This is a genomic window from Bradyrhizobium barranii subsp. apii (assembly GCF_011516635.5).
Lineage (GTDB): Bacteria > Pseudomonadota > Alphaproteobacteria > Rhizobiales > Xanthobacteraceae > Bradyrhizobium > Bradyrhizobium barranii.
The window spans coordinates 1-461373 of the sequence record NZ_CP096255.1; the positions used below are offsets into that span (position 1 = coordinate 1).

Consider the following 461373-nt stretch of genomic DNA (forward strand, 5'->3'; position numbering starts at 1 on the left):
ATGAACACATCGGAACAGGATCGCTGGTCACGCGTGAAGAGCCGGCTGCGCTCGAACGTAGGCGAAGACGTCTATACGAGCTGGTTCGCCCGTATGGATCTGGAAGGCGTGCAGGAGGAGAGCGTGCGGCTCTCGGTGCCGACGCGCTTCCTGAAGAGCTGGATTCAGGCGCATTATGCCGAGCGCGTACTGTCGTGCTGGCAGGCCGAGGCGCCGGAAGTTCATCGCATCGATCTCACCGTTCGCTCCGCGGTGCGCCCGGTCGTGCAGCAGAAGGAGACGCCTGCGCCGGTCGAAACACGCCGCGCGCCCGCGCCGGAACTGCGCTCGACGGCGACTGCGCCGGTCTCCGCAAATCATGACGCGCTCGGCGGCTCGCCGCTCGATCCGCGCCTGACCTTTGCAAGCTTCGTCGTCGGCCGCTCCAACACGCTGGCGCATGCGGCGGCACGTCAGGTCGCCGAAGGGCGTCGCGGCGATCCCGTCATGTTCAACCCGCTCTACATCCATGCGGGCGTAGGTCTCGGCAAGACGCATCTGCTCCAGGCCGTGACCTGGGCAGGCAATTCCGGCAACGAGCGCAAGGTGCTGTATCTCACGGCCGAAAAATTCATGTACGGCTTCGTCGCCGCGCTGAAGACGCAGACGGCGCTCGCCTTCAAGGAAGCGCTGCGCGGCATCGACGTGCTCGTGATCGACGACCTCCAGTTCCTGCAGGGCAAGTCGACCCAGGCCGAGTTCTGTCACACGCTGAACGCGCTGATCGATGCCGGCCGCCAGGTCGTGATTGCGGCCGACCGTCCGCCGTCCGACCTCGAAAGCCTCGACGATCGCGTGCGCTCGCGCCTCGCCGGCGGTCTCGTGGTCGAGATGGGCTCGCTCGGCGAAGAACTGCGGCATGGCATCCTGAAGTCGCGCGTCGCGGCGGCCCGCGCCCATCACGCCACCTTCGACGTGCCGGAGGAGGTGCTGCTCTATCTGGCTCGCACCATCACCCATAACGGCCGCGACCTCGAAGGCGCGATCAACCGGCTTCTCGCGCATTCGAAGCTGAACAACCAGCCGGTGACGCTGGAGATGGCCGAGCGCGAGGTGCGCGATCTGGTCCGGCCGCAGGAGCCGAAGCGGATCAAGATCGAGGACATCCAGCGCGTGGTGGCTCGGCAGTATAATGTCAGCCGTTCCGACCTCCTGTCCTCGCGCCGCACCGCCAACGTGGTCCGTCCGCGCCAGGTGGCGATGTACCTCGCCAAGACGCTGACCCTGCGCTCGCTGCCCGAGATCGGCCGCCGCTTCGGCGGGCGCGACCACACCACGGTGCTGCACGCCGTGCGCAAGATCGAGGCGCTGGTCAACAAGGACACGGCGCTGTCCGAGGAAGTCGAGTCGCTGAAGCGCCAGCTTCAGGAATAAACGCCTAAGGCTCCTGCCATTCTCCCGCCGCCCCGGCCATGCCCGGGCGGCGGTGTTCGTTTGCCGGGACGGCCGCCCTCCTTTTGGGCTGTAAATCGTGGGGAACCACCCCCCAATCCCTTGAAACGGATGGCTTTCCGCGCCACCTTGCGCGACCCTGACGGCTTTGGTCATATCGGCTGGATGATCCGGCTTTTCGGGGTCTTCGATGCCGTGGCGCGCGTCCCGCCGCCCGGCTTTTCCAACGTTGTGTTTCCTTGGGGATCGGGCGAGTAGTGCAATGAAGGTTACGGTCGAACGCGCGCAACTCCTGAAATCGCTGGGTCATGTCCACCGCGTGGTCGAGCGCCGCAACACCATTCCGATCCTCGGCAACGTGCTGGTGCGCGCCGAGAACGCGAAATTGTCGCTGAAAGCGACCGACCTCGACCTCGAGGTGACCGAGACGCTCCCGGCCGAAACCGCGACCGCGGGCTCCACCACCGTGCCGGCGCACATGTTCTACGACATCGTGCGCAAGCTGCCTGATGGCTCGCAGATCGTGCTGGAGGCCGACGGCGACCGCGCCGTGCTGGCGATCCGCGCCGGCCGCTCGCGCTTCACGCTGCAGACCTTGCCGGAGAATGATTTCCCGGATCTCGCGGCCGGCGACATGTCGCATTCGTTCTCGCTCGCCGCCAAGGACGTCAAGCGGCTGATCGACCGCACCCAGTTCGCGATCTCGACCGAAGAGACGCGCTATTATCTCAACGGCATCTATCTGCACGCCGCGGGCACGGCCACGGCCGCCACCCTGCGCGGCGTTGCCACCGACGGCCACCGACTCGCCCAGCTCGACCTGGTCCAGCCCAAGGGCGCCGACGGCATGCCCGGCGTGATCGTGCCTCGGAAAACCGTCGGCGAGGTGCAGCGCCTGATCGAGGACAACGAGGCCGAAGTCACGATCGAGCTGTCGCAGGCAAAGATCCGCTTCACCATCGGCAATGTGGTGCTGACCTCGAAGCTGATCGACGGCACCTTCCCCGACTATGGCCGCGTGATCCCGCAGGGCAACGACAAGGAGCTCGTCGTCGACAAGAAGGATTTCGAGAACGCGGTCGACCGCGTCTCCACCATATCCAGCGAGCGCGGCCGGGCCGTGAAGCTCTCGCTGTCGCCGGGCAAGCTGGTGCTGTCGGTCACCAACCCGGATTCCGGCAGCGCGACTGAAGAGCTCGAAGTCGAATACGCCTCCGACGCCCTCGATATCGGCTTCAACTCGCGCTACCTCCTCGACATCGCCGCCCAGATCGAAGGCGACGTCGCCACGCTGAAGCTCGCCGACCCCGGCTCGCCGACGCTGGTGCAGGACAAGGACGACAAGAGCGCGCTCTACGTGCTGATGCCGATGCGGGTGTGAGGGACGTGTTCCCTCGCCAGCACACACTGCCTTTAGAACCAAGCGCGATGCACGTTACTGCGCCCTCTCCCCTTGTGGGAGAGGGCTGCACCGGTGTTTGACGCAAACTCACTTGGGTGAGGGGTTGGTGCCACGAGACCCGTCCCATCGACCGACCTCCCCGCCTCTCCGCCAATTTGCACGGAAGATGCGGCACGAGCCGACTGACGCCGAAAGGGCAATGTGGCGCTTGCTGAGGGATCGTCGGCTCTCCACATTCAAGTTTCGCCGACAGGAGCCGTTCAAGAACTACATTCTCGACTTTGTCTGTTTCGAGAAAAGACTCGTGATCGAGATTGACGGAAGCCAACATGCAGAATCAGAAAGCGACGCAGCTCGTGACGCGGCCTTGTCCGCCGAAGGTTTCGCCATAGCGCGCTACTGGAACAATGACGTGCTACAGCAACCCACTTCTGTGTTGGAAGACATCCTTGCAAAGCTTGCCGGGCGGTAAGATACCCCTCACCCGTCGCCTCACTTCGTGAGGCGCCACCCTCCCCCACAAGGGGGGAGGGAAGGCACTGCCCGGCAATGACAGAGTGATATGACCCCCTCCCGCATTCAACGCCTGACGCTGACGCATTTTCGCAATTACCGGGCGGCGGGGCTCGAGACGGCGGCTGACATGGTGGCGCTGGTCGGGCCGAACGGGGCCGGCAAGACCAATTGCATCGAGGCGATCTCGTTCCTGTCGCCGGGCCGCGGCTTGCGGCGCGCCACGCTGGAAGATGTCGCCGACAACCAGGGCGACGGCTCCTGGGCGGTGTCCGCGCAGGTCGAGGGCGCGCTGGGGCTCGCCACGCTCGGCACCGGCATCGACGCGCCACGCGCGGACGCCGCAGTCAGCCGGCGCTGCCGCATCGACCGCGAGCCGGTCAATTCGGCCACCGCCTTCGGCGACCATATCCGCATGGTGTGGCTGACGCCGGCGATGGACGGGCTGTTCATGGGCGCGGCCTCCGAACGACGGCGCTTCTTCGACCGCCTGGTGCTGGCGATCGACAGCGAGCATTCCAGCCGCATCTCCGCGCTCGAACGCTCCCTGCGGTCGCGCAACCGCCTGCTCGAGACGCGCAATTACGACGACCATTGGTGTGATGCGATCGAGCGCGAGACCGCGGAGCTTGCGGTCGCGGTCGCCGCAACGCGCGGCCAGACCGCAGCGCGGCTCACCGGCATGCTCAACGCCCGCGCGCAGGCATCCGCCTTTCCGTCCGCGCAAATCGCGCTGGATGGCTGGATGGAGAACGCGCTGCTCAACGAGACCGCGACGTCGGTCGAGGACCGCTACCGCCAGATCCTGCGAGACAACCGCCCGCGCGACGCCATCGCCGGCCGCACCACCGACGGCCCGCACCTCACCGATCTCCAGGTGATCTATGCGCCGAAAAGCATGCCGGCGCGCGATGCCTCGACCGGCGAGCAGAAGGCGCTGCTGATTGGCCTCGTGCTGGCGCATGCGAGCCTGGTCGCCGAGATGACCGGCATCGTGCCGCTGCTGCTGCTCGACGAGGTCGTCGCGCATCTCGATCCGAACCGGCGCGCGGCGCTGTTCGAGGAGCTGCGCAAGCTCGGCGCGCAGGTGTGGCTGACCGGCGCCGACCCCGCCGCCTTCGCCGACATTGGCGCAGGCGGCGATGTCTTTGACGTCGAGAGCGGACGTGTCTCCGCCCGGCGCTAGACCGCGCCGTTGAACCCGGCCGTTTGCAATCGCGACTAGCCTTTGAGGCCGCGGCGATGCCTGTCACGGCCTTCGCCAGCGCGCAAATGACATCACGCGCGAAAACCCTGGAGAATGAGATGCGGACGGTAAGGACCGGGGCGCGAGTCCCGGCTCAATGGCTGGCCTTTGCGTGCGGCCTCCTCTTGCTCGCGGTCTGCATGCTCGCAGCAAGCGCCAGCGCCTGGGTGCCGCATCTGTCGCCGCTGTTCGCGTCGGCGCTCACGCCGGACCCCGCTGCCAAGCTGCCCGCGCCGACCCGTTACAGCTACCGAGGAACGCACACCACCGTCGTCAAGGGCGTTGAAACGCCGCTCCGCACAAGGCTGGAGGCCACCGTGCCCGCCGAGCTCGGCGACGTCCTCGCCTTCTACCGCACCGAGCTCAGCAAGCTCGGCTGGCAGGAGCAGCGCGATGGCGCGGTGGTCTCCGCCGATCACGTCCAGCTCGCCTTCGCCTCCCCGCTCGGACCTGGCATGCTGGCGCTCGACCGCAAAGACGCCAGCACCGCCGTCGATCTCGTGCAGAAGAATGCATCTGTCGCGGCCAATGCGAACGTGATGCCCGAGCCCGGCCAGGCGAAGCTGGTGTTCTCCAATATCAGCGAAACGGAAGCCTCGCTCACGATCAACGACCGGACCATCAAGCACGCCGCCGGCGCCTACGCGGTTTCGCTGGATCTGCAGCCCGGCAAATATCCCTACGAGGTGAGCGTGCCGGGCCATCCAGCCACGACGAACATCCTCAACTTCGCTGCCGGCGATACCTGGGAGCTTACGGTCGGGCGCGACGGAGAGGCATGGTCGCCGCTCCTGCTGTATTGAACCTCCCGGGTTTCTGCCGCGACTTCTCGTCTGAGGCCGCGCCGACGGTGTCGCAGCCTGCAAATGCGCGCGCCTGAGCCTTGCGCGATATCCAGGAGACGTGACGATGTCGATGATCCCGCGCGGGACGCAAGTCCCGGCACGATGGCAGCTGCTTGCCTGCGGCCTTGTCCTGATGGCGAGCTGCTCGATCGCGGCCGCCGCCGACGGAGGCATTGTCGACGTCCATGCGCTGCCGCAGCTCGAGGGCGCGGTGGAAGACACCTCGCGCCCCGATCCCTACCGCGTCGAATACCGCATGCCGACGCCGGAAGCCGTGACGTCGCCGGCGGTGAAGAAACTCCTCAGCGCTGACGGCTGGGTGCCCTATGTGAGGCCGCTGGAGGAGAAGAGCACCACGCTGAACTTCAAGAAGGGACGGCAGGGCCTTTCGGTTCACTTCACGCAGGCCCTCGGCCGGCCCGATCAATCCGTGGTCTACTACACGACCGACCGGATCTACGGGAACGTGCCGTTTCCGGACGGCGCGAGCGACATCATGTTCGATGGGACCCGGCCCTATCTCGGCTGCATTGCGCCCAGCGCGCTCGATGTGACGTCGGATTTCTACGCCAGCCAGATGGCCGCGATCGGCTGGCAGAAACTCACGCCGGAAACCGCCGCGCGCTGGACGACCAGCCTGGATGAAACCGTTCCCAACGGCCTGCGCGCCTTCTACGCGCACCCTGACAGCAAGGACACCGGCTTCTACCAGCAGAAGCCGGTCATGCTGACGCTGACGCGCCGCGACGACGGCCGCACCAATGTCGATATCCGCGTCGCGCCCTTCGCCCTGCCCAGCGAGCTCAAGGCCGATGACGATCTGGCCGGCCTGCCGCGGCCGAACCCGACCAAGACGGCCAGGGGCCTCGGCAGCGCAAGCTCCAACAAGCGCGAGATGTCGGCCGCCGCGATGGCCGAGCTGCCCGCCGTGCTGGCCTTCTATCATCGCGAGCTCGCCGCGCGCGGCTGGCAGGAAGATGGCAGCGCGCCGCTCGCGCCCGGCGACGAAGTCGCGATCAAAGTCTCCAACGCCGAGGAGACCGGCGTGCTGCGGCTTGGCCGCAAATATGATTTCACCATGATCAGCCTGAACGTGCAGGTGAAAGAATCCGCGCTGGCCGCCCGCGCCAAGGCGAAGAAAGAAGCCGATGAGAAATTTCTTGGTGACGCGCTCGGTGCGGCCAAGCAACTCATCGCCGCCGACGAGGCCCGCCGCAAGGTGCAGGCCGCCGCGCTCTCCGATGCGCCGCTCAATGCGCTCGCCGACAGCAAGACGCCGGTGCCGCTGCCCGAGACCGCCGAAGGCGTGACGTTCGAAGGCGGCGACGGCCGGCTCGAATTCTCTTCCACGTCGAGCGTGAAGGCTCTCGGCAGCTTCTACCGCGCATCGCTGAAGAACGCGGGCTGGAAAGAGCAGCCCTCCGTCATCAACCAGCCCAACATGGCGGTGATGGAATTCTCCAAGGCCGGCAAGTCGATCTCGATGACCGTGGTGCAGATGGGCCCGAAGGTGAATGTCAGCGCCACCGGATCCGGCCTCATGGTGGCTGCGGCGAAGCCGGTTGAGGCCAAATCGGCAGAAGCAAAGCCGATCCAAGCCAAATCGACCGAGCCGCTGAAGCCCGATCCCGATTCCGCCCTGCTGGTACCGACGCAGCGCAGTTCAAGTGGGATCAGCTCGACGAAATTCCCCGGCAGCGACCAGTCGTTCCGCAAGGAGCTTGAAGCCAGCATTCCGGCTGAGCTCTCAGATGTCCTCGCCTTCTATCGCGCAGAGCTCACCAAGCGCGGCTGGCAGGAAAAGACTGACGGCGCGACTGTTACCGCCGAGCGGGCGGAGCTGGCGTTCACCTCGCCGGAGGGTCCGGCCATGCTGAAGCTCGGCCGCGCCAGGGAGGAGACAACGGTCAGCCTGGTGCAGCGGAATCCGCAGGCAGCGGCCAAGGCCGACATCATGCCCAAGGCGGGACAGGCGAGGCTGATGCTCGGCAATATCGGGCCGAAGGAGGCGTCGCTGACGATCAACAAGCAGACCATCAAGATCGCGGCCGGCGCCGGCGGCCCGCAATCGCCGAAAGGCCCGATGCTCGACCTGCCGCCCGGCAAGTACCAGTATGCGCTGCGCCTACCCGGGCAGCCCACTCGCAACGAGACCCTGACCGTAGCCGCCGGCGACGCCTGGGGCCTCCTGGTGGGGCCAAGCGGCGACGTGCTTCCGCTGCAGATGTATTGAGGTGCGACGAAGCAGGTGCGCCCACGCGCAGCCGGCGTTTCGGACCCGTGGGCGGAAAGTTGATCTAAATCAACAGAGCGTTGCGGCATTGCGGCCCGAATAGGCGTCAACAGGGTTCTGACGTCTCCAAGAGGGAGCTTGCAATGAACCGTACCCGTCACGTTGACGATAGCTCAAAGCCAGAAAGCCGCTTACTAAACCACCGCAACTTGCTGCTTGGCGGCACCGCACTGACCGTCGCTTTTTTGCTGTGCGCGCTGGAGACGACCAGCCTCGCGCAGCAAACCACCGGCACGCCGGGTTCGCCGAGCGCCACGACAACCATCGATGGCAAGCAGCTTCCGCCTGAACCTCCGAAGTTCGAAGGCGTGATCAAGGAAGATGCCACGGACTCCAAGCCATACTGGCCACCGTCCGTTGTGCCGCCCAAAGGCGCGCCGAACGTGCTGCTGATCATGACCGACGACCAGGGTTATGGCGTGACCGGCACCTTCGGTGGGGTGGTCCCGACCCCGAACATGGATCGCATCGCCAAGGCGGGCCTGCGTTACACGCAGTTTCACTCGACAGCGCTCTGCTCGCCGAGCGCGGGCAGCGCTGATCACCGGCCGCAACCACCACTCGGTGGGGTTTGGCGTGATCGGCGAAATGTCCACCGGCTTTCCCGGCTACGATTCCGTCATCGGCCCCGACAGTGCAACGGTCGGGACTATCCTTCGGGACAATGGATTTGCCACCTCATGGTTCGGCAAGAACCACAACACCCCGACCTATCTGTACAGCTCGGCCGGGCCGTTCGACCAATGGCCAATCGGCATGGGATTTCAGTATTTTTATGGGTTCATGGGCGGCGAGACCGACCAGTGGACGCCTTACCTTTTCCGCAACACGAGCCAGGTTTTTCCATGGGTCGGCAAGACCGGCTACAACCTCATCACCGACATGGCGGATGACGCCATCAACTACATGAACGGACTGAACGCGGCGGCGCCCGAGAAGCCGTTCTTCGTCTACTACGTGCCCGGCGGCACCCATTCGCCACATCAGCCGAAGAAGGAATGGAGCGAGAAGTTCAAGGGCAAGTTCGACATGGGTTGGGAGAAGCTGCGCGAGCAGATCTTCGCAAACCAGAAGCGGCTCGGGGTGATCCCGGCGAATACCCAGCTCACCGCCTGGCCGGATACGCTGCCGAAATGGGACTCGCTCTCGTTCATCCAGAAGAAATTGTACGCGCGCGAAGCCGAGGTGTTTGCCGGCTATGCGGCGTATACCGACTACGAAATCGGCCGCGTCATCCAGGCGGTCGAGGACATGGGCAAACTCGACAACACCCTGATCATCTACATCAGCGGCGACAATGGCACCAGCGCCGAAGGAACCCTCGAGGGCACGCCGAACCAGATGACCGCCTACAACGGCATTCTGAAACTGCCCGAAACCGAGCTGATGCTCCATTACGAGGATTGGGGCTCCGACAAGACCTACCCGCATATGTCGGTGGCGTGGTCGTGGGCCTTCGATACCCCGTTCAAATGGACCAAGCAGGTGGCATCGCACTTCGGCGGCACCCGGCAAGGCATGGCCATCTCATGGCCCGGCCACATCAAGGACGTCGGCGGCATCCGCAGCCAATTCCATCACATGATCGACATCGTGCCGACGATTCTGGAAGCCACAGGCATTCAAGCTCCCGACACCGTCAATGGCATCAAGCAAAGGCCCATCGAGGGCGTCAGCATGGCCTATACGTTTGACCAGGCCAACGCCAACGCGCCGTCAAAGCGCGACACGCAATATTTCGAGATGTTCGCGAACCGCGGCATCTATCACGATGGTTGGTATGCATGTACGACGCCGCCTGCGCCTCCCTGGCTTCTGGGCACCAGCCAAGCTGCCGGGGATCAATGAATACAAGTGGGAGCTTTACAACATCGCCGAGGATTACTCGCAGGCCAATGACCTCGCAGCCAAGAATCCCGACAAGCTCAAGGAGTTGCAAGCGTTGTTCCTGTCGGAGGCGGCGAAATACCAGGTCTTTCCGCTGGACAACTCGGTCCTGCCCCGCATTGTGACACCGCGCCCAAGCGCGACCGCCGGACGAACCGTTTTCACATATTCTGGTGAGAACGCTGGCATTCCTGACGCTAACGCTCCGAGCCTTCTCAATAAGGATTACACGATCACGGCCGAGGTTACCGTTCCTAAGGGCGGCGCGGAAGGAATGATCGCAACTCTAGGCGGTCGCTTTGGCGGATACGCCCTCTACCTGCTCAAAGGCAAGCCGGTCTTCGTCTATAACCTGCTCGATCTAGAACGGTACCGCTGGGAAGGCGGCATTGGCGGTCGCGACTTGTTTACCGATGCGCTCAAGCCGGGCAAGCACACCATTGTATTCGACTTCAAGTACAACGGACCCGGTCCGGGCAAGGGTGGCACCGGTGTACTGACGGCCGATGGCAAGCTGGTGGCCGCAAAGACGATCCCGCACACGATTCCGTTTCTTATGGCCATCGACGAAACGTTTGACATCGGCAGCGACACCCGCACGACGGTGGACGACAGCTACAAGCTGCCCTTCCGTTTCACCGGCAAGATCGACAAGCTAACCTTCAAGCTTGGCGCGACGCAGATGACGGAGGATGAGCAAAAGGTCATTCGACACGCGCTCGAAAGAGCGAGGGACTGAGCGCGACAAGTCGTGGCGATTCATGTCGGCCCCAACGCCACGACTCATCCTTCTTCGCTAAGAAATCGTTCGGCGGGATCCGCTTCGAAAGCCTGCGCGAAATATCATCGCGTATAGAAGGGAGTGCCGGCAGTGGATTCTTCATTTGGCGCGCTGGATGCGTTGCCGGCGCCGGCGGCCCGCAATCGCCGAAAGGCCCGATGCTCGCCTGCCGCCCGGCACCTACCAGTACGCGCTGCGCCTGCCCGGGCAGCCCGCTCGCAACGAGACCCTGACCGTAGCCGCCGGCGACGCCTGGGGCCTCTTCGTGGGGCCAAGCGGCGACGTGCTGCCGCTCCGGATGTATTGATCCCGCCGCCTGTGCCTGTAACGGCCAGGTTGAACCTGTCCAGTTGGTGGGGCGACTAGTCGTCCGGAGGCGGCGGCGACTGTGTCGCAGCCGCTGCATCGCGCGAAGACCACAACGCGCGACATCCCTGGAGAGTGGCATGACGACGGTGAGGCGCAGAACGAAGGTCCCGGCACGATGGCGGCTGTTCGCGTGCGGCCTCGCTCTTCTCGCGGGCGGCCTGGTCGCCGCAGGCGCTGGCGGATGGCTGCCGCACCCGTCACCGCAAACTTCGGCCGCACTCACACCGGCGGATCCCGACGCCGAGATGCCGGTGCCGAAGCAACACAACGTCTCCAGCTCCAACATCACCCATATGACCGGCATCGAAATCCCGCTGCGGGTCGGGCTCGAAGCCCATGTGCCGGCCCAGCTCAGCGATGTGCTCGCCTTCTACCGCACGGAGCTCGCAAAGCGCGGCTGGGAGGAAAAGCCGGATGGAGCTGTGGTTGCCACCGATCATGTGCAGCTCGCCTTCGCCTCCCCCAAGGGGCCAGCCACCCTGAAGCTTGGCCGCGCGCAGGACGAGACCATTGTCAGCCTGGTGCAGCGGAATACGGAGGCCGCGGCGAAGGCCAATTTCCTGCCGATAGCAGGACAAGCGCGGCTGATATTCGGCTATCTCGCGCCGGACACGGCTTCGCTCACGATCAACGATCAGACCATCAAGATCGCGGGCGGCGTCAATCACCCACAAACGCTGGATCTGCCGCCCGGCACGTATTCCTACAAGCTGGTCGTGTCGGGCTATCCGGTGCGCACCGATACCATCACCGTGGCCTCAGGCGAGGCCTGGTCCCTCAGCTTGGGCGACGACGACAAGAAGCCGGATCAGATCTACTGAACCCAGTGGCCTGTTCAGAGGCGCCACGGCGCCTGGGAACGCGCTTCTCCGCCCCGCAAAATCCACGCCTTCAAGAGCTAAAAACAGGGCCTCGAATCGCCCTTTTCGCAAGCCCCAGAATCGACCTCCAGGAGCCTTGAAAACCGGCTAAAAATCCCTATTTCGTCAAAGGGTTGCCGGAGGATACTTTGCGCTAGGCGCAAGCGGTCTTTCATGGCACAAATAGCCTGCAAATCAGCGCCTTTTGCGCGGCTGATTCGGGCGACATCTCGAAGGCCTCTCATGACAGAACCTGCTCGGCAGACGCCTGCCGAAAACGAGCCCTCAAATCCGAGCGATTACGGGGCGGAATCGATCCGCGTGCTCAAGGGTCTCGACGCCGTCCGCAAGCGCCCGGGCATGTATATCGGCGACACCGACGACGGCTCCGGCCTGCATCACATGGTCTACGAGGTCGTCGACAACGCGATCGACGAGGCGCTCGCGGGCCATGCCACGCGCGTCGACGTCGTGCTCAATGCCGACAATTCCGTCACGGTGCGCGACGACGGCCGCGGCATTCCCGTCGACATCCACAAGGGCGAAGGCATCTCCGCGGCCGAGGTCATCATGACCCAGCTCCATGCCGGCGGAAAGTTCGACCAGAATTCCTACAAGGTCTCCGGCGGCCTGCACGGCGTCGGCGTCTCCGTCGTCAACGCGCTGTCGAGCAAGCTCGGCTTGCGCATCTGGCGCGACAACAAGGAGCACTACATCGAGTTCGCCCATGGCGATGCGGTCGCACCGCTGGTGGTGGTCGGCGACGCGCCGGGCAAGCGCGGCACCGAGGTGACGTTCCAGGCCTCGACGGAAACCTTCAAGAACATCGAATATGATTTTGCGACGCTGGAGCACCGGCTGCGCGAGCTCGCCTTCCTCAATTCCGGCGTCAACATCGCCCTCTCCGACATGCGCCACGCGGTCGAGAAGCGCGAGGAGATGCACTATTCCGGCGGCGTCGAGGAATTCGTCAAATATCTCGACCGCAACAAGAAGGCGATCGTGCCGGCGCCGATCATGGTGCGCGCGGAAGCCAACGGCATCGGCGTCGAGGCCGCACTGTGGTGGAACGACAGCTACCACGAGAACGTGCTGTGCTTCACCAACAACATCCCGCAGCGTGACGGAGGCACGCATCTGGCCGGTTTCCGCGGCGCGCTGACGCGCCAGGTCAACGGCTATGCCGAGGCCAATGCGAAGAAGGAAAAGATCGCGCTGACCGGCGACGATTGCCGTGAAGGCCTCACCGCCGTTCTCTCGGTGAAGGTGCCCGATCCGAAATTCTCGTCGCAGACCAAGGACAAGCTGGTGTCCTCGGAAGTGCGTCCCGTGGTCGAGAACGTCCTCAACGAGGCGCTCCAGGCCTGGTTCGAGGAGCACCCGTCCGAGGCCAAGATGATCGTCGGCAAGGTGATCCAGGCCGCCGCCGCGCGTGAAGCCGCGCGAAAGGCGCGCGAGCTGACGCGCAAGAGCCCGCTGTCGGTCTCCTCGCTGCCCGGCAAGCTCGCCGACTGCCAGGAAAAGGATCCGGCCAAGTCCGAACTCTTCATCGTCGAGGGCGACTCGGCAGGCGGCAGCGCCAAGCAGGGCCGCAACCGTGAATTCCAGGCGGTGCTGCCGCTGCGCGGCAAGATCCTCAATGTGGAACGCGTCCGCCCCGACAAGATGCTGGGAAGCGAGCAGATCGGCACGCTGATCACCGCGCTCGGCACCGGCATCAGCGACGAGTTCTCGATCGAGAAGCTGCGCTATCACAAGATCATCGTGATGACGGACGCCGACGTCGACGGCGCCCACATCCGCACGCTGCTGCTGACCTTCTTCTACCGGCAGATGCGCGACATCATCGACGGCGGTTACCTCTATATCGCCCAGCCGCCGCTCTATAAGGTCAGCCGCGGCAAGTCCGAGCAGTATCTGAAGGACGAGCGGGCGCTCGAGGATTATCTGATCGACACAGGCCTCGACGACTGCGTCTTCATTCCCGGCGTCGGCGGTGATCGCACCGGCCGCGATTTGCGCTCGCTGGTCGACGACGCCCGCACCGTCCGCAGCGTCCTGCGCAATCTGCACAGCCGCTACAATCGCAAGGTGATCGAGCAGGCCGCCATCACCGGCGTGCTCAACAAGGCGATCTACGGCGATCCCGAGAAAGCCGCCGCAGCGGCACAATACATCGCGGGACGGCTGGACAACCAGGCCGAGGAGGTCGAGCGCGGCTGGGTCGGCCAGTACCTGGAAGGCCAGGGCTTCCAGTTCGAGCGCACCGTGCGCGGCGTCAAGGAAGCCGCCGTCATCGACGCAGCCTTCCTGGGCTCGGTCGAAGCCCGCAAGCTCGACGAATACACCGTGAAGCTCCAGGACGTTTATGCCCGCCCCGGCAAGCTGCGGCGCAAGGACATCGAGCACATGGTCTACGGCCCGGTCGACCTGTTCGAAGCGGTCACCGACGCCGGCCGCAAGGGCATCACGCTGCAGCGCTACAAAGGTCTGGGCGAGATGAACCCGGAGCAGCTCTGGGAAACGACGCTGGACATCGATGCGCGCTCGCTGCTGCAGGTGAAGGTCAAGGAGGTCGACGAGGCCGACGACATCTTCACCAAGCTGATGGGCGACGTGGTCGAGCCCCGCCGCGACTTCATCCAGGAACACTCCCTGAGCGCGACGATCGATATCTGAGGCGCGCTGCTTCCGCAGCGTCATGGCCGGGCTTGTCCCGGCCATCCACGCCTTGCTCCGCGGAACAAAGAACGTGGATGCCCGGGCCTTCGCCTCGCCGAAGCGGCTTCGGCCGCGCAGGCGGGACAAGCCCGGGCATGACGGCTAGGCCGATCCCAGCATCGCTGAACCTCACCCCCCACCATCGCGACGAAACGGCATGAACCCGTAAGGCCAATTCCGGCCGGGATGCGCCACGCATGACCAGCTCTGCGACCACCAGTTCCGCCCTCCCTTCCCGCCGTCTCGGCATCATCGGCAGCATTGTCGGTGTGCTGGCGCTGATGGCGGCTGTGTTGCCGCACTGGGTGGTGCCGATGGTGTTCCCGCCGCCCCCGGCGGACCAGGTCATCGTCGACACCGGCCATCGCATCAAGGACCGCGTGATCGCGCGGGTGAAGGGCGTGGAGTATCAGACGCCCAAGGTCGAGAAATCGGCTGGACGGAGCTGGAGCGAAACCGCTTCGGCCACCGCGATCTCGCTCGGCCTGCTCGCCATCCTGCTCTCGGTCCTCGCGCTGATCTTTCGGGAGGAGCGGCTCCTTGCCGCCGTGGCCGCCATCCTCGGCACCGGCGCCATCGCGATCGAGATTTCCTTCGCCATGATCGGCGCGCTGATCCTGATCGCGATCCTGTATGTGGTCGCGAATATCATCGGGCTGCTTTGATGGGTGGCCTGCCGCGCCACAAGCTCCGGACCTCATCCTGAGGAGCCCGCGATAGCGGGCGTCTCGAAGGATGGCTGCGAGCGCGAGCCGGGCCTCTATGGTTCGAGGCGCGCGTTCCGCGCTCCTCACCATGAGGGTCTCAGACCTTCATCGGGGCCACCAACTGCGGCTGCCGCAATTGCTTCCGCGCTCAATTCTCTGTAGTTTCCGCCCGAAACAGCCCCACCCAACAGGACAGCGAGAACCCCGTGGCGCCCATCCAGTACATTGTCGAGGGCGGTCACCGGCTCTCGGGCTCGATCGAGCCGTCCGGCAACAAGAATTCCGCGCTGCCGATCATCGCCGCCGCCCTGCTCACCGAGCATCCGGTGACGCTGGAGAACGTGCCGCGGATCCGCGACACCGAGACGCTGGTCGAGCTGATCCGCTCGGTCGGCGCGGCGGCGGAATGGACTGCCCGCAACACGCTGCACATCCACGCCAAGAGCATCCGAGCCGCCGACCTCGACCCCGAGCTCTGCGTCCGTATCCGCGCCTCGATCCTGCTCGCGGGCCCCCTGCTCGCCCGCTGCGGCGAAGTGATGCTGCCGCCGCCCGGCGGCGACGTCATCGGCCGCCGTCGGCTGGACACCCATGTGCTCGCGCTCGAACAACTGGGCGCCAAGGTCACCGCCACCGACCGGCTCGAATTCCGCGCGGCAAAGCTCGCCGGTGCCGACGTGTTTCTGGACGAGCCGAGCGTCACCGCAACCGAGAACGCGCTGGTCGCAGCGGTCGCCGCCGACGGCGTCACCCATTTGCGCAACGCGGCCTCCGAGCCGCATGTGCAGGACCTCGCCAATTTCCTGGTCGCGCTCGGCGCGCGAATCGAGGGCATCGGCACCAACACCATGATCGTGCATGGACCGGCGACGCTGGGCGCCACGACCTACCGGATCCAGCCCGACCATATCGAGGTCGGCTCGCTGATCGGGCTTGCGGCCGTCACACGCTCCCCGCTTCGCATCGTGCGCGCTGGCGTCGAGCATCTGCGTTCGATCCGCATGGGGTTCGAGCGGCTCGGCATCGTCTGCCGCATCGAGGGTGACGATCTCATCGTGCCCTCGAACCAGACGCTGAAGATCCAGGACGATTTCGGCGGCCACGTGCCGAAGCTGGAAGACCAGCCCTGGCCGGCCTTCCCGGCCGATCTGATGTCGATCGCGATCGTCACCGCCACGCAATGCGACGGCGTGATCCTGATGTTCGAGAAGATGTTCGAATCGCGGATGTTCTTCGTCGACAAGCTGATCGCCATGGGCGCGCGAATTGTTCTCTGTGATCCGCATCGCGCCATCATCGCCGGCCCCAGCCGCCTGCGTGGCGCATCGATGATCTCGCCCGACATCCGCGCCGGCATGGCGATGCTGCTCGCCGCGGTCTGCGCCGAGGGCACCTCCACGATCAACAACGCCGACCAGATCGAGCGCGGCTACGAGCGCATCGACGAACGCCTGAACGCGCTCGGCGCGAAGATCAGGCGCGTGCCGGAGAGGAAGGGCTGAGGGCTCCTCTTCCCTTCTCCCCTTGTGGGAGAGGGTGTCTCGCCGCGCAGCGGCGAGACGGGTGAGGGGTTTTCTCCGCGAATTCAAATCAGAGTGGATTCGCGGAGAAAACCCCTCATCCGGTGCTTCGCGCCACCTTCTCCCACAAGGGGAGAGGGTTAAGCGCGTGTGCGACTCGCCCCTACTCGTGCCGGTGCCCGTGCTTGCGCGCCTTCGCCTGCTTCCCTTCACCCGTCGGGATCATCACCACGCGGCCGTAGCGGACGCCGCGCTCGGCGATGATGTGGTCGGCGAAATGCTTGACCTCGGAGGCGTCGCCGCGCAGCGCCGTCATCTCCATGCAATTGTTATCGTCGAGATGGACGTGCAGGGTGGCCAGCGCGAGGTCGTGGTGGCCGTGGAATTCCTGCACCAGGCGCTTCGAGAGATCACGCGCGGCGTGGTCGTAGACGTAGACGAGGCCGGCGACGCAGGGGCCGGTCTGCGCGGTGTCCTCGGTGCTCTGTTGCAGGCCGGCGCGCGCGAGGTCGCGGATGATCTCGGAGCGGTTCTGGTAGCCGCGCGCTTCCGCCGCCGCGTCGATCTCCGCCAAAAGATCGTCCTCGATGGTGATCGTAATCCGCTGCATCAGGTCCTCTCCGCGCGTACCGCTCTTGTTACCTCGCCCCGCTTGCGGGGAGAGGTCGGAGTTCAAGCGTAGCTTGAATTCCGGGTGAGGGGGACTCTCCACGAGTCCAATTGTCACCGTGGTCGCGGAAGCAGCCCCTCACCCCGACCCTCTCAGTGCGAGCGAAGCTCGTCGCGGCCCCGTAAGAACGGGGCGAGGGAGCGCACCGTCATCATCACAGCCGGGTCCCGCGCAGCCGCAGCGCATTCCCGACCACGCTCACCGAGGACAGCGCCATCGCCGCCGCGGCGATGATCGGGGACAGCAGGATGCCGAACGCCGGGTAGAGGATGCCGGCCGCGATCGGAATGCCGGCGGCGTTGTAGATGAAGGCGAAGAACAGGTTTTGCCGGATGTTGCTCATGGTTGCCTGCGACAGTCTTCGCGCACGCACGATGCCGGTGAGATCACCGCCCAGCAGGGTGACGCCGGCGCTCTCCATCGCCACGTCCGTGCCGGTGCCCATGGCGATGCCGACCTCGGCGGCCGCCAGTGCGGGCGCGTCGTTGACGCCGTCGCCCGCCATCGCGACGCTGCGCCCGGCCTTTTGCAGCTTCGTCACCACCGCGCTCTTCTGGTCCGGCAGAACCTCGGCCTCGACCTCGGCGATACCGAGCCGGCGCGCCACCGCTTCCGCCGTCGTGCGATTGTCGCCGGTCAACATGATGACCTTGATGCCTTCATCGGCCAGCGCCCTCAGCGCTTCCGGGGTCGAGGCCTTGACCGGATCGGCGATCGCGAACAGGCCGGCCAGCTTGCCGTCGACGGCCATGTTGATCACGGTGGCACCGTCCTGGCGCATCCGTTCGGCCTCGGCATCGAGCGCTCTGGTGTCGATACCGATCGACCCCAGGTATCTTGCGTTGCCGAGCACGATGCTCCTGCCGTCGATTTTTCCGGTCGCGCCCTTGCCCGTCGGCGAGTCGAACTGTTCGACCTGAGCGAGGGTGAGTTGCTTCTCCTTCGCGGCGCGCACGATGGCGTCGGCCAAAGGATGCTCGCTGGCGCGCTCGACGCCGGCCGCAACACGGAGGATGTCGTTCTCCGCAAAGCCGGCAGCCGGAACGATTGCGACCACCTTCGGCTTGCCCTCGGTCAGCGTGCCGGTCTTGTCGACCACCAGCGTGTCGATCTTCTCCATCCGCTCCAGCGCCTCGGCGTTCTTGATCAGCACGCCCGCCTGCGCGCCGCGGCCGACGCCGACCATGATCGACATCGGGGTCGCCAGGCCGAACGCGCAGGGGCAGGCGATGATCAGCACGCTGACGGCGGCAACGAGGCCGAACGCCAGCCGCGGCTCCGGTCCGAACCAGGCCCAGGCGGCAAAGGCGGCGATGGCAACGGCGATCACGGTCGGCACGAACCAGCCCGCGACCTGGTCGGCCAGCCGCTGGATCGGCGCGCGCGAGCGCTGCGCGTCGGCGACCATCTGCACGATCTGCGACAGTAGCGTCTCGCGCCCGACCTTGTCGGCGCGCATGACGAAGCCGCCCGACTGGTTGAGCGTGCCGGCGATAACTTTTGCACCTGGCTCCTTGGTCACCGGCATGGATTCGCCGGTGACGAGGGATTCGTCGAGCGCGGAGCGTCCCTCGAGGATAATTCCGTCGACCGGCACCTTCTCGCCGGGACGGACGCGCAAATGGTCGCCGGCGTGGAGCGTATCGATCTCGACCTTGTGCTCGCCGCCATCGGCATCGACGCGGCGCGCGGTTTTTGGCGCAAGCTGCAACAGCGCCTTGATCGCACCCGACGTCGCGTCACGGGCGCGCAGCTCCAGCACCTGGCCGAGCAGCACCAGCACGGTGATCACAGCGGCGGGCTCGAAATAGACGGCAACGGCGCCATCATGACCGCGGAAGGTCGCCGGGAAAATCTGCGGCAGCACAGTCGCGACGACGCTGTAGACATAGGCGACGCCCGTGCCCATCGCGATCAGCGTGAACATGTTGAGGTTGCGGGTGACCAGAGACTGCCAACCGCGGACGAAGAACGGCCAGCCGGCCCACAGCACGACGGGTGTGGTGACGACGAGCTGGATCCAGTTCGACAGCGCCGGATCGATCCAGTCGTGTGGTCCGGCGAGATGGCCGCCCATCTCCAGCACCACCGCCGGCAGCGCCAGCGCGCCACCGATCCAGAACCGCCGCGTCATGTCGGCGAGCTCCGGATTGGGGCCGGTGTCCAGGCTTGCGACCTCCGGCTCCAGCGCCATGCCGCAGATCGGGCAGCTGCCGGGTCCGATCTGGCGGATCTCCGGGTGCATCGGGCAGGTGTAGATCGTGCCCGCGGGCATCTCGGGTTCGGGCGCCTTCTCTCTGGCGAGATACTTTGCGGGATCGGCGGCGAATTTGGTGCGGCAGCCGGCCGAGCAGAAATGGAAGGTCTCGCCGTGATGTGTGTGGTGATGCTTCGAGGTCGCGAGATCGACCGTCATGCCGCAGACGGGATCGAGGACCTTGGTCGCGGCGGCGCCATGGTCATGCGCGTGATGCTGGGCGTAATCGCCGTGCCCGCCGCAGCAGGAGGACGCCGCGGGCTTGTCGACTGGCGGGGCAGCCTTGGGGGCGGCCTCGGGAGCAGCCTTGGCGGAACAGCCGCATCCGGACGATGTTTCCGACGTGTGATGGTGCCCGTGTTCGGCGTCGTTCATTGCCATGCTCCGGCCTTGCAACATATACCCTAGGGGGGTATATAGAGCGCATGCGCAAGGACATCAAGGCATCCGTCGGAAAACGTCTTGGCCGGATCGAGGGTCAGGTTCGCGGCCTCTCGAAGATGGTCGAGGAGGACCGCTATTGCATCGACATCGTGACGCAGATTTCGGCCGTGCGTGCCGCGCTGCGCCGGGTCGAGGAAGAGGTTCTGAAGGATCACGTCGCCCATTGCGTCGAGCACGCGATCGCGAGCGGCGACAAGGCCGATCAGCGCGAGAAGATCGCGGAGCTGATGGCGGTGATCGGGCGGGCGGAACGGTAGGCTCTCACCATCGTCATTGCTTGGCTACGCCCGCAATGACGGTTGTTGATGCGAGATCGCACCACGCCCACAGGTGTCGTCCCTGCAAACGCAGGGGACCCATAACCCCAGGGAGGGGTTTGGCGAAGACTAGAAGTTGATCCCGGGTCGGTACAAAGACTGCCCGCACTCGATAGATTACGCGGTATGGGTCCCCGCGTTCGCGGGGACGACAGCGGGGCTACGCCGCCATCTCCTGCGCGCGTCCCCGCACGCGGTACATCGCCAGTTCGTTCAGCAGCACAAAATGCTCGGAGCAGATGGCGCCCATCTCCGCGGGCTGCGCGCTCACTTCTTCAGCCGGAACTTCAGTCGGCGCTTCTTCGTCAACCTTCTCAGGAACGAGCGGCGGCGCACTGAGCGTTTCTGGAAACACACTGAATGTGCCCGCTACCTCCTCGAGCGGCTTCTGCTTGTCGGCCCAGTGCAGCGCGGTGTAGTCGAAGCCGTGCACGATGGTGGGTTTGACGACTTCGAAATAGGGCGAGATGTCGAAGTCGCGGGGCATGTAGAGCGAGGAATCGCGGATGTGCAGGATCTCGCGGCGGGCGGCGCGGCTGCCGGCCTTGGTGATCTTCGGCAGGATCGGATAGCGCACGGCATCGAACGCCTGCGCGATCAGCGCCGAGCAGATGATTTTTGTCGGATCGCCCGAACCGATCGAGATCATGCGCCGCCGCCAGCGTTGCGGGATCGGCAACGGGAACAGGAAGCGCATCAGGTCGACGATGTTCTTGGTGTCATAGCCGAAGCCGATGCGGTTGATCGCATAGCGGCAGACCGTGGTGCGGTCCTCATAGGACAGCCCGACCGGGCGGCAGACGCGGGTATGATACGGGAAATATTTCGACAGCGGCGCCGAGGTGACGCCCTCGCCGATATTGGCCTCGATCAGCACATGCGGCTCGCCGTTGGGCTCCACGGCGCCCTCGACCGGACCGACTTAGAGCGCGGCATGGGACCAGGTCGACTGCGTCAGATATTTGATGATGCCGGAGATGCGGTTGTTGCCCTCGACCAGCAGCACGTCGCCGGGCTCGATGACGCCGCGCAGGTGCTCCGGGTCGCTCGGCGTGAACGGCTCGTAGCCCGGCACCTCCTTCGAGAGGTACGCGGCAATCAGCTTGCCGACTGAGTCCAGAACCGTCCCCATTTCAAACTCCCCCCACGGCCTTTTCCAGCCGTCTTTTTCCCTTCTCTATCATGGTCGAAACGTGTTGCAATTCGGTTCATCACTCTGTGAGATCAAGCACGATTGATTCACCATGATGGTTGCCGTGCAACACCAGATGCAGCAAGGTTCGCGGGCTGTTCCCATTCGCCGCAAGTTCCCGGAAACCATGACATGACAATCACGCGCCGCAGCTTCCTATCGGCGTCGGCGGCTCTTGCCGCGATGCCGGTCCTGCGCGCGACTGCCGCACCCCCGCCGCGCGAGGCCGACATCGTCGTGATCGGTGCGGGAGCGGCCGGAATTGCCGCGGCGCGGCGCATCATGGCCGCCAACCGCAAGGTCGTGGTCGTGGAAGCCGCATCCCAGATCGGCGGCCGCTGTATCACGGACAACACGACCTTCGACGTGCCGTTCGATCGCGGCGCGCGCTGGATGCACAATCCCGAGACCAATCCGATGATCCGGCTGGCGCGCAGTGCCGGGCTCGACGTGCTGCCGGCACCGACCGGCCAGAAGATGCGTATCGGCCGCCGCAATGCGCGCGCGGGCGAGACCGAACAGTTCCTGGCGGCGTTGGTGCGCGCCAACCGCGCCATCGACGAGGCCGGGCGCGGCAAGCTGGATACGGCCTGCGCCTCGGTGCTGCCGAAGGATCTCGGCGACTGGGCCGGTGCGGCCGAATTCGTGCTCGGTGCGAGCTTTGCGGGCAAAGACCTCAAGGAGCTCTCGGCGATCGACAAGGCGCGTGCGCAGGACCGCAACACCGCGATCGCCTGCCGCCAGGGCCTGGGGACCCTGATCACCAGGCTCGGCGAACAGGCGCCGGTGGCGCTGTCGACGCCGGTGAGCAGGATTGCCTGGAGCAATCGCGATGTCAGCGTGGAGACGTCATCCGGTAGGATCGCCGCACGCGCCGCCATCGTCACGGTCTCGACCAATGTGCTGACGTCGGGCGCGATCAAGTTCGGGCCTGATATTCCCAAGCGCACGCTCGATGCGGCGTCAAAGCTCACGCTCGGCAGCTACGATCGCATCGTGCTGCAACTGCCGGGTAATCCGCTGGGGCTCTCGCGCGATGACATCCTCATCGAGCAGAGCAATTCGACGCGCACGGCGCTGATGCTCGCCAATATCGGCGGCTCCTCACTGTGTTCGATCGATGTCGGCGGCTCGTTCGGCCGCGATCTCTCCGAGCAGGGCGAGAAGGCGATGGTCGCCTTCGCCAGGGAATGGATCACGAAGCTGTTCGGCAGCGAGGCGGCGGCCGCCGTGCAGAAGACCACCGCGACGCGCTGGAACGCCTCGCCTTTCGTGATGGGCGCGATGTCGGCGGCCTCGCCCGGCGGCCAGCTCTCGCGAAAGATCCTGACCGAGCCGATCGGCAACCTGTTCCTCGCCGGCGAAGCCACGCACGAGACGCTGTGGGGCACCGTCGACGGCGCCTGGGAAAGCGGCGAGCGCGCGGCGGATGCGGCCTTGCGCAAGATCGGCGCGCTCAAGGACGAGTCGGCCGACGTGCCGACGCAGTCGACGAAGAAGCGCCGCGCGCCGCGGCAGTAGGGCAATTAAGTCGCCAAACACTCCGCTGTCGTCCCTGCGAACGCAGGGACCCATAACCACAGGGAGTGGTTTGGCGAAAGCTAGCAGTTAGGGGTCCTTGGTCGGTACTGCCACCTGCGCTTATCGACAAATCACGCGGTATGGGTCCCTGCTTTCGCAGGGACGACAGCGGAGATTGTTACCGCAAAATCCCGTCCAGCACCGGCAGCCCCGCGATCACCGCCATCGCGATCAGACCGTAGCAAATCGCGCGGAACAATTTTTCGCTGGCGCGGCCGAACAGCGACGCACCGAACGCGACGCCGATCGCATAGACCGGGCCGACGATCAGCGACAGCACCAGCGATTCGCGTGAGATCAGGCCGGTCGTCGCGTAGCTGACGATCGAGAAGAAATCCGACGCGCCGAAGAACAGCACGATATTGGCGCGCGCGACGATCGGCGCGATGGGGCGGCCGAGCCAGTAGCCGACGATCGGCGGGCCGCCGGTCTGCGCCAGTCCGCTACAGAAGCCCGAGAGGCCGCCGATGCCGACCGAGAGCCAGGCGTGGTCCTTGCCGCGATAGCGCCAGCCGGACAGCAGCAGGAGCAACAGCGCAGCGACGAAGCAGGAGATGATCCAGCGCGTCGTGACGGGCTCGAGCACGCTGAGGAAATAGGTGCCCACCGGCACGCCGACCAGCGCGCCCAGCACGATCACCGCGGTGGCCTTGCGGTCCGCCTTCCGCCACGCGTCGGGCAGCAGCGGCAGGGCCGCGACGAAATCGATCACGAGGAGCAGCGCGGCAACGAGACGCGGCGCCGCGATGCTGCTCGCCAGCGGCATGAAGATCAGCGCCGAGCCGAAGCCGGAGAAGCCGCGCGCGGTGCCCGAAACAAAAGCGACGGCGCAGAGCGCCATCGCAACGGTGAGGCTGACGTCCTTCGGAAGAACATCCGCAAGGGTCATCCGCGCAAGACGCCGCCGGTCTTCTTCGTGACTTCCGCCACGATCTTCCCGGCGACGGCCTCGATCTCCTGATCGGTCAGCGTCTTCTCGCGCGGCTGGATCGTCACGGCGATCGCGATCGACTTCTTGCCGTCATCGATGCCCTTGCCCTCGTAGACGTCGAAGACATTCACGCCGGTGATCAGCTTCTTGTCGACGCCTTGCGCGGCGCGAACGATGTCGCCGGCCTTGATGGTGCGGTCGACAATGAAGGCGAAGTCGCGCGACACCGGCTGGAAGGCCGACAGCTCGATCAGGGGCTTGGCGCGGGTCGGCTTCTTCTTCGCCTCGGGGATGCGGTCGAGGATCACCTCGAACACCATCAGCGGGCCATCGGCGCCGAGCGCCTCGAGCGCGCGCGGATGCATCTCGCCGAAATAGCCGAGCACGTTCTGCGGGCCGATCTGGATCGTGCCCGAGCGACCCGGGTGCAGCCAGGTTGGTCCGCCCGCGACGATCTGCAGCGCCTGCATCGGTGCACCGGCAACGGCAAGCACCGCGAGCGCGTCGGCCTTGGCGTCGAACAATTCGGCCTGCGCCGAACCCGACCAGTGCCGTCCCAGACCTTCGGACGAGGCAAAGCCACGCCGAACGCCGCTGGCCGCCATGAACTGATCCTGCGGGCGGTCGCCTTTGAACAGCTGGCCGACCTCGAACAGCGCGACATCGCCGAAGCCGCGATCGGCGTTGGACTGCGCCGCTGCGATCAGGCCCGCCAACAGGGTCGGCCGCATGTCGGAGAGATCCGAGGCGATCGGGTTGGCCACTTCGAGCTCGCGCTGGCCGCCGCCGAACAGGGTTGCCGCAGACTTCGTGATGAAGGACCAGGTCACCGCTTCGATGATGCCGCGGCTCGCGAGTGCGCGCCTGGCGCGGCGGGTGCGGAGCTGGAGCGGCGTCAGCACCGGCTTGCGCGCGTCCTCGCCGCGCTCGAACGGCCTCATCGGCACCTTGTCGACGCCGTAGATGCGCACGATCTCCTCGACGATGTCGGCCTTGCCATGCACATCGGTGCGCCACGAGGGCACCGCGACCTTCACCACCGGACCCGGTCCGGCCATCATGAAGCCGAGATGGGTCAGGATGCGCTTCATCTCCGGCTGCGGCACCTCGATGCCGGAGAGCCGCTTGACCTCGGTAACGGGGAAATCGATCACGCGATCGTCGCCGAAAGCCTTGCCGACGACCACGTTCTCGGACGGCGCGCCGCCGCACATCTCCATCACCAGCTTGGTCGCGAGCTCGAGTCCCGGCACCATGAAGGCCGGGTCGACGCCGCGCTCGAAGCGATAGCGCGCGTCCGAATTGATGCCGAGCTTGCGGCCGGTCTGGGCGATGTTGATCTCGTTCCACAGCGCCGATTCGATCAGCACGTCGGTGGTGTTCTCGTCGCAGCCCGAGGCCTCGCCGCCCATGATGCCGGCGAGCGATTCGACGCCGTGCTCGTCTGCGATCACGCAGATGGCGGGATCGAGATTGTAGGTGCGGCCGTCGAGCGCGAGCAGCGCCTCGCCATCGCGGGCGCGGCGCACGACGAGATTGCCCTTCACCTTCTTGGCGTCGAACACGTGCAGCGGACGGGCGCGGTCGTAGGTCATGAAGTTGGTGATGTCGACCAGCGCATTGATCGGACGCAGCCCGATCGCGGTCAGCCGCTTCTGCAGCCATTCCGGCGACGGCCCGTTCTTCACCCCGCGCACCAGGCGCAGCGCGAAACCCGGACACAGCGTGGCGTCCTCGACCGTGACCTTCACGGGGCACGGGAATTCACCCTTGATCGGCTTGATCGTGGGGTCCTTGAACTTGCCCATGTCGGCGGCGGCGAGATCGCGCGCGATGCCGTGCACGCCGGTGCAGTCCTGCCGGTTCGGCGTCAGATTGATCTCGACCACGGGATCGCCGAGGCCCGCCCATGCGGCGTAAGCAGCGCCGATCGGCGCATCCGCCGGCAGCTCCATGATGCCGTCATGGTCGTTGGAGATCTGGAGTTCAGCCGCCGAGCACAGCATGCCGCGGCTCTCGACGCCGCGGATGGTGCCGACACCGAGCGTGATGTCCTTGCCGGGAATGTAGGTCCCCGGCGGCGAGAACACGCTGACCAGGCCCGTGCGCGCATTCGGCGCGCCGCACACGACCTGCACCGGTGCGCCACCATCGCCGGTGTCGACCATGCAGACGCGCAGGCGATCCGCATTCGGATGCTGCTCGGCCGAGATCACCTTCGCGATGGTGAACGGCTTCAGCGCCTTCGCCTTGTCCTCGATGTTCTCGACCTCGAGCCCGATCATGGTGAGCTTGTCGGCGAGCTTTTCCAGGGGCTCGTCGGTGTCGAGATGATCCTTCAGCCAGGAGAGGGTGAATTTCACGAGCTCAGTCCTCCCGCAAGCGTCGGCACTTCGAGCGGCTTGAAGCCGTAATGGGACAGCCAGCGGACGTCGCTGTCGAACAGCTGGCGCAAATCGGCGATGCCGTATTTCAGCATGGCGATGCGGTCGATGCCCATGCCCCAGGCAAAGCCCTGGTACTCGTCGGGATCGATGCCGCAGGCGCGCAGCACGTTCGGATGCACCATGCCGCAGCCGAGAATCTCGAGCCAGTCCTCGCCCTCGCCGAACCGGATCTCGCCCTTGTCGCGGCGGCACTGGATGTCGACTTCCAGCGACGGCTCGGTGAACGGGAAGAACGACGGCCGGAAGCGCATGTTGATGTGGTCGACCTCGAAGAACGCCTTGCAGAACTCGTGCAGGATCCACTTGAGGTGGCCGAGATGCGAGTGCTTGTCGATGACAAGGCCTTCGACCTGGTGGAATTGCGGCGTGTGGGTCGCGTCCGAATCGATGCGGTAGGTGCGGCCCGGGCAGATCACGCGGATCGGCGGCTTCTGGCTCAGCATGGTGCGCACCTGCACCGGCGAGGTGTGGGTTCGCAGCAGCATGCGCGAGCCGTCCTCCTTCGGATGGAAGAAGAAGGTGTCGTGCATCTCGCGGGCGGGATGGCCTTCCGGGAAATTCAGCTTGGTGAAGTTGTAGTCGTCGGTCTCGATGTCGGGGCCTTCCGCGACCGAGAATCCCATGTCGGCGAAGATCGTCGTCAACTCGTCCCAGACCTGGCTCAGCGGATGGATGCGGCCGGCTTCAGTCGGCGCATCGCGCAGCGGCAGGGTGACGTCGATGGTCTCGGATGCGATCCGCGCATCGAGCGCCGCCGACTTCAGCACGTCGCGCCGCGCGGCGAGGGCCTGGGTGACCTCGTCCTTGGCCTGGTTGATCGCGGCGCCTTGCGTCTTGCGCTCGTCCGGCGACATCTTGCCGAGCGTCGCAAGCAAGGCGGAGATCGAGCCCTTCTTGCCGAGGGACGCAACGCGGACGGCTTCGAGGGCGGCTTCGTCCCCGGCAGCACTGATCTGCGCGAGGATGGATTGGACGAGACTGGCGAGGTCGGACACGGTCGGATCCTTTCAAAACGCTGCCGGTTGTGGCCGCAGCCGGGCCGGAACGTCAAGCCGTATAGCCGTCGTAAATGCAGGGCATTTGAACCCTATAGGCATGGCTGGCACCAACCTGAAGTCGAGGGAGAAGACGATGCGTTTACGATCCTGGGTGGTCGGCTTGAGCTTGGTTCTTTTGGGGAGCGCGGCTCACGCCGCGGAGGAATGCCCGGCCAAATCGACGTCGATGGATGACATCATCGCGGTCCTGAACGCGGCGCCGAGCTGCAACCGTGCCATGACGCTGTTCGATGCTTGCGCATACGGCGCCAGCGGCGACGTGCAATTCGGCGAAGCGGTCGAGAAGAAGTGCGAGGCCGATTTTGTCGGCCGGCTGAGAACGCCGCAGAAGCTCAGCTATCAGCGCGAGTTGCGGGTCTGCGACCGGAAGTACCGGAACAAGTCCGGCACCATGTATATCTCGGCCACGGCCTTCTACCGGGCGGAGGTCGCCCAGCGTTACTCGCGACGTGCGCTGAAGGCCGGCGGAGCCGGCCGTTAGTGCTGGGCTTGCTCTGAAGCAGCCGCTTAGGCGGCCAGCGCAGCCTTGGCCTTCTCGGCGATCGCCTGGAACGACGCAGGCTCGTGGATCGCGAGATCCGACAGCACCTTGCGGTCCACGGTGATGCCCGACTTGGCGAGACCGTCGATAAATCGGCTGTAGGTCAGGCCGAACGGACGCACAGCGGCGTTGAGACGCTGGATCCAGAGCGCGCGGAAAGTCCGCTTCTTGCGCTTGCGATCACGGAACGCGTACTGCTGGGCCTTTTCCACGGCCGGCTTGGCGGCGCGGATGGTGTTCTTGCGGCGGCCGTAGAAACCCTTGGCGGCCTTGTAGACTTTCTTGTGCTTGGCGTGGGCGGTCACACCGCGTTTGACGCGAGACATGACAAAATCCTTCAGAGATGACTTGGTTTTCGGATCGCCGCGCGAGCGCGGCGGAGGTGGCAATGATCTTCGACGATCTTGGACGCGATCAGGCGTTCGGCAAGAAGTACTTCTTGACGTTGTCGCCGTCGGTCTTGAACAGCACGCGAGTGCCGCGCAGCTGACGGATCTGCTTCTTCGTCCGCTTGATCATGCCGTGACGCTTGCCGCGCTGGGCGTGCATCACTTTGCCGGTGGCAGTCACCTTGAAGCGCTTTTTAGCGCCCGATTTGGTCTTCAGCTTGGGCATTTGGCTCTCCTAATGGCCACAGAAACCCGCCCGCGAAGGCGGCTGGCCGTCAAAAATGCTCGTTAGAGCGTTGATTGTGCTCAGGTTTTACGAACAAGCGCGAAACCCGCACGGACACCGCCACGGCAGCCCTTAATCAGCCGGGCGATGAAGGCTGGGCTTATGACAGAGGACAAGCCAAATGGCAACGCTGAACCGCCGAAACCTGCCTGGCGACTATTCGGAGTTACCACCCATATGTCCAAGCCATGTTGCCTGGAGCAAGACCAAAATGGCCCATTTTCCCCGATCGCTTTCGTCCTTGACGGACCTCGCCCGCCCGCGCCGCCTGGCGCTGCTTGCCGTGCTGGCCACGGCCATGCTGCCCTCGACCGCCGACGCCCGTATCGGCAGCTATGACGGCATCTGGAATGTCACTTTCGCCACCACGCGGGGCAATTGCAGTTCCGGTTACAGCGTCCCCTTCACCGTCACCGGCGGCCGGGTGTCATCCGCCGGCGGCGGCCGGGTCTCCGGCACGGTTCGTCGCGGCGGCGCCGTCGCGGTCCAGGTCTCGGTCGGCGCGTCCCACGCCAGTGGAGGCGGCCGGCTCGGCGGGGTGGCCGGTGCAGGCTCCTGGAACGGCATCATTTCCGGCGACCGCTGCAGCGGCATCTGGCATGCGACCCGGTCCTGATACACAAACGGCCCGCCGGAAATCCGGACGGGCCGTTGAACTCTCAGTCCTGAAAAACGGACGTCAGCGCGGCGCCAGCACCATGACGACCTGACGGCCCTCGAACCTGGCGTCCTGCTCGACCTTGGCGAGCTCGGCGACATCGTTCTTGATCTTGTCCAGAAGCTTGGTGCCGATCTCCTGGTGCGCCATTTCGCGGCCGCGATAGCGCAGCGTGATCTTGACCTTGTCACCCTCTTCGAAGAACCGCTGCATCGCGCGCATCTTCACGTCGTAATCGTGGTCGTCGATCATCGGGCGGAGCTTGATCTCCTTGATCTCGACGATCTTCTGCCGCTTGCGGGCTTCGGCGGCCTTTTTCTGGGCGGAATACTTGTACTTCCCGTAGTCCATGATCTTGCAGACGGGAGGGCTGACATTCGGCGAAATCTCGACCAGATCCATGCCAGCTTCCTGGGCCATACGGATGGCCATGACGGTTTCGACCGTGCCCTTGTTGTCACCGGTCTGATCGATCAGCTGGATTTGCGCATTGCGAATATCATCATTGATGCGCGGCCCGTCTTTGCTGGCAACGGGCGGGGCTTTATTGGGACGGCGAATGGGTGGTTCTCCAAAATTGTGAAAGAGGCGGCTAGTCTGAAGGAAGATGCGTTTGCGGGCAAGCAAGTCGCGTGCGGGAGGCGAAAAAGCCTCAAATGCGAGGCATTTTGGTCACGCCCATGGGCACGCTGCAGGACATAGACACCTTGCTTCTGTTCCGCAAGCGTCCCAAAGGGCAATAGCGATGCTGGGCTGGGCCCCGGAACGCATCCAGACAGTTCAAACCGAACAACCAGAGTAAACGTTCCATGAGCAATGCAATTCCCGAAGCCGTGCTCGGCTTCATCGATGTGGGCGAGGGCCCGTCCGCACGCAGGATCGCGGTGCGCAGGCGCGCCGGTCGCGGACCCGGACTGGTCTGGCTCGGCGGGTTCAAGTCGGACATGCAGGGCAGCAAGGCCGTGGCGCTGGATGCCTGGGCCGCGGACCATGGCCGCGCCGCGGTCCGGTTCGATTATTCCGGCCATGGCGAATCCGGCGGCGAGTTCGCCGATGGAACCATCGGAAGCTGGCTCGAGGACAGCGTGGCGGTGTTCGAGCGGTTCTGCGACGGCCCGCAGGTCCTGATCGGTTCCTCCATGGGCGGCTGGATGGCGCTGCTGCTCGCGCGCGAGATCAGGAAGCGGGCCAGTCAAGCGTCGCTTGCGGGCCTGGTGCTGATCGCGCCGGCGCCCGACTTCACCGAGGAGCTGATGTGGAAGAATTTTTCGGCCGGGGTGAAGAAAGAAATCGAGACCAAGGGCTTCTGGCTGCGGCCGTCGGACTATGGCGATGGCTCGCCCTATCCGATCACGCGGAATCTGATTGAGGAGGGCCGCAATCACCTCGTGCTCGGCAGCGCCATCGATCTCGGCTGTCCCGTCCGCATCCTCCAGGGCGCGCAGGATCCGGATGTGCCCTGGCAGCACGCCTTCGCGCTGACGCATCGCCTGCCGGCCGACGACGTCGTGCTCACCATGATCCAGGACGGCGATCACCGCCTCTCCCGTCCGCAGGACATCGCCCGCATTCTTGCCGCGGTGGCCGAGATCGGGTGAGAGTTTTCTTCCTTCCCCCCTTGTGGGGGAAGGTGGCGCGAAGCGCCGGATGAGGGGTTGTCTCTGCACGTCCGAATGAGAGTTGGACTCGCGGAGACAGACCCCTCACCCAAGTGAATGCGTGTCAACGAGCGGAGCTACCCTCCCCACAAGTGGAGAGGGCACAACAAGAAACACTGGGAGGCAAATACGATGACCGCCACCACGATGCTGCGCACCTTTTGCGACGCCGTCGAACAGCGTAACGGAAAAGCCTTCGCGGCTCTCTTCACCGAGGACGGCGTCTATCACGACGTCTTCTACGGTGCCTTCGAAGGCCGCGAAAAGATCGCAGCGATGGTCGGCGACTGGTTCTATCGCACGGCGACCGATTTCCGCTGGGACATGCATGATCCCGTCACCGACGGCACCACGCTCTATGCGCGCTACACTTTCAGCTATCGCTCGACCTTGGCCGAAGCGAACGGCGCGCGGGCGATGTTCGAGGGCGTCGCGATCATGACCCTGCGCGACGGCAAGATCGTGAGCTATCACGAGGTCGCCAACACCGCGCCGGCGTTCGTCGATCTGAAGTTTGCGCCGGAACGGATCGCGAAGATCGTCGGCAAGCAGGGTGCTGAGCTGAAAGCGCGGGCGGAGATGCAGCGGCATCTGGCGTAGCCGCGCGGCCCTCTCCTCTTGTCATTCCGGGCTCGCGCTGCGCGCGCCCCGGAATGACAGTAACGACTATCGCTTCGACGGATTCGCCATCGGCTTGCGCTGTGCCAGTGCTGCGACGGTGGCGGTGCCGATCGGGCCTTGCTCGTCGTAGAGCCAGCATTCGCCGATCGCGACACCATCGGTCGCCTGGTGATTGACCACGTCGAAGCCGATCCAGTTCGTCACCGGCAGCCGGTGCAGATAGATCGTCACGTCGCTGTTGATGTAGCCGAGCCCGTTGTCGCCGGCGTTCGCAAAGGGGCTTGCGAAATCGGCGCCGACAGCGACATGCACGAACGGCGTCATCGGCACGCCGGCCACGAGCTCGCGCACCTCGCTCATCCAGAGCCGGCGCGGACCGAGCGAGCCCATATGGCCGACGATCGGCCGCGTCGTCCACTTGCCGTTCATGCCGAGCCTGGGATCGGTGGGCTTGGGAATGTCGTCCGGCTTCGGCACGTCCCAGTTCGGCGGCGACCAGACGTTGCCGTCCGGATTCTGCGTTTTGCGCAGCAGCTGGCACGAGGCACGCGCCATGCTGACGCCGCCGGAGACAAATTCGGCCTCGACCACGCGAATGCGTAGTCCGTCGCGCACCAGCCGCGTCGTCACCTCGATCGGCTTGTCGATGGTCGGCAGCCGAAACATGTCGACCGTGAGCCGCGCCGGGACGAATTCAAGGCCGGAATGGCGCTCCTCGATGGCGAAGCCGAGTAGGCCGACGATGACGCGTCCGTGCAGCGATTTCGGATCCCAGGGACCGTTGGCCACTTCCGTCGGATGGAATGTATCGCCGTCGCGGGTGAAGAGAGGCATGTTTGTCATGACGCGCGACTTTGAGGAAACGCGTGAGGAAATCAAGGTCCCCCAATCCTCAGGATGAGGAGGCGAGAAGCGCTCTCACCACAACAACGGTGTCATCGCCCGGCTTGACCGGGCGATCCAGTACTCCGAGACGATTGTGCTTCAATCGAGAGGCCGCGGCGTACTGGATGCCCCGCCTTCGCGGGGCATGACAGTGGAGAGTTGGGAAGCGGCCTGCCACTCCTCACGCACGCCGTCGTCGCGCTCCGTGCTCATCGCGGCAAACCTCATCGCCTCAAACTCTCCGCGCGACACCAGCTGCTCCAGCGCCCACACCGCAGCGCCACGCACCAAAGCGCTCTCATCGCCGAGCAATCGCCGTACCTCCGTCGCCAGCATCGCCTCACCGGAGTTACCAATCGCGACCAGCACGTTCCGCAAAAAGCGGTCGCGGCCGATGCGCTTCACCGGCGACTTCGTGAACAGCGCGCGAAACGCGGCGTCGTCGAGCCGTGCGAGTTCGGCAAGCGACGGCGCGCGCAATTCGTCGCGCGCGGCGAGCTTTGCCTCGCGTCCCTCCTGCGCGAACTTGTTCCAGGGACACGCCGCAAGGCAATCGTCGCAGCCATAGATGCGATTGCCGATGGCCTTGCGAAACTCGCGCGGGATCGGTCCCTTGTTCTCGATGGTGAGATACGAGATGCAGCGCCGCGCATCGAGCTTGTAGGGCGCCGGAAACGCCGACGTCGGGCAGATGTCGAGGCACGCCTGGCACGAGCCGCAATGATCGATCTCGGCGTCGTCGCGCGGCAGCTCGAGCGTCGTGTAGATCGCACCGAGGAATAGCCAGGAGCCGAACTCGCGCGAGACGAGATTGGTGTGCTTGCCCTGCCAGCCCAGATGCGCGGCTTGCGCCAACGGCTTCTCCATCACCGCCGCGGTGTCGACGAACACCTTGACGTCCGATGGCGCGGTCGCGACCAGCCAGCGCGCCAGCGCCTTCAAGCGCTTCTTGATAAGATCGTGATAGTCGTCGCCCTGCGCATAGACCGAGATCGCCGCGCGCGTGCGCTGCTGCAGGATCGCGAGCGGATCCTGGTCGGGCCCATAGTTGACGCCGAGCATGATGACGCTGCGCACGTCCTGCCACAGCCCGCGCGGATCGACGCGGCGCTCGGGGTGTGCTGCAAGCCAGTCCATGTCGCCATGGCCGCCCGAGGCGATGAATTCGAGAAAATGCTTCCCGGCGTTTTCGATCGTGCCGGAAGCGGTGATGCCGATGCAATCGAAGCCGAGCGCGCGTGCCTCGTTTGCAAGCGCCGCCTTCAGTTCGGTCGGATCGAAGTTCAGAAGTCGAGGTCCACGTAGGTCCGCGATGCCGGCACGCCCGCCAGCCATTCGCTCAGCAGCGGACGGAACGACGGGCGGGATTTCACCCGCGCGTACCACGCCTTTGCTGCGTCGTCCTCGCTCCATGGCACGTCGCCCAGATAGTCGATCGCCGAGAGATGCGCCGCGGCGGCGAGGTCCGCGTAGGTGAGCCGGTCGCCGGCGAGGAAGTTCCGCGTCTGCGCCAGCCAGCCGATATAGGCCAGATGATAGCGCACGTTGGCCTTGGCGGCTCGCATCACGTCGGCCGAGGGCGCGCCGCCGCCGTTCTCCTCGCTCATGAAGCGCTTGTAGATCCGCTCGGTGACCAGAGGATGCGAGACCTCCTCGAAGAATTTCTCGTTGAACCAGGCCATCAGCCGGCGCACCTCGACGCGCTCGGCGACGGTTTCCGGCATCAGGCGCTTCGGTCCCATGTCGGCGCCGTAGGCCTCGTCGACATATTCGGCGATGATCGCGGCGCCCGGTATGGGCGATTGTTCCTTGTCCACCAGGACGGGCGTGGTGCCGGCCGCATTGAGCAGCAGAAATGCCTCGCGCCGCTCCCAGCTGCGTTCTTCGACCAGCCGCAATTCGAGCCCGTATTCTCCCGCGATCAGGCGGATGAAACGCGAATGCGGGCAGAACGGATGATGAAACAGCGTAAACATGAAGCCTTTGACTATTTGATGGTGATTAAGAATCCATCAATGTTTGTGCGGCGCCACACTAGTCCTTCAAAACCGCGCGGCAAGGGCGTGACGTCGCATTTTGCGATTGCGAGAGCAGGACGAATAGGCGAGAAGAGCCCGCTTTTCCAGCGGAAATGGACCGTAAATATGTCAGACGCAATACGGGCAGTGATCCTCGGCATCATCGAGGGTGTGACCGAGTTCCTTCCCGTGTCCTCGACCGGCCACCTTCTGCTCGCGGAGCGCTTCTTCCATCTCGGCGAAGGCGCCTTCTGGGATTCGTTTACCGTTCTGATCCAGCTCGGCGCGATCCTCGCGATCGTTGTGCTGTACTTCAAGAAATTGTGGGACGTCGCGATCGGTATGTTCACCGGCGACGCCTATGCGCGCCGCTTCGTGATCGGCGTGCTGGTGGCGTTCCTGCCCGCGGTCATCGTCGGTCTCGTCGCCGGCAAATACATCAAGAGCCTGCTGTTCAATCCCTGGGTCGTGTGCTTCTCGCTGATCGTCGGCGGCGCCATCCTGCTGTGGGTCGATCGGCTCGATCTCAAGGCGCGCGAGCATGACGCCACCCGCTTTCCGCTGCTGATGTATCTCTATATCGGCATCGCGCAGTGCATCGCGATGATCCCGGGCGTGTCGCGCTCCGGCGCCAGCATCGTCGCCGCGATGTTTCTGGGCGCCGACAAGCGCGCGGCGGCGGAGTTCTCGTTCTTTCTCGCCATCCCCACCATGATCGGCGCGTTCGCCTACGATTTCTACAAGAACCGCTCCGAGATGACGATGGACCACATGGGCATCGTCGCGATCGGCTTCGTGGCGTCGTTCATCACCGCGATCATCGTGGTGAAGACGTTCTTGAGCTACGTCACCCGCCACGGCTTCGCGGTGTTCGCCTGGTGGCGCGTCATCGTCGGCACGCTCGGCCTGATCGCGCTGGCGCTCGGCCGTTAACCTCTCGAAAACTCACTGACGCGCCTCAACGCAATATAAGCTTTTGATCGGTAGGCAGTTTCCAGAGCAGGGCGGCGCGCGCCCGGCACAGGAGCTGAGCCATGACCCTCGTCAGCGGCTGGGGGCGTTTCCCGGTCGTCGATAGCGAGCTGCTGCGGCCGCGGTCGTTCGAGGCCGTGGGCGGAGCTGTGGTGACGGGCTCCGTGGCTCGGGGCAATGGCCGCGCCTATGGCGATGCCGCGATCGGCGCCATCAGAACCATCGCGATGACGGGGTTCGACCGGGTCCGGTCGTTCGATCCCGTGACCGGGCGCATCCGCCTCGAAGCCGGCGTGCTGCTGTCGGACCTGATCGACACCTTTGGTCCGCGCGGTTTCCTGCCCTTCGTCGTGCCGGGTACGCGCTTCGTCTCGGTTGGCGGCGCCATTGCCGCCGATGTCCACGGCAAGAACCATCATTGCGAGGGCGGTTTCGGCCGCTATGTCGACAGCATCCTGCTGCGCACCGGGCAGGGCGAGACCATCGAGGCCTCGCGCGAGCAGAATTCCGATGCCTTCTTCGCGACCGTCGGCGGCATGGGCCTCACCGGGGTGATCCTCGAGGCGACGATGCGGCTACGACCGGTCGAAACGGGGTGGATCCGCGAGCGGGTGATCTCCGCATCCGATCTCGACTCCGCGATGCGCGCGCTCGATGCGGGCGATTCCGCGACCTATTCGGTGGCCTGGATCGATTGTGCCGCACGCGGCAGTGAACTCGGCCGCTCGCTGATCTATCTCGGCGAGCACGCAAGGACGGGCGAGATTGCCGACGGCGCCGGTGCATTTCCCGCCGGCAAAAATCCCGGCCTCGCGGTGCCCGTCGACCTGCCGTCGATGACGCTGAACCGCTACAGCATCCGCGCCTTCAACGAGCTCTACTACCGCATGGGCGCGCGGCGCGCCGGCGGCGGCCATGTGGTCTCGCTCTATCCGTATTTCTTCCCGCTCGACAGTATCGCCGACTGGAACCGCATCTACGGCCGGCGCGGCTTCCTCCAGCATCAATGCGTGATCCCGGAGCTGGGCGCCCGCGCCGTGCTCGGCGAGATCCTCGATCGCGTCGCCCGGCGCGGCGATGCCTCCTTCCTCGCGGTGCTCAAGAAACTCGGCAGGGCGACGGCATCCTGTCGTTCCCGCTGCCCGGCTACACGCTGGCGCTGGATTTCCCGGTGAAGGGCGACATCCTGAATTTCCTCGACGAGATCGATCGCCTGGTCGTCGCCGCCGGCGGCCGGCTTTATCTGGCCAAGGACGCCCGCCAGTCGCGCGCCACGTTCGAGGCCGGCTATCCGGCCTTGCGGCGCTTCAACGCAATCCGCAAATCGCTCGATCCCGCCGGGACCATCCGCTCAAAACTTTCACAACGCCTGTTCGATGAGGTTTAAGCCGTGACGTCACGCAAGTCCGCAATTGTGCTCGGTGGCTCCTCCGATATCGGCCGCGCCGCCGCGCGCGCCTTTGCCAAGGCCGGATACGATGTCGCCCTCGCGGGCCGTGACGTCGCCGCACTCGAGCCTGACGCCGCCGATCTGCGCGCGCGCTACAATGTCGAGGTTGGCCTCCACACATTCGATGTGCTCGATACCGCTTCGTTCGAGGGTTTTGTGAGCGGCCTTGCTGCGTTGCCTGATGTCGTTGTCTCGATCGTCGGCCTGCTGGGCGTGCAGCAAAATGCCGAGAGCGATCTCGCGCACGCCACCACGATCATGCGCTCGAACTACGAGGGCCCGTCGCTGATCCTCGGCCTGTTCGCAGAGAAATTTTTGGCGCGCGGCAGTGGTACGCTCGTCGGCGTCTCGTCCGTCGCCGGCGATCGCGGCCGTGCCTCCAATTATGTCTACGGATCGGCCAAGGCAGGCTTCTCCGCCTTCCTGTCGGGCCTGCGCGCCCGCGCCAGCCGCGACGGCGTCCATGTCGTCACCGTAAAACCCGGCTTCGTCCGCACGAAAATGACGGAAGGCATGAAGCTGATCGGCCCGCTCACCGTCGAGGCGCCGGTCGTCGGCGATGCGATCCTCAACGCCGTCGAGAAGAAGACCGACGTCGTCTATGTCAGCGGCAAATGGCGTCTCGTGATGCTCATCATCAAGACGCTGCCGGAAGCGATTTTCAAGAAGCTGAAGTTCTGAGGCGGTTGCGACCCACACCACAGTCTCGTCACGCCCGGCCTTGTGCCGGGCATCCACGTTCTTGGTGGCCGCGGTGAGAAAGACGTGGATGGCCGGGTCAAGCCCGGCCATGACGCTGCGGAAACCTCAAACGCTCATTCGCTGGAACTGCCCGGCCGCGCGAAAACGCCAGAGATATTGCGGGGCGATGGCCTCCAGCGAATCCGCGGCAATGCCAAGGCCTTCCAGCGTCAGCCCCGCCGCCTTGGCCGCCTCCGACACGACATTGTCGTGCTCGAGCAGCGTGACCTGGTCAGGCGTAAGCTTCAGCGCACCCGGCGCGAATTGCAGGAAGTTGGCCTGGAAGCGAGCAAGGCCGAACGACAGCGGGACCAGCGCCCGCTTGCGGTCGGTGATGGCCAAAATGGCCTCGATGATCTCGCGCATGGTCAGCACTTCCGGCCCGCCGAGCTCGTAGGTCGCGCCCGCCTTGGCCTTGCCGTCGACCGCATCCGCGATCGCGGTGGCGACGTCGCCGACATAGACCGGCTGCATCCTGGTCTCGGCGCCGATCAGCGGCAGCACCGGCGACATCCGCGCCAGCGCGGCAAAACGGTTGGTGAACTGGTCCTCGGGGCCGAACATCACGGAGGGACGGAAGATGGTGGCCGAGGGCACCGCGGCCAGCACCGCCGCCTCGCCGGCCGCCTTGGCCTTGGCATAGCGCGAGGGCGATTCCGCATCGGCGCCGATCGCGGAGACATGCACGAGGCGCGCGCCGGCAGCGGCCGCCGCCTTGGCGACGGTCTCGGCGCCTCTGGCCTGGACGGCGTCAAAGCTCTGCGCGCCGCCCTCGGTGAGGATGCCGACCAGATTGATCACGACATGCGAATCACGCAGCGCCGCCTCGACCGACGCCGGATAGCGCAGATTCGCCTGCACGGTGTGGACTTGCCCGACCTTGCCGGAAGGCTGGAGGTACCCGGCCAGTTCCGGCCGCCGCACCGCGACCCGGACCCGGTAATCCCGCCGGCACAGCGCGCGGACGACATTCCGGCCCAAAAACCCCGATCCGCCGAAAACCGTGACGAGAGTTTCCAGATTCGATGCCATGGGATCCATTCCTGGGGTCCATTCCTGCGGAAAGAGTGCGTGTTATCAGGCTTGTATCGGGCCGGTTTGCGATGCGCAATCCGCATCCCCGCGCAGGTGCCAAGCAGCATTTGACAACCGCGTCACCGAACCGTAGTAACCGCCTCCGTGCCCCAAACGGCATGCCCAGGTGGTGGAATTGGTAGACGCGCTGGCTTCAGGTGCCAGTGGCTTAACGGCCGTGAAGGTTCGAGTCCTTTCCTGGGCACCATACAATTCTGGAAAATGAGCAATTCCAGTTAGTTGAGCCCCATCTGCGTGCTTGGACGGCTCCCTTGGCCACGGGTGGTTTTGTCTCGCCCGGCGAGCGCGCTCAACCCATCCGTTCCCTCTTGGCGAGGATGGCGGCCGCGGGTTCCTGGCTTGCAAGAATACGCTCGCCGTGTCGGCACCGGCGCTTCCTATTTCGCAGAGCGTTTGCGCTGGATGCGCCCGCCCGGTTTGCTGGCCCACAAATACAAACCGCTCACCAGCACCAGATCGTCACGATGTCGAAAAACGCCCAGACGAGCTTGGGCGCCAGGCCGGGAAACGTCGTCGGAAAATGCAACGGCTCGGCGATCAGCAGCGCCTTCGTGACACCCGTCGGCTCGAATACGTCAGACACGCCACCGGTATGGGCGTCGATGAGCACCGCGTAGAAGAGCTCCTGTGTCATCATTTGTCCGTCCTTCATCAGAACGACGTAGTGGTTGGACGGACTGATCTCAGCGTTCGGGAACAACAACAACATCACTCGCGCTGCTGGCACCTTGCCGCGGGCAGCAGCAATCGCAGCTTCGATTGACCCAGGCCGATCGACCTCGTCCTTCGCCCTGCCCGTGTCATGGCGACCCGCCGCCGAATCTCGTCGGACATGGCCGTCCTTACCGACGTGGAAACGGGGCCATGCAGGGTGTTGATTGCTCCGGTCGTGGCAACGAGGAGCAGCCATGCCATCGTAATGATGCCCGTCAGATTGTGCAGGTCGAGCCACAATAGTTTTCGGCTCTTGTTCGCGTGCGAACCGTGCCAAATCCAAATCGGCGGACGAATGGCGGATAGAGTATCAAGCCCGAGATGACAGCGGCGATGACGACGAGTGCCATGCCGGCAAGGAACAAGCCGCCGGGCAGCCCCAGATACAAATCCGCGTGCAGCGTGTGCAGGAATTGCATCGCGGGACCACGCCGTTGCGGCATCGTTGTGAGCTGACCGGTGCGAAGGTCGATCACCTCGCGGTGTATCCGGGTGGGTCCGCCATCCGGGGTTGGCGCCGAGCGGGTCTCCACGATGGGCCACCGCTTGGCAAATTCGAGTGAGATCATCGTATCGCCGGGGTGTCTCGCCAGCGCTGCCGCGACGATGGAATCAAGCGTTGGCGCGCCATTGCTTGCCGGGACTTCGGCCAACGTTCCCGATGAACCAAACGCCTCGTCGATCTCTTTTTGAAATATCAGCGGCAAGCCCGTCAGGGAGAGGATCAGCAGGAACAGCGTCGAGATGATGCTCGTCCAGCGGTGGATGCCGGCCCACGTCCGCAGCGATCGCATGTTGGGTCGCTTCCGCGCGGCGATACGCGACGCATTTACCAGTAGCGATGTCATGTCGGGTCTTGAGTCCCCAGCAATTGCGCGTCTGTGACAATTGACCGCGGTGGTTTCGCGCGGTCTGCCTCATGGCTCGTCGCGATCCCATCCGGCGCGTTGCGGTCTTACGAAGTTTTTCGAATCGTGCGTTCGGGCGGCAGCAAAAGGCTTTCGCGCTTACCAACAATCGATGCGATGTGAAATCGAAACGTAGAGCGGCGCGCCAGGATCACCTGGAAGCTTAGATGCCTTCTAGTTGGCATGGATTTTCCCGAATGCTTATTCGCTCTCGTCCCAAGCGATTCGTGTCTGGGACGGGGCATCAAGAAGAAAAGACTCCGGGGACTGCATGCTTAACGACGTGACCTTCTCGCGCGCATTCGGGCTTGCGTGCGTGTCAGTGTTTTTGACCACGACCTCATCCGTCGCACAGCAGTCGGGCCGCCAACAATCGGCGACGTCCGGACAGTCACTCCCTCCCGTGACCGTCGTCGCGCCTGAGCAGCGAGCCTCTCTCGCGCGGCGACAGCGGTCATCCAATACATCGCGCGCTGCGACGACGCGGCGGGCAGAGCGACGTGAGAACGCGCCAGTGATGAGCACGCCTGCCACGCTTGGAGCAAGGCAGGCAGCGTTGCCGGTGCCGTATGTTGGAGGGCAAGTCGCAAGGGGCGGACAGGTCGGCCTCCTCGGCAACAGGGATTATATGGAAACGCCATATAGCCTCACGAGCTACACGGAAAAGACCATCCGCGATCAGCAGGCGACCAGTGTCGCCGAGGTCCTGACCAATTCCGATTCGTCGGTACGGGCGGCGATCGGTAGCAGCAATCGCTATGACGCGCTGACCATTCGCGGCTTCCGGGTCGAGAACAGCGAGATCGCGCTGAATGGGCTGTACGGCCTCGTGCCGGCTTACCGGATCAACCCTGCGCCGATCGAGCGCATCGAGCTGCTCAAGGGACCCGGGGCGTTCCTCAATGGCATGGCTCCGTCCGGTAGCATCGGCGGCAGCGTCAATGTCGTGACCAAACGGGCAAACGAGGACCTGACGCGTCTGACTGCCGGCTACATCTCGAATGCGCGGTTTGGCACGGAGATCGACGTGGCGCGCCGTTACGGCGAGCAGCGGGAATGGGGCGTTCGTTTCAACGGCGGGATCGATGGCGGCAATACGACGATCGACCGTCAGTCGGTACGCGACGGAGTCGGTTCGCTTGGCGTTGACTATCGGGGCGAGCGCTTCAGGTGGTCCGCCGATGTCATCTATCAGGACGACTGGATGAAAGCGGCAGCTCGCGGCTACACGCCCGTCACTGGCATCGCGGTGCCGAACGCTCCGGACCCCCGCATCAACCTCGCCCAGCCGTTCGACTATGCCCGCGCGAAGAGCCTCACCGGGCTTACGCGCGCCGAATATGATGTGTCGAATAATGTCACCGTGTTCGGCGCAATCGGCGCCAACCAATTCACCTTCGACAAGCAGGAAGCCCCCGGCGCCACCATTCTAAACACAGCAGGCGATGCCCTCTCGACCTCTCGCTTCCAGACCGGCAAAAACGACGGCGTATCGGGCGAAGCCGGCGTGCGGGCGCGTTTCGACACAGGTCCGGTCGGTCATGAGGTCGCTGTCAGCGGCAGCGCCATGAACCGCACTGACTGGCTCGGTCAGACCAATTACGGAAACTATCTTACCAACATCTACACGCCGACCCTGCTGGCGAGTCCGGGCACCCCGGTGTCTTCATTCCCTGAGGGGAAATCGGCTTTCCTTGGTCTGAGAAGTGTCGGCGTCGCCGATACGCTCTCGATGATGAACGGGATGCTTCAGGTGATCGTCGGAGCGCGACAGCAGCAGGTTATCGCGAACAGCTATGCCCCCGTGAGCGGCCTGGAAGCGACCCACTACGATCAGAGTGCCACGTCGCCTTCCGTGGCGCTGGTGGTTCGGCCGATCAAGGAGCTACGCCAACTACATCGAAGGCCTCACGCCTGGACCAACGCCGCCGTCCGGCGCCGCCAACACCAATGCGGTGTTCGCGCCCTTCAAGACAAAGCAATATGAAGTCGGAACCAAGCTCGATCTCGGAGGCTTCGGCGCGAGCCTCGCGGCATTCCAGATCAGCTTGCCGAGCGGCGTGACCGATCCGGTTACCAGGATCTTCAGTCTCGATGGTGAACAAAGGAACCGCGGCATCGAGTTCAATACGTTCGGCGAAGTCGGGCCCGGGATCCGCGTCCTGGGAGGGGTGACTTACCTCGACGCGCGGCTGACAAAGACTGAAGGGCACCTCCATGATGGCAACCGTGCCATCGGCGCTCCGGAATGGCAGAGCAATCTCGGTGTCGAGTGGGACACTCCGTTCCTGCCCGGGCTGACCACGACGGCGCGTACCATCTACACCAGCCAGGCCTATGTCAGCGCTGACAACATCCAAAGTGTTCCGGCCTGGATGACGTTCGACATTGGTGCACGTTACGCAACCCGACTGGCGGGACGACCCACCACGTTCCGTGCATCGCTCACGAACCTCTTCGACAAACGCTATTGGATCGGCAATCCGACCGGTTATGTGATCAGCGGCATGCCGCGTACGTTGTGGTTGTCAATGACGGTTGACTTCTGACGCTGCCAGAGAGGCGCATCGTCCTGCGCCAAGCGCGTCACCGAACCATGGTAACCGCCTCCGTGCCCCAAACGGCGCGCAGGTGGGTGGAATTGGTAGACGCTCTGGCTTCAAGTGCCAGTGGCTTAACGGCCGTGAAGGTTCGAGTCCTTTCCTGGGCACCAGCTTTTTCTGGATACCCAGCATTTCCAGATAGATAAATCGCATCCTTGTGTTGCGTGACCACGACTGCGCAACGAAGGGGCGCGGTCCCGCCGATACGCCGGGGTGGGTCTTGGTCATTCAAGCAGCGCATTCCCAATCGCGGCCAGTAGTGACAGGCGGGTCACTTTGAGCACCCTTCGCCTGTGACGACGTCTCGCCCAGAATTGACTTCGACCCGACGCGGATTTCGGCGATCGCTCACGATGTCGACGTATCATTCGTATCGATCGCGAGTTCGTCACTCGCGACGCGTGTGACGTCACCCGTCCGGCAATCACCTGCTCGATGTTTCGCCGTTTCCAATTCGCACGACAATCTGCAGAGCCGAACGGCTGATAACAATGATGTTGACGACGATTGACTGCTTGCTGCGGTAACACAAGCCCAAAGCTGCGTGCACGGCTGCTCCTGCAGATTATGCAACGCAGGTCTGTGATTGATGTCCGGCGCAAAACTCGGATAGCCTTCGGGAAGGCCTGACCCCGACAGGGAGTGTGCTTCGTTGAAGAATGATCAAGCGCCAAAGCTTCTTCGACGTGACTTGCTTCGGCTGACAATTGTCGGTGCCGGTGCGTTGGGTGCCGGCCAATTGTTGCCGGCAGCGGCTTCCGCAAAGCCCGTTGATCTCGATCAGAAGCGGAAGGCTCGCTATCGACCTGACTCCCAGGAAGTCAGGAATTTCTACCGCGTCAACAGCTATCCCGCTCGATAGGAGACTTCCGTGCTGATCAGGAAGTCCGAACGTCGTCCGGAGCGTGCCAGGCTTTTCGATGCGGCGGCCGACGAAGCATCGGCGAAACTGGACCGGCGGACGTTCCTGAAGCGCTCGGGAGTCACGGCCGGCGCGTTAGCCGCGGTGGGTGAACTCGCGCTGCACAGCGTGCGCAAGGCCGAAGCCGGTCCGCCGCCGCCCGTCGGCGCAACGGTCACGACCCGCAAGAACGTCTGCACGCACTGCTCGGTCGGTTGCTCGGTGATCGCCAAGGTCGCCAACGGCGTATGGATCGGGCAGGAGCCCGACTACGACAGTCCGATCAATCGCGGCTCGCATTGCTGCAAGGGCGCGGCAGTTCGCGACGACGTGTTGAACGAACGACGCCTGCGTTACCCCGTGAAGCTCGTCAACGGACAGTGGACGCGCATTTCCTGGGAGACGGCGATCGACGAGATCGGCGACAAGCTGCTGGATATCCGCCAGAAGGCGGGGCCCGACTCGGTCTATTGGCTTGGCTCCGCCAAGTTCACCAACGAGGCCGCTTATCTCAATCGCAAGCTTGCGGCGTTCTGGGGCACCAATAATTCCGATCACCAGGCGCGGATCTGCCACTCCACGACGGTCACCGGTGTAGCCAATACCTGGGGCTACGGCGCGATGACCAACAGCTACAACGACATCCGCAACGCCAAGACCATCCTGCTGATGGGTGGCAATCCAGCCGAGGCCCATCCGGTTTCGCTGCAGCACATTCTTGAAGGCAAGGAGCTCAACCGCGCCAACATGATCGTGGTCGATCCCCGGATGACGCGGACAGCTGCGCACGCGACCGAATATGTCCGGGTTCGCCCCGGCACGCATATCGCCACGATCTACGGCATGCTGTGGCACATTTTCGAGAATGGCTGGGAGGACAAGGAATTCCTCGCTCAGCGCGTCTATGGCCTGGATGAGGCCCGGAAGCAGGTTGCGAAGTGGCCGCCCAAGGAGGTCGAGCGCGTGACCGGCCTGCCGGAGGCGCAGGTCAAGCACGTCGCCGAACTGTTCGCCAAACAGAAGCCGTCCACCCTGATCTGGGCGATGGGGCAGACCCAGTTCACCACCGGCACCGCCAATGTCCGCGCCAGCTGCCTGTTGCTGCTCGCCACCGGCAACATGGGGCTGCCCGGCGCAGGCGCCAACATTTTCCGCGGCCACACCAACGTGCAGGGTGCAACCGATCTCGGTCTCGATGTCACGTCGCTGCCGCTGTACTACGGTCTTGCCGAGGAGGCCTGGCGGCATTGGTGCCGGGTATGGGAGGTCGACTACGACTGGATGAAGTCGCGCTTCCCCGACAAGAAGCTGATGGAAACGCCTGGCATTCCCAGCACGCGCTGGTTCGACGCAACCCTGCTCCCGAAGAATCAGATCAGCCAGCCCAATCCGGTGCAGGCCATGTTCATCATGGGCCATGGCGTCAACACCATCACGCGGATGCCGGAAGCGGTGAAGGGCATCGAGAAGCTGGAGTTGCTGGTGGTCTGCGATCCCTATCCGACCGCATGGTCGGTGCTGTCGGAGCGCAAGAACGGCACTTACCTCCTGCCGGCCTGCACGAGCTTCGAGATGGAAGGTTCGCGCACCAACTCCAACCGCTCCCTGCAATGGGGCGAAAAGATCGTCGATCCGGTCTTCGAATCGAAGAACGACTACGACACCATGTACCTGTTCGCCCGCAAGTTCGGATTTGCCGACCTGATGTTCAAGAACATCAAGGTCGAGAACGGCGCGGTCTCGGCGGAGGACATCCTGCGCGAGATCAACCGCGGCGGCTGGTCGACGGGCTATTGCGGCCAGTCGCCGGAGCGGCTCAAGGCCCACATGAGAAACCAGCACAAGTTCGACCTGGTGACGCTGCGGGCGCCGAAGGATGATCCGGAGGTTGGTGGAGATTATTACGGCCTGCCATGGCCGTGCTGGGGCACGCCCGAGTACAGGCATCCGGGCACGCCGATCCTCTACAATACCAACCTTCCGGTGAAGGAGGGCGGCGGCACCTTCCGCGCGCGGTTCGGAGTCGAGCGCGTCGTGAAGCGCAAGGTGATGGAGAACGGGCAGGAGGTGGAGCGGGAAGATCACGATAATCTTCTTGCCGAAGGCTCTTACTCCGTCGGTTCGGAGATCAAGGACGGTTATCCCGAGTTCACCCTTGGCGTGCTGAAGAAACTTGGCTGGGACAAGGACCTCACGGCGCAAGAACGCGAGGTGATCGAGCGCATCAATCCGGCCGATCCCGACAAGGTGTCATGGTCGACCGACCTATCCGGCGGCATCCAGCGGGTCGCGATCGAACACGGGTGTTCGCCTTACGGAAACGCCAAGGCACGCATGATCGCGTGGAATCTTCCCGATCCGGTTCCGGTGCATCGCGAGCCGATCTACACGCCGCGTCCCGACCTCGTCGCCGACTATCCGACCTTGCCGGACGCGAAGCAATTCCGCGTGCCCAATATCGGCTTCTCCGTGCAGAAGGCGGCCGTCGATCGCGCGATCTCGAAGCAGTTCCCGCTGATCCTGAGCTCGGGCCGTCTGGTTGAATACGAAGGCGGTGGCGAGGAAACGCGATCCAACAGATGGCTCGCCGAACTGAAGCAGTACATGTACGTCGAGATCAACCCGGCGGATGCAGCCGAGCGCGGCATCGTCGATGGCGGCTGGGTTTGGGTGACCGGTGCAGAGAACAGCTCGCGGGCCCGGATGAAGGCGCAGGTGACTGAACGCGTCGGCAAGGGCGTTGCCTGGATGCCGTTCCATTTCGCCGGCTGGTACGAGGGAGCCGACCTTCGGGCGAAATATCCAACGGGGGCCGATCCCATCGTGCTCGGCGAGAGCAACAACACGCTGACGACCTATGGCTATGATCCTGCCACCGGCATGCAGGAGCCGAAAGCCACGCTGTGTCAGATCAGGGCCGCATGAGAGGTTAGACCAATGGCACGCATGAAATTCCTGTGCGATGCGGACCGTTGCATCGACTGCAATGCCTGTGTGACCGCCTGCAAGAACGAGAACGAAGTGCCTTGGGGCATCAATCGGCGGCGCGTCGTCACGATCAATGACGGCAAGCCCGGCGAGCGGTCGGTGTCGATGGCCTGCATGCACTGTACCGATGCGCCTTGCGCGTCGGTGTGTCCGGTCAAGTGCATCTATCCGACCGAAGACGGCATCGTCCTGCACGACAAGGATTTGTGCATCGGCTGCGGCTATTGCTTCTACGCCTGCCCGTTCGGAGCGCCGCAATATCCCCAGGTCGGGAACTTCGGCTCGCGCGGCAAGATGGACAAGTGCACCTATTGCGCGGGCGGCGGCGGACCGGAGGCGCCGGGCAGCGCCGAAGAATATGCGAAATACGGCTCGAACCGCTTCGGCGAAGGCAAGCTGCCGATGTGCGCCGAGATGTGCTCGACCAAGTCGCTGCTCGCAGGCGATGGCGACATCATCGCCCAGATCTACGAGGAGCGCGTCGAGAAGCGCGGCTACGGCTCCGGAGCCTGGGGCTGGACAACCGCCTATCACGAGGACGTCAAGTCATAAGGGACCTGCGCTTACCGCGACGATTAGGGACGAAGATTGGGTATCCGTCATGACGGCTTTCGCACGCATTCGCTTCGTAGCGCTGTTGTTGATGCTGTTCGGTCTCACGACAGCCCCGGTGCTCGCCCAGAAGCTCGGTCCCGACGGGGCGCCCAATCCGACCGCCAGTGTGGCCAATCAGAAGACGCTTCTCGAGCAGGCGCCGCGCATCCAGGGCCGGATCGACATTCCAGATGTCAAAGCCAGCGTGCTGATGCAGCCGGCGGGACGGACCTGGGATTATTTCCACGAGGTCCTGCTGCACTGGGGTGGGGCGGTGGTGATCGTCGGCATGCTTGCCGTGCTCGCGCTTGCCTATCTGATCATGGGCCGGCTTCGCATCGAAGCGGGGCGCTCCGGCCAGAAGATTGTCCGCTTCAAGGCTTTCGAGCGGTTCGCGCATTGGCTGACAGCGGTTTCGTTCGTGCTGCTCGGATTGACCGGCCTGAACATCACCTTCGGCAAGGTCCTGCTGCGGCCCCTCGTCGGCCCGGATCTGTTCTCGGACATCTCCCAGGTCGCCAAGTACGTGCACAATTTCACGAGCTTCGCCTTCGTGGCGGGCCTCGTTTTGATCACGGTGCTTTTCTTCAGGGACAATCTGTTCAAGCGAGTGGATATTGACTGGGTCAAGCAGGGTGGCGGCTTCATCAAGTCGAAACATGCGCCTGCAGGACGCTTCAATCTCGGTGAGAAAATGGTCTATTGGCTGTCGGTCGCAGCCGGCCTCCTGGTCTCCGCATCGGGGTTCGTGCTGCTGTTTCCCTTCTACGGGACCAACATTGCCGACATGCAGATCGCCCAGGTCGCCCACGCCGTCATCGCGATCCTTTTCATCGCGCTGATCCTGGGACACATCTATATCGGCACGCTCGGCATGGAAGGCGCGTTCGAGGCCATGGGTACCGGCGAGGTCGATATCAATTGGGCGAGAGAGCATCACGACCGCTGGCTCGCCGAAAAGCTCGAAGCGGAAGGCCGGCAAGCCTCGGCGACACCAGCTGAATAGCGCGATGGCGCTCGGCCTAACCTGAACCGGGCAATTCAGTTGGAGCGGCCGTCCGGGTCTCGCTTTGCGTCCCGGTCACGCAGGTAATCGTGTCGTCCGTGAACAAGGCTCTAAGCGATTGAGCGAGAGTCTGTTTTTCGGATTTGAGACGGTTTGAGATTGCAGGGATTGGGAGGTAAAGACCGCCAAAGCCTGCAAATTCGATTGTGGATTGAACGAAGCCGCTGCCGCGGCGTAGGGGGCAAGGTGGCATAGATCGCCTCCTGGCTGAGAGGATGTGGGTGTTGGAGCCCACCCCCTCAGACAGGAGTATCGAGATGGCCGATTTGAGCCCTCTTCGCCGCCGCATGATCGAAGACATGACCGTCCGCAATCTGTCGCCGGCGACGCAAAGATCCTACATCAGCGCGGTTTCGAAGTTCAGCCGCTATTTTGGCCGATCGCCTGACCGGTTAGAGCTGGAAGACGTCCGCGCCTTCCAGGTGCATTTGGTCTCGACCGGCATCTCATGGCCGGCGCTGAACCAGATCGTCTGTGCGCTACGGTTTTTCTACGGCGTCACGCTCGGCGAGGCGCTCATCCCAGAGCGCATTCCCTATGCGCGAGAACCGCGCAAGCTGCCGGTCGTTCTCAGCGCCGACGAAGTGGTTCAGTTTCTTGAAGCGGTATCGAGCCTGAAGAGCCGCGCCGCGCTCACCACCGCCTATGCGGCCGGGCTCAGGGCCTCGGAGGTTGCGGGACTGCGGATCGAAGACATCGACAGCGCCCGCGGCGTCATCCAGGTGCGCCACGGCAAGGGCGCGAAGGATCGCAACGTGATGCTGTCGCCCCAGCTGCTGGGCATCCTGCGCACCTACTGGCGGCTCGCCCGGCCGCGGCTTTATCTGTTCCCTGGTCGTGACGAAGATCATCCGATCGATCAGACCGTGCTGCATGCCGCCTGCCGGTCGGCGGTGAAGGCTGCGGGCCTGACCAAGCGCGTCACGCTGCACACGCTGCGCCACAGCTTCGCGACACATCTTCTCGAGAACGGAACCGATATCCGGATCATCCAGGTCTTGCTCGGGCACAATAATTTGTCGTCGACAGCGCGCTACACGCAGGTCGCCACCGATACGATCCGAGCGACGCAGAGCCCGCTCGATCGCCTGTCGCTGGAGGTGACGCCACCTGGATGACCCGCAGCGGGATGCGGGTCATGACCCGCTCCGACATCCGCTCCAACAGGCCCGCCATCGAGATTGCCGATATTCTGCGCCGGCATGGCGACGCCTATCGCCGTGTACATGCCGGTCATCTGGGGCGGGTCGAGCGGCGCGTGATGAGCGCGATCGTTGCGTGCCGGACCGAGGCGCTCGGCGGCCACATGCAGGCTTGCGACGACTGCGGCACGACACGCGTTGCCTATAATTCCTGCCGCAATCGGCACTGTCCGAAGTGTCAGGGGAGAGCCCGAGCCGCGTGGCTCGCCGCGCGTCAAGCCGACCTGCTTCCGGTTCCCTATTTCCACGTCGTCTTTACACTTCCCGCACCGATCGCCGCGATCGCTTTCCAGAACAAGGCCGTCGTCTATGCCATCCTGTTCAAGGCTGCCGCCGAGGCGATGACGACGCTCGCCGCCAATCCACGCCGGCTCGGCGGTGCGATCGGCGGCGTCGCCGTCCTCCACACCTGGGGACAGACGCTGATGCATCATCCCCACGTCCATTGCGTCGTTCCGGGTGGCGGCCTCTCGCCCGATGGCGCGCGCTGGACCGCTTGCCGACCGAACTTCTTCCTGGCCGTCAAACCGTTGTCCAGACTATTTCGCACACTTTTTCTCAAACGTCTGTCGGCAGCCTTCAACTCCGGTGCCTTGCGTTTCTTCGGCGATCTCGGAGCTCTGGCCGAGCCGGCTGCCTTTGCGGCCCACCTCGACGCCATGCGACGCATCAACTGGGTTGTTTACGCCAAGCGGCCCTTCGGCGGACCCGCACAGGTCCTGGCCTATCTCGGCCGCTACACCCATCGCGTCGCGATCGCCAACAGCCGGCTCGTCGCACTCGACGACGATCATGTCGCCTTCTCATGGAAGGACTATCGCCAAAACAGCGCGACAAAGATCATGAATCTCAAGCCCGATGAGTTCATTCGCCGTTTCCTGCTTCATACGCCGCCTGACGGCTTCCACCGCATCCGCCACTTCGGCTTCATGGCCAACCGCCATCGCGCTGCCAAGCTCGCCCTTTGCCGCGAACTTCTCGATCATGAGCGAACAGCCCCAAACGATGGCCAGCCGTCGCCTGTGGATTCGGAGGCTCAAACCTGGGCCGAGGTTCCTGCCTGTCCCGATTGTGGTGGCGTCATGCGCATCATTGAGCGCTTTCGACATAGCTTCAGACGCCCCAGCCCTCGAACATCACCGTTCCGATGCGACACATCGTGAGCCAAGTCATGTCGTGCACGACGATCATCATTCGTCATTTCGCTCCCAGCGTCTCGATCATCGCGGACGATGTCGAATCCGTGCTGTCACACTGCGCGACAACAACCGTCCGATGCAGCAAAAGGCCTATCGCGATCTCAGGCGAAGCGCGTCTGATCTCAACTCTTCCAGGATGCGCACTCCTGTGTCTCTGCCTCACGCGCCGAGCCAGCAGATCGGGCATGGCGATCTCGAACAATCCCCATAGCTGCAAAACCGCGAATAGCCTCCCGCGCCTTCGTTCAATCCGGCTTCAATGAGGTCGCGTCATAAGCGCCTGCCGCGCCCTCGCGTGAGCGCGACCTCACAGAACCCTCCAGATTCCCTTTCGCAGCGGACCATGATTCTGTGTTGCATCGGAGGGGACGATGCGACCGAAGAAGCACAAGACGACGGGATCGAACGACCTGTTCCGGGCGCGGCTGGACCAGATCATCAATCTGAAGCACGAGCTGGTTCTGTTGGCCGGCAAGATCGATTGGGACTGGATCGACGGCGAGATCGCGCCGCTCTACAGCGAGAACGGCCGGCCGGGGATCGAGACCCGCTTCATGATCGGGCTGCTGTTGCTCAAGCAGATTTACGGGCTGTCCGATGAGGGGATTTGCGAGCGCTGGGTCCACGATGCATGTTTCGCGGGATCGTGAGCACGGATTTCAGGGGATCGTGAGCAGAGATTTCAGACGATCGTGAGCACGGATTTCGCGGGATCGTGAGCAGCTTTTCAGCAACTCAGCCCGCTTCGGCCGACAACTCAACCGGCTTAGGAACTGCCTCGTCAGTGAACGAGGAAGGCCGATGCCCACCCAGAGATTGTCGATGCGCCGGATCAAAGAGGTTCTCCGCTTAAAACATGTTCAAGGCTTGCCGGAGCGAGCCATCGCGCGCACCTTGGGCATCAGCAACGGCGCCGTGCACAGCTATCTACGCCGAGCCGGGGCTGCCGGGCTGAACTGGCCGTTGCCGGCCGGAATGAGCGACGAGGACCTGGAGCTGCTGCTTTTCCCGGCGCCGAGGCCTGCGTCGCAGAGCCCCCAGCGGGCCGTTCCCGACTGGGGCTATGTCGACAAGGAGCTGCGCCGACGCAACGTGACCCGTCGGCTGCTGTGGGACGAGTATCGCGCCACCCATCCCGATGGCTTCGGCTACACCTGGTTCTGCACGACGTACGAGGCCTGGAAGGGGCGAGCCCGGCCTTCGATGCGGCAGACGCATCTGGGCGGCGAGAAGGTTTTCGTGGATTTCGCCGGCGACACCATCGACGTCATCGATCCCTCAAACGGGGAAGTGCAGTCGATGAAGCTGTTCGTCGCGGCGATGGGCGCCTCCAACTATACCTATGCCGAGGCCTGTCCAAGCGAGGGGCTCGCCGACTGGATCCGGGTCCACATCAATCTTTTCGCCTTCCTCGGCGGCGTGCCGACATTCGTAGTCTGCGACAATCTCAAGGCCGCCGTCACCAATCCCGACCGCCACGATCCCGGCCTCAACCGAACCTATGCCGAGATGGCGAGCCATTACGGCACGGCCATTCTCGCAGCCCGGCCGCGGCGCCCAAAAGATAAGGCAAAGGTCGAAGTTGCGGTGCAAGTCGCCCAGCGATGGATTCTGGCGCGGCTGCGCAACCAACGCTTCTTTTCGTTGGCGGAGCTGAACGCAGCCATCAAAACACTCGTCGTCGAACTCAATGCAAGGCAGATGCGCGACTTTGGCGCCAGTCGCGCCGAACTGTTCGCCGAGCTCGACAAGCCCAAGCTTACAAAGCTGCCGGACCAGGCTTACGCTTTCGCACGCTGGAAGCGATGCCGGATCGGCCCCGACTATCATATCGAGATCGATGGACACTGGTATTCCGCGCCGTATCGGCTCATCCGTGAGCTTGTCGACGCACGCATCGATGACAGAACGGTCGAGATCTTCCACAACGGCCGCAGGATCGCCAGCCACGCCCGCGCGCCCAACCGGCGGGGCCACACCACCATCGCCGACCATATGCCCAGCGCCCATCGGCGCTACGGTCAATGGACGCCCGCCGGAGTGATCGTCGCCGGCGAGCGGATCGGTCCGTCGACCGCCGCCTTCTTCCAGGCCGTGATCGCGGCCCGGCCGCATCCCGAGCAAGGCTTTCGCACCTGCCTCGGCATTCTGTCACTGGTCAAAAGCTACAGCGCGGAGCGCGTCGAAGCGGCCTGCCGGCGCGGCATTCTGATCAAGGCGCGATCCGTCGCCTCGATCCGCTCCATCCTCCAGAACGGTCTGGATCGTACCTTTCTCGACGAGCCCTCCGAACACCAACCCCTGCGCCACGGCAACATCCGCGGCCGCGATTATTTTCACTGAAGCCAAGGAGACCTGTATGCTCAACCATCCCACCCACGAACGCCTGATCGAGCTCGGCTTGAGCGGCATGGCCAAGGCCTTCGAGGAGCAGCGACGATCGCCTGATCTCGAAGCCTTGCCGTTCGAAGATCGCATCGGCCTGCTGGTCGACCGGGAAGCGGCGGAACGCGACACCAGGCGGCTCACCACGCGCCTCAAGCTGGCCTCGCTCCGCCAGAATGCCTGCGTGGAGGACGTCGATTTGCGCACGCCGCGGGGTATCGACCGGGCCGTCTTCGCCAAGCTCGCCAGCGGCGACTGGATCGATCGCCACGAGAATTTGCTCATAACCGGGGCGACCGGATTGGGCAAAAGTTGGTTAGCCTGTGCCCTCGGCCACAAGGCCTGCCGAGATAATCGCTCGGTCCTCTATCACCGCGTCCCAAGATTGTTCGAAGCGTTGGGGCTCGCGCGGGGCGATGGACGTTATGCCCGCTTGCTCAAAACCCTTGGCCGCGCCCAGGTTCTGATTTTGGATGATTGGGGATTGTCGGTGCTCACCGCTGCCGAGCGGCGCGATCTACTGGAAATCCTTGACGATCGCCATGGCCGCTCCTCCACCATCGTAACCAGCCAACTCCCTGTGGACACATGGCACGAAGTTATCGGAGATCCCACGCTAGGCGACGCGATTCTGGATCGCCTCGTCCACAACGCTCACCGCCTCCAGCTTGCTGGCGAAAGCATGCGAAAACGCAACGCCAAAACCATCACCCTTGACGAGCAGCCAGAACGCTGACCCTATCACCGCCTCGGCCGGAGCGAGGCTGCTCACGATCGTCTGAATTCGGCGCTCATGATCGCGCGAAATCGCTGCTCACGATCACTGAAATATGCATCCACGACCCGTATTTCCAGTACTTCACCGGCGAAGAGTTCTTCCAGCACGCCTTCCCGCACGAGCGATCGGACCTGAGCCATTGGCGCAAGCGGCTCGGCGACAAGCTGGAACTGCTGCTGGCCGAGAGCCTGCGGGTGGCGCACGAGGCCGGCGCGTTACGCGGCCAGGACCTCAAGCGGGTCACGGTCGATACCACGGTGCAGCCAAAGGCCATCACCTTTCCGACCGACGCCAAGCTGCTGCATGCGGCCATCAAGGGGCTCAACCGCCTGGCGAGAAGGCACGGCGTCAGGCTGCGGCAGTCCTATTCTCGGATCGCCAAGGCCGCCGCGATGATGGCGGGCCGCTACGCCCATGCCAAACAATTCAGGCGGCATCAGCGGCAGTTGCGTAGTAAGCGTAGCGCCGAGGCCCGTCTGATTGTTTGTGCGGAGTCTTGAGAGCACCGTTAGAAGAGTCATCTTCTGGAAGGGTGCTCACAATGGACGACCATTCTGACGACATAAGACGACCGTTGTCACCGCGTATTGAAGTGTTCGCTGGCGCAGGTCGAAAGCGCTGGCCGGATGATTTGAAGGCGCAGATTGCGGCGGAAAGCCTCGAACCGGGGGCGGTTGTAACAGACGTCGCTCGTCGCCATGGCTGCCGGCCCCAGCAGGTGCATGATTGGCGGCGCCGGGCGCGTTTGGGCCAGTTGGTATTGCCGGCGTCGGCGGACACGCTGTCGTTCGTGCCGGTGGTGTCGGAATTAGCGTTGCCTGCGGCCGCAGAGCCCTCCGGTTCGCCGGAAGCAGCCATTGTTACGGTTGAGTTCCAGGGCGCGCGCGTGGAGGTGCGCGGGGCGCCTGGCCTTGCTGCGTTGAGCGATGTGTTCATTGCGCTGCGACGGACACGTTCATGCTGACGATGCCGGCGAGCCTCATGATCTACGTGGCGACGCAACCTGTGGACTTCAGGAAGGGTGCAGAGGGCTTGGCGCTGCTGGCGAAGGATACGCTGGGCCATGACCCGATGAAGGGCGTGGCGGTGGTGTTCCGTGCGAAGCGCGCCGATCGGGTGAAGATCGTCGTCTGGGATGGCAGCGGCCTTGTGATGTACTGGAAGCGGCTCGATGGCAGCGGCTTCAAATGGCCACCCATCGTGGCCGGTGTGATGCGGATGAATGGGGCCCAGCTGTCAGCACTGCTGGCCGGCATGGATTGGACGCGCATGCACGCGCCTCGGATCCCGCAGCCGAAAGCGCTTGCGTAAAAATGCAAATCATCGCTGCATCGTGACGCGAAGCATGGCAAGCTCGGGCCAATGAGTGATTTGCCTGATGAGCTACCGAGCGATCCAGCCGAGTTGCGTGCCTTTGCCGCGGCTCTGCTGGATCGCTGCGCCCGGCTCGAGCGGTTGCTCAAGCTTGCGAAAGATGCGCAGTTCGGTCGGTCCTCGGAAAAGCTGGACGCTGATCAGCTGCAGCTTGTTCTGGAGGATATCGATCAGGCCGTTGCGGCTCTCGAAGCCGCCGAGAATCGTGCCAATCCCAAAACAGGCGAGAAGAGAGCTGCCGCGCGCAGAGCCAACCGTGGTCAGCTGCCGGAGCATTTGCCGCGCGTCATCGAGACTATGATGCCGGCCGAGAGCTGCTGCCCGTCTTGTAAGGGCAACCTCTTCGAGATTGGTCAGGATGAGAGCCAGAGGCTCGACGTCGTTCCGGCGCAGTATCGCGTCATCATCACCCGCCGTCCCAAGCTGGCCTGCCGCGCCTGTCATGGCGTCGTCCTGCAGCACGCGGCTCCCGAGCGATTGATCAGGGGAGGATTGCCCACCGAGCGGCTGGTCGCGCATGTGATCGATGCCAAGTATCACTGGCATTTGCCGCTTTACCGCCAGGCGCAGATGCTGGCGACGCACGGAATAGCGCTGGATCGTTCCACGCTCGCCTTCTGGGTCGGCTATGCCGCCCAGGAATTGAAGCCCGTGTGGCATCGTCTGCGCCAGCTTCTGCTCGCCTCCTCGAAGCTCTGTGTCGATGAGACCCCGGCGCCGGTGCTGGATCCGGGGCGCGGCAGAACAAAAACCGGCTACTTCTGGGCGCTGTCACGCGATGACAGGCCTTGGGCCGGACCTGATCCGCCTGGGGTAGTCTATGCCTATGCACCGGGCCGCGGCGCCGTTCATGGCTTGCGGCTGCTGGAGGGCTATCGCGGCATCATCCACTGCGACGGCTATCAGGCTTACAAGACCATGACCCGAGAGACGCGTGCGGACGCCCTGTCCGGGACGCTCGCCTTCTGCTGGTCGCATCTGCGGCGCCAGTTTGTGAAGATCGAGCGGGAGGCTGCGCCTGCGCCAGCTCCGGTTGCCCGCGAGGCTCTTGAGCGCATCGCCCAGCTTTACGCGGTCGAGAAGGCCCTCCGCGGCCGATCTGCGGACGAGCGCCGTGCTGGCCGACAAGCGCATACCCGGCCTCTGGTTGCAGCCTTGAAGCAGTGGTTTGAGGCCAAGCTCGATCACCTTGCGCAGAAGAGCGACACGGCGAAGGCTTTGCGCTATGCACTACGTCATTGGGACGGCCTGACGCTCTATCTTGATGATGGGCGCATCGAAATGGACACGAATGCTGTCGAGCGTGCGATGCGACCGATCAAGCTCAACGCCAAGAACTCTCTTTTTGCCGGTTGCGACGAAGGCGCCGGGAATTGGGCATTGCTGGCTTCGCTCATTGAGACCTGTAAGCTCAATGGCGTCAGTGCCGAGCACTGGCTCGCTGACGTTCTCGCCAAGCTCGTCAATGGTTGGCCTGCAGCGCGACTGGACGAACTGCTTCCCTGGGCGTCGACCTATACGATGCATACACGCGATCCGAGGCTGGCGGCATGAGCCTGAACACGACCGCGGTCCGGATCAAGGTGACCCTCAAGGATGTGAAGCCGGAGGTGATGCGTCGCCTTGTCGTACCCGTCACCCTGCGCCTTGATCGGCTGCATCTGACGCTTCAGGAGGCATTCGGCTGGACGAACAGTCACCTCTTCGAGTTCTTTGCTGGTGAGGCACATTGGGGGATTCCCGACCCCGACAATGATTACGGTCACCAGCCCATGGATGCCCGCAAAGCGCGGCTGTGCGATATCGTTCGCGAGACCGGCGCCAAGACGATCCACTATCTCTATGACTTCGGCGACAGCTGGGACCATGTGATCAAGCTCGAAAAATGGTTCGAGAACACCACGACGGAGGGGCTTCCCTTCCTGCTCGAGGCCGCCGGTCGTTGTCCTCCGGAAGACGTCGGCGGTGCGCCAGGCTATGCCGAATACCTCGCCGCCATCAGCGACCCCGCCCATCCCGAGCACGGACACATGCGCCTCTGGGGCCCGGAGCGGTTCGATCCCAACGTCGTCGACCGGAAGGCACTCGAAGCCGCCGTCAACGCGTTGTCCGACACAAGGAAGCCGCGGCGACGCGCCACGCGAACAAAATAGGCGTCAAGCGCCATTCAAAAGGGCCGCAGAGCTACGCTTACGTTGCGTATCCTGCGCTCAAGGCTCGGCCGGATCATCCGCGATATCCGCCGCAAGATCGACGGCCAGCCAGCCCTGGAGGAGGCGTTCGCCCTTCCGCTTGGCCGGGCCAGCCAGATCCGCTCGCAGCAGCAGCGCCAACGCGGCTGGAAGCTTTATTCTTTCCATGCCCCGGAGGTGGAGTGCATCGGCAAGGGCAAGGCCTCCGCGCCGTACGAGTTCGGCGTCAAGGCTTCCATCGTCACCAACAACCGCCGAGCTCCCGGCGGTCTGTTCGTGCTACACGTCAGGGCGCTGCCCGATAATCCGTATGACGGTCACACCCTGCGCGACGTCATCGACCGCACCGAGGCACTCACCGGCTGTCCGATCGAGCGGGCCTATGTCGACAAGGGGTATCGCGGCCACGACGCTCAAAATCCACGTCGCGTCTTCATCTCCGGCCAGAAGCGCGGCGTCTTCGGGATCATCAAGCGCGAGTTGCGCCGCCGATCCGCCATCGAGCCCATCATCGGACACCTGAAGGCCGAAGGTCACCTCGGGCGCTGCTACCTCAAAGGCCGCGCAGGAGACGCCGCCAACGTCGTCCTCTCCGCCGTAGGCCACAACTTCCGCCGCATCCTCGCCTGGCTGAGAGATTTCTTGGACCTGTTCCTGATCCGGATATGGCGCACGTTCACATGTCCCATCCCGCTCAATTCGGATTCTTAACGGACGACTAAGAGGAATCGTCGCTGAGTGGGAACACCACTGCCTCAACGGTGTCTGCTCGGCCGTTAACGACGGGACGAATGCGTTTCCGGTCCCTCTAATCTAATCTTTGGCGCCTCGAATGCATCGCACCGCGCCGGAACCGAGAGCGGCGGAAGCGCGCGGGTAGGCTTCGACTAGAGCTCGCCGGCCAGGCAACCCAAGGAATCAAAGCGCGGATCTGATCAGCAGCATCTCCGCGATCGTCGCATTTACCGGAGAAGCGCGCCACCCTCGATATGCTCATAGAGCCGCCAGCCCACTGTCAGGAGCAAGCGTGAGCCTCGCTGCGCTCAGCTGAGGCTGAGTTAACGGCTCGGCAGTCGCAATGACCGACTTTGCCAACCACCAGTACATGGAGCGCATATTATGTCGCATATAGTGAATCGGAAATTCTGGATCGACGAAGGAGAGCGGCGAACTTTGGATGCCTTGGGTCGCTCCTCAGCGAGGCATCTCGCCAATAACATCTCGCCCGATCTCCGTGCCGACGCTATCGAGCACCGCGACGCCATGGTCCCACCTCCGCCGCCGCCGACGATGAAATCAGGGCGAATTGACACCATGACTCCCTCGATCTCGATAGCCTCGAAGGTTGGCGCCGCACTGGAGCGCCGGTGATCCATCCCGGACTTGTGCAGCGCAACTAGCAAGCGCTCTTCGGTCTCAGTCCAGCGCTTGAGTCCGTTCGCACGCGTTCGTCCCGTTCCGCTTCCGAAAAATCATTGCTGATTGCCGGAATATACACATGCCCTAATTCTCTCCGGCTAGGGTGAGACAATGAAACGGGCCGCGTCATGCCAACGGCCCCTTACCGAAAACTTCTACAATACTGATATTAACAGAACATAGCCAGGTAGCGCCACCGAGAGTTCACTGCTGGGCTACAAAAGGGCGATCCCGCGTGGCTCGCTAGAGTCCATCCACGAGAGCGGCACCTTCACGAGGATGACGCAGGCCGGTAAAAACCGGTTCGAATAGCCGTCAAGGTCTAGAACATACGCTCAACCAGCAGCACTGCGCCGGCAATACTCAGAAGTACGATGATGAGAGTCCAATCGCGGTGTTCCTCCGTCATGGTCCCACCTTGGAAAGGACGGTCGCAACGCCCCGGAAAGAGCACCAAGCCGTGGTAAATTGTTCCACATCATCAAAGCGAAGAGTCAACTTCGCGGCCCCCGAAAAGAAGAGGCTACACGCCGAGGCCGAATTGTCCTCATCACGAGAAGTAGGACGCTCACCCGATCAGCAGCCAACTTACGCTGACGACGAGCGCGACGAGCGATATCCCCGCAAGCCTATAAGGCTAAACTCGACGCCATCAAAATCGGTCCAGAACATAATACTCACCATTACATGACGGATCAGGAGAGCGCTTCGCGTATGTCAGTCAGCGGCAGTGTCCTATGCGGACGCTTCAAAAGAACGGACCCAGTACCTCTGGGGGCCTCTAAGCCCGAGCGGACAGCATAGCGGTGGCAACGTGCATCCCTACACTGACCGCGACTGAGCCGTTCTCGGCGCGACGTGAGATCGCTACGCAAGCGGGTCCAGCCCACGGAACCATATGCCTAGCGTTCCGTCAGCCCCATCGGAATGATTTTGGCGCGCGCCGAGAAGGCTAAGTAGTGCTGCGCGGCTTTGATGGACTTGTGTCGCGCGGGATCATTCTGGCGATGTGGGATCGCTGGAGCCGTGCCTGCGCCACGCCTGCACCCGACGGAGACACGTCAGGATCGCCGGCCGTTCAACGCTGATCCGCTTCTCGCTCGTCAAATCTGCCACTCCTCTTGAGGTTGCGAGCCTAAGGGAGCCGGCCCTTCCAACCTCCCACTATTAGTAGGTGCGCTTTGCGCTTGGCGCAGAGTAAGCTGGGGCAGTCGCCATATCGGATTGCACACATGGCAGCAGGTTGGATGGTTTCAATTGGCTACATAGAAAGCGGCCAACTTCGGCACGTAACGTATGCGGTCGCGGTGGCTAACGCCACCGAAGCCATCAAGGCTTCACTGGATGTCGGCGCCTCCCGATTCTCATTGGATGCCGGTCTCGGCTGGGTGACCTTGGCGAATTCTGAACTCAGTCTACAGCAACTGGATGATCTCGGCATGGTGAAAGGCGGGATTTATTCCCTATGGGACGACACGCATGATTGGCTGATCTGGCCCCGCCAGCTCCATTAAGTTTGATCAGTGAACACGATGACTTGGCAAGGAGCGATAGTTCGCGGTCTACCGGCAATCGGGCGCGGTGTCCGCTACGGCGCGCGAGACAGTTCGGCCTGCGCGGAGTTCTCTTGGGAAGGGCACGACAAGAATGACCCCGCCTGCGGTCCCCGATGGGCTATGATCGGCACCGCGGGCAGGCCCGTCGGTCACTTCTACATGCACAATGGCGACGATTCAGCCTTCGTTTGCGAACGCGGCTGAGTTCTTCAACAGCCTGCTAGTCTTACTGCGTCACAAACGGTGGTCTGTGAAATGGGCGAACTTGATTGCACAACAAGGACATCTCGACAACGTTCGGACCAGCCCTTGTTCGAGTCGCCGTCGCATCGTCGTGATCGAATTTGGAATGTGACGTTGGGTCCGTAGCGGCAGAACCGCGGGGTCTGTAATCCGCGGAAACGCGAGCGAGCGGGATCGGCCGGGCGCGCCGAGCGCCTGAGGGGGGAAACGCCTCCCGCTCGGAGATCAGGAATCCGAAGGCTGCAATGCACATCGTTGCGTGATGATGAAAGCCGCGCCAGCCGCGTCCCTCGAAGTGGCCAAGCCCGACCTCCTGCTTGAGTTCCTGATAGTCGCGTTCGATGCGCCAGCGCAATTTAGCCGTCTCTACGAGAGTCCGGAATGCCACATCCTCCGGCAATGTCGAGAGCCAGTATTTGGTAGGCTGGTCCTCGCCTTTCGGCCATTCGATCAGCAACCATTCCTCCAACCGCTGGGTGGTTTGCCAATAATCACGGTGCGCGGCACGGACCCGCACGCGGGCAAAGCGCGAGCTCAGCTTTTCGTTCGTTCCTTGCCGCCACGTGATGGTGCGCCAAGCTTTGGCCGGCAGGCCGATCGCGAGCGCTTTAACGGCGGCCGGCCGACGCTGACGGTTGCGGCGCATCAGTTTCGGGGGACGGCCGCGGCCCGACCATGGCTTCGGCGGCAAGGGACCGGTGCCGGGCGCCCATACCGTTGTGCTCGACAGAAGACCCGCCACATAGGTCAATCCCAGCGCCGTGATCTCCGTGCGCAGATCGCTGTTGTTGCCATAGCCCGCGTCCATCAGCACGACACCACGCGGAAGGCCGGTCGCACAGGCCCACCGCAACTGCTCCAGCGCGATCTCCGGCTTGGTCCGGAAGCCGACTTCGGCAGGAATGCCCACCTTGCGCCGCCGATCGCAATCCTCAGTCCATTCCTTCGGAAGATAAAGGCGGTAGGCAACAGGCAGGCTGGCGTGGTGATTGGCAATCGATAATGACACCGCCACCTGGCAATTATCCTGCTTGCCGAGCTGCCCGCAATATTGCCGTGCAACTCCAACCGAATGTCGCCCCTGCTTGGGAAATCCGGTGTCATCGATGATCCAAGCTTCGATCGGGCCCTGGCGTTCGATCGCCGGCAGGACCATCTCTCGTACCTTGCCCAGCACCTTCTCATCCGACCAGGCGCCGCTGCCGACGAAATGCAGCAGCGATTGATGTTGGGCGGCCGTCCGTTCCGGAGCCGTCATCGCCGCCATTGGCTCCACGCTCTTACGACCGCCACAGGCCATGAGGCCGACGCAATAGTCGCGCAGCGGTGCCTTCCGATCAGCATGACCGATGACGCTGGCAAGCCCTTCCAAATACGTCGCAAATCGCATCTCACTGGTCTTGGTGCCACGCCCGCTCATGTAGCCTCCTCGGCTGATGGTCCATGCTTCAACCATCGCTGATTCCGGCCGGATAAAGCCTGCGGTTTTGTGACTCAGTCGTTCTAGTCTTACTGAGTCAGAGTGTCGCGGCCCTTGTCGACAGGAATCATATATTTGAGAAGACTCACTTTTCGTCATGCGGGGGCTGAGATGAGTCTGACAAAATCGGGAGACGTAGCGTCGCGGTTTTCGGCATATATTGAGGGCCTTGCGAGTGTGATCGGCCATGCAGGACGCGCCAAACCGCTGCGCGACTACTGTACCGGGCTGATGATGCCATGCGATCGCAAGAGCGTCGAGCCGATGGCGGCAATCACGGCACCTGAGCGGACAGCAGCGCAACATCAGTCGTTGTTGCATTTAGTCGGTCAAGGTGACTGGTCGGATCAGCAGGTGTTGGCCAAGGTCCGTGAGTTAGTGCTGCCGGGCATCGAACGCTGCGGGCCGATCGAAGCGTGGATCATTGATGATACGGGCTTTCCCAAGAAGGGGCGGCATTCAGTCGGCGTTGCGCGGCAATATTGCGGCCAGTTGGGCAAGCAAGACAATTGTCAGGTGGCCGTATCTCTTTCGCTTGCGAACCATCATGCGAGCTTGCCGGTGGCCTATCGGCTCTATCTCCCAAAGGAGTGGGTGACGGACCGTACACGTCGGCGCAAAGCCGGAGTCCCCAAGGAAATCACCTTCAAGACCAAGCCGGCAATTGCACTTGATCATTTGCGCTGGGCCTGTGCGGTGGGCTTGCCGCGCGGCGTGGTCCTGATGGACGCCGGCTACGGCACCGACACCGCTCTGCGTGGGAGTATTACCGAACTGGGCCTGAGCTACGTGGCCGGCATCTTGCCACAAACCTCGGTATGGGCGCCCGGAACCGGACCGCGGCCGCCGAAGGCATGGTCGGGGAACGGACGACCTCCGAAACTGCTACGGCGTGACAGCAAACACCGACCGATTTCGGTCAAGAAGCTTGCGATCGGTCTGCCAGCACATGCTTGGCACAAGATCACGTGGCGTGAGGGTACGGCAGAACCGTTGTCTTCGCGGTTTGCCCGTGTGCGCGTCCGTCCGGCACATCGAGATTACTGGCTCGCCGAAAGCCGGCCCGAGGAATGGCTGCTGATCGAGTGGCCAGAGGGCGAGGCAGCACCAACCAAATATTGGTTTTCAACGCTTGCAGCCAACATTGGATTTCGTCAGCTGGTCGATATTGCCAAGCTGCGCTGGCGCATCGAGCGCGACTACCACGAACTCAAACAGGAGGTTGGCCTTGGTCACTTCGAGGGACGAAGCTGGCGTGGCTTCCACCACCACGCAACATTGTGCATTGCCGCCTACGGTTTTCTAGTCTCCGAGCGAGAGACGATTCCCCCCTCAGAAGCAGCCTCCACCAAAATCTTCAAGGAAGCTGCTATTCCCGCAACCTATCGGCCGAGGGGATCCGCCATTGCGGCCTGAACGACACGTTCCGAATTCGATTGCGACCGTCCGACGAAGATTGAGCGCTGCGCTCGTCGTCACACTATCTCGATGCCCTTGTTGCATCAGGGCACTCTCAAGTCAAAGTGGCTATCGAAATTTATGACGCAGTAAGACTAGTCTTACTGCGTCAGAAAGTCGCGGACGTTTTTGACGACGAATCGGCTACCCGAGGGACTCACGCGAGGGGGAGCTGGAATGGGTAGCCGAAGCGGTAACCAGGGTGAAGCGCGATTTACGGCCTATGTCGAGGGTTTGGCGAGCGTGATCGGGCACGCGGATCGGACGAGACCGCTGAGGGACTACTGTGTTGGCCTGATGCTGCCCGGGGATCGCAAAAGCGTCGAGCCGATGGCGGCGATAACAGCCCCGGAGCGAACGGCGGCCCAGCATCAATCATTATTGCATTTCGTCGGCGCGGGCGGATGGTCGGACGAGAAGGTCTTGAGCAAGGTGCGAGAGATGGTCCAGCCCAAGATCGAGCGACACGGTCCGATCGAGGCCTGGATCATCGATGATACTGGCTTTCCCAAGACCAAGAAAGGGCGGCATTCGGTTGGCGTGGCACGGCAATACTGCGGTCAGCTTGGCAAGCAGGACAATTGCCAAGTGGCGGTCTCGCTATCGATTGCCAATCATCATGCGAGTTTGCCGATCGCCTACCGTTTGTACCTGCCGGAAAGTTGGGCCGAGGATGAGGATCGCCGAGAGAAGGCGGGCGTACCAAAGGATGTCACCTTCAAGACCAAGCCTGAGATCGCGCTGGAGCAGATCCGGTCGGCGTGTGCAGCGGGCATTGCACGCGGTGTTGTGCTGATGGATGCGGGATACGGGGCCGATACCGCGCTGCGCGAGGAAGTGACGGCACTGGGGTTGCGCTATGTTGCCGGTATCTTGCCGCACACCTCTGTCTGGCCACCAGGCACGAGACCGCTGCCACCAAAGCGATGGTCTGGGAATGGGCGGCCGCCAAAGCTGATCCGGCGCGACGACAAAAATAAGCCCTGCTCAGTCAAGGCGCTCGCGCTGCCGAGAACGGCCTGGCGCAATGTCAGATGGCGCGAAGGCAGTGCTGATTGGCTGACCTCGCGCTTTGCACGCGTTCGGGTCCGTCCCGCTAATCGCGATTACTGGCTGAGCGAGCCCCGTGCGGAGGAATGGCTGTTGATCGAATGGCCTGACGGCGAGGCGGAGCCGACCAAATACTGGTTCTCGACACTGCCTGAAAACATCTCCTTCCGCGCCCTGGTCAACTTCGCCAAGCTCAGATGGCGCATCGAACGCGACTACCAAGAGCTCAAGCAGGAGGTCGGCCTGGGGCATTATGAAGGGCGTGGTTGGCGCGGCTTCCATCACCACGCCACGTTATGCATCGCCGCCTACGGCTTCCTGATCTCCGAAAGGGAGACGATTCCCCCCTCGCGACCTCGTCGGCCCGCGTTCGTCAAAGAATTTGCGCTTCCCAAAAATCAAAAGCCGCGGGGCGCTACCGCTCAGAACCGAGCGTCATATTCCGAATTCGATCGCTACCATGCGGCGGCGCCTTATCAGCGCATTGGTTAGCCGGCTACGTAGATGTCCGTGCTGCGCAGTCCAAATCCAGGTCGATGCGCCGCATGATTTGTGACGCAGTAAGACTAGCAGGCTGTTGAAAAAGGTGCTCGCCGCCGACCAGCGACCGTGATTCATTGGCTCCGACGAGATTCGAAGATGGTGCGTGCGCGGCGGCGACAATCGAACGGGCGAGCTGTTCAGCTACGTTGATCTGGAGGCGGGTGCGGCGTGACCATCCGCTGCGAGCGATCCGGACGATCGCGAACGAGGCGCTGTCGATGCATGTTTCGCGGGATCGTGAGCACGGATTTCAGGGGATCGTGAGCAGAGATTTCAGACGATCGTGAGCACGGATTTCGCGGGATCGTGAGCAGCTTTTCAGCAACTCAGCCCGCTTCGGCCGACAACTCAACCGGCTTAGGAACTGCCTCGTCAGTGAACGAGGAAGGCCGATGCCCACCCAGAGATTGTCGATGCGCCGGATCAAAGAGGTTCTCCGCTTAAAACATGTTCAAGGCTTGCCGGAGCGAGCCATCGCGCGCACCTTGGGCATCAGCAACGGCGCCGTGCACAGCTATCTACGCCGAGCCGGGGCTGCCGGGCTGAACTGGCCGTTGCCGGCCGGAATGAGCGACGAGGACCTGGAGCTGCTGCTTTTCCCGGCGCCGAGGCCTGCGTCGCAGAGCCCCCAGCGGGCCGTTCCCGACTGGGGCTATGTCGACAAGGAGCTGCGCCGACGCAACGTGACCCGTCGGCTGCTGTGGGACGAGTATCGCGCCACCCATCCCGATGGCTTCGGCTACACCTGGTTCTGCACGACGTACGAGGCCTGGAAGGGGCGAGCCCGGCCTTCGATGCGGCAGACGCATCTGGGCGGCGAGAAGGTTTTCGTGGATTTCGCCGGCGACACCATCGACGTCATCGATCCCTCAAACGGGGAAGTGCAGTCGATGAAGCTGTTCGTCGCGGCGATGGGCGCCTCCAACTATACCTATGCCGAGGCCTGTCCAAGCGAGGGGCTCGCCGACTGGATCCGGGTCCACATCAATCTTTTCGCCTTCCTCGGCGGCGTGCCGACATTCGTAGTCTGCGACAATCTCAAGGCCGCCGTCACCAATCCCGACCGCCACGATCCCGGCCTCAACCGAACCTATGCCGAGATGGCGAGCCATTACGGCACGGCCATTCTCGCAGCCCGGCCGCGGCGCCCAAAAGATAAGGCAAAGGTCGAAGTTGCGGTGCAAGTCGCCCAGCGATGGATTCTGGCGCGGCTGCGCAACCAACGCTTCTTTTCGTTGGCGGAGCTGAACGCAGCCATCAAAACACTCGTCGTCGAACTCAATGCAAGGCAGATGCGCGACTTTGGCGCCAGTCGCGCCGAACTGTTCGCCGAGCTCGACAAGCCCAAGCTTACAAAGCTGCCGGACCAGGCTTACGCTTTCGCACGCTGGAAGCGATGCCGGATCGGCCCCGACTATCATATCGAGATCGATGGACACTGGTATTCCGCGCCGTATCGGCTCATCCGTGAGCTTGTCGACGCACGCATCGATGACAGAACGGTCGAGATCTTCCACAACGGCCGCAGGATCGCCAGCCACGCCCGCGCGCCCAACCGGCGGGGCCACACCACCATCGCCGACCATATGCCCAGCGCCCATCGGCGCTACGGTCAATGGACGCCCGCCGGAGTGATCGTCGCCGGCGAGCGGATCGGTCCGTCGACCGCCGCCTTCTTCCAGGCCGTGATCGCGGCCCGGCCGCATCCCGAGCAAGGCTTTCGCACCTGCCTCGGCATTCTGTCACTGGTCAAAAGCTACAGCGCGGAGCGCGTCGAAGCGGCCTGCCGGCGCGGCATTCTGATCAAGGCGCGATCCGTCGCCTCGATCCGCTCCATCCTCCAGAACGGTCTGGATCGTACCTTTCTCGACGAGCCCTCCGAACACCAACCCCTGCGCCACGGCAACATCCGCGGCCGCGATTATTTTCACTGAAGCCAAGGAGACCTGTATGCTCAACCATCCCACCCACGAACGCCTGATCGAGCTCGACTTGAGCGGCATGGCCAAGGCCTTCGAGGAGCAGCGACGATCGCCTGATCTCGAAGCCTTGCCGTTCGAAGATCGCATCGGCCTGCTGGTCGACCGGGAAGCGGCGGAACGCGACACCAGGCGGCTCACCACGCGCCTCAAGCTGGCCTCGCTCCGCCAGAATGCCTGCGTGGAGGACGTCGATTTGCGCACGCCGCGGGGTATCGACCGGGCCGTCTTCGCCAAGCTCGCCAGCGGCGACTGGATCGATCGCCACGAGAATTTGCTCATAACCGGGGCGACCGGATTGGGCAAAAGTTGGTTAGCCTGTGCCCTCGGCCACAAGGCCTGCCGAGATAATCGCTCGGTCCTCTATCACCGCGTCCCAAGATTGTTCGAAGCGTTGGGGCTCGCGCGGGGCGATGGACGTTATGCCCGCTTGCTCAAAACCCTTGGCCGCGCCCAGGTTCTGATTTTGGATGATTGGGGATTGTCGGTGCTCACCGCTGCCGAGCGGCGCGATCTACTGGAAATCCTTGACGATCGCCATGGCCGCTCCTCCACCATCGTAACCAGCCAACTCCCTGTGGACACATGGCACGAAGTTATCGGAGATCCCACGCTAGGCGACGCGATTCTGGATCGCCTCGTCCACAACGCTCACCGCCTCCAGCTTGCTGGCGAAAGCATGCGAAAACGCAACGCCAAAACCATCACCCTTGACGAGCAGCCAGAACGCTGACCCTATCACCGCCTCGGCCGGAGCGAGGCTGCTCACGATCGTCTGAATTCGGCGCTCATGATCGCGCGAAATCGCTGCTCACGATCACTGAAATATGCAAACGGTCTCTCGTAGCCCCTCTAGGAACCAGGCGGCTGTCGCAACGGTGCCGAACTCTAGCGCCGTTTGAGAGGGCAAGGCTTTAAGGGATCACTGCGCGCGGTGGCGGAATGGGCCACGCGACGGCGACGCGCCGAGACTATCAGCCGTCAACAATTGCAGAAGGTCCCCGCCGCCAGGACGATCGCGCAGTTGTTGACGACGAAGCGCGACCACCTAAGCAAGGCCGAGACCGTAACGGATGCCGGTATTGAACAAAGCGTTCCTATGCTGGCCGATGCCCACGCTCTCGTTGGCCGCTTCCACGCGATGATCAGAAAGAGGGGCGAGATCGAGTTCGAACCTTGGATAGATGAATCCAAGCGGAGCCTCATTGGCTCGTTCGCGAATGGCATCGCCAAAGATAAGGGCGCGGTGCACGGCTAACACTGATCTTCCCCCGAAAAAGTGGACGGGTTTAAGCGGCTTTTAGCTCCGTTTTGATCGGGGCGATATATCCGATGGCGGAGTGGAGCCTGGTGCGGTTGTACAACGAGGTTTGAGAACGCCCACAGGACCGCTCTTCGCGTGGTTCTTTATCGATATCATCCTTGGTTTGGTTGCCGAGTTTGCGTTCATGGGGCCGTCGACAAGGCTGGCGATGTCGCCTTCCGCTGCACACTGGATGGATCGCAAGCAGATCGTTGGCTGGAGGTTCCAGCATGGATGTTCGACCGGACGGCATGCCCTGAGGCGGAGCTTTTGGCAGCTCGGCCATTTGTCAGCATAACCGCACTTGCAGCGCTTTCTGCGCTTCTCGATCTGGTGTTGATGGATCGAACGCCATCAGCTGCCCTGCTTTCTAGCGCATCCAGAGCCTCTCACGACCAGAATCGGGGAGAGACCCATGTCACGGCAGACGGCAATGCCAGGGAGCGGATACCGACACAATCGACAACCGCGGCCGCAGCAACAGATGGATCTGTTCGGGAGCGGCCTGCCGAACGGCGCCATCCGCGCGCCAGCATGGCCGGAGTTGCCGGCGGAAGCCCGGGCGGCCCTCACAAGCCTGATGACGCAGTTGATCCTCGACCATGCTGCGATGACAGCGACGCCGCCCGCGAAGGGGGTCGATCATGATCTCTGACAAGGTCAGGCCTCATCATCTGGAGCGTAAGGCGATTCTTTACGTGCGCCAATCCTCAGCACATCAGGTGTTGCACAATCGCGAGAGCAGCGCATTGCAATACGCCATGCGGGACCGGCTGACGGCACTCGGGTGGTCAGAGATCGAAGTGATCGATGATGATCTCGGTCGTTCAGCCGCCGGCGGCGTGCAACGCGCCGGTTTCGAGCGAATGGTAGCGGAGGTTTGCCTCGGTAAGGTTGGTGCGGTTTGCGCCCGCGAGGTCTCGCGCTTCGCCCGCAACAGCCGGGATTGGCAGCAACTCATCGAGATGTGCCGCGTGGTCGATACCGTTCTGGTCGATCAGGAGACGATCTATGCACCGAGGCACGGCAACGATCGCCTGCTACTCGGGCTCAAGGGCAGCCTCAACGAGTACGAACTGGATTTGTTGCGCCAACGCTCGCTCTCGGCCCGCTACGAGAAGGCGCGCCGGGGCGAGTTGGTTGTGGCGGCGCCCGTCGGTTTCGTGAAGGCCGGCGACCGTTATGAGAAAGATCCGGATCGGCGTGTCCAGGAAGCGATCAAGCTGGTGTTCGACAAGGTCGAGGAACTGGGCAGCGCGCGACAGGCGCTCTGCTGGCTCCACGAGTACAATCTCGATCTACCAGTGAAGCAGTCCAACGGCGACACAGCCTGGCGGCGACCGAGTTACTCCGCCATCCACCGGATCATTGAGAACCCGGTCTACGGCGGCGCCTATGCCTATGGTAAGACGGCTGTGGCGGCGGGATACAGCGCCGGGGGCGTGAGCGTGAAGATCCGCCGCAAGACGCGGAACGAATGGCTGGCGCTGATGCCCAACACCCACGACGGGTATGTGAGCTGGGAGAGGTTCGAGGCGATCCGCACCATGGTCAGCAGCAACGTTCCCACCGGTCGGCATCACGGCGCACCCAAGCATGGGGACGCGCTGCTGGCCGGTCTGATCCGGTGCAAGCGCTGCGGCCGCAAGCTCACACTCCGGTACTCCGGCATGGAAAACCATATCCCGCGCTACAGCTGCAGCCGCGCCTGGATGGACAATGGCGGGGCCCACTGCATCGCCTTCGGCGGATTGCGTGTCGATGATGCAATCGAGGACGCACTGCTTGGCGTCGTCGGTCCGGGCGCTATCGCCGCTGCAACCGCTGCCGCCGAAGGAGCCAGGGAACGGCGGGATCAGGTGCGCGATGCGCTCAGTCGCGATCTGGAAGCGGCGCGCTATGCCGCCGACCGGGCTTTCCGGCAATACGATGCCGCTGACCCCGCGAACCGGTTGGTGGCGAGTGAGCTGGAAGCGCGCTGGAACAGGGCACTCGCTCACGCGGCGGAGGTCGAGGGCAAGATCGCCATGCATGATGCGGCGACGCCCGCACCCATTGCTGATCCAGCTTCGCTCGGCGTACTGGCCTCGAACCTCAAAACGGTCTGGGATGCGCCGACGACGGATGCTCGTCTCAAGAAGCGCATTGTACGCACCCTCGTCCATGAGGTCGTGGCCGATATAGACGACGCGGCGTCCGAGATCGTTCTCATCGTCCACTGGGTGGGTGGCGCTCACAGCGAGTTGCGCTTGCCCAAGCGCCGGCGCGGACAGCGCAACAGCACTTCCGCCGATATTATCCAAGCCGTGCGTCAACTGGTGCTGATCGCCAGCGACGATCTGATTGCCGGCCTCCTCAACCGCAACGGCCTCAAGACGGGCAACGGCAATCGCTGGACCCGCGAGCGCGTCACATCAATGCGCTCGAGCTACCACCTCCCGGTATTCAAGCCCGCCGATGACGGGATCGAACCCTGGCTCAACCTTAGCAACGCCGCAAAGCTCCTGAAGATCGCGCCCAAGACGCTCCGGCTGGCCGCTGAAGCCGGCGAAATCGAAGCCTTCCATCCGCTGTCGGACGGCCCGTGGATCTTCGCCCGCGCCTCGCTGATAACAACTGCCGCTCAATCTATCGCCGAACGAGCGCGACAGAACCCAAGATACCCCACGGGATCGCATCCCAATCAGCAAAGTCTCTTCTCTTCAACAACATAGACAGATGGGTGTTCTGATGCGCGGTTGTAAAATCGTTCGATGTAGTCGAACACATCGGCGCGTGCCTCATCTCTGGTTCGATAAATCTTGTTGGCCGTACGCTCGGTCTTGAGCGAGGAGAAGAAGCTCTCCAGCTCATGCTGCAAACGATGCCGTGGTCGGCCATCAGGCGCTGGAACTGCTCGCTGGTGTACTGGCTGCCCTGGTCGGAGTGATGCAACAGTGCATCCGGCTTGCCGCGCCGCCAGACGGCCATCAACAATGCGTCCGTCACGAGCTGTGCCGTCATGGCGGCACTCATCGACCAGCCCACCACGCGGCGTGAGAACAGGTCGATCACCGCTGCGACATAGAGCCAGCCTTCGGCCGTCCAGAGATAGGTGAAGTCGGCGATCCACTTCTGGTTCGGCCGCTCGGCGGCGAACTGCCGGTCAAGGAGGTTCGCCGGTACGGTCTCGAGCTGTCGATCGCCGCTGTCCTTCGGCAAGCGCCGACGTCGCGGCCGCGCCCGCAAGCCTTGCAGGCGCATCAGCCGCTCAATCCGGTGCAGGCCGCAATCCGCCCCGTCGGCGAGCAGGTCACGCCACACCCGGCGTGCGCCATAGGTGCGGTCGCTGGCGGCGAAGCTGGCCTTGACCTTGCCGCCGAGCTCCTCGTCGCTGCGGGATCTGGTGCTGGGAGAGCGATTCAGCCAGGCATGGAAGCCCGACCGCGACACTCCCAGCGCATCGCATAGCCATGCCACCGGCCAGATCGTCCGGTGCTTCGCGACGAAGGCGAACTTCATGTCGCTTCCTTCGCGAAGTAGGCTGCGGCCTTTTTTAGGATATCCCGCTCGGCCTTCAGCTTGGCGACCTCACGGCGCAGCCGCTCGATCTCCTGCTGCTCCGGCTTCATCTGCCCGTGGCCGGGAAAGGCTTGCGCCGGGTCGGAGCCCAACTCCTTCACCCATTTGCGGAGAACATTCTCATGAACATCCAGGTCACGGCCGGCTTGCGCCACCGACACCCCACGGTCCCGCACCAGCTTGACCGCCTCGACCTTGAACTCGCGGCTGAACTTCCGTCTTTTCATCGCCACCTCCGGCTTCATGAAACACCTAATCTCGGTGTCCATCAAACCGGCAGCAGCTCACTCGTTGAAAACACATTGTGCGCGACGACGGGCTGGCATCGCAAGTATGAGGTGCGGGCGCTCCGGCGACGCGAGACGTTTGGACCGGGCCAGGTCGAGGCAACAAGAAAGCGAAGACGCAGATATGGCGCGACGATCAAGGACGCGCTGACGGCGCTGTGGGAGGCGTCGGATCGGGTGTGCGGCAAGCGGCTCAAAGTGATGATCCCGACCTTGCTGCCGGCCCTCGAGCAACATGGTCGATTGCAGCTTGGCCAGGCGGATCGTGACTGTGTTCTCTCGATCAGCCCCGCAACCATCGATCGCCTGGTCGTCGATGTGAAGATCGCGGCGAGCCGCGGCAGGCGGCGCCGTACCGGATTCTATTCGGCAATCCGGCGCGAAGTCCCGATCCGCACGTTCAATGACTGGAACAGCCCGGTGCCCGGCTTCTGCGAGGTTGACATGGCGCCCATAGCGGCACGTCGGTGGCTGGTTCGTTCATCCAAACTCTCACGATGGTCGATGTCGCCACCGGCTGGACAGAGTGCCTGCCGTTGCTGACGCGGGAAGGTTCGCTCGTCGTCGAGGCGATCAACCGCGCACAGGGCCTGTTCCCCTGGCTGTTGCGCGGCGTGGACTTCGACAACGACAGCGCCTTCATGAACGATGTCGTCGTGCCATGGTGTCGCGAAGCTCGAAGTCACTCGCTCGCGCGCCTATAAGATGAACGATCAGGCGTTTGTCGAGCAGACGAATGGTGCCGTCGTCCGCCGCCTCATGGGCTATGGCCGCTTCGATGGCGTCGAGACGGCGCGCATGATGGGCCGCCTCTATGCGGCGGCACGGCTCTACGTCAACTTCTTCCAGCCGTCGTTCAAGCTGAAGAAGAAGCGTCGCGAAGGGGCTAAAGTGATTAAGCGCTATCATCTCCCATCGACGCCCTATGAGCGTGCCTTGGCGCATCCCAAGGTGACCGCGGCCGTGAAGAAACGGCTACGCGATCAGTATCGCTCGCTCGACCCGGTCGCGCTGTTGGCGGAGATTCGCCCAACCCAAGAGGAATTAGGCATTCGTGTCGATCGTCGTGCCGGACAGGCGCGCGGCTTGCAACCCGCTCACACTAGCATCCTGCCGGCGACCGCGGCGACGTTCGCGAAGACGCTCGGCAAGACCGCGACGGTCGGCGAGCCGCGTGCCAGGCACCGGCGAACTCGTCGGCCCTATAAGACCAGAGTTCGAATGCCGTCCAAGCTAGACCCGCATATTGCCGCGATCGAAGCGTGGCTCGCAGAGCAGCCGCAGCTGACGGCGCTCGCAATTGTCGGCCGACTGCGCGAGAAATACCCTGAGGAGTTCGGAAAGAGACAGCATTCGATTGTGCAACCTCTGCTGAGGGCGCTCAGACGGAGGGCTGCCGAACGGTTGGTCGCCCAGGGCCCGCTCGACGACGCCACAACCGCTGCCCCATTGCCCGGGGTTGTGGACGGCTCGGGCTATGTAGGGCCCGACCCGCCCACAGCCCCTCTCGTCGAGCAAACCGGGAAAGCCATCTGGCGCGACCGATTAATCGACATCGGATCGTCATCGGCAATGGCGCCATCAGGGTAACATTCGCAGATGCGGCAATACGGGGGTCAATATTGCAGACGATGACGTAATTGCGGTCAGCGCTCGTGACACGAAAGCTCCATTAGAATCGAGCTCTCGCAATCAACCAATTCGGAGAAGCTGTCATGAAGCAATATGTCGGACTCGATGTCTCGCAAAAAGAAACTTCAGTATGCGTGGTCAATGAAGCGGGCGAGGTCTTGTTCGAGGGGAAAGCCAAGCCCGCCCCGGGGGCGCTCACGGCACTGCTTCGCAAGCGGGCGCCACAGGCGGAGCGCATCGGCTTTGAGACCGGCGCAATGGCGAGTTGGCTGTGGCATGAACTTCGCAGGGTCGATCTTCCGGTGGTTTGCATCGACGCTCGGCATGCCCACGCGGCTTTGTCGGTACGCATGAACAAGAGCGATCAGAATGATGCTCGAGGTCTGGCCGAGCTGGTGCGGGTTGGCTGGTATCGAGAGGTCAAAGTCAAGAGCGAGGAAAGTCAGAGGATCCGCGCGATACTCGTCGCGAGAAACCGGCTCGTGGCTATTCGTCGAGACATCGAGAACCAGGTCCGAAGTCTGATCAAAGAATACGGCTTGCTGTTGCCACGTGCGATCGGACTGCAGTTTCGCAATCAGGTCTGTGAGCTATTGGGCAAAGATCATCAGCTCCTCGGTGTGATCGTGCCGCTTCTGTCGATCCATGAACAGATCTGTAAGCAGCAAAGCAACTTCGACAACGAAGTCCGCCAGTTGGCAAAGTCGGATGAGACGACGCGCCGCCTGATGACTGTTCCTGGCGTTGGCGTGGTGACCGCCTTGACCGTCCGCCATACGATCGATGACCCATCGCGATTCCGATCAGCATCGAGCGTCGGCGCCTATCTAGCCCGTCTTATTCGTCAGAGGGCGCCTGAGAGGCTGGCGAGCGTGGTGTAAAGCGCTGATGCGGCGTAGGATTCGGTTGCAAAGCCAACCCCATCACCTTCAGCCGCGAACACCACGCCCGCCATGACCGACGATACGATTCTGCCCTTCTCGTTTCCAGCCGTTCACGCCAAGAAAGTCACAGCTGCCTTCGATGGCGGTCGGCTGACCTCGAACGGGGGCGTGATGCTTCTGGCGATGGCCGAGCGGCGTCTCGGCTTGGCCGACAATTTGGCCCGGGTGTTCCCGGATCGGCGCGATCCGACGCGGGTCGTGCACAGCCTGGTCGATATGTTCCGCGCGCGCATGTTCGCGATCTGCTGCGGCTACGAGGACGCCGACGACCTCGATCATCTGCGGTCCGATCCCGCATTCAAGCTGGCCTGCGGACGGCTGCCGGACACGGGCCGCGATCTGTGTTCCCAACCGACGCTGTCGCGTCTGGAGAATGCTCCGCGCCTGCGCGACGTGATCCGACTGACCTACACTTTGGTCGACGCATGGATGGATAGCTACCCGCGCGAGCCGGCATCCGTCACGCTCGACATCGATGATACCTGCGATGTCGTCCACGGCCATCAGCAGCTCTCGCTGTTCAACGCTCATTATGACGAACGCTGCTTCCTGCCGATCCACGTCTACGACACGGAGAAGAGCCGGCCCGTGGCGGTCGTGCTGCGGCCCGGCAAGACGCCGGGCGGCGTCGAGGTGCGTGCCCATCTGCGCCGCCTGGTACGGCATATCCGGACGCGGTGGCACAACACGCGAATTACGTTCCGTGGCGACGGGCACTATGCCCGGCCGGAGGCAATGGCGTGGTGCGAGACCAACGGCATCGACTACATCTTCGGTCTGTCCGGCACCAAGCCGCTCGCCAGAAAAGTCGACGCGGTCGCCGACGACATCCGCACGCGACGCGCCATCGAGAACCTGCCGGTTCTGCGCGGCTATACCGAGACGCGCCACAAGGCAAAGTCCTGGGATCGCGAACGACGCACCGTCGCCCGTATTGAGGCGACGATGCTCGGCCTCGACATCCGCTTCGTCGTCACCAGCCTCGATGTCGGCTCGGCCGAGTGGATCTACGACAGCCTGTATTGCGCGCGCGGCCAAGCCGAGAATCTGATCAAGCTGCATAAGACGCAGCTCGCCTCCGATCGCACCAGTTGCCGTTCGGCGCTCGCCAATCAAGTCCGCCTCGTTCTCCATACCGCCGCTTATTGGCTGATGCTGACCGTGCGCGACGCCATTCCCAAAGTCCGGGAATTGGCCACTGCCGAGTTCGCGACGCTGCGTCTTCGGCTCTTGAAAATCGCCGCCCGGGTTGTCGAGACCAAGAGCCGCATTCGCCTTGCGTTCGCCGCGGCATGTCCCGAAGCCGACCTGATCCGCAGCTTGCCCGGCGCGCTGCTGCCGCTCGGTCCTTGACCGGTGGGGCGTCCGCCCGCGTTCACCCAACCCATCCCTCAAGCGCGTTGCAAAGTACCGGTCGTCAGGCGGTGAAAAGCCGAAGGCAATCCTGTGCGCCTCGTCAGCGGAGGTGTGCGGATGCACCAGTCGGACCAAAATACCGCGCTCTCACGAATAGGGCGGGCTAGGTCTTACACCTCGGCGCAATCAATCTGGCGAAACTGACATCAATGGCAAAATATCACGATGGGGCGACCGTCGTCTTCGAACTTACCTGTTCGAGGCCGCGACCGTCCTGCTTTATCGAACGAAGAAGTGGTCGTCCCTTAAGGCCTGGGGAATGAAGCTCGCCAAGAGGATTGGCATGAGGAAGGCGAAGGTCGCAATCGCGCGCAAGATCGCCGTTGTTCTGCACTGCATCTGGGTCGACGGCACATCGTTTGACTGGGGCCAAGCAAAGGAAGCCTGATCCGATTTTGTAAAGTTCCTGGTCCGGTCTGCCGGACTGGCGATGTCCCGCTGGGACGGTGTTGTGGCGACCCCGTTCATTCGGCTGGTGGCGCTCGACTGTACTCCGCTGCAGACGTTGAGGCGTCCGACCCGGACATCATCATGAGGCGCTGCGCGACCTCGGAAAGGACCATGACCCCGGCGAAGACATCAACCAGCCCGTACTGTCCAATGCCTGGCCAGTAGAGCATGTATCAGCCGCGCCCGCGCCGTCTCCGCAACCCCGACCAGCTCCGACGGCGCGGGCGCTACCACCTTGCTGTTGGAGAGTTCGAAAATGTGAGCTTGACAACAAACCGCAATTAAAGGGCCGAATGACATCTATACTACCTCCGGCAAGGTCTTCACTCGGTACTTCTGATAATCGAGAACGGCCGCTGCAAGTGGCATCGAGCGCGGCACGCTCACAGGTCTGAGGGAGACGACAAGCGCTCTCATCGCCGTCCCCAATGCCTATGACCGGCCGTCAGGGAATCACGAATCGCTCGAAAGCAAAATCCCAAAACGCAAGAAACCGCGGCCCAACACCCGGCTTTCCTGCAAAATCGAATACTTTATCGAGATAACTTCTGCCTCCGTCTGAGGCCGATCTGCATTCTTCACGGACGACCATAAAGCTCTCAATAATTGGGCCGAGAATTCTCATCAGCCGACGCGGCGACGCCATGAAGCGTTTCAAATCGTCCCGTCAGGCTCAACGGTTTCTGTCAGTTCACGATCAGGACGCGAGCCTTTTCCACACCCCCTATTCCGGAGCCGTCACTGCCGACTTCCGTCGCGCTTCGCGCGAGCGAGCCTTTGCGACTTGGCACGAGATCTCCACGACAAGCGCTATCGCCGAATCTCGAACCTTTGAGAAGCGCCTCCTTCGGCTCGCGGTCGGTTAAGTTGACGATGCCCCGCTACCTCCAGCAGCACCCCAGACGCCAGAGAATTGCAACCCACGGTGATCCGGGAGAACCGCCCCGGGTTTGCCGGAGGCCATTTAGTTTAAGTTCTGCCGCCATGGCGGATTGTTCCAGCATGGCGTAGTAGCGTTTCTCGGCTTCGGCCGGCGGTATGTTGCCGATGGGCTCGAGGAGCCGTCGGTTGTTGAACCAATCCACCCATTCCAGGTCGCATGTCGCAATCTCGACGGCCTCGAAGCTGCGCCATGGGCCGCGCGGGATCACCTCGGCCTTGTAGAGACCGTTGATGGTTTCGGTGAGAGCATTGTCATAGGAATCTCCGAGGCTGCCGACAGAAGGCCCCACACCAGCTTCAGCCAAGCGCTCGATGTACTTAATGGATACGTATTGGCTGCCTCTGTCGCTGTGGTGCACGAGCCCGCCACGATGGACCGGCCGTCGATCTTGCAGTGCCTGCTCCAGCGCATCGAGCACGAAGCTGCATGCGCCGCGCGCGAGGCTCGCCAGCCCACAATCCTGCGGGCATAGGCGTCGATGACAAAGGCGACGTAGACAAAGTGAAGTCGGAGAGCCAGAGAACGTTCGGCCTTGGCGCCTTGAACGGGCGATTGACGTGATCCAGCAGGCGTGGCGCAGCCTTGTCGCTGATCGTGGTCTTGATGGGTTTGCCGTGGATCACCCTTGCAAACCCATGTTCCGCATAAGTCGCGACACCGTGCAACGGGCAACATCGAAGCCTTCGCGCTTGAGCTGGCGCCAGACCTTGCGCACGCCGTAGAGGGAAAAGTTTTGATCGAAGGCGCGCCGAACCTCGATCTTCAGGGCGGCGTCCGGCTTGGCGCACGTCGACAGCCTGGCGGGATCGCGCCGTTTGGCCACATGGGCGTGGTAGGTCGAGGGGGCGATCAGGCAACACCTGACAGATCGGCTCGACCCCATGCGCCCCACGATGATCGTCAATGAAGGCGATCATGGCTTGGACCGGCGGTCGAGCTCCGCCATCGCAAGATAAGCGCTCGCCTTGCGCAGGATCTCGTTGGCCTGTCGAAGCTCACGGTTCTCCCGTTCCAGGGCCCTCAGCTTCTCGGCCATCTCCGTCGGAACGCCGGTCCGCTGCCCGCTGTCGATCTCGACCTTCTTGACCCAGTCATGTAGCGTCTGCGGTGTGCAGCCAATCTTGGCGGCAATCGATCTCACCGCCGCCCACCGCGAAGGGTGCTCGCTGGCGTGATCCGGAACCATCCGAACCGCACGGGCCCGAACCTCGGGTGAAAACTTGTTCGTCGTCTTGCTCGTCATGGCTCCATCCTCTCGGGAGTTGGAGCCTCCGGCAAACCCGGGGCGGTTCAGACTGCAACAAAAGTGAGTCAGAGCCAATTTTTACGTCGCCCGACAGCGCTCGTCAGGTACTCGACAGCTTCCTCTCATAGCAAAAATTGTGGGGAAGAACATCCGAGTGGCCGACTGCCTGCGGCGCGGACGGTTCGGACCCACGGTGGTTTGTTGCTGGATCCAACGTTGAGAGCTCATTCTGTGCCGCGGATTTGGTCGCCGCGCTGCCGTCTCGATTGCCCCGCGCATGAGATCCAAACCGAGCTCTGATTCGCCTACATCTTCGAAAGTGAGAACGGATGGATTTCACCTCAACTAGCCGACTGCAGCAACAATCGAACAGCGCCGCCCAGCAAGAGACTGCACCGGTGTCCCCGTCGACAGACGCGGCGGCCTTTGAGCGGCAGCTAAGCGAGATCACCCGTCCAGGTGATCGTGTGCTGATGCAGGCCCCCCCCCCCATCAAGTCGCCGCATCGCCATCGGAGGCGCAGCCCATCATGCAGGCGAGCGGGCACGAATGCCCTCCAGCGTCGCAGGATGGAGGCGGCGGGCCAATGCCAGGCGCCTCGGCGCTGCAGCCTGGCCAGTCAGCAGAGGTTTACGGTACCCGCAGGCGTCCTCTTTATTCCCAAGATGCTGACCTTATTTTGGAGCTTGAGGAGGCCTTCATCAAAGGGGGGGCTGCCGAACGCACTGCCAAGGAGAATGTAGGTCATCTTCTCAGATTGGGCCGCTGGCTCTTTGAAAACAAAAAGCAGTCCATTGCTGCTCGGCTCGACGACGAGTCGTTGACCGTTGATGCGTGCGAGTTCTTCGGAAAGGGTAATCCCACGAGACTCATTACGGCAATAGGTCATCTCCGGACCTCGCAGTCGACGGGCGGAATCGTGCCGATCGCAGACCGCGCTAAGCTGAATCCTTATCCCCAGGACGCGGCTCTCATCAAAGAGTACAAAAACGAAGCAACGACAGGTACCGCCAGTACCTATGCATTTGCCCTTAGCAGTTTCAGTGACTACCTGCGTGAAAACAACAAGAAGGGCATTGCTGCTCGGCTTTCCGGCAAGGCGTTGGATGGAGATGTCGGAGACTATAAGAAGGACGCCGGTGGTAATAGGCGGATCGGTGCCGCACTGACCCATCTCCGAAAATCGTCGGCCGGCGCTATGGCGATGGAGCTTGAGCGCCATATTTCCCCCTTTCCTGATCCCGAACGCGCGGCCCTGATGGAGCCGAGGCGGGTCAGCGACGCCGCTGCGGAGCACAGCGCGTCGCAGCGAGCTTTCAGTCGGCCAGAGGAGCTTCCTGCAGAAGGCTACGATCAGGATTTGGTTTTGGGGCTGATGGACGAACCCGGTCCGTCGCACTCGGCGCTGCAGCCGGCTCAGTCAACTGGAGTTTTGAGAAGGCAGAGGAAGCAGCCACTTTATTCCGAGGATGGTCCCCTTATTTCGGGGCTTGAGAAGGCCCTCATCAAGGGCGGGGCCACCGAAATCACCGCCAAGGCCAATGTATGGCCCCTTCGCAGCTTTGGCCGCTGGCTTGTCGCAAATAACAAAGAGTCCATTGCTGCTCGGCTTAACGACGAGTCGTTGACCGTTGATGCGCGCGAGTTCTTCGGAAAGGGTAACCCCACGAGACTCCTTACGGCAATAGGTCATCTCCGGACCTCGCAGTCGACAGGCGGAATCGTGCCGATCGCAGACCGCGCTAAGCTGAATCCTTATCCCCAGGACGCGGCTCTCATCAAAGAGTACAAAAACGAAGCAGCGACAGGTACCGCCATTACCTATGCATTTACCCTTAGCAGTTTCAGTGACTACCTGCGTGAAAACAACAAGCCGGGCATTGCTGTTCGGCTTTCCGGCAAGGCGTTGGATGGAGATGTCGAGGATTATAAGAAGGACGCCGGTGGTAATAGGCGGATCGGTGCCGCGCTGGCCTATCTCCGAAAATCGTCGGCCGGCGCTAAGGCGATGGAGCTCGAGCGCCATATTTCCCCCTTTCCTGATCCCGAAGACGCGGCCCTGATGGAGACGAGGCGGGTCGGCGACGCCGCTGCGGAGCACAGCGCGTCGCAGGAAGCTGGCAGTTGGCCAGAGGAGCTGCTTCCTGCGGAAGCCCACGATCAGGATTTGCTTTGGGGGCTGATGGACGAACCCGGCCCGTCGTCCTCGGCGCTGCAGCCGGCTCGATCAACCGGGGTTCGCAGGAAGCAGCCTCTTTATTCCGAGGACGCTCCCCTTATTTCGGAGCTTGAGGAGGCCCTCATCAAGGGCGGGGCCGCTGAAGCCACCGCTAAGGATTATGCAGGTTCTCTTCGCAGGTTTGGCCGCTGGCTCTTCGCAAATGACAAAAAGGGCATTGCTGCTCGGCCCGACGACGAGTCGTTGACCATTGATGCGCGCGAGTTCATCGGAAAGGGTGATCCCGCGAAACTCCTTGCGGCAATAGATCATCTCCGGACCTCGCAGTCGACGGGCGGGATCGTGCCGATCGCAGGCCGCGCTAAGCTGAATCCTTATCCCCAGGACGTGGCTCTCATCAAAGAGTACAAAAACAAAGCTGCGACAGGTACCGTACGTACCTATGCAGTTGTTCTTAACAGTTTCAGTGACTACCTGCGTGAAAATAACAAGAAGGGCATTGCTGCTCGGCTTTCCGGCAAGGCGTTGGATGGAGATGTCGAGAGCTATAGGAAGGACGCCGGGGGTAATCGGAATATCGGTGCCGCACTGGCTGATCTCCGAAAATCGCAGGCCGGCGCTAAAGCGATGGAGCTCGAGCGCCATATTTCCCCCGGTCCTGATCCCGAAAACGCGGTACTGATGGAGCCGATGCCCGCCGGCGGCGCCGCTGCGCAGCACAGCGCGTCGCAGGACGCGGGCAGTTGGCCAAAGGAGCTGCTTCCTGTAGAAGGCTACGATCAGGATTTGCTTTGGGAGCTGATGGACGAACCCGGCCCGTCGTCATCTCTTCTTGAGCCAGCCGCGCGCCATGACCAGTCATCGGATCCCGGAGAGTCCATTCGTCCCTTGAATTGGGGCTACGACCGCCAGCAGTTCCCGGACGAGCCGATCGGTGCACTTGCCAAGAGCAACCTCCTGCCAAGCAAGGAGGTCCTCATCAACGATGAGCATGACACAGCTGAATTGAGGCCAGCGAAGAGGCCGAGGACCCTAGACAATCTGCACGGCGTTGCCATTGAGCGGCAACTGAGCGAGATCGTCGCTTCAGGCGGTCGCCTGCTGACGTCGGCCCCCACCCATCAACTGGGTGCATCGCCATGGCAGGCGCAGCCGACGATGCAGGGGAGTGGGTACCAAGATGCCACGGCGCTGCAGCGAGCTGTCAGTCGGCCATTGGTCCTCCCGGAAGGTTATGATCAGGATCTGCGTTTGATGGTGGAAGACGGCCCACCGTGGCCCGGGGTTCCCCCGGAGCAGGCGCAGGACATAGTCCAAGCTGGACAGCAGGAACCTGCCTGGTCCGCCTCAACCTGGTCGCCGCAGATGCCGCTCAACTTTGATTGGAGTATGTGGCCGATGCTGGAAGCATCGCCAGCGCAGGCTGCCAGGGCTCGCTCAAGCACCTACGGCGGTCCTCCATTGGTTGATCTGACTGCGGCCACGCCGTCTGAATCACGCGACGATGTTAATTCTGTGCCGGCGTTTCCGAGCACCTCCTACGATGCTCAGATCGGGGCTTTAGGTCCGACAGCCTCGCCTCACGGCCGCGGGCTGGTGCTCGAGGACACGGAATGGCTGGGCGACGAGCATGTCCTGAGAGATTACCAGCTCCTGGCGCAAGAGTTGGGGGGGGGGGACAATCCGAATCTCGCCGCCCGGACGCGGTTCGTGGATCCTCTCATAACCCTTGTTAGCCTGCGCTTGGGCACCGAGAGCGAAATGCTACGCGCATTCCAGCGCATCGTCCATGATCAGAATGGTGACGACACAGCCGACTTCCTGTTCCTGCCAGTGAACAATGCCCGTGCTACGAATCTCCCCGGCACCCATTGGTCGTTGCTGTTTGTTGATCGCCGCGACCGCGAAAGGCCGGTTGCCTATCGCTACGACTCCATGGGGGAATACAACAACAGGCCCGCAGCAGAGCTCGCAGCAAGGCTGGGCGCCCGCCTGGAGTCACGCGGCATGACCCAGCAGCTGAACACTTATGATTGCGGCGTCTTCGTGGTGGACGGCACGCGGGCGCTGGTTAGGCAATTGGAGCAAGGACGAGCACCACACCTGCTGAACCTCAGCAGCCTCGTTGCCAATCGGCAGGCGCTGCAGAACCGACTCAGGGGCTGATGTCGTACGCATACGACGAAGACCGCTTGATTGAAGCGTGCGCGCGGGCACGACGAACTCTATGATGGTTTGCGTGAAGGTCAGGCGGCTTGCTGACCGGCGGGCTCGGCGCAGGAGCTTCCATTCCCAGGGCAGCAGTTCGTGCAGATGCGATGCGGGAAGATCGGCGATACGGGCGAGGACGTCGGCGAGTCAGGCCTTGGGATCGACTTTGTTGAGGCGACAGGTCGTGATGATCGTCAGCATGATGGCGGCACGGTCGGCGCCACGCTGGCTGCCGGCGAAGGTCCAGTTGCGCCTTCCCAAGGCGATGCCTCTCAATGCGCGCTCAGCACAATTGTTGGTCAAGCAGATCCTGCCTGTCATTCGGCCCAAACAGGGCTCTGCGTCGAGGGTAGAGGGTACCGCCGCGCTACCGGACAGGGCTGGTATCGGTAGGGTCACGAGATCGGGACGAAGCGCGAAATTGGTTTGCATTTGCACGCCGCCAAGCCGCACCGATCGCGTCCAAGACAAGCCGCCCGAGATCGTATCGCCCCAAGATAGATAATCAGGCGCTCGGTATCCGAATACGCCCACGTGGAGGCGAGGCGCGTCAGACCGCCAAACTCCTGTGACACTGAACCGCCCCGGGTTTGCGAAGGCAATTTAGTCTAGTTTAAGTTATGCCGCCATGGGGGGTGTTCCAGCATGGCGTAGTAGCGTTTCTCGGCTTCGGCCGGCAGTATGTTGCCGATGGGCGCGAGGAGCCGTCGGTTGTTGAACCAATCCACCCATTCCAGGTCGCAATCTCGACGGCCTCGAAGCTGCGCCATGGGCCGCGCCGATGGATCACCTCGGCCTTGTAGAGACCGTTGATGGTTTCGGCGAGAGCATTGTCATAGGAATCTCCGACGCTGCCGACAGAAGGCCCCACACCAGCTTCAGCCAAGCGCTCGGTGCGCGCGCAATACAGGCTGTCGTAGATCCACTCGGCCGAGCCGACATCAAGGCTGGTGACCACGAAGCGGATGTCGAGGCCGAGCATCGTCGCCTCAATACGGGCGACGGTACGCCGTTCGCGATCCCAGGACTTGACCTTGTGGCGCGTCTCGGTATAGCCACGCAGAACCGGCAGGTTCTCGATGGCGCGTCGCGTGCGGATGCCGTCGGCGGCCTCGTCGACTTTTCTGGCGAGCGGCTTGGTGCCGGACAGACCGAAGATGTAGTCGATGCCGTTGGTCTCGCACCACGCCATTGCCTCCGGTGCCTCCGGCCGGGCATAGTGCCCAGCCGCAGCTTCACGCTCCGGCTGCGGTCACGCAGCTTGGTCCCGACCGCACCCACAATATCCGTGATCTTCTTCATGGTGCGGGTCAGCACCCGAACTCCATCCCCCAATAACGTGCTGTCGGTCGGATGGTGGATGTTACTCTCCACGACGGTCGTATCCACGCGCATGCGCCGGCCCGCAACGACGCCGTTGTCATGCGCTATTTTTGCGGATTCCGACGAAGCCGGCCATGCATTCCAATTCGAAGCCGGCCGGGTATTCCGATCTGAAGCCGGCCACCCGTGGCGTCGTTCGCATGGGTCAATTTCATGATGTCGTCGAGGGCTGGGAAGGTCAAGAGACCGGTTGATCTTGAGCGGGTTGCTTCTGCTTCCTGAGGCTCTCTCCTTTGAGTTCGATGCGGTAGGCATTGTGGACGAGGCGATCGAGAATCGCGTCGGCGATGGTGGGGTTGCCGATGATTTCGTACCAGCGATCGACGGGCAGCTGGCTGGTGACGATAATCGAGCGGGCTTCGTATCGATCCTCGACGATTTCGAGCAAATCACGGCGCTGGTCGGCGTCGAGAGGTTCTGGTCCCCAGTCGTCCAGGATCAGCAGATCAAGTCGTGCGATCGCCCGCAGCATCTTGGTATAGCGGCCATCGGCGCGGCCGAGTGCGAGAGCGGCGAAGAGACGCGGCACACGATGGTAGGCAACTGAGAAGTCGTCTCGGCAAGCCTTGTTGCCGAGGGCACAAGCGAGCCAGCTCTTGCCGACGCCGCACGGCCCGGTAACAAGGAGATTATGTCGTGCCCGGATCCAGTCGCCAGCGGCGAGTTTTAGAAAGAGCGTGCGGTCGAGGCCGCGGATAGCGCGGTAATCGACATCCTCGACGCAGGCGGCATGACGCAGCTTGGCGGCTCGAGCTCTGCTTTCGAACCGCTTTTGCTGGCGCAGCGTTTTCTCGTGTTCCAGGAGCAACGCCAGCCATTCGGCGTGTTCGAGGCTGCGCGCTTCGGACTGGGCATCGAGGTCCTTGAAGCCTTTGGCCATACCGTGGAGACCAAGGCTATGCAGCAGGTCGAGGGTGGGATGGGTGAGCATGCTGGATAATCCTTTCAATGGAAGTAACCGGGGCCGCGCAGATTGGGATGTTCGATGATCGCGTCCTCGGTATCGCGAGAACTGCGTTCGAGCTTGTTGGCGATGATGGAGGCGATGCTCTTGTAGGTCAGTGCGCTGACCGCGACCGCGCGGGCCGCGATCAGCTCGGCGCGTTCGGGATCAATATCCTTGAACAGCCGAAGCACGCCGAGACAGGTCCGGAATCCCTGTTCGGGATGAGGCCGATTGGCCAGGATGGCGAGAACGAGCCCCTCGGTGTTGGGCCCGATCGACCGCCCCCAGCGCCGGAATCGATCGGGAGTCCACTCGGCGTAACGCCGATGCGCACTGGGCATGTGATCGGGATCAGTGCCGTGCCGGCGGCCGCCATAACGGCGCTGGTGAGCAGCAACACGCAAACCCCGATGGAACAACTCGATGGTCCGGGTGGTGGCGCGAACGTCGACCTGCTCCCGGATCAGGCCGTGTGGAACTGAGTAGAAGAAGCCGTCGACCTCGACGTGATAATCGAGCGAGACGCGGGCCAGGAGCCATTCCGCGAACTGATAGTCGGCATCCGGCAACGGCGCCAGGACAGGCATCTCGACGGTCTCGAACAATTGTCGGCGGCTGACGCCGATCCGGCGCATGACGTGGGCGTTGATGCGCTCCAGCGCGGCGGCGATTGCCGCATTCGCCTCAGCCAGCGAGAAGAAGGTCTGCCGGCGAAGCCGCCCGAGGATATAGGTCTGGGCAAAACGCACTCCGGCTTCCACTTTTGCCTTATCCCGGGGCTTTCTTGGCCGTGCCGGAAGGATGCCAACGCCGTAATGGGACGCCATCATCCCGTAGCTGCGATTGATTTCGGGGTCGTAGAACGACGCCCGGTGCACGCCGGACTTCAGATTGTCAGGGACGACGAGGCGTGGCACCCCGCCAAAGAACCGGAACATTCGGACATGAGCCTCGATCCAGTCCGAAAGTGTCTGCGTCCAGGTCGCCTCGGCGTAGGTGTAATTCGAGGCGCCAAGCACGGCGACGAAGATCTCCGCGTCGCGCACAACCCCGGTTGCGCGATCAACGATCATGATCTTCTTGCCGGAGTAATCGACAAAGACCTTGTCGCCGGCCGGATGGTCCTGCCGCATCGTCGGAGACAGCCGCCGCTCGAATTCCCGGAATAAATCGCAGAACCGGCTGTAGCCATAACCTTCCGGATGGACCGCCCGGTACTCCTCCCACAGCACCATCAGATTGACGCCAGGCCGCTTCAGCTCACAGGCCAGCGAGGCCCAATCCGGCTCCCGGCGCCGGCGGAAGCCGCGCCTGACGCCGGCATGGGCAAACAGACGTTGTTCAAGAACGGCGTCGGTCAGATCGCCCGCCAAAGGCCACGCCAGCCCGGCAGTCGAGGCACGCTTGAGATTGTCCTGGATCGTGCTGCGCGCCACCCCGAGCGTGCGCCCGATCTCCCGGGCGCTCACCCCATCACGGGCAAGCCGCAGCATCTGTCGTATCTGTCGCATGGTCAGTTCTCTCTTGGCCGGCATCCGCTTCCCCTCGTGGATCAACGAGGGACTTGATGCCTGAAGGACTGACCCAAACGAAAACGCCGACTTCCAAAACCCGGCCGGCTTCAAGTCGGAATACCCGGCCGGAATAAATCGGAATCCGCACTATTTTCACCATTCGATCATTGATCTGCCTGAGCACATGCGGCCCGATCGCAAAGCCCCATCGCCCCATGGTCTTGGCATCTGGCATCTTCCCGCTGCCCACTCGGGCGAAGTCGCGGTACACGAGGTTGGCGCGCACCTCGCGTTCCAAGGCGGCATAGCTCAAGTTGCGGATGTGCTTGAGGACAGCAGACGTAACGCCACCTCGGCCGGCGAGCCGAGCCTGCCGCGGCTGCGGCTCTTGGGATGCCGCTTCGCCAGCGCTTCGTAGACCGTCGTCACGATGTCGTCGTCCGCCAGCACCCGATAGGCATACGCCATCCAGTCTTCGCGCAGATCGCTCACATCCTCGGTGATCAACCCGTCGCCGAAGCTGAGCTGCGCTCGCCGCATCTCAATCATGCCGTCGCCCCGCGCGCCTTCGATGCGGCTCCGGACGTAGCAGTTCATGGTTGAGCTCGCAGATGTCCTCAATCGCCTGCTTCGGCTGCTGATAATTGTCGAGCCAGCGGCGGACCTCGGCGACCCGCTCGCGGCGAACGCTGAACTGTTGCGTGCGCCCGCCAGCGTAAGTCACGGTCAGCACGAACACCTGATGCCCTTCGCCGCGCGCGCATTTCGGGCAGCCCCGGGTGTGCCGGACAGTGCGCTCCAACAACGACCCACGCAGCAATTCGCCGCTAACCGGCAGCTTGCCGACGAGCTTGTCGCGCGCCTGAAGGGTTCGATGGCGAACTATCTACAAAAATGAATCAATGGCGACCGCGCAAGTCAAGCCTTGCTCCGTTCGACCTTGCAGTTTTCCGCCGAAGCGCTGATTCTACACGCGGCCAAGGCCTTCGAATTTTGCGCCGGGAAGTAGACTAGCCCGCCCTATTCGTGAGAGCGCGGTATTTTGGTCCGACTGGTGCATCCGCACACCTCCGCTGACGAGGCGCACAGGATTGCCTTCGGCTTTTCACCGCCTGACGACCGGTACTTTGCAACGCGCTTGAGGGATGGGTTGGGTGAACGCGGGCGGACGCCCCACCGGTCAAGGACCGAGCGGCAGCAGCGCGCCGGGCAAGCTGCGGATCAGGTCGGCTTCGGGACATGCCGCGGCGAACGCAAGGCGAATGCGGCTCTTGGTCTCGACAACCCGGGCGGCGATTTTCAAGAGCCGAAGACGCAGCGTCGCGAACTCGGCAGTGGCCAATTCCCGGACTTTGGGAATGGCGTCGCGCACGGTCAGCATCAGCCAATAAGCGGCGGTATGGAGAACGAGGCGGACTTGATTGGCGAGCGCCGAACGGCAACTGGTGCGATCGGAGGCGAGCTGCGTCTTATGCAGCTTGATCAGATTCTCGGCTTGGCCGCGCGCGCAATACAGGCTGTCGTAGATCCACTCGGCCGAGCCGACATCGAGGCTGGTGACGACGAAGCGGATGTCGAGGCCGAGCATCGTCGCCTCAATACGGGCGACGGTGCGTCGTTCGCGATCCCAGGACTTTGCCTTGTGGCGCGTCTCGGTATAGCCGCGCAGAACCGGCAGGTTCTCGATGGCGCGTCGCGTGCGGATGTCGTCGGCGACCGCGTCGACTTTTCTGGCGAGCGGCTTGGTGCCGGACAGACCGAAGATGTAGTCGATGCCGTTGGTCTCGCACCACGCCATTGCCTCCGGCCGGGCATAGTGCCCGTCGCCACGGAACGTAATTCGCGTGTTGTGCCACCGCGTCCGGATATGCCGTACCAGGCGGCGCAGATGGGCACGCACCTCGACGCCGCCCGGCGTCTTGCCGGGCCGCAGCACGACCGCCACGGGCCGGCTCTTCTCCGTGTCGTAGACGTGGATCGGCAGGAAGCAGCGTTCGTCATAATGAGCGTTGAACAGCGAGAGCTGCTGATGGCCGTGGACGACATCGCAGGTATCATCGATGTCGAGCGTGACGGATGCCGGCTCGCGCGGGTAGCTATCCATCCATGCGTCGACCAAAGTGTAGGTCAGTCGGATCACGTCGCGCAGGCGCGGAGCATTCTCCAGACGCGACAGCGTCGGTTGGGAACACAGATCGCGACCCGTGTCCGGCAGCCGTCCGCAGGCCAGCTTGAATGCGGGATCGGACCGCAGATGATCGAGGTCGTCGGCGTCCTCGTAGCCGCAGCAGATCGCGAACATGCGCGCGCGGAACATATCGACCAGGCTGTGCACGACCCGCGTCGGATCGCGCCGATCCGGGAACACCCGGGCCAAATTGTCGGCCAAGCCGAGACGCCGCTCGGCCATCGCCAGAAGCATCACGCCCCCGTTCGAGGTCAGCCGACCGCCATCGAAGGCAGCTGTGACTTTCTTGGCGTGAACGGCTGGAAACGAGAAGGGCAGAATCGTATCGTCGGTCATGGCGGGCGTGGTGTTCGCGGCTGAAGGTGATGGGGTTGGCTTTGCAACCGAATCCTACGCCGCATCAGCGCTTTACACCACGCTCGCCAGCCTCTCAGGCGCCCTCTGACGAATAAGACGGGCTAGTGGCTCTGCACAGTGATTTTGACAGGTTGGGTCCGGCGGTCAGATTAGCTCCGGCAGGAGTTTCGGATCAATGAGGACCTCGATGCTGCGAGGCGTCCTTGGCTGCCGTCTGATGAGGCCGGCGCGTTCCAGCGTCAGCACCATCTGGTGAACCGAAGGCGGGCTGACGCGGAAATATTCCTGCATGTCGGTTTCGGCCTGGGGCGTGCGATGCAGCCGGGTATAGAGGTGGATAAAAGCCAGATACTGCCCCTGCGTGGGCGTGAAGGGTTTTGTCGAAGGACTCACGCCGGCCATCCGATTCAGTTGTTCGTGCGTGCCTCGAACGAGGAGGCAGGCCATGAATGTACGCTATCGAGTCGAACTCAGCCAGTCGTCCGTTAAGAATCCGAATTGAGCGGGATGGGACATGTGAACGTGCGCCATATCCGGATCAGGAACAGGTCCAAGAAATCTCTCAGCCAGGCGAGGATGCGGCGGAAGTTGTGGCCTACGGCGGAGAGGACGACGTTGGCGGCGTCTCCTGCGCGGCCTTTGAGGTAGCAGCGCCCGAGGTGACCTTCGGCCTTCAGGTGTCCGATGATGGGCTCGATGGCGGATCGGCGGCGCAACTCGCGCTTGATGATCCCGAAGACGCCGCGCTTCTGGCCGGAGATGAAGACGCGACGTGGATTTTGAGCGTCGTGGCCGCGATACCCCTTGTCGACATAGGCCCGCTCGATCGGACAGCCGGTGAGTGCCTCGGTGCGGTCGATGACGTCGCGCAGGGTGTGACCGTCATACGGATTATCGGGCAGCGCCCTGACGTGTAGCACGAACAGACCGCCGGGAGCTCGGCGGTTGTTGGTGACGATGGAAGCCTTGACGCCGAACTCGTACGGCGCGGAGGCCTTGCCCTTGCCGATGCACTCCACCTCCGGGGCATGGAAAGAATAAAGCTTCCAGCCGCGTTGGCGCTGCTGCTGCGAGCGGATCTGGCTGGCCCGGCCAAGCGGAAGGGCGAACGCCTCCTCCAGGGCTGGCTGGCCGTCGATCTTGCGGCGGATATCGCGGATGATCCGGCCGAGCCTTGAGCGCAGGATACGCAACTGCCGCTGATGCCGCCTGAATTGTTTGGCATGGGCGTAGCGGCCCGCCATCATCGCGGCGGCCTTGGCGATCCGAGAATAGGACTGCCGCAGCCTGACGCCGTGCCTTCTCGCCAGGCGATTGAGCCCCTTGATGGCCGCATGCAGCAGCTTGGCGTCGGTCGGAAAGGTGATGGCCTTTGGCTGCACCGTGGTATCGACCGTGACCCGCTTGAGGTCCTGGCCGCGTAACGCGCCGGCCTCGTGCGCCACCCGCAGGCTCTCGGCCAGCAGCAGTTCCAGCTTGTCGCCGAGCCGCTTGCGCCAATGGCTCAGGTCCGATCGCTCGTGCGGGAAGGCGTGCTGGAAGAACTCTTCGCCGGTGAAGTACTGGAAATACGGGTCGTGGACCCAGCGCTCGCAAATCCCCTCATCGGACAGCCCGTAAATCTGCTTGAGCAACAGCAGCCCGATCATGAAGCGGGTCTCGATCCCCGGCCGGCCGTTCTCGCTGTAGAGCGGCGCGATCTCGCCGTCGATCCAGTCCCAATCGATCTTGCCGGCCAACAGAACCAGCTCGTGCTTCAGATTGATGATCTGGTCCAGCCGCGCCCGGAACAGGTCGTTCGATCCCGTCGTCTTGTGCTTCTTCGGTCGCATCGTCCCCTCCGATGCAACACAGAATCATGGTCCGCTGCGAAAGGGAATCTGGAGGGTTCTGTGAGGTCGCGCTCACGCGAGGGCGCGGCAGGCGCTTATGACGCGACCTCATTGAAGCCGGATTGAACGAAGGCGCGGGAGGCTATTCGCGGTTTTGCAGCTATGGGGATTGTTCGAGATCGCCATGCCCGATCTGCTGGCTCGGCGCGTGAGGCAGAGACACAGGAGTGCGCATCCTGGAAGAGTTGAGATCAGACGCGCTTCGCCTGAGATCGCGATAGGCCTTTTGCTGCATCGGACGGTTGTTGTCGCGCAGTGTGACAGCACGGATTCGACATCGTCCGCGATGATCGAGACGCTGGGAGCGAAATGACGAATGATGATCGTCGTGCACGACATGACTTGGCTCACGATGTGTCGCATCGGAACGGTGATGTTCGAGGGCTGGGGCGTCTGAAGCTATGTCGAAAGCGCTCAATGATGCGCATGACGCCACCACAATCGGGACAGGCAGGAACCTCGGCCCAGGTTTGAGCCTCCGAATCCACAGGCGACGGCTGGCCATCGTTTGGGGCTGTTCGCTCATGATCGAGAAGTTCGCGGCAAAGGGCGAGCTTGGCAGCGCGATGGCGGTTGGCCATGAAGCCGAAGTGGCGGATGCGGTGGAAGCCGTCAGGCGGCGTATGAAGCAGGAAACGGCGAATGAACTCATCGGGCTTGAGATTCATGATCTTTGTCGCGCTGTTTTGGCGATAGTCCTTCCATGAGAAGGCGACATGATCGTCGTCGAGTGCGACGAGCCGGCTGTTGGCGATCGCGACGCGATGGGTGTAGCGGCCGAGATAGGCCAGGACCTGTGCGGGTCCGCCGAAGGGCCGCTTGGCGTAAACAACCCAGTTGATGCGTCGCATGGCGTCGAGGTGGGCCGCAAAGGCAGCCGGCTCGGCCAGAGCTCCGAGATCGCCGAAGAAACGCAAGGCACCGGAGTTGAAGGCTGCCGACAGACGTTTGAGAAAAAGTGTGCGAAATAGTCTGGACAACGGTTTGACGGCCAGGAAGAAGTTCGGTCGGCAAGCGGTCCAGCGCGCGCCATCGGGCGAGAGGCCGCCACCCGGAACGACGCAATGGACGTGGGGATGATGCATCAGCGTCTGTCCCCAGGTGTGGAGGACGGCGACGCCGCCGATCGCACCGCCGAGCCGGCGTGGATTGGCGGCGAGCGTCGTCATCGCCTCGGCGGCAGCCTTGAACAGGATGGCATAGACGACGGCCTTGTTCTGGAAAGCGATCGCGGCGATCGGTGCGGGAAGTGTAAAGACGACGTGGAAATAGGGAACCGGAAGCAGGTCGGCTTGACGCGCGGCGAGCCACGCGGCTCGGGCTCTCCCCTGACACTTCGGACAGTGCCGATTGCGGCAGGAATTATAGGCAACGCGTGTCGTGCCGCAGTCGTCGCAAGCCTGCATGTGGCCGCCGAGCGCCTCGGTCCGGCACGCAACGATCGCGCTCATCACGCGCCGCTCGACCCGCCCCAGATGACCGGCATGTACACGGCGATAGGCGTCGCCATGCCGGCGCAGAATATCGGCAATCTCGATGGCGGGCCTGTTGGAGCGGATGTCGGAGCGGGTCATGACCCGCATCCCGCTGCGGGTCATCCAGGTGGCGTCACCTCCAGCGACAGGCGATCGAGCGGGCTCTGCGTCGCTCGGATCGTATCGGTGGCGACCTGCGTGTAGCGCGCTGTCGACGACAAATTATTGTGCCCGAGCAAGACCTGGATGATCCGGATATCGGTTCCGTTCTCGAGAAGATGTGTCGCGAAGCTGTGGCGCAGCGTGTGCAGCGTGACGCGCTTGGTCAGGCCCGCAGCCTTCACCGCCGACCGGCAGGCGGCATGCAGCACGGTCTGATCGATCGGATGATCTTCGTCACGACCAGGGAACAGATAAAGCCGCGGCCGGGCGAGCCGCCAGTAGGTGCGCAGGATGCCCAGCAGCTGGGGCGACAGCATCACGTTGCGATCCTTCGCGCCCTTGCCGTGGCGCACCTGGATGACGCCGCGGGCGCTGTCGATGTCTTCGATCCGCAGTCCCGCAACCTCCGAGGCCCTGAGCCCGGCCGCATAGGCGGTGGTGAGCGCGGCGCGGCTCTTCAGGCTCGATACCGCTTCAAGAAACTGAACCACTTCGTCGGCGCTGAGAACGACCGGCAGCTTGCGCGGTTCTCGCGCATAGGGAATGCGCTCTGGGATGAGCGCCTCGCCGAGCGTGACGCCGTAGAAAAACCGTAGCGCACAGACGATCTGGTTCAGCGCCGGCCATGAGATGCCGGTCGAGACCAAATGCACCTGGAAGGCGCGGACGTCTTCCAGCTCTAACCGGTCAGGCGATCGGCCAAAATAGCGGCTGAACTTCGAAACCGCGCTGATGTAGGATCTTTGCGTCGCCGGCGACAGATTGCGGACGGTCATGTCTTCGATCATGCGGCGGCGAAGAGGGCTCAAATCGGCCATCTCGATACTCCTGTCTGAGGGGGTGGGCTCCAACACCCACATCCTCTCAGCCAGGAGGCGATCTATGCCACCTTGCCCCCTACGCCGCGGCAGCGGCTTCGTTCAATCCACAATCGAATTTGCAGGCTTTGGCGGTCTTTACCTCCCAATCCCTGCAATCTCAAACCGTCTCAAATCCGAAAAACAGACTCTCGCTCAATCGCTTAGAGCCTTGTTCACGGACGACTAATGATGGGTTAGTGAGGGCGCCGACCGCCTTGTGAGACGGCCGGCCTCTCGTGCAGTCCGTATCAGGCGGCGAGTGGATCGCTCAGGAGAACGCCGCCCAGGGATGCCCAGCCGGACCACGGTCCGGAGTGCGGCTTCTTCTGCCAGATGTGCCAGAGCGCGTTGTCGGTGCCGCGCGCAAACACTTCTAGCCGGCCGTCGGAATTATCGAAAGCCACCGGATCACTGGTGATGGAGCCGCCCAGAGATGCCCAGCGTGACCACGGTGCGGCATGCGGCTTCTCCTGCCAGATATGCCACAGTGCATTGTCGGTGCCACGGGCGAAAACTTCGAGACGGCCATCGCTGCTGGCGACCACGGCGGGATCGCTGGTGATGGCGCCACCCAGGGATGCCCAGCTTGACCACGGTCCGGCATGCGGCTCCTCTTGCCAGATGTGCCACAGCGCATTGTCAGAGCCACGGGCGAACACTTCGAGACGGCCATCGGAATTGATGAACACCTCGGGGTCGCCGGTGATCTCGCCGCCAAGCGAGGCCCAGCCTGACCACGGACCGGCATGTGGCTTCTCCTGCCAGATGTGCCAGAGCGCGTTGTCGGTGCCGCGCGCAAACACTTCTAGCCGGCCGTCGCTGTTGGCGATCGCAGCGGGATCGCTGGTGATGGCGCCGCCGAGCGAGGCCCAGCCCGACCACGGTCCGGCATGTGGCCTGTCCTGCCAGATGTGCCAGAGTGAATTATCGGTTCCGCGCGCAAAGACCTCCAGCCGACCTTCGGAATTATCGACACTGGACGGCGAGCTGGTGAGAACGCCGCCAAGCGAGGCCCAACTCGACCATGGCCCCGAGTGCGGTTTTTCCTGCCAGACGTGCCAGAGCGCCCTGTCGGTTCCGAGACCGAACACCTCCAATCGTCCATCGGAATTCTCTGTCACTGATACCGAGTGGGTAAGCGCCGCTGCTGCGTTTGTCATTACAATCTCCGATTGTATATGTGCAATGAGGGAACAATCTGCACCAAGCAATCTAAAGTAGCATTATCGTTTCACACTGCGATACGCCGACAAGTTGGTCTCGCGTGAAAGTGATCCGCGCGCTCAAGTTCCCTGCATTCTCACTCGCATTTGCTGCAGTGAGCGAAGCACACACGTCCTTGCGATCATGGAACCTCTGATAGCGGTGTACAAAAGTCGGGTTCGGAAATAATGGCGTCGACTAATGACCCGACGGGCAAAACAACTCGATCGATCGGAAACCACGCCAGGCTTTTAGCCCAAATATCTGTCTCCCGTTGCGTATCCCGTCCTCATTTCAGAGAGACGCTTCGCGATCGGCACGAACGTTGAGAACGGATGCGGTGGACGCCGGGATGTTCAGCTTGCATGCCGCACGGAGGAAGACATCTTGACTGACGGCCAAGTCGTGTGGTCCTGATTCCCCGACGCTGGGATCAGGCCTGCCTGGACCGATGATCCGGCAGGCGACGGAGGCTAACAAGTCTGGCGCTCCGGGGAGCACGAAGCAGCTGTTAACACCACCGCGCAGGGAATGTCGGATGTTTCGACGTACCTCTGGTGACCATTCTTATTGAGTCAGAAAGCCACAGGGGGTGAGGCTTCGGCTCGCGTAGCTTGAGCCGATTCGTTTTTCAGCTTGGGGGCTTGAATGGATATTGAAGGACGGAGCAGCGCGGAGCGGTTTTCGGCGTATGTTGAGGAGCTTGTGAGAGTGATGATCGGTCATGCCGATCGGGCGAAGCCGCTGCCGGATTATTGCATCAGCCGCCTACGGATTCCTAATCTCCGAGTGGGAGGCGATTCCCCTCTCAGCGCCGCGTTCCTCCGCGCGCTTACAAAGGTCTCGCCTTCCCTCACGTTATCGATCCCGCCGATCCCCCGCTCAGAACCGAGCGTCACATCTCCAACTCCATCACTACCATGCGCAGAAGACTGGCCGCCGAGATCATCGAGCGCCTGTTCCGATGCCCATGCTGCGCACGGGCAACCAAACAAACCCGTTCATCACGGAACTTGTGACACAGTAAGAGGAGGTCCACAGCTGGCAGGGGCCATATCCCTTCAGGCCGGCCTAAACTAGAAAGCTTCGGCGCGGAAGCGCAGGCAGGGTCAGTCAATATCGCTTCAGAAGCTGAATCTGATATTGCGTATCCATGTGCTGCTGAAACTCAACAAGCAGCGCGGCCTGTTCCTCAGTTAATGGCGTTAGCTGTGGCATGATTGCTGTTGATCTTCAGGCGTGCTCCGCAGCCATACTGACGGCTTCCAGCTCGGCCGCGTGTAGCCAACCAGCCAACGATACAGCGGTTATGAGCTCGGCGAGCGTGTGCCCTACTCGTGCCAGCGCGCATTCGACCGTGGGATGGGTGCAGCAATCACGCTTTCGCCGTCAATTACTTAAGAACCAAGCAGAGGATATCCGGGCTGGTCACCGCGCGCATGATGCCGGCGGACTTCGCCAAGCCGTCCTGCACAAAACCGACGGAAAATCCGGGAAGAGCGTACCTACGGCGCTGACCCGCGCGACGTGAAGGGCTGAGGCCATGGCCAGAGACTTTTACGATCGAAGCGGCCGCGCAACCCATTACATCGATGACAACGGGACCATGTATACGTGGTCTGGCCAAACTGTTGGCTTTGTGAAAGGAGAGAGCGTCTACACGAATAGCGGACGCTATGTTGCAAGGCTGCACAACGGTTGGATCCGCGACTCAGGTGGAAATGCAATTGCATTCACGGATGGTGCATCGGGCGGCCCCCTTCCGCCGATGCGATCAATCCCGTCGATAAAGAGCGTCCCGAGCATTCCACCGATTTGAGCGATTCCCTCAATTCCGCCCATTCCAGCTATACCGACCCTTTCCTGGAGCGGGCTGACATTGCACGATCTGTTCTGAGACAAACAACCGGCGCAACGTGGCCCACGTGCGCCGGCCCTCTCAGGTTGGGTTTACACGACCCGAGCCGCGACATAACCGGCACATGTCGCCTGCATCTGTGTGCCGTTGGATAAGCCGTTGGACGAAGTATTTGGCGTGCCAACGAAGTGCCACACGTCAGAGCGCGCTCTAGCTATGTAGTCGTCCGTGAAGAATGCGGATTGATCTGAGAAATAAGCAGAATTTGTCTTGATGTAGTATTCGATTTTGCAGGAAAGCGGGGTGTTGGACCTCGCTTTCTTGCGTTTTAGGATTTTGCTTTTGGGCGATTCGTGATTCCCTGACGGCGTCGTCGACATTGGGGAATGCGATGAGCAAGCCGAGGGATGATCGCCAGAAAGACCTGTTGCTTCCGGCGCTTGATCAGATCATCGACATGGGTCATCCGCTGGTGCGGTTGGCAGCGCTGATCGACTGGAACATCCTGAATGAGCGCTTCAGTTCAGTGTGCCAAGCAGGGTCGGGCCAGCCGGGCTTGCCGACGCGGCTAGTCGCCGGCCTGTTCATTTTGAAGCACATGCACAACCTGTCAGATGAGGTGCTGTGCGCTCGCTGGATCGAGAACCCCTATTACCAATACTTCTGCGGCGAATTGAGCTTCTGCCACCGTCTGCCGTTCGATCGATCGTCGATGACACGCTGGCGGCAGCGGCTCGGCGAGGAACAGCTCGTCGCCCTGATCCAGGAAAGTCTTTCAGTGGCGCACAAGACCGGCGCCATCGGTCCCAAGGACCTGGAACGGGTGGTCGTCGATACCACAGTGCAGCCCAAGGCGGTTGCACATCCGACCGACGCGCGGCTGCTGCATCGAGCAATCACCAAGCTGGTCGGGCTCGCCAAGCGCAACCGTGTGCCGCTACGCCAGAGCTATCTGCGCCTGGCCAAGCGCGCCATCATGACCGGCCGCTATACCCACGCCCACCAGTTCAAACGCGCCCGGCGGCAGCTCAAGTTCCTGCGGACACGGCTTGGCCGGATCATCCGCGACATCCGCCGCAAGATTGATGGCGATACGGTGCTGGAAGCTCGCTTCGGCCCGTTGCTCGGTTTAGCGCAGCAGGTGCGCAGCCAGGATCAGCATCAGCGCGGTCCGAAGGTCTATGCGTTACATGCTCCGGAGGTTGAGTGCATCGGCAAAGGTAAAGCCCGCGCGCCCTACGAGTTCGGCTGCAAGGTCAGCATCGCCACCCCTGTGACGTCTCCGAAGGGCGGCCAGTTCGTGCTCCATGCCAAGGCCCTGCATGGCAATCCCTTCGATGGGCACACGCTCGGTCCCGTAATCGCCGACATGGAGAAGCTCACCGGGGTGGAGACTCGCCGTATCCACGTCGACAAAGGATATCGCGGTCACAACCACCCGCATCGGTTCAGGGTCTGGATCTCGGGGGATGTCCCGATCGCTGTTGAACTACGTCGGGTCGACGTTGCCGGAATGAATATTACGCAGCCCTCGTGACGTGGGCAACGGACTTGATTGTCATGCGATCGTGGTGAGCTTGAAGGGCCGCACGCAGAACCGACAATTGCTTATGCGCCTTCAATCGTCGGAAGCCCTTGTTGGCCTCGATCATACCGGCCGCGACCCATCGCAAGGCCATACCGGCATCCCGCCAGCGTTTAACGTTGCGCGTGACGCGGCGAATGGTGCCCATCATGTTCTCGGCGATATTGGTACAGGCGAGCGATCGGCGAAGCTCCTTCGGCAACTTCAACCGGACGACAGTCAGGATTTCGTCGAGGCCTTCGAGGATACTGGCCGCAACGCCGGGCCATTGCTGGTCGAGTCGACGCGCGAGATTGCGGATCAATTTTTCAGCCTTGTCGGCGTCATCGAGCTCCCAGGCCTGGCGCAGCACCCGGCGGGTGGCCGCATGATGCTCTTTCGGCAGGCGTTCCATGATGTTGCGCGCCTTGTGGATCTGGCAGCGCTGGATCGCAGCGGCCGAACCGAAGGTGCGGCGGATCGCCTTCGACAACGCCTTCGCGCCGTCGGCGATGAACAGTCTTGGCACCGTCGGGTCGAGCCCGCGCGAGACCAGGTTGTCCAGCAGGGCCTGAACCGTTGCTGCATTCTCGGTCGCCCCTTCCACCAGCGCCAGCGGATGCTTGTTGCCTTCGCCGTCAACCCCGATCGCGGCCACCAGCACGAGATCGTCGTCGAGATGCAGCCCGTCGATTTGGACCACCAGAAGGTCGAGCGCGGACAGATCGGCAGCCATGAAGTCGGCCAGCCGCGCCGCCGACAGAGCCACGAACCTCCGCGAGGCCGCCGACTTCGAAATCCCCGATCCGGGCGGTGCCGGCACGTCACCCTCGGGCAGCCGGACGGCGCGGCCGAACCGGCGCGTCGACACATTGATCAGCATCAGGTTCATCGCCCAGCGACCGAGCCAGTCCTCCTGCGCCGCCGTTTCCCAGCTCGGGATCGTGACCTCGCGGCCGTCCATGCCCCGGACCCGCGGGCGATCGACCTCGATCTTGCCGCCGTGGAAACCGATCCGCCCCCGCGTTCGGCCCCAACGGTGCGCCCGCCGCGCCGCATCACGACCGTGGCGCGGCCCGCAGGCCGCTGTCACATCCGCCTCCATCATCGTGCCGAGCGCCTCGATTCCTGCCGCAAGGCAGAACCGATCGAAGCTCGCTCGCACTTCCGCAAATGATTTCTCCACAGCCCCGGTCGCCGGCCAACCAGCCGGTGTGATATCTCTCGTCATGGCGTTGCTCTCCTTTGTGGAATCAGCACCCCGAGCCTACCGGCTCAAGGTGGGCAACGCCGACCTCTTCAGAAATTCAACAGAACCCGGGACATCCCCGGATCTCGGGTCAGGTCCGCCGCGTCACAGCTTCCATCCGTCGCGAGATGAAGCGTCGTGCGGCTGTCGAGCCTGTCATCGGCCACGTCAAGGCCGAGCACCGCATGGACAGAAATTATCTCAAGGGACGCCTCGGCGACCGCATCAACACTGTTCTCGCCGCCGCCGGCTATAACTTCGGTCTGCTGCTGCGATGGCTCGCAGAGCTCTTGCGTGTCATCATCCGAGCCTTCTTCGAGACCGTCCCGGCTCGAAACACCGCTTGAGCCGGGCGCCGCCGCCAGTTCTTCACGAACGACTATGTAACTGAAAGAATTGGCGATCCCGGGAAGACTCGAACTTCCGACCTACGGTTTAGGAAACCGCCGCTCTATCCGGCTGAGCTACGGGACCGCGGAACCCGCTGGTACGGGTTCGATCCCGTCATAGCAGAGCAAAATGCGGTTCGCCAGCCGTCAGGCGGGCCAGACCATCGTCAACCTGAACAGGGCGGCTATACAATCGCTTCCAGGCCCCTCTCGGCGGAGCAGATCACATGATCGAAAGCATCAGCGCCATCACGCTCGGCACGCATGACATGGGGCGCTCCGTGCACTTCTACCGGTCGCTGGGGTTCGAGCTCCTGTATGGCGGCGAAGCCGCTGCATTCACCAGCTTTCGCGCCGGCACCGGCTATCTCAACCTGACGGCGCAGCCGGACGACAAGCGCTGGTCCTGGTGGGGCCGCATCATCTTCTAAGTCGCAGATGTCGACGGGACCTACGAGCGCGCACGCGCCGCCGGATGGCAGCCGTCGACCACGCCGCGCAATGCGGAATGGGGTGAGCGCTACTTCCATCTCACCGACCCCGACGGCCATGAGCTCAGTTTCGCGCGACCATTGTCCTGACTGCATAAGTCACATCCGCTGACGTTCCCAACGCGCAAGTAGCGCTGTCTCAGCCGCCGTGGCAAGCTCGGCGCGGTTTCCTCAAACGAGCATTGTATCTGGGTTCTAACCAGGGAGGACGACCATGGTAACCTATGTCGTGTTGGGAAACTTCACTGATCAGGGAGCCCGCAACGTCAAGGATTCGCCGAAGCGCGCCGACGCCTTCAAGGAGATGGCCAAAACGTTCGGCGTGACCGTGAAAGAGATCGTCTGGACGCAGGGACGATATGACGTTGTAACCATTCTCGAGGCTCCAGATGAGGCTGCCGCGATGTCGCTCAGCCTTAGTCTCAGCGCGCTCGGCAATGTCCGCACCGAAACGCTGCGCGCGTTTTCGGCGGCAGATATGACAAAGATCGTCGGCAAGATGCTCTGACGCTCAAGCCCGAGCGAACGCACTGGACCTGGGATGGCAATCCCGGGAACAGGTCTCTCATGCCTTGATATTGTTCTCGCGCACCACCTTGCCCCAATAGGCGACCTGCTTGTCGAAGAAGCTCTTGAAAGCGGCGCCGTCCTGGAGCAGCAGCGTCATTTGCTGGGTCTCCTTGAGCTGGGCGGCGGTCGCGGGCTCGCTCAGGATCTCCCTGGACGCCGTCGCCATGGCCGCGACGACATCCGGAGGCGTGCCCGTGGGCGCGAAGATGCCCCACCAGGCGAGCGTCTCGAAGTCCGGAAAGCCCGCCTCGATCGCAGTCGGCGTATCCGGCAGCGCCGGCAGGCGCTCGCGGCCGAGTTGCAGGATCGGCCGCAGCATGTTGGTGCCGAGCTGGGCCGAGACCAGCGCCGCCGATCCCGCGATCAGATCGACATGGCCGCCGAGCACGTCGTTCATCGCCGGGCCGCCGCCGCGATAGGGCACGTGCATGATCTCGACGCCGGCCTTGGTGCCGAGCACGGTCATGGCGAGATGGCCGAGCGTGCCGATGCCGACAGAGGCATATTTCACCGCGCCGGGTGTCGCCTTGCAGGCGGCGACCACGTCGGCAAAGCTCTTGTAGGGACGACCGGCGCCGGCGGCGATCACGTAGGGCGCGGTGCCCACCAGCAGCACCGGCATCAGCTCGCGCTCGACATCGACCGGCGGCTTGTCGAGGATGGACGGGATCACCGCGTGGGAATCGAAGGTGACCAGGAACGTCGAGCCGTCCGGCGGGCTCTTGGCGACTTGCGCCGCGCCGAGCGCGCCCGCCGCGCCCGACTTGTTCTCGACCACGACGACGCGGTTGAGCTTTGTCTGCAGATTGGCCTGCAACAGCCGCGCCATCGCATCGGTCGATCCGCCCGGCGGAAACGGCACGACCAGAGTAATCTTGCCGGCCTGCGCCACCGCTGGCGCGATTGCGAGAATAGCGGGCGCTGCCAGCAGCGTGCGTCGTGTGATCGTCATAGTCCCCTCCCCTTTGGTGTTGCGCCTGGCTTTTTGCTCTTTGGCGCTTAGGTCGTGCCGAAGCCCGACCCCGCTTTTTTGTATTCTGGCCGTGGTGGACTGAAAATGTCCAGCACGCGGGCCCCATCGGGGCCGGCGCGCATGGTGTGCGGCACATTGCCGGGCGTGCGCCAGAAATCGCCCTTCTTTACGGGTATTTCCTCATCGCCCTGGACGCGGATGGCGGAGCCGTCGAGCAGCACGCCCCATTGCTCCTCGGGATGATGATGCAGCGTGCCTTGCGCATGCGGGGCCAGCGTCACCACCGACAGCATCGCCTGCTCGCCGGAGAAGATGCGCGTGGTCACACCCGCCGCGAGCTCGCGAAACAGCCCGTCGCTGGGATCGTCAATGTTGTGAAATTCGTCCTTCTGGCTCACGCCGCCCTCCCCTTCATTCTGATCCGATCAGGATTTGCCATAGGAGCCCTGGTAGCGGCCCTCGCGGATCGCCTTCATGGTCTCCTCCTCGCGCGCGACCTGGGCGCGGACGGCTTCCAGCAGCGCCGCGGCGCCGGCGGCGGGGAACGACACCACGCCGTCCTCATCGCCGACCACGATGTCGCCGGGCGAGATCACGCTGCCGCCGATCGTAACAGGCACGTTGATCTCGCCGGGGCCGTTCTTGTAGGGGCCGCGATGGATCACCGCGCGGGCATAGCAGGGAAAGTCGTCAGCGGCGAAGGCCGCGACGTCGCGGATCGCGCCATCGATGACATAGCCTTCGGCTTTGCGCCACTGCGCGATGTTCTTCATGATCTCGCCGACCAGCGCGCGGGTCTCGTCGCCACCGCCGTCGACCACGATGACATCGCCGGGACCGACCAGTTCAAGTGCGCGGTGGATGGCGAGATTGTCGCCGGGACGCGTGCGCACCGTGAAGGCCGTCCCCACCAGCTTGCCGCCGCGATGATAGGGCTTCAGCCCGACCGCGCCCGGCAACCGGGCGAGATTGTCTGAAATGACCGAGGTCGGCGCGCCGCGAAAACCCTCGATGATCTCGGCCGGCGGCTTCGGCACGCTGTTCGCTGCGATGGTGATCGTCATGTCTCAATCCTTCTGTATTCTTCTTATTCGGCGTGCGCCCGCGCCTTGGCCGGCCGAATCCGGAAGGTGCGCCCTTCCTTCATCCACGCCGCGCGCTCGTCGCGCAACAGGGTGCGGCGAACTTTTCCGGAATCATCGCGCGGCGGCGCGCTGACGATCTCGAAGCTCTCGGGGTGCTTGTAGCGGCTGAGCCGGTCATTCAAGAAGTCCGCCATGCCGTCGGCGATGGCCTGGCCGTCCGCGTCCGTCTCCGGCTCGATGATGGCGTGCACGCGCTGGCCCAATTCGGGATCGGGCAATCCCACGACGACGCAGGAGCGCACGCCAGGGCTCTCAGAGACCGCAGCCTCGACCTCGGCTGGATAGATGTTGGCGCCGCCGCGCAGCACCATGTCGGCGAGACGGTCGCCGAGATAGAGATAGCCTTCGGCGTCCAGCCGGCCGATGTCGCCGAGCGACTCCCAGCCATCCGCGCGGCGCTTCGGCTCGGCGCCGAGATAGTGATAGGTGGCGTCCTTGCCGTCATTGTTGAGGAAATAGATCTCGCCGGTCTCGCCAGGCGCGACGTCGTTGCCATCCTCGCCGACGATGCGCAAGCGCGCCATCTCGCCGATCTTGCCGACCGAACCCTTGTGCGTCAGCCATTCCGTGCCTGATATGATGCAGGAGCCCTGCCGCTCCGTGCCGCCATAGAGCTCCCAGACCCGCTCAGGCCCGAGCCAGGCGATCCAGTTCTCCTTCAGCCAGGGCGGCATCGGAGCTGCCATGTGGAACACCGTCTGGAGGCTCGAGACGTCGTAAGAGTTGCGCACGCTCTCCGGCAACGCCCAGATCCGGTGCATCATGGTCGGCACGAAATTGACCCATTGCACGCGCTCGCGCGCGATCTGGCGCAGCGTCTCCTCGGCGTCGAACTTGACGAGGCCGGTGAGCTGGCCGCCGGTGAACAGCGCGTAATGCGACACGATGAACGGCGCGTTGTGGTAGAGCGGGCCGGGATTGAGCAGCGAGACCCCGAAGGGAATGTTGAGCGGCGGCGCGGCGACCGTGTCGGTCACGGCCGGCTGATGATCGAGGATCACCTTTGGCCGGCCGGTCGAGCCGCCGCTGGTCATGGCTTTCCAGTAGCGGGCCACCGGCGGATCGAGCGGTTCGTCCGAAAAACCTTCCGGCACGAAGTCCGCCGGCAGGCGGTTCGGCGCGTTCCAGTCGGCCTCGCCGCCGACCACCAGCGCGGGCTTCAGGATGTCGAGCACCGCAGCGGCTTCGCCGCGCGGCAGCCGCCACGACAGTGACGTCGGCGTCGCTCCGCACTTCCAGACCGCAAACGAGGTCTCGAAGAACGCGTTGCCGTTTGGCAAACCGATTGCGACAAAGTCGCCGGGCTTGACGCCCTTGGCCATGAACGCCCGCGCGCGCCGATTGGCGCCGCGTTCGAGCTCGTCCCATGTCAGCGTATCCTGCCCGTGGCGGACGGCGATCGTGCCTTGCGGTTTGCGTTGAGCGTACCAGCGAGGCACGTCGGACAGGGGCAGCAGCATCAGGTGTTTCCACTTCGTCTTCTTGGCGTCGTCTCAGGATGAGGCGTCGCGAGACGAAGTGTAACAGCCGGAGCCAACGCTTCAAGGGACCTGCCTTCAAGACGTCCGCATCAGCGTTCGGCCCCGCAGCCCGGAATATCGAACAGCGCCGCGAGGCCGCATTTCGAGGTCAGCATCTTGTCGCCGTCATGGCCGACGCCTACGACGTCCCAGACCCGGTGATTGGGCGTACCGCGGTCGCGCTTGGCCATCGCATCCGCATAGGCGTGGCCGCGGGCGTAGCGCGTGGGACCTTGCGCCTCGGCCATGCAGCTCTTGTCCAGCGCGGGATGCTTCGGATTGGTATCGAGCGTGCCGAGCAGATAGATCACCTCGCGCTCGACATAGCGCTGCTCCAGCGCTACCGGCGTTGCGTTCGCAAGATAGGGCGGACGCCCGTCCATGCCGTATTTCCAATTGTTGTAGCCCGGGCAGGATGCGGCGATCGCCGGCACGGGCCGCGTGTTGCTGAAATAAGCGTAGGAGGAGGGATTGGCGACGACGTAGCGGACATCGATATGCCGGCGCGACAGCGCCGCCTCGCCTTTGCCGGCGATGGCATAGCGTTGCGCGACCTGGCCACCGCCGGAATGGCCGGCGACGACGACCTGCTTCAGATTCGGGAAGATGCGCCGGTCCGAGAGTTTTACGAGGATCACATCGAGCGCATCGAAGGATGAGACCGGATTCGGTGCCAGCGCGGCGTCGCCGCCCTCCCATCCCTCCAGCGACCAGCGCAGCGTATCCGCGGGCAGCTTGTGCGCGTCGATATCGATCTCCGCCAGAAACTGCGGGACGATCATCAGCGCGCTCTTGCCGTCGTCGCCCGCCGCAACCTGCGCAGTATGGGCCGACATGTAATATTCGTCGGCATTGCGCAGGCGTCCGTGCAGCACGATGATGGCGCGCGAGATCGCCGGCAGCGGCAGCGACCAGTCGCTGGAGAGATAGAGCGGCAGCATTCCCTGGCCGCCGACCGAGAGCCGCGCGTCGGCAATCGCCCTCACCGGCTTGCGGTTGGGCGCCTCCTCGTCCGCTGCGAACGCATAGCTGGAAATGAACGCCAATGTGATTGCGGCGAGACGGGCCAACGCTCTCATGACGGATATTCCCCTTCGAATTCAAACCAATAAAGTCTAAGCCGATCATGTGCCGCGCGGCTGTGACTCCCGCGCCACGTCAAGCAAAAAATGTCAGCATTGCAGTCATGAAATTCCCGAGTTCCACGGGTGACAAGCCGGCGATAAAGGGGCAAAAATCGGACCCGACTCAGTTCGGGTTGAGTTTTGCAAGGAATGCTCTCGTAGAATGTCGGACGTAGTTGCATCGCGTCGTGCGGCGCTTGTCGTTGCCGCAGCAGGATTTTTTCTGCTGACGCCGGTGCATGCCCACGCCCAATGGTGGAAGCGCGCGCCCGTCGATTTCGAGGAATGCGCCGACGCCGCCGAGAAGGCCGCGAACAAGACCGAGAAGACGGCTGCGCTTGCCGATTGCAACGCCAAGTTCGCCGGCCGCCGCAAGCCAGGCGGTGGCTATTCCTATTACGATTTCCTCCAGGACCGCACCTTCGACATCGCAGGTCCCAATCCGACGCCGGAGGAGCAGAAGAAGATCGACGAATCCTACACCTCCTACCTCGCCAATCAGCGCCGCAGCAATGAAGCCGCTCAAGCCGCCGCGCGTCAGCAGCGCGAGCAGCAGGAACAAGCGCGGCAGCAGCAGGTCGCACTGCGAACCGAGGTCGAGCGCGTGTCCGTCCCGGTCGCGCGCGTGCCTGTCCCGGTCGAGCGGCCGAAGGTGCAGCAGTCCGTGAGCCCGCGACCGAAGGGCGCGCCCTGCACCAAGGGCTCGTTCTCCTGCGAATGGCCGCGGCTATCGGAAAGCTTGAGCGATCTGAAGAAGCTGTTCACCCCGGCGCCAAGCAAGCCGGCGAAGAAGGGGTAAGCTCCTCGCGCAGCAAACTCCGCTGTCGTCCCGGACAAGCGGAGCGCTGATCCGGGACGACAGCGGGAGTGTGGCGTCAGTTCGGCTGCTTCTTCTTGCTGCGCTTCGGTTTGACCACCGGCGCACGCGCGGGCTCTGTTGTCGTCGGCGAATTGCCCAACTGCGACCTGCTCTCCTGCAACCGCCTGTCATAGCCGGGCGAGTTCACGACCGTTGGCGGCCTTGCGTAGGCGAGCGTCGACGCGGCGCAGAGCGCGGCCAGCGCGAGCCCAATCATCAGACAACGCGTCATCGTTGCTCCTCCCGCCGCCCGGCTCGCACTCAGGCCGCCCCGCGGATCTGCTGCGGCATCAGCCGCGGCGGACCATTGCCTGCCGTCTCGGCCTGCTTGATCAGCGCAACAATGCGGCGCATCAGCGGCACGTCGACGTTGTTCTGTTCGGCGAGTGCGATGACTGCGCCCTGGAGATAGTCGATCTCGGTCTTGCGGCCCTGCTTCAGGTCCTGCCACATCGAGGAGCGTGCCTCGGGATCGATCTTCATCGTGCGCCCTAGGATCGCATTGAAGATCACATCGGGCAGCCTCAGCAGGGTCGGCGTCCACCTCAGCGGGATCGGCGTCGCCGACACCGGCGCGATGCCGGCGGCGTTCATCGCAGTCACCCCTTCGGCCATCTGATCGGCGAACAGTCTTCGCCAGTCGCGGTTCGCCAGTTGCGCGGCAAGCGGCATGTCGGACAGCGCGCTGAGCGCATTGGTCAAGTTGATGATCAGCTTGCCCCATTGCACGCCGGTGATGTCACGGCTTGCGCGCACGGTGAGGCCGGGCACCGACAGCGCTGCGGCCGTATTCGCCTCATCCTCGCCGACATGGATGTCGCCGGACGTCGAGCGGTGAAAGCGCCCCTCGCCCATCGCGATCACGTTGAACGGCACCATGCCGGCGAGCACGCGCCGGCCGCCGAGCCGCTCGCGCAAAACCGCGACATTGCCGACGCCGTTTTGCAGGGAGACGATGACGGCGTCCTGCGGCGCGTGCTGGGCAATCTGGTCCGCGACTTCGGCGGTGTCGGCGCTCTTCACCGTGACCAGCACGATGCCGGCGTTGTGGAAGATCGCGGGATCCTCCGACAGCGCGAGCTGGCCCGGGCCGAGCTTCTGCTCGGAGCCGTCGAAATCGGTCAGCCGCAGGCCGAACCGCTCGATCTCGGTTTTGACCCGCGGCCGCACCAGCAGCGCGACGCGGCGCCCTCCGGCCGCCAGCTGGCCTCCGACGAAACAGCCGATGGCGCCCGCGCCGGCCACCACGATCGGTCGATCCGCAACCACCTGACCTTGCTCCCTTGAATGACCCGCCCTCGATAGCAGAGGCAACGCCAGCTGCCCATTGGTTGCGGTGCATTCGCCTTGTAACCGTCATGAGAGCCTCATATGTTTTTGCCCCGGGGGCTGTCACCGGCGAGAACTCGCCGACGAGAACGCCAAAGGAGAGCACCATGGGTCTACTCGACGTCCTCAACGGCATGCAGAACGGCCCCCGCGGCCCGAGCACGCCCAGCTCTGAGCAATCCTCCGGCGGCATGTCGCCAATGACCATGGCGCTGCTCGGCCTGATCGCCTGGAAGGCCTTCAAGCATCTGACGGCAGGCCAGCCCGACGCGGCGCCGGCGCCGCAGCAGCGCTCGCCGCTGCCGCCTCCGACGCCTGTCAATACGGGCAGCAGCGCTATTCCCGGCGGCCCCGGTGGTAGCGGCGGCCTCAGCGATCTGCTCAAGGGTGGCCTCGGCGGCCTGCTCGCGGGCGGCGCGGCCGGCAGCGTGCTCAGCGGCGGCCTCGGCGATCTCCTCAACCAACTCCAGCAGGGTGGCCACGGCGAGACAGCGAGCACCTGGGTCGGCAAGGGCGAGAACAAGGCGATCGCGCCCGGCGATCTCGCCAGCGCCCTCGGCGCCGACCAGATCCAAAGCCTGTCCGCCCAGAGCGGCCTGTCGCGCGACGAGCTGCTCTCCGGCCTCAGCCAGTATCTGCCACAGGTGATCGACCACCTGACGCCGGACGGCCGGCTGCCGACCGAGAATGAGCTCTCGGGCAGACTTTAATCGAACCTTGATCTACGCATTCTCGGGAAGGGGAGCACTGACATGAGCATGGGCGGCCTGTTGTGGATCATCGTCGTCGGCTTCATCGCCGGCCTCATCGCGCGCTGGCTGGCGCCGGGACCGAACAACCCGAGCGGCTTTATCCTCACCACCATCCTGGGCATTGCGGGTGCGTTTCTTGCGACCTTCATCGGACAGGCGATCGGGCACTACAGCCCCGACCAGGGCGCCGGCTTCATCATGGCCACGATCGGCGCGGTGGTGGTGCTGTTCATCTGGCACCGGCTGGTCGCGAGCGGCGTGATAAAAGGGTAGTGGTGCGGGACGTCGGGCACGACCCGCCCTCGCACTCCGTCATTGCGAGGAGCCCTTGCGACGAAGCAATCCAGACTGTCCGCGCGGACGCTCTCTGGATTGCTTCGCTTCGCTCGCAATGACGAATTAAGTAATCAAATGCATCCCCGCATCCATGCGCACGACCTCGCCGGTCATGTTGCTCGACGCCGGCGTTGCCAGGAAGCAGACGAGCTGCGCGATGTCATTGGCGGATGAAGCGACCTTCAGCGGCACCTTCGCCACCACGCTGTCGCGCACCTGCTTGGCGCCGGCCTCGCCGCGGCCCTTGGTGAACCAGGGCGTGTCGATATAGCCGGGACACACCGTGTTGACGCGGATCAGCGGCGCCAGCGCGCGCGACAGCGACAACGTCATCGTGTTGAGCGCGCCCTTGCTCGCGGCATAGGCGATCGACGAGCCGACGCCGCTGATGCCGGCAACCGAGGACACGTTGACCACGGCGGACGGCCGCTCCGAAGCCTTCGCGCCGGCCTCGAGCAGGCTGCGCGCCGCGCGCACCATCTGGAACGGGCCGATCGTGTTGACGCCGTACAAGCGCTGGAAATCTTCAGCCGACAATCCATCGAGATCGGCATGCGCAACATGCTTGGTGATGCCGGCATTGTTAACGAGCACGTCGAGCCCGCCCCAGCCGCTGGCTACCGCAACGATCTTGCGGCAATCCTCGTCGCGCGAAACGTCGCCCTGCGCGACCAGGACTTCCGCCGCCCCCGCCCTGCGGCAGAGTTCGGCCGTGGCCTCGGCTTCCTTCTGGCTCGAAGAATAGTTGATGACGAGCCGCGCCCCGCTCCGCGCGAGAATTTCCGCGGTCGCTGCACCAAGTCCGGATGCGGACCCGGTCACGATTGCGCACAAGCCGTCTTTTGCCATCCGGATTTCCTTCCCCTTGATTGAATGCAAGCCTTAAGCAGCTGGCCCTGTTTAGCGAGTTTGCCGCGCCCTGCAAATCGAGCAAACTCCGCTAAGCGGAATTAGTCCATAGCAGCTCTTGCGCCCATGCCGGAGCCGCAGATGGGCCTGCGGTCAACGCTTGTCAGGGCCATGGCTTTTTCGGATCATCGGGCGCAAGAAGAGACCGCGCGCCGCGCCGACCGGACGGAACGCGCCAATGGCAAAACACGGGGAACGCTGTGGCGGAGAGTGACAATATCGTCGTCGAGACCGCGGAGAAAATCTTCGCCGATCTCGCCGATCCGCAGACCATCAACAACGACAAGAAGGGTTCGTGGCAGGCGCCGCTGTGGCAGGCGCTGAGCGAAGCTGGCTTGCCCTTGTCCTGGGTGCCTGACGATCTCGGCGGCTCCGGCGCCAGCCTTGCCGACGGTTTTGCGCTGCTGAACGCCGCCGGCCGCTTCGCAGTCGCGGTTCCCCTGGCCGAGACCATGCTCGCAGGCTGGCTGCTTGCGCAGGCGAAAATCGCCTCCCCGGAAGGTGAGATGACGGTGTTGCCGGCCTCGCCGAAGGACCGCATCACGCTCGATGCCGACGGCGCGCTCTCCGGCCGCGCCCGCGGCGTGCCCTTTGCCAAGGCTGCGAAGCACTTTGCGGTGCTGGCGCACGGCAAGGATGGGATCTCGATTGCCTTGGTCGATGCGAGCAAGGGCCGGATCGAATCCGGACTCAACGTCGGCTACGACCACAGCGATACCGTGACGCTCGACAAGGTCCAGCCCGTCACCGTCAAGCCCGCGAAGGGCTTTGACCAGACCACGCTTATGCTGATGGGCGGCGTCGCGCGCAGCCTTCAGATCGCGGGCGCGCTGGAAGCGATGCTCGACATCTCCGTGCGCTATTCCAACGAGCGCGTCGCGTTCGAGAAGAAGATCTCGAAGTTTCAGGCCGTGCAGCACAACCTCGCCCGTCTCGCCGGCGAATCCGCCGCGGCGCTTGCGGCCGCGACGTCGGCAGCCGATGCCATCGCGAACGCAAAATCGTTTGACGGCGAGGTCTATCTCGAGGCTGCCTCGGCAAAGATCCGCTGCGCGGAAGCCGCGGAAAAAGGCGGCGCCATCGCGCATCAGGTGCACGGCGCCATTGGCTTCACCAGCGAGCACATCCTGCACCGCTTTTCGCTGCGGGCGCTGGCCTGGCGCGACGATTTCGGTTCTGAGAGTCACTGGGCCGTCGAGCTCGGCAAGCTGGTGGCAAATCGTGGCGCCGACGAATTGTGGCCGCTCGTGGCTTCGCGCTGATCAGGGGACGAGACAACAATGACCGCTGCCCTTCGTTTCGATCCGATCCGCCTGCCCGAGAAGTGCGAGCAACTGCGCAAGGAAGTGCGCGCCTTCCTCGCCGAGGAAATCGCCGCCGGCACCTTCGATCCGCACAAGCCCAACCGCGAAGACACCGACGCGCCGGAATTTTCCCGCCGGGTCGGGGCCAAGGGCTGGCTGGGCATGACCTGGCCGAAGAAATATGGCGGCCAGGAGCGCTCCTTCCTCGAACGCTACGTGGTGACCGAGGAAATGCGCGTCGCCAACGCGCCGACGCGGCGTTTCTTCGTCGCCGACCGCCAGAGCGGGCCGGTGCTGATCAAATACGCGCCCGAGCATATCAAGATGGACATCCTGCCGCGCATCTGCCGCGGCGAGATCTGCTTTGCGATCGGCATGAGCGAGCCGAACTCCGGCTCCGACCTGTTCGCGGCCAAGACGCGCGCGACCAAGACCGACGGCGGCTACCTCATCAACGGCACCAAGATCTGGACCTCGTCGGCGCACATCGCCGACTACATGATCGCGATCTTCCGGACCTCGCAGCCGACCAAGGAAAACCGCCGTCACGGCCTGACCCAGTTTTTGGTCAAGATGAAGCAGCCGGGCATCCAGGTGAACCCGATCGGGCAGATCACCGGCCAGTACGAGTTCAACGAGGTCGTCTTCACCGATTTCTTCGTGCCCGATGATCACGTGCTCGGCGAAGTCGACGGCGCCTGGAAGCAGGCGACGAGCGAGCTCGCCTATGAGCGTTCGGGCCCCGAGCGTTTTCTAGAGACGTATTACGTGCTGACCGAGCTGGTGCGCGCGGTCGGCCCCAATCCGGACACGCGCAGCGCCGAAGGCATCGGCCGGCTCGTGGCGCAGCTCCACACCATGCGGCGCATGTCGGTCTCGGTTGCGGGCATGCTGCAGGCCGGCAAGGAGCCGGTGGTGGAGGCGTCCATCGTCAAGGACATCGGCACGGTCTGGGAGCAGCAGCTTCCGCACCGCGTGCGCGATCTCGCCGCCTTCGTCGAGGAGACTGCGACCAACCGCGAGACGCTGGAGCGGCAACTCGACTTCGCCATCAAGACCGCACCGAAACTCACCATCCAGGGCGGCACCACCGAGGTGCTGCGCGGCATCATCGCGCGCGGACTTGGCCTGCGCTAGTCGCGCGGACTTGGTTTGCGCTAATTCAATCGAGGATCGTCATGAGCACCTATCAAGATATCGGCGTCGAAAAAGTTGGCCACGTCGGCACCATCGAGATCCGCCGCCCGCCGCTGAACTTCTTCGACATCTCGCTGATCAACCAGATCGCGGATGCACTCGACGAGTTCGATCGCGACATCGAGATCCGCGCATCCGTGCTGTCGGCACAAGGCAAGGCATTCTGCGCCGGTGCCAATTTTGGCGATCCAGCGCGGCAGGCGCAGGAAGCGCGCGAGGCCGAGAAGAAGGGCGACCCGGCCGACAATCTCGGCCCGATCAACCATCTCTACATCCAGGCCGTGCGCATCTTCCGCGCCAAGAAGCCGATCGTCGCGGCCGTCCAGGGCGCAGCCATCGGCGGCGGGCTCGGTCTCGCGGTGTCGGCCGACTTCCGCGTCACCTGCCCGGAAGCGCGCTTCTCCGCGAACTTCACGAAGCTCGGTTTCCATCCCGGCTTCGGCCTGACCGTGACGCTGCCCGAGCTGATCGGCAAGAACAACGCCGAGCTGATGTTCTACACCAGCCGCCGCGTCACCGGCGAAGAGTCGGTGAAGTGGGGCCTCGCCAACGAGCTGGTGCCGCAGGACCAGGTGAAGGCCGGCGCGATGAAGCTCGCCGCCGAGATCGCCGAATGCTCCCCGCTCGGCCTCCTCTCCACCCGTGCCACGATGCGCGCCAACCTCGCCGACCGCGTGATGGCCGCGACCAACCACGAACTTGGCGAGCAGACACGGCTGCGTGCGACGGAAGACTTCAAGGAAGGCGTCAAGGCCACCGAAGAGCGCCGCGCGGCGAATTTCAAGGGAAGGTGATTGCAGCGGCGTCTCGCCGTATTACTTTGGCATTGCCACAACCTTCCTGTCGTCCCTGCGAAAGCAGGGACCCATAACCACAGGGAGGAGTTGTGGCGCGAAGCTGGTCAACACGAGTCTTCGCCAAACCACTCCCTGTGGTTCTGGGTCCCTGTGTCTTGGAAGCCTGTCATGATGGAGTGGGCGGGAAGCCGTTGGGTCCTTGGCGCTTGACGCCGTGATCCGGCCCGGTCTCCCGCCCGTTCCATCTATCAACCTGAACAGTTGCACGAGGCTGCGGCAACAGACCTCGCATCACAGGGACAGGCACCGTGATCATACCCCTTCGTTACGTCGGAATCGACGTCTCCAAACAACATCTCGATATCTTCGATGAGGGCTTGGGTGTGCCGGAGCGCATCGCCAACGCGCCGCAGGCCATCACACAGATCGTGGCGCGTTGGCGATGCGACGTGCTGGTCGTCTTCGAGGCAACGGGTGTCTATGATCTCGAACTTCGCGAGGCGCTGGGTCAGGCCGGTATCCGCTTCGCGCGGATCAACCCGGCCCGGGCTCGCGACTTTGCGCGCGCCAGCGGCCAGCTCGCCAAGACCGACCCGATCGATGCGAGGATGCTGGCGGCCTTTGCGCGGGCCCTGAAGCCAGCCACCGAGCAAATTGCCAATCCCGCCCGCAATGCCTTGGCGAGGCTCGCAAAACGGCGGGATCAGCTGGTCCTCATGCGTGCGCAGGAGAAGAACCGGCGCAGCGAGGCCGACGACCGTGCCATGGCCGATCGTATCGGCCGTCTCATCGAGGTCCTCGACGGCGAGATCGCCGAGATCGAGGCCGACATCAGCACGCTGATCAAGACCGAGCCGGAGATCTCGGGCGATGCGCAGTTGATACGTTCACTTCCTGGCGTGGGTCCCGTAACCTGCATGCAACTGATCGCGCAGATGCCGGAACTCGGAAAAGTGGGACCGAAGCAGGTGGCAGCGCTAGCCGGCCTGGCTCCCTTCAACGTGGCTTACCGTGGCAAACGTAAGATCGCCGGGGGCCGAAAGCGCGTCCGTGATGCCCTTTACATGGCTGCTCTCAACGCGGTCCGCCGGGCCGATCCGTTCAAGGTCTTTTACGTACGATTGCGACAGGCCGGCAAACCAGCCAAACTCGCCCTCATTGCCGTCGCCAGGAAGCTGCTGACGGTCCTCAACGCCATGATGCGCGACAGGAAGCCCTACCTGAACGTCAAGCCGACATAACAGTTGCCGGATCTGCGCTTCGCTTGTCCGGGACGACGGCGGTATGTGTGGCAACCGCTCACGCCGCAAGCCGGAACGTCACCCCGCCGAGCAGAAACTCGTTCCCCGCAACCGCGAGTCCCTTCGCCTTCGCGGCATGCAGCACGCTTGCGGCATCCGCCACCTGAAACTCCAGCGCGCTCATGATCTCGCTGGCGCCCTTCACGAAATGGAAGGTGGCATTGGGCAGTTTCAATTCGGCGCCGCCACTCGGTACGACCCCGATGATCTTCCCCCAATGTTCCGCGAGCCCCTGAGGATCCGGGCTCTGCATCTCCACGCCCGTCAGCGCCTGCGTCACATCCTTGCGGATGAACTTTTGCCAGTCCGGCCCCGCGGGCGGATACGGCCCCAGAATATCGTCGCTGCCTTTGGTATGGTTGAACTCGATGAAGGCGGCGCGGCAGTCGCGGGGGTGGAGCTGGACGCCGTGATAGGGCGCGTGGTCGATCACGTTGGCGGTGCGCACGCCCATCGCATTGGCGTTGCGGCCGCGTTCGTCCGGATCGTTGCAGCAGAAGATCGCCATATAGCCGCCGCGGCCGCCGGTCTTCTCGATGAAGCGGCCGGCGGTGGTGCCGCCTTTGAACGGCGCGACCACCTCCAGCAGGATCGTGTCGACCGGGAGCAGTGCGTTCTCCAGGCCGTATTTGGCGACATTGCTATCGCGGTAGCAGACGTCGAGGCCCATGATCCCGGCGATGTCGGAGACCACAGGCGCGAGCTGCGGCGCGACGAGGCAGATCTGCCGGAGCCGCATATAGGGCGCCATCGTCATGCGCCCTTGAACGTCGGCTTGCGTTTTTCGACAAAGGCCTTCGCGGCTTCCTTGTGATCCTCGGTGTCGCTGCAACGGGTGTGATGGATCGCCTCGCCGTCGAAGCAATCTTCCAGCGCCAGATGCTCGGCGTTGTTGATGTTGCGCTTGATGAAGCCGAGCGCGATCGATGGGCCCTGCGCCAGCGACAGCGCGAGCTCGTGCGCGGCGGCATCGATCTCGGCGTCGGGAACGACTTTTGTCACCATGCCGATCGCATGCGCTTCTTTCGCGGTCAGCACCGGCGACATCAGATAGAGCTCGCGCGCCCGCGCACTGCCGAGCAGCTGCGTCAGGAAATAGGTGCCGCCATAATCGCCTGAGAAGCCGACCTTGGCGAAGGCGGTCGTGATCTTGCAGGATTCGCTGGCGATGCGCAGGTCGCAGGACAGCGCCATCGAAAGGCCGGCGCCGGCTGCCGCGCCGTCGAGCTGCGCCACCACGGGCTTCGGCATCTGGTGCAGGATGCGCGAGACCTCCATGCCGCGGCGCAGGTTCGCCATTTTCACTTCGAACGGCAGCGGCGCACGGCCTGCCGCCATCGACTTGACGTCGCCGCCGACGCAGAACGAGCCGCCTGCGCCTTTGAACAGCACGGCGCGCACCTCGGGATCGTCGGCCGCGCGCAGCGCGGCCTCGACCAGCCCGGCGACCATGTCAGGGTTGAGCGCGTTCTTCCGCTCCGGGCGATTCATCGTGATGGTGAGCAGCCCGCCTTCGAGCTTTTGCAGGACCATGTCGTTCATGGAACGTCTCCCTTGTTGTTGTTTTGCTCGGGCCTCAGCCACACCCGTCATTGCGAGGAGCGAAGCGACGAAGCAATCCAGACCGTCTCTGCGGAAACATCTCTGGATTGCTTCGCTTCGCTCGCAATGACGATCTCTATTTCTTCACCAGCGGGCAGCGCGACTGCTCCAACGACTGGAACGCCTCGTTGCCGGGCACGGTGGCGAGCAGCTTGTAGTCGTCCCAGCGGCCCTTGGACTCCGACGGCTTCTTGACCTCGAACAGGTACATGTCGTGGATCATGCGGCCGTCCTCGCGGATCTTGCCGTTCTTGGCGAAGAAGTCGTTGATCGGTGTCTCCTTCATCACCTTGATGACCGCAGCCGAGTCGGTCGTGCCCGCGGCCTTCACGGCCTTCAGGTAATGCGTGACGGACGAATAGACGCCGGCCTGCGCCGAGGTCGGCACGCGCTTGGTGCGCTCCATGAATCGCTTCGAGAACGCGCGCGTGTCGTCGTTGAGGTCCCAGTAGAAGGCTTCGGCGAGCAGCAGGCCCTGCGCGGTCTCCAGCCCGATCGAATCGATGTCGGAGACGAAGGCGAGCAGCGGCGAGACCTTCTGGCCGCCCTTGGTGATGCCGAACTCAGCCGCCTGCTTGATGGCGTTGACGGTATCGCCGCCGGCGTTGGCAAGGCCAATCACCTTGGCCTTGGACGCTTGAGCCTGGAGCAGGAACGACGAGAAATCCGAGGTGTTGAGCGGATGGCGCACGGCGCCGAGCACCTTGCCGCCGGTCTTGGTGACGACGGCGCTGGTGTCCTTCTCCAAGTCCTGGCCGAAGGCGTAGTCGGCGGTGAGGAAGAACCAGCTGTCGAGGCCGGACTTGACGGCGGCAAGACCGGTCACGTTGGCCTGGCCGTAAGTGTCGAACACGTAGTGGACGGTGTAGGGACCGCAGGCCTCGTTGGTGAGACGGATCGAGCCCGGGCCGTTGAACATGATGATCTTGTTGCGCGCTTTCGCGATCTCGCCGGCGGCGAGCGCAGTGGCCGAGGCCGCGACGTCGTAGATCATCTCGACGCCCTGGTTGTCGAGCATGTCGCGGGCGATGTTGGCGGACAGGTCAGCCTTGTTGAGATGGTCGGCCGCCAGCACCTGGATCTTGCGTCCCAGCACCTCGCCGCCAAAATCTTCGACGGCCATCTTGGCCGCGGTCTCGCTGCCGGGACCGGTGATGTCGGCATAGAGGCTCGACATGTCGAGGATGCCGCCGATCTTCAGCGGCGGCTTGTCCTGGGCCTGCGCGGCGGCGCTCGCACTCAGGGCAAACGCTGCGGCAAAAATGCCCGACAAAATATGCTTCATCGAAAAAGACCTCCCTTATCGCGCCGTGCTCTGATGGCGGCTTGGTTATTGCTGTTGCCGCAATCATGCCGCATGCGCAAGTGCGCAGCAAGCGCGAGGGCGTTGCGGGCGCATGATTGCCGCACATGTTTTCCGCAAAGCGGAATGGCATGTTGCGGCGAAATGTTTCCACCGTCATTGCTGTGCAAGTTCATTAATTCGCTGATCGAGTGTGCGGCAATGGCGACGCGTCATGCGAACTGCCGTAGGGTGGGCAAAGGCGCGCTCTTCGCGCCGTGCCCACGAGCCCGCGCGACAAATCAAAGACGTGGGCACGCTTCGCTTTGCCCACCCTACGATAGCCTTCGCGGTTCGCCACGTTTGCGTTAGAACTAGAGCACAACGCAACCTTTCCGGGCACCGTGACGCGACTGCTTCATCTCATCGTCGCACTTCCTCTCGTCGCCGGTCACACCGCGTTCGCCGCAACGTGCCAGTTCGAGTCCCAAGGCGACGGCCGCGTCGCCGCAATCGTCGATGCGCGTGGCGTGCGTCTCGACGACGGCCGCGAGGTGCGCCTCGCCGGGATCGAGCCAACCGCAACGACGAAGCAGGCGCTGACGTCGCTGCTCATCGGACGCGACGTCACGCTGCGCGGCACCGACGACACGCCCGACCGCTACGGCCGTCAGGGCGCACTCATCTTCGTCGGCGAAAGCGAGGCCCCCATCCAGGCCGTGCTGCTCGCCCAGGGCGACGCCCTCGTCTCCGCCGAGATCGCGGACAAGGACTGCGCGGCGGCCCTGACGGCGGCGGAGACCGAGGCGCGGCGCCAAAAAAAGGGCAACTGGGCTGACCCGTCGGCCATAAAAAACGCGGAAAGTCCGGACGATATTTTGGCCGGGATAGGGCGCTTTATGGTGGTCGAGGGCAAAGTCCTGTCGGTCCGGCAAGCTGGGGCAATCACCTACCTCAACTTCGGACGGAACTGGACACGCGGCTTTGCCGTGACTATTTCAAAGCGTTCGCAACCCGCGTTCGAGAATGCCGGGATCACTCTTAAGTCCCTGGAAAATCGACGCATTCGCGTCCGGGGCTGGGTCGAGGGGAATACAGGGCCGCGCATCGATGTGCGCCTTGCGGGGCAGGTCGAGTTGCTGGGCGCAAACGAGCCGACAGGGGTAAGGCCCTAAAAGGGCCAGGCACGGGTTAAGCGACGTGGATGGGGTGCTAGAACGGCACGTATCGAGTGAACGCCGCCGCCTGCGGGCTGCGCCGGCGGCGCTGTGCCTCGTGCTGGGCTCAGCCCTTGCCGGTTGCGGCGACATGAACCGGTTCCAGACCGCGGCGGCCCCGCCGACCGTGGCGATGCCCAAGCCGAAACCGGCCGTCGCGCAGACCCCCGCCACCGAAAAGGAGCACGAGCGCATCCTGGCGAGCTATGGCGGCACCTATGACGACCCCAGGCTCGAATCGCTCGTCAGCAAGACCGTCGACCGACTCGTCGCGGCGTCCGACCGCCCCGACCAGGGCTATAAGGTCACCATCCTCAATTCCGGCGCGGTGAACGCGTTCGCGCTGCCGAACGGCCAGCTCTATGTCACCCGCGGCCTGCTCGCGCTCGCCAGCGACACTTCGGAGTTGTCCTCCGTGCTCAGCCACGAGATGGCGCATGTGCTGTCCAAGCACGCCGCGATGCGCGAGGACCAGGCCCGCCAGGCCGCGATCGTCACCCGCGTCGTCACCGACATGAGCAACGATCCCGATCTCACCGCGCTTGCGCTGGCCAAGACCAAGCTCACCATGGCGAGCTTTTCGCGCAACCAGGAGTTCGAGGCCGACGGCATCGGCGTCGGCCTTTCCGCCAAGGCACATTTCGACCCCTATGGCGCCGCCCGCTTCCTGTCGGCGATGGAGCGCAATGCCGAGCTCAAGGTCGGCAAGACCTCGCTCGATCCGCGCGCGCAGGATTTCACCTCGTCGCATCCGGCCACCCCCGAGCGCGTGCAGAATGCGCAGACCATCGCACGGCAATATGCGGCGCCCGAGGGCGCCGAGCGCGACCGCGAGACCTACCTCGCCGCGATCGACAACCTCGTCTATGGCGAAGATCCCAGCGAAGGTTTTGTGCGCGGCCGGCGTTTCCTGCACCCGAAACTCGGCTTCACCTTCCAGGCGCCGGACAATTTCACGCTCGACAACACCGCGCAGGCGGTGATCGGCGTGCGCGACGGCGGCTCGCAGGCGATGCGCTTCGATGTCGTGAGGGTGCCGGCCGAGCAATCGCTCGGCGATTACCTGAATTCCGGCTGGATGGAGGGCGTCGAGAAGGCCTCCACCGAAGACATCACCATCAACGGTTTTCCGGCTGCGTCCGCCACCGCCAAGGGCGATCAGTGGCAGTTCAAGGTCTATGCGTTGCGCTTCGGCAGCGACGTCTATCGCTTCATCTTCGCGGCACGGCAGAAATCGACCGAGAGCGAGCGCAACGCGCGCGAGACCGTCAATTCATTCCGCCGCCTGACGCTCGACGAGATCCAGGCCGCGCGCCCCCTGCGCATCAAGGTCATCACCGTGCAGCCCGGCGACACCGTGGAATCGCTCTCCCACCGCATGGCCGGCGTCGATCATCCCGCCGAACGCTTCCGCGTGCTGAACGGGCTCGATCGCAACGCGCAGGTGAAGGTGCGGGATCGCGTGAAGGTCGTGGCGGATTGACGCGCGCTAAGCGCGCGTCATCCCGGGGCGCGCTTAGCGCGAACCCGGGATCTCGGGCGACAAAGACAGTGCCGTAGGGTGGGCAAAGGCGCGTAGCGCCGTGCCCACGATCCGTCAATGATAGCGACAGATGGTGGGCACGCTTCGCTTTGCCCACCCTACGAGACCTGCTCTGCCGAGCTACCGCGCCTTTTCCTTCAGAAACGCGATGATGTCAGCACGATCCCGCGCGTCCGGGACGTCGAAGAACATCTTGGTGTCCGGCACCATGGCCTGCGGTCCGGCCAGCCATTTGTCGAGATTGTCCTCGGTCCAGACGATCCCTGAGTTCTTCAGATCGGCCGAATAGTCATAGCCGGGCACGCTGCCCGCCTTGCGACCGACCACGCCCTTGTGCATCGGGCCGACTGCGTTCTCATTGATGGAGTGACAATCTGCGCAGCCCTTGTAGAGCGTTTGGCCGCGCGCGGCGTTGCCGGTGGCGTGGGCAAGCCCGGTCGAGAAAACGATCGCGACGATGGTGAGGACCAGGCTTACGGTAAGGACTAGCCCGCCTTATTCGCGAGAGGGCGCCTGAGAGGCTGGCGAGCGTGGTGTAAAGCGCTGATGCGGCGTAGGATTCGGTTGCGAAGCCAACCCCATCACCTCAACCGCGAACGCCACGCCCGCCATGACCGATGATACGATTCTGCCCTTCTCGTTTCCAGCCGTTCACGCCAAGAAAGTCACAGCTGCCTTCGATGGTGGACGCCTAACCTCGAATGGGGGCGTGATGCTTCTGGCGATGGCCGAGCGGCGTCTCGGTTTGGCCGACAATTTGGCCCGGGTGTTCCCGGATCGGCGCGATCCGACGCGGGTCGTGCACAGCCTTGTCGATATGTTCCGCGCGCGCATGTTCGCGATCTGCTGCGGCTACGAGGACGCCGACGACCTCGATCATCTGCGGTCCGATCCCGCATTCAAGCTGGCCTGCGGACGGCTGCCGGACAGCGGTCGCGATCTGTGTTCCCAACCGACGCTGTCGCGTCTGGAGAATGCTCCGCGCCTGCGCGACGTGATCCGACTGACCTACACTTTGGTCGACGCATGGATGGATAGCTACCCGCGCGAGCCGGCATCCGTCACGCTCGACATCGATGATACCTGCGATGTCGTCCACGGCCATCAGCAGCTCTCGCTGTTCAACGCTCATTATGACGAACGCTGCTTCCTGCCGATCCACGTCTACGACACGGAGAAGAGCCGGCCCGTGGCGGTCGTGCTGCGGCCCGGCAAGACGCCGGGCGGCGTCGAGGTGCGTGCCCATCTGCGCCGCCTGATACGGCATATCCGGACGCGGTGGCACAAGACGCGAATTACGTTCCGTGGCGACGGGCACTATGCTCGGCCGGAGGCCATGACGTGGTGCGAGAACAACGGCATCGACTACATCTTCGGTCTGTCCGGTACCAAGCCTCTCGCCAGAAAAGTCGACGAGGTCGCCGACGACATTCGCACGCGACGCGCCATCGAGAACCTGCCTGTTCTGCGCGGCTATACCGAGACGCGCCACAAGGCAAAGTCCTGGGATCACGAACGGCGCACTGTCGCCCGTATTGAGGCGACGATGCTCGGCCTCGACATCCGCTTCGTCGTCACCAGCCTCGATGTCGGCTCGGCCGAGTGGATCTACGACAGCCTGTATTGCGCGCGCGGCCAAGCCGAAAATCTGATCAAGCTGCATAAGACGCAGCTCGCCTCCGATCGCACCAGTTGCCGTTCGGCGCTCGCCAACCAGGTCCGTCTCGTTCTCCACACCGCCGCTTATTGGTTGATGCTTACCGTGCGCGGCGCCATTCCCAAAGTCCGGGAATTGGCCGCCGCCGAGTTCGCGACGCTGCGTCTTCGTCTCTTGAAAATCGCAGCCCGGGTCGTCGAAACCGCGAGCCGCATTCGCCTTGCGTTCGCCGCGGCATGCCCCGAAGCCGACCTCTTCCGCAGCTTGCCCGGCGCGCTGCTCCCGCTCGGCCCGTAACCGACCGGGCCTGCGCCCGCTCACCCGCCCCACTCCTCCAACGCGTACAAAACAGCTTGATGTAGAACCCGGTGACAAAAGGCCGGACGGTCACCCACGCCAGCCGCCAGCCCCAGTCAGACGTCAAGAACGACCGTGCTCTCGTGAATAGATCGGGCTAGGCTTGCAAAACTTTGCGGGTGGACGGGATTGGACCGGACGTTCATGGAATCTCCTGCTTGCGTCGCCGCAAACAGGATCGTCCGGCCTGAATTTTATTCCCGTCCGCTGGACGCGGCTTAGGCGCCCGCGTCCATGTCGCCCGCCTCGCGCTGGCCGCTGAGCCAGAGTGCGAGCAGGGTCCAGAACGCGCCGGACAGCAGATAGGCGCCTGAAGCGATGACGCCGAGATTGGTGGCGAGCAGAAGCGCCACCAACGGCGCGAAGCCGGCACCGAACAGCCAGGCCATATCTGAGGTCAGCGCGGAAGCCGTGTAACGGTATGCCTGCCGGAAGTTCGAGGCGATCGCGCCCGAGGACTGGCCGAAGGAGAGACCCAGCAGGATGAAACCGATCACCATGTAGATGGTCTCGCCGAACGCGCCGGCATCGAGCAGCTGCGGAGCAAAACCGCTGTAGATCGCGATCGCAATCGCCGATCCCATCAGCAGCGATTTGCGGCCGACGCGGTCGGCGATGACGCCGGAGGCCACGATCGCCGCGACGCCGAACACGGCGGCGACGATCTCGATGATCAGGAAGCGCACCGGGCTTTCGCGGGTGAACAGGAACACCCAGGACAGCGGAAACACCGTGACCATGTGGAACAGCGCGAAGCTTGCGAGCGGCGCGAATGCACCGAGCATGATGTTCTGGCCTTCGCGCGCGACGGTCTCGGAGATACGCGCGGGCTGCAATTCGCGGGTCTCGAACAACGAAGCATATTCTTCCGTCGTCACCATGCGCAGGCGCGCGAACAGCGCCACGACGTTGATGGCGAAGGCGACGAAGAACGGATAGCGCCAGCCCCAGTCGAAGAAGTCGTCGGCCGAGAGGTTACCGGCGAAATAGGCGAACAGCGCGCTCGCCACGATCAGGCCGAGCGGGGCGCCGAGCTGCGGCACCATCGCGTACCAGCCGCGCTTGGAGGGCGGCGCGTTCAGCGCCAGCAGCGAAGCCATGCCGTCCCAGGCGCCGCCCCAGGCCAGACCCTGCGCGATACGCGCCAGCGCCAGCAGCCAGATCGCGGCGCTGCCGATGTCGTGATAGCCGGGCAGGAACGCGAGCGCGACTGTGGCGGTGCCGAGCAGAAACAGCGCCGAGACCAGCTTGGCGGTTTTGCCGTACTCGCGATCGACCGTCATGAAAATGACGGTTCCGATCGGCCGGGCCACGAAGGCCAGCGCGAAGATCATGAAGGAATAGAGGGTGCCGGTCAGCTCGCTGGTGAACGGGAACACCAGGCGCGGAAACACGATCACCGAGGCGATCGCGTAGACGAAGAAGTCGAAGAATTCCGAGGTGCGGCCGATGATGACGCCGATGGCGATCTCGCCGGGACTGGCCTGGTCGTGGCCGTGCTCGCCCGAGTGGAGGTCTGCCATTGCGGGGGTCTGTGCCGTCGCCATTCGTGCGCCCTTAACGTCCTGAAAACCAAAGCCGACCGCCCGGCGGGGCGCCAGGCAATCTGCCCCTGTCTGACCCAACATTCCGCAGTGCAACATTGGACAAATTGTCCAATGTCCGGATTGCTGCGCCGCAGCTACCCCTTGGGCCCGCAAAGGAAACTCATTCTCATAAGGCTCGGCCCGTGTCCCGTCTCAAGATCCTGGCGCTGCTACCTCTGGCAGCTGCGCTCAGCGGCTGCAACTACGTCGTGCTGGCGCCTGCCGGCGATATCGCAGCGCAACAGCGCGACCTCGTCATCATCTCCACCGTCCTGATGCTCCTGATCGTCGTCCCCGTGATGGCGCTGACGGTGCTGTTTGCCTGGCGCTACCGCCAGTCCAACACCTCGGCCCGCTACGAGCCGGATTGGGACCACTCGACCAAGCTCGAGCTGGTGATCTGGTCGGCGCCGCTGCTGATCATCATCTGCCTGGGCGCGCTGACCTGGATGGGCACGCATCTGCTCGACCCCTATCGCAACATCGGCCGCATCCATGCGGAACGCGCCGTGGACCAGTCCAAGGCTCCGCTCGTCGTCGATGTCGTCGCGCTCGACTGGAAGTGGCTCTTTATCTACCCCGATTACGGCATCGCCACCGTCAACGAGCTCGCCGCGCCGGTCGACCGCCCGATCAACTTCCACATCACCGCCTCCTCGGTGATGAACTCGTTCTACATCCCCGCACTCGCCGGTCAGATCTACGCGATGCCGGGCATGGAGACGTCGCTCCACGCCGTGATCAACCACGCCGGTACCTACAAGGGTTTTTCGGCGAACTACAGCGGCGCCGGCTTCTCTGGCATGCACTTCAACTTCCAGGGCCTCGACGACAAGGGCTTTGACGCCTGGATCGCGCAGGCCAAATCGGCCGGCGGCTCGCTCGGCCGCGCCGAATATCTCCAGCTCGAAAAGCCGAGCGAGAACGAGCCGGTGCGCCGCTGGGGCACCGTCGATTCCGACCTCTACCGCCTGATCCTCAACATGTGCGTCGAGACCGGCAAGATGTGCCAGAGCGAGATGATGGCGATCGACGCCAAGGGCGGCAACGGCCATGAGGGCCTGAACAACACACTGCCGCTGGCCTACGACAAGTACGCCCGCCGCGGCAGCCCGCTCGGGCCGGAGCCGACCTTCGTCGCCGGCACCTGCACGCCCGATGCGCCGCAGGGCAGGACCACCGCCTCCATCACGGCACCCGCCGACACCGCGCCGCTGCTCGGTGCCGGCCTGAAGCGGCCGATCTTCACGCCGCTGAAGTCCTCGTCCTTCTTCCTCGGACAACGTCCGAAGTCAGACTCCTAAAGAGAGCTCGCATGTCTCCTGATCTTCTCAAGCTCATCTTCGGCCGTCTCGGCCTCGATTCGCTGCCGCTGCACGAGCCGATCCTGGTCGGCACCTTCGTGATGGTGGCGCTCGGCGGCGGCGCACTGTTCGCCGGCATCACCTATTTCCGCCTCTGGGGCTATCTGTGGCGCGAGTGGTTCACCACCGTGGACCACAAGCGCATCGGCATCATGTACATGATCCTCGGCATCGTGATGCTGCTGCGCGGCTTCGCAGACGCGCTGATGATGCGCGCACAACAAGCACTCGCGTTCGGCGGCTCCGAAGGCTTCCTCCCCGCCCATCACTATGACCAGGTCTTCACTGCCCATGGCGTGATCATGATCTTCTTCGTGGCGATGCCGCTGGTTACGGGCCTGATGAACTATGTCGTACCGCTCCAGATCGGAGCACGCGACGTTTCATTCCCGTTCCTGAACAATTTCAGCTTCTGGATGACGGTCGGCGGCGCGGTGCTGGTGATGGCTTCGCTGTTCATCGGCGAATTCGCCCGCACCGGCTGGCTGGCCTATCCGCCGCTGTCGAACATCGGCTACAGTCCTGACGTCGGCGTCGACTATTACATCTGGGCGCTGCAGGTCGCAGGCGTCGGCACGACCTTATCCGGCATCAACCTGATCTGCACCATCGTCAAGCTGCGCTGTCCCGGCATGACCATGATGAAGATGCCGGTGTTCACCTGGACCGCGCTCTGCACCAACATCCTGATCGTCGCCTCCTTCCCCGTCCTGACCGTCGTGCTCGCGCTGCTCTCGCTTGACCGCTACGTCGGCACCAACTTCTTCACGAACGATTTCGGCGGCAGCCCGATGATGTACGTGAACCTGATCTGGATCTGGGGTCATCCCGAGGTCTACATTCTGGTTCTCCCCGCCTTCGGCATCTTCTCGGAAGTGAACTCGACCTTCTCCGGCAAGCGGCTGTTCGGCTACACCTCGATGGTCTACGCCACGGTGGTCATCACCATCCTGTCGTACCTGGTCTGGCTGCACCACTTCTTCACGATGGGCTCGGGCGCCAGCGTCAACTCGTTCTTCGGCATCACCACGATGATCATCTCGATCCCGACGGGCGCGAAGATGTTCAACTGGTTGTTCACGATGTATCGCGGCCGCATCCGCTTCGAGCTGCCGATGCTGTGGACGATCGCCTTCATGCTGACCTTCGTGCTCGGCGGCATGACCGGCGTGCTGCTCGCAGTGCCGCCGGCCGACTTCGTCCTGCACAACAGCCTGTTCCTGATCGCGCACTTTCACAACGTGATCATCGGCGGCGTGGTGTTCGGCGCGTTCGCCGGCATCAACTACTGGTTCCCGAAGGCATTCGGCTTCAAGCTCGATGTGTTCTGGGGCAAGCTGTCGTTCTGGTTCTGGGTCACCGGCTTCTACATGGCCTTCATGCCGCTCTATGCGCTCGGCCTGATGGGCGTGACCCGCCGCCTGCGCGTGTTCGACGATCCGTCCTTGCAGATCTGGTTCGTCATCGCCGCGATCGGCGCCGGCCTGGTCTTCCTCGGCATCCTCTGCATGCTGATGCAGTTCGCAGTCAGCTTCCTCAAGCGCGAGCAGCTCAAGGACGTCACCGGCGATCCCTGGGATGCACGCACGCTGGAATGGGCGACCTCCTCGCCCCCGCCGGACTACAACTTCGCCTTCACCCCCGTCGTTCACGACAATGACGCGTGGTGGGACATGAAGAAGCGCGGCTATCAGCGTCCGCTCTTGGGGGTCAAGCCGATCCACATGCCCAGCAGCACCGGCACCGGCATCATCCTCGCCGGCCTCGCCACCGCGATGGGCTTCGGCCTGATCTGGTACATCTGGTGGCTTGCCGCCGTGAGCTTCATCGCGATGCTCGCCGTCGGCATCGGTCACACCTTCAACTATCACCGCGACTTCGACATCCCGGCCGACGACGTCATCCGGACCGAGGACGCGCGCACCAAACTGCTCGCCGGAGCCAAGTAAATGACTGTCGCTGTCAATCCTACCCAAACCGGCGAGCCGGTCTTCTATCTCGCCGACGAACACCCGCATCCGGAAGGCTACAGCACCCCGCTCGGCTTCTGGATCTACCTGATGAGCGACTGCCTCATCTTTGCGATGCTGTTCGCCACCTTCGGCGTGCTCGGCGGAAACTACGCCGCCGGCCCCGCCCCGAAGGACCTGTTCGAGCTGCCGCTGGTCGCGGTGAACACCTCGATGCTGCTGCTGTCGTCGATCACCTATGGCTTTGCCATGCTGACGATGCAGCAGAACAAGATCGCCCAGACCCAGATGTGGCTGGCGATCACTGGCCTGTTCGGCCTCGCCTTCATCGGCATCGAGCTCTCCGAGTTCGCCCACATGATCCATGAAGGGGCGACCCCGCAGCGCAGCGCCTTCCTGTCCTCCTTCTTTACGCTGGTAGGCACCCACGGCCTGCACGTCAGCTGCGGCCTGATCTGGCTGGTCACGTTGATGGTGCAGGTCTGGAAGTTCGGCCTGATCGAAGCCAACCGCCGCCGCCTGATGTGCCTGTCGATGTTCTGGCACTTCCTGGACGTGGTCTGGATCGGCGTCTTCACCTTCGTCTATCTCCTGGGAGTTCTGCGATGAACACCGATACCCACGCCGCCCACGCGGACGGCCATCACCACGGCGACGACCACGCCCACGGCACGTTCTCGACCTACATGCTCGGCTTCGTGCTCTCGGTCGTGCTGACCGCGATCCCGTTCTGGCTGGTGATGAGCGGCGCGCTGCCGAGCAAGCAGATCACCGCGCTCGTCATCATGGCCTTCGCTGTCGTGCAGATCGTCGTGCACATGATCTACTTCCTGCACATGAACACCAAGTCCGAGAACGGCTGGATCATGATGGCGCTGATCTTCACCATCGTCATGGTGGTGATCGCGCTGTCCGGTTCGCTGTGGGTGATGAACCACCTCAACAGCAACATGATGCCGATGCACCAGATGACGGGAATGAAGTGAGCGCGACTCCGGAGTGAGCAAGGCTTGAAAGTGAGCAAGGCTTGGACCGTGACAGGCAGGGACAAGGACGCGCGTCGCAACGCTGCGCGTCCGCGCCTGTGGCTCACGGTCCTCTCGCTCGTGGCCTTTGCACTTCTGATCGCACTCGGCGTCTGGCAGATCGAGCGCCGTGCCTGGAAGCTGGCGCTGATCGACCGCGTCGAGCAGCGCGTCCATGCCCCGGCCCAGCCGATCCCGTCGCCCGCGGCCTGGCCGACCGTCTCCACCGCAAACGACGAATACAGGCACGTCAGCCTCACCGGACGCTTCCTGCATGACCGCGAGACATTGGTTCAGGCGGTCACCGAGGAAGGCCCCGGCTATTGGGTGCTGACGCCGCTTCAGCGCGGCGACGGCACGCTGGTCCTGGTCAATCGCGGCTTCGTGCCGTCCGAGCGGCGCGACGCATCGACGCGCCAGAGCGGCAATCCGGACGGGCAGGTCGAGATCACGGGCCTGCTCCGCATGACGGAGCCGAAGGGCGGATTCTTGCGGAACAACGTGCCCCAGCACAACCGCTGGTACTCGCGGGATGTCGCCGCGATTGCGGCAGCGCGCGGCCTCGACCATGTCGCACCCTTTTTCGTCGATGCTGACGCCGGATCACAAACCACCAGCGGCCCGATCGGCGGATTGACCGTGATCAGCTTTCCCAATAACCACCTGATCTACGCGCTGACGTGGTTTGCCCTGGCTTTCATGCTGGCGGGTAAACTTTTCGTCACATTCGGCGGCGGGCTGTTCCGCCGCAAGCGCTTCGTCCACGAACCGGCCGGCGGCTCCGATGCCTCCGCCCGCAGGACGGGATCAGATGCTGGAACGATCGTCGAATCTACCTGACGACGGAATGACGCATGACGCCGTCACGCTGCAATCGCAGGCGGACGCGCGCAGCGAGCTGATCGGCGTTGCGCCGACCGACGACGAGACCAACCGCAAGAACATGGCGCTGCTGATCCAGCTGCGCTGGACCGCGGTGGTCGGGCAGATCGTGACCATCGGCGGCGTGCATTTTGGCCTGGGTATTCCCCTGCCATTGGAACGGATGGGCGCGGTGATCGGCGCGCTGCTGCTGCTCAACGTCTCCAGCCTCGTCTGGGTGCGCCATCGCGCCGCGATCACCAACAACGAGCTGCTGGTCGCCTTGATGCTCGATGTCGCCGCGCTGACCGCGCAGCTCTACCTCAGCGGCGGCGCCACCAATCCCTTCACCTCGCTGTTCCTGCTCCAGGTGACGCTGGGCGCGGTGCTGCTTAATGCCCGTTCGACTTGGTCGCTGGTCGCACTGACCTGCGCGAGTTTCATCTGGCTGACCATGGCCTACCGGCCGCTCGACCTGCCGCCGAACCCGATCAGCGAGGCCTACAGTCTCACCGTAACAGGCATGCTGCTGGGCTTCGTCCTCAACGCCGTGCTGCTGGTCGTGTTCGTCACCCGGATCAACAGGAATTTGCGCGAGCGCGATGCGCATCTGGCGGCATTGCGCCAGCATGCGGCCGAGCAGGACCACATCGTCCGCATGGGCCTGCTCGCCTCCGGCGCTGCGCATGAACTCGGCACGCCGCTCGCCTCGCTATCGGTGATCCTCAGCGACTGGCGCCGCATGCCCGATCTCGCCGCCGATCAGGAACTTGCCGAGGATCTCGCGGAGATGGAAACCTCTCTGCAACGCTGCAAGACCATCGTGACGGGCATCCTGGTGTCGGCGGGCGAAGCGCGCGGCGAAGGCTCCTCGCCGACGACGGTGACGGCCTTCGTCACCGCGCTGGTGAACGAGTGGCGCGACGCACGCTCGGCCCGCACGCTCTATTTCGTCAACACGTTCGGCGAGGACGTCGCGATCGTCTCTGACATCGCGCTGAAGCAAGTGATCTTCAACGTGCTCGACAATGCCTATGAGGTCTCGCGCGAATGGGTGGAGCTGCTGGCCGAGCGCGAGGGCGACAATCTCGTGCTGTCGATCAGCGATCGCGGCCCGGGCTTTGCGCCGGAGATGCTGGCGCAGCTCGGAAAACCCTATCACTCGAGCAAGGGCCGCGCCGGCGGCGGGCTCGGCCTGTTCCTGGTGGTGAACGTCGTGCGCAAGCTCGGTGGCAGCGTGACCGCCGAGAACCACAGGAAGCGTGGCGCCACCGTCCGCCTGACGCTGCCGCTCGCAACGCTCGCGATCGGAGGAACTTTTGACGCCTGACCGTTCGCTCATCGTCGTCGAGGACGATGCCGGCTTCGCGCGCACGCTGAAACGCTCGTTCGAGCGCCGCGGCTACGACGTCGTCCTCGCAGCTTCGATCGAAGAGGTGCGGAAGGTGCTGGAGGAGCGATCCTTTGGACACGCGGTGGTCGATCTCAAGCTCGGCGGCGCCTCGGGCCTCGCCTGCGTGGAACTGCTGCACACGCACGATCCGGAGATGCTGATCGTGGTGCTGACCGGCTTTGCCAGCATCTCCACCGCCGTCGAAGCGATCAAGCTCGGCGCCTGCCACTACCTGGCAAAGCCGTCGAACACCGACGATATCGAAGCCGCCTTCAACAAGGCCGAAGGCAACGCCGAAGTCGCACTCGATGCCCGGCCGACCTCGATCAAGACGCTGGAATGGGAGCGCATCCACCAGACGCTGATCGAGACCGATTTCAACATCTCGGAAGCGGCGAGACGATTGGGCATGCACCGGCGCACGCTGGCAAGAAAGCTCGAGAAGCGGCCGGTGAAGTGAGCAAACGTAGGGTGGGTTAGCCGTGCGGCTGCGCGAAGCGTAGTCGCTCGGCGTAACCCACCGCTTTAATTTCCGCGGTGACAGAAGCGGTGGGTTACGCTTCGCTAACCCACCCTACGAAGTACGAAACTCAAAACAAAAAAGCCGGCCAACCGGCCGGGCTTTTGATTGCTTGCGATCGACGCTGCGAGACGCTTACGCGGCCTCGTCGGCGACGGCGGTATCGTCGCCATCGGTATCGCCGTCGGCATCCGCCTCGCCCTCGCCGTCGGCGGCTTCCGCCTTGGCGTTGGTGCGGCGCGGGCTCTTGGCGAGCTGGGCCTCGATCTCCTTGACCGCTTCGGTCTCGGTCGAGTGCTGCACAACCGCGATCTCGCGGGAGAGACGATCGAGCGCCGCTTCATAGAGCTGACGTTCAGAGTACGACTGCTCGGGCTGCGACTCGGAACGGTAGAGGTCGCGCACGACTTCCGCGATCGCGACGATGTCGCCCGAATTGATCTTTGCTTCGTATTCCTGGGCGCGGCGCGACCACATGGTGCGCTTGACGCGGGCACGGCCCTTCAGCGTCTCCAGCGCCTTCTTCACCAGCGCGGGTTCGGACAGCTTGCGCATGCCGACGTTCGCAACCTTGGCGGTCGGCACGCGCAGCGTCATCTTGTCCTTGATGAAATTGATGACGAACAGCTCGAGCTTCGCACCGGCGATCTCCTGCTCCTTGATGGCCAGGATCTGGCCAACGCCGTGAGCGGGATAGACGACGAATTCGTTGGCCTTGAAGCCCTGGCGCTGGGTCACGACCTTCTTTTCCTCGACCTTCGGCGCGGGTGCAGCAGCCTTCACGGCCGGCTTCGCAGCAGCAACGGGGGCTTTGGCAGGGGCGGCAGCAACAGGAGCCTTCGGAGCAACGGGCTTGGCAGCGGAAGCCTTGGCAGCAGCAGGCTTGGCAACGGTCGCTTTCGCGGCCGGTTTGGCAGTCTTGTGAGGCATTACGCTTCTTTTGTTCTTCGAGGACTTTGCAGCCGGTGCCTTAGTCGCGGTCCGACCCTTGGATGCGCTACGGCTGGCCGCGGCGACTTTTTTGGCCTCCTTATGGGAAGCCCTCGCTGAAGTACTCTTTTTACGCGTTTTCTGTGACACAGCCTGCGCGCGGAAACTGCCACGCCCCTGTTCGACATTTGGTTTCACGGGAACCCAACGGGGCCAACTGGGCTGACGGGGTTCAGCTTAATGTGCTCAATATAGCACATTTCCCGCAAAAATCAATGATTTAGGGGTCTTGAGGGCTGGTTTTCGGCGCTGACGAAGGTATTAGGGTTAAGTTTGGGCGAGAATTAGTCTCCCGAGCCCGGGTTCGGAGAAAAATATTTCTCGAACTTTCCTTCCTGGCCGTCGAATTCCTTCGCGTCGGGGGGTGATTCTTTCTTCTGGGTGATGTTCGGCCAGCTTTTGGCGTAGTCGGCATTGACCTGGAGCCACTTTTCGAGGCCCGGTTCCGTGTCCGGCTTGATCGCGTCGGCGGGGCATTCCGGCTCGCACACGCCGCAGTCGATGCACTCGTCAGGATGGATGACGAGCATGTTCTCGCCCTCGTAGAAACAGTCGACCGGGCAGACCTCGACGCAGTCGGTATACTTGCACTTGATGCAGGCTTCAGTGACGACGTAAGTCATCCAACGCTCCGAAAAGCTCTTTTAAAAGTCGCGGCTTGCGTAGCGCGGATGGCCCGGCGCCGCAAGGTCGGGAACGGCCGATCATGACGGCTTTGCGCTTTGATCGGCCAAGAAATGAACTCAAAGCGCAATTAATTGCGCTTCGCTTCGCTCAGCTCCTCGTAGAGCACGCGGGCCGAGGCGGCATCGCCGCGGCGCTCGTTGAAAGCGGTTACTTTCAGCACCCGCACGGTGCGATCGAGCGCGATGGTGATCACGTCGCCGATCTTGATCGCATGGCCCGGCGACTTCTCGCGTGTGCCGTTGATGCGAACGTGGCCGGACTCAACGAGCTCGGCCGCGGAGGTGCGCGCCTTCACCACCCGCGCGTGCCACAGCCATTTGTCGAGACGCTGCCGCTCGGTCGTGGGATCACTCCTTGCGACCGGACAGCTGCTCTTTCAGCGCAGCAAGCTTTGCGAAGGGCGAGTTCGGATCGGCCGGACGATCGCGCTCGCGCGGGTTCGCGCTCGAGGCGTAGGGGCGCAGCGACGGCCCGCCCTGGCGGTCGCGGCCCTTGTCGCGGTCACGACCGCGATTGTCGCGGCCCTTGTCGCGATCTCCGCCGAACTTGCCCTTGTTGCGATCGCGATCCTTGTTGTCGCGATCCTTGCCTTCGAAGCGGCGGTTCTTGTCGTCGCGCCCCTCTTGGCGCGGCGCACCTTCACCGCCACCCTCGCGCGGCTTGCGGAAATCCTTAGCCCCATCGCGGCGATGACCGCCGTGACGATGACGCTCGCCGCGCTTCTCGCCGTCAGCAGCCTGCGCTGCTTCGCCTTCCGCTGGTGCAGCACCCGCCTCTGCGCCCGCCTGCGGACGCGGCTGATGGTGACGCTGATGGCGATGGCGCTCGTGGCGCGGCTTGCGATCGTCGTGACGGCCGCCGGGACGCCAGACCTCGACGAGCTCGGGCTCGGCAGGCGCAGCGGCAGCCTCGACTGGTGCGGCCGCATCAGCGGATGCAGCGGCTTCCGTTGCAGCGGCCTCGGCGGGAGCGGCTTCCACCGCCTCGCTGGGCGCAGCAGCCTCTTCCGCCGGCGGCGCGATGCCGGGGGCATCCTCGGGCGTGACGGGGGCATCCGGCGATGCTTCGAGCGCCGGCTCTTCATGCGCGGGCTCTTCGTGCTGCTCCATGCCGGGCGCGTCTTCGACGGTGACGGGCTCGGCGGCGGCTTCGATCGCGGTGTCCGCGCTCGCGGCGGCATCATCGGTCGCTGCCGGTTCAGTCGGAGCCTCTGCGCTTGCTACGGCAGCCGGCGCCTCCGCGACAGCAGCCACCGGCTTCGGCGGCAGCGGCGCACGCTTCTCCATGCGATAGCCGAGCGCGCGCAGCACCGAGGCGAAATCCTCGCCGGCGGAGCCGGTGAGCGAGGTCATCGCCTGCGTCACCACGAAGCTGCGGCCGTCGAACGCGCCGGCGGGCCTTTCGCCGGGCGAGTTCTCGCGCCAGGCCAGCGCCGGGCGGATCAGATCGGCAAGGCGCTCCAGGATGTCGACGCGCACGGCGCGCTCGCCGGCCTGCTTGTAGCCGAGCACGCGATAGGCATCACGCGGCAGCTGCTTGTCGACCGGGAACGAGGTGCGGCCCGAAGATGCCAGATGCTGCGCGCCCGACAGCGAGGACAGATCGACATTGTCCTGCTTCAGCGCCCACAGCAGCGCGGCCAGCGCGCGTCCGGCGGGCTTCAGCAGGCCGGGGAAATAGATGTGATAGGCGCCGAAACGGACGCCGTATTTGCGCAACACGGCGCGCGAGGGCTGGTCGAGATCCTTCAGCTCGTTGGCGATCTTCGGACGCTCGAGTACGCCGAGCGCCTCGACCAGCTGATAGGCGATGCCGCGGGCAATGCCGGTGACGTCCTCGGCCTTCGACAGCTCGAACATCGGCCCGAGCAGCTTTTCGATATGCGTCTTGAGCCAGAGCTCGAGCCGGGCCTGCACCTTCTCACGCGGCGCACCGGTGAGGCGCTCGTCGGAGATGATGCGGATGCGCGGATGCAGCGCCTCCTCCGCGGCAGACAGGCGCGCCACGGCATCGCCGGTCCAGCGGATGGTGCCTTCCGAGGTCAGCACGAACTGATCGTCCGGCGCATTGCCCAGTTTTTCGGCGCGCGCGTTGATCTCGCCGGCGAGCACCGCTTGCGCTGCAGCCTGCAAGGCTTTCGCATCGGAGCCTGCTTCCGCCGCATCCGGTGCAAAGGTGAAGCCATCGAGGCGGCCGATGACATGGCCTTCGACGATGACTTCGCCGGTCTTGCCGATTTCAGTATTCAAGCTCGTGTTCTCCCGCAGGCGGCGCATCAATACACTGGTCCGGCGATCAACGAAACGCTCAGTCAAGCGTTCATGGAGCGCATCCGATAATTTATTTTCGACCTCGCGGGCGATCCCCTGCCAGCGTTCGGGGTCTTTCAGCCAGTCCGGGCGGTTGGCGACGAAGGTCCAGGTGCGGATCTGGGCGATCCGGGCCGACAGCGTGTCGATGTCGCCGTCGATGCGGTCGGCCTGGTCGACCTGGGCCGCGAACCAGGAATCGGGGATGCAGCCCTTCTGCATCAGGAAGCCGTAGAGCGTGGTGACGAGCTCGGCATGGGCGGCCGGCGACAGTTTTCGGTAATCGGGGACCTGGCAGGCCTCCCACAGCCGTTCCACCGCCGCCTTGCCATGCGCGATATCGCGTACCTCGACGTCGCGGGCGGCATGGTCGAGCACGCGCATGTCCTCGGCGATCGGCGCGCGCGTCAGCGCCTCATGGCCGGGCGACTGGTTCAGGGACACCTGGAGCGCGCCGAGGGAGGCGAAATCCAGCTTCGCATTGCGCCATTGCAGCATCTTCACGTTGTCGAAGGTGTGGTTCTGCAGCGCGTTGACGAGCTCGGGCTCGAATGGCCCGCAGCGGCCCGTCGTCCCGAAAGTACCGTTGCGCGTGGCGCGGCCGGCGCGGCCGGCGATTTGCGCGAATTCGGCCGGCGTCAGGCGGCGGAACTGGTAGCCGTCGAACTTGCGGTCGGAGGCGAAGGCGACGTGGTCGACGTCGAGATTGAGGCCCATGCCGACGGCGTCGGTGGCGACGAGATAGTCGACGTCGCCGTTCTGGAACATCTCCACCTGCGCATTGCGCGTGCGGGGCGATAGCGATCCCAGCACCACGGCCGCGCCGCCATGCTGGCGGCGGATCAGCTCGGCGATGGCGTAGACCTCGTCTGCCGAGAAGGCGACGATGGCGGTGCGGCGCGGCTGGCGCGTGATCTTGCGGTCGCCGGCGAATTCCAGCTGCGACAGGCGCGGCCGCGTGATCATGGACACGCCGGGCAGCAGCCGCTCGATGATCGGGCGCATCGTGGCCGCGCCCAACAGCAGCGTCTCGTCGCGGCCGCGGCGGTTGAGGATGCGGTCGGTGAAGACGTGGCCGCGTTCGAGATCGGAGGCGATCTGGACCTCGTCGACGGCGAGGAAGGAGACGTCGAGGTCGCGCGGCATCGCCTCGACGGTCGAGACCCAATAGCGCGGGTTCTTCGGCTTGATCTTCTCCTCGCCCGTGATCAGCGCGACGGCCTCGCTGCCGACCCGTGCGGCGATCTTGTTATAGACCTCGCGCGCGAGCAGCCGCAGCGGCAGCCCGATCACGCCAGAGGGATGCGCGAGCATCCGCTTGATGGCGAGATGGGTCTTGCCGGTGTTGGTCGGCCCGAGCACCGCAGTGACGCCCGCGCCAGGTGCGCGCTCGGAGGCGAAGGGGGAGGAGGAGAAGGCCATGTCTGGGGATTAGGTAGTGGCGATTTGGGCGAATGTCAGTGCTGTTTTGGGGTGTGTTGAGGGCTGGGAGGTGTCGGCCATGTCTCCGAACGCTACGCTGCAGCCAAGCATTCCACTGTCATGCCCCGGCCTGCCGCCTTCGCCAAGGCTTCGGCGGGCCGAGCACCCCCCTGAGCCTCGGCGTAGCCTTGGCGGAGCCGGGACCGGGGCATCCAGTACGCCGCGGCTTGTCCGCTCAACCACAACGGCCTCGGCGTACTGGATCGCCCAGTCAAGCCGGGCGATGACACCGAGCGTGTGGGAGCGCGCTCCCCAAACCTCGCGCAACTGTCTCACTTTGCAACGCTTTTCCCATTGGCTTTAAGCTTCGGAACGACTCTAGAACGAATCGCGGCCGAATCGCTGACTCCCGCTGAAGTCCTGTTCCGTTCACGCCACATGTCGCGGGACTCTTATTCGTTGTGCACTAGATGGAGTTTTGCCCTGCCGCACAAGCGGCGTTTCGATGACTGGTTCCTTAAAATTGGGGACGGCGCGGAGTCGAATCAAAATCGGGGAGGAGTCAAATGGATTCCAGGGTGGCTGGCCCCCAAACTCATTTTCGCGAAAACAACCCCATGCACAGTAGAAATGCCATTGAAAGGATTACATTTCTTTCCAGCCAAATTGCCTCCCCGTCATTCCGCGCGCGACGCGGTCTTTCCGTCATCCTGAGGTGTGAGTGGCGCGTTGCGCAGCATCGCGCCGGGAGCCTCGAAGGATGGACGGCCCGGATGCGGCGGCACGCACGGATATTCCCTGCGGGAACAGCCGGGCTGTCGCCCTTCGAGGGCCGCTGAAGAAGCGGCCACCTCAGGGTGACGGTCTCTAAGGGGGAATGCGCAGCTAAAGCCCTACTGCGTCTTGGCGACCTTTGGCGGCTGGGCTGACGTGATGAAGCTGGTCGCTTCCAGCATGGCCGGGCCGAGCGGCGTCGGCACTTTCAGCCAGAACGGGACCAGGATGCGCGTGCCCGCGATGGGGGCGAAGGCGATCTCGATGTTGCGCTGGGCGGCGAGATATTTGATCACAGGGCGGTCGGGGATGTAGCCCGCCACGGGCACGAAATAGAGCGCGCAGACCACGACCGGGCCCCTGTAGCCCTTCTCCGCCTTCACGCTCTCCATGCGCTTGAAATCGAGTTTCAGCTCGTAGCGCATGCGGCCGTCGAACACCGGCGCGGCGTTGTGGCAGGCGTCGGGCGTCACGGGGTCGCCGGTGCCGGGCACGCGCAGCAGCGAGGCCGTCATCGGATCCCAGACGCCGCGGCGATGCGCATCGGTGACGACGATGCGGTCGGCATCGACCGGCGGCTCCGGCACGATGCCGAACTCCTTCACATTGCCCTTGTCGAGCGTGATGCGGATCTCTTCGGTCTTCTTCGAGGTGGTGGTGGAGGCCTGGTAGCCGGTCGCGACCAGCGCGCCGTTGACCACCCTACCTTGCGAGGCGCCGGTGCCGGACCCGCCCGCGAACGATTTCAGCAGCCCCGTGGTGCCGCCGGAGGCCGCGGCCGCGAACACGTCGTCCCCGATGTCGATGTTCCAGGCGCCCTTGCCGACGGGAATGCCGGCCAGCGTCGCCTCATACTGCGCCTCGAGCTTGCCCTGCGCCGCCACGGGCTCCGCGCCCCACGCCACGACGAGCCCGCAAAAAGCTGCGAAGGCCAGCCGGCCGGCAGAGCGCGGGCTGGCTGAGCCGTGACTGACCAAGCCTTGGAGCCAAAGTCGGGGGGATGTGAGCACGAACAATCCAATCGGGGCGCGAACGGTTGTTACTTAAGCCAAAAACCGCGGCAAACAATGTGTCCGGGCGTCAAGGCATGCGGAACTCCATTTGATACTTCGGGGGTGAATACGCCCTTTATGTGATGGTAAGGCACTTCAATCATTGCCGTTTTGGTGATCGGGGGTGTGTCAGGGACGCGCACCTCGCCCGGCCCATTCTGCTGTCATGCCCCGGCTTGACCGGGGCATCCAGTACGCCGTAGCCCCTCGGCTCCAGCCGCTCCGCCGCGGAGTACTGGATCGCCCGGTCAGGCCGGGCGATGACACCTGTTGTGGGGGATGCCGCGGAGCACGAATCCCAGCCCAAAACCTTGACGTCCCGTCCCTTCCCCCCTATACGTCCGCCCGCTCCCTGCAAGGACACAGAATTAGCCCCCGTGGCGCCCAGAATGGCGGCCGCAAATCGTTTGGGGGACAGAAGAGGATTTCTACCATGTCTCGCCGCTGCGAACTGACGGCCAAGGGCCCCCTCGTCGGCCACAAGGTCAGCCACTCCAACATCAAGACCAAGCGCCGCTTCCTGCCGAACCTCGTCAACGTGACGTTCATCAGCGAAGCGCTCGGCCGCAACGTGCGCCTGCGCGTCTCCACCAACGCGGTCAAGAGCGTCGACCACAATGGCGGCCTCGACCCTTTCCTGCTCAAGGCCAAGGCCGACGTCCTGTCGCCGCGCGCCCTCGAGCTGAAGCGCGCCATCCAGAAGAAGGTCGGCCCGACGGCCGCGCCGGCGAAGAAGGCCAGCTAATCCAATTTTGAAATCGGGCGGGGGCTAAGTTGCGTCGCGTGGCGTAGTCTTAGCCAGTAGAGTTTTGCGTTACGGCCGGATCGAAAGATCCGGCCGTTTTTGTTTTGTCGACAATTCGAGCGCTCTCCGTCCTCTCTGTGGACACGGGGCACATATCTTTCCAAAAGCGAAATACCGTACTCTAGTGTCGCGTTAAAGTTGTCCCCGAGTCGACAGGGATTCTAAAACACTAGGCAGATATGGCGGTTCGTCCCCGAACATTGAGCGATCATGAAATCGCACTTGCAAAAGCGATGCTCCGAAGGAGCTTCAAAAATGATGCGATCCATTTCTATTTCAATCTTCCAGATCGTCTCATAAGCCCTGGCCGCATCACTCAAATCAAGCAGAAGAAGTATGGCGCTAATGTCGAGGAAGCGTCTCAGGACGAACTCGACCAATTCCTACAGGCCTGGAAAAGTTCTCGATCAGGGTCTGATCACGCCGCCACTCCGCCGCTCGACCGCTCACATCTTATGCGCATGTTTCACGAGACGACCGCCGGCTGGGCATTGATCCCCGGCGAAACGGATTTCACGGAATGCAAGCGTAGCTTTCGAGTATCGCCCGAGACACGCTTCGCGGATGTCATTCGATCTGTCGCCGGACTAGCGAACAACCGAGGAGGCTATCTATTCTTTGGCATTACGGACAAGACTCTGCTCGTCGAAGGCCTACCCGACGATACCTTTGCTAGAACTGACCCCGCAGAAATAAATCGCTCACTGGCAGGCTCGCTGGATCCAGTACCTCGAACGACCACAGCGACACTTCTCCTTTCAGGCAAAACCATCGGCATCATGCATGTGGAAAAGCACGATGGAGCTCCCGTCATCGCTCTGAAGAACATCGGCACGGAAGTCCGAGAAGGCACCGTGTACTATCGATACGTCGGAGAAACGCGCGCAATCAAACCCGGCGAGCTACGCAAAATCATCAATGATCGAGAACAGAGAGCCGTGGCAGCATTCAGCCATCAAATGGCGCGCGTCGCCACCGGCGCCGATGCCACGCTGAATCTGGATACTGGAGAGGTGAACGGAAAAAGCGGGAACTTCGTAATCGATAAATCCCTCCTGTCAGATATTCAGTTTATCCGCGAAGGCGACTTCTCAGTGTCTGTTCCAAAACATGTTGAGTCGAATGAATCGGTTGTGATTCAAGGTGAGCGGCCTGATTCGATGGGGACGCGCCGCCAATGTGGACTACCGAGAACCGTGCACGCTACGACCGCAGCCGCCTGCGCTATCCGAGCGACTTGACCGACGAGGAGTGGGCGCTGATCGCGCCTCGCATCCCGCCGGCCAAGCGCGGCGGCAACAAGCGTACGGTGGACCTGCGCGAGATTGCCAACGGGCTGATGTACATCCTGAGCACAGGTTGCCAGTGGCGCGCGATCCCCAAGGACCTGCCGCCGCGCTCGACGCTGTATGGCTACTTCGATCTGTGGAGCTGGAACGGCACGCTCGATAAAATTCATCACGCCCTCTATGTCGAATGTCGCGAAAGGGCCGAGCGCGAGGCTTCTCCCACCGCCGCCATCATCGATAGCCAGAGCGTGAAAAGCGCTGAAAAAGGGGGCCTCATGATCTCCATGGCTACGACGCGGGCAAGAAGATCAAGGGCAAGAAGCGGCACATTCTCGTCGACACGCAAGGCCTCTTGATGCACGCCATCGTGCATGCGGCGGACATCCAGGATCGCGACGGCGGCGTGCTCCTGATGGCAACGTTGTTCGGCCTCTATCCCTTTCTTCTGAAGCTCTACGCCGACGGCGGATATCAAGGGCCACATTTCCAGAAGGGGCTGCGTAGCGCTCTGAAGCGCGTGAACCTCGAAATCGTCAAACGCTCCGATCAGGCTCACCGTTTCGTCGTCTTGCCCAAACGCTGGATCGTCGAGCGTACCTTTGCCTGGCTCGGGCGATGCCGAAGACTGTCCAAAGATTGGGAATGCTTCAATCACAGGGCGCTCGCCTTTCTCAAGCTGGCCTCCATCCGACTCATGCTGCGAAAGCTATGCAATCCAAGGTAATCTTTCCGGGCAGACTCTCAGAAAATTTCTGATGACCGCGTCGGCCGTGACGTTGTCTCTAATTACATTTGCTCGCTTTCGCTCTGTTGCGTCGAGCGGCTCGACGTCTCCGATTACTCGCAGGGCTGGCGCACCCTTAACTTCTGAGAGTCTGTCCGGAAAGATTACCTTGGATTGCATAGCTTTCGCAGCATGAGTCGGATGGAGGCCAGCTTGAGAAAGGCGAGCGCCCTGTGATTGAAGCATTCCCAATCTTTGGACAGTCTTCGGCATCGCCCGAGCCAGGCAAAGGTACGCTCGACGATCCAGCGTTTGGGCAAGACGACGAAACGGTGAGCCTGATCGGAGCGTTTGACGATTTCGAGGTTCACGCGCTTCAGAGCGCTACGCAGCCCCTTCTGGAAATGTGGCCCTTGATATCCGCCGTCGGCGTAGAGCTTCAGAAGAAAGGGATAGAGGCCGAACAACGTTGCCATCAGGAGCACGCCGCCGTCGCGATCCTGGATGTCCGCCGCATGCACGATGGCGTGCATCAAGAGGCCTTGCGTGTCGACGAGAATGTGCCGCTTCTTGCCCTTGATCTTCTTGCCCGCGTCGTAGCCATGGAGATCATGAGGCCCCCTTTTTCAGCGCTTTTCACGCTCTGGCTATCGATGATGGCGGCGGTGGGAGAAGCCTCGCGCTCGGCCCTTTCGCGACATTCGACATAGAGGGCGTGATGAATTTTATCGAGCGTGCCGTTCCAGCTGGGGATGTCCCGATCGCTGTTGAACTACGTCGGGTCGACGTTGCCGGAATGAATATTACGCAGCCCTCGTGACGTGGGCAACGGACTTGATTGTCATGCGATCGTGGTGAGCTTGAAGGGCCGCACGCAGAACCGACAATTGCTTATGCGCCTTCAATCGTCGGAAGCCCTTGTTGGCCTCGATCATACCGGCCGCGACCCATCGCAAGGCCATACCGGCATCCCGCCAGCGTTTAACGTTGCGCGTGACGCGGCGAATGGTGCCCATCATGTTCTCGGCGATATTGGTACAGGCGAGCGATCGGCGAAGCTCCTTCGGCAACTTCAACCGGACGACAGTCAGGATTTCGTCGAGGCCTTCGAGGATACTGGCCGCAACGCCGGGCCATTGCTGGTCGAGTCGACGCGCGAGATTGCGGATCAATTTTTCAGCCTTGTCGGCGTCATCGAGCTCCCAGGCCTGGCGCAGCACCCGGCGGGTGGCCGCATGATGCTCTTTCGGCAGGCGTTCCATGATGTTGCGCGCCTTGTGGATCTGGCAGCGCTGGATCGCAGCGGCCGAACCGAAGGTGCGGCGGATCGCCTTCGACAACGCCTTCGCGCCGTCGGCGATGAACAGTCTTGGCACCGTCGGGTCGAGCCCGCGCGAGACCAGGTTGTCCAGCAGGGCCTGAACCGTTGCTGCATTCTCGGTCGCCCCTTCCACCAGCGCCAGCGGATGCTTGTTGCCTTCGCCGTCAACCCCGATCGCGGCCACCAGCACGAGATCGTCGTCGAGATGCAGCCCGTCGATTTGGACCACCAGAAGGTCGAGCGCGGACAGATCGGCAGCCATGAAGTCGGCCAGCCGCGCCGCCGACAGAGCCACGAACCTCCGCGAGGCCGCCGACTTCGAAATCCCCGATCCGGGCGGTGCCGGCACGTCACCCTCGGGCAGCCGGACGGCGCGGCCGAACCGGCGCGTCGACACATTGATCAGCATCAGGTTCATCGCCCAGCGACCGAGCCAGTCCTCCTGCGCCGCCGTTTCCCAGCTCGGGATCGTGACCTCGCGGCCGTCCATGCCCCGGACCCGCGGGCGATCGACCTCGATCTTGCCGCCGTGGAAACCGATCCGCCCCCGCGTTCGGCCCCAACGGTGCGCCCGCCGCGCCGCATCACGACCGTGGCGCGGCCCGCAGGCCGCTGTCACATCCGCCTCCATCATCGTGCCGAGCGCCTCGATTCCTGCCGCAAGGCAGAACCGATCGAAGCTCGCTCGCACTTCCGCAAATGATTTCTCCACAGCCCCGGTCGCCGGCCAACCAGCCGGTGTGATATCTCTCGTCATGGCGTTGCTCTCCTTTGTGGAATCAGCACCCCGAGCCTACCGGCTCAAGGTGGGCAACGCCGACCTCTTCAGAAATTCAACAGAACCCGGGACATCCCCTTCCAGCTCCACAGATCGAAGTAGCCATACAGCGTCGAGCGCGGCGGCAGGTCCTTGGGGATCGCGCGCCACTGGCAACCTGTGCTCAGGATGTACATCAGCCCGTTGGCAATCTCGCGCAGGTCCACCGTACGCTTGTTGCCGCCGCGCTTGGCCGGCGGGATGCGAGGCGCGATCAGCGCCCACTCCTCGTCGGTCAAGTCGCTCGGATAGCGCAGGCGGCTGCGGTCGTAGCGTGCACGGTTCTCGGTAGTCCACATTGGCGGCGCGTCCCCATCGAATCAGGCCGCTCACCTTGAATCACAACCGATTCATTCGACTCAACATGTTTTGGAATAGACACTAAGTCCTCTTCGGAGTTATTCGATGGACGCGCTACAAATTGAAATCGTACGTTTCCTTGTCGCTAAGGCCGTCAAAAAATCGCGCGCGACTTATCAGCAGCTTGGCTCAGCGATCGGCTGGTCACACCCAACTGGCCGCGGCCTTGGAAAAAATCTCGAGGTCATTCTCCGATACTTGCAAGACGAAGGACTTCCGCCGCTCACAACCATCTTGGTGAAGAAAGGCGAGAGGTATCCCGCGCCAGACGCGATGGCTTACATAAACAGGGTATTGGGACAGGTAGATATCCAAGTTGCTCAAACATCAGTCTTCAATTTCAATTGGTCTTCCATTACCCAATTTGCCGAAGCGAACGATCGCATACCCGGCGATCGCGACATTTGGCTCACGTCTTTCTGGGGATTCGAACCTTCCGCCTGGGGTTGCATTGGCTTTTCCGACGAGCCAAAACGTACCGCGTTCTTAAGAAGAGCTAAGCCCGGAACGCTAGTAGCAATCTATGTGACGAAAAGCAGAGGCCCGCAGCAAATGCGCGGCAAGGTGGTCGGCCTGCTTGAGACTTCCCACAAAATTGGGAACATCAAAGAGTTCATCTCCGGTGATCGTTGGGCGGAGAAAGAGCGTGAACAGACGTCTAGAGGTAAATGGTCTTATGCCGTTGAGGTCACGCGCGCTTGGAAAGTAATTCCAGAGCAGTGGAAGTCGGTTGAAGAATTACTGCCTACCGCATATTCGAGTGCGCATCCCGAATTCATCGGAGGATACGGCGTCCCTATCAACAAGGGAGAGGCCAAGAAGCTGCTAAGCTTGGAAGTCGTTGAGGTCCCCGTCTACCGTCAACACAGGCAAGTGGCGGATACCATTCAACCTCTTGCAATTGCGCTTGGCCCAAGTCCCGCGGTGCGTCCGTCCCAAACCCCTTATGTGGTTAGTGAGCAAGATGGTCCAAAGCATCTGTATATTTTGGAGCTAAAGGGTGACATCGCGGCCTACCTTGGTAGGCCTCTGCAAGAAATTGAAGGTAGATCAATTATAAAGGTAGGATTCTCAAAGTGTCTGTTCCAAAACATGTTGAGTCGAATGAATCGGTTGTGATTCAAGGTGAGCGGCCTGATTCGATGGGGACGCGCCGCCAATGTGGACTACCGAGAACCGTGCACGCTACGACCGCAGCCGCCTGCGCTATCCGAGCGACTTGACCGACGAGGAGTGGGCGCTGATCGCGCCTCGCATCCCGCCGGCCAAGCGCGGCGGCAACAAGCGTACGGTGGACCTGCGCGAGATTGCCAACGGGCTGATGTACATCCTGAGCACAGGTTGCCAGTGGCGCGCGATCCCCAAGGACCTGCCGCCGCGCTCGACGCTGTATGGCTACTTCGATCTGTGGAGCTGGAACGGCACGCTCGATAAAATTCATCACGCCCTCTATGTCGAATGTCGCGAAAGGGCCGAGCGCGAGGCTTCTCCCACCGCCGCCATCATCGATAGCCAGAGCGTGAAAAGCGCTGAAAAAGGGGGCCTCATGATCTCCATGGCTACGACGCGGGCAAGAAGATCAAGGGCAAGAAGCGGCACATTCTCGTCGACACGCAAGGCCTCTTGATGCACGCCATCGTGCATGCGGCGGACATCCAGGATCGCGACGGCGGCGTGCTCCTGGGGGATGTCCCGATCGCTGTTGAACTACGTCGGGTCGACGTTGCCGGAATGAATATTACGCAGCCCTCGTGACGTGGGCAACGGACTTGATTGTCATGCGATCGTGGTGAGCTTGAAGGGCCGCACGCAGAACCGACAATTGCTTATGCGCCTTCAATCGTCGGAAGCCCTTGTTGGCCTCGATCATACCGGCCGCGACCCATCGCAAGGCCATACCGGCATCCCGCCAGCGTTTAACGTTGCGCGTGACGCGGCGAATGGTGCCCATCATGTTCTCGGCGATATTGGTACAGGCGAGCGATCGGCGAAGCTCCTTCGGCAACTTCAACCGGACGACAGTCAGGATTTCGTCGAGGCCTTCGAGGATACTGGCCGCAACGCCGGGCCATTGCTGGTCGAGTCGACGCGCGAGATTGCGGATCAATTTTTCAGCCTTGTCGGCGTCATCGAGCTCCCAGGCCTGGCGCAGCACCCGGCGGGTGGCCGCATGATGCTCTTTCGGCAGGCGTTCCATGATGTTGCGCGCCTTGTGGATCTGGCAGCGCTGGATCGCAGCGGCCGAACCGAAGGTGCGGCGGATCGCCTTCGACAACGCCTTCGCGCCGTCGGCGATGAACAGTCTTGGCACCGTCGGGTCGAGCCCGCGCGAGACCAGGTTGTCCAGCAGGGCCTGAACCGTTGCTGCATTCTCGGTCGCCCCTTCCACCAGCGCCAGCGGATGCTTGTTGCCTTCGCCGTCAACCCCGATCGCGGCCACCAGCACGAGATCGTCGTCGAGATGCAGCCCGTCGATTTGGACCACCAGAAGGTCGAGCGCGGACAGATCGGCAGCCATGAAGTCGGCCAGCCGCGCCGCCGACAGAGCCACGAACCTCCGCGAGGCCGCCGACTTCGAAATCCCCGATCCGGGCGGTGCCGGCACGTCACCCTCGGGCAGCCGGACGGCGCGGCCGAACCGGCGCGTCGACACATTGATCAGCATCAGGTTCATCGCCCAGCGACCGAGCCAGTCCTCCTGCGCCGCCGTTTCCCAGCTCGGGATCGTGACCTCGCGGCCGTCCATGCCCCGGACCCGCGGGCGATCGACCTCGATCTTGCCGCCGTGGAAACCGATCCGCCCCCGCGTTCGGCCCCAACGGTGCGCCCGCCGCGCCGCATCACGACCGTGGCGCGGCCCGCAGGCCGCTGTCACATCCGCCTCCATCATCGTGCCGAGCGCCTCGATTCCTGCCGCAAGGCAGAACCGATCGAAGCTCGCTCGCACTTCCGCAAATGATTTCTCCACAGCCCCGGTCGCCGGCCAACCAGCCGGTGTGATATCTCTCGTCATGGCGTTGCTCTCCTTTGTGGAATCAGCACCCCGAGCCTACCGGCTCAAGGTGGGCAACGCCGACCTCTTCAGAAATTCAACAGAACCCGGGACATCCCCTGCTCCTGATGGCAACGTTGTTCGGCCTCTATCCCTTTCTTCTGAAGCTCTACGCCGACGGCGGATATCAAGGGCCACATTTCCAGAAGGGGCTGCGTAGCGCTCTGAAGCGCGTGAACCTCGAAATCGTCAAACGCTCCGATCAGGCTCACCGTTTCGTCGTCTTGCCCAAACGCTGGATCGTCGAGCGTACCTTTGCCTGGCTCGGGCGATGCCGAAGACTGTCCAAAGATTGGGAATGCTTCAATCACAGGGCGCTCGCCTTTCTCAAGCTGGCCTCCATCCGACTCATGCTGCGAAAGCTATGCAATCCAAGGTAATCTTTCCGGACAGACTCTTGGGCGCAATGAATATGAAAGTCGAACTACCTGCCATTGCGGCATCAGGTCTTGCACTCGCGGGCATGGCCGCTGCCGTCAATCCAGTCCTGGCCGGCATCGCCGGCGTCACGCTGCTGGTGGCAAAAGTGCTTCGTGATCGGCGCAAGGGGCGGCAAGCCCTGCTATCGACGTCGCCGGTGTCATACCTGTTTCGCGTCGAGGAAGCCCTATCTCCCGGGACTCTCGCGAAGTGGATCAGCAAAGACGCGCTGGAGCAGCGTGTTGCGCACTAACGCGCGTGCAATCTCCTTCCGACCGTGGCAACGGAGCCGTCTCACCGAGACCCGGCTTGCAAGTCCGGTGTGGCGCCGCAACAACGGCGGGGCTACACCCCCGCCATCATCACGTATTTGACCTCGACATATTCTTCCATGCCGTGACGCGAGCCTTCGCGCCCCGGGCCGCCGTCCTTGACGCCGCCGAAGGGCGCGACTTCCGCCGTGATCAGGTCGGTGTTGACGCCGACTGTGCCCTTGCGTCTCGCGTCAGATGAGTTCCGCAGACCAGGGCTCATGGCGGATCTCGAACGACTGTCCTTGCTTCGACAGCCGCGCGAACCCGGGGAAATTCAGGTGCATTCCTGCGACGAGTTCTCCGGTCGCGGACACTCTTTCCAGCATTTTCCTTCGGGTCTCCGCGGCCGCCTGCGGGTCCGCATCGAACGCAATCGTCACTTCGGGTCTGGACACCTGGATATCCGGATAATGAACGATGTCACCCCAAATGAGCAGGGACGCACCGCCGCCATCGATCCGATAGCCGCTATGCCCCGGGGTGTGGCCGGGCAGATGTTCGATCTCTATGCCGGGCGCGACTTGGCCTGCGCTGACCGTCCGCCGCCGGGCGCCATATGCCTCGAATACGGTACGGGCGGCGTGAAAGAACGGCTTGACCGAATCCGGGGCCTGATTGAGGTTCGCGTCATCCGTCCAGAAGGCGAATTCGGCGTCGTGCATCACGACCTCGGCGTTCGGAAACTGAGGCGCCGACGGCAAGGCCCCGACGAGACCTCCGATGTGATCCGGATGGGCATGGGTCAGGAGGATCTGGTCGATGGCGAGCGGGTTCACGTTGGCAGCGGCCAGCGACGCGTGCAGTCGCCCTCCCCAACCGTTGATGCCGCCGCCACCGCCATCCACCAGGATGGTCCGGCCTCTTCCCTCGATCAGATAGGTGCTGACGGTCATCGCAGATGACGAAGGACGTCCCGCCGCCACCGTCATGCTCATCGCTTCATCAGGTCCTATTCCGGAGAGCAGGTCGAACGGCACAGCGACGACCCCGTCGACGATAGCGGTGACGATATAGTCGCCGATCTTCCGTCGGTTCAGGCCGGGAGCCTGCCAGTGGTTCGAATTCGTCATTCCATCACCTGTAGCTGCGCTGCGCGTTTCAGACCGTGACGACGATCTTTCCGATCTGCTCATTCGACTCGAGTAATGCCCGCCACCTACGACAGGGTGTCCCGCACCATCGTATCCAGGCTGCTCGCGGTGATCCCCAGCAGTTTCTCCGTATCGCCGGCGTCAAGCAGAAGTGGCTTTTCGAACAGATAGGACATCTCGATTCCTTCGCCGAAGCCGATTCCTTCGAGGTCGGCCGCGGTGAGGCGAAGCAGGTTCGGAATGTCGATCTTCAGCGCGATCGCGAATCTTCGCACCAGTTCGCGCACGGACGCTGACTGCGACGGCACATGAAAGGCGCGGTCCCATTCTCCGGTGTAACGTGACGCTGCGACCAGCGTCTTCGCGGTGTCCTTGGTGAAGGACCAGGCATGCGCCACGTCGGGATCGCCGAGGAAAGATACCGGCTCGTTCTTGAGCAACGATGGCAGTGCCAGTAGCGAGAAATACGCGACCGCACCTTGGCCCAGATAGTCGCTTGCGCGGACCTCGATAGCAGGAACGCTCGATCGCAGTGCGCGCTGCCACATGATGTGCCGGGTGGTGCCCTTTCGGCTGGACGGGTCCGGTTCCAGGTCCGGAGTAAGAGGGCTCACGGCGGCCACGCCGTAGCCATAGACATTCCCAGCCACGAGCAGCCTGGCACCAACCTGCTCGGCCACTTTGACCGTTCCGTCCATGATCGGAAAGAAGTCGGTCGGCCATCGATGATAGGCCGCCATGGCGCACATGAAGATCGCATCTGCGCCCTTGCTGAGCGCGGCGAGCTGAGCGGCATCGGTGGCATCCGACGAAACCGTCCGCACATCTCCGGCATCGAGCGACCCGGCATTCCTGCTGGTGAGGATGACGCTGTGTCCTTCCTCCGCCAGGAGACGAGCGGTCTCGCGTCCGACGGGACCAGCTCCGACGATCACGTAATGACTCACTTTTCATCCTCATTTGCCACGAAACGACCGATGAGTTCTTTGACGTCCGAGCCGTTGAAAATCGCGCACGATGCGCCAAATATCGATCACGTTCCGCCAAGCCTTTGGAGCCCGAAGATTTGGAGCCCGACCATGCATGTGAGATCGAGTTCGGCACCGACATCGACCGGCAGCACCGCCGCAGCCACGCGCACCGAGCCAGATTTCGTTGCGCTAGAGCCGATCGGCGATCACCGGATCATCATCCACCTCAGCCCTGCGACGCGCTCAATTTGTCTCGAGACCGGAGACAAGCATCTGCGTCAGGCTGGCGATATCGATGTGATTCCGTCCGGCGCCGTCAGCGCCTTCGTTGCGGAAACGCCCTATCAGTCGCTTCAGATCCGGCTCGCGCCCAGCATGCTGGACCATGCGGCTTCCAGGAGCCGGCAATTGGCATCCGCCCGGCTCACGCATCATCATATGCTGCGGAATGACCGCATCATTCTGCTCGGACAGGCGCTCGAAAGCGACGTAAAGGCGGGCTCACCAAGCGGTCCCTTGTTCGCCGAAAACGTTGGAATGGCCCTGGCGCTCGAGTTGCTCAACTTGGCGAATGATCCGCCGGGCGACGCCGTTCGCCTCACGAACGCGCAACTCCAGAGAGTTCTGGCCTACATCGATGCAAACCTCGACCAGCCGCTCACTATCGACATTCTTTGCCGCGAGGCCGGCGTCAGCAGCTCACATCTGCGTACATGGTTCAAGGCGGCCATGGACGTCACGATCCATCGCTACATCCTGAGAAGGAGGGTGGAGCACGCGCGCCAGCTCCTCCTCCAGGGCGATCGCAAGCTCAGCGATATCGCCCTGGAAGCAGGCTTTTCCCATCAATCCCACCTGGCCAAATGGATGCGCCGCGAGTTCGGGCGCAGCCCCAGCGAACTGCGTCGAAGCAAGGGCTGATCGGCGACGGCCCTCACACCCCCGCCATCATCACGTATTTGATCTCGACATATTCTTCCATGCCGTGACGCGAGCCTTCGCGGCCGAGGCCGCTCTCCTTGACGCCACCGAAGGGGGCGACTTCGGTCGTGATCAGGCCGGTGTTGACGCCGACCATGCCGGACTCAAGCGCCTCGGCGACGCGCCAGACGCGGCCCAGATCGCGGGAGTAGAAGTACGAAGCCAAGCCAAACGGCGAGGCGTTGCACATCGCGATCACGTCGGCCTCGTCCTTGAAACGGATCACCGGCGCGAGCGGGCCGAAGGTTTCTCCTGCGCCACCAGCGAGTCCGGCTTGACGTCGGCAAGCACGGTCGGCTCGAAGAACGAGCGGCCGAGCTCGCTGCGCTTGCCGCCGGTCACGACCTTGGCGCCGCGCTTGACGGCGTCCGCGATGTGGCGCTCGACCTTGTCGACCGCTTTCAAATTGATCAGCGGGCCCTGCGTGACGCCGCTCTCGGTGCCATCGCCGATCTTCATCGCCGCGACCTTCTTCGACAGCTTCTGCACGAACTCGTCGTAGATCTTGTCCTGGGCGTAGATGCGGTTGGCGCAGACGCAGGTCTGACCCATGTTGCGGTATTTCGAGACGATCGCGCCTTCGACCGCGGCATCGATATCGGCATCGTCGAACACCACGAACGGCGCATTGCCGCCGAGCTCGAGGCCGAGCCGCTTCACGCCGACGGAGGCCTGCTGGTAGAGGATCTTGCCGACCGCGGTCGAGCCGGTGAAGCCGACGAAGCGCACCGCCGGGTGCTCGCACAGCACCTTGCCGATCGGCGGCGCGTCACCGGTGATGATGTTGAGCACGCCCTTGGGCACACCGGCCTTCTCGGCGAGCACGGCCAGCGCCAGCGCCGAGAGCGGCGTCTCGTTGGCGGGCTTCAGCACCACGGTGCAGCCGGCCGCCAGCGCGGGCGAAACCTTGCGGGTAATCATCGAGTTCGGGAAATTCCACGGCGTGATCGCGCCGCAGACGCCGATCGGCTGCTTGATCGCGAGCAGGCGCGCATCGGGCCGCTGGCTCGGAATGGTCTCGCCATAGACGCGACGGGCCTCCTCGGCGAAGAACTCGATATAGGCGGCACCGATATCGACCTCGCCGAGCGCCTCGGAGAGCGGCTTGCCCTGCTCGGAGGTGAGGATCAGCGCGAGATCCTCGCGGTTGGCAATGATCAGCTCGAACCATTTGCGCAGGATGTTGGAGCGCTGCTTGGCGGTGTGCTTGGCCCAGGCCGGAAAGGCGCGCTCGGCGGCTTCGACCGCCTTGGTCGTATCGTCCGCACCAAGCTGCGGAACCTTCGCGAGCTCGATGCCGGTCGCAGGATTGTTCACCGCGAAGACCGGCGAGCCGACCCAGGCGCCGTCGATGTAGCAGGCCTCCTTCAGCAACGACGGATCCTTCAACCGGTCGCGCAGATTGGACGTGGCTTGCGGGGCGCGTGCGGCGGCAGTCGGGGTCATGGCGTTACTCCTCGGGGCGCGGTCGGATCGGCCCCGAATATAGGGACAGACGGCGCGCAATGCACCGTCCCGCAACGCACATCTGCTGGGAGTTAAAGTGGCAACGGCGCGGTTATGCCGCGCCACTCATATAGGTCTCGCGCCGGCCGATCATGCGCTCGGCGGCTGCCTTGGCGTCGGCCTTCGAGGACGTCGCGCACGTCCGGTATTCGAGATCGGGAACGTCGGAGGTGTCGCGGCGGCCGAACCAGCCAGCGCCAGCGCCTGCGCCAGATTGTCGACGGCGCCGAACGAATAGAGCGCGCCGGTGCCGGCGATCCGGACCTCGTAAATGCCAGGCGAAATCGGCGCCTCGAGATTGTCGCCCCGTCCGGGACGGGGATAGCGCTTCCATTCGCTCCAGGTCGAAATCATCTGAGGTCCCCCTCGCGGTCATGAACGACCGCCAATATTTGCATCAAGTCTTAACGTTGGCCGTCGATTGGCCGCGTGCGGAAACGCCGCAACGCACAAAATGTTTCAAGTGCTTCAAACACGTGAAACATATCGCCAGAGCCTATCCACGGTCACGGTGAGTTGCGGCCATCCACCGCAGATTGTGACGAAGTGTTGCAGTTCAGCCCTCTCTCGTCCTGCGCACGCCACGCACCGTCAAGTCACGACATCGCGACCGGCGCGGGCATCTGGACGCGCTTGCCGCGCGGACCGTGCAGGAGGACAATCATTCGCTTCCAACAATAATCAAACCGGAGGAAACGCGTATGCAAAGCAAAGCCCAGATCGACGAGATCCTGCGCCAGAAGAGCGACGCCAAGGAGATTCCCGGCGTCGTCGCGATCGCCGCCAGCGGCAACGACGTGATCTATCAAGGCGCGTTCGGCAAGCGCGACCTGTCCAAGCCCGATGCGATGACTGACGACAGCGTGTTCTGGATCGCTTCGATGACGAAGGCGGTGACATCAGCGGGCGCGATGCAGCTCGTCGAGCAGGGCAAGCTGTCGCTGGATGCGCCGATCGGTTCGGTGCTGCCCGACCTCGCCAAGCCGCAGGTGCTCGAAGGTTTTGATGCCAAGGGCGAGCCGAAGCTGCGGCCGGCGAAGGGCGCGATCACGCTGCGCCAGCTCATGACCCACACCGCCGGTTTTGCTTACAATGTGTGGAACGGCGATCTCGCGGTCTATCTGGAGAAGACCGGAACCCCGAACATCTTCTCCTGCCAGGACGTCGCGCTGAAGACGCCGATCATGTCTGATCCCGGTACGCGCTGGGAATACGGCATCAACATCGACTTCGTCGGCAAGGCAGTGGAAGCCGTGAGCGGCAAGCGGCTCGATGCCTATCTGCGCGACAATCTCTTCACTCCGCTCGGTATGAGCGACACCGGCTTCAAGATCACCGACAACATGCGCCAGCGGCTGGTCGCCACCCATGCTCGCGGCGAGGATGGATCGCTGGCGCCGATCCCGTTCGAGATCGAGCAGAATCCGGAATTTTGCATGGGCGGCGGCGGCCTTTACGGCACTGCCGGCGACTACATCAAGTTCACCCAGATGATCCTCAACAAGGGCCGCGGCAACGGCAACCAGGTGCTGAGGCCCGAGACGGTCGCGCTGATGGGCCAGAACCACATCGGCGATCTCACCATTGGCAAGATGACGACGGTTGCGCCCATGTACACTAACGATGTCGATCTCTTCCCCGACATCGTGAAGAAGTGGGGGCTGTCCTTCCTGATCAATACTGCCAAGACGCCGGAGGGCCGCAGCGCCGGCAGCCTCGCCTGGGCCGGTCTCGCCAACACCTATTTCTGGATCGACCCGGCGCGCGATGTTTCCGGCGTGATCCTGATGCAGGTGTTGCCGTTCGTCGACGCCAAGTGCATCGAGGCCTTCACGGGATTCGAGCGTGGCGTGTATGCCGGGCTCGATGCGGGCAGCGGGAAGAAGGCGGCCTAAGGGAGAGCCGAGCTCTCCCCACACGTCATGGCCGGGCTTGTCCCGGCCATCCACGCCTGACCTTGCTGCACGAAGAACGTGGATGCCCGGGCCTTCGCTGCGCCGAAGCGGCTTCGGCCGCGCAGGCGGGACAAGCCCGGGCATGACGACCGAAAAAGATCGCACTGACTATCTTTGACGAGAGGATTTCGAATTGTCTGATAAAGCCGACAGCTATGTTTGCGGCATCTCGGACACGCCGCTGCTCGGCGAAACCATCGGCCGCAGCCTTGACCGCGCCGTGCGGCGCTGGGGCCATCGCGAGGCGCTGGTCTCGCCTAGCCACGGCGTGCGATGGACCTGGACCGAATTCGCCGAACGGGTCGACGCGCTCGCCGCCGGCTTTCTCGCGCTCGGCCTCGAGCGGGGGCAGCGGATCGGCATCTGGTCGCTGAACCGGCCGGAATGGACGCTGACCCAGTTCGCCGCCGCCAAGGCCGGCCTGATCCTGGTGACGATCAATCCCGCCTACCGCTTGAGCGAGCTGGAGTTCGCGCTGCGCAAGGTCGGCTGCAAGGCGATCGTCACGGCGACCGTGTTCAAGACCAGTCATTACATTGAGATGCTCAACACGCTGCTGCCGGAGCTGGCCGGCGCCAAGCCCGGACAACTCAACGCAGCGCGACTGCCGGACTTGCGGATGGTGATCCAGATCGGTGGCCCCGCGGCATCAGGCACGATCCCGTTCGAAGAGGTCGCGCGCATGGGCGGAGCGCAGCATCGCGAGCAGCTCACTGCACTCGGCGCTGCCTTGCAGTTCGACGATCCCGTCAACATCCAGTTCACCAGCGGCACCACGGGATCGCCCAAGGGCGTGACGCTCACGCACCACAATATCCTCAACAATGGCTATTTCACGGGACGTGCGATGCACCTGACCGAGCAGGATCGCATCTGCATTCCGGTGCCGCTCTATCACTGCTTCGGCATGGTGATGGGCAACCTCGCCTCCGTCACGCTCGGCACGACAATGGTTTCTCCCGGCGAGGGTTTCGATCCGCTTGCGACGCTGCGCGCGGTCGAGCAGGAAAAGTGTACGGCGCTGTACGGCGTGCCGACGATGTTCATCGCGGAGCTCGATCACCCCGAATTCCCGAAGTTCGACCTGACATCGCTGCGCACCGGCATCATGGCGGGCGCGCCCTGCCCGATCGAGGTGATGAAGCGCGTCAACACCGAGATGAACATGCGCGAGGTCACCATCGCCTACGGCATGACCGAGACCAGTCCGGTCAGCTTCCAGAGCGCGACGAACGACCCGCTCGAACGGCGCGTCTCTACCGTCGGACGGATTCATCCGCATGTCGAGGTCAAGGTCGTCGATCTCGAGGGCAGGATCGTCAAGCGCGGCGAACGCGGCGAGCTCTGCACCCGCGGCTACAGCATCATGCTGGGCTATTGGGAGGAGAAGGAAAAGACGGCGGACGTGCTTGATGCCAACGGCTGGATGCACACTGGCGATCTCGCCACCATCGACGACGAGGGCTATTGCAACATCGTCGGCCGCATCAAGGATCTGGTGATCCGCGGCGGCGAGAACCTCTATCCGCGCGAGATCGAGGAATTCCTGTATCGCCACCCCAAGATTCAGGACGTGCAGATTTTTGGCGTGGCCGACACCCGCTATGGCGAGGAGCTCTGCGCCTGGATCCGCGTCAGGCCGGGCGAGACGCTGACGGCCGAAGAGGTTCGCGCGTTCTGCGACGGCCAAATCGCGCACAACAAGATCCCGCGCTATGTGGAGTTCGTCGGCGAGTTTCCGATGACCGTGACCGGCAAGATCCAGAAATTCGTGATGCGCGATGCGGTGGAGCAGCGGCTGGGATTGAAGGCGGCGAAGACGGCTTAGGGTACGGCGCCATTGCGAGCGCAGCGAAGCAATCCAGTCTGCCTCTGCGGAGATAGTCTGGATTGCTTCGTCGCTACGCTCCTCGCATTGACAGGGAGAAAGCGGAGTTAAACCGTCAACCCGCGCTGCTGCGCCAGCTCCTTCAGCGACACCTGCGGACGCGCGCCGATGTGCTGGATCACTTCGGCAGCCGCGAGTGCGCCGAGCTCGCCGCACTGCTTGTGCGCAAGGTTACGCGCGAGACCGTACAGGAAGCCGGCGGCGAAGAGATCACCGGCGCCGGTGGTGTCCACCAGCTTCGCGATCGGCGAGGCCGGCGCTGCGACGGCCTCAGTCGGCGTCACCACCACGCAGCCCTTCTCGCTGCGGGTGACCACGCCGAGCTTGACGTCGTTGCGCAGCTGCTTCAGCGCGGTGTCGAAATCCGAGGTCGTGTAGAGCGAATGCAGCTCGGATTCGTTGGCGAACACGATGTCGACGGTGCCGTTGCGCATCAGCCCGAGGAATTCGTCGCGATAGCGATCGACGCAGAACGAATCCGACAGCGTCAGCGCCACCTTGCGCTTGGCATCATGGGCAATCTGCGCCGCCTTGACGAAGGCGTCCTTGGCGTTCTTGGGGTCCCAGAGATAGCCCTCGAGATAAACGATACCGGCGGCAGCGATCTCGGCCGGATCGATGTCGGCGGGCGACAAATCCTGCGCGGCACCGAGATAGGTGTTCATGGTGCGCTCGCCGTCACCAGTGACCAGGATGTAGGAACAGCCGGTCGCAGGGCCATCCTTCGCAGCGGGCGTGTTGAAGGCGACGCCGGCGGCGCGGATGTCGTGGACATAGAGCTTGCCGATCTGGTCGTCCTTGACCTTGCCGACATAGGCCGCGCGTGCGCCGAGGCTGCCGATGCCGACGATGGTATTGGCGGCCGAGCCGCCCGAGACTTCCGTCGCCGGGCCCATGTCCTTGTAGATGGCGGCGGCCCGCGCCTCGTCGATCAGGGACATGCTGCCCTTGGTCATGGCGTGTTTGGCCAGAAAAGCCTCGTCAGTCCGGACCAGCACGTCGAACAGCGCGTTACCGATGCCGAGAACGTCATATTTCACGTCAGCCATTCACCTTGATCCTGTTTGGCGGATTGCGATCCCCGCGGAAATCCGCTTCCTGTCGGTCTGAAATCTGGCCCGCGGCCTATCACGACCGGCCCCAAGCGGGCAAGCAACGGTATTATGTCGGCGCAATGATCCGCTCTTTCCTGACAGTTTCAACGGGAACACTGGCCTCGCGGCTGCTCGGCTTTGCGCGTGATTCCATGATTGCCGCTCTGTTGGGCACCGGCCCGGTGGCCGATGCGTTTCTGGCGGCGTTTCAGCTCGTCAATGTGGTGCGGCGGCTGCTCAGCGAGGGGGCGCTGAATGCGGCGCTGATCCCGGCCTGGCTGCGCGTCCGTGACCGCGACGGCGAAGAGACCGCCTCCGCCTTCGCGGGACGCGTGCTCGGCACGGTCAGCGCGGCGCTGATCGCGATTTCGATCGTCATTGCGCTGCTGATGCCATTGATCATCACGGTGATCGCGCCCGGATTTCTGGGTAGCGGCACGCGCGATCTCGCCGTCGAGAATGCGCGGCTGATGCTGCCTTATCTCGCCTTTGCCGGCCCCGTCACGGTGCTGATGGGACTGCTCAACGCGCAAGGCCGCTTCGCTCTCACGGCGTTCTCGCCGTTGCTGTTCAACATCGCGCTGATTGCGGCCATTGCGATGCTGCTCGTCTGGCATGCCGACGCCGGCTTCGCAGCATGGATGCTGGCGGCGACCGTCGGCGTGGCCGGCCTGCTGCAATTGCTGATGCTGCTGTCGCAGCGAAGCGCGCGACTGGCGACGCCGCTGCGGATCAGCTTCGACCAGGAGATGCGCGCCTTCTTTACAAAAGCCATCCCCGGCATGATCGCAAGCTCGGGCCCGCAATGGCTGATGGTGGCGGGCGCGATCATCGCCTCCGCAACGCCCTCCGCCGTGTCCTGGCTCTATTTCGCCAACCGCCTGATCGAGCTGCCGCTCGGTATCGTCGGTGTCGCCATGGGCACGGTGCTGGTGCCGGAGCTGACGCGCGCGGTGCGTAGCGGCGACCGTGACGCCGTGGCGCATGCGGAATCGCGCGCGCTGGAACTGGCGACCGGGCTGGCGCTGCCCGCGACGCTCGGCCTGATCGTTCTGGCCGAACCGATCGTGCGGCTGCTGTTCGAGCATGGCGCGTTCGGCGCCGACGACCGCACGGCCACCGCGCATGCGCTGATGTGGCTGGCGCTGGGCCTGCCGGCGCATGTGCTGATCAAGGCGCTGTCGCCGGCCTATTATGCCCGGAGCGACACGATGACGCCGCTCATGGCAACGGCTAAAGGCTTCGTGGTCGCGATAGCGCTCGCCGTGCTGCTCGGTCACTACTTCGGCGCGACCGGGATCGCCGCCAGCATCGCGGCCGGCGCCTGGAGCAGTGCGATCTCGCTGCTGCGGAAAGGCACCAGCGAGTTCGGCTTCTCGGTCGATGCGGCCGCCCGCAGCCGGCTGCCGCGGATCGTGCTCGCCGCGGCTGCCATGGGCGCCCTGCTCTGGCTGACGACCGGTCTGTCGCCCGCCGAGGCGCACGGGCTGATCCGCTTCATCGTCCTGGGCGTGCAGATCGCGGCCGGAATCGCCGTCTATGGCGCGCTCCTGCAGGTCCTCGGCGCGGCCTCATGGCGCGAGGCGGCTAACGTGCTGAAGCGCCCGGCCCGGACCGAGTCCGAGGCGTGATGCCATCGAATTACCCTTGACGGGGCAGCGCCGCTGTTGGAAACGACGGCCGAATACCTTCCAGGAAGACTTACCATGGCATTCGTTGAACGGGTCTTTTCGGGCGTCCAGCCGACGGGCAATCTGCATCTCGGCAATTACCTCGGCGCGATCGTGAACTTCGTAAAGATGCAGGAAACCCACAACTGCATCTATTGCGTGGTCGACATGCACGCGATCACGCAAGGCGTGGACGTCTGGGGCGGACCGGTCGAGCTCGCGCGCAACACCCGCGAGGTGACCGCGGCGTTCATCGCGAGCGGCATCGATCCGAAGAAGCACATCGTGTTCAACCAGAGCCAGGTCTCGGGTCACGCCGAGCTCGCCTGGATCTTCAACTGCGTCGCGCGCATGGGCTGGCTCGGCCGCATGACCCAGTTCAAGGAGAAGGCCGGCAAGGACCGCGAGAACGCGTCCGTGGGCCTTTTCGACTATCCCGTGCTGATGGCCGCCGACATTCTGCTGTACCGCGCCACCCACGTTCCGGTCGGCGAGGACCAGAAGCAGCATCTCGAGCTCTCGCGCGACATCGCGCAGAAGTTCAACAACGACTTTGGTGACTCGATCCGCAGCCTCGGCGCCAATGACGGCCTGTTCTTCCCGCTGCCGGAACCGCTGATCACGGGACCGGCGACGCGCGTGATGAGCCTGCGCGACGGCACCAAGAAGATGTCGAAGTCGGACGCGTCCGACAATTCGCGCATCAATCTGACCGACGACGCTGACACCATCGCGCAGAAGGTGCGCAAGGCGAAGACCGATCCGGAGCCGCTGCCATCAGAGGAAAAGGGCCTGGAAGCGCGCCCCGAGGCCGACAATCTCGTCGGTATCTTCGCCGCGCTCTCCGGCCGCTCCAAGGCCGACGTGCTGCGCGAATTCGGCGGCGGCCAGTTCTCCAGCTTCAAGAACGCGCTGGTGGATCTGTGCGTGACAAAACTCTCGCCGATCGCCGGCGAGATGAAGCGCCTCGTCGCCGACCCCGGCCATATCGACGCGGTCCTGAACGATGGCGCCGACCGGGCCCGCGCCATCGCCGACGAGACCATGAAGCTCTCGAAGGACATCGTCGGCTTCATCCGCCGGCGCTGATTTCCCGCATTTGCGAGCCCCCGGCCGGCGCCCACTGCGCCGGCCGCTTCTCCTCTCCCCAAGCGTGAGGGAGTGTGGCAGCATGCCGTCCGTGCACATTCCGGGACATGCATGACCAGCAAGCGACTTTGCTTCGAGCCGGGTCACAAGCCCAAATGCCTCGTGATCGTCGATGACACCGCCGAATGGGATCGCGCGGTCTACTATGCCAGCCGCTGGGCGATCCGCGCCGGCGGCGGCGTGGTCATGCTGCGCATCATCGAGCCCGAGCAGCAGAGTCAGGAATGGCTCGGGGTGGCCGAGATCATGCGCGCCGAGGCGCAGGAGGCGGCGGAAGCCGCGCTCGACCGCGCCGCCGGCCGCGCCAACGGCATCGCCGCGATCACGCCGGAGCGGGTGATCCGCGAAGGCGATGCAATGGAACAGCTGCTCGCCGTGATCGATGAGGACCCTGACATCGCCATGCTGGTGCTCGCCGCCAATCCCGGCGCGGAGGGTCCGGGACCGCTGGTCTCGCTGCTGGCGCATGAACTGGGCACGTTCCCGGTGCCGGTGACGATCATCTCGGGCGCGCTGAGCGATGGAAGCGTGGATTCGCTGTCGTAGGCGTCCCTATCTGGACTGCGGCCAGCCAGATATCCGTCATGCCCGGGCTTGTCCCGGGCATCCACGTTCTTGGCGCCACCAAGCAAGGCGTGGATGGCCGGGTCAAGCCCGGCCATGACGGCGCGGAAATATTAAAGTGTCCTAACCCGCTGATATCGCAACGAAACGTCCTACCCACCCCTTGACCGTGCGTTCCCCGTCGCCATCTGCTACTGGATAGCTTGCGCGCCGGCCTTGAACCGGCGACGTCTGGAGAAAACCATGTTCATTCAAACCGAAGCCACCCCCAATCCCGCCACGCTGAAGTTCATTCCCGGTCGCGTCGTCGTCGACGGCGGCCCGATGGAATTTTCGAGCCGCGAATCGGCCACGCGCTCGCCGCTGGCCGAAAAGCTGTTCGACGTGCCCGGCGTCACCGGCGTGTTCTATGGATCGGATTTCATCACCGTGACCAAGGCGAACGGTGAATGGCAGCAGCTCAAGCCCGCGATCCTCGGCGCCATCATGGAGCACTACATGTCCGGCGCGCCGTTGCTCGCCGATGGCGCGGCTCCAAGCGATGCCGAGCTCGACGACGAGGATGAGTTCTTCGACGAGTCCGATGCCGAGACGGTCGACATGATCAAGGATCTGATCGAGACCCGCGTGCGGCCCGCGGTCGCCAATGACGGCGGCGACATTACCTTCCGCGGCTTCAAGGACGGTATCGTCTATCTCAACATGAAGGGCTCCTGCGCCGGCTGCCCGTCGTCAACCGCGACGCTCCAGCACGGCATCCAGAATTTGCTCAAGCATTTCGTGCCCGACGTGGTCGAAGTCCGGCCGATGTAGGCGAAGTGCCGTAGGGTGGGCAAAGGCGCGCTTGCGCCGTGCCCACCATGCAATCATCGCGAAAAGAAGAGGTGGACACGCTTCGCTTTGCCCACCCTACGAGATCTCTCCTACGCCGCCTGGCCGATACTCGCCGCCTCTTCCGCGGCCTTGCGCATGCTCGCCGACATCTCGCTGGTAACGGTGCTCTGCTCCTCGACGGCGGCGGCCGTTGACGAGACATATTCGCTGACGCCCTCGATCGCGCCCCGGATCGCCCCCAGCGCGGCGACCACGTCGACCGAGATGCCGTTCAGATTGCCGATCTCCTGCTCGATCCGGTCGGCGGCCTGCTTGGCCTGATTGGCGAGGTTCTTCACTTCAGATGCCACCACGGCAAAGCCGCGACCGGCCTCGCCGGCGCGCGCGGATTCGATGGTGGCGTTCAGCGCCAGCAGATTGATCTGACCGGTGATACTGCCGATCAGTTGCACGATCATGCTCATCGACTCTGCCGCCTGAGTCAGCCGCTGCGCTTGATGGTCCGCCGCCTCGACCCGATCGACCGCGGTCGATGCGGTCTCGCGCGAGCGCGTCATTGCTTCGGCAATCTCGCGCACCGAGGCGTTGAGCTCCTCGGCGCCGGCGGCAACCGATTCCATCATGTCGCGCACCTTCTCGCTGCGCTTGCGCGCGATCACCTGGGCGGTGGTGTCGGAGGCGTATTTCACGACCTTGAACGGATTGCCGTTGAGATCGCGGATCGGATTGTAGGAGGCCTGAATCCAGACCTGCCGGCCGCCCTTGCCGACGCGCGGATATTCACCGGACTGGAATTCACCGGCGTTCAGCCTGGCCCAGAAGGCGCGATAGGCTTCGCTGTCGCGCTCGTCGGCGCCCACGAACATGCTGTGATGCTTGCCGACGATCTCGGACAGCGTATAGCCGAGCGCGCCGAGGAAGTTTTCATTGACCGTCAAAACCTTGCCGTCCATGCTGAACTCGATCACGGCTTGCGACTTGCCGATCGCCTCGATCTGCCCGGCAAAATTCGCATTCGACAGCTTCTGCGCGCTGACGTCGGTGGCGAACTTCACCACCTTGAACGGCTTGCCGGCCTCATCGAGGATCGGATTGTAGGAAGCGAGAATCCAGACCTCCTTGCCGCCCTTGCCGAAGCGCTTGTATTCGCCGGACTGGAATTCGCCGCGGCCGAGCTTGGCCCAGAATTCGCGATAGGCTGCGCTATCGCGCTCACCTGCCCCCACGAATATGCTGTGATGCTGCCCCTGGATCTCGTCGAGCCGATAGCCCACCGTGCTCAGGAAATTCTCGTTGGCGGTGATGATGGTGCCGTCGAGATTAAACTCGATCACCGCCTGGGCGCGGCCGATCGCGGAAATCTTGCCGGCATCTTCGAGGCTGCGGATCTTGCGCGCGGTGATGTCGGTCGCGAACTTGACGACCTTCACCGGCTTGCCGGCCTCGTCGATGATCGGATTGTAGGACGCCTGGATCCAGATCTCGCGGCCGCCCTTGCCGAGCCGCTTGTATTCGGCTGATTGATATTCGCCGCGGCCGAGCTGCGTCCAAAACTCGCGATAGGCCGCGCTGCCCCGCTCCTCCGGCATCACGAACATGCTGTGGTGCTTGCCGGCGATCTCGTCGAGCCGGTAGCCCATCGCGTCCAGGAAATTCTGGTTGGCCGTGATAGTGGTGCCGTCGAGATTGAATTCGATGACCGCCTGCGACTTGCCGAGTGCAATGACCTGAGCCAAAGCCTCCCTAGCCGAAGAACCGCTTCGCCAAAAAGACATAAATGAACCCTTCCAAATGACCGAACAGGCGCGGCTTGATCTGCCAAAGCGCCCCGTCTGAGTCGTCGTTGACTCACTCTCCCGCCCGTTGACGGTGTCATTGGCTTGCTAATGATTACTTAAAATGCCAACATTTCAATCACTTAGCTATCTCTAAGGTTGCAAATTGATGCATCCGCATCGAAAATGGGGAGCGAAAATTTTGTCGCCTTCGCGTCCACGTAGAATTACGGGGCCGATCGTGCGCCTGTCGAGAAATCAAACTTGGACTGGTTCGACCGCGGCTCGACCGACTAAGCTGATTCGATGCTGATCCTTGCCATCGATACCGCGCTGGAAGCGTGCGCGGCTGCCGTTCTCGACACCGACGCCGGCCAGCTGCTTGCGGAGGAATCGCTTCTGATGAAGCGCGGCCACGCCGAAGCGCTGATGCCGATGATCGCGCGCGTGATGCAATCGGCCGATCTTGCCTTCACCTCGCTCGACCGCATCGCCGTCACCGTCGGTCCCGGAAGCTTCACGGGCCTGAGGGTCGGCATTTCGGCGGCGCGCGGCCTTGCGCTTGCGGCGAAGCGGCCCGCCGTCGGGCTGACGACGCTTTCGGCCTATGCCGCCACCGTCGTCGGCCAGAGCGGAACGGCGCCGGTGATCTCGGCGATCGATGCGCGGCACGATCACGTCTACTTCCAGATCGTAGCCGGCGACGGCAGCCCGCTGGTGCGGCCGAGCGTCGTGCCAATTGACGCGGCGATCGCGGCCTCGCAATTCGGTGCGCCGCATCTGGTCGGCAATGCCGCAAAGATCCTCGCCGATCGCTGGCCGAAGGACGGTCCGCAACCCGTTGCGGTCGACGCCCAGCCCGCACCCGACATCGGCTGGGTCGCCTGGCTCGGCGCCGCGGCCAATCCCGAAACCACGCCGGCGCGGCCGTTCTATCTGAAGGCGCCCGACGCAAAGCCGGCCGCACAGCCACCGCTCGCCGCACAAGCCGCAACCTCATGATGAGATGGCTTTCGGAATGGTGGCGCGGCGGCACCGCCGCCGTCGAGCCGGCCTCCCCACGCGACGCCGCGCGGCTGGCGCAGCTGCACGGACAATCCTTTGCCCGCGGCTGGGGCGAAAGCGAGTTCGAAGGCATGATCGGCGAGCGCAACACGCTCGTGCACCGGTTGCGGCTCGGCCGCAAGACCATCGGATTCGCGGTCTCGCGGATCGGCGCGGACGAAGCGGAAATCCTCTCCATCGCGGTCGACCAGGCTCACCGCGGCCGCGGGCTGTCCGGCACGCTGCTGATGACGCATCTCGGCCACCTCGCGGGGCGCGGCGTGCGCACAATATTTCTCGAAGTCGAGGAAAATAACCAGCCGGCGCGGCGGCTCTACGATCGGGCCGGATTCATGGTGGTCGGGCGCCGCGAACGCTACTATAAGCAGCCCAACGGGGAACAATTGAACGCACTTCTGATGCGACGTGACTTGTCGTAGCATTGATGGCAGAAAGCGCCCCCGTCAGGCAGAACACTATGACTGGACTTAAACCTTCCTCCGCCTCCAAGGCGACCGGCATCGAGGCTCGTTGCGCCGCCACCGGCATGCGCATGACCGAGCAGCGCCGCGTCATCGCCCGCGTGCTGGCGGAATCGGTCGACCACCCCGACGTCGAGGAACTGTACCGGCGCTGCGTCGCCGTCGACGACAAGATCTCGATCTCGACCGTGTATCGCACCGTCAAGCTGTTCGAGGATGCCGGCATCATCGAGCGCCATGATTTCCGCGAGGGCCGCGCGCGCTACGAGACGATGCGCGACAGCCATCACGACCACCTCATCAATCTGCGCGACGGCAAGGTGATCGAGTTCACCTCCGAGGAGATCGAGAAGCTGCAGGCGGAGATCGCCCGCAAGCTCGGCTACAAGCTGGTCGACCACCGGCTCGAGCTCTATTGCGTTCCGCTCGACGACGACAAGCCGACGTCTTGAGTGGGCATGATCTTGTCGGAAATCCGCTCCACACTTTTCCGGATCATGCCCTCGTGCCTATAGATCTCATCATCTTCGATTGCGACGGCGTGCTCGTGGACAGCGAGGTGATCTCCTGTCGCGCACATGCCGATGTGCTCACGCGGCACGGCTATCCGATCACGTCGGAGCAGGTGCTGGTCCGCTTCCTCGGCGTATCCGAGAAAGACGCGCGGCGGATGGTCGAACAGGAAATCGGCCGCAACCTCCCCGACGATCTTGAGAGCCAAGTGAATGCGGCCACGTTGCAATTTTACGCCAGCGATTTGCAGCCGATCACCCACGTGGCCGCGGCGATTGCCGCAATCGATTTGCCGAAATGCGTCGCATCGAGCGGCACGCCGGAGAAGATCCATCACGGCCTGACATGCGCCGGGCTCTACGACCTGCTCGCCCCGAACATCTTTTCCGCAAGCCAGGTCGCACGCGGCAAGCCCGCACCGGACCTGTTCCTGTTTGCCGCCGAACGGATGAAAGCCGCGCCGGAACGGTGCGTCGTGATCGAGGACAGCGTCCCCGGAGTGACCGGCGCGCATGCCGCCGGGATGAGCGTGCTGGGCTTTCACGGCGGCAGCCATTGCCCGCCGGGTCACGCCGAGAGGCTGCGTGCCGCCGGCGCCGGATTGACGTTCGACGATATGCGGCACTTGCCGGACCTGGTCCGGCGGGTCGCGGGGAACGCCCGGGCGGGCTGATTTCGGCCTCGTCGTCATTCCCAGGCACACGCAACGCGGGAGAACCCGGAATCTCGTGCCAAAACCTCTGGATTCCGGGTTCTCCCGCTTTGCGGGCGCCCCGGAACCACCCCGCCGGGTGTCAATCGCTGGATTTTCGCCCCTCCAGCCTATATCTGAGGGGCGTCCTCCACCTCAATTCCGGGTTCCATGACGCCGCCGCGCAAGCTGCACATCAAATCATATGGCTGCCAGATGAACGTCTACGATGCCCAGCGCATGGTGGACACGCTGGCTCCGGAAGGATTCGTGGAGACGGCCAACGCGGAGGATGCCGACCTCGTCATCCTCAACACCTGCCATATCCGCGAGAAGGCCTCCGAAAAGGTCTATTCCGAACTCGGCCGGCTGCGGGTCGCCAAGGAAGAGGCCGCGCGCGGGGGCCGGGCGATGCAGATCGCGGTGGCGGGCTGCGTGGCGCAGGCCGAAGGTGGGGAGATCACGCGCCGTGCGCCGGTGGTTGACGTCGTGGTCGGCCCGCAGAGCTATCATCACCTTCCGGAGCTTCTGAAGCGTGCGCGCGACGAAGGCCGTGCGATCGAGACCGAGTTTCCTGCAGCCGACAAGTTCGGCTTCCTGGCCCAGCCAAAGCCCGATGCGATCCGCGCGCGCGGCATTTCCGCTTTCGTCACGGTGCAGGAAGGCTGCGACAAGTTCTGCACCTTCTGCGTCGTGCCCTATACGCGGGGCTCGGAAGTGTCGCGCCCCGTCGCGAAGATCGTCGATGACGTGAAGCGGCTGGCCGACAACGGCGTGCGCGAGCTCACGCTGATCGGGCAGAACGTCAACGCCTATCACGGCGAGGGACCGGACGGAAAAGCCTGGCCGCTCGGCCGATTGCTCGAACATCTCGCGAAGATTCCGGGCATCGCACGGCTGCGCTATTCGACCAGCCATCCCCGCGATGTCGATGACAGTTTGATTGCAGCCCATCGCGATCTCGGCGAGCTGATGCCGTTCGTGCACCTGCCGGTGCAGTCGGGTTCGGACCGGATTCTCGCCGCCATGAACCGGAAACATACCGCCGATGATTATCGGCGTGTCATCGACCGTTTCCGGTCAGCGCGCCAAGACATTGCTTTTTCATCAGATTTTATCGTGGGATTCCCCGGCGAAAGCGAGCAAGATTTTCTCGCCACCCTCGCGCTTGTCACGCAAATCGGCTACGCTGCCGCATATTCGTTCAAATACTCCGCCCGGCCGGGAACGCCGGCCGCGGATATGCAGGAGACGGTGTCCCCCGCCGAGATGGACCAGCGATTGGAGCGGCTCCAGGAACTGATCGACAGCCAGCAATCGGCCTTCAACAAGGCCGCGATTGGCTCAACGGTCGATGTGCTGTTCGAGCGTCCGGCCCGCAAGGAGGGCCAGATCGTCGGCCGCACTGCCTTCCTCCAGCCTGCGCATGTGATGGCCTCGCCCGACATCATCGGACAGATCCTGCCGGTCCGGATCGACAGCCTCGAACGCTATAGTTTCCTCGGTGAGCTCGTGACGCCGCGTAACGCGCGCGAGCCCGCTTTATCGCAAGCCATTGGAGCCTGAACCCTTGCCAAAAAGCGCATCGGATTCGTCTTCGTTCGCTCCCAGCCGCAAATTTGACCGCGACATGCAAGTTCCGCCCGAGACCCAGGTCGTCATCGACTTCGACGACAACCGCGCCGCATCCGCGCTGGTCGGCCCCTACGGCCAGCATCTCGCCCAGATCGAGCGGCGGCTCGGCGTCGTGGTCGACTCCAAGGGCAACCACATCACCATCGGCGGCACGCGCGACGGCTGCGACGCCGCGCGCCGCGTGCTGGAGACACTCTACGCGCAGGCCGTGAAGGGGCAGGATCTCGACCAGGGCGAAGTCGAAGGCGCGATCCGCGCCGTGATCGCACAGGGTTCGCTGTTCGAATTCGACGCCAAATCGGCCAAATCCACTTTCGACAGCATCAATTTGCGCAAGCGCCCGGTGCGCGCGCGCACCGCCGCGCAGGATTCCTACATCCGCGCGCTGAAGCGCCACGAGCTGGTGTTCGGCATCGGCCCCGCCGGCACCGGCAAGACCTGGCTCGCGGTGGCGCATGCCGCGCAGCTGTTCGAGCGCAAGGAAGTCGACAAGATCATCCTGTCGCGTCCGGCGGTCGAGGCCGGCGAGCGGCTCGGCTTTTTGCCCGGCGATCTCCGCGAGAAGGTCGATCCGTATCTCCGTCCGATCTACGACGCGCTTTACGACCTCATGGATGCGCGCATCGTCGAGCGGGCGCTCCAGACCGGCGAGATCGAGATCGCGCCGCTCGCCTTCATGCGCGGCCGCACGCTGACCAACGCTGCGATCATCCTGGACGAGGCGCAGAACACCACGTCGATGCAGATGAAGATGTTCTTGACCCGTCTCGGCGAGAACAGCCGCATGATCGTGACCGGCGATCCCTCGCAGATCGACCTGCCGAACGGCCAGACTTCGGGCCTTGCGGAAGCGACGCGCCTGCTGGGCGGCGTCGAAGGTATTGCACAAGTTCATTTCAAAGCCGAGGACGTGATCCGCCACGAGCTCGTGGCACGAATCGTCTCTGCCTATGAGGGGCAGCCGCAGCGGCCGGCCACCGGTAAATCCTAGCGAGACAACAACCGGACCATACGGGCGCGGACAGGGCGTCCTTTGGTTCCGAACAGACAAGATGTCACATCCAAACCTTCCCATGACCGAGGTCCTCGTCGTTGCCGATTGCTGGCAGCGCGAGCCCGATTCCGAAGCGGTGATCCAGCGTGCGGTGGCGGCCGCCGCCGAAAGTGTCGACGAGGACGTTGCCGACGCCGAAGTGGCCGTGATGCTGACCGATGATGCCGGCATCCGCACGCTCAACAGCAACTGGCGCGGCATCGACAAGCCGACCAACGTGCTGTCGTTCCCCGCGCTCCAGCCGGAGGGCGAGTGGAAGGAAGGCGATGCGCCGCGTATGCTCGGCGACATCGCGATCGCCTACGAGACCATGCGGCGCGAGGCGGACGAGGAACAGAAGCCGTTCGATCATCATTTGAGCCATCTCGCCGTGCATGGTTTCCTGCACCTGGTCGGCTACGACCACGAGAACGATGGCGACGCGGAGGAGATGGAAGCGCTCGAACGAGAGATCCTGTCTCATCTCGGCATACCCGATCCCTATGCAGACCGCCCGGGGACGCATTGAGATGCCCGATTCCGACCCTATTCACGACAATCCGCGCAATACCGCCAATTTGCCGGTCGTGGTGACATCAGGCGAGGTGATGCGGCCGACCGCGGAAGGCTGGCTGCTGCGTGCCATTCGCACCCTGTTCGGCTGGAAGGCGGGATCGGTGCGCGACGATCTCCAGGTCGTGCTCGATGCCACGACGCCGGACGACACCGGCTTCTCGACCGTCGAGCGCACCATGTTGCGCAACATCCTCGGCCTGCATGAGCGCCGCATCGCCGACGTCATGGTGCATCGTGCCGACATCATCGCGGTGAAGCGCGACATCCCGCTCGGCGAATTGATGGACCGCTTCGAGAGCGCCGGCCATTCGCGCCTCGTCGTCTACAACGAGACGCTGGACGACCCCATCGGCATCGTCCACATCCGCGATCTGCTCGCCTTCATGACCGCGCGCGCACGCGTGTCCGAGGCCACGAAAACCAAGCGCAAGAAGCCGCTGCCGGCCGGCCTCGACCTGCGTACGGTCGACCTGGCGTTACCGCTGCAGGATGCGCGCATCATCCGCAAGCTGCTCTACGTGCCGCCGTCGATGCGGGCGATCGACCTGCTGGCGCAGATGCAGGCCACGCGCATTCATCTGGCGCTGGTGGTCGACGAATATGGCGGCAGCGACGGGCTGGTTTCGCTCGAGGACATCGTCGAGCAGATCGTCGGCGAGATCGACGACGAGCACGACAGCGACGAGCCGCCCTCGATCGTGCGCCTGCCCGACAACGCCTTCATTGCAGACGCCCGCGCCAGCCTCGACGACGTCCGCACGGTGATCGGCGAGGATTTCGTCACCGGCGAGGCGGGTGAGGAAGTCGAGACGCTCGGCGGCTATCTCGTCAGCTTCGTCGGGCGCCTGCCGGTGCGCGGCGAGGTGATCTCCGGCCCCGGCAATTACGAGATCGAGGTGCTCGATGCCGATCCGCGCCGCGTCAAGCGGTTGCGCATCTCGACACGGAAGGAGCGCCCCGCGCCGCGTACCCAGCGCGAGAGCCGCCGCCGCGAGGCCACGCCGGAGAGCGGTCAACCGCCTTCCAGCGACACGCCCGTCCCGCCGCCAAGCGACGGGACCGGTTCGCAGTGAGCCTGTTCCAGCGGTTTCGGCAGATTGCGCTTGCTATCATCCTCGCCTGGGGATGGAAGCGTGCGCTCATCGCGATGGGATGCGGTGCGCTGTCGGTGCTGGCGCTGGCGCCATTCAATGTCTTTCCGGTGCTGTTCATCACCTTCCCAGTGCTGGTCTGGCTGATCGACGGCGCGGGCGCCGGACGATATCGCGGCGTCCCCGCCGCGGCACTGACGGGCTATTGGTTCGGGCTCGGCTATTTCGTCCCCGGCCTCTACTGGATCGGCTACGCCTTCTTCGTCGACGCCGATGTGTTCGCGTGGCTGACGCCGTTCGCCGTGCTTGGCCTGCCGGCCTATCTCTCCATCTTCACCGCGATCGGATTCGCGCTGGCCCGCCTGCTCTGGACCAAGGATGCCACGCGCATCCTCGCGCTCGCCGCAAGTCTCACCATCGCCGAATGGCTGCGTGGTCACGCATTGACCGGCTTCCCCTGGAACGCGTTCGGCTATGCCCTGTCAGAGCCGCTGCCGCTGGCGCAGACGGCGTCGCTGATCGGCCTGTGGGGCATGACGTTCCTTAGCGTCGCGATCTTCGCTAGCCCGGCGGCGCTGATCGACCGTACGCCCGATCGCCGCCCGGCATGGCGCGCGCCGGCGGCTGCGATTGCACTTCTGATTGTCATGAGCGTCTTCGGCGCGATCCGCCTGTCGCTGCATCCGACCACGATGGTCGTGGGCGCGAAGCTGCGCCTGATGCAGCCGGACCTCCAGCAGGATGCGAAATTCAACTACGCCGCCAAGGCGGAGGTAATGAAGAAATACCTGGCGCTGTCGGACCGCGCCTCGGGGCCGCAATCCACTGGCGTGCGCGATGCCACCATCCTGATCTGGCCGGAATCCGCCTTTCCGTTCTTCCTGACCCGCGAAGCCGACGCGATGGCGCAGATCGCCGAATTGCTGCCGAAGGGCACGGTGCTGATCACGGGCTCGGTCCGCGCCCCCGACCTGCCGCGGGGCACGCCGATCACGCGCGCCTATAACTCGATCTACGTGATCGATCACGACGGCAGCGTGCTCTCGGTCTACGACAAGCTGCACCTCGTGCCGTTCGGCGAATTCCTGCCCTACCAGGACTTGATGGAGAAGCTCGGCTTCGAGCAACTCACGCGCGTGCGCGGCGGATTCATTCCGGGCAGCGTGCGACATGCGCTATCGGTGCCCGGCGCGCCGCCCGCGCTGCCGCTGATCTGTTACGAAGCAATTTTTCCAGGCGAGGTCGCCGGCCGCAATGAGCGTCCGGGCTGGATCGTGAATCTCACCAATGACGGCTGGTTCGGCATATCGACCGGTCCCTATCAGCATCTCGAGCAGGCCCGGATGCGCGCGATCGAGCTCGGATTGCCGCTGGTCCGGTCCGCCAATACCGGCGTGTCAGCGGTGATCGATCCGGTGGGACGAACCGTTGCCGGCCTCGGCCTCGGCGTCGAAGGCATTTTGGATGCAAACCTGCCCGCCGCAATTCCGCCGACCGTCTATGCGCGGGTGGGCGACGTGCCCGCAGCCATGCTCGTTGCGCTGGCCGTGATTCTGGCGGTCCGTCGACGTGTTGCCAAACGGCACCCCTGATCACGCCTCGCGGCCGCCGCGACCGGAATCCTTTGACAACCGTAGTCCCACGGTTGACAGACTGCACGCGCCCTCCTCATTCTGCACCGGCTGCAAAAGACAGTGGGCGTTGCTAAATTTCTCCGCAATGTTTCCCAATAACAGGGTTTGATTTTGACGCTGCTGGCACCGGAGGCATTCTTGTGATTGCGCCGAAGGTGATGTTTGGAGGCTGAGGAAATGTCGAAAGCGCCCAACCCTGTTGACAAATATGTCGGCAGCCGCGTGCGTATGCGCCGCATCATGTTGGGCATGAGCCAGGAAAAGCTCGGTGAAGCTTTGGGCCTGACTTTCCAGCAGATCCAGAAGTACGAGAAGGGCACGAATCGCGTCGGCGCGAGCCGCATCCAGCAGATCGCCGAGATTCTGCAGGTGCCGGTGTCGTTCCTGTTCGAGGGCGGTCCGAGCGGCGTGGCCGGCCCGGACGGCTTCGCCGAAGGCGCCTCGCCGTCCTATGTCTCGGACTTCCTCGCGACCTCCGAAGGTCTCGCTCTGACCAAGGCGTTCACCCGAATCACTGATTCGAAGATGCGCCGCTCGATCGTCGATCTCGTCGAGCAGATCGCCGCCCGCGAAGGTCCCGACAAACGCTGACGCGACGGCTCAATCCGATTTGAGACTGCGTCAAATCTGGCCTATGTCGTCATTTGCGGGCGCGTTTTTGGTGCGCGCCCTCTTCGATGATGCGGTTCAAAGGCACAGATGCGTTCATGACCAAGTCCAATTGGTTCGATTCACAAACTATTCTCGATGGCATCCGCCGCTGGGTGGAGATCGAGACGCCGACGGACACGCCTGAACAGGTCAACAAGCTGATCTCCGTGGTCGCGGAGCAATACCGCGATCTGCCGGTTACGCTCGAGCGCGTCGCCGGCGTCGATGGCTGCGGCGATCATCTCGCTGCACGCTCGACCTGGGGCCGGGACCGGCCGGGCATCCTTGTGCTGAGCCACCTCGATACCGTTCACCCGATGGGATTCATCGAGCGCCTGCCGTTCAAGGTCGAAGGCGACAGCGCGTTCGGTCCCGGCATCTACGACATGAAGGGCGGCGCCTATATCGCCCATCACGCCTTTCGCGCGCTCTGCGCCGCCGGCGATCGCTCGCCGCTCGGCATCACCCATTTGTTCACCTCCGACGAGGAGATCGGCAGCCCGACCTCGCGCGCGCTGATCGAGGCGGAAGGGCGCAAGGCCAAATACGTGCTGGTGACGGAGCCCGCGCGCGACGGCGGCAAGATCGTCACCGGACGCAAGGGCGTCGAACGATTCGAAGTATTCATCAAGGGTGTGCCCGCACATGCCGGCACGCGGCCCCAGGATGGCCGCAGCGCGATCCGCGAGCTTGCCAACGTCATCCTGGCGCTGGAAGCGATGAACGATCTGGCACGCGGCGTTACGGTGAATGTCGGCGTGGCGCGCGGCGGCACGCGCCCCAACGTCACGCCGGAGGAGGCCTATGCCGAAGTCGATCTGCGCGTGCCAAGCTTTGCCGACGCGGAAGAGTTCGTCGGCAAGATCCTCGGTCTGACATCGAAGACGGATGGCGTCACGGTCAGGGTCACGGGCGGGCTCAACCGTCCGCCCTATGAGAAGAGCAATGCAGGCGCCTCGCTGTACGAGCATGCGAAGTCGCTTGCCACCGAGATCGGCTTCGAGCTGATCGACACCCACACCGGCGGCGGCTCGGATGGCAATTTCACCGCCGCCCACACTGCAACGCTCGATGGCCTCGGCGTCGACGGCAAGGGCGCACACACCCATTATGAGCAGATCTACGTCTCGTCGCTCGAACCCCGTGCGCGGCTGCTCCATCGCCTGTACCAGACGCTGCGATGAGCGAACGAAAATCAGATCCCGATCGCGATGACAGCGAGCGCGCCTTCTTCGGTCGCCGCAAGGGCCACAAGCTCAGGCAGCACCAGGCCGAGCTGATCGATCATCTGCTGCCGCATCTTTCACTCGACATCGAGGGCGAGAAGCCGGCGAATGCCAATGAGATCTTCGATCCCGCGGCCGACGATGTGCGGCTCGAGATCGGCTTCGGCGGCGGCGAGCATCTTGCGGCCGAGGCCCAGAACTTCGCCACGACCGGCTTCATCGGCTGCGAGCCCTATGTCAACGGCATGGCAAAGATCCTCGCGCAGATCGAGGCCGCCAACATCGGCAACATCCGCCTGTTCGCGGGCGATGCCGCCGAGCTCCTGGCCTGGCTGCCGCAGGCATCGCTGTCGCGGATCGACCTGATCCATCCCGATCCCTGGCCGAAGCGGCGGCACTGGAAGCGGCGCTTCGTCCAGGACCGGACCATCGCTGCGATGGCGCGCGTGCTGAAAGCGGGCGGCGAATTCCGCTTCGTGTGCGACATCGACGATTACTGCGCGTGGACGCTGATGCATCTGTCGCGGTCGACGGATTTTCAGTGGCTCGCCGAATGCGCCGATGATTTCCGTCGGCCATGGGACGGCTACACCATGACGCGCTACGGCAGGAAGGCCACGCGCGAAGGGCGCAAGACGACTTACCTGCGGTTTCGGCGGCGCTAGATCGTCTGGCGGTTGCGCCAGAATTTCACGACGCGCTCGGCCGTTGACGGCATCAGGCGCGTGAAGTTCACGCGCGCCTGCTCGAGATCGGCATCGGCCGGCGTGCGATGCGGGCCGTACCACATCAGGATCAGCGCGCGCACCGTGGGCCAGCCGAGATTGAGCACGCGCCCCAGAATCAGGATCGGATCGTAGCGGTCGCCCGCGACCAGGCGATCGAGGATCGAGAGGCGGACGCCGGACATCGCCGCGAGCGAGGCGATCGATTCCTCGTATTTGAGCGCCTTGGCGAAGCCGAGCAGCGCGCTCTCGCCGAGATGACCCTCGCGATGCAAGGTCAGCACCGTGCGCTGTGCATCCGAGAAATCGCGGCGCGGCCCCGGCGGCAGCGCGGCCTCCTCGATCGCCGCCATGGCGCGCTTGATCTCGACCTGACGCACGGGATTGACCACGCTCGAGAGGCGGCGGCGGATGACGTCGAGCGTGCCGTCGAGCAGCTGTTTCAGGTGCTCGCCCGAGAGATCGTTGCGCTGGCCGATCTTGAGCGTCAGCACGCCGTCCTGCGACGCACGTTTGATCAGCTCGGAATAGCTGCCTTGCGAGAACACCGCACCGGCATTGCCCGCGGCGCGACGCACCACGTCGCGATCGCCGCGCTCGACCAGTACGTCGGTGATGACCGCCGACAGTGCGGGGCGCTCGGTCATCGCCAGCAGATGGCCCTGGCCCTTCAGCCGCGCGATCTCGACGAGAGCGGCGTCGTCGAGCACCGGCGAGCGGCGCAGCACGGGGCCCGCCACCATGATCTCGTTTTCGCGCGCGAGCTGGCTCACCAGATGCGGCGGCGCATTGTTCAGGCGCGAGAAGCGCTCGGCGAGGTCGACGCGCGAGGCAAGCTCGGCATGCGGAACGAGATCGATCAGCAGATTGTCGAACAGATCGATGAGATCGGGACGGAGCTTCTCGGCGTCCTGGAAGAACAATTGGGCGATGGCGCGCGCGATCTCACCGCGACGCCGGGGGTCGCCGCGTTTGACGATCTCGTCCAGTCCGGGAATGAGCGACGTGGCAGCGGTCATGAAAACGCAACTCGTACAGGGCACGCCGCGGGTGCGCCCTTGGTCCAAGTCGCCCCACAATCAGGGAATTTAGGCCTGCTAGATGAAGGAAGCGTTGCGCGGGGGGCCACAGGCCGGGCGCAAAAAGCCTCGTCTTTCCCGCGATGGGCCTTGTCCGGGAGGACGGAAAGGGCTATATCAGCGCCAATTCATCTTCTCATACGATCCGCGTAGTGAGAGTGGGCCCGAAAGGACCCGCTCTTTTTTATTACCTGAACGCGGCTTGGTGGAAGATATGCGACCCGGCGAGCTGCCGGGATAAAGAGTTCCGAAACAGGCTCTGCAGATCCTAACCTGTTCAAGTCCTTAACCAAGCCTTAACCATCGAGCGCCTTGACCCCTGATATGACCGAACCGAACACTGGTTCCACGGATGCCGAGTTGCTGGCCGAGCCGAGGCTCGTGGTCGAGCCGGGCGTGGCGGCACGTGTGTCTGCGGTCGCAGGTCCGGTGCTCGAGGGCATGGGCTACCGCCTGGTGCGGATCCGCATCTCCGGCGAGGCCGGCTGCACCGTGCAGATCATGGCCGAGCGGCCGGACGGCTCGATGCAGCTCGAGGATTGCGAAGCGATCTCGCGGGCGCTGTCGCCCGTGCTCGACGTCGCGGACCCCATCGACCGCGCTTATCGGCTGGAAATCTCCTCGCCGGGGATCGACCGTCCGCTGGTGCGCCGCTCGGATTTCGAGCGCTATTCCGGCTATCTGGTGAAGATCGACATGGCGGTCGCCCATGAGGGGCGGAAGCGGTTCCGTGGCATGCTTGGTGCCGTCGAAGGCGACCGCGTGCACCTGCGTCGCGACGACGCCAAGGCGAGCGATAATCCCGACGTTCTCCTGACGATGGAAGACATCGGTGAGGCACGCTTGGTGCTGACCGACGAGCTGATCGCGGAATCCATGCGCCGCGGCAAGGCCGAGGAGCGCCAGATGCGCCGCGATCTCGGCATCGAGCCGCCGGCTGCACCGCACGCGGAAATCAGTGCGAAGATCACCAAGAACACCAAGCCGCAAAAAAAGAAGCCGGCCCCGACCAATACGAAGAAGCACCGCCTGGCCGCCGAACGCGCGCGTCGGGGCGAGATCGAGCCTGACGAAGGAGACTAGCCATGGCAGTCAGCGCCAATCGACTTGAATTGCTCCAGATCGCCGATGCCGTCGCGCGCGAGAAATCGATCGACCGCGGCATCGTCATCGCGGCGATGGAAGACGCTATCGCCAAGGCGGCGCGGGCACGTTACGGCAGCGAGACTGACGTTCATGCCGAGATCGACCCGAAGAAGGGCGAGCTGCGGCTGTCGCGCCACATGCTGGTGGTCGAGAAGGTCGAAAATCATTCCAACCAGATCTCGCTGGTGGATGCGCAGCGCGCCAATCCCGGCGCCCAGGTCGGTGACACCATCGCCGATACGCTGCCGCCGCTGGAATATGGCCGCATCGCCGCGCAATCGGCCAAGCAGGTGATCGTGCAGAAGGTGCGCGAGGCCGAGCGCGACCGGCAATATCAGGAATTCAAGGACCGCATCGGCGACATCGTCAACGGCGTCGTCAAGCGCGTCGAATATGGCAGCGTGATCGTCGACCTCGGCCGCGGTGAAGCCATCATCCGACGCGACGAGATGCTGCCGCGCGAAGTGTTCCGCAACGGCGACCGCGTCCGCGCCTACATCTTCGACGTCCGCCGCGAGACCCGCGGCCCGCAGATCTTCCTCTCCCGCACCCATCCGCAGTTCATGGCGAAGCTGTTCGCGCAGGAAGTGCCTGAGATCTATGACGGCATCGTCGAGATCAAGGCGGTGGCCCGCGATCCCGGCTCGCGCGCGAAAATCGGCGTGATTTCCCGCGATTCCTCGGTCGATCCCGTCGGCGCCTGCGTCGGCATGCGCGGCTCGCGCGTGCAGGCGGTGGTGAACGAGCTGCAGGGCGAGAAGATCGACATCATCCCGTGGTCGCCCGACATCGCGACCTTCGTGGTCAACGCGCTGGCGCCGGCGGAAGTCTCCAAGGTCGTCATCGACGAAGACCGCGAGCGCATCGAGGTCGTCGTGCCCGACACCAACAACCAGCTCTCGCTGGCGATCGGCCGCCGCGGCCAGAACGTGCGTCTGGCCTCGCAGCTCACCGGCTGGGACATCGACATCCTGACCGAGCAGGAGGAATCGGAGCGCCGCCAGGCCGACTTCGAGAACTCCACCCGCGTCTTCATGGAATCGCTCAACGTCGACGAGGTGGTCGGCCAGCTGCTGGCGTCCGAAGGCTTCACCTCGGTCGAGGAACTCGCGATGGTAGACCTCAAGGAACTCGCCGGCATCGAAGGCTTCGACGAGGAGACCGCGCAGGAACTCCAGAACCGTGCCCGCGAATATCTCGAGCAGCAGGAGGCCGAGATCGAGGCCAAGCGCAAGGAGCTTGGTGTCGAGGACGCCGTCAAGGACGTGCCGGGCGTCACCTCCAAGATGCTGGTCAAGTTCGGCGAGAACGACATCAAGACCGTCGAGGACCTCGCCGGCTGCGCCACTGACGATCTGGTCGGCTGGACCGAGCGCAAGGAAGGCGGCGAGCAGACCAAATATCCGGGTGCGCTCGACGGTATCGAGATCTCCCGTGACGATGCTGAAGCCATGATCATGCAGGCCCGCGTCAAGGCCGGCTGGATCACCGAAGCCGATCTCGCGAAGCCCGCCGAAGAGGCCGAGGCGACCGAAGATCAGCCGGCTTAAGGACGAAGGAGAATGTCGCCCGGATGCTCGCAGATACTGACCACGATCTCGACCATGGACCGCGGACCGAAAGGTCCGCGACCATGCGGATGTGCGCGGTCAGTCGCGAGGTCCGGCCGATCGACGAGCTGATCCGCTTCGTCATTTCGCCGCAAGGCGACATAGTTCCCGATCTCAAGCGCAAGCTGCCCGGACGCGGCATGTGGGTCACCGCCTCGCGCGAGGTGGTTGCGGAAGCCGTGCGGCGTCACCAATTTAGCAAAGCCTTCAAGCGCGAGCTGCGCACTCCCCAGACGCTTCCCGCCGACATCGAGGCGCTCCTGGTTCGGAGCGTGACGGAAGCCCTTGGGATTGCCGCCAAGGCGGGCCAGATTGTGGCCGGCTTCGGCAAGGTCGAAAGCGCCCTGCGGGAAGGCACGGCCGAGGTCCTGATCCATGCCAGCGACGGGGCCGCGGACGGAATCCGCAAATTGGACATGCTGGCACGTCAAAATGGCGGGAATCGCGGCGCCAAGCCGCAGACTCCCGTCGTCACTGCGTTGAAATCGATAGAATTGGATTTGGCACTTACCCGGTCAAATGTGATACATGCTGCCCTGCTCGCGGGCCCGGCGAGCAAGTCATTCCTGTCACGTAGCCAGATGCTGGTCCGATACCGGATGGCGGACGATGACAAGACTGCCGAAAAGCCCGGCCAGGATTTCTGAGAGACAACGACGACCCAATAGGACGGTGCGGCAACGCACAACGTTAACAAAGATCAGGATTAGGACTGCTGAATGGTTGATACCAAGACCCCTGACGACAAGAAGCTGAGCGTTCCGAGCAAGACGCTATCGCTCAAGCCGCGCGTCGAAACGGGCACTGTGCGTCAGAGCTTCAGCCATGGCCGCAGCAAACAGGTCGTGGTCGAGAAGCGCGGCAAGCGCCGCGTCGACGGCAGCCCCGAACCGCAAGCTCCCGCGGTTGTTGCAAAGCCGGCGCCGGCCGCGCCTGCTCCCGCTCCGGCACGCCCGGCTCCGCCGCGCAACGCCGGCTCCGGCGTGGTGCTGCGCACGCTGACCGAGGACGAACGTTCCGCCCGCGCCAGCGCGCTGGCCGACGCCAAGGTGCGCGAAGTCGAAGAGCGCCGCCAGGCCGAAGACGAAGCCCAGCGCCGCGCTGTCCGCGAAGCCGCCGAACGCGTCGAGCGCGAAGCCGCCGAGGCCCGCCGCAAGGCCGAGGATGAGCGCCACCGCCACGAAGAGGAAGCCAAGCGCAAGGCCGAAACCGAGGCCAAGAAGCGTTTTGGCGAAGGCGAACAGCCGGCGTCAGCCGCGCGCCCTGCAACTGCCGCCCCGGCCGCTCCCGCGCCACGTCCTGGCGCGCCCGCAGCACGCCCCGGCACCACCACGACCACGGCACGCCCGGGAACAACCACCGCGCGCCCTGGAACGACCACCGCGAGGCCGGGAGGCGGCCCGTTGGGTCGCGCTCCCGCGGTCGCAGCCGGACCGGACGAGGACGATGGTCCGCGCCAGATCCGTCGCGGTCCCGGCGGCGCCGCGCGTCCCGTGGTAGCCCCCAAGCCCACCCACAAACCCGGCCCGCAGAAGGAGCGCGGTCGCCTGACGGTCGTGACCGCATTCAATGCCGACGACGTGCGCGAGCGCTCGATCGCCTCGTTCCGCCGCCGCACGCAGCGCCTGAAGGGCCATGCCGCGAACGAGCCGAAGGAAAAGCTCATCCGCGAGGTGGTCATTCCGGAAGCGATCACCATCCAGGAGCTCGCCAACCGCATGGCCGAGCGCGCGGTGGAAATCATCCGCATGCTGATGAAGCAGGGCGCGATTCACAAGATCACCGACGTGATCGACGCCGACACTGCGCAGCTGATCGCCGAAGAGCTTGGTCACACCGTCAAGCGCGTCGCCGCGTCCGACGTTGAAGAAGGCCTGTTCGATGCCACCGACGATTCCACCGACACCGAGACGCGTTCGCCCGTCGTGACCGTGATGGGTCACGTCGACCACGGCAAGACCTCGCTGCTCGACGCGCTCCGCCATGCCAACGTCGTCTCCGGCGAAGCCGGCGGCATCACCCAGCATATCGGCGCCTATCAGGTGCTGTCGCCCGAAAGCGGCAAGAAGATCACCTTCATCGACACGCCCGGCCACGCCGCGTTCACCGCGATGCGCGCCCGCGGCGCCAAGGTGACCGACATCGTCGTGCTGGTGGTTGCTGCCGATGACGGCGTCATGCCGCAGACGATCGAAGCCATCAACCACGCCAAGGCGGCGCGGGTGCCGATCATCGTTGCCATCAACAAGATCGACAAGCCCGATGCGAAGCCCGAGCGCGTGCGCACCGAGCTGCTCCAGCACGAGGTGCAGGTCGAATCCTTCGGCGGCGAAGTCGTCGACGTCGAAGTGTCAGCCAAGAACAAGACCAATCTCGACAAGCTGCTCGAGATGATCGCGCTCCAGGCCGACATCCTCGACCTGAAGACCAATTCGGAGCGTCCGGCCGAAGGCACCGTGATCGAAGCCAAGCTCGATCGCGGCCGTGGCCCGGTCGCGACCGTGCTGGTCCAGCGCGGCACGCTTCGTGTCGGTGACATCATTGTCGCCGGCGCCGAGATGGGCCGCGTCCGCGCGCTGATCTCGGATCAGGGCGAGACGGTGCATGAGGCCGGTCCTTCGGTTCCGGTCGAGGTGCTCGGTTTCAACGGTCCGCCGGAGGCCGGCGATCGTCTCGCGGTGGTCGAGAACGAAGCCCGCGCCCGCCAGGTCACCAGCTATCGCGCGCACCAGAAGCGCGAGAACGCGGCTGCCTCGATCTCCGGCATGCGCGGCTCGCTCGAGCAGATGATGTCGCAATTGAAGACGGCGGGCCGCAAGGAATTCCCGCTGATCATCAAGGCCGACGTGCAGGGCTCGCTGGAAGCGATCCTCGGCTCGCTGGAGAAGCTCGGCACCGACGAAGTCGCAGCCCGCATCCTGCATGCCGGCGTCGGCGGCATCTCGGAATCCGACGTGACGCTCGCGGAAGGCTTCAACGCCGCGATCATCGGCTTCTCGGTTCGTGCCAACAAGGAGGCGGCTGCGGCCGCCAAGCGCAACGGCATCGAGATCCGCTACTACAACATCATCTACGACCTCGTGGACGACGTGAAGAAGGCGATGAGCGGCCTGCTCGCGCCGACCTTGCGCGAAACCATGCTGGGCAATGCCGCGATCCTGGAGATCTTCAACATCTCCAAGGTCGGCAAGGTCGCCGGCTGCCGCGTCACCGACGGCACCGTGGAACGCGGCGCCAATGTGCGCCTGATCCGCGACAACGTCGTCGTGCACGAAGGCAAGCTGTCGACGCTGAAGCGCTTCAAGGACGAAGTGAAGGAAGTGCAGTCCGGTCAGGAATGCGGCATGGCCTTCGAGAACTACCACGACATGCGTGCCGGTGACGTGATCGAGTGTTATCGCGTGGAGACGATCCAGCGCTCCCTGTAAGTCCAAATCTTACCGAAGCGCCCGGATCTTTTTGAGCTGAAATTGCGGGAGTGCGATGGCCGGATTTATTCCGGCCATCCGCGCCGCATTCGTTTCAACAGGACAAATGACAATGCTCGTGTCCCAAACGCGGGCACGACGAGGTGATTTTCAACCATGCCCCGCCACCATCAGAAGAAAAGTTCCGCGCCGGGCGGCTCGCAACGCCAGTTGCGTGTCGGCGAGCAGGTTCGCCACGCGATGGCCGAGATTCTGGCGCAAGGCAATGTGCATGATGCGGACCTCGAAGGTCACATCATCACCGTGCCGGAGGTTCGGATGTCGCCCGACCTGAAGCTCGCAACGGTTTACGTGATGCCGCTCGGTGGCCGCGACACCGAGGTCATCACCGCTGCGCTCGAGCGCAACAAGAAATTCCTGCGCGGCGAAGTCGCGCGGCGCGTTAACCTGAAATTTGCACCTGACCTTCGTTTCCGCGTCGACGAACGATTCGACGAAGCGGAACGGATCGAGAAGCTTTTGCGAACACCTGCGGTGCAGAAGGACCTGGAACAGGATCCGGATTCGGATCGGGAAGAAGAGCGATGACGATGGACCCGGCTCACGGCACGATCGGCGGCGAAGAGACCGATCAGCGCGACGTGCAGAAAAATAATTTTGCGGATCTCGGCGGCGATTCCCAGCCGCATCAGGAGCCGCGCCGCGTCAACAACGATCCCCGCGCCAACAAGCAGAAGGGTAACCAGCCGCGCCGCGACCGCCGCGACGTCCATGGCTGGGTCGTGCTCGACAAGCCGATCGGCATGACCTCGACGCAAGCCGTCGCCGTGCTCAAGCGCCTGTTCAACGCCAAGCGCGCGGGACACGCCGGCACGCTCGACCCGCTCGCCTCCGGCGGCCTGCCGATTGCGCTCGGCGAGGCCACCAAGACGGTTCCCTTCGTGATGGACGGCCGCAAGCGCTACCAGTTCACAGTGTGCTGGGGCGAGGAGCGCGACACCGACGATATCGAGGGCCGGGTCACCGCGACCTCCGACCAGCGCCCGACCCGGGAGGCCATCCAGGCCCTGCTGCCCCGCTTCACCGGCGTGATCGAGCAGATCCCGCCCCGCTATTCCGCGATCAAGGTCCAGGGCGAGCGCGCCTATGACCTGGCCCGCGACGGCGAGATCGTGGAACTGGCCCCCCGTCCGGTCGAAATTCATCATTTAACCCTTGTGGATCAACCGGATAACGACCGGGCGGTGTTCGAGGCGGAGTGCGGCAAGGGCACCTATGTCCGGGCGCTGGCCCGCGATATGGGCCGGATTCTCGGCACTTACGGCCATATTTGCGCGCTGCGGCGGACCCTGGTCGGCCCATTTGACGAGAACGACATGATTCCGCTGGATCAGTTGGAGGCTTTATGCGATAGAGCCGCGTCCGGCGAGGGCAGCCTCGCCGACGCGCTTATGCCCGTTGAGACCGCGCTGGACGACATCCCGGCACTGGCCGTCACTCGGGCTGATGCGGCAAGGCTCCATCGGGGCCAGGCCGTTTTATTGCGCGGACGGGATGCGCCCACTAGTAGCGGCACAGTCTATGTCACGGTGGCAGGCCGTCTATTGGCGCTTGCTGAAGTCGGCAACGGCGAAATCATCCCCAAGCGTGTGTTCAACCTGACCGGTCTGACTGCCAGCACCGGTCGCAACGAGAGAAATTGACGATGTCGATTGCCGCAGAACGCAAAGCGGAAGTCATCAAGACGAATGCCAACAAGGCCGGCGACACCGGCTCGCCGGAGGTTCAGGTCGCGATCCTGTCGGAACGCATCAACAACCTCACCAACCATTTCAAGACCCACGTGAAGGACAACCATTCGCGTCGCGGCCTCTTGAAGCTGGTTTCGACCCGCCGCTCGCTGCTCGACTACCTCAAGAAGAGGGACGAGGCGCGTTACAAGGCGCTGCTCGAGAAGCACAACATTCGTCGTTAAGTGTTCCTGCGCGCGCCACTGGCGCGCGTTTTCGTCCGCGGTTTCGAGCGAAAGCGTTTGTTTAAAGGTTTTTGATCGAGGCTGCGTGCGCGTCGGGTGCGAGCCGTTGACGGCTAGCACCCGGGCACGATGGGCGAGGACCGCAATCCGGTGTTCGCGTTCGTGCCGACTGACAGTCCAGCAGCAATCCGGCGGCTGGGCACAACGGGCAAGGCGCCCGTATGACCCGAAAGGATGGACGCCATCCGAAATCCGAAAACCATGGCAGGATCGCAGGACGCTGATCGCCCGCTTCGATCAACGTCCCGCAATCTTGCGCATGGTTTTTGTTTTTCGGGCCGTCCTTCTTTCGAGAACCCATGAAAGAAGACATCTATGTTCAATAAGCATTCAGTCGAGATCGACTGGGGTGGACGCCCTCTCAAGCTTGAAACCGGCAAGATCGCGCGTCAGGCCGACGGTGCCGTCGTCGCCACCTATGGCGAGACCGTGGTGCTCGCCACCGTCGTCGCGGCGAAGGCGCCGCGCGAAGGCGTCGACTTCCTGCCGCTGACGGTCGACTACCAGGAGAAGACCTACGCAGCCGGCCGCATTCCCGGCGGCTATTTCAAGCGCGAGGGTCGTCCAACCGAGAAGGAGACGCTGGTCTCCCGCCTGATCGACCGTCCGATCCGTCCGCTGTTCGTCGACGGCTGGCGCAACGAGACCCAGGTGATCGTCACCGTGCTGTCGCACGACATGGAGAACGATCCCGATATCGTGGCGCTGGTGGCCTCATCGGCTGCGCTGACCCTGTCCGGCGCGCCCTTCAAGGGCCCGATCGGCGCAGCGCGCGTCGGCTTCGCCAATGACGAGTTCATCCTCAACCCGACGCTCGACGAGATGGTCGACACCCAGCTCGACCTCGTCGTCGCCGGCACCGCCGACGCCGTGCTGATGGTGGAATCGGAAGCCAAGGAGCTCAACGAAGAGGTGATGCTCGGCGCCGTGATGTTCGGTCACCGCCACTTCCAGCCGGTGATCAACGCGATCATCGAGCTGGCCGAGAAGGCTGCCAAGGAGCCGCGCGAAGTCACCGTCATCGACAATTCGGCGCTCGAGAAGGAAATGCTCGGCCTCGTCGAGCAGGAGCTGCGCGCCGCCTATGCCATTCCGATCAAGCAGGATCGCTACGCCGCGGTCGGCAAGGTCAAGGAAAAGGTGATCGCTCACTACTTCCCCGAAGGCCAGGAGCCGAAATACGACAAGCTGCGCATCGGCGGCGTATTCAAGGAGCTGGAAGCGAAGATCGTTCGCTGGAACATCCTCGACACCGGCAAGCGCATCGACGGCCGCGATTCCAAGACCGTGCGCAACATCATCGCCGAAGTCGGCGTGCTGCCCCGTGCCCACGGCTCGGCGCTGTTCACCCGCGGCGAGACCCAGGCGCTGGTCGTGACCACGCTCGGCACCGGCGAGGACGAGCAGTACATCGACGCGCTGTCAGGAACGTACAAAGAGACGTTCCTGCTGCACTACAACTTCCCTCCCTACTCGGTCGGTGAGACCGGCCGCCTCGGCGGCACCAAGCGTCGCGAGATCGGCCACGGCAAGCTCGCCTGGCGCGCGATCCACCCGGTGCTGCCGCCGCATCACGAGTTCCCCTACACCACGCGCGTGGTGTCGGAGATCACCGAGTCGAACGGCTCGTCCTCGATGGCTTCGGTCTGCGGCGCTTCGCTGGCGCTGATGGATGCCGGCGTGCCGTTGAAGCGGCCGACCGCGGGCATCGCGATGGGCCTGATCCTCGAAGACAAGCGCTTCGCGGTTCTCTCGGACATCCTCGGTGACGAGGACCATCTCGGCGACATGGACTTCAAGGTCGCCGGTACCGAGCAAGGCATCACCTCGCTCCAGATGGACATCAAGATCGAGGGCATCACCGAAGAGATCATGAAGGTGGCGCTCGGTCAGGCCAAGGATGGCCGTATCCACATCCTCGGTGAAATGGCCAAGGCGCTCACCAACGCCCGCGCCGAGCTCGGCGAGTACGCGCCGCGCATCGAGACCTTCAAGATCGCCACCGACAAGATCCGCGAAGTGATCGGCACCGGCGGCAAGGTGATCCGCGAGATCGTCGAGAAGACCAGCGCCAAAGTCAACATCGAGGACGACGGCACCGTGAAGGTCGCCTCCTCCGATGGCGAGGCGATGAAGGCCGCGATCAAGTGGATCAAGTCGATCGCCTCCGATCCGGAAGTCGGCCAGATCTATGACGGCACCGTCGTCAAGGTGATGGAGTTCGGCGCCTTCGTGAACTTCTTCGGTTCCAAGGACGGCCTCGTCCACATCAGCCAGCTCGCTTCGGCGCGCGTGCAGAAGACCTCCGACGTCGTCAAGGAAGGCGACAAGGTCAAGGTCAAGCTGCTCGGCTTCGACGACCGCGGCAAGACCCGGCTGTCGATGAAGGTGGTCGACCAGACCACCGGCGAAGACCTCGAAGGCAAGGGCGGCGACGGCGAGAAGACCCCGCGCGAAGCCGCCGGCGAGTAATCGATCCGCACATCAGAAACACGAAGGGCGGCCTCGCGGCCGCCCTTTTTGTTTGTCGCTTGCTTAAGCCCGGGGATCAGGCCGCGAGGTCGTACCGGTCGAGGTTCATCACCTTGGTCCAGGCCTTGGCGAAGTCCTGCACGAACTGCTGCTTGGCGTCCGACGAGGCATAGACCTCGGCGAAGGCGCGGAGCTGCGAGTGCGCACCGAAGATCAGGTCGGCGCGCGTGCCGGTCCACTTCACCGCGTTGGTCTTGCGGTCGCGGGCCTCGTAGGTGCCGTCAGCCGCCGGCGTCCACTGCGCGCTCATGTCGAGCAGGTTGATGAAGAAGTCGTTGCTCAGCGTTCCGACCTTCGAGGTCAAGACGCCGTGCTTCGAACCGCCCGCATTGGCGCCGAGCACACGCAGACCGCCGACGAGCGCGGTCAGCTCGGGACCGGACAGCTTCAGCAGCTGCGCGCGATCGACAAGAGCTTCCTCCTGCTGCAGGAACTGATGCTTCTTGCCGACGTAGTTGCGGAAGCCATCGGCCCGCGGCTCCAGCGGGGCGAAGGATTCCGCGTCGGTCTGCTCCTGCGAAGCATCCATGCGGCCCGGCGTGAAGCCAAGCTTCACGTCAACGCCGGCATCCTTCGCGGCCTTCTCGACCGCGGCAGAACCGCCGAGGACGATGAGGTCGGCGAGCGAGACCTTCTTCGCACCTGCCGATGCGTTGAAGTCCTTCTGGATCGCTTCGAGCTTGCCGAGAACCTTGGAGAGCTGAGCCGGCTGGTTCACCTCCCAATCCTTCTGCGGGGCCAGACGGATGCGCGCGCCGTTGGCGCCGCCGCGCTTGTCGGAGCCGCGGAACGTCGAAGCCGACGCCCAGGCGGTCGAGACCAGCTCGGAGACCGAGAGGCCCGAAGCCAGTATCTTGGTCTTCAGCGCAGCGATGTCCTGGTCGCCGACCAGCTCGTGGTTCACCTTCGGAATCGGATCCTGCCAGATCAGCGTTTCCTTCGGCACCAGCGGGCCGAGATAGCGCTGAATCGGACCCATATCGCGGTGGGTGAGCTTGAACCAGGCGCGGGCAAAGGCGTCCGCGAACTGATCCGGGTTTTCGAAGAAGCGACGCGAGATCTTCTCGTAGGCCGGATCGAGACGCAGCGAGAGGTCGGTCGTCAGCATCGTCGGCCGGTGCTTCTTCGACTTGTCGAAGGCATCAGGAATGATCGCGTCGGCACCCTTAGCCGTCCACTGATTCGCACCGCCCGGGCTCTTCGTCAGCTCCCATTCGTACTTGAACAGGTTCTCGAAGAAGTTGTTGCTCCACTTCGTCGGCGTCGTCGTCCATGTCACCTCGATGCCGCTGGTGATGGAATCGCCCGCCTGGCCGGAAGCGTACTTGCTCTTCCAGCCGAGGCCCTGATCCTCGAGCGCGCCCGCTTCCGGCTCCGGACCGACCAGCGACGGATCGCCCGCGCCGTGGGTCTTGCCGAAGGTGTGGCCGCCGGCGATCAGCGCGACGGTTTCCTCGTCGTTCATCGCCATGCGGGCGAACGTCTCGCGGATGTCCTTGGCCGCGGCGACCGGGTCAGGCTTGCCGTTCGGGCCTTCCGGATTGACGTAGATCAGGCCCATCTGCACCGCGCCGAGCGGCTCGGCGAGCTGGCGTTCGCCGCTGTAGCGCTCGTCGCCCAGCCACGTGCCTTCAGGACCCCAATAGAGCTCTTCCGGCTCCCACACGTCGGCGCGGCCGCCGGCGAAGCCGAAGGTCTTGAAGCCCATCGATTCCAGCGCGACGTTGCCGGCGAGCACCATCAGATCGGCCCAGGAGATCTTGCGGCCGTATTTCTGCTTGATCGGCCAGAGCAGACGGCGCGCCTTGTCGAGATTGGCGTTGTCGGGCCAGCTGTTCAGCGGTGCGAAACGCTGCTGACCGGCACCGGCGCCACCGCGGCCGTCCGTGGTGCGATAGGTGCCCGCGCTGTGCCAGGCCATGCGGATCATGAGGCCGCCATAGTGGCCGAAATCGGCAGGCCACCATTCCTGCGAGTCCGTCATCAGAGCCGTCAGGTCCTTGATGACGGCATTCAGGTCGAGCGACTTGAACTCCTTGGCATAGTCGAACTCCTTGCCCATCGGGTCGGACAGGGTCGAATTCTTGTGCAGCATCTCGATGCTGAGCTGGGTCGGCCACCAGTCGCGGTTCACGCGCGTGGGTTTTCCGCCCGAAAACGGGCACTTCGAAGTGTCATCCATGAATACCTCCTCTGGTGGCGTCGAACTCGCGCCTTTGACCAGGTAGAATTACTCTAGGCTTCGCATTCGATCAGGGGAAGTTGACTTTAATGATCGCTGCGATAGGATTTTCTGATGGCCAACGTGACGATGCGCCAGCTCAGATATTTCGACGCGCTGGCGCGTCACGGCCATTTCGGCCGCGCGGCGGAGGCAAGCTCGATCTCCCAGCCGGCCCTGTCGATGCAGATCAAGGAACTGGAGGAGGCGCTCGGCGGCCTGCTGCTGGAGCGCAGCGCCCGGCAGGTGGCGCTGACCCGGTTCGGCGAGGAGCTCGCACCGCGCGTCCGCGACGTCCTGCGCTCGGTCGATGAGCTCGGCGATTTCGCGCGCGCGTCACAGGACCGGTTTGCGGGCCGGCTGCGGATCGGCATGATCCCGACGATCGCGCCCTATCTGCTGCCGAAGATCACCAAGAATCTCACGCGCATGCATCCGGAGCTCGACATCCGCGTGCGCGAGACGATGACGCCGCGGCTGATCCAGGAACTGGTCGAAGGCCGGCTCGACACGGCCATCGTCGCACTGCCGGTGTCCGAGCCTTCGCTCACCGAAGTCGCGCTGTTCGATGAAAAATTCCTGCTGGTGCGGCCGGGCTCCGACGAAGGCACACCGGTGCCATCGCGCGAGATGATGCGCGAGATGCGGCTGTTGCTGCTCGAAGAGGGGCACTGCTTCCGCGATCAGGCGCTATCGTTCTGCAACATGCAATCGGCGCCGCCGCGCGAGATGCTGGATGCGAATTCGCTGTCGACGCTGGTCCAGATGGTCAGCGCCGGCATCGGCGTCACCTTGATCCCGGAAATGGCGGTGTCGGTGGAGACGCGATCGGCCTCGGTCTCGCTGTCGCGCTTCCGCGATCCCGAGCCCTCGCGCACCATCGGCATGGTCTGGCGCAAGACCAGCCCGCTGGCGCGGCAGCTGCTGCAGATCTCCGAGGTGGTGTGCCTCTCGGCCGGCAAGGCGCGCCCGCGGCAAGCCACGCGCGGCCAACGTGGGTAGGCGGGAATTTTCCTGAATAGCCGGGATCATTCAAGCGAACCCCGGCGCAAGGCGGGCAGATCGAACCGAGAGCACCAATGTCTAATCCCGTCATCCGTCCCGCGCGCACCGACGAATATGACGAGATCGGCCGCGTCTGGATGGAAAGCTGGGCCTCGACCGGCCTCGCCGAGGCGAGCGAGTTCCTGCTGGCAAATCTGCGCGCACGCATCAGGCGCGAGATCGAGAACGGCTGGAGCCTGTTCGTGGCCGACGACAACGGCACGATCGCCGCCATGCTGGCGCTGCATCTGCCAAAACTCTATCTCGACATGCTTTTCGTCGGGCCCGCCTACCAGGGCCAATCGCTCGGACGGCAGTTGCTCGCCTTCACGCGCACGCAAATGCCGGATGAAATGTACCTGCGCTGCGTCCGCGAAAACGAAAGAGCCTGGCGCTGGTACGAGCGCGAAGGCTTTGTGTTCGAGAAGGAAGAGATCGAGCCCTCGAACGGGTTCGTGATGAAGTATTATCGGTGGAAGCGGCAGCGGCTCACCGGATAGACAGCGATCCCGGGCTGCAGCTTGCGGTTGTCACGATCCCACCCTAGTGTGGCGCGTCCGATGACCTCCCGCCTCTGATCCTTGGAATCCATGTTTCGACTTGCTGCCCCGGTGCTCATCCTGCTGTCCTTCCTGACTTCGGCAGCAGCGCAAACCCCTCCCGCAACCACCGCTCCCGCCGCTCAGACCGCACCATCGGCAAAGCCGACAGCCAAGAAAGCGACGACGAAGCCGAAGGCGGCGCCGAAGCCTGCGGAGGCGGCGACTGCCGGTCCTTGCGGCGTCGGCGTGATTGCGGGGACCGGGGACATCTTTGTCGTCCAGAAGATCGGTCTGACCGTGTTCGGCAACGACTATGCCGAAGTCCCGGTATCCTGGGGCCTTGACGACCTCGTCTTTGCGCGGGCGCGGGCCGCAGCAGGCAACACGCCGGTGCGACGGATCACTTACGCCAAGGGCGCGCTCGATTCCTACTACCACCCCAAATCCGGCCTGTTCCGCAATCAGCGCGAAGAGCTGTCGAACCTGATCCGGCAGGTCGCGGGCAATGCCGGTTGCGAGCGCTATCTCGTCGTCATGCGCAGCGAAGGACAACTTGACGGGACCAATCAGTCGCTCAGCGGCGTCGGCATCTTCAGCCGGGGTGTCGGTCTCATCTCATATGCATATGTCTTCTCCTATATCGGCGTGACGTGGGTCGACGGCCGCACCTTCGAAATCATGAAAGGCCCCGCCGTAACGTTCGAAGGTGTCATGAAGCATATGGCTGACAACTTCGTTTCGAACGAGCTTTTGCAGTAGGTGGACAAATCCATGTTTCCGGAGACGGCCGCGGACTCCGCCAACAACACCGCCCTGCGCGACACCACCCGCGACTTTCTGACCAAACGGCTGGACAAGATCTTGCCGCCGTATTTCGCGCAATAAGGCGCGTTGGCGTACGACGATGAATCTGCTTGCCGCCGCATTGGTATCATACGCGCTGCTGTCGCCGACAGGCGGGCAGGTGCAACCGGCGCCAAAGCCGGAAGTGGTCAAGCCCGCGATCAGGAAACCGGCAGGCGTCAAGCCAAGCGGACCGGTTGAAAGCGGCCCGTGCCAAATCGGCGTGATACCGGTCGGCGGTGACCTATTCGTGGTCGAGAAGTTTGGGCCTTTCACGTTCATGGACAAACGTGCGCGGGTCTCGATTGCGGCGTGGGCACTCGACGACCTCGTCGTCTCGCGCGTTCGCGCCGCTGCGGCCGGCAGTTCCGTGAAGAGAATCCCCTACACCGTCGAAGAGCTCAAGTCCGGTGGTCGCGAAAAGCAGCATCCGTTTTTTTTACAGCGCAGCGACCGACATCGGAAACTTCGTTCGCTTCCTCGCGCCCAAACTGCGGTGTGAGCGCTACATCGTCGTCCACCGGAATCACGGAACGCATCGGGAATCCGGCATCGGTATCTCACAATACCCTTACGGTGGGCCAGTCCATCTCTTCGCGATGATGTACATCCGGGTCTATGACGGTACCACCTTCGCGTTGATCAGGGAGGCACCCGCCTTGATGACCGAGGACACGTATGTGGAGCGCTTGCTGCACAATCCGCTCGGCGGTCCGTCGAGCGAGCTGGATCGCGCGATGTTTCCGGAGAAGCCGGCGGACGCAGTCAACAACCCGGTGCTGCGCGACGGGGTACGCACGATGCTGACGAAGAGTCTCGACAAGACGCTGCCGGCCCTGCTGCAGCGTCTGTCGCCGTCACGTTGACCAAGATATCGCTCGCAGAACGGCGCATCCATCTAGGCATAGTGCGTTGCGCATCGGGCGCAAACACGCAATGAATCTGCCCTCGCCCGCCGTTACGCCAATGGAAAGTTCTTCGCCATGATCAAGCTCTATTGGTCGCCACGCTCGCGCTCGTTCACGACGCTCTGGCTGATGGAAGAGAGCGGCCTGCCCTATGAGCGCGTGCTGACCGACATCTCGACCGGCGCGCAGAAAGCGCCGGATTATTTGAAGGTCAATCCGATGGGCAAGGTGCCGGCGCTCAGCGACGGCGATGCCGCGCTCGGCGAGGCCGCCGCGATCTGCGCCTACATCGCCGACCGCTATCCCGAAGCGAAGCTCGCGCCCGCGGTAACCGATCCGCGTCGCGCGCGCTATTTGCAATGGCTGTTCTTTTCGCCGGGCTGCATCGAGCCTGCCATCATCCAGATCTTCACCAAGATCGAGATCCCGACCTCGACCGCGGCCTGGGGCAGCGCGACGCAGGTGTTCGACGTGCTGGAAGCTGCGCTCGCGAAGGGACCGTGGATCCTCGGCGAGGAATTTTCGGCCGCAGACATCACGGTCGGCTCCGGCCTGAACTTCGCGGTGCGCCTGTTCAAGATGGTGCCGTCCCGCCCGGCCTTCGATGCCTATCTCGCGCGCTGCATGGCGCGGCCGGCGTTCCAGAGAGCGGAGAAGATCGCGGCGGGTTGAGGCTAAGAACTCGTAGGGTGGGCAAAGCGGAGCGTGCCCACCACGTCTTTCTGCGATCGAGGAGAGATGGTGGGCACGGCGCTCTGCGCCTTTGCCCACCCTACGAAATCACTCTGACGCCTTCAAATCGTCAGGCCTCGGCATCAGGATCGTGTTGTAGCCGGAATCGACATAGTGGATCTCGCCGGTCACGCCGCCGGAGAGATCCGACAACAGATACAGCGCCGAGCCGCCGAGCTCGTCGAGCGTGACGCCGCGGCGGAGCGGCGAATGTTTCTGCATGAAGCCGAACATCGCACGCGCCTCGCCGATGCCCGAGCCGGCGAGCGTACGGATGGGGCCTGCGGAGATGGCGTTGACGCGGATGCCGCGCGGTCCGAAATCGGAGGCGAGGTAGCGCACGGAGGCCTCCAGCGCCGCCTTGGCGACGCCCATCACGTTGTAGTTCGGCATCGCGCGCTCCGAGGCGCCGAAGGTCAGCGTGATCATGCTGCCGCCCTCCGTCATCAGCTCGGCGGCACGCTTTGCGACCTCCGTGAACGAGAAGCAGGAGATCACCATGGTGCGCGAAAAGTTCTCGCGGCTGGTGTCGGCGTAGCGGCCCTTCAGCTCGTTCTTGTCGGCAAAGCCGATGGCGTGGATGACGAAATCGAGCTTGCCCCATTTCTCGCGCAGCACGGCGAAGGTCGCATCAACGCTGGCAATGTCCTCGACGTCGCAAGGCAGCACCAATTCCACGCCGAGCTGCTCCGCCAACGGCTTGACGCGCTTGCCCAGCGCCTCGCCCTGGAAGGTGAAGGCAAGCTCGGCACCGTGGGCATGCAGCGCCTTCGCCATGCCCCAGGCGATCGAATGATCATTGGCGATGCCCATGATCAGACCGCGCTTGCCTTTCATCAGTCCTTCCATCTCGCAATTACTCTCCGCTCTCCGTCATGCCCGGGCTTGTCCCGGGCATCCACGTTCTTCCGCAACCGGTAGCAAAGACGTGGATGGCCGGGACGAGCCCGGCCATGACGAAAAAACTACCAGTGCGTCTGCAATGACGTCACACATCCAGCCGGCTGAACACCAGCGTGGCGTTGGTGCCGCCGAAGCCGAAGGAGTTCGACAGCACGGTGCCGATCTTGACGTTGTCGATGCGCTTGCGCACGATCGGCATGTCGGCAAACACGGGATCGAGCTCCTGGATGTGAGCGCTCTCGCAGATGAAGCCGTTGTTCATCATCAGCAGCGAGTAGATCGCCTCCTGCACACCGGTTGCGCCCAGCGAGTGACCGGTCAGCGCCTTGGTCGCCGAGATCGGCGGGCACTTCTCGCCGGCACCGAACACGCGACGGAGCGCGTCGATCTCCGGCGGATCGCCTGCTGGCGTCGAGGTCGCGTGCGGATTGATGTAGTCGACCTTGGTCTTCACCGTCGACATCGCCATGCGCATGCAGCGCTCGGCGCCCTCGCCGGAGGGCGCGACCATGTCGTAGCCGTCCGACGTCGCGCCGTAGCCCACGATCTCGCCGTAAATGCGCGCGCCGCGCGCCTTGGCATGTTCAAGCTCTTCCAGCACCAGCACGCCGGCGCCGCCGGCAATGACGAAGCCGTCGCGGTTGACGTCATAGGGACGCGAGGCGGTGGCGGGCGTTTCGTTGTACTTCGACGACATCGCGCCCATGGCGTCGAACAGCACCGAGAGGGACCAGTCCAGCTCCTCGCAGCCGCCGGCGAAAATGATGTCCTGCTTGCCGATCTGGATCGTCTCATAGGCGTTGCCGACGCAATGGTTCGACGTCGCGCAGGCCGAGGAGATCGAATAGTTCACGCCTTTGATCTTGAACCAGGTCGCAAGCGTCGCCGAGGCCGTGGACGACATCGCCTTCGGCACGGCAAACGGTCCGACGCGCTTCGGTCCCTTGGTGCGGGTGATGTCGGCGGATTCGACGATGGTGCGGGCCGACGGGCCGCCGGAACCCATGATGATGCCGGTGCGGATGTTGGAGATATCTTCGGGCGACAGACCGGAATCCTGGATCGCCTGCTCCATCGCGATATGATTCCACCCCGCGCCCTGGCCGAGGAAGCGCATCGCACGCCGGTCGACGACCGTCGCAGGATCGATCGTCGGCGCACCTTGCACCTGCGAACGGAAACCGAGTTCGGCATATTTTTCAGCCCGCGAAATACCTGACTTCGCCTCGTGAAGGCTCGCAAGCACTTCCTGGGTGTTGTTTCCGATGGACGAGACGATACCCATCCCGGTGACCACAACCCGCCTCATGACAGCCTCGCCTAAATCGTTGTCTTTCTTGGTGATGCGCTCAGCCCAGGCTCACGCCCTGCTTGAACAGGCCGACCTTCAGATCCTTCGCGCGATAGATAATCTGGTCATCGACCGAAAGCCATCCGTCGGCGATACCGAGCACCAGCTTTGAACGCATCACGCGCTTGATATCGATGTTGTACACAACCTTACGGGCCTCGGGCAGCACCTGGCCGCTGAACTTCAGCTCGTTCAGGCCAAGCGCGCGGCCGCGCCCTTCACCGCCGCTCCAGCCCAAATAGAAGCCGACCATCTGCCACAGCGCATCGAGGCCGAGGCAGCCAGGCATGACGGGATCGTTCTTGAAATGGCAGCCGAAGAACCAGAGGTCGGGCTTCACGTCGAGCTCGGCCCGCACCACCCCCTTGCCAAACTCGCCGCCGGTCTCGTTGATGTCCGTGATGCGGTCGAACATGAGCATCGGCGGCAGCGGCAGCTGGGCATTGCCCGGGCCGAACATCTCGCCGCGGCCACATGCCAGCAGATCTTCGTATTCGTAGCCGTTGCGCCTGTTCAGCATGCGGAAGCCTCTGTTCAAATCCCGATTGAGCGGCGTTTCTGGCGAAAATGGGCCCCGTTTCGTTCGGAAAGCCGCGCCAATTCCCGTCATGAGGCGCGACTGCCACGAGCCAGGATGGACTGCGGGCCGGGCCTCAATGCCCGGCTGCGCCATAATCGGCCAAGCGGAACCGCGGGTTCTCTAACACAGGCATTTCGGGTGGCAAAGCGATCTCATGAAGGTAAAGTGACCACCTGCTCGCCCGGTTCCATTTCTCATTAGCTCTCTAGTTGCGAGAAACTTGCATCTGCATCTATCTGTCCATATATTGCATATAGATGCAGTGTCCACGCGTGCCCGAAATCTGGAAATGAGCGAGAATCCCGCGCCCCATCACGACGACGACGTCCATTCCGCCGCCCTCCTGTCCGGCCGCCAGCCGGCCTTGACCGGCTGCCCGTGGCACGACGTCAACGAAATGCTCCAGTCCGCGGGGCTTCGTCCGACGCGCCAGCGCATGGCGCTCGGCTGGCTCCTGTTCGGCAAGGGTGCTCGCCACCTCACGGCTGAAATGCTCTACGAGGAGGCGACGCTGGCCAAGGTGCCGGTGTCGCTCGCGACCGTCTACAACACGCTGAACCAGCTGACCGATGCCGGCCTGCTGCGCCAGGTCAGCGTCGACGGTACCAAGACCTATTTCGACACCAACGTCACCACCCACCACCATTATTACCTCGAGAACAGCCACGAGCTGGTCGATATCGAGGATCCGCATCTGGCGCTGTCCAAGATGCCGGAGGTGCCCGAGGGTTACGAGATCGCGCGCATCGACATGGTCGTGCGGCTGCGTAAGAAGCGCTGAAGATCGATCCAAAGCTGCTGAATTTGTCGTCATGGCCGGGCTTGTCCCGGCCATTGTCGTTTTACGCTGTCATTCCGGGATGGTCCGAAGGACCAGACCTCAGATGCGCAATTGCGCATCGGGGAATCTCGAGATCCCGGGATGACCCTTCGGGTCAGTTGACTTGCTCGTCCGAATAGACGCCCCAGAGGCGCTCCTGCTGGATCCAGCCGTCAAAGCCGTTGCCGGTGACGCGACACCAGTTTGCAGTGCACTTCTTGACCTGCGTAACGACGCCGGCCTGGAGCTTGGCCGCAACCGCGCTGTCGAGATCGGCGCGGTCGTAGATCGGGGCGAGGTCGTCCTTGTGCTTCATGGTGACGACCGCAGTGCGGCGGCCCGACAGCAGCGAATGATAGACCCAGCCCTCGGCGCCTTCGGAATCGCGCACCCGGCGCCAGTTCTCGAACTCGGCGGTGATTTCGACCGGCAGGCCGGCGCGGGTGTAGACCCAGGCGACGTCGTTGTCCTTGGTCGGGCCGGCGCGCACGTTCACATGATCCGATTTGAGGCTGACATAACGCGGCACCGGCAGGCCGCTCGCGGTCTGGGAGGTGCTGTCCTTCGCCGAATGCCCGGGGCTGACCGAGGCGCTCAACCAGGTGCAAACGAGCGCCATCACCGAACAAAAACGCCCCAACGCCATCAACCCGTCTCCTGTCGAGGGCCCCGCCGCGCCGGGCCCTCACCCTAAATTTCGAACCTGCCGCGCAAGCCCATCACCCGTGTTCCCGAAGCCTTAACCCGTGGTTCTTGTCTTGGCCCGGCCTTCTGCTAGAGAGGACGGACACTTGAACAACCAGTTTGCCCCGATTTTCCGGTCGGAAATGTCGGGAGAGCTTGAAGGAAGCGCCGGGGACGACACGGCAAAGGCAGTGTCGAACAACCGGGTTAATGAGGCCTCAACGGCCGGCCTTTGGTAACAGAGGCGGCTTGCGGCGCCTCATGAGGGCATGACATGTCGGTGAAGAAAAAGCCCCTCGTGGTGGTGACGCGCAAGCTGCCGGACTCGATCGAGACCCGGATGCGCGAGCTGTTCGACGCGCGGATCAATCTCGAGGACACACCGATGTCGGCCGAGCAGATCGCTGAGGCCGCGCGCACCGCCGACGTGCTGGTTCCGACCGTCACCGACCACATCACCGCCGACATCGTCAACCAGCCCGACTGCAAGCTCCGCCTGATCGCCAATTTCGGCAACGGCGTCGACAACATCGACGTCGAGGCCGCGCATGCCCGCGGCATCACCGTCACCAACACGCCGAAAGTCCTGACCGAAGACACCGCCGACATGACCATGGCGCTGATCCTGGCCGTGCCGCGCCGGATGATCGAAGGCGCCTCGATCCTGACTGAAGGAAAGCCCTGGCCCGGCTGGTCGCCGACCTGGATGCTCGGCCACCGCATCGGCGGCAAGCGTCTCGGCATCATCGGCATGGGCCGCATCGGCCAGGCGGTCGCGCGCCGTGCCCGCGCCTTCGGCCTCCAGATCCACTATCACAACCGTCGCCCCGTGGCCCCGAAGATCGCCGAAGAGTTAGGGGCGACCTATTGGGAAAGCCTCGACCAGATGCTGGCGCGGATGGACATCATCTCGGTGAACTGTCCGCACACGCCGGCGACCTATCATCTGCTGTCGGCGCGGCGGCTGAAGCTGATCCGCAAGGACGCCTACATCGTCAACACCGCGCGCGGCGAGGTGACCGACGAGGACACACTGATCAAGCTGATCGAGGGCGGCGAGATCGGCGGCGCGGGCCTCGACGTCTACGAGCACGAGCCCGCGGTCAATCCAAAGCTGGTGCGGCTCGCCAAGGCCGGCAAGGTGGCGCTGCTGCCGCATATGGGCTCGGCCACGATCGAGGGCCGCGTCGAGATGGGCGAGAAGGTGATCATCAACATCCGCACCTTCCTCGACGCGCACAAGCCGCCGGACCGCGTGCTGCCGAGCATGCTCTGAGGTTTATTTGCCGCGCGTTTCGCGCTTGCGCCAATCCGCGGCGAAATCGATGAAAGCGCGTAGCGCGGGCGGCGTCTGGCGCCGGCTCGGATAGTAGAGGAACGGGCCTGGAAACGGCTCGCACCAATCTTCCATCAAGCTGACCAGCGCGCCGGACGTCACGGCGTCATGGACGTAGCCATCGAGCGTCGCCCAGATACCGGCGCCGTCGAGCGCAGCGCGCATGGCAAGGCCCATGTTGGTCGAGATCAGCTTTGCGGGCGGATCGACCTTCACGATCTGGCCAGCCTTCTCGAACTCCAGATCATGCATGACGCCGCTCGAGTAGCGGGCGCGGATGCAGTCATGGTCGAGCAGATCCTTCGGATGCTTCGGCGTGCCGCGGCGCGCGATGTAATCGGGCGATGCGACGACGACGTAGCTCTGCGGACCGCTCAGCGGGATCGCCACCATGTCCTGCGCGAGGTGCTCGCCATAACGCACGCCGGCATCGTAGCCCGCGCTGACGATGTCGACGAAGCCGCTTTCGGAAACGATGTCGAGGTCGACCTGCGGATAGGTCGCAAGGAACGGCCCGACCATCGGCGCCAGCACGAGGTCCACCGCCGGCGGCGGCGCGTTGATGCGCAGGCGGCCCGAGGCCACCTCGCGCAGGCCGCGAACCTGGTCCAGGGCATCGCCGACGTCGCGTAGCGCCGGAGCGATGCGGGACAACAGCAGCTCGCCCGCCTCGGTCAGCGCGACGCTGCGGGTGGTGCGGTTCATCAGGCGGACGCCAAGGCGCTCCTCCAGATCCCGCAGCCGCTGGCTAAGGCTCGACACCGACACGCGAATTTCGACCGCCGCACGCCGGAAATTGCGGGTGCGGGCAACCGCCACGAAGACGTCGAGATCACGCAGATCGGGCTCAGCCATTGTTCTCTAATGTGAACAAGCCATTCTGGATTGTCCAGCTTATCGGCTTAATCGGTCAGGCGCATATCTGGCCTCGTCACGCGGCGCAATCAGCCCGCGGCCTTTTGAAGAGAGCCATCATGGAACAGCGCAAACTCGGTTCAACCGGCCCGACCGTCTCCGCCCTTGGTCTCGGCTGCATGGGCATGTCGGAGGTCTATGGCCCCGCCGACCGCGGCGAGAGCATCGCCACGGTCCATGCGGCGCTCGATGCCGGCATCACGCTGCTGGACACCGGTGATTTCTACGCCATGGGCCACAATGAAATGCTGGTGCGCGAGGCCCTGAAGGATGTGTCGCGCGAAAAAGTGCAGATCAGCGTGAAGTTCGGCGCACTGCGCGGGCCCGCCGGCGAATTCGCCGGGATGGACACAAGGCCGGCCGCAACGAAAAACTTCCTGGCCTATTCGCTGCAACGTCTCGGCACCGACTACATCGACGTCTATCGCCCGGCGCGTCTCGATCCCAACATCCCGATCGAAGAGACCATCGGCGGTCTCGCCGATCTCGTGAAGGCCGGCTACATCAGGCATATCGGCCTGTCCGAGGCGGGCTCCGACACCATCCGCCGCGCGCACGCCGTGCATCCGATCGCCGATCTCCAGATCGAATATTCGCTGATCGAGCGCGGCATCGAACGCGGCATCCTCAAGACCTGCCGCGAACTCGGCATCGGCATCACGGCTTACGGCGTGCTGGCGCGCGGCCTGATCAGCGGCCATTGGTCGAAGGACTCCGGCAAGACCGGCAGGGATTACCGGCTGATGACGCCGCGCTTCCAGGGCGCAAATCTCGACGCCAATCTCGCGCTGGTGGAATCTCTGCGGGCGATCGCCACGGAGATCGGTGCGACGCCGGCACAGGTCGCAATCGCCTGGGTGGCGGCTCAAGGCAAGGAGATCGTGCCGCTGGTCGGCGCCCGCACCCGCAATCGCCTGACCGAAGCGCTCGGCGCGACCAAGGTAACGCTGACGCCGGCGCATCTCGCGGCGCTTGCAAAAGCATTTCCGCCCGACGTCGCTTCCGGCACGCGCTACGCGGCCGAGCAGATGGCGCATCTCGACAGCGAGAAGCCGGCCACGCGGTAGCGGCAGCGATCAGGTGCGATGGGCGCTGAGGTCAGTGATGACAGGCCCATCGCCGTTGAGCGGATTGGCCGGATCGCGCGCGTAGCGCAGCGTCTCGAAGCGCATCGCGCGCGCGTCGATCATCAGGAGGCGGCCGACGAGGCCGTCGCCGAAGCCGACGATCTCGCGGATCGCCTCCAGCGCCATCATCGAGCCCATCACGCCAGCAAGCGCGCCCATGACGCCGGCCTCGGCGCAGGCAGGCACCGTGCCGGGCGGCGGCGCTTCCGGAAACAGGCAGCGATAGGTCGGATTGAACACGCCCTGCTCGTTCTTCTCATGCGCGCGGATGGTGGTGAGCGAGCCGTCGAAGGTACCGAGCGCCGCCGTGATCAGCGGCCGCTTCGCGAAGAAGCAGGCGTCCGAGACCAGATAACGCGTCGAGAAATTGTCGGAGCCGTCGAGCACGAGATCGTAGTCTCCGATCATGCTCAGCGCATTGTCGGCATTGAGCCAGGTGGCATGGCCGACGAAGCGGACATGCGGATTGAGCGCGGAGATCCGCTCGGCCGCGCTCTCGACCTTGTGCCGGCCGATATCGGGCGTCGTATGGATCACCTGGCGCTGGAGGTTCGACAGCGAGACCACGTCATCATCGACCACGCCGAGCGTGCCGACGCCGGCGGCCGCCAGATACATCAGCGCGGGCGCGCCGAGCCCGCCGGCGCCGATCACCAGCACGGAGGCCCGCTTCAGCGCAGCCTGGCCGGGCCCGCCGACGTCGCGCAGCATGATATGCCGGGCATAGCGTTCAAGTTCGTCCGGGCTCAGCATCGTCGTCCTTCGTTCTCTCAAACCCTCATGGTGAGGAGCGCGGAACGCGCGTCTCGAACCATGAAGGCCCCGATCTCGCCTGTGGCCATCCTTCGAGACGCGGCCTTCGGCCGCTCCTCAGGATGAGGGCCTGAGTTCGTGGCCTCTACGCCACCTGAACCACCCCAACATTGTTCGCGACCAACGAGATGTGCTTCAATGGTAGCACGTTCAATGGGCTGGCTGGATTTGTCATGAGATCGATGCTTGCGGCAACACTGATGTTCGCGGCTGCCACAGGCGCGAGCGCCCAGATGACGACGCCAGAGATCCCCGGCACCAAGCCGAAGCCGGTCCAGACCGTGCCGATCCGGCCTCCCGCACTGCAGACGCCGTCGGCGACGGCCGATGCGATGGCGCAGGCGGAACGGCTGTCGCTCCAGTCCGACCTCGCCTGGGTCGGCCAGTATAACGGTGCCATCACCGGCGACGTCAGCGCGCGCATGGTCGAGGCGATCAAGGAATATCAGAAGGCCAAGGGCGGCAAGCCGACCGGCGTACTCAATCCGCAGGAGCGCGCCGCGCTGGCCGAGACCGCACGGCGGAAGCAGGAGAGCGTCGGCTGGAAGATCGTGATGGAGCCGACCAGCGGCGCCCGGCTCGGCATCCCCGGCAAATTGGTGCCGCAGCAGGTGACCGATGCCAACGGCTCGAAATGGACTTCGCCGACCGGCACGGTGCAGGTGCTGCTGAGCCGCCGCAAGGAAGCCAACCCGACCACGGCGAAACTCGCCGAGTTGGAGAAGGAGCCGTCGGGGCGCAAGGTCGACTACGCCGTGGTGAAGCCCGACTTCTTCGTGCTGTCGGGATTGCAGGGCCTCAAGAAATTCTACGTGCGAGGCACATTTAAGGGCGACGAAGTCCGCACCATGACGATCCTCTACGACCAGGCGACCGAGAATACCGTCGAGCCGGTCGTGATTGCAATGTCGAGCGCGTTCAACGCGTTTCCGACAGGACCGCAGGCCGGGCCGCCGCCGCGCAAGACCGTCGAATACGGCACCGGCATCGTCGTCAGCGACGACGGTGCGATTGTCACCGACCGCCTCGTCACCGATAGCTGTCTCGCGATCACGATTGCCGGTTATGGCAGCGCCGACCGTCTCGCCGAGGACAAGGAGCACGATCTCGCGCTCCTGCACATCTACGGCGCGCGCGGCCTGAAACCGCTCAGCCTCACCGGCGGTACAGCGAAGACGAGCGTCGATGTCATCGGTATTGCCGATCCGCAGAGCCAGGGCGGAGCTGCGGGCGTATCGAGCCTCAAGGGCGCGCTGGCGCCGGTCGCGAGCAGCGACTCTGCGCTGTCGCCTCCACCGGCGGTCGGCTTCTCCGGCAGCCCGGCGATCGACGGCGACGGCAAGTTCGCCGGCGTCGCGCTGTTGAAGCCGGCGATGGTCGCGGGGCCCGCGACATCGGTGCCGGCGTCGCAGGCGGTGATGGTGTCTGCAGAAGCGGTGCGTAATTTCCTGAAGGCGAACGATGTCACGGCGAACGGCACGTCGACGGATGCGAAGGCGGCCATCGTCCGCGTGATCTGCGTGCGGAAGTAGGCGAGAGAGAATAACACTTCTCTCGTGTCCCGGACGCGGTGCGGAACGCAATGCCTCTCCGTTGAGCCACGCAGCTCCTGCACGGTCTCACGTGCTCTTTGGCGAAGGTCCCAGATTTTCGAGGGGCGCGGTCAGCCTGCATGTAAGCCCGGCTGCGTCATACGAAACGTCAACGGAACCGCTGAAATCGTCCTTCAGCACCCGGGAAATCAGCCTGGAGCCAAAGCCTGTGCCGACGGGTTTCGATACGGACGGACCGCCAATCTCCTGCCAGACAAAGACAAATTTTGACTCACCATCCTGAGCCTCGGTTGACCATGTAATCGATACGCAGCCTCCCGCTACGGTCAGCGCGCCGTACTTCGAAGCGTTGGTCGCGAGCTCGTGGAGCGCCAATGACAGAGCCAGCGCTTGTCGAGATTTCACGACGAGTGGAGGACCCGAGACGATGAAGCGGCCTTCGCCTGTCCGATAAGGTGCAAGAGCAGTGCCGATCACATCGTGGAGTGGCGCGGCCGCCCAATTTGATGCGGTCAGCAGATCCTGCGCTCGTCCAAACGCGCCGAGCCGTGCCTGGTACTTTTCGAGATCGGCTTTGCTCGTCGGGTCGCGAAATGTCTGGGCAGCTACCGCGCTCAACACTGCGAGCGTGTTCTTGACGCGGTGCTTCAGCTCCTCATTGATGAGGTTCAGCGCTTCCCTTGCCATATGCTCGGACGTGACATCCCTGCAGACGACAAGCACGCCGCCCACCTTGCCTTCAAGATCAATTGGACCAAAGCTGTACGTCCACCAAACGTCCTCGCGGCGCCCGTGACGAGTCACCGGCACCAGCTGGTCCTCATTCCAGGTCGCCCCCTTGCCCGACATGACGTACTCGATCTGGGGACCAATGATGTCCCAGATCTCGGCCCAACACTCACGGCCGCGCGCGCCCAAAGCGCTTGGGTGCCTTTCCGGCCCCATCGTCTCCCGGTATGCATCGTTGTAGAACTGGATGAGTTCTGGTCCCCACCAAATGAACATCGGGTGCCGCGAGGTCAGAACGAGCCGCACTGTAACTCGAAGACTTTGGGGCCAAGTGTCCGGAGAGCCCACGGATGTGCTTGACCAGTCAAACGCTCGCGTCAAAGCGCCCATCTCGCCGCCGCCGGCCAGGAAGTCGCCGCTTATATCGCCGCCCATACGCACAGCCTTACTCAGACGCTGATCGACGAGCCTGCCGCCAGTGTTCCGCACCCTACATTGCCGAACTTGTGCCGTCATCTGCGCGGATCGGGCCGCATGGGCGACATCTGCCTCGCACCGAAAAATACCGCGGAGGTTCGAAAACCGCGAACCGCTGGACTTGCGGTCGCGACACCTGCCGGCGATTGGACGACGTCAGTTGCACAAGAGGTACGAGCGCACCGTCCTTGTGAATACGCGGTCAGCTCAACCTGAACCTGACACCGCTCCGCGCAAGCCCCCCAGAGATCCCCACCGGCGTGCCGTCCGCGCGCCAGCAGGCGGCGCCGGTCATGGTGCCGTCGTCGTGGAAGGCAATGCCGTTCATGCCGCCCGCCACCGTCGCGACGGGCTGCACCTTGTGGCCGAGGCCCGCAAGCTTCGCGCGCACGGCCTCCGGCACCTTCTGCTCGACTTCGAGCGCGTTGCCTTCGGTCCAGATGCGCGGCGCCTCGACCGCTTCCTGCAGGCTCATGCCGTGGTCAATCAGATTGACCAGCGCCTGCATCGCGCTGGGGAAGATGCGTTTTCCCCCGGGCAGGCCGAGCGCATAGCGCAGCTTGCCGTCGCGCAGCGCGATCATCGGCGACATCGAGGTGGTGACGCGCTTGCCCGGCGCCAGCGACAGCGCGTGGCCGGGGCGCGGATCGAACAGGTTCATGTAGTTGTTGGCGATGGCGCCGAGGCCCGGGATCATGATCTTGGCGCCGAACAGATTGTTGATCGTCTGCGTGGTCGCGACGACGTTGCCGAAGGCGTCTGCCGCTGTCATGTGCGTGGTGTGCGCGCCTTCGAGCTGCGAGACGCCGGCGCCCCAGGCCTGCGCCCGCGCCGGATCGATGGCGCGGCGGCGTTCCTCGGCATAGGCCTTCGACGTCAACCGCTCCACGGGGACACCGACATAGTCCGGATCGCAACTGGCCGCGGCACGATCGGCGAAGGCGATCTTCAGGACTTCGGCGAGATAGTGGATGGTCTCTGATGTACCGAAGCCGAGATCTCCGATGTCATAGCCCTCGAGAATGTTCAGCATCTGCGCGATGTGGACGCCGGAGGCCGCGGGTGGCGGCGGGCCAAGGATGGTCCAGCCGCGATAGTCGGCGCGGATCGGTTGCCGTTCGACGGTCTTGTAGCCGGTGAGATCGTTGCGGCGGATGAAGCCGCCGGTCTTCTCCATGTAGTCGACGAGGATGTCACCAAGCGGCCCCTCGTAGAGCGCGGTCTCGCCGTGGTCGGCGATGGTGCGGAGCGTCTCGGCATATTCGGCCTGCACCACGCGTTCGCCGACCTTGAGCGGCTCGCCATCAGGCAAATAGATCGCCGCAATCGGCTTGTCCTTGCGCATCTCGGCGGCGCTCTCGCTGATGCATTCGTGCAAATATGGCGTCGCCGTATAGCCGCGCGCGGCATGCTTGATCGCGGGCTGCATCACGTCGCCAAGCGACATGGTGCCGAACCGGCGCAGCGTCTCGCACCAGGCTTTCAGCGAGCCCGGCGTGGCAACCGCCTTCGGGCCGTTGAGGTTCTCGTTGCCGACGGTGTCGAACACGTCATGCGCCGCGCCTGGCGCGGAGGTATAGCTGGTGTCACGCACCGCCGCAGGCACGGTGCTCTGCCCGTCGATGAAACGGTGGCTGCCGTCAGCCAGACGTATATGCGCCATGCCGCCGCCGATGATGCCGACCATCATCGGCTCGACCACGGTCAGCGTGAACAGGGTCGCGATCGCGGCGTCGATGGCGTTGCCGCCCGCGGCCAGCATCTCGGCGCCGGCGCTTGAGGCCAGCGGATGGTTGCTGACCACCATGCCGCGGCTCGAGACCGCCGGCATCTTCTGGCATTCAAAGATCGTTGCCGTCCGGTCGCGCCAGTTTCCGCCCATGCCGCCAGCCCCTTTTATTCACGGCGGCAAGCACATCATACGCGCGACTACGGGTCCAGTATTGGTACGGGTTAGCTGGCATTCCTGATTCTGCCATCATCGTTACCGTTGATTCGGACATCCGCGGTCCCCTTTGGATCGGGCAGGGCACGTCCTGAGCGAGTAGAGCTCAGCATCGAGAAGCGATGCACGTTCGCGTGGCGTTACCCCACAGACCCAAGCATTCCAAAGGATTCAACTTTCCATGCACACGATCGTACTGGCCACCCAAAAGGGTGGCAGTGGCAAGAGCACGCTTGCCATCGGCCTCGCGCTGGCGGCCAAGCAGGCCGGCTTCACCGTCCGCCTGATCGAAACTGACCCGCAGGGTACCCTGTCCAACTGGCTGCGTCGCCGCCACGCTGACGATCTCGTCGTCGAGCCGATCTATCACGCGGCCGACATCGCGCCGCGCCTGAAGATGCTGGCCGACAGCGGCTTGCAGCTCGCGATCGTCGACACCGCGGCCGGCCTCAGCGCCGCGACCACCGCCGCGATCCGCCATTCCGACCTCTGCCTGATTCCGGCTCGCCCGAGCGTTGCCGACATCGAGGCGACCGTCTCGACGCTGAGCGTCGCGCGCGCCTGGAAGCGGCCCTACGGCTTCGTGCTGAACCAGGCGCCGATCCGCGGCCAGCGCATCGACAACGCCGCCAACACGCTCGCCGAGGAAGCAGCCCTCGATCTCGCCGAGGTGCTCGCGCGCCCGCTGATCGTGATGCGCAACGACCACCAGGACTCGCTCGCGAGCGGCCTCGCCGTCAGCGAATTCGCGCCGAACGGCAAGTCGGCGGACGAGATCCGCGGCCTCTGGCGCTGGATCGAGACCCGTCTCGAGCTCGAAGCCACGACCAACGTCCTGATCGACCAGGTCATCTCGGTCGCGGACGGGATGTTGCACGCCGCCGCCGAACACGCGGCGGACGAGACCACGACACTGGCGTCCTGAGCGGGGCGATCGCTCGGACGACAGGCGGCCTCTTCACTTATCCGGTTGAAGAGCCCAAGCGACGAATCAATCCGGCCACCAGCCCGGCCGGATTGCTTCGCTTCGCGTTTTTGGGACGCTCCATCCACCCGTCATTGCAAGCGCGGCTTCTTGTAGCCCGGATGAAGCGAAGCGAAATCCGGGAAAGTCTCTCCGCGGAGAGGCTGGACCCGGATTGCGCTGCGCTTCATCCGGGCTACGGTGCTACGTCACTTCTGACATTTCTGACACCAGAAGGTGGAGCGCCCGTTCTGGGTGAATCGCTTCACGGTGCCGCCGCACCCTGGCGTCTTGCAGGTCTCGCCCTCGCGGTCATAGACCTTGAAGGAATGCTGGAAATAGCCGAGCTCGCCCGAGGTCTGGCGATGGTCGCGCAAGCTCGAGCCGCCGGCCTTGATGGCGTCGTTCAGCACGGTGTGAATGGCACTCACCAGCCGCTTCGCATGATCGGTCGGCTCGCCGCCGCCAACACCCTTGCGACCCTTGGTCGCGAGTGTCGCAGCAATGCGGCGCGGTGACAGATGCGAGCGATGCAGCGCTTCGCAAACATAGATGTTGCCGAGCCCGGCGACCACGCGCTGGTCGAGCAGCGCGGCCTTCAGGCTCGTCGTCTTGCCCTCGCACGACCGCGCCAGCATCGCGGCGTCGAATTCATTGCCGAGCGGCTCGGGGCCGAGATCGCGCAGCAGCGGCTCGTCCTCAAGCGCGTTGCGCGCGATCACTTTCATGTAACCGAAGCGGCGCGGGTCGTTGAACACGATGTCGGCGCCGGAGGACATCCGAAACAGCACGTGGTCGTGCGTGGAGTCCTTGCCCCGCGGGTAGTGAAACTCGCCCGGCGCGGCCTCGTTGTCCGGCTTGATGACGCGGAACGAACCCGACATGCCCAGATGCATCAGCAGCACGTCGCCGGAGGCGAGATCGGCCATGAGATATTTTGCACGGCGGCCAAGCCCCGTGACGACCTGCCCCTGGAGCCGGGCCACGAAATCGGGCTGGAAGGGAAAGCGCAGATCCGGCCTGCGGGCCTCTGCGACGAGGATTTTCGCACCCTCCATGACGGGCTGAAGGCCGCGGCGGACGGTCTCGACTTCGGGCAATTCAGGCATGGTCAGGCATTCACCTTATGAGGGCGGTGTGATAGCGCCATTGCGGCGGCCGCGCTATGGTCCGCCCAGTGGAGTAGAGTAATGGATCGGCCGGGCGAAACCACGCATTTTGGCTTCAGGGACGTTCCCCTGGGGGACAAGCAGACGCTGGTGAACGATGTGTTTCACAGCGTGGCGTCGCGCTATGACTTGATGAACGACCTGATGTCCGGTGGCCTGCACCGGGTCTGGAAGGACATCATGATCACCGCGCTCAACCCGCCGCGGGGTGACCGACCGTTCGCGCTGCTCGATGTTGCCGGCGGCACCGGCGACATCTCGTTCCGCGCTGCCAACGCGGCAGGTCCCGGCTTCCATGCCACGGTCTGCGACATCAACGCCGAGATGCTGGCCGTGGGCCGCGAGCGTGCCGCGAAGCGGCATCTCGAGACCCAGGTCGATTTCGTCGAGGGCAATGCCGAAGCGCTCGCCTTCGCCGACCGCAGCTTTGACGCATACACGATCGCTTTCGGCATTCGCAATGTGCCGCGGATCGACCTGGCGCTGCGCGAGGCCTATCGCGTGCTGAAGCCCGGCAGCCGCTTCCTGTGCCTGGAATTCTCCACCGTCGAGATGCCCGGGCTCGACCGGATCTATGACCTGTTCTCGTTCAAGGTGATCCCGCCGCTCGGCCGCATGGTCACGGGCGACGCCGAGTCCTACCAGTATCTCGTCGAATCGATCCGCAAGTTTCCGAAACCCAACGCCTTCGCCGACATGATCCGCGACGCCGGCTTCGCCCGCGTCGGCTGGCAGACATTGTCCGGCGGCATCGTCGCACTGCATTCGGGCTGGCGTTTGTGATTTCTTCCATTCCCCACATTTCGCGCCTGATCCGCGCCGCGTTCGTGTTTGCGCGCGAGGGCGTGTTCGGTTCCGTCGATCCGACCCTGGTGCCGCCGCCCGGGCAACTCGCGCTGAAGCTTGCGCGCCTCGTCGAACGGCGCGGTCCAAAGCACGGACCACGGCTGACGCGCGCGCTGACCCGGATGGGCCCAGCCTATCTCAAGCTCGGGCAGTTTCTGGCCACGCGTCCCGACGTCGTCGGCGTCGTCATGGCGCGTGATCTGGAAAGCCTCCAGGATCGCTTGCCGCCGTTTTCGCAAGCCGAAGCGGAAGCCGCGATCGCGAGCTCGCTGGAGCGTCCGCTCAAGGACGTATTCGCGAGCCTCGGCCCGCCGGTCGCGGCAGCCTCGATCGCGCAGGTGCATCGCGGCGAAGTCTTGCGCGACGGCATCCGCAAGTCGGTCGCGGTGAAGGTGCTGCGGCCGAACGTGGCCTCGCGATTCCGCCGCGATCTCTCCGATTTCTTCTACGTCGCGCACAAGGCCGAGACCTATTCGAGCGAAGCGCGGCGTTTGCGCCTGATCGAAGTCATCAACACCATGTCGCGCTCGGTCGCGATGGAGATGGACCTGCGGCTGGAAGCGGCTGCAATGTCGGAGATGGCGGAGAACACGGGCGACGATCCTGATTTTCGCGTGCCGACCGTCGATTGGGACCGCACCACGCACAACGTGCTGACGATGGAGTGGATCGACGGCATCGCGCTGAACGATCACAAGCGCCTGGCAGAGGCGCAGGTCGACCTGCCCGATCTCGGCCGCAAGGTGATCCAGAGTTTTCTGCGCCACGCGCTCCGCGACGGCTTCTTCCACGCCGACATGCATCCGGGCAATCTGTTCCTCGATGACGCCGGCCGTCTGGTCGCGGTCGATTTCGGCATCATGGGCCGGCTCGGGATGAAGGAGCGGCGCTTCCTCGCCGAAATCCTGCTCGGCTTCATCACCCGCGATTATCGCCGCGTCGCCGAGGTGCATTTCGAGGCGGGCTATGTGCCGGCGCACCACTCGGTCGAGAACTTTGCGCAAGCGATCCGCGCCATCGGTGAGCCCATTCACAACCGCACGGCGGAAGAGATCTCGATGGCGCGGCTGCTGACGCTGCTGCTCGAGGTCACCGGCCTGTTCGATATGACGACGCGGCCCGAGCTGATCCTGCTGCAGAAGACCATGGTGGTGGTCGAGGGCGTGGCGCGCGCCTTCGATCCCAAGCTCGACATCTGGAAGGTCGCCGACCCCGTGGTGCGCGAATGGATCGAACGCAATCTCGGACCGATCGGCCGGGTGCAGGGCGCGCTGTCCGGCACCGGCGAGCTCGCCCGCGTGCTGATGCGCCTGCCCGACATCGCGCAGCGCTCCGTCGTGGTGCTTGAGCAATTGGAGACCATGACGCGGGAGGGCCTGCGGCTGTCGCCGGAGAGCATCGCGGCGATGGGCCGCAGCGAGGGCCGCAAGAACCGGTGGCGCACCGTGGCGCTCTGGATCATTGCCGCCACCTTCATCGGAATCCTGATCGCCGTCCGGAATCTGTGATTGCACTGCAATCACGGAAACGATAGCATCGCTATCATTCCGTGCTGGAGGGGCGTCATGGCAAGCCTGACCATCCGCAAGCTCGACGAGGGCGTCAAAACCTATTTGCGCCTTCGCTCGGCCAGGAACCGCAGGTCGGTCGAGGAAGAGGTCCGGGTCATCCTCGGGGAGCTGATCGAGGGCCGCGAGGAGCCGCTGACGCCGTTTGCGCTGCCGCCGGCCCAGTCCACCGCCGCCACACCGCAACGGACCGGCGCTCTCCCCGAGGCCAGCGTCACCCTGATCATCGGCGGCGGCATCGCGGCCTATAAATCGCTCGACCTGATCCGCCGGCTCAAGGAACGCCGGATCGAGGTCCGTTGCGTCCTGACCAAGGCGGCGCAGCAATTCGTCACGCCGCTGGCCGTGAGCGCGCTGTCGCATGAGCGCGTCTACACTGACCTGTTCGACCCCCAGAGCGAGTTCGACGCCGGGCACATCCGCCTGGCGCGCGAGTGCGACCTGATCGTCGTCGCGCCCGCGACCGCCGACCTCCTGGCAAAGATGGCCAATGGCCATGCCGACGATCTCGCCAGCGCCATCCTGCTCGCGACCAACCGCAAGGTCCTGCTGGCGCCGGCGATGAATCCGCTGATGTGGAACAATGCGGCGACCCGCCGCAACGTCACGCAGCTTCAGCGTGACGGCGTGGTGCTGATCGGCCCGAATTCAGGCGAGATGGCCGAGGCGGGCGAAGCCGGAATCGGCCGCATGTCCGAGGCGATCGAGATCGCCACCGCCGCCGAGCGCCTGCTGCGGCCGCCGGTGCCGCGCCCGCTCGCCGGCAAGCGCGTGCTGATCACCGCAGGTCCCACCCACGAGCCGATCGACCCGGTGCGCTACATCGCCAACCGCTCCTCCGGCAAGCAGGGCTTTGCCATCGCCGCCGCCGCGCAAGCTGCGGGTGCCGAGGTGATTTTGGTCAGCGGCCCGGTCGATCTCGGCGATCCCCCGGGCGTGACGGTGAAGCGCGTGGAATCGGCGCGGCAGATGCTGGAGCAGGTGCAGGCGGCGCTTCCCGCCGACATCGCGATCTTCGCGGCCGCGGTCGCGGACTGGCGGGTTGCCAGTGAGGGCGAGCAGAAGCTGAAGAAGACCTCGGCCGGCATGCCGCCGCTTCAGCTGGTCGAGAATCCCGACATCCTCGCCACGATCTCGAAGCTGACCGACCGGCGCCCGCCGCTGGTGATCGGCTTTGCCGCCGAGACCGAGCACCTCATCGACAACGCCAAGTCCAAGCTGGCCCGCAAGGGCTGCGACTGGATCGTCGCCAACGACGTCTCGCCGGCCACCGGCGTGATGGGCGGCGACCGCAACACCGTGCATCTGATCAGTCGCAAGAATGGTGAGGAGGACGGCGAGATCGCAGTTGATTCCTGGCCGGTGATGACCAAGGAACAGGTCGCCATCGAGCTGGTCGCGCATGTCGTCAAGAGCGTGACCGACAAATCCCGGGAGCCGGCATCTTGAGCACGAAAGTCACGGTCGAACTGCAGCAACTGGCCCACGCCGAAGGCCTTCCGCTGCCGGCCTACCAGACCTCCGAAGCCGCCGGCCTCGACCTGATGGCCGCAGTTCCCGACAGCGAGCCGATGACGCTCGCCCCCGGCCAATATGCGCTGGTGCCGACGGGCCTCGCGATCGCGCTGCCGCCCGGCCACGAGGCGCAGGTGCGGCCGCGCTCGGGCCTTGCGGCCAAGCACGGCGTCACCGTGTTGAACTCGCCCGGCACGATCGATGCGGACTATCGCGGCGAGATCAAGGTGATCCTGATCAACCACGGCGCGGCGCCCTTCGTGGTCAAGCGCGGCGAGCGCATCGCGCAGATGGTGATCGCGCCGGTGGTGCAGGCAGCGCTGGTTCCCGTGGCGACATTGTCCGCGACCAATCGCGGCGCCGGCGGCTTCGGCTCGACCGGCCGCTAACACACGGCAACTCCAGCCGAATCATCCCGAAGAACGACGTGGATTGGAACCGCGCGCCCGGCATTTTTGTGGGACCGCCTTTGCGTTCACGATCTGGACTCTTACCGCTGGAGTCACGGTGGGGGTATTGTCGTTTGATTCGCGCGCGACGGGGGTCGCCGCGCGCAAATTCGTGCGATCTGGGGCAACTATGTCAGGCGTGATCGTGTCGATGCGTCGGACGCTGCTGTCGTGCACATCGTTGGCGCGCAACGGCTTGTTGGGAGGCGCTCTCGCGGCGCTGCTGCCGGCTGCGCCGGCTGAGGCTGCCGCCCTCGTCGACACACTTTCCATAATGCTGGACTTCAACCGGCAGGAACTCGCGGTGCTGGCCACCGCGCTCGCGCTGCTCGGCTTCTCGGTCGTGGCCGCGATCCTGTTGATGCGCACGCGCGTGCGCACGGCGAACAACGAGGCGCGGCTGCGCGCGCGGATCGGGGAACTGCAACTCCAGTCCGATCGCTTCGGCGCGTTGCTGTTCGCCGAGCCGCAGATCCTGATCTCCTGGCCGGCCGGCGACAATCGCGCGCAGATTTCCGGCGACATCTCCATGGTGCTGCCGCGCGATTCCTCCCCCCAGCGCGTCCTCGCGTTCGGAACATGGCTGCCGCCGGAGCCCGCGCTCCAAATGGATCACGCGGTCGATGCGCTGCGTGATCGCGGCGACGGGTTCCAGCTGACGCTGACCACCGCGCACGGCCACACGCTGGAGGCCATCGGCCGCGCCATCGGCGGCCAGGCCATTGTCAGGATTCGCGAACTCTCCGGACTCCGGCGCGATCTGGCCGAGACCAATTTGCGTTACAAGGCCCTCGCCGACGAGACCGAGATGCTGCGCGGCTTTGCCGCCGCCGCGCCCTGGCCGATCTGGGCCAAGGCCGAGAACGGCGCGCTGAGCTACGCCAATCCGGCCTATGTGCGCGCGACCGAGGCAAGTAGCGTCACCGACGCCCAGCAGCGCAAGCTCGAGCTGCTCGACAGTGCCGACCGGACCGCGATGGAGCGGGGCCTGAAGGACGCGGCCAGTTTCACCTCGCGGCTGCCGATCGTGATCGGCGGTGAGCGGCGCATCTACGACGTCCGCGCGGTCAATGTCGGCAGCGGCAATGTCGGCGTCGCCATCGATGCCAGCGAGGCGGATGCGCTGAGCTCGGCGCTGGTGCGGATGGCGGAGGCGCATCGGCGCACGCTCGACCAGCTCTCCTCGGGCGTTGCCGTGTTCGACGGCCAGCGCCGGCTCGCCTTCTACAACGATTCCTACCGCCGGCTGTGGGACCTCGACCGCATCTTCCTCGACGCCAATCCCGACGATTCCAGCGTGCTCGACCAGCTCCGCGCAGCGCGCAAGCTGCCGGAGCAGCCGGACTTCCGCGCCTGGAAGGCCAAGCTGCACGAGGCCTATCGCGCGGTCGAGGCCGCCAAGGACACCTGGTACCTGCCCGACGGCCGCGCGCTCTCCGTCGTCACCACGCCGAATCCGGAAGGCGGCGTCACCTATCTGTTCGACGACGTCACCGAAAGCCTCGAGCTCGCCCGCCGCTTCGACGGCATGATCCGCGTCCAGCGCGAGACGCTGGACAGCCTCGCCGAGGGCGTCGCGGTGTTCGGCAGCAATGGCAGGGCGCAGCTGTTCAACCCGGCCTTCGTCCGGATGTGGAAGCTGTCGAGCGACGCCATGCGCGACGAGCCGCACATCCAGACGGTCGAAGGCTGGTGCCATCAGCTGTTCGACGACCCGCAAGTCTGGCGGCAGATCCGCGAGGCCGTCACCTCGATCGAGAGCCGCGCCGACGTGCCGCTGAAGCTGGAGCGCAAGGACGGCAGCGTGCTCGACGGCATGATCCGTCCGCTGCATGACGGCGCGACCATGCTGACGTTCCAGGACATCACCGACACCGAGAATGTCGAGCGTGCGCTGCGCGAGCGCAACGAGGCGCTGGAGGCCGCCGACCAGATGAAGGTGGATTTCGTCCACCACGTCTCCTACGAGCTGCGCTCGCCGCTCACCACCATCATCGGCTTCGCGCATTTCCTCTCAGCGATCCCTCGACCGGGCCGCTGACGCCGAAACAGGCCGAATATCTCGACTACGTCACCAAATCCACCAACGCCCTGCTGGCGCTGACCAACAACATCCTGGATCTCGCCACGATCGATGCCGGCGCCATGAAGCTGGAACTCGGCCCGGTCGACGTCAGCAAGGCCATCGAACTCGCCGCCGAGGGTATCCAGGACCGCCTCGCCACCGACCGCATCCGCCTCAAGGTCGAGATCGCGCCCGATATCGGCAGCTTCGTCGGCGACGAGAAACGCGTGGTGCAGGTGCTCTATAACCTCCTCGCCAACGCCGTCGGGTTTTCTCCACAGGATTCCACCGTCGGCATCAGCGCACGCCGCACCGAACGCAGCGTGGTCTTCACTGTGACAGATTCCGGGCCTGGAATACCTGCCGACATGAAGGACAAGGTGTTCAACTGGTTCGAAAGCCGCTCGCAGGGGTCGCGTCACCGCGGCGCCGGGCTCGGCCTGTCGCTGGTGCGCTCCTTCGTCGAGCTGCATGGCGGCAAGGTGCGGGTGGATTCGATCGTGGGCAGGGGCACGGTCGTGATCTGCGACTTCCCGACCGACCAGGCGGCGCATCGCGACGCCGCCGAATGACGGAACCGACCACATTCTCCGTCGCGCTTGTCAACGAGACGGCCACCGCACAATTGATGGCCGACCTCGCGCTGCTGGTCGGCCCCGGCGACGTCATCACCCTCACCGGCGATCTCGGCGCGGGCAAGACTGCGGCTGCGCGCGCCATGATCCGCTATCTCGCCGGCGACGAGGCGCTGGAAGTCCCGAGCCCGACCTTCACGCTGGTGCAGGGCTACGAGCTGCCGCCGTTTCCGGTGATGCATGCCGATCTCTACCGCGTCGAGGACGAGAGCGAGCTCGAGGAGATCGGCCTGTCGCCGCTTCCCGATGCCACGCTCGTCCTGATCGAATGGCCGGAACGCGCACCGTCGGCGATTCCGCAAGACCGCATCGACATCGCGCTGACGCACCGGCCGGCGCTGGGCTCGAATGCACGCGCCGCCGACATCACCGGTTACGGCAAGGCCGCCGCACAAGTCGCACGGCTGAAGGCGCTACGGGAATTCCTCGAGGCATCCGGCTACATGGATGCAACGCGCAAGCACATGGCCGGCGATGCCTCGACCCGCTCCTATGCGCGGCTGCTGCGTAACGACGAGATCGTCATCCTCATGAACTTTCCGCAGCGGCCTGATGGCGCTGCGATGTACAATGGAAAATCCTACAGCGCGGCGGTGCATCTTGCCGAGAACATCAAGCCGTTCGTTGCCGTCGACGAAGGCCTGCGCGTGGCGGGAGTCTCAGCGCCCGCGATCCACCATTACGATCTCGACCACGGCTTCCTGATTTCCGAGGATTTCGGCAGCGACGGCGTGATCGAAGGCGATCCGCCGCGCCCGATCGCCGAACGTTACGAAGCTGCGACCGACGTGCTGGCCGTGCTGCACAGCAAGACATTGCCGGAGACGCTGCGGCTGGCGGATCAGACCTACACCATTCCTGCCTTCGACACCGAGGCGCTGCTGATCGAGATCGGGTTGATGCCGGAATGGTATCTGCCCGATCGCAACGCGCCACTGAGCGACGAGAAGCGCGCGGAATTCTTCGCGATGTGGCGCGAGCTGCTGAAGAAGCCGCTGGCCGCGCCAAAAACCTGGATCATCCGCGACTACCACTCGCCCAATCTGATCTGGCTCGCCGATCGTACTGGCATGGCGCGCGTCGGCGTGATCGACTTCCAAGACACCGTACTCGGGCCGCATTCCTATGACGTCGTGTCGCTGCTGCAGGACGCGCGTATCGACGTCCCTGAGACCCTCGAGCTGACACTGCTGTCGCGCTACATCAAGGCGCGGCGCACGGCCGATGCGAGCTTCGATCCGGCCGGCTTCGCCGAGCTCTACGCCATCATGTCGGCGCAGCGGAGCACGCGCCTGCTCGGCACCTTCGCCCGTCTCAACCGCCGCGACGGTAAGCCGCATTATCTTCGCCACCAGCCGCGGATCTGGACCTACCTCCAGCGCTCGCTGGCACATCCCGCGCTGGCTCGCCTGCGCGACTGGTATCTCGCCAACGTCCCGCCGCCCCGGGGGGCGTCCCAAGAGCCGTCCGAAGAGCAGCCTGAAGAGCAGCCTCAAGCCTGATTCGCGGCCCGATTTACCGCCTGTTAGCCATCGCATCGGTATCATCGCCCGCAGGCAGCCGGACAAGGACGGGGCTGGAGCAAGGGCAGATGGCGGTCAAGACGGACCATCGTGGCAACAGCCGGGTTGTTTTCGAGCGCGGGATACCGGCCCAGATGATGGGGATCGACGGCACCTGGCGGCGCGAGTGCACCATGGAGGACGTCTCCGAGAGCGGCGCCAAGCTGACCATCGACGGCTCGGTCGAGGGCCTGCATCTGAAGGAATTTTTTCTCCTGCTGTCGTCCACCGGACTTGCGTACCGTCGCTGTGAGCTGGCGTGGGTCAACGGCGACCAGATCGGCGTCAATTTTCTCAAGCTCGGCGACAAGAAGAAGAAGGCGCGTTCCACATCCGTTGGGGCGTGACGGCCACACCCGTCGTACAACCGTCACGGCAGGTGGTTAAGGCGGTTAAGACGCGGTGCGGCCAATTGCGGTCCGTGTTAGGATTGCTGCGTACGCGAACTTCAAAAGTTCTCAAGTCCAGGATTCCGGGAAAGACGAGTCTGAGAAAGCGAACGATGTCCGTCAAGCCGACCAAAGCCATGGTGCTCGCCGCGGGGTTCGGGCTGCGCATGCGTCCGTTGACGGAGAAGATGCCGAAGCCGCTCGTGCCGGTGGCCGGCCAGCCGCTGCTGGACCATGTGCTCGACAAGCTCGGCGACGCCGGCGTGACCGAGGCGATCGTCAATGTGCACTATCTGCCGGACCAGATCATCAACCACACCGCATCCCGCCAGCATCCGCGTGTGACCATCTCGGACGAGCGCGACCAGGTGCTCGGCACCGGCGGTGGCGTGGTCAAGGCGCTGCCGCTGCTCGGCGACGCGCCGTTCTTCCATGTCAATTCCGACACGCTGTGGATCGACGGCGTGCGCTCGAACCTGGCGCGGCTTGCGGAAAACTTCGACCCTGAGCGCATGGACATCCTGCTCTTGATGGCGCCGACCGCGACCAGCATCGGCTATAGCGGCCGTGGCGATTATGGCATGCTGCCCGACGGCGCCCTGCGCAAGCGCAAGGAAAAAGAGGTCGTTCCGTTCGTCTATGCCGGCGCGGCGATCCTGTCGCCCTCGATCTTCGCCGATGCGCCGACGGGCGAGTTCTCGCTGACAAAAATGTTCGACCGCGCCAACGAGCAGGAGCGGCTGTTCGGCCTCCGCCTCGACGGCGTCTGGATGCATGTCGGCACGCCCGATGCCGTGCATGCGGCGGAAGAGGCGTTTCTGGAGAGCGTGGCGTAAGCCGCTCTCGTGTCCGACGCGGTGCGGCGCGAAGTGCCGCTCCGCAGAGCCGGGACCCAGCTGGCTCACAAATTCGACCAAGCAGCATAGGCCCCGGTTCAGCAACGCGTCATTTCATGCCGCGTTGCGTCCGGGGGCACGAGAGCGGTGTAAAGCGAACAGCGGGGACTATCTCCCCTCCACCCATATCCATTTGAATCCGCCTCCCTATATTGGCGCCTGATTCCCGAATCAGGCAGCCCATGCGCGTTTTCAGCGTTCCCATCTCAGTTCCGTTCCTGCGCACGGTCGTCTCGAGCCTGCTCGACGGCCGGCTGGTCGACGGATTCGAGGCGCGCAAGGAACCGGCGCGGCTTGCGGATGCCACGCTGTACCTGCCGACAAGGCGCGCCATGCGCGTCGTGCGCGAGATCTTTCTCGACGAGATGGCCGCCGATGCGGTGGTCCTGCCCCGCATCGTCGCGCTCGGCGACATCGACGAGGACGAGCTCGCTTTCGCCGACGAGGGCGAGCAGTTCTCCGGCGCAGCGCCGCTCGACATTCCGCCGCGGCTTGGCGAGCTGGAACGGCGGCTGACGCTGGCGCAGCTCGTCGCCGCCTGGGCCAAGGGCCCGGTGCTGTCCCCGCTGGTGGTCGGCGGCCCCGCCTCGACGCTGGCGCTGGCCGGCGACCTCGCGCGCCTGATCGACGACATGGTGACGCGCGGCGTCGACTGGAGCGCGCTCGACGGCCTCGTGCCCGACATGCTCGACCGCTACTGGCAGCACTCGCTCGAATTTTTGCGGATCGCGCGCATCGCGTGGCCCGGCCATCTCGCCGAGATCAACCGGATCGAGCCCGCGGCGCGGCGCGACCTCCTGATCGCGGCGGAAGCCAGGCGGTTGACCGCGCATCCCCATGGCCCCGTGATCGCGGCGGGCTCGACCGGCTCGATGCCGGCCACCGCAAAATTCCTGCATGCGGTCGCATCGCTGCCGCATGGTGCCGTGGTGCTGCCCGGCCTCGACACCGACCTCGACGACGACGCCTGGCGCAGCATCGGCGGCGTGCGCGATTCGCTCGGCAAGTTCGCCGAGCATCCGGCGTCGAACCATCCGCAATATGCCATGCACGCGCTGCTGGATCGCTTCGGCATCAAGCGCGGCGATGTCGAGCTGCTTCAACCGGCAGCGGACGGCGGCCGCGATCTGCTCGCCTCCGAATCGATGCGGCCATCTGCCAAGACGGAAGTCTGGCACGACCGGCTGAAGCGACCGGATGTCGCAGCGAAGATCGCCGGCGGCATGTCAAACCTCGCGGTGGTCGAGGCGCCCAATCCCGAAATGGAGGCCCTCGCGATCGCCATTTCGATGCGCGAGGCGCGCCATCTCGACAAATCAGCGGCGCTGGTGACGCCGGACCGCGCGCTGGCGCGGCGGGTGATGGCCGCGCTCACGCGATGGGATCTCGCCTTCGACGATTCCGGCGGCGACGTGCTGATGGAAACGTCCGTCGGCGTTTTTGCGCGTCTGGCATCGGAAGCGGCGACCAAGGGATTGGAGCCGCCGACGCTGCTGGCGATGCTGAAGCATCCGCTGTGCCGGCTTGGCCGGCTGCCTGGCGCATGGAAGGCGGCGATCGAGGACCTTGAGCTTGCGGTCTTGCGCGGCACGCGGCCGCCTGCGGGCACCGCAGGCCTGCTGCGCGAATTCAATCGTTTCCGCGAGGAGCTGGCAAAGCTGTGGCGCAAGGAGGTCTCTGCGCTCCACCACGCGGAGCCACGTGCGCGTCTGAAGGCGGAGGACCTCGATCGCATCCAGGCGCTGATCGATGCCCTGCGACAAGCGTTGGCGCCGATCGAGAGTCTCGCGTCATCGAAACCGTACGACTTCGCCGAGCTCGCGCACCGGCACCGCGAGATCATGATCGAGCTCTCGCGCGACGAGCAGGGTATCCCTCTCGCCTTCGAGGAGCGCGAGGGCCTGGCGCTCGCAGCCGCCTTCGACGACCTGCTGCGCGGCGGCACCACCAGCGGGTTGATGGTGACGCTGCCTGACTATGCCGACGTTTTCCAGACCGCGTTCAGCGACCGGGCCGTGCGGCGGCGGGACAGACCCGGCGCGCGGCTGCAGATCTACGGTCCGCTGGAATCGCGCCTGATGCAGGCCGACCGGATCATCATCGGCGGCCTGATCGAAGGCGTCTGGCCGCCGGCGCCGCGCATCGATCCCTGGCTCAGCCGGCCGATGCGACACGAGCTTGGCCTCGATTTGCCGGAGCGCCGTATCGGCCTCTCCGCACACGACTTCGCGCAACTGCTCGGCGGCGACGAGGTGATCCTGACCCATTCCGCTAAGGCCGGCGGCGCACCGGCGGTTGCCTCGCGCTTCCTGCACCGGTTAGAGGCGGTCGCGGGCGACGAGCTCTGGAAGACGGCCATCCGCGCGGGCGAGAAATACGTGCAGTTTGCGGGCGCGCTGGACCAGCCCGACGAGGTCAAGCCGGTCAAGCAGCCCGAGCCGCGGCCGCCGCGCGCGACGCGGCCGCTCAAGATGTCGGTCACCGCGATCGAGGACTGGCTGCGTGATCCCTACACGATCTACGCGAAGCACATTTTGCGGCTCGACGCGCTCGACCCCGTCGACATGCCTCTGTCGGCCGCCGACCGCGGCTCGGCGATTCACGATGCGCTCGGCGAGTTCACGGAAAGCTACGCCACGCGCCTGCCCGACGATCCCGCCCGCGTGCTGCACGCGATCGGTAAGAAGTATTTTGAGCCACTGATGGAGCGCCCCGAAGCGCGGGCGCTGTGGTGGCCGCGCTTCCAGCGCATCGCGCGCTGGTTCGGCGAATGGGAGACGGCACGCCGCGACGTGATCGAGGTCATCACGGCGGAGACGCGTGGCGAGATCTCGATCCAGCTCGACCACGACCGCAGCTTCCAGCTCTCCGCCCGCGCCGACCGCATCGAGCGGCGCCAGGGCGGCGGTTACGCCATTCTCGACTACAAGACCGGCCAGCCGCCGAGCGACAAGCAGGTCCGTTTGGGCCTGTCACCGCAGCTTACGCTGGAGGCCGCGATCCTGCGCGAAGGCGGCTTTCCCCACATCGACGCCGGATCGTCGGTCAGCCAGCTAATCTATGTGCGCCTGAGCGGCAATAGTCCGCCGGGCGAGGAGCGCGTACTCCAGCTCAAAGTTAACAAAGGTGACGAGCCAATTCCGCCGGACACGGCGGCCGCGGAAGCCAGGGCCAAGCTGGAAGCGCTGATCCGCGCCTTCGACGACGAAAACCAACCTTACACCTCGCTGAACCTGCCGATGTGGACCAACCGCTACGGCACTTATGACGACCTCGCCCGGATCAAGGAATGGTCCGCGGCCGGCGGCCTGGGGATCGAGGAATGGTGAAGCTGCCGCGTCCCATTCCCGACGAGGTGCGTGCGCGGCAGGCGCGCGCGTCCGATCCGACTGCGTCGGCCTTCGTGTCGGCCAATGCCGGCTCGGGCAAGACCCATGTGCTGGCGCAGCGCGTGATCCGCCTGCTGCTGTCGGGCGTGCCGCCGGAAAAGATCCTCTGCATCACCTTCACCAAGGCCGCCGCCGCGAACATGGCCGAGCGCGTGTTCACGACGCTGGGACATTGGGTGACGCTTGACGATACCGGGCTCGATGCCGCGATCCGCGCGGTCGGCATCCCGCATCCGAGTGCAAAAATGCGCCGCGAAGCGCGAAAACTGTTTGCCTGCGCGCTGGAGACGCCTGGCGGATTGAAGGTGCAGACCATTCACGCGCTGTGCACCCGGCTGCTCCAGCAATTCCCGTTCGAGGCCAATGTGCCCGCGCGCTTTTCCGTCATCGACGAGCGCGACCAGACCGACATGATGGAGCGCGCCAATCTGAAGGTGCTGCTGGAAGCCGCGCGCGATCCGGAGACGGTCACCGGCCGCGCGCTTTTGACGGCGATGGCAAGTGCCGCCGACGCCACGTTCAAAGAGGTCGTGCGCGAGGCTTGTCTCAGCCGCGACCATTTCATGGCCTGGACCGATGAAGCCGGCAACGCCGGGGCGGCGGCCGAGCAGATGGCGGCCGTGCTGGGCGTGACCGCGAGCGACCGCATCGAGGACGTCGAGATAGAGATTCTCGACGGTCCATATTTGCCGCGCGCGCGCTGGGACGACATCGCATTCGCGCTCGACGATGGGAACAAGACTGAAAGAGACCAAGCCGATTGCTTACGGTCAGCAAAGGTGTTCTCGGGGAGTGCGCAAGTTGATGTCTACCTTGGCGTTTTCCTGACTGATGACAAGAAGCAACCCCGCAAGACGTTGTTGACCAAGCAATTTTGCAAGGATCATCCATCCGTCGCTCATCTGTTCGATAATGAGGCGCAGCGGCTCGAACCGCTGATCGAGAAGCGCCGCTCACTGACCGTGCGCGATCGCAGCTCGGCCCTGCTGCACATCGCGACTGCCGCTGCCGCAAACTACCGCCGCGAGAAGCAGGAGCGCGGGCTGCTCGACTACGACGACCTCATCGACAAGACGCTGGCGATGCTGAACCGCGTCTCGTCGGGCTGGGTACACTACAAGCTCGATCGCGGCGTCGATCACGTGCTGATCGACGAGGCCCAGGATACCAGCCCGCGGCAGTGGGACATCGTCGCGCACATCATTTCGGAGTTCACCGCCGGCGAAGGCGCGCGTGAAGGGTTGAACCGCACCGTCTTTGCCGTCGGCGACGAAAAGCAGTCGATCTTCTCCTTTCAGGGTGCCCAGCCCCGAGAATTCGACGCACGCCGGCGCGAGCTGCACCGCAAGTTCACCGCCGCCGGGCTGAAATTCGATCCGGTCGCCTTCACCTATTCGTTCCGCTCGGGCGCGGCGATCCTGCACTCGGTCGACCACGTCTTCCGCGAGCCCCAGATCTACAAGAGCATCCATTCGGTCGAGATCGGCCATCCCCTGCACAATGCGCTCGCCGATGCGGGCCCGAGCGTGATCGAGCTGTGGGATCTCGCCGAGCCCGATGACAGGCAGGAGATCGAGGGCTGGCGCGCGCCGTTCGATGGCGTCGCCGCCACCAGCCCCGAGGTGAAGCTCGCCCGCCGCATCCAGACCGAGATCAAGCAACTGGTCGAGAGCGGCACGCTGACGGGACACGAAGGCGAGCGCCGGCCCTTACGTTATGGCGATATGCTGATCCTGGTGCGCCGGCGCGGCAATGCGTTCGACGCCGTGATCCAGGCATTGAAGCACGCCAATGTTCCGGTCGCCGGCGCCGACCGGCTGAAGCTGACCGAGCACATCGCGATCATCGACCTGATGAATCTTTCGGACGCGCTACTGCTGCCGCAGGACGATCTCGCGCTCGCGGTTGCGCTGAAGAGCCCTCTGTTCGGGCTCGATGACGACGACCTGTTTCAGCTCGCCTGGGGCCGCAAGGGGTCGCTGCGCCGCGCGCTTGCCGAACATGCCGCCACAAGCGAGACGTTCGCCACGGCACTGCGGCGGCTTGAAGCCTGCGAGGCGCGGTCGCGCGACGAGACTCCGTTCGCCTTCTACGCCTGGCTGCTCGGCGGCGACGGCGGACGCGCGCGGATCCTGCGCCGGCTCGGGCATGAGGCCAACGACGCGCTCGACGAGTTCCTGGAGCTGGCGCTGAATTACGAGCGCAAGGCACCGGCCTCGCTGCAGGGTTTCATGGCCTGGCTGCGCTCGGCCGACACCGAGGTGAAGCGCGACATGGAGATCTCGCGCGACGAGGTGCGGGTGATGACGGTGCACGGCGCCAAGGGCCTGGAAGCCTCCGTCGTGTTCATGGTCGACACGACATCATCGCCCGCGGATTCGCAGCGGGTCCGGCTGATCCACGTGCCGCACGGCAATGGCAGCGAGGTCGTGGTCTGGGCCGGGCGCAAGGCCGATGATCCCAAGCCCGTCGCCGACGCACGCAAGGCCATGATCGAGGAGACCGAGGACGAGTATCGCCGCCTGCTCTATGTCGCGATGACGCGCGCGGCCGATCGGCTGATCGTCGGCGGCTGCATGCCCGGCAACATGAAGACGGTCCGCAAGCTGAGCTGGTATGACCTCATCGACACCGGGCTCACCGGCTCGGGCCTGGACAAGCAGACGATCGAGACGCCGCTCGGCAAGGTGACCCGATTCGCCCGGCCGGAGGATGTCGGGGCGCTCGGCACGCCTGCGATGTCGGTGGATCAATCGATCGCATTGCCGGACTGGCTGCGGACGCCGTTACCGCACGAGAGCGTCGATGACGATCCAGTGCGCCCCTCCGGCCAGTCGGCCGAGGACGGCCGTAGCGTGCGGTCAGGCGAATCGGTGCAGTCGCGCGCGGTGGCGCTGCAGCGCGGCACGCTGGTGCACCGGCTGCTGCAATCCCTCCCCGACATCGCCCCCGAGCGCCGGCGCGAGGCCGCGCTTGGCTTCATGGCGCGCAACGCGCCCGACTGGACGGAGGCCGACCGGACCGCGCTGGCCGACAAGGTTCTCGCCCTGATCGCCGAACCACGCTTTGCCCCGGTGTTTGCCGCCGGCAGCCGTGCCGAGGTCTCGATCATCGGCCGATTGGACCGGCCGGGGCGGCCGCCAGCGCTGGTGTCGGGGCAGATTGACCGGCTGGTCGTCCGTCCGGACGAGGTTCTGATCGTCGATTTCAAGACCAATCAGGCGGCGCCCAAGAGCGCCGCGGAGGCGCCCGCCGCCTATGTCCGGCAGCTCGCGCTGTACCGGGCGGTGCTGGCCCGGCTTTATCCCCAAAAGCCGATCCGGGCCGTTCTGCTCTGGACCGAGGCCCTTGAATATATGGAGATTTCAGCCCCCGCGCTGGACGCGGCGCTGGCATCCCTTCATGTCGGCGTGAGCGTCCTTGACCCGGCAAGGAGCCGTTCATAGGTTGACGCCATGATCCCGGGCGCGATTCCACGTCGCGCCGATTCTCTTTCAACCGTACGAGGTGCTCCAATGGCCGTTGGCAAGGTTTCCGATACCGATTTCGAAGCCGAAGTGCTCAAGGCGAACGGCCCTGTGGTCGTCGATTTCTGGGCCGAATGGTGCGGCCCCTGCCGCATGATCGCACCCGCCCTCGACGAGATCGCCGGCGCGATGGGCGACAAGGTCAAGATCGTCAAGCTCAACGTCGACGAGAGCCCGAAGACCGCGTCCAAGTATGGCGTGATGTCGATCCCGACGCTGATGATCTTCAAGGGCGGCGAGATGGCCTCCCGTCAGGTCGGCGCGGCGCCGAAGGCAAAGCTTCAGCAGTGGATCACGTCGGCGGTCTGATCCGCGGCGCTCATAACTGAGAATTCTTCAACGGCCGGCAACACGCCGGCCGTTTTATTTTTGCTCGACGGCAATCACGCCGATCTCGTTTCGGCGAGTTTGGCGAGACTGGCGAGAACATCGGGAAAGTCCGACGCGACGGCCGGACCAATCTCGGACGCTTGCGGCCCTCGCGCGTCAACGGCGTAAGCGATGCGCGTGCGTCCTGCCCCAAGGGATTCGATGCGATGGGCGACCTTGATGACGAGATCGCCGACCCGCGTTTCGTCGATGAAGCACGCGTTCTCGCGGACCTCGATCAGCTGCGAGCGCAGCGCCTCCTCGCCGGGAGGCTTCATCGTGAACCAGGTCCCGGCCGCAAATGGCCCGTCAATGTCGATCTGCTCGATACCTGCGTTCCAGGTTTTCCAACCCGGCACATCGCGGAAGATGCTCCAGATCGTCTCCGGGGCTGCCGATGTCTCGACCGCGTATTCGCTCCGCCAGACATTGTCGTCGTTCATCGCACGCTGCCCTCTTTGATAGGTACGCTCATAATAAGCGCGCCTATTAAGGAGTCGAGGCAACCGGGACGAAGTGCCCCTATCCGATCCACCCCGTCGCCAATGCATTCGCCAGCTCCGGCTGGCCATTGTGGCGCGCGAGTGCAGCCATCGCCTCGTGGTCATATGCGACGTGCCGGAACGTCACCTGCCATGCACTCCCGACAAGTTCGAGGATCGCGTAGCGCGCGTGCGGCGTGCCGGCTTCGACGACATGCGGGAACGGATGCACGTCGCGATAGCCGAGGCTGCCGACGCTGCCGGGATTGATGATCAGCCGGCCGTCGCGCAGCCGCACCGCGCGGGCAAGATGGGTGTGGGCGCAGAGGATCAGCGATTGCGTGACGCCTTGCACGAACTGCTCGATGCGGTCGAGCGGCGATAGCGCAACGGTGCCGTCGGGATGCACGGTATCGAGCCAATAGACTTCATCGTCATCGGGCGTCGCGTGACAGAGGAAGACCTGCTCGCGAAACACCCGCGTCATCGGCTGCGCGCGCAACCAGTCGAGCTGGGCGGCATTGAGCGCTTCGTAGGCGGGATGGTCCCACGAGCCCATCTTTTCCGGCGGGCGGTCGAGCAGGTAGCGGTCGTGATTGCCGAGCACGTGCACGGCGTCGAGCTGCATCAGGATCTCGATGGTCCGGCCGGCATCGAGCGGGCCGCTCAGCATGTCGCCGAGATTGACGATGTCGGCGATGCCCTGCGCGCGGATGTCGGCAAGCACCGCCTCCAGCGCGAGATGGTTCCCGTGAACGTCGGCGATCGCGGCAAAGCGCATTGGTAGTCTCTCTTTCGTGCCCCGGACGCAGCGCAACGCTTCCCTCGCGATGCGAAGCATCGTCGAGTACGGTGCGCCGCAGAGCCGGGGCCCATGTGGCCTCTGGGTCCCGGCTCTGCGCAGCAACGCTTACGCGTTGCAGCGCGTCCGGGACAAGAGACTATGCAGGAGGCGTGCCGTTGATGCCCAGCACGTGGCCGGCAAGATAAAGCGAGCCGGTGATCAGGATGCGCGGTGGCACCTCGTAGGCGAGCTTCGCCAAGCCGCGCAGCGCGGCTTCGATGCCGGGCGCGGTCTCGACGCGCATGCCGAGGCTGCGCGCGGCATCCGCGAGGCGGTCGACCGGCATTGCATTTTCGGTGTCGGGGATCGGCACCGCGATGATATGACGGGTCAGGCCGGCGAAATTGGCGAGAAAACCTTGCGCGTCCTTGTTGGCCATCATGCCCGCGATCACGACCAGCGGCCGCGAGACCCGCTCTTCGAGATCGCCGAGCGCGGCTGCTGCAACGCGCCCGCCTTCGGCATTGTGGCCGCCGTCGAGCCAGATCTCCGAGCCCTGCGGTCCGAGCGCGAGCAGCTCGCCCGAGGTGATGCGCTGCATCCGCGCCGGCCATTCGGCGCCGACGATGCCTGCCTCGAAGGCCGCCTGATTGATCTTGAAAGCCGGAATCGCGCGCAGCGTCGCTATCGCAAGGCCGGCATTGTCGAACTGGTGACGGCCGAACAGGCGCGGCGCCGCCAGATCCATCAGGCCGCGATCGTCGGAATAGACCAGGCGTCCATGCTCGACATTGACGTGCCAGCTTTCGTTCGCGGCGAACAGCGGCGCGCGCATGCGCCTGGCCTGCGCCTCGATCACGGCCACCGCTTCGCCCGTCTGCTCGGCGCAAATCACGGGCACGCCGCGCTTGATGATCGCCGCCTTCTCGCCGGCGATGGAGGTCAGCGTATCGCCGAGGAAATCCATGTGGTCCATGCTGATGGGCGTAATCACGCAGGCTGCCGGTGTGTCGACCACATTGGTCGAATCGAGCCGACCGCCGAGGCCGACCTCGAGCAGCACGACATCGGCAGGGTTCTGCGCGAACAGATGGAAGGCAGCCGCGGTCTTCAGCTCGAACACGGTCGCGGCTTCGCCGGCATTGACCCGCTCGACCTCTTCCAGCGCCGCGCGCAATTCATCGTCGCCGACGAGCACCCCGCCGCCGACACGGCCCAGACGAAAACATTCGTTGATGCGGACGAGATAGGGCGAGGTGTAGGCGTGGACGCGCAGGCCGGCGGCCTCCAGCGTCGCGCGCAGATAAGCGAGCGTCGAGCCCTTGCCGTTGGTGCCGGCGATGTGGATCACCGGCGGTAGCTTGCGTTCAGGGTGGTCGAGCCGCTCAAGCAGCCGGTGCATCCGCTCGAGCCCGAGATCGATGCGCTTCTGATGCAGGGCCGACAGCCGCCCGATCAATTCACCGAGCGGCGGCTTTGCGCTGTCAGAGGACGCGTTCACGCGTGCGGCGCGGCCGGCGCCGTCTCGGCGGCCGAGACGATCTGCGCCGGACTGACGACCGGCTGCACCGATTTCGATGCGCCTTCCTGCGCCGGCGCCTTGGTCAGCAGGCGGCAGAGCCGCGCCAGGGTCGGGCGCAGTTCGTGACGATGCACGACCATGTCGACCATGCCGTGATCCTTCAGATATTCGGCACGCTGGAAGCCTTCCGGCAATTTCTCGCGGATGGTCTGCTCGATCACGCGCGCGCCGGCGAAACCGATCAGCGCGCCGGGCTCGGCGATCTGCACGTCACCCAACATCGCGTAGGACGCGGTGACGCCGCCGGTGGTCGGGTTGGTCAGCACGACGATGTAAGGCTGTTTTGCTTCACGCAGCATCTGCACGGCAACCGTGGTGCGCGGCATCTGCATCAGCGACAGGATGCCTTCCTGCATGCGCGCGCCGCCGGATGCGGCGAACACGATGAAGGGCGACTTCTTCTCGACCGCGAGCTCCAGCCCGCGCACGATGGCTTCGCCCGCAGCCATGCCGAGCGAGCCGCCCATGAAATCGAAATCCTGCACGGCGACGACGACGGCGGCGCCTTCGAGCTTGCCATAGCCGACCTTGATCGCGTCGTTCAGATTGGTGCGCGCGCGGGCATCCTTGATGCGGTCGACGTACTTTTTCTCGTCACGGAACTTGAGTGGATCGGGCGTGACGTCGGGCAGCGCAACGTCGTACCAGGTCTCGTTGTCGAAGATCGACTTCAGACGCGCCACCGCGCCCATGCGCATGTGGTAGTTCGAGCCGGGGATGACGAACTGGTTGGCCTCGACGTCCTTGTAGAACACGAGCTGTCCGGAATCCGGGCACTTGATCCACAGATTCTCCGGCGTCTCCCGCCGCAGCATGTTGCGGATCTTCGGCCGGACCACATTGGTAAGCCAGTTCATGGTTTGCTCCGATGTGCGGGCCCCGCGGAAGGGCCGCCTGAAGGATATATGGCGGGCGGGCCTCTGCCCGGCAAGCCGCCGTGTTCGCCCGCCCCCAAAGCGGAATTATGGCCTATTCGGCCGCAGCTTTCGCGCCCTTGACACCCTGGGCCAGGGCCGCCGTCAGCTCGGCCACGGCGTTAACGGTTTTGGCGGTCGCGCGACCCTCGGCATCGAGGCTGTTCTTGAGTGCATCGACCAGTGCCGTGCCGACCACCGAACCATCGGCCTTCTCGGCAATGGCGCGCGCCGCCTCTGGCGTGCGGATGCCAAAACCAACGCAGATCGGCAGCTTGGTATGCCGCTTGATGCGCGCGACAGCTTCACCGACGGCATTCGCGTCCGCCGCCGCGGCACCGGTAATGCCGGCGATAGAGACGTAGTAGACAAAGCCTGATGTGTTCGCGAGCACCGCGGGCAGGCGCTTGTCGTCGGTGGTCGGGGTCGCGAGGCGAATGAAGTTCAGGCCCGCCTTCAGCGCGGGAATGCAGAGCTCGTCGTCTTCCTCCGGCGGCAAATCGACGATGATCAGGCCGTCAACGCCAGCCGTCTTGGCATCGGCCAAAAACTTGTCGACGCCGTAAATGTAGATCGGATTGTAATACCCCATCAGCACCAGCGGCGTGACGTTGTCGTCCTTGCGGAAGTCGCGCACCAGTTCCAGCGTCTTCTTCAACGTCATGCCGTTCTTGAGCGCGCGCAGACCTGCAGCCTGAATCGAGGGACCATCGGCCATCGGATCGGTGAAGGGAATGCCGAGTTCGATGACGTCGGCGCCTGCCTTGGGCAGCGCCTTGACGATATCGAGCGACGTCGCGAGATCGGGATCGCCGGCCATCACATAGGTGACGAAGGCCGAGCGGCCCGCTTTCTTCAGCTCGGCGAAACGGGTGTCGATACGCGTGGTCACTTGCTCTTGCCCCTCAGGATGTCGCCGACCTGCGGGACGTCCTTGTCGCCGCGGCCGGAGAGATTGACGACCATCAGGTGATCTCTCGGCCGCTTCGGCGCGAGCTCCATCACCTTGGCGATGGCATGCGCGGGCTCGAGCGCGGGGATGATGCCTTCCAGCCGCGACAGCAATTGGAATGCTGCGAGCGCCTCGTCGTCGGTCGCGGAGAGATAGTTGACGCGGCCGATCTCGTGCAGCCAGGAATGCTCGGGACCGATGCCGGGATAGTCGAGGCCGGCGGAGATCGAATGCGCGTCCTGGATCTGGCCGTCCGCATCCATCAAGAGATAGGTGCGGTTGCCGTGCAGCACGCCGGGACGACCGCCCGCGATCGAGGCCGCGTGCAGTTGCGTGAGCCCATGACCGGCGGCTTCGACGCCAAAAATTTCGACGGAGGGATCGTCGAGGAACGGATGGAACAGGCCCATCGCGTTCGAGCCGCCGCCGATGCAGGCGACCAGCGAATCCGGCAGGCGTCCCTCGACCTCCTGCATCTGCGTCTTGGTCTCGTTGCCGATGATCGACTGGAAGTCGCGCACCAGCGTCGGATAGGGATGCGGGCCCGCCACCGTGCCGATGCAATAGAACGTGTTGTGCACGTTGGTGACCCAGTCGCGCAGCGCCTCGTTCATGGCGTCCTTCAACGTGCGCGTGCCCGACTGCACCGGGACCACCGTTGCGCCCAGCATCTCCATGCGGATGACGTTGGGCTGCTGCCGCTCGACGTCGACGGCGCCCATATAGACCACGCATTCCAGGCCGAAACGCGCGCACAGCGTCGCGGTGGCAACGCCATGCTGGCCGGCGCCGGTCTCGGCGATGATGCGCTTCTTGCCCATGCGCCGTGCCAGCATGATCTGGCCGAGCACGTTGTTGACCTTGTGCGAGCCGGTGTGGTTGAGCTCCTCGCGCTTGAGGTAAATCTTGGCGCCGCCGAGCTGCTCGGTGAGGCGCTCGGCGAAATAGAGCGGCGAGGGCCGGCCGACATAGTTCTTGAGATAGCCGTTCATCTCGGCCTGGAACGCCGGATCGGCCTTGGCCGCGGTGTAGGCCTTCTCCAGATCCAGGATCAGCGGCATCAGGGTTTCGGCGACGAAGCGGCCGCCGAAAATGCCGAAGTGCCCGCGGTCATCGGGACCGCTGCGGTAGGAATTTGGTTTGGCGATGTTCATCGAACGCTCAACTCTTGTACTTGCATCTTGGGTGGCGCGCGCAGCGCGAATGAAGGCCTTGATCATCTCGGGATCCTTGACGCCGGAGGCGCTCTCGACACCGGAGGAAACGTCGACGCCGCCGGCGCCCGTGACCCGAAGGGCCTCGGCGACGTTGTGGGCATCAAGTCCGCCCGAGACCATATACGGCAGCTTGAGTTCCAGGTTTTCGAGCAGATGCCAATCGAAGGCGGCGCCGAGGCCGCCGGGACGTGTCGCGTCCTTTGGCGCACGCGCGTCGAACAGGATGCGATCGGCAACCTCTGTGTAGCCAGGCAGCACGGCGAGATCGGCGGCGGTTGCGACCGGCACCGCTTTCATCACCGGGCGGCCGAACCGCTGCTTGATGTCGCGCAGGCGCGCGACGCTCTCCTTGCCATGGAGCTGAAGGATATCCGGCGACAGCGCGTCCATGATGTTGTCGAGCGTGGCGTCATCGGCATCGACCGTGAGCGCGACCTTGAGCGCGCGCCGCTTCACCTGGCGGCCGAGGTCGCGGCCAAGCTCCAGAGAGACGTGCCGCGGCGACGGCGGAAAGAACACGAACCCCACCATGTCGGCGCCGGCATCGAGCGCTGTTTCGAGCGTCTCGCGCGTGGACAGGCCGCAGATTTTAACGAGCAGGGACATGGTCTCAAAGCAGGTGAAGGCCGCGGGTCTGCGGCCGGAAAACCGGGTTTTCGGTTGCGGCCGCTTCTACAACGTCGCGCGCTGCTTGTCTCGCCCGATGGGCCCGTAAAGGCCAACCCCGGAGGGAACGGGGAGGCGCTGGGGCTGGGGCTTCGCTGCGGCCGCCTGGGCCCGCAGATCGGCCAATTCGGTCCTGGCAGCCCGTGCCTCCGCATCATTCCGGCGCGCCGCGCGGCGCCAGCGCCGCTGGCCGAACCAGACAGCACAGCCGCCCGCGAGGACCCCGAGGGCCGCCACCAGGATGAGGAGCAGGAACAGCGGCAACGTCACCGAGAATGACGGGTCGTTCGTAATGAAGGGATCGAATGAGACCGTGACGAAATGCCGGTTGGCGACGGCAAAGGTCACCAGGATCAGGCCTAACGGAATCACGATCAGCGCGGTCAGGAACTTTCGCATCTCGCTTCGCTCGCCTTGAATCAAGCTTCCGGCCGCATCGCTCGCGACCGCGGAAAACCCTGACGCCGGTCTCAGTCTGGCGCGCCTGGATCCGGATGGTCGCGGTTCAGCCGTTCGCGCATTTCCTTGCCGGTCTTGAAGAACGGAACGCTCTTCTGATCGACGGGCACATGGGCGCCGGTACGCGGATTGCGCCCTGCGCGCGCAGGGCGATGCTTGACCGAGAAGGCACCGAAGCCGCGCAACTCGACGCGATCACCGCGCGCGAGAGCCGCTACGATCTCTTCGAGAATCGCATTCACAATGTTCTCGACATCCCGCTGGTACAGATGCGGGTTGTGCTCGGCGATACGCTGAACAAGTTCGGATTTGATCATCGAGAGATAGGACCAGGAAGCGTGCGGATGACCATTTCCGTGAAAATACTGTGATCTGTCAAGACGCTAAATGAAGGTTGGGCGTCGGGAAATTGCGTGACAAATGCCGAAAAAGCGGGCTGCCCCGCCAGACGGGAAAAGCCTCTGAAGCTCGCCCGGTTCCATCAATTTGACGCAGCCGGCTGCCACAGGGCCAGCATTCCATCCATTCCGAGCCGATCGACGGCCTGCGCGACGCCGGTTTGCCCGATCTGATGCGCAATCGAGCCTAAACCAAGCGCTTCCAGCGTGACGACAGCAGCCGTTTTAAGGAACGGCAGATCGCCAAAGCGGGGCTGGAGCTTGTAATCGCGGACGGTGAGGCCCTTCTTGACGCCCTTCTGCTCGACCAGCCAGGTCACGGCGGTCTTCTCGTCGCCGAGCTGATCGATCAGCTTGAGATCGATCGCCTGGCGTCCGGTGAAGACGCGGCCATCGGCGACTTTTTCGAGCTGCGTGTCATCCATGCCACGCCGCTCCTTCACCAATCCCTTGAACCAGGCATAGGAATCCTTCACCAGCGCATCGAGCGCGGCGCGTGCCTCGGGGCTGGTCGGCTCAAAACCGTTCGGCGCGGCCTTCAGCGGCGAGGATTTGACCTCCTCGACCTTCACACCGACGGTCTTCAGCAGCTCCGTGACGTTGGGAAACTGGAACAGCACGCCGATCGAACCGACCAGCGAGCTCTGCTGGGCAATGATGTGGTCGCTCGCAATCGCGGTGATGTAACCGCCGGACGCGGCGAGGCCTTCGACCACGACGACAAGCGGCTTCTTCGCCTTCAGCCTCACAAGCGAGTCGTAAAGCTGCTCGGAGCCGGCGGTGGTGCCACCCGGTGAGTTGATGTGAATGATGACGGCGGCGGCCTGCGAGTTCTCCAGTCGCTCCAGCGCCTGGGTGCGATCGGAGTCGCTGCGGATCAGGCCATCGATCTGGACCCGCGCGATCGAGCCGGCGGATGCGAACGTGCCGCGCGCACCGGGTGTTGCGATCAGCGCGAAGCCCGCAATCGCCGCGATCGCGATCAGCGCAGCCATCACGCGCCAGAACGTCAGCTTGCGACGAATCCTGCGGCGATCGACGATGATGTCCGAATCGAGCGACATCGGAATATCTCCAAATGAAAGGCTGGGCGCGTTGTGCCGTCACAGCGTGACCATTGGCTTATCTGGATACATCAATTGCGGCGTAATTTGATGAAAACAAGGCTGGCGTAGCCCGGATGGTAGCCAAGCACTCAGATGTCATCCCCGCCTAGTGCGCAATTGCGCACGGGCGCGGGGACCCATAACCACAAGAAGGAGTGTGACGCGAGGCGCCCACTCCGAGTCTTCGTCAAACCACTCCCTGTGGGTATAGGTCCCGGATCGGCGCTCCGCTTCGCTGCGCTTGTCCGGGACGACAATGGTATGCCGCCGCAACAAAAAAGCCCCGGCTCGCGCCGGGGCTTTGATGGTTGCGAAACAGGCGTTTCGCTTACTTGTCGCGGTTCTTGAGCGCGGTGCCGAGAATGTCACCGAGCGTCGCCCCCGAATCGGAGGAGCCGTACTGCGCGATGGCTTCCTTCTCTTCGGCGACTTCGAGCGCCTTGATCGACACCTGGACCTTGCGGGCCTTCTTGTCGAACTGGATCACGCGGGCATCGACCTTCTCGCCGACGGCGAAGCGCTCGGCGCGCTGGTCGTTGCGGTCACGGGCGAGCTCCGAACGCTTGATGAAGGTCGAGAAGTCGGTACCGGTGATCTTCACCTCGATGCCGCTTTCCTTCACTTCGAGCACTTCGCAGGTCACGACCGCGCCCTTCTTGACATCGCCCGGCTCGGCGAAGGGGTCGCCTTCGAGCTGCTTGATGCCGAGCGAGATACGCTCCTTCTCGACGTCCACATCGAGCACCACGGCTTTCACCACGTCGCCCTTCTTGTAGTTGTCGATCACCTGCTCGCCCGGAAGCTTCCAGTCGAGGTCGGAGAGATGGACCATGCCGTCGACGTCGCCCTCGAGGCCCAGGAACAGACCGAACTCGGTCTTGTTCTTGACCTCGCCTTCGACCACCGAACCGGTCGGGTGACCTTCGACGAAGACCTCCCAGGGGTTGCGCATGGTCTGCTTGAGGCCGAGCGAGATGCGGCGCTTGACGGAATCGACTTCCAGCACCTGCACTTCGACTTCCTGCGAGGTCGAAACGATCTTGCCGGGGTGCATGTTCTTCTTGGTCCACGACATCTCGGAGACGTGGATCAGGCCTTCGATGCCCGGCTCGAGCTCGACGAACGCACCGTAGTCAGTGATGTTGGTGACGCGGCCGGTGAAGCGGGCACCCAGCGGGTACTTGGCTTCGATGCCCTGCCACGGATCGTCCAGCAGCTGCTTCATGCCCAGCGAAATGCGGTGCGTCTCGTGGTTGATCTTGATGATCTTGACCTTCACAGTCTGGCCGATCGAGAGCACCTCGGTCGGGTGGTTGACGCGGCGCCACGCGATGTCGGTGACGTGCAGCAGACCGTCGATACCGCCGAGATCAACGAACGCACCGTAATCAGTGATGTTCTTGACCACGCCGTCGATGACCTGACCCTCTTCGAGGTTCTGCACCAGCTCCTGACGCTGCTCGGCGCGGGTCTCTTCCAGCACCGTGCGGCGGGAGACGACGATATTGCCGCGGCGGCGATCCATCTTGAGGATCTGGAACGGCTGCGAGTTGTTCATCAGCGGCGCAACGTCGCGGATCGGACGGATGTCGACCTGCGAGCGCGGCAGGAAAGCCACGGCACCGTCGAGGTCGACGGTGAAGCCGCCCTTGACCTGGTTGAAGATGACGCCGTTGACCTTCTCGTTGTTCTGGAAGGCCTTCTCGAGCTTGCCCCAGCTCTCCTCGCGGCGCGCCTTGTCGCGCGACAGCACGGCTTCGCCGAGGGCGTTCTCGATGCGATCGAGGAACACTTCGACCTCGTCGCCGACCTTGATCTCGCTCTCACGGCCGGGGCCGGAAAATTCGCGCAGGGCGACGCGGCCCTCGGTCTTCAGGCCGACGTCGATGACGGCCATGTCTTTTTCAATTGCAACCACCTTGCCCTTGACGACGGAGCTCTCCTGCAGGTTGCCACCTGCGAAGGACTCGTCGAGCATCGCGGCGAAATCGTCGCGCGACGGGCTATAGGTATCAGCAGAAATCGAAGCCATTTGTTCTCCAGTTGCGGATGTCGTGCCGGCCGTTGGGTTCATGGGCGCATCGCACACGCAGTGTCGGAAGGTCCGCAAGACCTTCGAGCGACCGCTCGTTGCTCCGGCATGGAGGCGGAACAGCGGAGGCGGGCCGGCTGAAGCCCGCGCGTTCGATACGTGGAAATCTTGGTCCGGAGCCTGGATCGCGCCGGGCCCAAACAGGGGACCGGGGTTATCGACCTCAAAGAGCGGGAGCGGGCGCTTCCTCCAATGACGGCGGCGGCTTAACCCCGCGACCGGCCCGCTCGGACGGCCTCGATAATGTCGATGGCGGCCCGGACGCCGCCTTCTATATCCAGTTGGGAGTTATCTAGCAAGTAAGCATCCGGGGCCGGTTTCAAGGGCGCAATCGGCCGGTTCTTGTCGCGCTCGTCGCGCCGGATGATGTCAGCGAGCACTGCCGCCTCGTCCGCCTCCTCGCCCCTCGCCTTGGCCTCCATGGTCCGGCGGTGGGCGCGGACCCTGGGGTCGGCCACGACGAAGATCTTCACGTCGGCATGGGGGCAGATCACGGTTCCAATGTCCCGGCCGTCGAGCACGGCGCCGGGCGGATCGGCGGCGAATTGCCGCTGGAAATTGAGCAGGACCTCGCGAACCCTGGGGATCGCCGAGACGATCGAGGCGCCCTCGCCGGCCTCCTGGGTCTTCAGGGCGGGATTGCCGAACTTTTCGGGATCAAGCTCCAGCGCAGCCTGCACCGCAGCCGCCTCGTCCCGGAGATCATGACCGGATTCCATCACGGCGTAGGCCACCGCGCGATAAATGACGCCGGTATCGAGATGACGATAACCGTAATGATGGGCGAGCCGCTTGCCGAGCGTCCCCTTGCCCGAGGCCGCGGGCCCGTCGATGGCGATGATCATGAAAACTCGGCCCCAAGCGAACGCATCATCGGGATGAAGTCCGGGAAACTGGTGGCGATGAAGGCGGTGTCGTCGACGGTTACGGGCTGGTCGGAGGCGCAGCCCATCACCAGCGCGGACATCGCGATGCGATGATCCATGTGCGTGGCGACTGTCCCGCCGCCCGGGACGTGGCCGCGCCCCTCGACGATCAGATCGTCGCCGGAGACCTCGACCTTCACGCCGTTGACACGGAGCATGGCGGCGGTGGCCTCCAGGCGGTCGGACTCCTTGACGCGCAGCTCGTGCAGGCCGCGCATGATCGTCGTGCCCTCGGCGAAGGAAGCCGCCACCGCCAGCACCAGATATTCGTCGATCATCGAGGGCGCCCGTTCCGGCGGCACCTCGACGCCGCGCAGTTTCGACGCGCGCACGCGCAGCTGCGCCATCGGCTCGCCGGCATCGTCGCGGACTTGGCTTTCCTCGATCGAGGCGCCCATTTCGCGCAGCGTGGTGAACAGGCCGGTGCGCAGCGGATTGGTCATGACGTCGGACAGGACGACATCCGAGCCTTCGACGATCAGCGCCGCGACGACCGGAAAGGCCGCCGAAGAGGGATCGGCGGGCACCACGACGGTGGCGCCATGCAACTCGGGCTGGCCAATGAGCGTGATGCGGCGGCCGTGCTGACCCTCCTGCGCGGAGGTGATGTCGGCGCCAAAGTGCTTCAGCATCAGCTCGGTATGGTCGCGGCTAGCCTCAGTCTCAATCACAGTGGTGGTGCCTGGCGCAGCCAGGCCCGCCAGCAGCACGGCCGATTTGATCTGGGCCGAGGCGACCGGGGTCTTGTAGGTGATCGGCAGCGGATCGCGCGCGCCCTGGACGGTCAGCGGCAGACGGCCGCCCTCGCCGCCGGACACCACTTTGGCGCCCATCTTCTCGAGCGGATCGAGGATCCGGCGCATGGGGCGGCTGCGCAGAGAGGCATCGCCGTCGAAAACCGCCGAAATCGGGCAGCCGGCGACGGCGCCCATGACGAGCCGGCAGCCGGTGCCGGAGTTGCCGAAATCAAGCGGCGCCCTGGGCTCGGCAAAGCCGGCGACGCCCACGCCGTTCACCTTCCAGGCGAAATCGCCGGTGCGCTCGACCCTGGCGCCCAGCGCCTGCATGGATTTGGCGGTGTTGAGGACGTCCTCGCCCTCGAGCAGGCCCGAAATCCGGGTCTCGCCGACCGCGAGCGCGCCCAGGATGAGGGCGCGGTGGGAGATCGACTTGTCCCCGGGGACCCGTACTTTCCCGGTCAGGGGACCGCTCGCGCGCGACTGAAGCGGCGTCGGCTTGTCGGAATCAGTCAAGTTTGTGTCCTTGGATAGGCCCGAAACGTCCCTGCGGGGCTCGCGGGGCAGGTACCACAAGGTCTGCCCGCCGTCACGGGCATGTCTTTCTCCCGTAATGCGCTATTGACAGCGGGCCGCCAACTAGCCATGTGAAACACCGCTTTTCAGACATTCCCAGGATTCCTGCCGTGGCCAAGTCCGAACTCGGAACCAAACGTATTTGCCCGACCACGGGCAAGAAGTTCTATGACCTCAACAAGAATCCGGTGATCTCGCCCTATACCGGCGAAGTCGTCCCGATCGCGCCTGTGGCGCCGGCCCGCGCGACTCGCGGCGCCGAACCTCGCCACACGCCGGCTGCCGACACCACGCCGGAGCCGGCAGAAGTCGAAGAGGTCTCGCTCGAGGAGGCCGACGCCGAGGAAAACACCGGCAAGGTCAAGGCCGCGGTGCCCGAATCCGAGGACGACATCGAGGTCGACGAGACCATCGAGGACGATGACGACGATGATTCGACCTTTATCGCCGACGACGAAGAGGGCGATGAGGACGTCACGGACATCATTGGTGATGTCGGAGGTGATGAAGAGACTTGAGATCAGCCCTGATCTGTGAAAAAGGGTGCACCGCGCGAGTCACCAGGCTCGGCGGTCGGGAGTGATCCACCAGGATCCTCCCAACTGGAAGACTAAGGGGCCATAGCTCAGCTGGGAGAGCGCTTGCATGGCATGCAAGAGGTCGGCGGTTCGATCCCGCCTGGCTCCACCAGCCTTCGCTGGCTTCGCCAGCTTCGGCTCGGCAAGCCCTATCGTAGCGAAGGCTGCCGCGGCGTAGCCCGAAGGGCGAAGCCGGGCCTCGGCAAAAGCTGATCCTGAGAGATACTGTCCATCCACTGCGCAAGGCGGGGGATAGGATGAAGTACGTCTACATTCTCGAAAGCCTCGATTCCGGCCATTTCTACATCGGCATCACTGATGATCTGCGAGCCCGGCTCGCAAAGCACAACGCCGGCGAAGTGCCACATACATCAAAGTATGGCCCATGGCGCATCAAGACCTACATCGCTTTCAGCGATGAGGCTAAGGCTGTTGCGTTCGAGAAATATCTGAAATCAGCTTCGGGCCGCGCATTTGCAAAGAAGCGGCTTTGAGGAGAGAAACTCGCGGCGAGGTACGAGAGGATTGAGCTCGCCGCCCCCTACTCCCCGATCACCGCATTCAACCGATCCCGCAGCGCCACGATCTCGTCCTTCATCGCGACCAGTTCCGAGACCGAGCAATCCGACGCCGCCAGGATCGATTGCGGCACGGCGCGCGCTTTTTCCTTCAACGCGTGGCCCTGCGGGGTCAGCGCGATCAGCACCTGACGTTCGTCCTCGCGCGAGCGCGTGCGCCTGACGAGGTGGGCGGCCTCGAGGCGCTTGAGCAGCGGCGTCAGCGTGCCCGAATCCAGGAACAGCTTTTCGCCGATGTCCTTCACCGGCACGTCGTCGCGCTCCCACAGCACCAGCATCACCAGATATTGCGGATAGGTCAGGCTGAGCCGGTCGAGCAGCGGCTTGTAGACCCGGTTGAAGGCATGCGCGGCCGAATAGACCGCGAAGCAGATCTGATTGTCGAGGCGCTGCGGGTCCAGCGCCGATAGTTTCCGGGGCATCGAGAATCTCACGCGGTTTCCTCCATTCTGGGACCGGGCGGCCGTACATTCAATTGCGAACAATTAAATGTGAGGCATGCAAATTTCCATTGCGCGCAATCTAATTGTTTGCGATGTAGGTTCCACCCCAACCCGAAGACCTGAGGAGACGAAAATGTCGGTAAACGTCCTGTACAAGACCAGCGCAAAGGCCACCGGCGGCCGCGACGGCCATGCCGCGACCCTCGACGGCGCGCTCGACGTCAAGCTCACCACGCCGAAGGAACTCGGCGGCGGAGGCGGCGCCGGCAACAATCCCGAGCAGCTGTTTGCGGCCGGCTATGCCGCCTGCTTCATCGGCGCGATGAAGTTCGTGGCCTCGCAGGGCGGCCCGAAGGTTCCGGCTGACGCCTCGGTCACCTCCACCGTCGGCATCGGCCCGCGCTCGGCCGGCGGCTTCGGTCTCGACATCGATCTCGCCGTCTCGCTGCCGGGCCTTGCCCGGGCGGAAGCCGAGGCGCTGGTCGAGAAGGCCCACCAGGTGTGCCCCTACTCCAATGCCACGCGCGGCAATGTCGACGTTCGCCTGACGGTCGTCTGATCAAACGGCGGATTGGCTGGCCCGAGATCCCCCTCGGGCCGGCCGCTTCCCTTTAGTCTAGTTGTTTTGCCACGTTGCGGGATTGCACGGCGGCACCGCATACGCCCCCACGCACCAAGCCATTGCTGGCGCAAAAAAACCTCGCTAGGCCTGTGATCAATCATCGACACAGGGGAAGCGAAGGCATGACTGAAGCCGTTTTGGGCGCAATGAGCGGACTGCGCGTCATCGATCTCACGCGCGTGCTTGGCGGTCCCTACTGCACCCAGATCCTCGCCGACCACGGCGCCGACGTGATCAAGGTCGAGCCGCCCGCCGGCGACGAGGTGCGCGACTGGGGCCCTCCTTTCCACGACGAAGACGCGGCCTATTTCATCGGCATCAACCGCAACAAGCGCTCGATCGGCCTCGACCTCGCCTCCGAGGGCGGTCGAATCGTGCTGCTCAAGATGCTGGAGACAGCCGACGTCCTGATCGAGAATTTCAAGCCGGGCACGCTGGAGAAATGGGGCATCGGCAACGATGTGCTCAGCAAGAAATTCCCGCGCCTGGTGCATTGCCGGATCTGCGGCTTCGGCGCCGACGGTCCGCGCGGCGGCAATCCCGGCTATGACGCCATCATCCAGGCGATGACCGGCATGATCGCGGCGACCGGTTCGCCCGAGAGCGGACCGATGCGGATCGGCGTGCCGCTGGTCGACATCACCACCGGCCTCTATGCGGCGATCGGCATCCTGATGGCGCTGTCGGAGCGGCAGCGCTCGGGCCAGGGCCAGTTCCTGGAGACGACGCTGTACGAGACCGGCCTTGCCATCATGCATCCGCACACCGCGAATTATTTCATGCACGGCAAGCCGCCGTCGCTCACCGGCAACGAGCATCCCAACCTCGTGCCTTACGCGATCTTCCCGACCAGGACCGACGACATCTTCATCGGGGTCGGCAATGACGGCACCTTCCGCAAGCTCGCCAAGGAGATCGGCAAGCCGGAGCTGGGCACCGATCCGCGCTTTGCCCGCAACAAGGACCGCATCGCCAATCGCGAGGCGCTGCGGGCCGAGCTCGCCGCCGTGTTCAGCCAGCACGAGGCCGAGCCGCTGTGCAATCGTCTGCTCGCCGCCGGCCTGCCCGCAGGTCCCGTGCAGAAGATCGACCAGGCCTTGACCAACCCGCACACGATCGCCCGCGGCGATGTCATCGAGAAGGACTGGTACAAGGGCGTGGCCTCGCCGATCCGGCTCGATCGCAGCAAGCCGAGCTTGCGCCGCCTGCCGCCGAAATTCAGCCAGCACTCCCAGGAGGTGCTGGGCGAGTTCGGCTACTCCAAATCGGAGATCGACGCGATGGTCGAAAAGGGCACCGTCTGCGGCCCCGAGCGCAAGCGCTAGACGCCCTCGCCGCCTCACCCGAGCAAATGCCGCACTGCGGCGCGGGCACGCATGTGCGCCGCGAACGGAGGAGGCTGCGCGCTCGGCATTCGCCTATTTGACGGCTTCCCATTTGGCCGCGCTTGCTGCTTTCGTTTCTCCCGCTTACACAGTCATGTGAACGTCATATGGCGCTGCTAGCGCAAGCGATCTTTTTGACGGCCCAAGGGAGGTTTCTTGATGGCTCTTCGACACTTTGGCGCGGCTGCCGCGCTTGCTGTTACCGTTGGTTTTGGCGCCTCACCGGCGTGGGCCGTGACCGAAATCCAGTGGTGGCACGCGATGACCGGCGCCAACAATGACGTCATCGTCAAGCTCGCCACCGACTTCAACGCCTCGCAGACCGACTACAAGGTGATCCCGACCTACAAGGGCAACTATCCCGATACGATGAACGCCGGCATCGCGGCGTTCCGCGCCGGCAGCGCCCCACACATTATGCAGGTGTTCGAAGTCGGCACCGCGACCATGATGGCCGCGACCGGCGCCGTAAAACCCGTCTACAAGCTGATGGCCGAGGCCGGCGAGAAGTTCGACCCCAAGATCTATCTGCCCGCCATCACCGGCTACTACTCGACCTCGAAGGGCGAGATGCTGTCATTCCCTTTCAACTCGTCGTCGACCATCATGTGGGTCAACCTCGACGAGCTCAAGAAGGCGAACGTCGAGATCCCCAAGACCTGGCCCGAAACGTTCGAGGCCGCCAAGAAGCTGAAGGCTGCGGGTCATGACACCTGCGGCTTCTCGGGCTCCTGGGTCACCTGGGTCAATCTCGAGCAGCTCTCCGCCTGGCACAACGTGCCGCTCGCCAGCAAGGCCAACGGCCTCGACGGTTTCGACACCGTGCTGGAATTCAACGGCCCGCTCCAGGTCAAGCATCTCGAAACCCTGGTCGAGCTGCAGAAGACCAAGACTTACGACTATGCCGGCCGCACCAACACCGGCGAAGGCCGCTTCACCTCCGGCGAATGCCCGATCTACCTGACCTCGTCGGCGTTCTTCGGCAACGTCAAGGCGCAGGCCAAGTTCAACTTCACCGCCGTGCCGATGCCATACTATCCGGACGTCAAGGGCGCGCCGCAGAACTCGATCATCGGCGGCGCTTCGCTCTGGGTGATGGGCGGCAAGTCGGCCGACGAATACAAGGGCGTGGCGAAGTTCCTGACCTTCCTCTCGGACACCGATCGCCAAGTCTACATCCACAAGGCCTCGGGCTATCTGCCGATCACCAAGGCGGCCTACGCCAAGGCGAAGGAAGAAGGCTTCTACAAGGATCAGCCCTATCTCGAGACCCCGCTGATCGAGCTGACCAACAAGGAGCCGACCGACAATTCGCGCGGTCTGCGCCTCGGCAACATGGTTCAGCTGCGTGACGTCTGGTCGGAAGAGATCGAGCAGGCGCTGGCCGGCAAGAAGACCGCCAAGCAGGCGCTGGATGCTGCCGTCGAGCGCGGCAACACGATGCTGCGTCAGTTCGAAAAGACCGCCGTCAAGTGAGGCGATGAGCGGCAGGCCGCAAGCCGGCCTGCCGCTTCTGCTGACATCATGCAAAAGCAAGCCATTTTCCAAGCAAAACTATTGCCCTACGCGCTGGTTGCGCCCCAGCTCGCGATCGTCCTGATTTTTTTCTACTGGCCGGCCGCGCAGGCGGTGATCCAATCCTTCCTGCTCCAGGACGCCTTCGGTCTGTCGACAAGCTTCGTCTGGTTCGAGAATTATCAGGACCTGTTCAAGGACCCGGCCTATTTCGAGGCGGTTGTCCGTACGTTCGTCTTTTCGTTCGCCATCGCCGTCTCGTCGCTGTCCTTCGCGCTCTTGCTCGCCGTGATGGCCGACAAGCCGCTGCGTGGCTCGATGCTCTACCGCACGCTGCTGATCTGGCCCTATGCAGTGGCGCCGCCCGTGGTCGGCGTGCTCTGGATCTTCATGCTGCATCCCTCGCTCGGCGTGCTGTCGCGCTATCTGCGCAACCTGGGCGTCGACTGGAATCCGCTGCTTGACGGTAACCAGGCGGCTGGGCTGATCATCCTCGCCGCGGCGTGGAAGCAGATCTCCTATAATTTCCTGTTCTTCCTCGCCGGCCTGCAAGCCATCCCCCGAAGCGTGTTCGAGGCCGCCGCGATCGACGGCGCCCGTCCGATGCGGCGGTTCTGGACAGTGACCTTCCCGCTGCTGTCGCCCACGATCTTCTTCCTGCTGGTCGTCAACATCGTCTACGCCTTCTTCGACACCTTCGGCATCATCGACACCATGACCCGCGGCGGTCCCGGAACATCGACGGTCACGCTGGTCTACAAGGTCTATTCCGACGGCCTGCTCGGCGGCAATCTCGGCAGCTCGGCGGCGCAATCGGTGATCCTGATGGTCATGGTGATCGTGCTGACGGGAATCCAGTTCCGCTTCGTCGAACGCAAGGTGACCTACTGATGGTCGAAGAAGAGGGCTTTCGGCGCTACGTCGCCCACGCGATTCTCTGGATCGGGATCGCGATCGTCGCATTCCCGGTCTACATCGCGATCGTCGCCTCGACGCAGGACAACGCCCTGATCGCGAACGGGCAGATGTCGCTGCTGCCGGGCGGCCATTTCCTCGAGGTCTACGACAAGACCATCTTCGTCGGCACGAGCGGCTCGACCCGCGAGCCCGTCGGCAACATGATGCTGAACTCGCTGGTGATGGCGCTGGCAATCGCGATCGGCAAGATCGCGATCTCGATCATCTCGGCCTATGCGATCGTGTATTTCCGCTTTCCGTTCCGGATGGCGATCTTCTGGATCATCTTCATCACGTTGATGCTGCCGGTCGAGGTGCGCATCTATCCGACCTACAAGATCGTCGCCGATCTGCACATGCTCGACAGCTATGCTGGCCTCGCGCTGCCGCTGATCGCGTCGGCCACCGCGACGCTGCTGTTCCGCCAGTTCTTCATGACCGTGCCGGACGAGCTGCTGGAGGCCTCGCGCATCGACGGTGCCGGCCCCTTGCGTTTCTTCTGGGATACGCTGCTGCCGCTGTCGCGCACCAACATGGCGGCGCTGTTCGTGATCCTCTTCATCCTCGGCTGGAATCAATATCTCTGGCCGCTGCTGATCACCACGCGCGACGACATGCAGACCATCCAGGTCGGCATCCGCAAGATGATCACCACCACCGATGCGCTGACCGAATGGCCGATCGTGATGGCCACCGCCGTGCTCGCCATGCTGCCGCCGGTGTTCGTCGTCGTCGCCATGCAGAAATTGTTCGTGCGCGGCCTGGTCGAGACCGAGAAGTGAAGATGGCGAATCGTGAATGGCGAGTAGCGAATGGGGTCGCTGCTTCAGCCTTGCGTGCTGACCAATCCCCATTCGCCATTCCCTACTCGCTATTCGCCGGTGCAACCCATGGCTAACGTCACCCTGCGCAACGTCCGCAAGACCTATCCCGGCGGCTTCGAGGCCATCAAGGGCGTCAACGTCGATGTCGGCGACGGCCAGTTCTGCGTGCTGGTCGGCCCCTCCGGCTGCGGCAAGTCCACGCTGCTGCGGATGGTCGCAGGTCTCGAGACCGTCACCGGCGGCGAGATCGACATCGGCGGCCGCGTGGTCAACCAGATCGAGCCCGCCGATCGCGACATCGCGATGGTGTTCCAGAACTACGCGCTCTATCCGCATATGAGCGTCTTCAACAACATGGCCTACGGCCTGCGCAACCGCGGCATGAAGGAGGCCGAGGTCAAGACCCGCGTCGACGAGGCCGCACGCGTGCTCGAGCTCACGCCAATGCTGGAGCGCAAGCCGCGCCAGCTCTCCGGCGGCCAGCGCCAGCGTGTCGCCATGGGCCGCGCCATCGTGCGCCAGCCGAAAGTGTTTCTGTTCGACGAGCCGCTGTCGAACCTCGACGCAAAGCTGCGCATCGCGATGCGCGTCGAGATCCGCAAATTGCAGCGCCGGCTCAACACGACGTCGATCTACGTCACCCACGACCAGCTCGAGGCGATGACGCTCGCCGATATTCTCGTGGTCATGAATGGCGGCCAGGTCGAGCAGGTCGGCAATCCGCTCGCGATCTACGAGAAGCCGGCGACGACCTTCGTCGCCTCCTTCATCGGGGCACCGCCGATGAATTTGATGTCGACGCGCGCCGATGAGATCAAATCGCAGCTCGGCGGCGGCGCAACCGATGCCGGCATCCTCGGCATCCGCCCTGAAGACTTCGTGATCACCGACCAGACCCCAGCCGGCGGTGTCGCATTGCCGCTGACGGTGGAAGCGATCGAGCGCGTCGGCGCGGAAACCTTCGTCTACGGCACGCGGGCCCAGGACGACCAGCGCGTCGCCGCCACCCCCGGCGAGCTGCCGCCCGGCGAGGTCATCGTCCGCATTCCCGGAACCGAGGCCCCCGCCATAGGTGAGAGGATCCGCGTCGCGGCGGTACGGCCGAAACTGCACCTTTTCAGCGGTGACGGACGGACCCGGATCGAGGCCTGACCGGTTCCGAGGGCCGGCCGATCAAAAACGCGAAAAACAACCCCATGCACAGTAGCCGGGGGTTTGATTTCATTGAGATAAATCGTCGGCCGATTCGTCATGCCCGGGCTTGCCTGAACATTTGCGTTCCCGGTGACGAATTGGGCGCTTCCGCGCGACCGCGGGCGGGGTCAGGCGCGAAAATGGGCAATCCACAGACCCCCGCTACGTCCTTGAACCCCCAAGGGGTTATGACCATATTGCTGACCAAGGGGCGCCGCTTCCGGGCCCTGAAATGCCAAAGTCGCTTCGAGAGGACTTTGTAAACTATGTCTCGTGTTCCCACGCTTTCCAGTCCGTTCCTTCTGGGCTTCGACGAGATCGAGCGCGTGCTTGATCGCGTCGTCAAAGGCGCCGACGGCTACCCTCCCTACAATATCGAGAGGTGCGACCGGTCGGACGGCCAGCCCGAGCGGCTGCGGATCACGCTGGCGGTCGCCGGATTCACCCGCGACCAACTCGATGTAACCATTGAGGAAAACCAGCTCGTGATTCGCGGGCGTCAGCAGGACGACAAGTCCCGGCAATACATCCATCGCGGCATCGCCGCGCGCCACTTCCAGCGCACCTTCGTGCTGGCGGAGGGGATGCTCGTGCTGGGAGCGGATCTGAAGAACGGGCTGCTGTCGGTCGATCTTGCCCGGCCTGAACCGGAGAGGATCGTTAAGACAATCGCTATCAATGAGCACGAATAATGGAACGAGTAGCGGACTCGACCGCTTAGTTTCTGTGAAGGAGTCGAGACCATGAGTGAAGGTCACGTTGCGTTCGAATACGAAGCCAAGAACGTCTCGCCCGAGACGCTGGCAACTCTCGGCGAAGGTCATATCGCCTATGTGAAGCAGATCCGCTCCGAGGATGTGCCGGGCCTGTTTCCCGAAGCGCCAAAGATCGCGCCGGGCCTCAAGCTCTTCGCGCTCCACGCCGCCGACGGCACGCCGATCATGCTGACCGACAGCCGCGAAGCCGCGGTCGCCAACGCCTGGAGCAACGAGCTGCAAGCCGTGAGCGTGCACTGACGCACGCTTAGCGCGACATCTGCGAATTCAAATGCGCGGGCATGCCTCAAGGCGGCCCGCGCATTTTTTATGGGCCATCCCATGACGCGGCACCAAGCGGACGCCTCGCTTTCTTTGTGCTATGGCCCGATATCCTCCGGCTACTCGATCAGCCGGATCGGGCTATGGAAGCGTGACCAGACCATCATGACCGACGAGCCAATCGCGTACATTGGAGGTGCTAGAGCATTTTCCGACCGGAAAGAATCGGGTGGGGATTCCCAAAACGGCGCGAGTCAGATTCAAGCTGCATGCTGGCGAGGGAGGCCAGCATGTATGGCCAGGGCGCTTTCGGTTGATCTTCGCCAAAGGGTGGTAGCCGCGATTGACGGTGGCATGTCCTGTCGACAGGCTGCTGAGCGCTTTGGTGTCAGCGCGGCCAGTGCAATCCGCTGGCGCGGTCGCCTCAAGAAAGTTGGCGACATCGTTCCTAAACGCCAGGGCGGTGACCGCAAATCGCAGCGCATCGAAGCGCATTCGCAATTGATTCTGGAGGCGGTGACAGCGAGGCCGGATATCACGCTTGCCGAGTTGCGAGAACTGTTGAAACGTCGTGGAATATCGACTGGCATCGCGTCGCTCTGGCGTTTTTTCCAGCGCAGAAAGATCACACTTAAAAAAAGACAGCGCACGCCGCCGAGCAACGGCGCGGCGATATAAATGCCGCACGTGAGGAGTGGTTCGAAGGGCAAATCGACCTTGACCCTGAGCGTCTCGTCTTCATCGACGAAACCAGCGCCAACACCAAAATGGCGCGGCGTTACGGGCGCTCGCCACGCGGCGAGCGATGTCGTGCAGCTATCCCACACGGACATTGGAAGACGACGACGTTCACCGCTGGATTGCGCTCCGACGGTCTGATCGCGCCGCTTGTTCTGGACGGTCCAATGGATGGCGACGCTTTCCTGGCCTACGTCGAGCAATTGCTCGCCCCATCGCTGCGGCCGGGCGATACCGTTATCATGGACAACTTGCCCGCTCACAAGGTCCATGGCGTTCGAGAGGCCATCCAGGCGGTCGGAGCTAGCCTGCTCTATCTTCCGCCCTACAGTCCAGACTTCAACCCGATTGAAATGGCCTTCTCCAAACTGAAAGCGCTGTTGCGGACCGCCGCAGCCCGCACCATGCCCGATCTCTGGCAAGCAATCGCCAACGCTCTCAAACGCTTCTCACCCGAGGAATGTCAAAATTATCTCGTCGCGGCTGGTTACGACGCAACGTGATCGGAAAACGCTCTAAGGCTCGATTCGTTGAGGTGGTGTTGGCATTTCGCCGTTGGGCTGATCGCTATCCTGTTTACCAGAGATCTGGCGAGTGGGAATGCGACTATGGAGAATGGCCCGCGATCACGACTGCCTTCGCCGCGTTCCTGGATTCGGGCGTTCCGCAGCATTGGAGCGCTCCTATCGTCGAGTTGCTGCTTTACATCCTTGCTCGCGACAATGAGGCGGAGGTACTCAAGCGCGAGTTGATGGCCAAGCCGGGCTGGCTTTGGCGAGGGTAGCCCCGCATTCACCGGAGCGAGATGCCCGGTGGCAACTCGCCGATGCGCTTGGGAGCGACGAATTTGCCGCCGATGAAGTCGAACCGCTGTTGGAGCAATTCTTTCACGACGCGGATGAGTATGTAAGCCGGCGAGCGCTTCTTGCTCTCGCGCGCAGGCGGTCGAAAAGGTCGGAGACGCTGGCGCTTCGCGCGTGGAGCACGGAGTATGAATATCAGCGGATGGCCGCGCTCGACGCACTTTCCGCGGTTAACTCGCCGTTGTTGCCGTCATATCTCGATCTCGCTCAGCGCGATGGGCGGCAGTATCTCGTCAATTTTGCCAATTCGCTCCGCGCAAAGCCGGCTTCAGAAGGTAGCGAGTAGGAGAAGGCGACCACATCGACCAAATGTCGTCTTGCACCGCTCGGGTATTGCCGACGCACCGTCACCCTTGATTACCTGCCTGACCGCCCTGCCAGCCGCGCGCGAATGTCCGGCTTCAGCACCTTGCCCACCTTCGAGCGCGGCAGGTCGTCCCGGACTTCGATCAGCTTCGGTGTCTCACCGTCGCCCGCGCTCCCGCCATTTTTTCTTCGCCGACCAGACAGGACACCCGGGGCTCATTCTCGGCAGTTGGGACGATCCTCCCCTCCGGCGCGAGGCCCGCAACTTCGAGAACAAGCTTGGTCCGGATCGCTTCCTGGAATTTTTCGCGATCCTTGATTGTCATGATGAAGGCACCCGGCCCTCCGATCACGCAGTCCTCGTAATAGAGATCGAGATTCTCGATATCGGTCGTCAAATAGGACGGCTCCTTCACCATGAACGGCAGGCCGTTGATGATGATGCCTTTCTCAACGGCAGCGTCGCGCGCGCCGGTGACGGGGGCTCCGTCGTTGTTCGGCCCATCGCCGGAAATGTCGATGACGCGCCGCGACCCGCGATAGGGATTCTCTTCGAACAGCTGCACTGCGAAATTGATCGCGCCGGAAATCGAGGTGCTCGAACCTCGGCGAATCGGCGTTTTCATGATCTCGGCGGCCACGGCGTCCGCCGATTCCGGGCCGTCGATCACGCGCCACGGAATGATGATCCTGTCGTCGCCCGACATCGACCACTCGAAATAGGTCAGAGCCACCTTGCTGGCCGGACGGGCCCTTAGCGCCTGAAGAAAGTCTTTCGAGACGATGGCCTGTGCATAGCCCTCGCGCTGAATGGCGAGTTCGTCCAGATCCATCGAATAGGAGACGTCGACGGCGATAACGAGCTCGACATTGACGGACAGTGCGCTGTGCCCGGCGTCGGCTATCCCTGATTTCGGGCTCGGCGCGGCAATGCTGGCAACGTCACCTCCGACGATCGCCCCCGCAACAAGCACCGCCCCGACCGAGACACACCAGCGCATGGCGGCCCTCCCGTCCGTTCAAAAGCATGGTGACACCCAAAACGCGCATCGAAAAGCGGAAACATGCCTTTGCCTGCCCGGACACGGATGAGAGTTCCAGGCCCGCGCGAATGTCCGCGTCAGCGCGTCTCGCGGATATCTTCGAAGCGATGGGCGCTGCAATAAGATGCGCCTCAGCCGCCTGAACGCTCCGCCAGCCGCGCGCGGATGTCCGGCTTCAAGACCTTGCCGACCTTGGAACGCGGCAGGTCGTCCCAGACCTCGATCTGCTTCGGTGTCTTGACGCTGCCGATCCGCGCCTTGACGAAGGCAGCCAGCGCCGTCGCATCGACGCTTTGGCCGGCGCGGGGCTGCACCACGGCGACGATCCGCTCACCCCATTTCTCGTCCGCCAGCCCGATCACGGCGCAATCCTGCACCGCCTCATGCGCCCGCAGCGCGTTCTCGACCTCGATCGAGTAGACGTTGAACCCGCCGGTGATGATCATGTCCTTGGCGCGATCGACGATATAGAGGTAGCCGTCGTCGTCGATGTAGCCGATGTCGCCGGTGTGGTGCCAGCCATGCGCGGAGGCTTCGGCCGTCGCCTCGGGATTTTTGTAGTAGCCCTCCATCACCAGCGAACCGCGGACCACGATCTCGCCGCGGGCGCCGGTCGGCAGCAAATTGCCGTCGCCATCCATGATGCCGGCCTGCACCAGCGGGCTGATTCGCCCGGCCGAGGCGAGACGCTCCATCGCGATCGTGCCGTCGGCGTTGTAATGCTCGCTAGGTGCCATCATCGAGATCATCATCGGCGCTTCGGTCTGACCGAACAACTGCGCCATCGGCCCGATACGCTGGAGGGCTTCCGCAAGCCGCGCGGCCGAGATCGGCGCCGCGCCGTACCAGAAGCATTGCAGAGAGCCGAGCTTCGCGGAGTCGAGCTTCGGATGATCGAGCAGCATGTAGATCACGGTCGGCGGCAGGAAGGTGTGCGTGACACGATAGCGCTCGATCAGATCGAGAAATTCTGCGATGTCGGGGTGATGCATGATCACGATGCGGCCGCCGAGCGCCATGATCGGGAAACACAGCACGCCGGCCGCGTGGGTCAGCGGCGCAAGCGCGAGGTAGATCGGGCGACCCTTGAAGGGATAGCCCATCAGCGTCAGTGCCGTCATCGCCTCGATGTTGCGGCCCGACAGCATGCCCCCCTTCGGCTTGCCGGTGGTGCCGCCGGTGCCCGGGATCATCGCGAGATCGTCGATCGTCTCGCGTTGATAGTGCTCGTCGGCGAGGCCGGCGAGCCAGCTGTCGAACGAGGGCGCGAAGGACAACTCAGCATCGAGGCAGACGACGGCGCGCAGCTTTGGCAACTCTGCACGCACCGCCTCGACCATCGGCGCGAAGCTTGAATGAAACAGCAGCAGGCTGCAGTCGAATTGCTCGAGGATGAGCCGATTTTCGGCCGCCTCGTTACGCGGATTGATCGGGCACCAGACCGAGCCCGCGCGGGAAATGCCGAACACGCAGGCAAACGCGACCGGATCGTTGCCGGAAAGGATTGCGACCTTCTCACCGGCAGCAATCCCCGATCGCGCGAGCCCGCGCGCGACGCGGTAGCTCAGCCGCTGCACCTCGCGATAGCTGAGGTCGCGTCCATCCATGGTGAGGCATGGCGCGTCGGCGCCGAGCGAGGCACCTTTGTCCAGGTAATCGATGAAGCGCATGATCAACACCCGAAGCGGTAACGGGTGACGCGGAGGTCCGCGCCACCCGCGATTGACTTAATCGTGCACGGTCAGAACCGGCTTGCTGACGAGCCCGAAGCTGCGCAACTGCCCGAGCAGCTCGTGATGGCCGAACGCCTGGCAGCCGGAGGCGAACCCCACGCGCTTCGGCGGCTGCTGCAGCAGGTGCGCCGCGGCATAGGCCTGCAGCAAGCCGGTCTGCTTGTAGTTGCTGTTGCCGTAGATGATGCAGTGCGCGCGCCCCAACGGGCCGGAGGCATGTACCGAATCCATCGACTTGTTGACGCGCGGGTTCTCGCGCGGCGGCATGGTGTTCATCACACCGGCGGCGGTCTGCGCCAATGCGGCGTAGCGCTCGTCGGGATTCATATCCTTGGTCGCCTCCAGCGCGGCCGCGACGATCTGCGGCACGCCCAGCATCAGCGCGCGATTGAACACGCCGCCCAGCACCTTCACGTTGGCCACGCGCGGATCGCGCTTGAACCACACCGGGTGCGAGGTGCCTCCCCAGGGCAACGCCAGCGCCAGCTCGTGCTGACCGGGGATGGCGAGGTTGTAGAGGCCGGCATCGGGCTGATGCTCGACGTACTTGTTCTGCTCCAGGTAGTAGGCCTTGGCCATCGCGGCGTTGACCAGGATGGTCTGCGTCGATGCGATGGTCGGGCTGCCGCCCCAGAACACGGCGATATCAAGTGTGTCGAGGCCGGGCGTCTCCAGGCACAGCTGCGCGGCGATCTCGCCGGTGGTGTACATCTGCGCGATGCCTGGCGCCAACAGCAGCCCGGCATTGGCGAACTTCGTACCCCACTCCTGCTCGAGCGTGATCAGCCAGTCCTGCTCACCGGTGGTGTCGGTGTAATGACACTTGGAAGCGAGGCAAGCCTGCACCACTTCGCCGCCGAACTTGGCGAAGGGACCCACGGTGTTGAGCACCACCGAGGCGCCCTTGAACAATTCAGTCAGCGCAGCCACGGTGTGCGGCACCTTGACCACCTCGTAGTCGGCGGTCTCGATGCCCGCTACATTCGACTTCATCGCCGCGTTGAGCTTCTCATTGCTGCGGCCGGCGGCGATGAAGGGGATGTTGTATTCGCGCAAGTATTCACAGACCAGCCGGCCAGTATAGCCGGAAGCGCCATAGACGATGACGGGCTTCTTCTCGCTCATTGCGTTCCTCCGAAATGCTTGTTGTCGGCTTTGTTGTTACATGCCCATGCCGCCATCGACCGGCAGTCCGATGCCGGTGATGAAGCGCGCCTCGTTCGAGCACAGGAACACCGCGGCATCGCCGATGTCCGTGACCTCGGCGAGACGGCCGAGCGGGGTTTGCTCCACCACCGAGCCGACTGCGGCGTTGACGTCAGCCGCGAGCCCGACCTTGACGATGTCGTTGGCGAGCTGCATGCCCATGTCGGTCGGGATCAGGCCCGGATAGATGCAGTTTACGCGCACGCCGAAACCGAGCTTGCCGGCTTCCATCGCTCCGACCCGCGTCATGCGGTCAACCGCGGATTTGGTGCCCGAATAGACCGCGATGCTCGGGAAGGCGATTGTTGCCGCAACCGAGGCGATGTTGACGACGGCGCCGCCCTTGCCGGCCGGCCCGCCCGGGCGCATGGCACGGAAGGCGTGCTTCATGCCGAGCACGGTGCCAACGATATTGACGTCGCACATCCGCCGCGCGTCCTCGGCCTTGACCTCGGAGATCAGCGACGTGATCTCGATGCCGGCATTGTTGATCAGAATGTCGTAGCCGCCGAGGGTTGCGACGGTCTTGGCAACCGCCCGCTCCCATTGAGCGTCGTCGGTGACGTCGAGCTGGACGAAGCCCGTGGCGACGTCTTCCTTCGCGATAGCGGCTGCGCTGGCGCGGCCGGTCTCTTCCAGGATGTCGGCGATCATGATCGAGGCGCCGGCTCGCGCCAACGCTTGGGCGATGGCCGCGCCGATTCCTCTAGCACCGCCGGTGACCAGGGCGTTCCTGCCTGCAAGGCTCTTCCCACTCATGACGCACTCCTCCGTTGCTGGTGATCGATTCGTGCCGCGCCAATCGGCGCGCACCAGGTCGATGGGCGCAGGCCTTTTGGGCTGCACCCAGCGAAGCCTCCATGGTCGGACGTCTTGACGACTGTCCAAATTCTTGGTGCGAACCTCCGCCAAAATCTTGACATCTGTCAAGAACGAATTTGACAGTTGTCAAAGGAAGTGGTTGTGAGGGGATGGAGCATTCCGCGGTCGACGCGGTATAAGTCCTTGAAAGAACGGGACTAGGGAAGGGACGAGATGGCGCGGCAGGTGACGGGAGCGGCCCGGCGTGTGGCCGATGCGGCCGAGGTGCTGCGCGACGAGAAGTTCAACGCGCGGCGCGTCGAGCTTGCCGAGGCCGCGCTCGAAACGCTTGGAGAGCTCGGCTTCGCACGCACCAGCCTGCGCGAAATCGCGCAGAACTCGGCGTTCACGCACGGCGTGTTCCACTATTATTTCAGCGACAAGCTCGACCTGATCTGCTGCTGCGTCCGCCACTACAAGGCGAAGTGCGTGACGCGATATGACAATGTCGTCGCGACAGCAACGAGCCGCGACGAATTGACGGAGGGTTTCCTCGCCAAGCTCGCAGCAACGCTGCAGAGCGAAGCCCGTATGCACCGCCTTTGGTATGACCTGCGCTCGCAGGCGATGTTCGAGGCGGCGTTTCGCAAGGATGTACTCGAGATCGACAAGAGCCTGGAAGCGATGATCTGGCGCATCGCCTCCCGCTATGCCGAGCTCGGCGGCAAGCGGCCGGCGGCGTCGCCCGCCGCGCTCTATGCGCTGTTCGACGGTCTATTCCAAAGTGCGCTGCTTAAGCACCTCGCGGGTGACAAGACGGCGATTCCCGAACTGCTCGACGAAGTCCGGCGCCTGCTGCCGACGGTCTGCTGACGCGCACGAGCGGCGCCGGCGATGGCTCTGCAGCGCACCGCTCTCGACGATGCTTCGCATCGCGAGGGAAGCGCTGCGCTGCGTCCGGGGGACTAGAGCGGAGATGCACGCTCTTTCGAGACGCATCACTTCAAAAAGCCAAGCCCTTCGCGCGCCGTGCCCACGGCCCATTGGTCGCCCGGCGGCAGCGCGAGCACGCTATTGAAATCGGCGCGCGCATGTTTGGCGTCGGACAGTTTCATATAGAGGATACCGCGATTGACCAGAGCGACCCGATTGTTGGGATCGAGCCGTATCGCCTCGTTGTAGTCGGCGAGCGCGCGGTCGTTCTCGCCCATGTCGCGAAACGCACTGGCGCGATTGTTGTAGGCCGTCGAATTTCCCGGCTGAAGCCGAATCGCTTCGTCGAAATCGGCAATGGCACGTTTATCGTCGCCCTTTTTGTGCCAGGCGAGGGCGCGAGCGAGATATGCCTTCTCGAAGGAAGGCATGATCCTCGTGACGTCATCGAGCTCGCGGATGGCGTTGTCGGTGTCGTCCTTTTTCAGGAGAACGATGGCCCGGCAATAATGGCCGCCAGCACTCCCGGGCTCCAGACGGACGGCGGTGTTGCAGTCGTCGAGAGCCTCGTCGATCTTGCCCTTGCCGAAATGGACGGTGCTTCGCAGCTCGTAGGGCCATGCGGCGGCGGGATTGCGCCGCATCGCCTCGTTGTAATCGGCCACGGCATGATCGGAGTCGCGCTTCGCCGCATACGCTTCCCCTCTCTTGATAAGAGCAAAGTAGGCTTGCTTGGGATTGCGTTCGATGGCCTCGGTAAACGCGCCGATCGCCAGATCGAAGTCGCGCTTGTTGAAATATTCGAGGGCACGGGAGGTGTAGGACGGACCGTAGCCGGGATCGAGGCGAATGGCCTCGTTGTAATCGGCCAAAGCGCGATCCCGTTCGCCCTTCGCCGAATAGGCGCGGCCGCGGCAGTTGTAAGCCCGCCCGAAATTCGGATCGATCCGTATCGCGGCGCTGCAGTCCTCGAAGGCGCGATCCTTGTCCCGCTTGATGTACCAGGCTTCGCCACGCAGCTCGTAGGCAACCGCGTTTGTCGGATCAGCCGCAATGATCTCGGTCTTTTCGGCGATGACGCGGTCGTTGGACGTATCGTCGGCATGGACGGCAACCGTCACGGCAATGGTGACCGAGCAAAACAGACCGAAAATCCGGCCGATCGAACCGCAATTCATGGCTAAAAAACCCTGCATCGAAACCGCGCCGGGTCGCGCAAGCGGGCGACGATCGAATCCGGCGGAAAGACATCACAGCGCCCGGCTGCGAAAATAAGTCGCAGACCGCGGGGCTTCGGTTCGAACGGATGAGGGCCGCCTCTGCGGTCTCACCAGGCGTAGCGCAGGACGCCCTTGCCGGCGTAGCTGCGATTGTGCCGCTACCGGGTGCTCTAACGCAGCACGACCTCGATCGGCGCCTGGTCGTTCAACCCGAGGGGCGCGGCGGGATCGGGCGGAGTGGCGCCGCAGACCGGGTTGCCGCCGGCCCCAAGCGAACAGGCGCCTGCGTCACGCGGAATGATCGCGAGCCGGCCGTCGACATAGGTGATGTCGTAGTTCGCGGATGTCAGCCCCGAGGCGGCGATGCCGTAGACCCCGGGATTACGCGTGCCCTGGGCCGAGCCGCCGTAGACGAGCGTGCCGGACAGTGCGGACGGCCCCTCCCCGTTCACGAAGCCGGAATAGATCGCGCTGCCGCCGGAGAACGGGACGCCGTCGTAATTCTTCGTGACGCCGTTGACTGCAATGGTGAGCGGCGCCTTGTTGATGGTGAGTGAACCGTCGACATAGGTGATCACATAATTGGCCGAGGAGAGACCCGACGCCGTCAGGCTGTAGCGGCCGGCATTCACCGCGCCCTGCGCCGTACCGCCATAGCTAAGCGTGCCCGACAGCACGGATGCAGTCTCGCCATTCATGAAGCCGGAATAAGCGACGCTGCCGCCGGAGAAGGCGAGGCCGTCATAGGTCTTGGACGCGTTGGCGCTGATGGTGAGCGGCGCCCTGTCGATGGTGAGGCCGACCGCGACCGAGCCGACATAGACCGCGCCGCCCGAGCCGGTCGCGCTGAGAACGTCGGGGCCGCTGAGATTGTAGCTGCCCGCGCCCAATGCGGTGGTGACTGCGCTGCCCCAGCCGAGCGTGACGCGATTGGCGTTCACACCGGTCATCGTCAAGCCGCCGAGCGAGGCCAGCGTGCCATAGGTGGTGCTGGCCGAGCCCGCGACGTTGACATAGGCATCGTAGACGGTGTCGCCGAACGCGCGCAGCACCGGCATGCCGTTGTTGGCGCCGCTGACGGACTTGCCCCAGACGGCGGCAAAGTCATAGCCGTTGTTGATAAAGGTGAAGGGATCGCGCAGCTGCGCCGTGGTGAGCATGCCGCCATCGCAGATGCCGCCGCCGAAAGATGCGCCACAGGCGGCGCTCTGCCCCGATGTCTCCCTGTTCGCATAGCTTTGGGTGACGTCGCCGCCATCCCAATTCATCCCCACGATCGCGCCGACATTGCTGGTTCCCGACACGGTGCCCGCGAAGTAGCTTCGGCTCACATGGCTTTCCTGATTCACCCCCACCAGCCCGCCGACCTCGGAATTTCCTGAAACCGCTCCCGTGGCGTAGGAATCGAGCACCGAAACGGCTTCATTGCTGCGCCCGACCAGCCCGCCAATCGAACGCGTTCCGGACACATTGCCGGTCGCGTAAGACTGGCTTACCACGGCGCCGTACCAGCTGCCTCCCACCAGCCCGCCGACCGAATCGACACCGGACACGTTGCCGGTGGCGTAAGATCGCTCCACCCGACTGTACTGTTGGAACCCCACCAGTCCGCCGGCAGCTGTGCCTGTGCCGCCAATTGCGCCGGTGCCCGAAACATTACCGGTGGCGTGACTGTCGGTGACGAGACCGATGTTGCTGTATCCCAACAAGCCACCGACATTGATGCCGCCGGATACGTTACCCGTGGCGTAAGAGTGGCTCACCGTACCAATGGCATAATCCGCGGGGCCCGGTCCCATCCACGTGCCGATATTGTACCCGATCAGCCCGCCAGCGCCTTCCCAGGTCGCGGACACGTTGCCGGTGGCATATGAGTTGGAGACGAACGAGGCGACGACGCGCCCTCCCAGCCCGCCGGCGGCGCCATAGCCCGCAACCGTGCCGGTGGCATATGAGTTGCTGATCGTCGTGATATAGGCGTCGCCGACCAGCCCGCCGACCAGCCCGCCGACCATGGCGCCGCTGCCGGTCACATTGCCGGTGTTGTAAACGTTACTGATGGTGTTGTAAGCGACGCTGCTCGTGCCGCCGTAGACCCAGAGGCCGCTCGACCCCACCAGCCCGCCGACGGCATTGTTGCCCGTCACGCTGCCGCCTTCCAATCCGACATTGCGGATAGTCCCGCCATCGATGTAGCCGAACAGGCCGATGTTATCGCATCGCTGGACGGCCGGTTGATGGTCAGGTTGCTGATGCGGTGACCGAGCCCGTCGAAAATGCCGGAAAAATATTTGCTGATATCGCCGATGCCGCCGATCGGTGTGAAGCCGGCGCCACCATTCCAACCCGCCGTCGCGCTGGCATCGATGTTCGCGCCCAGCACATAGTTGCCGGACCGGTTGGTGTTGATGTTCTGCAGGGCATTCACGTCGGTGATCACCGCATAGATGATGGCGGCATCAGTTCCTTTCTGGGTCTGGAACAGGCTGCCCGCCGCCAGGTTGACCGGCGCGTTGATGGTGTAGCCACCGGTGGCCGTGGTCTGTGCGTATTGCAGGACCAGGCCGTCACTGCTCGTCGTGCCGGTCGACGTCAACGGCGCATTGATGACGATGTTGTTGTCGGCCCGCAGCGTCAGGATATGCGAGCCCCAGGTGACGGCGGAGTTGACCGTGACGTTGCCTTCATCGGTGCCGCTGCCCGAGGTCGTCACCGTCACGTCGCCGCTCGCAAGCGCGGTCTGCAAGACGCCAGCGTAGTTCGCGTCGATGGCGATGTTGACGGGATCGATCAGCCAGCGCCCGCCCAGCGTATCGACCTTCAGGTCGGCGGCGAGATTGACCTTGGCGGCGGAGGTTTCGACCGAGCGGGCCCGCAGCGTGCCGCCGGCATTGACCTCGCCGTGCTTGGCATCGCCGAGCAGAAGGATGCGGCCGTTCTTGCTGCCGATGCTCGCGGCCTGCACCACGCCGGTGTTGTTGACGACGCCCTTCATGGCGTCGCTCGCGCCCTTGGCGGTGAGGATGGCGAGCCCACCATCGGCGCGGATCAATCCCTTGTTCTCGACCAGGGTCTTGACGGTAGAGGCCTTGACCTCGACCGAGAGCAGGCCGTCGCCGTTGAAGTCGAGCAGCACGTCGGTGCCCGCGGCGAGCGCCGTGCTGCCGGTGATGGTGCCGGAATTGCTGACGCTCGGCGAGATCAGCGCCACCACCTTGCCGGAGATGCTGCCCTCGTTGGTGATCGCGCCGCCGCTGCCGGTGAAGTTGTAGCGACCGGCCAGAAAATCAGCGTTGCTGATGCCGAGCGTCGAGGCGACGAAGCCGCCGGTCTGCACGCTGCCGGTCTTGCCGATGGCGATGCCGTTCGGATTGATCAGGAACACTTGCCCATTGGCGCTCAGGCTGCCGAGGATTTTTGACGGGTCCTGGCCGACGACGCGGTTCAGCGCGACCGAGGATGCGCCGGGCTGGTTGAAGGTCACGGAGCTGCCGGCGCCGATCGAAAAACTCTGCCAGTTGGCGATCATCCGGTCGCTCGACTGGTTGATCGTCATGGCGTTGCCGGACTGACTGATCGTGGCCTGTCCCGACACGACCTGGCCGCCGGTCGGCAGCGTCTGCGCCAGCGCCGGCGGCGTCAGCATCGTGGTCGCGGACAGCGCGATTGCGAGTCGCATCCGCGGCAGGGTCGATGTCATCGCGTGCCCCCTCGAAACATCAGAAGCGAATGCCGGCTTGCAGCCAGAACTGATCGTTGGCCTTGACGCCATCGGCATTGGCCCCGGTGATGATGGAACGGCCGGGATTGTCGCCCAGCGTATGGGCCCAGCTCGCCGAGACGTTTAGCCACTCGCGCGTCCAGCGCGCGGCGAGGCCGGCGCTGGCGAGCCCGTAATCGTTGCAGCCGCAGACAGTGACCGGCGCGATGCCGTTCGGCGACACGTTGATCTTGACGTAGCCGCCATCCAGGAAGCTCGCGAGTTGCAGGCTGCCGAAGCGCACAGGCACCGGCGCGTTGTAGCGAAGCTCCAGCGTGCCGAGCACGCCCATATCGCCGCGCGCCTCGCCGACGGGATAGCCGCGCACGCCGAACGGGCCGCCCAGCGCAAAATCTTCCGAGGAATCGAGGTTCTTGTCGGCCCATTGCCCGTAGAGGCGACCGAACAGTGCGAAGTCGCCGGGCAAGGCCTGAAGCCGGGCAACCGAGGCATTGATCCGATTGAACGGCCCTTGCGTCCGGAGCCCAGCCTGGTCCGCCGCGAGTGCGCTCGCCACGCGCGCGAGATCGAGATCGCCAAAAGTCCAGCTTACCGACCAGTTGGTGATGCCGCCGCCGAGCAGCGCGTCGCGCCGGTCGCCGTTGAGGCTGAGCGTGCCGGCGGTCGAGCGCTTGTCCTGAAGCTTTCCGACGATGCTGTCGTCGACCAGCGCCTTCCAGGTCACGGTGCCGCCAAGCTGGAGGTTGAAATCGCGCGAGCGGATCAGGCTGTAGTCGACGCCGCCATTGGCGAAATGGGCAAAACCGGTGAGACCGAGGGCGCTGCCGATGGCGTCGATATTGTGGTAGTCGAGATAGCCGTAGCTCGCATTGGCAATGAAGCCGCTGGCGCCGAGCGGCACGCTCGTCACCAGCGAGCCGTACTCCTGCCCTTGCGACACCGTGCCGGAGAGCCGCGTCAGGTCGCCGTAGCCGGACACGTCGGTGAGCGAGATGAGCCCGTTGCCCTGCGCCTTGCCCACGTTGGAGCTGCCGTAATTATCGGCCCAAATACCGCCCCCGAGAATGGGCGCCTGCGCGACGCCGACGACGAGCTTGCTGGTGTTCGGCGCATCGCCCGGCGCGAGCTTGGCATGCACCGACACGCCCGGCAGGTCGTTCATCCGCAACAGCGCGTCTTCCAGATCCTGCCGCGTCACGCCGTCCGGCTTGAGACGACCCTCGATGATCGCGCGCAACAGGTCCTCACGCACGCGCACGCCCTTGGCGCGATCGAGCGTGATGGTCTTGAGCGCGCCCTCGGCGATCTCGATCGTGACGATGCCGTTGGTGATGTCCTGAGGCGGCAGCAGCGCGCGCGCCAGCAACCGGCCGCGGCCCTGGAGCACGGCCGTCACCTGATCGGCCAACGCATAGAGCCCTTTGATGCCGAGCCGCTTGCCGCGCACCGAGGCAACGAGTTGCTCGCGCTCGGCCAGTGGCAACAGCTCCACCTTGCCGGTGAAGCGAACGCCCTTCACGATGATGCGCTCGCCCCGGTCGGGGATGGCGGCGGGCGCCTGCTGCGGTCGAATCTCGTCAGGGGGCGGCAGCCTTTCCTGCCGCTCGAACTCCTGCTGCCGCTGCATCTCGCGGAGCAGCGATCCGGCATCCTGCGCGACGGCCGGGACTGCGGTACCTGCTATCGCTAGCCCCACCACAACAGCCCTGCACTGCACCGCGCCAACCACTTTCATCCTACGGGCCCGACCTTCGGGCGATAGGTAACGACATCAGCGAAAGCGCAGGACGGCGCGTCGATCCAAGCGCCACTTGCGTTCCTGCGCGTCTTTAGCGGACTCCGACAAGGCGCGATGTGCCGGACGTCTCAAATGGGGAAATTTTTCGCGTTGCCTTGCCGGCTAGTGCGAGATCACGACATCCCGCGCGCGTGCCACGGAGATGGCCGGCGTGCATTGGCAATTGCGTGGATCGATTCCGCTTCTCAGCGGGCGACGAGGACAGGCGACGTTACGCCGCGGTCGCGGGCGGCAGCGCCAGCACCGAATAGATCGCCTGAGCGTCGCGCGAGGCGCGGAGCTTCTTGGCGATGTCCTGGTCGCGCAGAAGGCGGGCGATGCGGGCGAGCGCCTTGAGGTGATCGGCGCCGGCGCCTTCGGGCGCGAGCAGCAGGAAGACGAGATCGACCGGCTGGCCGTCCATCGCCTCGAAATCGATCGGGCGATCGAGGCGCGCGAACAGGCCAAAGATCTTTTCCAGCTTGGGCAGCTTGCCGTGCGGAATGGCGACGCCATAGCCGACCGCGGTGGTGCCGAGCTTCTCACGCTGCAGCAGCACCTCGAACACGGAGCGTTCGTTCTGCCCGGTCAGCTCGGCGGCCTTGGCTGCGAGCTCCTGAAGCGCCTGCTTCTTGCTGTTGACCTTCAATGCCGGGAGAATCGCCTCGGGTGCGACCAGATCGGTAATCGGCATGGAAGGTTTCCGAGGTGAATTAAACCGTCAGGTTCCGAATTGGCCAGCTTGGTCAAACCATGCCTGGCCAGCATCAAGAAGGTGAAGCAGGAGGGGGACTTAGCCCCGATCCTGATGTGGGGCGCTTCTACTCCAACGCAATCCCGGTGCCAACTGCTGCGTGCGGCTTTGCCCCGCTCATTGTTAAGGGCTGCGGTTGGTACGGGGGCCGGTTCCAGCCCTTAACCGTCCGGTTTGGGCCCCGGCGGGTCGATCCAGCCGACATTGCCGTCGGCCCGGCGGTAAATGATGTTCACCCGGCCGCTGGAGCCGTGCTGGAATACCAGGCAGGGCGCTCCGCTGAGGTCCAGCTCCATCACGGCCTCGCTCACCGACAGCTGTTTTAGCGAGGTGGTGGCCTCGGCGATGATGACGGGGCTGTAGCCGGTGACCTCGTCCTCGTCCTCACCCTCGCCCGGCGCCTCCAGCACGTAGCTCGTGGCGTCCATGGCGGCCAGCGCTGCGGAGGCGACATGCGCCTTGCGGGCCGAGCGGTCCTTGAGCCGGCTCTTGTAGCGCTTGAGCCGCTTCTCGATCATCAGGAGCGCCTGGTCGGCGCTGGCATACGCATCCGGCGCGTTCGAATCGGCCTCCAGCGTAATTCCCGTATCAAGATGCAGGGCACAGTCGGTGCGGAAGCCGAAGCCATCCTTGCTCAGGGTGATGTGGCCGGAATAGTTCCCGTCGAAATATTTACGCAGGACCTCGTCGGTCCGATCGGTCACGCGGCCGCGCAGGGCGTCGCCGACGCTGACGCTCTTTCCCGAGATTCTGAGGGTCATGTGATGCCTCGCCTGGTTTTAAGTGCCCAGCTTGGATCGGTCTCGATGGGGGATCGAGAGTAGCGCGATTTCGCGCCAGCGCAATCAGGCCGGCTCGGTGTTGCGGGAGCGATCGGGCATTGCGGTGGAGAGGACGTTACCAAGAGCGCTCTGCTTGTCACGGCGGCGTTGCACCGAAGAGGGAATGCGCATGGCTTCGCGGTACTTCGCGACCGTGCGGCGGGCAATATCAATTCCCGAGGCGCGTAAGCGTTCCACGATGGTGTCATCCGACAGGATCGCCGACGGCGCTTCCGAATCGATCAGCTGCTTGATGTGGTGGCGCACGGCCTCGGCGGAATGCGCCTCGCCGCCGTCGGCGGAGGCGATCGAAGCCGTGAAGAAATATTTCAACTCGAATGTGCCGCGATTTGTCGCCATGTACTTGTTGGCGGTGACGCGCGACACCGTGGATTCATGCATCTGGATGGCGTCGGCAACGGCCTTCAGATTCAGCGGCCGCAGGTGCGCCACGCCATGGGTGAAGAAGCCGTCCTGCTGGCGCACGATCTCCGTCGCAACTTTCAGGATAGTGCGGGCGCGCTGATCGAGCGCGCGCACCAGCCAGGTCGCGTTCTGGAGCGCGTCGGTGAAATAGGACTTGTCGCCGTCCTTGCCGATCTTCTTCGACAGCTGGGAATAATAGGTCTGGTTGACCAGCACGCGCGGCAAGGTGTCGCTGTTGAGCTCGACATGCCAGCCGCCATCCGGGCCCGGGCGGACATAGACGTCGGGCACCATGGTCTGCAGCCGCGCCGAGCCGAACTTCATGCCGGGCTTGGGATTGAGGCGGCGGATCTCGCCGATCATGTCGGCGATGTCCTCGTCGTCGACGCCGCAGAGCTTGCGCAGCGAAGCGATGTCGCGCTTCGCGAGCAGATCGAGGTGCTCGACGAGGGCCTGCATCGCCGGATCGTAGCGGTCGAGCTCGCGGAGCTGGATCGCCAGGCATTCGCTCAAATTGCGCGCACAGACGCCGGGCGGATCGAATTTTTGCAGCACGGCAAGGACATCCTCGACATCGGCCTGCGATGCGCCAAGGCGCTCGGCGGCCTGGCCGAGATCCGGCGGCAGATAGCCGGCCTCGTCGACGAGGTCGATCAGGTACTGGCCGATCATGCGCTGCGCCGGGCCGGTGAAGGCGACCGAGAGCTGCTCGGCAAGATGGTCGCCGAGCGTGATCTCCGCGGCGACAAAGGCTTCGAGATTGTAGTCCTCGTCGCCGGAGGCACCGCCGCCCCATTCGGTATAGGTGGTCGGCGCCGCATCCTGGGCGTTGCGCGCGGCGGCCTCGGCCGGTTCCTCGGAGAAGACGTTGTCCAGGCCCGTGTCCAGGGTCTGCTCGATCTCGGCGCGGGTGCCGAGATCCTTGCTCATCCATTCTTCCTGGCCCGGCTCGAACGCCTCGCCCGGACCGCCGCCCGGCTCGTCGTTGTGGCCACCGTCGGAATCGCTGAACTGGCCGGTCTCGGCCGGGGCTTCACCCGCGGGCGGCTCGTCGTTGGCCCGCTCCAGCAGGGGGTTCCGCTCGAGTTCCTCTTCCACGAAGGTCGTGAGATCGAGATTGGACAATTGCAGCAGCTTGATCGCCTGCATCAGCTGCGGCGTCATGACCAGCGACTGCGATTGCCGGAACTCTAATCTCTGCGTGAGCGCCATGAAGCAAGAACCGATCCCAAAAGTTGGTCCGATTTTTGCTTATCCTAGTCTTGGCACGATGTACACGGCTTGACGAACGGGAAAAAAGGGCTAGAGGCGGAATTCCTCGCCAAGGTAGAGCCGACGAACGTCGGGATCGGCGACGATCTCATCCGGGCTACCCTCGGTCAAGATTTCACCGGCATAGACGATATAGGCGCGATCGGTCAGGCCGAGCGTCTCGCGCACATTGTGGTCGGTGATCAGCACGCCGATGCCGCGGTTGGTGAGATGGCGAACGAGGTCCTGAATGTCGCCAACCGCGATCGGATCGATGCCCGCGAAAGGCTCGTCGAGCAGCATGTAGTTCGGACGCGTCGCCAGCGCGCGCGCGATCTCGACGCGGCGGCGCTCGCCGCCCGACAGCGCGATCGACGGCGATTTCCGCAAGCGCGTGATGTTGAATTCGTCGAGCAGCGAGTCGAGCTGCTGCTCGCGCTTCTTGCGCGAGGGCTCGACCACTTCGAGCACGGCGCGGATGTTCTGCTCGACGGTGAGGCCGCGAAAGATCGAGGCTTCCTGCGGCAGATAGCCGATGCCGAGCCGCGCGCGCTGATACATCGGCAGCTTGGTGACGTCGTGGCCGTCGAGCTCGATCGCGCCGCGATCGGGCTTGATCAGGCCGGTGATCATGTAGAACACGGTGGTCTTGCCGGCGCCGTTCGGGCCGAGCAGGCCGACCGCTTCGCCGCGCCGCACATAGATGCTGACGCCGCGCACCACCTGGCGGCTGCCGAAACTCTTTTCCACGCTATGCACAGCCAGGAAACCCGGCCGCTTCAGAAGCTGCGGCCCGCCGGCGCCGTTAGGCCTGCTGGCGGCCCTCACGTGATGCACCGCCTGGGCACGCGGCGGCTCGGTCTGGTAGTCGGCTTGGTAGTCGGCCTGAAAATGGTCGGGCGCGCGCATCGGCTGGTCACGGGCGATCGGCGATGCATCGCGCACCGGGCTGGGCACGAGACCGCCGACGCTGTCACCGAGGGCGGTGATGTCCTGGCGCGCAAATCCTGGCCGGCCGCGCTTGGCGGGGCGCCGACGGAACATGCTGAAGAGATCGACCATCCCGCCTTCTAGCCTTTCACGACAATCCTGCGCGATGATCCGCGCCTGATCCCGCGATCTGCCGCACCGGCCTTGCGATTCGCCAGCACAGCATGAGTGAAGGGATGTCTCATGCCCAGTGAAACACGCCCGAAAAGCGGCGAACCCCGCTTGGAAAGCCCTTCGCGCTAGATACAGCCTCGCCGGGCAAGCTTCAACCTCGGATCGGGAGAATCTGGCCCAAGCGCTTGAAGTTACTTCAGGAATTTACTTTTGTTTGCCTGCGCCGGGCAATTGGAGAGGCGGCGCCGGAGCGGGCTTGCCCGGGCTCCCCGATCCGCAATCATTGCTGCCGCCCTGCGGCAGCAATGCCTGCACCCTGCCGCTGTCGGATTCCACCCGCGAGACGCCGGTGGTCATGTCGACCGCCAGACGGTCGCCGCGCAGCACGTTCCTGCACTGCGTGAGGACGACGCCGCCGAGCATGGTGATGAGGTTGGTTTTGGTGTCGAACACGGCGGTCTCGCCTGTTACCACCTGGTCCTTCTGGGTGACGACGACATTGCCGCGCGCTTCCAGCCGCTTGATCGAGGAACTGCCGCCCGGCCCCGGCTGCGCCGACTGCATCGGCGCACCCTTGGTCCCCTTCGCCGCGGGCTGCGGCGCGGCCGGCTTGTCGCTGCCGCCGGAGTCGTAAAACACCACGAGCGTCTTCGAGGTCATGGTGGTGTCGCCCTGGATGACCTTCACATTGCCGGAGAAGGTCGCCTCCTTCTTCTTGTCGCGCATCTCGAGCGAGGCGGCTTCGATCTGGATCGGCTGGTCGCGGTTTTGCGAAAAGCCCTGCATTGCGTTGGGCACGCCTTGCATCGTGCTCTGCGCGACGGCCGCACCGGTTGCGACCAGCGCGACGGTGACGGCGAGCGCGGCCACACCGAGAATGGCGCACCGCTTGTCTTCGTTGCGCGAAAAGAATCTCACCATGAAAATCACTTTGAATTGGCAGACTTGTTCTGAGGCGTGCGTGTCTTCACCGGCGGCGCGGGCTGCTCGGCCGGCGCAGGCTGGGCAGCGGCGGGGTCATCCAGCTTGTCCAGATGCATCACCACATTGCCCTCGAAGCGGATGACGTCGCCGCCTTCCGTGATCCGCAGCCGGTCGGCGGTCAGCGTTCCGTTGGTCAGCTTGACGTCGACATGCTCATCCGAGGAGACCGCTCCCTTGCCCATGTCGACGAAGGCCGAGTTCAGCCGCGCCTCATAGCCGGACGAGGTGCGCAGGAAGATGTCCTTGTGCAGGTCGAGCTGCTGCTGCTTGTTGTCGAAGCGGCCGGTGCGCGCATCGAGCAGCAAAGTGGATTTGTCTTCCATCAGCACCTTTGCGCGCAAATCATTGAGATCGACATGATCGGGGTCGGTGATGTCCTGCGTCGCGGTCTTGGCCCAGAGCTCGTAGGGCCGCTGGTCCGGGGTGAAGCCGGACATATGCGGCGTTTCCATCGTGATCTTGGTGCCCGTCACCACGAGATTTCCGGAGTCGAGCTTCACGGGGATCTGGAAGGGATTGAGGAAGGTCGAGACGGCGACGATCGCGGCCATGGACGCAGCCACCGTCACCGGCACCGCGATGCGCAGAATCCGCACCAGGCGGCTGTGGCGCGCCGCGCTGGCAAACTTCGCCCCAAGCGCGGCGTCGTAGGTTGGATTCTGGGCCGAATTCACCTGAGCTCCCGAGGTGTCGCTCGTCTCGTCCGGTTGACGGGCGCACGCCATTGTATCCGGCGCCGCCTGAATATGCAGCCTGCGACAGGCCGCACGAAAGTGTCCGAAACGGGGCGGCAGCCCTAAGCTAACAGCGGCCCGAGGCCTCAGGAATGCGCGAAAATGTCCTCTTCCTGCCAGCCCTGGAGGTCGAGCAGGGCGCGGGTCGGCAGGAAGTCGAAACAGGCTTTTGCCAGCGCGGTGCGGCCTTCCCGCACCAGCATGGCGTCGAGCCGCTCGCGCAGGGCATGAAGGTGCAGCACGTCGGAGGCGGCGTAGGCGAGCTGCGGCTCGGTCAGGCTGTCGGAACCCCAGTCGCTGGATTGCTGCTGCTTGGAGAGGTCGACATTGAGCACCTCGCGCACGAGGTCCTTGAGGCCATGCCGGTCGGTGTAGGTGCGGGTCAGGCGGGAGGCAATCTTGGTGCAATAAATCGGGCCGGTCATGACGCCGAAGGTCTGGTACAGCACCGCGACGTCGAACCGCGCGAAATGGAAGATCTTCGTGATCCCGGGATTGGCCAGCAGGGCCTTCAGGTTCGGCGCGTCGGTGTGGCCCTTGGGGATCTGCACCACGTCGGCGCTGCCGTCGCCGGGCGAGAGCTGCACCACGCAGAGCCGGTCGCGGTGCGGGTTCAGCCCCATGGTCTCGGTGTCGATCGCCACCGCTCCGGTGTAGCGGGACAGGTCGGGCAGGTCGCCGCGATGCAGGCGTACGGTCATGGCGTTTCAAAACCTCAATCGAATTGGTCGGTCGGCATCATAAGCTAATCGGATTGCCCGCGATGTAGCCACTGCCGGCCGGCCGCGCAAGCGGCAGCTGTTCCCGCCGGGGCGCGGTCAGATCGCCGCCAGCATGATGCAGATCATCGCCGCCACCGTGGCGCGGCTGGCGCCATCGCGAAAAGTGTAGAGAATCGGATCGTCGGGCATCTCGCGGCGATGCGCCATCATCAGGGCGCGGCCGAACCAGTAGAGCAGCAGCGGGTTGAGCAGCCATAGCATCCAGGGACGGCTGTAGAGCGGCGTCACCGCGGAGGAGGAGACGTAGAGCGAGAACACGGTCACCGCGTTCATGGCGCTCGCCGCGGCCATCGCGCCGATGATGTGCAGGTCGGTGATCCTGTAATCGCGGTTGGAGGGATCGGCGAGACCGGCGCTCTCGCGCATGCTGAGCTCGCTGAAGCGCTTGATCAGCGCCAGCGAGGTGAACACGAACAGCGAGAAGATCAAGAGCCATTCCGACAGCACGACGCCGACGCCGACCGCGCCGGCGATGATGCGCAGCGCGTAGAGGCCGGCGAGCGTCACGACGTCGACCAGCATCTTGCGCTTGAGCGCGAGCGAATAGGCGATCGTGGTGGCGAGATAGCCACCGAGCACGCCGAGGAACAAAGGCGAGATGCAGAGGCTGGCGGTAACCGCGAGCAGCCACAGCGCGGGAATCGCAAGCAGTGCCGAGGACATCGGCAGTCGACCTGCCGCCAGCGCGCGATGGCGCTTGGTCGGATGCTGCCGGTCGGCTGAGAGATCGAGCAGATCGTTCATCAGGTAGGCGCCCGACGCGCAGGCCGAGAACGCCAGGAACGCCAGCAACGCGTAGCCGAGCGTCGCAAGGTTCATCTGATGCGCCGTGATCGCCGGCACGAACACCAGCGTGTTCTTGGCGTATTGATAGACGCGCAGCGCCTGCGCCCAGGTCTTAAGGCTGGCACGGCTGCTGCCGCGCGTCTCGATGCGCTCCATGGAGGCGCGGTCGAACGGCAGCCGGTCAGCCGCCGTGAGATCGGCCGGCGCAACGACGCCATCGAACCCGAGATGCGCGGCAATGCCCGCCGCGTGATGCGCAAACCGGCCGGCCACCAGATAAATCTTGTCGCCCCGCGCCCGCGCCGCCAGGGCCTGGTTCAGCACGTCGGCGTCATAGGGCAGATGGGCGTAGTCGAGCTCGGCCTGCGCCAGGATATCCGTGAGCGCCGCCATGCCCGGGCGTCCGCCCGCGCCGAAGCGGGCCAGCATGCGGCCGGGGCTGGAGAACAGCGCTTCCAGCAGCAGTTCGGAACGGAGCAGGGCGCCTTCGAGATCGATGACAAGCGTCCGCGCCGCGGCGGGGACCGCCGACGGTGTGGGGACGCCCGAATCGTAGTGCCAGGCAGGCTGCTCCATCCGAAAACGCTCTAACTTGCCGCAACATGACCGGCCCTGAGGCCGGGGAGCAGGGAAATGGACGGCCGAGAGCCTAGGGGGCATTCGCTAAGGGCGGCTTAATCCGGCTGAGGGCCGGCGGCCCCTGGGGGATGCCGGACCCAAGCCATGCACCCTGCTGTTGCATGGATCCCACAACCCGGCGCCAGCTTCATGTTCCGGCAGGGCTTTTGCCGCGCGCCCCGTGAAAATCCTCCCGGCCGACCCCATCTGCGAGTTTCGCGCGCTCGCTCGCCCCGCCCACAATGAAATCAGGTGTCATGACCGAACAGACGCTCGCTGCGCCTATCGACGACCAACAGGAACGCCAGCGCGGCTTTACGCGCTACCAGGCGCTCCTGATCGCACTGCTCGCGTTCACGCAGTTCACGATCATCCTCGATTTCATCATCATGTCGCCGCTCGGCGCCATCCTGATGCCGGCGCTCGACATCACGGCCGGACAATTCGGCGTCGCGGTCTCGGCCTACGCGTTCAGCGCGGGACTATCGGGGATCCTCGCCGCCGGCTTTGCCGATCGCTTCGACCGCAAGCGCCTGCTGCTGTTCTTCTATGTCGGCTTCACGCTCGGGACCCTGCTCTGTGCCGCCGCGCAGACCTACCACGTCCTGCTGCTCGGCAGGATCGTGACCGGATTGTTCGGCGGCGTGATCGGCTCGGTCGTGCTCGCCATCATCACCGATCTGTTCGCGCTGCACCTGCGCGGCCGCGTCATGGGCTTCGTCCAGACGGCGTTCGCCGCGAGCCAGGTGCTCGGCATTCCCGCGGGACTGTTTCTCGCCAACCACTGGAACTGGCATGTCTGCTTCATTGCGATCGTCGGCCTGTGATCGTCGCGATCGCAATCATCGCCTTCGCCATGGAGCCGGTCGACGCGCATCTGAAACTGAAGCAGGACAGAAACCCGTTCCGCCATCTGATCGCGACCGTCGGACAACCGCGCTATACGCTGGCCTTCGCCGTCACGACGTTGCTGGCGACGGGCGGGTACATGCTGATGCCGTTCTCCAGCGCCTTCACCGTGCATAATCTCGGGATCGACATCCTGCATCTGCCGACGATCTATCTCGTCTCCGGCCTGTTCAGCATCGTCACGGGACCGCTGGTCGGCAGGGCGAGCGACGCGTTCGGCAAGTACCCGACCTTCGTCTTCGGCAGCGTGGTGTCTGTCATCATGGTGCTGATCTACACCCATCTCGGCCACGTCTCGCTCGCGACCGCGATCCTCGTCAACGTGCTGATGTTCGTCGGCATCTTCTCGCGCATGATCCCGTCGCAGGCGCTGATGTCGGCGATCCCCGACCCCAGCCAGCGCGGCTCGTTCAGCGCGGTCAGCGCGTCGCTTCAGCAGCTCTCCGGTGGGCTCGGTTCGGTCCTCGCCGCCGCCATCATCGCGCAACAACCGGATGGTTCGCTGCTCCATTTCGACCGGATCGGCTACGTCGTCGTCGCGTCGGCAATCGTCTCGCTGGTCGCGATGTACTTTGTGCAGAAGGCGGTGGCGGAGCGGACCGGGAGACGGGTGGTCTGAGGGCTCGGCTTGAAAAGCCCGCTATGCCCGCCCGCCGGCCAGCATTTCAAGCTGGTCGTGAAGCTGCGCAGGAAGATACGGCTTGGGGATGAACCTCGCCCCGAGTGGGATGTCATCCGCTGCCGGGCTGACTTGGCCGGACGTAATGAGGAGCCGCACGGGCGGCCATCGATCTCTGATCACCGCCGCCAGCCGAAGGCCATCCATCGAGCCGGGCATCTGAATGTCTGTGAAGACGACGGTGATCGCCGGTTCCGTCTCCAGCAGATTGACAGCCTCGTCTGCGTCGGCCGCCTCGAAGACATCGAAGCCCATATCCCGCACCATGTCAGCCGCGTTCACGCGGATGAGGAAGTCATCTTCCACGATGAGGATCACGTCCCTATGCTGGCTGAGATTGGACACTTATGCTCCGGCATAACCGAGCATAAGGTTTGAACGGCTTCTTTGTTCCACCGAACGTCTTGCAAAGGATCGCGTTTGTTAGAGTAGGGCGTTAGGGTTCACCATGGCAATTGACATCAAGGCGGACGTGGATGCCGTCCAGCAGATTGGGGCAGTTCCCAAAGTTTTGGATTTGGCCGCACGCATAACGGGCATGGGCTTCGTCGCGATAGCGCGCGTGACTTCAGATCAATGGATTTGCTGCGCCGTTCGGGACAGCATCGCCTTTGGCCTTGAGCCGGGCGGAGAACTGCGTGTCGAGACGACCATCTGCAACGAGATCCGGCAGCACGGCAACACGGTCGTCATCAACGATGTGCAGACGGACGACGTCTTCTGCAATCATCCGACACCGGCCATGTATGGATTTCGCAGCTACATCTCAGCTCCCATCGTCCTGATCGACGGAGCCGTCTGGGGAACATTGTGCGCCATCGACCCCACGCCTCGACAACTTCGTACGCCTGAAATCCTCGACACGTTTCAGCTGTTGGCCGAACTGATCGCTGCACAGCTCGAACTCAATCAACGTCTGGAGCGGAGTCAGGCCGATCTCATCGACGAACGAAAAACGGCAGAGCTTCGCGAGCAGTTCATCGGCGTATTGGGGCACGATCTTCGCAATCCCCTCGCAGCCGTCGATGCGGGCATGCGCGTGCTGCTGAAGAACCTCGACACCGGGCGGGCGCCCGAAATCGCGCTTGGCGTTCAAAAAGCCGTCTATCGCATGGCCGGCATCGTCGAAAACGTCATGGACTTCGCGCGAGGCCGACTTGGCGGAGGCCTTACGATCAAGCAAGATGCGACGCTGCCGTTGACGCCGGTGCTGGAGCAAATCATTGCGGAGTTCAGGACGGCTTGGCCGACCGTGACGATCAGTTCATCGGTCCAGATCGAAGAGCCCATCAGCTGCGATCGGAGCAAGATGGGCCAACTTTTCTCGAACCTGCTCGGGAATGCAATTACGTACGGTGACCAGAGTAGGCCGATCCACGTCGTAGCCAGAACCTTGGACGGAACGTTCGATCTGACGGTGTCCAACGAAGGCCCGCCAATCTCCGAAAAGGCGCTGGCAAACCTCTTCAAGCCATACACGCGAGGCGATCGGCCCAGTCAGCAGGGTCTGGGACTTGGTCTCTACATTGCTTCGCAAATCGCCCAGGCCCATGGAGGCAAATTGAGTGCGATATCGACCGGACGCGAAACGACCTTCTCTTTCGAGATGCCGATCTAGGCGGGCCGGGAGCAGGATCGTCTGGAGCCAGGTTATTGCTTTACGCTGGCCGGGAAAATGAGCGACTGATCGTCGATCTCCTGATCCGCGAGCTGATGGACGCCCGCCATGGCGTGCAGCTCGACCAAGGACGGCATGGCCGCTGCGGATAGCTCTATCGAGCGAGGTTGCGTCCTGAAGATCAGGGCAGAAGCGGCGATCAGAGCTGCAACGGCGAAACAGGCGATCAGCAACCGGCGCATATGGCGTCTCCCACGTCTATGTGGAGAACAGAAAGCTTAACAAACAATAATGACCGCTAAACGCGGGCGCTCGACTCAGCGAACGCCGTTGTGGCGGACTCCTGCACGAAATGATCAACGATGCCCGCGGCACCGAGTGCGACGACGGCGGCGAACAGACAGGCAATTATGAAAACGCGCATTCTGTTGATCCCTACATCTATAATCTAGCACGCTCCCAAACGGATTTGTGCAGCGGCGGTACAAAACGCCGTGTTCAACCTGGAAGTGCGAAGGCCTCCGCCTCGATATCGATGAACGTCCGTCCGAGCGCGCCAACGGCGGCATAGAAGTCTGCCGAACGCGCCCGCTCGAGATCGGCGAAAAAGCGCCTCATCCAGCGTGAGACATGCTGATCAAAGAAGAGGCGCTCGGCGCCTGCTGGTGCCAAAATGCTCCCGCCGGCAAAGCCTGCCATGATCTCACAGAGAAATCCCGCGTGATCCTCGGGCTCCGTACGCTCCGGGGCCTTTTCGAGGCCGAGCCCCTCGAGAGTTTCGCGCAACCGCGCGAGTGGACGGCCATACAGGGTATCGGACAGGTAGTGTGACGCATAAGGCAGCAGCGCCCCCTTGCCCAACCCTGCAAAGAGGGCGAAGAACTCGCGCGAAGCGGCCTCCTCATTGGTCCGGCGCGCCGCATCCGCCAGCGCCATGTGTGCCGCGCCCATCGCACTTGCATCGCCGTGCAATGCAGAGATCCGGTGCAGCAGCTGCGTGTCGGGGCTGCGCATCAGCAACGTCGCCAACAGCGCATATTCCTGCGCGCGGGCGAGGTCGAATTCATCGACGATACGCACTGAAGCGGTTGTTGAAGTTGGATCCATCATTGTTCGATCGCGCAAGACATATCATCCTGCCGGTTGCTAGCGGGGCAATGCGCTGCCATGACGTCGTGCTCGCTGGGAGGGCGGCTCTCCGGCAGCAGGACTGACGGACTGCATGCTCTCATTCCGCTCCTGGTCCGGTCGCGCCGTGGCATCATCGGGCAGCGATTGAGCTGCGAATGTCATCGGTTCGAGAATGGGCTGTTCGGCATCAAGCTTTCCTTGCGGAATGAGCTCGGTTGGCGGCGGCACATCCGCAAGCGCGTCACCCACCTGCTCCAGCCCCTTCGACATCTGCGCAACGAGATCGGCGACGTTGTCCGCCGGGTCGAGCGGGCCAAATCCGGGAATTGCGTTGGGATCGTTGAAATCCCACTGGTTCTCCGCGATCCCGATGAAGTCGCGGATCGCAGGGTCCGCTGCCCAGGCACGGCGCAATGCCAGGCGCGTCAGTTCGGCCGGAACGCCCGTCTGCAGGAACGCCGCAATGTCGGTGTGAGCGGTGATCGATTCGATCGACGGCAAACTGGCGAGATCGAAAGGCCGGACGTTCTCGCCATTCGCTACGGACGGCTCGGCAGCCTGCTCCTTGTCGGCCGGGGCAAGTTCAGCGTTTTGGCTTTTCGAGGCTTGCTTGAGCCGCGCCCAGCGAACGAAGACGTTAGTCTCTGACATTGATCTCTCTCATGCCGCTGCTAACGATTGCGCTGCCGTTTGACGAATGGTCGTTCGACATGATGCTCGGCGACGAACCGGCCGACGATCTCGGAGATGCCTGGTGGCATCGGCACGGCTTCGACCAGATTGCTGCCTGCATCGGTAAACGCCTCGCCCTCCGCCGGATCGGCCGTGACCGCGAGCAGCTCGTAGGGCGGCTCGGAACCGGTCGGACGCAAATTGACCCACAGCGTGGGCGAGCCTGACGCGAGATTTTCGCGATAGTTGGTGGTTTCGGTCCGGTGCAGCTCGATCACGGCATCACCGGCGTAGAACAACGTGACCTCGCCTTCGCCACCAATCGGAGTCCACGGCTTCGCGGACGGCTCTCCCGCGAACACCGAGACGGGCCGCCACAGAAAATCGGCCCACGCACTCTTCGCCTTGCGCCGTTCGATTGCGACACCGACAGCAATGCGTGCAAGACTTGTCGATATCAATGTACCCTCTCGCGATCGAGATGTGGTTCCCGCTTCCGAAGCCAATCCAGCGAAGCCGCGCGCTCGCGCCCGGCGAGAGCGATAATCGTGCGCTCGTGATACGGGCGTCGTCTTTTCCGATACGCGGAGTATATACTTCGGGGGTGAACGGGCCAGTAGGTGGCCGCTCTATTTTGGGAGCCGCGAGATATTGTGACCGTCATATCTGACACCGGCAGGCGCCTCCTGATCTGCTCGTGCGAAGGGACGATGCCGCTCGATGCAGACGCAATTCGCCGCGGCTGCCGCGGTGAAGTGACGGCAGCGACGCAGCTCTGCGGCGCCGAACTCGGCCGATTCAAGGCTGTCGCCGCCGAAGATGGTCCGCTCACGGTGGCCTGCACGCAGCAGGCAGCGTTGTTTTCGCAGGTTGCTTCCGAAAATAATCGTGCGAATTCGATACAGTTTGCCAACATCCGCGAGACCGCCGGATGGTCCGGCGATGCCGACCGCGCGGGACCGAAGATGGCCGCGCTGCTGGCCGCCGCGGCCGAAGTCGCTGCACCCGCGCCGATGGTCCAGCTGGAAAGCAGCGGGGTCATCCTGATCTACGGCCGCGACGAGGCCGCGATCGAGGCTGGCGACTTGCTGAAGGAGCATCTCGACGTCACCGTGCTGATTGCGCCGCCAGCCGCGATCGCACCGCCACGTAACGCCGACTATCCGATTGCCAAGGGCCGGATAACGAGCGTCAAGGGACACCTAGAGCATTTTCCGACCGGAAAGAATCGGGTGGGGATTCCCAAAACGGCGCGAGTCAGATTCAAGCTGCATGCTGGCGAGGGAGGCCAGCATGTATGGCCAGGGCGCTTTCGGTTGATCTTCGCCAAAGGGTGGTAGCCGCGATTGACGGTGGCATGTCCTGTCGACAGGCTGCTGAGCGCTTTGGTGTCAGCGCGGCCAGTGCGATCCGCTGGCGCGCTCGCCTCAAGAAAGTTGGCGACATCGTTCCTAAACGCCAGGGCGGTGACCGCAAATCGCAGCGCATCGAAGCGCATTCGCAATTGATTCTGGAGGCGGTGACAGCGAGGCCGGATATCACGCTTGCCGAGTTGCGAGAACTGTTGAAACGTCATGGAATATCGACTGGCATCGCGTCGCTCTGGCGTTTTTTCCAGCGCAGAAAGATCACACTTAAAAAAAGACAGCGCACGCCGCCGAGCAACGGCGCGGCGATATAAATGCCGCACGTGAGGAGTGGTTCGAAGGGCAAATCGACCTTGACCCTGAGCGTCTCGTCTTCATCGACGAAACCAGCGCCAACACCAAAATGGCGCGGCGTTACGGGCGCTCGCCACGCGGCGAGCGATGTCGTGCAGCTATCCCACACGGACATTGGAAGACGACGACGTTCACCGCTGGATTGCGCTCCGACGGTCTGATCGCGCCGCTTGTTCTGGACGGTCCAATGGATGGCGACGCTTTCCTGGCCTACGTCGAGCAATTGCTCGCCCCATCGCTGCGGCCGGGCGATACCGTTATCATGGACAACTTGCCCGCTCACAAGGTCCATGGCGTTCGAGAGGCCATCCAGGCGGTCGGAGCTAGCCTGCTCTATCTTCCGCCCTACAGTCCAGACTTCAACCCGATTGAAATGGCCTTCTCCAAACTGAAAGCGCTGTTGCGGGCCGCCGCAGCCCGCACCATGCCCGATCTCTGGCAAGCAATCGCCAACGCTCTCAAACGCTTCTCACCCGAGGAATGTCAAAATTATCTCGTCGCGGCTGGTTACGACGCAACGTGATCGGAAAACGCTCTAGGCGCGTTCGATGTCGTGGTCGACGATTTCGCCGAAGCCGCACCGTCCTCGCGTCGCGCCCTGACGTTTGGCGCGTCGCGCAACAACGCCCGTTCGAGCTGCGACATCGTCCTCGACTTGACCGGCGGGCCGGCGCTGGTTCCTGCCGACTTGCGCGACGGCTATCTGCGTGCGGATCCCGGCAGTCCCGCAGCAATCCTCCAGGCCGTGCTGAAAGCGCGCGACCTCGTCGGGACCTTCGAGAAGCCACGCTACATCACCTTCGACGCCGGGCTTTGCGCACATTCGCGCTCGAAGCGGACCGGCTGCACCCGCTGTCTCGATTCCTGCCCGGCCGGCGCGATCACAGCTGCCGGCAACCATGTGGCGATCGACGCCAACATTTGCGCGGGCTGCGGCCAATGCGCGACGGCCTGTCCCACCGGCGCCGCGTCCTATGCGCTGCCGGCAGAGGACGCGCTGGTCAGAAAGCTGCGTGCCATGCTGCTCGCATACCGTCAGGCGGGCGGCGAGCGGGCCGTTGTCCTCGTCCATGACGAAGGCCACGGCGCGCCGCTGATCGACGCGCTGTCGCGGTTCGGCGACGGCTTGCCCGCAAACGTGCTGCCGTTTGCGGTCAACGAGGTCACGCAAATCGGATTGGAGAGCATCATCGCGGCTTTTGCCTATGGCGTGTCGGCGGTGCGTTTCCTGCTGCGGGCCAAGCCGCGCCACGACGTCTCCGGATTGACGCGGACGGTTGCGCTCGCCGATCCGATCCTTGCCGGACTCGGCTTCGGCCCGGCCCGGCTTTCCGTCATAGCGACCGACGATCCGGACCGTCTGATCGAAGCGCTCCGCACCGCGCCGGCCGACGCGCCCGCTCCGCGCCCTGCGAGCTTCCGCGCCGTGGGCGGCAAGCGCGACGTGTTGCGCTTTGCGCTGGCCGAACTGCACCGCGCGGCGCCTGCACCGGTCGATGTCATTCCGTTGCCCGAGGGCGCGCCGTTCGGGGCGGTCGAGATCGATGCTGCCGGCTGCACACTTTGCCTGTCCTGCGTGTCGGTCTGTCCGACGAGTGCCCTGCGCGACGACCCCGAGCGCCCGGCGTTGCGGTTCGTCGAAGATTCCTGCGTCCAGTGCGGCCTGTGCCGGACGACGTGCCCGGAGAACGTCATCACGCTGGTTCCGCAGATTGACTTCCGGGCCAGCCGCGCGCCAACCCGGGTTCTCAAGGAAGAGGAGCCGTTTTGCTGTATCCGCTGCGGCAAGCCATTCGGCGTCAAGAGCAGCATCGAGCGCGTGGTGGCGAAGCTCGAAGGCCAGCACTGGATGTATTCGGGCTGCATATTTCAGTGATCGTGAGCAGCGATTTCGCGCGATCATGAGCGCCGAATTCAGACGATCGTGAGCAGCCTCGCTCCGGCCGAGGCGGTGATAGGGTCAGCGTTCTGGCTGCTCGTCAAGGGTGATGGTTTTGGCGTTGCGTTTTCGCATGCTTTCGCCAGCAAGCTGGAGGCGGTGAGCGTTGTGGACGAGGCGATCCAGAATCGCGTCGCCTAGCGTGGGATCTCCGATAACTTCGTGCCATGTGTCCACAGGGAGTTGGCTGGTTACGATGGTGGAGGAGCGGCCATGGCGATCGTCAAGGATTTCCAGTAGATCGCGCCGCTCGGCAGCGGTGAGCACCGACAATCCCCAATCATCCAAAATCAGAACCTGGGCGCGGCCAAGGGTTTTGAGCAAGCGGGCATAACGTCCATCGCCCCGCGCGAGCCCCAACGCTTCGAACAATCTTGGGACGCGGTGATAGAGGACCGAGCGATTATCTCGGCAGGCCTTGTGGCCGAGGGCACAGGCTAACCAACTTTTGCCCAATCCGGTCGCCCCGGTTATGAGCAAATTCTCGTGGCGATCGATCCAGTCGCCGCTGGCGAGCTTGGCGAAGACGGCCCGGTCGATACCCCGCGGCGTGCGCAAATCGACGTCCTCCACGCAGGCATTCTGGCGGAGCGAGGCCAGCTTGAGGCGCGTGGTGAGCCGCCTGGTGTCGCGTTCCGCCGCTTCCCGGTCGACCAGCAGGCCGATGCGATCTTCGAACGGCAAGGCTTCGAGATCAGGCGATCGTCGCTGCTCCTCGAAGGCCTTGGCCATGCCGCTCAAGCCGAGCTCGATCAGGCGTTCGTGGGTGGGATGGTTGAGCATACAGGTCTCCTTGGCTTCAGTGAAAATAATCGCGGCCGCGGATGTTGCCGTGGCGCAGGGGTTGGTGTTCGGAGGGCTCGTCGAGAAAGGTACGATCCAGACCGTTCTGGAGGATGGAGCGGATCGAGGCGACGGATCGCGCCTTGATCAGAATGCCGCGCCGGCAGGCCGCTTCGACGCGCTCCGCGCTGTAGCTTTTGACCAGTGACAGAATGCCGAGGCAGGTGCGAAAGCCTTGCTCGGGATGCGGCCGGGCCGCGATCACGGCCTGGAAGAAGGCGGCGGTCGACGGACCGATCCGCTCGCCGGCGACGATCACTCCGGCGGGCGTCCATTGACCGTAGCGCCGATGGGCGCTGGGCATATGGTCGGCGATGGTGGTGTGGCCCCGCCGGTTGGGCGCGCGGGCGTGGCTGGCGATCCTGCGGCCGTTGTGGAAGATCTCGACCGTTCTGTCATCGATGCGTGCGTCGACAAGCTCACGGATGAGCCGATACGGCGCGGAATACCAGTGTCCATCGATCTCGATATGATAGTCGGGGCCGATCCGGCATCGCTTCCAGCGTGCGAAAGCGTAAGCCTGGTCCGGCAGCTTTGTAAGCTTGGGCTTGTCGAGCTCGGCGAACAGTTCGGCGCGACTGGCGCCAAAGTCGCGCATCTGCCTTGCATTGAGTTCGACGACGAGTGTTTTGATGGCTGCGTTCAGCTCCGCCAACGAAAAGAAGCGTTGGTTGCGCAGCCGCGCCAGAATCCATCGCTGGGCGACTTGCACCGCAACTTCGACCTTTGCCTTATCTTTTGGGCGCCGCGGCCGGGCTGCGAGAATGGCCGTGCCGTAATGGCTCGCCATCTCGGCATAGGTTCGGTTGAGGCCGGGATCGTGGCGGTCGGGATTGGTGACGGCGGCCTTGAGATTGTCGCAGACTACGAATGTCGGCACGCCGCCGAGGAAGGCGAAAAGATTGATGTGGACCCGGATCCAGTCGGCGAGCCCCTCGCTTGGACAGGCCTCGGCATAGGTATAGTTGGAGGCGCCCATCGCCGCGACGAACAGCTTCATCGACTGCACTTCCCCGTTTGAGGGATCGATGACGTCGATGGTGTCGCCGGCGAAATCCACGAAAACCTTCTCGCCGCCCAGATGCGTCTGCCGCATCGAAGGCCGGGCTCGCCCCTTCCAGGCCTCGTACGTCGTGCAGAACCAGGTGTAGCCGAAGCCATCGGGATGGGTGGCGCGATACTCGTCCCACAGCAGCCGACGGGTCACGTTGCGTCGGCGCAGCTCCTTGTCGACATAGCCCCAGTCGGGAACGGCCCGCTGGGGGCTCTGCGACGCAGGCCTCGGCGCCGGGAAAAGCAGCAGCTCCAGGTCCTCGTCGCTCATTCCGGCCGGCAACGGCCACTTCAGCCCGGCAGCCCCGGCTCGGCGTAGATAGCTGTGCACGGCGCCGTTGCTGATGCCCAAGGTGCGCGCGATGGCTCGCTCCGGCAAGCCTTGAACATGTTTTAAGCGGAGAACCTCTTTGATCCGGCGCATCGACAATCTCTGGGTGGGCATCGGCCTTCCTCGTTCACTGACGAGGCAGTTCCTAAGCCGGTTGAGTTGTCGGCCGAAGCGGGCTGAGTTGCTGAAAAGCTGCTCACGATCCCGCGAAATCCGTGCTCACGATCGTCTGAAATCTCTGCTCACGATCCCCTGAAATCCGTGCTCACGATCCCGCGAAACATGCATTCGGGCTCGGCGCAGCGGCTCGACGCAATCAAGATGTGCGGCGACTGCCGCGTCGGCTTCGTGGCCGAGCAAGGTTTTGAATCTTATGGCGCGCAGAGCCCGACCGTCCGCACCACGGACGATTAGTCGTCCGTTAAGAATCCGAATTGAGCGGGATGGGACATGTGAACGTGCGCCATATCCGGATCAGGAACAGGTCCAAGAAATCTCTCAGCCAGGCGAGGATGCGGCGGAAGTTGTGGCCTACGGCGGAGAGGACGACGTTGGCGGCGTCTCCTGCGCGGCCTTTGAGGTAGCAGCGCCCGAGGTGACCTTCGGCCTTCAGGTGTCCGATGATGGGCTCGATGGCGGATCGGCGGCGCAACTCGCGCTTGATGATCCCGAAGACGCCGCGCTTCTGGCCGGAGATGAAGACGCGACGTGGATTTTGAGCGTCGTGGCCGCGATACCCCTTGTCGACATAGGCCCGCTCGATCGGACAGCCGGTGAGTGCCTCGGTGCGGTCGATGACGTCGCGCAGGGTGTGACCGTCATACGGATTATCGGGCAGCGCCCTGACGTGTAGCACGAACAGACCGCCGGGAGCTCGGCGGTTGTTGGTGACGATGGAAGCCTTGACGCCGAACTCGTACGGCGCGGAGGCCTTGCCCTTGCCGATGCACTCCACCTCCGGGGCATGGAAAGAATAAAGCTTCCAGCCGCGTTGGCGCTGCTGCTGCGAGCGGATCTGGCTGGCCCGGCCAAGCGGAAGGGCGAACGCCTCCTCCAGGGCTGGCTGGCCGTCGATCTTGCGGCGGATATCGCGGATGATCCGGCCGAGCCTTGAGCGCAGGATACGCAACTGCCGCTGATGCCGCCTGAATTGTTTGGCATGGGCGTAGCGGCCCGCCATCATCGCGGCGGCCTTGGCGATCCGAGAATAGGACTGCCGCAGCCTGACGCCGTGCCTTCTCGCCAGGCGATTGAGCCCCTTGATGGCCGCATGCAGCAGCTTGGCGTCGGTCGGAAAGGTGATGGCCTTTGGCTGCACCGTGGTATCGACCGTGACCCGCTTGAGGTCCTGGCCGCGTAACGCGCCGGCCTCGTGCGCCACCCGCAGGCTCTCGGCCAGCAGCAGTTCCAGCTTGTCGCCGAGCCGCTTGCGCCAATGGCTCAGGTCCGATCGCTCGTGCGGGAAGGCGTGCTGGAAGAACTCTTCGCCGGTGAAGTACTGGAAATACGGGTCGTGGACCCAGCGCTCGCAAATCCCCTCATCGGACAGCCCGTAAATCTGCTTGAGCAACAGCAGCCCGATCATGAAGCGGGTCTCGATCCCCGGCCGGCCGTTCTCGCTGTAGAGCGGCGCGATCTCGCCGTCGATCCAGTCCCAATCGATCTTGCCGGCCAACAGAACCAGCTCGTGCTTCAGATTGATGATCTGGTCCAGCCGCGCCCGGAACAGGTCGTTCGATCCCGTCGTCTTGTGCTTCTTCGGTCGCATCGTCCCCTCCGATGCAACACAGAATCATGGTCCGCTGCGAAAGGGAATCTGGAGGGTTCTGTGAGGTCGCGCTCACGCGAGGGCGCGGCAGGCGCTTATGACGCGACCTCATTGAAGCCGGATTGAACGAAGGCGCGGGAGGCTATTCGCGGTTTTGCAGCTATGGGGATTGTTCGAGATCGCCATGCCCGATCTGCTGGCTCGGCGCGTGAGGCAGAGACACAGGAGTGCGCATCCTGGAAGAGTTGAGATCAGACGCGCTTCGCCTGAGATCGCGATAGGCCTTTTGCTGCATCGGACGGTTGTTGTCGCGCAGTGTGACAGCACGGATTCGACATCGTCCGCGATGATCGAGACGCTGGGAGCGAAATGACGAATGATGATCGTCGTGCACGACATGACTTGGCTCACGATGTGTCGCATCGGAACGGTGATGTTCGAGGGCTGGGGCGTCTGAAGCTATGTCGAAAGCGCTCAATGATGCGCATGACGCCACCACAATCGGGACAGGCAGGAACCTCGGCCCAGGTTTGAGCCTCCGAATCCACAGGCGACGGCTGGCCATCGTTTGGGGCTGTTCGCTCATGATCGAGAAGTTCGCGGCAAAGGGCGAGCTTGGCAGCGCGATGGCGGTTGGCCATGAAGCCGAAGTGGCGGATGCGGTGGAAGCCGTCAGGCGGCGTATGAAGCAGGAAACGGCGAATGAACTCATCGGGCTTGAGATTCATGATCTTTGTCGCGCTGTTTTGGCGATAGTCCTTCCATGAGAAGGCGACATGATCGTCGTCGAGTGCGACGAGCCGGCTGTTGGCGATCGCGACGCGATGGGTGTAGCGGCCGAGATAGGCCAGGACCTGTGCGGGTCCGCCGAAGGGCCGCTTGGCGTAAGCAACCCAGTTGATGCGTCGCATGGCGTCGAGGTGGGCCGCAAAGGCAGCCGGCTCGGCCAGAGCTCCGAGATCGCCGAAGAAACGCAAGGCACCGGAGTTGAAGGCTGCCGACAGACGTTTGAGAAAAAGTGTGCGAAATAGTCTGGACAACGGTTTGACGGCCAGGAAGAAGTTCGGTCGGCAAGCGGTCCAGCGCGCGCCATCGGGCGAGAGGCCGCCACCCGGAACGACGCAATGGACGTGGGGATGATGCATCAGCGTCTGTCCCCAGGTGTGGAGGACGGCGACGCCGCCGATCGCACCGCCGAGCCGGCGTGGATTGGCGGCGAGCGTCGTCATCGCCTCGGCGGCAGCCTTGAACAGGATGGCATAGACGACGGCCTTGTTCTGGAAAGCGATCGCGGCGATCGGTGCGGGAAGTGTAAAGACGACGTGGAAATAGGGAACCGGAAGCAGGTCGGCTTGACGCGCGGCGAGCCACGCGGCTCGGGCTCTCCCCTGACACTTCGGACAGTGCCGATTGCGGCAGGAATTATAGGCAACGCGTGTCGTGCCGCAGTCGTCGCAAGCCTGCATGTGGCCGCCGAGCGCCTCGGTCCGGCACGCAACGATCGCGCTCATCACGCGCCGCTCGACCCGCCCCAGATGACCGGCATGTACACGGCGATAGGCGTCGCCATGCCGGCGCAGAATATCGGCAATCTCGATGGCGGGCCTGTTGGAGCGGATGTCGGAGCGGGTCATGACCCGCATCCCGCTGCGGGTCATCCAGGTGGCGTCACCTCCAGCGACAGGCGATCGAGCGGGCTCTGCGTCGCTCGGATCGTATCGGTGGCGACCTGCGTGTAGCGCGCTGTCGACGACAAATTATTGTGCCCGAGCAAGACCTGGATGATCCGGATATCGGTTCCGTTCTCGAGAAGATGTGTCGCGAAGCTGTGGCGCAGCGTGTGCAGCGTGACGCGCTTGGTCAGGCCCGCAGCCTTCACCGCCGACCGGCAGGCGGCATGCAGCACGGTCTGATCGATCGGATGATCTTCGTCACGACCAGGGAACAGATAAAGCCGCGGCCGGGCGAGCCGCCAGTAGGTGCGCAGGATGCCCAGCAGCTGGGGCGACAGCATCACGTTGCGATCCTTCGCGCCCTTGCCGTGGCGCACCTGGATGACGCCGCGGGCGCTGTCGATGTCTTCGATCCGCAGTCCCGCAACCTCCGAGGCCCTGAGCCCGGCCGCATAGGCGGTGGTGAGCGCGGCGCGGCTCTTCAGGCTCGATACCGCTTCAAGAAACTGAACCACTTCGTCGGCGCTGAGAACGACCGGCAGCTTGCGCGGTTCTCGCGCATAGGGAATGCGCTCTGGGATGAGCGCCTCGCCGAGCGTGACGCCGTAGAAAAACCGTAGCGCACAGACGATCTGGTTCAGCGCCGGCCATGAGATGCCGGTCGAGACCAAATGCACCTGGAAGGCGCGGACGTCTTCCAGCTCTAACCGGTCAGGCGATCGGCCAAAATAGCGGCTGAACTTCGAAACCGCGCTGATGTAGGATCTTTGCGTCGCCGGCGACAGATTGCGGACGGTCATGTCTTCGATCATGCGGCGGCGAAGAGGGCTCAAATCGGCCATCTCGATACTCCTGTCTGAGGGGGTGGGCTCCAACACCCACATCCTCTCAGCCAGGAGGCGATCTATGCCACCTTGCCCCCTACGCCGCGGCAGCGGCTTCGTTCAATCCACAATCGAATTTGCAGGCTTTGGCGGTCTTTACCTCCCAATCCCTGCAATCTCAAACCGTCTCAAATCCGAAAAACAGACTCTCGCTCAATCGCTTAGAGTCTGTCCGGAAAGATTACCTTGGATTGCATAGCTTTCGCAGCATGAGTCGGATGGAGGCCAGCTTGAGAAAGGCGAGCGCCCTGTGATTGAAGCATTCCCAATCTTTGGACAGTCTTCGGCATCGCCCGAGCCAGGCAAAGGTACGCTCGACGATCCAGCGTTTGGGCAAGACGACGAAACGGTGAGCCTGATCGGAGCGTTTGACGATTTCGAGGTTCACGCGCTTCAGAGCGCTACGCAGCCCCTTCTGGAAATGTGGCCCTTGATATCCGCCGTCGGCGTAGAGCTTCAGAAGAAAGGGATAGAGGCCGAACAACGTTGCCATCAGGAGCACGCCGCCGTCGCGATCCTGGATGTCCGCCGCATGCACGATGGCGTGCATCAAGAGGCCTTGCGTGTCGACGAGAATGTGCCGCTTCTTGCCCTTGATCTTCTTGCCCGCGTCGTAGCCATGGAGATCATGAGGCCCCCTTTTTCAGCGCTTTTCACGCTCTGGCTATCGATGATGGCGGCGGTGGGAGAAGCCTCGCGCTCGGCCCTTTCGCGACATTCGACATAGAGGGCGTGATGAATTTTATCGAGCGTGCCGTTCCAGCTCCACAGATCGAAGTAGCCATACAGCGTCGAGCGCGGCGGCAGGTCCTTGGGGATCGCGCGCCACTGGCAACCTGTGCTCAGGATGTACATCAGCCCGTTGGCAATCTCGCGCAGGTCCACCGTACGCTTGTTGCCGCCGCGCTTGGCCGGCGGGATGCGAGGCGCGATCAGCGCCCACTCCTCGTCGGTCAAGTCGCTCGGATAGCGCAGGCGGCTGCGGTCGTAGCGTGCACGGTTCTCGGTAGTCCACATTGGCGGCGCGTCCCCATCGAATCAGGCCGCTCACCTTGAATCACAACCGATTCATTCGACTCAACATGTTTTGGAACAGACACTTAGAGCCTTGTTCACGGACGACCAGCCAAATCGAGCGCACCGAACTGAGGGCGCTGCTCAGCGGCGGCAAGCATGCGTCCCGGAAGCTCAAGCGCGCGCAGATTTTGCTGGCTGCCGATGCTGGGACCAGCGACGAGGAGATCGCAAGGAGCGTCGTCGTGAGCGGCTCGACCGTGTACCGGACCAAGCGACGCTTCGTGGAAGGCAATCTGGAGCGGGCGCTGAGCGAAGAGCCGCGTCCCGGGGCGGAATGCAAACTCACGGCAAGGAAGAAGCCTTGCTGGTGGCGACAGCCTGCGCCAGTCCCCCAAAGGGCCGTGCCCGCTGGACGCTAAAGCTGCTGGCGGCTGCGATGGTCAAGCTCACCGAACACAAGAGCCTGTCGCACGAGACGGTTCGGCGGCGCCTGGCCGAGAATGGCCTCAAGCCCTGGCGCAAAGACATGTGGTGCATTCCGCAGGTCGGCGGCGAATACGTCGCCCGCATGGAGGATGTGCTCGACCTCTATGCCGAGGTGCCCGACTCCAGACGGCCAGTGGTGTGCTTCGACGAAAGCCCGGTGCAACTCATCGGCGAGGTGCGTCAGCCCATTCCGGCCAAGCCCGGCCACCTCGAACGTTACGATTATGAGTATCGTCGCAATGGCACGGTCAATCTCTTCGTTCTCTTCGACGTGCCTCGCCCCTGGCGCAAGGTCAAGGTCACCGAGCGGCACGAGATTACGCCCAATGCATGCGTAATCTCGTCGACATCCATTATCCCGACGCCGAGATCATCCGGGTCGTCCAGGACAATTTATCGACCCACTCCGCCGGCGCCCTCTATCAGTCGTTCCCGCCCGCCGAAGCCAGGCGGATTTTGCGACGGCTCGAGTTCCACTACACCCCAAAGCACGCAAGTTGGCTCAACATGGTCGAGATCGAAATCGGCGTCCTGCGAGGCCAGTGCCTGGATCGCAGGATTGACGACCCCAAGCGACTGCGCCGCGAAATCACCGCCTGGGAACGACAACGAAATGCCGCCCGCTCCCGCATCAAATGGATGTTCACAACAGACAAGGCTCGCGCCAAAATGGCAGGCGCCTATCCCGCCACTTCCAAAGAGTCATAATCACTGTGACGAGGTACTAGACGCAGATCTCACGCGGGCCCACGCCAAGCGCAGCGCGTGCCGCAACACGCAGTGCCCATCGAGACGACACGGAGTCGTCGTCAATATTCCGGCGGCACCACCGGCGGACGATCCTGATGGTCTAGGAGCCCAACCTGTTCCAGCACCGAGTGAATAAAATGCGGGGCGCCCGCCTCATGGGGAGACAGCCCATAGAATTCCTGCGCCGCCATCGAGACAAACTGCTCCTGCTGTTCCCGCGGAATCTGCTCTAGGGCTTCCCTCGCTTTTGCGGCGAACTCGGCCGACACTACCTGAGTTTCCAAAAAGCGATCATATTGGGTGGGATTTCGGCGCAAATGCTCCAGCCAATTCGCTGTGTGTTCGTCTTCGTCCGGGTGGACGAGAGGTATCAGTTGTTCGACGCGATCTTTCAACCACAGGGCGCCGTCCTTGTCGGTACTCAGGTCCTCTCTCTCCACATGGACGTGCGCCCACGCGCTGTCTTTCAGCCGCACCGCCGGGCCGTTCGACCAGCCGTCCTGCACGATGGTCGTCTCTCCATCGCGTTCGTTGCCGCGGCGTAGCTCGTTCCATGCGTGTCCAGTTCGCGTGGGCGAGATGGTGTGATCGGCGTTCAGTTCCATAATTTCCACCTCGCCGCCTGCATTCACGACCGATTCACCATCGCGCAAATGCGGCGCGTGCGAGACTGCAGCGAGGCGCGCGAATTGATCGCAAAAGCCTGCGCCCAGCGCGCCCGCCAATGCCATCTGGTTGTTGCGATCGAGTCCGCGGTAGGCCAGACGTGAGGCCACGACGTTGTGCCCGTGGGACGGCTCGCCATCCGCATGAACGTTGCCGCGTCCGTGCCTGAGCAGCAGGCGAACGTCGTGCACTGTCTGACCGGCCGCGGTGATCCGAGCGGGGCTTCTGACCGGATCGCCAGTCATCATGGCCGCAATGAGGTAGGCGAGTTGCTGCATCTCATGTCGCTGTAGTGCCACACCGCGTCGTTGTTGCAACGTGTTCGGCGACGTTCCCAGAGCGACTCGGGGAGCCATCGCGGCCGGTCCCGATGCCGTCGAAATTAGCGCGGACCATTGGCGATCGCTGGCGCTGCGGGCCGTTGAGTGCGATGCGCCGTCGGCGCTCGAACTATCATAAGGCGAGCCCACTACTGAAGGCTTTGAACAACAAATTCCCACAAGCAATCTCCTTTATGCTGATGAAATTTCACTGCACCAATGCTCCTACAGAGGAGCTCAGGCGGCACCGTTAAGCCAACGGATTGGAGCGGCTGGGATATCCCCTTCGCGCCCGGCACGCGGAAAACGGAACATGATAGCCTTCATGCACATTCCCGTTAGTCTATCTAGACTCTCATTCCGCCGGTCCTCCGCGGAAATTGAGCGCCCGCGCCACGTACCAAGAAAGATCATCGTCGGACGACTCTGACCCGACACATCCTTCGTCTTCGTCGCTACTTCGTTCAGCGGGATCCTCGCTCTCGGCTTGAAGATACAGCCGGGGCTTGTCTGCCCGCTGCCATTCACCCTGGTTGTTCATCGTCCACTTATCGGACCGTCGAGGGTCAAGCACGAACTGGTTCTACCCCACGTCAACAAAGCCCATCTGCTCCAGACGGGGCTTCGCCGCATCGTTGTGGGTTGGCTGGATGAACATGTGATTCTGCTATCCACGCGATTCGCTCTTATCGACTGATCTGCGCTGTAGTCAATATCGGTCTTCTTAGGACTTGCTAGCAGGGTAAGCGAGCAATCTGACAACAAGCTGACGCACAGAAGAGTGCAGAGCCGGCCCCGGAATTCTGCACAGGGCGATAAGTGGAGTTTCTGCCTGACAGCGGGCACGCTGTGCCTGCGAATCAGGAGCGACAATGAGCAGAAGAACACGCCGGAACCACACACCGGCCTTCAAGGCGAAGGTGGCGCTCGCCGCCGTGAAGGGCGATCGAACGCTGGCTCAGCTTGCCGAGCAGTTCGACGTCCACCCCAATCAGATCACGGCGTGGAAGGCTCAGCTTGAAAGCAAGGCCGCCGATGCGTTCGGTCCCGGCGGCGGCTCCGGAGCGGAACAAGCAGCCATCGATGTGAAGTCGCTGCACGCCAAGATCGGCGAACTGACGCTGGAGAACGATTCCTAAGAAACGGCAGCATCTACTTTTCGGCTCCAAGGGATGGAGAACAAAGCCGAATGGCTTGGCACGCCGATGCAAATTGTTGACCACTCGCGTCCGGTAACGCGTCTCGTAGGACGAGGCCTTGGGATCGACATAGTCCATTCCGTATCGCACAGCATTGTAGAACAGAACTGCGATCTTCCGGGCCGTGGCGGTCACGGCCTTGGCCCTGCCGATGCGCACTGAGAGCCGTCTATAAAAGGCGCCGAGCGCAGTGTCTGTACGCCCCACGGTCACGGCAGCAAGGCGCAGAAGTGCCGCCGCTCGGCCGCCGGATCGGCGCGTTCGGGACGAGAGCATTTTGCCGCCGGAGACCTTGTTGCTCGGCGCCAGTCCCAGCCAGGAGGTAAAAGGGATGTTCGCTGTTATCCATCACATCATCCCGGTACGTCGATGTGGGCAACTGAGCCATTCGTACACGAAAGCTGCCGGCAACGGAAAAGCATCCCAATTGCCAGTCAGCGCCAGGGAAAGGTCGGGGCTTCCACAACATAGCCCGCCTTGGTCGTCACCCGCATGAGTTCGGCATAGCCCATTTCGGCCATTCTGAGCGGCGGATTCTTCCTCGGATCCTGCTCGGCCTCAACAACGAACCAGCCCTCATAGCCATAGCCAGCGAGCTTCTGCACGATTGCGCCGAAATCCAGCGAGCCGTCGCCGGGAACAGTGAAGGCGCCCAGCGCGACGGCGTCGAGGAAAGATTGCGTCCTCCAATCGAGCGCTTTGATGACGGGGCCGCGGATATCCTTCACATGCACGTGGTTGATGCGCTTGAGGTGGTTGTCGATGACGCGCAGCACGTCGCCGCCCGCGAAGGCCAAGTGGCCAGCGTCGAACAGCAACGGGATGCCTTCTCCCGAACACTTCATAAAGGTATCAAGTTCGTGCTCGAACTGCACAACCGCGGCCATGTGATGATGGTAGGAGAGCGGCATGCCCTGCCCAGCGCACCATTCACCAAACTCGGTCATCCTCCTGGCATAGGCCTTCATGTCGGCGTCGCTCAGCACTGGCTTGGTCGCTAGAGGCCTTGAGCGATCGCTCTGGATCGAATGGCCAACTTCACCATAGACGATGCAGGGTGCGTTCACGGCCTTGAACAGATCAATCATTGGCTGGATGCGATGCTTGTTGGTCGCGATGTCTTCGTTGACGAGCGTGCCAGAGAACCAGCCGCCGCACAGCGCAACGTTAACCATCTTTAGAATCGACGACATGACCGTCGGATCGTCGGGGAAGCGGCGGCCCTTCTCGATGCCGGTGAAGCCGGCCGAGCGAGATTGGCGTAAACATTCTTCAAGCGAAACATCGTCGCTCAATTCGGGAAGATCGTCATTCCACCACGCGATGGGGGATATGCCCAGTTTGGCCTTCACGTGAGACTCCTATCAGCCTAGGAGAGCCCTGAGCCAATTCTCATCTCTGCGTCGCAGTTCGCTGGTTCTCGGCTTGCCGAAGGGCGGGACTGTCCGGCGGACCAGCGGCGATGCTCTGCAACCCGCGACACCGTCGAGCGATGGATGGATGGGAATTCGCGCAAAGGTGCATTGCCACTTCTAATTCCCGACGCGTTGTTGCTTCACTGCTTGCTCATAGGCCTTGCGCGCTTCCTGCACCTGCTCGCGCGAGCTGACTTCCGGAACCACGACATCCCACCAGTGTCCGCCAGCCTCGGTCGTGACGAGAGGATCCGTATCGATCACGATGACGGTGGTGCGGTCGTTCACTTTCGATTTCTCCAGAGCTGCTTCCAGCTCGGCGATCGATGCTACATGCTCCGAGAATGCGCCCATGCTCGCGGCATGTGCAGCAAAGTCAATCTTCGGCAGCGTATCGTGCTGGCTGTCCTTCAACAGATTATTAAAGTTAGCGCCGCCGGTTGCCATCTGGAGCCGGTTGATGCAGCTGAACCCGCCGTTGTCGAGTACGACGATGGTGAGCTTCAGGCCCAGCATGACGGAGGTGGCGATCTCAGAATTCAGCATCAGATACGAACCGTCGCCGACCGGGATTACGATCTGCTCGTTGGGCCGCGCCAGCTTGACGCCAAGGCCCGCCGCGATCTCATAACCCATGGTCGAGAAGCCATAATCGACGTGATAGGAGCCGGGACGGCCCGCCTTCCACAATTTGTGCAACTCGCCGGGGAGACTGCCTGCAGCCTGCACCAGCACGACGTACGATCCAAAAACGCGATCGAGTGCGCCAATGACCTGTGCGTCAGACGGAAACTGTGCATTCGTGCTGGCTCGCGCGGTGTCTGCTTCCACCTGCCAAGTGGTCTTGCCCTTCTCCGCCTTGCCGGTCCAGCGCACGGGTGCTTTGTAGCCCTTCAACGCGGCCAGAAGCTCGTCCAGTCCTCCGCGCGCATCCGTCACGAGTGGCAGCGCGCGATGCTTGTGGGCGTCGAACGGTTGTACGTTGAGGCCGACGATGGTTTTCCCGTCGTTCTTGAACAATGCCCACGACCCCGTGGTGAAATCCTGCAGGCGCGTACCGACCGCCAGGATCAGGTCGGCCTCCTCGGCAAGGCGGTTGGACGCCGATGTACCGGTGACGCCGATGGCGCCCATGTTCAAGGGATGGTCATCCGGCAACGACGACTTGCCGGCTTGGGTTTCGCAGACAGGAATTCCCGTTGCCTCGGCGAAGTTTGTCAGCGCGGCGGACGCCTCGGAATAGAGCACGCCCCCGCCGGCGATGATCAACGGCTTCTCCGCAGCCATCAGCGCCTCGGCTGCTACGGTGAGCTCGCCCAAATCGGCGCGCGGACGTCTTGGCATCCACATCCGCTCCTCGAAAAAGCTCTCGGGGTAGTCGTAGGCTTCCGCCTGCACGTCCTGGCACAATGCCAGCGTCACCGGCCCGCATTCGGCCGGGTCGGTCAACACCTGCATAGCCCGGTTCAACGCCGGAATGATCTGTTCAGGTCGAACGATACGGTCAAAATAGCGAGACACCGGCCTGAAGCAGTCGTTCACGGTCGCCGTGCCGTCGGTGAAATTCTCGGCTTGCTGCAAAACCGGGTCCGGGATGCGGTTAGCGAAGGCGTCGCCGGGCAACAGCAGGACAGGCAAGCGGTTGACGTATGCCATGCCTGCGGCGGTCAACAGATTGAGTGCGCCTGGTCCGATCGAGGTCGTCACCGCCATGAAACGGCGGCGGAAATTCGCCTTGCCGTAGGCGATCGCCGCATGCGCCATCGCTTGTTCATTGTGAGCACGGAAAGTCGGCTGTTTGTAACGCACGGCATAAAGTGCTTCGCCCAGACCGGCGACGTTGCCGTGACCGAAGATCGCCCAGACGCCGCCGAAGATCGGTACCACCCTGCCATCAATTTTGGTCCGCTGGCACGTCATGAAACGTATGAGGGCTTGTGCCATCGTCAAGCGGGTCGTCTTGGGCATGAAATTGCTCCAGCAGAAGTTTATGCCGCCTTGCGCTCGCGGGAGGCTAGCCATGCTTGGCTCAGTCGCTCGAAACGAGCGGCCATGTCGGCGATCGCCTCCTCATCTGACATCTTGCCCGCCAACCACTCTTCGGCGGCATGGGCGATGATCGTGCGCCCGACGGCGAAGCCCTTGATGATCGGAACGTGCGCCGTCGCCACAAACGCTGCCTCGAGCTGGTCCTGCGGTGCTTCCAGTCCGAGCAGCATAACGCCCTTGCACCAAGAGGCGTGCTTGACGATGGTCGCTTCGATCCGTACCCAGGCGGTGGCGGAAGCCTGCGGTTCAAGCTTCCACCACTCCGGCTTGATGCCCAGGGAGTAGAGTTCGTCGAGTGCGCGCGGGATCGTGTCGTCCTGCAGCGTGCCGTGCTTGCCGGCGATAATCTCGATGAGGAACTCGCGGCCGACCTTGTGCGATGCGTCGAAGAGCGCGCGAAGCTTTTCCTGCTGTTCCTTCTTCAGTGGCGCGGGATCGTCGGCATGACAGAAGCACAAGCACTTAATGCAGTGATCGAGCGGCCAGCCGATCAACTGAGATCCGATGTCCTGTGAGAACTCGAAACGCAGCGGCCGCGAACCTGGCAGCTCGACCGGCCGGCCGAGCCAGGAGAACGGATGGCGCGCGAATTCGAACAACGCTTCGCGGCCGAAGCGCTCGTCGATCAGCATACCGTAGTCGTCGCGTCCGGCAGCCACTCGGACTGCTGCCTTTACCGCCAACACCTTGAAGGCATTGATGCGCGAGGGCTGTGCGTCCACCCTCACGGCGACCTCCTCGAGCTGGCTGCGGTGATCGCACGCCAGCGCCATGACCGAGGGGATCTCGCGCCGTCGCGTCGTGGCCCAATGGATGTGGTTGATCGTCTCGTCCTTGCGCAGCGCAGTGAACGGGCTGCCGTGCTCGAGGAAATATCGTAGCTCCTCGAACGTTGGATACTCGGGCGCGCATAGCAGCCGCGACACGGCAAATGCGCCGCAGGCATTCGCCCAGGTCGCTGCCGTGGCGAGGCTTTCACCGCCCAGCCAGCCGCGCAGGAAGCCCGACATGAAGGCGTCGCCGGAGCCGAGCACGCTGAAGACTTCGATAGGGAAGCCCTTGCCGAAAATGCCATCCTCGAGATTGTCGCTGATGTTGCCATCATAGACGACACAGCCCATGGCGCCCCGCTTCAGCACGATGGTCGCATCGGAAAGCGCCCGTATCGCCTTCAAAGAGCCAACAACGTCATCCTCTCCGGTGGCTATTCGAATTTCCTCCTCGGTCCCAACGATTAGGTCGCAGTCGGCGAGCACGGCACGAAGCTTGTTGGAAACGGCATCTGATTTCACATAGCGTTCGGCCGCATACCCGGCAAGGCCCCACAGGTTCGGCCGGCAATCGATGTCAAACACCACCTTGCCACCCGACGCCTTGATCGCCTTGAGCTGGGCGGCCTCCGGAGCGGAGAAGTGCGTACCGGTCACCACGATTGATCGCGCGGAGGCAATGAAGCTCCGATCGACGTCCTCAGGCGAGAGCGCCATGTCGGCGCGATCCGGGCGGACGAAAATCATCGGCGAAACGCCTTCGTCCTCGACGGCGAGCAGGACCAGCGCACTCAGTCGGTCCGGATCGCTCTTCAGCGCCTCGACATTCACACCCTGACGTATCAGTTGCTCGCGGATGAAGGATCCCATTTGCTCGCCGCCGACGCGGCTCAGCAGCGCCGAAGGCAGGCCGAGCTGCGCCGTGCCGACCGCTATGTTAGCCCGACACCCGCCAACCGATTTGGCAAAGGAGGCGACGTCTTCGAGCCGCGAGCCAATCTGCTGGCCGTAAAGGTCCACAGAAGCCCGACCGATGGTGACAACATCGAGCTGCCTAGCTCTGGCGATCTCAACCAAAGCGACCTCCTAGCTATGAAATGGCCCTTTCGTATTTGAAACACTGGTTTTTTTTGGTCAAGATGAAATGTTTATAGCATAAATGTCGGGCCCTACTTTTGATGACGGATCTCCGCGACGCGAATAGCCAGCGCGGCCACCAGGGACGTGCTGGCAGCCAGGGAGGGCAATCCTCCAAAATCTGACTCCGCCACCTCGAACCGCACATTCGAAAGGTCCGAAAGCGGTGAGAATGCACTGTCGCTGATCCCGACTGTGGGGACTCCCCGAACTGCAAGAGTGCCGGCGTAGGATGGTCTCCTGGGGGTGAAAAACTTATGGCTATGGCGGCGGCGTGCGGCGTTGCGAAAGAAATGGTCTCGGGATCAAGTCCCGACGATGAATCGATCAGAACATTCCTGGCCAGCTTCCCCAATATGTAGGCAAGATAGCTTGCGACGGGGAACGATCATCGTTTGGCAAGTACATATATTACATTAGCACCAGATAGAATTTTTGTTGCCTGGTCAAAGCGGTCTCTCTCAATCGAATCGGCAAGCGTATCTATCGATTGTATCGATGCATGCATCAGGCCTTTCAGGACGTGGACGCCTTCACCTTCTGCTCCAATCATTTTCAGCGAGGTAAGGCGCTAATCACAGGAGATGTTACGGTCGCGAAGCCGTTCGCGGTATACCGATTGAAGCTTGGTGACTCCCTCAAATCCAAAGTGTTTCGCGAAACGAACCAAGGTCGATGCCTGAACGCCGGCTGAAGCGGCAATGCTGGCGGCGGTACCGAGGGCGACTTCGTATGGATTGTCCAACGAATATGCGGCGACCTGCCTGATCCATTTGGCATTCTTGTGCGTTGGTCGAGGATACGCTGCCGCAGCTCTTCAAAACCCGCTGGCGGCCCACGGCGGGTTTCGTCTGTCAAATTCACGTTCACCTACACACCAGATATTCCATTTCGACTGTAACACGGCACCAGTGCCATGGGCATGTGGTCAACGCGTCAGCGTTGTCCACCATGTTAGCGTCGATTGGTCGTCCGGCTCGGTCGTCGGCTTCTCGGCGATGGTGGCCGCGAGCTTAGCTCAGCCTCGACGTGGGGCAAAGTCGTTTATCCCGACCTCACGCACCTGCCGGCGGTCGTCCCGGTCCTGATCGGTATGGCTGTTTGCCGGTGCCATCAACGGCGCGCTCATTGTCTACACCAAGATCCCGCCGTTCATTGCCACGCTTGGTATTATGGTGTCTGCCCGCGGATTGGCGAAGTGGTATACTAAGGGGCAGCCGATTTCGGGTCTGATGGCTTCACCTTCTTTGGTAGTGGCATAGCACCAGTTATCATCTTCCTGGTGATCGCGGTGATCTTCCAGGTTGCCCTTCGCTATTGGGCTGGCAAGTTCACCTACGCCATAGACGCGAATGCGCAGGCGGCCCGTGTGTCCGGCATCAACATCGAGCGTCATTTGATCAAGGTGTACGCCATCGCCGGCACGTTGGCCGGTCTGGCGGGTATCGTGACCGCAGCCCGCGCCCAGACGGCACAGGCAGGCATGGGCACGATGAACGAACTGGACGCGATCCCGGCAGCAGTTATCGGCGGCACCCTAGCTCACAGGCGGCTCCGGAAGGATCGCCGGAACGGTCATCGGGACGATCATCCTCGGCACGATGATGTCTGGCTCCACGTTCCTGTATGTCAACATATTGCCAGGCGATCATCAAAGGCGTTATTATCGTCGCCGCATGTCGTGACCGACACGTACCATCAGCGCAACAGGAAGCCCATCAGCGCAACAGGAAGCGCCGACAATTTAGCGACCATTTCCGGCACACGAAGGGTGGACGTGTCGGGGACGCGTCCACCCTTCAGCTTGAAAGAGGAAGGAATGACAGTTCGCTTCGGGTTGCTTGGTGCAGGGCGCATTGGGAGAGTTCATGCCCAAGGGGTCGCTGCAACCCGCAAAGCTAAACTAGAGCGTTTTCCGATCACGTTGCGTCGTAACCAGCCGCGACGAGATAATTTTGACATTCCTCGGGTGAGAAGCGTTTGAGAGCGTTGGCGATTGCTTGCCAGAGATCGGGCATGGTGCGGGCTGCGGCGGTCCGCAACAGCGCTTTCAGTTTGGAGAAGGCCATTTCAATCGGGTTGAAGTCTGGACTGTAGGGCGGAAGATAGAGCAGGCTAGCTCCGACCGCCTGGATGGCCTCTCGAACGCCATGGACCTTGTGAGCGGGCAAGTTGTCCATGATAACGGTATCGCCCGGCCGCAGCGATGGGGCGAGCAATTGCTCGACGTAGGCCAGGAAAGCGTCGCCATCCATTGGACCGTCCAGAACAAGCGGCGCGATCAGACCGTCGGAGCGCAATCCAGCGGTGAACGTCGTCGTCTTCCAATGTCCGTGTGGGATAGCTGCACGACATCGCTCGCCGCGTGGCGAGCGCCCGTAACGCCGCGCCATTTTGGTGTTGGCGCTGGTTTCGTCGATGAAGACGAGACGCTCAGGGTCAAGGTCGATTTGCCCTTCGAACCACTCCTCACGTGCGGCATTTATATCGCCGCGCCGTTGCTCGGCGGCGTGCGCTGTCTTTTTTTAAGTGTGATCTTTCTGCGCTGGAAAAAACGCCAGAGCGACGCGATGCCAGTCGATATTCCATGACGTTTCAACAGTTCTCGCAACTCGGCAAGCGTGATATCCGGCCTCGCTGTCACCGCCTCCAGAATCAATTGCGAATGCGCTTCGATGCGCTGCGATTTGCGGTCACCGCCCTGGCGTTTAGGAACGATGTCGCCAACTTTCTTGAGGCGAGCGCGCCAGCGGATCGCACTGGCCGCGCTGACACCAAAGCGCTCAGCAGCCTGTCGACAGGACATGCCACCGTCAATCGCGGCTACCACCCTTTGGCGAAGATCAACCGAAAGCGCCCTGGCCATACATGCTGGCCTCCCTCGCCAGCATGCAGCTTGAATCTGACTCGCGCCGTTTTGGGAATCTGGAGGGTTCTGTGAGGTCGCGCTCACGCGAGGGCGCGGCAGGCGCTTATGACGCGACCTCATTGAAGCCGGATTGAACGAAGGCGCGGGAGGCTATTCGCGGTTTTGCAGCTATGGGGATTGTTCGAGATCGCCATGCCCGATCTGCTGGCTCGGCGCGTGAGGCAGAGACACAGGAGTGCGCATCCTGGAAGAGTTGAGATCAGACGCGCTTCGCCTGAGATCGCGATAGGCCTTTTGCTGCATCGGACGGTTGTTGTCGCGCAGTGTGACAGCACGGATTCGACATCGTCCGCGATGATCGAGACGCTGGGAGCGAAATGACGAATGATGATCGTCGTGCACGACATGACTTGGCTCACGATGTGTCGCATCGGAACGGTGATGTTCGAGGGCTGGGGCGTCTGAAGCTATGTCGAAAGCGCTCAATGATGCGCATGACGCCACCACAATCGGGACAGGCAGGAACCTCGACCCAGGTTTGAGCCTCCGAATCCACAGGCGACGGCTGGCCATCGTTTGGGGCTGTTCGCTCATGATCGAGAAGTTCGCGGCAAAGGGCGAGCTTGGCAGCGCGATGGCGGTTGGCCATGAAGCCGAAGTGGCGGATGCGGTGGAAGCCGTCAGGCGGCGTATGAAGCAGGAAACGGCGAATGAACTCATCGGGCTTGAGATTCATGATCTTTGTCGCGCTGTTTTGGCGATAGTCCTTCCATGAGAAGGCGACATGATCGTCGTCGAGTGCGACGAGCCGGCTGTTGGCGATCGCGACGCGATGGGTGTAGCGGCCGAGATAGGCCAGGACCTGTGCGGGTCCGCCGAAGGGCCGCTTGGCGTAAGCAACCCAGTTGATGCGTCGCATGGCGTCGAGGTGGGCCGCAAAGGCAGCCGGCTCGGCCAGAGCTCCGAGATCGCCGAAGAAACGCAAGGCACCGGAGTTGAAGGCTGCCGACAGACGTTTGAGAAAAAGTGTGCGAAATAGTCTGGACAACGGTTTGACGGCCAGGAAGAAGTTCGGTCGGCAAGCGGTCCAGCGCGCGCCATCGGGCGAGAGGCCGCCACCCGGAACGACGCAATGGACGTGGGGATGATGCATCAGCGTCTGTCCCCAGGTGTGGAGGACGGCGACGCCGCCGATCGCACCGCCGAGCCGGCGTGGATTGGCGGCGAGCGTCGTCATCGCCTCGGCGGCAGCCTTGAACAGGATGGCATAGACGACGGCCTTGTTCTGGAAAGCGATCGCGGCGATCGGTGCGGGAAGTGTAAAGACGACGTGGAAATAGGGAACCGGAAGCAGGTCGGCTTGACGCGCGGCGAGCCACGCGGCTCGGGCTCTCCCCTGACACTTCGGACAGTGCCGATTGCGGCAGGAATTATAGGCAACGCGTGTCGTGCCGCAGTCGTCGCAAGCCTGCATGTGGCCGCCGAGCGCCTCGGTCCGGCACGCAACGATCGCGCTCATCACGCGCCGCTCGACCCGCCCCAGATGACCGGCATGTACACGGCGATAGGCGTCGCCATGCCGGCGCAGAATATCGGCAATCTCGATGGCGGGCCTGTTGGAGCGGATGTCGGAGCGGGTCATGACCCGCATCCCGCTGCGGGTCATCCAGGTGGCGTCACCTCCAGCGACAGGCGATCGAGCGGGCTCTGCGTCGCTCGGATCGTATCGGTGGCGACCTGCGTGTAGCGCGCTGTCGACGACAAATTATTGTGCCCGAGCAAGACCTGGATGATCCGGATATCGGTTCCGTTCTCGAGAAGATGTGTCGCGAAGCTGTGGCGCAGCGTGTGCAGCGTGACGCGCTTGGTCAGGCCCGCAGCCTTCACCGCCGACCGGCAGGCGGCATGCAGCACGGTCTGATCGATCGGATGATCTTCGTCACGACCAGGGAACAGATAAAGCCGCGGCCGGGCGAGCCGCCAGTAGGTGCGCAGGATGCCCAGCAGCTGGGGCGACAGCATCACGTTGCGATCCTTCGCGCCCTTGCCGTGGCGCACCTGGATGACGCCGCGGGCGCTGTCGATGTCTTCGATCCGCAGTCCCGCAACCTCCGAGGCCCTGAGCCCGGCCGCATAGGCGGTGGTGAGCGCGGCGCGGCTCTTCAGGCTCGATACCGCTTCAAGAAACTGAACCACTTCGTCGGCGCTGAGAACGACCGGCAGCTTGCGCGGTTCTCGCGCATAGGGAATGCGCTCTGGGATGAGCGCCTCGCCGAGCGTGACGCCGTAGAAAAACCGTAGCGCACAGACGATCTGGTTCAGCGCCGGCCATGAGATGCCGGTCGAGACCAAATGCACCTGGAAGGCGCGGACGTCTTCCAGCTCTAACCGGTCAGGCGATCGGCCAAAATAGCGGCTGAACTTCGAAACCGCGCTGATGTAGGATCTTTGCGTCGCCGGCGACAGATTGCGGACGGTCATGTCTTCGATCATGCGGCGGCGAAGAGGGCTCAAATCGGCCATCTCGATACTCCTGTCTGAGGGGGTGGGCTCCAACACCCACATCCTCTCAGCCAGGAGGCGATCTATGCCACCTTGCCCCCTACGCCGCGGCAGCGGCTTCGTTCAATCCCCACCCGATTCTTTCCGGTCGGAAAATGCTCTAGTGGCTGTGGCTGACTCGTACCAAAATGCCGCGCAAGATATTTCGTCTGCCTATGGCGCCGAGGTCCGGAGCGTTGAGGAGATCGAAATCTCGCACGACATCGACGCTGTCATCATCTGTACACCGACCGACACGCATGCCGTTTTGATCGAACGGTTCGCGATGGCCGGTAAGGCGATCTTCTGCGAGAAGCCGATTGATCTCAGTATCGAGCGCGTCGAACGATGTCTCGCCTTAGTCGAGAAAACCGGCCGGGCACTGATGCTGGGTTTCAATCGCCGCTTCGACCCACACTTCGTTGCGGTACGGAAGGCGATCGACGAAGGGGCCATTGGTGATGTCGAGATGGTCACAATCGTGTCGCGCGATCCCGGCCCGCCGCCGCTTAGCTATATCAAGCGTTCGGGCGGAATCTTCCGCGATATGACTATCCATGATTTCGACATGGCGCGCTTCCTGCTCGGCGAAGAGCCGGTCAGCGTTAGCGCCGAAGCGTCCGTGCTCGTCGACAAAATGATCGGAGAAGCCGGTGATTACGATTCAGTGAGCGTTATCCTGAAAACCGCCTCCGGCAAGCACTGTACTATCTCAAATTCGCGTCGTGCCACCTATGGCTACGACCAGCGTATCGAGGTGTTGGGATCAAGAGGGATGGTGGCGGCCGAAAACCAGAGGCCGGTATCGATCGAACTTGCGAGCGGCTCCGGCTACACCCGCCCGCCGCTGCACGACTTCTTCATGAATCGCTATGTCGACGCCTATGCCAACGAGATCTCCGCCTTCATCGCCGCCATAGTCGAAAATCGCGCTATGTCGCCGAGTGGCGCCGATGGTCTCGCGGCGCTTCGGCTGGCCGGCGCTGCGCTCAAATCGGCAGAGACCGGCCGGGTCGTACGGCTCGAGACGTAATTGTTTGGCGCATGAACAACAGCATGGCTGCGGATTCCGATTTATTCCGGCCGGGTATTCCGACTTGAAGCCGGCCGGGTTTTGGAAGTCGGCGTTTTCGTTTGGGTCAGTCCTTCAGGCATCAAGTCCCTCGTTGATCCACGAGGGGAAGCGGATGCCGGCCAAGAGAGAACTGACCATGCGACAGATACGACAGATGCTGCGGCTTGCCCGTGATGGGGTGAGCGCCCGGGAGATCGGGCGCACGCTCGGGGTGGCGCGCAGCACGATCCAGGACAATCTCAAGCGTGCCTCGACTGCCGGGCTGGCGTGGCCTTTGGCGGGCGATCTGACCGACGCCGTTCTTGAACAACGTCTGTTTGCCCATGCCGGCGTCAGGCGCGGCTTCCGCCGGCGCCGGGAGCCGGATTGGGCCTCGCTGGCCTGTGAGCTGAAGCGGCCTGGCGTCAATCTGATGGTGCTGTGGGAGGAGTACCGGGCGGTCCATCCGGAAGGTTATGGCTACAGCCGGTTCTGCGATTTATTCCGGGAATTCGAGCGGCGGCTGTCTCCGACGATGCGGCAGGACCATCCGGCCGGCGACAAGGTCTTTGTCGATTACTCCGGCAAGAAGATCATGATCGTTGATCGCGCAACCGGGGTTGTGCGCGACGCGGAGATCTTCGTCGCCGTGCTTGGCGCCTCGAATTACACCTACGCCGAGGCGACCTGGACGCAGACACTTCCGGACTGGATCGAGGCTCATGTCCGAATGTTCCGGTTCTTTGGCGGGGTGCCACGCCTCGTCGTCCCTGACAATCTGAAGTCCGGCGTGCACCGGGCGTCGTTCTACGACCCCGAAATCAATCGCAGCTACGGGATGATGGCGTCCCATTACGGCGTTGGCATCCTTCCGGCACGGCCAAGAAAGCCCCGGGATAAGGCAAAAGTGGAAGCCGGAGTGCGTTTTGCCCAGACCTATATCCTCGGGCGGCTTCGCCGGCAGACCTTCTTCTCGCTGGCTGAGGCGAATGCGGCAATCGCCGCCGCGCTGGAGCGCATCAACGCCCACGTCATGCGCCGGATCGGCGTCAGCCGCCGACAATTGTTCGAGACCGTCGAGATGCCTGTCCTGGCGCCGTTGCCGGATGCCGACTATCAGTTCGCGGAATGGCTCCTGGCCCGCGTCTCGCTCGATTATCACGTCGAGGTCGACGGCTTCTTCTACTCAGTTCCACACGGCCTGATCCGGGAGCAGGTCGACGTTCGCGCCACCACCCGGACCATCGAGTTGTTCCATCGGGGTTTGCGTGTTGCTGCTCACCAGCGCCGTTATGGCGGCCGCCGGCACGGCACTGATCCCGATCACATGCCCAGTGCGCATCGGCGTTACGCCGAGTGGACTCCCGATCGATTCCGGCGCTGGGGGCGGTCGATCGGGCCCAACACCGAGGGGCTCGTTCTCGCCATCCTGGCCAATCGGCCTCATCCCGAACAGGGATTCCGGACCTGTCTCGGCGTGCTTCGGCTGTTCAAGGATATTGATCCCGAACGCGCCGAGCTGATCGCGGCCCGCGCGGTCGCGGTCAGCGCACTGACCTACAAGAGCATCGCCTCCATCATCGCCAACAAGCTCGAACGCAGTTCTCGCGATACCGAGGACGCGATCATCGAACATCCCAATCTGCGCGGCCCCGGTTACTTCCATTGAAAGGATTATCCAGCATGCTCACCCATCCCACCCTCGACCTGCTGCATAGCCTTGGTCTCCACGGTATGGCCAAAGGCTTCAAGGACCTCGATGCCCAGTCCGAAGCGCGCAGCCTCGAACACGCCGAATGGCTGGCGTTGCTCCTGGAACACGAGAAAACGCTGCGCCAGCAAAAGCGGTTCGAAAGCAGAGCTCGAGCCGCCAAGCTGCGTCATGCCGCCTGCGTCGAGGATGTCGATTACCGCGCTATCCGCGGCCTCGACCGCACGCTCTTTCTAAAACTCGCCGCTGGCGACTGGATCCGGGCACGACATAATCTCCTTGTTACCGGGCCGTGCGGCGTCGGCAAGAGCTGGCTCGCTTGTGCCCTCGGCAACAAGGCTTGCCGAGACGACTTCTCAGTTGCCTACCATCGTGTGCCGCGTCTCTTCGCCGCTCTCGCACTCGGCCGCGCCGATGGCCGCTATACCAAGATGCTGCGGGCGATCGCACGACTTGATCTGCTGATCCTGGACGACTGGGGACCAGAACCTCTCGACGCCGACCAGCGCCGTGATTTGCTCGAAATCGTCGAGGATCGATACGAAGCCCGCTCGATTATCGTCACCAGCCAGCTGCCCGTCGATCGCTGGTACGAAATCATCGGCAACCCCACCATCGCCGACGCGATTCTCGATCGCCTCGTCCACAATGCCTACCGCATCGAACTCAAAGGAGAGAGCCTCAGGAAGCAGAAGCAACCCGCTCAAGATCAACCGGTCTCTTGACCTTCCCAGCCCTCGACGACATCATGAAATTGACCCATGCGAACGACGCCACGGGTGGCCGGCTTCAGATCGGAATACCCGGCCGGCTTCGAATTGGAATGCATGGCCGGCTTCGTCGGAATCCGCAGCCCGAGCAAGCGCTGCGGTTCTTTGAACAGCTCTACCGGGTTGAAAGGCGGGCGTGGGACGGAATACCGAAGAAGGGTGAAACACAGGCCTACTGCATTCGCCGCTTCCGCCAGCAACATAGTGTCCCCATCCTCAATGCTCTCAAAGTATGGCTCGATGACATGGCCCCGAAGGTCTTGCCTGACAGCAAGCTCGGCGACGCCGTATCCTACACCCGAAACCAATGGGAATATCTGACGCGCTACACCGGGGACGGCAGCATGCCGATTGACAACAATCTTCTGGAGCGCGACATCAGGGTTTTTGCAACTGGCAGGAAGAGTTGGTTGTTCAGCGATACCGTGGACGGAGCCAAGGCCAGTGCCGTCGTCTATAGCCTGATGCTGACCTGCCGCGCCTCACGTGTCGAGCCGTTAGCGTGGTTGCGCCACGTCCTCACCGAATTGCCTCAGCGCGCCGGCGACGCCGATATTACAGACCTGCTGCCCTTCAACTTCCACAAAGCCGCCACTGCCTGAACGGCTCGGTATCGCCCGATACCAGGGCAATCCATCAAAACCGCCGGCGTGCGAAGAAAATCGCGCTTACAATCAAGCAGCAGCGAAATCGACGCTGTGCTGCGTTTCATCAGAATGACGGCGTGTAGTTCTCCGGGACGGTGAAAGCGGAGAATGAGAGGAAGGCAGAAACCTAACGACACAAGGGACCATCTCAACAGATGGTCCCTTGTTCATCAATCGCGGCTTTCGGTTACCTTCGCGGCTTTGCGATTAACCGAAGCCTCCGAGCTGCGCGAAGATTAACGTGCCAGCCAGGCTCAATCTGAACCATGAAACGCCGATCGAATGACCGAATGTAAGAAGTGCGTTGCTGTCTATTGTTTTCCATGAGATTCAATCCTTAGTGTCTGTTCCAAAACATGTTGAGTCGAATGAATCGGTTGTGATTCAAGGTGAGCGGCCTGATTCGATGGGGACGCGCCGCCAATGTGGACTACCGAGAACCGTGCACGCTACGACCGCAGCCGCCTGCGCTATCCGAGCGACTTGACCGACGAGGAGTGGGCGCTGATCGCGCCTCGCATCCCGCCGGCCAAGCGCGGCGGCAACAAGCGTACGGTGGACCTGCGCGAGATTGCCAACGGGCTGATGTACATCCTGAGCACAGGTTGCCAGTGGCGCGCGATCCCCAAGGACCTGCCGCCGCGCTCGACGCTGTATGGCTACTTCGATCTGTGGAGCTGGAACGGCACGCTCGATAAAATTCATCACGCCCTCTATGTCGAATGTCGCGAAAGGGCCGAGCGCGAGGCTTCTCCCACCGCCGCCATCATCGATAGCCAGAGCGTGAAAAGCGCTGAAAAAGGGGGCCTCATGATCTCCATGGCTACGACGCGGGCAAGAAGATCAAGGGCAAGAAGCGGCACATTCTCGTCGACACGCAAGGCCTCTTGATGCACGCCATCGTGCATGCGGCGGACATCCAGGATCGCGACGGCGGCGTGCTCCTGATGGCAACGTTGTTCGGCCTCTATCCCTTTCTTCTGAAGCTCTACGCCGACGGCGGATATCAAGGGCCACATTTCCAGAAGGGGCTGCGTAGCGCTCTGAAGCGCGTGAACCTCGAAATCGTCAAACGCTCCGATCAGGCTCACCGTTTCGTCGTCTTGCCCAAACGCTGGATCGTCGAGCGTACCTTTGCCTGGCTCGGGCGATGCCGAAGACTGTCCAAAGATTGGGAATGCTTCAATCACAGGGCGCTCGCCTTTCTCAAGCTGGCCTCCATCCGACTCATGCTGCGAAAGCTATGCAATCCAAGGTAATCGTTCCGGACAGACTCTTAGATGCGAAGCTGGCTTTGGCGCGGGAAACTGATTCCACGCTTTATCAGGTCGAAATGTCGATTGGGTTCGATCCGGGAGTGCACCGGCCGATCAGGCTCGACCGTATCGCGCCTTCCTACCGATACAATCGCTATCTTGCCCATGATGCGCTCGGGATCAATTGCGGTGTTAGACGCCGCGGTCTGACAGATGCAGCGGTTCTGGAGACGACGTCGCTGCCCGTTTATTACCAGCCTCTTATCAGGCAGTTCGACCTGCCAACGCCGCCGAATTTTGACGCGCTTGGGTCGAATGACGGCGGGCTTGGTATCGTAAGGGGACTCCTTGGTGCCTTCGACGATTGGTTGAGGGATGTTGAAGCCTCCCAACCTTATGCCCGTTCGCTCGATCCGGTTGCCGATGCGAGTGACTACGCACGTGAAAAAGCGCAATTTGAATCGATCGATCTTCGCGGTTGGGCTGGGGAGCGGGACGCAATCGCACGTGGAGTGGGCATTCTTGAAAAAGCGGTGGCGGCGCAAGCCGCCGGAAAAACCGCGACCGATCCCGAGGTAATTCCATTGACCGCCTGGCGGTTCATGAATCAAGCGTTTGGTGAGTTCTGGAGGGATAAAAACGCAAACGTCAAAGGGTGGCGGCTGTTTCAGATCGCATTCATCTTGTCGCAAATTCCGGCGATTGTCTCGCGGATCGAGTGTTGGAAAAGCAGCCCTGCCGTAACAGCGAAGGACGACCGTGAGGCCTCTCTGCTTTACTTTTCAACGGGCGGTGGAAAGTCCGAGAGCTTTTTTGGTTTGCTCGTGTTCTGTCTGGCTTTCGACAGGCTGTGCGGCAAGCAACACGGCGTCACCGCGCTCGTGCGATATCCATTGCGCCTGCTAACCAGCCAGCAGGCCCAACGCCTCTCTCAAGTCTTGGCGGCAGCTTATAAAGTGCGGTGGTCTTGGCAGCGTCAAGGCCTGGACCTTAAAGGCGCAGGGTTCGACATTGGCTTTTGGGTTGGTGGCGGAAACACGCCGAATAACCGGAATGTCCGGGGCTTCTCGGAGATTCCGACCCTCACCAACGACTGGGACGAAGTATCTCTGCGGCGCGGCGACTATAGCATCTACTGGAAGAAGTGGGTGCGGCTAGCGAGCTGCCCGTTCTGCTCCGGCACACTTACGGGTGCGGATGGAAAGAAGACATCGACCATTGGGCTGCGACGTTTCCGTGAGGGGCCGCCTCCAGAGGAGCGCCTTGCACATTGCTGCTTCAATCGGGAATGCGCATGGAACGGGCGCCACGGCGCGACGGTTCAGCCGCATCCGCTTCCCATTCACATCATGGACTCCGACATCTATGCATATGCGCCGGCGGTCCTGCTAGGCACTGTGGATAAACTCGCGCTGATTGGGCAGAGCGCCAGGACGCTTATCCGTGTTCTTGGCATGTTCGGATTTGCCGCTTGGCAACACCGGGACTCCGGAAGGCTTGTCTCGCCGTGGCTCCGTGATCAGTTTCAGCGGGGACCCGATGCGTCTGGCTGTGAGGGGGTGTTTCCCTTCTATGGGGACGGAAGAAAGCTCTTTTTCGATCCATATCCTGTTCTTGAAATCCAAGACGAAGCCCATCTGTTGGACGAATCGCTTGGCACGTTTTCGGGGTTGTTTGAAACAACGTTTCTCCATGCCCTTCGTACCCTCTCACCGCTTCTGGGTGACCAGGTCATCAAGGAAGACGGTGTAGCGCGCCCGCCAAGGATCGTCGCGGCTTCGGCAACGGTTTCGGACCCCGCACGTCAGATTGATCAAATCTATCAGCGTCAGGTCGTTCTTTTCCCCCAACCGGGTCCGGATCTTTACGAAAGTTTTTACGCGAGGCTCCGCGAGCCGGATAGCGGCGATCCGGTGCGGGATGCCAGTGATAACTCCGAGCATCGAACGCCGACGCGTCGCCGCTATGTTTCGCTTATGACCAATGGCCGCACGCACACGGCTGCAACGGTAGCGATCCTGTCGGCATTTCATCTCACGATCACGCAAGTAATGAAGGGGTTGATCGAGGGCGATGATGCCGGGCGCTGGGCAATCCGAGAAGCGTTGGCTGATGCGCTCCCACCGGACATCTTCCGGGATGGCCACCGCGCCATTCTGCTCGACCGAAATATTGGCCATTCCGATATCGCTTACGCAGTCGATCTTGATCGCATTGCCCTTCTCTACGTGACGAATAAAAAGGGAGGCGACAATGTGAAAGCCGCCCTGCAAGACGTCATTCGCCGTGATCACAAGCTGGCCGGAATTGAAGACATCCCGGGCGTCCGCACGGCCCTTATCACGGGAGCAATCGATGCCGGGTTGATCAACGCGATCGTCACGGAAGCAGGTCAAAAGCCAGCGGTCGGGTCGCCATTCCGAGCGGAGGCGCTGCGGGACTCGCTTCGAGGCGTGATTGCGACCTCCGCCATTTCCCACGGCGTGGACGTGGACGAATTCAACATGATGTTCTTTGCGGGACAGCCTGCGGACATTGCCGAATATATCCAAGCATCATCGCGCGTGGGTCGAACGCACGTGGGTACGAGTATTCTTATTCCGACGCCACAGCAGCGCCGCGACCGCTACATCGTTGAAATCCACGATATCTTCCATCGTTTCTTGGAACGCATGATCGATGCGGCCCCGGTGGAGCGTTGGGCAGAGAACGCGATCACGCGCACCCTTGCGTCATTCTTGCAGCTCAAACTTTGCGGGGTTGACTACATTACGGAGATGAGCCGCGCGCGCACAAACCTAGAAAAGGCGTCGCTGGCCGAGCCGGATAACGTCGGTGAGATTGGTGAGAGATCGCGGACGGATCACATCAATCTCCTTGATGAGCTGTGTCAGTTTGTCGTGGATGGCATTGGGCTTGAACACGGCACCTCGCCACTCAACAAGGATTTCTACAGGCAGCGGATCAATCAACTCTTCCACGATGCAACGACCGCGATGGAGCAGTCCAATTGGAAAACGGAAAATCTAGATAGTTTTTTCAGGCAACCGGGCGCCCCTTTAACCCGCCCGATGACAAGCCTGCGCGACGTCAACGAAGCTGGTTCGATTGAAGGCGGCGTTGGAAGTGGATCCGACCGCATTCGAATGAGCGATCTGGGTCGTGTGATGTCGGCACTTATGCGGGGTAATAACAGCTGGACCGCCGGGGAAACCGGGGAATGAGGAAGAATGGCTAGACAACCCGCCGACACTGCCCGCGAAGCGGATGCCAAGGGGCCTTCAATGAGCCGTTCCCAAGCGCAAATAGCGATGAGCTATGCGCCGGGGCAACATTTCACGTTTGAAGGCGCTGCGGGCGCGTGTCAGGCCATGCCGTCACCTAGCGCGACGACGGCACGGCCGGAACAAACGACCAAGGTTCAAATCGAAATGCGAATCGACGAAGCAGCGCGCGCTTGGTTCGACAAAGCGATCACCTGCCGGCAAAACGAGGTCAATGTTCCGGCGCCTTTGCCCGAATTTTGCGTAGACGTGTCGCTCCTGGATACCTCACGGACACAATACAGCTTTAGACCCACAGCTTTTGTTTATTTGAAGCCCGACCGGATGGGGTACCTCCCACGGCCCACAACGCTGATTTGCAGCGAGTGCGGCCTGATCGAAGCGACTGCAAACCCCAAGCAGATGGGACAACGGCTGTCTGAGCTTAGCGAAGCCTGTCCACACCCCAAACGCCCCAATGATCCGTCGAATTGTTCGTGGGGCCAACTTGACGTGATCTTCGCCCACTGGTCGGGGTCTTGGAAAGCAGCCAGTCCCAATATGACGGTCTATGACCAGGCGACCCGGCGCCCGATAAAGCGCTATGCCATCTGCGGCAAGTGTGGCAGTCGCCAATTCGTCCTCAACAAAGATCAAGTGGCGCTTTCGAATTGGTCATTCTCCTGCGCCAATTGTGGGACGAAGAACCCGGACCCTTGGGTTGAGAAGTGTGATGAGACGCTGGGGCGCATTGCGTCATCCATCGGGCCGGGCGGAAACATCGTCGGCGAAGCGTCTATGGAGAAGATCAACTACGCCGCATCATCAGCTTATTTCGTGAAGTCGGACACATTTATCACCTTTCCGGAAGGCTCTGGGATCGAGGGCGTTGGAGCCCGGACAGACCCACCTTCTTCCCGGTGTGATCGAGCGGCTTGTCGGGTTGGAGGGGCCACCGCTGAGCGATGCCGAGGTAACCGCTCAGCTCTTGTCAAAGGAGCGGGGAGCCGAAGCGAAGGAGTTCGATGAGATATTGCAAGGACTGAAGCTGGCGACCGATAGCAAGAACCAAGTGGTGGCCGATCTGATGGTCAAGATGAGGGCCGAGCGGCTCGCCAATTGGCAGAAAGCTGGGTGGCTGCAACGCAACGCCGCGCTACCGCTTGACATCCTCTTGAAGCTTCAACAGCGGCACGAGTGGACTGGAAAGTACGATCCTTTCAGGCTTCTCGTTGAACATTCCGCGCTCACCAGAACCAAACTTCGCGGCGAGATTGTTGGGGGCCGGGCCAGTTACGTCGATTTCACAAACCCCGACGAATGGCTCGTGCCGCCAAGTTCGCCGCAACGGGCAACAATGGTCCAGAACGCGGAGGAGGCCATGCGCTTCTTGGGCGTGCGGCGTGCCGGCCTGATCAGCAAGTTTGACTTGTGTAAGTTCAGTTACGGATACTCTCGGGTTGGTAACACCCCCAAGATCCTAAAGCACGGCCGCATGATGCCGGTTCGCTTGAACCTTTTCCCCAAGGTGCAGACAGCTCAGGAGTCGCGCCACCCAGTTTATGTTCTCGAACAGTCGAACGAGGCCTTTTATTTCCAGCTTGATGAAGCGCTTGTCCGGTCGTGGCTTCTGCAGCCCGATTTAGGATGCGCCGACGCGGGCCTTCTCGCGGAATATCCCGACAATTTTGCGGCTGCGATGTTGAGTTCGGCAAAGATCATGTCCGGTTATCTTGAGGAACATGACCGCAAGTCGGACCCGACAATTTTCAAAATGACCTATGCGCTGCTCCATTCCTACGCGCACTACATCATGCAAGGAATTCAGCAGTTTTCCGGTCTGGATCTGGGTTCGATCGGTGAATACCTGTTTCCGAGCGATCTCGGATTCGTCGTCTACCGGAATGGAATGACCCTTGATCTGGGTGATTTGTCTGCGTTGTGGCGCGATCATCACGAGGCATTCCTCTCGTATCTGCGAAACTTTCCGACCTCGCTAGGCTGCAATCTCGGAAATCTGTGCATGACGAAGGGCGGGGTGTGCCCTGACTGCATCATGATTCCGGAGGTCATTTGCTTGACAGCGAATAAATATCTCAGCCGCTCCACCCTCATTGGTCGCGGCCGACCCGACTTCATCGTCGGGGAAGAACGCATAAAAGGCTACCTCCAATACGCGCTTGAAAATGCCAGAGCCGGTCAATGATCGCCGTTTTGATGCGCTTGTGAGCGAGCTTTATCCGCTTGCCACGCAGGCTGCGCGGATCGTCGCCCATCTGGCTGACACCCCAGTGGGGATGGACAGCTCGGATCGTGAACTTTCGTCCCGTTTGGGAGACGTCTCGGCGGAGCATGTTGCGATCGTTCGTCGGTCGCTTATAGAAAATGGCCTTGCCGTCCGGTCGAGTTTTGCGACCCGGCCGGTCGCGTCGGCTTCGGTGCTCACGGCTTTGGCCGACAATCTCCGGGGAATTGCCGCTTATCTCCGGGTCCATAAGGATCGTGACGCGGTTCGGCTTGTGCTCACCGAACCCGGGTTAAAAAGTGCCCTTCGTCGAGCCATTGACGACGCGCAGGCGCTGCCGCCGGTTGTGTTTCAAACGAGTGATGCGTTCTTCAATTTGGCGCGTGGCGCCAAGTGCGGATTCCGACGAAGCCGGCCATGCATTCCAATTCGAAGCCGGCCGGGTATTCCGATCTGAAGCCGGCCACCCGTGGCGTCGTTCGCATGGGTCAATTTCATGATGTCGTCGAGGGCTGGGAAGGTCAAGAGACCGGTTGATCTTGAGCGGGTTGCTTCTGCTTCCTGAGGCTCTCTCCTTTGAGTTCGATGCGGTAGGCATTGTGGACGAGGCGATCGAGAATCGCGTCGGCGATGGTGGGGTTGCCGATGATTTCGTACCAGCGATCGACGGGCAGCTGGCTGGTGACGATAATCGAGCGGGCTTCGTATCGATCCTCGACGATTTCGAGCAAATCACGGCGCTGGTCGGCGTCGAGAGGTTCTGGTCCCCAGTCGTCCAGGATCAGCAGATCAAGTCGTGCGATCGCCCGCAGCATCTTGGTATAGCGGCCATCGGCGCGGCCGAGTGCGAGAGCGGCGAAGAGACGCGGCACACGATGGTAGGCAACTGAGAAGTCGTCTCGGCAAGCCTTGTTGCCGAGGGCACAAGCGAGCCAGCTCTTGCCGACGCCGCACGGCCCGGTAACAAGGAGATTATGTCGTGCCCGGATCCAGTCGCCAGCGGCGAGTTTTAGAAAGAGCGTGCGGTCGAGGCCGCGGATAGCGCGGTAATCGACATCCTCGACGCAGGCGGCATGACGCAGCTTGGCGGCTCGAGCTCTGCTTTCGAACCGCTTTTGCTGGCGCAGCGTTTTCTCGTGTTCCAGGAGCAACGCCAGCCATTCGGCGTGTTCGAGGCTGCGCGCTTCGGACTGGGCATCGAGGTCCTTGAAGCCTTTGGCCATACCGTGGAGACCAAGGCTATGCAGCAGGTCGAGGGTGGGATGGGTGAGCATGCTGGATAATCCTTTCAATGGAAGTAACCGGGGCCGCGCAGATTGGGATGTTCGATGATCGCGTCCTCGGTATCGCGAGAACTGCGTTCGAGCTTGTTGGCGATGATGGAGGCGATGCTCTTGTAGGTCAGTGCGCTGACCGCGACCGCGCGGGCCGCGATCAGCTCGGCGCGTTCGGGATCAATATCCTTGAACAGCCGAAGCACGCCGAGACAGGTCCGGAATCCCTGTTCGGGATGAGGCCGATTGGCCAGGATGGCGAGAACGAGCCCCTCGGTGTTGGGCCCGATCGACCGCCCCCAGCGCCGGAATCGATCGGGAGTCCACTCGGCGTAACGCCGATGCGCACTGGGCATGTGATCGGGATCAGTGCCGTGCCGGCGGCCGCCATAACGGCGCTGGTGAGCAGCAACACGCAAACCCCGATGGAACAACTCGATGGTCCGGGTGGTGGCGCGAACGTCGACCTGCTCCCGGATCAGGCCGTGTGGAACTGAGTAGAAGAAGCCGTCGACCTCGACGTGATAATCGAGCGAGACGCGGGCCAGGAGCCATTCCGCGAACTGATAGTCGGCATCCGGCAACGGCGCCAGGACAGGCATCTCGACGGTCTCGAACAATTGTCGGCGGCTGACGCCGATCCGGCGCATGACGTGGGCGTTGATGCGCTCCAGCGCGGCGGCGATTGCCGCATTCGCCTCAGCCAGCGAGAAGAAGGTCTGCCGGCGAAGCCGCCCGAGGATATAGGTCTGGGCAAAACGCACTCCGGCTTCCACTTTTGCCTTATCCCGGGGCTTTCTTGGCCGTGCCGGAAGGATGCCAACGCCGTAATGGGACGCCATCATCCCGTAGCTGCGATTGATTTCGGGGTCGTAGAACGACGCCCGGTGCACGCCGGACTTCAGATTGTCAGGGACGACGAGGCGTGGCACCCCGCCAAAGAACCGGAACATTCGGACATGAGCCTCGATCCAGTCCGGAAGTGTCTGCGTCCAGGTCGCCTCGGCGTAGGTGTAATTCGAGGCGCCAAGCACGGCGACGAAGATCTCCGCGTCGCGCACAACCCCGGTTGCGCGATCAACGATCATGATCTTCTTGCCGGAGTAATCGACAAAGACCTTGTCGCCGGCCGGATGGTCCTGCCGCATCGTCGGAGACAGCCGCCGCTCGAATTCCCGGAATAAATCGCAGAACCGGCTGTAGCCATAACCTTCCGGATGGACCGCCCGGTACTCCTCCCACAGCACCATCAGATTGACGCCAGGCCGCTTCAGCTCACAGGCCAGCGAGGCCCAATCCGGCTCCCGGCGCCGGCGGAAGCCGCGCCTGACGCCGGCATGGGCAAACAGACGTTGTTCAAGAACGGCGTCGGTCAGATCGCCCGCCAAAGGCCACGCCAGCCCGGCAGTCGAGGCACGCTTGAGATTGTCCTGGATCGTGCTGCGCGCCACCCCGAGCGTGCGCCCGATCTCCCGGGCGCTCACCCCATCACGGGCAAGCCGCAGCATCTGTCGTATCTGTCGCATGGTCAGTTCTCTCTTGGCCGGCATCCGCTTCCCCTCGTGGATCAACGAGGGACTTGATGCCTGAAGGACTGACCCAAACGAAAACGCCGACTTCCAAAACCCGGCCGGCTTCAAATCGGAATGCCGGCCGGTTTCATTTCGGAATCGTGGCCGGCTTCAAATCGGAACGATGGCCGGCTTCAAGTCGGAATACCCGGCCGGAATAAATCGGAATCCGCAGCCAAGCAGGAACTGGTCATTCTTTCCCCGTTTATGGACCCTCAAGGGGCCGAACTGATGGTGGAGTTGTTTTCGATTTGCCGTCCGGAGGTACGTCGTGTCCTGATTGCCCGGCCGCTGGCAGAGCCGCAATGCGGGAACGCGTTCAACCCACGCGCAGCGGATTTCAGGCGTCTCAACGTGTCGGTAATTGAATACGCGTTGCCTTCATCGTTGCCGTCCGGCCGCGAGACATTTCACGCCAAAGTCGTTCTCGCCGATGACTCGGAATTTTATGTTGGCTCAAGCAACTTTATGGGGTCGGCGTTGGAGCGGTCGTTTGAGTGTGGCGTGTTCGTGCGTGGTGAGACCGCCAAGCAGATGCGCTCGGTGCTGCTAGCGGTTCAATCGGTCGGAAAGCCAATTCGCAATTATTAAGCTTGGAAACCAGAAGAACTTAGGATTTTTTCAACGGTTTTCGGACAACGCGCCATAATATTCTCTTCGCGCCGCACGTTTCACAAAGCTTATCAGTCGGTCAGATTGTGCCATAACGTTCGATTTGCGAACGGTCCGAAATGCCATCCTGATCGCCGCATCCAGCGTTGCCCACAGGCAAGTCTGTTGAGGGGCGATCCCCTCCTGCTCCCCGCTATTTACCCAACCTGATCAATCCTTCAGGATTTCAAGAGCTTGATAGAGCGGGGCTTCACTCTGCGCAGGTTGAGCTCCGAGTCAGAGTTAGGTACTGTCGCAGACACAGTATGGTGCTTGAATGCAGGATGAGTTTGCTGAAGCCGACTTGCTTTCGTTGCTAAAAAATGGGGTCAAGCGATCCATCGATCTGATTGCTCATATCACCGACTATCATGGAGGTCCGGTCACTACCGAGTACATGCTGACGTCTGATCTCGCGAGAGAGCTTATCGAGCAGAATTATCAGGTCGAGGTTGAATATCTGAACCGCAATTTTGCGAATGGTCTGACCATGCGGAGGTCGGGACGTCCAATCAAGAAGTTCGGCTCTAAGCGCACCGACGTCGCTGTGCTGTTCAACCATTTTGCGCCACTTGCGATGATAGAGATCAAGACCGGCGTAAAGACGGTGCGAGGAATTGCTGCCGACCTTATCAAAATCACGGATACGATTGACGCTCTTAAGCCAGAGTTTGCGAGCCGTGTGTGGGGAGCAGCAGTGTTCCAGGTCCATATCCCAGGCTCGAAGAGCCGTTACGAAGAAGCACACTTTAAAGCGGCAATCGATGAAACGATGAAGCTCATTGGTAAAGGGCTCACAAATCACGCGAAGACCCACCCGAACTACAATTTCCGTCTTCACAGCCTGCAGGCAGCAAACGAAGGTTACACTCCTCGGGAGCTTGAACCGGATGGCAATGGCGGTTTCGTTTGGGGGCAAGATGGCCACGCCACCCGCTACTATGCGGTTCTCATAAAAAGCAAAATCGCCAAGCCGAGGCTGCCGCGAACTATAGAAGAGCTGAAGGCATACTCTCAGACCTGAACAATGTGATGATGAACACCTTGCTGGCACTCTCCGACCATGACTTGGAGGGAGAACTAAACAAGCCAAATGCGCTCCGTCTCTATCCTTCGCTTGGGGGCCCACGATGCTTATGGAATCGAGATTCTTTGGGCTCCGTTTGATTACGTAAACCGAGACGCCCGGATCGTTGTCGTCGGAGTGACGCCAGGGCCGAACCAAGTGCAGCGTAGCTACGAAGCTGTGCGGAGAGCCGTGGCCAAGGGAGAAAATCATCAGGCAGATCTTGAAAGAATAAAGGCCGAGGCATCATTCCGCGGCGACGTAATCGAACCGAATTTAAAGTCCATATTGGAACATAGTGGCTTGGCCGAACGCGCTGGCATCGAGGACATCGACGATCTTTGGACCAAAGAGGCGTCCAAGGTGCACTTCACGTCAACGATCCGATACCCGACGTTCATCAACGGCAAACTATTCAACAATCAAATCGACTCTCTCGCACACCCGGAGCTTAGGAGGTACGTAGAAACCTGTCTCGCGGAGGAGCTTGCCAGCATTTCGGCCGATGCCGACATCGTGGCGCTTGGCCAAAAAGGCCCGAGGATCGTCCGCTACGCGGCTAAGGCTGCGGGGATCGATCCAAGACGCGTTGTGGCACTTCCTCACCCGTCAGGCAGCGCGACTGGCGCAGTACGCGATTTCCTATCAAAAAAGAGGACGAAAAGCTTCCGGCCCTGCCGCTGCATGCTTTGCGACCGCACCCGTATCCCCAAAGGATGGGATTTATCCAAGCGCTTTCAGATCCACGACTTGATTCACGGAAAGGACGACGCAGGAGACGCGAGGTGATGGCTGTTTCGCTGCAGTCATAGCAGTACCCGATTTCGTTTTGCCCTGAGTACCGGCACTTTTTGGTGAAGGCGGTTAAGGCGTTTTCCGGATTCACTCATGTCGATCTGGCCGTACTCGCGACCGGTCAGTTCTACGCTCCGAAGCCGCAGATGGCTGGGACCTGTGATGTACTCGAACTCTTCAGACAAAGCCGACGTGCGCTTTTGGGCCGATCGATGAAACTCAGAAATAATACCCCTCGGCTCCCCTTCCGAATGCCGGACTGGCAAACCCGTTGCTTGATGTGGAGGTTGTCGTACCGGGACCTAACTCTGCGGAGGTTGAGCTCCTGCTCGCCGTTTCAAGAAGAAGCCGCCACTGTCTGAACGAAAGTTCGCGGGACATCCACCAATCGTTTGTAAGGCAGGCCAATGGCCGAAATTCTGGTTAGAATCTGCCGACGCGGCCATAAGTCGGTGGCGACGGTCGTGCATTTTCTGTTTCGAGCGTCAGCTGTGGCAAAGCCCCCGACGTCTGACAGCTTGGTGTGTTAGGAGTTTGAATAAGCCCCCGAGCAATCGATGCTCGTTCCATGGGAGTGCTTTGGTCGACGACAACCATGTCGTGGACCTAAGAGTCTGTCCGGAAAGATTACCTTGGATTGCATAGCTTTCGCAGCATGAGTCGGATGGAGGCCAGCTTGAGAAAGGCGAGCGCCCTGTGATTGAAGCATTCCCAATCTTTGGACAGTCTTCGGCATCGCCCGAGCCAGGCAAAGGTACGCTCGACGATCCAGCGTTTGGGCAAGACGACGAAACGGTGAGCCTGATCGGAGCGTTTGACGATTTCGAGGTTCACGCGCTTCAGAGCGCTACGCAGCCCCTTCTGGAAATGTGGCCCTTGATATCCGCCGTCGGCGTAGAGCTTCAGAAGAAAGGGATAGAGGCCGAACAACGTTGCCATCAGGAGCACGCCGCCGTCGCGATCCTGGATGTCCGCCGCATGCACGATGGCGTGCATCAAGAGGCCTTGCGTGTCGACGAGAATGTGCCGCTTCTTGCCCTTGATCTTCTTGCCCGCGTCGTAGCCATGGAGATCATGAGGCCCCCTTTTTCAGCGCTTTTCACGCTCTGGCTATCGATGATGGCGGCGGTGGGAGAAGCCTCGCGCTCGGCCCTTTCGCGACATTCGACATAGAGGGCGTGATGAATTTTATCGAGCGTGCCGTTCCAGCTCCACAGATCGAAGTAGCCATACAGCGTCGAGCGCGGCGGCAGGTCCTTGGGGATCGCGCGCCACTGGCAACCTGTGCTCAGGATGTACATCAGCCCGTTGGCAATCTCGCGCAGGTCCACCGTACGCTTGTTGCCGCCGCGCTTGGCCGGCGGGATGCGAGGCGCGATCAGCGCCCACTCCTCGTCGGTCAAGTCGCTCGGATAGCGCAGGCGGCTGCGGTCGTAGCGTGCACGGTTCTCGGTAGTCCACATTGGCGGCGCGTCCCCATCGAATCAGGCCGCTCACCTTGAATCACAACCGATTCATTCGACTCAACATGTTTTGGAACAGACACTAAGAGATCGGATTCATTCGCCAGAATGATGCGAACGGTTCGTTCATCGGGACGGAGCGGGTCTTCCAGATTTTCGTATTCCAAAACGGGAATAATGGTAGGCCGCGCGACGCGACGGTTCGTTCGTAGCCCGGCAAGGCTTTGATCCCATCCGACCACATCGGCGGGGGTAATTGTCCGCGACTGGGTTCCCCGCCCACCAGGAAAACCCCACAGCAATCCACCAACTGTGGGATCATTGTCCGCCTGCCACGCGTCGATAACCGCCTCGATGCGCCGCATCATTTTGGCGTTAAATGCTGCGAGGTCGCGGTCGATCTCGGGGGCGCTTAACGAAAGATCAATCCGAAACTCTCCCAGATCAACCGGCACCCGGAGCCATTTTTGGGATATCTGCTCACGTTCAATCAAGGCATCCGGCGGCGCATTCGCATCGCCCGGGCCGACGGCGAATTCGAACGCCTTCAAAGTATCCCCGTCGCCGGCTGCCGTCGTTTGAACCGTTTGCTCGTCCGCATCGATTGCGGTGTCCGACAAGCCGTCGTCGGGCTGATCCGATGCCGGCGCTTCCGCTGCCGCGTCCTGTTCTTCCTCGACCGCCGGATCATCCGAAGTCGGTCCTTCGTCACCTTCGGCCAGGATGGAAACAAGTACGTCCTGGCGCGTCGGCGATTGCAAAATCGCGCCCGCAATCCCAAGCTCTAAAAGTGCGCTCCCCTCAGCTTCCTCCGTTACCCGGTTTTTTATTTCAAGCCACTTAGGGCTCTTGCGGCCTTCCTCGCCCAATACCGCGCGATTTTCATCTTCCGCCCTTTTCAGCGCTTCACGCCGATGCCGAAGGATGATTGATCGCGCGTTCTTTGACAGCCTAAACACGATTTTCGCGGCCGAGAGGTCGGCGGCAGACGGCAGCATGCGAAGATAGATGCAGGCCCGAATGCCGACAGTGATGGCCGCATGCGTCCGATCCGCAATTTGGAACGTAAGACCTGCCGTTCCAACGTGGACTGGAGAGGTGACGTCGTCCTTCTCCGCGTAAGTTACGGCGACGGACGAGGGTTGCCTTCGGGGCAAGAGATGCTGCGTGTGAATGACCCGCGATGGCTTTTCGCGGTAAATGATACGTCCAGTAGGCCCTGCGCCTCTTAACCGATCATAGGCTTGATACAGGATTGCGGAAGCAACAGCCTCTTTGGTCGTGTGTGTTACGTCGTTTCCGTTTGGGAAAAGGAGCTGGGTCATCGCGCCGCCATTTGAAAGATCGGTTCATTCGCGCTGGCTGAATTGGCGTTGTCTAAATGCTTCTCGAGTACCGGAAACACGCTCTCCATCGCGGCGCGGCGGACACCCTGCAACTTTGCAAAAGATGACAGTGGACCTTGGATTACACTGTCCTCATCGAGCAAAAGACGATCGAACAGACCGCGACTGGTATGACCATCGCGTCGGAGGTCCGTACGCACGATCCTGACGGCGTCGGTGAGAGAGCGGGCTAGAACGCCTGCGCCCATTAACCGCAAAAAAGCCTCGATGTGGAGCGGGTTGATCGCGGCATGTGGAGTATCGACTTCCGAACGCTCGGCGGCCCGCAGCCAATATTCCACCGCAGGCTTACTAATCGATGGAAGCCCCGGATTTTGCTCAAACAGCATGTCATGAACGCGCGCCGTTAGCCCTTTGACACCGAATTGAGCCGTCAGCGTCTCAATCCCTTTTTTCACCGTGGCCTTGTATTGATCGACCAACGCCTGCTCGAGCGTGCGCCCCTTGTCATCCTTTTCGCGAAGCGCTGCCTCTATTTCCTCACGTATCACATCCGGCATGACGAACACGGCGTCGCCTATATCGATTGATCGCGCTTCCTTGGGCGCCAATCGGTGCGAGGCAGGATCGAGCACATAGAACTGCGATCCCGGCCCGGCTGCAATTTTCCCGTAGCCGTCCAAAACGAGGAAGCCGTGCCCCACGAACGGCAAAGCAATTCGGGACCTGTCTGAGTCTAGGCCATGGGCCACCGACAGACCGCCGTACTCTTTGGCGACCCAAGGCAATGCCTTGCGTAGTAAGCCGACCCTCTCCGCATAAAGTGCGTATTCGCCGGCAACCGCAGCCTCGAGCACGCGGCTCAAGGTCAAGGCATCGTGGCCCGCGACGACAAGCCTAAACTGCGAGGGACAGTAGGCGTCGCCGATATAACTTCGCGCCCCAATATCCGCCGACGCTGCCCAGATGACGACGGTCGGCTTTTTGCGCTGAACTTCGGACGTATAGTGACCGAGCGTCGTGACACGCAGTTCCGGAACACCCGCTTCAAACGACCCGGGCGCCGTCAAGAAATCCAAGAGGCGGTCGCTGGCCTGCTGGGCATCCTCGGGATGACGTAGCACAACAATCACGTCATTGCCGGGATCAATCTCCGTCAAGACACGCTTCAAGTAGCGCATCAAAGGTGTTTCCGCCCGGAGCGCCCCGGCAAGTACCAAGCCCTCGGCCAAATCCGCCTGCATTGCATCGCGCCAGGGACCTGCATTCCCATCAGCAACGCTCGCCATCGCCTTGTTATAGTGAGGCTCGAACGAATGCCGTTCACGCTTCACGCGATGGTAGACGTCATGAACGTCAGTGTACGGCGCAAGGATGGCATCCGCACCGGACGCCGTAAGGGCCATTCCTTTTAGTGCGATGGCGCCTTGCTCGAGCATCGAGGCGAGAGGATTTCCCTCATCAAGCTGCTTTGCATGCTTCCAAAGTCGGGTCGCGATCACGCACTCCTTCGATCCGATAGTTTCGACGGTGGGTTGGGTCGCTGCTTCGCGCACACTTGGCGCTTCAAAGCCGCGCCCGCGAGTCGCCCAAACAAGGCGGTGACCTTCGGTTCGCGATCCAAGGGCTCCGGCGCCACGATAGGTCCGTAAAGACCTTCGGATAAACGAATAACGGAGAGGGCAATCCGCCAGGATCAATACCCGTTTTGGTGGCTGCCGCAGCGTTTCGGACAATTCAGAGACAAATATGCGTATTAATGCGCTTGCATCACGGCCACGAAGTGCGTGCGTCGTCATGTCGATGACGGCAAGATCAATCGAGCCGGGCAAGGAACGCAAAGCGCGCTCGCGGTCGAGGTCCGGGAAGTGCGACGGCAGAAGAAAGGCAAAAGCCGGACTTCGCGCCGCCGAGCCCAGTAAATCGAGGTATCCGCGAACGGAGTCTAGCCGCCCCGAGGGATAGAGACGCTTGAATCCTTTGAGGGTTTTCTCGTCGAAGTCCCGCCAGTAAATACCGTCGTTAAGCGCAACCGTATGCGGCACAATCGATACCAAAGGGACTGATTCAATTTTGGTCTGCCGATCGCCGAGAAACATATAGAAGAGCGCGTCGGCACTGATAGCGCCCGGCACGTTAGCGCCAACGACACCACTGCGGAAAAGCCCTCGTGCGTGCAACTTCTCCGTACGCGCGCCAATGTCGGCCACAGCCTGCAACGCGGGCCGCCCCATGTTCAAAAGCAACGTCCGAACGGGCTGTTCAATGCGTCCCCGGCTCACTTCGCGCAGCATCCATGGCAGGATCGCACGGGGCGGAATGTGCGGCCAAAGCAGCGCCACATGGACGCGTTCGTCGCTCGATACCACTTCATCAAGCAGATCGATGAAGTGCGTGAGATCTTCGTTGGGCTCGACAGTAGCGACGGTGAAGTCGCGATCTTTCAGAATGGAACTGCCCGAAGGCGGCTCAACGGATTGCTCGGATAGGGCCGGCACCGCCTTTTGCGCCGTTTCAGTCGTTGCCCGATTTCGCAGACGATCAACCAATAGCTTCGTTCGTTCGCGCTTGGATGCCGCCGCCTCTGCTAACCTTTCAGACCAGGAAGGGAGGGGGGGCATCCGATGCTCCTACTTTTTCGGCCGTTTGGAGCAGAGCGCGTCCCAATCGCGGGCTACGTAGTTTTCAAGCAGGCTTGCTTCGCATTCATACAATTCCGCGACCAGTTTTAGAACCGCGCGGCCATTCTTTTCCTTGCGCGCAACTTTGAACTTGGCTTTCCAGTCGGAGGCCAACTCCGGCCATCTTGGCATGTGGACAGCCGCGATCTGGCTTTTCTGGAACCGATGAAATCCGGCCGTCGCCCCAGCCGACAGGGTCGCAACGAATAGCCCAAGGACTCCCGCCGACAAGAAGGTCAACAGATCGGCCAACGGCCACTCGTCGCTCTTAATCTGATAGACGCCGCTACCTGCGCAATAGCCGGTCGTATCGATACCTATGACGGGTAACGCCGACACATCGACAACGAGCAATTTGGGCGATGCATACCAGTCGGGATGCAGACTATCGATCGTGCGCCACCAGACCTTGGATTGACTGGCCTTCGCTCGCGACTGGAGCTGCTTCTTATTTTTTTGGAGATACGCGGCCATCCGCGGAAACTTCGATAGCTTCACGACCTTTCCGTTTTTGTCGAACACATTGACAATTTGCGTGCCCACCCATCGAACTTTGCCGTTGTGGATCGAGCTTGCGTTCACGAATGGCAACAAGCGGGAGCGCTCGATGGCAATGTCTTTCGCGCTTCCCAAGAACACGTTGTTGCACCCGGTCGCAGAGCCGACGCGGATAGTGCAGCCCACATCTTCCAGCTTCGGAAAGCGCCGCCGCGCCGCCTTGACTGCTTTCTGCGCCGCAAAATCGCGCGTGAGCAGAAGAGGTGAAGCGGACGGCGAAAAAGTCCTAACAACCGCGTTGCCTGACCTTTCAATCCTGTCGAACCCGATCATGGACGATATTTGAGTCGGGCCAGCACTATCTTTTTGGAAGACAAAGAAATGCGGATACGCATCGGCTGATGTCTCAAAGCTATCGACGTCGCTGAAATCGATGATGGTCTTCAACTGTCCTTGCGACGTGAACGCCTCGCGAATGGCGTTGCCGTAGACGTTCCGTGTCCAAGTGCCGGGGCACAAGAAGGCGAGCTGACCGTAGGGCTCAAGCAACCCAAGCGCATGTTCGATAAACGCTACATACAGATCAGCTCGCTGTTTGAACGAGTTGAACCGCGTCTTGTAGACATCGCGCAGAGCCGCCGGGATCGAATCCCACCGGATATAGGGAGGATTGGAGACAATGTGCGTAAAGCGCTGTCTTGGGCGCGCCTCCAGGAAGTCTTCGTTCCTGATCCAACATTGCGCGATTTCCATTGCCTTCGCGCGCGGGACATCAAGTTCTTCAAGTGTCGTCGCGCATTGCCTGCGAAGGTTCGTCGCGACCTCCCCGTCAATCTCGTAGGCGCGAATGACCGGCCGCAGGAGATCCATCGTCTTCTTTTGCGTCCGACACGCCTCAACCAAACGAGGCAGCAACGGCAAAAAGAACGCACCTTGGCCGGCTGCCGGCTCAAGCAATCTCATCGTCAGGAGATTTTCAGGAAAAGCCACGTGACGGAGGCACAACTCCACGACCTTGTCGCGGGTGAAGAACTGGCACAAATCAGCCTGCCAAGGCCGCTCAGCCTCAAGCCGAGCCTCAGCCTTCCCCTCCATAGACGTGCCCCCAGAGCCTTCCCGCCGAAGCAGAACCGGCCAATGCTTGCCTTATTTCTCGCGGAAGTTGCTCTAGCATGCAACCGAAATTCAATGGGGGCAGCCGGGCGGTGGATAGTCGTGATCAAAGTAGTCTCCGGCGATAGTTTCCGCAAAACGAGAATATTCGCCATCAAGGCCGGAGACTTTCAGCAATTTGCACCTCAGGATCGGCGAACCAGCAGCCGGGAGACAAATCTAATGTGGAAAATGCCGGATTTTCCCGGCCACTCTCGCGTTTCTTGAGAAGCTTGGCCGGACGCATGAATGCCGGGCTGGGGCGGCAGGTATCGAACTAGCGAATTCCAGTTCTGGGAACTGTCATCTCGGTTGAGCGAGAGAGATCCAAACCGCTGCCCCGCTGAACGCTTGGATCCCTCGGAAAATGCCCTACTAGACTGATTCGCTTGGTACTAAAGATTCGGAGAAAATTCGGTTCTCCGGGCCTGTCGGGCGTCTAGTTTGATCGGCGGCGCGGTCTCTCTGGCGGGCAAAACGCTGGAAAACGGCCGAGTTTTCGGGCTGTCTCCGCATCGAAGTACGAAATCACTTTGGCTGGCTGGCGGAGCAAGAGGGATTCGAACTAGCGATACGAACCGAGCTCAGCGCTAGCGCTCCCCCGGTCGCTCCCCCGAAGTCAACAACGAGAATACAGGGGATGGAGAGACGGATCTAAGCTATTCGGTTGCCAAGAAAAATCTGGAGCGGGCGAAGGGGCTCGAACCCTCGACCCCGACCTTGGCAAGGTCGTGCTCTACCACTGAGCTACACCCGCATCCTGTGTCGGTCGCATGACGCGCCGGCAACGGCTGTCGTATGCCAAAAGCGGACGGCGAATGCAACAGCTACCGGCAGCATAGATTCGCAATTGAAGGGCCCATATGGACCCCGAATGCGGCCAAATCGCCCGAAAACGTCCCGGAACCGGCGAATCGGCCCTGATGGATTGAAATTCGGCCCATTCGGCCCAATCTAGGAGCCGACAACGAAGCATATGAATTGGCGACGTGCTAAAGAGCCGCCATTCCAGACATCAGACGAGGGGATCCCGTGACGATCATCGACCAGGGTAACGGAGCGGCGGGCGCGGCCGCGGCCGATCTGATCAAGGACACCACCACCCAGACCTTCGTGAAGGACGTCATCGAGGAATCGAAGCGCCAGCCGGTGCTGATCGACTTCTGGGCGGAGTGGTGCGGCCCCTGCAAGCAGCTCACGCCCGTGCTGGAAAAGGCGGTCAAGGCGGCCAAGGGCAAGGTCAAGCTGGTCAAGATGAACATCGACCAGCATCCGGCGATTCCAGGCCAGATGGGCATCCAGTCGATCCCGGCTGTGATCGCCTTCGTCAACGGCCAGCCGGCCGACGGCTTCATGGGCGCAGTGCCGGAGAGCCAGGTCAATGCCTTCATCGAAAAGGTGACCAAGGGCATGACGGCGCCGGGCGAGCCCAATATCGCCGAGATCCTGCAAGAGGCCGAGGCGGTGCTCGCCGAAGGGGACGCCGCCGCCGCCGCGCAGATCTATGCCGAGGTGCTGCAGCACGATTCGACCAACATCGCGGCCTTGGCCGGACTCGCGAAATGCTACGCCGTCTCCGGCGCGATGGAGCAGGCCAAGCAGACACTGGCGATGGTGCCGGAATCCAGGCGCAACGACCCCGCCGTGAAGGCCGTGCAGACCGCGATCGATCTCGCCGAGCAGGCGGAGCAGCTAGGGCCGGTGGCCGAGCTGGAACAGAAAGTCGCCGCAAACCCGCTCGATCATCAGGCACGCTTCGACCTTGCGACCGCGCTGAATGCGCAAGGCAACCGGGCGGCGGCCACCGAGCAGTTGCTGGCGATCATCAAGCGCGACCGCAAGTGGAACGACGACGGCGCCCGCAAGCAGCTCGTGCAATTCTTCGAGGCCTGGGGTGGCACGGATGATGCTACCGTCGAGGGACGAAAGCGCTTGTCGACGATCCTGTTTTCGTAAGGGTTATTGTTGGAGCATGATCTTGTCGGAAAGCCGCTTCACACTTTTCCGGATCATGCTCTAGCGAGTCTAGCGGGGTCCAGATGCCGATCAACATCGAATATCGCGGCCCCGCCGACCTGCCGGAGATCGTTCCGGTATTTCCGCTGCCGGGCGCGCTTTTGCTGCCGCGCGGCCAGATGCCGCTCAACATCTTCGAGCCGCGCTACCTTTCGATGGTCGACGATTCCTTGCGCGACGGCCATCGCCTGATCGGCATGATCCAGCCCGACGTCGCGCACTCGCCGAAGAATTCCGACAGGCCGGCGCTGTTCCGCGTCGGCTGCGTCGGCCGCATCACCCAGCTCGCCGAATCCGGCGACGGCCGCTACCTCCTCGAGCTCACCGGCGTCTCGCGCTTCAAGGTGGTCAAGGAGCTCGAAGTGCTGACCGCCTACCGCCAGTGCAAGGTGGACTTCTTCACCTTCCTCGACGACTTCACCGCGCGCATGGGCGAGGACGAGGTCGATCGCGAGGCGCTGCTGACCGTGCTGGCGGATTTCCTGAAGGCCAACAATCTCAAGGTCGACTGGGAAGGCGTCGAGAGCGCGCCCAACGAAGCGCTCGTCAACGCGCTGGCGATGATGTCGCCCTATGGCCCCGCGGAAAAGCAGGCCATGCTGGAGGCGCCGGATTTGAAGACCCGCGCCGAAATCCTGATCGCGGTGACCGAGATGGATCTCGCCAAGAAGCGCACCAGCGGCGATCCGCCGTTGCAGTGAGAGGCGCGCTGCCGCGTCACGCTCCGTCATGCCCGGGCATAGCCGTCCGAAGGACGGCGTCGCTTCGCTCGCCGATGACCCGGGCATCCACGTCTGAGAGGCACAAAAGAACGTGGATGGCCGGGACAAGCCCGGCCATGACGAAGAGAGAGCGCCGCCTCAAAAACCCTATTGATGATGGCGGATGCGCTTGCGTCCGGTGAACATCGCGCGGATCAGGTTCTCGCGCTGGAGAAGTCCCATCAGCACGACGCCCAGCACGTGTACCACGGCCAGCACGATGACGGCGTCGGATGCTATCGCGTGGGTATCCTCGACCCACCACAGGCCGAAGAAGGTGACGGTCACCGACATCGCCCCCGTGATGGCCGAGATGGCGATCGCCAGCAGCAGCGCTACCAGCATCAAGGTGCCGGCTGGATTGAGGCCGATATAGCGGCCAGTCATGCCGCGGCGTAGATTCCAGAGATAGTGTGGCGCGACCCGAAGCCGGATGCCGACCATGCGGAAGCGCGAATAGCGGCTTCCCCAAAAACCCCAGACCAGGCGGAAGGCGAGAAGCCCGAGCACCGTATAGCCGACGATGCGGTGAAGGGTATCGTAGACGGTGGGCGTGAACCACGCGGCCAAGATGCTGACCGCAAGGGCCCAGTGCCAGAGGCGTAGCGGGAGGTCCCAGACTGCAACCGTCCGCGAAGCCGTTCGATCCGCGGGGGTCCCGTCGGACGCCCCGCGCGTTTCTGGCACCGCTTCATCGATCAAGCCGTGACTATCCTCAAGCCTTGCTCAAGACCTTGCTTGAAACCTTACTTGGCAACCGTCTTCTTCAGGCTAAGATCTTCCGGGCTGTAGAACAGCTCGTAGAGCTTGCCTTCCTTGACGCCGTAGACCTCATAGCACGAACCTTCGATCTTGGAGCGCCGCACTTCGTAACCCAGCGCCTTGGCCTTGGCTTCGGCTTCGGCGGCCGGCTTCCACGACGCCTTGTCGAGCTTGGTGCAGTCCTTGAACCCGTCGGCCATGGCCGCCGAGCTCATACCCATGCCGACCGTCAGTGCAATTGCAACAACACGAATGACCTTCACGAACGTCTCCTCCTCTGTCGTGTGCGCGCGTGGCGCGAAGCGGGAGCGAGGGAAGCAAAGGCGATGATGAAGTCAATCCGGTTTGGACGCGGATGGCTTTAGAGTTATTCTAACGATCCGGAAAAGATCAGTTGGCTCCGTAGGCAGCAGGCATTTGAGCGGCCGCTGCGGCCTTACGCCTCACGGTTTGACGGCCGGCATTCTGTGCGCGGCACCTCAATAGCCGGCAACCGCCATCGCAACGACGGCGCTGAGCGCCATCCAGCCGAAGTGCCGGCCGCGCGTGGCCCACGCGTTGGCGACAGCCGAGAAACCGAACACACAGACCATGGTGACGACGATCCAGCGGCGCGCCAGCTCTGATTCCATCCAGGGCGCCGCGACCAGGAGCACGCCGCCACCGATCCAGGCGACGGTCGAGGCCTGCCAGACCAGGCGAATTAGGGTGCGGAGCCGTTCCGGCTCGATGCGGGCGCGGGCAAAGACCTTGGTCTCGCCGAGAACGCCATGGATGAGGGCCACGGCAATGGCCACCACGCCGGAGCACTGGAGCAAGAGATCACGCATCGGCACAGCTCCCTGAAGCTTCGTCCGTACAGTTGTGTATGGTGAGATAGGCGCTGGCCCGCCGCCTGTCAATCCACTAGTGTATGGCCAATTTTCCGGAACCGGTCATGACCGAACAACTCTCCGCCGACGACTGGATCAAGCAGGGCCTGAAGGCGCTGGCCAAGAACGGCTTCACGGCCCTGAAAGCCGATCCGCTCGCAAGGGCCATGGGCGTCTCGCGCGGCAGCTTCTATTGGCACTTCGCCGATCTCGGCGCGTTCCACGCCGCTGTCCTGAAGCGCTGGCGCGAGATCGCGGCCGAACAGATCATCGCCGACGTCGAGGCCGCCGGCGACGAGCCGCTGAAGGCGCTGCTGCGGAGATCCTTTGGCGCCCGGCTCGACCTGGAACGCGCCGTGCGCAGCTGGGCGGCGTTCGATGCGGCCGCGCAGAGCGCGGTCCGCGCGATCGACCGCCGCAGGATCGACTATATCGAGACGCTGCTTGCGATGCGGCGGCTCGAGCCGGCGAAGGCGCAGGCGCGCGCGCAGATCCTGTACTGGACATTCCTGGGCTTTGCCCTGTCGAGCACGCCGGTGCCGGCGGCACGGCTCCAGGGCCTGCTCGACGAGATCATGCGGATGGTCTCTGCCTAGATTCTTGTTTTGACGCGTTTTCTTTATGCGAACCGGTACCCACTTCGCTCGAAAACGCTCTGTTGGCGCAATGGGCGACCGCGATTTTCTGTGCTAGAGGCAAGCGATCTTCGGAGACCACAATGAACGCTCCCACCGAACACCCCGAAACCAGCGTCGATCCCAAATTGCTGGAGATCCTGGTCTGCCCGCTGACCAAGGGTCCGCTGGAGTTCGATTCCGCAAAGCAGGAGCTGATCTCGCGCAGCGCCAAGCTCGCCTACCCGATCCGCGACGGCATCCCGATCATGCTGCCGGAAGAGGCGCGCAAGATCGATTGAGGTTCTTGTAGCCCGGATGGAGCGCAGCGAAATCCGGGACTTCGCGCTGACGATACGGCGGCCCCGGATTGCGCTGCGCTCCGTCCGGGCTACGAAGACGCAGCGCGAACTCCTACAACGCCTCACCCTTCAGCAACCGCGGGATCTCACCGGTCAAACCGGCGGCCTGGCGGATGAAGAGGTTCTTCAGCGGCGGGGCGCGGTCGACGAGGCCGAGGCCGATGTCGCGCACCGTGCGCAGCAGCGTCGACTGGTTGGAGAACAGGAAGTTCAGCGAGTTGGTGGCAACGCCCATCGCCATGGTGTCGAAGCGGCGCCAGCGCTGATAACGTTCGAGCACGTCGACGCCGCCGAGATCCATGCCGAGCCGCGCGGCATCGACCACGACTTCGGCCAGTGCTGCGACATCCTTCAGCCCCATGTTGAGGCCCTGGCCCGCGATCGGATGGATGACATGCGCGGAATCGCCGACCAGCGCGAGACGCTCGGCGATGAAGGAGCGCGCCACGAAATAGGACAGCGGGAACGCGCGCGGCTTGTCGAGCGCCTTGACCTCGCCGAGATGCAGGCCGAACCGGCGCTCGAGCTCGCCGTGGAACTCCTCGTCGCTCAACGCGATGATGCGCGCGGCCTCGCTGCGGCGCTCGGTCCACACCAGCGAGGATCGTTTTCCGGAGAGCGGCAGAATCGCGAAGGGACCCGCGGGCAGGAAGTGCTCCTCGGCCCGGCCGTCGTGATCGCGCTCATGGCCGACGGTGACGACGATGCCGGATTGATCGTACTCCCAGCCATGGGTGACGATGCCGGCGCGCTCGCGCAGTTTCGACCGCGCGCCATCGGCGGCGACCAGCAGGCTTGCCGCAATCACGCTGCCGTCGCCAAGCGTCACGTCGACGCTTTCCGGGCGCGCGTCATAGGACGCGACCGTCGTGGCGCGGAGATCGATGCCCTCGGCCTCGGCCCGCACCACCAGCGCGTCGATCAAACGGCGGTTCTCGACCATATGCGCAAACGGTTCGCCCGGCGCGACATCGCCGGCAAAGTTCAGAAAAACCGGACGGGTGGCGTCTTCCAGCTTTGAATCGGTGACGACCATGTCGAGGATCGGCTGCGCCTCGCCCCTGACGGCGTCCCAGGCGCCGATGGCCTCGAACAGGCGGCGGCAGGCGGCCACGATCGCGGTCGCGCGCGGGTCGCGGCTCGGACGGGTCGCGAGCGCGGGGTCGGCGACGATGACGGGAATCTCGGGCCCGAGCCCCTGGCGCAACGCCAGGGCCAGCGCGAGGCCGGCAAACGCGCCGCCGCCAATGACAATGCTACCCTGTACCGGCATACCAAATTCCTGGTTCACACTTCGGCTTTTCCAGGCCTTGCTAGCAGACTTGAGGTGGGCGAAACAGTGCGGTGAAACAAGGGCGGAACGGCCTCATTCCGTCATTCCGGGGCGCGCAAAAGCGCGAACCCGGAATCCAGAGGTTATCGGCTCGGGATTCCGGGGTCATCGCTGTCGCGATGCCCGGGAATGACGAGATGCTTCGAAAGCACCATCATGTCCAAAGGCCTGATCGACCTGATCTCGATTCTCGACCTCGAACAGCTCGAGGTGAATCTATTCCGCGGCAACAGCCCGAAGACGAGCTGGCAGCGGGTGTTCGGCGGCCAGGTGATCGGGCAGGCGATGGTTGCGGCCTGCCGCACGGTCGAGGGCCGGCTGCCGCATTCGCTGCATTGCTATTTCATCCTGCCGGGCGATCCGCAGATCCCGATCATCTACCAGGTCGAGCGCCTGCGCGACGGCAAGAGCTATTCGACCCGTCGCGTCACCGCGATCCAGCACGGCAACGCGATCTTCTCGATCATGGTGTCGTTCCACGCCGACGAGGAGAGCGCGTTCGATCATCAGGACAAGATGCCCGACGTGCCGCCGCCGGAAAAGCTCACGGCGGAGGAGGTGGCGAAGCAGCCGATGTTCAAGGAGATGCCGGAGTTCATCCGCCGCTATTACGAGTCCGATCGTCCGATCGAGCTGCGCCCGGTCGAGCTCGGCCGTTATTTCGGCGAGAAGATCGAGGACGGCCGCATTCACGTCTGGATCAGGACCGCGGCGAAGTTGCCCGACGATCCGGCGCTGCACATGTGCGCGCTCGCCTATGCCTCGGATTTTTCGCTGCTCGACGCGATCATGGCGCGCTACGGCCGCACGCTGTTCGACAAGCGCATGATGCCGGCGAGCCTCGACCACGCGATGTGGTTTCACCGCCCGTTCCGCGCCGACGAATGGCTGCTCTACGCGCAGGATTCGCCGAACGCACGCGGCGGCCGCGGCTTGACCCGCGGCTCGATCTTCAAGCCCGACGGCACGCTGGTCGCCTCCGTCGCACAGGAAGGTTCTGTGCGCGAGCGGAAGTCCTAGAGCCCAGGCGCGAGTTCGTCGCGCCCGGGATTTGCGATCAAGCTCCGAGCGACCCGCGCGGAGCGAGCTCGGTCTGCGACGCGAACCAGTTCATGATCCAGCGATACACCCACGGGATCGGGATGATGAGGCTGGACAGGATCGCGGCGACGATGCCGCGCCAGAGAATGCCGAGACCGCTGCCCTTGAACACGATCTCACGGCGCGTGCCTTCGATGCTGCGGCAGAACCAGCGCATCTGCGCCGCGGCGACCCAGGCCCAGCCGATGATCGTGATGATCGAGATCGCGAACAACAGATTCCAGCCGATATAGGCCCAAGCTGAGCCGGAGAAGCTGAGCCCGAGCGGCTGCCCGTTGGAGGCGAGGTTCGCGACCATCCATTTGATCAGCAGCCAGTAGAGCACGATCTGCGCGATGAACAGCAGATTGCTGAGCAGCGCACTGCCGATGACGCCGATCGCGATCGCCAGAACGATGAAGCCGAAGAACCAGGGCACCAGCGTCATCGCATTGCCGGTGAAGCTGAGATTGGGCCGGCCGGGCACCTTGACGCAGGACACGATCCATTTCGTGTACCAGACGAACACCCATGGCACCGGAATGATGAGGCACATGCCGATCAGCATCACGATGCTGCGCCAGGTGAACTCGAGGATGCCGAAATCGACCGACAGCGCTCCTCCGCTGCCGCTGCCGCCACCAGCGTAGCCGGCGCCAGCGTAACCACCGGAGCCCATCATCGGCGGACCGCCGGCCGGCATCATCGGGGGCGCACCGCCGCCGCCGATCAGGCCGGGGATTTCGGCGGCCTTCTGCCAGCCGGCCATGCCCTCGGACCACACCAGCGTATCCGGGCGCACAACTCCCTGCGCGACCAGGTCGCGGAATTGCCCTTCCGGATAGGGCCCCTGTTGCTTGCCCTCGGATGCGTAGAACCAACTCGCCATGAAGCGTCCCCCTCAAACATACTTTTGTACCGGCCGGGACGCTTCGGTTCACCGCATCCATGCCAAAAACGCATTGTGAAGGATGAACGGATGCCCTGTACAGAGGCGGCGGTTCACATGGCCAAACGTTTTTCCGCTTCAGTCTGCAAGTTTTTTATGCCATTTGCCCGGAAAGATGCCAGATTGACGCTGCGCCGGGGACATACGGCGTGGCGCATCCCCGGGAAACAGGCCTGACCATGAAACTCGTCGTCGCGATCATCAAACCCTTCAAGCTCGATGAAGTCCGCCAGGCGCTGACCGCGATCGGCGTCCACGGCATGACCGTGACCGAGGTGAAGGGCTACGGCCGCCAGAAGGGTCATACCGAGATCTATCGCGGCGCGGAATATGTCGTGAACTTCCTGCCGAAGCTGAGGATCGAGATCGCGGTCGCCTCCGACGTCGCCGACAAGGCGGTCGCCGTGATCACCGCGACGGCGCGCACCGGCCAGATCGGCGACGGCAAGATCTTCGTCACGCCGATCGACCACGCGCTGCGCATCCGCACCGGCGAAACCGACAGCGACGCGCTTTAAGGCTTTTTGTTTTGACGCGTTTTCTTCACGCGAACCGGTATCCACTTCGCTCGAAAACGCTTTGATCCTTCTTCGATCGCACCGGGCAACGACGCCACAGCGTGCGACGCCAATTGATGCCGGGGGGAATGATATGGCGGGATTGTTGCGCCGCGCAGCTGCTATGGCTGCGCCGGCCGGATTTATGTCGATCATTGCCGCGCCTGCGCAGGCCGCGAATTCCGAGATCAACACCGCCGACACCGCCTGGATGATCGTCGCCACCGCGCTGGTGCTGATGATGACGATCCCCGGCTTGGCGCTGTTCTATTCCGGCATGGTGCGCAAGAAGAACGTGCTCGCCACCATGGCGCAGAGCCTCGCCGCAGTGACGATGATCTCGATCCTCTGGGTGGCGTTCGGCTATTCGCTCTGCTTCGTCGGCGACGGGCCTTGGATCGGAACGCTCGACCGCTGGTTCCTCGCGGGCATGACGATGGACAGCGTCAACCCGGCGGCAAAGACGATCCCGGAAGCGCTGTTCATGCTGTACCAGATGACCTTTGCCATCATCACGGTGGCGCTGGTCGCGGGCTCGGTCGCCGACCGGATGCGATTCTCCGCCTATCTCGTGTTCTCGGTCGCCTGGTTCATCTTCGTCTACATTCCGCTGGCGCATTGGGTGTGGGGCGGCGGCTTCCTCGCCAGCATGGGCGTGCTGGATTTCGCCGGCGGCCTCGTCGTGCATCTGTCGGCCGGCACCGCCGGCCTCGTCGCCGCCAAGGTGATGGGCCGCCGCCACGGCTACGGCACCGAAAATCTGTCGCCGTTCGATCTGTCGCTCGCGGTGATGGGCACCGGCCTGTTGTGGGTCGGCTGGTTCGGCTTCAACGGCGGCTCGGCGGGCGCGGCCAATTCGCGCGCGGTGCTGGCGATCATCGCGACGCATCTTGCGGCCTGCTCCGGCGCGCTGACCTGGGGCGCGATCGAATGGTCAACTCGCCGCAAGCCTTCGGTGCTCGGCATGATCTCCGGCGCGGTCGCCGGGCTCGGCACGATCACGCCGGCTTCGGGCTTCGTCGCGCCCTGGCATGGCATCGTCATCGGCATTGTCGCCGGCGCGGTCTGCTACTGGGCCTGCACCTGGCTCAAGCACCGCTTCAACTATGACGATTCCCTCGACGTGTTCGGCGTCCACGGCATCGGCGGCCTGACCGGCACGCTGCTGGCCGGCGTGTTCGCGACCAGCGCGATCGGCGGCACCGCCGGCCTGATCGAGGGCCATCCGCAGCAATTGCTGATCCAGCTCTATGGGGTCGCCGTCACCTTCGTCTGGGCGGCCGGCGTGAGTTTCGTCCTGCTCAAGCTGGTCTCCCTGTTCGTGCCCCTGCGCGTATCCCGTGAGCACGAGCTGGAGGGACTGGATATTTCGCAGCACGGAGAAGCGCTTCAGTAATCGGGGCTTGCGCAACACATAAGTATATGCTTATGTGTTGGCATGATCGAAGCCGACATCTTCAAGGCACTGGCCGACCCGACGCGCCGCAAGGTCTTTGAGAAGCTCGCTGGCGGAAGCCTGAATGCAAGCGCTTTGCGCGACGGTTTGGAGATCAGCCAGCCGGCGATGTCGCAGCATCTTTCGGTGCTGCGCGCGGCAGGCCTCGTGCGCGAACAGCGGCAGGGCCGCTTCGTGAACTACGAAGTCGACCCGGACGGAATCGTGGCCATCGGCACATGGCTTGTGCGCTACCGTGCCTACTGGCCGAAGCGCATGGAAGCACTCGCCGATCTGCTCAAGGACATGGATCAATGAGCGACGCAGCGAAACCTGATCCCTCCGACGCAAAACTGGTGCTCGAATATGAATTCGACGCGCCGCCAGCAAAGGTCTGGCGCGCCGTCACCATTCCGGCCTTGCGCGAGCGCTGGTTGCCGGATTGCGACCTTGCAGGCGCCGAGCCTGAATCAACGATCGCAGGCGAAGAGGTGCGCTACCGACTTCGCGATTCAGAGCCGCCGTTTCGCGAGAGCCACGTCATCTTCCGGATCGAGCCGAACGAGGACGGCGGCACCCGCTTCCGCATCATTCAGCAAGCCTGCGAAGAGCGAACAAAGCTGCCGCAGCCGGCCAACAGCAATTGCTGCCTGATGCGCGCGGCGGCTTAAACACCAACAAGACTTCGTCACCTGCAAACATGGAGGTCGCCAATGCGCGACATGCTTCAGCTCGTCCCTATGGTTGTCGAACAATCCGCCCGCGGCGAGCGATCCTTCGACATCTATTCGCGGCTCCTGCGCGAGCGCATCATCTTCCTCAACGGCGAGGTCAATGATGCGATGTCCGGACTGGTATGCGCGCAATTGTTGTTCCTGGAGGCGGAGAATCCGAACAGGCCGATCAATCTCTACATCAACTCCTATGGCGGCGTGGTCACCTCTGGTCTCGCCATGTACGACACCATGCAGTTCATCAAGGCGCCGGTTCATACGCTGTGCATGGGCACCGCGCGCTCGATGGGCTCGTTCCTGCTGATGGCCGGCGAGCCAGGTCACCGCGCCGCGCTGCCCAATGCGAGCCTTCACGTGCATCAGCCGCTCGGCGGTTTCCAGGGCCAGGCGTCCGACATCCTGATCCATGCCAACGAAATGCAGGAGACCAAGCGGCGCATCACCCGGCTCTACGCGCAGCATTGCGGGCGCACCGAGGCGGAGGTGGAACGGACCCTGGACCGCGACCACTTCATGACCGCGCAGCAGGGGGTCGAGTGGGGATTGATCGACCGGGTCTTTGCGGAGCGCGAGGCCGCCTGACGGTCGAGGCCGGTTGCGCGCATCCCGTGAGCAGGCCGAGGGCCGGTTCGATATTTCGCAGGGCGGCGGGGCCCTTTGTCGGGCCCCTTCTGTAATAAAATACCTTCTCGCTGCCCGACACGTGAGCAGCAATTGTGTCGACAGCCTGTCGTGCCCGCTTTTTGATCAGGCGTGACCACGTTTTGAGCGCGACGTAATAGCGCACTGCACCACAGCACGCGTCAAACGCGAAAACACCCGTTTTCATAGTCCGTTAGGCAACGCGCCCGATCTGGCACGGCATTTGATTCTAAGGGTGCTGGCTGTGCCCGCGTAGTGAACTTCTCCCTCGTGGCGAACCAGTCGAGAAACGCCCGGCCACGTCCGGACCGGGCCAAGCGGGGATAGGACCCATGAAAATTGTTATGGCGATTATCAAGCCATTCAAGCTGGAAGAAGTCCGTGACGCCCTGACCGCCATCGGCGTTCACGGTCTCACGGTGACGGAAGTCAAGGGATATGGCCGCCAGAAAGGCCATACGGAAATCTATCGCGGTGCCGAATACGCCGTGAGCTTCCTGCCCAAGATCAAGATCGAGGTCGCTGTCGCCTCCGACCAGGTCGACAAGACCATCGACGCCATCACGTCCGCCGCGAAAACCGGGCAGATCGGCGACGGCAAGATCTTCGTCATCAACCTCGACCATGCGGTTCGCATCCGCACCGGCGAGGCCGATGCCGCGGCCCTTTGATTTCGCGCTCAACCTTTACCAATCAGGAGTGAATAAAATGACGTTTAAGCGTCCCTATGGCGCGGGATTGGCGGCTCTCGCAGTCGGCATGTTCGCTGCGACCGCGGCCTATGCCGAGCCAACGGTCAACAAGGGAGACAACGCCTGGATGCTGACATCGACAGTGCTCGTGCTGTTGATGACGATCCCCGGCCTCGCGCTGTTCTACGGCGGTCTCGTCCGTTCCAAGAACATGCTCTCCGTGCTGATGCAGGTGTTCTACACCGTCTGCGTCGTCACTGTAATCTGGGCCGTGTACGGCTACAGCCTCACCTTCACCGGCGGCTCCGACTTCATCGGCGGCTTCTCCAAGGCCTTCATGATGGGCGTCACCACCGACTCGAAGGCCGCGACCTTCTCGGTCGACGCCAACATCTCGGAGCTCATCTATATGTGCTTCCAGATGACCTTCGCGGCGATCACGCCGGCCCTCATCGTCGGCGCCTTCGCCGAGCGCATGAAGTTCGCGGCCATCGCGCTCTTCATCCCGCTCTGGGTCACGCTGATCTACTTCCCGATCGCGCACATGGTCTGGTACTGGCCCGGCCCGGACATGATCCAGGACGCTGCCAAGGCACTGGCTGCTGCCACTGATGCGGCTGCGAAGACCGCGGCGCAGGCCAAGCTCGACGAGATCAACGCCGACGCCGGCTGGATCTTCAAGAAGGGCGCGATCGACTTCGCTGGCGGCACCGTGGTGCACATCAACGCCGGCATCGCAGGTCTCGTCGGCGCTCTGCTGATCGGCAAGCGCGTCGGCTACGGCAAGGAGCTGATGGCTCCGCACTCGCTGACCATGTCGATGATCGGCGCCTCGCTGCTCTGGGTCGGCTGGTTCGGCTTCAACGCCGGCTCCAACCTCGAAGCCAACGGCGGCGCAGCCCTCGCCATGACCAACTCCTTCGTCGCCACAGCGGCCGCCGCGCTGTCGTGGATGTTCGCGGAGTGGATCGTGAAGGGTCACCCGTCGGTGCTCGGCGTCATCTCCGGCGCTGTCGCGGGCCTCGTGGCCGTCACGCCTGCCGCCGGCTTCGCCGGCGTGATGGGTGCGATCGTCCTCGGCCTCGTGGTCGGCGTGGTCTGCCTGTTCTTCTGCACCGTCGTGAAGAACGCGCTCGGCTACGATGACAGCCTCGATGTGTTCGGCGTGCACTGCGTCGGCGGCATCGTCGGCGCCCTTGGCACCGGCATCCTCGTCAATCCGGCGCTGGGTGGTGCGGGCATCATCGACTACACCGCGATCCCGCCGAAGGTTGCCGATTACGACTTCGCGGCACAGATGGTCTCCCAGCTCTGGGGCGTCTGCACCACGCTGGTGTGGTCGGGCATCGGTTCGGCGATCCTCTACAAGGTCGTCGATGTGATCGTTGGCCTCCGCGCCAATGTCGAGACCGAGCGTGAAGGCCTCGACATCACCGAGCACACCGAGCGCGCCTACAACATGTAACTCTTCTCCCGGGCGCGGCCTCCGCGGGGGCCGTGCCCACAACTACGGTTTGGGGCACATACCCGGCAATGTCCCGACCGTTGAGGGGCTCCAGCGCAAGCTGGAGCCCCTTTCTTTTTGGCGCGCCGCATCGTCGCAGCGGCCACGCCTGCACCAAGCCCAAATTGCATTGTCCCGAAACTGGTGAATATCATGCTCCCGTCCGGAGCACGGTCTCATGAGCCTGTTGCGTTTCGTGGCTTTGTGTTTGCTGTCGCTTGCCCTGTCTGCCCTCGACGCCAAGGCCGACAAGCGCGTTGCGCTGGTGATTGGCAACGGCGCCTACCGGAACGTTCCCACGCTCGCCAATCCGACCAATGATGCGGCCGACATCGGCGCGGCGCTGAAGCGATCGGGATTCGAGCCCCTGGTCGCGACCGATCTCGATCAGGCCGCCATGCAGGACACCGTTCTTCGCTTTGCGCGCGAGGCCCGCGGCGCCGACGTCGCCCTGTTTCATTACAGCGGACACGCGCTGCAATTCGCAGGCGTCAACTATCTGGTGCCCGTCGATGCCGTCGTGCGCGACGAGGTTGATCTGCGGCGCCTGGTGCGCGCCGACGAGATCCTGGCGGATTTGCAGCAGGCCAAGAACCTGCGCATCCTCGTGCTCGACGCCTGCCGCGACAATCCCTTCGCGGACGAGCTCCGGCGAAACATCGGGCAGGGGCGCGGCGTAACCGTCAGCCGCGGGCTGGCCAAGATGGAGAGCCCGGAGGGCACCATCATCTCCTATGCGACCCAGGCCGGTCGCACGGCCGACGACGGCAACGGCCGCAACAGTCCCTATACCAGCTCGTTCCTGGACCACATCAGCGACAGGGACAACATCAATACAGTGTTCCAGACCATCGGCGCCGGCGTCTACAAGCGCACCAAGGGATCACAGGTCCCGGAGCTGTCGTTGTCGTTCTTCGGCGAGTTTTACCTCAATGGCAAAGCCGAACCCGCGGCGCTGACACCATCTTCACCTCGGACTGACCCTTGCGCAGAGGCCGCCGACCATTGGCGCGGTGCGGACGCGCTCGGGACCATCACGGCCTTCAAGGATCATCTGCTTCGCTTCCCGTCCTGCGCCTTTGCAGACCTGGCGAAATACCGCATCGAGCTGCTGTCGAAATCCATCGACAGCGCAAAGCGCCCGACGACTTTCGACGGAACCTGGATCGCCAACGAAAGCTGCGAGAGCAAACCGCCTTTTCCGGAAGCCCATCGCCAATATGTCTTTCGCATCAAGGAAGGAGTGCTGCACACGGTGCTCGGGGACGAGGGCAAGCCCGGCTCTGTGAGTTATGACGGCAAGATCGAAGCGGACGGCAACAGCACTATCTCCGTCAACGGTATCATTGGCGACAAGGATCCGCTGAATCGCGCCGCGGGCTCGTCCTATCGATACAAGATCGTGCTCGAACTGAAGGCTTCCAAAGGGGCTGGGGTCCGCACGGAAACCTATTGGCCGTGTCGCTACGACTTTTCAAAGGTATCAGCGCCAAGCGGAGAATCCGAGCGGAGGCAGCCCGACCCGAAGCGCGCCGCAAAGCGCAATGACAATGCGGCTGCTGCGCCTTCCGATCGGCGCGACGGCGGACAGGCCGCGCCGGGCGGCAACGGGATGAGCTGCTCCACGATGCGCAGAAATTGCGCGGTGGCTTGCGTCAGTTTTGGCGGCCAGCCCAATTGTGGCTCAACCTTCTGCGTGCGGCAGGAAGCGGAATGCATGAGCAGCGGATGCTGGAGAAGTCGAGCTTTCAACGGCTGCGGCATCGCCAAGCGATAGGCGTAAGTGTCTGTTCCAAAACATGTTGAGTCGAATGAATCGGTTGTGATTCAAGGTGAGCGGCCTGATTCGATGGGGACGCGCCGCCAATGTGGACTACCGAGAACCGTGCACGCTACGACCGCAGCCGCCTGCGCTATCCGAGCGACTTGACCGACGAGGAGTGGGCGCTGATCGCGCCTCGCATCCCGCCGGCCAAGCGCGGCGGCAACAAGCGTACGGTGGACCTGCGCGAGATTGCCAACGGGCTGATGTACATCCTGAGCACAGGTTGCCAGTGGCGCGCGATCCCCAAGGACCTGCCGCCGCGCTCGACGCTGTATGGCTACTTCGATCTGTGGAGCTGGAACGGCACGCTCGATAAAATTCATCACGCCCTCTATGTCGAATGTCGCGAAAGGGCCGAGCGCGAGGCTTCTCCCACCGCCGCCATCATCGATAGCCAGAGCGTGAAAAGCGCTGAAAAAGGGGGCCTCATGATCTCCATGGCTACGACGCGGGCAAGAAGATCAAGGGCAAGAAGCGGCACATTCTCGTCGACACGCAAGGCCTCTTGATGCACGCCATCGTGCATGCGGCGGACATCCAGGATCGCGACGGCGGCGTGCTCCTGATGGCAACGTTGTTCGGCCTCTATCCCTTTCTTCTGAAGCTCTACGCCGACGGCGGATATCAAGGGCCACATTTCCAGAAGGGGCTGCGTAGCGCTCTGAAGCGCGTGAACCTCGAAATCGTCAAACGCTCCGATCAGGCTCACCGTTTCGTCGTCTTGCCCAAACGCTGGATCGTCGAGCGTACCTTTGCCTGGCTCGGGCGATGCCGAAGACTGTCCAAAGATTGGGAATGCTTCAATCACAGGGCGCTCGCCTTTCTCAAGCTGGCCTCCATCCGACTCATGCTGCGAAAGCTATGCAATCCAAGGTAATCTTTCCGGACAGACTCTAAGGCATTCTCCGCAGCCTTCCCATCGAGAACGCCATGTTCTTTTTGACCGTTGCGCAAAAGAAATAGATTGCCATTTCAGATTGCCGGCGCAGAAACATCGACCACAACGAAAAACAAATCGGGAGGTCGTCATGCGTTTGGAAGGCGGATGTTATTGCGGCGAAGTGCGCTACGTGGCCGAAGGCGATCCAATGATGCAGGCCCAGTGTCATTGCCGCGAGTGCCAGTATATCTCGGGCGGCGCGCCCAACACCTTCATCGCGATGCCGGCGGCCGGCTTCAGCTACATCACCGGGCAGCCCAAGCAATTCACGCGCAAGGACCTCGAACGCGCCGTCACGCGCGAATTCTGCGCCGAATGCGGCACCCATCTGGTGACCAAGGTTCCGGGCCTGCCGGCGGCGATCCTGAAGGTCGGCACCTTAGACGAGCCCGCGCAGTTCCATCCGCAGATGGCGATCTACACGCGACATGCAGGAGTTCCACGCGATCCCGGTGGGCATGAAGACATTCGAGAAGCTGCCGGGGCACTAGGCGCGCCCATATCCGGAAACTCGTCATGCCCGGGCTTGCCCCGCCTGCGCGGCCGAAGCCCGCTTCGGCGAGGCGAAGGCCCGGGCATGAACGTTCTTGGGTACGGTAGAATGGGCCGGGGATGGCCGGGACAGGCCCGGCCATGACGGGACCCGGGCCCGCCATGAGTCCGCTGTATCCGGCCTCATTATTCCCGCTCCGGACGGGCCGGACCTCAAATCCAGGTCACGGAAATGACTCTTGATGGCGCGGAAAGCCGATGGTTAATCGCGTCTTAACCTCGCCCTATCTATGGTGAAGTGAACCGCTTCCCGCCGGCGCCTTGGTGCGACCGGCTGTTCCAAGAGTGCTGGCGTCCAGAATGGCTATAACCGCTTCATCCCGTGCGCCGCAGGACAGTGGAAGCTCCGATAGCGAACGCTCGCCCTTCGTCCGGCTGAACGAGCTGCTGGCACCCCATCAACCGGGTAAGCCCTTGATTACGCTTGCAGTCGGCGAGCCCCAGCATCCCGTGCCTGACTTCGTCGGCTCGGTGCTGGCCAAGCACATCGCCGATTTCGGCCGTTACCCCGCGAACAAGGGCACCGACCCGTTTCGCACGGCAGCGGGCGCCTGGCTGTCGTCGCGCTTCAAGCTGCCGCGGCCGCTCGACCCCGAGAACGAGATTCTCGTCCTCAATGGCAGCCGAGAGGGGCTGTTCCTCGCCGCGATCGCGGCCGCGCGCTATGTCGGCCCGCGCCCCGGCAAGCCCGCCATCCTGATGCCGAACCCGTTCTATCCGGTCTATGGCGCCGGCGCCCGCGCCGCGGCCTGCGAGCCGGTCTACCTGCCGACCACCGTGGAAAACGGCTTTCTGCCCGATCTCGATGCCATCGACGAAGCGACGCTGGCGCGCACGGTGGCGTTCTATCTGGCCTCGCCCGCCAATCCGCAGGGCTCGGTCGCCAAGCCCGACTATTTCAGGCGGTTGAAGCAGCTCGCCGACCGCTACGGCTTCGTGATCCTCAGCGACGAGTGCTATTCCGAGATCTACACCCGCGAGGCCCCGGGCAGCGCGCTCGAATGCGCCGGCCCTGATTTCACCCGCGTGGTTGCGTTCCAGTCGCTGTCGAAGCGCTCCAACCTGCCGGGCCTGCGCGTCGGTTTCGCCGCCGGCGACAAGCGATTCATCGGCATGTTCCTCGAGCTGCGCAACATCGCGGCGCCGCAGGTGCCGGTGCCGCTCCAGCACGTCGCGACCGTTGCCTATGGCGACGAGGCGCATGTCGAGGAGAACCGCAGGCTCTACCGGATCAAGTTCGATCTCGCCGACCAGATCATCGGCGATCGTTACGGCTATCGCCGACCTGACGCAGGCTTCTGCGTCTGGCTCAACACGTCCGCGCTCGGCGACGACGTGTCGATCACACTCAAGCTCTTCAAGGAAGCAGGCGTACGCGTGGTGCCCGGCAGCTATCTGGCGCGGCTCCAGCCCGACGGCTTCAATCCGGGCGCAGGTTTCATTCGCCTTGCGCTGGTGCAGGATGGCGAGACCACGGCGCAGGCGCTGCACCGCCTGGTCGAGACTCTGGGTTAGGCGGGGCCCATGAGCATGTCGGCAATCGAACGTGTCATTCCACTGGTCGGCCATCTGCCACCGTCGATCCGCGAGGGGCTGGCGCGGCGTATGCGCGAGCTCACCGGTTTCAGCCTGATTGCATTGTCCGGCGTCGCCTCGGCCGCGCTGATGACCTGGTCGGTGCAGGATCCAAGCCTCAGCCACGCGACCTCACGGCCGATCCGCAACATTCTCGGCTATGCCGGCGCGATCGGCGCCGACCTTGCGATGCAGATCCTCGGGCTCGGCGCGATCATGCTGGTCCTGACGGTCGCGGTCTGGGGTTGGCGCATGATGACCCATCGCCCGTTCGACCGCGAGGCGCTGCGGCTCGGTTCCTGGATTCTCTGCACCGTGATCGCTGCGGGCTTTGCCAGCTGCTGGCCGCATGGCGGCGCCTGGCCGCTGCCGACCGGCCTCGGCGGCGTGGTCGGCGATGCGCTGGTGCGCGCGCCCGCGGTGATTTTCGGACCGGCGGGCACGATCTATCGCATGGTGCTGGGCACGATCCTGTTCGCCGCGATGGGCGCGACCTTCCTGATCGCCTGCGGCCTCGGCGCGCGCGCGCATGACGACGAGTTCGCGGAGATCGAGGACGACGACAAGCCGCTCGACGAAGACGAGGAGAGCGATCGCGGCTCGGTGTCGCTGGGGTGGCTGTTCCACGCATTGATGAGCACGAAGGCGCGGCTGATCTGGCTGCTCGGCACCGCTTACCGCTCGCTGGTCTCGAGCGGACCGAAGACCAAAGCCGTTGCGTTCAGCCGCCAGGAGCCGAATCTCGGCGCCGGCCGCGCCGCGCCGTCGATCTCGCCGCAGTCCGAAGACGAAATTGACGAGGACGAGCACGAAGAAGAGGAAGACGAGGAGGAGGAAGAGGAGGAGCCGGCCGCGCGCGCCCCGCGCAAGAAGGCTGCACCAAAGGCCGCTTCCAAGAAATCCTCCGACAAGTTCGAGCTTCCGTCCGTGTCCGTGCTGGCCGCGCCCAAGGCGGGCGATCGCCAGCCGCTCAGCAAGGCTGAGCTGGAAGCCAATTCGCGTTCGCTCGAAGGCGTGCTGCAGGATTTCGGCGTGCGCGGCGAGATCGTGAAAGCCAATCCGGGTCCCGTGGTCACACTGTACGAGCTGGAGCCGGCGCCCGGCATCAAGTCATCGCGCGTGATCGGTCTCGCCGACGATATCGCCCGTTCGATGAGCGCGCTGTCGGCACGCGTCGCCGTCGTACCCGGCCGTAACGCCATCGGCATCGAGCTACCGAATGCGCATCGCGAAAAGGTCTATCTGCGCGAGCTGCTGGTCGCCAAGGAGACTGTCGATTCGGTTGCGAAGCTGCCGCTCTGCCTCGGCAAGACCATCGGCGGCGACCCCGTGATCATCGACCTCGCGCGCACGCCGCACATGCTGATCGCCGGCACCACCGGGTCCGGCAAGTCGGTCGCCATCAACACCATGATCCTCAGCCTGGTCTACCGGCTGCGCCCGGACCAGTGCCGCCTGATCATGGTCGATCCGAAGATGCTCGAACTCTCCGTCTATGACGGCATTCCCCATCTGCTCACGCCTGTTGTGACCGACCCGAAGAAGGCGGTGGTCGCGCTGAAATGGGCCGTGCGCGAGATGGAAGAGCGCTACAAGAACATGGCCAAGCTCGGTGTGCGCAACATCGACGGCTACAATACGCGCCTGCTCGAATTGAAAGCCAAGGGCGAAGAACCGACGCGCACGGTGCACACCGGCTTCGACAAGGAAACCGGCAAGGCGATCTACGAGGAAGAGAAGCTCTCGCTCGACCCGCTGCCCTACATCGTCATCATCGTCGACGAAATGGCCGACCTGATGATGGTCGCCGGCAAGGACATCGAAGGCGCGGTGCAGCGTCTCGCGCAGATGGCGCGCGCCGCCGGCCTGCATGTGATCCTCGCGACGCAACGCCCGTCGGTCGACGTCATCACCGGCACCATCAAGGCGAACTTCCCGACCCGCATCGCCTTCCAGGTGACGTCCAAGATCGACAGCCGCACCATCCTGGGCGAGATGGGCGCCGAGCAGCTGCTCGGGCAGGGTGACATGCTCTACATGGCGGGCGGCGGCCGCATCAGCCGCGTGCACGGACCTTTCGCATCGGACGAGGAAGTCGAGAAGGTGGTGCGGCACCTCAAGACGCAGGGCCAGCCCGAATACCTCGAGGCCGTCACGGCCGAAGAGCCGACCGAGGACGAGGACGGTGGCGCCGTGTTCGACGCCAGCGGCATGGGCGCGGATGGCGGCGGCGATCTCTTCCAACAGGCCGTGGCCATCGTCAAACGCGACCGCAAGGCCTCGACAGCTACATCCAGCGCCGGCTCCAGATCGGCTATAACCGTGCCGCGTCCTTGATGGAGCGCATGGAACTGGAAGGCATCGTCGGACCCGCCAACCACGCCGGAAAGCGCGAGATTCTGGTCGAGGAAGAAGACAGCCACATGTGAGGCGAGCCGCCTCTGAACATAATTTCACGCAAAATCGATATCTGCAGTAGCGAAATCACGCTAAAAGGGCGCCCAGCCACACAGGACGACGCGTTGATCAGACATCCGGACATTCGATTCGCTGCCACCATCGCTGCGCGAAGCGCGCGTATGGCCGGTGTGCTTCTCGTCACCGCCGCGATGGTGACCGCGGCGTCGTTCGCGCAGACCGTGCCTGTGCCGAAGCCCGCGCCGAAGGGCCGCGATGGCGGAGGCCCCGCTGTCACCGGCGCGACCCAGACGCCGCCGAACCCGGTCATCCCGGATCCGCGCCGCAACGTGCCGACCAGCATCTTCCAGACCTTCGACGCCAACCAGAAGGCGCAGGCGGCCAAGGTCAGCGCCTATCTGTCCTCGCTGTCGACGCTGGTTGGAAATTTCGTCCAGGTCGGCCCCGACGGCAGCAAGACGCAGGGCGACTTCTACATCCAGAAGCCCGGCAAGGTGCGCTTCGAATATGACGCGCCGAGCCCGATCGACATCGTCGCCGACGGATCCTCGCTGGTGGTGCGCGACCGCAAGCTCGCGACCCAGGACGTCTATCCGCTGTCGCAGACGCCGCTGCGCTTCCTGCTGTCCGATCGCATCGACCTGATGAAGGACACCAACGTCGTCAACGTCTCGGCCGACGACGTCTTCGTCAGCGTCACCATCGAGGAGAAGCAGGCGCTGGTCGGCACCAGCCGCCTCCTGCTGATGTTCGGCGCCAAGGACGGCCAGTTGAAGCAGTGGACCGTCACCGACCCGCAGGGCTACGACACCACGATCGCGGTCTACAATCTCGATGCGGGCAAGAAGCTCGATCCTGCCATGTTCAAGATCGATTTCACCAATTACGGCCCATCGCCGGGTTGAAAGCTCTACTGCCGTAGGGTGGGCAAAGGCGCATTAGCGCCGTGCCCACCATCTCTCCTTGCGGCAGGCATGGTGGGCACGCTTCGCTTTGCCCACCCTACGAGGGCTTGCTACGAACCTTGCACCCATCCCCGAAAAGACGTGGGCACGGCGCTTTGCGCCTTTGCCCGCCCTACGAGAGCTTGCTAAGACGCATCCCTCATGCGTCTTTCCCTGACAACCTGGAACATCAACTCGGTGCGGCTGCGCATCGACCTGGTCGCGAAGTTTCTCAAGAGCGCGCGGCCGGACGTGCTGTGCCTCCAGGAGACCAAGTGCATCGACGATGCCTTTCCGCTGAAGCGCTTCAAGCGGCTCGGCTATGAGCATGTCGCGCTGAACGGGCAGAAGGGCTATCACGGCGTCGCCATCGTCTCGAAGATTCCGTTCGAATCGAAAGACATCCGCACCTTCTGCGACAAGGTGGATTCGCGCCACATCTCGGTCTCGTTCGGCGAGAAGGCCAGCATCGCAAAGCCGCTGGTGCTGCATAACTTCTACGTGCCCGCCGGCGGCGACATTCCCGATCCCGCGCTGAACGAGAAATTCGACCACAAGCTTCGCTTCCTCGACGAAATGAAGGCCTGCGAGCCGCTGCATCCGCGCGGGGAGGATCGCCACATCCTGGTCGGCGATCTCAACGTCGCGCCGCACGAGAACGATGTCTGGTCGCACAAGCAGCTTCTGAAAGTGGTTTCGCATACACCTGTGGAGACCGAGAAGCTGCAAGCCGCGCTGGCAGCCGGTGAGTGGGTCGACGTCGCGCGCGAGCGTTTTCCGATGTCGGAGAAGGTCTATACGTGGTGGAGCTATCGCTCCGCCGACTGGACCGTCGGTGATCGCGGCCGCAGGCTCGACCACATCTGGGTCTCGCGCGCATTGAAGGACGCGGTCAGCGATTTCAAGATCCTGCGCGACGCGCGGAGCTGGGAGCGCCCGTCGGACCACGTGCCGGTGACGGTGACGCTGGAGGTTTGACGGCGCCGTCCGGGCTACGACGACGTCAGCTTCGCGCCCGCCATCAGGATATCGCTCGCGATCTGGCTGGAGCGGACCGCGAATTCGTCACGCAGGCGCACCGCAGCCGCGGGGTCACTCTCGAGCACGCGTTGAAACAAGCTGCGCGCGACGCGGATGACGGAGGCGGGCTCCAGCGCGACCGCGCTCGACGGCCGCTTCATCGGCACCACCAGCGCGAGCTCGCCGATCAGCGCGCCGGGACCTGCGATCATCTCCGCGCCGGCGCCGTCGTCGACCCGAAAGGCGCCGCGTTGAACCACGTATCCGGCATCGGCTTCGTCGCCGAGATTGAACAGGACGTCGCCGCGAACGAAATTACGCTGCTCGGAGCCGATCGCCAGCATGCGCAACGACGCGTCTCCCAACAAGCGCAGTGTCGGGACACGCTCGAGAAGCGCTACGTCGTCGTCGATTGACATTCAGGTCCGGGGCTCAAAGGGCATGCGATCTAAAACGATTCGCACGCCCCTAAAGCGTATCACGGCACCAGCTTGTAGCCACCGGCTTCCGTGACCAGGATCTCCGGATTGGCGGCGTCCTTCTCGATCTTCTGGCGGAGGCGGTAGATGTGGGTTTCCAGCGTGTGGGTGGTGACGCCGGAATTATAGCCCCAGACCTCCTGGAGCAGGGTCTCGCGCGAGACCGGCATCTGGCCGGCCCGGTAGAGGAAGCGGAGGATGGCGGTTTCCTTCTCGGTGAGCCGGACCTTGCGGGCATTGGCCGCGGTCAGCATCTTCGAGCCCGGGCGGAAGGAGTAGGGGCCGACCGAGAACACCGCGTCCTCGCTCGCCTCGTGCTGGCGGAGCTGGGCGCGGATGCGGGCCAGCAGCACGGCGAAACGGAAGGGTTTTGCGACGTAGTCGTTGGCGCCGGATTCCAGCCCCAAAATCGTGTCGGAATCGGTGTCATGCCCGGTGAGCATGATGATCGGGGCCTTGAAGCCGCCCTTGCGCAAGGAACGAACCACCTCGCGGCCATCGGTGTCGGGCAGGCCGACATCCATCAGGACGAGATCGGGGGCATTGGCCTTCGCGGCGCTCGCGCCCTTGGCCCCGGTATCGACGGCGGAGGCCTCAAATTCTTCGTGCAGCGATAATTGCTCCACCAACGTATCGCGCAGATCGGTATCGTCATCCACGATGAGGATCTTGCGGGCATTGGCCATAGGGGGTCATCCTTTTGGAGTCCGGCTCGGCGCGCATGCATGCTGCACCCAGCCGCGAGGGAAAGTTAGGGGGGGCGCCGTTATTATTGTTGTTCGTGTTGAAGTAGTGGGCTGTTACCGATTCACAAGCCAGAAGCACTCTAACTCAAAATCTCAGGCCGTTTTGATGAATGTCCTGTAATGAATTCGACATCGCACGTTCACATGAAAAACAAAGCGGATTCAGCTAGTTACCCAAAGAATCGAAGCTCCGGACCGCTTCGAGCGATCCGCGTTAAACCTGCTGCCGGGAATCCGCGCCGGGGCTGGCTGACGGCCGGCGCACTGATGATCCCGGTGGCGCTGGGGCGGGGCGGAATCCTGGCAAACAAGCGCGAGGGCGATGGCGGCACCCCGCGGGGCAGCTTCCGTCCCAGGCAATTGTGGTGGCGGGGCGACCGCCACAGCCGTCCGCGGACCTTTCTTCCGGCCCGGACCATCGGCGACACGGACGCCTGGTGCGAGGACGCCGGAGATCGCCATTACAATCAGGCGATCCGGCTCGGACCGGAGCAGGGCGGTGACCGTCTCAAGCGTTCCGACCATCTCTATGACTTCATCATCGAAATCGACCACAACACCAGACCGCGTATCGCCGGCCGCGGCAGTGCGGTGTTTTTGCATCTGGCGCGGGACAATTTCGGGCCGACCGCAGGCTGCGTCTCGATGACCAAAGCGGCGATGCTGCATTTGCTGCGGCAACTGGGACCAAGAACAAGAATCATCATCGGGTGAGGGCACATGCTCGACAAGGATCAGATCGCCGCCGCATCGCAGGTCCTGGTCAAACATTGGCGCGACGGCACCAAGTTTGACGCGCTGGAGCCGCGGTTGCGGCCGCAGAGCCGCGCCGATGGCTATGCCATCCAGGCTGTCCTCGAAAACCAAACGCTTGGAAAGCTGTTCGGTTGGAAGATCGCGGCGACAAGCGAGGCCGGACAGAAGCACATCAATGTCGCGGGCCCGCTGGCCGGCCGCATCATGAGCGACACCGTGATCGCCGACGGCGGCACGGCGTCGATGAAGGGCAACGAGATGCGCGTCGGCGAACCGGAATTCGCCTTCCGCATAGGCCGCGATTTGCCGCCGCGCGCGACGCCGTACAATGTCGACGACGTGCTCGCCGCCGTCGACACCTTGCATCCAGCGATCGAGATTCCCGACTCGCGCTTTGGCGATTTCGCCAGCGCCGGCGAGGCGCAGCTGATCGCCGACAATGCCTGGGCGCATCTGTTCGTGCTGGGCGCAGCGACGACTGCGAACTGGCGCGCCATGGATCTCGTCGAGGAGCGGCCGCAGATCACGCTGCGCGGCCAGCGCTATCTCGGCCACGGCAAGAATGTGCTCGGCGATCCCCGTGTTGCCTTGGCCTGGCTTGCCAACGAGCTGCGCGGGCTCGGCATCACCTTGCGGGCAGGGGAGGTGGTGACGACGGGCACGTGCCATCCGCCGCTGCCGATCCAGGCCGGCGATCATTTCGCGGTGGATTTTGGTGTGCTGGGGCAGGTGTCGGTGGGGTTTGCGTAACCACCGCCGTCGTTGCGAGCGCTGCCGGCGTCACCGGTGCCCGAAGATCGCGCTCCCAACGCGCACATGGGTGGCGCCGAGCATGATCGCGGTGGCGAAATCCGCGCTCATGCCCATCGAGAGATTCTTCAATCCATTGCGCGCTGCGATCTTGGCGGTCAGCGCGAAATGCGCCGCCGGCGGCTCGTCGACCGGCGGGATGCACATCAGGCCGGAGATCGTCAGCCCATAGCTGTCGCGGCAGCTCGCGATGAAGGCATCGGCCTCGCCGGGAGCGATGCCGGCCTTCTGCGGCTCCTCGCCGATGTTGATCTGGACGAACAGCTCCGGGTGCCTGTTCTGGGATTCGATTTCCTTGGCTAACGCCTGGCAAATGCTCGGGCGGTCGACCGAATGGATGGCATCGAACAGCGCCACCGCCTCCTTCGCCTTGTTGGACTGCAGCGGCCCGATCAGATGCAGCGCGATGCCGGAATAAGCGGACGTTAACGCCGGCCACTTGCCTTTGGCCTCCTGCACCCGATTTTCGCCGAATACGCGCTGTCCGGCGTCGATGACCGGGATAATTGCATCCGCGGCGAACGTCTTGGACACCGCGATCAGCGTCACGGAGGCGCGATCGCGCCGCGCTTCCTTGCAGGCGCGGACAATTTCGGCTTCGACCGCGGCGAGCGCGTTTGGTGAATGGCCGGTTACCGGCGCGGCGTTGGTTTCGGTCATGACGTCGGTTCGGACTGGATTGTTGCGGAGCTAGTTCTAATTTTACCGAGTTCAAGAAAGAGTTTTTGAACCCTTCGCTTTACCTTGGCCGATGGGGTGGGCAGCGAAGATGGCAAACGTCAGTTTCAACCGCAAACGAGTGAAACTCAAGCAGGTTCTCGGAATCCGGGCACGGCTTGCGTTGCTCGCGGTGATTCTGGTGACGCCCTTGATGTTCGAGCGCATCCGTTCGCTCGAAGATACGCGCGCGCGTCAGATCGCGCAGGCCGCGACCGAATTCACCACCATTGCAAGACACAGCGCCGATGCGCAGCGCGAAGTGATCTCGTCGGTCGAAACCATCCTGAAATCTGAAGCCTTCATCCGCGCCTCCGCCGGCGGCATCAGCAAGAGCTGCGACGTGCTGCGCGCGAGCCTGCCGTCGAACCTTCCCTGGATCCGCACGCTGTTGATCGCCGGCCAGGACGGACGCATCCAGTGCGCCACCAACAACATGTATGTCGGCCTCGACCTCAGCGACCGGCCATACTTCCAGCAGGCGCAGGAAACCGGCCGCTTCGTGCTGAGCGACTTCATCCTGTCGCGGCCCGTGCCGTCGCCGACCGTCATGGCGGTTTATCCGGTGTCGGCCTTCAGCGGTGTCGCGGATGCCGTCGTGCTCGCCACCGTGAACCTCGACTGGATGTCGAAGGTCATGAGCAATCTCGGCGGCCGTCCCGGGATCACTGCCGTGCTGGTCGACAGCGCCGGCACCGTGCTCGCCGCGCCGGCTGACCAGCACAGCGCGATCGGCCGTCCGCTCGACAACATGCCGCTGATGTCGGCGATCGCCGACAGGGCGCTGCGTTCGGACCAGGACGAGGGCTCACTCTCTTTCCTCGCCGCTGACGGCTCCCGCCGCGCGGTGAGCTATATCCGCATCGCCGGCACCAATGCCCGCCTGATCGCCAGCATCGACGAGGACAAGGTGTCCGCGGCGGTCAGCCGCGACATCCGCACCGCCTATCTCCAGCTCGCGTTCGTCGTCCTGTTCGTCCTGCTCGGCGCGCTGATCGCCGCCGAGAAGCTCGTGATCAAGCCGATCGAGATGCTGGCCGACATGGCCAAGCGCCTCGGCGAGGGCGACCTCTCGGCCCGCGCCGCGCGCAACCGGCTGCCGGCCGAGTTCGTGCCGCTGGCCCGCGCCTTCAACGCGATGGCCGCGCAGCTCAGCCAGCGCGAGCGCGAGCTGATCGCGAGCAACGACCGCCTGACCGTGATGGCCTCGATCGACATGCTGTCGGGGCTGGCCAATCGCCGCGGCTTCCAGAGCCGGCTCGACTTCGAATGGATGCGCGCGCAGCAATATGACAGCGAGCTTGCGCTGCTGATGATCGACGTCGATCACTTCAAGCTGTTCAACGACACCTATGGCCATCTCGAAGGCGATTCCTGCCTGACCCGGCTCGGCGAATCCTTGTCCGGCATCGCCGCCGACACGATGGGCTTTGCGGCCCGCTATGGCGGCGAGGAATTCTGCCTGCTGCTGCCGAACACCGACGTGAACCGCGCCGTCGAGATCGGCGAGCAGGTGCGCGCGGCCGTGCTGAAGCTGTGCCTGCCGCACATCACCTCCGCCCACATGATCGTCACCGTCTCGATCGGCGTTGCCGCAACGAAGCCGAACGAGACGCTGCGCCCCGGCGATCTCATCGAAGCCGCCGACGCCGCGCTCTACGCCGCAAAACACCGCGGTCGCAACAATGTCATGGAGCACGGCATCCAGGTGATCGAGAACAGCGCGGCCGCCATGATGCTGGCGGCGAGCGCCTAACCTGCAGCCGCGGCGCGATCGAGCTCGACCTCCGTCACCACGCGATTGCGGCCGCCGCCCTTGGCGAGATAGAGCGCGCGGTCGCAGCGCTCGATGAGATCGGTGATCGCCTCGCCGGTCCGGTACTGCGCCACGCCGATCGACACGCTGATGCCGGGCAGGGTCTCCCCGGTCGAACGGCGCGTGATCGTGCATTCGGCGATCGCGCGCCTGATGCGCTCGGCGATCTCGGCGCAAGTGGCGAGATCGGCATCCGGCAGCACGGCAATCAGCTCCTCGCCGCCATAGCGGGCCGACAGATCCTGCTCGCGAACTTTTTCGCGCAACACTTTCGCAATCAGGCGCAGCACCTGGTCGCCGACGCCATGGCCGAAATTGTCGTTGAAGGTCTTGAAGTGGTCGATGTCGAGCATCAGCACGCCGAGCGGCTCGCCCCAATCCGCGGTCGTCTGTGCCTTGCGCAGGAATTCATCGAGCGCCCGCCGGTTTGCCAGCCCCGTCAGCGTATCGGTCCGGGCGCGCTCTTCGGACTTGGAGAGCGAGTCGCGGATCACGTCGAGCTCGCGGGTCTTTTCCGCAAAGCCGGCCTCGAGCCGGGTCGCCCTCGTGGCGGCCCGCGCCAGCTCATCCATGAGCTGGGCGACCAGCGCCTTCGGATCGACACCAGCCCTGCCCTGATCGGCGACCTCGCTGATCGCCTGCATCTGGGAACGATTATCGGCCATGGCCGTCGCCAGAAACTCCTTCGCCGCCCCCATGAGGGCATGCAGCCGATCGGACGTCTCGGAGGCGACGGCGCCCGCCCGGGGCGCGACATAGGTCTCGAACAGATCCTGGTTGGTCCTGGCGTCGAAGGGACGATTGTGGTCGATCAGGAGATCGATGGCATTGCGCAGGTCGTCATGGCTGCCTGCGAAATAGTGGAACCAGACGGCAAAATTGGTCGGTGTCGGCGGAATCCGCTGCTCGGCCATGCTCCGCACCGCCCGTCCGGCGACGGACGCGGCATAGTCGTAATCGAGATCGTCGAAGCCTGATTCCATCGCCTGGCGGGGTGCTGTCGGGGGCCAACCTCGCACCGCCCCCTTAATCCGATCCCAATGGGCCGTCCGTACTTTAGCGGAGCAGCCTTGCGGGGGGCCGCCGCCAGCGGCAACCCATTGACCCCCTAAGGACTTCTATGGCCTAGTCCGCCGTCTTTAGACGGCCGAATCCACGAAAACCCAACGATTCCATGACCTCCGAACGCTACAACGCCCGCGACGCCGAACCGCGCTGGCAAGCCGCCTGGGACCAGCAGGCGATCTTCGTCTCCAAGAACGACGACTCGCGGCCGAAATACTACGTGCTGGAGATGTTCCCCTACCCGTCCGGGCGCATCCATATCGGCCATGTCCGCAATTACACGCTCGGCGACGTGCTGGCCCGCTTCATGCGCGCCAAGGGGTTCAACGTGCTGCACCCGATGGGCTGGGACGCCTTCGGCCTGCCGGCCGAGAACGCCGCCATCGAGCGCAAGGTCGCGCCGAAGGCCTGGACCTACGACAACATCGCCGCGATGAAGAAGCAGCTCCGCTCGATCGGGCTGTCGCTGGACTGGTCGCGCGAATTCGCGACCTGCGACCCCAGCTACTACAAGCATCAGCAGAAGATGTTTTTGGACATGCTCGCCGCCGGCCTCGCCGAGCGTGAGAAGCGCAAGCTCAACTGGGATCCGGTCGACATGACCGTGCTCGCCAACGAGCAGGTGATCGACGGCCGCGGCTGGCGCTCGGGTGCCGTTGTCGAACAACGGGAAATGAGCCAGTGGGTCTTCAAGATCACGAAGTACTCGCAGGAGCTGCTGTCGGCGCTGGATGGGCTCGACCGCTGGCCCGACAAGGTGCGGCTGATGCAGCGCAACTGGATCGGGCGCTCCGAGGGCCTGCTGGTCCGCTTCGCGCTGGATCAGGCGACGACGCCCGCCGGCGAGAGCGAGCTGAAGATCTTTACGACGCGCCCGGACACCCTGTTCGGCGCCAAATTCATGGCGATTTCGTCGGATCATCCGCTGGCGCAGGCAGCAGCCGCGAAGAACCCGAAGCTTGCCCAGTTCATCGCCGACATCAAGAAGATCGGCACCGCGCAAGAGATCATCGACACCGCGGAGAAGCAGGGTTTTGACACCGGGATCCGCGCGGTGCACCCGTTCGATCCGAGCTGGAAGCTGCCGGTCTATGTCGCGAACTTCGTGCTGATGGAATACGGCACCGGCGCAATCTTCGGCTGCCCCGCGCACGACCAGCGCGACCTCGACTTCGTCAACAAGTACAATCTCGGCAACACGCCGGTGGTGTGCCCCGAGGGCCAGGATCCGAAGACGTTCGTCATCACCGATACCGCCTATGACGGTGACGGCCGCATGATCAATTCTCGCTTCCTCGACGGCATGACCATCGAGCAGGCCAAGGACGAGGTCGCAAAGCGCCTGGAGGGCGAGCTGCGCGGCAACGCGCCGGTTGGCGAGCGTCAGGTCAATTTCCGCCTGCGCGACTGGGGTATTTCACGGCAGCGCTATTGGGGCTGCCCGATTCCCGTCATCCATTGCCCCAAATGCGATGTGGTGCCGGTGCCGGACGCCGACCTGCCGGTGACGCTGCCTGATGACGCGACCTTCGACAGACCGGGCAACGCGCTCGATCATCACCCGACCTGGAAGCACGTCACCTGCCCCAAATGCGGCGGCAAGGCCCAGCGCGAAACCGACACCATGGACACCTTCGTGGATTCGTCCTGGTATTTTGCGCGCTTCACCGATCCCTGGAACGAGAACGCGCCGACGACGCCAGCCGTCGCCAACCGGATGCTGCCGGTCGATCAGTATATCGGCGGCGTCGAGCACGCGATCCTGCATCTGCTCTACAGCCGCTTCTTCACCCGCGCGATGAAGGCGACCGGGCACATCGCGCTGGACGAGCCGTTCGCCGGAATGTTCACCCAGGGCATGGTGGTGCACGAGACCTACCAGAAGGCCGACGGCACCTATGTGCAGCCGGCCGAGGTGAAGATCGAGGTCGGCGGCAACGGCCGGCGCGCGACGCTGCTGACGTCAGGCGAAGACGTCCAGATCGGTCCGATCGAGAAGATGTCGAAGTCGAAGAAGAACACGGTCGACCCCGACGACATCATCGAGACCTACGGCGCCGACGTCGCCCGCTGGTTCATGCTGTCGGACTCCCCGCCCGACCGCGACGTGATCTGGAGCGACGAGCGCGTTCAGGGCGCCTCGCGCTTCGTGCAGCGGCTGTGGCGGCTGGTGAACGATGCAGTGGAACTCGGCCAGGCCGCGCCGGCAGATCGTCCGGGCTCGTTCGGCCCGGATGCGACCGCCTTGCGCAAGGCCGCCCATGGTGCGCTGGACAAGGTCACCACCGGCATCGAGCGGCTGCACTTCAATGTCTGCCTCGCCCATATCCGCGAATTCGCCAATGCGTTTTCGGAGGTGCTCCAGCGCCCCGGCCAGCCCACAGCTGACCTCGCCTGGGCGGTCCGGGAGGCCAGCCAGATCCTGGTTCAGCTGTTCTCCCCGATGATGCCGCATCTGGCCGAGGAGTGTTGGCAGGTTCTAGGCCATAGCGGGCTGGTTTCCGAGGCCGATTGGCCCCAAATCGAACGCGATTTGCTGGTTGAAGACGCCGTGACCCTGGTGGTCCAGGTCAATGGCAAGAAGCGGGGTGAGGTCACAGTTGCAACAGTGGCCCAGAATCCGGAAATCGAGGCTGCCGTTTTGGCCCTCGATGCGGTAAAACTGGCCCTGGACGGCAAGCCCGTCCGCAAGGTGATCATCGTCCCCAAGAGGATCGTGAATGTTGTCGGCTAGGATCCGGATCGCTGCCCGCTTGCTGGCGGTCGCCGCATTGGCGGCGCTGACGGCTGGCTGCTTCCAGCCGATGTATGCCGAGCGTGGTGACGGCACCCCCGGCCTGCGCGAAAAGCTGATGGGGGTCGACCTTCCGCCGATCAACAAGGCCAATGCCTCCCGCGAGGCCCGTGTCGGCGTCGAGGTCCGCAACGCCTTGGCCTTCAAGCTCTACGGCACGGCCACGGGCATGCCGCCGACCCATCGCCTGGAGATTCGCTTCGCGAGCAGCAAAACGTCGCTGATCGTCGATCCCAATACCGGCCTGCCGAACAGTGAAAACTACGGCATCGACGCCCAGTACAATTTGATCGAGGTCGTCAGCGGCAAGTCGGTCATGACCGGCACGACGTTCGCGCGCGTGTCCTATGACATGCCCGGCTCCTACCAGCGCTTTGCCCGCAACCGGGCCCTTCGCGATGCCGAGGATCGTGCCGCCAACGAGATCGCCGAGAACATCAACACTCGCCTCGCCTCGTTCTTCATCGCCGGCACTTAAGTCATCCCCGTCATTCCGGAGCGCCCGCAGGGCGGATCCGGAATCCAGAGATTATTGATCGAGATTCTCAGGCGCGCAATTGCGCGCCGTAGTTCGCGCTTCGTGCGCCCTGGAATGACAGTCAGGTCCGATGGTCGCGCTGCGCGGAAAAGAGATCGACGCCTTCCTCGCCCGTCCCGACGGGGGCCGACCGATCATCCTGCTCTACGGTCCCGATGCCGGCCTCGTGCGCGAGCGCGCCGATGCGCTGATTGCCTCGGCCGTCGACGACCCCAACGATCCCTTCTCGCTCGTCAAGCTCGACGGCGACGAACTCTCCGCCGAGCCGTCGCGGCTCGTCGATGAAGCCATGACGGTGCCGTTGTTCGGCGGCCGCCGCGCCATCCGCGTCCGCGCCGGCTCGCGCAGCTTTGCCAGCGGTATCGATACGCTGGCGGAGATGGGCGTGAAGGATTGCCGCATCGTGATCGAAGCCGGCGAGCTGCGCCCGGAATCGCCCCTGCGCAAGGCCTGCGAGAAGGCCAAGACGGCCGTGGCGATCGGCTGCTATCCCGACACCGAGCGCGACCTTGCCAAGCTGATGGACGACGAGCTCCGCATCGCCAATCTGCGCATCGCGCAGGATGCCCGCGCGGCGCTGATGTCATTCCTCGGCGGCGACCGCCAGGCCTCGCGCAATGAGCTGCGCAAGCTGACGCTCTATGCGCATGGCAAAGGCGAGATCACGCTGGATGATGTGATGTCCGTCGTTGCCGATGCGTCCGAGCTGAAACTCGATCCCATCGTCGACGGCGCCTTCGCCGGCCGGCCCGACATCGTCGAGACCGAATTTGCAAAGGCCATGATCGCCGGCACCTATCCCGGCGTGATCATCTCCGCCGCGCAGCGCCAGGCCGCGTGGCTGCACAAATCTGCGCTCGCGATCGCCGACGGCCAGCCTGCGTCCGCCGTGCTCGAGGGCGGCTATCCGCGCCTGCATTTTTCGCGAAAGCCCGCGGTGGAAACAGCGCTGCGCAATTTCAGCGTGGCGCGGCTCGCCGCAATCATCGAGCAGCTCGCGACCGCCGCGCTCGACACCCGCAAGCAATCGACGCTAGCCGCCGCCATCGCCCAGCGTACGCTGATGGCCATCGCCGCGAATGCCAAGCGGCGCGGCTGAGGTACCGCTCTCTCCACGTCATTGCGAGGAGCGCAAGCGACGAAGCAATCCAGAGTCCCTCCGTGGAAAGAATCTGGATTGCTTCGCTTCTCTCGCAATGACGATGTGGAAACAGATGCGCGCCAAATACCCGGTGACGTCCCCGCGTTCGCGGGGACGACACTGAGGGCTAGGTCTACAGCGCGCCCTTCGCGAGCCGCCTCATCACCTCGTCGAGCTGATCGAGGTTACGATAGTTGATCTGGACGGAGCCGCCGGGGTCGCGGTGATTGACCGTGACCTTGAGGCCAAGCGCATCGCTGACGCGCTTTTCGAGATCGATCGTGTCGGGGTCTTTTTCCTTGCCCCCGGTGCTGCGCGCCTTCTGCGGCTTGCGCTCCGGCACACCCTCTTCGTGCGCGAGGGCTTCGGCCTGGCGGACGTTGAGGCCTTCCGCGACGATGCGCCTGGCCGATGCGAGCGGATCGGGCACGCCGATCAGCGCGCGGGCGTGGCCGGCGGTCAGCTCGCCGCTCGTGATCAAGGCCTGCACTTCGGCCGGCAGTTTCGTCAGCCGCATCATGTTGGCGATGTGGCTGCGGCTCTTGCCGACGACCTTTGCGATGTCGTCCTGGCTGCGTTTGAACTCGTTGGCGAGCGCGTGATAGCCGAGCGCCTCTTCCATCGGGTTGAGGTCTTCGCGCTGCACGTTCTCGACGATCGCGAACTCCAGCGCATCGCTGTCGCTGATGTCGACCGGCACGATCGGCACTTCGTGCAGGCCGGCCATCTGCGATGCGCGCCAGCGCCGTTCGCCGGCGATGATCTCGAAGCGATCCTGCGCGCCCTTCACCGGACGCACGACGATCGGCTGGATCACGCCGTGCTGCTTGATCGAATCAGAGAGCTCCTTGAGCTCCGTTTCCGAAAAGGCGCGGCGCGGGTTGCGCGGATTGGGCTTGATGAATTCGATCGGCACCTTGCGCTGCGCGCGCGGACGATCGACATGCTGAGCCTCGCCGCCGACATCACCGATCAGACTCGCAAGACCCCGGCCCAGTCGCGAACGCGCTTCGTCGGCCATCGCCAGCTCCCTTGGATTCACGGTGCAACACTCCAGAACTGAATTATCGTAGGGTGGGCAAAGCGAAGCGTGCCCACCAGTTGTGTGCAGAAGATGGTGGGCACGGCGAAGACGCCTTTGCCCACCCTACGGCAGCGTCAATGCGTGGTGCGCAGCTCGCGCTCGCGCTGGATCACTTCGGTGGCGAGCCGCAAGTAAGCTTCGCTGCCGACGCATTTGAGATCGTAGACCAGGACCGGCTTGCCGTAGGACGGCGCTTCCGAGATGCGCACGTTGCGCGGGATCATGGTCTTGTAGACCTTCTCGCCCATGAACTGGCGGACGTCGGCGACGACCTGGTTCGAGAGGTTGTTACGCGAGTCGAACATGGTCAGCACGATGCCGTGGATCGACAGGTTCGGATTGAGCGTCGAGCGCACCTGCTCCACCGTCTGCAGCAATTGCGACAGACCCTCGAGCGCGAAGAACTCGCACTGGAGCGGCACCAGGATCGCATCGGAGGCCGCCATCGCATTCACCGTGAGCAGGTTGAGCGAGGGCGGGCAGTCGATCAGCACATAGGTGTAATCGGCGTCCGGCGAGACGTTGTTGTTGAGCGCGCCGATGGCGTCGCGCAGCTTGAACGCGCGGCCGGGCGTGGTGCCGAGCTCGAGCTCGAGGCCGGAGAGATCCATGGTCGAGGGTGCGATGTGCAGCCGCGGCACCGCGGTCGAGACCACCGCCTCGCGCAAGCTCGATTCGCCGATCAACACGTCATAGGTCGAGCAGGAGCGGTTGCGGCGATCGATGCCGAGGCCGGTCGAGGCGTTGCCCTGCGGATCGAGATCGACGATCAGGACGCGCTCGCCGATCGCAGCGAGTGCCGTGCCAAGATTGATCGCCGTGGTTGTTTTTCCCACGCCGCCCTTCTGATTCGCCAGCGCCAGGATGCGCGGGTGGCCCTGCGGCACTTCGCCGGTCTGTTGCTGCTGCGGTTCGTCAATCACGCTCATCGTAAATTCCCCACTCGACCCCTGAACGCCTCAGCGGCGCCGCTCGACGGACGTCAGCTCGACGATCCAACCGTCGCCGGTACGGCTTTGGTGAAGCTGCGGCTGAATATTCCAATATTTAGCGGCTTCGGTCAATTCAGCCTCTACATCTTGCCCCTTCGGAAACAGCGCTTTTGCACCTTGGCGCATCAGCGGCTCCGCAAAGCCGATGAGTTGATGTAGCGGAGCCAACGCACGCGCGGTGACGCAATCCACGGGGCCGGTGATTCTATCCACATTATCCCCGATCTCCGCGAGATGTACGAGCCCCGGAGATGCGGTGACGCGAACTGCTTCGCGCAGAAAGGCCGCCTTCTTGGCGATTCGCTCGACGAGGTGGACGCTGGCGCCAGGCGTCCCGGCCATGGCACAGGCGAGGACGATTCCGGGGAAGCCGCCGCCGCTGCCGAGGTCGGCCCAGCGTTTGGCCGAAGGGGCGAGATCGACGAGCTGGAGCGAGTCGGCGATGTGCCGGGTCCAGAGCTGCGGCAGGGTCGAGGGCGCGACCAGATTGGTCTTGGCCTGCCACTCGCGGAGCAGCGCGATGTAGCGATCGAGTCGTTCTTCGGTTTCACGTGAAACGGGGGCGAGCTTGAGCGCCGCGAGCTTGTCCGCCGCGATGATGGAGTCCAGCGACCGATCGTTGGCGCTGGCCTTGTCGATCTTCGGTTTGATCGGCGTCGGCTCGGATCGACGGCTCGCGCCCTCACCTGCCGCTGGTTTCCCTGATGACGATCTGCCGCCCGGCCCGCGCTGTTTCACGTGAAACGCCTATGCGATCGCCTTTGAGATCTTCCGTGCCTCGCGCCGGAGGTAGGCCGCGAGGATGCCGAGCGCCGCCGGCGTCATGCCGTCGATCCGGCCAGCCTGGCCGACGGTGAACGGCCGCGCCTTCTCAAGCTTGGCCCGCACTTCATTGGAAAGACCGGGGACCTGCTTGTAATCGACGTCCGACAGCACCATCCCCTCGTCTCGCCTGAAAGCTTCGACATCGGCGCTCTGGCGCTCGAGATAGACGTCATACTTCGCGTCGATCTCCAGATGGGTGGCAATGACCGGGTCGATTGCCGACAGCTCCGGCCAGATGGTCCGGACCTGGCTCCAGCCGATATCCGGATAGGCCATCAACTCGAACGCCGAACGACGCTGGCCGTCCCGATTCAGGGACAGGCCGTGCTTGATCGCCTCGTTCGGGGTGATGCTCAGGGACTTCGACAGCGCCCTGGACGCATTCAGGGCGTCCATCTTGGCGCGGTGATGCTGCGTCCGGGCGCTCCCGACGCATCCGAGCGCAATCCCCTTCTCGGTGAGGCGCTGATCGGCATTGTCGGCGCGCAGGGTCAGCCGGTACTCGGCGCGCGAGGTGAACATCCGGTAGGGTTCGCTGATCCCGCGGGTGACGAGGTCGTCGATCATCACGCCGAGATAGCCATCGGCACGGTCGAACACGGTCAGGATGGCGCCGCTCGCGGCCAAAGCCGCGTTCAGGCCGGCCACGATACCCTGCCCGGCAGCTTCTTCGTATCCGGTGGTGCCGTTGATCTGACCCGCCAGGAAGAGGCCACGCAGACGCTTGGTCTGCAGGGTCGGATCGAGCTCGCGGGGATCGATGTGGTCGTATTCGATGGCGTAGCCCGGACGGACCATCTTCACCTGCTCCAGGCCAGGAATGCTGGCGAGGATCGCGAGCTGGACTTCCTCCGGCAGCGAGGTCGAGATGCCGTTGGGATAGACGGTGCTATCGTCGAGCCCCTCGGGCTCCAGGAAGATCTGATGGCCGTCGCGGTCGCCGAAGCGGACGATCTTGTCCTCGATCGAGGGACAGTAGCGCGGTCCGGAGCTCTTGATCTGGCCGGAGTACATCGGCGAGCGATGGACGTTGGCGCGGATCACCTCATGGGTCGCGGGCGTAGTCCGGGTGATCCCGCACTGGATCTGGGGGGTCGTGATCCGCTCGGTCATCACCGAGAACGGCTCCGGCGGCTCGTCTCCGGGCTGCATCTCGACCGCTGACCAGTCGATCGTGGTGCCGTCCAGGCGGGGCGGAGTCCCGGTCTTAAGCCGTCCAAGGGTGAAGCCTGCCCGCTCAAAGGAGGCGGAAAGACCCATCGCGGGCGCCTCGCCGACCCGGCCGGCGGGCCAGTTCTTCTCGCCGAGATGGATCAGACCGCGGAGGAAGGTGCCGGTGGTGACGACGACAGCCCCTGCCCGAAGCTCGCGGCCGTCCGCCAAGCGTAGTCCGGTCACCCGACCCTCGACCACGATCAGCTCGTCTGCCTCGCCCTCGATGACGGAAAGACCTTCGGTGTCCCGGATCGCGGCCTGCATGGCTGCAGCATAGAGCTTCCGGTCGGCCTGAGCCCGGGGGCCCCGGACAGCCGGTCCCTTGCGGCGATTGAGGACGCGGAACTGGATGCCGCCGGCATCGCCGACCCGGCCCATCAGACCATCCAGCGCGTCGACCTCGCGGACCAGATGGCCCTTGCCGAGACCGCCAATGGCGGGATTGCAGGACATCGCACCGACGGTGGAGAAACGGTGCGTCACCAGAGCGGTCGTCGCACCCATCCGGGCGGAAGCAGCCGCGGCTTCACAGCCGGCGTGGCCGCCGCCAATCACGATGACGTCGAAACTCTCTCGCTCTGTTCGCATGGGCGGACTTCTATCTCAGAGGTGGAGAAGCCGGAAGTAGAAACTGGGCGAGGCGGTTGTTTCACGTGAACGGGCGGTGACGGAGTCGATGCGCATTTTTTGCGAAAACAACCCCATGCACAGTAGAGCCGGCACTGAGCGGACTGCCGTTTCACGTGAAACAGGATGGGCCTAACCGGGAGAGAACTCCTGGCGAGATTCCGCACGGCTCTGGGCGGGGGTAGAGAGGGTACAAGTGATCCGTCTACTCCGTCATTGCGAGCGGAGCGAAGCAATCCAGAATCCCTCCGTGGAGGCAGTCTGGATTGCTTCGTCGCAAGGGCTCCTCGCAATGACGGGATTGGGGCCCGAGTGTCGTTCACGGCCAAGACCGCTTGAGCAGTGAAATCGAATCTCCCGCCCAAGTCTGCGGGCCCAGAAGCCGCAATGAGGGCCGCTCGCGTTTCGTGAAACAGGCCGGAACCGCCCACCACCTGTTTCAGTGAAACAGCAGGAAGCTTGTAGCCCGGATGGAGCGCAGCAAAATCCGGGAAAGGTGTTCCGGTTGCGGAGCCGTCCCCGGATTGCGCTTCGCTTCATCCGGGGACGAAACGAGCCCCCGTTTCACGTGAAACGCAAGGACTGGAACAAGCGCTAGTTCTACAATGAAGAACTAGTCCTACTTTCCGATGCAAAATTTCTGGAAGATGGCCCCGAGGACGTCCTCGACGTCGACCCGGCCCAACAGCCGGCCCAAGGCATAGGCCGCAGCGCGCAGCTCTTCGGCGGCAAGCTCTTCGCCGTCTTCTACAAGCTCCAGGCTCCGGCGCAAGCTGTCTGAGGCCCGGCGCAACAGATCTCGCTGGCGGGCCCGGGTCACCAAAGCGCCCTCGGTCGTCCCGAAAAACTCGGCGGCGAATTTCACGAGAGCGTCGATCAGGTCGGGAACCCCGTCCCCCCGGCTCGCCGAGATCCCGAACTCGCCGCGCGGCCCGACCTCCCCCGCCTCGCCCAGATCGATCTTGTTGCGGACGATCCAGACCGAGCCGCTCGATTGATCACGCCCGGGGCCGGACTTCACCAGCGATTGCATCGCGCCCCGATCGACGGCGCGGGCACCCTCCACCAGCCACAGCACGAGGTCGGCGGCGTCGGCTCGCGCTCGCGCCCGGCGCACGCCTTCCTGCTCCACGGGATCGTCGGTCTCCCGGATGCCAGCCGTGTCGATCACCGTGACCGGATAGCCGTCGAGATCGAGCTGCACCTCGATCACGTCGCGCGTGGTGCCGGCGTAGGGCGAGACGATCGCGACCTCGCGGCGCGCCAGCTGATTGATCAGCGTCGACTTGCCGACATTCGGCTCGCCGGCGATCGCGACCACCAGGCCGTCGCGCAGGCGTTCAGAATGTCCCTGTGCCGCAAGGACTTCTGCGATTTCGTCATGCAGCGCTTTGATCGCTTTCACCGCCGGCGCCCTCAACTCGGCCGGCACATCGCCCTCGTCGGAAAAATCGATGCCGGCCTCGATCAGCGCCGACGCCTCGATGATGCGCTCGCGCCAGTCGCGCGCGCGATCGCCGAGCAGGCCCTGCAACTGGCGCAGCGCCTGGCGGCGCTGGCGATCGGTATCGGCGTGGATGAGATCGTCGAGACCTTCAGCTTCGGTGAGATCGAGCTTGCCGTTCTCGAACGCACGCCGCGTGAACTCGCCGGGCTCGGCCGCACGTGCATTCGGATTATTCGAAATCGCGGCGAGAAGTGCCGTCAGCACCGCGCGTCCGCCATGGACGTGAAATTCGGCGACGTCCTCGCCGGTCGCGCTGGCCGGCCCAGGAAACCAGAGCACGACCGCGTCGTCGATTGGCTGGCCCGCGCCGTCGCGGAGCAGCCGGCGGCTGGCCTGTCTCGGCGCCGGCGGCTTGCCCGCGAGCTTCGTCAGGACCAGGCCGGCCTGCGGGCCCGAGACCCGCACCACGGCGATCGCGCTGGGCGCACGGCCGGACGACAGCGCAAAGATGGTCTGGTCTCGCGGATGCATGGCCTATTTGTCCGGCCGGCGGGGAAAAGGCAAACGGCTCGTTCTCTCGATGCCGACACCCCCTTTTTGCTGCGCTCTGGCCCGCAGCAATGGCTATATTGCGATGCAACATAAGGCACAGCATTTTGCTGCAGAGGCAGCCTCGCCCAAGCACCAAATGATCAGCCAGCGTCAAGCATTACGTAAAGATATCAATAACTACCGGAAGAGCCGGATTTTCCTTTCGTCCCGTCGCCATGCTGCATTTCTTCCGCAGCAAAGCCGCACAAAAGCAAAAGGGCGCCCGAAGGCGCCCTCTGATCTCATGCTGCATTGCACTCAGGTGTTCATCGAGTCGAAGAACTCGGAATTGCTCTTGGTCGAGCGCAGCTTGTCGAGCAGGAAGTCGATCCCATCCATGGTGCCCATCGGATTCAGGATGCGGCGGAGCACGTACATTTTCTTGAGCACCTGCGGATCGGTGATGAGCTCCTCCTTGCGGGTGCCGGAGCGCGAGATGTCGATCGCCGGGAAGGTGCGCTTGTCCGAGACCTTGCGGTCCAGGATCAGTTCGGAGTTACCGGTGCCCTTGAACTCTTCGAAGATGACTTCGTCCATGCGGCTGCCAGTATCGACCAGCGCGGTTGCAATGATCGTCAGCGAGCCGCCCTCCTCGATATTGCGGGCGGCACCAAAGAAGCGCTTCGGGCGCTGGAGCGCGTTGGCGTCGACACCACCAGTCAAGACCTTGCCGGATGACGGCACCACGGTGTTGTAGGCGCGGCCCAGGCGCGTGATCGAATCGAGCAGGATGACGACGTCGCGGCCATGCTCGACCAGACGTTTTGCTTTTTCGATCACCATCTCGGCGACCTGGACGTGACGAACCGCCGGCTCGTCGAAGGTCGACGAAACGACCTCGCCCTTCACCGAGCGCTGCATGTCCGTGACTTCTTCCGGACGTTCGTCGATCAGCAGCACGATCAGATAGCATTCGGGGTGATTGTGCGCGATCGAATGCGCGATGTTCTGCATCAGCACGGTTTTACCCGTGCGTGGCGGCGCGACGATCAGCGCGCGCTGGCCCTTTCCGATCGGCGCGACGATATCAATCACCCTTGCAGAAAGGTCTTTTCGCGTCGGGTCGTCGATTTCCATACGGAAACGCTGATTCGGAAACAGCGGCGTGAGGTTGTCGAAATTGACCTTGTGCTTGGCCTTTTCCGGGTCTTCGAAATTGAGCGTGTTGACCTTCAGCAGCGCAAAATAGCGTTCGCCCTCTTTCGGGCTGCGAATGTGGCCTTCGATGGTGTCGCCGGTGCGCAGGCCGAAGCGACGGATCTGCGAGGGCGAAACGTAGATGTCGTCCGGTCCCGGCAGATAATTGGCGTCCGGCGAGCGGAGGAATCCGAAGCCGTCGGAGAGCACCTCGACGACGCCCTCGCCAACGATGTCGGTTTCAGCAATCGCGAGCTGCTTGAGGATGGCGAACAGCAGCTCCTGCTTGCGCATGGTGCTGGCATTCTCGACCCCATTCTCTTCCGCGAACGAGACAAGCTCGGCCGGCGTCTTCGACTTGAGGTCCTGGAGTTTAATTTCCCGCATTGGGGTGGTCCTGTGGGGTAACCTTGGGAGGGGGTGCGAGGAGGCTCTGAAATGCGGACGCGAGAAGGTAAGGTCCGCAGGTCTGGCAAGGAGAGCGCCGGTGAGGCTTCAAACCTGATGCGGTGTCCGGCCTCTGGAAAGCTCAGACAAAACCACATCCGCCTGCGTTGGGTGGGATGTCGCCAATATAGAAAATCGCTTTCCACTCCGCAAGCCGAAGCGCTGAGCGATTCATCGCAAGCCTTGCCTAGAACGGCTTCACGATCACCATGATGACGATCAAAATCATCAGAGTAGTCGGCAACTCATTGATAATTCGATAGAATTTCTGGCTACGCGGACGCCGGTCGGCGGCGAAATCCTTGCACCAGCGTGAAAAAAAGCCGTGGACCCCAGACATCGCCAGGACCAGTGCCAGTTTTACGTGCAGCCAGCCGAAAGAGAACCAGTGGCCGGACCAGGCGAGATAGAGCCCGGCAAGCCATGTGACGATCATGGCGGGGTTGATGATTGCCTTGAGCAGCCGGCGTTCCATCACTTTGAACGTTTCCGACTGCTTCGAGCCGATCTCGGCTTCGGAGTGATAAACGAACAGCCGCGGCAGATACAGCATGCCCGCCATCCAGGAGATGACGGCGATCACGTGCAGCGCCTTGATCCAGAGATAGACGTCTTCGAACATTTTTTGCGCCCGGCTTTCTGTCCAGCGCAGGGAACGCTGGGGATAGTAAGAACTCGTTAAGGTCTCACCCTACACACTTATCCGTCCGTAGCGCCTTCCTCTAATCTAGAATCTTAGATTCTTAAGGTTTGAGTCTATGTGACCGTGAATAGGACTCACACAATTCCGTCCGCACGTTCACGTGCGCTTGTTCACATCCATCAACATATCCCTGATGCTTCCGGCGGCCTTCGATAAGTCCGCCAGCTTCAAAGGCTTGCGCGTTTCTGTCGGCAGCTTATCAAGGGGGTTGTCCGCGCAATCCCGTTTTCCTCTCAACAGGTCGCCGGACTTGTTCCGATGGGCAGTGGTGTGAAGAAAATTGGCACTTGTCCCGCCCCTGGTGTCGCGCAACCCTTTCCGAGGGGTTAAGGTCCACAGAAATCCACAAACCACACCGCCTCCATACAAAGGGCTTTTGTGCCGACCTCGAACAATTATTTCCATCTCCACCTGGTCTCCGACTCCACCGGAGAGACGCTGATCACCGTCGCGCGCGCCGTCGCGGCGCAGTACGCCAACGTCACCCCGGTCGAGCATGTCTATCCTCTGGTGCGCAGCCAGAAGCAGCTCGATCGCGTGCTCGACGAGATCGAGGAGGCGCCGGGGATCGTGCTGTTCACGCTGCTGGAGAAGGATCTGGTCTCCCGGCTCGAGGACAAGTGCAAGCAGATCAACGTTCCGAGCCTGTCGATCATCGGGCCGGTGATGCAGTTGTTCGAAGCCTATCTCGGCGCCGCGACCACGGGCCGCGTCGGCGCCCAGCACGTCCTCAATGCGGAATATTTCAAGCGCATCGACGCGCTGAACTACACGATGATCCACGACGACGGCCAGCATGTCGAAGGCCTCGATGATGCCGACGTGGTGCTCGTCGGCGTCTCACGCACCTCCAAGACACCGACGTCGATCTATCTGGCCAATCGCGGCATCCGCACCGCCAACGTGCCATTGGTTCCGGGCATTCCGGTGCCGGCACAATTGGAGACCCTGACGCGGCCGCTGGTGGTGAGCCTGCATGCGACGCCGGAACGCCTGATCCAGGTGCGCCAGAACCGCCTGCTCTCGATGGGTGCCGATACCAGCGGCGACACCTATACCGACAGGCAGGCGGTCGCCGACGAGGTCGCGTTCGCGCGCAAGCTGAGTGCCAAACACGACTGGCCGCTGCTCGACGTCACGCGGCGATCGATCGAGGAAACCGCCGCGGCGATCATGAAGCTCTACAGTGATCGCCAGCGCAACCGGCCCACGGGATAGTTTCGGCGATGTCTCTCTGGCGCGGCGAAACTCCGTTGATACTGGCCTCGCAGAGCAGCGCGCGAAAGATGCTGCTGGCCAGTGCCGGACTGGAGTTCAAGGCGATTGCGGCCGATATCGACGAGCGCGGCATTCAGACCGCCTCGAAACTTTCAGGCCCGCATGACATCGCCCTGCTGCTGGCGCGTGAGAAGGCCAAGGCGGTCTCGGCCAGTCATCCGGGGAGCTATGTGATCGGTGCCGACCAGACCCTCGCTCTCGGCGAGCGTCTCTTCAACAAGCCCGCAGGCCGCGCACAGGCGATGACGCAATTGCTCGACCTCGCCGGCAAAAGCCACGCGCTGAACTCCGCGGTGGCCGTGGCGCGAGATGGCAAGATCGTTTTCGAGGATGTTTCGGTGGCCCGCATGACCATGCGGCCGATGACCGAGACGGAGCTTTCAGCCTATCTCGACGCTGCCGGCGATGCGGTGACGACCAGCGTCGGCGCCTATCAGCTCGAAGGCCTCGGCAGCCATCTGTTCGAGCGCATCGAAGGTGACCATTTCACCATTCTCGGGCTGCCGCTGCTGCCGTTGCTTGCGTTCCTGCGGCGCGAACGGCTAGTTGCAGTGTGAACGACAGAAACGGCTGCCTGCTGATGCGGATCCTTGGACTGACCGGCTCGATCGGGATGGGAAAATCCACCACCGCGAAATTGTTCGCGGAGGCTGGCGTTCCCGTCTATGACGCCGATGCCGCCGTCCACCAGCTCTACGAGGGCCAGGCCGCGCCGGCGATCGAAGCCGCCTTTCCCGGCACCACCGCGAACGGCAAGGTCGACCGCCCAAAACTGTCCGCGCGCGTCGTGCATGATCCGGCCGCGATCAAGCAGCTCGAACAGATCGTTCATCCGATGCTCGGCGCCTCCCGGCAAAAATTCTTCGCCGATGCGGAAGCAGCCAAGGCGCCCGTCGTGGTCCTGGATATCCCGCTGCTGTTCGAAACCGGCGGCGAGAAGCGGGTCGACGCGGTCGTCGTGGTGTCGACCTCGCCGGAACTCCAGCGCAAGCGTGTGCTGGAGCGCGGCACGATGGACGAGGCCAAGCTCGATGCGATCATCGCCAAGCAGACGCCGGATGCCGAGAAGCGCAAGCGGGCCGATTTCGTAGTGGATACGTCACACGGACTTGAACCCGTGCGCGCCCAAATCACGCACATTCTGGCCGAGGTCGTTAAGATGCCGCGGCGGCGAGCCTGATTCGCTGCCTCACACGGCCTCTTGATCATGCGTGAAATCGTTCTCGACACCGAAACCACTGGCCTCGATCCGCTCCGCGGCGATCGCCTGGTCGAAATCGGCTGCGTCGAGATTTTCAACCGCATGCCGACGGGCCAGACGTATCACGTCTATATCAATCCCGAACGGGACATGCCGGCGGAAGCCTTTGCGGTGCACGGGCTGTCGGCCGAGTTCCTGTCGACCAAGCCGCTGTTCCACGAGGTCGTCGATGCGTTTCTGGAGTTCATCGGCGATGCGCCGCTGGTGATCCACAACGCTTCGTTCGACATCGGCTTCATCAACGCCGAGCTCGACAAGGTCAAACGCGTCGCGATCCCGCGCGAGCGGCTGGTCGATACGCTGCTGTTGGCGCGGCGCAAGCATCCGGGCGTGTCGAACCGGCTCGACGATCTCTGCTCGCGCTATTCGATCGACAATTCACACCGCACCAAGCACGGCGCGCTGCTCGACGCCGAACTCTTGGCCGAAGTTTATGTCGATCTGGTCGGGGCGCGGCAATCGCAATTGCTCCTCGCTTCGGAAGGCGAGGACATTCGCGCCAATGCGGCTGGCGATATGCCGCGGCGGCAGCGGACCGTGCCGCTCGCGCCGCGGATTTCCGATGCCGAGCGCGAGGCCCATCGGGCCTTCATCGCAACGCTCGGCGACAAGGCGATCTGGAACGAGTTCCTGCCCGCTCCAGCCGCCCCTCCGGCTGTTTAGGCCTGACCGCTCGTCTGCTGAGCGGCCATTTGCCGCTCCATGTTCTGACGATAGAGACCGACGAAGTCGACCGGATCCAGCATCAGGGGCGGGAACCCGCCGTCGCGCACGGCGGTCGCGATGATCTCGCGGGCGAACGGGAACAGCAGACGCGGGCATTCGATCATGACCAGCGGATGCAAATTCTCCTTCGGCACGTTGGTGATGCGGAACACGCCGGCATAGGCGAGCTCGAACGAGAACATGATCTTACCGGCGGTCTCGGCCTTGCCCTCGACCGACAGCGTCACCTCGAACTCGGTTTCGCTGAGATTGATGGCGCTGACATTGATCTGGATGTTGATCTGGGGCGGCTGGCCCTGCTGCTGGAGCGAGGTCGGCGCGTTCGGATTCTCGAACGAAAGGTCCTTGATATACTGCGCCAGAACGTTGAGCTGGGCCGCCTCGGGAGGGGTGCCGTTGCCGTTGGTCATGAGAGTCTCTCCTTACCCGATTTGGGCTGAATTTCGCGGCGGTTGGCTAACATAGGGCCGCCTCGTTCCACAAGGACGAACGGTCCCGGATCGGGTTTCCGCGCCGCCCCCGCAATTGTGACGTTCACCCGGCCCTCCTGACGAAATCGCGCGTTAAACGATTGAAGATGCGCGATTTCCGGGCAGGATCGGGTTTCCCCTTAAGCATAAAACGCGCTACACTCGGCGCTGTGCCAAAAGGCGCCATTGGCCGGGCAAGATTTCGTGCCTACATCCCGAGGACCAGACGCGCGGACCTAAAATGGTGATGTAGACTTGCCGTTCCCGTATGGAACGGTCTACTGGCCGGATTGATTTTCCCGGCGACGACCCGAGACGGCCCCTTTCAGCGAAGACCAGAAAGCGAATACGACGTGGACATCTACACCATCATCTTCCTGGCGCTGGCGGTCTTCATCTTTCTGAGGCTGCGCAGCGTGCTGGGACAGCGGACGGGTAACGAGCGGCCGCCGTTCGACCGCACCGCCGCCCGCAATGCGCTGGGGGGTGCCCAGGACAAGAACGTCGTGACCATGCCGGGCAAGGTGATCGATCAGGCCCCGCTGGCGCCGACCGCCGAGCCGGCCCCGCCGTCCGATCGCTGGAAGGGCCTGACCGAGCCGGGCACCGCGCTCGCCCAGGGTCTCGACGCCATCGTCGACAAGGATTCCACCTTCGATCCGCGCCATTTCATCTCGGGCGCCCGCGGCGCTTATGAGATGATCGTGCTGGCCTTTGCCAATGGCGACCGCCGCGCGTTGCGCGACCTGCTGTCGTCGGAGGTCTATGACAGCTTCGACGCCGCCATCAAGGAACGCGAGAAGTATGAGCAGAAGACCGAGACGCGTTTCGTCTCGATCGACAAGGCCGAACTCGTCGGCGCCGAGTTGCGCGACCGCACGGCTCAGCTCACCATACGATTCGTCTCGCAGATGATCTCGGCCACCCGCGACAAGAGCGGCAATATCGTCGACGGTAGTGCGGACACGGTCGCCGACATCACCGACATCTGGACCTTCGCCCGCGATATCACCTCTCGCGATCCAAACTGGAAGCTGGTTGGCACCGGAAGCGCGAATTAAGAATTTCCTGAAGAACAGCGCGACGGCGCTTTGCGCAGGTGCCGTCGTGCTGTCGTCGTTTTCGCTCGGCGCCGAGGCGGCGCGGCGTCACTATCGCAGCCATCACCATCATCTCCCGGCACTTGCCGCCGCCCCGCCGCGCGCCTTGCCCTATCCGCAGCTCCCTTTGCCGTTCGAAATCCCCGGTGCGCAATATCTGCCGCTGACCTGGACGGACGTGAAAGGCTGGAGCGACGACGACCATCTCGCCGCCTACAAGACGTTCCGCGCGAGCTGCCGGACGATCAACGCGCAGACCGGTGCGGCCGAACCGAAGGCGCTTGGCGGCTCGCTGAGCGAGCCCTGCAGGGCCGCCAAGTCGCTCGAGCTCACCGACGACGGCAAAGCCAGGACCTTCTTCGAGGAGAATTTTGCACCGCTGCGGATCTCGCGCCTCGGCGAGCCCGACGGTTTCGTCACCGGCTATTACGAACCGGTGCTGGAGGGATCGCGGACGCAGACCGAAATCTTCAACGTGCCGGTCTATCGTCGCCCGTCGAACCTGTTCGTGCGCGGCTACAAGCAGGACTCGGTCAGCCTGCCCAACAAGGGCCCGGTCTACCGCAAGATCGGCCGCCGCAAGCTGGTGCCCTATTACGATCGCGGCGAGATCGAGGACGGCAAGATCGCCGGCCGCGGGCTGGAGATCGCCTGGCTGAAGGACCCGACCGATCTGCTGTTCGCCCAGATCCAGGGCTCGGCGCGGATCAAGTTCGACGACGGCGGCACGGTCCGGCTGAATTACGACGCCTATAACGGCTATCCCTACACGGCCGTCGGCCGTGTCCTGATCGAGCGCGGCATCATTCCGAAGGAGGAGATGTCGATGCAGAAGATCAGGGAGTGGATGGCGCAGAACCCCGATGGCGCCAAGGATCTACGCCGCCAGAACCGCTCCTACATCTTCTTCCGCGAGGTCAATCTGTCCGACAAGGAAGAAGCGGTGGGTGCGCAGGGCATTCCGCTGACCGCCGGCCGTTCGATCGCGGTCGATAAGGCGCTGCACGTCTACGGCACGCCGTTCTTCATCGAGGGCGAGCTGCCGATCGATTCCGAACGCTCCAAGACGCCGTTCCACCGGCTGATGATCGCGCAGGACACCGGCTCGGCCATCATCGGCCCCGCGCGCGCCGATCTCTATTTCGGCGCCGGCGCGGACGCCGGCCGTGTCTCGGGACGGCTGCGCCATCCCATGCACTTCGTCATGTTGGTACCGAAGGGCCTCGATCCCGCAGTACGCGCCGCGAAGTTGCCGGTGCCGGACCCGCGTCCCTCGGAGAAGATCGCAAAGCTGTTTCCGCAGACCGATTCGCCCAAGGATCAGACCAAGCCGGCGGCTCCGGCCGCAGCCGTGGCGCAAGGTAAGGGTGAGACCGTCGCCGTTGCCAATCCGGTCCCGTTGCCGATGCCGCGTCCCGTGATAGAGCCCGTTCAGGAGCCGCGGCGGCCAGTCAAGAATCGTCCCCATCGGCAGCAATGAAGCGATCGTCCCGTCCGCCCGTGCTGGAGCCTCGTCCCTCGCCGCGCCGCCGTGCGCTGAGCGAGGAGGAGCGCGCGCTGTGGGATGCGGTCGCAAAACAGGTCAAGCCGCTGCGGAAGCATCGCGTGGCAAAGACACACGCCCCGCCGCGCACCGAGCCTTCACTGGCAGCGCCAGCCACGCGATCTGCGCCGTCGCCACGGCCGATCGCTGCCGCGCCGGCCGTGCGCGTGGCAAAGCCGGCCATGCCGCCGCTGGCACCGCTGGGCAAGCGCGAGCGCACAAAATTGTCGCGCGGCCGCAGCGAGATCGAGGCGCGGCTCGATCTGCACGGCATGACCCAGATACGCGCCCACCGGGCCCTGACCGGCTTCCTGCACCGCGCCCATCACGACGGCCTGACCTTCGTGCTCGTCATCACCGGCAAGGGACGGAGCGGCGGCGAAAGCGGTGTGCTCCGCCGCCAGGTGCCGGAATGGCTGAGCCTGCCGGAATTCCGCGGCTTCGTCGTCGGCTTCGAGGAGGCGCATATCGGCCACGGCGGCGAGGGCGCGCTCTATGTGCGGATACGCCGGGCGAGGTACTAGAACGGCCGGACGATTCCGACGCGCGGGATCAGTGTGAGGATCAGGCCGAAGATGTTTGTCTTCCGATCCTCCAACGCGATCAGCGGTGCATTGTATTTGGCCGGCAGCATCTTCACCGCGTGCAGGATCAGGAACATGCAGACCGCCCAGTTCGAGATCCAGCGCGAATAGTCGAACACCATCGCGAACATCACGAGATAGGCAAGGCTGATGCCGATCAGCGCCGCGATGACGAGGCGCCGGTGCATGTCGTTCGCGAGTGCGCCGATCAGGCTTGCAAAATAGCGCCAGAGTGGCGTGTGCAGCCAGATCAGCAGGGCAAACACCGGCACGCCGAGGATGTTGTGCGGCAGGCGGCGCCAGGTATCCGAAACCTCCTTCGCCAGCGGCTGGTACCAGATGTAGGCGAATTGCAGCAGGTCGGTCCGCGCCGGATCAGCCATCCGGGTCTTCAGATACGCGACGAAATCCGCTTCCGGGATCGGCATCGTTCCCAGGAATTGCGCGGCGAAGAACAGCGCGCTCACGCAAAGCAATGCCACCAAGCCGAACGCGACATTCGTTCTGGTGACGCCATGCGCGAGGTAGTGCCGGATCACGACGATGGTGATGATCGTCGGCACATACATCAGCAGATGAATGTGGTGGATCAGCACGAGGATGATCGAGAACAGCGCGGCCGTTGCGACGAACAGCAAGGAGCCAGCCGGCATCAGCAGCAGGATGATCGCCAGTGCGCAGCCGTAGATGTCGAAATGGCCGAGCGTGTGCATGAAGTTCTTCAGAAAGAACGGCGAGCCCGCGATGAAGACGAACAGCGGCAGCGTCCTCGCGGCGAAGCCGAACGTTTTCTGGAATAATCTGGCGTACAGTCCCAGCGTCACCAGCCACGTCGCTCCGCCGAGCGCGAACACCAGCCAAACCGGCACCTTGTCCGTGAACAGCGCGACGATGGCGCCGATCAGCGCGCGCTTAATGAAGCCGAAATGGTAGTCGACGAGCAGGTGGATGTAGGGGACGTAAGGCGGCAGCTGGATCTTGTGGACGAATACGCCGACGATGACCGCCGCGTTGATCGCGAGCAGGAGACGCCAGGGATTCTGGCGCAGGTTTGCAAGAACCGCGCTCAAGTGGCGCTCCGAGGGAATCGGCGCGATCGGACTCCGAAAGGGTTTGGAGTCAATATGTGGTTCACAGGATTCTTTTCACCACTACATATTGACGATACGGCGCTCACCGATACCATTCCCGCGACCCTCAGAAGCGGCGAAGCCGTCGGGTGGCTAGACCCAACGGCTTCAAAGCTTCTGACCCGCATCCCGAGCTGGGCGCGGAACAGGCTGTCTAAGCACTTCATGGAATCATGGGTGGAGTCGGTGGTCAAGCCCAGCTCTCGATAGGAGAGAAGAATGACCAGTCCGCAAACCAGACCCCAGACGGCGCAAATCCGCTGTGTGAATAAACGCGATCGCCCGAATCCGTTCGAGCGGATCACCCACGTTGGTGGCTACGGCTCAAGCCAGTGGAAGATCACACAAGAGCAGGCGATCGCTATGATCGAGCGCAGAGAGTGGAGCTTTTACGTTTCGCTTCCTGGTTCGACAAAGGCTGTTTTGGTCGAAGTCGGTGTCAGCCGGTTCGGCAACAAGTATTTGCGCACCGAAGGCGATGACGACACGCGCAACAATCTCTTGAGCCTGCCTGAGTGTCCCTGACGCTCTGTCTGTAACAACGAAAGGCCCGACAGAAGTGCCGGGCCTTTCTGCTTACAAAATGAACCGGCTCAGATCCGCATTCTTGGCGAGGTCGCCGACATGCTTCTGCACGAAATCCGCATCGACCTTGACGGTCTCGCCGCTGCGGTCGGGTGCGGTGAAGGAGATTTCGTCCAGCACCCGTTCCATCACGGTCTGGAGCCGCCGCGCGCCGATGTTCTCGACCGTCGAATTGACGGCGACCGCGACGTCGGCGAGCGCGTCGACGGCGTCGGCGGTGATGTCGAGCGTCACGCCCTCGGTCTGCAGCAACGCGATATATTGCTTGATCAGCGAGGCCTCGGGCTCGGTCAGGATGCGCCGCATGTCGTCGCGGGTCAGTGCCTGCAGTTCGACGCGGATCGGCAGGCGGCCCTGCAATTCCGGCAACAGGTCGGACGGTTTCGCGACGTGGAAGGCGCCGGACGCGATGAACAGGATGTGATCGGTCTTCACCGCGCCGTGCTTGGTCGAGACCGTGGTGCCTTCGATCAGCGGCAACAGGTCACGCTGCACGCCCTCGCGCGAGACGTCGCCGCCGACCCGGCCGTCGCGTGCGCAGATCTTGTCGATCTCGTCCAGGAACACGATGCCGTTATTCTCGACCGCGCTGATCGCTTCCAGCGTCAACTGGTCGGTGTCCAGCAGCTTGTCGGATTCCTCATTGACGAGGATCTCGTGCGAGTTCTCCACCGTCAGTCGCCGCGTCTTGCTGCGCCCGCCCAGCTTGCCGAAGATGTCGCCGAGCGACACCGCGCCCATCTGCGCGCCGGGCATGCCCGGGATCTCGAACATCGGCATGCCGCCGCCCGAGGACTGCGTCTCGATCTCGATTTCCTTGTCGTTGAGCTCGCCAGCGCGCAGCTTCTTGCGGAACGATTCGCGCGTTGCCTGGCTGGAATTGGCGCCGACCAGCGCGTCGAGCACGCGCTCCTCGGCGGCGAGCTGCGCGCGTGCCTGCACGTCCTTGCGCTTGCGCTCACGCACCTGGGCGATCGCGACCTCGACGAGATCGCGCACGATCTGCTCGACGTCGCGGCCGACATAGCCGACCTCGGTGAATTTCGTCGCTTCCACCTTCAGGAACGGCGCGTTCGCGAGCTTGGCGAGCCGTCGTGCGATCTCCGTCTTGCCGACGCCGGTGGGGCCGATCATCAAGATGTTCTTCGGGAGTACCTCTTCGCGCAAGGAGCCGGAGAGCTGCTGCCGGCGCCAGCGGTTGCGCAGCGCGATCGAGACCGCGCGCTTGGCATCGGCCTGGCCGACGATGAAACGGTCGAGTTCGGAGACGATTTCGCGGGGAGAGAAGTCTGTCATGGGACCTTAGCTAGGATCAGATGCGGGTCGGGACAAGCCGCATTTTACGTCAGATGATGGGCGGGCCCGATTGCCACTGTTTCACGGCGTCGATCGGATGGATCAGCATCAGGATATTGAGCGTCAGATTGTCGCGAATGTGAAGCGCGAGCATGATCTCGAAGGCGAGCCCGAGCAGGACGGTCACCGAGACTGGCAGCACGCGCGCGGCGAGGAACCCCAGCATCATGGCCAGATTGTCAGAAATCGAATTGACAATGCTGTCGCCGAAATAATCCAGCGAGATCGTGCCGGCACGGTAGCGTTCGATGATGAAGGGCGAGTTCTCGACGATCTCCCAGGCGCCTTCGATCAGCATGGCGACGATCAGCCGTGCCGGCCAGGACAGTTGCAGGAAGGGCAGGCGCGCGAACAGCAGCCAGGTCAAGCCGTAGAACAGGAAGCCATGCAGGATGTGAGAGAAGGTGTACCAGTCCGTGATGTGCTGCGAATTTTCGGAGCTGTTCACCACGCCATGCCAGAGCTTTACATAGCCGCAGGTGCAGATCGGCACCCGCCCCATCGCGAACAGGATCGAGGCCTGCAGCGCCAGCAGCAGCAGTGCGATGCCGACCCAGGCCAATGGCGGTACGGCGACCTTGCTCTCGTGCGTGCTCGTCAGCGTCACGGCTCGCGCACCATCAGCAGCGCCGTCCCGTCCGGCGTCTCGACCATGCGGTCGCGGACGAAGCCGGCTTTCTCATAGGCGCGCACGGCGCGTGCGTTGAGCGGATCGGGATCGGTGACGATGCGTGGCAGGCCCTGCCGCAACTGGCCGTCGACGAACTGGCGGATGAACGCGGAGCCGTGGCCGCGCGCGATCATGTCGCTTTCGCCGATGAACTGGTCGATCCCACGGGTGCCCTCCGGTTGCGGCCCGAAGCCGGTATTCCAGGCTGTCAGGCGATAGCATTGAAGATAGCCGAACGGGTGGGTGCCGGCCAACACGATGAACTGGTCCATCGCGGGCTCATCGAGATCGCCGCTCACGAGCGCAAACTGCTCGTCCGGATCGCCCCACCATTCCCGCACATGCGCCTCGCCCAGCCACCGCCGGATCAGCAGCAAATCGGCTGTGCTCATCGGGCGGAAGGTGTAGGCGGGCGCCATGTCCTGTTCGGTCTGGCCTAGCCGGTCGCCAGGCTTTCGATGGTCAGATTGCGGTTGGTGTAGACGCAGATGTCGGCGGCGATATCGAGGGAGCGGCGGACGATGGTCTCGGCATCCTTGTCGGTGTCGATCAAGGCCCGCGCGGCGGCCAGGGCGTAATTGCCGCCGGAGCCGATCGCCATGACCCCGGCCTCGGGCTCCAGCACGTCGCCGGTGCCTGTCAGGACCAGGGAGACGTCCTTGTCGGCCACGATCATCATGGCCTCCAGGCGGCGCAGATAGCGGTCGGTCCGCCAGTCCTTGGCGAGCTCCACCGCAGCCCGGGTCAGCTGCCCCGGATACTGCTCGAGCTTGGATTCGAGCCGCTCGAAGAGCGTGAAGGCGTCGGCCGTGGCGCCGGCAAAGCCGCCGATCACGTCGCCCTTGCCGAGTTTTCGCACCTTCTTGGCGTTGGACTTGATCACGGTCTGGCCGATCGAGACCTGGCCGTCGCCGCCGATCACCACCTTGCCGCCCTTGCGGACCGTCAAAATCGTGGTGCCGTGCCAGCCCGGCGCGCTGTTCTGGGAATCCTGCATCAAATACCTCGTTGTCGGACCTGATTTAGGCGGTCGGGACCGACCGTACAACGGGCCGCTCCGGGCCCATTTCGCTCACCATAGGCAGAAGTAGAGGCCCGGCCAGCCGTTCCCGCAGTAGCGAAGGCGTCATTTGACTGTTAAAAGACCGCCGTTTTCGGTCCAAAACCAGAATGGAAACCGCTTTTCAATGCGCACCGCGACGATCAAGCGCAAGACCAAGGAAACCGACATCGAGGTCACCGTGAACCTCGATGGCACCGGCGTGTCCAATATCGCGACCGGCATCGGCTTTTTCGACCATATGCTCGATCTCCTCGCCCGCCATTCCCGCATCGACCTCACGGTCAAGGCGGTCGGCGATTTGCACATTGATCATCACCATACCACCGAAGACACCGGCATCGCGCTCGGCCAGGCGGTCAAGCAGGCGCTCGGCAACATGGCGGGCATCACCCGCTATGCCGGCGTGCACATGCCCATGGACGAGACGCTGTCGCGCGTGGTCATCGACATCTCGGGCCGTCCGTTCCTGGTGTTCAAGGCCGACTTCCCCCGCGACAAGATCGGCGAGTTCGATACCGAGCTGGTGCGCGAGTGGTTCCAGGCCTTCGCCATGAACGCCGGCGTGACTCTCCACGTCGAGACCCTATATGGCGATAACAGCCACCATATCGCCGAGTCCTGCTTCAAGGGCCTGGCGCGGGCGCTGCGCACTGCCGTCGCGATCGATCCGAAGGCCGTGGGCGAAATCCCGTCCACCAAGGGTTCGCTCGGCGGCTGACGTCTTTCGGCCCGCGGCACGCGCCGCTTGCGGTATCACTGAATTCCTAGGAACGGGGCATCACCATGCCTGTCTACACAGTTCATGCTCCCTCCCCTGCCGGAGCCGATCTGCGCGCGACCGACAAGTTCGTCTTCGTGCGCGACGGTTTTCATTTCTGGGCGATGGTTTTGGGTCCGTTCTGGCTGCTCTGGAACAGGCTCTGGCTGGCGCTGATCGGCTGGGTGATTTTCCTGGCTGCATTCGATGCAGGGCTGCATAGCCTCGGCGTTGGCCACAGCTCGATCTTCCTGGCCAATATGATCATCGCGGTGCTGATGGGTTTCGAGGCCTCGAGCCTGCGCCGCTGGACACTGTCGCGCGGCAAGTGGCGCCAGCTTGACGTCGTCATCTCCGACGACGAGGACACCGCCGAGCGGCGTTTCTTCGAGCGCTGGAGCCTGAAGCAGCGCGGCATCGTCAACGATCAATGGGCCGTCGATCGCGGCGGCCCGCCGCCAACCCGCAACGTGCCGGGTCAGCAATTCTCAAATCCGCCACCGCTGCCGTCGGGCGGCATCATTGGATTGTTTCCGGAACCGGGAGGGTCAAGATGAGCGTCGCGATCATCGATTACGGTTCAGGCAATCTGCATTCCGCCGCCAAGGCATTCGAGCGCGCCGCGCGCAGCCTGGAGATTCCGCAAAAGGTCTTCGTCACCAGCGATCCGGATCAGGCCTACGGCGCCGACCGTCTGGTGCTGCCCGGTGTCGGCGCCTTCGCCGATTGCCGGCGCGGGCTCGATGCCGTCAACGGCATGGTCGAGGCGATCACCGAAGCGGTGCGCGTCAAGGCACGGCCCTTCTTTGGTATTTGCGTCGGCATGCAGCTGATGGCGAGCCGCGGCAAGGAACACGTCATCACCGAGGGCCTGAACTGGGTCGGCGGCGACGTCGAGAAGATCATGCCGCGCGACGAGAGCCTGAAGATCCCGCACATGGGCTGGAACACGCTCGACCTGCTGCGCGAGCATCCGGTGCTGGACAGGCTGCCGCTCGGCCCCAAGGGGCAGCACGCCTATTTCGTGCACTCCTACCACCTCAACGCCGCCAACGAGGCGGACGTGCTCGCGCGCGCCGATTACGGTGGACCCGTCACCGCGATCGTCGCGAAGGACACCGCCATCGGCACCCAATTCCACCCCGAGAAGAGCCAGCGTTTCGGCTTGGCCCTGATCTCGAACTTTTTGCGATGGAAACCGTGATTCTCTTTCCGGCGATCGACCTCAAGAACGGCCAGTGCGTGCGTCTCGAGCAAGGCGACATGGCGCGCGCGACCGTGTTCAACCTCAATCCCGCGGCGCAGGCGCAGAGCTTTGTCGAACAGGGCTTCGAGTATCTCCACGTCGTCGATCTCGACGGCGCCTTTGCCGGCAAGCCGGTGAATGCGCAGGCGGTCGAGGCGATGCTCAAGACGATCAAGATCCCGGTGCAGCTCGGCGGCGGCATTCGCGATCTCGCGACCGTCGAAGCCTGGCTCGACAAGGGCATCACCCGCGTCATCATCGGCACCGCCGCGGTGCGCGACCCTGAACTAGTGAAGGCGGCTGCAAGGAAATTCCCCGGCCGCGTCGCGGTCGGGCTCGATGCCCGTGACGGCAAGGTCGCCGTCGAAGGCTGGGCCGAGACCTCGCAGGTGACGGTGCTGGAGATCGCAAAGCGTTTCGAGGATGCCGGCGTCGCTGCCATCATCTTCACCGACATCGCGCGCGATGGCCTGCTCAAGGGCCTCAACCTCGACGCGACCATCGCGCTGGCAGATGCGATCTCGATTCCCGTAATCGCTTCCGGCGGCCTCGCCTCGATCGAGGACGTCAAGGCGATGCTGACGCCGCGCGCCAGGAAGCTCGCCGGCGCGATCGCCGGCCGCGCGCTTTACGATGGCCGGCTCGATCCCGCCGCCGCCCTTACCTTGATCCGCAACGCGCGCACCGCCTAGGAGCTGACACATGTTCAAGGTGCGCGTGATCCCCTGCCTCGACGTCAAGGACGGCCGGGTCGTCAAGGGCGTCAACTTCGTCGATCTGCGCGATGCCGGCGATCCCGTCGAAGCCGCGATCGCCTATGACGCCGCCGGTGCCGACGAGCTCACCTTCCTCGACATCACCGCGACCCACGAGAACCGCGGCATCATGCTGGACGTGGTCCGGCGTACGGCGGAGGCCTGCTTCATGCCCGTGACCGTCGGTGGCGGCGTGCGCAAGGTTGACGACATCAAGACGCTCCTGCGCGCCGGCGCCGACAAGGTCTCGATCAACAGCGCCGCGGTGTCGCGGCGCGAGTTTGTCAAGGAAGCCGCCGAGAAATTCGGCGAACAGTGCGTGGTGGTCGCGATCGACGCCAAGCGGGTCAAGCGTCCGGGCGGCGACCGCTGGGAGATCTTCACCCATGGCGGGCGCAACTCGACCGGCATCGATGCCATCGAATATGCCCAGGAGGTGGTCTCGCTCGGTGCGGGTGAAATCCTGCTGACCTCCATGGACCGCGACGGCACCCGGCAGGGCTTCGACATCCCGCTGACCCGGGCGATCGCCGACAGCGTTCCCGTTCCCGTGATCGCCTCGGGCGGCGTCGGCAATCTCGATCATCTCGTCGACGGTATCCGCGACGGCCACGCCACGGCTGTGCTGGCCGCCTCGATCTTCCATTTCGGGGAATTCACCATTCGCGAAGCCAAGGAGCACATGGCCCGGCGCGGACTGGCCATGCGCCTCGATGCCTGACGACTCCCGATCATAAAAATGCTACATAGGCCTGCGGGGAATGGCCTCCGTGGCCTTGTGTGTTTTCGAGTAATTCCGATGTCGCGTTTCACGATCCACGATCTGGCCGACACCATCGACGCCCGCGCGGCGGCCGGCGGCGAGGCGTCCTATACCCGCAAGCTCCTGGACAAGGGCGCTGAGCATTGCGCCAAGAAGTTCGGCGAGGAGGCAGTCGAAACCGTAATCGCAGCAGTCGAAAACGATCGCGCGCATCTGATCGCTGAAAGTGCCGACCTGCTCTATCACTTCCTTGTGCTGCTCAAGGCCCGCGGCGTAAAGCTGGAGGAGGTCGAGGCCGCGCTGGACAAGCGGACGAATATGTCCGGATTGGAAGAAAAGGCGTCCCGCAAGGGTTAGTAGATCCCAACGGAAAGGTCGCGTCATGGATATCCGCGCACCCGAGCAGCAGTATAATCCGTACCGCGTCTATACGCGCGAGCAGTGGTCGCGACTGCGCGACGACACGCCGATGACGCTGGAGCCCGGCGAGTTCGACCGGCTGCGCTCATTGCACGATCGCCTGGACTTGCAGGAGGTCGAGGACATCTACCTGCCGCTGTCGCGCCTCCTGTCGATCTATGTCGATGCGATGCAGCGCCTGTATTACGCGGAGCGCCAGTTCCTCAACATCCGCGACCGCAAGATGCCCTACATCATCGGCGTCGCCGGCTCGGTCGCGGTCGGAAAATCCACCACGGCCCGCGTGCTTCAGGCACTGCTGGCGCGCTGGTCGCCGCGTCCGAAGGTCGAGCTGATCACCACCGACGGATTTCTGTATCCCAACGCCGTGCTGGAGCGGCAGGGCATCATGCAGAAGAAGGGTTTTCCGGAGAGCTACGACCTGCCGCTACTGCTCAGCTTCCTCTCCGACATCAAGGCCGGCCGCCGCCACGTGCGCGCGCCGGTCTATTCGCATCTGACCTACGACATCGTGCCGAACCAGTGGGCCGAGATCGACCAGCCGGACATCCTGATCGTCGAGGGCGTCAACGTGCTGCAGACCGGCAAGCTGCCACGCGACGGCAAGGCGGTGCCCGTGGTCTCCGACTTCTTCGATTTCTCGGTCTATATCGACGCCGACGAGGCGGCGCTGCGGCAATGGTACATCAAGCGCTTCCTGGCGCTTGACACCGCGTTCACCAATCCAAAATCCTACTTCAACCGCTACGCGCTGTTGTCGGACGAGGAAGCCACCGCCACCGCGATCGCGATCTGGGAACGCACCAACCTCGCCAATCTCGAGGACAACATCCTGCCGACCCGCCCCCGCGCGACGCTGATCCTGAAGAAGGGCGCCGACCACACCGTGGCGAGCGTGGCGCTACGACGGCTGTAGGCCGCGGTGCCGTAGGGTGGGCAAAGGCGCAAAGCGCCGTGCCCACCGTCTATCTCCATTTTGAACGTGAATGGTGGGCACGCTTAGCCTGTCATCGGGCGCGCATTCGCGCGACCCGTTGGCTTTGCCCACCCTACGGCATTGGTGCTTGGCGCACGCCTGCAGCCACATCGTCATTGCGAGCGCAGCGAAGCAATCCAGAATCTTTCCGCGGAGGGATTCTGGATTGCTTCGTCGCAAGGGCTCCTCGCAATGACGGAGGAGAGACCTTCCTACACCGCCAGATGCCGCGCCGCTGCCAGCCCGGCCAGCGCCTCGTCCAGCTTGTCGCGGTCGAGCGGCTTGATCAGAAATCCGTTCATGCCCGCCTCGAAACAGGCATAGCGATCCTCCACCAGCGTATTGGCGGTGAGCGCGAGGATCGGCGTGTGGTGGCCGCCTTTGGCGGCCTCATGCGTGCGGATGCGTTTCGTCGCCTCGATGCCGTCGAGCTGCGGCATCTGGATGTCCATCAGCACGAGATCGTAGGGCGTGCCGGCGGATGACGCGGCGAGCCAGGATTCCAGCGCCGCCTCGCCATGAACGGCGATGACGACGCGGTGGCCGAGCTTGGTCAGCAGCGAGCGCATCAGCAGCGCGTTGATCTCGTTGTCTTCGGCGACGAGGATCGACAGGCCCGTTGCCGTTACGACGCCGGCGGGGGAGGCGGTCGGCGGCTCCGGCGCCAGTTCGGGCGAGGCGACCTCCGGCGTCAGCGCGAGACGCGCCGCGAGCGAAGCCGCGCGCAGCGGCTTGATCAGGAAGCCCGTGAAGGAAGCTGAAAATTTCTCGTGGCGCGAGCTCGACGTCAGCAGCACCAGCCGCTGCGTCGCATGCTTGCGCGCGACCTCGCCGAGATGGTCGGCGATGGCGGCGCCGATCGCACGATCGACCAGCACCGCATGCCATGAGCGCTCCGGCAGCAGCGCCTCTGCGACGGCTCCATCCGAGACGAGGCAGATCTGTCCGCCCCAGCGCTCCAGCCGCCGCGCGATCAGCGAGGCCTCGATGCCGTCGGCGATCAGGAGGATCGACTTGCCGGTGAGGTCAGGGCTTGGGAACGCCGTCTGTCCCGCGCCGGATTGCGATGGCGCAAGCGGAATCGCGACCTCGAAGGTCGAGCCCTTGCCCGGCTCGCTCTCCAGGGTGATGCGGCCGCCCATGCGCTTGACGATGCGTTCGCTGATGGCAAGGCCGAGCCCGGTGCCGCCATAGGTGCGGGCGACGCGCTCGTCGGCCTGCTCGAACTCGCGGAAGATGCGCGTTCGCGCCTCGGGGGCGATGCCGATGCCGGTGTCGCGCACCAGAAAACTAATCTCGTTCGGCCAGATGCCGGGTTCGACGATCAGCGCGACGCCGCCGGTCGCGGTGAACTTGATGGCGTTGCCGGCTAGGTTGAGCAGCACCTGGCGCAACCGCGCGGCATCGCCGACGACCTCGAGCGGCAGGCGCTCGTCGGCATAGGCGGCGATCTCGAGCGTCTTTGCCTGCGCGCGCGGTGCGAGCAGCTCGGTGATCTCCTCGATCATGGTCGGGAGCGCGAACGGGCGCTGATCGAGATCGAGCTTGCCGGCCTCGATCTTGGAATAGTCGAGCAGTTCCTCGATCAGCGCCATCAGCGCTTCGCCGGAGGTTTTCACCGCCCTGGCATAGGTCGTCTGCTCCGGCGTCAGCGTGGTGTCGAGCAACAGGCCGCCCATGCCGATGATGCCGTTGAGCGGCGTGCGGATCTCATGCGAGGCCATCGCCAGGAAGCGCGACTTGGCGCGGTTGGCGGCATCGGCCTGGTCGCGCGCGTCCGACAGCGCGCGCTCGGTCTCGGTGCGGTCGGTGACGTCGCGTCCGACGCTCTGCAGTTCGGCGGGCTGGCCGGCATCGAGACGGACATAGCCCTCGCGCCAGGCGATCCAGCGCGCGCCGTGCGGGGCGGTGATCCTCTGGTCGTGAATGCGCGTGCCGTTGCTTTCGCGGGCGCTGTCGCCCTGCTCGAGGACGTCGAAATCGAAACGCGTGCCGACCAGCACGTTGCGCGCCTGTCCTGCGAGCGCGCAATAGGCGTCGTTGGCGAAGGTGATGCGGCCCTGGTGGTCGCGCAGCACGATCAGGTCGCCCTGCTGTTCGAACAGGCTGCGCGCGCGTTCCTCCGCCTCCTTCAGTTCCCAATTGCGGTCGATCAGCGTCTCGTTGTGGGCGGCGAGCTTACGCATCCGCTTGTTGACGAAGCGCAGCCGCATGCTGAGCGTGGCAAGGCCGAGGCAGGCGAGCGCGAACAGGAAGCTCGCGCCGACCGCAAACGTATTGGGGTCGTAGCCGGAGTTCTCGGAGCGGCTGCCGGAGACGAAGCCATAGGCGCCGCCGAAGGTTGCCGAGAAAATCATGAAGGAGCGGATCGCGAACGCGATGCGGGGATGCTGTCGCCTGAAGCGGCGCATGCGCACCTTGATCCGGAACGTCCGATCCATCGCCATCGACCCCGACTCTTGCTCCGAAACCCCGTGTCGCCAATTGCGACGATGTCTCGTCGACCTTGCGAACAGCTTGAGGCTTTGGTTCGGCCTCCAAACAGGGTTGACGAGGTGTTAACGCTTCAGAGCGAGGCGGCCTGGAGCGGAAGCGGGCGGTGGCCGCCATTGGCGCCGACGATCAGCGCCGCAGCCTCGCGCTGCGAAAACGTCTTCGAGCGCACATAGATGCGGTAATCGGCTGGCCCGTCGGTGGACAGGTAAATCACCGGGCCGCCGTCGACCGGCTCCGTGGCAATCGTGACGAGGCGCGTCGCCGGATTGGCCTGACAGGAATCCGGTTCGGAGCCGAGACCGTCGTCCACGACCGCGAAGTCCGCCGCGTCCGGATCGTCGGTGATCTGAACCCGCACCGTGGCCCGCGACAGATCGTCGGTGAAGGCGACATGGACGCCGGCCGTCCAGAACAGGGATGTGAGCTCGACTGAAGTCTCGCCCAGCGCGATGCAGGGATGCGAGACCGATCCGATCTCGCCGCGGGCGAACACCGCGGCCGCCAGCAGGGGAACAACCGAGGCCAGGATCTTGAAACGCAACATGACACTCTACTCGCCCGGCCCTGTGTGGAACTCATAGGGGAACGCGTGGGCCTTATGGTTTGCAGAGCGTAAAGGAAACTCGTTACCGCCGGGTTGATGCGCGGAAGGATCAGGCCATCTGCCGCACATCCTCCGCGAGTGCGCGGTAGGACAGCGCCTCGGCGAGATGCAGCCGGCCGATCTTGTCGGCGCCGTCGAGATCGGCGAGCGTGCGCGCCACCCGCAGGACGCGGTGATAGCCGCGCGCCGACAGCCGCATGGTCTCGGCGGCGTCGCGCAGTAATTTGGCGCCTTGCGCATCCGGCTTGGCGACGTCCTCCAACACCGAGGCCGGCGCCTCGGCATTGGTGCGAACATGCGGCAGGCCCGCATCCGCGTAACGCGCGAGCTGGATGTCGCGCGCGGCTGCCACGCGCGCGGCGACTTCCGCCGAGCCTTCCGCCGCCGGCGGCAGGATCAGATCGGCTGCGGTCACGGCGGGAACCTCGATGCGCAAATCGATGCGGTCCATCAGCGGACCGGAGATGCGCGCCTGGTAGTCGCCGGTGCAGCGATCGATGCGGCCGCGCTTGCAGGCATAGCCGGGCTCGAACGCATGGCCGCAGCGGCACGGATTCATCGCCGCGACCAGCATGAAGCGCGCAGGATAAGTCACGCGATGATTGGCACGGGAGACGGAGACCTCGCCGTTCTCCAGCGGCTGGCGCAGCGAATCCAGCACCCGCGGATCGAACTCGGGCAGCTCGTCGAGGAACAACACGCCCTGATGCGCGAGCGAGATCTCGCCGGGTTTTGCGCGGATGCCGCCGCCGGTGAGCGCGGCCATGCTCGCGGAATGATGCGGCGAGCGGAACGGCCGCCGCGCGGTCAGCGCGCCACCCTCGATCTCGCCGGCGACGGAAGCGATCATGGAGACTTCGAGCAATTCGCCCGGCGACAGCGGCGGCAGGATCGAGGGCAGGCGCGCCGCCAGCATCGACTTGCCCGCACCGGGCGCGCCGATCATGAGCAGATGATTTCGTCAATGGGAAATTTTGGGTCCCATCTGTCGCACCGGACCCTATTTTAGGCTCGACCCCCGACCCGACTTCAAGCTTCCTTGGCTTGAAAGGGCCGCCGCCGCCCAGCTTTCGGCTGCGGTCTTCCTTTCCCCGTAGTATCCCGGTGCATTGTTGCACCAAGGTTGTGTTGAGCCTCTGTGCAATCGTCCGCTACACTGCTCCGCACTGGATGGGGGCTGCTGCGGTGGAATGGTTGATTTTCGTAATCTGCGTCGTGACGTTGATAGGCGCGGGCGAGGTCGTTGCGGTGGGTGCCGGGATCGGCCTGGGGTACCAAGCCCTGCAATGGGTTCAGACAGGCAAGTGGCCCTCCTATACGCTCGGCTCCCAGCTCGGTTTTCCCGTGGACTTCCAACCGACACATTGGGTCCTCGTGGATCGTGTGGTCCACTACGTTCTGTTCGATGCTGAGACTGCCTTTGTCGTTCTAATTTGCGTGGGGCTCGTAATGCCCATCAAGGAGTGGCTTGAGCGAAACTCGGCCCCGGTGAAGCGGCCGGCAATACCCTCAGGGGCCTCTGCTGCGGTCTCTGGTGTCACTCCATACTCCCCACCAGCGCCTATCCCCTCCCCGACAGCGAGTAGTCCTTTGTCATCCCCCGAGCTTGGGATACTGGGCCGCCTTGGTGTCTTCCTTGGCTGGCTGTTTACCGCCGCTGCTCTCCTTTGCGCAGCTCTTGCCGTGCTGGTCTTCGTCAACAAGGGTGAGCCCGTCTTCGGATGGGTCGCGTTGGCGGCCGGGGGTGCGGTTTGGCTCTTCGGCCGTGGGGTTCGCTACGTCTTGGTGGGTCCTACGGTCCCGAAAGGTCCGCCCAAGGAGCCCTCCGCGCGGTTCGCTGTTCCCCATGTGCCCGTCCGCGTGCCCTCTGCTTCTCCATGGGAAGACCGCCCGTGATGCTCTGGCCGCGCTTGCTCTATACCTGCCCAATCTCCCTCCCGCGATGTAATAATATCACAGCCGGAACTTCAGCAGGGGCCGTCTTGCCTTGTCATAAACTGGTGCGCACCGCGGCCTGCCCTTAAGTCCGATTTAGTGCAAAATGCACTCCATGTGTCTGCACTAGAAATCCTCGTCCGGCTCCGTGAAGGTCTTGGCGAGGCCGATTATCAGCTCGCGATGGTCCCCTGCCCACTGCTCTATGAGCCTCTCCGGCAGCCGCCCGTCGATCAGGTAGAGTGCTGTTGCTGTGATTTCGACGTCCCTTGTCAAGGCAGCCTCGACCTTCTTTGTCCTCAGCAGTTCTGCAAGCTCCGTCGCCTTCTGATCAATCCACTCGTCGGCGTCCCAAGCCTCAGCGGTCCCCCAGGTCGCGGGGTCGCGGGCCTGCTGCCATGTGATCGTCGGTAGCTTCTCCTTCTGTGTCTCGGTGAGGTCGGTTCGTCCGTTCAGCTCCCTCCACACCCGTTTCATGACGAAGGCCTGCCTTCGGCTTATTGTTGTTGCATCAGCTACGCCTTCAGCACCCAGCTTCCCGATGTTCTCCTTCGTAATCCTCCATGCCACCTCGCTTTTCTGGCGGGAGGTCATGCGCAGCTTGTCTTTGATGTTACCTGCGAGGGCTCTGAGCCTCGCCTCGTCAAGATCCCCCTCGAACACCTCCACCGGTATAGGTTTCGTCCATTTCACGGTATCGTAGGCCGCCAGTCGATGGTGACCATCAAGGACGTAGAGCCGGTCCGCCACTGGCCACACGGTCAGCCGTTCCAACGGCGTCTCTTGGTTCTTCAGCGCTGTTGCGAGGGTGCGGATGTGCTCCTCACGTTCGCGCTTATCCGCCCGTGCCCCTCCACGCCATTGAAACGCGCTCTCGGCCAAGTGCAGGCTGCTCCGGGGTACGCTACGTCGCTGCGGTCCCTGCGTTCCTTGGTGCCCTGCTGCGCTGCTCTCTGCCCTCAGCTCCTCCGCCGTCTTGCCGCTGTCCTTCGGTTTCACGACGTTGCCCCAGGTCACCCTGGGGCTGCGCTCCGTCTTCTTCTTGCTCTTGGCCACTCGGCTCATTCCTCTTCCAACATGTTCTCGATTGAGTTGGCGTCCCAATCGAAGCGGCTCGTCATGAAAAGTGTCTCCTGCGGGTTGTCCGCGTGGTGCCACCAGATGTCCAACCGCGCATTCTGCGGCCGCATCACCATCTTGCTCGCCGCCCCCCGGAGCGCCTTGTTGGCCTCCTCAGTGTCCATGGGCTCCGCAGTGAGCGCCTTCTCCACAGCAGCCAGTCGCTTCTTAACGTTGGTGCTCATCAGCGTTTCTCTCCTCTCCAGAAGCTCCCTCAGCTCTTCGCGGTGTCTCTCCAGTTCCTGCTCGGCCTCTCTGAGGCGCTGTCCTGCGGCCCTGCTCTTATCGGAGATGCGTACGTCCAGTAGCTCGTTAACGTAGTCCTCACCTGCGTCCACGGTGCCTTTCAGTTGCTCAATCCGAGCGTCCATTGCTGCGGTATCGTTGCCGGTCGGTGCATCTTCTAACGTCCCTAACAATCGGTTGCGGAATGCACTCACCGCCTCGGCATACGGCAAGCTCTCGTACTTGCACGTGCCCGCCTTGGCGTGCGCGGCCGCACAAACGAGATACACGTGCGCTCCCTTGTTCACCCGCGTAACGGTTCCTCCGCAGTATTGGCACTTCATCACACCTGCGAAGATGGACCGTACGGGCGCGGTGGCGTTCTTTCCCCGTGCCTCGGTGGTGCTCAGGCGTGCATTCACGCGCTCGAAAAGCTCGCGGTCAACGGCTGCCGGAAAACGGTGTTCAATAGCTGCCTCAGGGATGCGCTGCTTCGTTCGCATGCCTTCGACTTTCACCACACGGTGAGGCACGAAGATGCCTATGGCCGCCTTGTTGGCGAGGAGCTTGCGGACGTAAGAGCGGTGCCAATACTTCGCTTTCCACTTCCCCGCGCCCCACGTGTCCTCTTTGGTCTCATTGAGGTGAGCGGCGATACTGTGGACACCCATGCCGCCGTCAGCCATTTCAAACATCCAGCGCAACAGCGCGGCCCGCTCCTCGATCAAGGCGTAGCTGCTGGTGCTCGCGTCCCATCGGAGCCACCCGGGGAGTTTCAAGGTGTACGGCTTGGTGAGCTTTTCCTGTCCCGCGAACTTCTTTCGCCTTGCCGCGTGCGCCTTGGCTACACGGCTGCCTTTGGTCGCGCTCTCCTCATTGGCGCGGATGAACTTCATCACCATCATCACGAAAAGGAACTGATCTTTATCAAGTGCCTCTGCGCTGTATTCCTTTCCGCCACCATCAGACAGATCAACCAATGTGATCCCTGCCTCTACAATGTCCTCAATGGTCCGAACGGCCTTGCGGGCTGACTGTCGGCTGACGCGGTCAAGGTTCTCAACCAACAACCATGAGCCTCGGGGGATGGTGCCGTCTTTGACACGTTCCAGGAACACCCCCAGCTCACCGGTCTCTACGTTGGCCCCGGTGAACCCTGAGACGCCTCTGTCGCGAAAAGTCAGTTCATCGTCCAACACCACGTGGTTCGCAGCGGCCCACGCCCGCGCCGCACTGATCTGGCGTTCGAGCGAATGCCCTTTGGCTTGCTCAGGCGTGCTGAAGCGGATGTAACTGTACGCCCTCGGGGGCCGCTGCGTATCCATGGCGGTAGCGTTAGTGGCTGTTCAGGATGTCAGCGGTGACCGTGTGGAGCATGTCATCGACAAAGCCCCGCCGAACGGCTACGCGGTTTGCCCACGCCTCCAAGCGTTCCCCTTGGGATTGGATGCGTGTCGCCACGCTCAGTATGGTCCAGCTCTGGCGTAGGGCTGCAGTTGCGATGATGCGGGCCGTCATGCTTGTGATACGCTTCATTGTTGTCTCCGAATAACCCACTATGGGCATCGAGACAATCACATGAGCAGGTGATGTCCGCCAGCGGCCGCGATCTCCAGCGCGCGCTTGGCGCTCTCCTGGCCCTTGATGTCGCGCAGGTCGAGCGGGGAGGCGGCGACCTCGTGCACGCGCGGCGTGGGCCGCGACAGCACCTGCGTGCCCTTGAAATGGTTGGCGATCTGGATCAGCGATTGCGCCGCGATGATCTGGATGTCCGGGCTCGCCCACGCCGCTTCCGAGCCGCAGGCCGCCGGACAGATCAAGCCTTCCTCGCGCACATTGGCGCCGATCGCGGCGGGAAGCACGCCGGCCACCGGCGCGATAGAGCCGTCGAGGCCGAGTTCGCCGAGAACGGTAAAACCGGTCAGCGCATCCGGCGGGATCGCGCCGATCGCGGCCATCAGCCCGAGCGCGATCGGCAGGTCGTAATGGCTGCCCTCCTTGGGCAGGTCGGCGGGCGCCAGATTGACGATGATCCGCCGCGCCGGCAGCGCCAGCCCCGAGGCAATCAGCGCCGAGCGAACGCGCTCCCGTGCCTCCGACACCGCCTTGTCGGGCAGGCCGACGATGGCGAACGCAGGGAGGCCGGGCGCGACCTGCACCTGCACGTCGACCGCGCGGGCCTCTATCCCCTCAAAGGCGACGGTAGAAACCCGCTGAACCATGCTCGAACCAGCCTGCCCTCTCGCACAATTAGGGGTAGCAGAGCCCGATCTTTCTTGCGAGAACAATGCGAGAACAGTCCGAGGGCCCGGAAAACCCTAACCGGTCGTAAACATCACGCAGACACTACGCCTCGAATGCGAGCGGCTCTCATCAGCACATCCCAACGAATGTTCGCTACTCCTAGAGCTGCGGGATGGGCCGTGATCTAACGGGTGAACAATTCAAATGCTTGCAAATCGCCGCAGAAGCGAACGACGGGTGTGCACTCGGCTCGCCAAGATTCACTTTGGCGCGGGCTCGCTGCCGAGGGATTGCACGATCACGGATATCTCGGATGGCGGCGTGAAAGTGGTGGCGGAGTTTCTGGAAGTGCCGCCGCAATTCACCATCATCTTCGCGCCCGATTATTCCCGCCAATGCCGCCTGCGCTGGCGCATCGGCTGCGAATTCGGCGCCGAGTTCACCGATTGAGCCGGACGGACCGGGTTCCTTAACTGGACTTTAGCGTTAATCGGTAAGCATCGCTGATCAGTCGCCGAGTGATCAGAGTATGCCCAAGCGTTCGTCCCTTGCCTCTCCGCCGGCGAGATTCCTGCTTTCCGCGCTCGTGATGCTTGCCCTCGGCGGCTGCCAGACCACGAGTCTGGAGGACATCACCGGCGCGCTCGGTGGCAAGTCGGAAACGGCTGGCAGGGCCGATCCGAAGCCGGACATGGACGCGCTTCGCGAGCGCTATCGCGCCAAGCCTTCCGATCCCAACGTCGCGCTCGAATATGGCATGGCGCTGCGCGAGACCGGCCAGCGCGCCCAGGCCGTTGCGGTGATGGAGCAGGCCGTGCTCGCCCATCCCAGCAACAAGGCGCTGCTCGCCGGCTACGGCCGCGCGCTCGCCGACAGCGGCAATTTCCAGCAGGCCTTCGATGTGCTCAGCCGCGCGCATACGCCTGAGGATCCCGACTGGCGCATCCTGTCGGCGCAAGGCGCGGCGCTCGATCAGCTCGGCCGGAACGAAGAGGCGCAGCAATATTATTCGGCAGCGCTGAAGATCGTGCCCGAGGAGCCGCAGGTTCTGTCCAATCTCGGCCTGTCCTACATGCTCCAGAACAATCTGCCGCGGGCCGAGGAAACGCTGCGCCGCGCCTTTGAGCGCAATCGCGCCGATTCCCGCGTGCGCGCCAATCTGGCGCTCGTCGTGGGACTGCAGGGAAAGCAGGCCGAGGCCGAGACCATCGTGAAGGCCGACCTGCCGCCGGATCAGGCCGCGGCAAAGGTCACGGCGCTACGGCAGTTGCTGGCGAAGAAGCAGCAGCGGGCGGACAAGTAGCCCGCCCTCGTTTCTCGTTCGCGTTGGTGCTTACGACACCTTGCGATGCGGGGCTGACCCGCGACCCGCCCTGCCCTTGAGCCTCTTCAGGAGCGGCCCGAGCAGCGAGCGCTTCGGCTTCTTCACCTCGCCACGCCCGGCGAGGCGGTTCGCCATGTTCTGGAACAGAAGGGTGGTGCGGTGGTTCTTGGAGACCTCTGCGATCATCTGGCCGTTATTGGCCGCGGTCGAGAACAGTTTCGAGTCGAACGGGATCGCCGCGATCGGCTGGCTCTCCATGGTCTTGGCGAACGCCTTGACGTCGATCTCCGCGCGCTTGTGCATGCCGACCTGGTTGATGCAGTACAGCGGCGGCCGGTCGTTGGGCCGTGCCGCCTTGAGCACGCTCAGCATGTTCCTGGTGTTGCGCAGATTGGCGAGATCGGGCTCGGCCACGATCACGATGTCGTCGGCATTGACGAGCGCGCGGCGCGTCCAGCCCGACCATTGGTGGGGAACGTCGAGCACGATGCAGGGTGTGGTCATGCGCAGCGTGTCGAAGATCGCATCAAAAGCTTCGGCGCCGAAATCGTAGACGCGGTCGAGCGTCGCGGGCGCAGCGAGCAGACTGAGGCGCTCGGTGCATTTGGCGAGCAGGCGCTCCATCAGCGCCGTGTCCGGCCGGTCCTGCGAGAGCACCGCGTTGGCGATGCCCTGCGCCGGGTCCTGGTTGTAGTCGAGGCCGGCGGTGCCGAAGGCGAGGTCGAGATCGATCACGACGGAATCGAGCGCGAGGTCGCGCGCGATGGTCCAGGCCACGTTGTGCGCGACCGTGGACGCACCGACGCCGCCCTTGGCGCCGACCACCGCGATGACGCGGCCGGTGATGATGGCTTCCGACGCCGAGAACAGGCTGCAGATCGAACGGACGACGTCGAGCGTTTCGACCGGTCCCACCACGTAGTCGTTGACGCCGCGGCGGACCAGCTCGCGATAGGGCGCGGTGTCGTTGGGGTTGCCGATCACGACCACGCGGGTGCCGGGATCGCAGACGCCGGCGAGATCGTCGAGGCCCTCGAGGATATCGCGTGTGCCGTCGGATTCGATCACGATGACGTTCGGCGTCGGCATCGTGTCATAGACTTCGATGGCCGCGGCAAGGCCGCCGCCCTTGGCGGTGAGATGCGCCTTGGCGAGACGGCGATCTTGCCCGGCCGCGGTGATCGCGGCGAGCGTCTGCTCGGTCTCGCAAAAGGCCTGCACCGAGATGCGAGGAACCGGCGCAATGTGGTCCTCGGGGTGCCGCGGGTCGTCCGCTTCGTCGTCGTCGTGAAGACTTGTCATTTGCCTGTGTCGCTGAGTTTGGCCTTTTCGGCCTCGGGATACATGGTCGTGGTCGCCATGCCCTTGCGGTAGCGCTCGAAGGCGATCTCGCGCCGTGCGGTGTAGGCAGGCGTCTCCGCCCTCGGCTGCTCGAGGTCGGCGGGGTTGTCGATCATGGCCGCGAGGTTGCGCTGGCTGGCGCAACCCAGATTGAAGTACGGCCGGTTCTCGTTGTAGCCGGGGTCGAGGATGTTCGGACCGACGTCTTCCGGCCACAGCCCGCAGGGGCCGGCGACCGCGGCGATCTTCGAATAGCTCAGGCGGATGGTCGGCAGCAGTCCGGGATCCTCGGGCCGATAGGGATGCTGGACGATGGCGCGCGACGGCACGCCGCCGGATGCGAGCACCGACCGGATTTCGTGATAGGTCGCCGCTGCGGCGCGTGAATTCGCAGCGTCGCTCGGCACGTCGACGACCACTGAACCGGTGCCTTCGCGCACCCAGTCCCTGGCAATGCCCGCGACGTCCGCGTGCTGCGCGGTGGAGAGGCCCCCGCGCGCCTTGCCGACGAAGATCACGATCGACTTCTTGGCTTCCTGCACCGCGATCGGGTGGCGCTGGCGATAGTCGGTCGGCACCGTCTGGGTGACGATGTCACCGGTGGTGTTGCAGGCGCCGAGCACGACGGAGAGCCCCGTCAGCGCCAGCGCGATCCGCAGCTTGCGACGTCGATCGGCAATCGTCTTCGTCATCGCTTTGTCCCCTCTTGCCCCGTTTCCTGTCCCGGTCCCCAAACCGTCCGTCTCAGTCGATGATGAAGCCGAAATCGCCGCGGCTGCCTTCGATCGGATCGACGCTGCGCGCGATGCCATAGAGCCGGTTCATGCGGCCGAGCAGCGCCGTCTGCGCGTCCGAGGCCGGCGCAAAGCCGTCGTCGGGCCGCGATAATTCCTTCTGGGCGACCGCGCGCACCACGTAGGGCGTCACGATCACCATCAGCTCGGTCTCGTTGTTGACGAAGTCCTGGCTGCGGAACAGCGCGCCGATGATCGGCACCTGGTCGACGCCGGGCAGGCCGTTGATCGCCTGCTTGGTCTTCTGCTGGATCAGGCCGGCCATCGCCATCGAGCCCCCGGAGGGAATTTCCAGCGTGGTCTCGGCGCGGCGGGTCTGGACCGAGGGGATCGTGATCGAGTTGCTCGAGGTCGAGGACACCGCCTGCGTCAGCGTGATCGCGTTCGTGTTCGACAGCTCCGAGACCTCGGTCATCACGCGCAGGCTGATACGGCCTTCGCTGAGCACGAGCGGGGTGAAGTTCAGGGAGATGCCGAACTTCTTGTAGGTGACCTGGGTGGTACAGACGTGCGTGACCGGATCGCAGGAATAGCCTGCGGGGATCGGAAATTCACCGCCGGCGATGAAGGTGGCGGATTCGCCCGAGATCGCGGTCAGGCTCGGTTCGGCGAGCGTGCGCATCACGCCGGCGCTTTCCATCGCGCGCATTGTGGCGCTGACGGTGGCGACACCCTTGGCGAGCCCGGCCACGCCGAGCCCGTTGCTGCCGACGATCGGTCCGCCGCTGACCGAGAACGGATTGGAATTGTTGAAGTTCACGACCGCAGTGCCGGCATTCAGGCTGGCGCTGAGGTCGACGCCCAGCTGCTTGACGATGTCGCGGCGGACTTCGCCGACGACGACCTTGAGCATCACCTGGTCGCGGCCGCGCACGACGATGTTGTTGACGACCTTGTCAGCGCCGCCAACGAGTTTTGCGGCGACATCGCCGGCCTGCTGGGCCTCGATCGGGCTCGACACCGAGCCGGTCAGCATCACGCTGTCGCCGACGCCTTCGATCTGCACGCCCGGCAGCGATTGGCGCAGCGCCGTGCGCATGCCGTTGAGATCGCGCTTCACCGCGATGTCGTAGGAGGCGACCTGCTGGCCGTCGGCGGAGAAGAACACGACGTTGGTCTGGCCGACCTGGCCGCCGATGATATAGGCGCGCTGCGACGAGCGGATCACTGCATTGGCGATCTTGGGATCGGCCACCAGCACGTCCTTGACCTCGCGCGGCAGGTCGATGACGACGGACTTGCCGACGCCGAGCGACAGCGAGCGCGTGCGTGCAGGCGCGATGGTCGAAACCGGCGACACGCCGAGATCCGGCGCCTGCATCGGCGCCTGGTCGCCGACCGGCGCATCCGCCGCGCTGACGACGTCGGGGGCTGCGATCAGCCCCAGCATCAGCACCGCCCCCGTCCAGAACGAGCGCGCGCGCTTCCCCCGAATGCGCAGGCCCGTCCGATCATCCCCGTAGTTCATGGTGTCCCCATCATCACTTCTGTGACGTCAGTTGCCGTGCCTGCACCCCGTAGCGGATCACGTTCACGCCGCCGGGCCGTTTGGCCGTCAGGTCTTCGATCGAAATCTCCGACGCGTTGGCATCGGCGATGCTTCGCAACGCGAGCGTCAGCGTGCCGCCCTGGCGCGAGGCCGACAGCGTCGCGACCTGGTCCGGCTTGAGCTCGAGCGTGACGGTCTTGCCGAGCACGGCGTTCTGGCCGTCTTTTTCTTTCGGAGCCTGGTCGATCGCGAGCACACGGATGTTGCTCAGGATGACCTCCGACAGGATCAGGTCGTTGCCGCCGGTCGCGCCGTTGGCGCCATCGGGGTTCTTCAGGCGCCGCGTCAGGACGATGTCGACGCGGTCGTTCGGCAGGATGAAGCCGCCGGCGCCGGTCTCGGCTGAAATCTCGGTGGAGACGGCCCGCATGCCGGAGGGCAGGATCGCGGCCATGAAGCCCGAGCCCTCGGCCCTCACCAGCTTCTGCTCGCGGATGGGTTCGCCCTGCATCAACGGCACGCGCGCGATCGAGCCTGCGATCTGGGTCTGGGCGTCGGGCCTGCTGTCGCGGCGGATGAAGGCGCTGCTCGCGGTTGCCGCCGGCCAGGACTGCCATTGCAGATCCTCGGGCTTGACGGCCTGGCCGAGCTGAATGTCGTTCTTCGCGATCAGCACCTCGACCGTCGGCAGCTTCTCGGCGACGGGAAGGGCGGGCGCGGGCTTGTTGTCAAAGCCGCTCGCCAGATACGCAGCGACGCCGCCGGCGCCCAGCGCGATGACGAGAACGACAATGCGTGCGGTGTTCATACGCTTCTACTCTTACGCGGGGCACTCGAACCGCACGTGGCGGGTTCCCCTGCGTCGATGAGTAGGGAGTAAAAGTATAAGGGGTGTTGCGAGGCCGAGTGTGATGGCCCGTGACGATGCGCGTTCTGGGCAGATGGTGAACGTCGCGTTATCCGGTCGGCCAATGGCCCCGTAGATTCACGCAGAGCGGGACGTTCGTTCGAACGATGCGCGCGGCGTCATGGTGAATGGGTGGTTTAGTCATGGGCGCTTCGCGCAGCGTGCGCGGTAGTCGCTCCTCAGGGTGAGGAGCGTACTTCCTCGTGTTTCAATTGATGTCCGCAGCCCGGATGGAGCGAAGCGCAATCCGGGCTCGTGCAGCGCGTTGTGAGATCCCGGATTTCGCTGCGCTCCATCCGGGCTACGAGTGAGCGCCCTACTTCGCCCGCTTCTGCTCGATCACGTCCCAGACCTTCGCCGCGACATCCGGCCCGCCGAGCCGCGCGATGGCACGGATGCCCGTCGGCGATGTCACGTTGATCTCGGTGAGGTTGCCGTTGATGACGTCGATGCCGACGAACAGCAGGCCGTGCTCGCGCAGCGCCGGGCCGACGGTCGCGCAGATCTCGCGCTCGCGTGGCGTGAGCTCGGTTTCCTGCGCGGCGCCGCCACGCACCATGTTGGAGCGGAGGTCGTCGGCGGCCGGCACGCGGTTGACCGCGCCGGCGAACTCGCCGTTGACCAGGATGATGCGCTTGTCGCCGTGCTTCACCTCGGGGATGAACTGTTGGATCACCCACGGCTCCTTGAAGGTCACCGAGAACATGTCGAACAGCGAGCCGAAATTCATGTCCTGCGGCATCACGCGGAACACCGCCGCGCCGCCATGGCCGTGCAGCGGCTTCATCACGACGGCGCCGTGCTTATCCCGGAACGCGTTGATCTCGTCGAGGTCGCGCGAGATCAGCGTCGGCGGCATCAGCTGCGGAAAGTTCATCACGAACAGTTTTTCCGGCGCGTTGCGCACCGAGGCGGGGTTGTTGACGACCAGCGTCTTCGGATGGATGCGCTCCAGGAAATGCGTCGAGGTGATGTAGGCGAGATCGAACGGCGGATCCTGGCGCAGCAGCACGACGTCGAAGCCGTTGAGCGCTTCGCGCCTGGGCTCGCCCAGCGTGAAGTGATTGCCGGGCTCGTCGCGCACGGTCAGGAGCTGGATGGGCGCGACGATCTCTTCGCCGACCATCGAGAGCTTGTCGGGCGTGTAATAGGACAGGCCGTGGCCGCGCTTCTGCGCCTCCAGGAGCAGCGCAAAGGTGGAATCGCCCTTGACGTTGATACGGGCGATGGGGTCCATCTGGACGGCGACGTTCAGTTTCATGGTCTGCCTTTCAGGTCGAGGCGTCGAATGCCGCCAACACATGGCGCGGAAGCGAGCGCGGCGCAATCAGCATGGCGTCGAATCGCAGTTCGAATTCGGCATGCTCGGGATGCGCCACGAGCCAGCCTTGCGCGGCGTCGATGATGCGCTGCTGCTGGCGCGGGGTCACGGCGAAGGCGGCGTCATCCAGCGTCGCGCGGGCCTTGACCTCGACGAAGGCGATCAGGTTGCGGCGGCGCGCCACGATGTCGATCTCGCCATGTGGGGTGCGGTAGCGCCTGGCGAGGATGCGGTAGCCCTTGGCCATGAGATAGGCGGCGGCGCGGCTCTCCGCGGAGATGCCGGTGCGGAACGCGGCGACGCGTTCGGGCGAGGCGACTTTCGGTTCCGCGCCCTCAGTCTTCGCCATCGCCGTCCCTCAGGTCCTTTGCGAGCTCGAGCGCGCGGGCATAGACCTCGCGGCGTGGCCGGCCCGAGAGCGCGACCGCATGCGCGACGGCATCCTTGACGCTGTGCGCGGCGAGCTGCTCGCGCAGCAGTCCGTCGAGCGCATCCGAGGTCAGCAGCTCCGCGTCCGCCGCAGGCGGCGCGATCACCAGCACGAATTCGCCGCGCGTCTCCAGCGTGTCCGCCCCGCGTGCCAGCTCCTGCAGCGGCGCGCGCGAAATCTCCTCGTGCAGTTTCGTCAATTCGCGGCAGATCGCGGCTTCGCGCGTCCCCATGATCTCGGCAAGCTCGGCGAGCGTGTCCTGGACGCGGTTGCCGGAGTCGAACATCACCAGCGTCGCATCGATGCGGGCGAGCTCCGCAAGGCGCGACTTTCGCGCGGCGGATTTCGCCGGCAGAAAGCCCTCGAAGAAGAAGCGGTCGGTCGGCAATGCGGCGACCGACAGCGCGGCCAGCACCGAGGACGGGCCGGGCAGCGCGTAGACCGCATGGCCGGCTGCGCAGACCTCGCGCCCAGCTTGAAACCGGGGTCGGAGATCAGCGGCGTGCCGGCATCCGACACCAGCGCGATCGAGCCGCCCTGCCCCAGCGCCTCCAGGATCTTCGGACGCGCCGCTTCCGCGTTGTGCTCGTGATATTGCTTGAGCTGGGCCGTGATCGCGTAGCGCTCGGTCAGGCGCCGCGTGATGCGGGTGTCCTCGCAGGCGATGACGTCGACGCCGGCGAGCGTCTGAAGCGCGCGCAGCGTGATATCGCCGAGATTGCCGATGGGGGTGGCGACCAGATGGAGGCCCGGCGCCGCCTTCGGCGCCGTCAGCCGATGGGCGTCGATGGAGAAACCGCGCGAGGCGGGATCCGTCGTTTCAGGTGTATTTATCGGGCTCGGCTTTACGCGCATAATGAATCGAACTTAGGCATGATCCCCGGGGCTGGGAACCGGTCCTCGGAAAAAGATCGCGCCAGGTCAGGGGTGAGGAAGGACTGGAATGTGATCCATCCGGCATCACATTGCAGAGGGAATGAAGCGTCGGCGCCACATTCGCGGCGGAAACGCCGCCTTGATGCGGGTGACGGATGGTGGACAGCTAGCCAGGGCTTGAGGTGTGGCCGCGTTAAGTGGTCATTATCCTTTTGTTTTAGTTAACTATTTGCCGACAATATGCCTGAATCCGCGGCTTGTGTCGTGGAAAGAATGTTGTGACCGGCCGGCCGACGGTCGGTCAGAAGAGAAGTTGTGATGCTGGGCCCGCGCGATCCTAAATCTCCCGTTCAGGGCTCCCGATTATCGGGGGCGACCCGGCGGAGCGCACTCGGCCTGTTGCTCGGCGCCCCCTTGCTGTCGGCCTGCGCCGGCGTGCAGCAGAGTCTCAGCCAGTTCTCCAACCCGTTCAGCAGCTCCTCCCCTGCCCCGGCTCAGCCGGCCGGACCGCCGCAACAGGCCACCACCGCCGGCAGCGGCGGGGTGAAGGTTGCCGTGATCCTGCCGCTCTCGGCCGCCGGCAATGCCGGCCTCGCCGCGCAGTCGATGCGCAACGCCGCCGAGATGGCGCTGGCCGAGTTCCAGAATCCCAACATCCAGCTCCTGATCAAGGACGACAACGGCAGCCCGCAAGGCGCGCAGGCGGGCGCGCAGCAGGCGGTCGACGAAGGCGCCGAGATCATCCTGGGCCCGCTGTTCGCGCAGTCGGTGCCGGCGGTGGCGCAGGTCGCGCGTACGCGCGGCATCTCGGTGATCGCGTTCTCGACCGATTCCAGCATTGCCGGCCGCGGCGTCTTTCTGCTGAGCTTCCTGCCGGAGTCCGACATCAACCGCATCGTCGAATATTCCGCGAGTATCGGAAAGCGCTCGGTCGCCGTGCTGGTGCCCGACAACGCCTATGGCAATGTCGTCGAGGCCGCGGTGAAGGCGGCGGTGCCGCGGCGCGGCGGCCGCATTGTCGCCTTCGAGAAATACGGTTCCGATCGCGCGACGCCGGCGCGTACCGTGGCGCAGCAGCTCGGCAGCGCGGATGCGCTGTTCATTGCCGATGACGGCGATGCCGTCGTCGCGGTGGCCGATGCGATGACGGCCGCAGGCGCCAATTTGCGCAACATCCAGCTGCTCGGCACCGGCCTGTGGGACAATCCGCGCGTCTATGCCAATGCGAACTTGCAAGGCGGTCTCTACGCCGCGCCGGACCCGGCCGGCTTCCGCGCCTTCTCCGGCCGCTACCGCACCAAATACGGCGCCGAGCCGATTCGCACCGCGACGCTCGCCTATGATGCGGTCGCACTCGTCGCCGCGCTCGCGCGCACGCAGGGCCCGACGCGCTTCTCGCCGGACGTGCTCACCAACCCTTCCGGCTTCGCCGGCATCGACGGCCTGTTCCGCTTCCGCGCCGATGGCACCAACGAGCGCGGCCTCGCCGTGATGAAGGTGACGACGGGTGGTGGCGTGGCGGTCGCGGGCTCGCCGAAGAGTTTTGGGGCGTAGTTCGGGGCGACGGTGCCGTAGGGTGGGCAAAGGCGCGCTTCGCGCCGTGCCCACCATCTGCCTGCAAACGCTGTGAAAATGGTGGGCACGCTTGCGCTTTGCCCACCCGACGGCAGCTCGCTACGCGGCGAGATCCGCGACCACCGCGTCCAGCACCGGGAAGCCGCTGCTGGTCACGCGCAGCCGCCCCGTCGTATCCACGATGATCGCACCTTCCTCGCGCAACAGCGCGATGCGCTTGGGATCAAGCGGGCGGCCCGACAGCGCGCTGTAGCGTTCGGGGTCGATGCCCTCGGCGAGACGCAATCCCATCAGCAAAAATTCGTCGGCGCGCTCCTCGCTGTTGAGGAGATCGTCGGTGACGTTGCCGTGGCCGTTGGTCTCGACGCGCATCAGCCAAGCCTCGGGACGCTTCTCGGTGGCGGTGGCGTGCCTGATACCGTCGATGTCGAGGCGGCCATGGGCACCGGGGCCGATGCCGGCATATTCATCGCCGCGCCAGTACACCAGATTGTGCCGGCACTCGGCGCCGCGCCGCGCGTGATTTGAAATCTCGTAGGCGGGCAGGCCGAGCTTGTCGCAGGTCTCCTGCGTGACGTCGTAGAGCGCGCGCGCGACGGCTTCGTCCGGCGTCTTCAATTTGCCGGCCTGGTGCAGGCCGAAGAACGGCGTGCCTTCCTCGATCGTCAATTGATAGAGCGACAGATGCTCGGCCGCTTCATCGATCGCGAGACGCAGCTCGTCGGCCCACATCGCCGGTGTCTGGTCGGGGCGGGCGTAGATCAGGTCGAACGAATAACGGTCGAACGAGCGGCGCGCGATGGCGACGGCATCGAGCGCCTCGCGCGCGCTGTGCATCCGGCCCAGCGCTTTCAGCGAGGCATCGTCGAGGGCCTGCACGCCGAGCGAGACGCGGTTGACGCCGGCGGCGCGATAGCCGGCGAAGCGCGTGGCTTCGACGCTGGTCGGGTTTGCCTCGAGCGTGACCTCGACATCGCTGGCGACGCGCCAATGCTTGCCGATGGCATCGAGCACCGCGCCGACGGTTGCGGGCTGCATCAGCGACGGCGTGCCGCCGCCGAGGAAGATCGAGGTGACTTCACGCCCGGGCGCACGCTGTGCGGTCGTTTCGATTTCACGCGCGAAAGCTGAAGCGAAGCGCGTCTCGTCGATCGCGGCGTGGCGGACGTGGCTGTTGAAGTCGCAATAGGGGCACTTCGACAGGCAGAACGGCCAGTGCACATAGACGCCGAAAGCTTGCTTAGCGCGGCTCAAGGCAGATCTCCGCCAGTTTCACGAAGGCGCGGGCGCGATGCGACAGGCCGAGGCCGAGCGGCGGCAGGCCGTGCTTCTCGATGCTGGTCATCTCGCCGAACGTGCGATCGTGGCCATTGGGCAGGAACATCGGATCATAACCGAAGCCGGCCGTGCCGCGCGGCGGCCAGACCAAGCTGCCGTCGACGCGCGCCTCGACCTCTTCGAGATGATCGTCGGGCCAGGCGACGCAGAGCGCGGAAACGAAATGAGCGGTGCGCTTGTCGGGCGTGGCGGCGCCGCGCTCCTGCAACAGGCGCTCGATCTGCGCCATCGCGGCAGCGAAATCTTTTGACGGTCCGGCCCAGCGCGCGCTGTAGATGCCGGGCGCGCCATCGAGCGCGTCGACCACGATGCCGGAATCGTCGGCGAAGGAGGGAAGCTTGGTCGCCTGCGCCGCCGCGATCGCCTTGATCGCGGCATTGCTGCGGAAATCGTTGCCGGTCTCGTCGGGCTCGGGCAGGCCGAGCTCACCGGCCGACACCGCCTCGATGCCGCAAGGCGCGAGCAACTCCTTCATCTCGGCGAGCTTGCCGGGATTGTGGGTCGCGATGACGAGCTTTCCGGTGATTCGGCGGTGCATGGGCCTATTGACTACGCCACGGCCAGTTTCTGCAAGTCCACGAGCCGCGCGATACCCTTCTGGGCCAGCGCCATCAGCGCGAGGAACTCGTCCTGCGTGAACGGCTCGCGTTCCGCGGTGCCCTGCACCTCGATGATGCGGCCATCGCCGGTCAGGACGAAATTGGCGTCGGTCTGGGCTTCGGAATCCTCGGCATAGTCGAGGTCGAGCACGGGCGTGCCGTTGTAGATGCCGCAGGAGATCGCGGCGACGTTGTCGCGCAGCACCTTGGCCTTGATCATGTTGCGCGCCTTCATCCAGTTGATGCAATCGGCGAGCGCGACCCAGGCACCGGTGATCGAGGCCGTGCGCGTGCCACCGTCGGCCTGGAGCACGTCGCAATCGACCGTGATCTGGCGCTCACCGAGCGCTTCGAGATCGACGATGGTGCGAAGCGAGCGGCCGATCAGGCGCTGAATCTCGACGGTGCGGCCGCTTTGCTTGCCGGCGGAGGCCTCGCGGCGGGTGCGTTCGGAGGTCGCGCGGGGCAGCATGCCGTATTCGGCGGTGACCCAGCCGCGGCCCTGGCCCTTCAGCCACGGCGGCAGGCGGTCTTCCAGCGTGGCGGTGACCAGCACATGGGTGTCGCCGAATTTCACCAGGCAGGAGCCTTCCGCATATTTGACCACGCCGCGCTCCAGCGTCACGGGGCGCAATTCGTCGGGCGCACGGCGGCTTGGCCGCATGGGAAATCCTCCAAAACTCTCGGAAAAGGGCTATTCGCGGTGCTTGTAGGTGGGGTGAGGGTGGGCGGCAAGGCTTTTTCACCCCGGGTTTTCCACCCCGCAAACGCCACGCTTGTCAGAACCCTCCGGGATGGACAAATTATAAGCGTCTGAGAGGAGTTATCGTCCGTGGCCCATCACGATCCGATCCATCTGATCGCGCCGCGCGCAGGCCTCGCCCAGCTCAACGAGCGTTCCCGCGACATCTTTCGTCAAATTGTCGAAAGCTATCTCGCGACCGGCGAGCCGGTCGGCTCGCGCAATATTTCGCGGCTGATCGCGATGCCGCTGTCCCCGGCCTCGGTCCGCAACGTCATGGCCGACCTGGAACAGCTCGGCCTAATCTATGCGCCCCACACCTCTGCCGGCCGCTTGCCGACGGAACTGGGCTTACGCTTCTTCGTCGACGCCCTGATGCAGGTCGGCGACCTCAATGACGCCGAGCGGCAGTCGATCCAGAGCCAGTTGACGTCGGTGGGTCACGCCCAATCGGTCGAGGCGGCGCTGTCGGAGGCGCTGACGCGGCTGTCCGGTCTCACCCGCGCCGCAGCGGTCGTGTTGACCCCGAAATCCAATGCGCGGCTGAAACACATCGAATTCGTCCGGCTGGAACCCGAGAAGGCGCTGGTGATCCTGGTCGGCGAGGACGGTCAGGTCGAAAACCGCGTGCTGTCGCTGCCGCCGGGAGTTCCCTCCTCGGCGCTCACGGAAGCCGGTAATTTCCTCAATGCGCGGATCCGCGGCCGCACGCTGGCCGAGGCCCGGCTCGAGCTCGAAACCGCGCTCGGCGAAGCCCGCGCCGAGCTCGATCAACTGACGCAGAAGGTGATTTCGGCCGGCATTGCGAGCTGGTCCGGCGGCGAGAACGAGGACCGCCAGCTGATCGTTCGCGGTCACGCCAATCTGCTCGAGGATCTGCACGCGCTGGAGGATCTCGAGCGCGTTCGCCTGCTGTTCGACGATCTCGAGACCAAGCGCGGCGTGATCGACCTTCTGGGGCGCGCCGAGACCGCCGAGGGCGTGCGGATCTTCATCGGTTCGGAGAACAAACTGTTTTCCTTGTCGGGCTCCTCCACCATCATCTCGCCCTATCGGGATGCCGCCGGCCACATCGTCGGTGTTTTGGGCGTGATCGGGCCGACGCGGCTGAATTATGCCCGCGTAATCCCGACCGTGGACTACGCCGCGCGCATCGTCAGCCGCCTCCTGGGGGGCTGATCGGCGTTTCCTCCGATCACGGGCGCTTGATTTTCGTGAGCTTAGGCACGATATCCGGGCCAGCAATCCCTTGAGACGAGTTCGAGAAGAGAGCCGATGACCGATCGAGACCGGCAGCCCGACGACGCGACCCCACCGACCGACGAGCCCGTGGTGTCAAAACCCTACATCATGCCCGACGATCCGGAGCCCGGCTCAGTCGAGCTGTTGCAGAAGGAAGCCGCCGAGGCGCGTGACCGCATGCTGCGGACGCTGGCCGAGATGGAAAATCTGCGCAAGCGCACCACCAAGGAGGTCGCCGATGCCCGCCTCTACGGCATCACCGGCTTTGCCCGCGACGTGCTCGACATCGCCGATAATCTCCAGCGTGCGCTCGATGCCGTTCCGGCCGAGGCCCGTGCCGCGGCCGATCCGGGCCTGACCTCGCTGATCGAGGGCGTCGAGCTGACCGAGCGCTCGCTGCTCAACGCGCTGGAAAAGCACGGCGTCAAGAAGTTCGATCCGCAGGGACAGAAGTTCGACCCGAACTTCCAGCAGGCGATGTACGAGGTGCCGGATGCGTCGGTGCCTGCGGGCACCGTCGTGCAGGTCATGCAGGCCGGCTACACCATCGGCGAGCGCGTGCTGCGCCCGGCGCTGGTCGGTGTCGCCAAGGGCGGCACGAAGGCTGCGCCGGCTGCGAACAGCAACGAAGTGAACTGAGCGGCGCACTGGTCGATCCTCATGGTGAGGAGGCGCGTCAGCGCCGTCTCGAACCATGCAGGCCCGGCTGTTGCAGCTCGGCCTTCATCCTTCGAGACGCGTGCTAAGGGGCACGCTCCTCAGGATGAGGGTTTGGCAGCTTTTCGCGCCGCTTACGCGCTCACCGCGATATCCGCGGACTGAATCTGCTTCACGCCGGCCTTGGCCATGTCGGCCCAGGCTTTTGCGAGCGAACCCTGCGTGTCGATGCCGCGGCAGGCGTCCTCCACCACATAGACCTCGAAGCCCGCCTTGCGCGCATCGAGCGCGGTCCAGGCGACGCAGAAGTCTGTCGCGAGGCCGGCGACGAAGACGCGCTTGATCTTGCGGCCCTTCAGGTAACCGGCGAGGCCCGTCGAGGTCTTGCCGTCGGCCTCCAGGAAGGCCGAATAGCTGTCGACGTCCTTGTGAAAACCCTTGCGGATGATGAGCTCGGCATGCGGGATCGCGAGATCCTTCGACAGCGCAGCGCCATAGGTGCCCTGCACGCAATGATCGGGCCACAGCACCTGCTTGCCGTAAGGGAGGTCGACGGTCTCGAACGGCTTCTTGCCGGAGTGCACCGACGCAAACGAGATGTGACCTGGCGTGTGCCAGTCCTGGGTCATCACCACGTTCGCAAAGGCCTTCGCCATCTTGTTGATGACGGGAACTACCTGCTCGCCTTCCTTCACGGCGAGGCTGCCGCCGGGCAGGAAGCAGTTTTGCACGTCGATCACGAGCAGCGCGGAGGCATCGTCCGGCTTGATCGATGCGGCCGCAAGGAGCGCGGTTGGAGCAAGGGCTACGAGAGCGCTTGTCCCAAGCGCCGCGAGGATTTGTCGTCGATCAAGCATCGTTCGCCTCCCTCCAGGATGATCCAATGGAAGGAAGCCTAGTTCCGTTCGTATACGAACAGAAGCCCGAAAATGCAGCCGGTTCTGTCCAGCGCTTGGGCTAACCCTTGAGACTAACCCTTGAGACTAACCCTTGGGCTGGATGCCGTCGCGCACGGCGCGGAAGCGGGTGAAGGCGGCCGACCACTGGTCGCGCGGGGCGCTGGCGATGATGCGCAGCGAGGCGCCGCCGCTCGAGAAGCGGATCCACTGGACCACGGTCACGGGCGTCTTGTCCTTGCCGCTGACGCCGTCGATCCGGGTCTCGAAACCCTGCTGGCCGTTGATGCGGATCGGCTCCGACATGGTGACGCGGGATTCGCGCACGCCGGGAATCTGCAACGCGGCCTCCTGGGCAAAGCGGGCGCGATCGTCGGCCTGCTGCGGGGTGGCGCCGATCAGGCCGAGGATCATGAACGGCTTGGATTCATAGCCCGAGCTCTCATTGCCGTCGGCCAGGATGATGCTGGAGCCCGGCGCCAGGGTGCGGATGTCCTTGAAATCGGCGAGATCGGTGATCTTGAACGGCATCAGCCCGATCTGCTCTTCGGCCGAGACCTGCTTGCGGGTGACGGCGCTCGCAAACATCTGCCGCACCGCCTCGTCGGTGTAGATCTTGGTCGCGTTCTCCGGGATCTGCACCGCGACATAGCCGGAGAAGCCGGCGCCCGGCACGATCATCGAGTAGCGCTTCACCGGCGTCTCGCCGGCCTTGCCGCTTTCCGTGGTGAAATAGGCAAGACCCGCGGGGGTCTCGAGCTTGTCCTGCTTGACGCCGGCGGTGCCGGCTGGATTGGAATTGAAGGCGCTCACGACCTCGCCATAGGCCGCCGGCGGCAGCTCGGTGATCAGCACCTTGACGCTGCCGTCCTCGCTCTCGAAGCCCGGAAACGTCTTGGCCGTGCTCAGGCCGACCAGCGGCACCATGCCGAGGCGCAAGCCGGGCGGGAAAACGGCATCCGCCGCAAGGGCCGGAAGCGCTGTGGCGACGAGGACGGCGAGCGCGCGAATGAGCTTCATGGGCACTCTGATTGGTTCACATTGAGGCCGTTCGATGGTCGGCCGTTGGGCCGCTTTGTCGCGCAAAGCCGCCTTGATGGCGGCGGTCCGGCCGCCCGCCTTTTAACGGGTTTGGCCCGCCGGTAACAGGGCGGGGCAGATCACGGTGGCGGTGGCCGGCTGACGCCTGAACCTGTTAATAATTCCTCACCCGCAAGGGCGGTTGAGCCCGGATATGATCTTCCAAAACCCAATGTTTTCATGGCCGAAACTTGCGTTCGGTCCTTGCGGGCCCCTCCCCCCCTCCTATATGAGCGTCAACCATCGCAATATCGCGGATGTTTGATCTTAGGGGGTTTGGAGCGGGTGCCTCTTGGGCCCAGCCAACCTGCCGCAAAAACAAGGATATCAGGACCATGGGAAAGGTCATTGGGATCGACCTCGGCACCACGAATTCGTGCGTCGCCGTGATGGATGGCAAGAACGCCAAAGTCATCGAGAATTCCGAAGGCATGCGCACGACGCCTTCGATCGTCGCCGTGACGGACGACGGTGAGCGCCTCGTCGGCCAGCCTGCCAAGCGCCAGGCAGTTACCAATCCCGAGCGTACGTTCTTCGCAGTGAAGCGCCTCATCGGCCGCCGCTACGACGACCCGATGGTCGAGAAGGACAAGAAGCTCGTTCCGTACAAGATCGTGAAGGCTTCCAACGGCGACGCCTGGGTCGAGGCCGACGGCCAGACCTACTCGCCGTCGCAGGTGTCTGCGTTCATCCTGCAGAAGATGAAGGAGACCGCGGAAGCCCATCTCGGCCAGAAGGTCGACCAGGCCGTCATCACCGTTCCCGCTTACTTCAACGACGCCCAGCGCCAGGCGACCAAGGACGCCGGCAAGATCGCCGGCCTTGAAGTGCTGCGCATCATCAACGAGCCGACCGCGGCCGCGCTCGCCTATGGTCTGGACAAGACCAAGACCGGCACGATCGCCGTGTACGATCTTGGCGGCGGCACGTTCGATATCTCCATTCTCGAAATCGGCGACGGCGTGTTCGAGGTGAAGTCGACCAACGGCGACACCTTCCTCGGCGGCGAAGACTTCGACATGCGCCTCGTGGGTTATCTGGCCGACGAGTTCCAGAAGGAGCAGGGCATCAACCTGCGCAACGACAAGCTCGCGTTGCAGCGCCTGAAGGAAGCCGCTGAAAAGGCCAAGATCGAGCTGTCGTCGACGACGCAGACCGAGATCAACCTGCCCTTCATCACCGCGGACCAGACCGGCCCCAAGCATCTGACGATGAAGCTCACCCGCGCCAAGTTCGAGGCGCTGGTCGACGACCTCGTCCAGAAGACGGTCGAGCCCTGCCGCAAGGCGCTGAAGGACGCCGGCGTCACCGCCGGTGAGATCGGCGAAGTCGTTCTGGTCGGCGGCATGTCGCGCATGCCGAAGGTCCAGGAAGTCGTGAAGCAGCTGTTCGGCAAGGAGCCGCACAAGGGCGTCAACCCGGACGAAGTCGTGGCGATCGGTGCCGCGATCCAGGCCGGCGTGCTCCAGGGCGACGTCAAGGACGTGCTGCTGCTCGACGTGACCCCGCTGTCGCTGGGCATCGAGACGCTGGGCGGCGTGTTCACCCGCATCATCGACCGCAACACCACGATCCCGACCAAGAAGAGCCAGGTGTTCTCGACCGCCGAGGACAACCAGAACGCGGTCACCATCCGCGTCTTCCAGGGCGAGCGTGAAATGGCGGCCGACAACAAGATGCTCGGCCAGTTCGATCTGATGGGCATTCCGCCGGCTCCGCGCGGCATGCCGCAGATCGAGGTGACCTTCGACATCGACGCCAACGGCATCGTCAACGTCTCGGCCAAGGACAAGGCCACGGCCAAGGAGCAGCAGATCCGCATCCAGGCCTCCGGCGGCCTGTCGGAAGCCGACATCGAGAAGATGGTCAAGGACGCCGAGGCCAACGCCGAGGCGGACAAGAAGCGCCGCGAGGCCGTCACCGCCAAGAACGAGGCGGATGGCTTGGTGCACTCCACCGAGAAGGCTCTGGCCGAGCACGGTTCGAAGGTCGCAGAGCCCGAGCGCCGCGCCATCGAGGATGCCGTCAGCGACCTCAAGGAAGCGCTGAAGGGCGACGATGCCGAGGCGATCAAGGCCAAGACCCAGACGCTGGCCCAGGCTTCGATGAAGCTCGGCGAGGCCATGTACAAGCAGCAGGCCGAGGCCGACGCCAAGAAGGATGCGGCCAAGGACGACGTCGTCGACGCGGAATTCACCGAAGTCGACGACGACAAGAACAACAAGAAGTCCGCCTGATCCCCAAGAGGGTGATGATGCGGACGGCTTGGACCCCACACGCGCTACCGGCCTCCCCCCTCACGGGGGAGGCCGTCGTGTCGGGCTCGGCGGGGCGTGTCCCCGTTACGATCGATCAATTCCCAGCCGTTATGATGAACGTCGCCGTGCCGCCCTCTGCCGCGAAGCAAAGGGCTGCCTATATCGTCTCCTGGCGACGTTGTTCCGCTCCGACTTGAATCGCGATTGGATAGACCGAGTTCAACATGTCCACGTCCACCAAGCGCTGCTATTACGAAACGCTCGAAGTCGAACGCACTGCCGACGATTCCGTCCTGAAATCGTCCTTCCGCAAGCTTGCGATGAAATTCCACCCGGACCGCAATCCCGGGGACGACACCAGCGAAGTCAAGTTCAAGGAAATCAACGAGGCCTACGAGGTCCTCAAGGACAAGGACAAGCGCGCGGCCTATGACCGCTTCGGCCACGCGGCCTTCGAGCAGGGCGGCGGCGGTGCCGGTTTCGGCGCGGGCTTCGCCTCCTCCTTCTCCGACATCTTCGAAGACCTGTTCGGCATGGCCGGGCAGCGCGGTCGCGGCGGCCGCGAGCGTGGCGCCGATCTGCGCTACAACATGGAAATCACGCTCGAGGAAGCCTTTGGCGGCAAAACCGCGCAGATCGAGATTCCAGTCTCGGTCACCTGCGAGGCCTGCTCGGGCATCGGCGCCAAGGCCGGCACCAAGCCGAAGACCTGCTCGAGCTGCGGCGGCGCCGGCCGTGTGCGGCAGTCGCAGGGCTTCTTCACGCTGGAGCGCACCTGTCCGAGCTGCCAGGGCCGCGGCCAGATGATCGAGGATGCCTGCCCGTCCTGCTCCGGCCAGGGCCGGGTCACCCGCGAGCGGACGCTGTCGGTCAACATTCCCCCGGGGGTCGAGGACGGCACCCGGATCAGGCTCGCCGGCGAGGGCGAGGCCGGGGTTCGCGGCGGCCCGCCCGGCGACCTCTACATCTTCCTGTCGCTGGCCCAGCACCAGCTCTTCCAGCGCGACGGCGCCGATTTGCACTGCCGGGTGCCGATCTCGATGGTGACGGCCGCCCTCGGCGGCGAATTCGAGGTGCCGACCATCGACAGCGGCAAAACCAAGGTGAAGGTGCCGGCCGGAACCCAGTCGGGCCGCCGATTCCGCATTGCATCAAAAGGCATGCCGGTGCTGCGCTCGCGCCAGATGGGCGACATGTACGTCCAGGTTGCCGTCGAGACCCCGCAGAGTCTCACCAAGAAGCAGCAGGAATTGCTGGCGGAATTCGAAAAGCTCTCCTCCGGCAATACCCAGCCGGAATCGGTCGGCTTCTTCGCCAAGGTCAAGGATCTATTCAGTAATCGGGCGACCTGACTCGTCTTGACCGTATCGCCTTCGGCCTATACCTGTTTATGACCATTTTCTGACACGCCGCGGTCCCGCGGTCCCGTCCGGTCCCGACATGCCATTGCCATCGTCCGCGCGTGCGTTGAAGAAGCCCCGTCTCGACGACGAGGTGCGCTTTCTAAGGTCGTGGATCGAAAAGCCGCTGCACATGGGTGCAGTGATGCCTTCGGGCAAGCTGCTCGCCCGGACCATGGCGCATTACGTCGACGTCAATTCAGACGCACCCGTGGTCGAGCTCGGGCCCGGCACCGGCGCCATCACCTCGGCCCTGGTCGAGCGCGGCGTCGACCAGAAGCGCCTCGTCCTCGTCGAATACAATCCCGGCTTCTGCGCCTTGCTGCGCGACCGCTATCCGCAAGCCAAGGTGGTGCAGGGCGATGCCTATCGCCTGCGCGACACGCTCTGGAACGTGCTCAGCGCGCCGGCCTCCGCCGTCGTCTCCGGCCTGCCGCTCGTGACAAAACCGATGCTGACGCGGCTCCGGCTGGTCCGCGACGCCTTCGCGGCGCTGACCCCGGGCGCGCCCTTCGTGCAGTTCACCTATGCGGTGGTGCCGCCGATCCCGAAATCGCTGCCCGGCGTGTCCACAGAGGCCTCGGAACGGATCTGGATGAACCTTCCGCCGGCCCGCGTCTGGGTGTATCGCAAGGACTAATTCCGTCGGCATTCCCTTTTGCGCGGCGGACTCGTTTCGCCGAACGCATGGAAGTGGATGCCCGCACCCAAAATCCTGGTCATTCCCGGCTCGCTGCGCACCGGCTCGCACAATGCGAAGCTGGCGGCGGTCGCCGCCTATGAATTCGCCCAGGCCGGCGTCGACGTCACCCGCATCTCGCTCGCCGATTTTCCGCTGCCGATCTATGACGGCGATCTCCAGGCCAAGTCGGGCGCGCCCAAGCACGCGATCAATCTCAAGCGCATGATCGGCGCGCATCATGGCGTGCTGATCGTTTCGCCCGAATACAACGCCTCGGTGCCGCCGCTGCTCAAGAACGCGATCGACTGGATCAGCCGCGTACATGAGCTGCACGAGACGCGCGGCGACGTGTTTCGCAACCGCGCCTTCGCGCTCGCCGGCGCCTCGCAGAGCCGGCTCGGTGCGGCCCGTGCACTCCAGGCGCTGCGGCTGATCCTGACCTCCTGCCACGCCAATGTGATTGCCAGCCAGCTCACGCTCGCCTTTGCCGACCAGGCCTATGACGATATGGACAGGCTGAAGAACGAGGGCGACATCGCCGCGTTGAAGGAGCTGGTGCGGCAATTAATCGACATTTCCCAACGCATGATGTGAGGTGACATGACGCCAGCCGAGATCGCCCCGAAGGACCGCCTGATCGTAGCGCTCGACCTGCCCAGCGTTGACGCCGCGGAGGCGATGATCGCAAGGCTCGGCGAGAGCGTCACCTTCTACAAGATCGGTTATCAGCTCGCTTATGCCGGCGGCCTGCCGCTGATCGGCAAGCTCGCCGACAAGGGCAAGAAGGTGTTCGCCGATCTCAAGATGCACGACATCGGCAACACCGTCACGCGTGGTGTGGAGAGCGTGGCCAGGCTGGGTGCAACCTTCGTCACCGTGCACGCCTATCCGCAGACCATGAAGGGCGCGGTCGAAGGCCGCGGTAGCGCGAGCCTGAAGATTCTCGCCGTCACGGTGCTGACGTCCTACAACGACGACGATCTGCATGCGGCCGGCTATCGGCTCAGCGTCTCCGAGCTGGTCGAAGCGCGCGCACAGCAGGCGCAGGTGCTCGGCGTCGACGGGCTGGTGTCCTCGCCCGAGGAGGTCGTCGCCTTGCGCAAGATCGTCGGCCACCAGATGCATCTCGTCACCCCCGGCATCCGGCCGGCGGGTTCTGCGACTGGCGACCAGAAACGCATCATGACGCCGGGTCGCGCAATTGCCGCGGGCGCCGATTATCTCGTCGTCGGACGGCCGGTGGTGGAAGCCGCCGACCCCAAGGCGATCGCTGAAGCCATCCAGGCCGAGATCGCGCAGGCGCTCGGCGCATGATTCGGAAAAACCGCGCAGCGGTTTTCCGGTCGGATGATGCTTAGATAGAGATCAACAAGCAGGGAGAAGAACAATGGCAAAGGGCTACTGGATCGGGCGCGTGGATGTGAGCAGCGACGAGGGCTACAAGCCCTATGCCGTCGCCAACGGTCCGATCTTCAAGAAATGGGGTGGCCGCTTCGTCGTTCGCGCCGGCAAGTTCACCACCGTCGAAGGCGCCAGCCGCTCGCGCAACGTCGTGATTGAATTTCCCGACTACGAGACCGCGATCGCCTGCTACAACTCGCCGGAATACCAAGCCAACATCAAGGTGCGCCAGCCGCACTCCATCGCCGACCTCATCATCATCGAGGGCTATGACGGCCCGCAGCCCTGAAGACGAATTGCCGCGAGAGCCGATCCTGGATTGACGCGAGCATCATCCGGCTCTCGCGGACAGCACGCGCGTACGATCATCGTACGCGATCGAGAGAGCGTCGCAGACATCTCCGCTCGCACTCACGCCGACATCACCTTGCATCGCCTTGACGGACTCACTCGCTTGAACGCGTGAGTGCCGTTCGCGCCTGAGACGAAGACCGTGGCCGTCATTGGGTCCACCAGCTTGCCGTATTCTTTTGTCCCCAAATGGGGATTGCTGGATCGCTCTCCTTTCATCCAAGGTTGCTTGATCGGAGCCCACATCGATCGGTGATGGGCATCAAGCCAACCCGAAATCTGCGACGTCCGTGACGGGCCGCAAGGCGACCCGCATCGCGCATTTCCATGCAAAGGGAGTGAAGATCATGGCACTGATCATCGGAACAGCAGGCGACGATGTGTTGCCTGGCACGAATGTAGACGATCAGATCTTTGGCCTTCAAGGCAACGACACCATTACTGGCCTGGACGGCAATGATGACGTAAGCGGCGGCGCGGGCAATGATTCCATCGATGGTGGTGCCGGCAACGACATCCTTGATGGAAATGCCGGTATCGATACGATCACCGGTGGCGCCGGCGACGACACGATCAACGGCGGCGCGGGCGACGACACGCTGAACGGAAATGCCGGCGCCGACATCATCCACGGCGACCAAGGCAACGACACCATCGATGGCGGAACCGGCGCTGATCAGCTCTTTGGTGACGCCGGCGACGACGGCATCCACGGCGGCGACGGCAATGATGACATTCATGGCGGCGCGGGTGCCGACACCCTGTGGGGCGACGCCGGCGACGATACGTTGAGCGGCGACGCCGGCAATGACGTCTTGAATGGCGGCGACGGTAACGACCTACTCAACGGTGGATTCGGAGATGACACTCTGAATGGCGATGCCGGCAACGACACGCTGAACGGCGGACTTGGCAATGACCTGCTGAACGGCGGTACCGGTGACGACATCCTGAACGGCGGTTTGGGCGCCGATACGCTCAACGGTGGCGATGGCAACGACACCATGCACGGCGACGCGGGCGACGACATCATGGACGGCGGCGCCGGTAACGATACGATGTTCGGCGATGCCGGAGACGACGAGATGGCCGGCGGCGCGGGCAACGATGCCATGAGCGGCGGCGCCGGTGATGACGAAATGAGCGGCGGAACCGGCAACGACACGCTCGACGGCGACGCCGGAGATGACACGCTCGATGGCGGCGACGGCACCGATGTCCTGAACGGCGGGGCTGGGGCTGACATCCTGTCGGGCGGCGCCGGCAATGACACCCTGAACGGCGGTAACGGCGATGACGAGTTGTCCGGCGGCAATGGCGCCGACGTCCTCAACGGTGGACTCGGCGATGATGTGCTGACGGGCGGTGCTGGTACCGATACGCACAATTTCGGCGACAACACAGCTACGAACTTCGGCAACGATGAAGTCACCGATCTCAGCTTTGCCGATGGCGATGCCGTTGTTGTCGACGCTCCGCCAGGCTTTGACCCGGCGACAGTGATAGTGGACGACGACGGCACCAACACCGTGCTGGATTTCGGCTTCGGCGCCATCCAGCTCGATGGCATCACGGGCGGCGCGACACCGTTCGAGTCGATCGCCGAAATCAACACTGCCGCCGGTTATACGGCCGTTGACGTTGTCTAGCGCCGACTAGTAGCGGGGCGGCTGTCAGGCCGCCCCGCCCTCATTTCAGTCAGTGACAGTGCCGGCAAGTTATGTATTCGCGTAACCGTGGTGTGATCCCAGCATCTGGTCAGAGATTGCTGGTGGCCTTGATTCCGGGACGATTCGCCTTGGTGTGGATCGTCTGTTTCAGCGTGTCCGTAAACCTGCTGCTGCTGGTCGTACCTTTCTATTCCATCGAAGTGTTCGACCGCGTGCTCAGCAGCGGAAGCGTCGAGACGCTTGTCGGCCTCACCGTCATCGCCGTCGGCGCTCTCGCCTTCAGCGCCGCCTTCGACACGTTTCGTAACCGCCTGTTGAGCCGGTTCGCGGTCGGGGTCGAGCACTGCCTCGCTCCGATCATCCTTGAAGGCAGCATCACCGGTGCGGCGCCCGGCGACGGCCGGCAGCACGATCTCGTCAAGCTTCGCGAGTTGAGAACTTTCCTGTCGAGCGGAACGGTCACATCGCTGATCGATGCTCCGTTCCTCCCGGTGTTTATTCTCATCCTGTTCTTCCTGCACCCCTGGTATGGCGTCATAGCCCTGATCGGGGTGGGGGTCCTGCTGGCGATGGGTGTTGCAAGCCACTGGATCGCGCGCGGGGAAATTGCGCAGGCTTCGCAGGCCGCGTTGAAGACGCAGGCGTTGCTCGATGGAATCGTCCGGCACTCCAGCGTGGTGCGGGCGATGGGCTGGACCCGGGGCGCCATCCGCGCGTTCATGAGCCTCAATGACGAAGCCCTGTCTCCGGTGGTGCGGGCCAGCGAACGCATCTACACGATTAGCGCCGCCGCGCGAATGGTCAGGACCATCCTGCAGATTGCCGCGATCGGCGCCGGTGCCTGGCTCGTGCTCCAGAACGAGGTGCTGTCCGGCAGTCTGATCGCGAGCTCGATCCTGATAGCGCGCACATTGCAGCCCATGGAAGGATTGGTCTCGGCCTGGCGCGCGTTGGCATCTGCGCAGGACGCGTGGACGCAGGTCTGCAACGCCGCGATGCCGGTGCTTGCGCGTCCGCGGAAGACGTTGCTTCCGCCGCCAGCCGGCATGCTCAAGGTCGAACGGGTGACATTCCGGATTGGCGGGACGCAGCGTCCCATTCTCGCGGGCATATCCTTTCAATGCCGGCCGTCCGAGCTTGTCGTCGTGATCGGGCCGACCGGCGCCGGAAAATCCACATTGCTGCGCTTGATGGCAGGCCTCGATCGGCCGACCAGCGGTACGATCCGGTTGGACCACGCAGCACTCCATACCTGGGATCCCGACCAGCTTGGGCAATTCGTCGGCTACCTCCCCCAGGACGTGCAGCTCCTGGAAGGAACGGTGGCCGAAGCCATTGCCGGGTTTGATGAATACGCACGGGACGAGGCCATCGTCGCCGCGGCCATGCTCGCGCAGGCGCATGAGATGATCCTGTCCCTTCCGGCCGGCTACCAGACCGAGATCGGCCGCGACGGCTGCAGGCTATCCGGCGGCCAGCGTCAACGCATTGGTCTTGCACGCGCCTTCTTCGGCGATCGCAAATTGATCCTGCTGGATGAGCCCAATGCCAATCTCGACCCGGACGGCGAAGAAGCGTTGTGCTCCGCCATTCAATCGGCCAAAGCGCGCGGCGCGGCGTCGGTGATCGTCACTCACCGGCCGCGGCTGTTGACCATCGCCGATGCCGTGTTGCTGCTGAGGGACGGCAACCAGGTCGCCTTCGGACCGCCATATGATGTTCTTCGCGCCCAGCGGCCGGCACCGGTACCGGGTTCGCCAGGGCTCCCGCGCAATGTCGAACCTCAGAGGTTGCCAGGCAGGAGGGTCATTCCATGACGCAGACCGGTCATGCCCCCGCGATGTCCGCGCCTGTTGCCGGTCCGTCGAAGACCTGGCCGACGGAGCAACCGCGATCCGACATGCGACGGATCATCGCATGGGGCTGTGTATTGCTCGTCCTGCAATTTTGCGGCTTCGGCTTGTGGGCAACCACGGTTCCGCTCCGCGGCGCTGTCGTGGCCCCGGGATTCATCAAGGTCCATTCGAAGCGCAAGGCTGTGCAACATCTGGAAGGCGGAATCATCAAATCGATCTATGTCCGGGAGAACGATCACGTCGAAGCCGGTCAACTCATTGCACGGCTCGACACCGCGCAGATCGAAGGGAGCCTTGGTTCCCTGGAAACCAAGTTCTTTGCTGATCTGGCGATGGAGGCCCGGCTGTCGGCGGAGCAGGACGGTGCGAAGTCAATCCGGTTTCCGGACGAATTGCGGGAAAGTGCGGCGCGTCTCTCCGCACGTATCGCCATTCAAACCCAGGAGGCCGAATTTGCTGCGCGACTGGCCGCGATTGAGAACGAGCGCAAGGTGATCGATCAGCAGATGCTGCAAAACGCGGACACCATCCGCGGCCTGCAGAGCAACACCCAAGGGCTTGAACAGCAACTCAAGCTGTTGCGGGAAGAAATCGCCGACACGAGTTATCTCCTCGCAAAGGGCCTCGCCCGGAAACCACGTTTGCTGGCCTTGCAACGCGCCGAAGCCGAGGCCACCGGACAGGTCGATCGCAATGCCGCGTCAATCTCGGAGATGCAGGGCAAGATCGCGGAGTTGCAGGACAGACGCCGGCAACTGGGGTTCAACCAAAATCAGGATATCGCCAAGCAGCGGCATGCGACGAGCGAGGAGATCGGCGACCTCAGACATCGAATTGCCGCGTTGCGTGCCCAGCTTGTCCGGTCTGAATTGCGTGCCCCGGAAAGTGGAAGGATCGTTGGCCTCAACAGCAGGGACCTCAATGCCGTGCTTGGACCTCGGGAAACCCTTTTGGAAATCGTTCCGATGCAAGATCGGCTTGTCATCGAGGCGACATTGAAGCCTGCCGATCGGGAAGAGGTTTATGTCGGACAGATGGCGCGTGTGCGGGTTCACGCGCTGAACATTCGCCGCCGGCCGATGCTCGAGGGAAGGGTGGTCGGCGTTGCGGCAGACGCACTGACCGACACCCATTCCGGCGACAGCTCCTATTTGGCCGAGGTTGAGCTCGACCCCAACGCGCCGACGGCCTCCTACATCTCCACATTGATGCCTGGAATGCCTGTCGAGATATTTGTCGAGACGGGGGAACGAACCTTTGCGGAATATCTTTTGCAGCCGATGACGTTACGGATCAACCGTGCGTTCAGGGAGAATTAAGCGCTGGTAAGGGGTGGGCCGGCCTATGAGGGAGGCGACCGTGCATGAGTGCAGTAAGGCACTACCTTCCGCACAGGATGATTTTCGTTCCGATTGCGTCGAGCGCGCCTCGAAGCAAGGCAATGACGGATGCGGTCCGTCTGGGTCTTGTCCGGAGCCACGCCCGCAACAGGCCGCAATGGAATATTTCGCGAAGGCCATGGCGGAATTGCTCGGCTGCCGGAGCTGCTACGTAGCCATGCTATCCGCCTCCGGGCTGGAAGAAGCCAGGATCGGAGATGCTCCTGCCGATCCGTCATGCGCGGCGATGGTTGAGCGATTTGCGCGCAAGGGTACAGCCGAGGACGTCGCCTCGCTCGAGCCGATCAATTCCCGGACCTCCTTCGTCCGCAAGTTGATCGGCGCGGAACCCCCGGTAAAGAGTCATTCAGTCATTGGCAGGTTTGCTTCCGATGAGCGAACCACGGTCGTGTTCGTGGCTGGATGGCGACCGGCCGCGCTTGCGGCATCGGAGATTCCGGGCTTGGCGCATACCGTGCGCCCGTTATGGAAGGCTGCTCATTCACTTGCCCGGCAAGCGCCGGGGCAGGTCGATGCGCAACTCTGGCTCGAAGAGCTGACCTTTCCCGCCATCGTCGTGGACCAGGGCCTGCACATTTACGCAGTCAATCGTGGTGGACGCGTGCTGCTTGCCAAGCGCGAGCTGCTCAGGATGGAAGGAGGCAGGCTTGCTGGCTCATGCGCTTCCGTGACCGAGAGCTTGCGGGGGGCAATCGGGAAAGTGCTCATCGAGAGCGGGACTCATGGATGGTTCAACACTACGGTACCGCTTTCGACGGATCGTCAGCAATTCGCCTTCGCCAAGATCGGCGCTGTTCCAACGCATGACAAGCTGGGACAGGCCCTCATCGTCGTGCCGCAATTCGATGACGTGCAGGGCGCGCACTGCATCGCATCTGCCTTCGGCTTGAATTGGGCTGAGGAAAGAATCGTCGCCCGGATTCTTCAATTCCAGTGCCCTCGCGATATTGGAGCCGAGCTTGGGCTGACCGAGGCAACGGTGCGAACCTACACCAAGAGGATCATGCTCAAACTGGGGATCAATCGGCAGTCGGAGTTCTTTCTTCTGTATCATCTCACCCAGTCGCCTTTTGGCGCCGGCAGGCGCGAGAACTGGGTGAGCCGGCCGGCCTCCGAGGGTCGATTGGACGAAGAGGGTCCGATGAGATTGCGGACGGCTGGCAAGCATTCGCCTGACTGAGTACGGGGTTCTCCGCGATGTCGAGGCGCATGAGCTGCGCAGGTTTTCTCTACCGGGCGTTCGCTGCCTTGGCATTGGCCGGGGCCGGCTTCCCTGCACATGCCCAGAGCATTCAATTGGCGCTGCCGATTGCCTGCGAGCCTGGCCGCACCTGCTACATCCAGAATTACACGGATCTCGATCCGTCGCGGTCGGCGCGAGATTACAAGTGCGGCACGCTGACTTATGACGACCACAACGGCACCGATTTTCGTTTGCCCTCACTGGCAGCGCAAAAGGCCGGCGTGGACGTGCGCGCGGCGGCAGGCGGTCGCGTTCTTCGTACACGCAATGACGCGCCGGACGGCGCTTTCACAAAATCGGGACGCGAAGCGGTGCGCGAGGCCGAATGTGGCAATGGCATCGTCATCGAACATCCGGAGCAGTGGGAAACCCAGTACTGCCACCTCGCCGCCGGCAGTGTGTTGGTCAAGCCTGGAGACAAGGTCGACCTCGGACAGCCGATCGGCCGTGTCGGGCTCTCCGGCCTCACGGAGTATCCTCACCTGCATTTCACCGTGAGGCACAATGGCGCGGTGGTCGATCCCTTTGCGTATGGTGTTCGCCCCGAGTCTTGCGAGGGCGGTCAATCGCTCTGGCTTGCTGCCCTCCGCCCGAAACTCGAGTACCAGGAACGAGCCATCCTCAATGCGGGCTTTACGACGGGGCCGGTCACGATGGAACTCATCGAGGACGGCAGTGCCGAGAGCCAAAAGCCGTCCGCCGGTTCGATGGCGATCGTCGCGTTCGTGCGGGCCATCGGGCTGAAGGCGGGCGATGCGCAATGGCTGGTCATCAAGGATCCCCTCGAGAACGTCATCGCGGAAAATCGGTCTGCACCACTTCAGGCCAACAAGGCGCAATTCATGCTCTTTGCGGGGAAGAAGCGACCTCCCGGGGGGTGGGAACGCGGCTCCTACAAGGCCACTTATGTTGTCGAGCGCGATGGTCAGATCGTGCTCAGGAAAGACCTGGAGCTCATGCTCTAGCGTTGCATCTGTGCTTGGGGAGACCCGCGCCACGGGCCTTTTGAAGGCCTGATCGGTTGCCGGAACGGCCCGCTCCCGCTATAGGGCGTGGAGAGGGTGAACCATGTCCGATATGCGTTTGATTGTTGCTGGGGCAGGCGGCCGGATGGGCCGGGCGCTGGCACGAGCGATTGCCGACACCGAAGGCGCGGTGCTGGCGGGAGCCCTGGAGGCGCCCGGCTCGGAGCTGCTCGGCAAGGATGCCGGCGTACTCGCGGGCCTGCCGGCCAACGGCGTCAAACTCTCGGCCGACCTCTGGGCGATGTCGAAAGATGCCGACGGCATCCTGGATTTCACCGTGCCGGCCGCGACCATCGCCAACGTCGCGATCGCGGCCGAGCGCGGCATCGTGCACGTCATCGGCACCACCGGACTGTCGGCCTCCGACAACGCCGTGATCAAGAGCGTCACCAACCGTGCGGTCGTGGTGCAGTCGGGCAATATGAGCCTGGGCGTCAATCTGCTCGCCGCGGTGGTCAAGCGCGTCGCCAAGGCACTCGACGAGAGCTTCGACATCGAGGTCGTGGAAACCCACCACCGCATGAAGATCGATGCGCCCTCGGGCACTGCGCTGATGCTGGGCCAGGCCGCTGCCGCCGGCCGCGGCATCTCGCTCGATGAGCATTCGGATCGCGGCCGCGACGGCATCACCGGCGCGCGCAAGCCGGGCGACATCGGCTTTGCCTCCTTGCGCGGCGGCACCGTCGCCGGCGAGCACAGCGTGACCTTCCTCGGTCCGTTCGAACGCCTGACGCTGTCGCATCTCGCCGAAGACCGCATGCTGTTCGCACACGGCGCGCTCAAGGCGGCGCTGTGGGCGCATGGCAAGAAGCCGGGGCACTACTCCATGGCCGACGTGCTCGGTCTCGCAGACATCTGAGCGAGCCGGAGCATGAACCGGACCCGAAGGGCCGCGTTAGCGCAAGATGTGAAGCGGCTTTCCGCCAAGATCATTCCTCAACAATAACCTGAATGGAAAGCAGTCAATGAGCGAACGTCTCCTCGTGCTCGTGCGCCACGGTCAGAGCGAGTGGAATCTGAAGAACCTGTTCACGGGCTGGAAGGATCCTGATCTCACCGAGCTCGGCGTGAAGGAAGCCACGGAAGCCGGCCGCAAGCTGAAGGCACAGGGCCTCGTGTTCGACGTCGCCTACACCTCGGTCTTGACGCGCGCGCAGCACACGCTCGATCTCATTCTCGGCGAGCTCGACCAGAAGGGCCTGCCGACCTCCAAAGACCTCGCGCTGAACGAGCGCGACTATGGCGATCTCTCCGGCCTCAACAAGGACGACGCCCGCAAGAAATGGGGCGAGGACCAGGTGCTGATCTGGCGCCGCTCCTACGACGTGCCGCCGCCCGGCGGCGAAAGCCTGAAGGATACGCTGGCGCGCGCGTTGCCCTATTACGTGCAGGAGATCCTGCCCGGCGTGCTCAACGGCAAGCGCACGCTGGTCGCCGCCCACGGCAATTCGCTGCGCGCGCTGATCATGGTGCTGGAGAAGCTCTCGCCCGAAGGCATTTTGAAGCGCGAGCTCGCGACCGGTGTGCCGATCATCTACCGGCTCAACGCGGATTCGACGGTGGCCTCAAAGCTGGATCTGGCGGGGTAGTCCATGAATGCGCAGCTTCCTGACCTGTCAAACGAATGGGGTAAAAAAAAGCTGCGCAATTGGATGGCGAACGCTAAGCGCCTAAAGCGCGATGATGTTTATCATGCAGCGTTTCGCCAGCTTTGCCGAATTGAAGGGCGCAATATTGACGATCCACTGGAATCTGAGTTTGCGGTCGTGATGCGAGCCTTGGAAGAAGCCTTGTCGGAAGAAAGCGGCACGACAAAGCGTCTGAGCAGGACTCGTCAGAAACTAGGCAGAGTTGGCGTAAGGCAAACGTTGGCCGACTTGGCAATGAAGCCCACACCCTCGACGGGCTTCTTGAAGTTGGTCGAGTTTGGAATGGCCAAGGAGCTGTCCGCAGAGGCACTAGTTATCAAGTACTCAAGCGAATTTTCTTCAGAGACGGTGGAAGCCGCAAAGAAGCGCTTGGCAGATTACGGCATTTCTTGAATGCTGCTGTAGCTCAGCTTCTGCACATCTCGCGTAGAGCTCACTGCATCCCCAGCTGCCCGGCCTCCCAGCCCAGCATCGCCTGCTTGCGGGTGATGCCCCAGTGATAGCCGGTGAGCGTGCCGCTCTTGCCGAGCGCGCGATGGCAGGGCACGACGAACGAGACCGGGTTCTTGCCGACCGCAGCGCCGACGGCGCGTGAGGCCTTCGGGCTGTTGATGTTGCAGGCGATGTCGGAATAGGACACCGCGCGACCCATCGGGATCTTCAGCAGCGTCTCCCACACCCGTACCTCGAAATCGGTGCCGATCATCACCACGCGCAGCGGCTGGTCCGGCCGCCACAGCTTGGTGTCGAAGATGCGCTGTGCGAGCGGTGCGGTGCCTTCGTGATCCTCGACGTAAGTTGCGTTGCGCCATCGCCGCGTCATGTCGGCGAGCGCGACCTTCTCATCACCGGGATCGGCGAACGCAAGGCCTGACAGGCCGCGGTCGGTGGCGATCACGATCGCCGTGCCAAAGGGCGAGGGATGGAAGCCGTAGCGCAGCGTCAGGCCCGCGCCGCCGTTCTTCCATTCGCCGGGCGACATCGCTTCATGGGTGACGAAGAGATCGTGCAGCCGGCCCGGTCCTGAAAGACCTGAGTCGAGCGCGGCATCGAGAATGCTCGCGGAGTCCCGCAACAGTCCCTTGGCGTGATCGAGCGTCAGCGCCTGCATGAACGCCTTCGGCGTGATCGAGGCCCAGCGGCGGAACAGATGGTGCAGCTCATCCGGCGTGACGCCCGCCGCATCCGCCATCGCTTCGATGGCCGGCTGGGTGCGCCAGTTCTCCGAGATGAATGCGATCGCCCGGCGCACGGAGTCGTAATCGCGCAACGCGGCGTTCTGGGAGCCCGGCTTGGCCAGGCGCTGGTCATTTATGGCGAGTGTCATCATGACTGGAAATGTAGGCGTGGCGCCGGGCCGAAACCACCCGATTTCCGATCCGGACTCAGGAGACCGGGTTGTAGGTCGGGCCGCGCTTGGCGGCGTTCAGGGCCTCAACCAAGCCTTTGTAAAAACTTGCTTTTTCGTCCGGGCCGAGGAAGCGGGCGATCTGGATCTGGTGGCCGCGCGAGATCAGATAGAGATGCTCGATGCCAAAATCCTCGTCGACCTCCATGTCGAGGCGGACCCAGAGCGGATGGAACGTCCATTCGGCGACCTGGCCGCGATGACTGACGCGCCGCACCCGCAGCTCAGACGTCGTGACCGAAATCTCCTCGCGCGCCCGCGCGGTGCGGAAATTAGCCTTGAAGGCCCACCAGATCACCAGCACGTCGAGGCCGAAGAAGCCGAACACCGGCCACGCACCCATCATCAGGAAGGCGAGGCCGGTGGCAAAGCTCACCACGCTCAGGAACAGCATCACGGCGAGGAAGCCGGTGCGGTTCAGCGAGCGGTGCGGCGTCAGGAGCGCGGAGAAGATCTGAGGCTCCGTCTCGCTTTCAGATCGCCCGCGCTCAATTTCGTTGCCTGTGCTCATCGTCCCTCAGTATATCCGGATCATGGCGAAAATCACCCGCAAGCCGGCCCCGCGCAAAGCGTCCGTGCCGAAGAAAAAGGCAAAGGCGATAGTTGCGAAGCCGAAGGCTCCCGCCAGGAAATCGCTCAAGGCCACAAGACCCAATTCTACCAAACCTTGGACGCCGGCCGAGATCCACGAGGTCTTCAGCCGTTTCCGCAAGGCCAATCCGGAGCCGAAAGGCGAGCTCGAGCACGTCAATCCGTTCACGCTGCTGGTCGCGGTGGTGCTGTCGGCGCAGGCCACCGATGCCGGGGTCAACAAGGCGACACGCGCATTGTTCGAGATCGCCGACACGCCGCAGAAGATGCTCGACCTCGGCGAAGAACGCTTGCGCGAATACATCAAGACCATCGGCCTCTATCGCACCAAGGCCAGGAACGTGATTGCGCTGTCGGCAAAGGTGCTCAGCGAATTCGGCGGCGAGGTGCCGCGCACGCGCGCCGGGATCGAATCTCTGCCAGGCGCCGGGCGCAAGACCGCCAACGTGGTGCTCAACATGGCCTTCGGCGAGCACACCATGGCGGTCGACACGCATGTCTTCCGGGTCGGCAACCGCACCGGGCTCGCGCCCGGCAAGACGCCACTCGAAGTTGAGCTCGGTCTCGAAAAGGTGATCCCGGCCGAGTTCATGTTGCACGCCCATCATTGGCTGATCCTGCATGGCCGCTATACTTGCCTCGCCCGCAAGCCGCGCTGCGAGGTTTGCCTGATCAACGATCTCTGCCGGTGGCCGGAGAGGACGGTCTGAGGTGGCGCCGTCGTTTCGGGGGGCGATGTGAAGCAAGCCGGTTTTGGGGACATGTCGTGAGTCAGCAAGAACAAATCTCATCGCCATCGCCACCGCCACCGCCACCGCCGGCCGCGGCACCGGCTCCGCCGCCGAAGCCGACACAGCGGCCGGCGAGCTCGCTCTGGGGCCGGCTCGCGATCCCCCTGTTCGCCGTGATCGTCGCGCTCGCCTTCGTGGCACTGGCGACGCTGCGCTTCGACGAATGGGTCGGCAACGCCGTGGTCCAGACCACCAACGACGCCTATGTGCGCGCCGATCTGACGCGGCTTGCAAGCCGCGTCTCCGGCGAAGTGCTGACCGTCGGGGTCTCCGACTTCCAGCGCGTCAAGGCCGGCGATCTCCTGATCCAGATCGATCCCGCCGACTACCAGGCCCAGGTCGCGCAGTCCGAGGCCGCTGTCGCCGCCGCGCAGGCCGTGCTCGACAATCTGAGCAACCAGGTCGAGCTGCAATATGCGACCATCGCGCAGGCGCAGGCCGCGCAGCTGTCCGCGGAAGCGTTGGAAGTCGAGGCCCGGCAGGAGCAGGATCGCCAGAAATCCCTGACGCAGACGGAAGCCGGCACGCGGCAGCGGCTGGAACAGGCCGTCGCGGGCTATGCGAAGGCGCAGGCCGACGTACGTGCCAGTCGCGCCGTCATCGCCGCGCAGCAGCATCAACTCGAAGTTCTGCAGGGCACCAAGAAGCAGCGCGCCGCCGATGTCGCGGCGGCCAAGGCGACGCTGGCGAGCGCGAAGCTGAAGCTCGGCTATACCAGGATCACCGCGCCGTTCGACGGCGTCGTCGGCGAGCGCCAGGTGCAGCCCGGCGACTACGTCAACATCGGCACCAACCTCATCAACGTGGTGCCGCTGCCGAAGGTCTATGTGATCGCGAATTACAAGGAGACCCAGCTCACGCATGTCGCGCCGGGCCAGCCGGTCGAGATCACCGTCGATGGCTTCCCGTGCGAGAAGCTGCGCGGCAAGGTCGAGCGCATTGCGCCCGCGACCGGCGCGCAGGTGGCCCTGCTGCCGCCGGACAATGCGACCGGCAATTTCACCAAGGTCGTGCAGCGCATTCCCGTGCGCATCCAGTTCGACGACAACCAGCCGCTGCTGGCGCGGCTGGTGCCGGGCATGTCGGTCGTCACCAGCATCGACACGAAGGCCGCGAATGGCGGAAAATGACGATGCCGGCCGCGGACCTCTGTCGCGCGGCGGCATCGCGCCACAGCCGTTGTTTGCCGTGGCGGCGGTGCTGCTCGGCTCGTTCCTCGCCAATTTCGACAGCCGGCTGACCACGGTTGGTCTGCCGGACCTGCGCGGTGCGTTCTCGCTCTCGTTCGACGAGGGCGCCTGGCTTTCGACCGCAGGCATCGGCTCGCAGATCCTGATTGCGCCGGCGGTGGCGTGGCTCGCGACGGTGTTCGGCCTGCGCCGCGTGCTCGGCATCCCGAGCCTCGTCTACGCCGCGGTGTCGCTGATCATTCCCTTCGTGCACGATTATCCGACGCTGCTCGCGCTCAGCGTCGTTCATGGCCTGCTGCTCGGCACCTTCGTGCCTGCGACGCTCATGATCGTGTTACGAAACCTGCCGATCCGATGGTGGGTGCCGGCGATCTCGCTCTATTCGATCCGGGTCGGCTTTGCGCTGGATACGTCGAGCTCCCTGGTCGGCTTCTATGTCGACCATCTCGGCTGGCAATGGATGTACTGGCAGAGCGTCGTGATCGCGCCCTTGATGGGCCTGATGGTTTATCTGGGCACGCCGAGCGAGCCGGTGAACCGCACGCTGCTGCGCGAGGCCGATTGGGGCGGCATGCTGCTGCTCGGCGCCGCGGTCTCGATGATCTATGCCGGCCTCGACCAGGGCAATCGCCTGGACTGGCTCAACTCGGGGACGGTGATGGCGCTGCTCGTCAGCGGTGTGGTGCTGTTCGCAGGCTTCCTCGTCAACGAGTCGCTGGTGCGACAGCCCTGGGCGCATGTGAACGTGCTGTTCTCGCGCAATGTCGGGTTGGGGCTGATCTTGATCCTGCTCTACACGCTGACCAGCCTCTCCAACTCGTCGCTGGTGCCGAATTTCCTCGGCAATGTCGTTCTGCTCCGGCCGGAGCAGAGCGGGATGCTGCTGCTCACCTATGGCGCGCTGCCGATGTTCGTGCTGGTGCCGATCTCGATCTGGCTGCTGCGGCATTTCGATACGCGGCTCGTCGTGGTGCTGGGTTTTGCCTGCTTTGCCGCGGCCAATCTCTGGGGCACGCAGCTCAGCCATGTCTGGGCGCGCGAGGATTTTGTCGGCATCGTGCTGCTCCAGGCGATCGGGCAGTCGCTGCTCCTGCTGCCGATCATCATCACGCTGCTGTCGAACGCCGATCCGAGCCGCGCCACCTCCTTTGCCGCCTACATCCAGATCATGCGGCTCGGCGGCGCGGAGATCGGCATCGCGCTGATGGGAACGTGGCTGCGCGTGCGCGAGCAGGTCCATTCCTTCTATCTCGGCCAGGACCTTGTGGTCGGCAATGCCGACGTGGTGGGTAGGCTCAAGCAGCTCGCCGATTACTTCGCGGCCCACGGCACCGGCATGGCGCAGGCGCGCGCGGTCGGCACGCTCGCGGGCCTGGTGCAGCGCGAGGCCAATGTGCTCGCCTATATCGACGGCTTCTGGCTGTGCTTCTGGCTAGCGATGGTCGCGCTCGGCGTCGTCGCGCTGATCACCCGGGCGCCACCGGGCCCGTTCACGCCGGCGCCGTTCGGCTTCGCCAAGATGCTGCTGCGCAAATGCGGGGTGCAAGTGAACTGAGAGGCCTCACCGCATCTGCCGCGCCGGCTCGATCAGCTCGGGCCGCGGCCCCGACAGGCGCTTGTGCATGTGGACCATGAACGCCATGCCGAAGATCGGCGTCGCCAGATTGACGATCGGGATCGAGACGAAGGCCGCAATGAAAAGGCCGGCGGTGAAGATGGTCGCGGCGTTGTCGCGCCGCATCGCCCTGGCCTCCTCCGGCGAACGGAAGCGCATCGCGGCGAGCTCGAAATATTCGCGCCCGAGCAGCCAGGCGGCGGCGACGAAGAAGATCAGGAATCCGGCACCGGCGAACAGGACCAGCGGCAACGCCACCAGATAGACCACGATCGTCAGCAGCGCGGTCTTGACGCCCTCGTAGATCGCCTGGCTGAACGGCAGCGCAGCGCCCGGCCGCTCGGCGGGATAATGCTCGCGCTCGACGATGTCGGCGACGTCGTCGACGAACAGGCTCGCCACCAGCGAGGTGATCGCAGGCATCAGGAACACGCCGCCGAACACGACGCCGAGGCCCGCCGTGATCGAGACGATCCAGGCGAGGACCTCGAGCGAGGAATGCCAGCTCGGCCCGAGCAGGCCTTCCAGCCAGACCTCGCCATAGGTCGCAAACCAGCTCAGCAGCCGCTGCAAGCCGATCGCCAGCACGATGATCAGCACCAGTGCAAGCCCGATCGATCGCCACAGGATCGAGCGCATCGGCGGCGAGATCAATTGCGACAGCGCCTTTACGGCGGCATCCAGCATCGGAGTACCTCTCTCCAAAACCACCCGCGAGAGGTAGACATGCGCGGAAGGTTCGACAAGAGGTCGAGCCTTCCGGGACAGATTGCCGCGCCTGGAGCTTGGTTTCTGAGTGAATCAGAACGGAAGCTCCGGGCTCTTGTTTTGACGCGTTTTCCTCACGCGGACCGGCAGCCACTTCGCTTGAAGACGCTCTAGCTTACCCTGATGACGAGGGCGTAGTTCTGCGGCGCCACGGCGATGGAATGAGCGATGACCGAAATCACCGCTTCGCCGGGCGGCAGATTTTCGAAGCTGACCTGCTCCACATTGTTCCTGCGGTCGAAGTCCTTCGAGGCGGCCGGCATGTTGCCATGGCGTTCCTGCTTGTTGGCCACCACGACGAGATCGAGGTCGCTTTGCAGGCCTTCGCCGGGCGGATCGGTCCAGACCAGCGTCACCTTCAGGCGGCTGCTTCCCGCCGGTATCGTGACCGTGCGGTCTTCGCGGTCGCCTGCGTCCAGCTTCTTCCTCTCGTCGAAGAACTGCAGCTCTTCGTTCGCGGCATGGGGGCCGACCACGGCCTGAACGTCGACCCGGCCGAAGCCCTGACTGTTGCTTGCGACGGACCCCGCCTCCGACGGCTGGTATTGTCCGGCAAGACTGCGCGCTCCGTTGATGATGAGCGCCTTGAGCAGTGCGGCGCTCGGCGACTTCAGTCCCTCGCTTTTCCTCAGGAACGCTCGGATCACCGCGACGGACCCGGCCACCAGCGGCGTCGCCATGCTGGTGCCGCCCTCGAACATGTAGAGCGGGTCTTGCGAGAGCTTCCATCCCTTCGAGTTCGTGGCGCGGGAACGGGTTGACAGAATAAAGGATCCCGGCGCCACGACGTCCGGCTTGATGCGTTCGTCGTTGGTGGGTCCGCGGCTGCTGAATGCCACCATCCCTTCGGGATTGTTGGCCACACGATCGGAGCTGATCGGCGTGGCCGGAAAATCGCTTGGCCACGCCCTGCCGTAGGTCATGGCCTCGTTGGGACGATTGTTCTCGCATGCGCCGATGGTGAGGCAGTTCTTGGCCGTACCGGGCGGGGTCACGGAGTTGGGGTCGACCTGGCCATTGCCATCCTTGTCGCTGCCCCAGGAGTTGGAATGGATTCGCGCCTTGTCCGTCTTGTAGGGCGGACCGAACAGCGCATCGAGGCTGTCGGGCAGGCCGCCGAGGTTGCCGCCGCTGTCGAGCACGGATTGCAGAACCAGCTTTGCGCCGGGAGCCGTGCCGCGGATCGGGCCGTCGCTTTTCGATACGCCGTCGCCGAGGGCGGAACCCGCGACATGGGTGCCGTGACCGTCAGGATCGTCTTTGCGCCCAGGCCGGCCGAGCGCGTAGAGCTTCTTGACGCGCCCCTTGAAAGCCGGGTGCGTGTTCGTGGTCGATCCCTTGTCGAAACCGGTATCGGCGATCGCGATGATCTCGCCCGCGCCTTCGCCGCCATTGCTGGGCGTCGCCGCGGGAACGCGAAGAATGCCCCGCGCGATGTTGTTGAGCAGCTTGCGGGGAAAGACCTTCTCGACGCTGCGCACCTCGTCGAGCGCCGCGACGTCGGCAAGACGGCGCATCTTCAGCGTCACACGCACCTTGGCCGTGCCCGGAACGACGTCGTCAAGCTGCACATGCGCCGCTTCCGCGATCTTCTTTGCAGCGGCCTTCACGCCGACATTGCGGTGGAGCATGACGTCGACGGTCACGCTGGTGCGGTCGAGCGCCGCCGGCTTTGCCGCAAGCGCGCGCGCCGCAGCGACGCCTCCGGGTTGGGTGTCAAGGTTGCGCAGTGCCGGCGCGATCTTCACGATGCCCGGGTAGAGGTCTGCCCATGTCACGAACGGCAGTTTCCGCACCTTGTCGAGCCCGGCCGCCGGAAAGTGACAGATGACGGCGCTGCCCGGGACGGCTTCCAGGATCTCGGCGCCGGCCTTGGCAAGCCGCCCTCTGCGCTCGGCGTTGAGCGGCTGGTTGGTCTGCACGATGATGTAGTCGGATTCCTTCGCATTCGCATGATCCAGCGAAAGCGCCGCGCGTTCCGCGTGCGGAGCCGAAGGATCGATCGTGATGCCGTTGATCGTGATCTGCGCCATGGCCGTTCCACTTTCCCTGATTGATCGTCCGTCCTTTGTCGTCTGCGCTGGCCGGATCGCTCGCTAGGGCTCCGCCGCGATGCTGGCCCAGCAGGTGATGGCGCTACAGACCGTGCTCCAGCGGCCGAACCCCTTGTAGATCTGGGCGGCGATCTGCTCCTGCTGCTGCAAGGTGCCTTCGGCCTTGATCTGCGGATCGGAGACGTTGCGGATCGCGAGCCAGCGCGGCGCCTTGTCGCCCATCTCCTGCGCGACCAGGCCAAGGATGGCATCGCCCATTTCGGAGACGTCGCCGAGCCCCTGGAGATGGAAGTGGTCGTCCGAGGTGTCGAAGCCGAAGAAGTCGGTGGTGACCACGGAGGAGGACAGGCCGCTCGGCTTCACGACGAAGATCTTCGGCGCCCTTGTGTTGTCCTTCGGCAATTGCCCGGCATTGGCCTTGAACAGCGTCTTGGCCTGCGCGAACTTCTTCGTCACGGCGGATCTGCTGGAAAAATGCTCCTGCGCGAACGGCTGCTTCTTGAACTTCGACAGGCAGTCGAAGCGAACGATCGGACTGACGACGACGTCACCGACCTCGAATTCCTTGCCGATGCCGCCGGCCGTGCCCGTGGTGATGACGAGCGTCGGCTGCACCTCGGTGATGATCTGGCGCCAGACGTCGATGTTCGGCAGCTGCGGGCCGTCCTGCGACATGTGCGAATCGGATTTGAAGATCACGACCTTCTTCTTGCCGATCGTGGTGGTCCAGTAGGTGCCGAGCCGTTTCAGCTCCTTGGCCGGACACCCGTTGCGCATCTTCTTGGAGATGGCCGCGTAATTGTGCGTGTAGGGTACGTAATCGTTGCGGGAGTCCTTGCCCGGCGTCAGCACGCGGCTGAGGGCGTGCCCCTCGTCGACGGTCCAGGTCACGACCAGCACGTCGGCGCGCGGCAACGGTCCCTTGCCGTTGTCCTTCGGCTTCGGCCCGGTTTGCGGCGCCAGCCCCTTCGGCCAGGCAATGTCGGTGAAGCGCGACAGCCCGGTCGAGGTCGAGAAGGCCATGAACTCGCGGCCCTCGCTCGACTCGGAATCGAAATCGATGATCTCGCGCCGAAAGTCTTCGGTCGTGACCTTCGCGGATTTCTTCACCGCGCCCTTGGCCACGCGTTTCACCACGAAGGTGTCGGGCGGGGGCGGCGTCGTGATCGGATCGAAACCGAGATTTCTCTCGACCCATTTGCGGTCAGCACGCATCGCATTGTCTCCGCCAAATTGATTTCCAGACGTCTGATTTCGACAAACGTCTTCCGTTGGTCGGCCAGACAAGCCAACGGTTGCAATTTTAAATCGAAATCCTTGTCGTCGAATGGTCGTGAATATTGACCGATTCCGTGCCGATCTGAGCCAGTCGGATGTTGCCCCTGCCAAACAAGAGGTTTTCTGAAAAAATATCGCTCAAATGCCTGAACCAATTTGGGTTTGAGATTGCACCTATAGTTGAGGTGCGACAATCTGCCTTCCAATCACAAACGGAGGAAGTCATGGCAAGCTCGACCACGCGCGTGACGCTGGCGAACAGCGCACGGAAATTGCCGAAGGGGGCCAAGCTCGTCGGCGCGGCCGATCCCAAGCAGGAAATCGAGATCAGCGTCCGCCTGCGCGCGAAGCGTGCCGACGATGAGCAGGTGATGCCGCTCGGCGCGCAACCGCCGCGCGAGCGGCAGTATCTCTCGCGTGCCGAGTTCGGCGCAGAGATGGGCGCGGATACCGCCGACGTCGCCAAGATCGACGATTTCGCTCATCACCACGATCTCAACGTCAAGAGCGTGCATCTGGCGTCCCGCACCGTGAAGCTGACCGGGACGGTGAAGGCCATGAGCGCAGCCTTCGGCGTCAAGCTCAACAAGGTCAGATACGAGGGCGCGACCCATCGCATGCGTAAAGGTAGCGTGCAGATCCCGGCCGAGCTCGCAGGTATCGTGGTCGGCGTGCACGGCCTGGACAACCGGCCGGTGGCGCAACCCCACTTCCGCCGCAAGCTGCCGCAGAAGGGCGCAGCCGCACGCGCCGCGCAGGGCGGCAGCTTCTCGGTCGATCAGATCGCCCAGCTCTACAATTTCCCGGGCGGCGAGACCGGCGCCGGCCAGTGCATCGCCATCATCGAGCTCAACGACATCGACCAGAAGGGCCATCCCACGGGCGCCGGCTACAAAACGTCAGACCTGCGCACCTTCTTCAAGAAGGCGGGCATCGCGATGCCGAAGATCGCACCCGCGAGCGTCGACGGCGGCGCCAACAAGCCCGGCCATTCCGACGCCGACGGCGAGGTCGTGCTCGACATCGAGGTGGCCGGTGCGATCGCACCCGGCGCCAGGATCGTGGTCTATTTCGCGCCCAACACCACCAACGGCTTCATCGATGCGGTCAAGGCCGCCGTCCACGACACCGCGCGAAAACCTTCGGTGATCTCGATCAGCTGGGGCGGGCCGGAAGACCAGGAAGGCTCGCAGCAATTCGTCGACGGCCTGAACGAGGCGATCCGCGACGCCGCCGCGATGGGCGTCACCGTCTGCGTTGCCTCCGGCGACAATGGTTCGGCTGACATGGGTGCGGACTGGGACGGCAAGCCACATGCAGATTTCCCGGCCTCGAGCCCGTTTGCACTCGCCTGCGGCGGCACCAATCTGAAGGCGCCGAACGGCCAGATCAACGAGGTGGTCTGGAACGGCGGGCCGCAGGGCGGCGCAGGCGGCGGCGGCGTCAGCGTCGTGTTCCCGCGGCCGCAATACCAGGCCCAGGCCCATGTGCCGAAATCACCGACGCATCACAACGGCCGCGGGGTGCCCGATGTTGCCGGCGATGCCGATCCTGCGACCGGCTACCAGATCTTCCTCAACGGCGTCGGCACCACCATCGGCGGCACAAGTGCCGTGGCGCCGCTGATGGCGGGGTTGATCGCGCGCATCAACGAGGCGACGACGAAGAAATTCGGCAAGACCGTCGGCTTCATCAACCCGCTGATCTATGCCGCGCACACACAAGGCGTGTTCCGCGACATCACGGTCGGCAACAATGACATCACCGGCGATCTGCACGGCATGTACAAGGCCGGCCCCGGCTGGGACGCCTGCTCCGGCCTCGGCGTCCCCAATGGCGAAGCGCTGCAGAATTTGCTCTCGGCGTGAGGTTTGTCTCTTCCTTCTCCCCTTGTGGGAGAAGGTGGCGCGAAGCGCCGGATGAGGGGTGTGCTTCCGCGAGTTCAGAATTCGCGGAGAAATACCCCTCACCCGTCTCACCGCTGCGCGGTGAGCCACCCTCTACCACAAGGGGAGATTTTGCGTCCCACAGGGCATCATGATATGTCATGGGCTTCTATGTAACTCATTGATCTTTCAGAAACATCTCCCACTGCGTATCACGAACTATCACGCGTTGATACCCACGCATTGGGGACATTCTGGGGGACACCCGACGGGACCACGATCATCATGGCACGCAGCGTCTATTCCGACAAACTGAAGAACAGAACCAACCGGCTCAAGCTCGCGATCAGGAAGAAGCCCTACAAGGCGCAGGTCGCTCCCGGCATCTTCCTCGCCTATCGCAGAAACGAAGGACCGGGCACGTGGAGCGTTCAAGCCGGATGGCTGAAGCGGTTCGCCATCGCCGACGACTTCGAGAACGCCAACAACAAAAGCGTCATGACGTTCTATCAGGCGCAGGCGCACGCCCTGAAGATGGCGCGCGGCAGCGAAGGCGACAGCGACAAGCCGGTGACGGTCGCCGAAGCGATCGACGCCTATGAGACCGACCTCGCGGCGCGCGGCGGCATCAAGTACAACGCGACATCGCTTCGCGGGCATCTGTCCCCGGCGATGCTGTCAAAGGTGGTGATGCTGCTGACCGAGACTGAGTTGAGCGACTGGCGCAACGGGCTGGTCGCCAAGGGTCTCAAGCTGTCATCCGCCAACCGCATCGGCAAATCGTTCAAGGCGGCGCTGGCGCTCGCCGCCAAGCGCGACAAGAAGCGGATCACCAACAGCGCGGCATGGAAGGAGGGGCTCAAGCCGCAGAAGGCGAAGGGCAGCAACGCCCCACCGCGCGACAACTACTATCTGCCGGACGGCACCATCCTCGCCATCGTCCGCGAATGCTACGTTGAGGACGCCGATTTCGGCGCGCTGATCGACACGCTGGCCGGGACCGGCGTTCGCGAAAGCCAAGCGTTGAAGCTTTGGCCCGATGATTTGCAGGACGACGACGCCGAAGCGCCGCGCCTGATGATGCACTGCTCCGCCAAGGGCAGGGACCGCGATCCCGAACAGCGCGCGTTGCCGATCACGCCCAAGCTGGCCGAGATGCTGCGCGCGCGGGCGATTGCGCGAGGGGCGAACCGCCTGTTGTTCGACCGCATCTGGAATTTGTCGGCGCGCTTCCGGGCCGTTCTGGAGCGGCTCGACCTCGACCTCGACCTGTCGCTGACGCCGTACACGTTGAGGCATAGCTCCATCATCCGGCAAATCCGCAGCAACACGCCGCTGCGCCTCATCGCCTTCACCCACGACACCAGCGTTGTTGAAATCGAGCGCACCTATGCGCGCTATCTGAACCACGCATCGGACGATGCGCGGAAGGGGCTGCTCGCCGACGCGATGCCGCCTGCGGACAACGTGGTCCGGTTGGCGCGAGGATGAGACAGCGACTGGGCTGGGGGCTCAACGAACCCCCGGCCCGTCACGGCGTGGGGGACAGCGATCAAACCTCACAGCCACATCTTTCTGGGAGATTGGAATTTCGCTGGGCAGGGCATTAGATCGGCGCGTTCATCACACCGACAAAACTTGACCATTTTCGTGGCTGACTTTATCGTCATGAAGCTAGCAACTAACCGGCGACGGTCTGTTGCGGCCATTCCACGCAGCAGAGCGATCTTTGGGTTGCTCCACGCGGAATGCATCAGAGCAACGGCTCGATGAAATAGCGGTATTGCGGAGCCCATGAGTGGCTGACTGATCCGTCCGACCGTGCGCAAGCAGCACGGAAGTTTCCACACGCGGAAGCCCGGAGAGGTTCAGTCAAATGTCCGATCAATCCATCGTCAGTTCGTCCTCCGCCGCGCTGCGTTCAGCGCGCGGCGCTGCTGCGCGCGGCAGAAACGCAAGGCGGGTCGCGGGCAACGTCAAGCTGGTCATCATGATCCCGCCCGATGTCCGGAAGTGGCTGGAAAACCGCGCGACCTATTTTGGCGCGACGATCAGTTCTGAGGTGTCCCGCTGTTGCCGCGCCCGCATGGAGGAAGAAGCGGGCACGACGCCTCCGGCTGATGCCGCGAAGTGATGCCCATGAGCCACCATGAGGCCAAAATGCGCGACGACGTTCAAAATGAATTGGTGCCGCTGGCTGACCGATTTTCGCTGTCCCCGGAGGAAGCGAGCGCGCTGACCGGGATCGGGACGACACGCATTCGCGAGGCCGCCGCCAGCGGCGATCTGCAAGCCCGCAAGCACGGCACGCGCACGATCATCCTGCCGGACGATCTGAAGGCATGGCTCAAGTCGCTGCCGAAGGTGGCGAAAAAGCAGCCGCCGCAGGTCGAGACAACCACCACCTGAAACGACAGCGCCAGCCGAGCAACTCGGCTGGCGTTCGCATATCGATGGGTCGTATCGTCTCTGCCTTGGAACAGCAGCGACGATGTACCTCTAAAACGGGGATGCATCAATGCCGAACAACTCCAGCCGCAACAAGCAACCGACAAGCTGGCGCGACGTGATCCCGGTCCATCCCGCCGCCGATATGCTCCCGGAGATGACCGCCGACGAGAAGAAGGTTCTCGAAGAGGACATCAAGAAGAACGGGCTACGCGTTCCTGTCGTGGTTTGGAAACCACAAAAAGATAGCCCGGCGCAGTTGCTCGACGGCCGCAACCGGCTCGACGCCATTCAGGCGGCCGGTATCACCATCTACGTCGAGGAGGGCGACGAACAGCATATCACTCTGTACCGACGTGATGCGGAGGACAAATGGTGGCGAATTTCTACCCAAGCGAATGGTGGTGCCGAAATTGGCTTCGACCCCTACGCCTTCGTCATCAGCGCCAACATCCACCGCCGCCACCTGACCGCCGAGCAGAAGCGCGAACTGATCGCCGCAGTGCTGAAGGCGCAGCCGGAGAAGTCGAACCGGCAGGTGGCGAAGGCGGTTGGCGTCAGTCATCCGCACGTCGCCGCCGTCCGGGCCAAACTCGAAAAGTCTGGCGACGTGGAAACGGTTACCACGTCGATCGACACCAAGGGCCGCAAGCAGAAGGCGCACAAGCCGGTCGCCGACAAGCCGCACGATAGCGCCGATGATGCTGGTGGTCGCGCCGAGCCGGTTCGGGAGCCGCGATTTGACGAGTTCAAGAACAGCAAAGGCAAAATCAAATCAAGCTGCGACTTCAATCCCGAAGACCCCGACGATGTTGCCGAGCCGGGTGACAGCGACGAGGTAATTCGTCATCGCATTTTTATGCACCATGCGTCAGAGGCGTTGCGGCATGCACGCGCCATTGCTTCGCTGCGGCAGAAGGCGGCACCGCAAGAAATCACCGACGACATCATTGAGGCCGCATCTCAAGCCGCCAAGGCGTGGTCGAAGCTGATGCAGGCGCTCGATCCCGTCAGGGACGCCGATGCGACGATGCAGGAGGCAACGACGTAGCGACCAGCACTAACGGTGAACGCGGTCCACGCATTACCGGCGTGACCGCGTTCTAAACTAGCACCATCCCCTGATCTTGCGCCGGGCGGGCGGTCGATCAGGATCATCCTCTCCCAGCTTTCCACGGCGTCGAAGGGACGCGCGAAAACTATGTCATCACAGTCCCGCACTCAAGCTCGAACCATCAACCAGCCGATCGACCCAGCCGACGCGATGGCGTGCTCTCTCGGAGACGAGCCATGAGCAGCGGCCAGCCGATCTCCGGGCACAGGGGCCGCGATCAATGGATTTGTGCGATCCTCACCCACCATGACCTGATGACGCCGCTCGAACTCCGGGTTGCTGTCCGGCTCGGCATCTTCTTCAACTGCAAAACCGGCCAGTGCGATCCCGGCTATGCGAGGCTCGCGAAAGAGCTTTGCATTTCACCTCGCTCGGCGCGGCGGTGTGTTGCCGCGCTGGTTTCTTACGGCTTGGTCGGTCGCGATGAAGGCGCTGGCGGAAGCCACGATCAGAAGCAGAATTTCTCTCTGTTCATGCCTGTACGGGGGACCGACAGCATGTCCCCCGTACGGAGGACCGCCAGCGTGTCCCCCGTCGAGACGGAACAACCGGATCGGCACGGGGGACAAAAACACGGGGGAACGGGGGACCAAAACAGGGTGGGACGGGGGACAATACGCCGTCCCACTAAAGAACCTGATGAACCTGAGGAACCTGATAGCTCGGCGGTCCCCGCCGAGCGCACCACCGATGCCGTTAGAGAGAGTGCTTCCAACAGCACCTCCCAAGACGCGTCACTTCCCGCGACGGATGGACCTGTACCGCGCACCGCTCACGCGGCGCTGAAACAACCGCTGGCAGAGCAAGAGCAACCACCACCTGGCCGAGCCACTTCTAAAAAAATGGGGCGTCCCGTGAACGCGGACGCGGACCCCGCCTTCGCCGAAGTCTACCAGCGTGGCCGTGAAGTCCTTGGTGACGACGCCGACGCGGTGATCACCGAGTTGCTCGCGGCCCACGACGGCTACGCTGAGTGCGCGCTCGACACGCTGGCCGTCGCCGATGAGGAGAGCGATCCGCGCCAGTACATCGAGAAGGACATTGAGGCTGCGCGCAGGACCGGCAGGCAATGAGGACCGAACGAGAACCGAGAGACACCACCGGCCCGTCTCATGCAGAGCGGGCCGATGATGCCAGCACCGAAGGCTGGATAGTCATCGCTGGACCAGACTACCACGATCAGACATGATCGCATGAGCAACGTGACCGGGGGGTGGTGACATGAGTACCCGTCACGAACGTCGCCGTTACCGGCGCGAGGCGTCCGGTGCGCTATTGACCTATCTGGTCGATATCGATGATCCGCTCGATGCTCATCCACTTTTGCAACGCGCTGCACGCTACTGGGGTGATGGTCTCTCGATACCCCCACATAGAGAATGCGTGACCTGCGGCGTTCAGATGTCAGGCAGGAAGTATGTCGGGGCATTGCTCCTCACCACGCCAGCAATCATTAAACCGACTACCGCCAGCGTCTTCGGGGTCTGTCGCGCGTGCTGGCTTATTCGCGATCTTTCACTGGAGGTGATAGAGCGTAAGGCAACGGAGGTGCTGCAGCCGGTGGTGCCCAACGGGAGGTTCGAGCCTCTTCGAGATACGCGACGATGAAGCCGGTTCGACCATCAACATTTCTAGGCGCGTTTCCGGTTGGTCGCGGGCATCCCACCCCCGCTGAAATGCTTTCGCGAGACGAGCGCGATCGATATTTGATCGCGGCGGCGGATCGATATTGCGTTGGGCTGAGCGACAATGCAGCGGCGGACGTTCTGCTCGCCGGACTGACGAGATTTCGAGAAACCGCATGGCGCAACGATGGTCCAGAGGCGCTTTGTCCCCCTCGCCATCGCGGCACCATCCGGGAATTTTTCTGGATGATCCTGAAGGCCAGGGATCGTTTGCCCGGCTTGCGCCTCGTTCGCGAGGTCCTGCGGGCGAGCGAGCGAGATCGGGGCTGAAGCGGACCCGGTATTTTTTGCCAACTGCCTGCGTCACCGTGTCTCCGATCATCATCGCGATGGAGGCGACACATGAGCTTCGAACCCGGACCCGCAAACCCGCAACCGTTTTCTGCTGGGGTGTACCTCCAGTCGCAACTCGACGTGATCGAGTGGCTGCCCCCCGCTGCTGCCGAACGGCTGCGGCTGCTGCGCCAGCGTGCCGCCGATGCGCATCGGCTCATTCCAGAGTTCGAGACTGTTCGTGAAGCGAGCATGGCGCGCATTGAAGCCGAAAATCGGCTGAAGACGTTGCTGGCCCATCCGCAGGATTTTGGCCGCAACCTCAAGCCGGATGATCCGCTCGTCAAAACCGCAACCAAGCATCTCGAAAAGATGACTACCGATTTGAAGCGACTGACCGAATTGCGGGAGGTGCGGTCGGCGGCATGGCAGGCAGCATCCGCCGCGCTGGTTTCTTGCGAGAACTGGCTACGCGATGGCAGGCCGCACGGCACCACGCTTGAGGAGATCGAGACTGAACCGCCAAAGCTGAACAAGGGCGAGGATGTTCTTTCGGGCATCGAACGCTTTCGCCGTCGCGTCCGCGAGTTGCGCGCCGATCTGCATCGCATCGCGTCCGCGCCTTACCCGTCGAGCCACGCAAAGGCGAAGATGCGTGCGCAGGTCGAGGCATTGGCGCAGCGTGGAGCGCCATCGGTCTCGCGCCTTGTCGAGCTTGATGGGCCGGTGGATTTCCAGATGCAGAGTCTGACATCGGAGGTTCACGCGGAGCGTCGTTCACTGGCCTTCACCGAAACAGCCGACGCGCTGGCGCTGGTCGCATGGCTGCATCGTGATGCGCTGATCGCCGCGCTTGATCGCGAGATCAGCACCGAAGCCGATGATAAGGCCGCGCTGTCGCATGAAGCGCGCCAAGTTGCCGCCAGCGAAGCGCAGGGCGATTTGATCGACATCGAAAGGCAGGAAGCTGAACTTGTGGCTTCAGCGCAGATTGCCGGTCTGCCGATCGAGCATCGCGGCGACATCAACCCGCTCGCGCTGCTTGGTCTGCGGCTGATCACGGCACCGCGCCCAGACGCATCGCCGGAAACATCGCCGGGGCTTTCGTGGCTGTTGCGCCGATGAACACCAATCGTGCAGCCGGTGGGCTCGCTGCCTGCTTCCTCACCGGCATGCACGGGCGCGGGACTGGTCTGTCAAGCAGCCCGTCCCGCGCCACCCTCTACCACGAACCGCGCCGCCGGGCACTTGGCATGCCGGGCGGCGCGCAGGGCGAGGCATCTGCTGGCGCGGATGTCTGGCTCCAGGCGGAACGCACGCTCCTGCGTTCCGCCCACCAAAACGCGACGGGGCCATGTGGCCAAGGCGGCGAGCCGTCGCGTCAGGGTCGAGGTGCTGCTGACGCGGCATCTCGACCCGCCTCTTTCGATCCTTGACGTGAGACCGTGATGACCGACGCCACCGACATCGTCCGCACTGAGATTGCCGCGATCGACAATAGAGCCTGCTACAGCGGTTTTGACGTAGGTCGGGTGTCAACACCCGCCCGGACCGAAAAAACGAATGTGAGCCGCCTCGCTGACTCGGCAAGCCGCCGTTCAGGCGAAGTGTCCGACATGCAGGAGGCGGCGGAGTGATCCGGCGTAGCCCCCGCAGACGGCGCTCGCCCATGTTCGCGATGTGGCTGGCGATCCAAGCGCGCGGTCGGGTGTGCCAGCGCTGGAAATCATTCGCGGCTTTCTACCGCGATGTCAGCCCGCCACCGAGTTGGAGGCACCTGCTTATCCGCACCGACCCGACTGGCGACTTTTCGCCGGACAATTGTCGATGGCAGGTTGCGAAGTGGTATCGACGGCGGCGACCGACCGCGCGGACACCTTGATGGCCTCGATGTTTCGGTGTGACGAACTCGCTGCCCAGAGTGGCGCGGGTCTTTGCAACCAAAGGTCTGGGGCAAATTTGTCTTGCAATCCGCTGGCCCATAGAACAGAATAAGAACCACAAGTTCCTCGCCAAGCCCGCATAAGTAGTGTTTATCCTGCTTGCCACTGTGTCTGCGGGTTGGGGAAATTCATGTCCTTTGAGAATTTGGTCGTGGAGAAGGTCATTCTCCACGAGGTCTTCAAGCGTCGCCATGACGGGGCGCTAGTGACACCTCGCCATGCGCTGCAACTGGTGGTGTTGCCGGCCGACGCGATGGGATCATTCACCGAGCGGGTCGTTGACGCCATGGGTGACGCTTCGCAAAGCATGGAATTAGAGATCGCGGAATCCGGACCTGACAGTGCGGTTGCACAAGCCGCCTCGTTAGTCGGCAAACCGGATCGTGCCTTCATTGCGGGCTCCGCCAAGTTCGCGGATAAGCTGGCAAATGCCCAACAGGCCAAGAACCTCCCCGGCGGCATTGTGGTGGTCTTCACCGGTACCGTTAGTGCCAGTCCACGACCGTTCGTCGCCATTATCAAAGCCGAGAAGCAAAGTGGCTTCCGCGAACGCGGTACGGCGATCCAGTATTTGACTGACCTTTTCCTGACGCCTGCTTCGAAGCTGTACAAGATCGGCTTCTTCACCTTGGTGGATGCGCGCCGGAATTTACCGGAAGCGTGGAGCGCGCATGTCTACGATAGTCACATGACACAGCGAAACCGCGAAGGGGCCGCCAAGTACTTTTATGGCACTTTTCTGGGATGCAGGTTGCCGGAGAACAGCGCATACCTGACGCGCTCATTCTTCGAAAACACGCGCGAATTCATCCGCCAGCTACCCGTTGAGCCTGAGGTGAAGGACGACCTGCTGACTTCGCTCTACACCTACCTGAAGGTGGACCAGACGCCTATAATCCAGGTTAACAGCTTCTCAACGGCTTATCTGCCAAATGATGCTCACGATCAGTACACGAACTATATGCGGAGCAAGAACTTCCCGCTCACTGCCGTTCAGAAGGACATCGCCGACCTCGCGGGGCAACTTCGCAAGCGGCGAGTGAGGTTCTCCGGCAGCATCGAATTGAGCGGGCCACCTGAGGCCTTCAAGGACCTAATCAACATGGAGATGGTTATGGCAGATGGTGCCGGCCCTGGGCAGTCCGCTGAGTGGACGCGCATCACCATCAAAGATCGTATCCGCACACAAGAATGACCGAAGAAGAATTTCTCAGTCGCTGGTCTCAGGAACGCCCTAGTGTCGAGGCGTGGGGGAAGTTTGTTGCCCAACAGTTGATGGAGCAGATCGCGCCGCTCGTTGCGCCCGTTTCGGCTGATATTTTCGTTCGCATCCCCGCTTTACCGCGAGTGAAGGGAGATGGCTCGATCCTCACAAAAGCGTTCTATCGCGGTAAGGAATATTCTGATCCGCTCAACCAGATCACGGATAAAGTCGGTGTGCGTTTCGTTGTATTGCTGGACAGAGACATTGCAACGGTGTGCCGCGCGATCGAGCAATGTGGAGAGTGGGAAGCATCTAAGGACCGCGACTACGAGGATGAGCGCGCGCAGGCTCCGTATGCGTTCACCTATCAATCGGTACACTACGTGGCGCGCGCGAAAGGTGAAAAGAAATTAGGTGAACTCGTTGTGCCGACTGGGACGCCTTGCGAAATTCAGGTGCGAACGCTTTTGCAGCACGCCCACAGCGAGATGACGCATGACACCATTTACAAGCCAAGCGTGGTGCAGACACCCGAGATGCACCGTGCCGCAGCCAAGAGTATGGCCCTCATCGAGGCCACCGGCGACTATTTCCGAGAGCTTATGGAACTCATCGAGAGAAACGTCGCGCCTGCACGAGAGCTATCGAAGCAAATGACGGCGTTATACCGCGAACTCGTTGGTCGAGAGCCCGATCCGACGGCAGCCGAAGGCCTTCTGAATGATGCGTTTGAGGTTTTCGCTGCTGGGAAGCCAGAGGGTGATGTCCGCACGCTTTTTGCGGAGAAATCATTTCTGCTTGACCGCATCAAAGAGCGGGCTCCAACGAAGCTCCTCTTTCGCCAACCGAGTATCCTGCTCGCCTATGTCGCAGTATGGAGTCGTCCGTTAAGAATCCGAATTGAGCGGGATGGGACATGTGAACGTGCGCCATATCCGGATCAGGAACAGGTCCAAGAAATCTCTCAGCCAGGCGAGGATGCGGCGGAAGTTGTGGCCTACGGCGGAGAGGACGACGTTGGCGGCGTCTCCTGCGCGGCCTTTGAGGTAGCAGCGCCCGAGGTGACCTTCGGCCTTCAGGTGTCCGATGATGGGCTCGATGGCGGATCGGCGGCGCAACTCGCGCTTGATGATCCCGAAGACGCCGCGCTTCTGGCCGGAGATGAAGACGCGACGTGGATTTTGAGCGTCGTGGCCGCGATACCCCTTGTCGACATAGGCCCGCTCGATCGGACAGCCGGTGAGTGCCTCGGTGCGGTCGATGACGTCGCGCAGGGTGTGACCGTCATACGGATTATCGGGCAGCGCCCTGACGTGTAGCACGAACAGACCGCCGGGAGCTCGGCGGTTGTTGGTGACGATGGAAGCCTTGACGCCGAACTCGTACGGCGCGGAGGCCTTGCCCTTGCCGATGCACTCCACCTCCGGGGCATGGAAAGAATAAAGCTTCCAGCCGCGTTGGCGCTGCTGCTGCGAGCGGATCTGGCTGGCCCGGCCAAGCGGAAGGGCGAACGCCTCCTCCAGGGCTGGCTGGCCGTCGATCTTGCGGCGGATATCGCGGATGATCCGGCCGAGCCTTGAGCGCAGGATACGCAACTGCCGCTGATGCCGCCTGAATTGTTTGGCATGGGCGTAGCGGCCCGCCATCATCGCGGCGGCCTTGGCGATCCGAGAATAGGACTGCCGCAGCCTGACGCCGTGCCTTCTCGCCAGGCGATTGAGCCCCTTGATGGCCGCATGCAGCAGCTTGGCGTCGGTCGGAAAGGTGATGGCCTTTGGCTGCACCGTGGTATCGACCGTGACCCGCTTGAGGTCCTGGCCGCGTAACGCGCCGGCCTCGTGCGCCACCCGCAGGCTCTCGGCCAGCAGCAGTTCCAGCTTGTCGCCGAGCCGCTTGCGCCAATGGCTCAGGTCCGATCGCTCGTGCGGGAAGGCGTGCTGGAAGAACTCTTCGCCGGTGAAGTACTGGAAATACGGGTCGTGGACCCAGCGCTCGCAAATCCCCTCATCGGACAGCCCGTAAATCTGCTTGAGCAACAGCAGCCCGATCATGAAGCGGGTCTCGATCCCCGGCCGGCCGTTCTCGCTGTAGAGCGGCGCGATCTCGCCGTCGATCCAGTCCCAATCGATCTTGCCGGCCAACAGAACCAGCTCGTGCTTCAGATTGATGATCTGGTCCAGCCGCGCCCGGAACAGGTCGTTCGATCCCGTCGTCTTGTGCTTCTTCGGTCGCATCGTCCCCTCCGATGCAACACAGAATCATGGTCCGCTGCGAAAGGGAATCTGGAGGGTTCTGTGAGGTCGCGCTCACGCGAGGGCGCGGCAGGCGCTTATGACGCGACCTCATTGAAGCCGGATTGAACGAAGGCGCGGGAGGCTATTCGCGGTTTTGCAGCTATGGGGATTGTTCGAGATCGCCATGCCCGATCTGCTGGCTCGGCGCGTGAGGCAGAGACACAGGAGTGCGCATCCTGGAAGAGTTGAGATCAGACGCGCTTCGCCTGAGATCGCGATAGGCCTTTTGCTGCATCGGACGGTTGTTGTCGCGCAGTGTGACAGCACGGATTCGACATCGTCCGCGATGATCGAGACGCTGGGAGCGAAATGACGAATGATGATCGTCGTGCACGACATGACTTGGCTCACGATGTGTCGCATCGGAACGGTGATGTTCGAGGGCTGGGGCGTCTGAAGCTATGTCGAAAGCGCTCAATGATGCGCATGACGCCACCACAATCGGGACAGGCAGGAACCTCGGCCCAGGTTTGAGCCTCCGAATCCACAGGCGACGGCTGGCCATCGTTTGGGGCTGTTCGCTCATGATCGAGAAGTTCGCGGCAAAGGGCGAGCTTGGCAGCGCGATGGCGGTTGGCCATGAAGCCGAAGTGGCGGATGCGGTGGAAGCCGTCAGGCGGCGTATGAAGCAGGAAACGGCGAATGAACTCATCGGGCTTGAGATTCATGATCTTTGTCGCGCTGTTTTGGCGATAGTCCTTCCATGAGAAGGCGACATGATCGTCGTCGAGTGCGACGAGCCGGCTGTTGGCGATCGCGACGCGATGGGTGTAGCGGCCGAGATAGGCCAGGACCTGTGCGGGTCCGCCGAAGGGCCGCTTGGCGTAAGCAACCCAGTTGATGCGTCGCATGGCGTCGAGGTGGGCCGCAAAGGCAGCCGGCTCGGCCAGAGCTCCGAGATCGCCGAAGAAACGCAAGGCACCGGAGTTGAAGGCTGCCGACAGACGTTTGAGAAAAAGTGTGCGAAATAGTCTGGACAACGGTTTGACGGCCAGGAAGAAGTTCGGTCGGCAAGCGGTCCAGCGCGCGCCATCGGGCGAGAGGCCGCCACCCGGAACGACGCAATGGACGTGGGGATGATGCATCAGCGTCTGTCCCCAGGTGTGGAGGACGGCGACGCCGCCGATCGCACCGCCGAGCCGGCGTGGATTGGCGGCGAGCGTCGTCATCGCCTCGGCGGCAGCCTTGAACAGGATGGCATAGACGACGGCCTTGTTCTGGAAAGCGATCGCGGCGATCGGTGCGGGAAGTGTAAAGACGACGTGGAAATAGGGAACCGGAAGCAGGTCGGCTTGACGCGCGGCGAGCCACGCGGCTCGGGCTCTCCCCTGACACTTCGGACAGTGCCGATTGCGGCAGGAATTATAGGCAACGCGTGTCGTGCCGCAGTCGTCGCAAGCCTGCATGTGGCCGCCGAGCGCCTCGGTCCGGCACGCAACGATCGCGCTCATCACGCGCCGCTCGACCCGCCCCAGATGACCGGCATGTACACGGCGATAGGCGTCGCCATGCCGGCGCAGAATATCGGCAATCTCGATGGCGGGCCTGTTGGAGCGGATGTCGGAGCGGGTCATGACCCGCATCCCGCTGCGGGTCATCCAGGTGGCGTCACCTCCAGCGACAGGCGATCGAGCGGGCTCTGCGTCGCTCGGATCGTATCGGTGGCGACCTGCGTGTAGCGCGCTGTCGACGACAAATTATTGTGCCCGAGCAAGACCTGGATGATCCGGATATCGGTTCCGTTCTCGAGAAGATGTGTCGCGAAGCTGTGGCGCAGCGTGTGCAGCGTGACGCGCTTGGTCAGGCCCGCAGCCTTCACCGCCGACCGGCAGGCGGCATGCAGCACGGTCTGATCGATCGGATGATCTTCGTCACGACCAGGGAACAGATAAAGCCGCGGCCGGGCGAGCCGCCAGTAGGTGCGCAGGATGCCCAGCAGCTGGGGCGACAGCATCACGTTGCGATCCTTCGCGCCCTTGCCGTGGCGCACCTGGATGACGCCGCGGGCGCTGTCGATGTCTTCGATCCGCAGTCCCGCAACCTCCGAGGCCCTGAGCCCGGCCGCATAGGCGGTGGTGAGCGCGGCGCGGCTCTTCAGGCTCGATACCGCTTCAAGAAACTGAACCACTTCGTCGGCGCTGAGAACGACCGGCAGCTTGCGCGGTTCTCGCGCATAGGGAATGCGCTCTGGGATGAGCGCCTCGCCGAGCGTGACGCCGTAGAAAAACCGTAGCGCACAGACGATCTGGTTCAGCGCCGGCCATGAGATGCCGGTCGAGACCAAATGCACCTGGAAGGCGCGGACGTCTTCCAGCTCTAACCGGTCAGGCGATCGGCCAAAATAGCGGCTGAACTTCGAAACCGCGCTGATGTAGGATCTTTGCGTCGCCGGCGACAGATTGCGGACGGTCATGTCTTCGATCATGCGGCGGCGAAGAGGGCTCAAATCGGCCATCTCGATACTCCTGTCTGAGGGGGTGGGCTCCAACACCCACATCCTCTCAGCCAGGAGGCGATCTATGCCACCTTGCCCCCTACGCCGCGGCAGCGGCTTCGTTCAATCCACAATCGAATTTGCAGGCTTTGGCGGTCTTTACCTCCCAATCCCTGCAATCTCAAACCGTCTCAAATCCGAAAAACAGACTCTCGCTCAATCGCTTAGAGCCTTGTTCACGGACGACTATGGAAGCGCCCGGCCGACGCACAAGACGCTTGGCCGCTCACGTTCGCGGAATTGAAGCCTATCTACACCGATCTGGGGCACGCTGCCCCGGCAAGTTAGGCAGCCGTTTCTGCCCGATCTTCCTTGTCCGCTCCCCGCATGACGATCTTCAGCGCATCATCAGGTAACGGCCGTTGCAGTGCCTTTGCCTCGTCCCACGGCGCGCGCATCCACACGTCGCTCCTCGTCGGTGGTCAAGATCACCGGCATGGCCTTTGGATGGATCGGCTCGACCACAGCGTTTGGCGCGGTCGTCAGGAAACCATAGACCTGATGCGGCCCAGGTATCGGCTTCAACTTCGTGCCGCGATCACCCTTGAACGTCGTCCAGATGCCAGCGAAGGCGACCAACGGTCGATCGTCATTGAGTGCAAACCAGACCACATCCTTTTTCTTGGTCTCCGGGTTCGGCTCTGGCGCATACTCGGCGAAGCTGTTGAACGGCACTAGGCATCGGTTCTCAGGCTTGAGCCAGCCGCGCCAGTGCGGGGACGATGTGTTGCGAATGTTGGTGACCGGCGGGCCGCCTGTGCGCGGTGGCGGTGGCATGCCCCATCGCATCATGCTCAACTCGCGTCCGGCGTCGGTGTTGCGCACCACCGGAGCCGGATAATCCGGAAAGACGCCCGGCATCGACGCGAGGTTGCCGACATAGCGATTGACGACGCGGAACAGGTTGATGATCGCGGCTTGGTTGGTGGTGATGCTGTAGAGGTTGCACATCTGAATTTAACTGTTGCGCTTCTCGCTCATGATGTAGGCGGCACGCACGGTTGCTTCGATTTCCAAGTGCATCGATTGTAGTATTGCCACCAATTCCTCAGCTTTTGGCACAATAAGATATCCACTCTCCTTGTACCGGAAAGTATGTTGCTTGTGGTAAGGAGCCATCCACACAACGATGTGCTTTACGCGGTCGTTGGCCGACCTGTACCCAAGCTCAATTGCGCGGGCGTAGGCTTTTTCGAGATCGTGTCGGATGTCAAACAGCTCTTCCTGCTCGCCACCCGACGCGAGAATTTGAGCTTTCAATAGCAATTCGAGCGCGTGGCAAAACAGGAAATATCGCGGACCAAAGCTTTTGAAATCCGTGAGCTGCTGTGCCGCGCCGATGTACGCTTCGGCATCGTTCGCAAATCCCACAGCGAGCAACTCGTTCGACTTGGTGTAGTCGTCTGGGCTGCTGATGCGCTTGATCCTTACGATTGGCGGTTTCTTACCTGTGGTCACTTACCGTTCCCCCGGCCACCACGTTGACGGCGGATCGCTCGCGCTGATCTTGGTCCGCCGCAGGGCGACCAGATGGCTCCGCTTGTAGGGATAGCCGCGAACCTGCGAGCAGTCCTTGCAACGCATGTAGCGCTCCAACTCGTGAACCGGCGTGCACTTCGGTCGCCGCACGATGGTCAGATCGACGGTTTGGTTGGTGTCGCAGCCAAGGCAACGCACTTCGAGGTAGCCGTAACCGGCATTGAGCGCATCGCCGAGCGTGGGCGACGGTTGCGCTGGCCCCTGGAAACCGAGCATGCGCGCGTTCCACGCCGCAACGGCGAGCCGGTCGGCTGCCTTGCGAGCCTCCGCTGCCTGCTCTGCCGCCGCCCGGACCGATGCGCCGTAGATCGTCTCGCGTGATTTGGTTCCCATGGCGAGAGGATCGCCGGGCCGCGCGAGACAGGCAAGCCGCTACAGCTTGCGGTGGATAACGCGCCGGGCACAACGGAGGCGACAACGTCCCAAAAGCGGCGGATCGAGCTGCTATCGTCTTCGGGTTTGCACGAGCGTGGTCACGACCACTGGCACCAGAACAAAAACAAGGACGATGACGAGTGCTCCGAAGGACCCCATAGCGCTGATCTCCGTCAGACCGGTCTCTTCCCTAATGTTAATTCATCAGAAGGACGGTCCCGTGCGACAAATCGCTACTGTGCGCTTTCGTCTCCACGCATATCCGATGGCGGTCGACAAGCTGGAGCTGCGCGCTTGGCTCCGGCGTCGGCTCCGAGAGCCGCCGATGGTCGCGATTGATCCGGCCCGCTTCACGATTTCGGATGCCGACATTGCGCTCATTCTGGGGACCGCGCGCGAAGCTGCCGCCGGGCCGGACGGGGCCGATGGCGGCTCGGACAACCGCCATAGCTTAGCCCCAGGGCAGTGAACTCACTCCCGCTTTCGAGGCATAGCGGACGATACCCGGATTTGCCGCTGGCTCAACCGGTCGCGAATGACCCGAAACGGACGTGACGACCCCGCGCACAGAAGGCTCGCATTTTCATCGACCACGATCACGACTATCGGCTGCGCCATCAGATCCGTGTCCAGTCCAGAGGCGTACGTGTCCCCCCAAGGGTCGGCCAATCCTTGATCTGGATCAATGGGACCTAGACCGCTTTGTGCCGGTCTCCCACCGAGCACTCGCCTGCCACATGGGTACGGCGAGTGCTTCACGGTTCTGAGCAAGCTTTCCATGCATTTGGCGCGGCGCCTTTGACGCCCGCAAAAAGGAGGGTGACGCCATGTTTCGCTGCGCACACAAAGATACAAGATCCGGCATCCCAAACCTGCGTAACGTTGCGACAGGTTGGCACAAACGATCCTGCGCCGCGCTTCTCGGCGCCACGACACTGGTATCGCTATCGCTGTCCGGACCGGCGGTGGCGCAAACACCGCAGAAGCCAAACATTCTCTTCATCATGGGCGACGACATCGGATGGATGCAGCCGCGCATCTACCATCAAGGGCTGATGGTCGGCGAGACGCCCAACATCGACCGCATCGGACAAGAAGGCGCCAAGTTCATGCACTACTACGCCGAGCAGAGTTGCACTGCGGGGCGCAACGCCTTCTTCACCGGCATGAACCCGCTGCGCACGGGCATGATCCCGCCGCAGCTGCCGGGAAGCCCGACCTATCTGCTGCCTGGGACGCCTTCGATCGCGTGGTTCCTGCGCGACCTTGGCTACAACACCGGCGAGTTTGGCAAGAACCACCTGGGCGACCACACCGACGCGCTGCCGACCGCCCACGGCTTCCACGAGTTCTGGGGCTATCTGTACCACCTGGATGCGATGCAGGGCGTGAGCTTCCTGGACATTAACAAGACCCCGACCCAGCAGACCGTCGCCCCACCCTGCAGGAACACACCGATCCCGGGTATTGCGGAAGTGCCGGGCGCGGTGGATCGAAGATGGTAACGAAGACAAAGACCTGCCTGACGCCGCCGCGTCCGGTCATCTGGTGCAAGTCCTCCGACGGCACGGCGAAGAACCAGACCTGCCAGGACCAGGGTCCGCTGACCCTTGAGCGTTCGAAGGGGGTGGACGAGGAAATTTCGGCCAAGGTCATCGACTTCCTCGACCGCAACGATCCCAAGAAGACCAACAAGCCGTTCTTCGTCTGGTACAACCCGGCACGCATGCACGTCACGACCGTGCTGAACGACAAGTACATGGCCATGGTCGGCGAACCTGGTGGCAAGGACTGGGGCGTCAACGAAGCCGGCATGAAGCAGATGGATGACAATATCGGCTACGTGCTGCAGAAGCTGCAGGAGATGGGCCAGCTCGACAACACCATCGTGGTCTTCACCACCGACAACGGCGCCGAGACCTTCACCTTCCCCGACGGCGGCGTCACGCCGTTCAAGGGCTCGAAGATGACCACCTGGGAAGGCGGCATGCGCGCGCCGTGCGTCATCCGCTGGCCAGGCGTCATCAAGCCGGGCACGGTGAAGGACGAGATCTTCGCCTCGCTCGACTGGCTGCCCACGTTCGTCGACATCGCCGGTGGCCCCAAGGGCGACGGCCTCAAGGCGCAGATCGAGGCCGGCAGCTACCCGGGTATCGTCAAGACCACGCTCGACGGCTTCAATCAGCGCGACTACCTGGAGGGAAAAACCGAGAAGTCCGCGCGCGACGTCTTCTTCTACTATTCCAGCGCCCATCCGTCGGCGGTGCGCTACAAGAATTGGAAGATGTATTTTGCGATCGCGCCCGAAAACGCGACGGGTTTCGTGAACCCGGGAGTCCAGACCCAGTTCGTGGCCGGCATGGTAAACCTCAAGCGGGATCCATTCGAGATGTCGTGGGGCGATGAGAAAAAGGCTGCTTTCTGGTTCAGCGGCGCGCTCGCCGGGCCGGCCACAGGTTACATATACGACTGGAACCTGCTGCCCATCGGCCAGGCGCTTTGGCTCGCGGAGCTGGAGACCTACAAGACGTTCCCGCCGATGCAGGATCCGGCGAGCTACAACTTGGATCAGGTCATGAATCAGCTCAAGAAGGGGCAGGGCCACCCGAGCCAATAGCCGACCGCGCGTAACACGGCAATGCGAGCGTCCCTACGGGGGCGCCCGCACGGCACGTGAAGCGATGAATGCGCTTCCCGTGCAGTCGTGGCCTTTTTCTTACGTAAGCGGCAACGCCAGCCTGACCTCTCCATCACTTCCAAGACTGACGACCACGTCACGCTGCGCTGCATGAGTCCGGATGTGGCCCTTCGCTTCATTTGGCTGCGATGCGGAATTTGATCGCTATGGAGGTATAGCGAACATTGAGAACGCCAGCGTCAGAGGCCGCAGGAAGGCCGTCGAGCACGCCACGGCGGCGGGGACACCACCGGGCGGGCCGCGCCACCGCACAGGCGGCGACGGCGCATCGCCGCCCGAAATTTTGTACCGATCCGCAACGCAATCTGGAAAACTGCCGACCCAAATATCTTGAATGTGTGCCGTTGCGCGGTCCCCCCATCCTTTTCCCTCTCTCAGAGGACCCCAGCCCCGAAAGCTGTCACTTAGACACTCTCTGGGGCGTTGCGCGACGATCATCAGCCTCGACCGCATCACGATCGCTGCGGTAGGCTCGCGGTCGCAGGCAGGAGGGGGCATTCGATGACGTTGGCGGTTGCGATGAACGCCGTGGTGCAGGTCGGCGGCGGCGGTCGGGGTTTCATTGTCCGCGCTGGCATCGATCGTTTCGTTGTCACCGCCGCGCACTGCGTGCCACGCGAGGGCATTCCGACGCCCCATCTGTCGAACGACGCTTCCGACCTGACGTTCGAGAACATCATCGGCCCGTTGGGCGGGGAGCCTACAATCTGGGGCGAGCTTTGCGTCTACGGTCTGACCGATGACATCGCGGCCTTTTGCGAACCGGCGGTCGGCGATCTGGAAGACGAATATGCGCAATATGTGGCTTTCACCGACGCTGCGGCGCTCGTGATTGGCGACCGTCCCGATGTCGGCACCGAAACAGCTGCCTTCGTTCTTTCGCTCGATGGAGCATGGCAACGATGCATCGCGCACAACGATGGCAGGTTTTTGCATATCAGCAGCCCCGATCGCATCATCGAGACCGGCATGTCCGGCTCGCCGATCGTGGACGAGAGCGGCGCGGCCATCGGTCTGATTTCGACGGGTAACGGCCCCAGCCTGACGGCATGTCTGCCGCCATGGCTGCTGCGGAGGCTCGATCGAGCGTGACGACTGATCGACGGTCGCGCATCGATGTCGATCGCGTCGAGAGACCCGCAGGGGACGTGCGTGGTGCGTCTCTGGGCTGTCCGACGCATTCGGGTATAGTCAGCGCGAGGACGCATCAGCGGGCGTCCCTGCGAAGCCCACGCGTAGGGAACCCTGTGAAGGGGACACTATAGGGACACCACTTTTGGTTTCCCCTGCCCGATCAACAGGTTAGATAGAGCCTCATTCTCTCACAAGGGGAGAGGGTGAAGAAGCATCTCGCACTCGGGGGCCATGTTTTCGACGTGCGGCTGTGCTATTGCAACCGCCATGCTCGACACCGTCCAGCCTCGTCCGCAGCCGCAAGCCGGCGTGCCGCAGAACCATCTCGCCGAAGAGTTCGTCGAGACGCTGCGGCTGGCCGTGCCGATGATGCTGACGCAGCTCGGGCAGATCGCGATGATCACGACCGATCTCGCGCTGATCGGGCGGCTCGGCGAGGATGCGGTCGCGGCCGCCGCGCTGACGCACACGGTCTATTTCGTCAGCTTCACCTTCGGGCTCGGATTGATGGCCGCGGTATCGCCGCTGGCCGCGCAGGCGTTCGGTGCCGGCGACGTCAGGCGCATCCGCCGCTCGCTGCGCGCCGGCCTGTGGATCGCACTCCTGATCTCGCTGCCGATGATGGCCTCGCCGCTCTATGGCGAGCGCATCCTGCTGGCGCTCGGACAGGCGCCGCAATCGGCCGCGCTCGCGCAGCGCTATCTGAACGGGCTGGCCTGGGGCATCGCGCCGGCGCTCGGCTTCATCGCGTTGCGCAGCATGATGAGCGCGGTGAACCGGCCGCAGCCGCCGCTGTGGATCACCGTTGCAGCGATCCCCGCCAACGCGGCGCTGGTCTATTGCCTGATCCACGGCCTGTTCGGCCTGCCGGAGCTCGGCCTGTTCGGCGCGGGGCTTGCGACCACGCTCGTCAATCTCGGCACCTTCCTCGCCGTGCTCGCCATCGCCGCATGGCGAAAGCCGTTCGCGGACTACCGCCCGCTCGCTCATCTGTGGCGGATCGACTGGCCCCTGATGCGACAGCTCATCGCGGTCGGCGCGCCGATCTCGTTTTCCCTGCTGCTGGAATACGGCCTGTTCTCGTCCGCCGCGCTGCTAATGGGATTGATCTCGACCACGGCGCTTGCGGCGCACCAGATCGCGCTCCAGGTCACGGCCGTGCTGTTCATGGTCCCGCTTGGCATCGGCATGGCGGCGACGGTCCGTGTCGGCCATGCTTTCGGCCGCGACGACCCGGCCGCGGTGAGGCGCGCGGGCCTCGTCGCGGCGGTGCTTGGCGTAGCGTTGGTCTCGGCCCTGACCGTTGCCATCATCCTCGGCCGCTACGAGCTCGGACAGCTGTTCTTCGGGAGCAGCGAGGCCAGCGCGGCCACTGTCGAGCTGACGGCGACCCTGCTGCTGGTCGGCGCCACCTTCTTCATCGCCGACGGCCTCCAGACCATCATGGCCGGCGCGCTGCGCGGCATCAACGATACAAGGATGACGTTGCTGTTCGCGGCGATCGGCTATTGGTGCATCGCCTTTCCCATCGCCTGGGTGCTGGCCTTCAATGCCGGGCTCGGCGCGGTCGGCGTCTGGATCGGGTTCTCGACCGGCACGTTCGTCTATGCCGGCCTCCTGATCTTGCGCTTCCGCATGCTGACGCGCAGACTGGGCGGGATGATCGGGATCATGGAGCCGGTGCGATGACCCTGTCCGTCGATCTCTTCTACTCCTACCGCAGTCCCTTCAGCTATCTGGCACTGCCGAAGACGTTCAAGCTCGTCGAACAGTACGATCTCGCGGTGAATTTGCGGCCGGTCTATCCGCTCGCCGTCCGCGTGCCCGGCTTCTTCAAGAAGGCCAGTCCGAACTTCATTCGCTATGTGGTGCTCGACAGCACGCGCGTGGCGCAGCACGAGGGCATCCCGTTCCGCTTTCCGAGGCCCGATCCGATCGTGCAGGACAAGACGACATTCGATGTTGCGGCCGAGCAGCCCTACATCCACCGCCTGACCCGACTGGGCGCGATGGCGCAGCTCGAAGGCCGCTCGCTCGCATTCACTGACGCGATCGCGCGCGTGCTGTGGGACGGCTCGGTGGCGGGCTGGAACGAAGGCGATCACCTCGCGCGCGCCACTGAAGCAGCCGGCTTCGATCTCGCCGCGATGGATGAAGCGATCAGTGCCGACCCCGATCGCTACGAGCGGGTGATCGCCGAGAACGAGAAGGACCATGCCGCCTCCGGTCATAGGGGCGTGCCGACCTTCGTGTTCGAGAACGAGCCGTTCTTCGGCCAGGACCGCATCGACCTGCTGGTCTGGCGCATGGTGGCCAAGGGCCTGAAAAAGCGCTGATTGTAGTTTTGGACGCGTTTTCTTCACGCGAACCGCTATCCACTTCGCTCGAAAACGCTCCTGCCTGCCGGCATGAACCGGTTTCCCTGAAACTGCGACTGAGACGTGGCGCCCCGATCCCGGTGGCGCGTTCGGAGGGTCGCATGTATCTGGCAAAGTTCTTCCACCGCGCGCCCGGCGATGACGATCGCGAATTGATGCTGGTCCCGGGCAGCGATCCCATGGTGATCGGCGTTCATATGAACTGGAAGGGCGAGCCCGACGCGAACGAATTCCTGCGCGAGGAATTTCCTGATATCGCCGGCGCCGCAGCGGCTTTCCGCCGCCATGTCGCCAAGCTGGTCGCGGCCGGCTATGTCGAGACGGATCATACCAACTACACGCTGCGCGACCTCGGGCCCAATCCGCGAGCCAAGCCGGACTGGCAGAAGGGGCTCGATGAGCTGATGATCCTGGCGCTCAGCGCGCCGATGGCCGAGCAGGCCGCGCAGCTCGACGCGCTCAAGGGCACGCCGGCCGAACATGAGCCGTTGTATCTCTGGCACGCCGCTCGCCGCGGCAAGGTCGCCGGTGAAGATCTCGCACAGGCGGTGCGCTTTGCCGAACAGGCGCGCGATACGCTCGTTGCGCGGCGCGCTGCCGGGCAGCCGCATTATGCGTGGTCCATCTATGAGAACGACCTCGAGGGGCGCATCCTGGAATTGTTGAGCGACGTCTATCTTCAGGCCGACAATCCCGAGGCATCACTGAAGACGATCGAGCATCTTTGCAAGACCGCCCCGAACCACACGCGCATCCTCAAGCGCGCCGAGTTGCTCTGCGGCTATTTTCCCGAGCGGCGCGAAGAAGCCTTTGACGACGCCTTTCAATGGTCGCGGTTCGGCGGCTATGAGGACATCATGGCGTTTCCGGGTTATGAGGACTACGAGGCCCAGCGCAAGGCGGGAACATCAAGCAAAGGCTGGCGCTGGAAACCCGGTACGCCGGCGAGCGAAGCGGACGTGAGCAAAGCGGAGCAGGGGCTCGGCGTCCGGCTCCCCGATGGCTATCGCAAGTTCCTGCTGACGCGCGGCGAAACCGAATTGCTGGTGCGGCTGCCTGAATCATCGTCCGAACTTCGCTTCTATGCGCCTGATGAACTCGCCACGCAGCTTCGCAATGTCCTGGACTTCATTGCCCATTCCGAGGACGAGCTCGAAGAGGCCTGCGCCTATTTCCGTCAGGAATACGGCGTGTCGCTGAAACACCTGGTGCCCGTCGCCGAGCCATCACAGCTCAGTCGCTGCCTGCTGCTCCATGTCGAGCCGGGCGAACGCCATGGCCAGTGCTTTCAATGGGACCATGACGGCGCGTGGGAGCTGGAGCAGCAGCAGCCGGGTTTTGACGTTGCGCTGAAGAAGCTGACCGATGGCATCGAGCGGCGCGACGCAACGCAACTCGCGTTCTTCGATCTGTAACGCGACTCACTCCGCCACGCGCGCGGACTTGTCGGTCGAGGCTTCCGACCATTCGCCGACGACGCGATCGAGATCGCAGAGATTCTGGTGCATCTGCTCCAGCGAGAAGCCGATCGCGAAGAAGCGCTCGGCGGTGTCGCCGGGCTGGCCGCGGATCAGGCCGTCATGACGGACGGCGGCAACGGCCTCGGCATAATGCTGGAGCGCGACGTGGACCGGATGGATCGCCGGCGCGCCGGCGCCCTCGCGCAAGGCAGCAGCCGCGGAGCGAAGGAAGCGCGCGATCACGGTCGAGACTTCCGTCAGCGGGCCTGCAAGCCGCATCTGCACCTCGGCCGGCAGCGGCACCACCGTGGCACGGCCGATCATCACGACGTCATGGCGCAAGCGCAGCACGGTGCGCAGCAGCGGGCCGGTGTCGGGCCCGCTCGACAGTCGCACGGAGCGCTCACGCTCGGCTTCGGCGCCGATCGCGTTCATGCCCACCATTGCCGTGCCGATGCCGTCCTGGATCCGGTGCAACGCGTCGTTGTCGCGGCCGCGCGTGAGCCCCGCGAGCAGTTCGGTGAAGGCATCCGCGATCAGTTCGAGCAGCGTGGCCGCGCTGGCGCGGATCTGCCGCACGGCGCGGGACGGCAACACCAGGAATGAGACCAGCAGGCCAGTGATGGCGCCGACCCCGACCTCGCTGACGCGGTCGATCGCCGACGCCAGGGGATCTGAATGATGCATGGTCGGAACCAGCAGCACGATGATCGCGGTCACCGTCGCGGCGTTGAGGCTTGGGTTGATCGCGGCCACGAAGGCGAGCGGCGCGACCGCCAGCACCAGCAGCCCCAACAGGCCCGCCTCGGTCGAATAAGGGATCAGGATCGCGATGGCGCCGCCATAGATGGCGCCGCCGATCGTGCCGAGCACGTAGTCGCGCGTCGCCTTCAGCGAGCGGCCAACGCTCATCTGGGTCACGATCAGCGAGGTCAGGACGGCCCAGAGCGGCAGCAGCAGATGCAGCGCGGTGGCGATCGCATAGGCCGCCACCGCGGCCACCGTGACCCGGATCGCCAATCCGAGTTGCGTCCGCCGCGACCCGATCCGGTCGAACAGCTGTTTTGCAAATGCCATCGTCAGAAGTCCCGATCCTTTTGAAGCCAGGCAAAAGCATGGCTGATGCCCGCGGCCCCAAGGCCGCTTGAAAGGCCAAATCAGCCCGCCTAACTTGCGCGCCAAAACGAGGAAACACGATGGCTCACGAAACCGCAACGCTCGCCGCCTATGTCGTCAATCTGACATACCAGGATATTCCGGTGGAGGTGCTGGATCGCGCCAAGGTGCTGACGCTGGACTTCCTCGGCAGCGCCATCCATCGGGCCCGCAGCGAGGCGGAATCCACCCCCTCGATCCTGAAGATGCTGGAAGCGCTCGCGCTCGACACCAAGGGTGAGTCCACCGTGTTCGGCGACAGCAAGACCTGGACGCCGGCGGTCGCCGCCCTCCTCAACGGCGCGCTCGGCCATTCCCTCGACTTCGACGATACCCACGCCGATTCCTCGCTGCATCCGAGCGCGCCGGTGGTTCCGGCCGCCTTCGCCGTCGGCGAGATGGTCGGCGCCTCGGGCCGCGACGTGCTGACCGCGATCGTGGCGGGCTATGAGGTCTGCTGCCGGCTCGGCAACGCGCTCGACCCGACCTCGCATTATGCGCGCGGCTTCCATCCGACCGCGACCGCCGGCACCTATGGCGCGGCGGCCGCCGCCGGCAAATTGTTCGGCCTGTCCGAGCAGCAGATCATCGCCGCGTTCGGCGTCTCCGGCAGCCAGGCCGCGGGCTCGCTGCAATTCCTGGTCAACGGCGCCTGGAACAAGCGCTACCAGGTCGGCGCCGCCGCGATGAATGGCGTGATCGCCGCGACGCTGGCGCGCAACGATTTCGTCGGCGCTACTGAATCGGTCGAGGGCAAGCACGGCCTGCTCGCCGGCTATACCGACGATGCGCATCCCGACAAGGCGGTGGCCGATCTCGGCAAGACCTATGAGACGATGAAGATCGGCGTAAAGCCGTATCCGAGCTGCCGCTACACCCATGCGGCGATCGACGCGCTGATCGCGATGCGGCGCGAGCACAATCTGACGCCGGACCAGGTCAAGCGCGTCGAGATCGGCTTGCATCGGAACGGCATCACCTTGACCGGCGATGCCGCGACCAAGCGGCATCCGACCTCGATCGTCGGCGGCCAGTTCTCGATGTTCTTCACCGGCGCGCTCGCGCTCGACCAGGGCTCCTTCGGCTGGGACGACTACAACCGCCTGGGCGACGCCGCCATCGACGCGCTCGCCGACAAGTTCGACGTGGTGCAGGACGACCGGCTCGAGGTCGGCCGCACCCATCCGTTCGGCGCGCGCGTCAGCATCACGACGGATGATGGCGTGCATGAGCGGCTCTATGCCGATCCCTCGGGCGAGCCGGATTCTTTCCCCGATGCGCAGGCGATGCAGCAGA

378 protein-coding genes, 5 tRNA genes, 51 pseudogenes and 1 other annotated feature (1 of these 435 only partly in view) are annotated in these 461373 nt (G+C 63.5%); of the genes and pseudogenes, 250 read left to right on the top strand and 184 right to left on the bottom strand.

What is annotated here, in order from left to right; genetic code table 11:
• The 12 genes and pseudogenes from dnaA to murA all read left to right on the top strand — a co-directional run bounded on the left by dnaA (position 1) and on the right by murA (position 16557).
• Positions 1-1413 (top strand): chromosomal replication initiator protein DnaA, encoded by a 1413-nt coding sequence (gene dnaA / locus HAP41_RS00005; RefSeq protein WP_063980098.1) that lies wholly within the window; start codon positions 1-3, stop codon positions 1411-1413.
• Positions 1414-1693: 280 nt separating this feature from the next.
• Complete coding sequence (dnaN, locus tag HAP41_RS00010) at positions 1694-2812, top strand: DNA polymerase III subunit beta (protein WP_014491013.1); 1119 nt, start codon at positions 1694-1696, stop codon at positions 2810-2812.
• 127 nt (positions 2813-2939) lie between these two features.
• Positions 2940-3305 carry an endonuclease domain-containing protein gene (locus HAP41_RS00015; RefSeq protein ID WP_166066147.1) on the top strand — a complete coding sequence of 122 codons (366 nt, stop codon included), beginning with the start codon at positions 2940-2942 and terminating at the stop codon, positions 3303-3305.
• 90 nt (positions 3306-3395) lie between these two features.
• Positions 3396-4532: a DNA replication/repair protein RecF gene (gene recF / locus HAP41_RS00020; RefSeq protein WP_166066146.1), complete on the top strand. Its 1137-nt coding sequence runs from the start codon at positions 3396-3398 to the stop codon at positions 4530-4532.
• A gap of 119 nt (positions 4533-4651) precedes the next feature.
• Positions 4652-5395 (top strand): hypothetical protein, encoded by a 744-nt coding sequence (locus HAP41_RS00025; RefSeq protein WP_166066145.1) that lies wholly within the window; start codon positions 4652-4654, stop codon positions 5393-5395.
• A 106-nt stretch (positions 5396-5501) separates the two neighbouring features.
• On the top strand, positions 5502-7670 hold the full coding sequence (locus HAP41_RS00030) for a hypothetical protein (protein ID WP_166066144.1): 2169 nt from the start codon (positions 5502-5504) through the stop codon (positions 7668-7670).
• 143 nt (positions 7671-7813) lie between these two features.
• Positions 7814-10356 (top strand): annotated as a pseudogene (locus HAP41_RS49915) (arylsulfatase).
• Positions 10357-10520: 164 nt separating this feature from the next.
• Positions 10521-10705, top strand: a pseudogene (locus HAP41_RS00045) (hypothetical protein); the annotation flags it as partial.
• Between the two features lie 139 nt (positions 10706-10844).
• Positions 10845-11588, top strand: a complete 744-nt coding sequence (locus tag HAP41_RS00050; protein WP_166066142.1) for a hypothetical protein — start codon at positions 10845-10847, stop codon at positions 11586-11588.
• Between the two features lie 282 nt (positions 11589-11870).
• Positions 11871-14306 (top strand): DNA topoisomerase (ATP-hydrolyzing) subunit B, encoded by a 2436-nt coding sequence (gyrB, locus tag HAP41_RS00055; RefSeq protein ID WP_166066141.1) that lies wholly within the window; start codon positions 11871-11873, stop codon positions 14304-14306.
• A 239-nt stretch (positions 14307-14545) separates the two neighbouring features.
• Positions 14546-15013, top strand: a complete 468-nt coding sequence (locus HAP41_RS00060) for a hypothetical protein (RefSeq protein ID WP_166066140.1) — start codon at positions 14546-14548, stop codon at positions 15011-15013.
• 248 nt (positions 15014-15261) lie between these two features.
• Positions 15262-16557 carry a UDP-N-acetylglucosamine 1-carboxyvinyltransferase gene (gene murA / locus HAP41_RS00065; RefSeq protein WP_014491005.1) on the top strand — a complete coding sequence of 432 codons (1296 nt, stop codon included), beginning with the start codon at positions 15262-15264 and terminating at the stop codon, positions 16555-16557.
• Between the two features lie 181 nt (positions 16558-16738).
• Here murA and nikR read toward each other — a convergent pair whose 3' ends face one another.
• On the bottom strand, positions 16739-17185 hold the full coding sequence (nikR, locus tag HAP41_RS00070; protein ID WP_166066139.1) for a nickel-responsive transcriptional regulator NikR: 447 nt from the start codon (positions 17183-17185) through the stop codon (positions 16739-16741).
• A 214-nt stretch (positions 17186-17399) separates the two neighbouring features.
• Positions 17400-19877, bottom strand: a complete 2478-nt coding sequence (locus tag HAP41_RS00075) for a heavy metal translocating P-type ATPase (RefSeq protein WP_166066138.1) — start codon at positions 19875-19877, stop codon at positions 17400-17402.
• A gap of 50 nt (positions 19878-19927) precedes the next feature.
• Here HAP41_RS00075 and HAP41_RS00080 point away from each other — a divergent pair, with 50 nt between their 5' ends.
• Positions 19928-20203 (top strand): metal-sensitive transcriptional regulator, encoded by a 276-nt coding sequence (locus HAP41_RS00080; protein WP_007598521.1) that lies wholly within the window; start codon positions 19928-19930, stop codon positions 20201-20203.
• A 220-nt stretch (positions 20204-20423) separates the two neighbouring features.
• On the opposite strand, the pseudogene HAP41_RS00085 reads toward HAP41_RS00080, so the two are convergent.
• Positions 20424-21395, bottom strand: a pseudogene (locus HAP41_RS00085) (YiiX/YebB-like N1pC/P60 family cysteine hydrolase).
• A 192-nt stretch (positions 21396-21587) separates the two neighbouring features.
• On the opposite strand from HAP41_RS00085, the gene HAP41_RS00090 reads away from it, so the two are divergent.
• The gene (locus tag HAP41_RS00090; protein ID WP_166066137.1) at positions 21588-22976 is read left to right on the top strand and encodes a flavin monoamine oxidase family protein; all 1389 of its coding nucleotides are present in this window, start codon (positions 21588-21590) and stop codon (positions 22974-22976) included.
• Between the two features lie 178 nt (positions 22977-23154).
• Here HAP41_RS00090 and HAP41_RS00095 read toward each other — a convergent pair whose 3' ends face one another.
• Genes HAP41_RS00095 through pheS form a run of 3 tightly spaced genes read right to left on the bottom strand, consistent with a single transcriptional unit; the run spans position 23155 to position 27409 of the window.
• The gene (locus HAP41_RS00095) at positions 23155-23925 is read right to left on the bottom strand and encodes a sulfite exporter TauE/SafE family protein (RefSeq protein ID WP_166066136.1); all 771 of its coding nucleotides are present in this window, start codon (positions 23923-23925) and stop codon (positions 23155-23157) included.
• Positions 23922-26330 carry a phenylalanine--tRNA ligase subunit beta gene (gene pheT, locus HAP41_RS00100; protein WP_166066135.1) on the bottom strand — a complete coding sequence of 803 codons (2409 nt, stop codon included), beginning with the start codon at positions 26328-26330 and terminating at the stop codon, positions 23922-23924. Before pheT ends, HAP41_RS00095 begins: the two co-directional genes overlap by 4 nt.
• A complete protein-coding gene (pheS, locus tag HAP41_RS00105) occupies positions 26327-27409 on the bottom strand; it encodes a phenylalanine--tRNA ligase subunit alpha (RefSeq protein WP_166066134.1) in 1083 nt (360 codons plus the stop codon). The genes pheT and pheS overlap by 4 nt, the downstream gene beginning before the upstream one ends.
• Positions 27410-27545: 136 nt before the next feature.
• Here pheS and HAP41_RS00110 point away from each other — a divergent pair, with 136 nt between their 5' ends.
• A complete protein-coding gene (locus HAP41_RS00110) occupies positions 27546-27953 on the top strand; it encodes a hypothetical protein (protein ID WP_166066133.1) in 408 nt (135 codons plus the stop codon).
• A gap of 26 nt (positions 27954-27979) precedes the next feature.
• Here HAP41_RS00110 and rplT read toward each other — a convergent pair whose 3' ends face one another.
• Both rplT and rpmI read right to left on the bottom strand, forming a co-directional pair.
• Complete coding sequence (gene rplT, locus HAP41_RS00115) at positions 27980-28339, bottom strand: 50S ribosomal protein L20 (RefSeq protein ID WP_014490867.1); 360 nt, start codon at positions 28337-28339, stop codon at positions 27980-27982.
• A gap of 88 nt (positions 28340-28427) precedes the next feature.
• Complete coding sequence (gene rpmI / locus HAP41_RS00120) at positions 28428-28628, bottom strand: 50S ribosomal protein L35 (RefSeq protein WP_008539890.1); 201 nt, start codon at positions 28626-28628, stop codon at positions 28428-28430.
• 271 nt (positions 28629-28899) lie between these two features.
• Here rpmI and HAP41_RS00125 point away from each other — a divergent pair, with 271 nt between their 5' ends.
• Positions 28900-29304, top strand: coding sequence for a hypothetical protein (locus HAP41_RS00125; protein ID WP_085404991.1), 405 nt, complete (start codon positions 28900-28902; stop codon positions 29302-29304).
• A gap of 63 nt (positions 29305-29367) precedes the next feature.
• Here HAP41_RS00125 and infC read toward each other — a convergent pair whose 3' ends face one another.
• Entirely contained in the window at positions 29368-29907 is a 540-nt protein-coding gene (infC, locus tag HAP41_RS00130; protein WP_071917037.1) for a translation initiation factor IF-3, read from the bottom strand.
• A 248-nt stretch (positions 29908-30155) separates the two neighbouring features.
• On the opposite strand from infC, the gene HAP41_RS00135 reads away from it, so the two are divergent.
• Both HAP41_RS00135 and HAP41_RS00140 read left to right on the top strand, forming a co-directional pair.
• The gene (locus HAP41_RS00135) at positions 30156-30944 is read left to right on the top strand and encodes an alpha/beta hydrolase (protein WP_166066132.1); all 789 of its coding nucleotides are present in this window, start codon (positions 30156-30158) and stop codon (positions 30942-30944) included.
• Between the two features lie 192 nt (positions 30945-31136).
• A complete protein-coding gene (locus HAP41_RS00140) occupies positions 31137-31604 on the top strand; it encodes a nuclear transport factor 2 family protein (RefSeq protein ID WP_166066131.1) in 468 nt (155 codons plus the stop codon).
• Positions 31605-31670: 66 nt separating this feature from the next.
• On the opposite strand, the gene HAP41_RS00145 is transcribed toward HAP41_RS00140, so the two are convergent.
• The 3 genes from HAP41_RS00145 to HAP41_RS00155 all read right to left on the bottom strand — a co-directional run bounded on the left by HAP41_RS00145 (position 31671) and on the right by HAP41_RS00155 (position 34486).
• Positions 31671-32468 carry an acyl-CoA thioesterase domain-containing protein gene (locus tag HAP41_RS00145; RefSeq protein WP_166066130.1) on the bottom strand — a complete coding sequence of 266 codons (798 nt, stop codon included), beginning with the start codon at positions 32466-32468 and terminating at the stop codon, positions 31671-31673.
• A 141-nt stretch (positions 32469-32609) separates the two neighbouring features.
• A complete protein-coding gene (queG, locus tag HAP41_RS00150; protein ID WP_224580551.1) occupies positions 32610-33845 on the bottom strand; it encodes a tRNA epoxyqueuosine(34) reductase QueG in 1236 nt (411 codons plus the stop codon).
• Positions 33794-34486, bottom strand: coding sequence for a glutathione S-transferase family protein (locus tag HAP41_RS00155; protein WP_063980220.1), 693 nt, complete (start codon positions 34484-34486; stop codon positions 33794-33796). The genes queG and HAP41_RS00155 overlap by 52 nt, the downstream gene beginning before the upstream one ends.
• Before the next feature lie 168 nt (positions 34487-34654).
• On the opposite strand from HAP41_RS00155, the gene HAP41_RS00160 reads away from it, so the two are divergent.
• The 3 genes and pseudogenes from HAP41_RS00160 (at position 34655) to HAP41_RS00170 (ending at position 37631) form a co-directional block, all read left to right on the top strand.
• Entirely contained in the window at positions 34655-35461 is an 807-nt protein-coding gene (locus HAP41_RS00160) for an undecaprenyl-diphosphate phosphatase (RefSeq protein WP_166066129.1), read from the top strand.
• Between the two features lie 101 nt (positions 35462-35562).
• A pseudogene (locus HAP41_RS00165) lies at positions 35563-36887 on the top strand (FAD-binding oxidoreductase).
• Positions 36888-36890: 3 nt separating this feature from the next.
• On the top strand, positions 36891-37631 hold the full coding sequence (locus HAP41_RS00170; protein ID WP_166066127.1) for an SDR family oxidoreductase: 741 nt from the start codon (positions 36891-36893) through the stop codon (positions 37629-37631).
• A 126-nt stretch (positions 37632-37757) separates the two neighbouring features.
• On the opposite strand, the gene HAP41_RS00175 is transcribed toward HAP41_RS00170, so the two are convergent.
• Positions 37758-38723 (bottom strand): complex I NDUFA9 subunit family protein, encoded by a 966-nt coding sequence (locus HAP41_RS00175; protein ID WP_063985966.1) that lies wholly within the window; start codon positions 38721-38723, stop codon positions 37758-37760.
• 163 nt (positions 38724-38886) lie between these two features.
• On the opposite strand from HAP41_RS00175, the gene HAP41_RS00180 reads away from it, so the two are divergent.
• A tRNA-Leu gene (locus HAP41_RS00180) sits at positions 38887-38973 on the top strand.
• Between the two features lie 255 nt (positions 38974-39228).
• Here the strand turns inward: HAP41_RS00180 and HAP41_RS00185 are convergent.
• The 3 genes from HAP41_RS00185 to HAP41_RS00190 are packed head-to-tail and all read right to left on the bottom strand — an operon-like array spanning position 39229 to position 40348.
• On the bottom strand, positions 39229-39495 hold the full coding sequence (locus HAP41_RS00185; protein ID WP_166066111.1) for a hypothetical protein: 267 nt from the start codon (positions 39493-39495) through the stop codon (positions 39229-39231).
• Positions 39495-39701, bottom strand: coding sequence for a hypothetical protein (locus HAP41_RS50585; RefSeq protein WP_414643398.1), 207 nt, complete (start codon positions 39699-39701; stop codon positions 39495-39497). The genes HAP41_RS00185 and HAP41_RS50585 overlap by 1 nt, the downstream gene beginning before the upstream one ends.
• Before the next feature lie 14 nt (positions 39702-39715).
• Complete coding sequence (locus HAP41_RS00190) at positions 39716-40348, bottom strand: PepSY-associated TM helix domain-containing protein (RefSeq protein WP_166066063.1); 633 nt, start codon at positions 40346-40348, stop codon at positions 39716-39718.
• Positions 40349-40925: 577 nt separating this feature from the next.
• On the opposite strand from HAP41_RS00190, the gene HAP41_RS00195 reads away from it, so the two are divergent.
• From HAP41_RS00195 to HAP41_RS00280, 18 genes and pseudogenes are all read left to right on the top strand, one after another.
• Positions 40926-42395, top strand: a complete 1470-nt coding sequence (locus HAP41_RS00195; protein WP_208012678.1) for a TonB-dependent receptor — start codon at positions 40926-40928, stop codon at positions 42393-42395.
• Entirely contained in the window at positions 42307-42957 is a 651-nt protein-coding gene (locus tag HAP41_RS00200) for a TonB-dependent receptor (protein ID WP_224580970.1), read from the top strand. The genes HAP41_RS00195 and HAP41_RS00200 overlap by 89 nt, the downstream gene beginning before the upstream one ends.
• 76 nt (positions 42958-43033) lie before the next feature.
• Positions 43034-43121: transfer RNA gene (locus HAP41_RS00205), tRNA-Leu, on the top strand.
• 761 nt (positions 43122-43882) lie between these two features.
• Positions 43883-46837 carry a formate dehydrogenase subunit alpha gene (locus HAP41_RS00210; protein ID WP_166066055.1) on the top strand — a complete coding sequence of 985 codons (2955 nt, stop codon included), beginning with the start codon at positions 43883-43885 and terminating at the stop codon, positions 46835-46837.
• A gap of 12 nt (positions 46838-46849) precedes the next feature.
• Positions 46850-47452 (top strand): formate dehydrogenase FDH3 subunit beta, encoded by a 603-nt coding sequence (gene fdh3B / locus HAP41_RS00215; protein WP_014490880.1) that lies wholly within the window; start codon positions 46850-46852, stop codon positions 47450-47452.
• A gap of 49 nt (positions 47453-47501) precedes the next feature.
• Positions 47502-48500, top strand: coding sequence for a formate dehydrogenase subunit gamma (locus HAP41_RS00220; RefSeq protein ID WP_166066030.1), 999 nt, complete (start codon positions 47502-47504; stop codon positions 48498-48500).
• A 317-nt stretch (positions 48501-48817) separates the two neighbouring features.
• Positions 48818-49678, top strand: a complete 861-nt coding sequence (locus tag HAP41_RS00225; protein WP_029085027.1) for a tyrosine-type recombinase/integrase — start codon at positions 48818-48820, stop codon at positions 49676-49678.
• A gap of 20 nt (positions 49679-49698) precedes the next feature.
• On the top strand, positions 49699-50925 hold the full coding sequence (locus HAP41_RS00230) for an IS91 family transposase (protein ID WP_166053869.1): 1227 nt from the start codon (positions 49699-49701) through the stop codon (positions 50923-50925).
• A gap of 407 nt (positions 50926-51332) precedes the next feature.
• Positions 51333-51599, top strand: a pseudogene (locus HAP41_RS00235) (transposase); the annotation flags it as partial.
• Positions 51600-51762: 163 nt separating this feature from the next.
• Positions 51763-53304, top strand: a complete 1542-nt coding sequence (gene istA / locus HAP41_RS00240) for an IS21 family transposase (protein WP_166065845.1) — start codon at positions 51763-51765, stop codon at positions 53302-53304.
• 16 nt (positions 53305-53320) lie between these two features.
• On the top strand, positions 53321-54082 hold the full coding sequence (gene istB / locus HAP41_RS00245; protein WP_166063422.1) for an IS21-like element helper ATPase IstB: 762 nt from the start codon (positions 53321-53323) through the stop codon (positions 54080-54082).
• A 98-nt stretch (positions 54083-54180) separates the two neighbouring features.
• A pseudogene (locus HAP41_RS00250) lies at positions 54181-54606 on the top strand (IS5/IS1182 family transposase); the annotation flags it as partial.
• 59 nt (positions 54607-54665) lie between these two features.
• A complete protein-coding gene (gene tnpA, locus HAP41_RS00255; RefSeq protein ID WP_166055731.1) occupies positions 54666-55088 on the top strand; it encodes an IS66-like element accessory protein TnpA in 423 nt (140 codons plus the stop codon).
• On the top strand, positions 55082-55435 hold the full coding sequence (gene tnpB / locus HAP41_RS00260; protein ID WP_166065968.1) for an IS66 family insertion sequence element accessory protein TnpB: 354 nt from the start codon (positions 55082-55084) through the stop codon (positions 55433-55435). The genes tnpA and tnpB overlap by 7 nt, the downstream gene beginning before the upstream one ends.
• Positions 55436-55486: 51 nt before the next feature.
• A complete protein-coding gene (tnpC, locus tag HAP41_RS00265; RefSeq protein WP_166055670.1) occupies positions 55487-57052 on the top strand; it encodes an IS66 family transposase in 1566 nt (521 codons plus the stop codon).
• On the top strand, positions 57049-57651 hold the full coding sequence (locus HAP41_RS00270; protein WP_166055583.1) for a plasmid pRiA4b ORF-3 family protein: 603 nt from the start codon (positions 57049-57051) through the stop codon (positions 57649-57651). The genes tnpC and HAP41_RS00270 overlap by 4 nt, the downstream gene beginning before the upstream one ends.
• Positions 57652-57675: 24 nt before the next feature.
• Positions 57676-58401 (top strand): annotated as a pseudogene (locus tag HAP41_RS00275) (transposase family protein); the annotation flags it as partial.
• 1940 nt (positions 58402-60341) lie between these two features.
• Positions 60342-60623 carry a hypothetical protein gene (locus tag HAP41_RS00280; RefSeq protein ID WP_166065928.1) on the top strand — a complete coding sequence of 94 codons (282 nt, stop codon included), beginning with the start codon at positions 60342-60344 and terminating at the stop codon, positions 60621-60623.
• A 268-nt stretch (positions 60624-60891) separates the two neighbouring features.
• Here the strand turns inward: HAP41_RS00280 and HAP41_RS00285 are convergent, their stop codons facing one another.
• The gene (locus tag HAP41_RS00285; protein ID WP_166105276.1) at positions 60892-62328 is read right to left on the bottom strand and encodes an IS701 family transposase; all 1437 of its coding nucleotides are present in this window, start codon (positions 62326-62328) and stop codon (positions 60892-60894) included.
• A gap of 171 nt (positions 62329-62499) precedes the next feature.
• Here HAP41_RS00285 and HAP41_RS00290 point away from each other — a divergent pair, with 171 nt between their 5' ends.
• The 8 genes and pseudogenes from HAP41_RS00290 (at position 62500) to HAP41_RS00325 (ending at position 71435) form a co-directional block, all read left to right on the top strand.
• Positions 62500-63804, top strand: a complete 1305-nt coding sequence (locus tag HAP41_RS00290) for an IS701 family transposase (RefSeq protein ID WP_166065882.1) — start codon at positions 62500-62502, stop codon at positions 63802-63804.
• 219 nt (positions 63805-64023) lie between these two features.
• A complete protein-coding gene (locus tag HAP41_RS00295; RefSeq protein ID WP_166065870.1) occupies positions 64024-65388 on the top strand; it encodes an IS701 family transposase in 1365 nt (454 codons plus the stop codon).
• Positions 65389-65542: 154 nt separating this feature from the next.
• Positions 65543-65654: pseudogene (locus HAP41_RS00300) on the top strand (IS5/IS1182 family transposase); the annotation flags it as partial.
• A 177-nt stretch (positions 65655-65831) separates the two neighbouring features.
• Positions 65832-67373, top strand: coding sequence for an IS21 family transposase (gene istA, locus HAP41_RS00305; protein ID WP_166065845.1), 1542 nt, complete (start codon positions 65832-65834; stop codon positions 67371-67373).
• Between the two features lie 16 nt (positions 67374-67389).
• Positions 67390-68151 carry an IS21-like element helper ATPase IstB gene (gene istB / locus HAP41_RS00310; protein WP_166065823.1) on the top strand — a complete coding sequence of 254 codons (762 nt, stop codon included), beginning with the start codon at positions 67390-67392 and terminating at the stop codon, positions 68149-68151.
• A gap of 129 nt (positions 68152-68280) precedes the next feature.
• A pseudogene (locus HAP41_RS00315) lies at positions 68281-68670 on the top strand (ISL3 family transposase); the annotation flags it as partial.
• A 535-nt stretch (positions 68671-69205) separates the two neighbouring features.
• On the top strand, positions 69206-69376 hold the full coding sequence (locus tag HAP41_RS00320; protein ID WP_206706209.1) for a hypothetical protein: 171 nt from the start codon (positions 69206-69208) through the stop codon (positions 69374-69376).
• The gene (locus tag HAP41_RS00325) at positions 69366-71435 is read left to right on the top strand and encodes a recombinase family protein (protein WP_166065785.1); all 2070 of its coding nucleotides are present in this window, start codon (positions 69366-69368) and stop codon (positions 71433-71435) included. Before HAP41_RS00320 ends, HAP41_RS00325 begins: the two co-directional genes overlap by 11 nt.
• Here HAP41_RS00325 and HAP41_RS00330 read toward each other — a convergent pair.
• Positions 71405-72509, bottom strand: a pseudogene (locus HAP41_RS00330) (IS3 family transposase). The gene HAP41_RS00325 and the pseudogene HAP41_RS00330 sit on opposite strands and share 31 nt — an antisense overlap.
• A gap of 75 nt (positions 72510-72584) precedes the next feature.
• On the opposite strand from HAP41_RS00330, the gene HAP41_RS00335 reads away from it, so the two are divergent.
• From HAP41_RS00335 to HAP41_RS00365, 7 genes and pseudogenes are all read left to right on the top strand, one after another.
• Positions 72585-73112 (top strand): hypothetical protein, encoded by a 528-nt coding sequence (locus tag HAP41_RS00335; RefSeq protein WP_166065736.1) that lies wholly within the window; start codon positions 72585-72587, stop codon positions 73110-73112.
• Positions 73106-73273 carry a hypothetical protein gene (locus HAP41_RS00340; protein WP_166065728.1) on the top strand — a complete coding sequence of 56 codons (168 nt, stop codon included), beginning with the start codon at positions 73106-73108 and terminating at the stop codon, positions 73271-73273. The genes HAP41_RS00335 and HAP41_RS00340 overlap by 7 nt, the downstream gene beginning before the upstream one ends.
• Position 73274: 1 nt before the next feature.
• Positions 73275-74159, top strand: coding sequence for a hypothetical protein (locus HAP41_RS00345; protein WP_166065683.1), 885 nt, complete (start codon positions 73275-73277; stop codon positions 74157-74159).
• Positions 74160-74284: 125 nt separating this feature from the next.
• Positions 74285-75031, top strand: a pseudogene (locus HAP41_RS00350) (IS110 family RNA-guided transposase); the annotation flags it as partial.
• Positions 75032-75154: 123 nt separating this feature from the next.
• Positions 75155-76498 carry an IS1380 family transposase gene (locus HAP41_RS00355; protein WP_166053720.1) on the top strand — a complete coding sequence of 448 codons (1344 nt, stop codon included), beginning with the start codon at positions 75155-75157 and terminating at the stop codon, positions 76496-76498.
• Between the two features lie 166 nt (positions 76499-76664).
• Positions 76665-76949: pseudogene (locus HAP41_RS00360) on the top strand (transposase); the annotation flags it as partial.
• A gap of 651 nt (positions 76950-77600) precedes the next feature.
• Positions 77601-77866, top strand: a pseudogene (locus HAP41_RS00365) (IS6 family transposase); the annotation flags it as partial.
• A gap of 26 nt (positions 77867-77892) precedes the next feature.
• Here the strand turns inward: HAP41_RS00365 and HAP41_RS00370 are convergent.
• A pseudogene (locus tag HAP41_RS00370) lies at positions 77893-79197 on the bottom strand (IS3 family transposase).
• Positions 78796-78913: a sequence feature (AL1L pseudoknot), on the bottom strand. (Overlaps the previous pseudogene by 118 nt.)
• A gap of 589 nt (positions 79198-79786) precedes the next feature.
• On the opposite strand from HAP41_RS00370, the gene HAP41_RS00375 reads away from it, so the two are divergent.
• Entirely contained in the window at positions 79787-83545 is a 3759-nt protein-coding gene (locus HAP41_RS00375) for a Ulp1 family isopeptidase (RefSeq protein ID WP_224580549.1), read from the top strand.
• A 114-nt stretch (positions 83546-83659) separates the two neighbouring features.
• On the opposite strand, the pseudogene HAP41_RS00380 reads toward HAP41_RS00375, so the two are convergent.
• From HAP41_RS00380 to HAP41_RS00405, 6 genes and pseudogenes are all read right to left on the bottom strand, one after another.
• Positions 83660-83905: pseudogene (locus HAP41_RS00380) on the bottom strand (transposase domain-containing protein); the annotation flags it as partial.
• Between the two features lie 27 nt (positions 83906-83932).
• Positions 83933-84153: pseudogene (locus HAP41_RS00385) on the bottom strand (hypothetical protein); the annotation flags it as partial.
• Between the two features lie 45 nt (positions 84154-84198).
• Positions 84199-84788, bottom strand: a pseudogene (locus tag HAP41_RS00390) (transposase); the annotation flags it as partial.
• Between the two features lie 363 nt (positions 84789-85151).
• Positions 85152-85904, bottom strand: a complete 753-nt coding sequence (gene istB, locus HAP41_RS00395) for an IS21-like element helper ATPase IstB (RefSeq protein WP_166057122.1) — start codon at positions 85902-85904, stop codon at positions 85152-85154.
• Positions 85905-85918: 14 nt separating this feature from the next.
• Positions 85919-87430 carry an IS21 family transposase gene (gene istA, locus HAP41_RS00400; protein WP_166105230.1) on the bottom strand — a complete coding sequence of 504 codons (1512 nt, stop codon included), beginning with the start codon at positions 87428-87430 and terminating at the stop codon, positions 85919-85921.
• Positions 87431-87539: 109 nt separating this feature from the next.
• A pseudogene (locus HAP41_RS00405) lies at positions 87540-87973 on the bottom strand (transposase); the annotation flags it as partial.
• 55 nt (positions 87974-88028) lie between these two features.
• Here HAP41_RS00405 and HAP41_RS50995 point away from each other — a divergent pair.
• Positions 88029-88331 carry a hypothetical protein gene (locus HAP41_RS50995; protein ID WP_166065623.1) on the top strand — a complete coding sequence of 101 codons (303 nt, stop codon included), beginning with the start codon at positions 88029-88031 and terminating at the stop codon, positions 88329-88331.
• Positions 88332-88613: 282 nt separating this feature from the next.
• Here the strand turns inward: HAP41_RS50995 and HAP41_RS00415 are convergent, their stop codons facing one another.
• The 6 genes from HAP41_RS00415 to HAP41_RS00440 form a co-directional block, all read right to left on the bottom strand.
• Positions 88614-89957: an IS1380 family transposase gene (locus HAP41_RS00415; RefSeq protein WP_166053720.1), complete on the bottom strand. Its 1344-nt coding sequence runs from the start codon at positions 89955-89957 to the stop codon at positions 88614-88616.
• A gap of 165 nt (positions 89958-90122) precedes the next feature.
• On the bottom strand, positions 90123-90425 hold the full coding sequence (locus tag HAP41_RS00420; RefSeq protein WP_414643359.1) for a LexA family protein: 303 nt from the start codon (positions 90423-90425) through the stop codon (positions 90123-90125).
• Between the two features lie 38 nt (positions 90426-90463).
• Positions 90464-91810: an IS5 family transposase gene (locus HAP41_RS00425; protein WP_166053956.1), complete on the bottom strand. Its 1347-nt coding sequence runs from the start codon at positions 91808-91810 to the stop codon at positions 90464-90466.
• Between the two features lie 407 nt (positions 91811-92217).
• Positions 92218-93444: an IS91 family transposase gene (locus HAP41_RS00430; RefSeq protein ID WP_166053869.1), complete on the bottom strand. Its 1227-nt coding sequence runs from the start codon at positions 93442-93444 to the stop codon at positions 92218-92220.
• 20 nt (positions 93445-93464) lie between these two features.
• The gene (locus HAP41_RS00435) at positions 93465-94325 is read right to left on the bottom strand and encodes a tyrosine-type recombinase/integrase (protein ID WP_029085027.1); all 861 of its coding nucleotides are present in this window, start codon (positions 94323-94325) and stop codon (positions 93465-93467) included.
• A 290-nt stretch (positions 94326-94615) separates the two neighbouring features.
• Positions 94616-95527 (bottom strand): PLL family lectin, encoded by a 912-nt coding sequence (locus tag HAP41_RS00440; RefSeq protein ID WP_166065547.1) that lies wholly within the window; start codon positions 95525-95527, stop codon positions 94616-94618.
• A 1649-nt stretch (positions 95528-97176) separates the two neighbouring features.
• Between HAP41_RS00440 and HAP41_RS50595 the strand changes: the two genes are divergently transcribed.
• Positions 97177-97389 (top strand): 4-fold beta flower protein, encoded by a 213-nt coding sequence (locus tag HAP41_RS50595; protein ID WP_414643399.1) that lies wholly within the window; start codon positions 97177-97179, stop codon positions 97387-97389.
• A 430-nt stretch (positions 97390-97819) separates the two neighbouring features.
• Positions 97820-98926 (top strand): annotated as a pseudogene (locus tag HAP41_RS00445) (IS5 family transposase); the annotation flags it as partial.
• A 22-nt stretch (positions 98927-98948) separates the two neighbouring features.
• Here the strand turns inward: HAP41_RS00445 and HAP41_RS00450 are convergent.
• The gene (locus HAP41_RS00450) at positions 98949-100223 is read right to left on the bottom strand and encodes an IS256 family transposase (RefSeq protein WP_166064748.1); all 1275 of its coding nucleotides are present in this window, start codon (positions 100221-100223) and stop codon (positions 98949-98951) included.
• Positions 100224-100324: 101 nt separating this feature from the next.
• Here HAP41_RS00450 and HAP41_RS00455 point away from each other — a divergent pair.
• Positions 100325-100588 (top strand): annotated as a pseudogene (locus HAP41_RS00455) (IS5/IS1182 family transposase); the annotation flags it as partial.
• A 50-nt stretch (positions 100589-100638) separates the two neighbouring features.
• On the opposite strand, the gene HAP41_RS00460 reads toward HAP41_RS00455, so the two are convergent.
• A tRNA-Arg gene (locus HAP41_RS00460) sits at positions 100639-100715 on the bottom strand.
• Positions 100716-100857: 142 nt separating this feature from the next.
• Between HAP41_RS00460 and HAP41_RS00465 the strand changes: the two are divergent.
• Positions 100858-101211 (top strand): annotated as a pseudogene (locus HAP41_RS00465) (VOC family protein).
• 124 nt (positions 101212-101335) lie between these two features.
• Positions 101336-101629 (top strand): GYD domain-containing protein, encoded by a 294-nt coding sequence (locus tag HAP41_RS00470; RefSeq protein WP_166065521.1) that lies wholly within the window; start codon positions 101336-101338, stop codon positions 101627-101629.
• A 57-nt stretch (positions 101630-101686) separates the two neighbouring features.
• Here the strand turns inward: HAP41_RS00470 and HAP41_RS00475 are convergent, their stop codons facing one another.
• From HAP41_RS00475 to HAP41_RS00495, 5 genes are all read right to left on the bottom strand, one after another.
• Positions 101687-102643, bottom strand: a complete 957-nt coding sequence (locus HAP41_RS00475; RefSeq protein WP_166065497.1) for a tripartite tricarboxylate transporter substrate-binding protein — start codon at positions 102641-102643, stop codon at positions 101687-101689.
• 47 nt (positions 102644-102690) lie between these two features.
• Positions 102691-103062 (bottom strand): dimethylsulfonioproprionate lyase family protein, encoded by a 372-nt coding sequence (locus tag HAP41_RS00480; protein WP_028159929.1) that lies wholly within the window; start codon positions 103060-103062, stop codon positions 102691-102693.
• A gap of 27 nt (positions 103063-103089) precedes the next feature.
• Positions 103090-103728: an RraA family protein gene (locus tag HAP41_RS00485; RefSeq protein WP_085399166.1), complete on the bottom strand. Its 639-nt coding sequence runs from the start codon at positions 103726-103728 to the stop codon at positions 103090-103092.
• A 23-nt stretch (positions 103729-103751) separates the two neighbouring features.
• The gene (locus tag HAP41_RS00490) at positions 103752-105269 is read right to left on the bottom strand and encodes an AMP-binding protein (RefSeq protein ID WP_166065475.1); all 1518 of its coding nucleotides are present in this window, start codon (positions 105267-105269) and stop codon (positions 103752-103754) included.
• A 110-nt stretch (positions 105270-105379) separates the two neighbouring features.
• Entirely contained in the window at positions 105380-106408 is a 1029-nt protein-coding gene (locus HAP41_RS00495) for an alpha/beta hydrolase (protein ID WP_166065454.1), read from the bottom strand.
• A gap of 208 nt (positions 106409-106616) precedes the next feature.
• Here HAP41_RS00495 and HAP41_RS00500 point away from each other — a divergent pair, with 208 nt between their 5' ends.
• Positions 106617-107252, top strand: coding sequence for a hypothetical protein (locus HAP41_RS00500; RefSeq protein ID WP_071908441.1), 636 nt, complete (start codon positions 106617-106619; stop codon positions 107250-107252).
• A gap of 76 nt (positions 107253-107328) precedes the next feature.
• Here HAP41_RS00500 and HAP41_RS00505 read toward each other — a convergent pair whose 3' ends face one another.
• Both HAP41_RS00505 and HAP41_RS00510 read right to left on the bottom strand, forming a co-directional pair.
• Entirely contained in the window at positions 107329-107544 is a 216-nt protein-coding gene (locus HAP41_RS00505; RefSeq protein WP_166065373.1) for a hypothetical protein, read from the bottom strand.
• A gap of 29 nt (positions 107545-107573) precedes the next feature.
• Positions 107574-108581 (bottom strand): 2-dehydropantoate 2-reductase, encoded by a 1008-nt coding sequence (locus HAP41_RS00510; RefSeq protein ID WP_166065338.1) that lies wholly within the window; start codon positions 108579-108581, stop codon positions 107574-107576.
• A gap of 167 nt (positions 108582-108748) precedes the next feature.
• On the opposite strand from HAP41_RS00510, the gene HAP41_RS00515 reads away from it, so the two are divergent.
• Positions 108749-109351, top strand: a complete 603-nt coding sequence (locus HAP41_RS00515; RefSeq protein WP_166065307.1) for a YidB family protein — start codon at positions 108749-108751, stop codon at positions 109349-109351.
• 42 nt (positions 109352-109393) lie between these two features.
• Entirely contained in the window at positions 109394-109666 is a 273-nt protein-coding gene (locus HAP41_RS00520; RefSeq protein WP_080586664.1) for a GlsB/YeaQ/YmgE family stress response membrane protein, read from the top strand.
• A gap of 126 nt (positions 109667-109792) precedes the next feature.
• Here HAP41_RS00520 and HAP41_RS00525 read toward each other — a convergent pair whose 3' ends face one another.
• Positions 109793-110578, bottom strand: a complete 786-nt coding sequence (locus HAP41_RS00525; RefSeq protein WP_135215910.1) for an SDR family NAD(P)-dependent oxidoreductase — start codon at positions 110576-110578, stop codon at positions 109793-109795.
• A 260-nt stretch (positions 110579-110838) separates the two neighbouring features.
• On the opposite strand from HAP41_RS00525, the gene HAP41_RS00530 reads away from it, so the two are divergent.
• The 4 genes from HAP41_RS00530 to HAP41_RS00545 all read left to right on the top strand — a co-directional run bounded on the left by HAP41_RS00530 (position 110839) and on the right by HAP41_RS00545 (position 115177).
• Positions 110839-111900, top strand: coding sequence for an acyl-CoA dehydrogenase family protein (locus tag HAP41_RS00530; protein ID WP_166065274.1), 1062 nt, complete (start codon positions 110839-110841; stop codon positions 111898-111900).
• A gap of 18 nt (positions 111901-111918) precedes the next feature.
• The gene (locus HAP41_RS00535; protein WP_008133127.1) at positions 111919-113079 is read left to right on the top strand and encodes an acyl-CoA dehydrogenase family protein; all 1161 of its coding nucleotides are present in this window, start codon (positions 111919-111921) and stop codon (positions 113077-113079) included.
• Between the two features lie 41 nt (positions 113080-113120).
• The gene (locus HAP41_RS00540) at positions 113121-113933 is read left to right on the top strand and encodes an enoyl-CoA hydratase/isomerase family protein (RefSeq protein WP_166065239.1); all 813 of its coding nucleotides are present in this window, start codon (positions 113121-113123) and stop codon (positions 113931-113933) included.
• Positions 113934-114244: 311 nt separating this feature from the next.
• On the top strand, positions 114245-115177 hold the full coding sequence (locus tag HAP41_RS00545; RefSeq protein WP_166065194.1) for an IS110 family RNA-guided transposase: 933 nt from the start codon (positions 114245-114247) through the stop codon (positions 115175-115177).
• Between the two features lie 58 nt (positions 115178-115235).
• Here the strand turns inward: HAP41_RS00545 and HAP41_RS00550 are convergent, their stop codons facing one another.
• The 3 genes from HAP41_RS00550 to HAP41_RS00560 all read right to left on the bottom strand — a co-directional run bounded on the left by HAP41_RS00550 (position 115236) and on the right by HAP41_RS00560 (position 118124).
• The gene (locus HAP41_RS00550; protein ID WP_166065157.1) at positions 115236-115988 is read right to left on the bottom strand and encodes a VOC family protein; all 753 of its coding nucleotides are present in this window, start codon (positions 115986-115988) and stop codon (positions 115236-115238) included.
• A gap of 2 nt (positions 115989-115990) precedes the next feature.
• Positions 115991-116779, bottom strand: coding sequence for an enoyl-CoA hydratase (locus HAP41_RS00555; RefSeq protein WP_166065133.1), 789 nt, complete (start codon positions 116777-116779; stop codon positions 115991-115993).
• A 136-nt stretch (positions 116780-116915) separates the two neighbouring features.
• Positions 116916-118124 (bottom strand): ABC transporter substrate-binding protein, encoded by a 1209-nt coding sequence (locus tag HAP41_RS00560; RefSeq protein ID WP_135216454.1) that lies wholly within the window; start codon positions 118122-118124, stop codon positions 116916-116918.
• A 401-nt stretch (positions 118125-118525) separates the two neighbouring features.
• Between HAP41_RS00560 and HAP41_RS00565 the strand changes: the two genes are divergently transcribed.
• Both HAP41_RS00565 and HAP41_RS00570 read left to right on the top strand, forming a co-directional pair.
• Positions 118526-119296 carry a thermonuclease family protein gene (locus tag HAP41_RS00565; RefSeq protein ID WP_166065101.1) on the top strand — a complete coding sequence of 257 codons (771 nt, stop codon included), beginning with the start codon at positions 118526-118528 and terminating at the stop codon, positions 119294-119296.
• Between the two features lie 133 nt (positions 119297-119429).
• Positions 119430-120821 (top strand): M48 family metalloprotease, encoded by a 1392-nt coding sequence (locus HAP41_RS00570; RefSeq protein ID WP_028151370.1) that lies wholly within the window; start codon positions 119430-119432, stop codon positions 120819-120821.
• A 180-nt stretch (positions 120822-121001) separates the two neighbouring features.
• Here the strand turns inward: HAP41_RS00570 and HAP41_RS00575 are convergent, their stop codons facing one another.
• Positions 121002-121352 (bottom strand): c-type cytochrome, encoded by a 351-nt coding sequence (locus HAP41_RS00575; RefSeq protein ID WP_175618208.1) that lies wholly within the window; start codon positions 121350-121352, stop codon positions 121002-121004.
• Positions 121353-121491: 139 nt separating this feature from the next.
• On the opposite strand from HAP41_RS00575, the gene HAP41_RS00580 reads away from it, so the two are divergent.
• Positions 121492-122835 carry an IS1380 family transposase gene (locus HAP41_RS00580; protein ID WP_166065068.1) on the top strand — a complete coding sequence of 448 codons (1344 nt, stop codon included), beginning with the start codon at positions 121492-121494 and terminating at the stop codon, positions 122833-122835.
• 278 nt (positions 122836-123113) lie between these two features.
• Here the strand turns inward: HAP41_RS00580 and HAP41_RS00585 are convergent, their stop codons facing one another.
• Positions 123114-124442 carry an MFS transporter gene (locus HAP41_RS00585; protein ID WP_166065056.1) on the bottom strand — a complete coding sequence of 443 codons (1329 nt, stop codon included), beginning with the start codon at positions 124440-124442 and terminating at the stop codon, positions 123114-123116.
• A 182-nt stretch (positions 124443-124624) separates the two neighbouring features.
• On the opposite strand from HAP41_RS00585, the gene cyoA reads away from it, so the two are divergent.
• The 7 genes from cyoA to HAP41_RS00620 are packed head-to-tail and all read left to right on the top strand — an operon-like array spanning position 124625 to position 131554.
• On the top strand, positions 124625-125785 hold the full coding sequence (gene cyoA / locus HAP41_RS00590; protein WP_166065034.1) for a ubiquinol oxidase subunit II: 1161 nt from the start codon (positions 124625-124627) through the stop codon (positions 125783-125785).
• Positions 125786-125796: 11 nt separating this feature from the next.
• Positions 125797-127794, top strand: coding sequence for a cytochrome o ubiquinol oxidase subunit I (gene cyoB, locus HAP41_RS00595; protein WP_166064998.1), 1998 nt, complete (start codon positions 125797-125799; stop codon positions 127792-127794).
• Positions 127795-128424, top strand: coding sequence for a cytochrome o ubiquinol oxidase subunit III (gene cyoC / locus HAP41_RS00600; protein WP_166064965.1), 630 nt, complete (start codon positions 127795-127797; stop codon positions 128422-128424). It abuts the gene before it with no gap.
• A complete protein-coding gene (gene cyoD, locus HAP41_RS00605; protein ID WP_166064940.1) occupies positions 128421-128801 on the top strand; it encodes a cytochrome o ubiquinol oxidase subunit IV in 381 nt (126 codons plus the stop codon). Before cyoC ends, cyoD begins: the two co-directional genes overlap by 4 nt.
• A 30-nt stretch (positions 128802-128831) precedes the next feature.
• A complete protein-coding gene (locus HAP41_RS00610) occupies positions 128832-129680 on the top strand; it encodes an SURF1 family protein (protein ID WP_166064934.1) in 849 nt (282 codons plus the stop codon).
• Positions 129652-131031, top strand: a complete 1380-nt coding sequence (locus tag HAP41_RS00615; protein WP_063980645.1) for an ATP-binding protein — start codon at positions 129652-129654, stop codon at positions 131029-131031. The genes HAP41_RS00610 and HAP41_RS00615 overlap by 29 nt, the downstream gene beginning before the upstream one ends.
• Positions 131021-131554 carry a response regulator transcription factor gene (locus HAP41_RS00620; protein WP_014490373.1) on the top strand — a complete coding sequence of 178 codons (534 nt, stop codon included), beginning with the start codon at positions 131021-131023 and terminating at the stop codon, positions 131552-131554. The genes HAP41_RS00615 and HAP41_RS00620 overlap by 11 nt, the downstream gene beginning before the upstream one ends.
• A 195-nt stretch (positions 131555-131749) precedes the next feature.
• Here HAP41_RS00620 and HAP41_RS00625 read toward each other — a convergent pair whose 3' ends face one another.
• The 5 genes from HAP41_RS00625 to HAP41_RS00645 form a co-directional block, all read right to left on the bottom strand.
• A complete protein-coding gene (locus HAP41_RS00625) occupies positions 131750-132544 on the bottom strand; it encodes a CarD family transcriptional regulator (RefSeq protein ID WP_166064891.1) in 795 nt (264 codons plus the stop codon).
• Positions 132545-132888: 344 nt separating this feature from the next.
• On the bottom strand, positions 132889-133227 hold the full coding sequence (gene fdxA / locus HAP41_RS00630; protein WP_063980643.1) for a ferredoxin FdxA: 339 nt from the start codon (positions 133225-133227) through the stop codon (positions 132889-132891).
• A 131-nt stretch (positions 133228-133358) separates the two neighbouring features.
• Positions 133359-133589, bottom strand: coding sequence for a S4 domain-containing protein (locus tag HAP41_RS00635; protein ID WP_244623368.1), 231 nt, complete (start codon positions 133587-133589; stop codon positions 133359-133361).
• 49 nt (positions 133590-133638) lie between these two features.
• Positions 133639-137022 (bottom strand): helicase-related protein, encoded by a 3384-nt coding sequence (locus HAP41_RS00640; RefSeq protein ID WP_166064841.1) that lies wholly within the window; start codon positions 137020-137022, stop codon positions 133639-133641.
• 893 nt (positions 137023-137915) lie between these two features.
• On the bottom strand, positions 137916-138701 hold the full coding sequence (locus HAP41_RS00645; protein ID WP_224517626.1) for a DUF3108 domain-containing protein: 786 nt from the start codon (positions 138699-138701) through the stop codon (positions 137916-137918).
• 580 nt (positions 138702-139281) lie between these two features.
• On the opposite strand from HAP41_RS00645, the gene rpmB reads away from it, so the two are divergent.
• From rpmB to HAP41_RS00660, 3 genes and pseudogenes are all read left to right on the top strand, one after another.
• On the top strand, positions 139282-139593 hold the full coding sequence (gene rpmB, locus HAP41_RS00650; protein ID WP_063980641.1) for a 50S ribosomal protein L28: 312 nt from the start codon (positions 139282-139284) through the stop codon (positions 139591-139593).
• A gap of 239 nt (positions 139594-139832) precedes the next feature.
• Positions 139833-140894, top strand: coding sequence for an AlbA family DNA-binding domain-containing protein (locus HAP41_RS00655; protein WP_166064810.1), 1062 nt, complete (start codon positions 139833-139835; stop codon positions 140892-140894).
• Positions 140831-141666: pseudogene (locus tag HAP41_RS00660) on the top strand (IS5 family transposase). The gene HAP41_RS00655 and the pseudogene HAP41_RS00660 overlap by 64 nt, the downstream one beginning before the upstream one ends.
• A gap of 164 nt (positions 141667-141830) precedes the next feature.
• Here the strand turns inward: HAP41_RS00660 and HAP41_RS00665 are convergent.
• From HAP41_RS00665 to HAP41_RS00675, 3 genes and pseudogenes are all read right to left on the bottom strand, one after another.
• A pseudogene (locus HAP41_RS00665) lies at positions 141831-142423 on the bottom strand (IS5 family transposase); the annotation flags it as partial.
• Positions 142424-142469: 46 nt separating this feature from the next.
• Entirely contained in the window at positions 142470-143744 is a 1275-nt protein-coding gene (locus HAP41_RS00670) for an IS256 family transposase (RefSeq protein ID WP_166064748.1), read from the bottom strand.
• 101 nt (positions 143745-143845) lie between these two features.
• Positions 143846-144103 (bottom strand): annotated as a pseudogene (locus tag HAP41_RS00675) (transposase); the annotation flags it as partial.
• Positions 144104-144209: 106 nt separating this feature from the next.
• Here HAP41_RS00675 and HAP41_RS00680 point away from each other — a divergent pair.
• Together HAP41_RS00680 and HAP41_RS00685 are read left to right on the top strand one after the other, a co-directional pair.
• Positions 144210-145283, top strand: coding sequence for a hypothetical protein (locus HAP41_RS00680; protein ID WP_166064758.1), 1074 nt, complete (start codon positions 144210-144212; stop codon positions 145281-145283).
• Between the two features lie 40 nt (positions 145284-145323).
• Positions 145324-145838: pseudogene (locus tag HAP41_RS00685) on the top strand (IS5 family transposase); the annotation flags it as partial.
• 64 nt (positions 145839-145902) lie between these two features.
• On the opposite strand, the gene HAP41_RS00690 reads toward HAP41_RS00685, so the two are convergent.
• Positions 145903-147177, bottom strand: coding sequence for an IS256 family transposase (locus HAP41_RS00690; RefSeq protein WP_166064748.1), 1275 nt, complete (start codon positions 147175-147177; stop codon positions 145903-145905).
• A gap of 65 nt (positions 147178-147242) precedes the next feature.
• Here HAP41_RS00690 and HAP41_RS00695 point away from each other — a divergent pair.
• Positions 147243-147596 (top strand): annotated as a pseudogene (locus HAP41_RS00695) (transposase); the annotation flags it as partial.
• Positions 147597-147622: 26 nt separating this feature from the next.
• Positions 147623-147889, top strand: coding sequence for a hypothetical protein (locus HAP41_RS00700; RefSeq protein WP_248577164.1), 267 nt, complete (start codon positions 147623-147625; stop codon positions 147887-147889).
• Positions 147890-147981: 92 nt separating this feature from the next.
• Here the strand turns inward: HAP41_RS00700 and HAP41_RS00705 are convergent.
• The 3 genes and pseudogenes from HAP41_RS00705 to HAP41_RS00715 form a co-directional block, all read right to left on the bottom strand.
• Positions 147982-148131 (bottom strand): annotated as a pseudogene (locus HAP41_RS00705) (aldehyde dehydrogenase family protein); the annotation flags it as partial.
• A 10-nt stretch (positions 148132-148141) separates the two neighbouring features.
• Entirely contained in the window at positions 148142-149020 is an 879-nt protein-coding gene (locus tag HAP41_RS00710) for an MBL fold metallo-hydrolase (RefSeq protein ID WP_166064659.1), read from the bottom strand.
• An 86-nt stretch (positions 149021-149106) separates the two neighbouring features.
• Positions 149107-149988 carry an NAD(P)H-binding protein gene (locus tag HAP41_RS00715; protein WP_166064655.1) on the bottom strand — a complete coding sequence of 294 codons (882 nt, stop codon included), beginning with the start codon at positions 149986-149988 and terminating at the stop codon, positions 149107-149109.
• Between the two features lie 30 nt (positions 149989-150018).
• Here HAP41_RS00715 and HAP41_RS00720 point away from each other — a divergent pair, with 30 nt between their 5' ends.
• Positions 150019-150933, top strand: coding sequence for a helix-turn-helix transcriptional regulator (locus tag HAP41_RS00720; protein WP_166064654.1), 915 nt, complete (start codon positions 150019-150021; stop codon positions 150931-150933).
• A gap of 13 nt (positions 150934-150946) precedes the next feature.
• Here HAP41_RS00720 and HAP41_RS00725 read toward each other — a convergent pair.
• Both HAP41_RS00725 and HAP41_RS00730 read right to left on the bottom strand, forming a co-directional pair.
• Positions 150947-152439 (bottom strand): annotated as a pseudogene (locus tag HAP41_RS00725) (NAD-dependent succinate-semialdehyde dehydrogenase).
• 112 nt (positions 152440-152551) lie between these two features.
• Positions 152552-152853, bottom strand: a pseudogene (locus HAP41_RS00730) (hypothetical protein).
• Between the two features lie 347 nt (positions 152854-153200).
• On the opposite strand from HAP41_RS00730, the gene HAP41_RS00735 reads away from it, so the two are divergent.
• A complete protein-coding gene (locus HAP41_RS00735; protein WP_166064627.1) occupies positions 153201-154394 on the top strand; it encodes a serine hydrolase domain-containing protein in 1194 nt (397 codons plus the stop codon).
• Between the two features lie 193 nt (positions 154395-154587).
• A complete protein-coding gene (locus tag HAP41_RS00740; RefSeq protein WP_166064602.1) occupies positions 154588-156282 on the top strand; it encodes an AMP-binding protein in 1695 nt (564 codons plus the stop codon).
• 107 nt (positions 156283-156389) lie between these two features.
• Here the strand turns inward: HAP41_RS00740 and HAP41_RS00745 are convergent, their stop codons facing one another.
• Positions 156390-157391: an adenosine kinase gene (locus HAP41_RS00745; RefSeq protein ID WP_166064598.1), complete on the bottom strand. Its 1002-nt coding sequence runs from the start codon at positions 157389-157391 to the stop codon at positions 156390-156392.
• A 125-nt stretch (positions 157392-157516) separates the two neighbouring features.
• On the opposite strand from HAP41_RS00745, the gene murJ reads away from it, so the two are divergent.
• The 4 genes from murJ (at position 157517) to HAP41_RS00765 (ending at position 161632) form a co-directional block, all read left to right on the top strand.
• Positions 157517-159067 carry a murein biosynthesis integral membrane protein MurJ gene (gene murJ / locus HAP41_RS00750; RefSeq protein ID WP_166064558.1) on the top strand — a complete coding sequence of 517 codons (1551 nt, stop codon included), beginning with the start codon at positions 157517-157519 and terminating at the stop codon, positions 159065-159067.
• Positions 159068-159142: 75 nt separating this feature from the next.
• Complete coding sequence (gene trpS, locus HAP41_RS00755) at positions 159143-160195, top strand: tryptophan--tRNA ligase (RefSeq protein WP_166064531.1); 1053 nt, start codon at positions 159143-159145, stop codon at positions 160193-160195.
• Positions 160196-160306: 111 nt separating this feature from the next.
• Complete coding sequence (locus HAP41_RS00760) at positions 160307-160801, top strand: universal stress protein (protein WP_063980124.1); 495 nt, start codon at positions 160307-160309, stop codon at positions 160799-160801.
• 261 nt (positions 160802-161062) lie between these two features.
• Positions 161063-161632 carry a NifU family protein gene (locus tag HAP41_RS00765; RefSeq protein WP_028150592.1) on the top strand — a complete coding sequence of 190 codons (570 nt, stop codon included), beginning with the start codon at positions 161063-161065 and terminating at the stop codon, positions 161630-161632.
• Between the two features lie 110 nt (positions 161633-161742).
• Here HAP41_RS00765 and HAP41_RS00770 read toward each other — a convergent pair whose 3' ends face one another.
• Complete coding sequence (locus tag HAP41_RS00770; RefSeq protein ID WP_166064484.1) at positions 161743-163428, bottom strand: methyl-accepting chemotaxis protein; 1686 nt, start codon at positions 163426-163428, stop codon at positions 161743-161745.
• A gap of 306 nt (positions 163429-163734) precedes the next feature.
• Between HAP41_RS00770 and tsaB the strand changes: the two genes are divergently transcribed.
• The 12 genes from tsaB to trmB all read left to right on the top strand — a co-directional run bounded on the left by tsaB (position 163735) and on the right by trmB (position 174669).
• On the top strand, positions 163735-164430 hold the full coding sequence (gene tsaB / locus HAP41_RS00775) for a tRNA (adenosine(37)-N6)-threonylcarbamoyltransferase complex dimerization subunit type 1 TsaB (protein WP_028150590.1): 696 nt from the start codon (positions 163735-163737) through the stop codon (positions 164428-164430).
• The gene (gene rimI / locus HAP41_RS00780) at positions 164427-164912 is read left to right on the top strand and encodes a ribosomal protein S18-alanine N-acetyltransferase (RefSeq protein WP_166064432.1); all 486 of its coding nucleotides are present in this window, start codon (positions 164427-164429) and stop codon (positions 164910-164912) included. The genes tsaB and rimI overlap by 4 nt, the downstream gene beginning before the upstream one ends.
• A gap of 38 nt (positions 164913-164950) precedes the next feature.
• Positions 164951-165406, top strand: a complete 456-nt coding sequence (locus HAP41_RS00785; RefSeq protein WP_028150589.1) for a Fur family transcriptional regulator — start codon at positions 164951-164953, stop codon at positions 165404-165406.
• Positions 165407-165459: 53 nt separating this feature from the next.
• Entirely contained in the window at positions 165460-166140 is a 681-nt protein-coding gene (locus tag HAP41_RS00790; RefSeq protein WP_166064340.1) for an HAD family hydrolase, read from the top strand.
• A 189-nt stretch (positions 166141-166329) separates the two neighbouring features.
• On the top strand, positions 166330-167724 hold the full coding sequence (gene miaB, locus HAP41_RS00795; protein ID WP_166064333.1) for a tRNA (N6-isopentenyl adenosine(37)-C2)-methylthiotransferase MiaB: 1395 nt from the start codon (positions 166330-166332) through the stop codon (positions 167722-167724).
• 64 nt (positions 167725-167788) lie between these two features.
• Complete coding sequence (locus tag HAP41_RS00800) at positions 167789-168784, top strand: PhoH family protein (RefSeq protein ID WP_071908935.1); 996 nt, start codon at positions 167789-167791, stop codon at positions 168782-168784.
• 82 nt (positions 168785-168866) lie between these two features.
• Positions 168867-169355 (top strand): rRNA maturation RNase YbeY, encoded by a 489-nt coding sequence (ybeY, locus tag HAP41_RS00805; RefSeq protein ID WP_223153827.1) that lies wholly within the window; start codon positions 168867-168869, stop codon positions 169353-169355.
• Between the two features lies 1 nt (position 169356).
• Complete coding sequence (locus HAP41_RS00810) at positions 169357-170475, top strand: hemolysin family protein (RefSeq protein WP_085405052.1); 1119 nt, start codon at positions 169357-169359, stop codon at positions 170473-170475.
• Positions 170472-172085 (top strand): apolipoprotein N-acyltransferase, encoded by a 1614-nt coding sequence (gene lnt / locus HAP41_RS00815; protein ID WP_166064294.1) that lies wholly within the window; start codon positions 170472-170474, stop codon positions 172083-172085. Before HAP41_RS00810 ends, lnt begins: the two co-directional genes overlap by 4 nt.
• Positions 172086-172304: 219 nt before the next feature.
• Positions 172305-172718, top strand: a complete 414-nt coding sequence (locus tag HAP41_RS00820; protein ID WP_008131807.1) for a helix-turn-helix domain-containing protein — start codon at positions 172305-172307, stop codon at positions 172716-172718.
• Positions 172719-172804: 86 nt separating this feature from the next.
• Complete coding sequence (locus HAP41_RS00825; protein WP_166064275.1) at positions 172805-173962, top strand: M20 family metallopeptidase; 1158 nt, start codon at positions 172805-172807, stop codon at positions 173960-173962.
• The gene (trmB, locus tag HAP41_RS00830; protein ID WP_166064252.1) at positions 173959-174669 is read left to right on the top strand and encodes a tRNA (guanosine(46)-N7)-methyltransferase TrmB; all 711 of its coding nucleotides are present in this window, start codon (positions 173959-173961) and stop codon (positions 174667-174669) included. The genes HAP41_RS00825 and trmB overlap by 4 nt, the downstream gene beginning before the upstream one ends.
• On the opposite strand, the gene HAP41_RS00835 is transcribed toward trmB, so the two are convergent.
• The gene (locus tag HAP41_RS00835; protein ID WP_166064199.1) at positions 174666-175748 is read right to left on the bottom strand and encodes a DUF2336 domain-containing protein; all 1083 of its coding nucleotides are present in this window, start codon (positions 175746-175748) and stop codon (positions 174666-174668) included. The genes trmB and HAP41_RS00835 overlap by 4 nt on opposite strands.
• A gap of 384 nt (positions 175749-176132) precedes the next feature.
• On the opposite strand from HAP41_RS00835, the gene rimP reads away from it, so the two are divergent.
• From rimP to pnp, 8 genes are all read left to right on the top strand, one after another.
• Positions 176133-176891 carry a ribosome maturation factor RimP gene (gene rimP, locus HAP41_RS00840; RefSeq protein WP_166064175.1) on the top strand — a complete coding sequence of 253 codons (759 nt, stop codon included), beginning with the start codon at positions 176133-176135 and terminating at the stop codon, positions 176889-176891.
• 2 nt (positions 176892-176893) lie between these two features.
• Complete coding sequence (nusA, locus tag HAP41_RS00845; protein WP_085405048.1) at positions 176894-178504, top strand: transcription termination factor NusA; 1611 nt, start codon at positions 176894-176896, stop codon at positions 178502-178504.
• 23 nt (positions 178505-178527) lie between these two features.
• Positions 178528-179211, top strand: coding sequence for an RNA-binding protein (locus HAP41_RS00850; RefSeq protein WP_166064156.1), 684 nt, complete (start codon positions 178528-178530; stop codon positions 179209-179211).
• Positions 179212-179283: 72 nt separating this feature from the next.
• Positions 179284-181992: a translation initiation factor IF-2 gene (gene infB / locus HAP41_RS00855; protein WP_071908927.1), complete on the top strand. Its 2709-nt coding sequence runs from the start codon at positions 179284-179286 to the stop codon at positions 181990-181992.
• A 156-nt stretch (positions 181993-182148) separates the two neighbouring features.
• Positions 182149-182580 (top strand): 30S ribosome-binding factor RbfA, encoded by a 432-nt coding sequence (rbfA, locus tag HAP41_RS00860; protein ID WP_166064124.1) that lies wholly within the window; start codon positions 182149-182151, stop codon positions 182578-182580.
• A complete protein-coding gene (truB, locus tag HAP41_RS00865; protein WP_166064114.1) occupies positions 182577-183695 on the top strand; it encodes a tRNA pseudouridine(55) synthase TruB in 1119 nt (372 codons plus the stop codon). Before rbfA ends, truB begins: the two co-directional genes overlap by 4 nt.
• Before the next feature lie 2 nt (positions 183696-183697).
• On the top strand, positions 183698-183967 hold the full coding sequence (gene rpsO / locus HAP41_RS00870; RefSeq protein WP_008131787.1) for a 30S ribosomal protein S15: 270 nt from the start codon (positions 183698-183700) through the stop codon (positions 183965-183967).
• A 375-nt stretch (positions 183968-184342) separates the two neighbouring features.
• Positions 184343-186499 (top strand): polyribonucleotide nucleotidyltransferase, encoded by a 2157-nt coding sequence (gene pnp, locus HAP41_RS00875; protein ID WP_166064055.1) that lies wholly within the window; start codon positions 184343-184345, stop codon positions 186497-186499.
• Between the two features lie 76 nt (positions 186500-186575).
• Here the strand turns inward: pnp and katG are convergent, their stop codons facing one another.
• Positions 186576-188741: a catalase/peroxidase HPI gene (gene katG / locus HAP41_RS00880; protein WP_085405046.1), complete on the bottom strand. Its 2166-nt coding sequence runs from the start codon at positions 188739-188741 to the stop codon at positions 186576-186578.
• A gap of 114 nt (positions 188742-188855) precedes the next feature.
• On the opposite strand from katG, the gene HAP41_RS00885 reads away from it, so the two are divergent.
• The 6 genes from HAP41_RS00885 to HAP41_RS00910 all read left to right on the top strand — a co-directional run bounded on the left by HAP41_RS00885 (position 188856) and on the right by HAP41_RS00910 (position 192789).
• Entirely contained in the window at positions 188856-189782 is a 927-nt protein-coding gene (locus HAP41_RS00885; protein WP_166063922.1) for a hydrogen peroxide-inducible genes activator, read from the top strand.
• Positions 189783-189859: 77 nt separating this feature from the next.
• Positions 189860-190324 (top strand): GNAT family N-acetyltransferase, encoded by a 465-nt coding sequence (locus HAP41_RS00890; RefSeq protein WP_166063869.1) that lies wholly within the window; start codon positions 189860-189862, stop codon positions 190322-190324.
• A 90-nt stretch (positions 190325-190414) separates the two neighbouring features.
• The gene (locus tag HAP41_RS00895; protein ID WP_224580548.1) at positions 190415-191125 is read left to right on the top strand and encodes a hypothetical protein; all 711 of its coding nucleotides are present in this window, start codon (positions 190415-190417) and stop codon (positions 191123-191125) included.
• 145 nt (positions 191126-191270) lie between these two features.
• Positions 191271-191711, top strand: a complete 441-nt coding sequence (locus HAP41_RS00900; protein WP_166063868.1) for a hypothetical protein — start codon at positions 191271-191273, stop codon at positions 191709-191711.
• A gap of 160 nt (positions 191712-191871) precedes the next feature.
• A complete protein-coding gene (locus HAP41_RS00905) occupies positions 191872-192075 on the top strand; it encodes a hypothetical protein (protein WP_166063867.1) in 204 nt (67 codons plus the stop codon).
• A 117-nt stretch (positions 192076-192192) separates the two neighbouring features.
• Entirely contained in the window at positions 192193-192789 is a 597-nt protein-coding gene (locus HAP41_RS00910; RefSeq protein WP_166063866.1) for a glutathione S-transferase family protein, read from the top strand.
• 108 nt (positions 192790-192897) lie between these two features.
• On the opposite strand, the gene fabI is transcribed toward HAP41_RS00910, so the two are convergent.
• The 3 genes from fabI to fabA form a co-directional block, all read right to left on the bottom strand.
• On the bottom strand, positions 192898-193698 hold the full coding sequence (fabI, locus tag HAP41_RS00915) for an enoyl-ACP reductase FabI (RefSeq protein ID WP_166063865.1): 801 nt from the start codon (positions 193696-193698) through the stop codon (positions 192898-192900).
• 139 nt (positions 193699-193837) lie between these two features.
• Positions 193838-195061 (bottom strand): beta-ketoacyl-ACP synthase I, encoded by a 1224-nt coding sequence (fabB, locus tag HAP41_RS00920; RefSeq protein ID WP_166063864.1) that lies wholly within the window; start codon positions 195059-195061, stop codon positions 193838-193840.
• A gap of 40 nt (positions 195062-195101) precedes the next feature.
• On the bottom strand, positions 195102-195623 hold the full coding sequence (gene fabA, locus HAP41_RS00925) for a bifunctional 3-hydroxydecanoyl-ACP dehydratase/trans-2-decenoyl-ACP isomerase (RefSeq protein WP_071908917.1): 522 nt from the start codon (positions 195621-195623) through the stop codon (positions 195102-195104).
• A 349-nt stretch (positions 195624-195972) separates the two neighbouring features.
• Here fabA and irrA point away from each other — a divergent pair, with 349 nt between their 5' ends.
• Entirely contained in the window at positions 195973-196464 is a 492-nt protein-coding gene (gene irrA / locus HAP41_RS00930; RefSeq protein WP_063980150.1) for an iron response transcriptional regulator IrrA, read from the top strand.
• Positions 196465-196618: 154 nt separating this feature from the next.
• Here irrA and HAP41_RS00935 read toward each other — a convergent pair whose 3' ends face one another.
• Positions 196619-197149: an SH3 domain-containing protein gene (locus tag HAP41_RS00935; protein ID WP_166063863.1), complete on the bottom strand. Its 531-nt coding sequence runs from the start codon at positions 197147-197149 to the stop codon at positions 196619-196621.
• 312 nt (positions 197150-197461) lie between these two features.
• Between HAP41_RS00935 and HAP41_RS00940 the strand changes: the two genes are divergently transcribed.
• Positions 197462-198463 (top strand): 2-hydroxyacid dehydrogenase, encoded by a 1002-nt coding sequence (locus HAP41_RS00940; RefSeq protein WP_014490950.1) that lies wholly within the window; start codon positions 197462-197464, stop codon positions 198461-198463.
• Positions 198464-198466: 3 nt separating this feature from the next.
• On the opposite strand, the gene HAP41_RS00945 is transcribed toward HAP41_RS00940, so the two are convergent.
• Positions 198467-199378, bottom strand: a complete 912-nt coding sequence (locus tag HAP41_RS00945; protein ID WP_166063862.1) for a LysR family transcriptional regulator — start codon at positions 199376-199378, stop codon at positions 198467-198469.
• 119 nt (positions 199379-199497) lie between these two features.
• Between HAP41_RS00945 and HAP41_RS00950 the strand changes: the two genes are divergently transcribed.
• The gene (locus HAP41_RS00950; RefSeq protein ID WP_166063861.1) at positions 199498-200505 is read left to right on the top strand and encodes an aldo/keto reductase; all 1008 of its coding nucleotides are present in this window, start codon (positions 199498-199500) and stop codon (positions 200503-200505) included.
• Positions 200506-200514: 9 nt separating this feature from the next.
• Here the strand turns inward: HAP41_RS00950 and HAP41_RS00955 are convergent, their stop codons facing one another.
• Positions 200515-201318, bottom strand: coding sequence for a HesA/MoeB/ThiF family protein (locus HAP41_RS00955; RefSeq protein ID WP_166063860.1), 804 nt, complete (start codon positions 201316-201318; stop codon positions 200515-200517).
• A 233-nt stretch (positions 201319-201551) separates the two neighbouring features.
• Here HAP41_RS00955 and HAP41_RS00960 point away from each other — a divergent pair, with 233 nt between their 5' ends.
• Complete coding sequence (locus HAP41_RS00960; RefSeq protein WP_166063859.1) at positions 201552-202910, top strand: serine protease; 1359 nt, start codon at positions 201552-201554, stop codon at positions 202908-202910.
• An 87-nt stretch (positions 202911-202997) separates the two neighbouring features.
• On the opposite strand, the gene HAP41_RS00965 is transcribed toward HAP41_RS00960, so the two are convergent.
• Positions 202998-204095 carry a sensor histidine kinase gene (locus HAP41_RS00965; protein ID WP_166063858.1) on the bottom strand — a complete coding sequence of 366 codons (1098 nt, stop codon included), beginning with the start codon at positions 204093-204095 and terminating at the stop codon, positions 202998-203000.
• Between the two features lie 244 nt (positions 204096-204339).
• Entirely contained in the window at positions 204340-206019 is a 1680-nt protein-coding gene (ggt, locus tag HAP41_RS00970) for a gamma-glutamyltransferase (RefSeq protein ID WP_166063857.1), read from the bottom strand.
• A gap of 244 nt (positions 206020-206263) precedes the next feature.
• Here ggt and HAP41_RS00975 point away from each other — a divergent pair, with 244 nt between their 5' ends.
• A complete protein-coding gene (locus tag HAP41_RS00975; RefSeq protein WP_166063856.1) occupies positions 206264-207007 on the top strand; it encodes a ParA family protein in 744 nt (247 codons plus the stop codon).
• Between the two features lie 248 nt (positions 207008-207255).
• Here HAP41_RS00975 and mutM read toward each other — a convergent pair whose 3' ends face one another.
• The gene (gene mutM / locus HAP41_RS00980) at positions 207256-208155 is read right to left on the bottom strand and encodes a bifunctional DNA-formamidopyrimidine glycosylase/DNA-(apurinic or apyrimidinic site) lyase (RefSeq protein ID WP_028149815.1); all 900 of its coding nucleotides are present in this window, start codon (positions 208153-208155) and stop codon (positions 207256-207258) included.
• Positions 208156-208236: 81 nt separating this feature from the next.
• On the opposite strand from mutM, the gene ubiE reads away from it, so the two are divergent.
• The 11 genes and pseudogenes from ubiE to trxA (HAP41_RS01035) all read left to right on the top strand — a co-directional run bounded on the left by ubiE (position 208237) and on the right by trxA (HAP41_RS01035) (position 225365).
• Entirely contained in the window at positions 208237-208998 is a 762-nt protein-coding gene (gene ubiE / locus HAP41_RS00985) for a bifunctional demethylmenaquinone methyltransferase/2-methoxy-6-polyprenyl-1,4-benzoquinol methylase UbiE (protein ID WP_166063855.1), read from the top strand.
• Positions 208995-210569 carry a 2-polyprenylphenol 6-hydroxylase gene (gene ubiB / locus HAP41_RS00990; RefSeq protein ID WP_166063854.1) on the top strand — a complete coding sequence of 525 codons (1575 nt, stop codon included), beginning with the start codon at positions 208995-208997 and terminating at the stop codon, positions 210567-210569. Before ubiE ends, ubiB begins: the two co-directional genes overlap by 4 nt.
• Before the next feature lie 57 nt (positions 210570-210626).
• Positions 210627-212078, top strand: a complete 1452-nt coding sequence (gene coaBC / locus HAP41_RS00995) for a bifunctional phosphopantothenoylcysteine decarboxylase/phosphopantothenate--cysteine ligase CoaBC (RefSeq protein ID WP_166063853.1) — start codon at positions 210627-210629, stop codon at positions 212076-212078.
• Positions 212075-212533 (top strand): dUTP diphosphatase, encoded by a 459-nt coding sequence (gene dut / locus HAP41_RS01000; RefSeq protein ID WP_063980159.1) that lies wholly within the window; start codon positions 212075-212077, stop codon positions 212531-212533. The genes coaBC and dut overlap by 4 nt, the downstream gene beginning before the upstream one ends.
• Positions 212534-212723: 190 nt before the next feature.
• Positions 212724-215230 (top strand): annotated as a pseudogene (locus HAP41_RS01005) (sensor histidine kinase).
• Positions 215227-216795 (top strand): tRNA (adenosine(37)-N6)-threonylcarbamoyltransferase complex ATPase subunit type 1 TsaE, encoded by a 1569-nt coding sequence (gene tsaE / locus HAP41_RS01010; RefSeq protein WP_166063851.1) that lies wholly within the window; start codon positions 215227-215229, stop codon positions 216793-216795. The pseudogene HAP41_RS01005 and the gene tsaE overlap by 4 nt, the downstream one beginning before the upstream one ends.
• Positions 216796-216884: 89 nt before the next feature.
• Positions 216885-217202: a PilZ domain-containing protein gene (locus HAP41_RS01015; RefSeq protein ID WP_014490931.1), complete on the top strand. Its 318-nt coding sequence runs from the start codon at positions 216885-216887 to the stop codon at positions 217200-217202.
• A 155-nt stretch (positions 217203-217357) separates the two neighbouring features.
• Complete coding sequence (locus tag HAP41_RS01020) at positions 217358-218080, top strand: nucleotidyltransferase family protein (protein WP_063980162.1); 723 nt, start codon at positions 217358-217360, stop codon at positions 218078-218080.
• A gap of 242 nt (positions 218081-218322) precedes the next feature.
• Entirely contained in the window at positions 218323-221469 is a 3147-nt protein-coding gene (gene addB / locus HAP41_RS01025; protein ID WP_166063850.1) for a double-strand break repair protein AddB, read from the top strand.
• Positions 221463-224975 carry a double-strand break repair helicase AddA gene (gene addA, locus HAP41_RS01030; RefSeq protein WP_166063849.1) on the top strand — a complete coding sequence of 1171 codons (3513 nt, stop codon included), beginning with the start codon at positions 221463-221465 and terminating at the stop codon, positions 224973-224975. The genes addB and addA overlap by 7 nt, the downstream gene beginning before the upstream one ends.
• Positions 224976-225044: 69 nt before the next feature.
• Positions 225045-225365: a thioredoxin gene (gene trxA, locus HAP41_RS01035; protein ID WP_007598398.1), complete on the top strand. Its 321-nt coding sequence runs from the start codon at positions 225045-225047 to the stop codon at positions 225363-225365.
• A 74-nt stretch (positions 225366-225439) separates the two neighbouring features.
• Here trxA (HAP41_RS01035) and HAP41_RS01040 read toward each other — a convergent pair whose 3' ends face one another.
• The 13 genes and pseudogenes from HAP41_RS01040 to aroA form a co-directional block, all read right to left on the bottom strand.
• Positions 225440-225868, bottom strand: coding sequence for an SRPBCC family protein (locus HAP41_RS01040; protein WP_166063848.1), 429 nt, complete (start codon positions 225866-225868; stop codon positions 225440-225442).
• Between the two features lie 79 nt (positions 225869-225947).
• Positions 225948-226688, bottom strand: coding sequence for a metallophosphoesterase family protein (locus HAP41_RS01045; protein ID WP_166063847.1), 741 nt, complete (start codon positions 226686-226688; stop codon positions 225948-225950).
• 160 nt (positions 226689-226848) lie between these two features.
• On the bottom strand, positions 226849-228192 hold the full coding sequence (locus HAP41_RS01050) for a bifunctional folylpolyglutamate synthase/dihydrofolate synthase (protein ID WP_166063846.1): 1344 nt from the start codon (positions 228190-228192) through the stop codon (positions 226849-226851).
• Positions 228189-229130: an acetyl-CoA carboxylase, carboxyltransferase subunit beta gene (gene accD / locus HAP41_RS01055; protein ID WP_028149802.1), complete on the bottom strand. Its 942-nt coding sequence runs from the start codon at positions 229128-229130 to the stop codon at positions 228189-228191. The genes HAP41_RS01050 and accD overlap by 4 nt, the downstream gene beginning before the upstream one ends.
• A 112-nt stretch (positions 229131-229242) precedes the next feature.
• Positions 229243-230079 (bottom strand): tryptophan synthase subunit alpha, encoded by an 837-nt coding sequence (trpA, locus tag HAP41_RS01060; RefSeq protein WP_166063845.1) that lies wholly within the window; start codon positions 230077-230079, stop codon positions 229243-229245.
• Positions 230076-231293 carry a tryptophan synthase subunit beta gene (trpB, locus tag HAP41_RS01065; protein WP_208068521.1) on the bottom strand — a complete coding sequence of 406 codons (1218 nt, stop codon included), beginning with the start codon at positions 231291-231293 and terminating at the stop codon, positions 230076-230078. The genes trpA and trpB overlap by 4 nt, the downstream gene beginning before the upstream one ends.
• 81 nt (positions 231294-231374) lie before the next feature.
• Positions 231375-231962: pseudogene (locus tag HAP41_RS01070) on the bottom strand (phosphoribosylanthranilate isomerase); the annotation flags it as partial.
• A 66-nt stretch (positions 231963-232028) separates the two neighbouring features.
• The gene (locus tag HAP41_RS01075) at positions 232029-232421 is read right to left on the bottom strand and encodes a lipopolysaccharide assembly protein LapA domain-containing protein (protein ID WP_071917042.1); all 393 of its coding nucleotides are present in this window, start codon (positions 232419-232421) and stop codon (positions 232029-232031) included.
• 71 nt (positions 232422-232492) lie between these two features.
• Positions 232493-232798, bottom strand: a complete 306-nt coding sequence (locus HAP41_RS01080) for an integration host factor subunit beta (protein ID WP_007598410.1) — start codon at positions 232796-232798, stop codon at positions 232493-232495.
• 164 nt (positions 232799-232962) lie between these two features.
• Entirely contained in the window at positions 232963-233943 is a 981-nt protein-coding gene (gene sppA, locus HAP41_RS01085; RefSeq protein ID WP_028149797.1) for a signal peptide peptidase SppA, read from the bottom strand.
• 370 nt (positions 233944-234313) lie between these two features.
• Complete coding sequence (rpsA, locus tag HAP41_RS01090) at positions 234314-236017, bottom strand: 30S ribosomal protein S1 (RefSeq protein WP_063980172.1); 1704 nt, start codon at positions 236015-236017, stop codon at positions 234314-234316.
• A gap of 266 nt (positions 236018-236283) precedes the next feature.
• Positions 236284-236922: a (d)CMP kinase gene (gene cmk, locus HAP41_RS01095; RefSeq protein WP_028149796.1), complete on the bottom strand. Its 639-nt coding sequence runs from the start codon at positions 236920-236922 to the stop codon at positions 236284-236286.
• The gene (gene aroA, locus HAP41_RS01100) at positions 236919-238256 is read right to left on the bottom strand and encodes a 3-phosphoshikimate 1-carboxyvinyltransferase (RefSeq protein WP_166063843.1); all 1338 of its coding nucleotides are present in this window, start codon (positions 238254-238256) and stop codon (positions 236919-236921) included. The genes cmk and aroA overlap by 4 nt, the downstream gene beginning before the upstream one ends.
• A 170-nt stretch (positions 238257-238426) precedes the next feature.
• Here aroA and HAP41_RS01105 point away from each other — a divergent pair, with 170 nt between their 5' ends.
• The 3 genes from HAP41_RS01105 to HAP41_RS01115 all read left to right on the top strand — a co-directional run bounded on the left by HAP41_RS01105 (position 238427) and on the right by HAP41_RS01115 (position 239388).
• Positions 238427-238834, top strand: coding sequence for a TIGR02300 family protein (locus HAP41_RS01105; protein WP_063980175.1), 408 nt, complete (start codon positions 238427-238429; stop codon positions 238832-238834).
• A 96-nt stretch (positions 238835-238930) separates the two neighbouring features.
• Positions 238931-239006 (top strand) — tRNA-Ala (locus HAP41_RS01110).
• A 145-nt stretch (positions 239007-239151) separates the two neighbouring features.
• Positions 239152-239388 (top strand): GIY-YIG nuclease family protein, encoded by a 237-nt coding sequence (locus tag HAP41_RS01115; RefSeq protein WP_166063842.1) that lies wholly within the window; start codon positions 239152-239154, stop codon positions 239386-239388.
• A gap of 47 nt (positions 239389-239435) precedes the next feature.
• Here the strand turns inward: HAP41_RS01115 and HAP41_RS01120 are convergent, their stop codons facing one another.
• Entirely contained in the window at positions 239436-239894 is a 459-nt protein-coding gene (locus tag HAP41_RS01120) for a MarR family winged helix-turn-helix transcriptional regulator (RefSeq protein WP_166063841.1), read from the bottom strand.
• Positions 239895-240048: 154 nt separating this feature from the next.
• Here HAP41_RS01120 and HAP41_RS01125 point away from each other — a divergent pair, with 154 nt between their 5' ends.
• The 11 genes from HAP41_RS01125 to HAP41_RS50510 all read left to right on the top strand — a co-directional run bounded on the left by HAP41_RS01125 (position 240049) and on the right by HAP41_RS50510 (position 249336).
• Complete coding sequence (locus HAP41_RS01125; RefSeq protein WP_014490914.1) at positions 240049-240474, top strand: organic hydroperoxide resistance protein; 426 nt, start codon at positions 240049-240051, stop codon at positions 240472-240474.
• 185 nt (positions 240475-240659) lie between these two features.
• Positions 240660-241862 (top strand): CaiB/BaiF CoA transferase family protein, encoded by a 1203-nt coding sequence (locus HAP41_RS01130; protein WP_166063840.1) that lies wholly within the window; start codon positions 240660-240662, stop codon positions 241860-241862.
• A 219-nt stretch (positions 241863-242081) separates the two neighbouring features.
• Positions 242082-243398 carry a sn-glycerol-3-phosphate ABC transporter substrate-binding protein UgpB gene (ugpB, locus tag HAP41_RS01135; protein WP_166063839.1) on the top strand — a complete coding sequence of 439 codons (1317 nt, stop codon included), beginning with the start codon at positions 242082-242084 and terminating at the stop codon, positions 243396-243398.
• 48 nt (positions 243399-243446) lie between these two features.
• A complete protein-coding gene (ugpA, locus tag HAP41_RS01140) occupies positions 243447-244328 on the top strand; it encodes a sn-glycerol-3-phosphate ABC transporter permease UgpA (RefSeq protein WP_063980179.1) in 882 nt (293 codons plus the stop codon).
• Entirely contained in the window at positions 244328-245176 is an 849-nt protein-coding gene (gene ugpE / locus HAP41_RS01145) for a sn-glycerol-3-phosphate ABC transporter permease UgpE (protein WP_166063838.1), read from the top strand. Before ugpA ends, ugpE begins: the two co-directional genes overlap by 1 nt.
• Positions 245177-245284: 108 nt before the next feature.
• On the top strand, positions 245285-246370 hold the full coding sequence (locus HAP41_RS01150) for a sn-glycerol-3-phosphate import ATP-binding protein UgpC (protein WP_166063837.1): 1086 nt from the start codon (positions 245285-245287) through the stop codon (positions 246368-246370).
• 308 nt (positions 246371-246678) lie between these two features.
• A complete protein-coding gene (locus tag HAP41_RS01155) occupies positions 246679-247104 on the top strand; it encodes an Hsp20 family protein (RefSeq protein ID WP_018645065.1) in 426 nt (141 codons plus the stop codon).
• A gap of 51 nt (positions 247105-247155) precedes the next feature.
• The gene (locus HAP41_RS01160; RefSeq protein WP_011083553.1) at positions 247156-247428 is read left to right on the top strand and encodes a BQ00720 family protein; all 273 of its coding nucleotides are present in this window, start codon (positions 247156-247158) and stop codon (positions 247426-247428) included.
• A 315-nt stretch (positions 247429-247743) separates the two neighbouring features.
• Positions 247744-248690, top strand: a protein-coding gene (locus tag HAP41_RS01165) for an IS630 family transposase (RefSeq protein ID WP_166063836.1) whose coding sequence is annotated in 2 segments (ribosomal slippage) — positions 247744-248083 and positions 248083-248690 — 948 coding nt in all. Because the reading frame shifts where the segments join, the coding sequence is not laid out codon by codon here.
• Positions 248687-248971: a hypothetical protein gene (locus tag HAP41_RS01170; protein WP_166063835.1), complete on the top strand. Its 285-nt coding sequence runs from the start codon at positions 248687-248689 to the stop codon at positions 248969-248971. The genes HAP41_RS01165 and HAP41_RS01170 overlap by 4 nt, the downstream gene beginning before the upstream one ends.
• Entirely contained in the window at positions 248959-249336 is a 378-nt protein-coding gene (locus HAP41_RS50510) for a HEAT repeat domain-containing protein (RefSeq protein ID WP_166063834.1), read from the top strand. Before HAP41_RS01170 ends, HAP41_RS50510 begins: the two co-directional genes overlap by 13 nt.
• 177 nt (positions 249337-249513) lie before the next feature.
• On the opposite strand, the pseudogene HAP41_RS01180 reads toward HAP41_RS50510, so the two are convergent.
• The 4 genes and pseudogenes from HAP41_RS01180 to HAP41_RS01195 form a co-directional block, all read right to left on the bottom strand.
• A pseudogene (locus HAP41_RS01180) lies at positions 249514-250357 on the bottom strand (DUF1194 domain-containing protein).
• A gap of 173 nt (positions 250358-250530) precedes the next feature.
• On the bottom strand, positions 250531-252069 hold the full coding sequence (locus HAP41_RS01185; protein ID WP_166063832.1) for an AMP-binding protein: 1539 nt from the start codon (positions 252067-252069) through the stop codon (positions 250531-250533).
• Between the two features lie 57 nt (positions 252070-252126).
• Positions 252127-253257 carry a DUF5938 domain-containing protein gene (locus tag HAP41_RS01190; RefSeq protein ID WP_135214031.1) on the bottom strand — a complete coding sequence of 377 codons (1131 nt, stop codon included), beginning with the start codon at positions 253255-253257 and terminating at the stop codon, positions 252127-252129.
• A 36-nt stretch (positions 253258-253293) separates the two neighbouring features.
• Positions 253294-254097, bottom strand: coding sequence for an SDR family NAD(P)-dependent oxidoreductase (locus HAP41_RS01195; protein WP_166063827.1), 804 nt, complete (start codon positions 254095-254097; stop codon positions 253294-253296).
• Between the two features lie 276 nt (positions 254098-254373).
• Here HAP41_RS01195 and HAP41_RS01200 point away from each other — a divergent pair, with 276 nt between their 5' ends.
• Positions 254374-255012 carry a TetR/AcrR family transcriptional regulator gene (locus tag HAP41_RS01200; protein WP_166063785.1) on the top strand — a complete coding sequence of 213 codons (639 nt, stop codon included), beginning with the start codon at positions 254374-254376 and terminating at the stop codon, positions 255010-255012.
• A 125-nt stretch (positions 255013-255137) separates the two neighbouring features.
• Here HAP41_RS01200 and HAP41_RS01205 read toward each other — a convergent pair whose 3' ends face one another.
• The 12 genes from HAP41_RS01205 to HAP41_RS01260 all read right to left on the bottom strand — a co-directional run bounded on the left by HAP41_RS01205 (position 255138) and on the right by HAP41_RS01260 (position 270008).
• Positions 255138-256250, bottom strand: a complete 1113-nt coding sequence (locus tag HAP41_RS01205) for a tetratricopeptide repeat protein (RefSeq protein WP_166063781.1) — start codon at positions 256248-256250, stop codon at positions 255138-255140.
• 212 nt (positions 256251-256462) lie between these two features.
• Complete coding sequence (locus tag HAP41_RS01210; protein ID WP_248577166.1) at positions 256463-258439, bottom strand: GLUG motif-containing protein; 1977 nt, start codon at positions 258437-258439, stop codon at positions 256463-256465.
• Complete coding sequence (locus tag HAP41_RS01215; protein WP_248577167.1) at positions 258436-259992, bottom strand: two-partner secretion domain-containing protein; 1557 nt, start codon at positions 259990-259992, stop codon at positions 258436-258438. The genes HAP41_RS01210 and HAP41_RS01215 overlap by 4 nt, the downstream gene beginning before the upstream one ends.
• A gap of 19 nt (positions 259993-260011) precedes the next feature.
• Positions 260012-261748, bottom strand: a complete 1737-nt coding sequence (locus HAP41_RS01220) for a ShlB/FhaC/HecB family hemolysin secretion/activation protein (protein WP_166063721.1) — start codon at positions 261746-261748, stop codon at positions 260012-260014.
• A gap of 274 nt (positions 261749-262022) precedes the next feature.
• Positions 262023-262484, bottom strand: coding sequence for a PTS IIA-like nitrogen regulatory protein PtsN (gene ptsN, locus HAP41_RS01225; RefSeq protein WP_008141251.1), 462 nt, complete (start codon positions 262482-262484; stop codon positions 262023-262025).
• Between the two features lie 221 nt (positions 262485-262705).
• Positions 262706-263305: a ribosome hibernation-promoting factor, HPF/YfiA family gene (hpf, locus tag HAP41_RS01230; RefSeq protein ID WP_063980189.1), complete on the bottom strand. Its 600-nt coding sequence runs from the start codon at positions 263303-263305 to the stop codon at positions 262706-262708.
• A gap of 84 nt (positions 263306-263389) precedes the next feature.
• Positions 263390-265003: an RNA polymerase factor sigma-54 gene (gene rpoN, locus HAP41_RS01235; protein WP_166063664.1), complete on the bottom strand. Its 1614-nt coding sequence runs from the start codon at positions 265001-265003 to the stop codon at positions 263390-263392.
• 90 nt (positions 265004-265093) lie between these two features.
• Positions 265094-266104: an LPS export ABC transporter ATP-binding protein gene (gene lptB, locus HAP41_RS01240; RefSeq protein ID WP_166063641.1), complete on the bottom strand. Its 1011-nt coding sequence runs from the start codon at positions 266102-266104 to the stop codon at positions 265094-265096.
• Between the two features lie 246 nt (positions 266105-266350).
• Positions 266351-267067 (bottom strand): LptA/OstA family protein, encoded by a 717-nt coding sequence (locus HAP41_RS01245; RefSeq protein ID WP_166063603.1) that lies wholly within the window; start codon positions 267065-267067, stop codon positions 266351-266353.
• Between the two features lie 5 nt (positions 267068-267072).
• Positions 267073-267804, bottom strand: a complete 732-nt coding sequence (gene lptC, locus HAP41_RS01250; protein ID WP_166063570.1) for an LPS export ABC transporter periplasmic protein LptC — start codon at positions 267802-267804, stop codon at positions 267073-267075.
• Positions 267805-267950: 146 nt separating this feature from the next.
• Positions 267951-268565: a ribonuclease D gene (locus HAP41_RS01255; protein WP_166063548.1), complete on the bottom strand. Its 615-nt coding sequence runs from the start codon at positions 268563-268565 to the stop codon at positions 267951-267953.
• A 117-nt stretch (positions 268566-268682) separates the two neighbouring features.
• Entirely contained in the window at positions 268683-270008 is a 1326-nt protein-coding gene (locus tag HAP41_RS01260) for a UbiA family prenyltransferase (protein ID WP_166063519.1), read from the bottom strand.
• Between the two features lie 299 nt (positions 270009-270307).
• Between HAP41_RS01260 and HAP41_RS50235 the strand changes: the two are divergent.
• Positions 270308-271578 (top strand): annotated as a pseudogene (locus HAP41_RS50235) (MFS transporter).
• Between the two features lie 21 nt (positions 271579-271599).
• Here the strand turns inward: HAP41_RS50235 and HAP41_RS01270 are convergent.
• Entirely contained in the window at positions 271600-271956 is a 357-nt protein-coding gene (locus HAP41_RS01270; RefSeq protein WP_224580547.1) for a response regulator, read from the bottom strand.
• A gap of 130 nt (positions 271957-272086) precedes the next feature.
• Here HAP41_RS01270 and HAP41_RS01275 point away from each other — a divergent pair, with 130 nt between their 5' ends.
• Positions 272087-273256: a GAF domain-containing sensor histidine kinase gene (locus tag HAP41_RS01275; RefSeq protein ID WP_166063505.1), complete on the top strand. Its 1170-nt coding sequence runs from the start codon at positions 272087-272089 to the stop codon at positions 273254-273256.
• Positions 273257-273288: 32 nt separating this feature from the next.
• Here the strand turns inward: HAP41_RS01275 and HAP41_RS01280 are convergent, their stop codons facing one another.
• The 5 genes from HAP41_RS01280 to HAP41_RS01295 all read right to left on the bottom strand — a co-directional run bounded on the left by HAP41_RS01280 (position 273289) and on the right by HAP41_RS01295 (position 275520).
• Positions 273289-273498, bottom strand: a complete 210-nt coding sequence (locus HAP41_RS01280; protein WP_166063480.1) for a hypothetical protein — start codon at positions 273496-273498, stop codon at positions 273289-273291.
• Between the two features lie 56 nt (positions 273499-273554).
• A complete protein-coding gene (locus HAP41_RS49930; protein WP_256478547.1) occupies positions 273555-273680 on the bottom strand; it encodes a hypothetical protein in 126 nt (41 codons plus the stop codon).
• 74 nt (positions 273681-273754) lie between these two features.
• Positions 273755-274366 carry a TorD/DmsD family molecular chaperone gene (locus HAP41_RS01285; RefSeq protein WP_224580546.1) on the bottom strand — a complete coding sequence of 204 codons (612 nt, stop codon included), beginning with the start codon at positions 274364-274366 and terminating at the stop codon, positions 273755-273757.
• Positions 274367-274402: 36 nt separating this feature from the next.
• Positions 274403-275038 carry a DUF3306 domain-containing protein gene (locus HAP41_RS01290; RefSeq protein WP_166063466.1) on the bottom strand — a complete coding sequence of 212 codons (636 nt, stop codon included), beginning with the start codon at positions 275036-275038 and terminating at the stop codon, positions 274403-274405.
• A gap of 20 nt (positions 275039-275058) precedes the next feature.
• Positions 275059-275520, bottom strand: coding sequence for a DUF3305 domain-containing protein (locus HAP41_RS01295; RefSeq protein ID WP_166063434.1), 462 nt, complete (start codon positions 275518-275520; stop codon positions 275059-275061).
• Between the two features lie 249 nt (positions 275521-275769).
• Here HAP41_RS01295 and HAP41_RS01300 point away from each other — a divergent pair, with 249 nt between their 5' ends.
• From HAP41_RS01300 to HAP41_RS01310, 3 genes and pseudogenes are all read left to right on the top strand, one after another.
• Positions 275770-276399 carry a hypothetical protein gene (locus HAP41_RS01300; protein ID WP_224580545.1) on the top strand — a complete coding sequence of 210 codons (630 nt, stop codon included), beginning with the start codon at positions 275770-275772 and terminating at the stop codon, positions 276397-276399.
• Positions 276357-277303 (top strand): IS630 family transposase gene (locus HAP41_RS01305; protein ID WP_166055883.1). Its coding sequence is split into 2 segments (ribosomal slippage): positions 276357-276696 and positions 276696-277303, totalling 948 coding nucleotides; the frame shifts between segments, so codons are not numbered across the junction. The genes HAP41_RS01300 and HAP41_RS01305 overlap by 43 nt, the downstream gene beginning before the upstream one ends.
• A 12-nt stretch (positions 277304-277315) precedes the next feature.
• A pseudogene (locus tag HAP41_RS01310) lies at positions 277316-278635 on the top strand (4Fe-4S binding protein); the annotation flags it as partial.
• Positions 278636-278740: 105 nt separating this feature from the next.
• On the opposite strand, the gene istB (HAP41_RS01315) reads toward HAP41_RS01310, so the two are convergent.
• Together istB (HAP41_RS01315) and istA (HAP41_RS01320) are read right to left on the bottom strand one after the other, a co-directional pair.
• A complete protein-coding gene (gene istB, locus HAP41_RS01315; protein WP_166063422.1) occupies positions 278741-279502 on the bottom strand; it encodes an IS21-like element helper ATPase IstB in 762 nt (253 codons plus the stop codon).
• Between the two features lie 16 nt (positions 279503-279518).
• On the bottom strand, positions 279519-281060 hold the full coding sequence (gene istA / locus HAP41_RS01320) for an IS21 family transposase (protein WP_166063394.1): 1542 nt from the start codon (positions 281058-281060) through the stop codon (positions 279519-279521).
• Positions 281061-281228: 168 nt separating this feature from the next.
• Here istA (HAP41_RS01320) and HAP41_RS49935 point away from each other — a divergent pair, with 168 nt between their 5' ends.
• Positions 281229-281360: a hypothetical protein gene (locus HAP41_RS49935; protein ID WP_256478548.1), complete on the top strand. Its 132-nt coding sequence runs from the start codon at positions 281229-281231 to the stop codon at positions 281358-281360.
• A 7-nt stretch (positions 281361-281367) separates the two neighbouring features.
• Here the strand turns inward: HAP41_RS49935 and HAP41_RS01325 are convergent, their stop codons facing one another.
• The 4 genes and pseudogenes from HAP41_RS01325 to HAP41_RS01340 form a co-directional block, all read right to left on the bottom strand.
• Entirely contained in the window at positions 281368-282714 is a 1347-nt protein-coding gene (locus HAP41_RS01325; protein ID WP_166053956.1) for an IS5 family transposase, read from the bottom strand.
• Between the two features lie 407 nt (positions 282715-283121).
• On the bottom strand, positions 283122-284348 hold the full coding sequence (locus HAP41_RS01330; RefSeq protein ID WP_166061603.1) for an IS91 family transposase: 1227 nt from the start codon (positions 284346-284348) through the stop codon (positions 283122-283124).
• Positions 284349-284368: 20 nt separating this feature from the next.
• Entirely contained in the window at positions 284369-285229 is an 861-nt protein-coding gene (locus HAP41_RS01335; protein ID WP_029085027.1) for a tyrosine-type recombinase/integrase, read from the bottom strand.
• A 223-nt stretch (positions 285230-285452) separates the two neighbouring features.
• Positions 285453-286288 (bottom strand): annotated as a pseudogene (locus tag HAP41_RS01340) (IS5 family transposase).
• Positions 286289-286353: 65 nt separating this feature from the next.
• On the opposite strand from HAP41_RS01340, the pseudogene HAP41_RS01345 reads away from it, so the two are divergent.
• Positions 286354-287482 (top strand): annotated as a pseudogene (locus HAP41_RS01345) (IS630 family transposase).
• A 101-nt stretch (positions 287483-287583) separates the two neighbouring features.
• Here the strand turns inward: HAP41_RS01345 and HAP41_RS01350 are convergent.
• A complete protein-coding gene (locus tag HAP41_RS01350) occupies positions 287584-288468 on the bottom strand; it encodes a type III secretion protein (RefSeq protein ID WP_166063337.1) in 885 nt (294 codons plus the stop codon).
• 914 nt (positions 288469-289382) lie between these two features.
• Here HAP41_RS01350 and HAP41_RS01355 point away from each other — a divergent pair.
• Positions 289383-289643: pseudogene (locus HAP41_RS01355) on the top strand (transposase); the annotation flags it as partial.
• Between the two features lie 36 nt (positions 289644-289679).
• On the opposite strand, the pseudogene HAP41_RS01360 reads toward HAP41_RS01355, so the two are convergent.
• From HAP41_RS01360 to HAP41_RS50240, 5 genes and pseudogenes are all read right to left on the bottom strand, one after another.
• Positions 289680-290036, bottom strand: a pseudogene (locus HAP41_RS01360) (transposase); the annotation flags it as partial.
• A 107-nt stretch (positions 290037-290143) separates the two neighbouring features.
• A complete protein-coding gene (gene iolE, locus HAP41_RS01365) occupies positions 290144-291061 on the bottom strand; it encodes a myo-inosose-2 dehydratase (protein ID WP_166063326.1) in 918 nt (305 codons plus the stop codon).
• A gap of 180 nt (positions 291062-291241) precedes the next feature.
• Positions 291242-293092, bottom strand: coding sequence for a 3D-(3,5/4)-trihydroxycyclohexane-1,2-dione acylhydrolase (decyclizing) (iolD, locus tag HAP41_RS01370; RefSeq protein ID WP_166063278.1), 1851 nt, complete (start codon positions 293090-293092; stop codon positions 291242-291244).
• 20 nt (positions 293093-293112) lie between these two features.
• Complete coding sequence (locus HAP41_RS01375) at positions 293113-295020, bottom strand: bifunctional 5-dehydro-2-deoxygluconokinase/5-dehydro-2-deoxyphosphogluconate aldolase (protein WP_166063227.1); 1908 nt, start codon at positions 295018-295020, stop codon at positions 293113-293115.
• Between the two features lie 631 nt (positions 295021-295651).
• Positions 295652-295825 carry a hypothetical protein gene (locus HAP41_RS50240; RefSeq protein ID WP_321576395.1) on the bottom strand — a complete coding sequence of 58 codons (174 nt, stop codon included), beginning with the start codon at positions 295823-295825 and terminating at the stop codon, positions 295652-295654.
• A gap of 214 nt (positions 295826-296039) precedes the next feature.
• Here HAP41_RS50240 and HAP41_RS01385 point away from each other — a divergent pair.
• Positions 296040-296794, top strand: a pseudogene (locus HAP41_RS01385) (ABC transporter permease); the annotation flags it as partial.
• 205 nt (positions 296795-296999) lie between these two features.
• On the opposite strand, the gene HAP41_RS01390 reads toward HAP41_RS01385, so the two are convergent.
• The 3 genes from HAP41_RS01390 to HAP41_RS01400 form a co-directional block, all read right to left on the bottom strand.
• Positions 297000-297946 (bottom strand): IS630 family transposase gene (locus HAP41_RS01390; RefSeq protein WP_166063189.1). Its coding sequence is split into 2 segments (ribosomal slippage): positions 297000-297607 and positions 297607-297946, totalling 948 coding nucleotides; the frame shifts between segments, so codons are not numbered across the junction.
• 418 nt (positions 297947-298364) lie between these two features.
• Positions 298365-299591 carry an IS91 family transposase gene (locus tag HAP41_RS01395; protein WP_166063177.1) on the bottom strand — a complete coding sequence of 409 codons (1227 nt, stop codon included), beginning with the start codon at positions 299589-299591 and terminating at the stop codon, positions 298365-298367.
• A 20-nt stretch (positions 299592-299611) separates the two neighbouring features.
• Positions 299612-300472 (bottom strand): tyrosine-type recombinase/integrase, encoded by an 861-nt coding sequence (locus tag HAP41_RS01400; protein ID WP_029085027.1) that lies wholly within the window; start codon positions 300470-300472, stop codon positions 299612-299614.
• A 64-nt stretch (positions 300473-300536) separates the two neighbouring features.
• On the opposite strand from HAP41_RS01400, the gene iolG reads away from it, so the two are divergent.
• The 8 genes and pseudogenes from iolG (at position 300537) to HAP41_RS01440 (ending at position 311893) form a co-directional block, all read left to right on the top strand.
• Positions 300537-301523 (top strand): inositol 2-dehydrogenase, encoded by a 987-nt coding sequence (gene iolG, locus HAP41_RS01405; RefSeq protein WP_166063149.1) that lies wholly within the window; start codon positions 300537-300539, stop codon positions 301521-301523.
• Positions 301524-301701: 178 nt separating this feature from the next.
• Positions 301702-303213, top strand: a complete 1512-nt coding sequence (gene istA / locus HAP41_RS01410) for an IS21 family transposase (RefSeq protein WP_166105319.1) — start codon at positions 301702-301704, stop codon at positions 303211-303213.
• A 14-nt stretch (positions 303214-303227) separates the two neighbouring features.
• Positions 303228-303980, top strand: coding sequence for an IS21-like element helper ATPase IstB (gene istB / locus HAP41_RS01415; RefSeq protein WP_166057122.1), 753 nt, complete (start codon positions 303228-303230; stop codon positions 303978-303980).
• A gap of 128 nt (positions 303981-304108) precedes the next feature.
• Positions 304109-304627: pseudogene (locus tag HAP41_RS01420) on the top strand (IS66 family transposase); the annotation flags it as partial.
• A gap of 468 nt (positions 304628-305095) precedes the next feature.
• A pseudogene (locus tag HAP41_RS01425) lies at positions 305096-305931 on the top strand (IS5 family transposase).
• On the top strand, positions 305916-309152 hold the full coding sequence (locus HAP41_RS01430) for a DEAD/DEAH box helicase family protein (RefSeq protein WP_224580544.1): 3237 nt from the start codon (positions 305916-305918) through the stop codon (positions 309150-309152). Before HAP41_RS01425 ends, HAP41_RS01430 begins: the two are co-directional and overlap by 16 nt.
• A 928-nt stretch (positions 309153-310080) precedes the next feature.
• Complete coding sequence (locus HAP41_RS01435; RefSeq protein WP_224580543.1) at positions 310081-311397, top strand: hypothetical protein; 1317 nt, start codon at positions 310081-310083, stop codon at positions 311395-311397.
• A complete protein-coding gene (locus tag HAP41_RS01440) occupies positions 311378-311893 on the top strand; it encodes a hypothetical protein (protein ID WP_224580542.1) in 516 nt (171 codons plus the stop codon). Before HAP41_RS01435 ends, HAP41_RS01440 begins: the two co-directional genes overlap by 20 nt.
• 64 nt (positions 311894-311957) lie before the next feature.
• Here the strand turns inward: HAP41_RS01440 and istB (HAP41_RS01445) are convergent, their stop codons facing one another.
• Together istB (HAP41_RS01445) and istA (HAP41_RS01450) are read right to left on the bottom strand one after the other, a co-directional pair.
• Positions 311958-312710, bottom strand: a complete 753-nt coding sequence (gene istB / locus HAP41_RS01445) for an IS21-like element helper ATPase IstB (protein ID WP_166057122.1) — start codon at positions 312708-312710, stop codon at positions 311958-311960.
• A 14-nt stretch (positions 312711-312724) separates the two neighbouring features.
• Positions 312725-314236 (bottom strand): IS21 family transposase, encoded by a 1512-nt coding sequence (gene istA / locus HAP41_RS01450; protein ID WP_166105319.1) that lies wholly within the window; start codon positions 314234-314236, stop codon positions 312725-312727.
• 120 nt (positions 314237-314356) lie between these two features.
• Here istA (HAP41_RS01450) and HAP41_RS01455 point away from each other — a divergent pair, with 120 nt between their 5' ends.
• From HAP41_RS01455 to HAP41_RS01465, 3 genes are all read left to right on the top strand, one after another.
• Entirely contained in the window at positions 314357-314872 is a 516-nt protein-coding gene (locus tag HAP41_RS01455; RefSeq protein ID WP_224580541.1) for a phospholipase D-like domain-containing protein, read from the top strand.
• Positions 314873-315209: 337 nt separating this feature from the next.
• On the top strand, positions 315210-315956 hold the full coding sequence (locus tag HAP41_RS01460) for a hypothetical protein (protein WP_166063137.1): 747 nt from the start codon (positions 315210-315212) through the stop codon (positions 315954-315956).
• 234 nt (positions 315957-316190) lie between these two features.
• On the top strand, positions 316191-316787 hold the full coding sequence (locus HAP41_RS01465; RefSeq protein WP_166063108.1) for a hypothetical protein: 597 nt from the start codon (positions 316191-316193) through the stop codon (positions 316785-316787).
• 633 nt (positions 316788-317420) lie between these two features.
• Here the strand turns inward: HAP41_RS01465 and HAP41_RS01470 are convergent.
• The 5 genes and pseudogenes from HAP41_RS01470 to HAP41_RS01490 all read right to left on the bottom strand — a co-directional run bounded on the left by HAP41_RS01470 (position 317421) and on the right by HAP41_RS01490 (position 324690).
• Positions 317421-318256, bottom strand: a pseudogene (locus tag HAP41_RS01470) (IS5 family transposase).
• A complete protein-coding gene (locus HAP41_RS01475) occupies positions 318193-319581 on the bottom strand; it encodes a hypothetical protein (RefSeq protein WP_224580540.1) in 1389 nt (462 codons plus the stop codon). The pseudogene HAP41_RS01470 and the gene HAP41_RS01475 overlap by 64 nt, the downstream one beginning before the upstream one ends.
• Complete coding sequence (locus HAP41_RS01480; RefSeq protein ID WP_166063075.1) at positions 319578-322223, bottom strand: hypothetical protein; 2646 nt, start codon at positions 322221-322223, stop codon at positions 319578-319580. Before HAP41_RS01480 ends, HAP41_RS01475 begins: the two co-directional genes overlap by 4 nt.
• A gap of 9 nt (positions 322224-322232) precedes the next feature.
• Complete coding sequence (locus HAP41_RS01485) at positions 322233-323876, bottom strand: Eco57I restriction-modification methylase domain-containing protein (RefSeq protein WP_166063060.1); 1644 nt, start codon at positions 323874-323876, stop codon at positions 322233-322235.
• 739 nt (positions 323877-324615) lie between these two features.
• Positions 324616-324690, bottom strand: a tRNA-Gly gene (locus HAP41_RS01490).
• Between the two features lie 275 nt (positions 324691-324965).
• Here HAP41_RS01490 and trxA (HAP41_RS01495) point away from each other — a divergent pair.
• Positions 324966-325889, top strand: coding sequence for a thioredoxin (gene trxA / locus HAP41_RS01495; RefSeq protein ID WP_166063017.1), 924 nt, complete (start codon positions 324966-324968; stop codon positions 325887-325889).
• Positions 325890-325972: 83 nt separating this feature from the next.
• Complete coding sequence (locus HAP41_RS01500) at positions 325973-326650, top strand: LON peptidase substrate-binding domain-containing protein (protein WP_085403060.1); 678 nt, start codon at positions 325973-325975, stop codon at positions 326648-326650.
• A 168-nt stretch (positions 326651-326818) separates the two neighbouring features.
• Here HAP41_RS01500 and HAP41_RS01505 read toward each other — a convergent pair whose 3' ends face one another.
• The 3 genes from HAP41_RS01505 to HAP41_RS01515 all read right to left on the bottom strand — a co-directional run bounded on the left by HAP41_RS01505 (position 326819) and on the right by HAP41_RS01515 (position 328302).
• The gene (locus tag HAP41_RS01505) at positions 326819-327412 is read right to left on the bottom strand and encodes a cytochrome b/b6 domain-containing protein (RefSeq protein WP_175617961.1); all 594 of its coding nucleotides are present in this window, start codon (positions 327410-327412) and stop codon (positions 326819-326821) included.
• Positions 327413-327456: 44 nt separating this feature from the next.
• Positions 327457-327735 carry a PepSY domain-containing protein gene (locus HAP41_RS01510; protein WP_028150199.1) on the bottom strand — a complete coding sequence of 93 codons (279 nt, stop codon included), beginning with the start codon at positions 327733-327735 and terminating at the stop codon, positions 327457-327459.
• Positions 327736-327951: 216 nt separating this feature from the next.
• Positions 327952-328302, bottom strand: coding sequence for a hypothetical protein (locus HAP41_RS01515; protein ID WP_166062954.1), 351 nt, complete (start codon positions 328300-328302; stop codon positions 327952-327954).
• 107 nt (positions 328303-328409) lie between these two features.
• On the opposite strand from HAP41_RS01515, the gene HAP41_RS01520 reads away from it, so the two are divergent.
• Both HAP41_RS01520 and HAP41_RS01525 read left to right on the top strand, forming a co-directional pair.
• Complete coding sequence (locus HAP41_RS01520) at positions 328410-328940, top strand: TetR/AcrR family transcriptional regulator (RefSeq protein ID WP_166062937.1); 531 nt, start codon at positions 328410-328412, stop codon at positions 328938-328940.
• A gap of 122 nt (positions 328941-329062) precedes the next feature.
• Positions 329063-329260, top strand: coding sequence for a Trm112 family protein (locus HAP41_RS01525; RefSeq protein ID WP_166062922.1), 198 nt, complete (start codon positions 329063-329065; stop codon positions 329258-329260).
• A 112-nt stretch (positions 329261-329372) separates the two neighbouring features.
• On the opposite strand, the gene HAP41_RS01530 is transcribed toward HAP41_RS01525, so the two are convergent.
• The gene (locus HAP41_RS01530; RefSeq protein WP_166062914.1) at positions 329373-330593 is read right to left on the bottom strand and encodes a ubiquinone biosynthesis hydroxylase; all 1221 of its coding nucleotides are present in this window, start codon (positions 330591-330593) and stop codon (positions 329373-329375) included.
• A 216-nt stretch (positions 330594-330809) separates the two neighbouring features.
• On the opposite strand from HAP41_RS01530, the gene tesB reads away from it, so the two are divergent.
• Positions 330810-331673 carry an acyl-CoA thioesterase II gene (tesB, locus tag HAP41_RS01535; RefSeq protein ID WP_135213949.1) on the top strand — a complete coding sequence of 288 codons (864 nt, stop codon included), beginning with the start codon at positions 330810-330812 and terminating at the stop codon, positions 331671-331673.
• Positions 331674-331710: 37 nt separating this feature from the next.
• Here the strand turns inward: tesB and HAP41_RS01540 are convergent, their stop codons facing one another.
• Positions 331711-332622, bottom strand: coding sequence for a DUF4339 domain-containing protein (locus HAP41_RS01540; RefSeq protein WP_166062885.1), 912 nt, complete (start codon positions 332620-332622; stop codon positions 331711-331713).
• 239 nt (positions 332623-332861) lie between these two features.
• Between HAP41_RS01540 and HAP41_RS01545 the strand changes: the two genes are divergently transcribed.
• The 14 genes and pseudogenes from HAP41_RS01545 (at position 332862) to xth (ending at position 347478) form a co-directional block, all read left to right on the top strand.
• Positions 332862-333200 (top strand): P-II family nitrogen regulator, encoded by a 339-nt coding sequence (locus tag HAP41_RS01545; protein ID WP_008142802.1) that lies wholly within the window; start codon positions 332862-332864, stop codon positions 333198-333200.
• A 133-nt stretch (positions 333201-333333) separates the two neighbouring features.
• A complete protein-coding gene (locus HAP41_RS01550; RefSeq protein WP_135213951.1) occupies positions 333334-334635 on the top strand; it encodes an ammonium transporter in 1302 nt (433 codons plus the stop codon).
• 42 nt (positions 334636-334677) lie between these two features.
• Entirely contained in the window at positions 334678-334992 is a 315-nt protein-coding gene (locus tag HAP41_RS01555) for an ArsR/SmtB family transcription factor (protein ID WP_166062860.1), read from the top strand.
• Complete coding sequence (locus HAP41_RS01560) at positions 334989-335345, top strand: SRPBCC family protein (RefSeq protein WP_063980295.1); 357 nt, start codon at positions 334989-334991, stop codon at positions 335343-335345. Before HAP41_RS01555 ends, HAP41_RS01560 begins: the two co-directional genes overlap by 4 nt.
• A gap of 42 nt (positions 335346-335387) precedes the next feature.
• Entirely contained in the window at positions 335388-335990 is a 603-nt protein-coding gene (locus HAP41_RS01565; protein ID WP_038932646.1) for an ATP-dependent Clp protease proteolytic subunit, read from the top strand.
• 392 nt (positions 335991-336382) lie between these two features.
• Positions 336383-336721 carry a P-II family nitrogen regulator gene (locus HAP41_RS01570; protein ID WP_008142813.1) on the top strand — a complete coding sequence of 113 codons (339 nt, stop codon included), beginning with the start codon at positions 336383-336385 and terminating at the stop codon, positions 336719-336721.
• Positions 336722-336758: 37 nt separating this feature from the next.
• Entirely contained in the window at positions 336759-338207 is a 1449-nt protein-coding gene (locus HAP41_RS01575; RefSeq protein WP_063980294.1) for an ammonium transporter, read from the top strand.
• Positions 338208-338424: 217 nt separating this feature from the next.
• Positions 338425-340023, top strand: a complete 1599-nt coding sequence (locus HAP41_RS01580; RefSeq protein WP_166062813.1) for a caspase family protein — start codon at positions 338425-338427, stop codon at positions 340021-340023.
• Positions 340024-340112: 89 nt separating this feature from the next.
• Positions 340113-340948, top strand: a pseudogene (locus HAP41_RS01585) (IS5 family transposase).
• Between the two features lie 151 nt (positions 340949-341099).
• A pseudogene (locus tag HAP41_RS01590) lies at positions 341100-341502 on the top strand (GFA family protein).
• 361 nt (positions 341503-341863) lie between these two features.
• Positions 341864-343078, top strand: coding sequence for an aminotransferase class I/II-fold pyridoxal phosphate-dependent enzyme (locus HAP41_RS01595; protein ID WP_166062787.1), 1215 nt, complete (start codon positions 341864-341866; stop codon positions 343076-343078).
• A 9-nt stretch (positions 343079-343087) separates the two neighbouring features.
• Positions 343088-345567 (top strand): annotated as a pseudogene (locus tag HAP41_RS01600) (DNA translocase FtsK).
• 150 nt (positions 345568-345717) lie between these two features.
• Positions 345718-346461, top strand: coding sequence for an outer membrane lipoprotein carrier protein LolA (locus tag HAP41_RS01605; protein WP_028150187.1), 744 nt, complete (start codon positions 345718-345720; stop codon positions 346459-346461).
• Positions 346462-346662: 201 nt separating this feature from the next.
• Complete coding sequence (xth, locus tag HAP41_RS01610) at positions 346663-347478, top strand: exodeoxyribonuclease III (RefSeq protein ID WP_014490778.1); 816 nt, start codon at positions 346663-346665, stop codon at positions 347476-347478.
• Between the two features lie 14 nt (positions 347479-347492).
• Here xth and HAP41_RS01615 read toward each other — a convergent pair whose 3' ends face one another.
• Complete coding sequence (locus HAP41_RS01615; RefSeq protein WP_166062748.1) at positions 347493-347939, bottom strand: cyclic nucleotide-binding domain-containing protein; 447 nt, start codon at positions 347937-347939, stop codon at positions 347493-347495.
• Between the two features lie 59 nt (positions 347940-347998).
• Positions 347999-348685, bottom strand: coding sequence for a response regulator transcription factor (locus HAP41_RS01620; protein WP_007598630.1), 687 nt, complete (start codon positions 348683-348685; stop codon positions 347999-348001).
• Between the two features lie 204 nt (positions 348686-348889).
• Here HAP41_RS01620 and HAP41_RS01625 point away from each other — a divergent pair, with 204 nt between their 5' ends.
• Together HAP41_RS01625 and HAP41_RS01630 are read left to right on the top strand one after the other, a co-directional pair.
• The gene (locus tag HAP41_RS01625) at positions 348890-349459 is read left to right on the top strand and encodes a L,D-transpeptidase family protein (RefSeq protein ID WP_166105313.1); all 570 of its coding nucleotides are present in this window, start codon (positions 348890-348892) and stop codon (positions 349457-349459) included.
• A gap of 6 nt (positions 349460-349465) precedes the next feature.
• On the top strand, positions 349466-350251 hold the full coding sequence (locus HAP41_RS01630; protein ID WP_166062705.1) for a 2-keto-4-pentenoate hydratase: 786 nt from the start codon (positions 349466-349468) through the stop codon (positions 350249-350251).
• Positions 350252-350281: 30 nt separating this feature from the next.
• Here HAP41_RS01630 and HAP41_RS01635 read toward each other — a convergent pair whose 3' ends face one another.
• Positions 350282-350971, bottom strand: coding sequence for a YggS family pyridoxal phosphate-dependent enzyme (locus HAP41_RS01635; RefSeq protein WP_028150183.1), 690 nt, complete (start codon positions 350969-350971; stop codon positions 350282-350284).
• A 109-nt stretch (positions 350972-351080) separates the two neighbouring features.
• Between HAP41_RS01635 and HAP41_RS01640 the strand changes: the two genes are divergently transcribed.
• The gene (locus HAP41_RS01640; protein WP_166062651.1) at positions 351081-352784 is read left to right on the top strand and encodes a diguanylate cyclase domain-containing protein; all 1704 of its coding nucleotides are present in this window, start codon (positions 351081-351083) and stop codon (positions 352782-352784) included.
• On the opposite strand, the gene HAP41_RS01645 is transcribed toward HAP41_RS01640, so the two are convergent.
• Positions 352781-353827, bottom strand: coding sequence for a GGDEF domain-containing protein (locus tag HAP41_RS01645; protein WP_175617960.1), 1047 nt, complete (start codon positions 353825-353827; stop codon positions 352781-352783). The genes HAP41_RS01640 and HAP41_RS01645 overlap by 4 nt on opposite strands.
• Before the next feature lie 191 nt (positions 353828-354018).
• Here HAP41_RS01645 and leuS point away from each other — a divergent pair, with 191 nt between their 5' ends.
• From leuS to holA, 3 genes are all read left to right on the top strand, one after another.
• Positions 354019-356643, top strand: a complete 2625-nt coding sequence (gene leuS, locus HAP41_RS01650; RefSeq protein WP_166062591.1) for a leucine--tRNA ligase — start codon at positions 354019-354021, stop codon at positions 356641-356643.
• Entirely contained in the window at positions 356630-357181 is a 552-nt protein-coding gene (lptE, locus tag HAP41_RS01655; protein WP_028150179.1) for an LPS assembly lipoprotein LptE, read from the top strand. Before leuS ends, lptE begins: the two co-directional genes overlap by 14 nt.
• A 130-nt stretch (positions 357182-357311) precedes the next feature.
• A complete protein-coding gene (gene holA / locus HAP41_RS01660; RefSeq protein ID WP_135214099.1) occupies positions 357312-358340 on the top strand; it encodes a DNA polymerase III subunit delta in 1029 nt (342 codons plus the stop codon).
• 175 nt (positions 358341-358515) lie between these two features.
• On the opposite strand, the gene HAP41_RS01665 is transcribed toward holA, so the two are convergent.
• The 7 genes from HAP41_RS01665 to hemJ form a co-directional block, all read right to left on the bottom strand.
• Positions 358516-359403, bottom strand: a complete 888-nt coding sequence (locus HAP41_RS01665) for a ParB/RepB/Spo0J family partition protein (RefSeq protein WP_085403084.1) — start codon at positions 359401-359403, stop codon at positions 358516-358518.
• A 137-nt stretch (positions 359404-359540) separates the two neighbouring features.
• Positions 359541-360395: a ParA family protein gene (locus HAP41_RS01670; protein WP_063980282.1), complete on the bottom strand. Its 855-nt coding sequence runs from the start codon at positions 360393-360395 to the stop codon at positions 359541-359543.
• A gap of 30 nt (positions 360396-360425) precedes the next feature.
• Positions 360426-361109, bottom strand: a complete 684-nt coding sequence (gene rsmG / locus HAP41_RS01675) for a 16S rRNA (guanine(527)-N(7))-methyltransferase RsmG (RefSeq protein WP_414643303.1) — start codon at positions 361107-361109, stop codon at positions 360426-360428.
• A 96-nt stretch (positions 361110-361205) separates the two neighbouring features.
• The gene (mnmG, locus tag HAP41_RS01680; RefSeq protein WP_166062479.1) at positions 361206-363086 is read right to left on the bottom strand and encodes a tRNA uridine-5-carboxymethylaminomethyl(34) synthesis enzyme MnmG; all 1881 of its coding nucleotides are present in this window, start codon (positions 363084-363086) and stop codon (positions 361206-361208) included.
• A 658-nt stretch (positions 363087-363744) separates the two neighbouring features.
• Positions 363745-365103 (bottom strand): tRNA uridine-5-carboxymethylaminomethyl(34) synthesis GTPase MnmE, encoded by a 1359-nt coding sequence (mnmE, locus tag HAP41_RS01685; protein WP_166062456.1) that lies wholly within the window; start codon positions 365101-365103, stop codon positions 363745-363747.
• Positions 365104-365421: 318 nt separating this feature from the next.
• A complete protein-coding gene (gene rho, locus HAP41_RS01690; protein ID WP_045004625.1) occupies positions 365422-366687 on the bottom strand; it encodes a transcription termination factor Rho in 1266 nt (421 codons plus the stop codon).
• A 247-nt stretch (positions 366688-366934) separates the two neighbouring features.
• Positions 366935-367369 (bottom strand): protoporphyrinogen oxidase HemJ, encoded by a 435-nt coding sequence (hemJ, locus tag HAP41_RS01695; RefSeq protein ID WP_166062411.1) that lies wholly within the window; start codon positions 367367-367369, stop codon positions 366935-366937.
• A 459-nt stretch (positions 367370-367828) separates the two neighbouring features.
• On the opposite strand from hemJ, the gene HAP41_RS01700 reads away from it, so the two are divergent.
• From HAP41_RS01700 to dnaQ, 4 genes are read left to right on the top strand one after another with little or no spacing between them, the layout of a single operon-like run.
• On the top strand, positions 367829-368668 hold the full coding sequence (locus HAP41_RS01700) for a pyruvate, water dikinase regulatory protein (protein WP_028150170.1): 840 nt from the start codon (positions 367829-367831) through the stop codon (positions 368666-368668).
• An 8-nt stretch (positions 368669-368676) separates the two neighbouring features.
• A complete protein-coding gene (locus HAP41_RS01705) occupies positions 368677-369285 on the top strand; it encodes a Maf family protein (protein WP_166062404.1) in 609 nt (202 codons plus the stop codon).
• A gap of 23 nt (positions 369286-369308) precedes the next feature.
• Positions 369309-369908: a dephospho-CoA kinase gene (gene coaE / locus HAP41_RS01710; RefSeq protein WP_166105305.1), complete on the top strand. Its 600-nt coding sequence runs from the start codon at positions 369309-369311 to the stop codon at positions 369906-369908.
• 27 nt (positions 369909-369935) lie between these two features.
• Positions 369936-370652, top strand: a complete 717-nt coding sequence (gene dnaQ / locus HAP41_RS01715; RefSeq protein WP_166062394.1) for a DNA polymerase III subunit epsilon — start codon at positions 369936-369938, stop codon at positions 370650-370652.
• Here the strand turns inward: dnaQ and secB are convergent.
• Positions 370649-371125 carry a protein-export chaperone SecB gene (gene secB, locus HAP41_RS01720; protein WP_166062370.1) on the bottom strand — a complete coding sequence of 159 codons (477 nt, stop codon included), beginning with the start codon at positions 371123-371125 and terminating at the stop codon, positions 370649-370651. The two genes, dnaQ and secB, sit on opposite strands and share 4 nt — an antisense overlap.
• A 413-nt stretch (positions 371126-371538) precedes the next feature.
• Here secB and HAP41_RS01725 point away from each other — a divergent pair, with 413 nt between their 5' ends.
• Genes HAP41_RS01725 through HAP41_RS01735 form a run of 3 tightly spaced genes read left to right on the top strand, consistent with a single transcriptional unit; the run spans position 371539 to position 374352 of the window.
• Positions 371539-372246 (top strand): Tim44/TimA family putative adaptor protein, encoded by a 708-nt coding sequence (locus HAP41_RS01725; RefSeq protein WP_063980275.1) that lies wholly within the window; start codon positions 371539-371541, stop codon positions 372244-372246.
• The gene (mltA, locus tag HAP41_RS01730; protein ID WP_166062355.1) at positions 372224-373765 is read left to right on the top strand and encodes a murein transglycosylase A; all 1542 of its coding nucleotides are present in this window, start codon (positions 372224-372226) and stop codon (positions 373763-373765) included. The genes HAP41_RS01725 and mltA overlap by 23 nt, the downstream gene beginning before the upstream one ends.
• A complete protein-coding gene (locus HAP41_RS01735; RefSeq protein ID WP_166062349.1) occupies positions 373762-374352 on the top strand; it encodes a Smr/MutS family protein in 591 nt (196 codons plus the stop codon). The genes mltA and HAP41_RS01735 overlap by 4 nt, the downstream gene beginning before the upstream one ends.
• Here HAP41_RS01735 and HAP41_RS01740 read toward each other — a convergent pair.
• Positions 374349-375482 (bottom strand): hypothetical protein, encoded by a 1134-nt coding sequence (locus HAP41_RS01740; protein WP_166062307.1) that lies wholly within the window; start codon positions 375480-375482, stop codon positions 374349-374351. The two genes, HAP41_RS01735 and HAP41_RS01740, sit on opposite strands and share 4 nt — an antisense overlap.
• Positions 375483-375761: 279 nt before the next feature.
• Between HAP41_RS01740 and HAP41_RS01745 the strand changes: the two genes are divergently transcribed.
• Positions 375762-376067, top strand: coding sequence for a DUF3892 domain-containing protein (locus HAP41_RS01745; protein WP_166062285.1), 306 nt, complete (start codon positions 375762-375764; stop codon positions 376065-376067).
• Between the two features lie 51 nt (positions 376068-376118).
• On the opposite strand, the gene hslU is transcribed toward HAP41_RS01745, so the two are convergent.
• The 4 genes from hslU to hslV are packed head-to-tail and all read right to left on the bottom strand — an operon-like array spanning position 376119 to position 379150.
• Positions 376119-377423 carry an ATP-dependent protease ATPase subunit HslU gene (gene hslU / locus HAP41_RS01750; RefSeq protein ID WP_028150162.1) on the bottom strand — a complete coding sequence of 435 codons (1305 nt, stop codon included), beginning with the start codon at positions 377421-377423 and terminating at the stop codon, positions 376119-376121.
• A 49-nt stretch (positions 377424-377472) separates the two neighbouring features.
• On the bottom strand, positions 377473-378090 hold the full coding sequence (locus HAP41_RS01755) for a DUF2585 domain-containing protein (protein WP_166062244.1): 618 nt from the start codon (positions 378088-378090) through the stop codon (positions 377473-377475).
• Positions 378087-378572 (bottom strand): GNAT family N-acetyltransferase, encoded by a 486-nt coding sequence (locus HAP41_RS01760; protein ID WP_166062212.1) that lies wholly within the window; start codon positions 378570-378572, stop codon positions 378087-378089. Before HAP41_RS01760 ends, HAP41_RS01755 begins: the two co-directional genes overlap by 4 nt.
• 17 nt (positions 378573-378589) lie before the next feature.
• On the bottom strand, positions 378590-379150 hold the full coding sequence (gene hslV, locus HAP41_RS01765) for an ATP-dependent protease subunit HslV (RefSeq protein ID WP_028150159.1): 561 nt from the start codon (positions 379148-379150) through the stop codon (positions 378590-378592).
• Positions 379151-379340: 190 nt separating this feature from the next.
• On the opposite strand from hslV, the gene hisB reads away from it, so the two are divergent.
• From hisB to coaA, 7 genes are all read left to right on the top strand, one after another.
• Positions 379341-379934 carry an imidazoleglycerol-phosphate dehydratase HisB gene (gene hisB / locus HAP41_RS01770; RefSeq protein ID WP_028150158.1) on the top strand — a complete coding sequence of 198 codons (594 nt, stop codon included), beginning with the start codon at positions 379341-379343 and terminating at the stop codon, positions 379932-379934.
• 65 nt (positions 379935-379999) lie between these two features.
• Positions 380000-380530 (top strand): DUF2628 domain-containing protein, encoded by a 531-nt coding sequence (locus tag HAP41_RS01775; RefSeq protein WP_166062197.1) that lies wholly within the window; start codon positions 380000-380002, stop codon positions 380528-380530.
• Entirely contained in the window at positions 380527-381177 is a 651-nt protein-coding gene (gene hisH / locus HAP41_RS01780) for an imidazole glycerol phosphate synthase subunit HisH (RefSeq protein WP_028150156.1), read from the top strand. The genes HAP41_RS01775 and hisH overlap by 4 nt, the downstream gene beginning before the upstream one ends.
• Positions 381174-381911 carry a 1-(5-phosphoribosyl)-5-[(5-phosphoribosylamino)methylideneamino]imidazole-4-carboxamide isomerase gene (gene hisA / locus HAP41_RS01785; protein WP_166105303.1) on the top strand — a complete coding sequence of 246 codons (738 nt, stop codon included), beginning with the start codon at positions 381174-381176 and terminating at the stop codon, positions 381909-381911. The genes hisH and hisA overlap by 4 nt, the downstream gene beginning before the upstream one ends.
• Before the next feature lie 10 nt (positions 381912-381921).
• A complete protein-coding gene (gene hisF, locus HAP41_RS01790; RefSeq protein ID WP_028150154.1) occupies positions 381922-382695 on the top strand; it encodes an imidazole glycerol phosphate synthase subunit HisF in 774 nt (257 codons plus the stop codon).
• A 78-nt stretch (positions 382696-382773) separates the two neighbouring features.
• Complete coding sequence (locus tag HAP41_RS01795; protein ID WP_028150153.1) at positions 382774-383094, top strand: phosphoribosyl-ATP diphosphatase; 321 nt, start codon at positions 382774-382776, stop codon at positions 383092-383094.
• A 25-nt stretch (positions 383095-383119) separates the two neighbouring features.
• Entirely contained in the window at positions 383120-384073 is a 954-nt protein-coding gene (gene coaA / locus HAP41_RS01800) for a type I pantothenate kinase (protein WP_248577169.1), read from the top strand.
• Between the two features lie 272 nt (positions 384074-384345).
• Here coaA and HAP41_RS01805 read toward each other — a convergent pair whose 3' ends face one another.
• The 7 genes and pseudogenes from HAP41_RS01805 to HAP41_RS01835 form a co-directional block, all read right to left on the bottom strand.
• Complete coding sequence (locus tag HAP41_RS01805) at positions 384346-386580, bottom strand: PAS domain-containing hybrid sensor histidine kinase/response regulator (RefSeq protein ID WP_224580539.1); 2235 nt, start codon at positions 386578-386580, stop codon at positions 384346-384348.
• A 119-nt stretch (positions 386581-386699) separates the two neighbouring features.
• Positions 386700-387173 carry a hypothetical protein gene (locus tag HAP41_RS01810; protein ID WP_166062172.1) on the bottom strand — a complete coding sequence of 158 codons (474 nt, stop codon included), beginning with the start codon at positions 387171-387173 and terminating at the stop codon, positions 386700-386702.
• Positions 387174-387282: 109 nt separating this feature from the next.
• A pseudogene (locus HAP41_RS01815) lies at positions 387283-388191 on the bottom strand (YifB family Mg chelatase-like AAA ATPase); the annotation flags it as partial.
• A gap of 1103 nt (positions 388192-389294) precedes the next feature.
• Entirely contained in the window at positions 389295-390224 is a 930-nt protein-coding gene (locus HAP41_RS01820; protein WP_166062164.1) for a ParB N-terminal domain-containing protein, read from the bottom strand.
• 5 nt (positions 390225-390229) lie between these two features.
• Entirely contained in the window at positions 390230-391837 is a 1608-nt protein-coding gene (locus HAP41_RS01825) for a recombinase family protein (protein ID WP_166062132.1), read from the bottom strand.
• A gap of 10 nt (positions 391838-391847) precedes the next feature.
• A complete protein-coding gene (locus HAP41_RS01830; protein ID WP_166062092.1) occupies positions 391848-392048 on the bottom strand; it encodes a hypothetical protein in 201 nt (66 codons plus the stop codon).
• A 41-nt stretch (positions 392049-392089) separates the two neighbouring features.
• A pseudogene (locus HAP41_RS01835) lies at positions 392090-392734 on the bottom strand (magnesium chelatase domain-containing protein); the annotation flags it as partial.
• 226 nt (positions 392735-392960) lie between these two features.
• Here HAP41_RS01835 and HAP41_RS01840 point away from each other — a divergent pair.
• Positions 392961-393206, top strand: coding sequence for a PilZ domain-containing protein (locus tag HAP41_RS01840; RefSeq protein WP_027534981.1), 246 nt, complete (start codon positions 392961-392963; stop codon positions 393204-393206).
• Between the two features lie 79 nt (positions 393207-393285).
• The gene (locus HAP41_RS01845; RefSeq protein ID WP_166062073.1) at positions 393286-394059 is read left to right on the top strand and encodes a tetratricopeptide repeat protein; all 774 of its coding nucleotides are present in this window, start codon (positions 393286-393288) and stop codon (positions 394057-394059) included.
• Between the two features lie 30 nt (positions 394060-394089).
• Here HAP41_RS01845 and HAP41_RS01850 read toward each other — a convergent pair whose 3' ends face one another.
• The 7 genes and pseudogenes from HAP41_RS01850 to rsmI form a co-directional block, all read right to left on the bottom strand.
• Entirely contained in the window at positions 394090-395382 is a 1293-nt protein-coding gene (locus tag HAP41_RS01850; protein WP_028155520.1) for a CpaE/TadZ family protein, read from the bottom strand.
• Positions 395379-396113 carry a CpaD family pilus assembly protein gene (locus tag HAP41_RS01855; RefSeq protein WP_166062026.1) on the bottom strand — a complete coding sequence of 245 codons (735 nt, stop codon included), beginning with the start codon at positions 396111-396113 and terminating at the stop codon, positions 395379-395381. Before HAP41_RS01855 ends, HAP41_RS01850 begins: the two co-directional genes overlap by 4 nt.
• Before the next feature lie 52 nt (positions 396114-396165).
• On the bottom strand, positions 396166-397683 hold the full coding sequence (locus HAP41_RS01860; RefSeq protein ID WP_166062001.1) for a type II and III secretion system protein family protein: 1518 nt from the start codon (positions 397681-397683) through the stop codon (positions 396166-396168).
• A gap of 13 nt (positions 397684-397696) precedes the next feature.
• Complete coding sequence (gene cpaB / locus HAP41_RS01865; protein ID WP_063980255.1) at positions 397697-398512, bottom strand: Flp pilus assembly protein CpaB; 816 nt, start codon at positions 398510-398512, stop codon at positions 397697-397699.
• A gap of 415 nt (positions 398513-398927) precedes the next feature.
• A complete protein-coding gene (gene gshB, locus HAP41_RS01870) occupies positions 398928-399872 on the bottom strand; it encodes a glutathione synthase (protein ID WP_166061955.1) in 945 nt (314 codons plus the stop codon).
• 10 nt (positions 399873-399882) lie between these two features.
• Positions 399883-400281 (bottom strand): YraN family protein, encoded by a 399-nt coding sequence (locus HAP41_RS01875; protein ID WP_028155515.1) that lies wholly within the window; start codon positions 400279-400281, stop codon positions 399883-399885.
• A pseudogene (gene rsmI, locus HAP41_RS01880) lies at positions 400268-401217 on the bottom strand (16S rRNA (cytidine(1402)-2'-O)-methyltransferase). Before rsmI ends, HAP41_RS01875 begins: the two are co-directional and overlap by 14 nt.
• A 339-nt stretch (positions 401218-401556) precedes the next feature.
• Here rsmI and HAP41_RS01885 point away from each other — a divergent pair.
• A complete protein-coding gene (locus HAP41_RS01885) occupies positions 401557-402792 on the top strand; it encodes a penicillin-binding protein activator (RefSeq protein WP_166061878.1) in 1236 nt (411 codons plus the stop codon).
• Between the two features lie 120 nt (positions 402793-402912).
• On the opposite strand, the gene hemW is transcribed toward HAP41_RS01885, so the two are convergent.
• Genes hemW through rph form a run of 3 tightly spaced genes read right to left on the bottom strand, consistent with a single transcriptional unit; the run spans position 402913 to position 405414 of the window.
• The gene (hemW, locus tag HAP41_RS01890) at positions 402913-404067 is read right to left on the bottom strand and encodes a radical SAM family heme chaperone HemW (RefSeq protein WP_166061868.1); all 1155 of its coding nucleotides are present in this window, start codon (positions 404065-404067) and stop codon (positions 402913-402915) included.
• Positions 404054-404689: an RdgB/HAM1 family non-canonical purine NTP pyrophosphatase gene (gene rdgB, locus HAP41_RS01895; RefSeq protein ID WP_166061817.1), complete on the bottom strand. Its 636-nt coding sequence runs from the start codon at positions 404687-404689 to the stop codon at positions 404054-404056. Before rdgB ends, hemW begins: the two co-directional genes overlap by 14 nt.
• A gap of 11 nt (positions 404690-404700) precedes the next feature.
• Positions 404701-405414 carry a ribonuclease PH gene (gene rph / locus HAP41_RS01900; protein WP_014490830.1) on the bottom strand — a complete coding sequence of 238 codons (714 nt, stop codon included), beginning with the start codon at positions 405412-405414 and terminating at the stop codon, positions 404701-404703.
• A gap of 168 nt (positions 405415-405582) precedes the next feature.
• On the opposite strand from rph, the gene hrcA reads away from it, so the two are divergent.
• Both hrcA and grpE read left to right on the top strand, forming a co-directional pair.
• The gene (hrcA, locus tag HAP41_RS01905; protein ID WP_063980248.1) at positions 405583-406671 is read left to right on the top strand and encodes a heat-inducible transcriptional repressor HrcA; all 1089 of its coding nucleotides are present in this window, start codon (positions 405583-405585) and stop codon (positions 406669-406671) included.
• Positions 406672-406767: 96 nt separating this feature from the next.
• Positions 406768-407373: a nucleotide exchange factor GrpE gene (gene grpE, locus HAP41_RS01910; RefSeq protein WP_166061776.1), complete on the top strand. Its 606-nt coding sequence runs from the start codon at positions 406768-406770 to the stop codon at positions 407371-407373.
• A gap of 152 nt (positions 407374-407525) precedes the next feature.
• On the opposite strand, the gene pncA is transcribed toward grpE, so the two are convergent.
• Complete coding sequence (gene pncA, locus HAP41_RS01915; RefSeq protein WP_166061713.1) at positions 407526-408248, bottom strand: bifunctional nicotinamidase/pyrazinamidase; 723 nt, start codon at positions 408246-408248, stop codon at positions 407526-407528.
• 126 nt (positions 408249-408374) lie between these two features.
• Positions 408375-409307, bottom strand: coding sequence for a hypothetical protein (locus tag HAP41_RS01920; RefSeq protein WP_166061689.1), 933 nt, complete (start codon positions 409305-409307; stop codon positions 408375-408377).
• Between the two features lie 395 nt (positions 409308-409702).
• Here HAP41_RS01920 and dnaK point away from each other — a divergent pair, with 395 nt between their 5' ends.
• The 14 genes from dnaK to HAP41_RS01990 all read left to right on the top strand — a co-directional run bounded on the left by dnaK (position 409703) and on the right by HAP41_RS01990 (position 424695).
• Entirely contained in the window at positions 409703-411604 is a 1902-nt protein-coding gene (gene dnaK, locus HAP41_RS01925) for a molecular chaperone DnaK (protein ID WP_028148797.1), read from the top strand.
• A gap of 245 nt (positions 411605-411849) precedes the next feature.
• Positions 411850-412977, top strand: coding sequence for a molecular chaperone DnaJ (dnaJ, locus tag HAP41_RS01930; protein WP_166061630.1), 1128 nt, complete (start codon positions 411850-411852; stop codon positions 412975-412977).
• An 88-nt stretch (positions 412978-413065) separates the two neighbouring features.
• Positions 413066-413665, top strand: coding sequence for a class I SAM-dependent methyltransferase (locus tag HAP41_RS01935; RefSeq protein ID WP_028148799.1), 600 nt, complete (start codon positions 413066-413068; stop codon positions 413663-413665).
• Between the two features lie 57 nt (positions 413666-413722).
• Positions 413723-414301: an NADPH-dependent FMN reductase gene (locus tag HAP41_RS01940; protein WP_166061622.1), complete on the top strand. Its 579-nt coding sequence runs from the start codon at positions 413723-413725 to the stop codon at positions 414299-414301.
• Positions 414302-414307: 6 nt separating this feature from the next.
• A complete protein-coding gene (pyrF, locus tag HAP41_RS01945; RefSeq protein WP_166061621.1) occupies positions 414308-415021 on the top strand; it encodes an orotidine-5'-phosphate decarboxylase in 714 nt (237 codons plus the stop codon).
• 73 nt (positions 415022-415094) lie between these two features.
• A complete protein-coding gene (locus HAP41_RS01950; RefSeq protein ID WP_063980243.1) occupies positions 415095-415397 on the top strand; it encodes a DUF1330 domain-containing protein in 303 nt (100 codons plus the stop codon).
• Between the two features lie 409 nt (positions 415398-415806).
• Entirely contained in the window at positions 415807-417108 is a 1302-nt protein-coding gene (locus HAP41_RS01955) for a calcium-binding protein (RefSeq protein WP_175617958.1), read from the top strand.
• 122 nt (positions 417109-417230) lie between these two features.
• Positions 417231-418946: a type I secretion system permease/ATPase gene (locus HAP41_RS01960; protein ID WP_224580538.1), complete on the top strand. Its 1716-nt coding sequence runs from the start codon at positions 417231-417233 to the stop codon at positions 418944-418946.
• On the top strand, positions 418943-420304 hold the full coding sequence (locus tag HAP41_RS01965) for an HlyD family type I secretion periplasmic adaptor subunit (protein WP_135213991.1): 1362 nt from the start codon (positions 418943-418945) through the stop codon (positions 420302-420304). The genes HAP41_RS01960 and HAP41_RS01965 overlap by 4 nt, the downstream gene beginning before the upstream one ends.
• Positions 420305-420482: 178 nt before the next feature.
• Positions 420483-421565, top strand: a complete 1083-nt coding sequence (locus HAP41_RS01970) for a helix-turn-helix transcriptional regulator (RefSeq protein ID WP_224580537.1) — start codon at positions 420483-420485, stop codon at positions 421563-421565.
• A 29-nt stretch (positions 421566-421594) separates the two neighbouring features.
• Positions 421595-422593, top strand: coding sequence for a M23 family metallopeptidase (locus HAP41_RS01975; protein ID WP_166061620.1), 999 nt, complete (start codon positions 421595-421597; stop codon positions 422591-422593).
• Positions 422594-422696: 103 nt separating this feature from the next.
• On the top strand, positions 422697-423512 hold the full coding sequence (gene dapB / locus HAP41_RS01980; RefSeq protein ID WP_028148808.1) for a 4-hydroxy-tetrahydrodipicolinate reductase: 816 nt from the start codon (positions 422697-422699) through the stop codon (positions 423510-423512).
• A 106-nt stretch (positions 423513-423618) separates the two neighbouring features.
• Positions 423619-424242: a 2,3-bisphosphoglycerate-dependent phosphoglycerate mutase gene (locus tag HAP41_RS01985; RefSeq protein ID WP_014490847.1), complete on the top strand. Its 624-nt coding sequence runs from the start codon at positions 423619-423621 to the stop codon at positions 424240-424242.
• A 3-nt stretch (positions 424243-424245) separates the two neighbouring features.
• Positions 424246-424695 carry a hypothetical protein gene (locus HAP41_RS01990; protein WP_166061619.1) on the top strand — a complete coding sequence of 150 codons (450 nt, stop codon included), beginning with the start codon at positions 424246-424248 and terminating at the stop codon, positions 424693-424695.
• A gap of 40 nt (positions 424696-424735) precedes the next feature.
• Here HAP41_RS01990 and HAP41_RS01995 read toward each other — a convergent pair whose 3' ends face one another.
• Both HAP41_RS01995 and HAP41_RS02000 read right to left on the bottom strand, forming a co-directional pair.
• Positions 424736-425632, bottom strand: a complete 897-nt coding sequence (locus tag HAP41_RS01995) for a methylated-DNA--[protein]-cysteine S-methyltransferase (RefSeq protein WP_135213995.1) — start codon at positions 425630-425632, stop codon at positions 424736-424738.
• A 55-nt stretch (positions 425633-425687) separates the two neighbouring features.
• Positions 425688-426221 carry a DUF2244 domain-containing protein gene (locus HAP41_RS02000; RefSeq protein WP_166061618.1) on the bottom strand — a complete coding sequence of 178 codons (534 nt, stop codon included), beginning with the start codon at positions 426219-426221 and terminating at the stop codon, positions 425688-425690.
• A gap of 22 nt (positions 426222-426243) precedes the next feature.
• Here HAP41_RS02000 and nth point away from each other — a divergent pair, with 22 nt between their 5' ends.
• The 3 genes from nth to HAP41_RS02015 are packed head-to-tail and all read left to right on the top strand — an operon-like array spanning position 426244 to position 429837.
• Complete coding sequence (nth, locus tag HAP41_RS02005) at positions 426244-427011, top strand: endonuclease III (protein WP_166061617.1); 768 nt, start codon at positions 426244-426246, stop codon at positions 427009-427011.
• A 56-nt stretch (positions 427012-427067) separates the two neighbouring features.
• Entirely contained in the window at positions 427068-428222 is a 1155-nt protein-coding gene (locus tag HAP41_RS02010) for an HlyD family secretion protein (RefSeq protein ID WP_166061616.1), read from the top strand.
• Positions 428209-429837: an MFS transporter gene (locus HAP41_RS02015; protein ID WP_071908821.1), complete on the top strand. Its 1629-nt coding sequence runs from the start codon at positions 428209-428211 to the stop codon at positions 429835-429837. Before HAP41_RS02010 ends, HAP41_RS02015 begins: the two co-directional genes overlap by 14 nt.
• Positions 429838-429843: 6 nt before the next feature.
• Here the strand turns inward: HAP41_RS02015 and HAP41_RS02020 are convergent, their stop codons facing one another.
• From HAP41_RS02020 to HAP41_RS02030, 3 genes are all read right to left on the bottom strand, one after another.
• The gene (locus tag HAP41_RS02020) at positions 429844-430584 is read right to left on the bottom strand and encodes a sulfate transporter family protein (RefSeq protein ID WP_063980234.1); all 741 of its coding nucleotides are present in this window, start codon (positions 430582-430584) and stop codon (positions 429844-429846) included.
• A 191-nt stretch (positions 430585-430775) separates the two neighbouring features.
• Positions 430776-432698 (bottom strand): S8 family serine peptidase, encoded by a 1923-nt coding sequence (locus tag HAP41_RS02025; RefSeq protein WP_166061615.1) that lies wholly within the window; start codon positions 432696-432698, stop codon positions 430776-430778.
• A 63-nt stretch (positions 432699-432761) separates the two neighbouring features.
• Entirely contained in the window at positions 432762-433934 is a 1173-nt protein-coding gene (locus tag HAP41_RS02030) for a phosphorylase family protein (protein ID WP_166061614.1), read from the bottom strand.
• Positions 433935-434221: 287 nt separating this feature from the next.
• Here HAP41_RS02030 and HAP41_RS02035 point away from each other — a divergent pair, with 287 nt between their 5' ends.
• The 11 genes and pseudogenes from HAP41_RS02035 to HAP41_RS50600 all read left to right on the top strand — a co-directional run.
• On the top strand, positions 434222-435865 hold the full coding sequence (locus tag HAP41_RS02035; protein ID WP_166061613.1) for a S53 family peptidase: 1644 nt from the start codon (positions 434222-434224) through the stop codon (positions 435863-435865).
• Positions 435866-436168: 303 nt separating this feature from the next.
• The gene (locus tag HAP41_RS02040; RefSeq protein ID WP_166061612.1) at positions 436169-437374 is read left to right on the top strand and encodes a site-specific integrase; all 1206 of its coding nucleotides are present in this window, start codon (positions 436169-436171) and stop codon (positions 437372-437374) included.
• Between the two features lie 385 nt (positions 437375-437759).
• Entirely contained in the window at positions 437760-438017 is a 258-nt protein-coding gene (locus HAP41_RS02045) for a hypothetical protein (RefSeq protein WP_166061611.1), read from the top strand.
• A 5-nt stretch (positions 438018-438022) separates the two neighbouring features.
• Entirely contained in the window at positions 438023-438292 is a 270-nt protein-coding gene (locus HAP41_RS02050) for a helix-turn-helix domain-containing protein (protein ID WP_166061610.1), read from the top strand.
• Positions 438293-438401: 109 nt separating this feature from the next.
• Positions 438402-439382 carry a ParB N-terminal domain-containing protein gene (locus HAP41_RS02055; RefSeq protein WP_166061609.1) on the top strand — a complete coding sequence of 327 codons (981 nt, stop codon included), beginning with the start codon at positions 438402-438404 and terminating at the stop codon, positions 439380-439382.
• A 239-nt stretch (positions 439383-439621) separates the two neighbouring features.
• Positions 439622-440518, top strand: coding sequence for a helix-turn-helix domain-containing protein (locus HAP41_RS02060; RefSeq protein ID WP_166061608.1), 897 nt, complete (start codon positions 439622-439624; stop codon positions 440516-440518).
• Positions 440519-440666: 148 nt separating this feature from the next.
• Positions 440667-441053, top strand: a complete 387-nt coding sequence (locus tag HAP41_RS02065; RefSeq protein ID WP_166061607.1) for a hypothetical protein — start codon at positions 440667-440669, stop codon at positions 441051-441053.
• 419 nt (positions 441054-441472) lie between these two features.
• On the top strand, positions 441473-442528 hold the full coding sequence (locus HAP41_RS02070; RefSeq protein WP_166061606.1) for a hypothetical protein: 1056 nt from the start codon (positions 441473-441475) through the stop codon (positions 442526-442528).
• Positions 442529-442851: 323 nt separating this feature from the next.
• On the top strand, positions 442852-443040 hold the full coding sequence (locus HAP41_RS02075; protein ID WP_166061605.1) for a hypothetical protein: 189 nt from the start codon (positions 442852-442854) through the stop codon (positions 443038-443040).
• A gap of 436 nt (positions 443041-443476) precedes the next feature.
• Complete coding sequence (locus HAP41_RS02080) at positions 443477-444541, top strand: nucleoid-associated protein (RefSeq protein ID WP_166061604.1); 1065 nt, start codon at positions 443477-443479, stop codon at positions 444539-444541.
• Between the two features lie 80 nt (positions 444542-444621).
• Positions 444622-445002: pseudogene (locus tag HAP41_RS50600) on the top strand (RelA/SpoT domain-containing protein); the annotation flags it as partial.
• Between the two features lie 435 nt (positions 445003-445437).
• On the opposite strand, the gene HAP41_RS02085 reads toward HAP41_RS50600, so the two are convergent.
• From HAP41_RS02085 to HAP41_RS02110, 6 genes and pseudogenes are all read right to left on the bottom strand, one after another.
• Positions 445438-446784 (bottom strand): IS5 family transposase, encoded by a 1347-nt coding sequence (locus tag HAP41_RS02085; RefSeq protein ID WP_166053956.1) that lies wholly within the window; start codon positions 446782-446784, stop codon positions 445438-445440.
• A 407-nt stretch (positions 446785-447191) separates the two neighbouring features.
• Positions 447192-448418 (bottom strand): IS91 family transposase, encoded by a 1227-nt coding sequence (locus HAP41_RS02090; RefSeq protein ID WP_166061603.1) that lies wholly within the window; start codon positions 448416-448418, stop codon positions 447192-447194.
• Positions 448419-448438: 20 nt separating this feature from the next.
• On the bottom strand, positions 448439-449299 hold the full coding sequence (locus HAP41_RS02095; protein ID WP_029085027.1) for a tyrosine-type recombinase/integrase: 861 nt from the start codon (positions 449297-449299) through the stop codon (positions 448439-448441).
• 323 nt (positions 449300-449622) lie between these two features.
• Positions 449623-450289 (bottom strand): annotated as a pseudogene (locus tag HAP41_RS02100) (SOS response-associated peptidase).
• Between the two features lie 6 nt (positions 450290-450295).
• On the bottom strand, positions 450296-450796 hold the full coding sequence (locus tag HAP41_RS02105) for a hypothetical protein (protein ID WP_166061601.1): 501 nt from the start codon (positions 450794-450796) through the stop codon (positions 450296-450298).
• Positions 450797-451210 (bottom strand): hypothetical protein, encoded by a 414-nt coding sequence (locus tag HAP41_RS02110; protein ID WP_166061600.1) that lies wholly within the window; start codon positions 451208-451210, stop codon positions 450797-450799.
• 367 nt (positions 451211-451577) lie between these two features.
• On the opposite strand from HAP41_RS02110, the gene HAP41_RS02115 reads away from it, so the two are divergent.
• The 6 genes and pseudogenes from HAP41_RS02115 to HAP41_RS02140 all read left to right on the top strand — a co-directional run bounded on the left by HAP41_RS02115 (position 451578) and on the right by HAP41_RS02140 (position 458877).
• Positions 451578-451721 carry a hypothetical protein gene (locus HAP41_RS02115; RefSeq protein WP_166061599.1) on the top strand — a complete coding sequence of 48 codons (144 nt, stop codon included), beginning with the start codon at positions 451578-451580 and terminating at the stop codon, positions 451719-451721.
• Positions 451722-452256: 535 nt separating this feature from the next.
• A pseudogene (locus HAP41_RS02120) lies at positions 452257-453869 on the top strand (arylsulfatase).
• 582 nt (positions 453870-454451) lie between these two features.
• The gene (locus tag HAP41_RS02125; RefSeq protein WP_166061597.1) at positions 454452-455042 is read left to right on the top strand and encodes a trypsin-like peptidase domain-containing protein; all 591 of its coding nucleotides are present in this window, start codon (positions 454452-454454) and stop codon (positions 455040-455042) included.
• Positions 455043-455351: 309 nt separating this feature from the next.
• Positions 455352-456773 carry an MATE family efflux transporter gene (locus HAP41_RS02130; RefSeq protein WP_166061596.1) on the top strand — a complete coding sequence of 474 codons (1422 nt, stop codon included), beginning with the start codon at positions 455352-455354 and terminating at the stop codon, positions 456771-456773.
• Positions 456770-457420, top strand: coding sequence for a 2-hydroxychromene-2-carboxylate isomerase (locus HAP41_RS02135; RefSeq protein ID WP_166061595.1), 651 nt, complete (start codon positions 456770-456772; stop codon positions 457418-457420). Before HAP41_RS02130 ends, HAP41_RS02135 begins: the two co-directional genes overlap by 4 nt.
• 143 nt (positions 457421-457563) lie before the next feature.
• Positions 457564-458877: an SMI1/KNR4 family protein gene (locus HAP41_RS02140; RefSeq protein ID WP_166061594.1), complete on the top strand. Its 1314-nt coding sequence runs from the start codon at positions 457564-457566 to the stop codon at positions 458875-458877.
• A 6-nt stretch (positions 458878-458883) separates the two neighbouring features.
• Here the strand turns inward: HAP41_RS02140 and HAP41_RS02145 are convergent, their stop codons facing one another.
• Positions 458884-459999, bottom strand: coding sequence for an FUSC family protein (locus HAP41_RS02145; protein WP_166061593.1), 1116 nt, complete (start codon positions 459997-459999; stop codon positions 458884-458886).
• Between the two features lie 119 nt (positions 460000-460118).
• Here HAP41_RS02145 and HAP41_RS02150 point away from each other — a divergent pair, with 119 nt between their 5' ends.
• On the top strand, positions 460119-461373 hold the 5' portion of the coding sequence (locus tag HAP41_RS02150) for an MmgE/PrpD family protein (protein WP_248577170.1). Its footprint extends 116 nt past the window's final position; the window shows 1255 of its 1371 coding nt (coding positions 1-1255); it begins with the start codon at positions 460119-460121; the stop codon falls past the right edge of the window.

Coding starts and splice junctions, on each gene's coding strand:
- HAP41_RS01245 (WP_166063603.1), bottom strand. CDS start 267,067: ATGGTGAGATTCTTTTCGCGCAACGAAGACAAGCGGTGCGCCATTCTC.
- HAP41_RS00735 (WP_166064627.1), top strand. CDS start 153,201: ATGCAAAGCAAAGCCCAGATCGACGAGATCCTGCGCCAGAAGAGCGAC.
- HAP41_RS01260 (WP_166063519.1), bottom strand. CDS start 270,008: ATGGAGCAGCCTGCCTGGCACTACGATTCGGGCGTCCCCACACCGTCG.
- HAP41_RS01645 (WP_175617960.1), bottom strand. CDS start 353,827: ATGGAATCAGGCTTCGACGATCTCGATTACGACTATGCCGCGTCCGTC.
- HAP41_RS00820 (WP_008131807.1), top strand. CDS start 172,305: ATGTCGAAAGCGCCCAACCCTGTTGACAAATATGTCGGCAGCCGCGTG.
- HAP41_RS01530 (WP_166062914.1), bottom strand. CDS start 330,593: ATGCCGGTACAGGGTAGCATTGTCATTGGCGGCGGCGCGTTTGCCGGC.
- HAP41_RS02070 (WP_166061606.1), top strand. CDS start 441,473: ATGAGCTTCGAACCCGGACCCGCAAACCCGCAACCGTTTTCTGCTGGG.
- dnaJ (WP_166061630.1), top strand. CDS start 411,850: ATGTCCACGTCCACCAAGCGCTGCTATTACGAAACGCTCGAAGTCGAA.
- HAP41_RS00765 (WP_028150592.1), top strand. CDS start 161,063: ATGTTCATTCAAACCGAAGCCACCCCCAATCCCGCCACGCTGAAGTTC.
- HAP41_RS00890 (WP_166063869.1), top strand. CDS start 189,860: ATGTCTAATCCCGTCATCCGTCCCGCGCGCACCGACGAATATGACGAG.
- rimP (WP_166064175.1), top strand. CDS start 176,133: ATGACCGAACCGAACACTGGTTCCACGGATGCCGAGTTGCTGGCCGAG.
- HAP41_RS01860 (WP_166062001.1), bottom strand. CDS start 397,683: ATGAACTACGGGGATGATCGGACGGGCCTGCGCATTCGGGGGAAGCGC.
- cpaB (WP_063980255.1), bottom strand. CDS start 398,512: ATGAACACCGCACGCATTGTCGTTCTCGTCATCGCGCTGGGCGCCGGC.
- ugpB (WP_166063839.1), top strand. CDS start 242,082: ATGGCTCTTCGACACTTTGGCGCGGCTGCCGCGCTTGCTGTTACCGTT.
- HAP41_RS00540 (WP_166065239.1), top strand. CDS start 113,121: ATGAGCACCTATCAAGATATCGGCGTCGAAAAAGTTGGCCACGTCGGC.
- grpE (WP_166061776.1), top strand. CDS start 406,768: ATGACCGATCGAGACCGGCAGCCCGACGACGCGACCCCACCGACCGAC.
- HAP41_RS02095 (WP_029085027.1), bottom strand. CDS start 449,299: ATGGCCGATTTGAGCCCTCTTCGCCGCCGCATGATCGAAGACATGACC.
- rho (WP_045004625.1), bottom strand. CDS start 366,687: ATGCGGGAAATTAAACTCCAGGACCTCAAGTCGAAGACGCCGGCCGAG.
- HAP41_RS01335 (WP_029085027.1), bottom strand. CDS start 285,229: ATGGCCGATTTGAGCCCTCTTCGCCGCCGCATGATCGAAGACATGACC.
- HAP41_RS01965 (WP_135213991.1), top strand. CDS start 418,943: ATGACGCAGACCGGTCATGCCCCCGCGATGTCCGCGCCTGTTGCCGGT.
- HAP41_RS00965 (WP_166063858.1), bottom strand. CDS start 204,095: ATGGGCGGCGATATAAGCGGCGACTTCCTGGCCGGCGGCGGCGAGATG.
- HAP41_RS00470 (WP_166065521.1), top strand. CDS start 101,336: ATGGTAACCTATGTCGTGTTGGGAAACTTCACTGATCAGGGAGCCCGC.
- HAP41_RS02030 (WP_166061614.1), bottom strand. CDS start 433,934: ATGCGTGCTGACCGCAAATGGGTCGAGAGAAATCTCGGTTTCGATCCG.
- HAP41_RS01015 (WP_014490931.1), top strand. CDS start 216,885: ATGGCGGTCAAGACGGACCATCGTGGCAACAGCCGGGTTGTTTTCGAG.
- infB (WP_071908927.1), top strand. CDS start 179,284: ATGGTTGATACCAAGACCCCTGACGACAAGAAGCTGAGCGTTCCGAGC.
- HAP41_RS02135 (WP_166061595.1), top strand. CDS start 456,770: ATGACCCTGTCCGTCGATCTCTTCTACTCCTACCGCAGTCCCTTCAGC.
- HAP41_RS00075 (WP_166066138.1), bottom strand. CDS start 19,877: ATGAACGACGCCGAACACGGGCACCATCACACGTCGGAAACATCGTCC.
- HAP41_RS00435 (WP_029085027.1), bottom strand. CDS start 94,325: ATGGCCGATTTGAGCCCTCTTCGCCGCCGCATGATCGAAGACATGACC.
- istB (WP_166057122.1), bottom strand. CDS start 312,710: ATGCTCACCCATCCCACCCTCGACCTGCTGCATAGCCTTGGTCTCCAC.
- HAP41_RS02090 (WP_166061603.1), bottom strand. CDS start 448,418: ATGACCCGCTCCGACATCCGCTCCAACAGGCCCGCCATCGAGATTGCC.
- HAP41_RS00710 (WP_166064659.1), bottom strand. CDS start 149,020: ATGACGAATTCGAACCACTGGCAGGCTCCCGGCCTGAACCGACGGAAG.
- fdh3B (WP_014490880.1), top strand. CDS start 46,850: ATGGCACGCATGAAATTCCTGTGCGATGCGGACCGTTGCATCGACTGC.
- nusA (WP_085405048.1), top strand. CDS start 176,894: ATGGCAGTCAGCGCCAATCGACTTGAATTGCTCCAGATCGCCGATGCC.
- HAP41_RS00835 (WP_166064199.1), bottom strand. CDS start 175,748: ATGACCGCTGCCACGTCGCTCATTCCCGGACTGGACGAGATCGTCAAA.
- trpB (WP_208068521.1), bottom strand. CDS start 231,293: ATGAACATCGCCAAACCAAATTCCTACCGCAGCGGTCCCGATGACCGC.
- HAP41_RS01760 (WP_166062212.1), bottom strand. CDS start 378,572: ATGGCGCCCGCCTACACCTTCCGCCCGATGAGCACAGCCGATTTGCTG.
- coaE (WP_166105305.1), top strand. CDS start 369,309: ATGCGGATCCTTGGACTGACCGGCTCGATCGGGATGGGAAAATCCACC.
- holA (WP_135214099.1), top strand. CDS start 357,312: ATGGTCGCGCTGCGCGGAAAAGAGATCGACGCCTTCCTCGCCCGTCCC.
- HAP41_RS01850 (WP_028155520.1), bottom strand. CDS start 395,382: ATGACAAGTCTTCACGACGACGACGAAGCGGACGACCCGCGGCACCCC.
- HAP41_RS00485 (WP_085399166.1), bottom strand. CDS start 103,728: ATGACGATCACCATCGCAGCGAACAGCGTGCCGAAGCCGCCGGCCGAG.
- HAP41_RS01395 (WP_166063177.1), bottom strand. CDS start 299,591: ATGACCCGCTCCGACATCCGCTCCAACAGGCCCGCCATCGAGATTGCC.
- HAP41_RS00280 (WP_166065928.1), top strand. CDS start 60,342: ATGGCAGCAGGTTGGATGGTTTCAATTGGCTACATAGAAAGCGGCCAA.
- HAP41_RS02000 (WP_166061618.1), bottom strand. CDS start 426,221: ATGAGCACAGGCAACGAAATTGAGCGCGGGCGATCTGAAAGCGAGACG.
- HAP41_RS02055 (WP_166061609.1), top strand. CDS start 438,402: ATGCCGAACAACTCCAGCCGCAACAAGCAACCGACAAGCTGGCGCGAC.
- HAP41_RS01825 (WP_166062132.1), bottom strand. CDS start 391,837: ATGGATACGCAGCGGCCCCCGAGGGCGTACAGTTACATCCGCTTCAGC.
- murJ (WP_166064558.1), top strand. CDS start 157,517: ATGATCCGCTCTTTCCTGACAGTTTCAACGGGAACACTGGCCTCGCGG.
- HAP41_RS01460 (WP_166063137.1), top strand. CDS start 315,210: ATGCAGGATGAGTTTGCTGAAGCCGACTTGCTTTCGTTGCTAAAAAAT.
- HAP41_RS00550 (WP_166065157.1), bottom strand. CDS start 115,988: ATGGCGCCCTATATGCGGCTCCGGCAGATCTGCCTCGTCGCGCCGCAG.
- HAP41_RS02035 (WP_166061613.1), top strand. CDS start 434,222: ATGGCAAGCTCGACCACGCGCGTGACGCTGGCGAACAGCGCACGGAAA.
- HAP41_RS50595 (WP_414643399.1), top strand. CDS start 97,177: ATGTATACGTGGTCTGGCCAAACTGTTGGCTTTGTGAAAGGAGAGAGC.
- cyoC (WP_166064965.1), top strand. CDS start 127,795: ATGACTGTCGCTGTCAATCCTACCCAAACCGGCGAGCCGGTCTTCTAT.
- HAP41_RS00770 (WP_166064484.1), bottom strand. CDS start 163,428: ATGTCTTTTTGGCGAAGCGGTTCTTCGGCTAGGGAGGCTTTGGCTCAG.
- HAP41_RS01290 (WP_166063466.1), bottom strand. CDS start 275,038: ATGTCAGAGACTAACGTCTTCGTTCGCTGGGCGCGGCTCAAGCAAGCC.
- HAP41_RS01020 (WP_063980162.1), top strand. CDS start 217,358: ATGTCCGTCAAGCCGACCAAAGCCATGGTGCTCGCCGCGGGGTTCGGG.
- HAP41_RS00195 (WP_208012678.1), top strand. CDS start 40,926: ATGAGCACGCCTGCCACGCTTGGAGCAAGGCAGGCAGCGTTGCCGGTG.
- HAP41_RS01630 (WP_166062705.1), top strand. CDS start 349,466: ATGCTCGACAAGGATCAGATCGCCGCCGCATCGCAGGTCCTGGTCAAA.
- dnaQ (WP_166062394.1), top strand. CDS start 369,936: ATGCGTGAAATCGTTCTCGACACCGAAACCACTGGCCTCGATCCGCTC.
- istB (WP_166057122.1), bottom strand. CDS start 85,904: ATGCTCACCCATCCCACCCTCGACCTGCTGCATAGCCTTGGTCTCCAC.
- trpS (WP_166064531.1), top strand. CDS start 159,143: ATGGCATTCGTTGAACGGGTCTTTTCGGGCGTCCAGCCGACGGGCAAT.
- HAP41_RS00885 (WP_166063922.1), top strand. CDS start 188,856: ATGGCCAACGTGACGATGCGCCAGCTCAGATATTTCGACGCGCTGGCG.
- HAP41_RS01575 (WP_063980294.1), top strand. CDS start 336,759: ATGACGTTTAAGCGTCCCTATGGCGCGGGATTGGCGGCTCTCGCAGTC.
- cmk (WP_028149796.1), bottom strand. CDS start 236,922: ATGATCATCGCCATCGACGGGCCCGCGGCCTCGGGCAAGGGGACGCTC.
- HAP41_RS01300 (WP_224580545.1), top strand. CDS start 275,770: ATGCCGCTCGATGCAGACGCAATTCGCCGCGGCTGCCGCGGTGAAGTG.
- HAP41_RS00785 (WP_028150589.1), top strand. CDS start 164,951: ATGACTGGACTTAAACCTTCCTCCGCCTCCAAGGCGACCGGCATCGAG.
- HAP41_RS00145 (WP_166066130.1), bottom strand. CDS start 32,468: ATGACAAACATGCCTCTCTTCACCCGCGACGGCGATACATTCCATCCG.
- HAP41_RS01195 (WP_166063827.1), bottom strand. CDS start 254,097: ATGAGTGGGAAGAGCCTTGCAGGCAGGAACGCCCTGGTCACCGGCGGT.
- addB (WP_166063850.1), top strand. CDS start 218,323: ATGCGCGTTTTCAGCGTTCCCATCTCAGTTCCGTTCCTGCGCACGGTC.
- xth (WP_014490778.1), top strand. CDS start 346,663: ATGCGTCTTTCCCTGACAACCTGGAACATCAACTCGGTGCGGCTGCGC.
- HAP41_RS50995 (WP_166065623.1), top strand. CDS start 88,029: ATGGTTGAGCTCGCAGATGTCCTCAATCGCCTGCTTCGGCTGCTGATA.
- rph (WP_014490830.1), bottom strand. CDS start 405,414: ATGCGGCCAAGCCGCCGTGCGCCCGACGAATTGCGCCCCGTGACGCTG.
- HAP41_RS01205 (WP_166063781.1), bottom strand. CDS start 256,250: ATGAATTGCGGTTCGATCGGCCGGATTTTCGGTCTGTTTTGCTCGGTC.
- HAP41_RS00900 (WP_166063868.1), top strand. CDS start 191,271: ATGAATCTGCTTGCCGCCGCATTGGTATCATACGCGCTGCTGTCGCCG.
- HAP41_RS00700 (WP_248577164.1), top strand. CDS start 147,623: ATGAATATGAAAGTCGAACTACCTGCCATTGCGGCATCAGGTCTTGCA.
- HAP41_RS00975 (WP_166063856.1), top strand. CDS start 206,264: ATGCACACGATCGTACTGGCCACCCAAAAGGGTGGCAGTGGCAAGAGC.
- istA (WP_166063394.1), bottom strand. CDS start 281,060: ATGCCCACCCAGAGATTGTCGATGCGCCGGATCAAAGAGGTTCTCCGC.
- HAP41_RS00290 (WP_166065882.1), top strand. CDS start 62,500: ATGAGTCTGACAAAATCGGGAGACGTAGCGTCGCGGTTTTCGGCATAT.
- HAP41_RS00160 (WP_166066129.1), top strand. CDS start 34,655: ATGTCAGACGCAATACGGGCAGTGATCCTCGGCATCATCGAGGGTGTG.
- HAP41_RS00345 (WP_166065683.1), top strand. CDS start 73,275: ATGAACGATCAGGCGTTTGTCGAGCAGACGAATGGTGCCGTCGTCCGC.
- hslV (WP_028150159.1), bottom strand. CDS start 379,150: ATGCAGGATTCCCAGAACAGCGCGCCGGGCTGGCACGGCACCACGATT.
- HAP41_RS01975 (WP_166061620.1), top strand. CDS start 421,595: ATGAGCTGCGCAGGTTTTCTCTACCGGGCGTTCGCTGCCTTGGCATTG.
- HAP41_RS01200 (WP_166063785.1), top strand. CDS start 254,374: ATGGCGCGGCAGGTGACGGGAGCGGCCCGGCGTGTGGCCGATGCGGCC.
- HAP41_RS01560 (WP_063980295.1), top strand. CDS start 334,989: ATGAGCGACGCAGCGAAACCTGATCCCTCCGACGCAAAACTGGTGCTC.
- HAP41_RS01125 (WP_014490914.1), top strand. CDS start 240,049: ATGTCGGTAAACGTCCTGTACAAGACCAGCGCAAAGGCCACCGGCGGC.
- HAP41_RS01285 (WP_224580546.1), bottom strand. CDS start 274,366: ATGATGGATCCAACTTCAACAACCGCTTCAGTGCGTATCGTCGATGAA.
- HAP41_RS01950 (WP_063980243.1), top strand. CDS start 415,095: ATGGCAAAGGGCTACTGGATCGGGCGCGTGGATGTGAGCAGCGACGAG.
- HAP41_RS00640 (WP_166064841.1), bottom strand. CDS start 137,022: ATGGCCTTCTCCTCCTCCCCCTTCGCCTCCGAGCGCGCACCTGGCGCG.
- fdxA (WP_063980643.1), bottom strand. CDS start 133,227: ATGACTTACGTCGTCACTGAAGCCTGCATCAAGTGCAAGTATACCGAC.
- HAP41_RS00945 (WP_166063862.1), bottom strand. CDS start 199,378: ATGGCTGAGCCCGATCTGCGTGATCTCGACGTCTTCGTGGCGGTTGCC.
- gshB (WP_166061955.1), bottom strand. CDS start 399,872: ATGAAACTGAACGTCGCCGTCCAGATGGACCCCATCGCCCGTATCAAC.
- fabA (WP_071908917.1), bottom strand. CDS start 195,623: ATGCTGAACAGGCGCAACGGCTACGAATACGAAGATCTGCTGGCATGT.
- HAP41_RS00430 (WP_166053869.1), bottom strand. CDS start 93,444: ATGACCCGCTCCGACATCCGCTCCAACAGGCCCGCCATCGAGATTGCC.
- HAP41_RS00655 (WP_166064810.1), top strand. CDS start 139,833: ATGGCGGTTCGTCCCCGAACATTGAGCGATCATGAAATCGCACTTGCA.
- HAP41_RS00295 (WP_166065870.1), top strand. CDS start 64,024: ATGGGTAGCCGAAGCGGTAACCAGGGTGAAGCGCGATTTACGGCCTAT.
- fabB (WP_166063864.1), bottom strand. CDS start 195,061: ATGAGGCGGGTTGTGGTCACCGGGATGGGTATCGTCTCGTCCATCGGA.
- HAP41_RS00950 (WP_166063861.1), top strand. CDS start 199,498: ATGGAACAGCGCAAACTCGGTTCAACCGGCCCGACCGTCTCCGCCCTT.
- gyrB (WP_166066141.1), top strand. CDS start 11,871: ATGACAGAACCTGCTCGGCAGACGCCTGCCGAAAACGAGCCCTCAAAT.
- HAP41_RS00175 (WP_063985966.1), bottom strand. CDS start 38,723: ATGGCATCGAATCTGGAAACTCTCGTCACGGTTTTCGGCGGATCGGGG.
- HAP41_RS00580 (WP_166065068.1), top strand. CDS start 121,492: ATGACCGATGATACGATTCTGCCCTTCTCGTTTCCAGCCGTTCACGCC.
- HAP41_RS00690 (WP_166064748.1), bottom strand. CDS start 147,177: ATGACGAGAGATATCACACCGGCTGGTTGGCCGGCGACCGGGGCTGTG.
- rpmB (WP_063980641.1), top strand. CDS start 139,282: ATGTCTCGCCGCTGCGAACTGACGGCCAAGGGCCCCCTCGTCGGCCAC.
- HAP41_RS01550 (WP_135213951.1), top strand. CDS start 333,334: ATGGCGGGATTGTTGCGCCGCGCAGCTGCTATGGCTGCGCCGGCCGGA.
- recF (WP_166066146.1), top strand. CDS start 3,396: ATGACCCCCTCCCGCATTCAACGCCTGACGCTGACGCATTTTCGCAAT.
- HAP41_RS01595 (WP_166062787.1), top strand. CDS start 341,864: ATGGCTATAACCGCTTCATCCCGTGCGCCGCAGGACAGTGGAAGCTCC.
- HAP41_RS01075 (WP_071917042.1), bottom strand. CDS start 232,421: ATGCGAAAGTTCCTGACCGCGCTGATCGTGATTCCGTTAGGCCTGATC.
- HAP41_RS02130 (WP_166061596.1), top strand. CDS start 455,352: ATGCTCGACACCGTCCAGCCTCGTCCGCAGCCGCAAGCCGGCGTGCCG.
- tsaB (WP_028150590.1), top strand. CDS start 163,735: ATGCTGATCCTTGCCATCGATACCGCGCTGGAAGCGTGCGCGGCTGCC.
- HAP41_RS01805 (WP_224580539.1), bottom strand. CDS start 386,580: ATGGCGATGGATCGGACGTTCCGGATCAAGGTGCGCATGCGCCGCTTC.
- HAP41_RS02115 (WP_166061599.1), top strand. CDS start 451,578: ATGGTCGCGATTGATCCGGCCCGCTTCACGATTTCGGATGCCGACATT.
- HAP41_RS00285 (WP_166105276.1), bottom strand. CDS start 62,328: ATGAGCGGGCGTGGCACCAAGACCAGTGAGATGCGATTTGCGACGTAT.
- HAP41_RS01615 (WP_166062748.1), bottom strand. CDS start 347,939: ATGTCAATCGACGACGACGTAGCGCTTCTCGAGCGTGTCCCGACACTG.
- HAP41_RS01275 (WP_166063505.1), top strand. CDS start 272,087: ATGGCAATTGACATCAAGGCGGACGTGGATGCCGTCCAGCAGATTGGG.
- dapB (WP_028148808.1), top strand. CDS start 422,697: ATGTCCGATATGCGTTTGATTGTTGCTGGGGCAGGCGGCCGGATGGGC.
- irrA (WP_063980150.1), top strand. CDS start 195,973: ATGAGCGAGAATCCCGCGCCCCATCACGACGACGACGTCCATTCCGCC.
- istB (WP_166057122.1), top strand. CDS start 303,228: ATGCTCACCCATCCCACCCTCGACCTGCTGCATAGCCTTGGTCTCCAC.
- HAP41_RS00125 (WP_085404991.1), top strand. CDS start 28,900: ATGGCCCATTTTCCCCGATCGCTTTCGTCCTTGACGGACCTCGCCCGC.
- dnaK (WP_028148797.1), top strand. CDS start 409,703: ATGGGAAAGGTCATTGGGATCGACCTCGGCACCACGAATTCGTGCGTC.
- HAP41_RS01830 (WP_166062092.1), bottom strand. CDS start 392,048: ATGAAGCGTATCACAAGCATGACGGCCCGCATCATCGCAACTGCAGCC.
- HAP41_RS00810 (WP_085405052.1), top strand. CDS start 169,357: ATGCCCGATTCCGACCCTATTCACGACAATCCGCGCAATACCGCCAAT.
- HAP41_RS01985 (WP_014490847.1), top strand. CDS start 423,619: ATGAGCGAACGTCTCCTCGTGCTCGTGCGCCACGGTCAGAGCGAGTGG.
- tsaE (WP_166063851.1), top strand. CDS start 215,227: ATGACGGAACCGACCACATTCTCCGTCGCGCTTGTCAACGAGACGGCC.
- HAP41_RS01920 (WP_166061689.1), bottom strand. CDS start 409,307: ATGAAGCTCATTCGCGCGCTCGCCGTCCTCGTCGCCACAGCGCTTCCG.
- pyrF (WP_166061621.1), top strand. CDS start 414,308: ATGACGCCAGCCGAGATCGCCCCGAAGGACCGCCTGATCGTAGCGCTC.
- HAP41_RS00425 (WP_166053956.1), bottom strand. CDS start 91,810: ATGCGACCGAAGAAGCACAAGACGACGGGATCGAACGACCTGTTCCGG.
- HAP41_RS00905 (WP_166063867.1), top strand. CDS start 191,872: ATGACCGAGGACACGTATGTGGAGCGCTTGCTGCACAATCCGCTCGGC.
- HAP41_RS01540 (WP_166062885.1), bottom strand. CDS start 332,622: ATGGCGAGTTGGTTCTACGCATCCGAGGGCAAGCAACAGGGGCCCTAT.
- HAP41_RS00270 (WP_166055583.1), top strand. CDS start 57,049: ATGAGCCTGAACACGACCGCGGTCCGGATCAAGGTGACCCTCAAGGAT.
- HAP41_RS01115 (WP_166063842.1), top strand. CDS start 239,152: ATGAAGTACGTCTACATTCTCGAAAGCCTCGATTCCGGCCATTTCTAC.
- HAP41_RS49930 (WP_256478547.1), bottom strand. CDS start 273,680: ATGCGCGTTTTCATAATTGCCTGTCTGTTCGCCGCCGTCGTCGCACTC.
- HAP41_RS01520 (WP_166062937.1), top strand. CDS start 328,410: ATGACCGAACAACTCTCCGCCGACGACTGGATCAAGCAGGGCCTGAAG.
- HAP41_RS01185 (WP_166063832.1), bottom strand. CDS start 252,069: ATGCGCTTCATCGATTACCTGGACAAAGGTGCCTCGCTCGGCGCCGAC.
- HAP41_RS00955 (WP_166063860.1), bottom strand. CDS start 201,318: ATGCTGAGCCCGGACGAACTTGAACGCTATGCCCGGCATATCATGCTG.
- katG (WP_085405046.1), bottom strand. CDS start 188,741: ATGGATGACACTTCGAAGTGCCCGTTTTCGGGCGGAAAACCCACGCGC.
- HAP41_RS00570 (WP_028151370.1), top strand. CDS start 119,430: ATGAACCGGTTCCAGACCGCGGCGGCCCCGCCGACCGTGGCGATGCCC.
- HAP41_RS01150 (WP_166063837.1), top strand. CDS start 245,285: ATGGCTAACGTCACCCTGCGCAACGTCCGCAAGACCTATCCCGGCGGC.
- HAP41_RS01280 (WP_166063480.1), bottom strand. CDS start 273,498: ATGCGCCGGTTGCTGATCGCCTGTTTCGCCGTTGCAGCTCTGATCGCC.
- HAP41_RS49935 (WP_256478548.1), top strand. CDS start 281,229: ATGCATTCGGGCTCGGCGCAGCGGCTCGACGCAATCAAGATGTGCGGC.
- rpsO (WP_008131787.1), top strand. CDS start 183,698: ATGTCGATTGCCGCAGAACGCAAAGCGGAAGTCATCAAGACGAATGCC.
- tnpA (WP_166055731.1), top strand. CDS start 54,666: ATGGACGACCATTCTGACGACATAAGACGACCGTTGTCACCGCGTATT.
- HAP41_RS00670 (WP_166064748.1), bottom strand. CDS start 143,744: ATGACGAGAGATATCACACCGGCTGGTTGGCCGGCGACCGGGGCTGTG.
- HAP41_RS00450 (WP_166064748.1), bottom strand. CDS start 100,223: ATGACGAGAGATATCACACCGGCTGGTTGGCCGGCGACCGGGGCTGTG.
- ggt (WP_166063857.1), bottom strand. CDS start 206,019: ATGGGCGGAAACTGGCGCGACCGGACGGCAACGATCTTTGAATGCCAG.
- HAP41_RS00625 (WP_166064891.1), bottom strand. CDS start 132,544: ATGCCTCACAAGACTGCCAAACCGGCCGCGAAAGCGACCGTTGCCAAG.
- HAP41_RS00375 (WP_224580549.1), top strand. CDS start 79,787: ATGCCAGGCGCCTCGGCGCTGCAGCCTGGCCAGTCAGCAGAGGTTTAC.
- HAP41_RS01430 (WP_224580544.1), top strand. CDS start 305,916: ATGCAATCCAAGGTAATCGTTCCGGACAGACTCTTAGATGCGAAGCTG.
- HAP41_RS00935 (WP_166063863.1), bottom strand. CDS start 197,149: ATGGCGTTGGGGCGTTTTTGTTCGGTGATGGCGCTCGTTTGCACCTGG.
- ptsN (WP_008141251.1), bottom strand. CDS start 262,484: ATGCCGATTACCGATCTGGTCGCACCCGAGGCGATTCTCCCGGCATTG.
- truB (WP_166064114.1), top strand. CDS start 182,577: ATGACGATGGACCCGGCTCACGGCACGATCGGCGGCGAAGAGACCGAT.
- HAP41_RS01500 (WP_085403060.1), top strand. CDS start 325,973: ATGCCGATCAACATCGAATATCGCGGCCCCGCCGACCTGCCGGAGATC.
- HAP41_RS02050 (WP_166061610.1), top strand. CDS start 438,023: ATGAGCCACCATGAGGCCAAAATGCGCGACGACGTTCAAAATGAATTG.
- HAP41_RS00155 (WP_063980220.1), bottom strand. CDS start 34,486: ATGTTTACGCTGTTTCATCATCCGTTCTGCCCGCATTCGCGTTTCATC.
- HAP41_RS00910 (WP_166063866.1), top strand. CDS start 192,193: ATGATCAAGCTCTATTGGTCGCCACGCTCGCGCTCGTTCACGACGCTC.
- coaBC (WP_166063853.1), top strand. CDS start 210,627: ATGGCAAGCCTGACCATCCGCAAGCTCGACGAGGGCGTCAAAACCTAT.
- rbfA (WP_166064124.1), top strand. CDS start 182,149: ATGCCCCGCCACCATCAGAAGAAAAGTTCCGCGCCGGGCGGCTCGCAA.
- HAP41_RS00500 (WP_071908441.1), top strand. CDS start 106,617: ATGTCGGACGTAGTTGCATCGCGTCGTGCGGCGCTTGTCGTTGCCGCA.
- HAP41_RS00220 (WP_166066030.1), top strand. CDS start 47,502: ATGACGGCTTTCGCACGCATTCGCTTCGTAGCGCTGTTGTTGATGCTG.
- pncA (WP_166061713.1), bottom strand. CDS start 408,248: ATGCTTGATCGACGACAAATCCTCGCGGCGCTTGGGACAAGCGCTCTC.
- pnp (WP_166064055.1), top strand. CDS start 184,343: ATGTTCAATAAGCATTCAGTCGAGATCGACTGGGGTGGACGCCCTCTC.
- HAP41_RS01040 (WP_166063848.1), bottom strand. CDS start 225,868: ATGAACGACGACAATGTCTGGCGGAGCGAATACGCGGTCGAGACATCG.
- HAP41_RS00320 (WP_206706209.1), top strand. CDS start 69,206: ATGGATCTGTTCGGGAGCGGCCTGCCGAACGGCGCCATCCGCGCGCCA.
- mnmG (WP_166062479.1), bottom strand. CDS start 363,086: ATGCGAACAGAGCGAGAGAGTTTCGACGTCATCGTGATTGGCGGCGGC.
- HAP41_RS01605 (WP_028150187.1), top strand. CDS start 345,718: ATGGCCGGTGTGCTTCTCGTCACCGCCGCGATGGTGACCGCGGCGTCG.
- HAP41_RS00490 (WP_166065475.1), bottom strand. CDS start 105,269: ATGCTGCTGCCCCTGTCCGACGTGCCTCGCTGGTACGCTCAACGCAAA.
- nikR (WP_166066139.1), bottom strand. CDS start 17,185: ATGCAGCGGATTACGATCACCATCGAGGACGATCTTTTGGCGGAGATC.
- istA (WP_166105230.1), bottom strand. CDS start 87,430: ATGCGACAGATACGACAGATGCTGCGGCTTGCCCGTGATGGGGTGAGC.
- miaB (WP_166064333.1), top strand. CDS start 166,330: ATGACGCCGCCGCGCAAGCTGCACATCAAATCATATGGCTGCCAGATG.
- HAP41_RS01955 (WP_175617958.1), top strand. CDS start 415,807: ATGGCACTGATCATCGGAACAGCAGGCGACGATGTGTTGCCTGGCACG.
- hpf (WP_063980189.1), bottom strand. CDS start 263,305: ATGACCCTCAGAATCTCGGGAAAGAGCGTCAGCGTCGGCGACGCCCTG.
- HAP41_RS00520 (WP_080586664.1), top strand. CDS start 109,394: ATGAGCATGGGCGGCCTGTTGTGGATCATCGTCGTCGGCTTCATCGCC.
- cyoD (WP_166064940.1), top strand. CDS start 128,421: ATGAACACCGATACCCACGCCGCCCACGCGGACGGCCATCACCACGGC.
- HAP41_RS00515 (WP_166065307.1), top strand. CDS start 108,749: ATGGGTCTACTCGACGTCCTCAACGGCATGCAGAACGGCCCCCGCGGC.
- HAP41_RS01485 (WP_166063060.1), bottom strand. CDS start 323,876: ATGGAGGGGAAGGCTGAGGCTCGGCTTGAGGCTGAGCGGCCTTGGCAG.
- HAP41_RS00325 (WP_166065785.1), top strand. CDS start 69,366: ATGATCTCTGACAAGGTCAGGCCTCATCATCTGGAGCGTAAGGCGATT.
- HAP41_RS00440 (WP_166065547.1), bottom strand. CDS start 95,527: ATGACAAACGCAGCAGCGGCGCTTACCCACTCGGTATCAGTGACAGAG.
- HAP41_RS00185 (WP_166066111.1), bottom strand. CDS start 39,495: ATGTTGTTGTTGTTCCCGAACGCTGAGATCAGTCCGTCCAACCACTAC.
- HAP41_RS01480 (WP_166063075.1), bottom strand. CDS start 322,223: ATGCCCCCCCTCCCTTCCTGGTCTGAAAGGTTAGCAGAGGCGGCGGCA.
- HAP41_RS01845 (WP_166062073.1), top strand. CDS start 393,286: ATGCCCAAGCGTTCGTCCCTTGCCTCTCCGCCGGCGAGATTCCTGCTT.
- rpmI (WP_008539890.1), bottom strand. CDS start 28,628: ATGCCCAAGCTGAAGACCAAATCGGGCGCTAAAAAGCGCTTCAAGGTG.
- hisB (WP_028150158.1), top strand. CDS start 379,341: ATGCGCACCGCGACGATCAAGCGCAAGACCAAGGAAACCGACATCGAG.
- istB (WP_166063422.1), bottom strand. CDS start 279,502: ATGCTCAACCATCCCACCCACGAACGCCTGATCGAGCTCGGCTTGAGC.
- trmB (WP_166064252.1), top strand. CDS start 173,959: ATGAGCGAACGAAAATCAGATCCCGATCGCGATGACAGCGAGCGCGCC.
- HAP41_RS02125 (WP_166061597.1), top strand. CDS start 454,452: ATGACGTTGGCGGTTGCGATGAACGCCGTGGTGCAGGTCGGCGGCGGC.
- tnpC (WP_166055670.1), top strand. CDS start 55,487: ATGAGTGATTTGCCTGATGAGCTACCGAGCGATCCAGCCGAGTTGCGT.
- HAP41_RS00135 (WP_166066132.1), top strand. CDS start 30,156: ATGAGCAATGCAATTCCCGAAGCCGTGCTCGGCTTCATCGATGTGGGC.
- HAP41_RS00415 (WP_166053720.1), bottom strand. CDS start 89,957: ATGACCGACGATACGATTCTGCCCTTCTCGTTTCCAGCCGTTCACGCC.
- HAP41_RS00825 (WP_166064275.1), top strand. CDS start 172,805: ATGATGCGGTTCAAAGGCACAGATGCGTTCATGACCAAGTCCAATTGG.
- rpsA (WP_063980172.1), bottom strand. CDS start 236,017: ATGGCTTCGATTTCTGCTGATACCTATAGCCCGTCGCGCGACGATTTC.
- HAP41_RS00535 (WP_008133127.1), top strand. CDS start 111,919: ATGACCGCTGCCCTTCGTTTCGATCCGATCCGCCTGCCCGAGAAGTGC.
- cyoB (WP_166064998.1), top strand. CDS start 125,797: ATGTCTCCTGATCTTCTCAAGCTCATCTTCGGCCGTCTCGGCCTCGAT.
- HAP41_RS01350 (WP_166063337.1), bottom strand. CDS start 288,468: ATGCAGCAACTCGCCTACCTCATTGCGGCCATGATGACTGGCGATCCG.
- HAP41_RS01640 (WP_166062651.1), top strand. CDS start 351,081: ATGGCAAACGTCAGTTTCAACCGCAAACGAGTGAAACTCAAGCAGGTT.
- HAP41_RS00190 (WP_166066063.1), bottom strand. CDS start 40,348: ATGACATCGCTACTGGTAAATGCGTCGCGTATCGCCGCGCGGAAGCGA.
- HAP41_RS02080 (WP_166061604.1), top strand. CDS start 443,477: ATGTCCTTTGAGAATTTGGTCGTGGAGAAGGTCATTCTCCACGAGGTC.
- HAP41_RS00680 (WP_166064758.1), top strand. CDS start 144,210: ATGGACGCGCTACAAATTGAAATCGTACGTTTCCTTGTCGCTAAGGCC.
- HAP41_RS01745 (WP_166062285.1), top strand. CDS start 375,762: ATGACCAGTCCGCAAACCAGACCCCAGACGGCGCAAATCCGCTGTGTG.
- hslU (WP_028150162.1), bottom strand. CDS start 377,423: ATGACAGACTTCTCTCCCCGCGAAATCGTCTCCGAACTCGACCGTTTC.
- HAP41_RS01515 (WP_166062954.1), bottom strand. CDS start 328,302: ATGCGTGATCTCTTGCTCCAGTGCTCCGGCGTGGTGGCCATTGCCGTG.
- tesB (WP_135213949.1), top strand. CDS start 330,810: ATGTCCAAAGGCCTGATCGACCTGATCTCGATTCTCGACCTCGAACAG.
- HAP41_RS00095 (WP_166066136.1), bottom strand. CDS start 23,925: ATGACCCTTGCGGATGTTCTTCCGAAGGACGTCAGCCTCACCGTTGCG.
- HAP41_RS00560 (WP_135216454.1), bottom strand. CDS start 118,124: ATGAAGCATATTTTGTCGGGCATTTTTGCCGCAGCGTTTGCCCTGAGT.
- HAP41_RS01400 (WP_029085027.1), bottom strand. CDS start 300,472: ATGGCCGATTTGAGCCCTCTTCGCCGCCGCATGATCGAAGACATGACC.
- HAP41_RS00505 (WP_166065373.1), bottom strand. CDS start 107,544: ATGACGCGTTGTCTGATGATTGGGCTCGCGCTGGCCGCGCTCTGCGCC.
- HAP41_RS01525 (WP_166062922.1), top strand. CDS start 329,063: ATGAACGCTCCCACCGAACACCCCGAAACCAGCGTCGATCCCAAATTG.
- HAP41_RS01190 (WP_135214031.1), bottom strand. CDS start 253,257: ATGAGCGAGAAGAAGCCCGTCATCGTCTATGGCGCTTCCGGCTATACT.
- HAP41_RS01840 (WP_027534981.1), top strand. CDS start 392,961: ATGCTTGCAAATCGCCGCAGAAGCGAACGACGGGTGTGCACTCGGCTC.
- HAP41_RS01625 (WP_166105313.1), top strand. CDS start 348,890: ATGAAAAACAAAGCGGATTCAGCTAGTTACCCAAAGAATCGAAGCTCC.
- HAP41_RS01885 (WP_166061878.1), top strand. CDS start 401,557: ATGCTGGGCCCGCGCGATCCTAAATCTCCCGTTCAGGGCTCCCGATTA.
- HAP41_RS00060 (WP_166066140.1), top strand. CDS start 14,546: ATGACCAGCTCTGCGACCACCAGTTCCGCCCTCCCTTCCCGCCGTCTC.
- HAP41_RS01155 (WP_018645065.1), top strand. CDS start 246,679: ATGTCTCGTGTTCCCACGCTTTCCAGTCCGTTCCTTCTGGGCTTCGAC.
- HAP41_RS00895 (WP_224580548.1), top strand. CDS start 190,415: ATGTTTCGACTTGCTGCCCCGGTGCTCATCCTGCTGTCCTTCCTGACT.
- mutM (WP_028149815.1), bottom strand. CDS start 208,155: ATGCCTGAATTGCCCGAAGTCGAGACCGTCCGCCGCGGCCTTCAGCCC.
- HAP41_RS01160 (WP_011083553.1), top strand. CDS start 247,156: ATGAGTGAAGGTCACGTTGCGTTCGAATACGAAGCCAAGAACGTCTCG.
- HAP41_RS00110 (WP_166066133.1), top strand. CDS start 27,546: ATGCGTTTACGATCCTGGGTGGTCGGCTTGAGCTTGGTTCTTTTGGGG.
- HAP41_RS00745 (WP_166064598.1), bottom strand. CDS start 157,391: ATGGCTGACGTGAAATATGACGTTCTCGGCATCGGTAACGCGCTGTTC.
- lptE (WP_028150179.1), top strand. CDS start 356,630: ATGTTGTCGGCTAGGATCCGGATCGCTGCCCGCTTGCTGGCGGTCGCC.
- istB (WP_166063422.1), top strand. CDS start 53,321: ATGCTCAACCATCCCACCCACGAACGCCTGATCGAGCTCGGCTTGAGC.
- HAP41_RS01545 (WP_008142802.1), top strand. CDS start 332,862: ATGAAACTCGTCGTCGCGATCATCAAACCCTTCAAGCTCGATGAAGTC.
- secB (WP_166062370.1), bottom strand. CDS start 371,125: ATGACCAACGGCAACGGCACCCCTCCCGAGGCGGCCCAGCTCAACGTT.
- HAP41_RS00230 (WP_166053869.1), top strand. CDS start 49,699: ATGACCCGCTCCGACATCCGCTCCAACAGGCCCGCCATCGAGATTGCC.
- trxA (WP_007598398.1), top strand. CDS start 225,045: ATGGCCGTTGGCAAGGTTTCCGATACCGATTTCGAAGCCGAAGTGCTC.
- istA (WP_166065845.1), top strand. CDS start 51,763: ATGCCCACCCAGAGATTGTCGATGCGCCGGATCAAAGAGGTTCTCCGC.
- HAP41_RS00850 (WP_166064156.1), top strand. CDS start 178,528: ATGCTCGCAGATACTGACCACGATCTCGACCATGGACCGCGGACCGAA.
- dnaN (WP_014491013.1), top strand. CDS start 1,694: ATGAAGGTTACGGTCGAACGCGCGCAACTCCTGAAATCGCTGGGTCAT.
- HAP41_RS01940 (WP_166061622.1), top strand. CDS start 413,723: ATGCCCGCACCCAAAATCCTGGTCATTCCCGGCTCGCTGCGCACCGGC.
- tnpB (WP_166065968.1), top strand. CDS start 55,082: ATGCTGACGATGCCGGCGAGCCTCATGATCTACGTGGCGACGCAACCT.
- lptB (WP_166063641.1), bottom strand. CDS start 266,104: ATGGTCGATCTCTTCAGCATGTTCCGTCGGCGCCCCGCCAAGCGCGGC.
- HAP41_RS00475 (WP_166065497.1), bottom strand. CDS start 102,643: ATGACGATCACACGACGCACGCTGCTGGCAGCGCCCGCTATTCTCGCA.
- HAP41_RS01635 (WP_028150183.1), bottom strand. CDS start 350,971: ATGACCGAAACCAACGCCGCGCCGGTAACCGGCCATTCACCAAACGCG.
- HAP41_RS01330 (WP_166061603.1), bottom strand. CDS start 284,348: ATGACCCGCTCCGACATCCGCTCCAACAGGCCCGCCATCGAGATTGCC.
- HAP41_RS01995 (WP_135213995.1), bottom strand. CDS start 425,632: ATGATGACACTCGCCATAAATGACCAGCGCCTGGCCAAGCCGGGCTCC.
- HAP41_RS01580 (WP_166062813.1), top strand. CDS start 338,425: ATGAGCCTGTTGCGTTTCGTGGCTTTGTGTTTGCTGTCGCTTGCCCTG.
- HAP41_RS01795 (WP_028150153.1), top strand. CDS start 382,774: ATGTCGCGTTTCACGATCCACGATCTGGCCGACACCATCGACGCCCGC.
- HAP41_RS00025 (WP_166066145.1), top strand. CDS start 4,652: ATGCGGACGGTAAGGACCGGGGCGCGAGTCCCGGCTCAATGGCTGGCC.
- ubiE (WP_166063855.1), top strand. CDS start 208,237: ATGGATCGGCCGGGCGAAACCACGCATTTTGGCTTCAGGGACGTTCCC.
- HAP41_RS02045 (WP_166061611.1), top strand. CDS start 437,760: ATGTCCGATCAATCCATCGTCAGTTCGTCCTCCGCCGCGCTGCGTTCA.
- HAP41_RS00140 (WP_166066131.1), top strand. CDS start 31,137: ATGACCGCCACCACGATGCTGCGCACCTTTTGCGACGCCGTCGAACAG.
- fabI (WP_166063865.1), bottom strand. CDS start 193,698: ATGGAAGGACTGATGAAAGGCAAGCGCGGTCTGATCATGGGCATCGCC.
- HAP41_RS00615 (WP_063980645.1), top strand. CDS start 129,652: ATGCTGGAACGATCGTCGAATCTACCTGACGACGGAATGACGCATGAC.
- rpoN (WP_166063664.1), bottom strand. CDS start 265,003: ATGGCGCTCACGCAGAGATTAGAGTTCCGGCAATCGCAGTCGCTGGTC.
- HAP41_RS50585 (WP_414643398.1), bottom strand. CDS start 39,701: ATGGCATGGCTGCTCCTCGTTGCCACGACCGGAGCAATCAACACCCTG.
- HAP41_RS01325 (WP_166053956.1), bottom strand. CDS start 282,714: ATGCGACCGAAGAAGCACAAGACGACGGGATCGAACGACCTGTTCCGG.
- HAP41_RS02015 (WP_071908821.1), top strand. CDS start 428,209: ATGGCGGAAAATGACGATGCCGGCCGCGGACCTCTGTCGCGCGGCGGC.
- HAP41_RS00800 (WP_071908935.1), top strand. CDS start 167,789: ATGCAAGTTCCGCCCGAGACCCAGGTCGTCATCGACTTCGACGACAAC.
- istA (WP_166065845.1), top strand. CDS start 65,832: ATGCCCACCCAGAGATTGTCGATGCGCCGGATCAAAGAGGTTCTCCGC.
- HAP41_RS02140 (WP_166061594.1), top strand. CDS start 457,564: ATGTATCTGGCAAAGTTCTTCCACCGCGCGCCCGGCGATGACGATCGC.
- sppA (WP_028149797.1), bottom strand. CDS start 233,943: ATGTCGCTCGATTCGGACATCATCGTCGATCGCCGCAGGATTCGTCGC.
- hisH (WP_028150156.1), top strand. CDS start 380,527: ATGAGCGTCGCGATCATCGATTACGGTTCAGGCAATCTGCATTCCGCC.
- HAP41_RS02040 (WP_166061612.1), top strand. CDS start 436,169: ATGGCACGCAGCGTCTATTCCGACAAACTGAAGAACAGAACCAACCGG.
- HAP41_RS01705 (WP_166062404.1), top strand. CDS start 368,677: ATGTCTCTCTGGCGCGGCGAAACTCCGTTGATACTGGCCTCGCAGAGC.
- HAP41_RS01855 (WP_166062026.1), bottom strand. CDS start 396,113: ATGACGAAGACGATTGCCGATCGACGTCGCAAGCTGCGGATCGCGCTG.
- accD (WP_028149802.1), bottom strand. CDS start 229,130: ATGAACTGGCTTACCAATGTGGTCCGGCCGAAGATCCGCAACATGCTG.
- HAP41_RS01875 (WP_028155515.1), bottom strand. CDS start 400,281: ATGGCGAAGACTGAGGGCGCGGAACCGAAAGTCGCCTCGCCCGAACGC.
- mnmE (WP_166062456.1), bottom strand. CDS start 365,103: ATGCATCCGCGAGACCAGACCATCTTTGCGCTGTCGTCCGGCCGTGCG.
- HAP41_RS01570 (WP_008142813.1), top strand. CDS start 336,383: ATGAAAATTGTTATGGCGATTATCAAGCCATTCAAGCTGGAAGAAGTC.
- HAP41_RS01130 (WP_166063840.1), top strand. CDS start 240,660: ATGACTGAAGCCGTTTTGGGCGCAATGAGCGGACTGCGCGTCATCGAT.
- HAP41_RS01735 (WP_166062349.1), top strand. CDS start 373,762: ATGAAGCGATCGTCCCGTCCGCCCGTGCTGGAGCCTCGTCCCTCGCCG.
- HAP41_RS01935 (WP_028148799.1), top strand. CDS start 413,066: ATGCCATTGCCATCGTCCGCGCGTGCGTTGAAGAAGCCCCGTCTCGAC.
- rdgB (WP_166061817.1), bottom strand. CDS start 404,689: ATGCACCGCCGAATCACCGGAAAGCTCGTCATCGCGACCCACAATCCC.
- HAP41_RS01775 (WP_166062197.1), top strand. CDS start 380,000: ATGCCTGTCTACACAGTTCATGCTCCCTCCCCTGCCGGAGCCGATCTG.
- rplT (WP_014490867.1), bottom strand. CDS start 28,339: ATGTCTCGCGTCAAACGCGGTGTGACCGCCCACGCCAAGCACAAGAAA.
- istA (WP_166105319.1), bottom strand. CDS start 314,236: ATGCGACAGATACGACAGATGCTGCGGCTTGCCCGTGATGGGGTGAGC.
- HAP41_RS02075 (WP_166061605.1), top strand. CDS start 442,852: ATGACCGACGCCACCGACATCGTCCGCACTGAGATTGCCGCGATCGAC.
- HAP41_RS02110 (WP_166061600.1), bottom strand. CDS start 451,210: ATGGGAACCAAATCACGCGAGACGATCTACGGCGCATCGGTCCGGGCG.
- HAP41_RS00420 (WP_414643359.1), bottom strand. CDS start 90,425: ATGGCCTGCCTCCTCGTTCGAGGCACGCACGAACAACTGAATCGGATG.
- hemJ (WP_166062411.1), bottom strand. CDS start 367,369: ATGTTCGAAGACGTCTATCTCTGGATCAAGGCGCTGCACGTGATCGCC.
- dnaA (WP_063980098.1), top strand. CDS start 1: ATGAACACATCGGAACAGGATCGCTGGTCACGCGTGAAGAGCCGGCTG.
- nth (WP_166061617.1), top strand. CDS start 426,244: ATGGCGAAAATCACCCGCAAGCCGGCCCCGCGCAAAGCGTCCGTGCCG.
- HAP41_RS02060 (WP_166061608.1), top strand. CDS start 439,622: ATGAGCAGCGGCCAGCCGATCTCCGGGCACAGGGGCCGCGATCAATGG.
- HAP41_RS02025 (WP_166061615.1), bottom strand. CDS start 432,698: ATGGCGCAGATCACGATCAACGGCATCACGATCGATCCTTCGGCTCCG.
- HAP41_RS00555 (WP_166065133.1), bottom strand. CDS start 116,779: ATGAACGACATGGTCCTGCAAAAGCTCGAAGGCGGGCTGCTCACCATC.
- HAP41_RS00940 (WP_014490950.1), top strand. CDS start 197,462: ATGTCGGTGAAGAAAAAGCCCCTCGTGGTGGTGACGCGCAAGCTGCCG.
- ugpE (WP_166063838.1), top strand. CDS start 244,328: ATGGTCGAAGAAGAGGGCTTTCGGCGCTACGTCGCCCACGCGATTCTC.
- HAP41_RS02020 (WP_063980234.1), bottom strand. CDS start 430,584: ATGCTGGATGCCGCCGTAAAGGCGCTGTCGCAATTGATCTCGCCGCCG.
- coaA (WP_248577169.1), top strand. CDS start 383,120: ATGGATATCCGCGCACCCGAGCAGCAGTATAATCCGTACCGCGTCTAT.
- HAP41_RS00080 (WP_007598521.1), top strand. CDS start 19,928: ATGCGCAAGGACATCAAGGCATCCGTCGGAAAACGTCTTGGCCGGATC.
- HAP41_RS00495 (WP_166065454.1), bottom strand. CDS start 106,408: ATGAGAGCGTTGGCCCGTCTCGCCGCAATCACATTGGCGTTCATTTCC.
- ugpA (WP_063980179.1), top strand. CDS start 243,447: ATGCAAAAGCAAGCCATTTTCCAAGCAAAACTATTGCCCTACGCGCTG.
- HAP41_RS00030 (WP_166066144.1), top strand. CDS start 5,502: ATGTCGATGATCCCGCGCGGGACGCAAGTCCCGGCACGATGGCAGCTG.
- HAP41_RS01475 (WP_224580540.1), bottom strand. CDS start 319,581: ATGACCCAGCTCCTTTTCCCAAACGGAAACGACGTAACACACACGACC.
- istB (WP_166065823.1), top strand. CDS start 67,390: ATGCTCAACCATCCCACCCACGAACGCCTGATCGAGCTCGACTTGAGC.
- iolG (WP_166063149.1), top strand. CDS start 300,537: ATGCCACCTTGCCCCCTACGCCGCGGCAGCGGCTTCGTTCAATCCCCA.
- HAP41_RS01665 (WP_085403084.1), bottom strand. CDS start 359,403: ATGGCCGACGAAGCGCGTTCGCGACTGGGCCGGGGTCTTGCGAGTCTG.
- HAP41_RS01670 (WP_063980282.1), bottom strand. CDS start 360,395: ATGAGCGTGATTGACGAACCGCAGCAGCAACAGACCGGCGAAGTGCCG.
- HAP41_RS01080 (WP_007598410.1), bottom strand. CDS start 232,798: ATGATCAAATCCGAACTTGTTCAGCGTATCGCCGAGCACAACCCGCAT.
- HAP41_RS00090 (WP_166066137.1), top strand. CDS start 21,588: ATGACAATCACGCGCCGCAGCTTCCTATCGGCGTCGGCGGCTCTTGCC.
- HAP41_RS00225 (WP_029085027.1), top strand. CDS start 48,818: ATGGCCGATTTGAGCCCTCTTCGCCGCCGCATGATCGAAGACATGACC.
- HAP41_RS01620 (WP_007598630.1), bottom strand. CDS start 348,685: ATGGCCAATGCCCGCAAGATCCTCATCGTGGATGACGATACCGATCTG.
- HAP41_RS01440 (WP_224580542.1), top strand. CDS start 311,378: ATGCCAGAGCCGGTCAATGATCGCCGTTTTGATGCGCTTGTGAGCGAG.
- HAP41_RS01220 (WP_166063721.1), bottom strand. CDS start 261,748: ATGAAAGTGGTTGGCGCGGTGCAGTGCAGGGCTGTTGTGGTGGGGCTA.
- HAP41_RS00760 (WP_063980124.1), top strand. CDS start 160,307: ATGACCAGCAAGCGACTTTGCTTCGAGCCGGGTCACAAGCCCAAATGC.
- ybeY (WP_223153827.1), top strand. CDS start 168,867: ATGACCGAGGTCCTCGTCGTTGCCGATTGCTGGCAGCGCGAGCCCGAT.
- rimI (WP_166064432.1), top strand. CDS start 164,427: ATGATGAGATGGCTTTCGGAATGGTGGCGCGGCGGCACCGCCGCCGTC.
- HAP41_RS01555 (WP_166062860.1), top strand. CDS start 334,678: ATGATCGAAGCCGACATCTTCAAGGCACTGGCCGACCCGACGCGCCGC.
- leuS (WP_166062591.1), top strand. CDS start 354,019: ATGACCTCCGAACGCTACAACGCCCGCGACGCCGAACCGCGCTGGCAA.
- HAP41_RS01120 (WP_166063841.1), bottom strand. CDS start 239,894: ATGCCCCGGAAACTATCGGCGCTGGACCCGCAGCGCCTCGACAATCAG.
- HAP41_RS00960 (WP_166063859.1), top strand. CDS start 201,552: ATGAGATCGATGCTTGCGGCAACACTGATGTTCGCGGCTGCCACAGGC.
- HAP41_RS00525 (WP_135215910.1), bottom strand. CDS start 110,578: ATGGCAAAAGACGGCTTGTGCGCAATCGTGACCGGGTCCGCATCCGGA.
- HAP41_RS01970 (WP_224580537.1), top strand. CDS start 420,483: ATGGAATATTTCGCGAAGGCCATGGCGGAATTGCTCGGCTGCCGGAGC.
- HAP41_RS01215 (WP_248577167.1), bottom strand. CDS start 259,992: ATGACATCGACCCTGCCGCGGATGCGACTCGCAATCGCGCTGTCCGCG.
- HAP41_RS01565 (WP_038932646.1), top strand. CDS start 335,388: ATGCGCGACATGCTTCAGCTCGTCCCTATGGTTGTCGAACAATCCGCC.
- HAP41_RS00050 (WP_166066142.1), top strand. CDS start 10,845: ATGACGACGGTGAGGCGCAGAACGAAGGTCCCGGCACGATGGCGGCTG.
- HAP41_RS01810 (WP_166062172.1), bottom strand. CDS start 387,173: ATGTTGCGTTTCAAGATCCTGGCCTCGGTTGTTCCCCTGCTGGCGGCC.
- HAP41_RS00355 (WP_166053720.1), top strand. CDS start 75,155: ATGACCGACGATACGATTCTGCCCTTCTCGTTTCCAGCCGTTCACGCC.
- HAP41_RS01990 (WP_166061619.1), top strand. CDS start 424,246: ATGAATGCGCAGCTTCCTGACCTGTCAAACGAATGGGGTAAAAAAAAG.
- HAP41_RS00720 (WP_166064654.1), top strand. CDS start 150,019: ATGAGTTCTTTGACGTCCGAGCCGTTGAAAATCGCGCACGATGCGCCA.
- HAP41_RS02085 (WP_166053956.1), bottom strand. CDS start 446,784: ATGCGACCGAAGAAGCACAAGACGACGGGATCGAACGACCTGTTCCGG.
- HAP41_RS01045 (WP_166063847.1), bottom strand. CDS start 226,688: ATGCGCTTTGCCGCGATCGCCGACGTTCACGGGAACCATCTCGCGCTG.
- iolD (WP_166063278.1), bottom strand. CDS start 293,092: ATGCCCAAGACGACCCGCTTGACGATGGCACAAGCCCTCATACGTTTC.
- queG (WP_224580551.1), bottom strand. CDS start 33,845: ATGGCTGGCGGGCGTGCCGGCATCGCGGACCTACGTGGACCTCGACTT.
- HAP41_RS00585 (WP_166065056.1), bottom strand. CDS start 124,442: ATGGCGACGGCACAGACCCCCGCAATGGCAGACCTCCACTCGGGCGAG.
- HAP41_RS02145 (WP_166061593.1), bottom strand. CDS start 459,999: ATGGCATTTGCAAAACAGCTGTTCGACCGGATCGGGTCGCGGCGGACG.
- hisF (WP_028150154.1), top strand. CDS start 381,922: ATGTTCAAGGTGCGCGTGATCCCCTGCCTCGACGTCAAGGACGGCCGG.
- istA (WP_166105319.1), top strand. CDS start 301,702: ATGCGACAGATACGACAGATGCTGCGGCTTGCCCGTGATGGGGTGAGC.
- HAP41_RS02065 (WP_166061607.1), top strand. CDS start 440,667: ATGAGTACCCGTCACGAACGTCGCCGTTACCGGCGCGAGGCGTCCGGT.
- HAP41_RS01455 (WP_224580541.1), top strand. CDS start 314,357: ATGCCGGCCGGTTTCATTTCGGAATCGTGGCCGGCTTCAAATCGGAAC.
- HAP41_RS01255 (WP_166063548.1), bottom strand. CDS start 268,565: ATGACCGTACGCCTGCATCGCGGCGACCTGCCCGACCTGTCCCGCTAC.
- addA (WP_166063849.1), top strand. CDS start 221,463: ATGGTGAAGCTGCCGCGTCCCATTCCCGACGAGGTGCGTGCGCGGCAG.